This is a genomic window from Rummeliibacillus sp. NPDC094406 (genome assembly GCF_044763875.1).
GTDB lineage: Bacteria > Bacillota > Bacilli > Bacillales_A > Planococcaceae > Rummeliibacillus.
Window position 1 is genome coordinate 403701 of record NZ_JBIWGZ010000002.1, and the last position, 339956, is coordinate 743656.

At 35.0% G+C, this 339956-nt stretch carries 285 protein-coding genes, 15 tRNA genes, 2 rRNA genes, 2 pseudogenes and 1 other annotated feature (1 of these 305 only partly in view); of the genes and pseudogenes, 77 read left to right on the forward strand and 227 right to left on the reverse strand.

Annotation, left to right across the window (positions count from 1 at the left end):
* A protein-coding gene (gene cyoE / locus ACIQ4I_RS06820) for a heme o synthase (protein WP_403094337.1) crosses the window boundary here: on the reverse strand, window positions 1–829 show its 5' portion. It extends 89 nt beyond the left edge of the window; 829 of the gene's 918 nt are visible here — the first part of the coding sequence; the start codon lies at window positions 827–829; its stop codon lies beyond the left edge, outside the window.
* Between the two features lie 327 nt (window positions 830–1156).
* On the opposite strand from cyoE, the gene ACIQ4I_RS06825 reads away from it, so the two are divergent.
* Complete coding sequence (locus ACIQ4I_RS06825) at window positions 1157–2065, forward strand: COX15/CtaA family protein (protein ID WP_403094340.1); 909 nt, start codon at window positions 1157–1159, stop codon at window positions 2063–2065.
* A 130-nt stretch (window positions 2066–2195) separates the two neighbouring features.
* On the opposite strand, the gene pyc is transcribed toward ACIQ4I_RS06825, so the two are convergent.
* The 3 genes from pyc to ACIQ4I_RS06840 all read right to left on the reverse strand — a co-directional run bounded on the left by pyc (window position 2196) and on the right by ACIQ4I_RS06840 (window position 7152).
* A complete protein-coding gene (pyc, locus tag ACIQ4I_RS06830) occupies window positions 2196–5630 on the reverse strand; it encodes a pyruvate carboxylase (protein ID WP_403094343.1) in 3435 nt (1144 codons plus the stop codon).
* Window positions 5631–5644: 14 nt separating this feature from the next.
* Entirely contained in the window at window positions 5645–6808 is a 1164-nt protein-coding gene (locus tag ACIQ4I_RS06835) for an FtsW/RodA/SpoVE family cell cycle protein (RefSeq protein WP_403094346.1), read from the reverse strand.
* 62 nt (window positions 6809–6870) lie between these two features.
* Window positions 6871–7152, reverse strand: coding sequence for an Fpa/YlaN family protein (locus ACIQ4I_RS06840; protein WP_403094348.1), 282 nt, complete (start codon window positions 7150–7152; stop codon window positions 6871–6873).
* 178 nt (window positions 7153–7330) lie between these two features.
* Here ACIQ4I_RS06840 and ACIQ4I_RS06845 point away from each other — a divergent pair, with 178 nt between their 5' ends.
* On the forward strand, window positions 7331–7831 hold the full coding sequence (locus ACIQ4I_RS06845; protein WP_403094350.1) for a peptidyl-prolyl cis-trans isomerase: 501 nt from the start codon (window positions 7331–7333) through the stop codon (window positions 7829–7831).
* A 13-nt stretch (window positions 7832–7844) separates the two neighbouring features.
* A complete protein-coding gene (locus ACIQ4I_RS06850) occupies window positions 7845–8048 on the forward strand; it encodes a YlaI family protein (RefSeq protein ID WP_403094352.1) in 204 nt (67 codons plus the stop codon).
* A gap of 651 nt (window positions 8049–8699) precedes the next feature.
* On the opposite strand, the gene ACIQ4I_RS06855 is transcribed toward ACIQ4I_RS06850, so the two are convergent.
* Together ACIQ4I_RS06855 and typA are read right to left on the reverse strand one after the other, a co-directional pair.
* Window positions 8700–9092 (reverse strand): YlaH-like family protein, encoded by a 393-nt coding sequence (locus tag ACIQ4I_RS06855; protein WP_403095106.1) that lies wholly within the window; start codon window positions 9090–9092, stop codon window positions 8700–8702.
* A 37-nt stretch (window positions 9093–9129) separates the two neighbouring features.
* Entirely contained in the window at window positions 9130–10971 is a 1842-nt protein-coding gene (typA, locus tag ACIQ4I_RS06860) for a translational GTPase TypA (protein WP_403094354.1), read from the reverse strand.
* A gap of 178 nt (window positions 10972–11149) precedes the next feature.
* On the opposite strand from typA, the gene ACIQ4I_RS06865 reads away from it, so the two are divergent.
* Window positions 11150–11335: a DUF5325 family protein gene (locus tag ACIQ4I_RS06865; protein ID WP_403094356.1), complete on the forward strand. Its 186-nt coding sequence runs from the start codon at window positions 11150–11152 to the stop codon at window positions 11333–11335.
* Window positions 11336–11577: 242 nt separating this feature from the next.
* Here ACIQ4I_RS06865 and ACIQ4I_RS06870 read toward each other — a convergent pair whose 3' ends face one another.
* Window positions 11578–12381, reverse strand: a complete 804-nt coding sequence (locus ACIQ4I_RS06870) for an inositol monophosphatase family protein (RefSeq protein WP_403094358.1) — start codon at window positions 12379–12381, stop codon at window positions 11578–11580.
* A gap of 120 nt (window positions 12382–12501) precedes the next feature.
* Window positions 12502–12699, reverse strand: a complete 198-nt coding sequence (locus tag ACIQ4I_RS06875) for a hypothetical protein (RefSeq protein WP_397537387.1) — start codon at window positions 12697–12699, stop codon at window positions 12502–12504.
* 163 nt (window positions 12700–12862) lie between these two features.
* Between ACIQ4I_RS06875 and ACIQ4I_RS06880 the strand changes: the two genes are divergently transcribed.
* Entirely contained in the window at window positions 12863–13492 is a 630-nt protein-coding gene (locus ACIQ4I_RS06880) for a YktB family protein (RefSeq protein ID WP_403094360.1), read from the forward strand.
* A 56-nt stretch (window positions 13493–13548) separates the two neighbouring features.
* Here ACIQ4I_RS06880 and ACIQ4I_RS06885 read toward each other — a convergent pair whose 3' ends face one another.
* The 4 genes from ACIQ4I_RS06885 to ACIQ4I_RS06900 form a co-directional block, all read right to left on the reverse strand.
* Complete coding sequence (locus ACIQ4I_RS06885; protein ID WP_403094362.1) at window positions 13549–13836, reverse strand: UPF0223 family protein; 288 nt, start codon at window positions 13834–13836, stop codon at window positions 13549–13551.
* 129 nt (window positions 13837–13965) lie between these two features.
* Window positions 13966–14643, reverse strand: a complete 678-nt coding sequence (locus tag ACIQ4I_RS06890; protein ID WP_403094364.1) for an LrgB family protein — start codon at window positions 14641–14643, stop codon at window positions 13966–13968.
* A 1-nt stretch (window position 14644) separates the two neighbouring features.
* Window positions 14645–15088 carry a CidA/LrgA family protein gene (locus tag ACIQ4I_RS06895; protein ID WP_403094365.1) on the reverse strand — a complete coding sequence of 148 codons (444 nt, stop codon included), beginning with the start codon at window positions 15086–15088 and terminating at the stop codon, window positions 14645–14647.
* A gap of 158 nt (window positions 15089–15246) precedes the next feature.
* The gene (locus ACIQ4I_RS06900; protein WP_403094367.1) at window positions 15247–18408 is read right to left on the reverse strand and encodes an efflux RND transporter permease subunit; all 3162 of its coding nucleotides are present in this window, start codon (window positions 18406–18408) and stop codon (window positions 15247–15249) included.
* 107 nt (window positions 18409–18515) lie between these two features.
* Here ACIQ4I_RS06900 and ACIQ4I_RS06905 point away from each other — a divergent pair, with 107 nt between their 5' ends.
* Window positions 18516–19352: a TetR/AcrR family transcriptional regulator gene (locus tag ACIQ4I_RS06905; RefSeq protein ID WP_403094368.1), complete on the forward strand. Its 837-nt coding sequence runs from the start codon at window positions 18516–18518 to the stop codon at window positions 19350–19352.
* Between the two features lie 45 nt (window positions 19353–19397).
* On the opposite strand, the gene qoxD is transcribed toward ACIQ4I_RS06905, so the two are convergent.
* The 9 genes from qoxD to pdhA all read right to left on the reverse strand — a co-directional run bounded on the left by qoxD (window position 19398) and on the right by pdhA (window position 30288).
* The gene (qoxD, locus tag ACIQ4I_RS06910) at window positions 19398–19685 is read right to left on the reverse strand and encodes a cytochrome aa3 quinol oxidase subunit IV (protein WP_403094371.1); all 288 of its coding nucleotides are present in this window, start codon (window positions 19683–19685) and stop codon (window positions 19398–19400) included.
* Between the two features lie 2 nt (window positions 19686–19687).
* Entirely contained in the window at window positions 19688–20287 is a 600-nt protein-coding gene (gene qoxC / locus ACIQ4I_RS06915) for a cytochrome aa3 quinol oxidase subunit III (RefSeq protein ID WP_397537379.1), read from the reverse strand.
* Entirely contained in the window at window positions 20287–22230 is a 1944-nt protein-coding gene (gene qoxB / locus ACIQ4I_RS06920; protein WP_403094374.1) for a cytochrome aa3 quinol oxidase subunit I, read from the reverse strand. The genes qoxC and qoxB overlap by 1 nt, the downstream gene beginning before the upstream one ends.
* A 57-nt stretch (window positions 22231–22287) precedes the next feature.
* A complete protein-coding gene (gene qoxA, locus ACIQ4I_RS06925; protein ID WP_403094376.1) occupies window positions 22288–23238 on the reverse strand; it encodes a cytochrome aa3 quinol oxidase subunit II in 951 nt (316 codons plus the stop codon).
* Window positions 23239–23835: 597 nt separating this feature from the next.
* Window positions 23836–24618 carry an SDR family NAD(P)-dependent oxidoreductase gene (locus tag ACIQ4I_RS06930; protein ID WP_403094378.1) on the reverse strand — a complete coding sequence of 261 codons (783 nt, stop codon included), beginning with the start codon at window positions 24616–24618 and terminating at the stop codon, window positions 23836–23838.
* A 792-nt stretch (window positions 24619–25410) separates the two neighbouring features.
* Window positions 25411–26826, reverse strand: a complete 1416-nt coding sequence (gene lpdA, locus ACIQ4I_RS06935) for a dihydrolipoyl dehydrogenase (RefSeq protein ID WP_403094381.1) — start codon at window positions 26824–26826, stop codon at window positions 25411–25413.
* Window positions 26827–26831: 5 nt separating this feature from the next.
* Window positions 26832–28160, reverse strand: a complete 1329-nt coding sequence (locus tag ACIQ4I_RS06940; protein WP_403094382.1) for a dihydrolipoamide acetyltransferase family protein — start codon at window positions 28158–28160, stop codon at window positions 26832–26834.
* Window positions 28161–28191: 31 nt separating this feature from the next.
* Window positions 28192–29169: an alpha-ketoacid dehydrogenase subunit beta gene (locus tag ACIQ4I_RS06945; RefSeq protein ID WP_403094385.1), complete on the reverse strand. Its 978-nt coding sequence runs from the start codon at window positions 29167–29169 to the stop codon at window positions 28192–28194.
* A gap of 3 nt (window positions 29170–29172) precedes the next feature.
* The gene (gene pdhA / locus ACIQ4I_RS06950) at window positions 29173–30288 is read right to left on the reverse strand and encodes a pyruvate dehydrogenase (acetyl-transferring) E1 component subunit alpha (RefSeq protein ID WP_403094388.1); all 1116 of its coding nucleotides are present in this window, start codon (window positions 30286–30288) and stop codon (window positions 29173–29175) included.
* Window positions 30289–30640: 352 nt separating this feature from the next.
* Between pdhA and def the strand changes: the two genes are divergently transcribed.
* Window positions 30641–31195 (forward strand): peptide deformylase, encoded by a 555-nt coding sequence (gene def / locus ACIQ4I_RS06955; RefSeq protein ID WP_403094391.1) that lies wholly within the window; start codon window positions 30641–30643, stop codon window positions 31193–31195.
* Window positions 31196–31264: 69 nt separating this feature from the next.
* Here def and ACIQ4I_RS06960 read toward each other — a convergent pair whose 3' ends face one another.
* On the reverse strand, window positions 31265–32038 hold the full coding sequence (locus tag ACIQ4I_RS06960; protein WP_403094394.1) for a Cof-type HAD-IIB family hydrolase: 774 nt from the start codon (window positions 32036–32038) through the stop codon (window positions 31265–31267).
* A 278-nt stretch (window positions 32039–32316) separates the two neighbouring features.
* Between ACIQ4I_RS06960 and ACIQ4I_RS06965 the strand changes: the two genes are divergently transcribed.
* Both ACIQ4I_RS06965 and rnjA read left to right on the forward strand, forming a co-directional pair.
* Complete coding sequence (locus tag ACIQ4I_RS06965) at window positions 32317–32526, forward strand: DNA-dependent RNA polymerase subunit epsilon (RefSeq protein WP_397537369.1); 210 nt, start codon at window positions 32317–32319, stop codon at window positions 32524–32526.
* 4 nt (window positions 32527–32530) lie between these two features.
* Window positions 32531–34198, forward strand: a complete 1668-nt coding sequence (rnjA, locus tag ACIQ4I_RS06970; RefSeq protein ID WP_403094397.1) for a ribonuclease J1 — start codon at window positions 32531–32533, stop codon at window positions 34196–34198.
* 192 nt (window positions 34199–34390) lie between these two features.
* Here the strand turns inward: rnjA and ACIQ4I_RS06975 are convergent, their stop codons facing one another.
* The 7 genes from ACIQ4I_RS06975 to aceA form a co-directional block, all read right to left on the reverse strand.
* On the reverse strand, window positions 34391–35050 hold the full coding sequence (locus tag ACIQ4I_RS06975; RefSeq protein ID WP_403094400.1) for a potassium channel family protein: 660 nt from the start codon (window positions 35048–35050) through the stop codon (window positions 34391–34393).
* A 165-nt stretch (window positions 35051–35215) separates the two neighbouring features.
* Complete coding sequence (locus ACIQ4I_RS06980) at window positions 35216–35668, reverse strand: TlpA disulfide reductase family protein (RefSeq protein ID WP_397537366.1); 453 nt, start codon at window positions 35666–35668, stop codon at window positions 35216–35218.
* A gap of 104 nt (window positions 35669–35772) precedes the next feature.
* Window positions 35773–36321, reverse strand: a complete 549-nt coding sequence (locus tag ACIQ4I_RS06985; RefSeq protein WP_403094403.1) for a peroxiredoxin — start codon at window positions 36319–36321, stop codon at window positions 35773–35775.
* Between the two features lie 213 nt (window positions 36322–36534).
* Window positions 36535–36771, reverse strand: coding sequence for a hypothetical protein (locus ACIQ4I_RS06990; RefSeq protein ID WP_403094405.1), 237 nt, complete (start codon window positions 36769–36771; stop codon window positions 36535–36537).
* A gap of 197 nt (window positions 36772–36968) precedes the next feature.
* Window positions 36969–37091, reverse strand: a complete 123-nt coding sequence (locus ACIQ4I_RS06995; RefSeq protein ID WP_397537363.1) for a YhfH family protein — start codon at window positions 37089–37091, stop codon at window positions 36969–36971.
* A 49-nt stretch (window positions 37092–37140) separates the two neighbouring features.
* Window positions 37141–38745, reverse strand: a complete 1605-nt coding sequence (aceB, locus tag ACIQ4I_RS07000; RefSeq protein WP_403094409.1) for a malate synthase A — start codon at window positions 38743–38745, stop codon at window positions 37141–37143.
* Window positions 38746–38900: 155 nt separating this feature from the next.
* Window positions 38901–40184, reverse strand: a complete 1284-nt coding sequence (gene aceA / locus ACIQ4I_RS07005) for an isocitrate lyase (RefSeq protein WP_403094411.1) — start codon at window positions 40182–40184, stop codon at window positions 38901–38903.
* 221 nt (window positions 40185–40405) lie between these two features.
* Between aceA and ACIQ4I_RS07010 the strand changes: the two genes are divergently transcribed.
* From ACIQ4I_RS07010 to ACIQ4I_RS07040, 7 genes are all read left to right on the forward strand, one after another.
* Window positions 40406–41077: a LytTR family DNA-binding domain-containing protein gene (locus tag ACIQ4I_RS07010; RefSeq protein WP_403094414.1), complete on the forward strand. Its 672-nt coding sequence runs from the start codon at window positions 40406–40408 to the stop codon at window positions 41075–41077.
* A gap of 584 nt (window positions 41078–41661) precedes the next feature.
* On the forward strand, window positions 41662–42204 hold the full coding sequence (locus ACIQ4I_RS07015) for a helix-turn-helix domain-containing protein (RefSeq protein WP_403094417.1): 543 nt from the start codon (window positions 41662–41664) through the stop codon (window positions 42202–42204).
* Window positions 42205–42220: 16 nt separating this feature from the next.
* Window positions 42221–43324, forward strand: a complete 1104-nt coding sequence (locus tag ACIQ4I_RS07020; protein ID WP_403094420.1) for an ABC transporter ATP-binding protein — start codon at window positions 42221–42223, stop codon at window positions 43322–43324.
* Window positions 43317–44138, forward strand: coding sequence for an ABC transporter permease (locus ACIQ4I_RS07025; protein ID WP_403094422.1), 822 nt, complete (start codon window positions 43317–43319; stop codon window positions 44136–44138). The genes ACIQ4I_RS07020 and ACIQ4I_RS07025 overlap by 8 nt, the downstream gene beginning before the upstream one ends.
* Window positions 44122–44916, forward strand: coding sequence for an ABC transporter permease (locus ACIQ4I_RS07030; protein WP_403094425.1), 795 nt, complete (start codon window positions 44122–44124; stop codon window positions 44914–44916). Before ACIQ4I_RS07025 ends, ACIQ4I_RS07030 begins: the two co-directional genes overlap by 17 nt.
* Window positions 44913–45986, forward strand: a complete 1074-nt coding sequence (locus ACIQ4I_RS07035; protein WP_403094426.1) for an ABC transporter substrate-binding protein — start codon at window positions 44913–44915, stop codon at window positions 45984–45986. Before ACIQ4I_RS07030 ends, ACIQ4I_RS07035 begins: the two co-directional genes overlap by 4 nt.
* Before the next feature lie 356 nt (window positions 45987–46342).
* Window positions 46343–47512, forward strand: coding sequence for an MFS transporter (locus ACIQ4I_RS07040; RefSeq protein ID WP_403094428.1), 1170 nt, complete (start codon window positions 46343–46345; stop codon window positions 47510–47512).
* 48 nt (window positions 47513–47560) lie between these two features.
* On the opposite strand, the gene ACIQ4I_RS07045 is transcribed toward ACIQ4I_RS07040, so the two are convergent.
* The 16 genes from ACIQ4I_RS07045 to ACIQ4I_RS07120 form a co-directional block, all read right to left on the reverse strand.
* On the reverse strand, window positions 47561–50155 hold the full coding sequence (locus tag ACIQ4I_RS07045; RefSeq protein WP_403094430.1) for a VWA domain-containing protein: 2595 nt from the start codon (window positions 50153–50155) through the stop codon (window positions 47561–47563).
* Window positions 50139–51899 (reverse strand): vWA domain-containing protein, encoded by a 1761-nt coding sequence (locus ACIQ4I_RS07050; protein ID WP_403094432.1) that lies wholly within the window; start codon window positions 51897–51899, stop codon window positions 50139–50141. Before ACIQ4I_RS07050 ends, ACIQ4I_RS07045 begins: the two co-directional genes overlap by 17 nt.
* A 10-nt stretch (window positions 51900–51909) precedes the next feature.
* Complete coding sequence (locus ACIQ4I_RS07055) at window positions 51910–52788, reverse strand: DUF58 domain-containing protein (RefSeq protein WP_403094435.1); 879 nt, start codon at window positions 52786–52788, stop codon at window positions 51910–51912.
* Complete coding sequence (locus ACIQ4I_RS07060) at window positions 52785–53780, reverse strand: AAA family ATPase (protein WP_403094438.1); 996 nt, start codon at window positions 53778–53780, stop codon at window positions 52785–52787. Before ACIQ4I_RS07060 ends, ACIQ4I_RS07055 begins: the two co-directional genes overlap by 4 nt.
* 13 nt (window positions 53781–53793) lie before the next feature.
* Entirely contained in the window at window positions 53794–55221 is a 1428-nt protein-coding gene (locus ACIQ4I_RS07065; protein ID WP_403094441.1) for a hypothetical protein, read from the reverse strand.
* 12 nt (window positions 55222–55233) lie between these two features.
* Window positions 55234–56085 (reverse strand): ABC transporter permease, encoded by an 852-nt coding sequence (locus ACIQ4I_RS07070; RefSeq protein ID WP_403094443.1) that lies wholly within the window; start codon window positions 56083–56085, stop codon window positions 55234–55236.
* Window positions 56082–57017, reverse strand: coding sequence for an ABC transporter ATP-binding protein (locus ACIQ4I_RS07075; protein WP_403094446.1), 936 nt, complete (start codon window positions 57015–57017; stop codon window positions 56082–56084). Before ACIQ4I_RS07075 ends, ACIQ4I_RS07070 begins: the two co-directional genes overlap by 4 nt.
* A complete protein-coding gene (locus tag ACIQ4I_RS07080) occupies window positions 57014–59383 on the reverse strand; it encodes a hypothetical protein (RefSeq protein ID WP_403094448.1) in 2370 nt (789 codons plus the stop codon). The genes ACIQ4I_RS07075 and ACIQ4I_RS07080 overlap by 4 nt, the downstream gene beginning before the upstream one ends.
* Window positions 59384–59538: 155 nt before the next feature.
* On the reverse strand, window positions 59539–60663 hold the full coding sequence (locus tag ACIQ4I_RS07085; RefSeq protein ID WP_403094451.1) for an N-acetyldiaminopimelate deacetylase: 1125 nt from the start codon (window positions 60661–60663) through the stop codon (window positions 59539–59541).
* A 13-nt stretch (window positions 60664–60676) separates the two neighbouring features.
* Window positions 60677–61390 (reverse strand): 2,3,4,5-tetrahydropyridine-2,6-dicarboxylate N-acetyltransferase, encoded by a 714-nt coding sequence (dapD, locus tag ACIQ4I_RS07090; RefSeq protein ID WP_403094453.1) that lies wholly within the window; start codon window positions 61388–61390, stop codon window positions 60677–60679.
* A 66-nt stretch (window positions 61391–61456) separates the two neighbouring features.
* Window positions 61457–62350 (reverse strand): transcriptional regulator CcpC, encoded by an 894-nt coding sequence (locus tag ACIQ4I_RS07095; RefSeq protein WP_403094455.1) that lies wholly within the window; start codon window positions 62348–62350, stop codon window positions 61457–61459.
* 172 nt (window positions 62351–62522) lie between these two features.
* Window positions 62523–62966, reverse strand: a complete 444-nt coding sequence (gene cbpB / locus ACIQ4I_RS07100; RefSeq protein ID WP_403094458.1) for a cyclic-di-AMP-binding protein CbpB — start codon at window positions 62964–62966, stop codon at window positions 62523–62525.
* 150 nt (window positions 62967–63116) lie between these two features.
* On the reverse strand, window positions 63117–63353 hold the full coding sequence (locus ACIQ4I_RS07105; protein ID WP_403094460.1) for a short-chain dehydrogenase: 237 nt from the start codon (window positions 63351–63353) through the stop codon (window positions 63117–63119).
* 362 nt (window positions 63354–63715) lie between these two features.
* A complete protein-coding gene (locus tag ACIQ4I_RS07110; protein WP_403094463.1) occupies window positions 63716–65716 on the reverse strand; it encodes an EAL domain-containing protein in 2001 nt (666 codons plus the stop codon).
* A 239-nt stretch (window positions 65717–65955) separates the two neighbouring features.
* Window positions 65956–68067, reverse strand: coding sequence for an RNA degradosome polyphosphate kinase (locus ACIQ4I_RS07115; protein ID WP_403094466.1), 2112 nt, complete (start codon window positions 68065–68067; stop codon window positions 65956–65958).
* Window positions 68068–68070: 3 nt separating this feature from the next.
* Window positions 68071–69609 carry a Ppx/GppA phosphatase family protein gene (locus ACIQ4I_RS07120; protein ID WP_403094468.1) on the reverse strand — a complete coding sequence of 513 codons (1539 nt, stop codon included), beginning with the start codon at window positions 69607–69609 and terminating at the stop codon, window positions 68071–68073.
* 145 nt (window positions 69610–69754) lie between these two features.
* Between ACIQ4I_RS07120 and ACIQ4I_RS07125 the strand changes: the two genes are divergently transcribed.
* Window positions 69755–70225 (forward strand): YkyB family protein, encoded by a 471-nt coding sequence (locus tag ACIQ4I_RS07125; RefSeq protein ID WP_403094471.1) that lies wholly within the window; start codon window positions 69755–69757, stop codon window positions 70223–70225.
* Between the two features lie 201 nt (window positions 70226–70426).
* Here ACIQ4I_RS07125 and ACIQ4I_RS07130 read toward each other — a convergent pair whose 3' ends face one another.
* From ACIQ4I_RS07130 to ACIQ4I_RS07150, 5 genes are all read right to left on the reverse strand, one after another.
* Entirely contained in the window at window positions 70427–71332 is a 906-nt protein-coding gene (locus tag ACIQ4I_RS07130) for a chemotaxis protein (protein ID WP_403094474.1), read from the reverse strand.
* Window positions 71333–71401: 69 nt separating this feature from the next.
* On the reverse strand, window positions 71402–72715 hold the full coding sequence (locus ACIQ4I_RS07135; protein ID WP_403094477.1) for an MFS transporter: 1314 nt from the start codon (window positions 72713–72715) through the stop codon (window positions 71402–71404).
* Window positions 72716–72854: 139 nt separating this feature from the next.
* Window positions 72855–73727 (reverse strand): NAD(P)-dependent oxidoreductase, encoded by an 873-nt coding sequence (locus ACIQ4I_RS07140; RefSeq protein WP_403094479.1) that lies wholly within the window; start codon window positions 73725–73727, stop codon window positions 72855–72857.
* A gap of 252 nt (window positions 73728–73979) precedes the next feature.
* A complete protein-coding gene (locus tag ACIQ4I_RS07145) occupies window positions 73980–74174 on the reverse strand; it encodes a Spo0E family sporulation regulatory protein-aspartic acid phosphatase (RefSeq protein ID WP_403094482.1) in 195 nt (64 codons plus the stop codon).
* A 91-nt stretch (window positions 74175–74265) separates the two neighbouring features.
* Window positions 74266–74454 carry a hypothetical protein gene (locus ACIQ4I_RS07150; protein WP_403094484.1) on the reverse strand — a complete coding sequence of 63 codons (189 nt, stop codon included), beginning with the start codon at window positions 74452–74454 and terminating at the stop codon, window positions 74266–74268.
* Between the two features lie 124 nt (window positions 74455–74578).
* Here ACIQ4I_RS07150 and ACIQ4I_RS07155 point away from each other — a divergent pair, with 124 nt between their 5' ends.
* Window positions 74579–74770, forward strand: a complete 192-nt coding sequence (locus tag ACIQ4I_RS07155) for a YkvS family protein (RefSeq protein ID WP_403094486.1) — start codon at window positions 74579–74581, stop codon at window positions 74768–74770.
* 465 nt (window positions 74771–75235) lie between these two features.
* On the opposite strand, the gene ACIQ4I_RS07160 is transcribed toward ACIQ4I_RS07155, so the two are convergent.
* A complete protein-coding gene (locus tag ACIQ4I_RS07160) occupies window positions 75236–75682 on the reverse strand; it encodes a MarR family winged helix-turn-helix transcriptional regulator (RefSeq protein WP_403094488.1) in 447 nt (148 codons plus the stop codon).
* Window positions 75683–75763: 81 nt separating this feature from the next.
* Window positions 75764–77239, reverse strand: a complete 1476-nt coding sequence (locus ACIQ4I_RS07165) for an ATP-binding protein (protein ID WP_403094491.1) — start codon at window positions 77237–77239, stop codon at window positions 75764–75766.
* Window positions 77240–77492: 253 nt separating this feature from the next.
* Here ACIQ4I_RS07165 and ACIQ4I_RS07170 point away from each other — a divergent pair, with 253 nt between their 5' ends.
* On the forward strand, window positions 77493–79241 hold the full coding sequence (locus ACIQ4I_RS07170; protein WP_403094493.1) for a B12-binding domain-containing radical SAM protein: 1749 nt from the start codon (window positions 77493–77495) through the stop codon (window positions 79239–79241).
* Window positions 79242–79372: 131 nt separating this feature from the next.
* On the opposite strand, the gene ACIQ4I_RS07175 is transcribed toward ACIQ4I_RS07170, so the two are convergent.
* The 7 genes from ACIQ4I_RS07175 to ACIQ4I_RS07205 all read right to left on the reverse strand — a co-directional run bounded on the left by ACIQ4I_RS07175 (window position 79373) and on the right by ACIQ4I_RS07205 (window position 88432).
* Complete coding sequence (locus ACIQ4I_RS07175; RefSeq protein ID WP_403094496.1) at window positions 79373–80722, reverse strand: TrkH family potassium uptake protein; 1350 nt, start codon at window positions 80720–80722, stop codon at window positions 79373–79375.
* A gap of 188 nt (window positions 80723–80910) precedes the next feature.
* A complete protein-coding gene (locus tag ACIQ4I_RS07180; RefSeq protein ID WP_403094498.1) occupies window positions 80911–81690 on the reverse strand; it encodes a TerC family protein in 780 nt (259 codons plus the stop codon).
* Window positions 81691–81933: 243 nt separating this feature from the next.
* Window positions 81934–83019, reverse strand: coding sequence for an SDR family oxidoreductase (locus tag ACIQ4I_RS07185; RefSeq protein WP_403094501.1), 1086 nt, complete (start codon window positions 83017–83019; stop codon window positions 81934–81936).
* 558 nt (window positions 83020–83577) lie between these two features.
* Window positions 83578–85152 carry a peptide chain release factor 3 gene (locus ACIQ4I_RS07190; protein WP_403094522.1) on the reverse strand — a complete coding sequence of 525 codons (1575 nt, stop codon included), beginning with the start codon at window positions 85150–85152 and terminating at the stop codon, window positions 83578–83580.
* A gap of 207 nt (window positions 85153–85359) precedes the next feature.
* On the reverse strand, window positions 85360–85758 hold the full coding sequence (locus ACIQ4I_RS07195) for a LysM peptidoglycan-binding domain-containing protein (protein ID WP_403094536.1): 399 nt from the start codon (window positions 85756–85758) through the stop codon (window positions 85360–85362).
* A 119-nt stretch (window positions 85759–85877) separates the two neighbouring features.
* Window positions 85878–87359 (reverse strand): UDP-N-acetylmuramoyl-L-alanyl-D-glutamate--2,6-diaminopimelate ligase, encoded by a 1482-nt coding sequence (locus tag ACIQ4I_RS07200; RefSeq protein WP_403094538.1) that lies wholly within the window; start codon window positions 87357–87359, stop codon window positions 85878–85880.
* A gap of 17 nt (window positions 87360–87376) precedes the next feature.
* Entirely contained in the window at window positions 87377–88432 is a 1056-nt protein-coding gene (locus tag ACIQ4I_RS07205) for a M42 family metallopeptidase (protein WP_403094539.1), read from the reverse strand.
* Between the two features lie 128 nt (window positions 88433–88560).
* On the opposite strand from ACIQ4I_RS07205, the gene ACIQ4I_RS07210 reads away from it, so the two are divergent.
* On the forward strand, window positions 88561–90138 hold the full coding sequence (locus tag ACIQ4I_RS07210) for a two-component system sensor histidine kinase NtrB (RefSeq protein WP_403094542.1): 1578 nt from the start codon (window positions 88561–88563) through the stop codon (window positions 90136–90138).
* Between the two features lie 153 nt (window positions 90139–90291).
* Here the strand turns inward: ACIQ4I_RS07210 and ACIQ4I_RS07215 are convergent, their stop codons facing one another.
* Entirely contained in the window at window positions 90292–91683 is a 1392-nt protein-coding gene (locus ACIQ4I_RS07215) for an aldehyde dehydrogenase (protein WP_403094545.1), read from the reverse strand.
* Window positions 91684–91829: 146 nt separating this feature from the next.
* On the opposite strand from ACIQ4I_RS07215, the gene ACIQ4I_RS07220 reads away from it, so the two are divergent.
* Together ACIQ4I_RS07220 and ACIQ4I_RS07225 are read left to right on the forward strand one after the other, a co-directional pair.
* Window positions 91830–91982, forward strand: coding sequence for a hypothetical protein (locus ACIQ4I_RS07220; protein ID WP_403094547.1), 153 nt, complete (start codon window positions 91830–91832; stop codon window positions 91980–91982).
* 101 nt (window positions 91983–92083) lie between these two features.
* Complete coding sequence (locus tag ACIQ4I_RS07225; protein WP_403094549.1) at window positions 92084–94252, forward strand: YhgE/Pip family protein; 2169 nt, start codon at window positions 92084–92086, stop codon at window positions 94250–94252.
* A 622-nt stretch (window positions 94253–94874) separates the two neighbouring features.
* On the opposite strand, the gene ACIQ4I_RS07230 is transcribed toward ACIQ4I_RS07225, so the two are convergent.
* From ACIQ4I_RS07230 to ACIQ4I_RS07250, 5 genes are all read right to left on the reverse strand, one after another.
* Window positions 94875–95873: an inorganic phosphate transporter gene (locus ACIQ4I_RS07230; protein WP_403094552.1), complete on the reverse strand. Its 999-nt coding sequence runs from the start codon at window positions 95871–95873 to the stop codon at window positions 94875–94877.
* Window positions 95874–95890: 17 nt separating this feature from the next.
* Window positions 95891–96511, reverse strand: a complete 621-nt coding sequence (locus ACIQ4I_RS07235) for a DUF47 domain-containing protein (RefSeq protein ID WP_403094555.1) — start codon at window positions 96509–96511, stop codon at window positions 95891–95893.
* 740 nt (window positions 96512–97251) lie between these two features.
* Entirely contained in the window at window positions 97252–97827 is a 576-nt protein-coding gene (locus tag ACIQ4I_RS07240; protein WP_403094558.1) for a histidine phosphatase family protein, read from the reverse strand.
* Window positions 97828–98475: 648 nt separating this feature from the next.
* The gene (locus ACIQ4I_RS07245; RefSeq protein WP_403094560.1) at window positions 98476–99270 is read right to left on the reverse strand and encodes a thermonuclease family protein; all 795 of its coding nucleotides are present in this window, start codon (window positions 99268–99270) and stop codon (window positions 98476–98478) included.
* 76 nt (window positions 99271–99346) lie between these two features.
* On the reverse strand, window positions 99347–99892 hold the full coding sequence (locus ACIQ4I_RS07250; protein WP_403094562.1) for a phosphatidylglycerophosphatase A family protein: 546 nt from the start codon (window positions 99890–99892) through the stop codon (window positions 99347–99349).
* 104 nt (window positions 99893–99996) lie between these two features.
* On the opposite strand from ACIQ4I_RS07250, the gene ACIQ4I_RS07255 reads away from it, so the two are divergent.
* From ACIQ4I_RS07255 to ACIQ4I_RS07265, 3 genes are all read left to right on the forward strand, one after another.
* Window positions 99997–100719: an alpha/beta hydrolase gene (locus ACIQ4I_RS07255; protein ID WP_403094565.1), complete on the forward strand. Its 723-nt coding sequence runs from the start codon at window positions 99997–99999 to the stop codon at window positions 100717–100719.
* 87 nt (window positions 100720–100806) lie between these two features.
* Window positions 100807–101322, forward strand: coding sequence for a YjcG family protein (locus ACIQ4I_RS07260; protein ID WP_403094568.1), 516 nt, complete (start codon window positions 100807–100809; stop codon window positions 101320–101322).
* Window positions 101323–101325: 3 nt separating this feature from the next.
* Complete coding sequence (locus ACIQ4I_RS07265) at window positions 101326–101760, forward strand: GNAT family N-acetyltransferase (protein ID WP_403094571.1); 435 nt, start codon at window positions 101326–101328, stop codon at window positions 101758–101760.
* A gap of 137 nt (window positions 101761–101897) precedes the next feature.
* Here ACIQ4I_RS07265 and ACIQ4I_RS07270 read toward each other — a convergent pair whose 3' ends face one another.
* The 7 genes and pseudogenes from ACIQ4I_RS07270 to ACIQ4I_RS07300 form a co-directional block, all read right to left on the reverse strand.
* Window positions 101898–102170: a hypothetical protein gene (locus tag ACIQ4I_RS07270; RefSeq protein WP_403094573.1), complete on the reverse strand. Its 273-nt coding sequence runs from the start codon at window positions 102168–102170 to the stop codon at window positions 101898–101900.
* 73 nt (window positions 102171–102243) lie between these two features.
* Window positions 102244–102489 carry a stage VI sporulation protein F gene (locus ACIQ4I_RS07275; protein WP_403094576.1) on the reverse strand — a complete coding sequence of 82 codons (246 nt, stop codon included), beginning with the start codon at window positions 102487–102489 and terminating at the stop codon, window positions 102244–102246.
* A gap of 13 nt (window positions 102490–102502) precedes the next feature.
* Window positions 102503–102574: pseudogene (locus ACIQ4I_RS07280) on the reverse strand (YjcZ family sporulation protein); the annotation flags it as partial.
* A 146-nt stretch (window positions 102575–102720) separates the two neighbouring features.
* Window positions 102721–103086, reverse strand: a complete 366-nt coding sequence (spoVAE, locus tag ACIQ4I_RS07285) for a stage V sporulation protein AE (protein WP_403094578.1) — start codon at window positions 103084–103086, stop codon at window positions 102721–102723.
* 9 nt (window positions 103087–103095) lie between these two features.
* Window positions 103096–104100: a stage V sporulation protein AD gene (locus ACIQ4I_RS07290; protein ID WP_403095108.1), complete on the reverse strand. Its 1005-nt coding sequence runs from the start codon at window positions 104098–104100 to the stop codon at window positions 103096–103098.
* Window positions 104100–104555: a stage V sporulation protein AC gene (gene spoVAC / locus ACIQ4I_RS07295; RefSeq protein WP_403094581.1), complete on the reverse strand. Its 456-nt coding sequence runs from the start codon at window positions 104553–104555 to the stop codon at window positions 104100–104102. The genes ACIQ4I_RS07290 and spoVAC overlap by 1 nt, the downstream gene beginning before the upstream one ends.
* Window positions 104555–104962, reverse strand: a complete 408-nt coding sequence (locus ACIQ4I_RS07300; protein ID WP_403094583.1) for a hypothetical protein — start codon at window positions 104960–104962, stop codon at window positions 104555–104557. Before ACIQ4I_RS07300 ends, spoVAC begins: the two co-directional genes overlap by 1 nt.
* A gap of 129 nt (window positions 104963–105091) precedes the next feature.
* On the opposite strand from ACIQ4I_RS07300, the gene ACIQ4I_RS07305 reads away from it, so the two are divergent.
* A complete protein-coding gene (locus ACIQ4I_RS07305; RefSeq protein ID WP_403094586.1) occupies window positions 105092–105628 on the forward strand; it encodes a CotY/CotZ family spore coat protein in 537 nt (178 codons plus the stop codon).
* Between the two features lie 247 nt (window positions 105629–105875).
* On the opposite strand, the gene ACIQ4I_RS07310 is transcribed toward ACIQ4I_RS07305, so the two are convergent.
* The 7 genes and pseudogenes from ACIQ4I_RS07310 to ACIQ4I_RS07340 form a co-directional block, all read right to left on the reverse strand.
* Window positions 105876–106256 (reverse strand): hypothetical protein, encoded by a 381-nt coding sequence (locus ACIQ4I_RS07310; protein WP_403094589.1) that lies wholly within the window; start codon window positions 106254–106256, stop codon window positions 105876–105878.
* Window positions 106257–106307: 51 nt separating this feature from the next.
* Window positions 106308–107684, reverse strand: a complete 1377-nt coding sequence (mgtE, locus tag ACIQ4I_RS07315; protein ID WP_403094592.1) for a magnesium transporter — start codon at window positions 107682–107684, stop codon at window positions 106308–106310.
* A 198-nt stretch (window positions 107685–107882) separates the two neighbouring features.
* A pseudogene (locus ACIQ4I_RS07320) lies at window positions 107883–108061 on the reverse strand (IS4 family transposase); the annotation flags it as partial.
* 479 nt (window positions 108062–108540) lie between these two features.
* Window positions 108541–109446, reverse strand: coding sequence for an RluA family pseudouridine synthase (locus tag ACIQ4I_RS07325; protein WP_403094595.1), 906 nt, complete (start codon window positions 109444–109446; stop codon window positions 108541–108543).
* Window positions 109443–110249: an NAD kinase gene (locus ACIQ4I_RS07330; protein ID WP_397537298.1), complete on the reverse strand. Its 807-nt coding sequence runs from the start codon at window positions 110247–110249 to the stop codon at window positions 109443–109445. Before ACIQ4I_RS07330 ends, ACIQ4I_RS07325 begins: the two co-directional genes overlap by 4 nt.
* A complete protein-coding gene (gene yjbM, locus ACIQ4I_RS07335) occupies window positions 110246–110926 on the reverse strand; it encodes a GTP diphosphokinase (protein WP_403094598.1) in 681 nt (226 codons plus the stop codon). The genes ACIQ4I_RS07330 and yjbM overlap by 4 nt, the downstream gene beginning before the upstream one ends.
* A 20-nt stretch (window positions 110927–110946) precedes the next feature.
* Window positions 110947–111333, reverse strand: coding sequence for a UPF0738 family protein (locus ACIQ4I_RS07340; RefSeq protein ID WP_403094600.1), 387 nt, complete (start codon window positions 111331–111333; stop codon window positions 110947–110949).
* A gap of 162 nt (window positions 111334–111495) precedes the next feature.
* On the opposite strand from ACIQ4I_RS07340, the gene ACIQ4I_RS07345 reads away from it, so the two are divergent.
* The 4 genes from ACIQ4I_RS07345 to ACIQ4I_RS07360 all read left to right on the forward strand — a co-directional run bounded on the left by ACIQ4I_RS07345 (window position 111496) and on the right by ACIQ4I_RS07360 (window position 114392).
* Window positions 111496–112089 carry a CYTH domain-containing protein gene (locus ACIQ4I_RS07345; protein ID WP_403094603.1) on the forward strand — a complete coding sequence of 198 codons (594 nt, stop codon included), beginning with the start codon at window positions 111496–111498 and terminating at the stop codon, window positions 112087–112089.
* Entirely contained in the window at window positions 112090–112971 is an 882-nt protein-coding gene (locus ACIQ4I_RS07350) for a lytic transglycosylase domain-containing protein (RefSeq protein ID WP_403094605.1), read from the forward strand.
* Between the two features lie 204 nt (window positions 112972–113175).
* Window positions 113176–113577 carry a globin domain-containing protein gene (locus ACIQ4I_RS07355; RefSeq protein WP_403094607.1) on the forward strand — a complete coding sequence of 134 codons (402 nt, stop codon included), beginning with the start codon at window positions 113176–113178 and terminating at the stop codon, window positions 113575–113577.
* Window positions 113574–114392, forward strand: a complete 819-nt coding sequence (locus ACIQ4I_RS07360; RefSeq protein WP_403094608.1) for a DsbA family protein — start codon at window positions 113574–113576, stop codon at window positions 114390–114392. Before ACIQ4I_RS07355 ends, ACIQ4I_RS07360 begins: the two co-directional genes overlap by 4 nt.
* A gap of 535 nt (window positions 114393–114927) precedes the next feature.
* On the opposite strand, the gene pepF is transcribed toward ACIQ4I_RS07360, so the two are convergent.
* From pepF to spxA, 4 genes are all read right to left on the reverse strand, one after another.
* Window positions 114928–116745: an oligoendopeptidase F gene (gene pepF, locus ACIQ4I_RS07365; protein ID WP_403094610.1), complete on the reverse strand. Its 1818-nt coding sequence runs from the start codon at window positions 116743–116745 to the stop codon at window positions 114928–114930.
* Between the two features lie 64 nt (window positions 116746–116809).
* Entirely contained in the window at window positions 116810–117904 is a 1095-nt protein-coding gene (locus ACIQ4I_RS07370; RefSeq protein ID WP_483880683.1) for a competence protein CoiA, read from the reverse strand.
* Between the two features lie 225 nt (window positions 117905–118129).
* Complete coding sequence (gene mecA, locus ACIQ4I_RS07375) at window positions 118130–118783, reverse strand: adaptor protein MecA (protein WP_403094614.1); 654 nt, start codon at window positions 118781–118783, stop codon at window positions 118130–118132.
* Window positions 118784–119147: 364 nt separating this feature from the next.
* Window positions 119148–119543, reverse strand: a complete 396-nt coding sequence (gene spxA, locus ACIQ4I_RS07380) for a transcriptional regulator SpxA (protein ID WP_397540291.1) — start codon at window positions 119541–119543, stop codon at window positions 119148–119150.
* Window positions 119544–120063: 520 nt separating this feature from the next.
* Window positions 120064–120283: a binding site (T-box leader), on the forward strand.
* A gap of 43 nt (window positions 120284–120326) precedes the next feature.
* On the opposite strand from spxA, the gene trpS reads away from it, so the two are divergent.
* The gene (trpS, locus tag ACIQ4I_RS07385) at window positions 120327–121316 is read left to right on the forward strand and encodes a tryptophan--tRNA ligase (RefSeq protein WP_403094617.1); all 990 of its coding nucleotides are present in this window, start codon (window positions 120327–120329) and stop codon (window positions 121314–121316) included.
* Here trpS and ACIQ4I_RS20705 read toward each other — a convergent pair.
* From ACIQ4I_RS20705 to ACIQ4I_RS07395, 3 genes are all read right to left on the reverse strand, one after another.
* Window positions 121273–121491, reverse strand: coding sequence for a YuzI family membrane protein (locus tag ACIQ4I_RS20705; RefSeq protein WP_483880684.1), 219 nt, complete (start codon window positions 121489–121491; stop codon window positions 121273–121275). The two genes, trpS and ACIQ4I_RS20705, sit on opposite strands and share 44 nt — an antisense overlap.
* Window positions 121492–121652: 161 nt before the next feature.
* A complete protein-coding gene (gene fabF, locus ACIQ4I_RS07390) occupies window positions 121653–122888 on the reverse strand; it encodes a beta-ketoacyl-ACP synthase II (protein ID WP_403094620.1) in 1236 nt (411 codons plus the stop codon).
* Window positions 122889–122915: 27 nt separating this feature from the next.
* The gene (locus tag ACIQ4I_RS07395) at window positions 122916–123854 is read right to left on the reverse strand and encodes a beta-ketoacyl-ACP synthase III (protein ID WP_403094623.1); all 939 of its coding nucleotides are present in this window, start codon (window positions 123852–123854) and stop codon (window positions 122916–122918) included.
* Window positions 123855–124043: 189 nt separating this feature from the next.
* Here ACIQ4I_RS07395 and ACIQ4I_RS07400 point away from each other — a divergent pair, with 189 nt between their 5' ends.
* Window positions 124044–124247 (forward strand): YjzD family protein, encoded by a 204-nt coding sequence (locus ACIQ4I_RS07400; RefSeq protein WP_403094625.1) that lies wholly within the window; start codon window positions 124044–124046, stop codon window positions 124245–124247.
* A 358-nt stretch (window positions 124248–124605) separates the two neighbouring features.
* Here the strand turns inward: ACIQ4I_RS07400 and ACIQ4I_RS07405 are convergent, their stop codons facing one another.
* A complete protein-coding gene (locus tag ACIQ4I_RS07405; RefSeq protein WP_403094628.1) occupies window positions 124606–126753 on the reverse strand; it encodes an ATP-dependent Clp protease ATP-binding subunit in 2148 nt (715 codons plus the stop codon).
* A 202-nt stretch (window positions 126754–126955) separates the two neighbouring features.
* On the opposite strand from ACIQ4I_RS07405, the gene ACIQ4I_RS07410 reads away from it, so the two are divergent.
* Window positions 126956–127678 carry a Crp/Fnr family transcriptional regulator gene (locus ACIQ4I_RS07410; protein ID WP_403094631.1) on the forward strand — a complete coding sequence of 241 codons (723 nt, stop codon included), beginning with the start codon at window positions 126956–126958 and terminating at the stop codon, window positions 127676–127678.
* A 141-nt stretch (window positions 127679–127819) separates the two neighbouring features.
* Here the strand turns inward: ACIQ4I_RS07410 and ACIQ4I_RS07415 are convergent, their stop codons facing one another.
* The 4 genes from ACIQ4I_RS07415 to ACIQ4I_RS07430 form a co-directional block, all read right to left on the reverse strand.
* On the reverse strand, window positions 127820–128488 hold the full coding sequence (locus ACIQ4I_RS07415) for an ABC transporter ATP-binding protein (protein WP_403094633.1): 669 nt from the start codon (window positions 128486–128488) through the stop codon (window positions 127820–127822).
* Between the two features lie 12 nt (window positions 128489–128500).
* A complete protein-coding gene (locus ACIQ4I_RS07420; protein WP_403094636.1) occupies window positions 128501–130057 on the reverse strand; it encodes an ABC transporter permease in 1557 nt (518 codons plus the stop codon).
* A 616-nt stretch (window positions 130058–130673) separates the two neighbouring features.
* Window positions 130674–130982 carry a metal-sulfur cluster assembly factor gene (locus ACIQ4I_RS07425; RefSeq protein WP_403094639.1) on the reverse strand — a complete coding sequence of 103 codons (309 nt, stop codon included), beginning with the start codon at window positions 130980–130982 and terminating at the stop codon, window positions 130674–130676.
* A gap of 52 nt (window positions 130983–131034) precedes the next feature.
* Entirely contained in the window at window positions 131035–131802 is a 768-nt protein-coding gene (locus tag ACIQ4I_RS07430; RefSeq protein WP_403094642.1) for a prolyl oligopeptidase family serine peptidase, read from the reverse strand.
* A gap of 186 nt (window positions 131803–131988) precedes the next feature.
* Between ACIQ4I_RS07430 and ACIQ4I_RS07435 the strand changes: the two genes are divergently transcribed.
* Window positions 131989–132798 carry a Cof-type HAD-IIB family hydrolase gene (locus ACIQ4I_RS07435; protein ID WP_403094645.1) on the forward strand — a complete coding sequence of 270 codons (810 nt, stop codon included), beginning with the start codon at window positions 131989–131991 and terminating at the stop codon, window positions 132796–132798.
* Window positions 132799–132822: 24 nt separating this feature from the next.
* Window positions 132823–133680 carry a DegV family protein gene (locus tag ACIQ4I_RS07440; protein ID WP_403094646.1) on the forward strand — a complete coding sequence of 286 codons (858 nt, stop codon included), beginning with the start codon at window positions 132823–132825 and terminating at the stop codon, window positions 133678–133680.
* A gap of 96 nt (window positions 133681–133776) precedes the next feature.
* On the opposite strand, the gene ACIQ4I_RS07445 is transcribed toward ACIQ4I_RS07440, so the two are convergent.
* From ACIQ4I_RS07445 to uvrB, 18 genes are all read right to left on the reverse strand, one after another.
* Window positions 133777–135243 carry an alpha-amylase family glycosyl hydrolase gene (locus ACIQ4I_RS07445; protein WP_403094649.1) on the reverse strand — a complete coding sequence of 489 codons (1467 nt, stop codon included), beginning with the start codon at window positions 135241–135243 and terminating at the stop codon, window positions 133777–133779.
* 416 nt (window positions 135244–135659) lie between these two features.
* Window positions 135660–136016 (reverse strand): DUF1516 family protein, encoded by a 357-nt coding sequence (locus ACIQ4I_RS07450; protein ID WP_403094652.1) that lies wholly within the window; start codon window positions 136014–136016, stop codon window positions 135660–135662.
* A 138-nt stretch (window positions 136017–136154) separates the two neighbouring features.
* On the reverse strand, window positions 136155–137057 hold the full coding sequence (locus tag ACIQ4I_RS07455; RefSeq protein WP_403094655.1) for a fumarylacetoacetate hydrolase family protein: 903 nt from the start codon (window positions 137055–137057) through the stop codon (window positions 136155–136157).
* A gap of 40 nt (window positions 137058–137097) precedes the next feature.
* Window positions 137098–138291 (reverse strand): DUF418 domain-containing protein, encoded by a 1194-nt coding sequence (locus ACIQ4I_RS07460; RefSeq protein ID WP_403094658.1) that lies wholly within the window; start codon window positions 138289–138291, stop codon window positions 137098–137100.
* A 13-nt stretch (window positions 138292–138304) separates the two neighbouring features.
* Window positions 138305–141976 (reverse strand): helicase-exonuclease AddAB subunit AddA, encoded by a 3672-nt coding sequence (gene addA / locus ACIQ4I_RS07465; RefSeq protein ID WP_403094660.1) that lies wholly within the window; start codon window positions 141974–141976, stop codon window positions 138305–138307.
* Window positions 141960–145466 (reverse strand): helicase-exonuclease AddAB subunit AddB, encoded by a 3507-nt coding sequence (gene addB, locus ACIQ4I_RS07470; RefSeq protein ID WP_403094666.1) that lies wholly within the window; start codon window positions 145464–145466, stop codon window positions 141960–141962. Before addB ends, addA begins: the two co-directional genes overlap by 17 nt.
* A 63-nt stretch (window positions 145467–145529) precedes the next feature.
* The gene (locus ACIQ4I_RS07475; RefSeq protein WP_403094669.1) at window positions 145530–146153 is read right to left on the reverse strand and encodes a TVP38/TMEM64 family protein; all 624 of its coding nucleotides are present in this window, start codon (window positions 146151–146153) and stop codon (window positions 145530–145532) included.
* Between the two features lie 326 nt (window positions 146154–146479).
* Complete coding sequence (locus tag ACIQ4I_RS07480) at window positions 146480–146710, reverse strand: CsbA family protein (RefSeq protein WP_403094671.1); 231 nt, start codon at window positions 146708–146710, stop codon at window positions 146480–146482.
* 11 nt (window positions 146711–146721) lie between these two features.
* On the reverse strand, window positions 146722–147891 hold the full coding sequence (locus ACIQ4I_RS07485) for a PDZ domain-containing protein (RefSeq protein ID WP_403094674.1): 1170 nt from the start codon (window positions 147889–147891) through the stop codon (window positions 146722–146724).
* A 113-nt stretch (window positions 147892–148004) separates the two neighbouring features.
* Window positions 148005–149435, reverse strand: a complete 1431-nt coding sequence (locus ACIQ4I_RS07490; RefSeq protein ID WP_403094677.1) for a S41 family peptidase — start codon at window positions 149433–149435, stop codon at window positions 148005–148007.
* 80 nt (window positions 149436–149515) lie between these two features.
* Window positions 149516–150091 (reverse strand): TlpA disulfide reductase family protein, encoded by a 576-nt coding sequence (locus ACIQ4I_RS07495; RefSeq protein WP_403094680.1) that lies wholly within the window; start codon window positions 150089–150091, stop codon window positions 149516–149518.
* 138 nt (window positions 150092–150229) lie between these two features.
* Window positions 150230–150868 carry a hypothetical protein gene (locus ACIQ4I_RS07500; protein WP_403094682.1) on the reverse strand — a complete coding sequence of 213 codons (639 nt, stop codon included), beginning with the start codon at window positions 150866–150868 and terminating at the stop codon, window positions 150230–150232.
* A gap of 315 nt (window positions 150869–151183) precedes the next feature.
* Window positions 151184–152476, reverse strand: a complete 1293-nt coding sequence (locus tag ACIQ4I_RS07505; protein ID WP_403094685.1) for a murein hydrolase activator EnvC family protein — start codon at window positions 152474–152476, stop codon at window positions 151184–151186.
* 28 nt (window positions 152477–152504) lie between these two features.
* On the reverse strand, window positions 152505–153389 hold the full coding sequence (gene ftsX, locus ACIQ4I_RS07510; protein WP_403094687.1) for a permease-like cell division protein FtsX: 885 nt from the start codon (window positions 153387–153389) through the stop codon (window positions 152505–152507).
* Window positions 153379–154065 (reverse strand): cell division ATP-binding protein FtsE, encoded by a 687-nt coding sequence (gene ftsE / locus ACIQ4I_RS07515; RefSeq protein ID WP_403094690.1) that lies wholly within the window; start codon window positions 154063–154065, stop codon window positions 153379–153381. Before ftsE ends, ftsX begins: the two co-directional genes overlap by 11 nt.
* A gap of 334 nt (window positions 154066–154399) precedes the next feature.
* Complete coding sequence (locus tag ACIQ4I_RS07520; RefSeq protein WP_403094693.1) at window positions 154400–155632, reverse strand: DUF4097 family beta strand repeat-containing protein; 1233 nt, start codon at window positions 155630–155632, stop codon at window positions 154400–154402.
* Window positions 155633–156292: 660 nt separating this feature from the next.
* Entirely contained in the window at window positions 156293–159166 is a 2874-nt protein-coding gene (uvrA, locus tag ACIQ4I_RS07525; protein WP_403094694.1) for an excinuclease ABC subunit UvrA, read from the reverse strand.
* A complete protein-coding gene (gene uvrB / locus ACIQ4I_RS07530) occupies window positions 159163–161145 on the reverse strand; it encodes an excinuclease ABC subunit UvrB (RefSeq protein WP_403094697.1) in 1983 nt (660 codons plus the stop codon). Before uvrB ends, uvrA begins: the two co-directional genes overlap by 4 nt.
* A 529-nt stretch (window positions 161146–161674) precedes the next feature.
* Here uvrB and ACIQ4I_RS07535 point away from each other — a divergent pair.
* Window positions 161675–162244 carry a competence protein ComK gene (locus ACIQ4I_RS07535; RefSeq protein ID WP_403094700.1) on the forward strand — a complete coding sequence of 190 codons (570 nt, stop codon included), beginning with the start codon at window positions 161675–161677 and terminating at the stop codon, window positions 162242–162244.
* Here ACIQ4I_RS07535 and ACIQ4I_RS07540 read toward each other — a convergent pair.
* From ACIQ4I_RS07540 to ACIQ4I_RS07555, 4 genes are all read right to left on the reverse strand, one after another.
* On the reverse strand, window positions 162210–162587 hold the full coding sequence (locus ACIQ4I_RS07540) for a YhjD family protein (protein ID WP_403094703.1): 378 nt from the start codon (window positions 162585–162587) through the stop codon (window positions 162210–162212). The two genes, ACIQ4I_RS07535 and ACIQ4I_RS07540, sit on opposite strands and share 35 nt — an antisense overlap.
* 478 nt (window positions 162588–163065) lie before the next feature.
* Window positions 163066–164274, reverse strand: coding sequence for an ABC transporter permease (locus tag ACIQ4I_RS07545; RefSeq protein WP_403094706.1), 1209 nt, complete (start codon window positions 164272–164274; stop codon window positions 163066–163068).
* 1 nt (window position 164275) lies between these two features.
* The gene (locus ACIQ4I_RS07550) at window positions 164276–165160 is read right to left on the reverse strand and encodes an ABC transporter ATP-binding protein (RefSeq protein WP_403094709.1); all 885 of its coding nucleotides are present in this window, start codon (window positions 165158–165160) and stop codon (window positions 164276–164278) included.
* A 97-nt stretch (window positions 165161–165257) separates the two neighbouring features.
* Window positions 165258–165491: a hypothetical protein gene (locus ACIQ4I_RS07555; RefSeq protein WP_403094711.1), complete on the reverse strand. Its 234-nt coding sequence runs from the start codon at window positions 165489–165491 to the stop codon at window positions 165258–165260.
* A 573-nt stretch (window positions 165492–166064) separates the two neighbouring features.
* Between ACIQ4I_RS07555 and ACIQ4I_RS07560 the strand changes: the two genes are divergently transcribed.
* Entirely contained in the window at window positions 166065–167348 is a 1284-nt protein-coding gene (locus ACIQ4I_RS07560; RefSeq protein ID WP_403094714.1) for a helix-turn-helix domain-containing protein, read from the forward strand.
* Window positions 167349–167410: 62 nt separating this feature from the next.
* On the opposite strand, the gene prfB is transcribed toward ACIQ4I_RS07560, so the two are convergent.
* Window positions 167411–168509 (reverse strand): peptide chain release factor 2 gene (gene prfB, locus ACIQ4I_RS07565; protein ID WP_403095111.1). Its coding sequence is split into 2 segments (ribosomal slippage): window positions 167411–168436 and window positions 168438–168509, totalling 1098 coding nucleotides; the frame shifts between segments, so codons are not numbered across the junction.
* Window positions 168510–168997: 488 nt separating this feature from the next.
* The gene (secA, locus tag ACIQ4I_RS07570; protein WP_403094717.1) at window positions 168998–171508 is read right to left on the reverse strand and encodes a preprotein translocase subunit SecA; all 2511 of its coding nucleotides are present in this window, start codon (window positions 171506–171508) and stop codon (window positions 168998–169000) included.
* A gap of 478 nt (window positions 171509–171986) precedes the next feature.
* Between secA and ACIQ4I_RS07575 the strand changes: the two genes are divergently transcribed.
* Window positions 171987–172919: an LCP family glycopolymer transferase gene (locus tag ACIQ4I_RS07575; RefSeq protein WP_483880685.1), complete on the forward strand. Its 933-nt coding sequence runs from the start codon at window positions 171987–171989 to the stop codon at window positions 172917–172919.
* Window positions 172920–173075: 156 nt separating this feature from the next.
* Here the strand turns inward: ACIQ4I_RS07575 and hpf are convergent, their stop codons facing one another.
* The 35 genes from hpf to ACIQ4I_RS07750 all read right to left on the reverse strand — a co-directional run bounded on the left by hpf (window position 173076) and on the right by ACIQ4I_RS07750 (window position 209252).
* Window positions 173076–173636, reverse strand: a complete 561-nt coding sequence (gene hpf / locus ACIQ4I_RS07580; protein WP_403094719.1) for a ribosome hibernation-promoting factor, HPF/YfiA family — start codon at window positions 173634–173636, stop codon at window positions 173076–173078.
* 110 nt (window positions 173637–173746) lie between these two features.
* Complete coding sequence (locus ACIQ4I_RS07585; RefSeq protein ID WP_403094722.1) at window positions 173747–174121, reverse strand: PilZ domain-containing protein; 375 nt, start codon at window positions 174119–174121, stop codon at window positions 173747–173749.
* Window positions 174122–174650: 529 nt separating this feature from the next.
* Window positions 174651–179270, reverse strand: coding sequence for a hypothetical protein (locus tag ACIQ4I_RS07590; RefSeq protein WP_403094723.1), 4620 nt, complete (start codon window positions 179268–179270; stop codon window positions 174651–174653).
* Window positions 179271–179523: 253 nt separating this feature from the next.
* Window positions 179524–179910: a PilZ domain-containing protein gene (locus ACIQ4I_RS07595; protein WP_403094726.1), complete on the reverse strand. Its 387-nt coding sequence runs from the start codon at window positions 179908–179910 to the stop codon at window positions 179524–179526.
* A 174-nt stretch (window positions 179911–180084) separates the two neighbouring features.
* A complete protein-coding gene (locus tag ACIQ4I_RS07600) occupies window positions 180085–180444 on the reverse strand; it encodes a flagellar protein FliT (RefSeq protein WP_403094728.1) in 360 nt (119 codons plus the stop codon).
* Window positions 180444–180842: a flagellar export chaperone FliS gene (gene fliS / locus ACIQ4I_RS07605; RefSeq protein ID WP_403094729.1), complete on the reverse strand. Its 399-nt coding sequence runs from the start codon at window positions 180840–180842 to the stop codon at window positions 180444–180446. Before fliS ends, ACIQ4I_RS07600 begins: the two co-directional genes overlap by 1 nt.
* A gap of 43 nt (window positions 180843–180885) precedes the next feature.
* Window positions 180886–182433, reverse strand: coding sequence for a flagellar filament capping protein FliD (gene fliD / locus ACIQ4I_RS07610; protein WP_403094731.1), 1548 nt, complete (start codon window positions 182431–182433; stop codon window positions 180886–180888).
* A gap of 14 nt (window positions 182434–182447) precedes the next feature.
* On the reverse strand, window positions 182448–182819 hold the full coding sequence (locus tag ACIQ4I_RS07615; protein ID WP_403094733.1) for a flagellar protein FlaG: 372 nt from the start codon (window positions 182817–182819) through the stop codon (window positions 182448–182450).
* A gap of 95 nt (window positions 182820–182914) precedes the next feature.
* Complete coding sequence (gene pseC / locus ACIQ4I_RS07620; protein ID WP_403094736.1) at window positions 182915–184048, reverse strand: UDP-4-amino-4,6-dideoxy-N-acetyl-beta-L-altrosamine transaminase; 1134 nt, start codon at window positions 184046–184048, stop codon at window positions 182915–182917.
* A 14-nt stretch (window positions 184049–184062) separates the two neighbouring features.
* Window positions 184063–185109, reverse strand: coding sequence for a pseudaminic acid synthase (pseI, locus tag ACIQ4I_RS07625; RefSeq protein WP_403094738.1), 1047 nt, complete (start codon window positions 185107–185109; stop codon window positions 184063–184065).
* Window positions 185102–186010 carry a class I SAM-dependent methyltransferase gene (locus ACIQ4I_RS07630; protein WP_403094739.1) on the reverse strand — a complete coding sequence of 303 codons (909 nt, stop codon included), beginning with the start codon at window positions 186008–186010 and terminating at the stop codon, window positions 185102–185104. The genes pseI and ACIQ4I_RS07630 overlap by 8 nt, the downstream gene beginning before the upstream one ends.
* Window positions 186011–186022: 12 nt before the next feature.
* Entirely contained in the window at window positions 186023–187363 is a 1341-nt protein-coding gene (locus tag ACIQ4I_RS07635) for an MBL fold metallo-hydrolase (RefSeq protein WP_403094741.1), read from the reverse strand.
* A gap of 13 nt (window positions 187364–187376) precedes the next feature.
* The gene (locus ACIQ4I_RS07640) at window positions 187377–188075 is read right to left on the reverse strand and encodes a WbqC family protein (protein ID WP_403094743.1); all 699 of its coding nucleotides are present in this window, start codon (window positions 188073–188075) and stop codon (window positions 187377–187379) included.
* Complete coding sequence (locus tag ACIQ4I_RS07645) at window positions 188072–188569, reverse strand: GNAT family N-acetyltransferase (RefSeq protein WP_403094745.1); 498 nt, start codon at window positions 188567–188569, stop codon at window positions 188072–188074. The genes ACIQ4I_RS07640 and ACIQ4I_RS07645 overlap by 4 nt, the downstream gene beginning before the upstream one ends.
* Window positions 188570–188574: 5 nt before the next feature.
* Complete coding sequence (gene pseG / locus ACIQ4I_RS07650) at window positions 188575–189642, reverse strand: UDP-2,4-diacetamido-2,4,6-trideoxy-beta-L-altropyranose hydrolase (RefSeq protein ID WP_403094748.1); 1068 nt, start codon at window positions 189640–189642, stop codon at window positions 188575–188577.
* 9 nt (window positions 189643–189651) lie between these two features.
* Window positions 189652–190377: a cytidylyltransferase domain-containing protein gene (locus ACIQ4I_RS07655; protein ID WP_403094751.1), complete on the reverse strand. Its 726-nt coding sequence runs from the start codon at window positions 190375–190377 to the stop codon at window positions 189652–189654.
* Between the two features lie 37 nt (window positions 190378–190414).
* Window positions 190415–191386, reverse strand: a complete 972-nt coding sequence (pseB, locus tag ACIQ4I_RS07660; protein WP_403094754.1) for a UDP-N-acetylglucosamine 4,6-dehydratase (inverting) — start codon at window positions 191384–191386, stop codon at window positions 190415–190417.
* 9 nt (window positions 191387–191395) lie between these two features.
* Window positions 191396–191743, reverse strand: coding sequence for a DUF8042 domain-containing protein (locus tag ACIQ4I_RS07665; protein WP_403094757.1), 348 nt, complete (start codon window positions 191741–191743; stop codon window positions 191396–191398).
* Between the two features lie 19 nt (window positions 191744–191762).
* Window positions 191763–193397, reverse strand: a complete 1635-nt coding sequence (locus ACIQ4I_RS07670; RefSeq protein WP_403094760.1) for a motility associated factor glycosyltransferase family protein — start codon at window positions 193395–193397, stop codon at window positions 191763–191765.
* A gap of 133 nt (window positions 193398–193530) precedes the next feature.
* A complete protein-coding gene (hag, locus tag ACIQ4I_RS07675) occupies window positions 193531–194361 on the reverse strand; it encodes a flagellin Hag (RefSeq protein WP_403094763.1) in 831 nt (276 codons plus the stop codon).
* A gap of 220 nt (window positions 194362–194581) precedes the next feature.
* Entirely contained in the window at window positions 194582–194800 is a 219-nt protein-coding gene (gene csrA, locus ACIQ4I_RS07680) for a carbon storage regulator CsrA (protein WP_403094765.1), read from the reverse strand.
* A complete protein-coding gene (gene fliW, locus ACIQ4I_RS07685; RefSeq protein WP_403094768.1) occupies window positions 194800–195243 on the reverse strand; it encodes a flagellar assembly protein FliW in 444 nt (147 codons plus the stop codon). The genes csrA and fliW overlap by 1 nt, the downstream gene beginning before the upstream one ends.
* A 260-nt stretch (window positions 195244–195503) precedes the next feature.
* Window positions 195504–196070 carry a DUF6470 family protein gene (locus tag ACIQ4I_RS07690; RefSeq protein WP_403094770.1) on the reverse strand — a complete coding sequence of 189 codons (567 nt, stop codon included), beginning with the start codon at window positions 196068–196070 and terminating at the stop codon, window positions 195504–195506.
* A gap of 58 nt (window positions 196071–196128) precedes the next feature.
* A complete protein-coding gene (gene flgL / locus ACIQ4I_RS07695; protein ID WP_403094772.1) occupies window positions 196129–197277 on the reverse strand; it encodes a flagellar hook-associated protein FlgL in 1149 nt (382 codons plus the stop codon).
* Between the two features lie 14 nt (window positions 197278–197291).
* Window positions 197292–198959 carry a flagellar hook-associated protein FlgK gene (flgK, locus tag ACIQ4I_RS07700; RefSeq protein ID WP_403094774.1) on the reverse strand — a complete coding sequence of 556 codons (1668 nt, stop codon included), beginning with the start codon at window positions 198957–198959 and terminating at the stop codon, window positions 197292–197294.
* A gap of 440 nt (window positions 198960–199399) precedes the next feature.
* Entirely contained in the window at window positions 199400–200605 is a 1206-nt protein-coding gene (gene fliB / locus ACIQ4I_RS07705; protein ID WP_403094777.1) for a flagellin lysine-N-methylase, read from the reverse strand.
* 292 nt (window positions 200606–200897) lie between these two features.
* Complete coding sequence (locus tag ACIQ4I_RS07710) at window positions 200898–201392, reverse strand: flagellar protein FlgN (RefSeq protein WP_403094779.1); 495 nt, start codon at window positions 201390–201392, stop codon at window positions 200898–200900.
* Window positions 201393–201410: 18 nt separating this feature from the next.
* On the reverse strand, window positions 201411–201674 hold the full coding sequence (flgM, locus tag ACIQ4I_RS07715; protein WP_403094782.1) for a flagellar biosynthesis anti-sigma factor FlgM: 264 nt from the start codon (window positions 201672–201674) through the stop codon (window positions 201411–201413).
* A gap of 179 nt (window positions 201675–201853) precedes the next feature.
* The gene (locus tag ACIQ4I_RS07720) at window positions 201854–202270 is read right to left on the reverse strand and encodes a TIGR03826 family flagellar region protein (protein ID WP_403094784.1); all 417 of its coding nucleotides are present in this window, start codon (window positions 202268–202270) and stop codon (window positions 201854–201856) included.
* 197 nt (window positions 202271–202467) lie between these two features.
* Window positions 202468–203109 (reverse strand): ComF family protein, encoded by a 642-nt coding sequence (locus ACIQ4I_RS07725; protein WP_403094785.1) that lies wholly within the window; start codon window positions 203107–203109, stop codon window positions 202468–202470.
* Window positions 203109–204449, reverse strand: a complete 1341-nt coding sequence (locus tag ACIQ4I_RS07730; RefSeq protein WP_403095116.1) for an ATP-dependent helicase ComFA — start codon at window positions 204447–204449, stop codon at window positions 203109–203111. Before ACIQ4I_RS07730 ends, ACIQ4I_RS07725 begins: the two co-directional genes overlap by 1 nt.
* A gap of 600 nt (window positions 204450–205049) precedes the next feature.
* Complete coding sequence (locus ACIQ4I_RS07735) at window positions 205050–205892, reverse strand: DegV family protein (RefSeq protein WP_403094787.1); 843 nt, start codon at window positions 205890–205892, stop codon at window positions 205050–205052.
* 379 nt (window positions 205893–206271) lie between these two features.
* Window positions 206272–206931: a nuclear transport factor 2 family protein gene (locus ACIQ4I_RS07740; protein ID WP_403094790.1), complete on the reverse strand. Its 660-nt coding sequence runs from the start codon at window positions 206929–206931 to the stop codon at window positions 206272–206274.
* Window positions 206932–207396: 465 nt separating this feature from the next.
* Window positions 207397–208071, reverse strand: coding sequence for a response regulator (locus ACIQ4I_RS07745; protein ID WP_403094795.1), 675 nt, complete (start codon window positions 208069–208071; stop codon window positions 207397–207399).
* Window positions 208072–208097: 26 nt separating this feature from the next.
* Complete coding sequence (locus tag ACIQ4I_RS07750) at window positions 208098–209252, reverse strand: sensor histidine kinase (protein ID WP_403094797.1); 1155 nt, start codon at window positions 209250–209252, stop codon at window positions 208098–208100.
* Between the two features lie 192 nt (window positions 209253–209444).
* Here ACIQ4I_RS07750 and ACIQ4I_RS07755 point away from each other — a divergent pair, with 192 nt between their 5' ends.
* Window positions 209445–210080, forward strand: coding sequence for a YigZ family protein (locus ACIQ4I_RS07755; protein WP_403094799.1), 636 nt, complete (start codon window positions 209445–209447; stop codon window positions 210078–210080).
* 135 nt (window positions 210081–210215) lie between these two features.
* The gene (locus ACIQ4I_RS07760; RefSeq protein ID WP_403094801.1) at window positions 210216–211319 is read left to right on the forward strand and encodes an LCP family protein; all 1104 of its coding nucleotides are present in this window, start codon (window positions 210216–210218) and stop codon (window positions 211317–211319) included.
* Window positions 211320–211860: 541 nt separating this feature from the next.
* Here ACIQ4I_RS07760 and ACIQ4I_RS07765 read toward each other — a convergent pair.
* Window positions 211861–212898 (reverse strand): glycosyltransferase family 4 protein, encoded by a 1038-nt coding sequence (locus ACIQ4I_RS07765; RefSeq protein ID WP_403094804.1) that lies wholly within the window; start codon window positions 212896–212898, stop codon window positions 211861–211863.
* Window positions 212899–214416: 1518 nt separating this feature from the next.
* Here ACIQ4I_RS07765 and brnQ point away from each other — a divergent pair.
* Complete coding sequence (brnQ, locus tag ACIQ4I_RS07770; RefSeq protein WP_403094807.1) at window positions 214417–215757, forward strand: branched-chain amino acid transport system II carrier protein; 1341 nt, start codon at window positions 214417–214419, stop codon at window positions 215755–215757.
* A 303-nt stretch (window positions 215758–216060) separates the two neighbouring features.
* Complete coding sequence (locus tag ACIQ4I_RS07775) at window positions 216061–217635, forward strand: FMN-binding glutamate synthase family protein (protein ID WP_403094809.1); 1575 nt, start codon at window positions 216061–216063, stop codon at window positions 217633–217635.
* 299 nt (window positions 217636–217934) lie between these two features.
* On the opposite strand, the gene ACIQ4I_RS07780 is transcribed toward ACIQ4I_RS07775, so the two are convergent.
* Complete coding sequence (locus tag ACIQ4I_RS07780; protein ID WP_403094812.1) at window positions 217935–218900, reverse strand: nuclease-related domain-containing protein; 966 nt, start codon at window positions 218898–218900, stop codon at window positions 217935–217937.
* 412 nt (window positions 218901–219312) lie between these two features.
* On the reverse strand, window positions 219313–220641 hold the full coding sequence (locus tag ACIQ4I_RS07785; protein ID WP_403094815.1) for an NAD-dependent malic enzyme: 1329 nt from the start codon (window positions 220639–220641) through the stop codon (window positions 219313–219315).
* A 1000-nt stretch (window positions 220642–221641) separates the two neighbouring features.
* On the opposite strand from ACIQ4I_RS07785, the gene ACIQ4I_RS07790 reads away from it, so the two are divergent.
* From ACIQ4I_RS07790 to ACIQ4I_RS07800, 3 genes are all read left to right on the forward strand, one after another.
* Window positions 221642–223318 (forward strand): methyl-accepting chemotaxis protein, encoded by a 1677-nt coding sequence (locus ACIQ4I_RS07790; protein WP_403094818.1) that lies wholly within the window; start codon window positions 221642–221644, stop codon window positions 223316–223318.
* Window positions 223319–223594: 276 nt separating this feature from the next.
* Window positions 223595–224905 carry a C40 family peptidase gene (locus ACIQ4I_RS07795; RefSeq protein ID WP_403094821.1) on the forward strand — a complete coding sequence of 437 codons (1311 nt, stop codon included), beginning with the start codon at window positions 223595–223597 and terminating at the stop codon, window positions 224903–224905.
* Window positions 224906–225307: 402 nt separating this feature from the next.
* Entirely contained in the window at window positions 225308–226045 is a 738-nt protein-coding gene (locus ACIQ4I_RS07800; protein WP_403094823.1) for a C40 family peptidase, read from the forward strand.
* Between the two features lie 475 nt (window positions 226046–226520).
* On the opposite strand, the gene ACIQ4I_RS07805 is transcribed toward ACIQ4I_RS07800, so the two are convergent.
* Window positions 226521–228101, reverse strand: a complete 1581-nt coding sequence (locus ACIQ4I_RS07805; protein ID WP_403094826.1) for a S1C family serine protease — start codon at window positions 228099–228101, stop codon at window positions 226521–226523.
* Between the two features lie 524 nt (window positions 228102–228625).
* Here ACIQ4I_RS07805 and ACIQ4I_RS07810 point away from each other — a divergent pair.
* Window positions 228626–229351, forward strand: coding sequence for a WecB/TagA/CpsF family glycosyltransferase (locus ACIQ4I_RS07810; protein WP_403094829.1), 726 nt, complete (start codon window positions 228626–228628; stop codon window positions 229349–229351).
* Window positions 229352–230036: 685 nt separating this feature from the next.
* Here ACIQ4I_RS07810 and ACIQ4I_RS07815 read toward each other — a convergent pair.
* From ACIQ4I_RS07815 to ACIQ4I_RS07845, 7 genes are all read right to left on the reverse strand, one after another.
* Window positions 230037–233075 (reverse strand): hypothetical protein, encoded by a 3039-nt coding sequence (locus ACIQ4I_RS07815; RefSeq protein ID WP_403094832.1) that lies wholly within the window; start codon window positions 233073–233075, stop codon window positions 230037–230039.
* Between the two features lie 872 nt (window positions 233076–233947).
* Window positions 233948–234832: an immunoglobulin-like domain-containing protein gene (locus ACIQ4I_RS07820; protein WP_403094835.1), complete on the reverse strand. Its 885-nt coding sequence runs from the start codon at window positions 234830–234832 to the stop codon at window positions 233948–233950.
* A 498-nt stretch (window positions 234833–235330) separates the two neighbouring features.
* Window positions 235331–235621, reverse strand: coding sequence for a DUF2653 family protein (locus ACIQ4I_RS07825; RefSeq protein WP_403094838.1), 291 nt, complete (start codon window positions 235619–235621; stop codon window positions 235331–235333).
* A complete protein-coding gene (locus tag ACIQ4I_RS07830; RefSeq protein WP_403094841.1) occupies window positions 235609–236094 on the reverse strand; it encodes a hypothetical protein in 486 nt (161 codons plus the stop codon). Before ACIQ4I_RS07830 ends, ACIQ4I_RS07825 begins: the two co-directional genes overlap by 13 nt.
* Before the next feature lie 121 nt (window positions 236095–236215).
* Window positions 236216–237196, reverse strand: coding sequence for a methyl-accepting chemotaxis protein (locus ACIQ4I_RS07835; RefSeq protein ID WP_403094844.1), 981 nt, complete (start codon window positions 237194–237196; stop codon window positions 236216–236218).
* A gap of 2 nt (window positions 237197–237198) precedes the next feature.
* Window positions 237199–238341 (reverse strand): FIST signal transduction protein, encoded by a 1143-nt coding sequence (locus ACIQ4I_RS07840; RefSeq protein ID WP_403094847.1) that lies wholly within the window; start codon window positions 238339–238341, stop codon window positions 237199–237201.
* A gap of 181 nt (window positions 238342–238522) precedes the next feature.
* The gene (locus ACIQ4I_RS07845; RefSeq protein WP_403094850.1) at window positions 238523–240259 is read right to left on the reverse strand and encodes a bifunctional metallophosphatase/5'-nucleotidase; all 1737 of its coding nucleotides are present in this window, start codon (window positions 240257–240259) and stop codon (window positions 238523–238525) included.
* 1056 nt (window positions 240260–241315) lie between these two features.
* On the opposite strand from ACIQ4I_RS07845, the gene ACIQ4I_RS07850 reads away from it, so the two are divergent.
* Entirely contained in the window at window positions 241316–241702 is a 387-nt protein-coding gene (locus tag ACIQ4I_RS07850) for a PaaI family thioesterase (protein ID WP_403095119.1), read from the forward strand.
* 349 nt (window positions 241703–242051) lie between these two features.
* Here ACIQ4I_RS07850 and ACIQ4I_RS07855 read toward each other — a convergent pair whose 3' ends face one another.
* The 4 genes from ACIQ4I_RS07855 to ACIQ4I_RS07870 all read right to left on the reverse strand — a co-directional run bounded on the left by ACIQ4I_RS07855 (window position 242052) and on the right by ACIQ4I_RS07870 (window position 246099).
* Window positions 242052–243416: a S41 family peptidase gene (locus tag ACIQ4I_RS07855; protein WP_403094853.1), complete on the reverse strand. Its 1365-nt coding sequence runs from the start codon at window positions 243414–243416 to the stop codon at window positions 242052–242054.
* Window positions 243417–244150: 734 nt separating this feature from the next.
* On the reverse strand, window positions 244151–244729 hold the full coding sequence (locus ACIQ4I_RS07860) for a competence protein ComK (protein WP_403094856.1): 579 nt from the start codon (window positions 244727–244729) through the stop codon (window positions 244151–244153).
* A gap of 569 nt (window positions 244730–245298) precedes the next feature.
* Complete coding sequence (locus tag ACIQ4I_RS07865) at window positions 245299–245646, reverse strand: DUF5658 family protein (protein ID WP_403094859.1); 348 nt, start codon at window positions 245644–245646, stop codon at window positions 245299–245301.
* A 270-nt stretch (window positions 245647–245916) separates the two neighbouring features.
* A complete protein-coding gene (locus tag ACIQ4I_RS07870) occupies window positions 245917–246099 on the reverse strand; it encodes a hypothetical protein (RefSeq protein ID WP_403094862.1) in 183 nt (60 codons plus the stop codon).
* Between the two features lie 369 nt (window positions 246100–246468).
* On the opposite strand from ACIQ4I_RS07870, the gene ACIQ4I_RS07875 reads away from it, so the two are divergent.
* Together ACIQ4I_RS07875 and ACIQ4I_RS07880 are read left to right on the forward strand one after the other, a co-directional pair.
* Window positions 246469–248112: a pyridoxal phosphate-dependent decarboxylase family protein gene (locus ACIQ4I_RS07875; protein WP_403094863.1), complete on the forward strand. Its 1644-nt coding sequence runs from the start codon at window positions 246469–246471 to the stop codon at window positions 248110–248112.
* Complete coding sequence (locus ACIQ4I_RS07880) at window positions 248096–249793, forward strand: methyl-accepting chemotaxis protein (protein ID WP_403094865.1); 1698 nt, start codon at window positions 248096–248098, stop codon at window positions 249791–249793. The genes ACIQ4I_RS07875 and ACIQ4I_RS07880 overlap by 17 nt, the downstream gene beginning before the upstream one ends.
* A gap of 292 nt (window positions 249794–250085) precedes the next feature.
* Here ACIQ4I_RS07880 and ACIQ4I_RS07885 read toward each other — a convergent pair whose 3' ends face one another.
* The 3 genes from ACIQ4I_RS07885 to ACIQ4I_RS07895 all read right to left on the reverse strand — a co-directional run bounded on the left by ACIQ4I_RS07885 (window position 250086) and on the right by ACIQ4I_RS07895 (window position 251692).
* Complete coding sequence (locus ACIQ4I_RS07885) at window positions 250086–250901, reverse strand: LysM peptidoglycan-binding domain-containing protein (protein WP_403094868.1); 816 nt, start codon at window positions 250899–250901, stop codon at window positions 250086–250088.
* Between the two features lie 285 nt (window positions 250902–251186).
* On the reverse strand, window positions 251187–251381 hold the full coding sequence (locus ACIQ4I_RS07890) for a gamma-type small acid-soluble spore protein (protein ID WP_403094871.1): 195 nt from the start codon (window positions 251379–251381) through the stop codon (window positions 251187–251189).
* 50 nt (window positions 251382–251431) lie between these two features.
* Window positions 251432–251692 (reverse strand): hypothetical protein, encoded by a 261-nt coding sequence (locus ACIQ4I_RS07895; protein ID WP_403094874.1) that lies wholly within the window; start codon window positions 251690–251692, stop codon window positions 251432–251434.
* Window positions 251693–252320: 628 nt separating this feature from the next.
* Between ACIQ4I_RS07895 and ACIQ4I_RS07900 the strand changes: the two genes are divergently transcribed.
* Entirely contained in the window at window positions 252321–252947 is a 627-nt protein-coding gene (locus ACIQ4I_RS07900; protein ID WP_403094876.1) for a LysE family transporter, read from the forward strand.
* A gap of 114 nt (window positions 252948–253061) precedes the next feature.
* Entirely contained in the window at window positions 253062–254309 is a 1248-nt protein-coding gene (locus ACIQ4I_RS07905; protein WP_403094879.1) for an MFS transporter, read from the forward strand.
* A 656-nt stretch (window positions 254310–254965) separates the two neighbouring features.
* On the opposite strand, the gene ACIQ4I_RS07910 is transcribed toward ACIQ4I_RS07905, so the two are convergent.
* The 4 genes from ACIQ4I_RS07910 to ACIQ4I_RS07925 form a co-directional block, all read right to left on the reverse strand.
* The gene (locus ACIQ4I_RS07910; RefSeq protein ID WP_403094881.1) at window positions 254966–255241 is read right to left on the reverse strand and encodes a YqhV family protein; all 276 of its coding nucleotides are present in this window, start codon (window positions 255239–255241) and stop codon (window positions 254966–254968) included.
* Between the two features lie 264 nt (window positions 255242–255505).
* Window positions 255506–256939, reverse strand: a complete 1434-nt coding sequence (hpaB, locus tag ACIQ4I_RS07915) for a 4-hydroxyphenylacetate 3-monooxygenase, oxygenase component (protein WP_403094884.1) — start codon at window positions 256937–256939, stop codon at window positions 255506–255508.
* A 234-nt stretch (window positions 256940–257173) separates the two neighbouring features.
* Window positions 257174–257446: a hypothetical protein gene (locus ACIQ4I_RS07920; RefSeq protein WP_403095124.1), complete on the reverse strand. Its 273-nt coding sequence runs from the start codon at window positions 257444–257446 to the stop codon at window positions 257174–257176.
* Between the two features lie 33 nt (window positions 257447–257479).
* Window positions 257480–257767 (reverse strand): hypothetical protein, encoded by a 288-nt coding sequence (locus ACIQ4I_RS07925; RefSeq protein ID WP_403094885.1) that lies wholly within the window; start codon window positions 257765–257767, stop codon window positions 257480–257482.
* A 636-nt stretch (window positions 257768–258403) separates the two neighbouring features.
* Here ACIQ4I_RS07925 and ACIQ4I_RS07930 point away from each other — a divergent pair.
* Together ACIQ4I_RS07930 and ACIQ4I_RS07935 are read left to right on the forward strand one after the other, a co-directional pair.
* Window positions 258404–258778, forward strand: coding sequence for a hypothetical protein (locus ACIQ4I_RS07930; RefSeq protein ID WP_403094887.1), 375 nt, complete (start codon window positions 258404–258406; stop codon window positions 258776–258778).
* Window positions 258779–259013: 235 nt separating this feature from the next.
* Complete coding sequence (locus tag ACIQ4I_RS07935) at window positions 259014–259853, forward strand: hypothetical protein (RefSeq protein ID WP_403094890.1); 840 nt, start codon at window positions 259014–259016, stop codon at window positions 259851–259853.
* A gap of 393 nt (window positions 259854–260246) precedes the next feature.
* Here the strand turns inward: ACIQ4I_RS07935 and ACIQ4I_RS07940 are convergent, their stop codons facing one another.
* Window positions 260247–261653 (reverse strand): efflux RND transporter periplasmic adaptor subunit, encoded by a 1407-nt coding sequence (locus tag ACIQ4I_RS07940; RefSeq protein WP_403094893.1) that lies wholly within the window; start codon window positions 261651–261653, stop codon window positions 260247–260249.
* A 15-nt stretch (window positions 261654–261668) separates the two neighbouring features.
* The gene (locus ACIQ4I_RS07945; RefSeq protein ID WP_403094896.1) at window positions 261669–262331 is read right to left on the reverse strand and encodes a hypothetical protein; all 663 of its coding nucleotides are present in this window, start codon (window positions 262329–262331) and stop codon (window positions 261669–261671) included.
* A 591-nt stretch (window positions 262332–262922) separates the two neighbouring features.
* Here ACIQ4I_RS07945 and ACIQ4I_RS07950 point away from each other — a divergent pair.
* Window positions 262923–264422, forward strand: coding sequence for an alanine/glycine:cation symporter family protein (locus ACIQ4I_RS07950; protein ID WP_403094898.1), 1500 nt, complete (start codon window positions 262923–262925; stop codon window positions 264420–264422).
* A 488-nt stretch (window positions 264423–264910) separates the two neighbouring features.
* Here the strand turns inward: ACIQ4I_RS07950 and ACIQ4I_RS07955 are convergent, their stop codons facing one another.
* The 8 genes from ACIQ4I_RS07955 to ACIQ4I_RS07990 all read right to left on the reverse strand — a co-directional run bounded on the left by ACIQ4I_RS07955 (window position 264911) and on the right by ACIQ4I_RS07990 (window position 277294).
* Window positions 264911–269320: a lamin tail domain-containing protein gene (locus tag ACIQ4I_RS07955; RefSeq protein ID WP_403094901.1), complete on the reverse strand. Its 4410-nt coding sequence runs from the start codon at window positions 269318–269320 to the stop codon at window positions 264911–264913.
* A 250-nt stretch (window positions 269321–269570) separates the two neighbouring features.
* The gene (gene rbsB, locus ACIQ4I_RS07960) at window positions 269571–270494 is read right to left on the reverse strand and encodes a ribose ABC transporter substrate-binding protein RbsB (protein WP_403094903.1); all 924 of its coding nucleotides are present in this window, start codon (window positions 270492–270494) and stop codon (window positions 269571–269573) included.
* Window positions 270495–270509: 15 nt separating this feature from the next.
* Window positions 270510–271466, reverse strand: a complete 957-nt coding sequence (gene rbsC, locus ACIQ4I_RS07965; protein ID WP_403094906.1) for a ribose ABC transporter permease — start codon at window positions 271464–271466, stop codon at window positions 270510–270512.
* Window positions 271432–272928, reverse strand: a complete 1497-nt coding sequence (locus ACIQ4I_RS07970; protein ID WP_403094909.1) for a sugar ABC transporter ATP-binding protein — start codon at window positions 272926–272928, stop codon at window positions 271432–271434. Before ACIQ4I_RS07970 ends, rbsC begins: the two co-directional genes overlap by 35 nt.
* A 17-nt stretch (window positions 272929–272945) precedes the next feature.
* Window positions 272946–273338, reverse strand: a complete 393-nt coding sequence (gene rbsD, locus ACIQ4I_RS07975) for a D-ribose pyranase (protein WP_403094912.1) — start codon at window positions 273336–273338, stop codon at window positions 272946–272948.
* A complete protein-coding gene (gene rbsK, locus ACIQ4I_RS07980; protein WP_403094914.1) occupies window positions 273335–274219 on the reverse strand; it encodes a ribokinase in 885 nt (294 codons plus the stop codon). Before rbsK ends, rbsD begins: the two co-directional genes overlap by 4 nt.
* A gap of 11 nt (window positions 274220–274230) precedes the next feature.
* Entirely contained in the window at window positions 274231–275205 is a 975-nt protein-coding gene (locus ACIQ4I_RS07985) for a LacI family DNA-binding transcriptional regulator (RefSeq protein ID WP_403094916.1), read from the reverse strand.
* Between the two features lie 547 nt (window positions 275206–275752).
* Entirely contained in the window at window positions 275753–277294 is a 1542-nt protein-coding gene (locus tag ACIQ4I_RS07990; protein ID WP_403095122.1) for a bifunctional metallophosphatase/5'-nucleotidase, read from the reverse strand.
* An 871-nt stretch (window positions 277295–278165) separates the two neighbouring features.
* Between ACIQ4I_RS07990 and ACIQ4I_RS07995 the strand changes: the two genes are divergently transcribed.
* Window positions 278166–278813 carry a DUF3298 domain-containing protein gene (locus ACIQ4I_RS07995; protein ID WP_403094919.1) on the forward strand — a complete coding sequence of 216 codons (648 nt, stop codon included), beginning with the start codon at window positions 278166–278168 and terminating at the stop codon, window positions 278811–278813.
* Window positions 278814–279041: 228 nt separating this feature from the next.
* A complete protein-coding gene (locus ACIQ4I_RS08000; RefSeq protein WP_403094922.1) occupies window positions 279042–281195 on the forward strand; it encodes an alkaline phosphatase PhoX in 2154 nt (717 codons plus the stop codon).
* Window positions 281196–281360: 165 nt separating this feature from the next.
* Here the strand turns inward: ACIQ4I_RS08000 and ACIQ4I_RS08005 are convergent, their stop codons facing one another.
* Complete coding sequence (locus ACIQ4I_RS08005) at window positions 281361–281891, reverse strand: DUF1643 domain-containing protein (RefSeq protein ID WP_403094924.1); 531 nt, start codon at window positions 281889–281891, stop codon at window positions 281361–281363.
* Window positions 281892–282277: 386 nt separating this feature from the next.
* Complete coding sequence (locus tag ACIQ4I_RS08010; RefSeq protein ID WP_403094927.1) at window positions 282278–284056, reverse strand: sigma-54 interaction domain-containing protein; 1779 nt, start codon at window positions 284054–284056, stop codon at window positions 282278–282280.
* A gap of 161 nt (window positions 284057–284217) precedes the next feature.
* Here ACIQ4I_RS08010 and ACIQ4I_RS08015 point away from each other — a divergent pair, with 161 nt between their 5' ends.
* Genes ACIQ4I_RS08015 through ACIQ4I_RS08040 form a run of 6 tightly spaced genes read left to right on the forward strand, consistent with a single transcriptional unit; the run spans window position 284218 to window position 289873 of the window.
* The gene (locus ACIQ4I_RS08015; RefSeq protein WP_403094929.1) at window positions 284218–284421 is read left to right on the forward strand and encodes a hypothetical protein; all 204 of its coding nucleotides are present in this window, start codon (window positions 284218–284220) and stop codon (window positions 284419–284421) included.
* Between the two features lie 60 nt (window positions 284422–284481).
* On the forward strand, window positions 284482–285900 hold the full coding sequence (locus tag ACIQ4I_RS08020) for a purine-cytosine permease family protein (protein ID WP_403094932.1): 1419 nt from the start codon (window positions 284482–284484) through the stop codon (window positions 285898–285900).
* A gap of 15 nt (window positions 285901–285915) precedes the next feature.
* A complete protein-coding gene (locus ACIQ4I_RS08025; protein WP_403094934.1) occupies window positions 285916–286899 on the forward strand; it encodes a heme-dependent oxidative N-demethylase family protein in 984 nt (327 codons plus the stop codon).
* Window position 286900: 1 nt separating this feature from the next.
* On the forward strand, window positions 286901–287407 hold the full coding sequence (locus ACIQ4I_RS08030) for a hypothetical protein (protein WP_403094936.1): 507 nt from the start codon (window positions 286901–286903) through the stop codon (window positions 287405–287407).
* The gene (locus ACIQ4I_RS08035) at window positions 287404–288369 is read left to right on the forward strand and encodes a PDR/VanB family oxidoreductase (protein WP_403094939.1); all 966 of its coding nucleotides are present in this window, start codon (window positions 287404–287406) and stop codon (window positions 288367–288369) included. The genes ACIQ4I_RS08030 and ACIQ4I_RS08035 overlap by 4 nt, the downstream gene beginning before the upstream one ends.
* A 16-nt stretch (window positions 288370–288385) precedes the next feature.
* A complete protein-coding gene (locus ACIQ4I_RS08040; protein WP_403094942.1) occupies window positions 288386–289873 on the forward strand; it encodes an aldehyde dehydrogenase family protein in 1488 nt (495 codons plus the stop codon).
* Between the two features lie 713 nt (window positions 289874–290586).
* On the opposite strand, the gene ACIQ4I_RS08045 is transcribed toward ACIQ4I_RS08040, so the two are convergent.
* Entirely contained in the window at window positions 290587–292677 is a 2091-nt protein-coding gene (locus tag ACIQ4I_RS08045; RefSeq protein WP_403094945.1) for a methyl-accepting chemotaxis protein, read from the reverse strand.
* A gap of 611 nt (window positions 292678–293288) precedes the next feature.
* Between ACIQ4I_RS08045 and ACIQ4I_RS08050 the strand changes: the two genes are divergently transcribed.
* Window positions 293289–293672, forward strand: a complete 384-nt coding sequence (locus ACIQ4I_RS08050; RefSeq protein ID WP_403094947.1) for an HsmA family protein — start codon at window positions 293289–293291, stop codon at window positions 293670–293672.
* Between the two features lie 748 nt (window positions 293673–294420).
* Here ACIQ4I_RS08050 and moaD read toward each other — a convergent pair.
* The 5 genes from moaD to ACIQ4I_RS08075 are packed head-to-tail and all read right to left on the reverse strand — an operon-like array spanning window position 294421 to window position 297926.
* Entirely contained in the window at window positions 294421–294654 is a 234-nt protein-coding gene (gene moaD, locus ACIQ4I_RS08055; RefSeq protein ID WP_403094950.1) for a molybdopterin converting factor subunit 1, read from the reverse strand.
* Window positions 294647–295126 carry a molybdenum cofactor biosynthesis protein MoaE gene (locus tag ACIQ4I_RS08060; protein ID WP_403094952.1) on the reverse strand — a complete coding sequence of 160 codons (480 nt, stop codon included), beginning with the start codon at window positions 295124–295126 and terminating at the stop codon, window positions 294647–294649. The genes moaD and ACIQ4I_RS08060 overlap by 8 nt, the downstream gene beginning before the upstream one ends.
* A gap of 1 nt (window position 295127) precedes the next feature.
* Window positions 295128–295643 (reverse strand): molybdopterin-guanine dinucleotide biosynthesis protein B, encoded by a 516-nt coding sequence (gene mobB / locus ACIQ4I_RS08065; RefSeq protein ID WP_403094954.1) that lies wholly within the window; start codon window positions 295641–295643, stop codon window positions 295128–295130.
* Complete coding sequence (locus ACIQ4I_RS08070) at window positions 295607–296896, reverse strand: molybdopterin molybdotransferase MoeA (RefSeq protein WP_403094957.1); 1290 nt, start codon at window positions 296894–296896, stop codon at window positions 295607–295609. The genes mobB and ACIQ4I_RS08070 overlap by 37 nt, the downstream gene beginning before the upstream one ends.
* Before the next feature lie 13 nt (window positions 296897–296909).
* A complete protein-coding gene (locus ACIQ4I_RS08075; protein ID WP_403094960.1) occupies window positions 296910–297926 on the reverse strand; it encodes a thiazole biosynthesis adenylyltransferase ThiF in 1017 nt (338 codons plus the stop codon).
* Between the two features lie 94 nt (window positions 297927–298020).
* Here ACIQ4I_RS08075 and ACIQ4I_RS08080 point away from each other — a divergent pair, with 94 nt between their 5' ends.
* The 3 genes from ACIQ4I_RS08080 to moaC are packed head-to-tail and all read left to right on the forward strand — an operon-like array spanning window position 298021 to window position 299595.
* Window positions 298021–298512 carry a MogA/MoaB family molybdenum cofactor biosynthesis protein gene (locus ACIQ4I_RS08080; protein ID WP_403094967.1) on the forward strand — a complete coding sequence of 164 codons (492 nt, stop codon included), beginning with the start codon at window positions 298021–298023 and terminating at the stop codon, window positions 298510–298512.
* Window positions 298509–299114: a molybdenum cofactor guanylyltransferase gene (locus ACIQ4I_RS08085; protein ID WP_403094970.1), complete on the forward strand. Its 606-nt coding sequence runs from the start codon at window positions 298509–298511 to the stop codon at window positions 299112–299114. The genes ACIQ4I_RS08080 and ACIQ4I_RS08085 overlap by 4 nt, the downstream gene beginning before the upstream one ends.
* Window positions 299107–299595, forward strand: a complete 489-nt coding sequence (gene moaC / locus ACIQ4I_RS08090) for a cyclic pyranopterin monophosphate synthase MoaC (RefSeq protein WP_403094973.1) — start codon at window positions 299107–299109, stop codon at window positions 299593–299595. The genes ACIQ4I_RS08085 and moaC overlap by 8 nt, the downstream gene beginning before the upstream one ends.
* A 29-nt stretch (window positions 299596–299624) precedes the next feature.
* Here the strand turns inward: moaC and ACIQ4I_RS08095 are convergent, their stop codons facing one another.
* From ACIQ4I_RS08095 to ACIQ4I_RS08110, 4 genes are read right to left on the reverse strand one after another with little or no spacing between them, the layout of a single operon-like run.
* Window positions 299625–300407: a formate/nitrite transporter family protein gene (locus ACIQ4I_RS08095; RefSeq protein WP_403094976.1), complete on the reverse strand. Its 783-nt coding sequence runs from the start codon at window positions 300405–300407 to the stop codon at window positions 299625–299627.
* A gap of 37 nt (window positions 300408–300444) precedes the next feature.
* On the reverse strand, window positions 300445–301455 hold the full coding sequence (gene moaA / locus ACIQ4I_RS08100) for a GTP 3',8-cyclase MoaA (RefSeq protein ID WP_403094978.1): 1011 nt from the start codon (window positions 301453–301455) through the stop codon (window positions 300445–300447).
* 31 nt (window positions 301456–301486) lie between these two features.
* Window positions 301487–302281 carry a formate dehydrogenase accessory sulfurtransferase FdhD gene (gene fdhD / locus ACIQ4I_RS08105; protein ID WP_403094981.1) on the reverse strand — a complete coding sequence of 265 codons (795 nt, stop codon included), beginning with the start codon at window positions 302279–302281 and terminating at the stop codon, window positions 301487–301489.
* Window positions 302282–302289: 8 nt separating this feature from the next.
* On the reverse strand, window positions 302290–302640 hold the full coding sequence (locus ACIQ4I_RS08110; protein WP_403094984.1) for a Na-translocating system protein MpsC family protein: 351 nt from the start codon (window positions 302638–302640) through the stop codon (window positions 302290–302292).
* Window positions 302641–303207: 567 nt separating this feature from the next.
* Here ACIQ4I_RS08110 and fdhF point away from each other — a divergent pair.
* The 3 genes from fdhF to ACIQ4I_RS08125 are packed head-to-tail and all read left to right on the forward strand — an operon-like array spanning window position 303208 to window position 307684.
* The gene (fdhF, locus tag ACIQ4I_RS08115; protein WP_403094987.1) at window positions 303208–306144 is read left to right on the forward strand and encodes a formate dehydrogenase subunit alpha; all 2937 of its coding nucleotides are present in this window, start codon (window positions 303208–303210) and stop codon (window positions 306142–306144) included.
* Between the two features lie 2 nt (window positions 306145–306146).
* Window positions 306147–306626 (forward strand): helical membrane plugin domain-containing protein, encoded by a 480-nt coding sequence (locus ACIQ4I_RS08120; RefSeq protein ID WP_403094990.1) that lies wholly within the window; start codon window positions 306147–306149, stop codon window positions 306624–306626.
* Window positions 306626–307684 (forward strand): P-loop NTPase, encoded by a 1059-nt coding sequence (locus tag ACIQ4I_RS08125; RefSeq protein WP_403094993.1) that lies wholly within the window; start codon window positions 306626–306628, stop codon window positions 307682–307684. The genes ACIQ4I_RS08120 and ACIQ4I_RS08125 overlap by 1 nt, the downstream gene beginning before the upstream one ends.
* Before the next feature lie 48 nt (window positions 307685–307732).
* Here ACIQ4I_RS08125 and modB read toward each other — a convergent pair whose 3' ends face one another.
* Complete coding sequence (gene modB, locus ACIQ4I_RS08130; protein WP_403094996.1) at window positions 307733–308398, reverse strand: molybdate ABC transporter permease subunit; 666 nt, start codon at window positions 308396–308398, stop codon at window positions 307733–307735.
* A gap of 3 nt (window positions 308399–308401) precedes the next feature.
* The gene (modA, locus tag ACIQ4I_RS08135; RefSeq protein ID WP_403094999.1) at window positions 308402–309199 is read right to left on the reverse strand and encodes a molybdate ABC transporter substrate-binding protein; all 798 of its coding nucleotides are present in this window, start codon (window positions 309197–309199) and stop codon (window positions 308402–308404) included.
* Window positions 309200–309341: 142 nt separating this feature from the next.
* Between modA and ACIQ4I_RS08140 the strand changes: the two genes are divergently transcribed.
* Window positions 309342–310256 carry a substrate-binding domain-containing protein gene (locus ACIQ4I_RS08140; RefSeq protein WP_403095001.1) on the forward strand — a complete coding sequence of 305 codons (915 nt, stop codon included), beginning with the start codon at window positions 309342–309344 and terminating at the stop codon, window positions 310254–310256.
* A gap of 42 nt (window positions 310257–310298) precedes the next feature.
* Window positions 310299–311360 (forward strand): ABC transporter ATP-binding protein, encoded by a 1062-nt coding sequence (locus ACIQ4I_RS08145; protein WP_403095004.1) that lies wholly within the window; start codon window positions 310299–310301, stop codon window positions 311358–311360.
* A gap of 361 nt (window positions 311361–311721) precedes the next feature.
* Here the strand turns inward: ACIQ4I_RS08145 and ACIQ4I_RS08150 are convergent, their stop codons facing one another.
* The 3 genes from ACIQ4I_RS08150 to ACIQ4I_RS08160 all read right to left on the reverse strand — a co-directional run bounded on the left by ACIQ4I_RS08150 (window position 311722) and on the right by ACIQ4I_RS08160 (window position 315198).
* Window positions 311722–312540, reverse strand: a complete 819-nt coding sequence (locus ACIQ4I_RS08150) for a hypothetical protein (RefSeq protein WP_403095007.1) — start codon at window positions 312538–312540, stop codon at window positions 311722–311724.
* Window positions 312541–312708: 168 nt separating this feature from the next.
* Window positions 312709–314151, reverse strand: coding sequence for a TcaA 3rd/4th domain-containing protein (locus ACIQ4I_RS08155; protein ID WP_403095009.1), 1443 nt, complete (start codon window positions 314149–314151; stop codon window positions 312709–312711).
* 456 nt (window positions 314152–314607) lie between these two features.
* Window positions 314608–315198, reverse strand: coding sequence for a hypothetical protein (locus ACIQ4I_RS08160; protein ID WP_403095010.1), 591 nt, complete (start codon window positions 315196–315198; stop codon window positions 314608–314610).
* Between the two features lie 109 nt (window positions 315199–315307).
* On the opposite strand from ACIQ4I_RS08160, the gene ACIQ4I_RS08165 reads away from it, so the two are divergent.
* Window positions 315308–315625, forward strand: a complete 318-nt coding sequence (locus ACIQ4I_RS08165; RefSeq protein ID WP_403095013.1) for a hypothetical protein — start codon at window positions 315308–315310, stop codon at window positions 315623–315625.
* A 261-nt stretch (window positions 315626–315886) separates the two neighbouring features.
* Here ACIQ4I_RS08165 and ACIQ4I_RS08170 read toward each other — a convergent pair whose 3' ends face one another.
* A complete protein-coding gene (locus tag ACIQ4I_RS08170; protein WP_403095015.1) occupies window positions 315887–316774 on the reverse strand; it encodes a PP2C family serine/threonine-protein phosphatase in 888 nt (295 codons plus the stop codon).
* 456 nt (window positions 316775–317230) lie between these two features.
* Between ACIQ4I_RS08170 and ACIQ4I_RS08175 the strand changes: the two genes are divergently transcribed.
* Together ACIQ4I_RS08175 and ACIQ4I_RS08180 are read left to right on the forward strand one after the other, a co-directional pair.
* Window positions 317231–317704 carry a sigma-70 family RNA polymerase sigma factor gene (locus ACIQ4I_RS08175; protein ID WP_403095018.1) on the forward strand — a complete coding sequence of 158 codons (474 nt, stop codon included), beginning with the start codon at window positions 317231–317233 and terminating at the stop codon, window positions 317702–317704.
* Window positions 317705–318829: 1125 nt separating this feature from the next.
* On the forward strand, window positions 318830–319921 hold the full coding sequence (locus tag ACIQ4I_RS08180) for a DUF5105 domain-containing protein (protein WP_403095021.1): 1092 nt from the start codon (window positions 318830–318832) through the stop codon (window positions 319919–319921).
* Window positions 319922–320029: 108 nt separating this feature from the next.
* On the opposite strand, the gene ACIQ4I_RS08185 is transcribed toward ACIQ4I_RS08180, so the two are convergent.
* Together ACIQ4I_RS08185 and ACIQ4I_RS08190 are read right to left on the reverse strand one after the other, a co-directional pair.
* Window positions 320030–320884, reverse strand: a complete 855-nt coding sequence (locus tag ACIQ4I_RS08185; RefSeq protein ID WP_403095024.1) for a lysozyme inhibitor LprI family protein — start codon at window positions 320882–320884, stop codon at window positions 320030–320032.
* Window positions 320885–321187: 303 nt separating this feature from the next.
* The gene (locus tag ACIQ4I_RS08190) at window positions 321188–322303 is read right to left on the reverse strand and encodes a PepSY-associated TM helix domain-containing protein (protein WP_403095027.1); all 1116 of its coding nucleotides are present in this window, start codon (window positions 322301–322303) and stop codon (window positions 321188–321190) included.
* Between the two features lie 803 nt (window positions 322304–323106).
* Between ACIQ4I_RS08190 and ACIQ4I_RS08195 the strand changes: the two genes are divergently transcribed.
* Complete coding sequence (locus tag ACIQ4I_RS08195; protein ID WP_403095030.1) at window positions 323107–323640, forward strand: hypothetical protein; 534 nt, start codon at window positions 323107–323109, stop codon at window positions 323638–323640.
* 578 nt (window positions 323641–324218) lie between these two features.
* On the opposite strand, the gene ACIQ4I_RS08200 is transcribed toward ACIQ4I_RS08195, so the two are convergent.
* Complete coding sequence (locus ACIQ4I_RS08200) at window positions 324219–324521, reverse strand: hypothetical protein (RefSeq protein ID WP_403095033.1); 303 nt, start codon at window positions 324519–324521, stop codon at window positions 324219–324221.
* A gap of 344 nt (window positions 324522–324865) precedes the next feature.
* Between ACIQ4I_RS08200 and ACIQ4I_RS08205 the strand changes: the two genes are divergently transcribed.
* Complete coding sequence (locus ACIQ4I_RS08205) at window positions 324866–325045, forward strand: small acid-soluble spore protein H (protein WP_403095036.1); 180 nt, start codon at window positions 324866–324868, stop codon at window positions 325043–325045.
* Between the two features lie 187 nt (window positions 325046–325232).
* Here ACIQ4I_RS08205 and ACIQ4I_RS08210 read toward each other — a convergent pair whose 3' ends face one another.
* From ACIQ4I_RS08210 to ACIQ4I_RS08235, 6 genes are all read right to left on the reverse strand, one after another.
* Window positions 325233–326012 (reverse strand): potassium channel family protein, encoded by a 780-nt coding sequence (locus tag ACIQ4I_RS08210; RefSeq protein WP_403095039.1) that lies wholly within the window; start codon window positions 326010–326012, stop codon window positions 325233–325235.
* Window positions 326013–326358: 346 nt separating this feature from the next.
* A complete protein-coding gene (locus ACIQ4I_RS08215) occupies window positions 326359–326802 on the reverse strand; it encodes a hypothetical protein (RefSeq protein WP_397537140.1) in 444 nt (147 codons plus the stop codon).
* 1 nt (window position 326803) lies between these two features.
* Window positions 326804–327616, reverse strand: a complete 813-nt coding sequence (locus ACIQ4I_RS08220) for a DUF3100 domain-containing protein (protein WP_403095042.1) — start codon at window positions 327614–327616, stop codon at window positions 326804–326806.
* 52 nt (window positions 327617–327668) lie between these two features.
* On the reverse strand, window positions 327669–328880 hold the full coding sequence (locus ACIQ4I_RS08225; RefSeq protein WP_403095045.1) for a M20 metallopeptidase family protein: 1212 nt from the start codon (window positions 328878–328880) through the stop codon (window positions 327669–327671).
* Between the two features lie 798 nt (window positions 328881–329678).
* On the reverse strand, window positions 329679–330464 hold the full coding sequence (locus tag ACIQ4I_RS08230) for an Ig-like domain-containing protein (protein ID WP_403095048.1): 786 nt from the start codon (window positions 330462–330464) through the stop codon (window positions 329679–329681).
* The gene (locus ACIQ4I_RS08235) at window positions 330442–331032 is read right to left on the reverse strand and encodes a hypothetical protein (RefSeq protein WP_403095051.1); all 591 of its coding nucleotides are present in this window, start codon (window positions 331030–331032) and stop codon (window positions 330442–330444) included. Before ACIQ4I_RS08235 ends, ACIQ4I_RS08230 begins: the two co-directional genes overlap by 23 nt.
* Before the next feature lie 488 nt (window positions 331033–331520).
* Between ACIQ4I_RS08235 and ACIQ4I_RS08240 the strand changes: the two genes are divergently transcribed.
* Window positions 331521–332393, forward strand: coding sequence for an EAL domain-containing protein (locus tag ACIQ4I_RS08240; RefSeq protein ID WP_403095054.1), 873 nt, complete (start codon window positions 331521–331523; stop codon window positions 332391–332393).
* A gap of 307 nt (window positions 332394–332700) precedes the next feature.
* Here ACIQ4I_RS08240 and ACIQ4I_RS08245 read toward each other — a convergent pair whose 3' ends face one another.
* From ACIQ4I_RS08245 to ACIQ4I_RS08330, 18 genes are all read right to left on the reverse strand, one after another.
* The gene (locus ACIQ4I_RS08245) at window positions 332701–337188 is read right to left on the reverse strand and encodes an endonuclease (protein ID WP_403095057.1); all 4488 of its coding nucleotides are present in this window, start codon (window positions 337186–337188) and stop codon (window positions 332701–332703) included.
* Window positions 337189–338089: 901 nt separating this feature from the next.
* Window positions 338090–338161 (reverse strand) — tRNA-Glu (locus ACIQ4I_RS08250).
* An 8-nt stretch (window positions 338162–338169) separates the two neighbouring features.
* Window positions 338170–338246 (reverse strand) — tRNA-Asn (locus ACIQ4I_RS08255).
* Between the two features lie 9 nt (window positions 338247–338255).
* Window positions 338256–338332: transfer RNA gene (locus ACIQ4I_RS08260), tRNA-Ile, on the reverse strand.
* A 5-nt stretch (window positions 338333–338337) separates the two neighbouring features.
* A tRNA-Gly gene (locus ACIQ4I_RS08265) sits at window positions 338338–338411 on the reverse strand.
* Between the two features lie 3 nt (window positions 338412–338414).
* Window positions 338415–338490 (reverse strand) — tRNA-Phe (locus ACIQ4I_RS08270).
* Between the two features lie 30 nt (window positions 338491–338520).
* Window positions 338521–338597 (reverse strand) — tRNA-Asp (locus tag ACIQ4I_RS08275).
* Between the two features lie 4 nt (window positions 338598–338601).
* Window positions 338602–338678 (reverse strand) — tRNA-Met (locus ACIQ4I_RS08280).
* A 159-nt stretch (window positions 338679–338837) separates the two neighbouring features.
* A tRNA-Ser gene (locus ACIQ4I_RS08285) sits at window positions 338838–338930 on the reverse strand.
* 8 nt (window positions 338931–338938) lie between these two features.
* A tRNA-Met gene (locus ACIQ4I_RS08290) sits at window positions 338939–339012 on the reverse strand.
* A gap of 22 nt (window positions 339013–339034) precedes the next feature.
* Window positions 339035–339111: transfer RNA gene (locus ACIQ4I_RS08295), tRNA-Arg, on the reverse strand.
* A gap of 43 nt (window positions 339112–339154) precedes the next feature.
* Window positions 339155–339243, reverse strand: a tRNA-Leu gene (locus tag ACIQ4I_RS08300).
* A 5-nt stretch (window positions 339244–339248) separates the two neighbouring features.
* Window positions 339249–339323: transfer RNA gene (locus ACIQ4I_RS08305), tRNA-Gly, on the reverse strand.
* A gap of 47 nt (window positions 339324–339370) precedes the next feature.
* Window positions 339371–339455, reverse strand: a tRNA-Leu gene (locus ACIQ4I_RS08310).
* Between the two features lie 17 nt (window positions 339456–339472).
* Window positions 339473–339545, reverse strand: a tRNA-Lys gene (locus tag ACIQ4I_RS08315).
* A gap of 22 nt (window positions 339546–339567) precedes the next feature.
* A tRNA-Val gene (locus tag ACIQ4I_RS08320) sits at window positions 339568–339643 on the reverse strand.
* A 41-nt stretch (window positions 339644–339684) separates the two neighbouring features.
* Window positions 339685–339801: ribosomal RNA gene (gene rrf, locus ACIQ4I_RS08325) — 5S ribosomal RNA — on the reverse strand.
* A gap of 65 nt (window positions 339802–339866) precedes the next feature.
* A 23S ribosomal RNA gene (locus ACIQ4I_RS08330) occupies window positions 339867–339956 on the reverse strand; the annotation flags it as partial.

Here is a 339956-nt window from a genome sequence, read left to right on the forward strand (position 1 = left end):
AATCGTCTTTGGCTTTAAAACCTGATATTGCGAGTATGAACCAACCTAAGTTCAATGTAGTTGCAAGAATGATAAATCCTAAACCTAGCTTCATTAATAAAAACGGTAGTGGAAATAGCAGTACTATCCAAATTAGCATAGACTTTTTCGTTCTGTTAAAGCCTTTAACAACAGGCAACATCGGTATTCTTGCAGCGCGATATTCTTCTGTTCGCTTCATTGCAAGTGCATAGAAATGCGGTGGTTGCCAAGCGAACATAATACAGAATAATGCAAAAGCACCTGAACCTAATGAAGGATCAACAGCAGCCCAGCCGATAACTGGAGGAATTGCACCGGATATACTTCCCACAATTGTGTTACTTACAAATCTTCTTTTTGACCACATTGAATATAAGACGACATAGCTTATAATTCCCGCAAGACCCCACACACCGGCAGCAAATGATGCCATAAATAACAAAATTTCACCCATAAATAGAAGGACGAGTGCTGCTGTCATTACAAATCGAGGAGTGAATCTACCAGTAACTGTTGGTCTTGACTTTGTTCGCGTCATCACAGGATCTATATCTTGGTCTATATAATTATTCATCGCACCAGAACCTGCAATAATGAAAGCTGATCCTACTATCGCATAGAACATTATATCTAATTCCTGTAAGAAGTGTCTGTCTGTAAATTGAAATGCTAACCAAAGCCCTGTAAAAGCGGTTACTAAATTTGAATTAACGATTCCAATTTTGATAAGTGCTAGGAAATCTTTCACAAAGGAACTTGTATCTGGCTCACTATTTCTACTGGTAGCCAATACCCGACTATTAGACATTATACCCTTCCTTTCAATTTGATAAGCAATACCTGTTAATCCTACTATAACTAAAATCTGTAATTATTTCTAGACGAAAAGTTAAATTTCGTGTCGAGGAAAATAGGGAACCGGTAGGCTCTAACACAACATATCTATAGTAAATCATTTTATCTCTAAATATTGTGAAAGTTATGAAACGAAATTATGAACAATTTGTGAAATGGGTTGCACATAAAAAAGTCAATACTTTTTACAAGTTGTATTTTAGCTATATTTTCGATATTATCAAAATTGCAGGTATCACTAAAATGTGATTACTATATTCAAAGTAGGTGTCAATTAATTATGCAACAAAGTAAATACATGAAATGGTTTGCTGTTGCTGCAACAATTGGAATGGTGCTCATTTTGTTGGGCGGGGCACTCGTTACAAAAACGGATAGCGGAATGGGCTGTGGTAGAAACTGGCCCGATTGTAACGGTTCTTTAATACCAAAACATATTACAACTGAAGTACTTATTGAATTTTCTCATCGTGTAGTGACTGGCTCTGTATCCATTTTAATCTTCATTTTATCTTTTTGGTCTTGGAGAAAGCTTGGACATGTTCGCGAGGTAAAATTTCTATCCTTTATGGCCTTATTCTTTTTAATAGCACAAGCTTTAATTGGTGCTGCACAAGTGCTTTGGGGACAAGGTGACTTCATCTTAGCATTACATTTTGGTATTTCTCTTATTTCTTTTGCTGCGGTATTATTGCTAACTCTAATTATTTTTGAGGTTGATCAGAAGTTTAATGTAAACAGCATACATATTGGACGTAGATTAAAAATACATACAATTGGAGTAACAATTTACTCATATCTTGTAGTATATACAGGTGCTCTTGTTCGTCATACCAATTCGAGTTTAATCTGTCCAGATTGGCCACTTTGTCACAATAATTCTGCTGGATTACCAGACAACTTTTATGAATGGGTCCAAATGGGACATCGTCTTGCTGCGGCATTAATTTTTGTATGGCTATTATTTATAGTAATCCACGCCGTAAAATATTATAAGGATCAACGTGTTCTATATTGGGGATGGATTATAGCATTTATACTTGTATGTCTACAAGTTATAGCAGGTATGGGTGTTGTCTTAACACGCTTAAATATTATTATTGCTCTATTACACACATTATTTATTTCTCTATTATTCGGTCTGCTATGTTATATGATTCTACTTATTTCAAGAAGCGATCAAAAATAATAAAATTAATTTTTCATTCTAAAAAAACACGACTTTCAATTGAAAGTCGTGTTTTTCTTTTACACTTTTATTCTATCTTGTTACATTAGCTAGACTCCTCTAGTCTAAACGAGCAGCTTCCACTTTATTTTTAAGATTCCATTTCAATTAGTAGATCACCCGTTGAAATAGCATCTCCTGCTTCTACAAAGATATTTTTAATCACGCCATCTTTCGGTGCTTGTACAGTTGTTTCCATTTTCATGGCTTCAGTGATTAACAAATGCTCACCACGTTTTACAGGACTACCTGGAGATACAACAACTTTTAATACAGTTCCTGGCATTGTTGCACCAATTTGATTTGCATTTGACGAATCCGCCTTTGGTTTTCGTTCTCCAGCTACTTCAACGGTCATATCTTGAATGACAATTTCACGAGGTTGTCCATTTAGTTCGAAATAAAGCACACGCGTACCATCATGTTGGGCCTCACCAATCGATACTAGTTTGATGATTAAAGTTTTACCTTTTTCAATCTCTACTTCGACTTCTTCCCCTAGTTTTAAACCGTATAAGAAAGTTAGCGTATCTAATACAGAAACATTATCGAATTTCTTAGCCATTTCCATGTATTCTTCAAATACTTTTGGATATAATGCTGAAGCTAATACTTCATGGCTTGTAATCGGTCTATTATATTTGTTAAATAAAGTATTACGAAGTTCTTTTAAATCTACTGGCTCTAATAATTCCCCAGGTCTTACTGTAATTGGTTCTCGCCCTTTTAATACAACTTTTTGTAATTCTTCTGGGAAACCACCAAAAGGTTGACCTAAGTAACCTTGGAAGAGTTCAATTACTGAGTCTGGGAAATCAATTGTTTTTCCTCGCACTAATACTGATTCCTCATCTAAATCATTTTGTACCATAAATAACGCCATATCGCCAACCACTTTAGAAGATGGTGTTACTTTGACAATATCCCCAAATAGTAAGTTTACACGAGAATACATTTTCTTAACTTCTTCCCAACGGTCTCCTAGTCCAACACCTTTTGCTTGTTGTTGCAGATTACTATATTGACCACCAGGCATTTCATGAACATAAATTTCAGAATGAGGGCTGTTCATACCACTTTCAAAATCTTTGTAGTATTTACGGACATCTTCCCAGTAATATGAAAGCTTTTCTATGCCATCGATATTTGCACGTACTTGTCGATTGCTACCTTTCATCGCATAGTACAAACTGTTTGAACTTGGTTGTGAGGTTAAACCAGCCATTGAACCCAATGCTGTATCAACGATATCAACTCCCGCTTCAGCTGCTTTTGCATATAAGTAAATGCCATTACCACTTGTATCATGAGAATGTAAGTGAATTGGTAAATCAGTTGCTTCTTTTAATTCCGAGATTAATCGATAAGCAGCTTCCGGTTTTAATAATCCAGCCATATCTTTAATAGCCAAAATATGGGCACCAGCTGACTCTAACTCCTTCGCCATATCTTTATAGTACTGCACAGTATATTTTGCTCTAGAATCATCTAGGATGTCTCCCGTATAACAAATAGCAGCTTCTGCAATCTTCCCTGCATCTCTTGTAGCGTCAATTGCTACTTCCATACCTTTGATCCAGTTTAAACTGTCGAAAATACGGAATACATCAATACCTGCATCTGCAGAATTATGAATAAATTCTTTAATCAAATTATCAGGATAGTTCTTATAACCAACTGCGTTCGCCCCACGCAATAACATTTGAAATAATACATTTGGTATTTGTTCACGTAATTTAATCAATCGTTCCCATGGGTCTTCTTTTAAGAAACGATATGCAACATCAAAGGTTGCACCTCCCCACATCTCAAGTGAGAAATAATTATCCATAATACGTGCAGTGTCTTCTGCAATTTCATGCATATCATATGAGCGAACTCGTGTGGCAAGTAGTGATTGATGCGCATCACGCATAGTTGTATCTGTTAACAACAGATCATCTTGTTCGCGTATCCATTTCACTAAACCTTCAGGACCTCTTTCATCCAAAATCTGTTTTGTTCCCGCTGGAATCGTTTGGAAACGTTCAATTTGTGGTTTATGTGGCTTTGGATAGATTGGCTTTTGTTTTTTCTCGATACCCGGGAAACCGTTAATCGTTACATTACCAATATAGCTAAGTAATTTTGTACCTCGGTCACGCGCAGGCTTAAATAAGAATAATTCAGGTGTAGAATCTATAAAACTAGTGTCGAATTCCCCATCAATAAACTTAGGGTGTCTTACAACGTTCTTCAGAAATGGGATATTCGTTTTAATTCCACGAATACGGAATTCTTGAAGATTTCGATCCATTTTCGCAGCTGCTTCTTTAAAGGTATTACCCCAAGTTGAAACTTTTACTAATAAAGAATCATAATGCGGGGAGATAACCGCACCTTGGAATCCATTACCAGCATCCAAACGAACACCAAAACCACCACTTGAACGATACACCATTAATTTCCCAGTATCTGGCATGAAATTATTTTGTGGATCTTCGGTCGTTACCCGAGATTGAATAGCAAAACCAAATAACGGTATTTTAGATTGTTCTGGAATGTTAATAATGTCCCCATGCAATGTATAGCCGTTCGCAATATTAATTTGCGCATGGACAATATCGATACCTGTTACCATTTCTGTAATTGTATGTTCTACTTGAACACGTGGATTTACTTCGATAAAGTAAAACTCATTGCCAGCTACTAAAAATTCTACTGTACCAGCATTTAAATAGCCTACATTCTCCATCAATTGAACAGCTGCATTACAAATTCTCTCACGCAATTCATGCGAAATAGAATTTGAAGGAGCAATTTCAACTACTTTTTGATGCCGACGTTGAATTGAACAGTCACGTTCATATAAATGAACTAAATTACCCTCTTTATCTCCTAAAATTTGTACTTCTATATGTTTTGGATGAAGGATACATTTTTCAACATACACTTCATCAGAGCCAAATGCTGCTTTTGCTTCAGATTTTGCACGATCGTATGCATCTTTCGCTTCTTCTGCTTTATGTACAACGCGCATACCACGGCCTCCGCCACCAAGAGCAGCTTTAATCATTAATGGGTATTTATTTTCTGCTCCAAAAGACAATACTTCTTCTAGAGAATCAACAGGACCATCTGTACCAGGAATAACTGGTATTCCAGCTGCAACAGCCTGTTCTCTTGCTTTTACTTTATCTCCAAACATGTCCAAGTGTTTAGAAGTTGGACCTATAAAAGTTATGCCTTCTTCTTCACAACGTTTTGCGAATTCTAAATTTTCTGACAAAAAACCGTAGCCAGGGTGGATAGCATCTGCACCTGACTCTTTTGCGATTTGTAAAATTCCTTCAATATCTAGATATGCATCAATTGGTTTCTTTCCATCCCCAACAAGATAAGCTTCATCTGCTTTATAACGGTGGAATGAACCGCTATCTTCCCTTGAATAAATTGCCACTGTGTGAATGTTTAATTCTGTACAAGCTCGAAAAACACGAATTGCAATTTCGCCGCGATTAGCGACTAGAATTTTATTAATCGGCATAAAGATCCCCCTAATCAACTATTCTCTTTTTTTACAATCATAGAGACATTTGCTAGTATCCCCATAGCTAAAGATAACAGAATTACCGATGAACCGCCATAACTAATAAACGGAAGTGGTACACCGGTTAGCGGGATAATACCACTCAATCCACCTACATTGAAGAAAGTTTGAATACCAATCCAACTTCCAATACCTGCAGCAATCATGCGAGCCATTGGATCTTTTGCTTTAATCGCAATACGCATTGCTCTGTATACGATAAAGCCTAACCCAAATAATACAATTGCTACCCCAATTGTCCCCAACTCTTCTGAAATAATTGCCAAGATAAAGTCCGTTTGTGGTTCAGGTAAATACCCCATTTTTTGTACAGATTGTCCTAATCCTAATCCTTTAACGCCACCTGATCCTATTGCATAATAGCCATTTACCACTTGATAACCAAATGCATCGGCATCTTTAAATGGATCAAGATATGCTTTTAATCGTCCCATTCGACGTTCAGTAAAGAATGAATCTTTGAAAATAAATAGACCTATTAAACCAACAACTGCTAAACCCATTAACCACCCAATAATTTTGCTAAAAGTTGAGAATTTCATGCCGCTTGCAGCCATAACAGATAATGCAATTAAAGTAATTAAACCAATAGCACCTAAATCTGGTTCTAAGCCTATGAAAAGTGTGGCAGTTCCAAAAACCAACAATGGAGGTATGATTGATTCATTAATAATATCTAACTTTCCCGTTTCTCTTTTTTTCGAAAAAAATGCCGCAAAATAGAGGATTATACCTAATTTGGTAAATTCAGAAGGTTGTAAATTTGCAAACCCCAAATTAAGCCAGCTCTTCGCACCAGAATTACTTGGACTATAGCCAAATAAAAATACGGCAATCAATAAAGAAAGCATGGTAGCGATAATCAACATCATCATATTTCTATCCTTATAGCGCTTATAGGGTATTATAAAACCTATAAAAAAGGCTACAGATGCAAGCGATAAATTCATTAGTTGCTTTTTATAAAAATAATCTGGCTGCTGTTGTAATGTATTAACCGCCCAGAACATACTTGAACTATAAATCATCACTAATCCAAATAAGCATAATAAAACATATGTAAAAAACAAAGGGTAGTCAAAATACTTAGCATATTTTTTGAAATAAGTTTTCATATTATTACCTCATTTATTATCTAGCAAAAAAACCCAAACAGCTTTGTGTTTGAGTTTTTTACTTATTTCTCTGTGAATGCATCGTGTAATGCAGACAACTCTTTCTCCAGTGAATCGAGAATTTCCCTTCCCTTATCACGGTCAAGCAAACCTAGTTTAACTGCAAAGTCAATTTCTCGAGATAAACCAAACATTTGCGTATCTAAAACTTCTTCGTACAAAGGGCATTGTGGCATTGTCAAATGTTCCATTTGTACTCTTATTAATTTTGCTATTTTATCCGCATCGGCAATTAGGAGTTCCAATGCTTTCTCCTGATACGAACTTTGTGATTTTGTATCCATGAGGACGCCCCCATTACCTGATATTTCTTCAACTCTATCTTAATAAAGTTTATCTTTTGCAAAGGAAAAATGCAAGCATCTATATTTCAAATTGAGAATCATAATATTATTTCTTTCTATCCTTTGATAAAAAGCGTTATACTTAGAAATAGAATGGAACATCGAAGGAGGAAAATCTATGGAATCCATCATTCAAGTTAAAGGTGCAGTCAACTTTCAAATTACATTAGATCCTACAGTTTGGATTTTTGATGACCGTAAGCTAGATTTAGAAAAATATTTCATCGAAAAGCCTGAAGAGGTAGATCCTGATGAAGAATATATCGAAAAAGCAGGGAAATTCTGGTCTCGTGAAATTATGGAAGGCGCTACTTTCCCGCCTACTTTAAAAACCGAGCGTAATTTTGATCGTAAGCAAATGAAAACAGGTACTTTCGGTATAAAAATTGAACCTTTCATTAATAATGCTGAACCAAAAGAAGAGGCAACAACAGTTGTGTTTGAAACAAACGCTGGCACACAACATCGTTATAGCATTGAAGATGCGAAGAAACTTATTTTCCAATTTAGTAAAGATGGTAAAATACTAAACGAGGATGGTCCTGTCTACTTATTATTAAGAGATGGTTCCAACTACGAAAACCCTATTAAAGGAATCGTAGGGATACAAGTAGAATAAGGGGGAAAATATTATGCGAGTTAAATGCGTAATCTGTGATACTCTTAGCGAAATCCCTGATTTCTCACCAGTAGCTAAGAAATTACGCAATCGTCCTATTCACACTTTTATGTGTCCAACTTGTCACGAACGAATTACAGAAAAAACAAACGCAAGACTTGCTACTGGTAAATTTCGCTTTATCCGAAGTGCAGTTCAGGAAGATGAAGAATTTTAAATATTTTACAGAGCATTCGTTAGGATGCTCTGTTTTTTGTTTTGGCTCTGTTAATCATCATTGTTGATTATTTAAGCAAAATTTGAAGTGGAAAAGGAGTAGAATCCTGAGGGAAAGCGAGACAGGCGAGCCCCCGCGCGAAGCGAAGCGAGGGCACTGAAAAAGTAAAAATAGATGTGAATTTATGATAAAAATTTATTATAGCTATCTTCGTTGAAGTGGAATTAGCGTAGACTCCTGTGGGAAAACGAGCTAGACGAGACCCCGCAGCGTAGCGAGGAGGCTCGTCAGTTCGCCCACGGAAAGCGGAGCTAATTCCACTTCATTCAACAGCAGATATATATTATAAATATTTGTATTACTACACTTTTCCAGTAGCCTCAGCGCAGTGACGAAGAAGCTCACGACCTGCCCGCGGAAACCGAAGCCATTTTCAAGTTTATCAACAGTATAATTAAACATAGCCTTTTGTTATAAAAAAAGTTTTATTAATAGTGGAGAGAATTACTTTCAATAAATCCCTTTCCTACTAGAGAAAAGATAATAAAAATGCTTTTTGCTTCTGATGTTTCTCTTTGAAATGATAATTTCCTCTTTCCGCTAACTTTCTCGTAAAAAAAAGAGTTGTCCTAAATGGACAACTCTTTTTCTTTATGAAGCAGCTTCTCTTTTCTTATCTCTACGCAAACGAACTTTGTAGACGATTAGTACTAAAGCTGCAACTATTAATCCTTCAACCATTGGTAAGAAGAATGCTAAAAAGGTTAATATGATACATCCAAAGAACAAGAATGCATAAATCACAGCAGTTTGCCATTTTTTTAATGCTGTTCTTGCAAATCCAAGATGATACACAATTGCAGTTAATACGAAAATAACAGCTAATAGAATATAACCTGCTACCGAATAGCTTGGTGCATTCTCATAAATATATCGAGCAACACCTGACATACGATTAAATACTTGATCATGTCCATCTGTAGAAGTAGATGTAGCGACTTGCATAAAATTCAGTTTCAATAATAAACCGGACTTAAACAAGATATCTCCCTTCCTCTCGACCCGCGAGAATAATTATTAATTATTCAGCGCTACGTTGTTTTTTTGCAGCTTTTTCACGTTCGTTTTTGTTAAGAATTTGTTTACGAAGACGAATAGACTCTGGTGTAACTTCTAGATATTCATCATCGTCTAAGAATTCTAATGCTTCTTCAAGTGTTAAGATTTTTGGTGTTTTAATAACGTTTGTTTGGTCTTTTGTAGCTGAACGAACGTTTGTTTTTTGTTTCATTTTAGTAATGTTAACAGTAATGTCATTATCACGAGTATTTTGGCCTACAACCATACCTTCGTAGATTTCAGTACCTGGTTCTACGAAAAGTACACCTCGGTCTTCAATTTGCATCATACCGTAAGTAGTAGCTTTACCAGTTTCCATAGAAACTAGGGCACCATTACGACGACCACCTACACGGCCAGTAGCAACTGGTTGATAAGAATCGAATGTATGGTTAATAATACCGAAACCTTTAGTTAGTGACATAAATTCAGTTGTATAACCAATCAAGCCACGAGCTGGGACCATGAAGATTAAACGAACTTGTCCATTACCTTCATTGACCATATCTTGCATTTCACCTTTACGGTCGCCTAATGATTCAATGATTGAACCTACAGAATCTTCAGGTACATCGATTTGCACACGTTCTACTGGTTCACATTTAACGCCATCAATTTCTCTAATAATAACTTTTGGTTTTGATACTTGTAATTCGTAGCCTTCACGACGCATGTTTTCAACAAGGATTGATAAGTGAAGTTCACCACGACCTGATACTGTCCATGCATCTGGAGAATCTGTTGGTTCTACACGTAAAGAAACGTCAGTTTGTAATTGAGAAAGTAATCGTTCTTCAATTTTACGTGAAGTTACCCATTTACCTTCGCGACCTGCGAATGGAGAGTTATTAACTAAGAAAGTCATTTGTAAAGTTGGTTCATCAATACGCATTGGAGGAAGTGGATCTAGGTGATCTTGCGGACATACAGTTTCACCAACGTTAATTTCTTCCATACCAGATACAGCGATTAAATCACCTGAATATGCTTCTTGAATTTCTTCACGTTTTAAACCGAAGAAACCAAACATTTTCGTTACTCGGAAGTTTTTCACTGAACCATCAAGTTTTGCTAGAGATACTGATTGCCCTACAGCGATAGTACCTCGGAATACACGACCGATACCAATACGACCAACGAAGTCATTATAATCAAGTAATGCAACTTGGAATTGAAGAGGTTCTTCACGAGTATCAGCTGGTGCTGGGATGTGACTGATAATTTCTTCGAATAAGCATTTCATGTTTTCTTCTTGTTTAGCTGGGTCTGGATCTAATGATGCAGTACCATTAACACCTGAAGCGAAAACTACTGGGAATTCTAATTGATCTTCATCTGCACCTAACTCAATAAGTAAGTCGATTACTTCATCAACTACTTCTTCAGGACGAGCTGAATCTTTGTCAACTTTGTTTACGACTACGATTGGTGTTAATTTTTGTTCTAATGCTTTTTTAAGCACGAAACGAGTTTGAGGCATACAACCTTCGTAAGCATCTACTACTAGTAAAACGCCATCTACCATTTTCAAAATACGTTCAACTTCACCACCGAAATCGGCGTGTCCTGGTGTATCCAAGATGTTGATTTTAGTATCTTCGTAGTGAACTGCAGTATTTTTTGCTAAAATCGTAATACCACGTTCACGTTCAATATCGTTAGAGTCCATTGCACGTTCTTCAACATGTTCATTTGAACGGAATGTTCCTGATTGTTTTAATAATTGGTCGACTAAAGTTGTTTTACCATGGTCGACGTGGGCAATAATTGCTATATTTCTGAGATCTTCTCTTAAATTTGTCATTGTTCCACTCCACATTCTTTTTTCGAGTCCATAACTGTGCTAGTATAACATAAAAAATAGATTTATGTCCTACTTTAGCATGTCTTTTTCAACTTTTTTATTTTTTACAAGTGAAAACCTTGCTAATCTTAGTATTTAGTTCGACAATAGTATTACAATAATTTTTTGGAGGATTGTTATGAATAAAGCAAAAATCGTCATGGCTATCTTTGCTCTAGCAGGGGTTTTAGCTATGTGTTCAATAGGCTGGGCAGTAGCTGTAGGAAGTATTTCAGGAATAATCGGAGGCATTGTAGCTGTTTGTGTTGTATTCGGTTTTGCCTTTAAAACAAAACGTCAATTTAGAGATCAAGGCTTATTATAAAATTAAAAGGTAAGGTGTTTCATCCAGCTACCACAGCACTTTGAACCCATTAAGCCGAAACTGTCAGTTTTCGATAGAGGCACTATTTTGAGGAAGATAGCTTAAGTTCCCCCACATCCTGTGGTAAAGGATGTTGAGTTCACGTCGTATGAATCCTCAAGTGCTGACATAGAGAACTGAATATACTAAAAGGGATTGTCTTTAAAAGTTGGGTTTCTTCAACTTCAAGGACAATCCCTTTTTTATTGATTATCATATTTTAGTTGAATATAATGATTAATAATTTCACTGTGAATCGTAGGATTAGCTACGATAAAAGTATCTTGTTTTAATAAGTTAATAGGTTCATTTTTTAAATTACTAGCGATTGCACCTACCTCATTAGCAATCACTACACCCCCTGCTACATCCCAGGGAGATAACCTCATAGAAATATATGCATCCATTCTTCCACAAGCAACAGAAACTATTTCTAAAGCAGCTGAACCATATGACCTTGTCCCTCGAACAGTACGAACGAGTTCAATCATTGGCAAATGCTCGATTTTCTTATTAGGCGTCACCCAAGTGGCATTCAATCCAATAATTGCTTTATCTAATGAAATTGCTTCAAGAGGCTTTAACGGGATTTCGTTCATAAAGGCACCATGTCCCTCTTCTGCAAAGTATAACTGGTCCCTCATAACATCATATATATATCCCAGCTTTCCAACCCCATTAATATAAACACCAATTGAAATGGCAAAATTTCGATGTTGACGGATAAAATTCATCGTTCCATCTATTGGATCGATTATCCATACAACACCATCCAATGAATGAATTTTCTCACCCATACCTTCTTCACCTAAAATTTTGTGTGATGGATCGAATGCTGTAATTTTTTCAATGAAAAATAATTCTGTCTCGCGATCAATATTTGTTACTAAATCATTTGCATCCGCTTTCGTCTCGATTTTCCACTTTTCAGAAAATGAACTTCGTATACGTTCCCCTGCTTCCATAATGATGGCCTTTGCAAATTCATGAACTTTAGTAATCTGCATAATTTCCTCACCTTTCCTTGAAAAAACGAAGTGCATTTCATTTTTTGTATATTATAACAAAAAAAACACCTGCTTCTCATAATGATAAGCAAGTGTCACCTTAAAATTTTTGCGCTATCTCTAGGCGAATGCATGGAATGCCTCCAGTTCCATATGAATTTCAGCCAATCTTGCCTTACTTTGAGCAATTTGCTCTTTATCATTCAATTGCATCGCATCAAATAATGTAGCTAATTCATAATCCACTTCTAAATGAAGACCTTTAATATATTGCTTTTCAAAATCCACTTTACGAATAATATGAACAACTTGTTTCATGCTGATCAGCTCCTTTAATTTGATGGTAAAATGATAAGAAGATGGAATTTTCTGACCATTTTCTACATTATATTCACTGTACGAAGAATGGTAAGTCCTTCTACAAGATTTTTTCCCATTTTTCAAATAAAATAAACATAAAGTTAAAAAAGGAGAGAAAAAATTGACAGTAAAATGGACTAACAAAGACTTTGAAGTCTTTACAACACCCGGACTTGAACAACGTATGTCAGCACTCATCAAGAATGTACGCCCTAAATTTGAAGAACTTGGAATAACGTTTAGTACATACTTCTCTTCGAAAATAGGGGAAGAGTTTTACCCACATGTAGCAAAACATGCAAGACGAAAAGTGAATCCACCTATCGATAGCTGGGTAGCATTTGCACCAAACAAACGTGGGTACAAGGCCCTTCCACACTTCGAAATCGGACTTTTTAAATCGCATATTTTTATCCTTCTTTGTGCCATTTATGAAGCACCTACAAAAAAGGAAATAGCTAACAATTTACTAAATAATGTGAATTCTTTCGATGAACTTCCTGAAACATTTTTTATTACAGGAGATCATTTTGATCCGAATGGCATTCCTCTCGTGGATGCAATGAAAGACGGTTCACTCGAAAAACTTCTAACCCGTTTACGTGATGTGAAAAAAGGGGAATTCATGATTGGTCTACAATTGCCCAAGGAAAAAACAATAAAACTTTCCGCAAAAGAATTTGACAGAATAGTTGTAGAAACCTTTGATGAATTGATCCCCATTTATAATATTATGGTAAACAAAAAATAATAGTGTAAAAGCAATCGGTTATTTCTCGACTATTGAGTAAACCGATTGCTTTTTAATTATCTTCTGCGTTTGCTAATCCCTTTAATAATTGCGCCGTTTTGACTCGTTTTCGTCTGTTTTACAATATCGTAGCTGACGTAACCACTCTCTTCTTCAAATTCACGGAAAATAGTTTTCTCTTCTGCCATAGAAGGAACGATTTCTTTTAAACGGCGATACTTTGATAACACTTCTTCACGTTTTACGCCTTTTTCATATGCCTTTTCAATAGTTTGAAAAAATGCAATCACATCAATTATTTCATCTGTAGACCAATTAATTGAAAATGGATATGAGTATTCCATATGATTCCCTACCTTCATCATGGTATTATACCAAATTGTTTCACATTATTATTGTAAACTCTACTGGAAATGGACTGCAACTTTTCTCGTCCTCTGTTAATAGTATATTCCCTGGGAAATGACTTTATTCTATAAAAATATTGTAACGAATATCGGTAACAAGATCGCCCCTATAACTGCAGTCAATGTCATCGAAACCGAGCCCATAGATAATGTTCTTTCTCCATACTCAGTAAGTTTGCCTATCCCTATACCATGGGCACTACTCCCCATTGAGACTCCTCTTGCGATTGCGGTGTCAATTTTGCAAATTTTGTAAAGGTTTGGTCCAATTATAGCACCAATCATTCCAGTAATAATGACAAACACTGCTGCTAATGTCGGATTACCACCTATTACATTACTAATCTGCATCGCGACAGGAGATGTTATTGATTTTGGAATTAATGTCCTCATATACTCATTTTCTATACGAAATAAAACTGCAAGCGACAATACACTGCCAACACCTGCTATCATTGCAACTGCAATACCAGTAATAATTGCCTTATAATTTTTTTTGATTAATTCTCTTTGTCTATATAATGGTAATGCTAGACTTACTACAGCGGGTCCAAGGAGCCGATCAATCCATTGACCTCCAACCATATACGTTTCATATGGTATATGAAATATCAACAAAGCACCAACTATGATGATTGCGCTTGTAAATACAGGAAATAAAATTGGATGGTAAAAACGTTCATACACTTTTTTCATTATAAAAAATACAACTACAGTGGACACACAAATCATTATTGCAAGCATATTAAGCCCCCCCTTTTTGTTGGATATTTTCAAAGCAAGTTTCCTCGAGATTTTCCATTTGAACTTCTTTTTGTTTTTCTAGATGAATTTCTACCATTTGCGTTGTTTTTCCAGAAGCAACTATTGAAACAATTGTACTTACTAAAATGATTCCGATAATGGCCATTCCTTGCCATGATAGCAGTTCAGAATAATTAACGATTCCCACAGTTACTGGTATAAAGAATAATGTCATATAAGCAAGTAATATCTCTGCTCCACTTGCGATCCAACTTTCAGGAATAGTTTTTGTTATTAATAAAATAAATAAAATGACTAACCCAATGATACTTCCCGGGAATTGAATATGTAAAATTGCCATTAACCACTTTCCAATTTCGGATAATAAATATAAAACTGCTATTTGCCCTATTATTCTTAAAAACTTCAATCCATATTGTTGCATAACAGACCCCCCCTTTATTTATTAATATATTATAATTTATTGGAATTTTCCAAATACATCTACTTCACGCTCGACAATTCACTTCGACACTTAATTAAAAAAGCTAGCTTTTGTAGAATATTCTACAAAAGCTAGCTAAGTACCTAGTAAATATTTAATTAATCTTCTTTGTTTTCGTGGGCGCGGTCTTTTTTCAAGATTTTTGAAATTAGTTCATATACCAGTGGAACAATTAACAATGTTAAAATCGTTGAACTGATTAAACCACCTATTACAGTCACACCTACACCTTTTGAAATAAGGCCGCCACCTTCTGCACCCATCGCTAATGGAATTAATGCACAGATTGTTGCGATGGCTGTCATTAGGATTGGACGTAAACGAGTTGCACCCGCTTCAAGTATTGCTTCACGCATTGTTTTACCAGCATGCTCCATATGAATGATGCGGTCTACTAATACAATGGCATTTGTTACCACGATTCCTATTAACATCAGTAACCCAATCATGGATGATACACTGATTGTTTCCCCAGAAATCCACAATGCAACAAGTGCTCCGATAACAGTAAATGGTAATGAGAATAGGATAGCAAATGGAGCTAAACCTTCACCAAATGTTACAACTAATGTAAAGTATACAATTGCAATAGCAGCAGCAATCGCTAACCCTAATTGGGTGAAGGCTTCTTTCATATCTGCTGTAACTCCGCCTGTATTAACTTCTACATTATTTGGTAAATCTAGTTTATCAATTGCTTTTTGAACTCCTGAAGATGCTTTTGTAATATCTTTTGATGTAACAGTTGCTGTGACACTAGCATAAATTTTACCTTTACTACGATTTACTTGTGTTGAAGTTGTACCTGTTTTAACATCAACAACATCTGAAACTTTTACTTTTTTACCTACAGGTGTATCAATCTCTTCATCTAGCACTTCTTGGAATTTATCTGGAGAAGCTGCCTCTTTATGAACATTGACATCAAGTTCTTTACCATTTCTTGTCACTGTTGTTAAAACTTCAGTTTGTGTATTTGGATTAATCGCCATCGCAATTTGTCCTGTTGTTAATCCTAAAGCTTTTGCTTTGTCTTGATCAATCACTAATGTTTTTTCGGTATAATTTTCCGCTAATGAAGATTTAACATCTTTTAAATTATCTTGATCTTTCATATTTTTTTCTATATCTTTTACCACTGGTCTGATATCTTCTACTGTGTTACCGTAGACTGAATATGAAAGCTCATTACTTGACCCTGAAGATGAGAAGTCTTGGCTTTTCCATGTACCTTTTTGATTAACATCTTGAACTTCTTTAATAAGTTTTTCTTTTACATTACTAAAGTTTTTCGTATCAGTATCATAAATGACATAGACTAAAGCACCATTTGTTTGACCAGGCATCATTGGATTAGATCCGCCGATAGATGATTGGACTGTCTTAACATCCTTTTTATCCATAATCATTTTTTCGATTACTTCTACATCATCAATCACTTTATCACGTGTTTCACCAGGTTCAGGTGTATAAGTTAGGTATACCATTTTTTGTTGATCATCTGGTAAGAAACTAAATCCAACTAATGGTGCTAAGAATAAGCTTGCTACAAGAATTACAATCGATCCTATAGAAGTTATTAATTTATGGTCTAATACCCATGATAGAATGCGTTTATAGCCTCTTGCTAATGCTCCATGCTCTTCTTTTTTAGTTTGTACTTTGCCATACAGTTCTTTTTTAAATAATGCATGTGCTAAGGCTGGAACAATTGTGATGGCAACTATTAGAGATGCGATTAATGCAAATGCCATCGTTAAACCGAATGGTAAGAATAACTCTCCGACCATACCTCCAACTAATCCAAGTGGCAAGAACACGGCAATTGTTACCACTGTAGAAGATAAAATTGGTCTAAACATTTCAAGAGTAGCTTCACGAATTAAAGCTCTACCATGTAATTTCTCGCCTTCAAGGTAAATTCTTCGATAAATATTTTCAATAACAACAATCGAGTCATCGATTACACGACCTATCGCTACTGTCATTGCACCTAATGTCATCATATTTAATGATATATCCATTTGTTTTAATGCAATTACTGCAATTAATAACGACATCGGAATAGATACAACTGAAATAATTGTTGAACGGAAATTCCGCAAGAATAACATGATGATGATGAATGCAAAGATTGCACCGTATAACAATTTATCAAACATCGTATTCACTGAGTCTTGAATTGGTTGACCTTGGTCTAGTGTTACCTCAATGTCCATACCTTTGTTATCTTTTTCAAATTTCTTAGCTTCATCTTTAACATCATTTACTACATTCACAGTATTTGAATCTTGGGATTTTACTACCTGTACAGATATTGCTGGTTTACCATTTGTACGGGAAACAGATTCAACTTCACCAACTACTTTGATGGAAGCCAATTCACCTAATTTTACAAATGGGCTCGATTGTGGAGCTTGTAGCGCCGATTGTGCCCCTGCTACACCTTGAGATGCTTGTGCCTGTGCAGCTTGCGCTTGTGCTTTTGCAGCTGCAGAATTTGCACTTAAGCTTTGCATTGTTACGGGAATTTCTAAGTTTTTCAAGTCTTTAATTGTTGTCATTTTACCATCAACAACAACTGATTGTTCTTCATCCTTGAATTGGAACATACCTAATGGAACTTTCGTATCCATTGCTTTTACATATTGCTTAATCGTATCTTCTGTTAAGCCATATTTCGCTAATTTCTTTTGGTCATAAGTTAGTTCAACTTTTTCTACTTGTTGACCAGTTACTGATACAGATCCAACGCCATCAATACCTTCTAATTTAGGTACGAAATAGTTTTCAGTTGTTTTTGTTAAATCTGCAATAGATTGATCCTTATTTGCAACACTTAAAGCTACAACTGGGAAAGCATTGATATTAACACGATCTACAGTTGGCTTTTGAGCAGTTTCTGGAAGATCTACTTTTTCTAGTACTTCCTTAATATTACTAACTGCTTCTTTCATGTCTGTACCATACTTAAACTCTATTTGTAGACTTGAAGCATTTTGATAGGAATTGGAATAAACAGCTGAAACACCCTTTAGATGATTCACTGCTTTTTCATATGGGATTGAAATATCGTCAGCTACCTGCTCTGGTGTTGCACCTGGATAAACTGTTGTTACCGTTGCAACTGGAATTGAAATATCAGGTAATGTTTCTAACTTCATCTTAAGTCCTGAATATACCCCGGCAACAGCGACTATAATCGATAGTAGCCATACTGCCAATTTATTTTTCAAAACAAATTTAATAAGCGAGTTCATTCATACACCGTCCTTTTTTGACTTAATGGTCACAATTCAATATAATAATGACTAGCTAGTCAAAAGTCAAACCATAGAATAGGAAGAATTATAGAAAGAGTGAAAATATGTCTAAACGTGATCTAATTATTGAAAAATCTATGGAGATCTTATCTGAGCGTACAATAGCCTCTACGTCTATCCAAGACATTACAAACGCATGCGGCATATCAAAAGGAGCTTTTTATCTCTCTTTTAAATCAAAAGAGGAACTACTTATTGCAATTTTTGAGTATATCATCAAAGATATGACATCAAAGTTTCAAAACATATTAAGTTTACAAGTAGAGCCAAAAGAAAAACTAACACAATATTTTTTATCGGCTTTTGAGTTATTCGAAAAAAATTCACCTTTTATCTCAACTCATTTGCGCGAGATTGTTAGTATTGTGGATCATGATGTGACGGAAAAAATACAAAAACATTTCCAAGTTACTGACAATATGACTTTGTTGTTGCTTAGAGAGGTTTATAGTTCCCAAATTGAAGATAGCCAATATGATTTACTAATATGTATCAGAGGGATGATGAAAGGTTATGCGGAATTCATTGTAATCCAAAAACAGTCAATTGACTATTATGAATTAAGCAAACATTTGGTAAATTACATTGATGTACTTGTTAACGCTAAGTTAAAAACATTAATAACGAAAGAAATGTATGAACAAAAAACTCGCCACATCAGTCATATTCAAAAAAATGATATAATCGTTGAAATAGAAAATTGTAAAGCAGATTATGCAAACGATTCTTTTACAATAGATTCATTCGATTTAATCATTGAAGAATTACAAAGGGAACATCCTCGTAAAGCATTACTACTAGGTATGTCTTCCAATTTAATGACGAATAACCATTTGAGATGGCTCTCTGTTTTACTAAAGCAATTTTGCAATGAAATGTAAAAAAAGAGCAGCACAACAATTGTTGTGCTGCTTTTTTATGTGGTTCTACATGTATCCCCAAACCATTGCAAGCAATGTACCGAATACAGTAATTAAACCAACAACTACTGAGTAAATAATTGTAATGTATAAAGCTTTCTTATCTTCTGATTCACCGATATGCATGAACAATACTAACTGTACAATTGCTTGTGCAGCAGCTGTTACAAGTAGAATTGTAATAGCAACACTGTTAGACATATCTTTAAACATTATTACAGTCAATGCTAAGAGTGTTAAAACAAGAGAACCCACAAAGCCCATTACATGCTCTTTTGGAAATAGTTCTTTCATTATTACAACACTCCTTTCAAATAAACAAAGCTGAAGATGAAGATCCATACTACATCAAGGAAGTGCCAGTATAGAGAGAAGATAAATGCTTTATTTGCTGTTTTTGCATTTAATCCACGTTTTTTAACTTGCATTAAGATACTTGATCCCCATAATAGACCGAATGTTACATGGAGACCGTGAGTACCTAGTAAAGTCATCAAAATAGACAGGAAGGCACTTGTTTGAATTGTAGCACCATCATGAATATATGTTAAGAATTCATTAACTTCAACGCCTAGGAAGACTGCACCTAGAAGTAAAGTTAAGATGTAGAATACCATCATTGCTTTAGTACGTCCAATACGCATTGCGTGAACACCTAAACCAATTAAGAAACTACTAGTTAATAGAGCAAAAGTTTCTACCAATACTGGTGGCATTTCAAATAATTCTTTACCTATTGGACCTGAACCTGTGCGATCAACTAATGAAAAATACACACTAAATAATGTCGCAAAGAGGATTATTTCGGCACCAAGGAAAACCCAGAAACCAAAGATCTTTAAATCATTTTCTTCTGTGCTGTACTCTAATGGAACTGATTTGTTTACTTTTGACATTATTTTTCACCTCTCAATCGACGTTCAGTTGCTTCGATTTCAGCCACTTCAATATAATGACCATCATCTTTTTCAAATGAACGATAAGCCATAAATCCTAATGTTAGAACACCAAATACGATTACTAGAGACCAAACACTAAATACGAAGAAGAATGAGAATAAGAACATTACACCAGCCATCCACATTGGAGCGCCACTGTTGTTAGGCATATGAATACGTTCATATTTGCCTGCTGTAATATCTCTTCCTTCTTTTTTCGCATACCAGAATTCATCTAATTGATTGATTTTTGGTACGACAGCGAAATTGTATTCTGGAACCGGACTATGTGTTGCCCATTCAAGAGAACGTGCATCCCATGGATCGCCATTTTCATCACGTGGACTATGACGGAAGCTGTAGTAAATGTTATAGCAAATTAACATAAAGCCTACTGCCATTGCAATAGCACCAATGAACGATACCATACTTAATGGACCATAACCTGTGTCAGCTGAGTATGTGTACATACGACGTGCATAGCCATCTAAACCTAAGATAAATAGTGGGAAGAAGGCTACATTAAAACCTACTACAATAGTCCAGAATGCTGATTTACCTAATTTTTCATTCAAACGGAAACCAAAGATTTTTGGCCACCAGAAATGATAACCTGCTAATACCCCAAATACTGTACCTGGGATTAATACATAGTGGAAGTGAGCAACTAAGAACATTGTATTGTGATATTGATAGTCCGCACTTGACATAGCAAGCATTACCCCTGTAACCCCACCAATTGTGAAGATTGGAATAAATGCTAATGCCCAAAGCATTGGTGTTGTAAATGTAATTTTCCCGTGTCGCATTGTTAGCAACCAGTTAAATATTTTAACACCAGTTGGAACGGCTATAAGCATTGTTGTAATAGAGAAAATACTATTAACCATTACACCATGTCCCATAGTATAGAAATGGTGAACCCATACCATGAATGATAGTAATGAAATAACAACCATACTCATTACCATTGATTTATAACCAAATAAGTTTTTGCGTGAGAATGTTGAGATAATCTCACTGTAAATACCAAATGCCGGTAAGATAACGATATAAACTTCAGGATGTCCCCAAACCCAGAACAAGTTAGCCCAAAGCATATCCATACCACCATCTGACATAGCAAAGAATTTAGTACCAAATTGACGGTCTAAAGTCATCAATGCAAGTGCTACAGTTAATACTGGGAATGCAAATGTAATAATAACATTTGTAATTAATGCTGACCAAGTGAACATTGGCATTTTCATTAATTTCATACCTGGTGCACGCATTTTCATGATTGTAGCAATGAAGTTAATACCAGTCATTAAAGTACCAAGACCTGCGATTTGTAAAGACCAAGCATAATAGTTATTACCAACGCCAGGGTTAAATTCAGTACCTGCTAATGGGAAATAAGATGTCCAACCTGCGTTTGGTGATCCCCCAATTATGAATGATACATTTAATAATCCACATCCAGCTGCGAATAACCAGAAGCTAAGTGCATTTAATCTTGGGAATGCCACATCTCGTGCACCAATTTGAAGTGGTACAACGACATTCATTAAACCTATGATAAATGGCATTGCCATGAATAGAATCATGACTAAACCATGTGTTGTGAAAATTTCATTATAATGCTCAGCGTTAAGCAATTTGTTTTCAGGAACTGATGTTTGTGCACGCATTAATAATGCATCAATTCCACCTCTAAATAGCATAATCAATGCTACTAAGATATACATGACACCAATTTTTTTATGGTCAACAGTAGTAAGCCAGTTTTTGTAAAGCCATCCCCACTTTTTGAAGTAGGTCAAACCAACAACAATGGCAATAGCGCCAACAACGATACTAATTGCTGCACCCAAAATCATCGGCTCTTTCATCGGAGCGAGTAATTCGTCCATGTTCATGTGTGTAACTCCTTTCTTGCCTCATTTCTATTTTTAAAAAATTGAAGCGATACCTTATTACTTAGACATATCCATGCCTTCCATATCACCCATGTTGTCCATATTGTGTGAATCTTTTTTGTGTGATTCGTCAGTTTGTTTACTCATATCCATATGTTTCATATCACCCATTTTGCTCATATCCATTTCTGGAGCTGGACTGAATGATAAGTGTGTAGAAGAGAAACTTTCACGACCTACAAAGGAAGTTTTTAGTAATTTATTGAATTTTGCTTCAGTTAATTTTGGTTCATTTGCTTTTACATCTTTTACCCATTTGTCAAATTTATCTTGTGACATTGCTTGAGTTTCAAACTCCATCTCCGCAAAACCTTCACCATTAAAGTTAGAGTTACGACCCATATATGATCCTTCTACATCAGCAGCAAGGTGAAGTTTATTGACCATATCACTCATGGCATATTTTTGACCGGCTAACTGTGGAATCCAGAAACTTGTAATTGGACCAAATGAATATAATCTAAATTCGATTGGACGATCTGTTGGTATATTTACATAATTAACTGTTTCAATATTTTGTTCTGGATAGCTAAAGTGCCATTTCCAATTTGAAGATGATGCATAAATAACAAGCGGTTTTTTGTTGTCATAACCTGTTTGTTGATGTTCAACTTTTGATGTTGTAAATACAGTTACAATGGATAAAACTGTTACTATAACAATCGGAATAACCGTCCATATGATTTCTAACTTTGTACTACCCTCTTCATGAGGCGGTTCATAACCTGCTGGTTGTTTTGATGCACGATATTTCGACAACATGAAGACAAACAATACATATACAATCAATAAGATAACAGCCATCACTAAAATTGAAAAGATGATTGTATTTGATAAAGTTTTCGCATTTGGGCCTTTTGTATCGAATATCAGCAATGGCTGACATCCAGATAATATCAATGTCATGAACGCCATAATGGCAGGCATAATAAGCACTTTTTTCTTCATAATGTACTCCCTTCTCAAAAAACAATTAAAACAACTGTCTTTCTAAAATCTATTGAATTAGCTTTCTGATTGAAGATTGCTACAGTTATAGATATGTGAGCATATGAAATTCACTCAATGGTTTAATAGCTACTTTCATATGAACGGACAATAGTTAACTATTCTCACATTCTATACAGTGAAAATCAGGCACCCAAGTTTTCGCACCTTTTTCTCCTGAGGATTTTCAATCTTTCACTCAATCCATTTGAAATTATACCTCCTTCTTCTTAATAAAAAAATAAAAATTACTCAAAAACAGCAATTAATTTGTCGTAATTTGAACTTTTTGTGGACATAATTTGTATAAAATGTGTACACATTTTAAATTTGAACCTAAGGTATTACAAAAAATCCTACAATAAACAATTAAATTCTAGTAAATTATATTTATTCTCTTATTTTCCAAGCAGTACTACTTGGATTTTCCGAAAAGAGAAAATCACCTCCAACGTGTTCAACGTTAAAGATGATTTTAGGTTATTTTAATCGATTATTTTTTAAATTTGAAAAGGGAATCACGATAGAAAAAATTAGCTCTACACATTTAATTCAATTTTATAATGCAGGAGCCGATCCTCCATCAATATTTACAGCAGTACCACTTACATAGGAAGCTGCATTAGAAACTAAGAATGTAATCACATTAGCCGCTTCTTCTGTATCCCCTATACGTCCAAGAGGAATCGACTTGCCCACTTTTCTTGAATACTCTTCCCAAGTCAATTCAGGAGATTCAGCTTGCCATTTACGCTCAATTTGTGCACTTCGAATTAATCCTATGCAGACTGTATTCACTCGAACATTCATTGCCCCTACATCTTTACTCATCGCTTTTGTTAAAGCCATTCCTGCAGCACGACTAACAGTTGTTGGTAGTGAAGATTTGGGTGGCGTTTTGCCAAATACTGCTGTGACATTTACAATAGCACCTCCTCCTGCTTGTTCCATGTGAGGCAATGCTGCTTTTGATGTATAAATTGCGCCAAATAATTTTAAATCTAAATCACTTTTCCAGAAATCAGAATCCACTTCTAAGAAAGAGTGGGCTAATGAAGTACCCGCATTATTGACCAAAATATTTAACTTACCAAATTTCTCAACTGCTTTTGCAATGACATTTTGACAATCTTCTTCTTTTGTAACATCCGTCACTACAGTTAATACATCTTTACCTGTTTCATCTAATATACTTTTAGCGGCTTCTTCAAGTGTTGAAGCTGTTCTAGCACAAATAACAACATCTGCACCTTCTGATGCTAATTTTATTGCAGTTGCAAGACCAATGCCTTTACTAGCACCCGTTACAACTGCAACTTTTCCTTTTAAGCCTAATTCCATTTTCCATCTCTCCTAGTATTCATCTATTATTATCCTGACCTATCTTTCTTTTAACAAAAGAAAATATAAGATAATTATAACTAATTAGATAATTAAAATTCTATAAATCTATCCTTGTATGAATAAAGGAATAGATTGTCATTATTTTTTATCTACTCCTTTCTCATAACTTAAATGAATCAATTTCATAATGCAAAATTCATAAAAAATATACTTAACATTTAATGATATCCAATTATCATTACAACGCTTTCGACTGCGAGTCCTCGAAAATGCATTCATGCGATTGTTAATTCAGTGAGGTGCATTCACAGCCCTACGGGAACTCCTTGAGCTGAATACCCTACAGGATCGTAGTGAAGGTACTAAAAAACGATTTAACCCCTAATTTTTATAGTACAAATCTGCTATAACATGAAGTGGAATCAGCTTCGCTTTCCTCGGGCGGACCGAAGAGCCTCCTCGCTACGCTGCGGGGTCTCTTTGGCCCGCTTTCCCGCAGGAGTCTTCGCTGATTCCACTTCTACAAAAATTCCTTCAATAAAATCCATGTATTATAACTTTTTCAGTGCCCTCAACTTTGTGACGAGGAAATAGAAGCCAAGCTCATGGAAAGTGCGGTCTGTAGCGGAACATCCAAATCTGAACATTGAAAAGTAAAGTTAATATATTTGTATTTAAAAAACTGAAAATAGATTAATGAAATTTATTCAAATAAATATTTTTAAAATTTTTTATAAAAAAAACCTCTTAAGATACAGTTATGTATCTTAAGAGGTTTTTTGATTTCAATTATTTTTTAGCAATAATGTGAATTGGGTTACCAAGAGCTACTTCTGCAGTTTCCATAGTAATTTCACCTAAAGTTGGGTGAGCATGAATTGTCATTGCTACATCTTCAAGTGTCATACCAGCTTCGATTGCTAAGCCTAATTCAGCGATCATATCAGATGCACCAGCACCGATAATTTGACCACCAATTAGTAAGCCATCTTCTTTACGAGCAACAAGTTTTACGAAACCTTCTGTTTCGTTCAATGCTAATGCACGACCATTTGCAGCAAATGGGAATTTACCAGTAGTTACTTCAAAGCCTTCTTCTTTAGCTTGATCTTCTGATAAACCTACAGTAGCCATTTCAGGATCTGTGAAGCAAACAGCAGGAATTGCTAGATAATCTACAATTGATTTTTCTCCAGCAATTGCTTCTGCAGCAACTTTACCTTCGTATGAAGCTTTATGTGCAAGTTGTGGTCCAGCAACGATATCACCAATAGCATAAATATTTGGTACGCTTGTGCGACATTGTTTGTCAACTTTTAAAAGTCCACGTTCAGCAAATTCAATACCAACTGCTTCTAAGCCCATTTCATCCGTATTTGGACGACGACCTACAGTTACTAATACGTAATCTGCTTCTACAGCTTTTGCTTCACCATTTACTTCATATTTAACGGTTACACTTGACTCAGTTTCTTCAACACCTTGTGCTAAAGCGCCTGTTTCAATTGTAACACCTTTTTTCTTAAGACCTTTTTTAACGATAGCTGTCATTTGTTTTTCAAAGCCAGCAAGGATATCTTTGCCACCTTCAAGGATTGTTACTTGAGAACCTAGGTTAGCATAAGCAGAACCAAGTTCAGTACCGATGTATCCGCCACCAATAACAACAAGTTTTTCAGGTACTTCTTGTAATGAAAGTGCGCCTGTTGAATTTAACACACGATTTGAAAATTTGAATGTTGGAATTTCAACTGGACGAGAACCTGTTGCGATGATTGCATTTTTGAAATTGTAAGTTTGAGCTGAGTTTTCAGTAATCACTCGTAATGAGTTCGCATCATGGAAATAAGCTTCACCTTTTACAACTTCAATATTGTTGCCTTTTAATAAACCAGCAACACCGCCAGTTAATTTTTTAACAACAGAATCTTTGAATTCCTGTGCTTTTTTGAAATCTAATTTCACTTCTGGAACAATTACACCCATATCATCTGAATGTTTAGCTTGTTCAAAGCGGTGACCTACAGAGATTAAAGCTTTTGATGGGATACAACCTACGTTTAAGCATACGCCACCTACGTTTTCACGTTCAACAACTGTAACTTTTTGTCCAAGTTGTGCTGCACGAATTGCGGCTACATATCCACCAGGACCAGCACCGATGACAATTGTATCTGTTTCGATTGGAAAATCTCCTACTACCATTTTTATTACGCCTCCATTAATAATAGTTCCGGCTCACTTAACAAACGTTTAATATTATTTAACGCATGTTGAGCAGTCGCACCATCGATCATTCTATGATCAAAGCTCAATGATAATGCTAACACAGGTGCGGCTACAATTTCACCATTTTTTATTACAGGTTTTTCTGAAATTCGACCAATTCCTAGAATCGCTACTTCGGGATGGTTTATTACTGGAGTAAACCATTGCCCACCTGCTGATCCGATATTTGTGATAGAGCAAGATGCACCTTTCATTTCGTTAGGTGCTAATTTACCTTCACGAGCTTTTGTTGCTAATTGGTTTATTTCATCTGAAACTGCAAATACAGATTTGCGGTCAGCATGTTTAATAACTGGAACTAAAAGACCTTTTTCAGTATCAGCTGCTATACCAATATTATAATAATGTTTTTGAATAATTTCTTGTGTTTCGTCATCCAAAGAACGGTTAAAATCTGGGAAATCACGCAAAGTACTTACTAATGCTTTTACTACATAAGGTAAGTATGTTAATTTTATACCTTTTTCAGCTGCGATTTCTTTAAATTTTTTGCGATGCGCAACTAATTCAGTAACATCCACTTCATCCATTAATGTAACATGTGGAGCTGTTTGTTTAGAATGAACCATTGCTTTTGCAATAGCACGACGCATACCAGACATTTTTTCACGAGTTTCTGGGAATTCGCCTTCAAGCTCAACAGGTGCTGTTGCCACTTCTGTTACTGGTGCTTCTTCAGTTACTTTTGTAGCTTCAACTTCTGCAACAGCAGGTTTTGCACCACCGTTTTTAAATGCTTCGATATCTTCTTTTAAAACACGACCATTTTTTCCTGTGCCTGTAACTTGTTTAATATCTACGCTGTTTTCACGAGCAAATTTGCGTACTGAAGGCATTGCAATTACTCTAGCTGTCGGATTAATCTCTGTTTCCTGAACTACAGCAGATTCAGCTTGCACAGGTTCTTTTTCAACTTCATTACCATCTTCAGCAGTTGCTTGAACTTGTGCTTCTGTTTCAGATGTAGCTTCTTCATCATCTTTATGACCATGAAGTTCAAGTTCTTCGTATCCAGGAGCATCAATTTCTAGAAGTACTGTACCAACAGTTGTTAAAGTACCTTCTTCTACAAGCACCTTTTCAATAGTTCCTTCAACTGGAGATGGAATTTCAACTACTGCTTTATCATTTTGTACTTCTGCTAAAACTGTATCTTCTTCGATTTTATCGCCTGGTTTAACGAACCATTTTACGATTTCTCCTTCATGGATTCCTTCTCCAATGTCGGGTAAGCGGAATTTATAAGCCATTTCAGTCACATCTCCTTTGTGTAAGTTAAAATTAAAACTCTAATACTTTTTTAGCTGTTGCAACAATATCTTTTGAGTTTGGTAACCACACAGCTTCTGCTTGCGGGAATGGATATACAGTATCTGGTGCTGTTACTCGAAGAACTGGTGCTTCAAGGCTTAAAATTGCACGTTCTGTAATTTCACTAACTACATTCGCTGCAATACCTGCTTGTTTTTGAGCTTCTTGTACAACGATTGCACGCCCTGTTTTTTCTACAGAAGCAATAATTGTTTCAATATCTAATGGCTGAATTGTACGTAAATCAACAACTTCCACTGAATAATTTTCTTTTTCTAATGCTTCAGCAGCTTTTAATGATTCATGCACCATTGCGCCGTAAGCAAAAATAGAAAGGTCTTTACCTTCACGTTTTACATCTGCTTTTCCAAGAGGAATTGTGTAAGATTCTTCTGGTACCTCTTCACGGAATGAACGATAAAGTTTTAAGTGCTCTAAAAATACGACTGGATCATTATCACGAATTGATGAAATTAAAAGACCTTTCGCATCATAAGGAGTTGATGGAACAACTACTTTTAAACCTGGTTGTGATGTTACTAAACCTTCTAAACTATCTGAGTGCATTTCAGGTGTATGTACACCACCGCCGAATGGTGAGCGGATTGTAACAGGTGCTCCAAGACTACCACCCGAACGATATCGCATACGAGCTAATTGACCACAAATTGAGTCCATTACTTCATATACGAAGCCGAAGAATTGAATTTCAGGAATTGGGCGGAATCCTTGTAGGGCAAGACCAATTGCAAGTCCACCGATACCAGATTCAGCAAGAGGTGTATCGAATACACGATCCTCACCAAATTCTTTTTGAAGACCTTCAGTAGCACGGAAAACCCCTCCGTTAACACCTACGTCTTCACCGAATAATAGCACGTTTTCGTCATCTTTTAATTCGCAACGAAGTGCGTCTGTAATTGCTTGAATCATTGTCATTTGTGCCATCGGTTACTTCGACTCCTTCTCTGTGTAAATTTCATATTGTTCTTGTAGGTTATATGGTAAATCGCCATCATTCATATTTCTGATGAGATCTGTAACTTTTTGTTTTGGTGCTTCATCTGCTTTTTTGATAGCAGCTTTAATTTCTTCTTTCGCTTTTTCAATCACTTCAGCTTCTTTTTCTTGACTCCATAATCCTTTTGCTTCAAGGAATGTACGGAAACGAACGATTGGGTCTTTCTTTTCCCATTGAGAATCAGTTTCTGAAGTACGGTAACGTGTTGGATCATCGCCCGCCATTGTATGTGGACCATAACGGTAACATACTGTTTCAATTAATGATGGTCCTTCACCTGCGATTGCACGTTTACGAGCATCACGAGTTGCAACATAAACTGCTAATGGATCCATACCATCTACTTGAATACTTGGCACGCCTGCTGCAATCCCTTTTTGAGCGATTGTTGAAGCAGCTGTTTGTAATTCACGTGGTGTGGAAATTGCGTATTGGTTGTTTTGTACAATGAAAATTGCTGGTGATTTGAAAGCACCTGCAAAGTTAATTCCTTCGTAGAAATCACCTTGTGATGAACCACCATCACCTGTATATGTTACGGCTACTGCCTTTTTACCGCGTTTTTGAATACCTAGAGCAACACCCGCAGCTTGAACGTATTGAGCACCAATAATAATTTGTGGTGAAAGTACATTCACATCTTCAGGAATTTGACCACCTACAAAATGTCCACGAGACCATAGGAACGCTTTCCAAAGTGGAAGACCGTGCCACACGATTTGTGGTACATCTCGGTAACCAGGTAGAATATAATCTTCTTTTTCAAGAGCATAATGTGAAGCGATTTGAGAAGCTTCTTGACCAGCAGTTGGTGCGTAGAATCCTAGACGTCCTTGACGGTTTAATGATATGGAACGTTGATCTAAAATACGAGTAAAGACCATACGACTCATTAATTCTACCAATTCTTCATCCGATAACTGTAGGTCTACCTCCTCGTTCACGATTTCCCCTTTTTCGTTTAAAATCTGGAACATTTCAAATTTCTCTTCGATCTCGTGTAAATTAGCTACTGGATCGAATTGTTGAGCTTGTTTAGAAGCCATGTTATCACATCTCCTTCATATCTGTATTATAATCTTATTACAAAATTAGTAATACAACAACTATTATTTACAGTATACTGAATATTAATTCCTCGGTCAATCCTAGCATTCATAATAATTAAATTATGTTAATACAAATTTTATTCAATTGCTGTATTATATAGTTTTTACAATCTGTAATATAAAACAGTGACATTTTTCTCCTCTTTACTAGCACAGTTTTTACAACTTTAATTATTGCCTTTTCTTTCGTTTCTAAAACAATCTTTTCTTCTTAATTATTTCTTTTCGTTGAATGAACAGTTTTGTACGTTATAATGAATTAGGAAATTTTTTTGAAAGGAAGAGTACAATGATTTTAATGCACGATATTATTCGAGATGGTCATCCAACATTACGCTCAGTTGCAAAAGAGATGACTTTCCCTCTAACAATAGAAGAAAAAAATTTTGGTGAAGATTTACTTCAGTTTTTAATTAATAGCCAAGACCCTGAAATTGCAGATAAACACGGATTACGTTCTGGAATCGGTATTGCAGCACCTCAAGTTAATGTATCTAAAAGAATGTTTGCATTACATTTACCAGATCCTAAAGGAAAACAAATTAGTATGGTCGTTGTCAATCCGAAAATTGTCAGCCACTCCGTTGAAGGATCTTATGTATCCGTTGGAGAAGGTTGCCTATCTGTTGACCGTGATGTACCTGGTTATGTACCACGTCATGCACGTATTACAGTAAAATTCTTTACTCTCGATGGGGAAGAAAAGAAAATGCGATTAAAAGGATTACCTGCTATTGCATTTCAGCATGAATTAGATCACTTAAATGGTATTATGTTCTACGATCATATTAATAAGGACAATCCGTTCGCAGAAATTCCAAATGCAATTCCATTAGAAGATTAATAAGAAAAAGCTGTTCAATCCATTACTCAAAATTTGGATTGAACAGCTTTTTTAGCTTTATCTATTTTTCTAACATAATCCTAATTTTCTCATAGCTTTTGATAGACCATCATCATCAACATGGTCTGTCACAAATGTGGCTACCTCTTTCGCCTTTTCATGACCATTCCCCATAGCTACGCTTGTTCCCACAGCTTTTAACATTTCAATATCATTAAGACCGTCACCAAAAGCAATCGCATCTGTTATATCGAAATCCGTATGATTTAAAAACTGTTTTATACCATACGCTTTTGATACATCGTGATTAATAACATCTACTGAATATTCATGCCAGCGGATTAGTTTTAACTCTGGATACAATGTCGCATATTGCTTTTCTTCTTCTTCATCAACATATAACAAGATCTGATAAGTATCTGAGTGCTTATAATATTCTTCATTAACTTCTGGCATTGGATAAAATAATGAGTCCATGCTTACCCGAACTTTTTGGTTATCTTTTGTTGCTGAAGTCATTTTTAAATGGTCTAAATAGACAATAGGACTATTTTCGCGCGTTGCTTGAGCTACTAGTCTTTCAACTGTTTTGATTGGAATAGATCGCTTGGATATAACATGCCCTTGATAAACGACATATTGTCCATTAAAACTAATATATGAGTTTAAACCAAGTTCATCTAAAACAGGTTTTAAAAAGAAAGGAGAACGACCAGTAGCAATTGCCACCTCGTGCCCATTTTCTTTTGCCTGCTGAATCGCATCATACGTTGACTTTGGAAGCTTCTTTTCTGAATCATACAGTGTTCCATCAATATCAAAAAACAATATTTTCTTTTTCATACTTTTTACAATCCTTCTTTCTGTATTTGACTGTTAAGTAAATCATCTTTACATTTATTGGTTAATTTAGTATAATAACTTTAAGGAGTGATACGCCATGTTCAAACGTCTTAAAAAGCAATTGTTAAAAAGGCTTCGTGGCTTACTCGAGAAAAAATCGATCGCTTAAAGTTACTTTGCCCTTCATATTTTGGAGGGCTTTTCTTTATTTTAGTTTACCTACATGATAATATAAAGGAAATGCAATTATTTTGAACGTATTAAAGGAGAGCAAAAAAATGATTTACAAAGTTTATTACCAAGAAAATGTGCTTGAAGTACCAGTTCGCGAAAATACTAAAAGCCTATACCTTGAAGCTGAGGACGTACGTGAAGTACGTGAAAGACTTCAAGGCCGTGGTTACAACATCGAATTTATTCAATTGCTTGAAGGAAACTATTTAGAATACGAACAAGCAAGTGAAAATTATAAATTGGAGAATCTCTAATTTAATGAAGTTTGTAAAAAATGACCAAACTGCGGTTTTCGCACTCGGCGGACTGGGCGAAATCGGCAAAAATACGTATGCAGTTCAATTCCAAGATGAAATTATCTTAATTGATGCAGGTATTAAATTCCCTGAAGATGATCTTCTCGGAATCGATTATGTAATCCCTGATTACACTTATCTTGTAAGAAATGTCGATAAAATTAAAGGTCTTTTTATTACTCATGGTCACGAAGACCATATTGGTGGTATTCCATATTTACTTCGCCAAATTAACATTCCTGTTTATGGTGGTAAATTAGCTCTTGGATTGTTACGCAACAAATTGGATGAGCATGGTTTACTTCGCCAAACAAAACTCATTGAAATTAATGAAGATGACGTGATTAAATTCCGTAAAACTTCTGTTAGTTTCTTTAGAACAACACATAGTATACCGGATGCATTCGGTATTGTTGTGAAAACACCTCCTGGTAATATCGTGCATACTGGTGACTTCAAATTTGATTTCACTCCAGTTGGAGAACCAGCTAACTTAACGAAAATGGCTGAAATCGGTCGTGATGGCGTTCTTTGCTTATTGTCAGATAGTACAAACGCTGAACGTCCAGAGTTTACAATGTCTGAACGTAAAGTTGGGGAAAGTATCGATGAAATTCTTCGTAATGTAGAATCACGTATTATTTTCGCAACATTTGCTTCTAATATTCACAGATTAAAACAAGTTACAGACGCAGCGGTTAAACACGGCCGTAAAGTAGCTGTTTTTGGTCGAAGTATGGATAATGCAATCAATATCGGTCGCGATTTAGGATATATTACTGCACCTAAAGAAACATTCGTTGATGCACAAACTTTAAATCGCTTACCTGCAAACGAAGTTATGATTTTATGTACTGGTAGCCAAGGTGAACCGATGGCAGCACTTTCTCGTATTGCTAATGGAACACATCGTCAAATTCAAATTCAACCTGGCGATACAGTTGTATTCTCATCTTCACCAATTCCAGGTAATACAATAAGTGTGAACAAAATAATTAACTTGTTATACCGTGCAGGGGCTGAAGTTATTCATGGTTCATTAAATAACATCCACACTTCAGGTCATGGATCTCAACAAGAGCAAAAGCTAATGTTACGTTTAATTAAACCAAAATTCTTCATGCCAATTCACGGTGAATATCGTATGTTGCGTATGCATGCAGGTTTAGCTGAAGATTGTGATGTTGATCTTGATAATACTTTTATCATGGAAAATGGTGAAGTACTTGCTCTAAGTTCTAATGAAGCACATGTTGCTGGTCGTATCCCTTCAGGTTCTGTATATATCGATGGTAACGGCATAGGAGATATCGGCAATATTGTATTACGTGATCGTCGTATCCTATCAGAAGAAGGTCTTGTCATCGTTGTAGTAAGTGTGGATATGGAACAACAAAAAATGGTTGCTGGTCCAGATATTATCTCACGCGGTTTCGTTTATATGCGAGAATCAGGTATGATGATAAACGAAGCACAACAAATGCTAAATAAGCATTTACAACAAACATTGCACGAAAAGACACCTCAGTGGTCTGAGTTGAAAAATGAAATCACGGATGTCTTAGGACCATATTTATTCGAAAAAACAAAACGACGTCCAATGATATTGCCAATCATAATGGAAGTTTGATATCTATATAATAAAAATCCCAACATTCTAGAATGTTGGGATTTTTATTTACACAATATATTTTATTCAGCTTTAGAAAGAGATTAAGTCACCTTAAAACACAATACTTACCATTTCTAATATACTTAAATTTTTTAGAGACAAGTAAGAAGTATCGTGCAAATGAATATGTAGTAGGTTCTCTAGCCTTTGCTAATTCAACATCTTCTTCTCAAACCGACCAATATCTGCATCTGCTCCAATAACAATTAAAATATCACCTTCATGAATTAATTCATCAGCCTGTGGTGAAACAATAATTTCTGATTCTCGTTTAATCGCTACAATGTTAACCCCATAGCGTGCACGAATATCTAATCCTATAATCGTATGCCCCTCTAAAAGGTGATTTGCCTTAATTTCCATAATTGAATGTTCTTCTGAAAGTTCCAAATAATCAAGTACATTATTGGACATCATATTATTTGCAATTCGGATCCCCATATCTCGTTCTGGATGCACTACGTGGTCTGCTCCTATTTTACGAAGCACTTTTTCATGATAATCATTCTGTGCTTTTACAGTAATTTTCTGTACACCTATTTCTTTCAACATCAATGTTGTTAAAATACTAGATTGAATGTCATCTCCAATTGCCACGATGACATGTTCAAAATTTCGAATCCCTAATGACTTTAAAACAGACTCATCTGTTGTATCAGCTACAACAGCTTGGGTGGCAATTGTTGCAAATTCATCGACACGTTCTGGATGCTTATCAATGGCCATTACTTCTGCACCTTGATTTACAAGTTCGTTGACTATGCTACCTCCAAAACGCCCTAATCCAATAACAACAAATTCTTTTTTCATGCTAAATACCTCCGATTCCGCTGCACATCTCAAAGCTTATCTTCATCTATTTTAACAGACAATTTCCTTTTTGGCTGTTAAAAGTTATCTAGTATCATTAGCCACTTTCGTCTATAAATAAAAAAGATTGCTCGTTATAGAGCAATCCTTTTATTAGTATGAAGATTAAGCATTTCGTACTTCGTCAAGAACACGGTTAACACGTTTTTCAAGCATTTTCATGCCACTTCCACCCGCTTGGAAGTGACGAAGTTTACCTTCTTTATCAAATACATAATATGCAGGTACATATTGATTTTCAAAAGTATCGGTAAGTTTCATTTGACTATCTACGAAAATTGGTTGAGTAATTCCATGTTCTGCTGCAACATCTTTAATCTCTTGAAGATCTAAGTCTTTATCAGAACGTGGCATATGAACAGCTACTACATTAAGTTCGTCTTTATATTTATCACGGAAATTATTAACTTCTGGCATTGCTTCTTTACATAAATGACAGCTAATTGACCAGAAGTGAATTAATGTAGGTTTTTCACCAACTAAGTCAGCTTTAGAAACTTGGCCGTTTAACCATGCTGTTTCGCCTTCTAATTCAGGCATATCTGAACGTAATTTCATAATTTTTCACCTCATAATTTAATAATGTATGTTGTTACTATATGCAATTTTTTTAAAAAAGGGCCTAACAATATGTTAGGCCCTTGACTTTCTTACTATAGGAATTAACCTTTTAGTAGAGCATCGCCTGGGTGCCAGTTTGCTGGGCAAAGACCACCAGTTTGTAATGCTTGAAGTACGCGTAATACTTCATCTACGTCACGACCAATGTTATTGTGGTGAACAACTTGGTATTGTAATTCGCCTTCAGGGTTGATGATGAATAGACCACGTAGTGCTACGCCTTCTTCTTCAATAAGAACGCCATATTCTTTAGCAACTGATTGGTTATGATCTGCTGCTAATGCATAGTTTAATTGACCAATACCGTTTTCAGTACGATCTTGGTTAATCCATGCTAAGTGAGTGTGGATTGTATCAGTTGATACACCGATTACTTCTGCATCAAGATCTTCGAACTCGTCGAAACGATCTGACATTGCAGTGATTTCAGTTGGGCAAACAAATGTGAAGTCCATTGGATAGAAGAAAAGAACTGTCCATTTGTCGTTTTTCATATTTTCTTCAAGACTAACTTTACCAAACTCTTTGTTTGGCATTACTGCATCCATTTCAAAGCGTGGAGCTTGTTTTGCTACCATACGTTCTGCCATGATATATCCCTCCAAAAGTAACTATTTTATAAATGTATGTAGCTTCATATGCTACAATCCATTTATTACGATAACAAATACATCTATTGAAAGCAAAGAATTCAACTTACAAATTGTTCATTGTTTAGTTATAATGTGACAGTTTTTTAACTTTTGAAATATTTTCAAATGCTCCCCCTATAGCAAAATAGTTGGGAAGACAAAATTAGATTTCTACTCATCAAATGGCTTTTGTGGACGTTGACGGCATTCCTTCTCAGAATTCATGTCGTTGCTTGCTGAATCTCGCCATTCATTACATTTCGCACAAAAATTTGTATCAAATTCTTCATTATAACGTAGCAATGAAATACATTTGTAGCAATAATCTCGTAATTCATCCGTCCTAATTAACTTTCCGTTAATAGCTAAAAATGTCCCCAAATATTTGTGTTTATGCTGTTTTTTCATTGAAGTTTTCTGTCCTCTCAAAATAATGTATCTTATCAACGTTCTTAATTCTCGTTTAGTTCATTTCAATATCATTATGTACCTATAATATATCTAACGACAACAAATTACATAACAAAAAACAATGGATCACTTCTTTTTAGCAAGAGCAATCCATTGTTATTGGGTTTGTGTATGTTGAATTTAAGTTGATTTGCCTATTCTTCTTTAGAACCAAGGCAGCGTTCACATTCATATAACGCAGATTCGACTTGCTCCACAATTTCACACCCGCATTCTGTACAAAGTTTTGGATATTTTTCATTTTGTTCGTTTTGCATAAAGATCTCCTCCTAATTATAGATAATGTTTTACTACCAGGGCTTTGTATTAAGATATATGTTGGTAGCTTGGTATCGTTAAGAATTCTTCAAATTCTTCTTGTAACGTTAAATCGGTAAAGATTTCAGCAGCTTCTTCAAAGCGACCAGTTGAGAAGTTTTCTTCCCCTACTTGTTCAGCAATTTTTTGTAATTCTTGTTTCAACAACTCTTTGAATAAGGCTACATCAATCTTTTGGCCATCTTCTAATTTACCTTCAGGATGTCGAATCCATTGCCATACCTGTGTACGTGAAATTTCTGCTGTTGCAGCATCTTCCATCATATTATTGATTGGAGCAGCACCATTTCCACGTAACCAAGAAGCAATATATTGCACTCCCACACTACAGTTAATACGTAAACCATCTTCAGTAATCGTACCTTGTGGAACTTCTAGTAAATTTTCAGCAGTAACATGCACATCTTCACGTTTACGTTCAATTTGATTTGGATTTTTCATATGCTGATCAAATTGTTCCATTGCAACAGGTACTAATCCTGGATGCGCTACCCATGTTCCATCGTGTCCATCTGTCGCTTCACGGCGTTTATCCTCGCGAACTTTTTCGAAAGCAATTTCATTTGCCTGTGGATCATCTTTAATCGGAATTTGAGCAGCCATTCCACCTATTGCAGGTGCGTTTCGCTTATGACAAGTTTGAATACACAATTGTGTATACGCTCTCATAAATGGTGATGTCATCGTTACTTGGCCTCGATCTGGTAAAATAACATCTGAATGATTACGTAATCGTTTGATATAGCTAAAAATATAATCCCAACGACCACAGTTTAAACCAGCTGAATGTTCTTTTAACTCATATAAGATCTCATCCATTTCGAAAGCCGCAGGAATCGTTTCAATTAAAACTGTTGCTTTAATCGTCCCTTGTGGAATCCCTAGATAATCTTGTGAGTAGACAAAGATATCATTCCATAGTCTAGCTTCTAAATGACTTTCTAATTTTGGTAAATAGAAATACGGCCCTGAACCTTTTGCAATTAATTCTTTTGCATTATGGAATAAAAATAATCCGAAGTCAAAAAGGCTTCCAGACATAGGCTCACCATTTACTTCTACGTTTCTTTCAATCAAGTGTAACCCTCGTGGACGAACTAATAATGTAGCTGTTTCATTATTTAAGCTATATACTTTGCCATTTGAAGATTGAGTGAAGGAAATGGCTTTACGTACAGCATCATACATATTGATTTGACCTTCAATCATATTCTCCCAAGTTGGAGAAGTTGCATCTTCAAAACATGCCATAAACATTTTTGCCCCAGAATTTAGTGCATTAATGACCATTTTACGCGTTACAGGGCCTGTAATTTCAACACGACGGTCTTGCAAATCTTCAGGTAATGGAGCAATTGTCCAATCCCCTTCTCGAATTGACTTCGTTTCATCTAAAAAATTTAGAGAAGCACCCGCATCTAATTGTTTTTGACGAACCTCTCTTCGTTCTAATAAAGCTTTTCTTCTATCGTTAAATTGCAGTTGTAATGATGCGATAAATTGTAATGCGTCTGGCGTTAATATTTGCTCAGTTGATGCATTCTGTGAACCTATTATTCTAATAGTAGGAGTTGCCGTTTGCTGACTTCCCAAATCGATCATCCTTTCAAATCAACTATGTTGAAGAATAGAGAAGGCTGTTTGTTACTATTTCTTAAAATCAATTAAATCTAGTTTTTGTGTAAGCGATTTAAAAGATAAATAGGTTTGAACTAGAAATAGGTACAAACAGCCGTAATATAAATTAATTAGATAAATTGTGCAGTTTCTGTAGAACCTTTCATAGCTGTTGTTGAAGAAGTTCCACCTGAAATAACTTGTGATACTTCATCAAAGTAGCCAGTACCTACTTCACGTTGATGTTTTGTAGCTGTATAGCCTTTTTCTTCACTCGCAAATTCTTCTTGTTGTAATTTAGAGTACGCAGCCATACCGTTATCTTTGTAATCATGAGCCAATTTGAACATGCTGTGATTTAGTGCATGGAAACCAGCTAAAGTAACGAATTGGAATTTGTAACCCATTTTACCAAGTTCAACTTGATATTTTGCAATTGTTTCATCATCTAAATTTGCTTTCCAGTTGAATGAAGGCGAGCAATTATAAGCTAATAGTTTATCTGGGAATTGAGCATGAATTGCATCAGCAAATTTCTTTGCTTCTTCTAAATCCGGTTTAGATGTTTCACACCAAACTAAATCAGCATATGGTGCGTAAGCTAAACCACGAGCAATCGCTTGATCGATTCCAGCTTTTGTTCGGAAGAATCCTTCTGGTGTACGTTCTCCAGTGATGAATTCTGCATCACGTGGATCAATATCACTAGTTACCATATCAGCTGCATCTGCATCTGTACGTGCAATTAAAATAGTTGGTACACCAGATACGTCAGCTGCAAGTCGTGCTGCTACTAAATTACGAATTGCATTTTGAGTTGGCAGTAAAACTTTGCCCCCTAAATGACCACATTTTTTCTCAGACGCTAATTGGTCTTCTAAGTGGACACCAGCAGCGCCTGCTTCAATCATACCTTTAATCAATTCAAAGACATTTAAAGGACCACCAAAACCTGCTTCTGCATCTGCTACGATTGGCGCAAACCAGTCGAAATTGTCTAAGCGACCTTCAGCATGATCAATTTGGTCTGCACGTTGCAGTGCTTGGTTGATTCGTTTAACTACTTGTGGTACAGAGTTTGCAGGATATAAAGATTGATCAGGATACATTTGACCAGAAAGGTTTGCATCTGCTGCTACTTGCCATCCACTTAAGTAAATTGCTTGTAAGCCTGCTTTTACTTGTTGTACTGCTTGATTTCCTGTTAAAGCACCTAATGCATTGATGAAATCTTCTTCATTTAGAGATTTCCATAAACGCGCTGCACCTTTTTCCGCTAAAGTATGTTGAATTTGTACAGAACCACGAAGTTTCACTACCTCTTCTGCAGTAAATGGACGTTCAATCCCATTCCAACGCTCTTCTGCTGCCCAGCTTTTTTCAAGTTCCTCAATTTGTTGTTGTCTTGTTAACATATACATACACACCTTTCACTTTGACTTTGTTGAACGCTAGCTTTCTATTTAAAAATACACCCCTACATTTTGTTGCATAACAGCTACCGTTGTTATAAACTAATATACAACAGGTAATGTATTTTGTAATTGTTTTTGGATGAAATACCTTTTTTTTACGATAAATGAATTAATTTCTAAGACGAAGTGAAAATTCAGGATTGGTATAGGAGGAGCATGACATGATACAAAGTACAGAAGTTTTAGCGAAAGAATTAGCCGAACAGTATAGTAATTTATTAGTAGATTGGATACCAAAAGGAGCCTCAATCGCTATAGCAGTAGGCGAAACTTACATCTATTATGAAGTAGGTGCATACGATATTCTTTTAGAAAATGGAACGAAGTTTAAAAAAGGAAGTATTGCTGATCGTGTTATTAAAGAAAGAAAGAAAATTGAAACTGTTATAGAGCAGGAACTTTTAGGTATTCCATATTACGGTATTGGTTACCCTATCGATTTTTTAGGTAAGCCTGCTGCATTAATTGTTATATTGTCTCCAAATCATCCCGAAGTAAAGAGAGAACCTTATCGCTTTATAACAGGTAAAGAGCAAGATCAGTGGGTACCCATTGCAATTGATAAGATTTCCCATTTTGAAAGTCTTAATAAGAAGAATTGGTTTTATGCGAATGGTGATCAATATAAAATAAATTTGACGCTAAAAGAGCTCGCAAGAAGATTACCAGACTATTTTTTAAGGATTCATCGTTCCTATATTATTAACATCCATGCCATCAGTCGTATCACTCGTGACTTCTCCTCAAATTTAATCATTATTATGAAAGATGGCATTGAACTACCTGTAAGTAATTCCTATTTAAATGAAGTGAAACGAGTTTTAGAGTTTTAACTAATGCAAATAAAAAGAAGTCTTTGGTTGGATTAAAGCATAAAGGGTCTACTCTACAATCATTTATACCAATGTAAAAATAATCTTAAAGATTTTAATATAAAGAATATAAAAGCTCTTTTATATGATATTGTTGATTTTTTAATTCATCTTACTTGAGCGAAAGGCTGAGTCCTGTGGGAAAGAGAGCTAGACGAGACCCCACAGCGAGATTTTCTCTGCGACGAAGCTAGCGATGCGATGCAGGAGCAAAAAAGGAGGCTCGTTGGTTCACCACTGAAAAAACGTACGCCTGTAGCGAATCGGATGGAAAATTAACAGTATTGCTAAACAAATTCAATATCAAAAAAAGATAGATGAAAGCAGACTAATCTGCAGCATCTATCTTTTTTTGGTCTAATTAAAACCAAATAATTTTATTTTCACCAAAAAGGTTGAAAAATATGAGCAATTTTGTATAATAGATAGCGTTTTAGTAAACTAAAAGTTTTGTAACAGTAAACTTTTGTTACTGCAAGTTAGGCAAAAGTAAACTTAATTAACTGCAAGTTTACTAATAGTAAACAAATTGAGGAGTACTATAGATGCAAATCGGCAAAAAAATTAAACGACTTCGTCTAAAAAAGGACCTTACCCAAGAAGAATTAGGTGAAAGAACAGATTTGAGCAAAGGATACATCTCTCAACTAGAAAGAGATTTAAACTCTCCTTCAATCGAAACACTCTTCGCATTATTAGAAGTCCTTGGTTCAACACCAAAAGAATTCTTTGATGATGATGTTGAAGATCAGAAGGTCGTATACACCGAGGAAGATCACAACATTTATACAGATGAGGAAAAAAAATATAGTATAAAATGGCTTATTCCAACTTCAAATGAAAAAGAAATTGAGCCTGTCTTGATTACTTTCGAAGAACATGGCGAGTTTAAACAATTTGAGCCATCTCTATCTGAAACCTTTATATATGTGCTAGAGGGTCGTGTACGACTTGTGTTAGGTAAACAATCATTTGTTGCAAAAAAGGGAAATACAATCTACTTTGATGCTTCAGATAATCATCAATTGTTCAATGATATTGCAGGCAAGACGGAGTTTTTACTTGTCGCAACTGAATCATATTTGTAGCTTAGGAGGACCATAAATGTCGGAAAATGCAATTATTCACTTTGATAAAGTTTCAAAATCATTTAGCGATGGAACTGTTGTATTGAAGGATATCAGCTTTGAAATGGAACGTGGTAAATTTTATACCTTACTCGGACCTTCAGGCTGCGGTAAAACAACCATTCTACGTCTAATCGCTGGTTTTATGGAACCAACAAGCGGCTCTATTTATTTTAATGGTAATAAAATTAATAATGTTCCTGCTAATGAGCGACAAGTTAATACTGTATTCCAAGACTATGCACTATTTCCACATTTAAATGTGTTTGAAAATGTAGCATTTGGCTTACGTATTAAGAAAGTTGGCAATGCAGAGATTACGAAAAGAGTAGAAGAAGCATTAAAATTCGTAAACTTAGCCGGCTACAGTCAACGTGAAATCTCGGAAATGTCTGGTGGTCAACGTCAACGTGTTGCGATTGCACGAGCAATTGTAAATGACCCTGAAATCATTCTATTAGATGAACCACTTTCCGCATTAGATTTAAAGCTTCGTACGGAAATGCAATATGAACTTCGTGAATTACAACAACGCTTAGGTAAAACATTTGTCTTCGTCACGCATGACCAAGAAGAAGCACTCGCAATGTCAGATGAAATCTTCGTATTAAATGAAGGTCATATAGAGCAAAGTGGATCTCCTGTTGATATTTATGATGAACCAATTAATCGCTTTGTAGCTGATTTCATAGGTGAATCTAATATCGTTCCAGGTACGATGATAAAAGATTTTGAGGTTACATTCACTGGTAAAACCTTTGAGTGCGTTGACCAAGGATTAAATCCAAATGAAAAAGTTGACATCGTTATTCGCCCAGAAGATTTAGAAATCACAGATATTGACAAAGGGAAACTTGAAGTGAAAGTAGATACACAACTATTCCGTGGTGTACACTATGAACTTTCTACTTATGATCAGGATGGCAATGAATGGCTTGTTCACTCACTGAAAAAAGCAGATGTTGGTGCAAAAATCGGCTTAGACTTTGATCCAGAAGCAATTCACGTTATGAGATTAAACGAATCAGAAGAAGATTTTGATAGACGTTTAGAGTCATATGGGGAAGAAGATAATGCGTAAAAAGGGGAATTTACTTTCACTCATTCCTTATTATATTTGGATTCTCTTCTTTGTTATTGCACCAATTCTTTTAGTAGTTTACTATTCTCTTTTAGATTTGCATGGTCATTTTACTTTAGAAAACTATAAAAATTTCTTTACTAGTGTTTATTTAAAAATGACATTAAGCTCGTTCTGGTATGCGTTCCTAATTACTTTTTTCTCATTATTAGTTTCGTATCCAGCCGCTTACTTGATTACGAAAACGAAGCATAAACAGCTTTGGCTTATATTGATTATTATTCCTTCATGGATAAATCTACTATTAAAAACATATGCATTTATCGGTATTTTCGGTAATAAGGGTCCGATTAATGCATTTGCTAAAGCAATCGGACTACCAAATCAACAAATTTTATTTACGGATTATGCATTCGTATTTGTCTCTGTATATATCTTTATTCCATTTATGATTTTGCCAATTTTCAATGCACTCGATAAACTCAACCCCGCATTAATTGATGCATCACGTGATTTAGGGGCTTCTAAATTAACAACATTACGAAGGGTAATTATTCCTTTGACGATGAATGGTATTAAATCTGGGGTTCAAGCTGTATTTATCCCTTCCCTATCCCTATTCATGATTACTCGATTAATCGCTGGTAACCATGTTATTACACTCGGTACAGCAATTGAAGAACAATTCTTAACAACACAAAACTGGGGAATGGGTTCAACAATCGCTGTATTCTTAATTATCTTTATGTTTATCATCATGCTAATCACTGGTGAAAGACGGAAAGGAGCAGCTCGTAATGGAAAAACTAAATAAAAGATCGAAACTCTATTTGACCTTCGTCTTTGTCGTTCTCTACGCACCGATTCTGTTCCTAGTATTTTATTCTTTCAATAGTGGCGATACCATGACGAACTTTAAATCGTTTACTTTAAGTCATTATAAAGATGTTTTCCATGATTCTAGACTAATAGTTATTTTGATCAATACCGTTGTCGTAGCTTTGCTCTCTGCTTTAATCTCAACAATCATTGGGACGCTTGGTTCAATCGGTATCATTGCGGTTCGTAACCGCAAACTTCGTAATACACTTTTATCATTAAATAATATTCTGATCGTTAGCCCCGACGTTATTATTGGCGCTTCTTTCTTAATTTTATTTACGATGGTTGGGGTTAAATTAGGCTTTACTTCTGTTTTACTATCTCATGTAGCATTTAGTATTCCAATCGTTGTTCTAATGGTATTACCAAAATTACAAGAAATGAGTTCATCCCTAATTGATGCAGCATTAGACTTAGGTGCTAGTCGTCGAGATGTATTAACACGTGTTATTTTGCCATTTATCAAACCTGGGATTTTCGCTGGTTTCTTTATGGCATTAACTTACTCTTTAGATGATTTTGCTGTAACATTCTTCGTTACTGGTAATGGTTTTAGTACTTTATCTGTAGAAATTTACTCAATGGCAAGAGCAGGGGTTTCTCTAACTGTTAACGCCATTTCTGGTTTAGTATTCTTTGTAACATTAATCCTTGTATTGGGTTATTACTTTATTACAATTCGTCAAACAAGAACGGGGGCTCATAAATGAAATCCTTAGTACGAGCAACCATCGGTATCTTACTTGTGTGCGGGATTCTTATGTATACTGCACATGCTATGGATACAACATCAGGTAAATCTGGTAAAGACATATTAACTGTCTACAACTGGGGAGAATATATCGATCCAGCTTTGCTTAAAAAATTTGAAAAAGAAACTGGAATTCATGTAATCTATGAAACATTCGATTCTAATGAAGCAATGATGACGAAAATCGAACAAGGTGGGACAAATTATGATATCGCTGTTCCATCTGAATATACGATTGAGCAAATGAAAGAGCGTCATTTATTAAAGAAAATTGATCAGAGTAAAATTCCAAATTTAAAAAACATTGATCCAGATTTCTTAAACTTGGATTTTGATAAGCATAACCAATACTCTATTCCTTATTTCTGGGGTACAGTAGGGATTGTTTATAACCCAAAACTTATAAAAGGTCATAATTTTGATAGTTGGAATGAATTATGGGATCCGACATTAAAAGGTAAAGTAATTTTAGTCGATAGTGCGCGTGAAGTAATGGGTGTTGGATTAAACAGTATGGGTAAATCACTTAACTCAACAGATAGTAATGAGTTAAATGCAGCTACTAATAAATTGATCAAAATGGCGCCAAATGTGAAAGCAGTTATTGGCGATGAAGTTACACAAATGATGATTAATGGAGATGCTGAAGTTGCATTAACTTGGTCTGGCCAAGCTGCTGATATGATGAATGAAAACGAAGATTTAACATACAGTGTTCCTAAAGAAGGATCAAACTTATGGTTTGATAATATGGTAATACCGAAAACCTCCAAAAACTATGAAGGTGCTCTGAAATTCATTAACTTCATGTGTGATCCAAAAGTAGCTGCTCAAAATGCTGATTATGTTGGTTACTCTACACCTAACAAAGCAGCACTTAAATTATTGGATCCTGAAGTGGTAAATGATGAACGCTACTATCCTTCAAAAGAAGTGCGAAATAAACTTCATGTATATAAAAATTTAGGTAAAGAAAAAATCGGAGAATACAACGAATTATTCTTAAAATTTAAGATGTCTATAAGATAAAACTTAGAGGTACTGTCCTAAATCGATAAAGAGCTTTAAAAATGCACTAAAATTGATGATGTAAATAAGATATTTAAATCAAAAAGAATTCGCGACACCCTGCGGGTAAGTGAGCCGGGCGAGGAGGCTCGTCGGTTCACCCGCGGAAAGGGAGCGAATTCTTTTTGTTACTATTAATTTTCTATTTTATTCTATACATTTAATAAAACATGGACTTTTCGACAACCTCATTTCTAAAATTCCCCTTTTGCAATAAAACCTATTTAATTGAATCGCAAACAGACTAGCTATATAATTTAACATAACGCAAATTCAATACTTAGTGAGACGAAATAAATAAGGAGAAACAGAAATAGATGAATAAAAATAATAAATTTGCGCTCATTTTATTAATGTTTGATATATTTATAGCAATGAGTGCCATTGGGTTGATTGTGCCTATTATGCCAAGTTATTTAAAAGAGTTTGGTGCTAAGGGCGCCGTGCTTGGCTTTTTAATTGCCATAATTGCCTTTGCCCAATTCATTTTTTCTCCAATCGCCGGAAGCTTATCGGACCGATTAGGTCGAAAGAAACTAATTGTTTTTGGATTGATTTTAAATGGAATAAGTCAAATATTATTCGGTATATCCAACCATTTATGGGAACTGTTTGTTTTACGTTTTTTTACAGGTATGGGCGCCGCCTTTATCACACCACCCATTATGGCGTATACGGCAGATATTACAACACTTGAAGAACGAGGAAAAGCAATGGGTTTAATTGGTGCAGCCATTTCCTTTGGTTTTATGATTGGACCTGGCATTGGTGGAGCCCTTTCAAATATTAGTATTCACTTTCCTTTCATTGTAGCTGGTAGTGCTGCAATCTGTGCAGGGATATTTTCATTACTATTTTTACCAAATGTAAAACCTACCGTTGTTGACAAGCCAACTGGCAATAATATCATCAAAGAAATGATTCGTTCAATTAAGACACCTTATTTTGTGCTTTTGATCGTTGTTCTTGTATTCTCATTTGGAATCGCAAATTTCCAAGCGACTTTATCTATGTTTGTAACAGATAAATTCGATTACACTCCGAATGATATCGCCATCATCATGACTGTCGGTGGCTTTGTAGGCGTTATCGTTCAAGGTGTGCTACTTAACCGTCTGTTCAAGCGTTTTGGTGAAATGAACATTATCTTAGTAAGTCTTATTTTTGCAGCTATCTCAATGCTTGGCATGATTTTCGTTAGCAGTTACTTTACAATCCTATTCGTAACAACCATATTCCAAACAACAACTACCTTGATAAGACCAGCAGTAAATACACTCATTTCAAAAGTCGCGGGGAATGAGCAAGGATATGCTGCAGGGATGAATAATGCTTATATGAGCCTAGGTAATATGATTGGTCCAGCATTAGCAGGGGTACTACTGGATTGGCATTTGAATCTTCCATTTGTACTTGGTACCGTCATCTTAATTGGTTGTTACCTTATTACCTTCATTTGGAACAAAAAATCTTTTGCAGCTCATTAATCTAGATATTAACAATTCGACACGCTCAAAAAGAGACGTGTCGAATTTTCATTTCTTTTTATTTTTTACTAATGCTTCAACATCTAATCGCTTTATTTCTTCTGTTTTCTTGACTTTTGTTAGATTTCCCCTCATAAATATTCCTCGAATGGTCTGCCAACCAAAACGTCTTAATGTAATGTCAATAAAGAATAATATCATCGCTATTAATAGGAACCACGTTGTAATGTTTTGCTGCTCAAAGCTACCTTTGGGAAGCTTACGAAATGCCTCACTCGGCTCTTTTAATACTTTTCCACCAGTAGTATCAGCAATTTGTTTGAGTAGTTCTGAATTTGGCTGTTGCAATTGATATTCTTTACTGTAAGGTATGGTTACACCTGCTTTATACATTCCATCATCTTCATTTGTGATGCTGAAGTAGACAAGCCCTGGTTTATGGTCGATATATACTTTTGTTTTTCCAGGGGCCACTGCTTCTTCTGTTATTTCTACTTTTTCCCCGTTATCATCTACTACTGCTATATCCATAAATGCCGAATGTTTTGTGGCATCTGTTACTAAATAGGAGCCATCCGATTGCTGTGAAATTGTATAGGGAACTTCATCATAAGAAGGAAGAATTTCCGAAACTGCAGTGTTCCAGAACCTTGACCATTTATCCCAGCGGGCCCAATCACCTGCCCACTTCCCTGATGTGTCAGATGTATAAGCAATGGATTTACCAAGTCCGTAATTCCATTCTGCAATCACAGGATCTTTCTGATTACTCTTAGCAATAACTTTTGAAGTTTGTTTTGCAGTAGTTGCAATGTAGGCATTCATCTGCGGCACACCATCTGTAAACAATGCATTCCATGGTGCACCAGAAGTAATCATAGGATAAAAAGGATTATCTTCTATATAGGTTCGTGTCATCATGGATGTTTCACGTGATAAAATCGATGGTACCGTTTCTTCATCTCGGACATCATAAAAACGACCTGTTCCAAAACGTGCGAGTTCTTCTAAAAGCCTGCGATCTGCATCATCACCAATCGCAACTGTTGATAAAGTAATATTTGATTTTTTTCCACCTTCTATTAATTGCTCATATGAACTACTTGTCGAGGACTGGCCATCTGTTAGTAAAATAATATGCTTTCTTTGAAGTTTTAACGGTTCTAATTGTTGATATGCCAATTGAAGCGATTGGAAGATTTCTGTTCCACCTTCTGGACTAACAGATAAAATATCAGCTATTGCTTGTTTTTTATTTTTCAATGGGGCTGTATCAATAATACTCCATGGACGATCATCAAAAGCGATAAAACCAAACGTATCATTTTTTCGCAATAATTCTACAGAACGTGCTGCCGCTTCTTTAGCCAGTTCAATTTTGTTTCCAGTCATACTTCCAGAACGGTCCATGACGATAACTAATCCTAAAGATGGAAGCTGTTCCTTCCCTTTAACCTCCATCTCAACGGGCAAAAGCTTTTCAATAGGTGTTTTAAAATAACCACCTAAACCATAACTACTATCGCCACCAGTCATCATAAACCCTATACCAAAGTTTTTGACAGACTGTTCAATCATACCCATTTTCGCTTCTCCAACCTCATGACCTGGAACATTATCAAAAATGATGGCATCATATTGCAAATACGATGTTTGTGTAGAAGGTAATTCGGAAGCTGAAATTATCTTAACTACAAGCTCTTTTTGTCCGATTAATTTAGACAAAGCAGTGGACTTACCATCTCCGTGAACAAGTAAAACGCGTGGCTGCCCTTCAACATTTGTAACACTCATCCATTTATTATTTTCAAGGAATGAATCATTTGCTACTTTTAGTGTAGCTTCGTATTTTAATAAACCTTGTTTTTTTGCTATATGTTTAAAAGTAACTGTATTTTTCCCAGCATCTAGGGAAACTTTTTTCTTTGCGATTGTTTCATCATTTAAAGCAATTAAGAGTTCCCCATCTGTCGCTTCTGTAGTTTCTACTTGAATATGTAATGATTGTTCTTCACCAGCATATGCAACATTTGGTGTTTGAAAGTTCGTAATAGCCGCATCTGTCATATGATCATTTTTCAACAGAACTGTATCAATTTGAATACCATTATGTTTGAAATAGTTTAATTGGTTTTCTACACTTCCTGCAGTCTCTAAACCATCAGAAAGTAAAATTACTCTTGTTGCTTTATTTGTTTCTAACATATTTGTGACCAATTGCAATGCACTTGCGATATTTGTTTCACTAGTATCAGCCATATCTTGCCACTTCGTAACTTGCATGGTATCTTTCGTTAAACCAAATTCTGTTTGAATGCCCTTTGCAAAACTATAAATCCCCGTATATTGTGAATTCTTTCTTTGCTGTAAACTTTTTTCTATCCAAGACGCAGCATCTGTATCTGTTCCTTTCAATGAAGCAGAGCGGTCCACTAAAAAGACAACCTGCTCCTCTTGATTTGGAAATGTAATATAGGGTCTCGTAACAGCAAAGAGCAAGCAAAAAACAGCTAAAAATCGCAAGAAGAAAATAACCCAATGCTCACGCTTTTGTAATGTTTTTTTCTTTAAAAACCAGCTGATATAAATGACAATAGGAATCGCTAGCAGTAACCAAATAGGTTGATCAATACGTAAATCCATGTCTACGTTGCACCTCCCATTCTGCTACTAGTAAAACAATCATAATCATGATAAGAATTGTCATGATTGTAGAGTCGATTTTATTTGTGGTAGCCTTTGCTGTTAGTTCACCGAATTGATACGAAGATCCTTCAGATAATGTTTTTTCTTGCTGCTCAAGTGCAACCACAAAATATAAAGGCTCGCCATCTGTTTTTATATAATATACCCCTGGTTTTGCCGGGGCCACAAAGCTTCCTCCATCTGTTAGACTATTGATATATTCATTGTTTGCAGAGTAAACATCGTAACCTTTATTACTTTCTGGTAATGCAACAATCCTTTTTTCTTCTGGTTTAAAAGTACCCAGTTGACTTTCCACTGCAGTTAGTTTCTCTTTTGCATTCCATAAAAAAAGAGGAAAAGAAGGGTGTAAGGCCCAATCCGTCATTTGCATATCTGTTAGTACAACAAGATGTCCATTTTTCGTTTGTTGTATGAAGGGCTTATCATCAACAGTTGCTAATGTCTTTGCATCTCTTACCTCAGGGTATAACTTTTCTACATAGATATCGTCTATTGGTGCATATGAAAAGAGTTCATTTTCTATTACCTTCACAGCCCCTTCAAATTGAAAAGCCTTCTTGTCATCTCTCCCAATGAGTAATATAGGATTTTGCGATTGTTTTAATAGGCTTGTTTGATTTGTCACAAGTAAGTTATGTCCTTCAATCATCTTCAATTGTTCTGTAGGTATAGTACTAGCTGATGGGTCGATTGATTGAAATGCTTTCACAACTAACTGATGTAAGGATTGATCCACATAAATTTGTGTATTATCGGTTGCAAGTACTGTACTCATCGATTGGTCGGCAGCATAATCATCATTTACAAATAGCTTTGCAGTTACTGCAGCTGTTATTTTTAAATTATCTAGTTTTATTTTTGTTATTTGATTCGAATTTAGATGAACCATTTTTTTTGAAATCTCTTTATTGTTAGCATCATAGATCTTTAATGTAGCTTGTTGGTCCTTTTTTGTTTGATTGTCAATTTGTGCGATTGCTTGCATGCTATTACCTGTTTGTATTACGCCAAATCGTTGAAGTGAAATGTTTTGAAACTTGCTATCTGCTCCTTGGATAATCCATTTCACATTTTCGGTTCGTTTAGGTAGTTGTTTGTGGTCCATAGAATCTGTAAAAACATATACAGCTGTCGATTTCTTACCAATAATACTTTGTAGAAAGTCCATCGTATTTGGCCAATCTTCATGGCTATATGTAACTTGTAAGTCCTTTATGGCTTTCTGAATTATTGTTGTATTTTGCTCATCACGTAATATGATTTTAGGTTCTGCATCTATTGCAATAATGGTTACAGATTTACCATCAAGCTGCTTAGATAACGCAAGCATCTCCTGTCTATGTTTTTCAAAAGCACTTTGATTTCCCTCTTTTGCTAGCATTGTAGCTGATGTATCCACTACCCAAATAATTTGTTCACCCGCAATGGTTTTCGATTTGATATATGGTTGGAGGAGTGCAAACACCATTAAAAGTAATGTCAACATTTGCAAATAGAACAATGCATTTCGTTGTAGATGTTGTATATAGGGAGATACCTTCGTTTCCTTCATAACCTCTCGCCAAAAAAGTGTTGAAGATACATCTTGTATCACATATTTTTTTCGAAAGAAATAATAGATTAAGACAAGCAGCGGGATGATAGCTGTCCATATATATGCTAAATTCGAAATGCCCATTTAGATCACCTCACTGTATCCAATATGCCTTCGTAAGTTGTTGAAATAAAATATGCTGTATCCCGTCATACGTTTTCACTGGCAAAAAAGCAATACCATATTGATGGCAAAGTGCCTCCAATTGCTGTTGATGTGCCTCACGCAATTGCTTGTAAGAAGTAGTAACATTTTGAGACATCGAAACATTCAATGGTTCTTTTGTTTCCACATCTACTAATTGCACATCCCCTGTAAAATTTGGTGCAATTTCTTGAGCTGTTTGTAATTGTAAAAATCGTACATCCCCAGCTACTTTTGGCGTTTGTTTCAAAAACGCTTGCCATTCTTCTATAGGTTCTAAACCATCAGAGATAATAATTAATATCGTGGAATCCTTCGGTACTATGTTCATCGCATTATTAGCAAATGATTTATTCACTATATGGTTTTCAAGCTTTGCCACTGTTTGCTCAAAGGCATATTGAAAGCTCGCCCCTTTTCTTCTAAAAGGTGGAACAGGGGTATCTGTAACATAGCTAAAGGATAAGTGGTCATCTTTATTTAGAACCATACTGCCTAGGGCTGCAGTTAATAGTTTTGCTAATTCCCACTTATCATCTTGTACCATCGATTTTGTTGTATCTAATAAAATATGAACGCGCATTTCCTGTTCGTCTAAAAATCGTTTGATAAAATATTTTTCAGTTCTTGCATAGATATTCCAATCCAATTGGCGGACATCATCCCCAGGATGATATTCTCTAAAATCAGAGAAATCGAGTGATGAACCAAATCGATGGGAGCGGTGTGACCCTTTATGTTGTCCACGTATTCTCGATCTACTTTGTAAACTGTAACGACCAATTTTGCTACCCCATTCAACTGGTAATACGTTTTTCTTTATATTCATACATTTTGCCCTTGTTGTACTACTTCGATAAATTGATCAATCACTTCGTCAATTCGAAGCCCTGTGGAGATACCCTCATAATTTAGTAATAAGCGATGACGTAAAGCAGGCTTTGCGACTGTTTTTATGTCAGCAATTGAAACATGAAATCGTCCATTCATAAGAGCTCTCGATTTTGCTAACTTTACAATACTTTGCAAGCCCCGTGGACCACTTCCATACTCGACATATTGACGAATCATTTCTGGTGCAGATGGTTGATCAGGATGTGTTGCAACAACTAAATCAACTGCATACTCCAGCATATCGTCAGCTATAATCACTTCCTTTACCATTTGTTGTATATCTATTAATTCGCCTCCGGATAGTCTTTTTTCTAACTTAATATTTTTTGCACCAGTCGTTCTTTTCATAATTTCCATTAATTCATTTTTCGTTGGACTTGGAACTTGAATTTTGCATAGGAAACGGTCCATTTGAGCTTCTGGTAGTGGATAGGTTCCTTCCATTTCAATAGGGTTTTGTGTAGCCAAAACAAAAAAGGGCTTTGCCATTTGTTTTGTATCTCCAAGTACCGTCACCGTTTTTTCCCCCATAGCTTCAAGTAATGCACTTTGAGTTTTAGGTGTCGCACGGTTAATCTCGTCCGCTAATACCATTTGGCTAAAAATTGGCCCTTCTTGGAATTTAAAATGCGATTTCCCATCAGGCATTCTTTCAATAACACTCGTCCCCGTAATATCTGTTGGCATCAAATCTGGTGTAAATTGAATTCGCGTAAAAGATAAATCCAATACCTCTGAAATTGAGCGAATAAGCATTGTTTTCCCAAGACCAGGGAGGCCTTCTAAAAGTGCATGCCCATCTGCTAATATTGCGTATAAAGTAAGGTCGATCGTCTCTTCTTGCCCGACTATATAGCGACCTATTTCTTCTCGTACTAATTTTAACTTTTCACTTGTTTGCTCGTATTGCTCAGCAGTGTATGACATGATATTCCCCCTACTATTCCTCAACTGATGAGAAGTATTTTTGTACGATTTGATTTAATTCACCAGGGAGTTGTAATCGCTCTGTCGTTTGCATATACGACTTCTTATAATTATCTGTTACTTCTTTATAAGAGCGAACAGATCCCTTTGCGATTTTCCCATTATTGCTTTCTTGAATAGATGTTGGATCACCATCTTTCAGTTTGCCTGCATCAGTTGTTGTTTTTCCCTTTTCTCCGATTCGCTTTGGTACAGCTACTAAACTACGATTTCCTGTACCTATTCCTGCCCCTGCAGAAGGTCCGTAACCAGAACCTCTTCCATTTCCAGAACCATTACCTGCTCCATTCCCTTGTTTATTACTACCACTACCCGATCCACCGGTACTTTTGTTGCCATTGCTTTTTCCCTGTCCTTGGCTTTGTCCTTGGTTATTAGCTGAGCCTTGACTATTTCCTTGTGAAGAAGAGGAAGAATTGTTTTGAGCAGGATTTTGGCTATTGTTAGCGGGATTATTTGAATTTAATTGTGTTGGTGAACTACTATTCTGAACCATCGATTGATTGGATTGTGCAGACTGATTAAGAGCAATCTGTAAATTCGGACTTATGGGGGTTCCCGAATTACTTAATGCGTTTTGCGTCTGTAAAGCTTTTTTAGAAAGAGAAGCGGTTGCTTGTTGTAAGTCTCTTAATTGATGTTGCTCCTCTTTTGATAAACTTTCCCCATTCGCAGCCTTTTTATCTTCTAACTTTTGCTTTTGAAGCTCTAATTCTTTTTGTTTTTTCACGACTGCTTGTAATGCTGTTTCCGTCGTTTTCGCTTTTTTTAACTCATTTTGAAGCTCTTCTATTGCTTTCTTTGTTTCTTTTGTTTCTGCTTTTTTCTTCATATTTTCAACTGCCTTTTTAACCTCTGCTGTCATAAGTTTTTCTTCTTTTACATTATTTGCTGTTTGCTGTGCAGTAGAGGGGAATAAAGACAATAAAGCTATACCTAAAATTATTGTTATACTACCAATGAGCGTATTCGTAAGCCATAAACTTTTTTTACGTTTCTGGTAGTTGACTAATGCATGTGGGGCTATTTTCTCTGTTAGTATTACCAATTGTTTTGCCAAGTGAGATTCCAAATCTTCTATCGAATAGACAGTACGCAATAGATTATCAGGAAAATAGTTATCTAAAGCATTTAAGGATTGTTTTTTAGATGGGCGTTTCCACCATAAATAGATAGCTGCTATAAAAAGAGTTATAGCAGCTATTCCCAATGCAATTTCTTTATAAAAAGGAAGGACAAAAAAGCGAGATACAAGCATTATGACAAATGCGAACAATAATGCGTAGGCAATCATACGCTGACTGTATTTAAAAAAATATTCAAACAGCATACTACTCCGGGCTTTTCGAACCGCTTTTGACATTTGACTACGATTACTCATTTGTCACACTCCTTATTTTTTCTTTTTCATATTTACACGAAGCTTTTTCACTGAAATAAAAAGACAAATAACTGTAATAGCTATATAAAAGATTAAATAGCCTGCCCATACTGGAAAATGTATTTTTGTCAATTCAAAAAGTGAATCTGACGTTTCTGGTGATATTAATGTCAACATTAAAGCAATTGGATTAATAGTTGCCCAAAAATGTGAAATAGGTGCTGGATTTTTTAATGGCAATGATCCAGGGGAGCTTTCTATCGTACTAATCCCAATCATAAAGAAAAATGCGGTTATCCCCGTCAAAAATAACATAGCACCATATGTGGTAATCATCGAAATTATCGTTTTGCGAATTAATGTTGAAAACATAACACCGATACTTGCAATTGCTAACATCGTTACAATCAAAAATGCAAAAATAATAAGTAATTGTCCAGGAGAAATACCACCGAATAGGAAAGCTAAACTATAAAGTGGTAATCCAGCAATAAGCAGTAATAGTAAAAAGACAATCGACGAACTCATTTTGCCAAAAATGATTTGAAAAGAGCTTTGAGAAGATGTCAATAAAATATTCAACGTTTGTTTTTCACGCTCTGTACTTATTGCCCCAGCTGTTAATCCTGGTGTGATAAACAAGATCAACGCCATCTGTACATATGTCAGCAAACCGAATAGAATTACACTTTGTTGTGGGTTAATAAAACCGCTCCCAGTAAAATTCGTTGACATAAAGATGAAACCAAACACGAAGACACTTAACACAAGTAAATAAAACAGAATTCCCGCAAAGCTTTTAAAAGAACGGAACCGTAGCTTCAATTCCTTTATTAGTACTGGATTGTTAAATGCTGATCTCATTCCTTTTCTACCTCCTCCGTAATCGCCATGAAAACATCTTCTAAATCTTTTTCATCCTCTGCAAAGGATAAAATCGGCACTTCATGTTGTACGATTTGCTTCAATAATTTCATCTGATCCTCATCAGATCCATTAAAGCGGAAGTTCAATTTATTTTCTGTTATTTCGATCGATGATACAAAAGGATATTCCTCAAGGAATTGTTTAGCTAAGTTCATATCATATTCAGCTTGATATTTCGCCGTAATAAATCGTTCTCCCATAAGCTGCGCTTGTATCTCAGCTACAGAACCATGCGCAATAAGTTTCCCTTGTTCGATAACTCCTATTTCATCACACATTTCCGCAAGCTCCGGAAGAATATGTGAGGAGATTAAAATGGTTTTACCCATCTCCTTTAGCTGTTTCAAAATATCTCTCATTTCTACTCGTGCTCTTGGATCAAGACCAGATGCGGGTTCATCCAATATTAAAACCTTCGGATCATGAATCAATGTTCTTGCTAGACATAAACGTTGTTTCATCCCCCTTGATAACACATCAACATAGTCATATCTTTTATGAGATAGATTTACAAGTTCTAGCAATTGAGGGATAAGTTTAGCTCTTTGCTCAGCAGGAATTCCATAACTCGAACCAAAAAAGTCTAAGTACTCCTCTGCTTTCAATTGATCATAAACACCGAAAAAGTCAGGCATATAACCAATTAGTTTACGGATATATTCAGGATTTTGTGTAACACTGATGCCGTCTATTAATGCTTCCCCTGCTGTTGGTTGCAATAATGTTGAAAGTATAGAGAACGTTGTAGACTTACCTGCACCATTCGCGCCAACAAAACCAAAAACAGTTCCCTCATTAATTGTGAGGTCAAGCCCTTGTAATGCGTAAAAGGAGCCGTATTTCTTCGTTAATCCTTTTATCTCTATCATGACTTCACCTCCCCTTTTAGTTGTAATGTAGGAATTGTCGTTCTTTGATCATCAGACATTTTACGCTCTAATTTAAATTTTACTTCTCCATCATCCGATATATAATCTTCAATATTCTTGGTTAACGTAAAACGTCCATCATTAATTGGCTCATAAGTTGATGTCTTTTCATTAAAAATTTGAAGTAGTACATTTTTAGTATCTGTATTAGCCATTTGTAATTCTGTCCATACGAACTTCTTATTTTGAAGCATGTTGGGAATAGTCCATATAAATTCATATGTTCCTTGATCAATAAACCATATCGAACTATTTTCTGAAGATCGATCAGCATACCCTGCATTTGAAATAGAATTTATGTCGAAGCTCATTGAATTCGCAGGTAAAACAAATTCTCCAGTTAAATTTGTTTTTGGACTAAAGCTTTGAACGACTAAATTAACGGCTGACATATCAGCTTTACCACTTTTCAAAGAAATTGGTGTAATGGAATTGTCTATCCAACCAACAAGTGCAGGTTCTTCTGTATTCTCGACTAGTTCATAAACAGATTCTTTTAACATTTGCTTGCGATTATTCATAATATCATCTTTCGCTTTTACTGCATTTGAATAATTCGTTAAAATTGGCATCGCTGGTAATAACAATGCACCATTAATTGTTTGCGTGACTTTAAGCGTTTGTTTTGGCTTCATAGTGCCTAACTTTAACCATTGGCTACCACACCAAATCGATACATCCTTTACTGTATAAGGTAAGTTATTTGTCACACTGCCTTTTAACACACGGTTCTCTACTTCTAAATCTATATGAAAGCTTCCCACATTGGGTATTTGTGTCTGACCAGCTATTGTTGATACAGACCAATATCGATTGTTGCGTAAGGTTACTTCTTTATCATTTTGGAATTGCTCAATAACACCTTGTTTGTGGATGGAACCCACATCAAAATTACTTAGCAAGGTTGCCGTGCTGTTTGGTGATACCGTAAACGTAAAATCACCACTACGATTGGTTAACAACGAATTCATATAATAGCCTGTTAAACTATCATCTTGATTGATTTTATAAATAGCAGATTGTTGTATTTGCGGTTTTGCTAAACGATCCTTCGCACCATAAGCAAATACTAAAATCGAAACGAAAAGTGAAAGTGCTGGAATAATCCACCAAGCAAACTCTCTTTTGTCTTTCTTTTTAAGAACAAAATACAAAAGTGGCCCTACGATGAAAATATAAATAATAATAACGATAACTAAAAGCATAGTTGATACTTGAAAAGTAGGGAATAATTCATTCCATTGCTTATCACCCTCAATAAAACTCATTTTAGCGCCTGAGCTGTTATTAACTGCACTAATAGGAATAACTTTTTGTAGTAACTGATTGTAATCTTTCTCAGCGGAAAGTGGCTCATCACCTAAAGAAAAGGATGTTTGAATAATTTGTCCATTTCCGAGATCTCGCTTTGCAGCTAAAATATTATGATTAACTTCTAATATTGTTTTTGCTTGATCCACTTTCTTTGCTTGATAAGCTGTAAATACATTAGAAAACTTCGTATGTTTTATCGTTTTTTGAATATCTTTTGGTGAAATAGTTGTAGTTTCATTGCTTAATAGTAAAGGTAAATAATTTTCGAATATTCCGATTTCCCCATCCAGATTATCAGAAGCTCCGATGACAATCGTTCCCCCTAATTTAACCCACTCTAAAAGGGATTGCTGTTCTTCTTCTTTCAATGATGCAATAGAATATTCATCAACAACCACAACATTAGCCATTGACCAACCATTAGCAGTTGTTGGAATCAGATCTTGTTTTAATTGACCAAGATGAATAATTTCTGCAGGATTCGAACTATTCGATTGTATTTTTGTAAGTGCTGATAAGCGATCAACACTATTTGTAAAAGTTAAAACAAATATTCCATCTCTTTCATGCATTTGTGGCCTGATCTCATCATCGCCTGTAAAACTAATTTCATTTCCTTTTTTCCAGCCACCTTTATAAATATGAATTGTTTTGTTTGAGCCATTATTACCTCCGTGTTGATTTATGTAATAATCGAGCATTAATTTGATCGTTTTTGTCTCATTAGCACCTATTTCTAAAGGAACTACTACTCCCATACCCCCAGAATAACCTTGCTGATTATCAATCACTATATCTCCAGAAAATGCATCGCCACTGTTAGTAACTGTGAGCAATACAGGTAATCCCATCGTATCTTTATATTTATTATCCAAGCCAGCACTTACTTTTACATCCAATTTTGTTTTAGCTGCAGCATCTAACGTGAAGGTTGGCAATATGCTTATAAATAAGATCAAACACGAAAAGATTATTGATAGCCTCTTCTTCAAAAAAATAACCTCCTTTTTCTCTCTTTGATACTATTACGATTTTCCAACAAATAAAGTTCCTTATTTGTAAAAAATGATAAAATATTACATAAAATGATATAAAAAAGAGCCAAAGGCATTCAATTACGCCTTTAACTCTATTCTCTTATTCTGGATTACACACCATAATGACGTAAAAAATGTTCAACAAAACGAACATTTACATCAATTAAATCCTCATCCGGTTTAATAGATGCATGATGCAAACCAAATTCCGTATTAGCACCGCCCCAGAACATAGCACCAGGAATTTCTTTTAAGAAGAAACCAAAGTCTTCACCTGTCATTGCAGGTGGACATTCATAAGGCATAACACCTGGAGTTTCCTCTGCACTTGCTAATAATGCCTTCGCACATTGCTCTTGGTTATACACTTGATAGTATGATGAACCATAGTCTATTTCTACTTTGCACTCATAAGCAATTTCAGTTGCTTTACATAGTGCTTCAATGCGTTTTTTTATTAGAGCCATTGCGTCTGCTGACATCGTGCGAACTGTGCCTTCTAATCGTGCATTTTCTGCAATGACATTTTGCACATAACCTGAAGTCATTTTACCGATTGTAATAACACCACTATCTAATGGATTTAAATTACGACTAATAATTGATTGTAATTGAATCATTAGGTTCGCGGCTGCTACTGTCATATCCTTTGTATTATGAGGATAAGCAGCATGTCCTCCTACACCATGAAGGTCGATAAATAACTCAGATGTATTAGCAAATAACATTCCTGGTCTAGTTGCCACTGTTCCAACTGGATATTCTGGTGCAATATGCATTGCAAAAATATAGTTAGGAAGCAAATCAGGACGATCCTTCTGCATCCATTCAAGCATCGGCTTCGCACCGCCAGGACCTTCCTCGGCAGGTTGGAAATAGATGATGATTGTATTTTCTGGCTGCTGTTTTGAGAAGGCTTCCACTAATCCAAGTGCTATCGTCATATGGAAATCATGACCACATGCATGCATAAAACCAGGATGTTCTGATGCATAAGGTAATCCTGTATTTTCAGCGATCGGCAATGCATCAATATCCGTACGCCACCCAACTTTCAATTGTGGATTCGTACCTACAATAGTTACAATAATGCCTGTTTTCCATGTATCAATTTTGAAATAGGGTTTCCATAACTCTTCAATCACATTAAGTAAATACTTATGCGTCTTTTCCTCATGAAAGCCAATCTCAGGAATTTTATGTAAATCCCTTCTAATTTCCAATAAAGACTTCATCGTTCAACACCTCTTATAATTGACGAAGGTCTTGCATAATTTCTGTTTTAGATTTTGTTTTTTCATCGATTTCTTTAATCACTCTTGCTGGAGCTCCGACTACTACAGTATATGGAGGTACGTCTTTTGTAACGATGGCACCTGCTGCTACAACAGCACCTTCCCCAACTCGGCAACCTTCTAAAACTACTGCATTTGCACCAATCATAACATTGTCTTCAATTACTACTGGATCAGCGCTTGGTGGCTCAATAACACCTGCAAGAACTGCACCTGCGCCAATATGGCAATCTTTACCTACAGTAGCACGCCCTCCTAAAACAGCGTTCATATCAATCATCGAACGATCTCCGATTTCAGCACCAATATTAATAACACTTCCCATCATAATAACAACATTGTTACCAATTGTTACTTGATCACGAATAATCGCACCTGGTTCAATACGTGAATTAATTCCTTTTAAATCTAAAGTTGGCACTGCTGAATTACGGCGATCATTTTCGATCACATAATCTTCAATAACATCTTTATGAGCTTCTAATGTTTTTTGCACTTCTACCCATTCACCAAATACAACAACAGAATTGCCTTCTCCAAAAACCTTGCTTCCTTCTCCAAATGCTAATGAAGAAACATTGTTACCCTTAATATAAACTTTTACAGGTGTGGCTTTCTTAGCATTTGCTAAATATGAAATAATTTCTTGTGCGTTTAATTTTTGCATTCGACAATTCCTCCTATTTATATAGAAATATGCCCCTATTGTACACGAAAAATGAGAATATTTCATTTATTTTTTTGAATAATCATACAAACACTCTGCATGTTTTTTCACAAGTTCCACAAAAGCAGCCACTTGTCTTAACTCAAATGACGATTCATAACCAATTAGCCATGTATCACGTGTTAGCTCAAATTCTTCCTCATTATTGGTTAATGGAATCGTATTAACGTCTTCTTGTCCACTCAATGTAATTGAAGGCAAAATTGCATAGCCTATTCCATTTAGCGCCATTTGTTTACAAGTCTCAATTTGGTCTACTGTAATTTGATGACGTGGATTTGAAGAAAAATGGCGTTGCCACCATTGTTGAATTTCCTGATAATAATTTGAATCGCTTTTAAATTGAATAAATGGTCTATCAGTATTAAAAACGTCGTCAACAGAAGTAATTTCCTTATCCACTAGATACAATGTATCTCTGAAAAGATGCTGTTTTGCACCCTTCCAATCTGTATGTCCACGCACAATTCCAACATGTGCTTCACCATCATAAAGTGATTTTACAATTTCAGAACTCCAACCTGTGATTAGCGAAATTTTCGCATCTGGATATTGAGTCACAAAATCCTTTAGTACTTTAGGTAACCATGTATGTCCAACAATAGATGCACATGCAATTTTAAGAGTCCCATGTACTTTTGAGTTCAACGATTGAATTGATTCGTATATTTCTTCCTTTTTTGTTATCATCTCAACCGCAAATTGAATGACAAGTTCTCCGGCTGGTGTAGCTGTTAGTCCTTTTTGGGATCGTATAAAAAGTTGCGCTCCCCAATCCTTTTCTATGGATTGTAAGCGTTGAGATAATGCGGGCTGAGACAAAAATAACCGCTCTGCTGCTTTACGCATATTTCCTTCTTCAGAAAGCACTTTGATGATTTGAGCTTCTGTTGTATTCATGCAAAGAACCTCCTCTTATTCTAAAAAACCATATTCTTATCTTCATACAGATGATAGCATTTTTCAATACTTACATTCTAGTAAGTTTATTTAGCTTTATTGAATAACCATTTCTATAGCGCCAAATAAAAAAGGCCCAAATCAAATCTGGACCTTCTTTCAAACTATGATATTACGCATTGAATTGATAGATATGTTTTTTTAACTGTTTTAGGATTACACGTCTCGTCATAATACCAACAAATCTTTCCTCATCGTCTACTACACATAAAAATGCATGGTTAATGACTAAATCTAATGCTTTTTGGAATTTATCGTTGATATTTAGCGTAGCTACTTTTGTTTCCATAATATCGTTTACTTTTATGTTGTCTAATTTTTCGTATTCAATATGGTCGAGCCCTAATATAGATTCTGTAATCATACGCATACTAAGTAAACCCTCGAGACGATACCCGGCATCGAGTACGGGAATAGAAGAATAACCGGTTTTTGTAAGCACAAGTAAGGCATGCTCAGCATTATTTCCTAATTGTACATGTGCAACTTTTTCTGAAGATATGATTAAATCAGCAATCGGCATTTCAAGAAAATCTCTACTAGTCATAGAAATCATAGGTTCTACTCCTTCACTTCACTTGTTCAAAATTGAACAATAAACTACAACTTCATCTTACCATATTTTATTCAAAGATTTCCATTATTGCACTTGAAAGCATTTTCATTTTCACAATTTTCATCAAAAGTTGCCATGCATAAAGAGTTATTATCTATAAAATAAAATGTAGTAAATCATTACAATCCCCATAAAAAGGCCAGCGATTCCATACATCCAGAAAATCGGATTTAATATGTTCGGATTATTTTCAACTGTTTCTGAATAGGATTCATCATGTGTTCCTTCTTGAACCTCTTGATTCTTTGCAACTCGCATTGTAAAAATTAACGAGACCACACAGATCAGTAATCCAACAAAAATTAAAGGCCAAGTCCATACTCCCATAGAAAACCCTCTTTCTTTTTTTTATAGTATGACACGGTTATATATCGTTTATTCATTTAAAATGAATGGTGTTATCTATAAAAAAAGAGCCCTTAAAAGAGTGAGGGCTCTGAAAAACAATTTTATCCTTTTTTTATAATACAAATCTCTATAACTTGAAGTGGAATCAGCTTTGCTTTCCGGAGGTAAAGATTGCTCCTGCATCGCTTTGCTAGCTTCGTCGCAGAAAATTCTTCTTGCTCATACTGAGCAAAAAGAATTTTAGCTGAACCCAATTGATTAAAAATTGAAACACAAAATATTATTATGAACATACTTCCATTCAGAAACTGTTCCAGCGTCTTCTAAAAGAACCCATTTCTTCAGTTCATTAATGGAATTGTTTTCATTAGTTCGCATAATGGTAAGGGTTTACTAAATAAAAATCCTTGTGCTTTTTTACATTGATGGTCTTTTAAAAAACCTACATGTTCCTCTTTTTCAACACCTTCAGCAATCACATCTAAACCGAGACTATGTGCGAGGTGAATAATTGTTTTTGCAATGGCGCGGTCTTTTTCATCTGTATCCATATCTCTAATAAATGATTGATCAATTTTAATAATATCGATAGGATATCTTTTAATATAGCTTAATGAAGAATAGCCTGTGCCGAAATCATCGATTGAAATAATCAATCCCATGCTCTTTAGCTGTTTCAAAATGATCATTGTATCTTCAGCATCTGTCATTGAGCTTTCAGTAATTTCAAGCTCTAACATTTCAGGTTTTACATCATATCTATTTAAATATTGGAGAATTTTTGAAGCTAATTTATCTTCTCGGAATTGTTTTGGAGAAATATTAACAGCTATTCTGACATTTGTAATATTTTGCTTTTTCCATTCTCCTAGTTGTTTACACGCTTGCTCTAATACCCAATCTCCAATTTCTATAATCAATCCTGAATCTTCTGCTATTGGAATAAACTTATCGGGTGATACAAATCCAAATTTAGGATTTTGCCATCTAAGTAAAGCTTCAAAACTCGTAATTTTCTCTGTCTCCAAATCAATTTGCGGCTGATAATAGACGATTAGTTCCTCTTTTTCTATAGCTCTACGTAAATGTGCTTCCATAAGTGCAGTATTTCGAAATTGATCTTCCATTTCATTTTGATAGAAACGATATCCTGAACGACCTCTCTCTTTTACATAAAAAAGAGCCTGATTGGATTTTCGAAGCAGCTCTTCCACACAATCACCATCATTCGGAAAGCATGCAATACCGATTGAAGCCGAAATAGATAATTCTAAGTCACCAATATTAATTGGTTCTTTTAACAGGTCTATAATTTGTATAGCTATTGATTGTATCTGTTCCTTAGTAGTATTTTGCACAACAAAAATAAAATGATCACCATTTAGTTTATAAAGATAACTACTGTCATTTATGATATATGAAATACGCTTTGTGGCTTCGCTTAAAATAATATCCCCTACAGAAGAACCATAATTTTCATTAACTTTTTTAAAACGATCCAAATCAATTGAAAGTACTGCTACTTTTTGCTTTTGACGCTTAGCCTCTTGGATTACATCTGGAAAATGCTCATTGAGAGCCTTATTATTCCATGCACCTGTTAATTGATCATGGTAAGACAAATAAGTAACACTTATATTCTTATCATTGTATGGTGTTATATCACGAAATAAAAGGAGAATTTTAATAACATTTTGATTTTCTATAATGGGAATACTCTTAGCAAAAATTACTACAGTTTTCCCTTCAATCGTTTTAATACCACAATCCGCTAATTCAAGTGGCTTTTTCAATGAAACAGTCTCTTTAATTAGTTTTTGTATTTTATCTTTTGAAAATATCGATACAAATTCATATAAAGACTTGCCAGTTATATATGATTCCTTGTAGCCGAATTTTGCCTTCGCAGCTTGGTTACTGTTTAAAATAGTACCATCTTCATCAATTGTGACAATAGAATCTAGATTTTGTTCTAACAAGGAAATAAATGATGAATCCTGGTGCTTCTTATGTATTGTGCATAAATAGAAAGTGTCATGTCCATCTTTCCCTACCAATATACTGATTTTGTGATTACTATCAAAATTTATCTTCATTTCATCATGAGGCTGTATTAACATAGGTTTTAACGCCAACCAAATGTCGTTTGGCAAATAGCTCTCTGCTAATTGAGTGTCTTCATGGAAATACCCAAACTCTTTTTGGCAATTTTCATTTGCAAAAAAAACATTAAATAGATCTCCTATTCGGAGTATCATAAAAGTAATGACAGAAGGCTCAAATTCACTAAAATAATTAGCAATTTTTTTCAAAGATATCAGGTCTAAAGTTGTTCTCTTCATGTATTACCTCCAATGAAAACATGTACTATATGACTATCATAATAGATTTAGCTTAAAATTTATATAAAAAATAAGAATTAATTGAATAAAACACGAATTGAAAACTTTCTAATAATATACCTTATTCAGATTGATACTAGCTTCCTTCAGGAAAGCATTCCTCAACCCTTTGAAGAAAGGAACGACGCTTAGGGTTGAGAATGTTTGACTGATATATCTGAACTAGCGTCTGCCGCTTTTTATTCTTCATCTGTCAATATACGAAATGATTCTTTTAAAAAGATCTCTTGACTATTAATCCATTGTTCAGATACCTTCTTACCTTTGTAATGATACACACCATCTGTCCCTTGAACACGAGCCTTTACATTATCACGTAATTCTGTTTTCATAATTTTCAAAACACGCTTTTTAATTTCTGTATCGAAAATCGGGAATAAGATTTCGACACGTTTGACCATATTACGTGTCATCATATCAGCAGAAGAAAGATATAATCTATTTTCTCCATTATGATTGAACCAATAAATTCGAGAATGTTCTAAGAAACGACCAACGATACTTGTTACTTTAATATTCTCACTAATTCCAGGTACCCCTGGACGTAAACAGCATATACCACGGATGATCAATTCGATTTTAACACCCGCAATTGATGCTTCGTACATTTTCATGATTAACTCTTTATCTGTTAAAGAATTCATCTTTGCACGTATATGACCTTTACCGTATTTTTTGTGACAAATAATTTCTTCATTGATTAGTTTGATGAACTCACTTCGAATATCATATGGTGATACGACTAAATGGTGGAAATTAGGCTTTTCTGTATATCCACTTAAATAATTAAAAAAGTTTGTTGCATCAATTCCAATTTTTTTATTTGTTGTGATGATCCCCATATCTGTATAAATTTTCGCTGTAGCATCATTATAATTTCCTGTACCTAAATGTACGAAACGCTCAATCCGACCTTGGCGTTTACGTACAACAAGCGTAATTTTAGAATGTGTTTTTAAATTATGCATACCGTAGATAACCAAACATCCCGCTTGTTCTAACTCTTTTGCCCAATGTACATTGTTTTCTTCATCAAATCGTGCTTTTAACTCAACTAGAACCGTTACTTGTTTACCATTTTCAGCAGCTTGCTTTAATGCCTGAATAACAGGCGAATTGCCACTTACACGATATAGAGTCTGCTTAATCGCGAGTACAGTTGGATCTTCCGATGCTTCTGTTACAAAATCAACAATCGGTGCAAAAGATTCATATGGATGATGGAAGAACAAATCTTGCGTTAAAGCTTTTTCAAATAAGTCTTCATCTGATTCTAAATCTAGTGGTGCTTGTGGTATAAAAGTTTCATATTCCAAATGTTCTCTACCTTCAACAATCATCTTACAAAATGAGAATAGGAACGTTAAATCTAATGGGCAATCCAAACTATAAACATCTGCTTCCCAATCTTCTAACACCTTTAATAGATACTGCAATACATCTTCATCCATCTCACCTGAGCGAACTTCAATACGACTAACAGCACCCCATTTACGCTTTTTCAACTCTTTTTCAATCTCAACAAGAAGATCACGGGCACCCTCTTCATGAATCGTTAAGTCTGCATTACGTGTCAAACGAAATGATTGTGCAGATTTCACTTTATAGCCCCAAAATAATTTATCAATATTTGCACTTATCACATCTTCCAATAAAACACCTCGAATTTCATTACTAGCAGATGGAATCCGAATAAAACGATCCAATACAGAAGGAACTTGAACTATCGCAATTTTTTCACGGAATTCTGGTTCTGCATTCTTTTGTTCTAGATGTACTATGATATTCATTGTTTTACTAAGTAGTGTTGGAAAAGGACGGTATGCATCCACTGCAACAGGCGTTAATACAGGAAAAATAATTTCTTCAAAATATTCATTTAAAAACGTATTTTGTTCTTTATTGAGACTATTTGTTTTTTGTAAGAAAACCTTTTCTTTTGGCAACTGTTTAAGTACTAAATCTTTAAAAACCTCTGTTTGACGGGCAACAAGTGCTTGTGAACGTTCTAAAATATGAGCCAGTTGTTCCTTTGGCGTCAAACCTGACTTATTTTCTGGCTTATGGAAACCAGCTCTAACTTGATCTTGAATACCCGCAACCCTTACCATGAAGAATTCATCTAAATTTGAACTAAAGATAGCTAAAAACTTCAAACGCTCTATTAATGGGTTGCTGATATCTTCAGCCTCTTGTAAAACACGTTCATTAAATGCCAACCAACTGAGTTCACGATTATTGTAGTACTGTGGTTTAGCAATTTCTTCTAGATTTATTTTTGTAGCTTCCATCTTTTAGCCTTCCTTTTCTATGAAGTGTAAAGTAACATCCCCTGGAAACAATCTGTCTATATGCTTTTTCTGACGGTATACTTTATACTTTTCTGCTAATGCATTTCCCCTTGAGTAAATATGGACCATTATTCCTTGTCCTTTTTGTTCAATTTCAATATTTTCTACTATTTTTCGCTTTGATGCATCAAGTGCATAGGCAAACTTTAGTAAGGCACCTATCCCCTGTATTTGCTTTAACTCTTCTTTTGTGAACCATTCAACAAATGGCTCAACATATCTTTTAAAGTCATCTTTGTTTTTATATGATGCCAATAATGCTAATCGCACTCTCTCTTTATGACCTAAACCGTCTATTGATCGATTTGACAGTAAATAGAATGTATGTTGGCTTGCAGCATCAGCTTCGATATATTCCCCTAGATAGAATAATTTCGCAGCTTGCAACATCATTGCTAAATCAGCATCCGTATATTGTAATGCATCATGCTTGCAAAACTCACGATATACTTCTTCACAAAGTCTCACAAAATATTCATTTTGTTCTTCAGATTTCCCAAATTCTTGCGCTAGAAAGTCGACGTTAGATTCAAGAACATGGTACTTATCAAAGGTCGTTGGATTCTCTTTTAATATTTTTTCTATAACAAGCCCTTCCCTAAGACCTTTTCGACTAAATTGGAAAATTGGACTTTGCACAACGTCCATTAATGCTTGAAAAACCTCTAGTACAGGCGCAATAATATCCGCTCTATCACTGGACAAGCCATCAAGTTGTTTTAATTCTTCAAAGCTTAATTCTGCAATTTCTAAACGGATTATATCAAAATCTTCTTTCGTCATTTTATACTGATGTATCCCTGAAATCGGATAATTTTTTTTACGCTGATCCATTTTCGCCATATTACGTGCACTTCCACCAATACCAATGACAGGTAATGTAAGCCCTTCTAACCAGCTTAAAGATAAAAACTGTTCTTTCGCAAACTGATAAATCTGTTTTCTTTCTTCAATTGTTAACGTATCACTTTTCATAAATTGCTGCTTTAGTGATACAGAACCGAATGGGAAACTGTATGATTCAACTAAATCTTTATTGTTAAAATATGTGATTTCAGTACTCCCTCCACCCATATCAATTGTCACAGCCGATGGTGTTGCTATTGTATGGACAACTGCGAAATAGCCATAGAATGCCTCTTGTTCTTCAGATAATAATTTAATTTCAATACCTATCTCTTTTTTCATTTTCTCTAAAATTTCCTGACCATTAGCTGCCTGACGAATAGCTGCAGTTGCAGTTGCTAGTACATCATTTATACCATAGTCATGTAGCATCTCTAGAAAAGTGGCCAGAATATTTTGCAACTTCAAAATTCCCGGGTCTGATAATTTCCCATTAGGTAGAATATAATTCCTTAATCGAGCGACAACTTTAATATTTTCAATTTCTTTCATCCCACGTTTTAAATCGTATTTGTACAGCACCAGTCTAATAGTATTAGATCCAATATCAATGATTGCTGTTTTAAAATTTCTCACTAATGTCACATCCTCTTCTTTTCAACACTCGCTATATACAATGAATTATAATATTGGTATCATAGTATATTATAGATTGAATGGTCAGAATTTTCCCTCACATCATGTTTATTGCAATTTAGATTCTATGAAAGGTAGGTTTTTTATGAGTAATTACCATAAAGATGGAGAAATAGCTACAGCCATTTATACGGTTAACAAGCATGCAAAAACTGCCCTCGATAATCGACCACTCTACACATTAAAACGCCTAGCTCTAGAGAAATTGATTTGTTCAGGTCGCGCTAAAAAGTTAGGTCTGCATTTTGTCAAAAACCCACGCTATAGTCAACAACAATCCGCAGTGGTCATTCAATGTGCTGATTATTATTTTCACACTTTACCCAAAAAAGAAGATTTTAATCAATTGCCTCACCTAGGACATCTTGATGAAACATATCGTAATCCACGTAGGAAAATGGGACTCAATGTAGCTAAGAGTATATTGAATGATTTCTTAGATTTAAAATGTACTAAAAAGCTACCTAAAAAGAATAAATTGACACCAAAGAAAATTCACGATGAAAAAAAGAAACATGATTATTATAAAAAAAGCAGTTATTTTTATGGCCATTAATTCAAATTACGCAGAAAAGGATTTGTCCTCAAGCTCCTTTTGGACAAATCCTTTTCAACGAAGCCCGAAAAGCAATACAAGATCGTTTTTTTCTATGACCAGAAACCGAAGAACCAAATGACTTTTATAGTATCTTTATTAGTACATAGGTCTATCTTAAAAGTGAATTACCATACTTTTAAGGTAGACCATTTCTATTTCTTATAATACGTATTCATCCACTTTTAAAATCAATTCGGCAATTTCTGGTTTACTAATTTGATCTTCTGCTCCTACTTCTTCGCCTTTGTGTCGCAAATCATCGGTTATTAAGCTAGAGAAAATGATGATTGGCAATTTTTTTAATATTGGATGTGATTTGACCTGCTTTGTTAAATGGTGACCATCCATTTGTGGCATTTCAATATCGGTTACCATCAATTGAACATATTTAGTAATATCATCTGTTTTTTCCACGATACCTAATAGATAATCTAAAGCATCTTTTCCATTTTCAAAGAACTCAACATTTGCATAACCAGCTTCAAGCATAGTATCATGCAACAATTTGCGTAATAATGGAGAATCCTCTGCAATGATAATTTTCTTTTCTGAACGTTCGCGGTTTCCTAATTTTTTTACAGAAGCTACATTAATACCTGAGTCAGGGTTAATGTCTACCATAATCTTTTCAAAATCTAACAATAATAGCATGATGCCATTTCGTTTTATGACACCAATTACTTGTGAATTACCACCTTGATACATTTCTGATGGCTTTTCAATTTGATCCCATGATATACGATGTATCTGCGTTACATTGTCAACATGAAAAACAACACGTTGTCGATTAAATTCAGCAACAATATATTTTTGCTGTTCGCTATATGGGGTATTCATCAAGCCTAATACTTTTTTCATATCTACGACAGGCAATACTTCACCACGTAATTGAATAATACCTTCAACATGGGGGTGAGCATGTGGGATAAATGTTACCGGAATCGGTTGAATAATCTCTTTTACTTTAATAACATTTATACCAAATTTATTAGAGCCTACTTCAAATTCGACAATTTCCAGCTCATTTGTGCCGCTTTCTAGTAAAATACCTTTGTTTTCATTCATGCGGGCTTCCTCCTTGAACACTACTTCTTATTGCTTCAATTGTACCATATATGCACAATTACTCCCATATCAATTCGTGACATTCGTCCGAACTCTTAAATGGATAAGCAACCCGATAATTGTCATTATGATTAATGTAGATAGCGCAATTCGGCTCGCGATAGTACCATAGTCCCTCAGTAATAAAGTTACAGTTCCGTAGATAACTGGACCGATTATAGATGAAACTTTCCCTGAGAAAGCAAATAATCCAAAGAATTGGCCTTGTTTCTCCTTAGGTGATAATTCGATAATCAGAGTTCGTGATGTAACCCACATGGAGCCAAGCGAAATACCAAACATGCTGCCTGCGATCCAAAACATCCAAGGATTTAAAGCAAATACAGCAAATATTAATGCCACAATCATTAATATCGACACACAAGTTACTGCAGATTTTGCACCTATTTTCTTCGTAATATACCCAAATGCTATAGAGCCAATAATCGTTGAAATGGTCGAAACTAAATATAGTAAGATAAACTCATTAGATGTAAATCCTACAATAGCTGTTGCATAAACTGCCATCATGGCAATCGTCGTTGCGATGGCATCATTTATAAAGAAATAAGCAATCATAAAGGTGAAGATCGCTTTATACTGTTTCATATCTTTAAACGTTGTAATAATTTCTCTATAGCCATCTAAAAAAGCTGTCCGATTACGCTCACTTTTAGGAATTGGTTGATCTTTATTGATTAAGAATATTGGCAATGAAAAAAGCAAATATAATACCGCTGTCGGAATAAAAGCCTTATGAAAATCCGAATTACCAACGTATAGATAAACTAACAATCCAAATAGTGTTCCTAAATAACCGATTGCAACACCAAATCCTGAAATTAGCGGCATTTCTTCTTTTGTTCCTAAATCTGGCATCATTGCATCATAAAATACTAAACTAGAATTGAAAAAGAATTTGGCAATCACAAAACTAACGACTACATAAAATAAACTAATAGGAATCCCTGCATTTGATATACCAAAATCGATTGAACTAAAAACTCCCATTAAAAAAGTAAAGAGAATTGAAATTAAGGCAAACCATACAATAAATTTCTTTTTAAAACCTGTACGGTCAATCCATACTCCAAATAATGGTGAAAAAATTACTAAGAAAAAGCTCGCAATGGCATTTGCATAGGATATAAAGGTACTTGCAACTTGCTGTTTCACTTCATCTGTACCTAATGTTTCATCCATGTAAAATGGAAAGAAAATGGTATTAATATTCGATGAAAAAATCGTGTTTGCAAAATCATAAAAGGCCCAGGATAATATAGGTAAAGATAAATATAAAGCAATTGAGCTACGTGCTTTCTTATTACTAAACTGTTTCTCCATAGCCTCCACCCCCAATAGAATATTATTCCATACGACACGAATTATTTCCTTTGTTTCATCAAAAATTTACAATTCCCTTACAAAAAAATAAGTTGATCAAAAGAAACTTTTGATCAACTTATTTTTTGATTGTATATTCTTAATTTGTATAGAAATCAATTAATGCCTGTGTTCCGTTTTCATCATATCCCTTAGCAGCCAACTCATCATACATTTGTTTTGCAAGTGTTAGTCCTGGCAATTCTAGATGCATGAGCTCTGCTTCTTCTAAAGCGATACGCATATCTTTGATAAAGTGTTTTATATAAAATCCTGGAGCTTTATCACCATTTACCATACGAGGCGCTAAATTGCTTAATGACCAAGATCCTGCAGCACCTGCCGAAATAGATTCTAATACAGTGTTAATATCTAAACCTGCTTTCTTGCCATATGCAATAGCCTCACAAACGCCTATCATATTCGTTGCAATCGCAATTTGGTTACACATTTTTGTATGTTGTCCTGCTCCTGCATCACCTTGATAAACGATATTTTCTCCAAAGACTTCAAACAAAGGTAATACTTTGTAAAATACAGCTTTATCTCCTCCAACCATAATGGATAGCGTTCCATTTTGAGCTCCCACATCTCCTCCAGAAACTGGAGCATCTAAAGCTTCCATGTGTACTGATTTAGCATGTTCTGCGATTTTTTTCGCTAAAGTGGGTTGTGAAGTCGTCATATCAACAACAATTGTCCCTGCTTTACTATTTGCAAATATACCGTGATCAGCAAAATACACTTCTTCTACATCCTGTGGAAAGCCTACCATCGTAAAAATGATATCTGATTTTTGTGCTGCTTCTCCAGCAGTGCCATACCATTTGGCCCCTAATTCGATTAACGGCTCTGCCTTAGCTTTCGTACGAGAATAGATATGTACTTCTTGTCCATCTTTTAATAAATGCTTAACGATACTTACGCCCATTACACCAGTACCAATAAATCCAATTGACCCTTTATTTGTCATGATTGTTCCCCCTGCTAATGTGTTAACCATATTGTACCAGACTTTTAGGGGATTTTTAATTCTCGGGTTCATAAGGAATCGAACGTAAGCTTAACAGACCTAAAATAAAAAGAGCAGATACCTAAAGTATCTGCTAAGAAAGGGGGAAATGAGATTGTTGCTGTGTTCTTTATTACTATTCCACCCATTAAAATATTTAAACCTAAATTCCGAAAAAAAGATGATTTTTTTTCATTTCACTCGGAGAACGGTTTAATGCTTTATTAAATCAATGTTTATAGAATACTCATTCATCTCATTACCATTTTGTAATTGATAGGTATTTAATAATTGATCTAACTTTTTACTTAAGCGGATGGTTTCAACATTTGAAAAACCATTCTCAATCCCAGAGCGAATCATTTTCTCTCTTGTTTTTTCCAACTTTTTCAAGATGGATTCAGACATACACCATCCTCCTTTCAGCAAAATTCATGTTCATTATTATACTATTATTCCCACATTTTCGGAAATGAAAGTTCCGACATTATTCGACAATTCAACTTCTAGCTTCTTCCAAGTAAACATAGACTATATTACCACCTTGTTGTGCAATTCCTTGAAAATGCTTAAAATCTTCTCTTTCAACCAATGCTTCTCTTAATGAATAAAATTCATTTTTTTCAACTTTTATCTCTTTTATTGTTCCATTCTTTAACTCTTCTAGTTTATTTTTATAATCATTCATATTAATAACTTCCTTTTCGTATGTTGTAAAAAAAATAAAATATAATTCTCTACAGATATTACTTTACGTGTGAACAATTTTAAGGCAAACTGTAAAGTATTAGTAGATGAAGGGACTGATTTTCATGAAAATAGCTGAAATTGGAAATATTATTGAGTTTGGTGATGGTCTTAAAGGTATTGTCGAAAAAATAAACGAAAACTCTGTAATCGTAAATCTCACTTACATGGAAAACTTCAATCAATTAGATGTGGAAGAAAGAACAGTTGTAAACCATAAGCGCTACAAAATTTTAGCAAATGTTGCTGAAAAATAGCGAAGAAAAATCTTCATAAATTTTTACATACCATGCTTACAATTACTTTCTAACAGTTACAATTATTTCAGATCATCAAAGCATTAATGGCCATCCTTCAAATTTTGTTGGGTGGCATTTTTTTATAGAAGAATTAATAACGGAAGGATTCAAATTTATTGTTCAATACATTGGTTGAAAGTATTCTATTTATTATTATGATTCACAATGTCATGGTAGCACTTCCATCCTATTATTACCATTTATTAATCCTGTAACCTGCATTTTTTATATCTATTCTGCTTTAACGTTACATCCCCAAGTCACAACGCTTTCTCGCTCGCAATTTCAAGAGATGTTTTCTATTTGAAAGATTTTGTGATATTCAGGTCTAAACGAAAATTCAGTATTATTATCTATCTTATCTTCTGGACTCAATAAAAAAACGAGTAATGAACCAATCATCACTCGTTTTTGTTTTAAAGATTAATACGATAAATCTTTAATTGAAAGTCCTAACTTTTTTAGCAACACTATAGCTTGTTCCTTTTCTTCTGAAGATAGAACGTTTGTTAACTCATGCAATTGTTGTTCATGTCTTGGGAAAAGCTCGTCCATAAACGCCTTTCCATCATCTGTAATTTCCGCATACGTGATTCGGCGATCTGATGGACAAGAAATACGTGATAAATAACCACGTTTTTCAAGCTTATCAATTACATACGTAATGGAGCCACTTGCCAATAAAATTTTATTTCCAATCTTTTGCAAGGGTTGACGCCCTTTATGATAAAGTAATTCTAATACTGCGAATTCTGTTGGGTTTAAACCATTTTCTTGGAAGAACTGATTCGTGCACTCATTAATCGCTTTATTTGCTCTAGAAAGTACGATAAACAATTTTAACGATTGGTTCACTTCTTCTGATGCCATAATATTCATCCTCTATTTCGATTATCTTGATTTAAAACTATTATAGCGATACGGTAGAAGTTTTGTCAAAACATGCTTTTCTTAAACCGGATAATAGAAATTACGTTTCATCTGTAACTTAGGGAAATTGATGGCCCTATCATTTTCTGCCACGCGATCATTTTGACTTTTTATAACTTGAGGAAACACAAGTTCGAAAGTAGTTCCTTCCCCTTCTTTACTTGTTGCAAAAATTTTCCCACTATGTTCTTCAATTGTTTTTACTACAAATGGTAGGCCTAATCCTGTACCCTCTGCCTTTGTTGTATAAAATGGAAGGAAAATATTTTGCAATTGTTGCTCTGACATACCTGTCCCATCATCTTTGATTGTTAAAGTTACTGTATCATAGTAATCTACATACTGTTGAATTGTAATATTACCACCTGCAGGCATTACTTCAATCGCGTTTTTTAATAAATTGATTAATACTTGTTTCATTTTATTTTTATTCCCTAAAATAAAATCGTCTTGATATATATTCTTTTCGTATACTATTTGAATGTTTTGAATTAGTGCTCGAGGTTGCATTAACTCAATTGTTTGATCAACAAGTTCTCCAATTGAAAAAACTTTCATTTCGTATTCACCAGGTTTTGAAAGATTTAAAAATTCATTGACAATGCTTTCAATTCTCTGTATTTCACTATCAATAACTGATAAATAGCGTTTATTCTCGTCAGTTGCAGTCATTTTCATCAAATCTGTAAAACCTTTGAGAGAAGTCATAGGATTCTTAATCTCATGAGCGATACTTGCTGCCATTTCACCAATCATTTGAAGAGTTTGTTGGTGTTCAATTTGCTTAATTAACATAGTCTTTTCTGTTTCATCACGTATTGTGGTTAAGTGAATATCAGCTAAACTATCATAGTTGCACATTAATTGTACGTAACGAATGCCGTCTTTAGTTGGAACTTGTATTGTTACTTCTCCATTTCCTGTTTCAACTAATTTATTAAAAAATCTTTGAATTTCACTTTTATCTTTTGGGAAAAGTGTTAATAATATTGTTGAATATTGTCCAATAAAGCCTTTGCTAGAAATATTAAGTAACTTTTCCGCCATTTCGTTCATTTCGAGAATTTTGCCTTCTGCATCAGTTAATATGAACCCATTTCCAGGTTGATCAAATACACTTTGATATTTTGCTTCTATATCATAGTGCTTTTCAACTTTGGAAGGCGCTTCGGAATAATGAAAGCATAGTAAAATCCAATCGTATACATCTGAATAATAGCTGGTAACTTTCATATCCTCAATCTTGTAATATAAAGTATCAATCGTCATTTTTTCAGCTATATACGAATGACTTTTAGTATTATCAATCATTCTTTTCCAAGTTTTATAGGATTCTTTGTTAAACCAACTACTAATATTTACATCTTCTTCAATTTGTAATAGATTTTGAGCTAATTCATTTGCATACAAAATATGGTATCTATGATCCACAATAACGATTGGTTCTTCACATTCTTGAAACGAAAAATCAAAAACTTGAAAAATTTCCTTAGCCATTAGATACTCACCAAGCCCTTCTTTTTTATACTTATATGAATCTTGTCCAAAAACTATGACAAATTCTCTTATATTTTTAATGATAATGTATATAGTAATATTCAGATTATTCCATAAATTCCAACTATTTAAAATAGGTATTTGTACTTATATTAATTTCGTTATAATTATTCTGTTACCTTTTATTCTAATAGGTCTATGTAAAATATTCAATTAATTTCCACAATAACTTTTTAACTAGAGGAGCTTTTACATGAATATCGTTCTTGCTACATTAAATGCTAAGTATATTCATACCAATATTGCTATTCGGTATTTGAAATCATACGCTAAACCTGAATTCGACCCTATCTTAGCTGAATATACTATAAAGGATCCATCGTTTAACATCGTGTCAGATCTTTATCAAAAAAAACCAGATATTATCGGTTTTAGTTGTTATATATGGAATATCGAAGAAACTATTCGCGTTATTCGAATGATAAAAAAAGTGAGTCCAAATACTAAAATTATTTTAGGTGGTCCAGAGGTTTCCTATGATGTTCATGATTGGTTACATCGTATTAAAGAAGTCGATTATATTATTATGGGAGAAGGCGAATTATCATTCAAACAATTGCTTCTTCATTTAGACGGCCAGATTCCACTAGATGATGTACCTGGTATCGGTTATTTAAAAGAAGGTAAAGTCATTATTCATCCTGCTGCATCTAAAATTGATTTACGTGAAATACCTAGTCCATTCCGTTTCGAAGAAGATATTCCACATATTCCAAAACGGATTGCTTACATCGAAACGAGTCGAGGTTGTCCATTTAATTGCCAGTTTTGTCTTTCTTCTATTGAAGTTGGCGTTCGATACTTTAATCGTGAGAAAATCAAAAACGATATTCGATATTTAATGGATCATGGTGTTCGCACAGTAAAATTTGTCGATCGAACATTTAACATAAGTAGAAGCTATGCGATGGAAATGTTTCAATTTCTTATAGACGAGCATAAACCTGGTGTAGTGTTCCAGTTTGAAATAACAGCAGATATTATGAGACCTGAAGTTATTCAATTTTTAAATGACAATGCACCTAAAGGATTATTCCGCTTTGAAATTGGTGTCCAATCGACAAATGATTTAACAAATGATTTAGTCAAACGCCGTCAAAACTTCACTAAACTTTCTCGTACTGTCAATATGGTAAAAGAGGGCGGGAAAATTGACCAACATTTAGATTTAATTGCTGGATTACCTGAAGAAGATTATATGAGCTTCCGTAAAACTTTTAACGATGTATTTGCGATGAGACCTGAAGAATTACAGTTAGGATTTTTAAAATTATTACGTGGTACTGGTCTTCGATTACAAGCAAAACAATTTGGCTACCAATATATCGATATGGCTCCTTATGAAATCTTTGCTAATAACTTATTATCATTTGACGATATCCTACACATTAAACAGACTGAGGATATTTTAGAAAAATACTGGAATGATCATCGAATGAATAGCACAATCGAGTTTTTAGTAACAGAGGTATTTGACTCGGCTTTCGACTTTTTCCAAGAATTCGGAACCTACTGGGATGAACAAGGCTGGTCTCGTATCGGTCATCAGTTAGAGGACTTATTTACTCGCTTATTAGAATTCTTAGAGCAACGTGGCAATGTTCCAATAGATATTGTTACCAATTTAATGCAGCTCGACTATTTAAAAGCGCAACAATTCCAACCTCGTAAAATTTGGTGGCAAAATCGAACACAAGAAGATGCATCAAAAGCAATTTTCAAAGCTTTACGTGAAAAACCTGAGATAGTAGGTTTAGAATTTGCAAGTATGAATATTGTAGAAAAAGATTTATACAAGCATACATTGCTAACGCCATTTAGCATTAACTATGATGCATATATAAATGGAGAAATAAAAAAACAAAAAGGCTATTTATTCACTTTCTTCCGCAAAGACGGATCACCTTACTTTGCTACAATTGATGAAACAAAATTAGCATAAAGTACTCAGCTTGATTATACTGTCCATTAATGAGAGTTAGATCTCTCTAACCAAATAATAAAAAGGGATTTCTAATAAGCTTAAACAGCTTATAGATATCCCTTTTCTCTTTGCTTTATAGCCTAATATGATTATCCAATTATTACACGTTCTTTTGGGTAATGATAATTTGTTTTTTTAGATTTCCCGCCTATCGAATATAAGAAAGAAATTATTCCAACCCTTCCTATGAACATTAGAACCATCATAACGACTTTACCAAATGCTGATAAATGTTCTGTTAAACCCAGCGACATTCCAACTGTCCCGAACGCAGATGTAATTTCAAAAATAATTTGCATTAGTGTCGCATTTGGTTCTGATAATGTTAAAATCATTGTTGCTACAAATACTATGAAAATCGATACAATAATGACTACGTAAGAACGGTATACATCAATCATATGAATTTCACGATGGAAGATTTGAATTTCTGTTTTATTCCTTGCAAAATTGATCAAGAAAAGAATGGCAACCGCAAAAGTTGTCGTTCGAATACCTCCTCCAACAGAATTTGGCGAAGCCCCAATAAACATTAGTGCACTTAGAAAGATGTCTGTCGCTTCATTGAAATTCGTTATATCAACTGTTACGAATCCTGAAGATCTTGCAGATAGAGAATGGAACATCGCTGTAAACAATGCTTCATGCCAGCTCATTCCTTTAAACGAATGGAAAGATTCTAATATTAAGATCCCTAATGAACCGACAACAAATAGAATAGCGTAAGTTGAAGTTGTAATTTTCGTGAAAAGAGAAAACTTAAAATTCTGGTCTGTATTTGAAAGGAATCTTTTTACTTCAATTAATACTGGAAATCCAATAGTTCCTAATACCATCATGATCATATTAATCAATTGTACGAAATAATCATGATGAAAAGGTTCCAAAGAACTTCCTGTTATATCAAAACCTGAGTTAGTTGTGGCAGAGATTGCAGCAAATAATCCGTTATAAAGAGCCTCTTTAAATGTGTCATAATACTGTGTAAAATAAAGAGTTAAAATTGTTGCCCCTATGAATTCAATCCCCAATAATATTTTAAGAATCTCTTTAATTAAATGTACTACACCTGATAGATTATATTGATTATGGTCTACCATAATTAATTGTCTTTCACGTAAACCAATTTTTTTCCCGAACAAAAGCCATGTGAAGGTACCTAATGACATAATACCGATCGCACCAAGCTGCATAATTAAAGTCAGCATCACAATTCCAAAGGTAGTATACGTCTCTGAAATATTGACAACTGATAATCCCGTAACACTTACTGTACTTACAGCTGTAAACAAACTATCTAATAAGGATACATGTACACCATCTTGATGCACACCTGGTAATCTTAAAAGAATAAATGAAATAGCTATAGCAACAAAGTAATATGAAACGATCGCTTGGAATGGCGTTGAACGCTTATTTAATTCTTTAGCTGTTCCCATAATATCGATCCTTTCACTCTTGAAACCATGATACAATCAATTGTATGCAAAATAAGACAAAAAAGAAAGAGCCTTATAATATTCAACTTATAAATTTCATTATATAAACACTATATAAAATAACCATTCCCCAAATTGATCAAAAAAAAATCCTATTCGAAAATTCCTGCGAATAGGATTTCAAATTCTTATATATGTTTGGTTTGATTCGCTACTAACTTCTTTTTATTTCGTACACCTGTGATATAACCACCCAGAGCTAATAAGATGAGAACGCTCCAGAAAATACTTTTCCATAATACGGAGTGAGGGAAATGTTCATCTAATATTCCAACTTTAGGATGTGCTAATGTCATCACAGTTAGTTTTACACCAACCCATCCAACAATTAAGAATGCAGCTGTTTCAAGGGATGGGTATAGTTGTAATATGCGCACAAACCATTGCGCTGCAAATCGCATAATGATTAAACCGATAATACCACCTAAGAACATCACTGCAAATTGGCCGCCATTAATACCACCAATATGGAAGCTACCCAATTCAGGTAAAGTTACAGCGAGTGCAACTGCTGCTAACATCGAATCAATAGCAAAAGCTAAATCGGCCAATTCTACTTTTACAACGGTAGCCCAAAATCCAGATGCTTTTTTCTCTTTCTGCTGCTCCTCCTCACCGCTTTTATGTTTTCGCATATCATAAATATGTTTACAACAAATGAACAGAAGATACGCAGCGCCAATTGCCTGTACCCACCACCAGTTAACCAAAAATGTAATTAAGAACAGTGCAGCAAAACGTAATACAAATGCACCTATTAATCCATAAAACAATGCTTTTTTCTGTTGTACTGGTGGCAAATGTTTGACCATGACAGCCATTACAACAGCATTATCTGCTGCTAATAATCCTTCCAACACAATCAGTACTAATAATACCCATCCATATTCCAATAATATCGTATCCATCCAATTTCCTCCTTTTTACACAAAAAATAAAAGACCCCTGCCTAAAAAGGCAAAGGTCTCGCTTAGCAATTTGTAAAAGTAAATTTTGCTCTCATACCCGATGACAGTTAAGTCATGTAATGACGAGTATAAGGTAGGTTTCCCAATAGCTACTCCCCTTTGACAATAATGTCAAAAGTTATTTAGTTTTTGTATAAGCCTAGTATAAAGAAAAATGCTCTAAAAGTAAATGGGGTTACCTGACTATTTTATTTCAATTTGATATTTCTGATTATTTTTATGTTCTTCATAATATTGAATCATAGTCGGAATTGTATTGATGAAATCTGCACATTTAATTCCTGAATCCTTTAATAAGGTATTTGCAATTGTTGTATCAAAACTTGCATTCCAAGTTAAATAATCAAGTGCTTCGTACTCAACACCAAGCTTTTTACGAATAGTGTGAATACCCAATGATGCCTGAGCAACTTTTAATGGAATATGGCCTTTTGGTGTTTTACCCGTTATTTCTTTTACAAAAGCACGATATACTTCTTGAACGGGGTGAGGATTCGGATCTGTTAAATGAACAGTGGTACCTCTTGCTTCCTCAAGTTCACTCAAATAAACGGCAGCTTCAAAAATATAATCTACAGGAACTACATTAATTTTGGAAGTAGAATGGCCGATATAGGGTAGAATTGGCAACTTTTTCAACCGATCAATCATATTCAGTAAAAAATAAGGACCATCAAACTTTATCGTTTCTCCCGTTTTGGAATCTCCACGAACGATACCTGGCCGTATGATTGTAACAGGAAGGCGGTCTTTTAGCATGTCTACTGATAATTCAGCCTCGAACTTCGTTTCCTCATAAAAGTTTTTAAATCCATCTGGACGTACAAGTTCTGTCTCAAGTAAATTTCCGATGCGAGTTCCTGCAACATATGCCGTACTAAAATACATATAGCGTTTTAAATGGTGTAACTCTTCTACAAAGAGGTTCATCATCTCAGTACCCCGTACATTAACTTTCCAAGCAATAGGTCTTGGTACGGCTAAATCATAGATAGCAGCTAGATGCCATACGACTTCCACTTGATCTTGTAGCATAATTATTATTTCATCACTTAAATCTAATTGTGGTAAAGTAATATCTCCTTCAATTAGTACAATCTCTTTGTCTGGAAATTGTGTTAGAATAGCCTGTTTCTCTTTTTCGGCCTTATCAAATTGAGTAGCTAAAACAATGGCGTAAACACGTTCATAATTATATTTTTTAAATGCCTCGCGAATGATCCTACTTGCAATAAACCCCGGAAATCCAGTAAAAAAGGCTACTATCATTAATCCCCCCCCTTTCTATTGTTATAAGAATGGCAAATTTAACACTCATTTAGGAATTATATTATCAATATATCATCAGCACTTATATTGAATCCCGTTCATATTTACAAAACTTTAAAAGTACGTTAATTTACTAGAATCATCCATCATTAGGCAAAGAAATTGCAATGCTCGTATTCTATTATCATAATTATTATTCAGAATATTTACAAATATTTTGTTGCATGAATCAATTTAAGAAATCCAATTTTGGTTATAAATTCGAACAATTTCAAATAAACAATTCAATAATTCGGAGAATATTTTATTTCTAGTATTTACTTAGTATGCCTCTCCAGATGGCGCTTGATAGCCATTATTCTAATAGATATGGCATATAACAATTGCTCATTTAATGTTCGTGTTTTTTATCAAATCTTTGAATTATGAAATTGATCCATATATATTTTAAAAGAAAAAGACTGTAGATCAACTCGAATTTCTTCTAGTTGATCTACAGTCTTATATGATTTATAATCCATCGCTTTGTGCTATTAGCAACATTAAACAATGCGATTATTAAAGCAAGCTATATAATCGAATGTCTGGGTTTTTATCAGTGAACCAACGCATTGCAAATTCATTTTCAAATAAGAATACAAGGTTACCAAAACGGTCATGTACCAACATACTACGTGGGCCTGACATTGATTCCTTAACGTCTTCCTCATTTTCAATCCAACGTGCCATTTTGTTGCCGATTGGTTCCATACGAACATCAACATTGTATTCGTTATTCATACGATTTTCGAATACTTCAAATTGAAGTTGACCAACTGCACCAAGAAGCACGTCTTCTGTATGAAGCGTTTTGTAGTATTGAATTGCTCCTTCTTGTACGAGCTGTTCAATACCTTTATGGAAATGTTTTGATTTCATAACGTTTTTCGCAGTTACACGAACAAATAGTTCTGGTGTAAACTGTGGTAATTTTTCAAATTGGAATGTTTTCTTACTACCAACAATGGTATCACCGATTTGATAGTTACCTGTATCATATAAACCAATGATATCCCCAGCAACCGCTTCATCTACAGTTTCACGATCATCCGCTAAAAACTGTGTAGATTGTGTCACTTTAAAGGATTTATTAGTACGTGTTAAAGTGACATTCATACCACGCTCGAATTTACCAGATACGATACGTACGAAAGCAATACGGTCACGGTGTGCTGGATTCATATTCGCTTGGATTTTGAATACAAAGCCAGAAAATTCCTTATCTAAAGGTTCTACAAGAGCTTCATCTGCAGTTAAACGAGGTTGTGGTGTTGGAGCAAATTTTAAATACGTTTCTAAAAATGTTTGTACACCAAAGTTAGTTAAAGCAGATCCAAAGAATACTGGAGTGAGTTCGCCTTTAATAATGCGTTCTTCTGAGAACTCATTACCAGCCTCGTCTAGAAGCATAATGTCGTCCATTGCTTGTGTATAATAGGATGTTTCTTTCATGTCATGTTCAACAGCAAGCTCACCATTGTCATCTAATGGTAAGAAACGATCTTCTTCATCTGTACGGAATTGTTCGATACGTTTATTATAGCGATCATAAATACCAAGGAATTCTTTCCCCATACCAATTGGCCAGTTCATTGCATAAGCTTGTATGCCCAATACTTCTTCTAATTCTTCCATCAATTCAAGAGGTTCTTTACCTTGACGGTCTAACTTGTTGATGAAAGTAAAGATTGGAATACCACGCATACTACAAACTTTAAATAATTTTAATGTTTGCGCTTCAATCCCTTTGGCAGCATCGATAATCATAACAGCACTATCTACTGCCATTAAAGTACGATACGTATCTTCAGAGAAATCTTGGTGCCCTGGTGTGTCCAAAATGTTGACACGGCAACCATTATAGTCAAATTGCATAACAGATGATGTTACAGAAATACCACGTTGCTTTTCGATTTCCATCCAGTCAGATGTTGCAAATTTACCTGATTTTTTTGCTTTAACAGTACCTGCATCACGAATGGCACCACCAAAGTATAGTAATTTTTCTGTCATTGTCGTTTTACCAGCATCCGGGTGGGAAATGATGGCGAAAGTACGACGAGCTAATATATCTTGTTCAAGCTTAGAACTCATTTCTTTATCTCCTTCTAATCAATTCGTCTTATTATAAATTAAAATATCCAAATGAAGACATTTTTTTCTACACTGGGTATCACGTTCCTTATCTATTTTAAATACTTATATATATATTTTGAACAATAATTTTCATCTTCAAAACCTAACCTTACAATTATAACAAAAAAAGCGAAGGTTTTAATACCCCCACTTGTTGTGATTGTCTTATTTTTTTAGGATTAGTTTTTGTCCTACATAGATTAAATCTGATTTTAAGTTATTCCATTTTTTTAGATTTGCTACTGAGACACCATAAACTTTCCCTATAACAGATATCGAATCACCACTTTGTACGGTATATTTCTTTGTATCTGTTGATTTATTTGTTGATGAAGTAGTTGAGGAAATCATCATTTTTTTAGGTTTTTGTATCTTAATTTTCTGGCCGATATAGATCGTATCTGATTTTAGATTATTCCTTGCTTTTAAATTCGCAACTGAGACGTTGTAAACTTTCCCAATAACATATAGAGAATCACCATTTTTGACAGTATACGTTGTTGTGTTTTTTGAATTACTAGAAGTTACGGAAAAACCCCCTTTTACGATTTGTTTATGGCTCACTTACATTTAGCCTTTGGATATCATCGCATCATTTTTTGAATTTTTAAGTTTCCTCTCCTAAAAAAGCAAAAAATACTACAAATGTTAACAAAGTGTAACATTTGTAGTATTTGAATGGATTATTTATTGGTATTTTTGAACTTTTCTCTAGCAGCTTCTAGTGCTATTTCCGCATCACTATGCGGGTATTTTGTGTTTTCTATGATCTGATAATCTTCATGACCTTTACCTGCAAAAATAATCATATCACCCGGTTCAGCAATCTCTACAGCATAGCGTACTGCTTCTACACGATCACCAATACATTTATAACGATCATGTTGCATCCCCTTTTCTAGGTCATTCATAATACTATCGTAATCTTCATAGCGAGGATCGTCGGTTGTTAAGATAACATAATCGGCACGTGAAGCTTCTGTTGCCATATCTGGACGTTTTGATTTATCGCGATTACCACCTGTACCAATTAAGAAAATCATTTTGTTTTTCTTATATGGCATAGCAGCTGTAATTGCTTTTTCTATTGCATCAGGTGTATGTGCATAATCGACAAAAATATTAATAGGAAGATCTTTTGTCGAAACTTGTTGCATACGTCCTTTTACAGGTCCCATTACCACTAATTGTTCGATAATATCTTTAATCGCATAGCCTTTACAATAAAGAGCAGCTGTTGCAGCTAAAGCATTATAAACATTAAATTCACCAAGTAAGTGTAACTGTACTGGGAAAATACCTTCTGGTGTTACCATATCAAAATAGGTCATATGGTCATGATATTGACAATTAATACCTCTGAACATTGCTTCTTCATTCTTTAAGCCATATGTCCAAATTGGGAAAGGTGTTAGACCTGCATATTTTTCTGACCATGGATCATCAGCATTTAATACCGCATGCTTGTCTTTATCAAGATCTTGTCCTAGTTGAGAAAACAGCAACCCTTTTGCATTACCGTAGTTTTCCATTGTTCCATGAAAATCTAAATGATCATGAGTTAGATTAGTAAAGATTGCTACATCAAAATCCACTCCTGCTACTCTTCCTAATACAAGACCATGGGATGATACTTCCATTACCATTCCACGACATCCTTCTGCTCTTGCACGGAATATCATTTGTTGCGTTGATAATGCATCACTTGTAGTGTTTCCAGATTCGTAAAGAATACCATTTAAGTTAAATCCAATGGTACCTTTCATAGCTGAGCGTATACCTAAACCAAGTAAGATATTCTCAATCATTGTTGCTACACTTGTTTTACCATTTGTTCCGGTTACCCCAAACATTGTCATATCTTTTGATGGATAATCAAAAAATTTAGCAGCTAGTAAGCCAAGCGCTCTATTCGTATCTTTTACGATTACTTGCGCAACATCACCGTCTAAATCAAGTTGACGTTCTGTTACAACAATAATTGCACCGTTATCAACTGCCTTTTGCGCAAAGTCATGACCATCAACTGTATAACCTTTAATACAGACAAATAGACTTTTAGGTTGAACACTGCGAGAATCGATCGCAATGTCTTTAATATTTTCAGGCAATGTACCAATAATTTTTTTTACAGGTAAACATTGTAATAATTGTGTTGCTTGCATAATTATAGTTCCTCCTATTATTCATCAATCATAGATGATGTAACATACGCAAGCAGTAATGCAGCTGTATTGCGTAGTGAATCGACATGTGTTCTTTCATAAGCGTGCGAAGACTCAATACCAGCACCAAATAAAGCATGGCGAATATCATAACCTGCTCTAATGGCAGCTGATGCATCTGAGCCATAGTAAGGATAGATATCTAATTTATAATCTATTACATTTGCTTTTGCGAGTGAAACTAATTGACGCGTTAATTCATAATGATATGGACCACTTGAATCTTTTGCACAGATTGATACAGTATACTCATCCGTAGCTTGCCCATCACCAATTGCACCCATGTCAACAGCAATATATTCTACAACTTCAGAAGGAATACTTGCATTACCACCATAACCAATTTCTTCATTATTAGAGATATAGAAATGTGTAGTATATGGCAATTCAATTTTTTTAGTTTTTATCGTTTTTAAAAGTTGAAGCAATAAAGCGGTACTTGCTTTGTCATCAAGATGGCGAGATTTTACAAATCCCGTTTCTGTTACTTCAAAACGTGGATCAAACGAAACGAAATCACCTACTTCAATACCAATAGCTCGTGTATCATTAGCATTCAAGACTTTTTCATCTACACGTACTTCAATATGTTCATCATTACGTGGTAATTCTCCCGCTCCTTTATACACATGTACTGAAGTTTCATGCATTAAAATTGTTCCTCGAATTTTTTTGCCGGAAGCAGTATGAATTGTACAACATTCTCCTTCCACTGCATTCCAGTTAAAACCACCTACCATTGACAGTTTTAATCGACCACTCGATTTAACATCTTTTACAATTGCACCAAGAGTATCGACATGAGCAGTAAGTAAGCGATGACGCTCATTGTTTTTCCCTGGAATAGTTGCGATTAATGCACCTTTGTTGGTTTGTTTAAATTGTACTCCTATTTCTTTCAATAGTCCTGATATAAATTTCATAATGTCCATTGTGTAACCTGATGGACTCGCAATATTAGCTAATTTCCCTAGTAATTCGACTGTTTCTTGTTCATTAAAAGTGTTATTCATGACAAAAGCCTCCTACCTATTCTTTTCATAATATCAAAATACGACATTTTACGGCAACGCTAAATAATGTATGATGGTATTAATACCCTATTCAAGGTGGATATTAATACCATATCCGAGGTGTCTTTATGAAGGAATCAAATGTTTTGCGAAGAAAAAATCAATTCGTATTATTTATCCTAACAGCAGCAATTATCATCTATACATTGTTTAACTTATTAGGATTACTAGACTATGAAATACCAATACCCATCATTGCTATTTTATTTTGTTTACTTGTCAATTTATTATCATGGTACAAAGCAGATGAACGCTTAGTATGTATCCTGCTAGTAATTGGACTAAATAGTGTTGGATTACTGATTAACTTTCAATCCGGTTACACGCACTATTTAATATTTCTTATTTTACTACTTTTTGTACTCGCTTTATATCAGTCATTTTGGTTAAATTTTTTAATGATGATTGTGACAATGTTAGAATTTTATTTATTATTAAAATTTCATTATAAAGATTTCTCACATTATTATAATCGATCTGATATTACTATTTTCTTCCTAGTTATTAGTTTTTTTGCGGTAATTGGCATTATCCAAATTTTATATATGAATCATAGGTGGAAAAAAGTAGAACAAGTAGCAAGTAGCAAAGAGCAAGAGTTGTTATCAAAGGAAGGCTATCTAAAATTATTTTTTGAGAATGCCAAGGATAGTATTGCTGTATTCGATTTAAATAACAATGTTATTGCAGTAAATCCTGCATTTGTTAAGCTTTATGGATGGTCTAAAGAAGAATGTATTGGTAAATCAATACCAATGGTCCCTTCTGATAATATAGATCATGCAAATGACCGGATCCGTAGATTACTAAATGGTGAAAGTTTTGACTTACTAGAAACAAAAGATATGAAAAAAGATGGAACCTATTTCGATGCAGAAATCACACTTTCTCCAATTTTTGATACAGGGGGACAAGTTATCGCAACTTCTGTTATTACACGCGATATTTCATATAAAAAAGAAGCCGAACAAATTCGTATCCAATCCGAAAAATTAAAAATGGCGGGGGAGATTTCAGCTGGTGTTGCACATGAGATAAGAAATCCTTTAACTGTAATCTCTGGTTTTGTACAAATGATGAATGATGATCAAAATTCACCATATAGTTTCTATACAAATTTAATCGATTCTGAAATTGATCGAATTAATTTGATTATTAGTGAATTTTTAGTACTATCTAAACCTCATTCAATGAATCCAATAGACTTTAAGATAGATAAAGTGTTATCTGATATTTTGACATTATACAAACCTGAGCTACAGGCTAGAAACATTGCTTTATCAGAACATTGGAATGATAAGGATATTGTTATTACTGGTGATGCAAATCATATTAAACAGGTTCTTATCAATCTTATCAAAAATGCAGTAGAAGCTATTGAAAAAGACGGTGCTATCAAGCTTACCATTGAAAAAACTTCCGCACAATTTTGTACAATTAGCATTGAAGATACAGGATTAGGTATGAAAAAAGAAGTAGTCGATCATATATTTGAACCGTTCTATACAACAAAACCTGACGGAACAGGATTAGGTATGATGATTACTGAGAAAATTATTCAAGATCACCATGGCCATATTGAAATTGATAGTACATACGGAGAAGGTACTGAAATTACAATTTCCCTCCCACTATCGATAAAATAAATAGAAGGATTGCCCAACTCTCATCTTCCAATGACTGTTGGACAATCCTTTTCATGTTATAGATAGTCTTTGTTTAATAATAATGTTGATATTACATCTATTTTGCTACAGCCGGATGCTTTCCGTGGGCGAACCTACGAGCCTTCTCCATTTTTATCGCAGAATAGTTTTTACTAATTTCACTTTTTGTTTGTATGGAGGGAATAGTAAGTTATTCGCTAATTTTGTTGATTTTTTTAAGATTGATTTTGGGTGAGTAAAGCATTCAAAGCTTGCTTTTCCATGGTAATTATGAACTCCTGATGTTCCCACGCCTCCAAATGGTAGATGAACGCTCGCAACATGAGTAATCGTATCATTGATACAACCTCCACCAAATGGCAATTCATCTAAGAAATATTGAATCGCTTTGTCCGTTTCAGAAAAGAAATACGCAGCAAGTGGTTTTGGTTTTTGTCGAATTTGATGAATGACTTGGCGTAGATCATCATAAACTAGTATTGGCATAATTGGACCAAAAATCTCATCTTCCATGATGGGGCTATTCCATGTAACTTCCTGTAAAATAGTCGGTTCAATGTATAGGTCATCACGATCTGTTTGACCACCAAATAGAATATTATCATGTTCTTTATCCAACAAATTCGCTAATCGATCAAACTGCTTCATATTAATAATACGTCCAAAATCGGAACTTTCTTGTGCATTTTTACCATAAAATTTTTGCAACGTTTTTTTCAAATGTCTGATAAACGGTACCTTTATCGACTCATGGACAAGTACATAATCAGGTGCCACACAAGTTTGACCAGCATTTGTGAATTTCCCCCAGACAAGTCGTTTTACTGCTACTTCTATTTTTGCTGTTTGATCAATAATTGCTGGGCTTTTACCACCAAGTTCTAATGTATAGGGGGTTAATCGCTCAGCACAAGCTTTAGCAACAATTTTCCCAACTGCTACACTTCCAGTAAAGAATATATAGTCAAATGAAGCGTGAATAAGTGCAGTTGTTTCTTCAACTTCACCTTCCACAATGCGAATATAGTTTTCATCAAATGTTTCTTGTATGATTTTCTTTAAGATTTCTGCCGTATTCGGCGCTGATTCAGAAGGCTTTACAATTGCAGTGTTACCACCGATAATTGCACCAATCAACGGTTCCATCACAAGTTGAAATGGATAATTATAAGGTCCAATAATGAGCGTAACACCGTATGGCTCTCTTACTACAAAGCTCCTTGCAGGTTGAAAATGTATCGGTGTCGAAACCGCAACCGGATGCATCCACTCCTCTAAATATTTTTGCATATAACTAATACTTTCTAATACCAAGCCTACTTCTGTAGAATAGGCCTCAAACTCACTTTTATGCAGATCATCATATAATGCCTGCATAATCCCCTTTTCATTATTACTAATCGCAGCCTTAAGTTTTCTTAACTGTTCTTTACGAAATTCAATTTTTTTGGTAGCTCTTGAAAAAAAATAATTACGTTGTTCAATTATCATCAGCTCTACATCTTGTGCAGTAAAATTCGCCATAAATATCCCCCTTAAACGTATAAAAAAGGTGTAGCCATCCATACTATTTTCAGCTACATAGCATGTTGATTTGCCAGCACGTACTGTCTTTTTCAAATTGTACCATTTGTGAATTTTGAATTCTACTCGCGAAGGGAGAACAGACGATGTTAAAAACAGAAACTTGGTGGGAATCACTATTTTCAGGAGACTTGTCAATTGGTATTTCAGTAGAGCGTCAGCAGGAAATAGATAATGAGGACTTTTTGTATTTAAAAAATTTAGGTGATGTTGATTTTCATGAAGAATCTCCATCTTAGAAAGGTCTTTTGGGTAAATTTCCAGCTTTCGATTTTCGGGTATGTATACGGTAAATGCCCGTATACATACTTTTTTCTCCTTCAAGAAAGGTGGAGCATCAATGAAGAATAGTTGGAAAATTTACTTAAACGACTTAAAAAGTATTAGAACAAATTGGGTATCAGCTATCATTATATCTGGCCTCATTATATTGCCATCCCTTTACGCATGGCTTAATATTGCTGCTTCTTGGGATCCATATGGAAAAACAAACCAGATTCCGGTAGGGATTGTCAATGAAGATACTGGAGCAACAGTGCAAGGTAAAACATTTAATGCTGGTAATGAACTGATTAGTAAATTAAAAAATTCTAATGACATGGATTGGCAATTTACTAATCGCACAAAAGCACTGGATCATCTTAATAATGGTGATTATTTTTCTGTAATAATTATTCCCAAAAATTTCTCTCATGATTTAGCTTCTGTAGTAAATGAAAATCCTCATAAAGCCCAGCTTGAATATTTTGTAAATGAAAAGATTAATTCTATTGCACCTAAAATTACAAGTAGTGGTGCTAGTGTACTTGTCGATTCGATGAGTAGCCAATTTATCGGCACCGTTAATGGGACAATATTTGATATCTTTAATCGTATTGGTATTGCAATGAAACAGGACTTACCTGATATTGAAAAATTAAAGAGTTTTGTCTTTACACTTGAGAAAGATTTGCCATCCATTTATAGTAAAATAAAATCCGCGCAGCAGGATGTAAATAAAGCTAGCCAAATTGTAAATTATGCGAAAAAAGAAATCCCTAAAACAGAGATCTTAACATCTCAAGGGCTAACTACTGTTAATGATACTCTTAATTTTATCGATCAAGCCGAGACACAATTAAATGCTATTAGTCCTCAAGTAAAAAAAGATATGCAAACAGTACAACAAATCGCAACGGATGCTAACAAGTTACTAACACAATTAAAACAGGCAAATATTAGTTTTACAGAAATTGAAACTGTGAAGAATAATTTAGATAACCGAGTTACTGAAGCAATTGATAAAATATCTACAATCAATCAACTTCTACTGTCACTTAAACAATACAATTTAGAAAACAAATCTTCAACAAATTCAAAAACTTTAGATCAGGCCATTGCACAAACTGAAGCCACCAGTAAAATATTAAACAATGCACAAACAAATGCCCGCGAAATGGATACAGCACTTGGAAATAAAGAACAAGAAATCACTAATTCAATAAATCAACTACAACGAATTGCTACTAATACATCTGTTGAATTAGATCGCTTTGTTAAGGAATATACGCAAACAGTGGAACCAACAATTTTTGAACAGATCCATCGTGCAAAGCAAACATTGATAGGCGCAAAGGAAACCCTTACAGATATTCAAGGTACAATACCTAAAGTCGCAACCTTACTAAATAATACGGATGGCTTCATTTACGATACACAAAAAGGTATCCAAACTTTTGTAAGTGAGTATCCATATGTAAATGAAAGAGTGCATCGATTAGCTGATAAAATTCGAACTTTAGAAAAAGAGACCGATTTAACTAGCATTATTCAATTGTTAATAAATAATCCTATCGCAGAAAAATCATTCTTTGAACAGCCCATTAAGATGAATGAGCATCGTGTATTTCCAATTGAAAATTACGGTACTGGCATGGCACCGTTTTATACAGTATTAGCCATTTGGGTTGGCTGTCTCTTGCTGATTTCACTTCTATCTGTTGATACAAAACAGGTTGATGACTTCGAAATCCGAGAAGTTTATTTTGGAAAACTTCTTACTTTCTGGACGATTGGAATTCTTCAAACAATCATTATTGTTTTGGGTAATATTTTTATCTTAAAAGTATCCGTACATGACCCATTTTGGTTCATTGTATTTTGTTTATTTATAAGCCTTGTATTTATGTCCATTGTATATACACTCGTTTCAGTATTTGGAGATGTAGGAAAGGCGTTATCAATCGTTTTGCTTGTTTTACAGCTTGCTGGCTCAGGCGGAACATTTCCAGTGGTACTTTTGCCGAAGTTTTTCCAAATACTTAATCCATTTCTTCCTTTCACTTATGCTATTTCGTTAGCCCGAGAAGCAATTGGTGGAATAATTTGGACAAAAGTTAGGACTGATTTTATTTTCTTATTTGTCGTTCTCGTTATAGTTTTACTTTTCGGTAGTATTTTCAAAAAACAACTCCGTAATTTAACACAGAATATGTTACGAAAATCGAGAAAGTCTGGTCTTTTTCATTAATATAATTTCAAATGTTATATTGACATTTGTATTATAGAAAAATATCATTGACTGGATTCTTACATAAGTAAGACTCAATAATCTCAAAACAAAAAGCCTTACACCGGTCAATGTGTAAGGCTTTTGTTTTTTAGTATCAAGTATCTCTATAAATACTAAACACACTATATTTTTTATTTCATTAATAAAGTACTTGTCTTTTTCAAAATTCATTGTATAATATTATCTTAGGTGCCAAACCTATGTGATATTTACTTGTAAATAATCACAAAAAAGAACTCCGTAACGGCACGGATTGCCGGGAGTTCTTTTCTTATGAGCAGGCAGATGAGCGCCTGCTTTTTTTATACCCATTTTCTTGAAATACCTCTAGAGTAACAATCCCCTGCATCTTACATATTTCCGACATAATATTTCCCTAATATAACTAATCGTTTGATACATAATAACCAGAATTCCTATTTGGAAGGGATTCGTAAGTCTATTCATATCAATTCATTATTAACTTCAGTACTTGATTAGATTAATAACCAAGTCACCGAATATTTAGTTGACTATTTTTTCTACAAAAAAACTGCCTCCAGCTAGTAATTGAAGCTGTTAGACAGTTGTTGAAAGATTATTAGAAAAACATATTTAAAATGAAGTAGCATACTGCTGCTAAAGCCGCTGCAGTTGGCATTGTAATAATCCAAGTCATGACAATTTTACGTGCCACGCCCCATTTAACACCTTTTACGCGTTGTGCAGTTCCAACACCCATAATAGCAGAAGAAATAACATGTGTTGTACTTACAGGTAGATGAATTAAAGTTGCTCCGAAGATTACAGATGCTGAAGCTAAATCTGCTGCTGCACCATTTATAGGACGTAGTTTCATAATTTTGCCGCCTACTGTTTTGATAATTTTATAACCACCAATTGAAGTACCTAGCCCCATAGCAGTAGCAGCTGCAATTCGTACCCAAGATTGAATTTCATCACCAGTTTGCCATCCAGCTGCAATGAGAGCCATTGTCATAATTCCCATTGCCTTTTGCGCATCATTCGTACCATGTGTAAAAGATTGAATTGCTGCAGTACAAATTTGTAATATGCGAATTCCTTTATTTGTTTTATAAAGATTAGCTTTTCTGAAAATCACTTTAAACAGTGACATCATCAGGAAACCTGCAGCAATAGCGATGAATGGTGATAATAATAAAGCTTCTAGAATTTTTATAAATCCACTATAGTTTAAAATACCGAATCCTGCAGCTGCAATAGCTGAACCAGCAATAGCACCTATAATGGCATGCGAAGAACTAGATGGAATACCATAGTACCAAGTGATTAAATTCCAGATAATAGCTGCTATTAATGCTGCTAAAATTACGATAGAGCCATTAGACAAAGCAAATGGATCGACAATATCCTTTGTAATCGCTTTTGCTACACCTGTAAAGGTAATGGCACCTATAAAGTTCATAGTAGCAGCCAGCACAACAGCAATTTTTGGTGGTAGAGCTCTGGTTGAAACGGATGTTGCAATAGCATTGGCTGTGTCGTGAAATCCATTGATGAAATCAAAAGTCAGTGCGAAAATTACGACTAAAACGGTCAGTACAATTATTGAATCCATTCGTTATCATTCGCTCCTTATGCATTACGCATAATAATTGTTTCCATCGTGTTCGCCACGTTTTGACAATCATCAGCAATATCTTCTAGTTGTTCATATAAATCTTTAAGTTGGATAATACGGATTGGATCTTTTTCATTTAAAAATAATCGTTTAATAGAAGTACGTAATACTTCATCACATTTACTCTCATAATCTTTTATTAAAATAGCATTTTCACGCATGCTAGTTAAATTTTTATTTTGTAATTTATCCATTGCTTTTACGATTTCATCTGCACTTTTTACAATATAGCTGATGAAAGTGTTCATCGATTTATCTATATTGGTAAGTGCAAACATATCAAAATGAGCGATACATTCTTCCATACCATCAAGAACATCATCCATACTATTTGCTAAAGCAAGGATATCTTCTCTTTCAATGGGGGTCATAAATGATTTGTTTAGCATGACGATTAGTTCATGAATCAGAGTATCTCCATCTGTTTCATATTTCTTCATGCGAGTACTAATTTCTCGTAGATCCTCTAAGTTTTGAATACGAAAATCATTGGCATAATGCACTGCCTCTTGAACGTTGACTGAAATTTTTGCTAATACCTCAAAAAATGGATCTGCTTTTTTTCGACTAAACATAAATTCCTCCTGAAAAAGTTAGTGTCAAAACTTGTTGTTTTGAGCGCAAAAATATCTTAACAATAAATTAATAAAATTTCTCTTAAATTTACACTTTTTAACGCAACATTTACAATCTTGTAATATAAGCGTTCACAAAACTGAAAAACACCTTTAGTTTTTTCAGTAAAAATATTTCATTCACAGCATAAAATTAACTTAAATAGAATATTTAAGTTAAAACGAGATTTACCATCCCTTAATTTAAAGCGATTTCACAAGTAGCATACCATGTCAATATAATTTTCTTGTAAAGTTTAACTTGTTATACTTTTTGTGAATCAACCTGTATTCTTAAAAAATAAATTTACAAAAAATATGTTTATTATCATCTATTCTGCTCTTCATAATTGGGGAAAATTATCAAATTATGCTACGATGTTAGGCTATCTTACTTTAAACGATCTCTTTTCGCTTTTATAAAATAACCCCGTTAATTAAGTTGTTGATATTTGGAAGGAATAGTTATTGAGCTTAGCGTGCTGGTGCTGTGGTTAAAATCGACAGTAGCCAATTGAATAGGAGGAAGTGATTAACTCCCGATTCTCACAACACCGTTCAATAAGATACCTGACGAATAATTTCATAACGGTATTTTAGACTTTTTAGCCCTGGGCTACACCAATAAGCGATACCTAGTTTAGATAATGTTCAATTCTGGGCGCACTAAAAAAAAGATACGTAAAATTCTACGTATCTCTCTACTTATTTAACAAATGTTGAATCTGATTATATTTTTCTAACCACCATTTTCCATCTCGGTCATGAATTATACTTACTCCACCATTCGATAACCGAGCACTTTGGGGGAAAATCTCAGGATTCTCTACCATTGAAAAAAGTGTATGGATTACAGCACCATGCGTTACTAATATTACATTTCCATCAGGATATTGGTCATGAATTTTAAGCAAACCACTTGCTATTCTTTCTTTTAATTGTTCAATTTTTTCCTGGTTTGGATATTCTTTGTGCGGGTAAACCTTTACACGTTCTTCATAGGTCATACCCTCTGCTACTCCGAAAGTTCGCTCAGCAAACTCCCTTAATTGAAAGAATGGTAATTTTAATTCTTCATTCATAATGGTCGCTGTAAGCATTGCTCTTTGTAGGGTACTGGTAAATATAGCATCGCATTTTATCTTTTTAAAATAGTTTCTACACACAGTTGCCTGTTGCTTTCCTCTGTCATTTAGAGTCGTATCTGTACCACCTTGAAGTCTACCTTCACAATTCCAATCTGTTTCACCATGGCGTACAATATATATTTTTGTCATACACACACCCCATTATCTACTATGAGTAACATCGTATCATAAAAAAGAAAATACTCTACAATTTTGTAGAATAAAATTAATTATTGCATTATCATAGTTGAATTACACAGTTGATGAAAGACTAACTATTCGACAAAATATCTGCAATCTTGCAGATATCAAATGATTCGTTACACAAAGTAACATTTTTTTATATAAATCGACTTAGTGAAAATAAGGGCATTTTATGTCGAATAATTACAAAGTACGTTTCAGCTAAGTCGCATATTTTCAACAATAATTGTAGATAATATACAAATATATATTAGCCCCTAAAAAAGAGGGTTAAAACAATTTATATTTAAATAATCAGATTTTGAATGGGTAAAATCAAAAATTAATAGTATGAAACGTATTTTGATAATGAAATGATGGACAAGAAAAAGGCTAGAATAGCAATTAATATGAAACTAGCTGAACGAGTCAGCCGCTTAAGGGTTCATATGAAGTAATCCTGAAAACCAAGGCTCCTGTATCGCTTCTCCTCAGAACGTGGCTATTTTATGATATCTTCATCGAAACTGTCCTTCACGAGAAAGTTGAAAAGACACTTTCGATTCAGTCCTAAATACAACTGTCTGGGGTGAACGTACATGTTCTGCTATAAAATCAGCTTGCTTTCGTAAAACCTGCTTTTTGTGCTTCTTCTTCTGTACAAAACATTTTCTCTGCTTTTACTTCTTCGTAGTTATTCATTCCAGGTAAATGGTACAATTTTTTCCCTTTACTATTAATATTTCCTTTAATTTTGCAAACTCCGGTTTCGGAGTTTTTGTTATTATTTTGTGATTGATTAGATGTAGAAGATGCATTTGCATTTGTTGATTTGCTCTTTGTAGCATCCTCACCAGGTCTCCAGTTTTTCACAACCGATTTAACAAATCCACGATCTGTGACATAACCATCATATTGCCAAATACCTTTTTTATCTTTTTTTGCTTCTTCTTGAATTTTCTCATACTTGTCTACATATTTTGTATTAGGTTTGTAAATATACCCTACTCGCACAAGTCCTTCTCGAATAAGTTGTTCTTGTACACTTTTTCCATCTGCAAAAACATATGCTAGTAAGCGTCCGTACTTGTCTTCTTTACCACCTACATCAAATTCTAGTGAAACGTCTTTTGCATTATTTAATATTTCTCTATTACGAGCTTGTGCTTCACGCCCAAATGGTTGCTCGCCTATTTTTTTATGGTACATTTCAGGTGCATCAACTAATAAATATCGAACTTTTTTCGTTTCACCTTTGTATTTTACTTTAATCGTATCGCCATCCATTATACTGACAACCTCAACTGAAGCTCGATTATTATCCTTTGTAGATTTGGAAGTTTGTCCAATTTTACATCCTGCTAAAACTAAAAAAACAAAAATGCATAATACAATCAACCATATTTTCAATTATTTCACCAACATTCTTTCTCTATTGCTTTATTTGTTTTTTTGAACAGCGCCAAACCATTGGCGCTGTCCCTTACTAAATTTTATCTCTACCAACGATTGATTCACCTGCTTCTTCTAGATCACGAATACGGTGAGCTAATCGAGACGATGCGGATGCAGCAATACTTCCCACTAAATCATCTAAAAAAGTATGGACACCATGACCAGTCTTTGAATCAAGTTGTTGGATTATTCCAGTTTTCTTTTTATCTAAATGGCCATATGTTGTAACAGCAATACTCCCGTACGTAAGAACAGACCCTATTGCTAGTGTTTCATCGACGCCAAATAAACTTTCATCAGATTCAATTAACTGTTGCAATGGTTGAGATAACATTCTTTTCTCAGCCAATTCATCTAATTCAATCCCGACAAGAAGAGCGTGTTGAACTTCTCTTTTGTTTAATACACGTTCAACTGATACTACGCAATGGTTTATTGTTAACCCATTATTATAAGGATATTGCATTTCATAAACAATTTCCGCAATGTCATTGATTGTTACACCACGACGTTCTAATGCTTCTCGTGCTGCTTTCGCCACAATATCTGAAGACACTTTAAGTTTTTCATTGTACATTGATAAACCTCATTTCTAGTTAATAATTCAGTCTATCTACTATTATACCTTTACGAACTCATATGTTACAATTTCCCTACATATACATTAAAGGAGTGTTCAATGTGGGACAAGGAACCATTACAGATATTGAATTTTTCAGCGAGGCCCTACAGGAAAAGTTAGAACTATTAATCTATATCCCAGCAAATTATTCTCCCTTTTATAAATATTCAGTTTTAATCGCTTCAGACGGCAAAGACTATTTTCAGTTAGGCCGCATAAGCCGTGTAGCTGACGAGTACTTAGCCAATGAAGAAATTGAAAATTTAATAATTGTAGGTGTCCCTTATAAAAGTATTGAAGATCGCAGAAGGAAGTACTTACCTAATGGTGATTTACATGATGCCTATTTGCGCTTTTTAGCACATGAACTTGTGCCATATATAGATGAACAATATTCAACTTATCGAATGGGCATGAGTCGTGCACTTATTGGTGATTCACAGGCAGCTACCGTTTCTTTGCTTGCTGCTATCGCTTACCCTAATATTTTTGGCAAGGTGATTCTGCAATCTCCTTTTGTTGACGATATGGTACTCGATAAAGTTCGCGAAGTAAAAGATCCACATGCATTCTCTATTTATCATGTTGTGGGTTCTTTAGAACATGAAGTGACGACAATGAATAAGACGATTAAAGACTTCCTAACACCAAATCGTAAACTTCATCAATTATTGGTTGACAGAGGTTTTACTACTTTTTATGAAGAGTTTGAGGGACAACATACATGGAAATATTGGCAAAAGGATTTAAAAAGAGCAATAAAACAAAAATTTAGTCTATAAAGTAGTTATCACATTTCATGTTCTCAATTTTCTGCTATACTGAAAATTGAGAACAATAAACAATTAACTCCAAGGAGGTTCTGCTTGATGAAATATGGTATTGTTGCTTTCCCATCTAAGCAATTACAAGACTTTGCGAATTCTTATCGAAAAAGATATGATTCACATTACGCTAAAATTACACCTCATATTACATTAAAAGGCGTGTCAGATGTAGAGGATTTACAAATTGATGATGTTTCAAATGCTGTCAAAGAGATTTGTACTCATTTCGCTCCCATCTCCATACATGTGTCAAAAGTAAGTTCATTTGCACCTGTAAACAATGCAATCTATTTAAAAGTGGATCCAACCGAACAGCTTTTAGATCTACATGAAGCATTCCATTCAGAGTACTTCGGTGGAAAGGCACTATACAAATTTGTTCCTCATATTACCATTGCACAGGACATGAATTCTGGAGAACATGACGATATTTTTGGGCAACTTCGTATGACAAATGTTGATTTTAGCGAAACTATCAATCGTATTCATTTACTATATCAGCTTGAGGATGGCTCTTGGACTGTTTATGAAACTTACCGATTAACAGGAGAAGCGTAACTTTTGGTTTTTGCGAAGATTGTTGAAACTGAAAAAGAATTACAAGATGCCTACTTTGTACGAGAAGAAGTTTTCGTCAAAGAACAAGGAATTCCTCTTCCATTAGAAATAGATGAGTATGATGAAATCGCTACACATTTTGTAGCATACTTTGATAATCGACCAATCGCAGCAGGTCGAGTACGTTTTATAGAAGATTTAACCGCTACTGTTGACCGTGTTTGTGTATTACCCCCTTTTCGCAGGAAACAAATTGGTGTTTTAATGATGCAAAGCTTAGAACAATTTATTCAAGGTTCTAACATTAAAAAGGTAAAACTGAATGCACAAACACATGCTATTCCATTTTATGAAAAACAGAACTATTACATCACTTCTCCTGAATTTTTAGATGCGGGTATCCCACATCGCGCAATGGAAAAAGTGTTTAATTCTTAAAAAAAAGCTACGATGTACTATGAAAAAAATCATAACACATCGTAGCTTTTTATATGGAAGTGTTTTACACTAGTTTGTAAATTGTCATAAAGATTGTGTTAGTATCAAACGCAAGCTCACAATTATATTAGCTTTGTCTATACATAAAAATTATAGTTTAATCCTTTACCTGTAACATTAGCCATTCCCTTATCATATGAAGATGTATGAAGGGCGTTATATACTGAATTCTTTCGCTCCCAATACTTTAAATCTGAGTGTTTTGTTCTTTTTTCTTGTCTTCTGCCAAAACGAGATTCCTTTTTAATACCGTGAACATTATGAATATAGGAATAAGGTTCACTAGTAGAAAGAGAACGTCTGATATATTGTGAAGCTTGGAAGTCATCCATTGGTAATATATAGCCCATTAAAGCCACCCCCTGTAATATACTTTTACTTTTATGCAAGAAATGTAATCGTTATTACAGGGGAATAGCCATTCTACATCATATTTTGAATTTTGCTTAAATCTAAGGAGTTGCCATTTTTAAGAATAGACGCAACAATCTGTTCTTCTAGCTCTTTCGTTACTGGCTTATTTGCAAGCTTTGCAACTTTACGAACAATTTTGCGAACTTGTCGTTCATCTTGAAAATTAGCATTTTGTATAGCATTAGCTAGCGCAAAGACTTCTTCCATTGGAACTCCTGTTTTCTCTTCGATTTTACGGAAGAAATATGGATTCATCTAAACGCCCCCCTTAGTACATAAAGCTAGTGCCTACAATAATTAACAAAATGAATAAAACAACGATTAAAATGAATGTTGAACCGCCATAGCAACTACCGCCGCCGTAGCCACCACCGTAGCCGCCACCATAGCCACAACTACTGTAACCTCCATATCCTGACATTGCAATCCCTCCTCTCTTTTCTCCCTTATGTTATGCGGGATAAAAAAGAAGATTCGGGCATTTGACTATGGTTGCTGTCCTTTTGAATGAAATATTAATGCACCAATGAATCCAAATAGAATGGCAGCACTAATACCAGAACTTGTTACTTCAAACATTCCTGTCAAAACGCCTATCCATCCATGTTTTTCTGCCTCAGCAAGCGCTCCATGTGTTAAAGAGTTGCCAAAAGAGGTAATTGGAATAGTTGCACCTGCGCCCGCAAAGTTAATTAATGGCTCATAAAGATTAAAACCATCTAATACTGCACCTGTTACAACTAAAATGCTTAGAGTATGTGCAGGTGTTAATTTTCCGACATCCATTAATAATTGTCCTATTACGCAAATGAGACCGCCTACAATAAAAGCAATTACAAGTGATACAAACATTCATATTCCTCATTTCATTGAGATTTCAATTGCGTGAGCAGTACATGGAATTGATTCATTTTGTTGAACTGTTAATGGCGAAAGTAAGGCACCTGTAGCAACAGCAAGTACTCGCTCAATTTTTTTATCATTTAATTGTTTTAAAATATAACTAAAAAAAACAGATGCAGAGCAACCGGCACCACTTGCACCTGCTAAGAAAGCTTCATCATCGCCATAATATTCTGCACCGCCATCCCTAATTTTCATAACATCTTGCTTGGACATACCTTCTTTAATAAGCATTTGCTTTAATATAGAAAGTCCTACTTTTCCAAGGTCACCAGTCATGACCAAATCATAATCCTTTAATTTCTGTCCTCGACCTTTTAAATGTCGAGTAATAGTATCGCATGCAGCTGGAGCCATAGCTGCCCCCATATGAAATGGATCAGTTTGTTGCAGATCAATCACTTTACCCACAGTAGCCGCTTCAATAGCTGGGCTATTTATCTGCCCCTTCGCGATTAAAACATAACCAGCAGCCGTCACAGTCCATTGTGCAGTGCCAGGTTTTTGTCCACCATATTCAACAGGATAACGGAATTGACGTTCAATCGAATTATGTTGACTAGCTGCTCCTGCAAGTGCATACCTGCTACCTCCCAATTCCGTCAATAATGATGCAATTATCACACCTGAAACTGACGTTGCACATGCAGAAAAGAGACCAATATAGGGTGCTCCTAAAGTTGCTGCTACAAAATTAGATGGTGTCATCTGATTAACTAAATCACCACTCATCAGAAAATCTATATCTTGTTTTTTTATTTTTGCCTTTTGTAAGGCAATTTGACAGGCTTGCTCGGCCATTTGTTGATGGCCTTTTTCATTAGTATCTTCATCTGCTCGCTCATCGTCATAAAGCATGTCAAAATCTGATGCAAATACACTTTGTTTCTCAACAGGTCCTGCAACAACGCCAGAGGCAATGATTGCTGGCTTTGATGGAAAATATAAGACACCTTGATCCATTACCAATTCGTCACCCCCATTGTTACTAAGATAAGCTTCACAAGAGATACTACAAATGCTGAAACAACCCCAAAAACAATAACTGAACCAGCTAATTTGAAGATATTCCCTCCTACTCCTAATACAAATCCTTCCGTTTTGTGTTCAATCGCTGAGGAGATAACGGCATTACCGAAACCGGTAACAGGTACTGCAGAACCAGCACCACCGAATTGACCAATTTTTTTATAAAGGCCAAAACCAGTTAAAAGCATCGATAGGAATATCATTGTCGCAACAGTAGGATTTCCAGCTGTCTTTTCCGTAAAGTTAAAATTAGCAATATAAAAGAAGGTAATAAGCTGACCAATTGTGCAAATAATACCTCCAACAAAGAATGCTTTAAGACAATTTTTTAAAATTGATGGTTTTGGCGATAATGACTGTTGTAATTCTTCATATTGCTTTGCATCCATTACGTTTCCTCCTTAGACAAATCTTTTAACTTTGTAATTTCCTTCTTAAGTTTTTCATCATTCAATTTTTTCTTTGATAATTTTTCCGTTTCCCAAATTATTTTCAAGTCTGTACTTACCAAAACTTTATGATTTGGTAAGGCTTTTTCCATTTCCTTCTGCCATTCTTTTTCGTATTTCTGTTTATTCCATTTAGAAAGTGGCTTTACTTCGATACCAATAAGAGCTGCATCTTTTGTAAAAAGTGCAGTGACTCTTTTAATATGTTGATCATCCTTCACAATTTTTTCCACATCTTGTCGCTCAGCCTTATAATTGTCGTCTTTATTTGCAGTAAAATAAGCAGTTTTTCCATTATTGCAGCCAACCAACAATAAGAGGACAAGCAACAGAAGTCCCTTTTTCATACTTCTCACCCTTTTTGAGTTAGTATGATGCTTTTTAAATAAAAATATTCAGGTAGAGTGACATCAGCCCGATTCTATAATTAAATCACTCATAAGGTATAGAGAGTTAGAAAGGGAGGTGAAAACAATATGGGGTGCGGAAGAGAAAGTTCTAACGTAAAAGAAAGTTCAAGCCATAATCACCATAACAATAAAAAATGCGTATGTGATGTTGTTCGTGCAATTCTAGATATCCAAAACCAAGGCGTTAATGACGATTGCGACTGTCCTACAAACTGCTTTTTAGAACCGCTTGGTGGTCTAGTAAGCCCTACAAGAAGCAATAATGTTGATACCCGAGTATTCATGCTACTTACAAAAGACGGAACACCATTTAAAGCATTCTTCAGAGAAAGTGGAAGTCCTGATTGCTCATGCTTCTCTGTATTCTTCAGAGTAGAGGATGTTTTTGATAGTTGCTGTGCAACTTTACGAGTTTTAGAACCACTTACTCATGATAATAATGATGTGCAACTTATAGCTGATCATGGTCAAGATTTAGACTTAAGAAATCTTTGCAAAGTAAGAAAATTTGCGGCTACTAATAGTTGTATCACAGTTGATTTAAATTGCTTCTGCGGTGTTCAATGTATTAAAGATGTTTTCTTAGGGGTTTGCACAGATTAGTTTTTTTAGGTGAAGCAGCGTCGGAAAAAGAAGCGATGGCTTGATATTATATCAAGCCATCGTTTTATTGTTTGGCGAACCGAGGGTTATCTGGATAGAGAAGATAGGAACTATAGCTGAAGACAAAGGAAGGTGGGAGATATTTTATAAATATAAGCAAATAAAAACGAGTTCAGAAAAGTTCTGAAACTCGTTTTTTTGCTTAAATCTAAATATAGTAACCTAATCATTTCATTGTACATTCAGACTATAAAAAGGATCTTCCCCGCCATAGTAAATCATCCAGATTAGAAATAGAGATAGGATGTACGACATCATTCGTAGTCCGGATCATAACCTCTTGCGTTTCAATATTGACCTCTTGTACTTCACCTGCAATTTTCCGCCCATCATTAACCACGAACACAAGGGGTTGATAGGCTTTCTGCTGAAATGGATTGGATAAAAAAAGAAGTCTTTCTTTTCTTTTTCGCATTTCCCCATCTTCTAATACTGGAGAATTTTCTTGTGAAATGAGTAACGATTCATCTTGTTGTTCCAGAATTGCTAATTTGACTTCATCAAACTTTTCTATTTCTTTAAAAAAAGCTGGTGGTGTTTTGATAAAAAGGAGTGGGCGAGTTCCCACATTAACACATCCTCTTTTTATCTTATACTATGCCCAAAACACAAAATTGGTTCACATAAGATGATTGATAAACGCGGTAGCAATACCAAGATAGATTAATATACTTGTAATATCATTTAAGGTTGTGATAAATGGACCCGATGCTACTGCAGGGTCAATATTTAAACGGTACATTAATAATGGAATAAATGCACCTGCTAAAGTAGCTACTACGATTGAGCAACAAATTGCTACACCTACAAGTAGACCAAGTAATAAGGTGTGCTGCCAAAAGTAAACTATTCCTAATGCAATGGTACCGCAAACAAGCCCCATAATGAGCCCTGTAATTAACTCTCTAAACATTAGCTTTAACTTATTTGTACTTTCAACATCTCCAGTAGCAATCCCTCGAACTGCTACGGCTAATGCTTGTGTTCCACTATTCCCAGACGTACCACCTATTAATGGTATAAATGCAGCAAGTAATGCAACTTTTTCAAGTGTATCTGTAAATAAATCTACTAAATTAGCTGTTATCATTCCCAAAAATAATAATACGACTAGCCAAGGCAATCTTTTTTTAGCTGCTGCAAATGGGCTAGTATCAAAAGTATCCATATCAGAGACACCAGCCAATTTAGAGTAATCCTCTGATGCTTCTTCATCGATAACATCGATAATATCGTCAACTGTAATAATACCAAGCATTTCATTTTTTGAATTAATAACTGGTACAGCTAAGAAATTATAATCTTTCATGATTTGAGCGACATCTTCTTGGTCATCTATTACATTCACACTAACAACACGTTCATTCATAATATCATGGATGAGAGTATCTTCTTCCGCAATAATCAGATCACGTAATGATATAACTCCCGTCAAACGATTTGTTTCATCTACTACGAAAAGATAGTAAATAGTTTCTGCATCTGGGGCAGCGTTACGCAAAATAGTCATGGCAGAGCGTACTGTTGAATTTTCTGGAATTACGACATATTCTGTTGTCATAATAGAACCAGCTGTGTATTCTTCGTAATGCAGAAGATCTCTGATTTCTTGCGCTGATTCATTATCCATTATTTTAAGAAAATGACTAATTTGATCTTTATCTAGTTCATTTAAGACATCGACTGCATCATCAGTATACATCTCAGCTATCATTTGTGCTGCATATGCTGGAGACATTTCCTCAAGAAATCTTTTGTATTCGTTATCGTCTAGTTCGAGGGCTTCGAAAATCTCCGCCATCTCTTTCGGGGACAAATACTGATAAATGGCCTGTCGTATGTCAGGCTCCACCTTCTCGTAAAACTGTGCCTGATCATATGGATGAAGTGCCAAATAATCGTCTCTGAAAACATCCATATCACCATTTTGTAATAACAATCGTAGATGTTCCTCGTTAAATTGCACTTCATCTTTTTCCATTGTTTCGTTTATCATGCATGTCCCCTCCTCTCGACTGCTATTCTTTAAATAACACCTTACTATAATAGTTCGAACAATTGATAAGGGTCAATTAATTTTTGCAAAATATTTTTGGAACAAATTTAATAGTACCACTTAAACTTATACAGACTCAAATGTACCTTTCTCTATTTCCTAGGAAATATTTCTTTTTAAATAAACAAGGCACTGTGAATCCCGTATACATACATCATGCGATTGAAGAGACGTTTGGCAAGTAGAACGATAAATTTTATCATTGTATTTTCCAATCCGACATAAACATGTAGAAACTGATCACTAAGCAAATCGTACTCTAATTGAATTTATACACCAGCACTATAACCACTACCTTCTGCACCTTGGTATGTAGAAATTCTAGTTCATCAATAATTAATAAGTTCGTATAAAAACGCCATTCTTTCTATGATTCTACAGAAAGAATAGCGTATTCTTCATTTGATGGAAAGCTTGTTTTGTTAGCTTGATAGCGCTGACATGTTACCCCTATGGTTTATTAATTATTTGTGACCATACTAAAACTGCTATCGTCCCTACACATATACAAACTGCATATATAATACCACTAATTCCACCCAAAAATTCCAGTCCAAAAGGTAATAAAAAGTAGCAATACCTACTATTTTTATCCCCTCTCGCAAGCACAAAAACGAACCGGCGTGCCAACTACGTTGACTCACACGGTTCGTTTTCGCGATTTATATTTCTTCTACCTATTTTAAGGACTTATTCGACCTCTCTTGATTTCGAAAATCTTTCTGATTTAATCGCCAAAATAGAAGAGATTGTAATTCTATTTTGAATTATAGAGATTGATTAATCCAAACGAATATTACATAACAATAACTTTTTGCATATCTTCAGGTAGCTCACTATGCCATTCCATTTTTTCATGAGTTAATGGATGTTGAAGTACTAGTGAAACACAGTGTAAGGCCTGTCTATCGATGAGTTCTCTTGTGCCACCATATAAATCATCCCCTAGTAAAGGATGACCAATCGACGACATATGCACTCGAATTTGATGCGTACGTCCAGTATGCAATGTTAATCTTACATGACTTATTTTCTCACCTTGTACACTAAATCGTTTGATGACTTGTACATCTGTATGTGCAAATTGACCATCTTGCCGTACTTCTCTTTCAATAATGCTCCCATCCTTACGACCAATAGGTGAGATGATTTGTTGGAAGTCATCGAATATGTGTCCATGAACGAATGCTTCATAGGTTCTGCTAATGCTATGTTTCTTTTGTGCTTCACTCATAAGATGGTGAATATGTCGATGCTTCGCAATGCACATTAACCCTGAAGTATTACGATCTAAACGTGTCACCACATGGACGGTAGAGACAATTTGTTGTGCTTGTAAATGTGCTGCTATGATATTCGCAACACTACCAGTAGGATGATCATGTGAAGGGATTGTACTTTGATACGGTGGTTTTTCTACAATAAGCAATGCATCGTCTTCATATTGTACGGCTAATTCTCCTTTTTCGGGAAGTAGCCCCTCGCTTATTTCTTCAATAGGAAAAATAACTGTAATCTCATCCCCAATTGCAAGAGGATACCTCACATTACGTTCTACTCCATTTACGAGTAAAGACCCACCTTGAAATTTAATGGCTGTTAATGCTCGTTTTGATATACCATACTCCATTAATGCCTCTCTTAGTAATTGGCTATCATTTTGTGAGATAAAGGTTATACGATATCGAAAGTCTTTAATCATTCTTGTAAATCACTATCGATAAACGAGTCATGTACACGTTGCCAAAATGGGAAAGCTTTAAAACGAGCAAAACGAACTTTCTCATCTGCAACACGATATTGAATCGATTTTACATTTTTATGCAATAGTTGAACATGGTCAACTGTGACCATAAAATCTTCTGCCATTACTGGTTTTAAGATGCAATTATGATGAGCCGGTAAAACGAGAGAAGATCCAACTGTACGGAAAACACGATTATTTATCGAAGCCATTTCTGTTAGTTGTAAAGCTTGCAAAGATGGATGCAAAATTGCACCTCCAAGTGCTTTGTTATAAGCTGTACTACCAGACGGCGTGGAAACGCATAGCCCATCACCGCGGAAACGTTCAAATGGACGATCATTTAGTTCTACATCCATTACAAGCGTAACTTCTGGCGATTTAACCGTAGATTCATTTAATGCTAAATACGTATAACAATCATCACTAGTTTGATAATTGATCGTAACCTCTAGGAGAGGATATTCAATTACTTTTAATTCATCTTTTGCAATAGAAATCACTAGTTTTTCGATTTCACTTGGTTTCCAATCTGCATAGAAGCCAAGATGTCCAGTATGGATACCAACAAACGAAACTTCAGACAACATATGTGTGTAACGATGAAACGCATGTAGAAGCGTCCCATCTCCCCCAATAGATAATACAATATCCGGTTTTTCTTCATCTACTTCTAGACCAAAATCGGTTAAATAGTTAATCGCACGTTCCATTAGTTCATTTGATTGTGGATCGTTACGTGATTGGATGGCAAATCTCATAGGTTCTCTCGGGCTCCTTTCAGATGATCTTGACGAACTTTAGGTTTTGATGCTTCTTTATATTCTGTAAAATAGGCCTGCGCTTCTCGTATTTCTTCACGAATCTCAGACATCTCTTCATCGAGCTTAAAAGCTGCTTCTGCCGCATTTTGAAGACGTTTTTTTATTTCTTCAGGGAAAATCCCTTTATATTTATAGTTTAAGGAATGTTCGATCGAAGCCCAGAAGTTCATTGCAAGTGTGCGAATTTGAATTTCAGCTAATATCGTTTTTTCTCCTTGAATTGTACCGACAGGATATTCAATAATCATGTGGTATGATCGATATCCACTATTCTTTACATTTGTGATGTAGTCTTTTTCTTCAATGATATGTAAATCATTTCGTTGACGCAACAATTCAATAACAGTTGGAATGTCATCTACAAACTGACACATAATACGAACACCAGCTATATCTTGTAATTCATGTGCAAGTGTATCTGAAGGTTCAAATACTAATCCTTTTTCTAATGTCTTATCATAAATACTCGCAAGTGGTTTTACACGTCCAGTAACGAATTCAATCGGTGATGTCGTGTTTGATTTTTCAAATTGCGCACGAATACCTTTTAATTTTATTTTTAGTTCGTCTACTGCTTGCTTATAGGGCTGTAAAAAGCGATCCCATTGTCCCATGATAAGTCCCCCTAACACATTTAGGCTTCACTCAATAGTTCTGCAAAAGCTTCTTCAACTGCAGTTGTAAAAACTTCTCCATAATTATAGTTACCTTCAATATTATATATAAGTGATTGTAATTCATCTTGAAAGTTGACCAATTCAATCTGCTCAGTATTCCATTTTAACATAGGATTTACTTTTGATTGTAACGTTTCGGCTAATAGTGGCCAAACAGCTTGTGGGAATTTCACATAACTATATCCATCTTCTTCGTCCATTAAGTAAATAAATGACATATCATCTGAATCAGTAATCATTTGTCCTGCTGGACGCCATTTAATATCGTTAAGTTTTTCTTGTAAATCAAATTGGATATGTGAATCTTGAATTGTACCTTTTTGTACTGTATAAGTTTTACGCAAAGCCAATCTTCCTTTCTTTGAACCTGGTATCTATTTTATCATAGGCTCACAATTTTCTAACCAATTTTTATGGATAATTGTCATGGTTTTTCGTCATTTTGTGCACATTGCAATTTGTTATAAAATTCCTTTATAATTCATAAATAGAAAGGGTGTTTAATAATGACCCAACAATTAGAAATAGAATTCAAAAATATGTTAACAAAAGAGGAATTCGATCAACTGTGTGAATCCTTCAAACTAACAGAAGAAAATTTCCACGAACAAACCAATCATTATTTTGATTCACCAGATTTTGCTTTAAAAAATGTACGCTCTGGTTTACGCATTCGCGAAGTACAAAATCGTTTTGAATGCACATTAAAAGAACCTGCAGCAGGCATTGGTCTAATTGAAACAACGGACTTACTTACAAAAGATGTAGTTCAATCTATTCTAACCGGTAGCTCTATCCTTCATGCAAATGAAGTTAATAAACGCCTTCAAGCTTTAAAAATAGATCCACAGGATTTGCAAATTTTAGGTACACTCTATACCAAACGTGCCGAAATAGAATATGAAGGTGGTCTTCTAGTATTTGATCATTCTCATTATGCAGACACAGATGATTATGAATTAGAATACGAAGTAGCGGATGAAGCAACTGGTAAGGTGATTTTTGAGAAATTCCTTGCACACTATTTAATCCCAATAAGACCAGCTGATAAAAAAGTCGCTCGTTTTATGAGCACTGTTAATAAGAAACGAGGAGAATAGATGAACACACAATCATTACAATCTTTAGCTCAGCCTCAAGCCTTACAAAGCATGAGCTCTTCTGGTACAAGTGCTGCGAATACTTCAAATTCGACATCTGACTTATTCGCTCAAATGTTGTCACAATTAACCAATTCACCATCTAGTACATCTGATACTACTCAAATGCTTGGACTAACTAATTCTCTTTCGAGCTCAAATAGTTCTTCCTATTTATCACAGTTATTATCATCTTACAGCCCACTCAGTAACCTATTAGGAAACGCTTCTTCAACAGACTACAGTCAATTGCAAAATAGTCTAGGAAATTCAGCTACAACTGATTATAGTCAACGTTTAAATGGCTTAAGCAATTCTGTAAGTAATACAAATAACTCTTTATTTTACAATGGTACATCTCCTGTTTATACACCTGCATCTGTGTTAAACAAGATCAACAATAATTATGACCAAGCATTAAGCAATTTAACAAGCCAACAAGCAGGACCAACTAGCGTATCTTCTAATACTAACTACGATGCAATTATTAAAAAAGCATCGCAAACTTTTGGGATTCCAGAAAAAATGATTAAATCTGTCATTAAACAAGAATCCGGTTTTAAAAACAATGCAACAAGTTCAGCTGGTGCTGGTGGTTTAATGCAATTAATGCCGGGCACAGCAAAATATTTAGGTGTTTCTAATGTATATGATGCCGAGCAAAATATTATGGGCGGAACCAAATATTTAAAGCAACTGTATGACAAATTCGGTGGAAACTATCAATTAATGCTAGCTGCTTACAATGCTGGACCTGGTGCCGTAACAAAATATGGAGGTATTCCACCTTATAAGGAAACAACAAACTACGTCAATAATATTATGAATACATACAAAGCATAATTTGACAAAATACCAATAACTTCGCTACTATTCATTCATCCTTTATTTTTTTAATATTCATGATGAATTGCTCTAAACATGCGACCGTTATTGGTTTTTTCATTATAAAATATGAAATTTGGAATAGAGAGCGAGTTATTTGTTTGAGAAAATACAAAGAGGTTGATAAAATAGTATTACAGCTAAAGCAAAGGAGAATCATCTATGACGCAAAAACCTATAATTCCTTATGAGGAAATTGGTAAAGAAAAACTTTATAAATTAATTGATATTTTCTATTCCAAAGTTGCTAAAAATCCGAAGCTAAAGCCTATATTCCCTGATGATTTATCCGAGACAGCTCGCAAACAGAAACAGTTTCAGACACAATATTTAGGTGGTCCCAATATTTATACAGAAGAGCATGGACATCCAATGCTCAAAGCACGCCATATGCCTTTTAAGATTACACCTGAACGTGCACAAGCTTGGCTAGAATGTATGTCTGAGGCAATGGATGAAGTAGGTCTTGATGGTAAATTTCGCGATGTCTATTATCAACGTCTCGTCCTTACGGCACACCATATGATTAACGCACCGGATGATGACGAGGAGGTTTTAGAGTGAACAATATTCAATATTTAACCGAAAAACCTGCTGTATCACCCGCAACTGCACTGAGTAAACCTATCGAACTTTATGTTTTCATGGATTTACTTTCTCCCAGCAGTTGGGAACTACAATCACTGATCCGTCAATTACAAATAAATTATGGTCAATATTTTTCAGCACGCATTGTCTTAAGTACAGAACTTAATTCATTAAATACTGCATGTCAACGAATTAATAGTTGCGAATCCCATGAGGAGCTTGTCGATGTATCTCACCCCGTCCTTCCTTCAATTGCCGTAAAAGCAGCTGAACTGCAAGGAAAAAAAGCTGGTTATCGTTTTTTGGTGAAATTACAAGAATACGCATTGATTAATACAAAAAATGTCTGTCAGTGCAGTACGTTACAAGAAATTGCACATGAAACTGGATTAGATGTTGAAGAATTCCAATCCGATTTACTTTCAATGGAAGCCTCACGTGCCTTCCAAAGTGATTTATGTATTACTCGTGAAATGGAAGTAGAGGAAGTGCCAAGCTTTGTATTCTTCAATGAAAATATAGAAGATGAAGGTTTAAAAGTTTCTGGTACTTATTCCTATGAAGTTTATGAAAAGATATTAGAAGAGTTACTCGATGACAAACTAGTTTGTCAACAACCACCTTCAGTAGAAGATTTATTCTATCGTTATCATACATTAACAACAAAAGAAGTTGCAGCTATTTATCATATCTCTCTCAATACTGCTGAACGTGAATTAAAGAAAAAAATGCTTCAACAAAAAATTGATCGAATAACATGTGATGAATTATCGCTCTGGCGTTTAAAATAAATATCTATCTATTGAATCCCAATTAATGGCGTAAGCATTATTGGGGTTTTTTTTGCTCTATTTTAAGATAAGTTGGATTCGCTATTTTTTGACAAAAAACAAAAGAAGCATCTCTACGAGAGATGCTTCTTTTCACAAAGGGGATGGGAGAAATGTTCACGTTCAAACAAAGGGGTGTATGTTTGTTTGTGATTTATTTCACATCTAAACTTTAGCATGAAAAATCATATATAGCAACGCTTCACGCTTATATTCACAAAGTTGTCATATAGTAAGCGTTTCCAACGAACTTGATGTTTTTTTATGTATATTATGTAATGAAATTACCGATGATTATAACTTATAGGATGTATTTCCTATATATTAATTTTGAAGATATTGGGAGAATAACCTCTAAATTTGTCGTTTGAAATTGGATTAATATAACAAAAGCATCTAATATTTAACATAAAACCATTTATTAATTTAATGAATCAATTTTTTAATCCATTTTAAAAGGAGTTATCCCTTTAGGACAACTCCTTAGAATACAGAATTATTCAGCGAGCAATTTTTCTAGCTCATCTAGGTTACGTTCAAATACTTTACACGCTTCTTCAATTGGAGATGCTGATTCCATATCCACACCAGCTGCTTTTAGTACATTGATAGGGTAGTCTGAGCAACCCGCTTTTAAGAACTTATTAATATAGCGTTCTACAGCTACATCGCCTTCAGATAATATTTGCGAGCTTAATGCAATAGCTGCACTCTTACCTGTTGCATATTGATATACATAATAGTTGTAGTAGAAATGAGGAATACGTGCCCATTCTAAACCTATTTCTTCATCTTCTGCCATATCTTCACCAAAGTATTGTTTATTTAAATTGTAATACTCTTGTGTCATACGTTCAGCAGTTAGCGCTTCTCCTTTTTGATCTAAGTCATGGATAATATGTTCAAATTCAGCAAACATCGTTTGACGAATGATTGTTCCTCGGAAACCTTCTAACCAATGATTTAAAATGTAAATACGTGTTTTTGGATCATCAATTGTTTTCAATAGATAATCATTTAATAATTCTTCATTACATGTTGAAGCTACTTCAGCAACGAAAATTGAATAATCACCATATACGAATGGTTGATTATTACGAGTGTAATAACTATGCACACTATGCCCGAATTCATGTACAAGAGTGAATAAGTTATCTAAGTTATTTTGCCAGTTTAATAAGATGTATGGATTTGTACCATAAGATCCTGATGAGTATGCACCGCTGCGTTTTCCTTTACTTTCAACAACGTCTACCCAACGATCTTTTAATGCTTTTTCAATAATACCTACATATTCATCACCCATCACGCCTAAAGCTTTTAACATATGGCCTTTTGCTTCTTCGTAAGTCATATCGATTTTAGATTCCGGTACTAATGGTGTGTATACATCCCACATATGCAATTCATCAACGCCCAGAATTTTTTTGCGTAGCGAGATATAACGGTGCATTAATGGTAAATAGTTATGAATTGTTTCAATTAATTGATCGTACACTTTTTCAGGAATACTGTTAGCAGACATTGCAGCTTGACGAGCAGAATCGTATTTACGAATACGTGCACTAACATTATGCGCTTTCACATTACCTGTTAAAGTAGCGGCAAATGTATTTTTAAAATTACCATACGTACCATACATTGCATGGAAAGCTGCTTCTCGTACAGAACGATCTTTACTTTCTAAAAAGTGGACATAATTACCATGTGTTAATTGGACTTGATTCCCTTTTTCATCTTTAATTGTAGGAAATTCTAAATCAGCATTGTTCAACATGCTAAATGTGTTTGAAGATGCACCTGTAACTTCTGACATTTGTGAAAGGATTGCTTCTTGTTCTGCTGGTAAAATATGCGGACGTTCTTTATTGATTTCTTCTATTTCTTGTTTATATAATCTCAGATCTTCGTTTTCTGTGAGGTATCCTTCAATAACCGCTTCATCTAACGATAGAATTTCAGGTGTTAGGAAAGATAAACTTGTTGAGATTTGGGCATACAATGTTTTCGCACGACTATCCATAGCTTGATAAATTGCATTTGTTGTATCTTGATCGTTTCGCATATGAGAATATGCATAGAGACGACCTAAATTACTATATACATCATCACGGAAACGTAAAACCTTAAGTAATGCCTCAGCTCCGTCTTTAATTGTCCCTTGATAACTAGCAGCTTGTTTACCAAGCTCACTGATTTCTTTATAAGATTCTTCCCAAGCAGTATCAGTTGCAAAAATATCTTCTAGTTTCCAAGTTAGCTCGGTAGGTACCTCCTCTCTTTTTAATACTTTGCTTTGTAAATTTTCAGTCATGATATGACCCCCTATTTAAATTTGCTCCTGAGAAACGAAGTACCTTAATATTTTCTCAATTTTCTTAATGCTTTGCAAGAAATTGAACGTATAAATACCGATATAGCGCTGTTTCGTCAAATATACTGTTAAAATGCGTTATACCTATTTTTTTAAGTATTTCATTATAATGTTGTAGTGATTTCACGGCATTTTTATTTATAAATAATATTGGATTCATCTTTCTAAATTCATCAATGATGTAAGAAGATATATGATTGAAGTCGTATCCTTTTTCCAACAAAAACAACAACCATAGCATCTGCCATTCAGCTTCAAAAACAGAAAAGTTGCTTGTTTTCGACACAGGTATGCCGATAAATAACGGTAAGTTTTCCACATGACAGCCCATAAAATAACACGCTCGTAAAAAGGGATCTTGTAACCCCTTTTTGCTTATAAATAATCGTCTCTTTAGAAATTGTTGTCTGTTTTTTTTCCAAAGCCGCCAATAGATAAGAAATTCATCTTTAGAAGGCTCTTTAACATTTAAAAAAGGAAAATGTTGAGTTTCTATAGATAAATGCTTTACATTTGCAATAAAACGATAACCTCCCAATGGAATTAAATGTGAAAAATATAAAAAAGCTGCTGTTTCCGGATCAAAAGTAATGATATGCGCATGATTTTGAATATATGTGATAAATTGTTGTTTAAATGGGGATAGTTTTATTTGTTGAATACCATCTTTGTAAGGTTGCTTTTCTTTTGGGGTTTTTAAAATCCATATAGGAATCATATTTGCTTGCAGATACCCTATTGTACGAGTTTCCATTTGGGGAATAGGAATCGTACTGCATTGAAATTCAATCGCATATTGCTGTTGCTTTTTTTCAACTAGAACGTCAGGTCGTTGAGCCAATATCGGTAAATAAGGCTCTAATTGTACATTTAACTGTAGTTTCTTGAACATCTCATACAATTGATGTTTTCCTAGTAAATGTACTGCTGTTTCTCCTTCTGAAAAAGTTTGTTGGCAATTACTCTGTTTTTTGTGCGCAAAATGTGGAATCATCACTTGTCCTATTTTCAGATGAACAGGCTCCTGACATTTGGGACAGTAAAACTGCTCGTGATTACGCAATTCTATCAGTTGATCTCTTGCATATTGCCTTGTCAAAACGAATAACTGCTTATTCGCATTCAAAGCTGTTAAAATAGTATCACCCCCCTGCTTTAATTGTAAGAATTTTCTATACAACTTGCAATAAAAAAAGAGTTGTTCAAAATTAAGTTTAGACAACTTTTTTTACGTCAAAGACAAACTTTAGATCTCTCTATAAATAAAAAGGGTGTCTTAAAAGTATTTTCTATACTTTCAAGACACCCCTATTTCATTTATTTATTAAAAAAATTCTCTGACTGTTTCAAAACAATGATCAGTCATAATTGCTTTTCCGTATTCCTCTAACAGATGGATAGTCGTATCAGCTTCTTCAGCACATTCAGAAATAACACTCAAATAATTCTCTAGTTCTTCTATTGAGTATTCTTCATCGAATTCTACGTGCAGATAATACTTGCCGTCCATTTCGTATAATGAATTTTCGAAATTTGCTTCTTCTGGCATTCTATATGCTATATCGATGATATCATCAAATTCATTTAGTACAAACGTATAGCCATCAACATATTCATCTGAGTCGATGAAAATTTCATCAAACTCATGCGATTTGATATCCATGCCATTAAACGCATTTTCGAAAAACTTTCTCTTCTCTTCTAGACTTGATGGTAAATCAAGCAGTCCATCTGAAGTGAATTTGGCAGAAGTAACAGTTAACTCAAGTCCAGTTTCTTTTGCTACGACTTGGATCCATAATGGACCATCCATTTCAAAATCTATATCGTCAGTAATCTCTTCCATCATTACCCAGAAGAGTTCTTCGCCTTTATCTCGGTTATACCATATTTCATCTTTCGTGAAACCGCGTTCTTCAATGTCAAGATAAGAAATGAAGAGTTTTAGTGTATTCTCATTAATGCGTTCCATATCCATACTTACACAACTCCCTCCGGTCACTACTTCTAAAAAGATTTGTCTGCTAGCCAGATACTTGAAGGTGTACCACATAAACAGCGTCTCTTACTATTGTATGACGAGATGGCGAAAAATGAAAAGGATAAATCTCAAGAAATAACAATAGTATATGAAATATAATAGAGTTGTTTACGTTTACAAGTAAAATTTATCGAAACGTAACTCATTTTAAGAGTAATACTATATTGTTATTAAGTTACCTTAAATCGATCATCCTTATTGCCTTTTTAAAAATGATTAAAAAACAAAAAAGCTAAAACTCCAAATTTCTAATAAGCGGAGCTCTAGCTTAGCTTGTACATATAATCATTAACTTATGTGACTAGTTCACCATTTTTTGTGCTTCTTGTAATTGATAAGCACGAACTTTACGTGGTAAGAACCGGCGAATCTCATCTTCGTTATAACCAACTTGTAAACGTTTTTCATCTAAAATAATTGGGCGACGTAATAACCCAGGATTTTCTTGAATTAATTCATATAATCGTTGTAGTGGTAAAGATTCTAAATCCACTTTTAGTTTTTGGAATATTTTAGATCGAGTAGAAATAATTTCATCTGTTCCATCCTCAGTCATTCGTAAAATTTCTTTAATTTCACTAATGCTTAGTGGTTCAGCAAAAATATTTCTTTCTTTATATGGAATTTCATGTTCTTCTAACCATGCTTTTGCTTTTCTACATGAAGTACAACTTGGTGATGTAAATAATGTTACCATCATATCAAACACACCCTTTCAAAATGTTAGTTAAATTAATTATATAAACATTTAGCTATTTTTAAATTAGAATTACTCTAATAAAGAGGTCTAACATCATTATACAACATATTTTATCATTTGAATATACACAAAAAAGAAATTATTTCAATTGATTTATGTCTAATTATTCTATTACTTTAAGCTTTTTATTTAAAACGTGTAGAGTAATTCTCACTTACAATTTTAATATTGCCCAAATTAAAAGCTCTTAAACATCAAAAGACAATAAAAATTTTCTCATTTAGCAACTTGAAATTGAAAATAATTTACGTTTACTATATCTACGTTTTATATTTCAAAAGGTTGCGTTTTTTTATTTTTTTCTACACAAGTTTTTTCCAAAAAAATTAGCTTTTAGACAAATGTTTCGAAGTGAAGATTGCTTTATGTATCAAAAACAGGCAAATTCCATAGTATATTTAATAAAGTAGAAACTTGAAATTTAAATTGGGCTATATTATAATCTTCAACATAAATAATTAAAACGAAGACGAAGAGTAGTACTTGTAGTAAGTATGTGTAGAGAGTCTGTGGAAGGTGTGAACAGATCATACACTATGAGGAATGGACTTCTGAGTTAGCTTTATGAACCATCATGTAGTAGTGAAGCTCGGGCATCTCACGTTATGAGATTGAGTGGTCGATTTTTCGACAAGCTTGGGTGGTACCGCGGATACAAAACATCATTCGTCCCTATTGGGATGCATGATGTTTTTTTATATTCTAAGGAGGAAACATTACATGAAAAGAATTTTCTCAGGTGTTCAACCAACAGGCGTTATTACATTAGGCAACTATATCGGTGCTTTCCGTCAATTTGTCACAATGCAAGATGACTATGATTGTATCTTCAGTATTGTAGACCAACATGCAATCACTGTACAACAAGATAGTGATGAACTTAGCAAAAGCATTCGTACCCTAGCAGCAACTTATCTTGCAGCTGGTATTGATCCTAATAAGTCAACATTATTTATTCAATCTGAAGTTCCAGCTCATGCACAAGCTGGATGGATGCTAACTTGTACATCTTATATTGGTGAACTAGAACGTATGACACAATTCAAAGATAAAGCAAATGGAAAAGATGCTGTATCAGCTGGGTTACTAACTTATCCACCTTTAATGGCAGGCGATATTTTACTTTATAACACAGATATTGTTCCAGTTGGCGAAGACCAAAAACAACATCTTGAAATTACCCGCGATTTAGCAGAACGCTTCAACAAACGTTATGGAAAAACATTTAAAATTCCAGAAATTCAATTACCTAAAAACGGCGCTCGTATTAAATCATTACAAGACCCATTGAAAAAAATGAGTAAATCGGATGATAATAAAAAAGCGACGATTCGCGTTTTAGACTCTGCTAAAGATATTGAGAAAAAAGTGAAATCTGCCGTTACAGATTCTGAAGGTATTGTAAAATTCGATGTTGAAAACAAACCGGGTGTCTCTAACCTTTTAATAATTGAATCTTCTTTAACTGATGTTTCAATCGATGACTTAGTTGCAAAATATGAAGGTTTAGGGTATGGAGCATTTAAAGCTGGTGTTGCTGAAAGCATCATCAACCATTTAACACCAATTCAAGAAAGATACGAAGAATTAATCAATTCATCCGAACTAGATCACATTCTCGATATAGGTGCAGAAAAAGCAAATGCTATTGCTAGCGAAACTGTTACTAAGATGGAGATTGCGATGGGCTTGGGAAGAAAAAGACGATAAGCATTCCAATACTTGATACAACGAAGATTTTAAAATCGACAGTCTGTAAAATAAAAGTAAAAACGGTTGTCCAGGTATACCCTAATGCTCGATAGTTTAAATACAAAACCATGTGCGTAGAAGTTATCACAATAAGACCATAACAAATTAGAAAAAGTAATATTTTCATTAGCATAAATCCTTTACTATTTTTTACATTCTATGAGCAAAAGACTTTCTCTATTCATGAGAAAGTCTTTTTAGTAGATAGCTGCTATTGTAAAACAAAAACACAGGGCATCTTTACCCTGTGTTTTTGTTTACTATTTTTGATAAGCTTTAAAATCTTTAAATGCTTTAGAATTTCTTGAATAACAATGAAGCATTATGACCACCAAAGCCTAGTGAGTTACTTAATGCATATGTGATTTCTTGTTTACGAGCTTCGTTTGGTACGTAATCCAAATCACATTCTTCATCCGGTGTTTCTAAATTCATTGTTGGAGGTAAAATACCTTCTTTTAAAGCTAATACAGAGAAAATTGCTTCAATCCCACCAGCTGCACCAAGTAAATGACCTGTCATTGATTTTGTTGAGCTAATAGCTAATTTATAAGCATGTTCTCCGAAGACTGTTTTCATTGCTTTTGTTTCATATAAATCATTGTATGGTGTACTTGTTCCGTGCGCATTAATATAATCGACGTTTTCTGGCGCTACCCCAGCATCATCAATTGCTTGTTGCATAGCACGGGCTGCACCTTCACCTTCTGGAGCTGGTGCTGTGATATGGAACGCATCACCTGTTGAACCATAACCTATTACTTCTGCATAGATTTTGGCACCACGTGCAACTGCATGATCATATTCTTCTAAAATCAAAATACCTGAACCTTCACCAATAACAAAACCATCACGATTTTGATCAAATGGACGTGATGCTGTTTGTGGATCTGGATTTAGTGTTAATGCTGTATTTGAGCAGAATCCTGCAACTGCCATATTTGTAATCGGCGCTTCAGCTCCACCAGCAATCATTACATCCGCATCGCCGCGTTCGATTACTTTAAAAGCATCACCGATTGAGTTTGTACCTGAAGCACATGCTGTTACAGTACATGAGTTAATCGCTTTTGCACCAAAGTGAATAGATACTTGGCCAGCAGCCATATCCGGAATCATCATAGGTACAAAGAATGGACTAACACGACGTTGACCTTTTTCAATGAAGTTCATAAATTGTTGTTCGTATGTTTCCATACCACCAATTCCTGACCCGATCCAAACACCTGTGCGTAGACCTAGTTCAGGTGTAATTTCAAGGTTTGCATCTTCCACTGCCATAATTGAAGCAGCTAATGCAAATTGTGTGAAACGGTCCATTTTACGAGCATCTTTTTTAGGAACGTATTTTTCTACATCAAAGTCTTTTACCTCTGCCGCAACTTTCGCAGGGAATTTTTCTTGATCTAATCTTGTTAAAGGACCTACTCCAACTTTGCCTGCTTTAATATTTTCCCAAGTTGTTGAAATATCGTTTCCTAGTGGTGTTACTGCTCCAATACCAGTCACTACTACTCGACGTTTTGTCATGATTTTATTCCTCACTTTTCCTTTGTGTTATTTTCCCCATTTGATTGCTACAGCACCCCAAGTTAAGCCGCCGCCAAAACCTACTAAAACTAGTAAATCGTCATCATGAATTTTACCGTTTTCTAATTCTTCTACTAATGCATTACCAATAGAAGCGGCTGATGTATTACCATACTTTTTAATGGCTGTTGACATTTTCTCAGGTGGTAAATCTAAACGTTGTCTTGCTGATTCCATAATACGAATATTTGCTTGGTGTGGAATTAAATAATCTACATCATTTTTAGTATATCCTGCTTTTTCAATCACATTTAATGCGGATTGCCCCATTTGACGAACAGCAAATTTAAATACTTCACGACCGTTCATAGCAATATGATCGTTTTCATTTTGATAAAGGTATTTAGCACCTGAGCCATCTGACCCTAACTCATAAGATATAATACCTCTTCCATCAGAAACTTTACCAAGGACAACAGCTGCTGCGCCATCTCCAAATAGAACTGCTGTGTTACGATCTGACCAGTCGACTATTTTAGATAATTTTTCTACACCAACTACTAAAATATAATCATAGGCATTGTTTTCGATAAATTGTTTTGCTGTAATAAGTCCATAAATATAACCAGCACATGCAGCAGAGAGATCCATAGCTGCAGCGTTTGTTGCACCTAATCGATCTTGAATCATACATGCAACACTTGGGAATGGTTGATCCGGTGTTACAGTTGCAACTAAAATTAATCCAACTTGCTCTGCTGTAATTCCTGCATCTTTAAGAGCATTTTCAGCTGCTTCAAATGCCATATCTGATGTATCTTGATCATCTTCTGCGATATGTCTTTCTTCTATTCCAGTACGTGTACGAATCCACTCATCGGAAGTGTCCATCATTTTTTCAAGGTCAAAGTTTGTTACGACCTTTTCTGGAACGCATCTTCCTACTCCAATAATCCCAGCATTCATGAGGTAGCGCCTCTCTTCTTATTATCAATTATTAGTATCTGGTCTTAATTATAACGAATAAGCTTTTACTTTTCAACAATCCGTCATAACTTTGCCATTAATAAAAAAGAAGACGAAAAGTTTCTTTTAAAAAAACGGCTATATATGATATTATAGAACAGGTAGAAAAGTCTGTTAGAGGTGAAACAAATGAGATATATTATGTTAGTTGTATGGTCTGCACTATTAGTTTCAACATTAAACTATGTAGTCAGCTCTATTAACAATGTACCATTAGATGGCCCAGCATTTACAAAAGGCTTATTGATGTCACTTGTAATCTCTGTATTAATCCTTGTAATTGATGCAGTTATTCCAAAGGATTCACCTAAAGAAATCGGTCATCACGAATAATGAAGATCCTGCCCATTATAAAGGCAGGATTTTTTCTTTTATAGCGATTCACATAGGAACAAACCAAGAGCACTATTATTATGCTTATAGTTTTGTTAGTAATTTAATTAAGTTAAAAATCTCCTTAAATATTTATACGTTCTGAAAGATTCATAGGTTTCCTTCATTGGAAATAGGCAGCTTTTCATAATCTTTAGGATAGTCCATCAAATATCAACAGAATTATTTAACAAAACCCTTTTAAAAAAGAGACTACCGATTAAGCGGATTATTGCTTAATTGGCAGCCTCGTTCTTTAGAAATTTGTTAACCCAAGTGATTTGTAGGAGAAATATATCCTTAGATTCTTCCTATATTATTAAGCTTTCTCACTACGAATTGACGCTTTGTCACCATCCATATATACAATTACTTTATCCCCCGGTAATGTGTCACCTTTTAATAATTCCTGAGCAACAATCGTTTCGATATTACGTTGGATGAAGCGACGTAATGGACGAGCACCGAATGCTGGATCTACACCTTCTTTAGCAATCCATTGTAGAACATCATCTTCAATCACTAGTTCAATTTCTTGTTCGGCTACACGTTGTTGTAAGTAACCAATATATTTTTTAGCTATTTGATAAAAATGTTCATCAGTTAATGAATGGAACATTACAATATCATCTAAACGATTCAATAATTCTGGTTTAAAATGTTGTTTTAATGCAGACATGACTAAATCTTCAACTGCATGTTTGCTTTCTTGATCTTTCATATCAAGTAAATAATTTGAGCCGATATTAGAAGTTAAGATAATCACCGTGTTCGTAAAGTTTACTGTACGTCCTTGACTATCTGTAATACGACCATCATCCAAAATTTGAAGTAAAATATTTGCAACATCTGGATGTGCTTTTTCTATTTCGTCTAATAAAATGACTGAATATGGGTTACGACGGACAGCTTCTGTTAATTGACCGCCTTCTTCATAACCGATATAGCCTGGGGGTGCTCCAACTAAACGAGATACACTATGTTTTTCCATGTATTCAGACATGTCGATACGGATAAAGTGATCTTCAGAGTCAAATAATTGTGTAGCTAATGCTTTTGCTAACTCTGTTTTACCAACACCAGTGGGTCCTAAAAATAAGAATGATCCAATTGGTTTATTGGGATCTTGAATACCAGCTCTTGCACGCCATACAGCTTCTGTTACTAGACGAACTGCATCATCTTGACCTACTACACGTTCATGTAATGTGTCTTTCAAATGTAATAATTTTTCGCGTTCACCTTCTACTAATTTCGTCACTGGAATGCCTGTCCATCTGGAAACGATTGAAGCAATTTCTTCTGATGTAACATCTTCACGTAAAAGACGAGCATCATTCGCTTCTTGCGAAGATTTTTCTAAACTTTGTAATTCTTTTTCTAGTTCTGGAATTTTGCCATGACGTAAAACTGCAGCTTTGTTTAAATCATATTGATTTTCTGCTTCTTCCAATTCGCGACGATAGCGATTCAATGTTTCACGTTTTTCTTGAATTGTGTGCAATGAAGCTTTTTCGGATTCCCATTGATTTTTCATCACTTTAGATGATTCTTTTAGTTTTTCTAATTCTTCACGTAATACAACTAGACGTTTTTTACTTGCTTCGTCTTTTTCCTTCACTAATGCTTGTTCTTCAATTTCAAGTTGCATTTGTCGGCGTGTTACTTCATCGAGTTCTTGTGGCATGGAGTCGATTTCTGTACGAATCATTGCACAAGCTTCATCGATTAAATCGATTGCTTTATCTGGTAAGAAACGCTCTGTCAAATAACGATTTGAAAGTTCTGCCGCTGCAACAATTGCACGGTCATGAATTTTCACTGCGTGATGTAACTCAAAACTTTCCTTTAAACCACGTAATATTGAAATTGTATCTTCTACAGATGGTTCGCGCACTAATACTTGTTGGAAACGACGTTCTAATGCAGGATCTTTTTCGATATACATACGATATTCATCTAAAGTTGTTGCACCGATACAGTGAAGTTCACCACGAGCAAGCATTGGTTTTAACATATTACTTGCATCCATTGCACCATCTGTTTTACCAGCACCTACAATCGTATGAATTTCATCGATGAATAAAATAATACGACCTTCACTTTCTTTTACTTCTTTTAAGACACCTTTCAAACGTTCCTCAAATTGACCACGGTAGCTAGCACCTGCAATCAATGCACTCATATCTAATTCATAAATAAGATGGTCTTTTAAACCTTCAGGGACATCCTTTTTAACAATACGTTGGGATAGACCCTCTACGATTGCTGTTTTACCTACCCCTGGTTCACCAATTAATACAGGATTGTTTTTTGTTTTACGAGATAGGATACGAATGACATTTCGGATTTCTTGATCCCGACCAATCACAGGATCCATTTTTCCTTTTTTAACTTCTTCCACCAAATTACGTCCAAATTGTTCCAATGGGCTTTTTTGTTCTTCATTGTTCATTTTCATTTGCATAAGATCCAACTCCTTTGTTTGACCTTTTTTGACCTTTTGATTAATTACATTATAATTCTATTGATTTTAATTGTAAAGAGAAATGTTTGACCTTTTTTGACTTTTTAAACCCTCCATTTTTATTCTAAAATCTAAAATAAATGTGACATTTTACATCATCTTATATAATTCTAAATTCCTATGTTATAATTGAGAAAACTAAGTGAAGGTTGTTGATGATATGGTAACTTTTTATGAGATCGAACCACTTCCAACCAAAATCCGTAAAATTTTCGAAGAAAATGGTTCTTTAATTAAAGTTTCAAAAGGCAGCCACTTATGCTTAGAAGGAGAACCCGTAAAGGACATTTTCTATGTTGTATCAGGTAAAGTCATTTTATCCAAAGAAACTGTCAGTGGAAAAGAATTGACACTTCGTATTTGTGATAGTAATGACTGTATCGGTGAAGGTATTATTTTTAGTAACACAGGCTATTATCCGTTAAGTGCTAAAGCTATAGAAAACTCGAATATTATTACACTTGATAAAAACTTATTCGAAATGTGCTTGAGTCAAGAGCCCGATATATTAATCGAGTGTATCAAATGGTTACAACTTCAAAATTTAAAAACACAAACAAAATTGCGTGATCTGCTTTTGTATGGTAAAAAAGGTGCTCTCTATTCCACTATTATTCGATTAACAAATACTTATGGTATATTACAAGAAGATGGAGATATTGTAATAGATTACCCATTAACGAATTCTGATTTTGCAAGTCTATGCGCTACAAGCCGTGAAGTAATTAATCGAATGCTCAATGATTTAAAAAAGTCCAAGGTATTATCCTTTGAAAAGAGTATTATTACAGTCCATAATTTGAGCTATTTAAAAGATGAATGTGAATGTGAAAATTGCCCAATTAGCGTTTGTCGTATTGACTAATATTCATCCTTTATATATACCCCGTAACAATATATCTATACAAAAAGCTTGGTCTACTACACTGTAGCAACCAAGCTTTTTTTCTGATTGGAATATATTCAATTGTAGTCTCAAATGGTCATCACTCGAGAAATGATTTGATTACGATTGAAATTGAAGCTCGTTGAATTTTTTATGTTTCAATTCAAGTACAATATCACATTCTTTTGCAATTTCTCTTTCGTGGGTGATGACAATAACACATTTCTCTTGTTCATGTGCAAGTTCTTTAAATAATCGAATGATTTCTAAAGAATTTTTTTCATCCAAGTTTCCTGTTGGTTCATCAGCAACAACGAGCTTGGCTTCACAACACATGGCACGAACAATTGCAACACGCTGTTGTTGACCACCTGAAAGATGCTGCACATTTTTTTGTGCCATATCCTTTGTGATTCCTACTTTTTCAAGCATGGAGAATGCGTATTCTTTCCTATTAGATGGTTGGCTATGGGTAATTTCCATTGCAGATACGATATTATCTACCGCGGACATATACGGAAGCAAGTTATAGGATTGGAATACAATCGATACATATTTATTGCGGTAATTGGTTAGACCGATCTTTTTCAATGATTTTCCTTCATATATTATTTCACCAGTTTTTGGAACATCTAGTCCTGCGATTAAGGAAAGAAATGTTGTCTTTCCCGAACCACTTGAACCTAAAATGCTATATAATTTCCCTTTTCCAAATGTTAAATTGACATTTTCATAAAGTACATCCGCTTTATTTTTGTACCAATAATTCATTTCTTTTACTTCTAACATCATTTCACCCTCTTATGAAATTAAAATTTTTTTAGGTTGCATGCGCATTACACCAATAGATGCGATGATCACAGCTAGGAAGCTAATCGCTAAGCCAAAGCCACCTAAATCCACTAATTCTTTCAATGATAATGTAATATTTAAAGCTTCAATTTGTTTTGCATTTTCAGCACTGGATGCGCCGAAGTTTGAGAAGGATGGACCTCTTCCACCATTTCCAGGGCCACCTTGCCATGGACCTCCTTGACCTTGGGCTTGTCCTCTAAATTGTCCAGGACCTCCTTGATTACTTGATGTCGAAGCAGTCGTAGTCGCTTGTTGTTCTAAAAGTTGTTCTCCTACAATATTGCCAACAAATTTACCGCTAACTCCAGCAATTACGAGGGCAATTACTAAAACGACGAGCAATTCTGTGAAGAACTGACCAATAATCTTCGTACGTTTTTCGCCAAGTGAAAGCAGTACCCCGATTTCATATTTACGTTCACGAATCGTTAATATAACGATTAAAGCTAGGATTACTGTACCTGCTACAGACACAAGGATGACGATTTTTTGAGCAAAACTTTCAACGTTTTCTAACGGTTGAATCATTTGTTGATACACTTGGTCATTTGTTCTTAAGCTATACGTATCTGTATCAAGACCAGCTTTTTTTGCATCTTTCACAAATGTGTCCATTTTTTCTGGGTCAGATAATGTATACACGACAGAATCCGCAGTGTCTTTATAGTCATTGCCTTTTACTTTATTGGCAAATGTGTAAGATGTATAAATCGCATTGTATGGATTTAAAGATTCCATTCGCATACTTCTCGCATCTGCTGTTGCAGAAGTTTTATAAATACCTACTACTTTCAATCTATAAACTTTATCTTCATTTTCAGAATCGGTTACTTTAATCGTATCACCTACAGATATATCATTTGCTTCTGCTAAATTTGTTTCGATTACTGCATGATTGGTATTAGCATCATCTTCAGTAATTCCTTCACCTTCTGTAATTTTTGCTGTTCCACTTGTAAAGTCACTAGCAGTTGCCGTAGAATTTGTTCCATCGATCGTGATATCACCTGATGACATTCTCATCATTTGCATGCCACCACCTGGAACGCCTTGCTGATTATTTTTAGCTTTACTAGAATCATCAGACGAAGATGTATTTTCCTCCTCATCACTAGAAGAAATGGCATCAAAGGATTTAGCATTAACAGATGTAGACGATGCAATACTATAAGAAGAAACATTATCTAATTTTGCTAATTTATTGACTGTATCTAGATCAACTGGCGTAATCTTAAAGCTTCCCGGATCTGGCCGATTGCTATTACCATCAGAGCTACTACTATTAGATGAGCTTGATTTTTTAAAAGCATTCTCCATATTCGTAGACAGCGTAACCGTTGCCCCCATACTTTTCTTGGCATTTTCTGTTGCTTTTAGTGAAGCACTTTGAATTGTTAATCCCGCTAAAATGAATATTAATATCGCTGAGAATACAAAAGTAAGTAAAAGGGTTCTCCCTTTTTTCGCTTTTGTACTATAAAATGCACGTTTTATAAAATTCATTTAAAAGCCTCCTATCATGTTAAATGTGTAGATGTAGTATTCTTTTTTTGAAAAGCCTAATGATGAACCAATGCGAGCTCGTAATCATTGAAAACATCACTGACTGTATCTTGTTTACAAACAAAGTATATAAATCGAATGTATCAGGAATATGTCAAAGCAAAAAAATACGCTATATCTTTTTTTGATATAGCGTAAAATGTTGATATATTTAGGTATTTGAGTCAATGTCCTAAGTTCTTTCTAGTTAAAAAATACGATATTTTCAAAAAAAACCATTCGATAATTGGGAAATATTTCATTTATAGTATTTACTCAGTACTCCGCTCCAGATGGCGCTTTCGTGCTAAGCGATCGTTGAGCCTCCTCGGAAGCCCGTACCGTGCTTCACTGCGGGGTCTCACCTGTCTCGCTTTCCCGCAGGAGTCGCCATCTTCCGCTTCATAGAAATATTCTTGTTCTAATGGAATGGCATATAACAATGCTCCATTTAATATTCGTGTTTTTTATCAAAACCTTTGAACAATGAAATTGATTCATTTATTATAATTTTTCGATTCTAAAATAAAAAAATCAGTGAGGGAAAAGCAATCCTCACTGATTAAATCTCTGTATATTATCGAATACCTAATGCCATTTTTGCGTAGCGTGACATCATATCTTTTGACCAAGGTGGATTCCAAACGACATTTACATCGACTTCTTTTACTTCTGGAATCTCGAATAATGCTGTACGAATTTGATCGACAATCACTGGACCTAATGGACAACCCATTGAAGTTAAAGTCATAGTGACCAAGCACATACCCTCATCTGATAAATCTACATCGTATACTAAGCCAAGATTAACTATATCAATTCCCAGTTCCGGGTCAATAACATTTTCTAAGGCACCTAGAATATTTTCTTTTAAATCTGCATCCATGGTGTTTCCCCTTTCTGTATAGTGATAACTCCATCATAACATTACTATTTTGTTATGCCAAATGGTCTGCAAGCCATTTCGTACCAGCAAGCATTCCTGAACGTGATACTTTATGTCCTGCTTTTTTATCAACGATGAAAGTTATATCATCAGTATGCTCTGCATAATCTTGTTGGATACTTTCATAAAATGCATAAGCAGGAGCAAACGGAACCATGTGATCTTTTTTACCATGCCAGAATAACACAGGTCGTCCTGCCATTGTTTCTGGATGTTTACTCATATCAAAATAACTTATCGTTGTTAACATCTTATCTAATTCTTTTTCAGATAGTGGAATTTTAAAACCTTTTTCTTCGATTTCAGCCATTTGGGCTTTCGCTAATTCAACATAAGCCGGTGCCCCCATCATGACAGCTGCCGTTTTAATCCATGGATACATTTTTAGACAACCCATTGTAACAATGGCCCCCATAGAAGTTCCAGAAACACCAATTTTGTCTGTAGCAAGTAATCCTCTTTCTTTCAATTGATTGTATAAATAGTTTACTTCTTCAATAGAAGTAAGGACTATTTCCCAAAAACGTAAACTTAGTTGAATCGAATCTAGATTTTCTTCACGATCACCATGTAAAAGTACATCTGGCATGATTACACGGATACCTTTGTTGACAAGCTGGTAAGCATAATGTAAGTTATGCTCTTTTGCACTCTCAAAGCCGTGTAAAAAAATAACGACTGGTGTCTTTTCAGTAGCAGTTTCCTCATTATATACATGAAGTAAAGGGATATTGCCCCAAGTTTCTTGATCGACTTTCATCTATTTCACTCCCTATCTCTATGTTGTAATGTTATCAAAAAAAAGGAACTGTTACAAAGCTTTGACTAAAAGCTTATAGAAAGGATAAACTTTATATATATTTTCCTTTAGTCACAATATTTTCACATGTATGGCTATAATAATCGTATATATACATTAAAGGAAGAAACGAAGGGAGTGTTACGAATGGTACAACCCCATTTGATTGTTTTAGATTTAGATGGTACTCTATTAACCGATGAAAAAGTGATTTCCGATAAAACAAAGCGCACATTATTAAAGGCGAAAGAAGCAGGTCATGAAGTAATGATTGCTACTGGTAGACCTTATCGTGCGAGTAAAATATATTATCATGAACTAGGCTTACATACGCCAATCGTGAATTTTAATGGTGCTTTCGTACATCATCCGTTAAATCAGCATTGGCAAACTGTACACAGCCCTATCGATTTAAAAGTCGTACAAGAGGTCGTTGAATCCTTAAATCGTGATCATTTTGAAAACTTGATTGCGGAGGTAATGGATGATGTATATGTCCAATACCATGATGAAAAATTACTCAATATTTTTAGTATGGGGGATCCGAAAGTTACAACCGGCGCCATAAAAGATTATTTAAGAGATAACCCTACTAGCTTATTAATTCAATCTAACGAGAAAAGTGTGCCTATCATTCGTCAATATTTAGCAGACACAAAAGCTGAACTGATTGATCACAGACGTTGGGGAGATCCTTTCCCAGTTATCGAAATTGTGAGACATGGCATGAACAAAGCCGTGGGACTTTCTCATGTTGCAAAGGATTTGGGTATTCCTCGTGACCGTATCATTGCTTTTGGAGATGAAGATAACGACTTAGAAATGATTGATTATGCAGGTGTCGGTGTAGCAATGGGGAACGGTATCGACCAGTTAAAAAATATTGCTAATGAAATTACCAAATCAAATAATGAGGATGGAATCGCAGAAATCCTCAAAGATCGTCTTCGATTATAGAAAAAATATAGGGGGTTTCAAAAAATGAGAATATACGCAGATAGCGCTTGTGATTTACCAAAATCTTTTTACGAAGAAAACAATGTCAAAATAATCCCACTACGCGTTCAACTCCAAGGCCAAGAATATGATGATGTAATTGGTGTCGATATACAAGATGTATATGGTTCCATTCGTCAAGGCGAATTATTAAAAACATCACAAGCATCACCTGAACTCTTCCTAGAAGAATTCAGTTCACTCGGTCAATCTAGAGAAGAAGGCATTTACATTGCCTTCTCATCTCAACTTTCAGGCACCTACAGCACTGCCGTAATGATGGCAGAACAAGTGAAAGAAAAATATCCTGATTTAAAACTAACAATCATCGACTCAAAATGTGCATCAATGGGTTATGGTCTACTTGTAAAAGAAGCCGTTCGATTACGTGAAGAAGGTTACACTGCTTATGAAATAGTAGAAAAAATCCGTTTCAATGCTCAACACATGGAACATCTATTTACTGTAGAAGATTTAGATTATCTTGCAAAAGGTGGTCGTTTATCTAAAGCAAGTGCCTTTATCGGTGGACTTTTAAGTATTAAACCTGTCCTTGATGTTGAAGATGGGAAACTTATTCCAATCGAAAAATACCGAGGTCGCAAGAAAGTATTTAAACGCATCATCGAATTAATGGAAGAACGTGGCGAATCTCTTTCTGATCAAGTTATTGCCATAACTCATAGTGATGACCTAGCAGCAGCTGAAGAGATGAAGGCATTAATTATTGAAAACTTTCATCCAAAAGCAGTAGAAATCCACTTAATCGGTTCTGTTATTGCTGCACACACTGGTACAGGAACAATTGCCATTTTCTTCTTAAGTAAACTACCAAAAGATTAATTGTTTCTATTCTCCACTATTTTTTTACTTAGACTAATAGATTATTTTTTAAGAAGCCCCTGATCTCAAATGAAATCAGGGGCTTCTTACGATTAATTATGCTCTATTATTTTTGCGACCTCTACGTAATAGCGCAACGATAAATCCTATGAAAATCACATATACAAAACCTAATGCAATCATATAAGGAATATTAATCCCTTTATGGTCTGTAACTTGGTAAAGTTCTACCACTTCACGATCTAAAACTAAGTTATATTTTCCATTGTCAGTTTGACGGACAATATCATTTTCAAACATGCCATGAAGTTCTTTATTTTTTCCAATGACCGCTGGATCTAATTCATATCTTTGTGTTTTATCTGTATTGTTGACCATTACTATCCATTTTTCATCATCAGAATAGCGTTCATAAACCATTAAGCCATTTTTATTTTCTAGTAATTTATATTTACCTGTTCGAAGTGTTTCTGATTTATTTCGGATTGATTGAAGATTACCAATGTAGGAAATGATATCTTCTTTTGTACGGAAGTCCAATGTTGCATGCGTTTCAGGGACTTTCGAACCGTTTTGAGCAATTTCAGTTCCATAAGTAACAATTGGTACACCAGGCATTGTCATTAAGGCACCTAAAGCTACTTTAATACGTGTTGGAGGGAACATATTTTCCTCAGCTGAAGCATGAGTAAAACGAGCACTATTCAAATCATCAATCATTAATGCAGCGGGCTTGTCAGTTTCACCATTCACATATGCTTTATAAGGTTCTTCTACTTTAGATGAATCTTCGTCTACATTTTTGAAGATGGATTGATACGTATCAATTGTTTTAGGGTTATACTCTAAATCAAAGTCAGCTTCGCTTTCTTCATTGGAAATAACATATAGATTTTTATTTTGTTGCTTTAATGCAGTTATTATTTTATTGATGAATGCTGTATCTGCATTACCCAAATGAGTCAATCGAATGCCATCAACTTTATACTTCCCAACAAAATCTACAACTGCTTTAATTAATGCTTGTTGCACGTCTGGATTTTCTGTTTTCCAGTTAATACGATTGCCACTTGCAGTTGTATACCAATTTTTGTGAGCTCCTTCTAATGCCCATACATTGTCTTTGCTGACATTATTAATTGGGAAATCAACCATCGCTTTCATGTTATTTTTATGCAAGTCGTTTAATAGTGACTTAAATTCTTTGCTTGTACCAAATTGTCGTTCAATCTTGCTATAATCTACTACTGCACTTCCATCATATGTTTCGGATGAAAAGACGGAACCCATTGAAATCATTGTAAAGTCCAAATCCTTAAGATGATTGATTTTCGTAGCTATACCAGCAAAATCACCACCATGGAATGCTTTCGGGTCCTTTGCATTAATATTGTAATCGTTTTCTACACTCTTATCGAAAAAACGATCAACTAATACGTCGTATATACTTTCATCTTTAATTTGATGTGTTTCTTCTTCAGCATGTGCAATCGTCGTTGTACCAATTGTTGAAGCTAGCAACGCCGAAGCTACAGCTGTACTTATCCATTTTGCAACATTCACTTTTGAAGTCCTCCTCTGCAGAACTGTCCAAAGTAATTTTAACAAACCATTTCAAAACTCTCCATGCTTTCATCCAAAAAGCCCATAAAATAGTGAAAAATTCGACAAAAGTGTGAAAAACTAAATGATTTTGAACATTTCAACACATTAACCTTCCACTATTCAGATGTGGATGTTCCGCTACAGACGGCGCTTTTTTCCTCGGGTGAACCGATGAGCCTCCTCGGGGCAACAGGATGTTGGTCACGGAGTCGTTGCCACAGGACTTGGCGTTCTTAGATTCCGTTCCTTAATCACGCTGCAGGGTATCACTTGTCTCGCTTCCCCGTAGGAGTTGCCGTATTTCGCTCAAGTAAAAATGCATAAAAAAAACACACCCCGACATTACCTGTCAGGGTGTGCCAAAAAACTTTATTCTACCAGAACTTAAAACCTAGTGGTAAATGGAAGCCCATATATATAGTAAAGGCTAAGAAAATCAAAAATAGAACCCATAGAGTACCAGTAGATTTGCTTTTTTCTTTACGGACTAATACGATTTCCATCATAATGATTACTAGAAGTCCACCTAGTAATTTTAGACCATATTGCATAGCCATTGTGCCAGCCATTGATGAACTGAAAATTATTCCGCCAGTGATGATGATTAAAATGTAAAATACTCGTAAAATCATATGTGTTACTTTTTGTCCTTTAGAACCAGCTTGCATCGTTGCTGATACAAAGAATAAAATAATCGCGATTATAATCGCAGTTAAATGCATGTGTATCATTCGAAATCCTCCACATTCTATTTAATTATTAATTATCACATTTATACTATCAAATCAGTAAGAACTAAACAAATATAACAGACCGATGGAAAACTACTTCCATCGGTCTGTGTCAAATTAGTGAATAAATTTAGAAAATTACTCGAAGCGGTTCACTAAAGTTCCTATGCCTTCAATTGAAACTTTTACTACATCGCCTGCTGTAAGGAATTGTGGCGGATTCATACCTTTACCAACACCAGCTGGAGTTCCTGTTAAGATAACATCTCCTGGTTCTAAAGTTACTAATTTAGAGATTTCAACGATTAGGTCTTCTACTGAGTGCATCATATCACTAGTTGAACCATTTTGGCGAACTTCATCATTTACTTTCGTCACAACAGTTAAATTTTGTGGATTAGGTATTTCATCTTTCGTTACTAAGTATGGTCCCATTGGGCAAGCACCATCTAAGCTTTTACCTAAGAAAAACTGTTTATGTTTTGTTTGTAAATCACGTGCAGTAATATCGTTTGCAATTGTGTAACCAAAAACATAATCATAGGCTAAATTTTTCGGAATGTTCTTCCCTTTTTTAGCAATGACTATAGCCAATTCACCTTCATAATCTAATTGTGAAGTTACATCTGCATGCACGGATAGCGTTTGTTTATCTGCTGCAATTGATGTTGGTGCTTTCGTAAAGACCATGATATCTTCGGGCGCTTGATCGGAGCCCATTTCTTTTGCATGCTCATCATAGTTTTTACCGATACAAATAATATTTTTGGTTGTACGAGGAATTGGTGCTAACCACTCAATTTCACTGAAATCATGTTTAAACTGAGATGGATTCTCTGATTGTTGAGCTGCTCTTACAAGTTTACGAGTTTGCTCTACAAATTCATAACCATATGTCATGCCTTCTACTATGGTTGTTGAATAAGAAGGGAGTACTTGAAGCGCTTCTTGAATTGCTAATACATCCCAAACAGCTTCTTCTTTTTTTACTTTTGGACCAAAGCTTAAAACATCGTTATAACGAAAAGATAAGATTTTCATGAAAATTAGCACTCCTTCTTTTTTTACCATGATACATCATTTAGTGATTTATTTCCTCTTTTTTCAGTACAGTTTTTCCATAAGTTATTCTCTTCCAAACTGCTTCAACCGGTCCTTGCTTAAATTGCATGAACCAAATCGTTGCAAAGACGAGTTGTATCACATAAATGCCGACAGCTAACCAAGTTGCTGTATCTACTCCAATTTTACCATAAAGTCCTAAACCATAATGGTAAAAGATGAAAGTACCGATAACTGATTGCATGAGATAAATCGTCATCGACATCCTACCAGCTTTTGCAATCGGTGATAATACTTTTGTTGCGTGAGGAATACAACAAACTAAGACAACTAAGCTTGCATAACCTAACGCCAAAATTGGACCACCAAAATATGATTGAATATAATCTAAAAAGACATTACGGTGCAAAGTATATGTCAATGATTTTAGAGAAATACCTAGCGGAATCATAATAATCATTAAGATACCCCATAAAACCATTTTACTTTTTGCCTTTTCTATCAATTGCCATTTTGAAGCAGCTGCCCCAATTAACATATAGGGTAAAATTGTAAATAAGGCCATAACCCACATATACGGAGAGAATTGAACGGACAAGTCTGTTAATCGTTGTGTAAATGCTTCAGTCCAGGAGCCTGCGCCATATGCTTTTAATGCTCCTTGTACACCCTCAATATCGATAAACTGAGACATATCACTGCTTGAAGGATCAACTAGAGTGGAAAGTCCTGTTAACAATGCCATTAATCCATTGATTCCCGTGTAGAAAATTAAACCAATTGCTAATAAAAAACCTGGTCTTAACCTAATTAGAGCAATTACTACAAAACCGCAAAAAGCATACGTCATCAAAATATCTCCCCACCATATGAAAAATGCATGTAAAATACCAATGACGAAAAGAACGATCAAACGCTTAATACCAATTTTATAAAATGATTCACCTAAACGAGATGCTTTTGAATATTGCATGGCAAGTCCATAACCAAATAGCATTGAAAAAAGTGGATAAAAACTCCCCTGTACAAAAATATCTAGCCATTTTTGAAATTCCTTATCCGCAGGCACTGTAAACCACGTCTTCAAATCAATATGTGGCAACGGTGTGCTAAATGCGAACATATTAACTAGTAAAATACCTAGCAAACTGACACCACGAAGTATGTCTAAAGTATCTATTCGCTGTTTACTAGTTGTTGGTATACTATTCACTTTTAACTTCCTCCTACAATCGAATTGACTGCTTAGCATCAAATGCATAAATTACTTTTTCATGCACGCTAATTTTTAAAATCTCCTCTAACGCTCTCTTATATAATGAAAGTTGAACTTCATATCGATCAACCATTTCTGCTTGCAATCCTTCAATTGTTTTCATCCTTGGCAGAATACGATCTGTTTTATAATCGAGTAAAATCCATTGTCCATCTGAATCCTTTAGTAAACAGTCTACTACCCCTTGTACAATTTGTGTATCATGCTCGCTGTCCTCAAGACTAATTGTAAATGGCATTTCACGGTGTAATTCTTGCGCATTCATGAATCGATGCCCAATCTCTGTTTCAAAAAATGCTACAACTTTAGACGCTTGTACTGCAGTGCCTTCTTCTTCTGTTAAAAGTTGACGATCCACTAATATTTTCACAAATTGACGGACCGCCTCTTCATCGTGTATGCCCTCTTGAGGAATATGCTGCATAACTGTATGCATAGCCGTACCAACTTCTCCAGCTGTTAATGAATGTTGTTGTAAAAATGCAGGTCTTGTTGCTACTCTTTGCTGATTTGATGAGACTTTAGTAAAGTACTCTGGTTCTTCTTGTGATTCTAGATGTTGTAAACGCTTCAACTCACTTACAGATGTTTTGGATCGTTTTGTAATAGCGTGTTCAAAGGCATAAGGTGTATCAAATCGATTTTGAATTTCTTTTAAAATTGCTTCATCAACTTGTGGTTCTTCTTGTACAAGTTCTTCCTCTATAGTTACCTCATCATTTATTGATTTGAAATCATCTGTATCAATGACAGTAAGTTTCCAACGTGATAATTCCTTAACACTTTCTTCATTACCCTCAAAATCTGGATGACTTGCAAATGCTGGCCCAATCCAATCCAAATAGTTTTTCGCACTAGCTCGAATATAATCCGGAAGCATCGTATCAGGATTAAGTCGTTTTGCATCAACCCATTTTTTTTGAGTTTTTTCCCAATCTTTCACCGTACCAACTAGATATAGCTTTTCTTTTGCTCTCGTCATCGCAACATACAAAATGCGCATTTCTTCCGATTTCATTTCTAGTGTCTTCTTTTCAACCATTGCTAAAAATGGGAAAGACGTATATTGAATCCTCTTTTCCGGGTCTATCATTTTAACCGCCAATCCAAATTCTTGGTCAAATAGATAAGGTAAATGGAAGTCCATTTTGTTGAATTCTCTACCCAGTCCTGCAGCAAATACAAACGGAAATTCTAAACCTTTAGAGGAGTGAATTGTCATTAGACGTACCACATTTTCTTTTTCACTTATTGCACGAGCAGCACCCAAATCATCTCCTCTTAAACGCATCCGCTCTACAAATCTCAAAAAGCGGAATAATCCTCGGAAAGATGTTTTTTCGTAGGCATTTGCTCGATCATGTAAGGCTCGTAAATTAGCTTGACGCTGCTTACCATTTGTCATGGCACCGACCATTTCATAATAATTTGTGTCCATATATACTCGCCAGACTAAATCAGCCAATGAACCACGTCTAGCTAAATCGCGCCAATCTTCTAGGTGTAACAAGAATCGTTGTAATTTCTCAGCTGTTGCTGATTTTAGTCCTGTTCCTTCGTTTCGAACGAATTGTTTTAATGCATCATAAAAGGCTGCTTTTGGATCTGCTAAACGAATACTTGCTAATTCATTTTCTGTTAAACCTACAAACGGTGCTCTTAATACAGACGCAAATGGAATATCTTGATATGGATTGTCGATGATTTTCAATGTATTTAACATAATCATCACTTCAAGTGCTTCAAAATAACCTTTTGAAATTTCCGCATAAAGTGGAATACCAGCTGTTTTAAACTCTTCCACAATATCAACAGACCAAGTCATGGATCGCATCAAAATGACAAAATCTCGATATTCGACGGATCTTTCTTTTTTCTCCCATGGATCATAAACAACCATATTCGAATCCATTATGCGGCGAATTTCTTTAATAATATATCTTGCTTCTTGTTGCGACTTTTTCAAGTCTTCCTCATCTAATAGTTCAGAATCGGTTTGTTCTTCCTCTTTTTCAGCTGTATGTAATATTGCCAATTCAAGAGGCATTTCTTTTTCATCATAAGGAGCTTTAGGCTTTAAAGCGGCTGCTTCATCATAAGCAACTTCACCGACTTCTTCTCCCATTACTTGTTGGAAAATATAATTCGTACCATGCAATACTTCCGGTCGACTACGAAAGTTCGCATTTAAGTCGATTCGTAACCCTGTATCAGTTGGATTTTCATTGTACTTTAAATACTTATGCAAAAATAACGTTGGTTCAGCTAAACGGAATCGATAAATAGATTGTTTCACATCACCAACCATAAACAGATTACCGTTTGATGCATTTCCACTTTTCACAAGTTGCAAAATGGTTTCTTGCAAGCGATTCGTATCTTGGTATTCATCGACTAAAACTTCTTTAAAATGTGCACGATAATCAAGTGCTACAGAAGATGGTACAAGCTCACCGTCTACTTCATCCGTTAAAATAGACAATGCAAAGTGTTCTAAATCTGAAAAATCAACTACCCCTTTTGTACTCTTAGCCTTGCCATATTGCTCACTGAATTGAATAGCTAGTTCTACCAATGTTTCAATCATAGGTTTCATCAAACGAATTTCATCTAATAGTCTCTCAGGAGTACGTTTAAAATAAGTTTCGATAGGTTTCTCAAACAGTTCCTTCGCTTGTTTTCGTTTTGCTTTCGCAAGTTCTAGTAACACTTCATCACAGCTACCTTTTTTCTGCGATTTTGCCCGATCTAATTTCGCAGACTGGAAGAAAATATAGGCTTCAGACCAACTACGTTCTGTTATGAATCCTTTTGCTTCTTGGAACAGGATTAGATCTTTCTGCGCAGTTTCTCCATAAGCAAATGGTCCATCAGATTGTAAAGAAAGTTCACGTACCTCTTCAATTAAAGCTATCGCTCCATCAATACTGTGTAAAATAGCCCTCTTAATATGTGTAGTCATTTCTAAATCGTCAATTGTAGTATTTTCTTCAATCGTATAATGATCTGGTAAAGAACGCAGCCATTTAATTGGTTCAGGATTTACTCTAGACATTTCATAAAGCTTATTGAGTAACACTTCAATCGCTTGGTCATCACGGTCAGAAGTGAAACTATCAACTAAACGATAGATATCTTCTACATTTTCTCCATCATAAGCTGTCTCTAATACTTCTGCTAAGGTATCATCCTTTAATAAAGCTACTTCTGTTTCATCTGCAATTCGAAAACCTGGATCAACATCTAATAAGTAAGCATATTGACGCACAATATTTAAGCAAAATGAATGCAATGTTGATATTTGTGCTTTATTGATCAAGCTAAGCTGTCTACGTAAATGCTTGGATTGAGGATTTCTACTAATTTCTTTTTCTAAAGCATTCGCCATCCGATGGCGCATTTCAGCGGCTGAAGCGTTTGTAAACGTTACAACTAGAAGCTGATCAACATCTATTGGCTCTGTAGTAGAAATGACTTTTTCAATCATTCTATTTATAAGAACAGCTGTTTTCCCTGAACCTGCAGCAGCAGAAACTAATATATCTTTCCCTGTTGCCCAGATAGCTTTCCATTGTTCATCTGTCCAAGTCGCATCTTCTGGTTTCTTAGGAATCTGAATCATCTGTGCCAGCCTCCTTACGAATTTTATCGATGATTTCTCCTGATTTTTCTACATGTAGTTGACGATAATGTTGATTGGTATCCGTAGTATCAAATTGACATACGCTCTTATATGAACAGAATTCACATGCTGTTCGTTGATTCATTTTAAATGGACTAATGTCTGTACAACCCTCTAATATCTCTTCTCCAGCACTTTTATGCTTATTGCGAACAAAGTTTGTGAGAGACTGCATATCTTTCGGTGCAATAACAGATGAGAGATTAGGAGACGTATTACCGTCCTTCTTCATATAGATTGGAACTACTTGAGAGTAACCTCCACTCTCTGATAATTGGTCATCCATTGCTATAATCGAGTCATAATCATCTAACAATAATCCGCGCATTTTAAAACCTTTCAACCGCTCATTCTCTGCTTCTTCTATAGATAAACTATTGTTTGTACTTAGCATTGGATTATGGACATGGATATAGAGCACACCACCTGCTTCGGCATGAATCGGTAGCCATTCTTCAGAATTTGTTATGGCAACATCTAAATACGTCAACATTTGTAATGATAATCCATTGTAAACATCATTCAAATCTAATTTATGTGCAGATGATTTATAGTCCACTATACGAATATAGGGTTTACCATTAACCATCGTCGCATCTACTCTGTCAATTCGACCACGCATTTGCATTGTTTTATGATCTTTTAGTTGGATAACAAGCGGTGGTAATGGATCTCCCGGTCCAAATGCAGCTTCGACAGCAATCGGCTTAAATCCTGAAACTCTTGCATGTTGACTTAGTGATTGCAGTGTACGTTGCACAATATAAGTAAGTTTGCGCTGAATATAACGGTAACGTGCTGTACTTAAAAGGATTTGATGATAGAGAAGTGGCGATATCGCTTCCACTGCTTGCTTTGCTAATAATGTACACTGTTCATTTGATAGCTGTGCCCATGTGATTTTCAAACGATCTGTCTCTTCCCCAATCCATTTTAAAGCTGCATGGAATAAATCTCCTATTGTTGGAGTTTCCAATCGATATTCTGGTCTTTCTTCTAAATGCAAACCATATGAAGAAAAATGAGCAAATGGACAACGATAGAATTTTTCGATACGAGAAACGCTAGAAGTCATCGTAGTTCCATATAATGCTTCTGTAATTTCAGGTGTTAGATTTTCTGCTTTATTATGTGTTTTCAACGGTCGCATTAGACGCTCTAAAACAGTATTCCAATATGGATCATCTTCATAATAACGTTTTAAAGCAAGCCACTCTTCTCCTAGTTCATGGTCTTCCTGATGTAAACGAAGTTGCTTCATTAAATAAGCTAAAGAAGTTCTAGGATGAACAATGTAAGAAAGTGCATTTTGCTCATTTGTCGATTCACTAGGATCGACTAAAGCAACCGTTTTCTTAATATTTTTTAATTGATCTTCCAAACGTTTTATATATAACGAAGGTAATAGGGCTTTACTTTCTTCATCAGCAATCGCATACGACACGATTAATCGATCAGATTGCATTGTAAAAGCATGGTATGTGATGAATTCTTCTTCTAGTAATCGTGTTTTGGATGTAGGTGCGATTTCATAACCAATTTGCGTAAACCATTCACGTTCGTTGTCTCCTAATAACCCCTCATAATCAATACGTTTCGGATAGACACCTTCATTTACGCCGATTACGAATACTGCTTTTGACTTCGTTAGACGTGCAATATCCGATGTTGCAACGGTTACTTGGTCGAGTGAGGGTGGGATTCGAGAAAATTCCAATGTATCGAAGCCCTCATCTAAAATTTCGAACGCTTCCTCTACTGTCATTTTTTGATCGCCGAACAGCATAACAAACTGATCTAATATTTCTACCCACTTGTTCCAAGCTTGCTCATGCTCACTTGCTTCTAGCAAACGACCTTTCTCAATTTCACGATCCTTCAATGCTTGCAGCTTATCGAAAACTTCCAATTTTTCTATAAAAGTATATAAAGCTGTGGCAATATCTTCACCAGTTGAAGCCCCTTTTAATTGATCTTCGAAAGCTTTTAAGGGTTCTCTTATTTGCGCTCGTACTGCTTCAATTTCTTTTTGGTAAGCTCTCTCTTCATCTGTTTGATTCTTTGAATATAATTCTAAACCTCGATATTTTTTATATAACCAGCGATTTTCTTCAAACCAACGTTTTCCATATATTCCTTGAGCTAATACGAAGTTTTCAAGTATATCTGCTCTTTCCCTCCAAATTTGAATATCTGAAGTCATTGGGAAGAATAAGTCAGTTTTAATTGCACGAAAAATAGGTTCATACTTCCAATCAGATTGAATTGTTTCTAATGCTGAACGGCTTAGCTCAATTAGTGGATGATGAAGCATTGTTTTTTTCTGACTGACAAAGAAGGGAATATCATATTGTGGGAAAGTTGTTGAAATCAGTGGATCATAAACATCTGCCTGACGATATAAAATGGCAATATCACGATAACGCATCTGATCATTACGGGTTAATTCTTTAATTTTTCTTGCAATAGCATGAATTTCTGAACGTCGATTGGCTGCTTCGATAATTTCTACACTGCCATCACTTTCTTGTTGAATTGGCGGAAATACTTCAAACTGACTTTCAATATAGCGTAAATCATCTGTATTAGATCGATATTGTTGCGTACAATGAGCTATTGGTTCGACTTCAATGCCATTCTCAAATGCTAACTCTTTTAATCTCGCGCATGTTCGTGCTGATTGATAAAACAAAGATTGTTCATCATCTGCATCCGCTTCTGCTTCCATTGGTAAAACAACGGTAACACGATTGGCTACCTTTAATAGTTCTTGAACCAACTCAAACTCCCTGGTCGTAAAAGCTGTAAATCCATCTATATAAATATCTGCTTTTCGAATTATTTCAGAATTTACTAACTGTGTAGTTAGTAAAGGATAATATCCTTCACTATCTACATATGTAGTTCCCAAGGATTCTTCGATTGCCTGAACAAGGAGATGCAAGTCATGGACTTTATCTCGTAAAGTTTGAGGAGCTTCAACTTGTCCTAAATTTTCTTCTAGATTCATTAGCGCTGCACTATCTAAACTATATCTGCTAAATTCTTTTAATAATGATTCCATTTCAGCTGTGAATCCACGTTTATCCGCAGCTTTTCTAAACAAAGTAAATTCTTCTTTATGGTGATCAAGTAGCTTCCTTATAAGCATTCGATAACCAAAACCATTCACTTCTTTTCGACTGATTCCACCTGTTTCTTGCAAAACACGCCACGCTAAACGCTTAAAAGTAGTGACTTGCGCTCGTATTAATCCTTTTACTTTGTAATTATGCGTCATATCATATTCTACAGAAAATGACATTTGATCTGGAACGATCAAAAAAATAGGTGAACCAATCGTTCTCTTTTGAACCTCAGCAGCGATCTCTTGCTGTATGAGTGTTGATTTCCCCGTTCCTGAGCGTCCTGTTACAATACGTAGAGACATCTTAATCCTCCTAACTTGCATATATATCTACTACCACTCTAACACAAAATAAGAACTAATGTTCTAGTGGACCTTTTTATTTTTCGAAAATTCTCTCATATCTCTTTCTACTTTTTCATTCATTTTCGCTTCCACTTGCTTTCCTCCCCACCATAACAAGAGCACGATGGTAATGATTAGGCATGTCCGAATTGGATTCGTAACCAAAGCTCGTAAATCAGAGCCAATCCAACTGATGATAAAAATCATCACAAATTTAGCCAACATAATTGTAATGAGGTATCTTTTTTTCTTCAAATTAGATAACCCTGCCACTATATTGACAAGTGCTGAAGGGGTAAACGGAAAACATAATAAGATGAATAATGGGGTAAAACCTTGATATTCAACCCAATGGATTAATTTTTTCACTGTATTTCTTTCTGTAACGAAACGTAAAATTCTACTTTTACCAAATTTACGTATAATTAAAAATACACAATACGAACCTAATACTGCACCAACCCAAGAGAATAGGAAACCCCACCACAAACCATAAGCACTGGCATTAGCTACTACAAATGCGGCTAATGGCAAGAATGGCAAAAACGATTCCAAGAGTGGTAATGCAATGGCCAATAGAGTACCAATTAAGCGATATTGATGTGCTAGTGACTGAAAATTTTCAATGGATAACCAATCTGGCACTCCAATTGCCTCCTTTTTATTTTACCTTTTTAACTTTTTCGATTATATTTCTATTCAGTTAATAGGAGCGATTCAAACACCTATAAGTTGCGCAAAAGGACAGCATTCTACATAGTTCGAAAAATAACCACTTTCTATAACATGCTGGTTCTTTCCATACATTATACAATAGTTCCATTATTCTTTAATGTAGTATGAACTATTTTTCTTCATGATTTTTTATTGATCATTCGTGTGTGAAGAACATGTGACAGATAAAGCTAAAAGTGACATGTTCTTATACAAATAAAAAAGCCTGTCACAATTAAGGACAAGCTTCTTCTATTTCAGTTATTATGTCGATTCATCATCTTTGTTGCATACCAGAAACCAATTGTTAGCGAAATTGCATCCACTACATACAATATAGGCGGATGAGTGTAGCCTGCATAAATTGACGCCGCCATTAATGCTACTGAAAGGGCTAAACCTACATAATTTTTAAACGTAATTCGCGTAAATAAAATAACCAATAAGCCAGGAAGTATAAGCGCCATTAACAATTTTATCACCGACATTCAATCACTCCCTATCGTACAACGAGTAAGCCGATTCTAAAATGGTCATGACGGTAAATGACATGTTGTCTTAGGCGAACTTCACCATCTTGATCGAGTACTTCGAGTCGACAATGGGCGGCATTGATTTGCAATGCTTCATAAAGCTCGTCCTCTGTTTTCACAGGAATTCCATTGACCTTACGAATACATTCACCTACTTGAATGCCCATTGCTTCTGCTGGTGAATCTGGTAAAACGCCAGCTACCATAACCCCTGTATCTTGTGGAGTCACAGCATAACTACCATGACGTTCACTTATTGAGTAAATAATTGAAATCAACGCTCGTCCAACAATTGCAACACAAACTGCTGCGATCCCCATAATCGGGAAGAAATAAGCGACAATTGCTTCTGCTAATACAAGGAAGCCTAACATTTCTATCGTTTTACCTAATTGTGGATAGAAATGTACTGGAAGCATTTTACGTGAACGTTGTTGAAATCCAATCACAAACGGAACTAGAATCAATGAAAATGAATCACTGCCTAGTGGAATCTGTGGCCAATATGGAATATATTCTTGAATCGCTCCACTTGGCAACACAAAGAATATTGGTAGTAGCCATAAACGTTTTGCTAGATAAATAACTGATGGTAGTCCACGTTCTGTTTTTAATATTTTAGGAGATGCAAGTTTTGCTGCATTTTTTTTAATTAAATATCCTTCTGCAATTAGTAAAAGACCAATCATAACTGGTATCGTTACCAGCATACCCACATGCATTGATGCACTCGTAACGTCCCAATTTAAGAAATGCCATGAACCATCAGTTATATATGTATACCACAAAATGATAAAAGCGATTCCTAAGGAATATGCTGCAGATGCTAGATGATAATAGAATGTTAGTAAGCATATGACACCTACAGCAGCACTTAAAACGATAAATTGAATTGGAACCACTAAACCAACTGCAATACTAATAATCGAAATGACTAATCCAAGTAACCAGCCTTCTTTTATCATTAAAATTGTCTCAGACCAGCCCCAGAAAATTCGTATATTAAAAGATTTTCTCTCCCCTTTTACACGACGATAGCCTATTAAGATAGAGAAAATGATAGCAACATATAATAACGGATTTAAAAAGAAACGGCCGATGCCTTTTAAGAGTTCCATGACAATGTCTAAATACATAGTTCGCATCACCTTTCAATTTTTGCTATAAATAGTATTGTCTCTTCATTGTATCAAACAGCCGTTTGAAAACGAAGTCTTTTTCGACCTATACGCCAAATAGATTTCGCCTATTATTTTAATTGATGATTGATATAACCGATTGCCATTTGTAGTTGCATATCATTTTCCTGATTCTCTCTAAATTTCACCATTTCTTCGTGTAATGCAAAAAGGAATTTTTCATCCATTTTATTTCCATTAGTGAGCATATGTTTTTTACTATATTCTTCTACTGCTTTTGCCGTTGTTCTGTCAAAATAGCCATCCACTCTACTAATTGAAAACCCTTGAGCTTTTAGAACTTCCTGAACAGATTGAATACTTTCAGAAAAATCTCCTTCTTTAAAATTCCCCGTCATTGGTGGGAATTTCATATGGAATAATGGGTTTTGTTCTACTTCTAATGTTGCTTTGATTCCCTTGCCATGAATCCATTCACGTTTTGGAGTTAACCATTTATGTGTTGAAAGCTTAAGCTCACCACCGTTAGATAGTGGCCACGTTTCTTGAACTGTTCCTTTTCCAAAGCTTTTCACGCCAATAATAGAAGCACGGTTTAAATCTTTTAATGCTGCACTTAAAACTTCACTCGCAGAAGCACTACCTTCATCTTGTAATAATACAATGGGTAGCGTCTTTAATCTTTCATCATAATTAAATGCCATTCTTTTCTTCGTTACTTGTAAAGGTTGCTGGTTTCCTACTGCATTTTCCATATAAGCATAGGTTGTATTGGGTTGTACCAAACTTCCAATCACTTGCTCCACGCTTTTCAAATAACCACCAGGATTACTTCGAACGTCTATTATTAAGGCAGAAATTTGTTGTTTCAAAATCTCATTAGTATTCTTATACCACTCTTCTGCTGTCTTCTCTCCGAATACTGTCATCGAAATATAACCGATTTTTTTGTTGTCTGAAACCAATATTTTACTCTTAACCGACGTCTGGGTGATCGCAGCCCTTGTCATATTTAACTCCACATGGCGATCTTCTGACGGTCTATAAACTGTCATCTTTAGGTTTGTACCTGCTTCCCCTCGAATAAGGGCTAATAATTCTGTTAATGTTTTACCATCGGTGCGTTCACCGTTCACTTGTACAATTTCATCGTATGGTTTTAATCCTGCCTTTTCAGCTGGAGAATCTTTCACCGGTGATACGATGATAAAACGACCTTGACTTACAGTAATCTCTGCGCCAATTCCGACCCTTTCATCTGATAATTGTTCCCTATGCAACTTCGCCTCTTCCTTCGTATAGTACGTACTATACGGATCTTTTAGTGCACCAGCCATCCCATTGATAGCTCCTTCTACAAGCTGTTTTTCTGTCGTTTCATGGACAGACTCTTTGCGAATTAGCTCGTAAGCTTCTCCTACAGATTTCAATACTCCTCGTTCTTCTTTTACTACCGCGTCTGTTTTCTGGTACTTCACAAAAGCAAATGTCCCTACACATAATACAAAAACCATACATAAATAAAGCCACCATTTTCGCATTTATCTCGTCCCTCCCATATCCATCTAATATATGAATAGGAAACGAAATTTAAAACCCGAAAATGGTGGACGGACCGTTATTATTTTAAGTTAGCAATAGTTTGTGACATCATTTCTTGATCCATTGGTCCAACAACCTTTTTTTGAATCCTACCATTTTTATCGATAAAGAAAGTCGTAGGAATTGTGACAATTTCATATTGTTTTTGTTGCTCCCCATCTTCATCCAATAAAACTGGATAGGTCATATCATATGATTTTACAAAATCTCGAATATAATCTTCATCTTTATCAGATTTTGTTAAGTTAACAGCAAGAATTTCCACACCATCTTCTTTTGCATGTTTTTTATAATATTTTTCCATATGAGGAATTTCTGCTTTACATGGCGGACACCAAGTTGCCCAGAAATTTAAAATAACCTTTTTTCCTAGATAATCTGAGAGTTGTACTTCTTTACCATCTAATGTTTTCAGTTTAAAATTCGGCGCTGTTTGGTTAATTGCTAAACCGCTATTTTTCTCCACTTTAGCTGAGACTTGAGTAGATGATGTATCGACTTTTTGGCCTTCTTCTACTTTTGATTTTACAAAATTTGTTAGTGCAATAGCGATTAATGCCACGATTAGTAGCAAACCAAATATTTTCTTTTTCAACTTTGTAGCCTCCTAGATTGCAATAATACAGACAATGAAATTTCAAACATAGGGTCGTCCTTCTCCCCTACGTTTGTTAGTTGAATCAATTGGACTTCTGCGACAGTTGTATTCCACCTAAGTTTTATCTATCTTACATTACTTAGTTTTAGAGAACTTACTACTTGTTAAAGCGAGATTAAATAAGCCGAGCATTGTTGTCACTAGCACAGACAATTGCCAAATGCCTAATGGCTGCAATGTAGCGACAAATGCATGTGTACAAAGAAATAGAAGTAACAATTGCTTATGCCAAGTAAAATCAGCCTTTCTTTTCCATAATGCTAGCATAATCCAACATGTAAAGCTCGTGATTGTAAGTACTCTTTGCCATAGTGCAGCATCATTTAGAAAAGCCATCAATATTTGATACATACTGGAACAAAGAATACTTGTGACAAATACCGCTTGTAAATATTCGCCTTTAAAACCGCATTGACGTAATTTATGCCAAAGTTTGATGCATATAAACAATATACCTAGTACAAATCCCATCATACCACCATTAAAATATAATATTGTCAGTGGATGCTTGATAACCATTGAAAAGTCTGTGACAATGACACTAAATTTCCATATTAATATGAGTTGCAAAGCTACATCAGAAAAAATAGATGCAATCTCTTTACTATATAATATCCATAATAATAGTCCCATTAGAACAAAACTTATAAATAGAGCGACCCATGAAGATGGCATCGTAAGTGCTCTGATGCTATACCATTCAGTTACCTGCATTTATTTCCCACCTCCATGTTCGAATGATGTATACCCTATACCGTATATTAAATTATAAGGTCATACAAAACAAGCTTCTTCTTTGGCTAAAGATCTTCATATCCTGCTACACACGAATGATTGTATGGTGGACTAGGCACCTTCTCTTTGTAAAATATCGAGTTCGCGAATGCAATATAAAGTCATGAATAAAGGGCACGTAATCGACAATAAAGCCACTCTAATCAATAGTAGCAAACAATTTGATGTTCCTCTATTTCTCATTGCATAAAAAAAAGCTACTGAAGAATAGTCTTCAATAGCTCAAACTAACTACTATAAGGAAATATATCTTAATGGATTAATAGCTCCTACACTTTGTCCCTTCCATGCTGTTGTATGAATTTCAAAGTGCAGATGGCTTCCATATGCTCGACCAGTTTGGCCCATATAGCCAATAACTTGTCCTTTTTTCACAGATTGCCCTACAGTAGATTTATATCCACTTAAATGTGCATAGACTGTCGTAAATGTATGTCCGTTAATAGAATGTGTGATCATGATAACATTTCCATATGTAGATAATGGGCTAGCACGGAACACTACTCCATCAGCTGCTGCTACAATCGGTGTGCCTTGCTTATTGGCTAAATCAACTCCATAGTGGAATTCAGGACCGAAGCCAATATTACGCCATCCAAATCCTGATGTAAGGGTCCCGTTTGTAGGTTTTGTCCAAGTACCACTTGCTACTTCTGGAATATCCCCTGTTTCACCTTCGTTTGATACTGTTGTTACGTTAGAGCTTTTTGCCGCGGCTTCTGCTTGCTGACGAGCAACTTTAGCTAAACGTTCTTGTTCTTTTGCGATATCTTTTTCGACTTCTTTGCTAATATTAATTGCTTCTGAGTATTCTTTTTCTAATAACTTCTTCTCAGATTTTAAATTACTTTGTTCAGCTTCTAATTTATCGATCAATTGATCTTTATCCTTTTTCTTTGCATCTAATGTTCTGCGTAATGAAGTGAGTTTATCACGATCGATTTCTTGTTTATGTAACTTTTCATCTAACGTTACCTTTTGTTCTTCTAGCTTTTTCTTATCATTACTTTGCTCTTGGATAATCAGGCGATCAGCTTCCAATAATGTATTAACTGCTGATATACGATCAATAAAATCAGTAAAACTTTCTGCTTTCAGTAGAACATCTACATATCCTACTGAACCACCATTCTCTTGAATTGCTCTAGCACGATCTTGTAGTAGATCATCACGTTCATTAATTTTCTTTTCTAAGTCAGCAATAGATGTTTTCAAATCATTAATTTCTGAAGTAGTATGATCAATTTTCTCTAAAGCGACTGTAATTTCTTTATCTGTTTTCAGGATTTTTTTATCAAGCTTTGATATTTGCTCCATAATGCCATCCATCTTTGATTGATTATTGTTAATCTTTGTTGATTTTTTCTGAATATCCGAATTTAATTCAGACGTTTTTTGATTTAATTCTTGTTGTTTATCTTTTAAATGATTGATAGATTCGGCACTAACATTTACAGATGGCATAAACAATGTAAGTGCTAGTGTCGTGGCAATTGCGCTCGTAAAACTTTTGGTTTTCTTGTTCAACTGGTGCCCCCCTTAGCTCTATCGAATATTATATTTTCAAGAATTTTCTTACTGACATAAAACTTCCCCAAATACCGATGAAGACACCCATCAATAATATTAATAAATCTACTTCAAAGATGAATGGTGTTACATCTAATAATTGGAAGATTTCACCTTTCATTTTCGGAGCAATTACACTATAAAGTTGTGAATATAAAATAGTGACACCTACAATTGGTATAATAGCCCCTAATAATCCTAGCCACATACCTTCTAAAACGAATGGAATACGTACAAACCAGTTTGTTGCCCCTACTAATTTCATAATCTCAATTTCTTTTCTTCTTGCTGTAATCGTAATTTTAATCGTATTGGAGATTAAGAACATCGCAGTAAGAAGCAATGCGATAATTAATACAATCCCAACATTTCTACTAATATTTAAGAAATTAAATAGCTTTTCAATTTTGCCTTTTCCATACAACACTTCATAAGTATTATCTAAAGCATCAATTTGTTTAGCTACTGTCGCTGTTTGTTGAGGATTTTCTGCTTTTACATAAAGCACATTTCTTAATGGATTACTTTGTTTGAATAAGCTTAAATCTTCACCAAAATCTTCTATTAAACCGTTTAATTCATGCTCTTTCGATGAATATTTCATCGACTCTACACCCGGCATGTCCTTAATTTGCTGCTGCAAGGTTGTTTCAGCTTTTGAATCAGCTTGTAAATCAATGAGAACTTTGATTTCTACATCATTCTCTACATCAGTAGCAACCTTGTTTAAATTCATCATGATTACCATAAATACGCCAACTAATAATAATGTAACGGTTACTGCACTTACAGATGCGAAAGTCATCCAACCATTTCGCCCAATTGATTTGAAACTTTCTCTTATGTGACGACTTATGGTGCTAGATTTCATAACCGTAGTCACCTCCATGTTCATCACGAACAATTAGACCGCCTTCAATTGCCACAACGCGACGTCTCATGTTATTTACAATTTCTCTATTATGCGTTGCCATAATAATTGTTGTCCCACGTGCATTTATTTCTTCAAATAAATTCATAATATCCCAAGAAGTATCTGGATCTAAATTCCCTGTCGGTTCATCAGCAATAACCACTTTTGGTACATTAACAATGGAGCGTGCAATTGATACACGCTGTTGTTCGCCCCCTGATAATTCATCAGGAAACATTCTTGCTTTCTTTTTTAAACCAACTAAATCCAACACGTCCATAACGCGCTTACGAATTTTTGTCGGATTTTCTTCAATCACTTCAAGTGCAAATGCGACATTTTCATACACATTTAATCTTGGTAAGAGTTTGAAATCTTGGAAAACGACACCGATTTGCCTTCTTAAGTAAGGTACTTCCTTACTCTTTAATGACGTTAAATTCATTCCATTGACAATAATTTCGCCTGTTGTTGCTTTTTCTTCACGATACATCATTTTAATAAATGTCGATTTACCTGCACCACTAGGACCAACGATATAAACAAATTCTCCCTGGTTAATTTTTATATTAAGTCCATTAATCGCAACGATTCCATTTGGGTACTTTTTATAGACATTCTTCATCTCTATCATTTTTTTACCACCTATTTTATAGTAAAACTTAACCAATTTTAGTTAAGACTATTATAACATTGTACTAGTTTTCTATCATTACAGTTTTATTTCAAATCATTAAATATATTTAAATGTGTTTATTTGATGAAAAATAAATGTTTTGCATGAAATTTGTTTGTAATCTATCTAGCTCCGCGCATGCCTCTTAATGGCTCACACGATATTGATATTAATTCAATAGCCCTTGGCACTGGTGGGAGCGGACTTTGGAGATCTGCCTCTATTCAGCCAAATTTCGAAACCTAAAAAAACCGGAGAGAAAATCTCCCCGGTTTTTGTCAAAACTCTTTGATTATAAATTATATCTAACAATAACTGAGCCTGTCTTTGTTTCTCCATCAATGACTAAAGTTGATGAATCCTCAATCTTTTTAGAGAATTGAACAGATTTTTGTAAAAATTGACTTTGTTCATTTAAACGCTGTATATCTGGTAATCGAACATCCATCTTTCCTAGATTAGATGAAACTTCCCCTTGTAAAGAGACTGTACTTGGTATATAGATTTCTACAGTACCTGCTACTGTTTGTGCTTTGATGCTCTTTGCTTCTTGAGAACGAGTTGTAACTACCACATGTCCATTAGCAGATTCTGCTTCGATTTCACTAATAGCACCATCAACATAAATACGACCATTAACTGTTTCTGCTTCTAGTTCATCGCCGGCTACATCGCGAACTTCAATCGCACCATTCGCGGTTTCCAAATCCACCCTTCTAAAATTAAAGGATTTACAGTCTATTCTGCCATTCATCGTTTTCACTTTCAATTTTTCAATATTAATATTTCCTGTACTGAACCCACCATTAAATTGATGGATTGTTACCGTATTATAATTTGCTTGAGGAATATATAAAGTAACGTCGACACGGATTTTCTTTGTTGTACTAATTACTCGTAACGTCCCGTTGTCATTCTTACAAACAAATTGATCTCGGAATTCTTTTTCTAGATCATCACTTATCTTGACAAACGAAGGTCTCACTTTATAAACAGCTCTTGCCGTACCATCTATTGATGGTTTCACTTCAACATTGCCATTTGGAATGTCTATACTTATATTTGAAAAATCTGATGTTTCAATTATTTCTTCTTTTTCGAAGAAATTAGGATCAATAAATGACTTATCAAAGTCAAATTCTTTTACCTTTGAAACAGCAGTATTCATCAAATCAACAAATTTTGAACTGAATTGTGTAAAATCCCTCTTCAAATCTTCGAAGAATGTTTCATCGACTCCCTTTGAAGATTGATATTGTTTAGATGATTGCCCTTGCTCTTGCCAAGAATATTGTTCATCATTTGTTTGCGAATACGATTGGGATTGTTGATTTGTTTCTTTTGTATTAAATTGGGGTTGTTCATATTTTGATTGCGTATTTGTATTGTCTAAGCTATCTTGATGCTGATTTTCCATTGATTGTGTAGATGATTCTTCCAGTTTTTCTAATAATACTATCGCTTCTTGAGCTGTAATGGTGCCTTTTTCAACTAAATCTAAAATGCGTTTACGTTCATTTTGCATTTAAATGGCCTCCTTGTTCGTATTACTAATAGTTACGAATTGCCCGGAAAAAAGTTTCATTTTATTCTATTTGAATCAATTTCATAAATCCATTTTTGGTGTTTAACTACGAACATTTCAATACATTGACTTTCCGCTTTTCAAGTATTAATCTGCTTTCTTCGTGATGTGGAATTAGCTTCGCTTTCCGCGGGCGAGCGTTGAGGCTACTTAAAAAGTGTAGTAAAACAAATATTTATAGTATATATCTGCTATTGAATGAAGTGGAGTTAGCTTCGCTTTCCGTGGGCGAACTGACGAGCCTCCTCGCTGCGCTCCGGGGTCTCGTCTAGCTCGTTTTCCCACAGGAGTCTCCGCTATTTCCACTTCAACGAAGATGGCAATACAAAATTTTCATCATAAAAATTTAGCTTTTTTTACTTTTTCAGTGGCCTCACTTCGTTCACTACGGGGTCTCACCTGTCTCGCTTTCCTGCAGGAGTCTTCGCTATTTCCACATCAAAAAATATCGCTATCTAAGATTTCCATTATAATTTTTCAAGGTTTTTACATTTCAAGTGCCTTTTCGACAGTTGTTTTCCCGACGATATTGTAACCTGAAACAATAATTAGCTTTGCCGCTTTGCTTGCTCGTCGCAGAAAAAATAGTTGCCTAGGCAACTATTTTTTTGCACCCGCAACTGCTTCTTCCATACGATCACGGTCTCGTTGTAATATCCTCTTCAAGTAAAACCCAGTATAAGAGCAATCTGTTTCAGCTACTTCTTCCGGTGTACCTTTGGCAATGACTGTACCACCTTTGTCGCCACCTTCTGGTCCCATATCAATGATATAGTCTACTGTTTTAATGACATCTAAATTATGCTCAATCACTAAAACGGTATCACCATTGTCGACTAAACGTTGTAATACCTTTAGTAAACGCGAAATATCTTCTGCATGCAGACCTGTTGTTGGTTCATCTAAAATATAAATAGATTTACCGTTGGAACGTTTATGCAATTCAGATGCTAATTTTACACGTTGTGCTTCCCCACCAGATAATGTAGTAGCAGGTTGGCCTAATTTTATATACCCCAAACCTACATCGACAATCGTTTGTAATTTCCGTGCAATTTTCGGGATATTTTTGAAAAATTCCAATGCATTCTCAACGGTCATTTCTAATACATCTGAAATGCTCTTTTCTTTATATTTTACTTCTAATGTCTCGCGATTATAACGTTTTCCATGGCACACTTCACATGGTACGTAAACGTCAGGTAAAAAATGCATCTCTATTTTAATAATACCGTCACCACGACATGCTTCGCAGCGACCACCTTTGACATTAAAACTAAAACGTCCTTTTTTATAGCCACGTATTTTCGCTTCGTTGGTCACAGCAAATACATCCCGAATATCATCAAACACACCTGTATAAGTGGCTGGATTTGAGCGTGGTGTTCTACCAATCGGCGATTGATCGATATCGATTATTTTTTCTAATTGTTCAATTCCTTCAATTTCTTTCACTTCACCGGGCTTTACTTTTGAACGATTTAACTTTTGCGCTAATGATTTGTAAAGTACTTCATTTACTAAAGTACTTTTTCCAGATCCTGAAACGCCAGTAACTGCCGTGAAGACGCCTAACGGAATATCAACTTTTACATTTTTTAAATTATTTTCTTTCGCACCCTTAATTTTAAGGAAACGACCATCCGGTTTTCTTCGCTCTATTGGAAGTGGGATAAATTTACGACCACTTAAATATTGACCTGTCAGCGAATTATTATTTTTCATTACTTGCTGTGGTGTACCAGCTGCGACAATTTCACCGCCATGTACACCCGCACCAGGACCAACATCAATTAAGTAATCAGCCGCAAGCATCGTGTCCTCATCATGTTCTACGACGATTAGTGTGTTTCCAAGGTCGCGCATACTTTGTAATGTCGCAATCAATCTGTCATTATCACGTTGATGTAGTCCAATTGATGGTTCATCTAAAATATAGAGAACACCAGTTAAACGCGATCCAATTTGAGTCGCTAAACGAATACGTTGTGCTTCCCCACCTGATAAAGTACCAGCTGCTCGATTTAATGTTAAATAATCAAGACCAACATTTATTAAAAAGCTAAGTCGTTCTTGTATTTCTCTTAATATAAGACGCGCAATCTGCATATCTTTTTCTGATAGTTTGAGCTCTTGGAAAAATGTGTAGGCTTCTTTAATAGAGAATTTTGTCACTTCACCAATATGCTTCCCATCAATTTTCACAGCCAATGTTTCTGGCTTTAAACGATGACCATGACAAGATGGACAAGGTTGCTGTGCCATATATTTTTCCATTTGATCACGAATATAATCTGAAGAAGTCTCGCGATAACGTCTCTCTACATTCCGTAAAACTCCTTCAAATTGAATATCTTGATCACGAATATTCCCAAACTCATTTTCATAATGGAAATGAATGAAGTCTTCTCCTGAGCCATGTAATATTTTATCCATTTGCTCTTTTGGTATATCCTTTACAGGTATATCCATATCAATTCCGTAATGGTCACATATAGACTTTAATAATTGTGGATAGAATTGAGAACTGACTGGATTCCATGGCACGATCGCGCCATCATTTAGCGTTACATCCCAATCTGGAATGACCATTGTTTCATCTACTTCAAGCTTTGTACCAAGTCCATCACACTGTGGGCAAGCTCCAAATGGACTGTTAAATGAAAACATACGAGGCTCTAACTCTTCAATAGAGAATCCGCAAATTGGGCAAGCGTGATGTTCGCTGAACAACAATTCTTCGTACTCCATCACATCGACCATCACTCGGCCATCCGCTAATCTTAAAGCTGTTTCTAAAGAATCACTTAAACGAGACTCTACACCCTCTTTTAATACCACTCGGTCAATGACCACTTCAATATTATGCTTTTTGTTTTTCTCTAATTCGATATTGTCATCTAAATCTCGTAGCTCTCCATCAATTCGTGCTCGAACATAGCCTTGTTTTTTCAAGTCTTCTAATAATTTAACATGTGTTCCTTTTCGACCAGATACCATCGGTGCTAGTAATTGCAGCTTTGTTCGTTCAGGGTATTGTACGATTCGATCCACCATTTGCTCAACGGTCTGAGACGTAATTTCAATACCATGGTTTGGACAAATTGGTTTTCCGATACGCGCAAAAAGTAGACGTAAGTAATCATAGATTTCTGTCACTGTTCCGACTGTAGAACGCGGGTTACGACTTGTTGTTTTTTGGTCAATTGAAATTGCTGGTGATAGTCCTTCAATGGCATCTACATCTGGTTTGTCCATCTGTCCTAAAAATTGTCTCGCATAGGCAGAAAGTGATTCCACATAGCGTCTTTGCCCTTCTGCATAAATCGTATCAAATGCAAGTGACGATTTACCAGAACCTGAAAGTCCAGTCATGACAACTAATTGATCTCGCGGAATTTTTACATTAATATTTTTTAAATTATTAGCACGTGCTCCTTGTACAACGATTTCTTGATTTTTCAAACTGCTCATCCTTCCGCTTTCAATTCCAAAATAGTATCTCGAAGTTCAGCCGCACGTTCGAAATCAAGCGCTTTTGCTGCATCCTTCATTTCTTTTTCTAGTGATTCTAGTAATGTTGTCTTTTCTACCTTCGTTAATTTCTTACCATTCGTCACTTTTGTTAGATAAGATTCTGGTTCTTCTGCTGCTTGTGTTGCACGAATTACATCTCGAATTTTCTTTTGAATCGTTTTTGGTGTAATACCATGTTCTTTATTGTAAGCCATTTGTATTTCTCGACGACGGTTTGTTTCCTCAATTGCCTTCGTCATGGAATCCGTCATACGATCTGCGTACATAACGACATGTCCATTGGCATTACGAGCCGCACGTCCAATTGTTTGAATTAGTGAACGTTCAGATCGTAAAAAACCTTCCTTATCTGCATCTAAAATTGTCACTAGCGAAACCTCTGGAATATCTAATCCCTCACGCAATAAATTGATACCAATTAAGACATCATACGTACCTATGCGTAATTCCCGAATGATTTCGATACGTTCTAACGTTTTAACTTCAGAGTGCAAATACTGAACTTTAATGCCTATTTCTTTTAAGTAATCGGTTAAATCCTCTGACATTTTCTTCGTTAAAGTCGTTACTAGTACACGTTCATTACGTTCTACGCGTAATTGAATTTCATCAATTAAGTTATCAATTTGTCCTTCAATTGGACGCACTTCAATTTCAGGATCCAATAAACCTGTCGGACGAATAATTTGTTCAACCGCTTCAGGTGTATGTTCCAGTTCATAAGGACCTGGTGTTGCCGAAACATAAATGGCGTTATGAATATGTTTCTCAAATTCTTCAAATTTTAACGGTCTATTATCAAGTGCAGATGGTAAACGGAAACCATGTTCTACTAAGACATTTTTTCGTGCTTGGTCACCGTTATACATCCCACGAATTTGTGGCAATGTAACATGACTTTCATCCACTATTAACAAAAAGTCTTCAGGGAAATAATCCAGCAAGGTGTATGGGGTTACTCCTGGTGGACGTAGGGTCATAGGACGTGAATAGTTTTCAATACCAGAGCAGAAGCCCATTTCTTTCATCATTTCTAAATCATAATTCGTTCGTTGTTCTAATCGTTGTGCTTCTAAAAGTTTATCTTCTGAGCGAAGCTGTTTTAATCTATCTTGCAATTCTTCTTCAATCATTTCGATTGCTTTTAACATTTTTTCCTCACGTGTTACGAAGTGAGAAGCTGGGAAGATTGCTATATGCTCACGTTCACCTAATATCTCGCCTGTGAGGGCATCAACTTCACGAATACGATCTACTTCATCACCAAAGAACTCAATACGAATACAGCGTTCATCACGAGATGCTGGGAAAATTTCAACCACATCTCCACGTACTCTAAACTTACCACGAGTAAAATTAATGTCGTTTCGTTCATATTGGATATCCACTAATTTTCGCAATAACTGATTACGCTCAATTTCCATACCAGTTCGAATGGATACAACCATTTCTCGATATTCCTCTGGATTACCTAAACCATAAATACAAGAAACAGATGCGATGATAATTACATCATCCCGTTCAAACAAAGAAGATGTTGCAGAATGTCGTAGCTTATCAATCTCGTCATTAATACTGGAGTCTTTTTCAATATAAGTATCTGTTTGTGGCACATACGCTTCTGGCTGATAGTAATCATAGTAACTAACAAAATACTCAACTGCATTATTTGGGAAAAATTCTTTGAATTCACTGTATAGTTGTCCTGCAAGTGTCTTATTATGAGCAATTACAAGTGTTGGCTTTTTTACTTCTTTAATCACATTAGAAACGGTGAATGTTTTTCCTGTTCCTGTTGCCCCAAGTAATGTTTGATGTTGCTTACCTTGTTTTACACCTTCAACAAGTTCTTGAATAGCGGTTGGTTGGTCTCCGCTGGGCTTGTAGGGTGAATGCAAATCAAATTCCTGCTCCATTATTTTGTCCTCCTCGTTCGTCGCAATCTAGTAGCTATATTTTAACATAGCTGTTAGAAAATATCGAGAAAAACGCGAACGTACGTTTTAGATAGTTGTAATAAAAAAACCGCTCTAATTGAACGGTATTTGATCTTCCGAATGAGTATAGTCCTCTACCATTTCTGTTAGCAATTTCTTGACTTGTACTCTTTTCAATATAAGTCATTTTAGTTGCTAGTCCTTGGGAGATTTTGCGAAAAAGATAAATTAAAAAAACAGTTGATTAAAAATTTTTTGGTCCAATCAAACTGCTCGTTTAGTCCAGGCAAACGATTAATTTTGCCAACGAAATGATCATTTTTGTCATTTTTCTATTCTAAATACTTTTTGATAGTATAGAAAAAACATCATGAATATGCAAATTTTTTACTTTCTCATAACATTTCAGGAAAGAAAGCGGGTGTTGTTATACACAATTTACACATTAATTTTTCACTATTGGTATCGTCATTCGAAACAATACTTTGATCGCAAAGGAGGAACTAAAATGAACTACAGAATGGTTAGTCTTTATGATTTTTGTTTGACGCCTAATATTTGTATGTTAAAACCTATGATAATTGATGGACATAATTACTCGTTAGTCTTGGAATTAGAAAAAAGATATGTAGTGCCATGTACAGTAACACGTTTGATGAATCGCATTTGTGCATCATTAGGAACTACTTTAGACGTCACTTTAAATTATTCCAATAGTATTTTTAGAGAGGTAAATGTAAATTCAAGTAAGGAAGAAAATATGATTAAACTTCCCATTGTTTTGTCTGTTCTTAATAAGCCGTATATTTTCTTTCCAACTGCATCTCCTAAAAAGAATCATAATACGTGGATTCTGTGGCAAAACTTTAGAGGGCATTCATTAATCGGTAAACAAGGTATAGGCCTACATTTTAAAAACGATGTGTATACAGAAGAGCAGATTAGTTTCACAACCCTTTCAAGACAGCAATACTATGCATCCATTTTATACTTCCGTCATATGGATAATATGCTACAGCAACACTATGCTGAAAGTGTACTTGCTACTGTTCGCAATGAGTTATTTCTTGTGCCTTAGCTAAATAATAAGACAGTAAATCTTCTACATGGTTCCGTAGCCGAATATTAGAATATCGCCGACAATCTTGTGCACGTTGACGTACGAAAATGTATTCCGAAAATAAATCGTCCCGCTCACCACGAAATACCTGTAACTGATTTTGACGTAAATAGCGTTTAGCCCCTGCTAATTCTTTTTGAACAAATGATATAGTCTGTTCGACCAATTTAATATATGGTTGTTTTAGTTTAAAAGTGCCTTGTTCAAACGCCTGACAGTCTCTTTGTAGAATTTGTAAAACCATTGGTAAGTAAATGACCTGTTCTAGCATTTGGATTGCTTCCTTTGATAAATTCAACATCATTCCACCTCCAAATTAAGAACAAATGTTCTGATTTAATTTTACAATGGAGTCACGCTTTTGACAAGTAAATAGGTATTGTAATATTTGGTAAATAAACTTTTAAAGGGGATATCCTAAAAGTAAAAAAGTACAATTCAAAAATTGATTTGAATTGTACTTTTTTGATGTTTGCAAATGGTTTTCCGTTTCTGGTGAACGCTTTCCTGGGCGTGGCTTGAGCTTTCCCATTCGCTACGTCCAGGATCTCAAGGCTCACGCTTTTCCCGCAGGACATTGAATTAGCACCGCATGAAGAAAATGCGAATGCATTTTCGAGGACTCGTCATCTGAAACGAAGAACCAGCCATAGTTGTTCTATCTCTTGATTTGTAAAATTAATTTTCACCATACTATTTCCTTGTTTTTCTTGTAACAGGACCTTTTAGACAGCCCCTACTACATTTCTTAGACTAAATTTAAACTACTTTATTATCTCCTAAGATTGCCGTGTAAGTAACTGACGTAGTTTTAAGTTTTCTCCAAAGTGGAGGATGCCTTTTGGATAAACTTTGGCAGCCATATAGCCGAGCGCAAATGTTGTGATTACGAGTGCTAATATGGATATCGTAAGTTCTAGGCCCGATGCTGCATTCTTCATGACTAAAATAATCATGTTGAAGGGCGACGTGAATGGGAAAATAGCCAGAACTTTGGCGAGTACGGATGTAGGATTATCGATTACAAATAGAATCCCGGAAAAGGCACTTGCCATGAGTAAGATGGTAACGGGCATCGTTGTTCCATTCAGTTCTTCTGGTCGGCTTACCATTGAGCCAAATACGGCGTATATCGAGGCATATAAGAAATAGCCTAGTAAGAAAAAGATAAAGAAGTATACGCAATGTTGTATGGTAAGGGCTGATAAATTGAGATCGAAATTGCCCAGGCTTTCTGCGGGTTTGACGATTCCTGATTTTAAGTACAGGGCGACGGCGCCGAAGAAAGCTGTGAATTGAACGAGGCTTGCCAGCGCAATACCGAATATTTTCCCGAATATCATCGCGAGCGGGTTAACTTTGGTCACCATAACCTCCATCACCCGTGATGCTTTTTCGGAGGCAACTCCGGTTGCGATGGTCGTACCATACATCATAATTGCCATGAGGATGAACATCAACATAAGATAGGTCACAAAAATGGATGCTTCATTTTCAGCTGTAAATTGTTGCTTTTCGACTTCGATAGGGGTAAATAAGGTTTGTTGATCCGCAACAGATAAGTTATTTTTCAAGGCAATTTGCTGGATTTTTTTCGTTTGTATATAGGACGTTAATTCTGAATTTAATTGGACATCACTAGATTTCGAATAGTACTCAATTGTGTAATTATTATCGACTGCCGAAATGATATAAAGACCGAGTATGTCTCCTGCCTGGGCATCTTTTTTGTAGGTCTCTAGCTTATCTTCAGATCCTTCCTCCCAGTCCCAACTCCTTAATCCTTGGTTTAATTCTTCAACCGTAATATTGGCTGTTTGGTCAAGCACCACGACCTTTTCTTTCTTATTTGAAAAGTTATCAAGAATACTTGGCAAGGATATTGCGAGAACCGAAATCAAGATCAAGGAAATCGTCGTAAGCAGATACGATTTCGATGTGACCCTTTCTTGAAAGGATTGTTTGAATACAAGGAAGAAATTTCGCATCTTAATCCCCTACCTTTTCAATGAAAATTTGATGAAGGGATGGATCGGCAATCCCTATTTTCCTTATATTTACTATTTTCTTTAATTTTTCAATTAAGCTGATACCCTGTTCTATTGTTTTCACTTGGACCTGATACTCTTTTCCTCTTTTCACAAAATCCGTATCCAACTGATGTAAAGGCTCCTCTAACGAATCAGCCGATTCGATGTTGACATATTTGAAACCATATTTATTTTTGATCTCATAAATGGAGCCAGAAAGCACAACTTCACCTTGTTTCATAAGATAGACTTTATCGCAAAATGATTCGACACTGTCCATCCGATGACTCGAGAAGATGAGCGTCTTTTTTCGTTCGATTAAATCACGGATGACTTTTTCTAACATTTGTGCGTTGACAGGGTCTAGTCCACTAAACGGTTCATCTAAGATGATAAGATCCGGGTTATGCATAATTGCCGCGATAAGTTGAATTTTTTGCTGGTTCCCTTTCGAAAGATCGCCGGTATTTTTTTTGATGTATTGGCTCATGCCCAGTTCTTCAATCCAATTTAAAGCTTCATTTTTGGCCTCACTTTTTTTCATACCTTCTAGTTGACCAAAGTAGACCAATTGATCGAGCATGTTCATTTTAGGATACAATCCTCGTTCTTCAGGCAGGTAGCCTAACTTTACATCGTTGCGTGATAGAGGTTGATTGTTCCAAAGGATGTCTCCGGAGTTTTGTGATAATAACCCGAGGATCATCCGAATTGTTGTCGTTTTCCCAGCACCATTTCTCCCAAGTAGACCAACAGCTTCTCCCTCATCCACAGATAAAGATAAATTTTTCACCGCATGGTACGGTCCAAAATGTTTATTTAATTCATTAATTTGTAGTTTCAAAGTAGTTCCCTTCTTTCATTATAAAAATGTTTTGTATAAAACGACCAAAAGAATTCCTGCTAGAGCACAGAATCCATATTTCACAAGGTTTTTCATATTAATTCCCTCCTTTGGTAACCCATTGAATGGTAACTTCTTTTCCGTTTAAAACGCTTCTTTCTATCACGTCTCGTAATTCCCCGTGTAACAGAAGCGCTTTTGAAAACTGTTCCATGATTGTTGAATCATTGGCTTCGTATACGATTCCTAGTCGGAAGTCTTTTTTTCTGACATTGGAATATACTAAATGTAAATTATTGGTTCTTATTACACAATTATTGTCAAATTCCATTTTAAATATTCCTGATTCTGCCACTCCGTCTATGGCGTATGGGTCCATGATGATTAAAAAAGGATTAAGTAAAGAAGATTCATTAGAATACGCACGGTAACAGTTCCTTAATGAACTTCCTATCCTTACTTTAATAGGAACCGAAAGTTGAATGAAATAAGTAAAAATATACGAAAAAGCATGAGGAAAAAAGAAGAAAAATGAAAGTATTTTTAACTAAAATTACAATTAATCCCATTTCAGATATAGAAAAGAGTCCTAGCAAACGAATAAAAACCCTTGTAGAAGATTCTACAAGGGTTTTTGTGTGGAATTTATTGATGTAAAAGTCGTAGTAGCTGCATCCTTGAGAATCGATTCGTCGAATTCTTCTTCAGACAAACCTAAACTGATAACTTGAGTAGCGAACAAATCATTGCTACATTTTCTAATGACATCTTGGATGCTTGAATAAATGCTTGATAATCCAACTTCCGAAAATCCCACTCCTTGAATCTGGTAAAAATAGTATTTTATAAGGTATCATAATAGAGAGAAATATTTCAGATAAAGAAAAAGGAGAGGAGTGCGGAGATGGAGATTGGTGAAAGAATTCGTCAAATACGAATACATAAAGGATTCACACAAACGGAATTGGTAAAGGGAATTTGTTCTACAACCTATATTAGTAAAATTGAAAGTGGGAAAACAAAACCTTCTTATTCATTTCTAGTAAAAGTTGCCCGAGCATTAGAAGTTGATTTTGAATTTCTTATGAACACCAATGTTAAAAATATTGAGTATGATATTCACCGTATCTATGAATTATTTATGGAAACCAAACAGATTACTTCTCAAAATTTGGCCTTATTAAAATTACATGCTCGAGAAAATCACCCTAACTCTACATTAATTAAGATCTATTCAGTATTGATCTCTTACTACTTAAATCATGAGATCGAAGAGACTCACCAACTCGTGGAACAATCCAAGAACATCATCTCGTCAAACTACTCGTCTTCAGAAAATGAAATTTCGTATTACTTCGATATTTTATCGAAATACTATTACTTTACTAACAAATATACCGAAGCCTTTTTATATGCAAACCTACATTTAAATTCACTTCAAGGGGACGAACCTCCCCTTCGAATAGGCAAAGCCTACTACAATATTTCGTTAATACGTACAAAAATTGATGAAGATTTAGAGCTTGCTAGACTCTATAACAAGAAAGCACTAAATCTCTTCCAAACAGAACACTATAACATTGGAATCGGTAATGCCTTATCTCAATTAGCAATTCAATACCATCGCAATGAGCTCTATGAAGAGGCTTTAGATATCCTACAACAGCTAGATACTTTCTCAAAAAAGCACAACCTAAACTACTATGAACCCATTATTCAATTCAACTATGGCAGAATCCATCAACTCCAAAAACAATACGACCAAGCTATTATGTACTTTACTGAAAGTATCGAAATGGATACCAATTCAGGTAATGAAGAACTAACTATCCATGCCTTAAAATGCTTATCAGAAGTTTATATAGAATTGAAAAATTGGGAAGAAGCCAACCAATATTTAGAAAAAGCCTTTAGGCTAACCCATGCTTATAACGTACCAAATGAATATATCCAACTCAATTATTTAAAATGCCAAATTTATAAAATACGCTTTGATTTTCCATCTTACGAAAAAGGCCTCCAACAAGCCATTCAGCTAGCTCAAGATGGAAAATACCCTTTACTCGTAAAACAAATAAGCACTGAACTCGCTAACCATTACAACTCGCTACGGGCTTATAAAATGGCAGCCAAGTATTACAGGATAGCGCTTAATATTTCTGAAGATTTTAAAAAAACCACCTACTAGTAATAGCCAATTTTAAAAAAACTGTGGAAGAACATTTTCATTCTTCCACAGTTTTTGGTTGATTATAATTGTGAGCGCAAGTAAGCATTGATAAATTGATCAATATCACCATCAATAACAGCTTGTACATTTCCTGTCTCCGTATTTGTACGATGGTCTTTTACCATTGAATATGGATGGAATACATAAGAGCGAATTTGGCTACTCCAACCAATTTCCTTTTGCTCACCTCGTATGTCATCTAATTGAGCTTGTTGTTCTTCTACTTTTAGTTGATACAATTTTGCTTGTAACATACTCATTGCTTTTTCACGGTTTTTAATTTGTGAACGTTCGGCTTGGCATGCTACAACAACGCCTGTTGGCAAATGGGTAATACGGACAGCAGATTCTGTTTTGTTAATGTGCTGACCACCTGCACCTGATGCACGATACGTATCCACTTTCAAATCTTCTGAACGAATTTCAACGGCAATTTCGTCATCGAATTCTGGCATCACATCACAAGAAACAAAGGATGTATGACGACGACCAGCTGAATCAAATGGAGAAATACGAACTAAGCGGTGAACGCCTTTTTCTGCTTTTAAATAGCCATATGCATTATGCCCTCTAATTGCAAGCGTAACGGATTTTAGACCTGCTTCATCACCTGGTAAATAATCCAATGTCTCAACCTTAAAATCATGTTTCTCAGCCCAGCGTGTATACATACGTAAAAGCATAGATCCCCAGTCTTGCGATTCAGTACCACCTGCACCTGGATGCAATTCTATAATTGCACTATTTTGATCGTATTCGCCGCTTAAAAGCAATTGTAATTCGAACTCTGAAGTACGATTTGAGAATTCCTTCATTTCGTCGCCAAGCTCTTGTTGCAATTCTTCATCAGGTTCTTCTTTTAATAACTCTAAAGTCATTTCAAGATTTTCCTGTGTTTCGACTAGTACGTAAAATTCATTGACAATATCTTTTAAGCCTTTTGATTCATTGATGATTTTTTGAGCATTGTTTTGATCATCCCAGAAGGAAGGTTCAAGCATCATTTCATCTAATTCTTGAATACGAGCCTCTTTGTTTTCTAAGTCAAAGAGACCCCCTAAAGTCCGCTAATTTCTTAGCAGTATTATCTAACTCATTTCGAACATCTGATAATTCGATCATTTCCATTCCTCCAAAGTTGTTACTGTCTAAAAATACAGGTTCTGTGTTAAATATTATCGTAAGAATTCAAAGTATTTAACTAACCCGTTCCGGTGCCTGCCCCTCCCTTTCCACCGACTGACTGGCGAGCCTCCTCATTCGAAAAGCCTATGCTCCTGCATCGCTTCGCTAGCTTCGTCGCAGAAAATTCCTTTTGCAGAGCAAAAAGAATTTTCGCTCACTCCGGGGTCTCGCCCGCCAGTTTTTCGGCAGGAGTGTGTGTCGGGGCATTCACCTCCACTTTTCTATTAATATTTCCGCTACAAAGACGCTTCCCGCAGGAGTCTTCACCTTCGCTTAAGTCACCAAATTTCTTAAAACAGAGCTTCTAATAAAAGGCATAAAGGAGTTGTCCAAAAGCTCTTTTGGACAGCCCCTTTGCCAATATCACTCTGTGGTTACAAGAACTCAAGAAGAGTGTACTATATGAATCTGAAAGGGCTAGATTAAACAGCGCCATGACAGTTTTTATATTTTTTACCGCTACCACAAGGACATAGATCGTTACGACCAACCTCTTGTTGTTTGCGAACTGGTTTACGTTTAGCAGGTCCGTTTTCTTCTGTTTTCGGATTAACTGCTTCACCTTTAGCCACTTCTTCACGTTCTAAGTTGCTACGGATTTCAGCTTTCATCGCATATTTAGCGACATCTGAACGAATTGCATCAACCATTGTTTCGAACATCGCAAAACCTTCTGATTGATATTCGCGAAGTGGATCTGTTTGAGCATACGCACGTAGGTGGATACCTTGACGTAATTGATCCATTGCATCAATATGATCAATCCATTTAGAGTCAATTCCGCGAAGTAAGATAACTTTTTCAAACTCACGCATACGTTCTGGTGAAAGTTCTTCTTCTTTGCGATCGTATTCTTTTTTCACTTCTGCACGAAGGAATTCGATGATATCTTCTTGAGATTTACCATGAAGATTTTCTTCTGTTGCAACTCCTTCATGAAGTAAATTAGCACCTACAAAGGTTGCTAAACCTGTTAAATTCCAGTCATTTGCATTTTCTTCAGCTGTATAAGAATGTACTACGTTGACTAATTCTTCATCCACCATCGATTCAACTAATCCACGCATATTTTCAGTTTCTAATACTTCAAAACGTTCTTTGTAGATAATTTCACGTTGTTGACGTAATACATCATCATATTGTAATAAACGTTTACGAGCATCGAAGTTGTTACCTTCAACACGTTTTTGTGCTGATTCTACAGCTTTCGATACCATTTTGGATTGGATTGGTTGAGAATCATCCATACCTAATTTAGTCATCATAGCTTTCATACTTTCAGAACCAAAACGCTTCATCAATTCATCTTCAAGTGAAAGATAGAATTGAGTAACGCCAGGGTCCCCTTGACGACCCGCACGACCACGTAATTGGTTATCGATACGGCGTGATTCGTGACGTTCTGTACCAACTACAGCTAAGCCGCCTACTTCAAGGACACCTTCACCAAGTTTAATATCCGTACCACGTCCAGCCATGTTTGTAGCAATTGTAACTGCGCCTTTATGACCTGCTTCTGCTACGATTTCAGCTTCACGTTCATGGTTTTTCGCGTTCAATACGTTATGAGGAATACCACGTTTAGATAATAAATGTGAAATCAGCTCGGAAGTTTCAATAGCAACAGTACCAACAAGAACCGGTTGGCCATTCTTATGGCGTTCAGCGATATCATTGGCAACTGCTTCGAATTTACCTTGCATTGATGCATAGATTAAATCAGGACGATCATCACGAGCAATCGGTTTGTTAGTAGGAATACTAACCACATACATATTGTAAATGTTGCGGAATTCTTCTTCTTCTGTTTTTGCAGTACCTGTCATACCAGATAGTTTTTCATACATACGGAAGTAGTTTTGGAATGTAATAGTTGCCATAGTCATGGATTCGTTTTGAATTTCCACGCCTTCTTTTGCTTCAATTGCTTGGTGAAGTCCATCTGAATAACGACGACCTTGCATAATACGACCAGTAAATGAGTCAACGATTAAAATTTCTCCATCTTGCACAACATAATCTACATCTAAATTCATACTTACATGTGCTTTTAAAGATTGGTTAATCGCATGGTTTAATCCAACATGAGTTAAATCGAATAGGTTTTCAATATTGAATGCTTTTTCAGCTTTTTCAATCCCTTGTTCAGTTAAAGTAACGCCCTTCGTTTCAACCTCGTAGTTGAAATCTTCATCTTTTTTCAACATGCGTACAAATGCATTTGATTGTTTATATAGTGCAGCTGATTTATTGGCTTGACCGGAAATAATCAATGGCGTACGCGCTTCATCGATTAAGATGGAGTCAACTTCATCGATTACAGCATAGTAAAGAGGACGTTGAACACGTTCTTCTTTGTAAAGAACCATATTATCACGTAAATAGTCGAAACCTAATTCGTTGTTTGTGCTATATGTGATATCACATGCATAAGCTTCACGCTTTTCGTCTTTTGACATGTTGTTTAAATTCAAACCAACTGTTAAGCCTAAAAATTCGTGTAAAGGACGCATTGTTTCAGCATCACGGCTAGCTAAGTATTCGTTGACAGTAATAACGTGAACACCCTTATGAGTAAGTGCGTTTAAGTAAACAGGTAAAGTAGATGTTAATGTTTTACCTTCACCAGTTTTCATTTCTGCGATGTTACCTTCATGAAGAGTAGCACCACCCATGATTTGTACAGGGTATGGGTACATGCCTAATACGCGTTTTGATGCTTCACGAACAACAGCAAAAGCTTCTGGGCGAATGCTATCTAAATCTTCACCTTCAGAATAGCGTTGGTAAAATTCATCCGTTTTTGCTTTTAGTTGTTCATCAGAAAGTTGTTCCATATCTTTAGCAAATGCTTCAACTGCACTTGCAACTTTTTCTAAGTGTTTAAGTTCTTTTTTATTTGGATCAAAAATTTTATTCAATATGCTGGGCATTCATTTTCACATCCTATATAGTCTCAACCTTTATTTTAACACTGTATAAGTAATTAGTGCAAATGTACGATAAGACTCATCCTATTAATTTTTCTAATTATTAAAAAGCTATTAAATGCATAAAATATACAGGAGATTATAAATAAATAAACGAATATATTGGACATCATTTCATTAAGACCCCATCGAAATAATATAATTTATCATACGTGTTGATTATCCAGTTTTCTCCATAAAAAATATATGCTCTACCGATACACGCACCGTGCAGGGTCTCAGCTGCCACGCTTTACCCGCGGGAGTCGAGCAATCTTCCGCTACAATCAATAAACAGTGAAATACAAACACCTTGAAAGTAAGATTACAGAAGAATATTCTTCCTATTTTATCCTAATCAACAAGCTTGACAATTTATAAGATTATTAATTCACAAGATTCCCTATCCATTCGGAAAATATCATATTTGGAGGTTATACAATTGAAAAAAAGTAGATTAATGAAATGGTGTTTGGGCATCATAATCATTGTCATAATTGGTATAGGGGGATTCGCTTATACTATTTATTATAACGCTACTTCAACAATTGAGAAAATTTATACACCTATTGAACATACTCCGACTGAGCAGCGCGCTCAACCAGTAACATTACAAGAAAAGCAACCATTTTCAATGTTACTCCTCGGTGTAGATGAACGAGAACATGATAAAGGCCGCTCAGATACGATCATTGTCCTATCAGTTAATCCACAAACGAAAAACACATTAATGGTAAGTATCCCACGTGATACGTATACAACAATTGTTGGTAAAAACACGAAAGACAAAATCAATCACGCATATGCATTTGGCGGTATCGAAATGTCAATGAAATCCGTAGAAAAACTTTTGGACATCCCAATAGACTATGTAGCTAAAGTCAATATGGAAGGATTTGAACAAGTCATTAATACACTTGGTGATATACAAGTCCAGAATGAGATAGCTTTCCAACAAGGAAGCCATCATTTTAAAAAAGGAATGGTCACTTTAGATGGAGAGGCTGCATTAGATTACGTTCGAATGCGTAAAGAAGATCCACAAGGCGACTTTGGAAGACAAAATCGTCAAAAGCAAGTCATTCAATCTATTATAGAAAAGGGTACATCATTAAAAACACTAATGAAATATCAAGATATTTTCAATATTCTTGGCAAGAACGTCTCAACGAACTTAACATTTAACCAAATAAAAGAATTACAACAAAATTATCGACAATCGTTTAAAGATATCAAACAAATTCACTTTGAAAAAGGGCAAGGCAAGATTATTAATGGCATTTGGTATTACATCATGGATAAAAAAGAGTTATCTCAAGCTTCTAGTACTTTACAAAAGCATTTAGAAGTTTCTTCAACGAAAAAAGTAAAATAATATAATGTATTTCTGGTGATTCTACTAAATAAAGGAGAACCTTATTGAACCTATATTTTATGGATATTAAAATCTGTATGAATAGTTGCCAGAAGAAAACCCAGCTGATTGTCAGCTGGGTTTATTATAAGTAATCGATTTAGATTACACTTGAACTTAGTTTGTTTCGATTAAACCATACTTACCATCTCTACGTTTATACACGATATTCGTAGCATCAGATTCAGAATCGGTGAAAATGTAGAAATCATGTCCAAGAAGGTTCATTTGTAAGATAGCTTCCTCTTGATCCATTGGTTTTAAAGCAAATTGTTTTGTACGAACAACTGATAAATCATCTTCAGCATCCGCTACAGCAGTAGCAGAGTTTTCAGCCTGAACACTTGCGAAGTATAGACCTACACCTTCACGATCACGGAATTTACGATTCACTTTTGTTTTATGTTTACGAATTTGACGTTCTAATTTAGCAGTGATTAAGTCAACTGCTGCGTACATGTCACCATTACGTTCTTCTGCACGTAACGTTAAGCTTTTCATAGGAATCGTTACTTCCACTTTCGTATTCTTGTCATTGTACACCTTCAGATTCACGTTTGCTGTTGCGCTTAGATCATTATTAAAATAACGTTCTAATTTTTGGATCTTTGTTTCAACATACTCGCGAATTGCTGGAGTTACCTCAATGTTTTCACCACGAATGTTAAATGTTAGCATGTAAACTCCTCCTTTATTCAACCATACTTACATATTCTACATTTCCCCAAAAACTCCTTCTTAAAACCGAAAAAAAAATTTATTTTTTACGCTTTTTTGAACAAATAAAATCACGAATTTTGTCTTTTAAACTCAAAAACTTCTTTCCTTCGTCGTAGTTTCAACTCAGAAATGATTAATTCTTGATGTTCATCCACTGTATTCAAAAAAACGCCATATTGATAACCACCGCCAATGACCTTCTTCCAACGAACATCTCCTCTTACATTAATCGGTTTCGAATATAACTTAAATGACAAGTCCAATTCGATTTCTCCTTTTTCACAAGGCAAGTTTTCCTCAGTAAAAAGCTTTAAACCACTTGGACTAATCTCAACAATTTCACCTTGTCGATATGTCTTCAACCCACCATCTTGACAATTGTAGGTCACTGGTACTTCATGAACTAGCACATGCCGAAATGATTCCCTACGCCTATATTCCACCAATTCCACCTTCCTACTTTATATGTATGTTATAACCTCTCACTCTAATATCGAATAACAAAAGTAAATATTTAGAAATTTTATAAAATATGAACTAAATGTAAAATTTGATGAATATTCTTGGTTTGTAACAAGAATAAATTTATGGAGAGAGCCTTGGTTACAATTCGAATTTCTTGGATTGGAGGAGTGATTCATGAATTTAAGCTCAATTTTCGTGGATAGCCCTAGTAATACAGGAAAACAGTTATTTTTAGATGAGTGATAGAAAACTTGATAGCAATGGCTCTTGATTGAGTGAAAGGTGACAACTCAGCGGGAACAGCGAGACAGTCGAGATTCAGCAAAACCTAGCAACGAGGTAGCTCGGCGTACGTCTGAAACGGAAATCAACGGGATCAAACAAAAAAAGCAAAATCTTAACGATAAATAAATCGTTTAAGATTTTGCTTAAGAATACTTTATAGACTTTTTCAGTGGCCTTACCAAGTAAAGGAGGCTTTTGATTATTAAGTGCTAACACTATTACCTAATTCTTTTTTATTAAATCCATGATGTCATACACTGCAAGGTAATATTGATAACGTGCAAATTTATTACGATCAATTAATGTAGATAACTTCGTTTCTGAACCATCGATTAATCTTGTCGTATTTAGTTTGTCATATAATTTTACAAGATCTATCAAAGTACTAATAATACTATCTTTATTTACTTGTGCATCGGAAGATAATTCCTCAACACTATCAACACCTTTTTCAAAGTTTGCCAAATCATCAATAGCCTGTATCATTTGTTTACTAGTAGCATAACCTTTTAGTGTGTCTGCATTTTGAAGGTACACTTTTTGCTCACCAGGCATCACCTTAAGCGTTTTATTCGCATCAATTACAGCTTTTACATAGCCAGAAGATCCTTTTTTAATGGATGTTGTCTTCTTATCTAGATCTTGGGCAGCCTTAATATTAGCTGATTCTTTTAATAGAGCTAATTGTCCAGCATTCAAGTAGTCAGGAATTGTTGTATCATTTATAACATCCTTTTGATCTAAACCTAGTTTTCCGTATAACTTAATAGCATCTGAAAGTTCACTCGCTACATCTCTTTTTGGATATTTATTTTTATAATATCCAGCTTTCTCATTGCTTGGATTGCTACTAGGGTCTATATTTTGTAATGTTTTCACTATCGTTACAATTGGTGCGTATTTGTTGTAAGTCTTTAATATATTGCTGTCGACTAATGATTTTGCTTTGGAGCTTAAACCTTCATATTCATCTACTACTGCTTTTACATCTTTATATGTCATCGGATACTTATCGAGTAAATCCATAACTGATTTTTCGAAATCCTCTGCTTTCTGGTTTGGTGTTTTATTTACTAAAAAATCTCTTGCTGCATCTATATCAGAGACCACATACTTTTTAGCAATAGCAGATAATTTATCATAGTCTTTAATTACCTTTTTAAGATTCGCTACGTATTTATCGTCACTCTTATCCAAGGCTTTGTAGGTTTTATCAATTTTTTGAGCATCTTTGATTTCTTTTTCATGATTTAAAAAGGCATAATCTGGAACAACTTCTCTAATTACAATTGCTTTAGGATCTTTACCAAGCTTTTTGTAAATTGCGATGGCTTGTAGCATTGTAGTTATGTCGGGTTCCTTGTATTTTCCGTTCACAGGATTATTTACTTTACCTGCTAAAGTTTTCAATTCAACAATTGGTGCATAGCTATTGTATTTTGTCAAAGTTGGTTTATCTAATAAAGCTAATTGAGCTTCGTTTAATTTGTTGTATTTATCTACGACATCTTTAACGGCTGCATATGAACTATCGTTAGATAACGCATTAACAGCTTTAACAAAATCATCTAGTCCAGCTATTACTTTTGCGGTATTATAATTAGTTTTAAAATCTTCTATTTCTTTTTCATGCATAACATAGATTTGAACGTTCTTTCCAGCTTTATTAAATTGATAATACAGTTTAACGGCATCAAGTGGATAAGATTCACTTGATGGATTTAAAGCTTCGAAAGCTTTATCTATTTCTTGGGCTTTCAAGAAGTTCTTAATTTCGTCATCACTTAATGGAATAGATGGACGAATAACTTCACTTTCAACATGATCTCCAGTGTAAGGAATATGATATTTGTCTTCATATTCATGGTCTCCAAGGAATTTTGGTGCTTTATCAAGTATTGCTCTTTGTGGAGACTCTAATTTTTTATAAAGTTCAATTGCTTTATAAATACTATTAATATCATTTGGATTGGTAATTTTGATAGGTGTACCATCTGCCTTACCAGTATCCGTATATCCAATTGGTGTTTTTTTGTTATTTTCATAGTTGAATAATTTTCCATATTGTACATATAAACTTTTTGCGATATCTTGAATTTGCAAAATCGGCAAATATTTTTCATAAGTTGCCAAAATATCGGGATCGATTAGCGTTTTAAGTGGCACATTATATTTCGCATTAATAATGTTGTACTTGATGTAATCTTCATAATATTTCTCAAGTTTTCTGACATCCAGGACACCCGGCGTATTCCCTTTTTGGCTAACATGCGACATATCTGTTACCATCGTTTCAAACTCTCTAGCTCTATCTAACTGAGGTTTATAGCGTTGTCCGATTTCTTCTAGTGTTGCCTTATTAGCAACATATTTTTTTACGATAGGCAGTGCTCGATCGTATAGTTTGTAATATACATCAAGAACTTCAATTTCATATTTGTCATCAGTTGGTTTGATCTTTTCAAAAGCTTTATCAATCACTTCAGCTGCTGTTATTTCCTCTGCATCCTCTAAAAATGGGAATTTAGAACGATCCTCATTATCCACAATCATTTGTTGATCTGGTCCCAATGCATTGTACGCTTTAATAACTTTTTGAATATATTTCGCATCAGTTGGTGTAATTGTAGGAGAATTAACCGTTGATTCCTTAATAAGGCTAAACATTTTGACAACATCTGAAATTGGTGCGTATTGATTGTATTTTTTCATAATTGCTTTATCTACTAAACTACTGGCTTTAGGATCTGGGCTAATGTATTTGTTATAGTAATCAACTGCATCTTCTACATTCTTAATTGTACTTTTCTTACTTAACGGTTTAACTAGTTCTTCAAAATCAGTCACACGTTCTTGCACAGGTGTAAATGTGTTCAATAGTTTAGCAATTTTATCCCCGTTTACTACATATTTCTTCACATCATCTGAAGCATCATCATAAGAAGTGAATACTTTTTTAGCATCGCTAGGATACGTTTTACTTGACTTTTTCAGTTTCAAATAAGAACTGTCAATTTTTTGTGCTTCTTTGATATTTGCCTCATCCGCAACGATATTACTGAATGATGGATATTTAGCATCTACAATTTGCTTTTGCGGTCCACCCAATTTTTTATAGTCTTTTATAGTAGATAACATATTGGTAATATCATTTGCTTTGTAAGATGTAGCAGCTAGTATTTTGGCAACCGATTTTAAAACATCTGGCACTTTCGCATAATCTAAATATGTCTTTAGCGTGTTTTTATCTACAAGTGCTAACCAAGCTGGATTTGAAGCAACTGTATTATAAGCAGAGACTGCTTCAGCTATAGCATTTTCAGCGTTTTCAGGAATTGAAGCGTTTGGAATTGCATTTACCTTCTCTGTAAATTTCTTCACATTGTTTATTGCTTCCAAATAATCTTTACTAGTAGTACTCCCCTTTATAGCATCTACTTTCCCTACAAAACGTTTTACTTCATCAGGCGCATTATCATAAGCATTGGATGCTTTAAGAAGATCATTGTAATAAGATGGTTTACTCTTATTTTTTAATGCCATATCATAACTTTTATCGATTGCTTGTGCGTTTGCGATGTTTTTATCTTCTGAAAGATAGTCACTTTTAGTTGGAATTAAGTTTTGAACAATCGTTTTTTGATTTGCGCCTAATTTCTTGTATTGTGCAAGTAAATCTGCCATTTTGGAAACCGTAGAAGATGATAGACTTCCAGGAGTTACAGTGTTTAATACTGGAAATGAATTGAATCCATCTACAATTGCTGGAATTGGAGCATATTTGTTATATGTTGCTACATCTTTCTTATCAGCTAGATCAATTGGTGCTACTTTTGGATAGCTGGAAGTAGGATCAGTAATGCCCTTTTCTTTATATTGTGAAAGATTGTTTATAGTAGAAAGAATATTATCCGTAGAAATTGAGCCCGCTTCTAATTTGTCAACTTCATCTGAGAATTTGGAAGCATCTTCAATTTGTTTTTTATATACGTTCCCAATATTAGCGATTACATTATTATGAGGCATGTATTTTTTCGGTTCGTTAGCAGTAGCAGCATATTCTTTATATAAAGCAACTAAATCCTGAGCATATTTACTACTACTAGCTGGTTTCAAAGCTGCATATTTTTTTTCTATATCAGCTGCGATTTTCACTACATCTTCTAAAGCTAAATATCTATCAAGTCTTGGTTCTTCGTTATATTTACTATCATCCAATAAATCTCTTAATAGTGTCTGTTGTCCCGCAGATAATTTTTTATAAGAATTGATAATATTTAATATTACAGATCCATCCATACTATCTGTATCAACTGACATTAGCATTAATTTATGTGTACTACTAACATCCGCATAATAATTCAATTTTTTAACAGTTGCTGTAGGGACGGCAGCTTTTGTTGTTGCGTTTAAGCTGTTATATTGTTTTTGAACACTTGTAGCTTTAGTCGTGATGTTTTTAGTATTTAGTGTTGAGACACTTTTGTTGAGTTGATCAATCTTTTTAAGCGATGGCTGAATTTTGTTCCAGTGTTTTTTGAGTGTAGAATAGTTTGTAACCATCTTTTTATCTTTTTTGGATAGTTTATTGTAAGCATTTTTAGCAGATTTTGTTTTGGCGATATAGTTTGATTTTTTAGGATTAATCGCTTTGATTTTTTTAATCACTGCTTTTGCTTTTTTGCTTATTTTATTAGATACCTTTTTAACCTCTGGTTGTGCTGCTCCGTTTACTTTCGAAGCAGATTTCGCATGTACCATTTGCGGATTAGCAGATGTTATTAAAGTTGGTACGATTAACGCAGAGGCTAGGCCCATTGATACTAAAGATTTACTACGCACGAGAATCCTCCTCTTATTTTCAAGATGTTGAATAGTATTCCTTTTATAAAGACGTTTCTTTTTAATCTAATAACAATTTAATTATTAAATGGTAAATTTTAACATTTAGTTAAACATTCTATTAATCCTTATATCGTCTAAAGTTACCAAGTTTTTAGTTGCTTATTTTTTGAAGAATAAAGATTAAAGTTTTACACAATCAAAAAAAAATCTCGTATAGAGGTATTTACCTTATACAAGAATTTTTTTTGAGTTATATATTTAGCTTTTTTTCATTTACTTCTTGGCGGCGACGCAATTTCAACTCAGAAATAATCAAAGCTTCCAATACATCGTCAGTATCTAGATCAATACCATATAGATACTCACCATTTTTTGGTCGCTTCCATTTCACTTCGCCCTGCACAGAAATTGGCTTTGCATAAAGCACAAAATTCAATTCCATTCTAATCAACTGAGTCTCTGCTGGTAAGCTTTGAGACATTTCTATTTTTGTACCACTAGGACTTAAATCAACTAAATGACAAAAAGCATCTTGTGTAAATGTTTCTTTCCCCGCTTCTCCCATCACCAATTTATATTGAGCATCTACTCTTCGTTCAAACTCATGACGAAATGACTCTTTACGATTATACTTCATAAAACACGTCACCTTCTCTATTAGATAGTTTTCATTATATATAATTTGTTAATAGGAGGAAAGAGGGGGAGGAGAAAGACTTAATTGTGATGGCATTACGAGGAAAGAAAAAAATTCTGGAGAAACAAAAAGTTTCACCAGAATTTTTTGTTAGAAATAACGTAGGATCACCTACTATTTTCTTCCGTCGAAATAAGTACCATCCATCACACGAACACTAGCATAAGGATCGACATATCTACGTTCAGATGTTTTTGATTTTTGCAGATTTTTTATATCTTGTGCAATCTCATTTTTTGATTTTTGCAAGCGGTCACGTATACCTTTATCAAGCTCACGGAGTTGCTTTTCAAATGGATGCCCAGGTAATGGATTCACTTCGATTTGTTGTAATTGCTCAATAATTTCCCCACGCTTGTCCAAATAGTCATCGATTTTCTTGATATAGTCATCACGTTCTTTATCTGGAGGGAGCATTGTTAAGTGCTTGAATAGTTGAGCGGATACTTGTAATAACTCTTGGAGTAGCTCCATTAGAATTGATCTCCGGAATATTGTTTTTGCCGATTAATCTTAATAACTTCTTTCCAAGTATCTCGGAATTCAGTTACAAGTCCTTCAACTTCATCCAAAATAGCAGAATCATTTTTTATATTGGCTTGGGTTAAACAGTGGTGCATATATTCATATAAATTGAACATTTCTTTTGAAATTGGTATATCCATATTCAACGTAGCCATTAATTCCGAAATAATCGCTTGTGCTTTTTGAATATTATTGTTTCTATTTTGAATATCTTTGGCTTCTATCGCCTTTTTCCCTTGATGGATAAATTTGATACAACCATTGTAAAGCATTAATGTCAGTTCGCCTGGGGACGCGGTCGTAACACTGTTTTGTTTGTAAGCATTGTATGCTTGCTGTACTGACAAATTGAACAACTCCTTTTATATGAAACCAAAAATACTTACTTAATTATCCTTGGAAAATAGATGATTGGCTATTTGCCCTTTGAATCGCTGTCTCCATTGCAGAGAATTGATTCCAATAACGGTTTTCGATAGCTTTTAGACGATCTTTCCAATCAGAAATCTTCGTGTCTAAACTTGAAATTGTTCTTCCTAAAGAATATGATGAATCTGATGTAGATGCTGCTTTACCAGCAGTTTGTTCAATACTAGATATTGTTGTTTTGGCAATATCACGTAAATTAGCGATAATACCCTTTTCTCCTGCTACTGCGGTACCGTTGAAAACTTTAGTAATAGCATCAGGATCTTTTTCGATAGCTGCACGTAATTTCTCTTCATTAATTTCTAATTTACCGTTTTCAGACCATGTCTTTGATGTAGTAATGCCTAAATTATATAAACTATTTCCTGAACTACTTCCATATTGAGACAGCATTGAACGCATTGAAGATAAAGCTGAATTAATATTAGTATCGCCTTTTAAAAGTCCTGCTTTAGCTTTTTCTTCCCACTTTTTAATTTCGTCTTCTGACATTTCAGCTTTTTGAGCATCTGTTAATGGTGCGAAATCTACATTCTTTTTCTCAGTTACCTTACCATTTAACCCTTTAATCAACCCATTATAAGTTTCAACAAATTCTTTTACTTTATTAACTAATGAATCTGTATCCGTTGTAGATGAAACTTTTGCAGGTGTACTTCCTGCAGCAATATCTTCATTTACAGTAATGGTATATCCTGAGATAGAATATTTATTAGATGTTCCGTTTATTTTAATACCATTAACTTTAAACCATCCATCTTTGCCGTTATCTGCAATAATTCCTGTTTGAGAAGTAATATCTTTAATAACTCCTAATGTTTGGAACAATCCATTTGCATCTTCCGAAATACTAATCGAACCATCAGTAGGAGTTCCTTTACCAGCATTATTAGCAGTTAGGGAAACTTGATTTCCTGAAGAAATTGCTGTCACACCAACACCTGATGAGTTAATTTTAGACATAATACTACTTACTTTATCTGTTGAAGAGTACTTAATTTCTTTCTCTATATAAGATGTACCATCTTCGCTTAAAGCCTTAATTTTGAATGTTCCTTCTCCAATACCCAAATCAGCCATAGTAGTACTATCAGTAATTTGTACTCCTTTATATTGAGCTAATGGAACAACTGATTTACCAGCAGTTGCTGCTTTTGCTGCTGAAATAGTAAGTGTTCCAGTTGCAGAATTTGTAGCTGTTGCTGAAATTGCACTAGATGAACTTGTTGCTGTTTTAGCATTCCATTTATCACTAAGTCCATAATTATCAAATATACCATCTCTAAAAGCTGATAAAGATGTATTTACTTCACGATATGCATCACGTTGCCATTCATATTTTTGCTTTTGTTGCTGAAGTCTCTCCATTTGAGCACTTTCAGCCTTCATCAATTTCTCCATAATTGAATCAATATCCATGCCAGATACTAAACCACTGACTTTATTTTTGTATTGTAAATAAGAATACGCCACTTTTGGACTACTGGCTGAATTGTTTACTGAAACCATCTTTCTTCCTCCTTTTATGCTTGTTTATCAAACATTTTCCCTACTAATTTTTGCATTTCATAATAAGCATCAAGTAATTCCTTTGGTGGAATTTCTTTTACAACTTCTTTTGTTTTAGCATTAACTATCTCTACATAATAACGACCAAGTTCTTCATGGAAAACAAATTTTGAATCTCTTTGGCTATATTCCATAAACTCATTTAATTTATTAACAGCTGTTTGATAAGCTTGTTCAGTAGGGTATCCATTTTCATCGGTCATATCATAAGGCTGTAAATTACTAGCTAAAGTTTTACTACTTTCTACAATCGAATTAGCCTTAGGTATTGTAGAAGCTTGTAAAGTTTTTGAGCTTTCAAATGTATTTTCTGAGACGATTTTCACTTATATCCCTCCTTCATCTTTCGTTTCTAAAAGTAATATCGGTTTAGAAAAAAAAAAATCAATAAAGAAAGAAGAAATCTCCTTTCTTTATTGATTTATTTAAAATAACTCAATACTTCCTCAACATCCTCATTACTCATCTTTGGATGTAATGGTAATGTCAATGCATTCTCATACCACTTCTCTGCCTTCGGACATAAGCCCCGTTCATACCCTAAACTTTGATAATATGGATGCCAATAAACGGGGATATAGTGTACATGCACACCGATATTCGCTGCACGCATCTCTTCAAAAATTTTTTTACGTGATTTTCCTAGTTTTTCTGTATCGAGCTGAATAGAATACAGATGCCAACCCGATTTCGTATTTTCTAATTGATATGGCGCTGTTAATGTGTCAGTATTTTCCATTTTTTTCGTATAAATCGATGCTAATTCACGACGTTTTCCAATGAAAGTATCCAACTTTTTCATTTGAGAAATACCAAGAGCCGCCTGAATATCGGTCATACGATAATTGTAGCCAAGATCAATCATTTCATAGTACCAACCACCTTGTTCTTCTGAGTAAGGTGTATGCGAAATGCCATGACCACGGAATAGTAATAATTTCTCGTAGTATTCTTTATTATTTGTTACGATAACGCCACCCTCACCTGTTGTGATAGGTTTTACTGGATGGAAGCTGAACATCGTCATATCCGCAGTGAGACCAACTTTACGATTCTTATAATCCGCTCCAAGAGAGTGAGCTCCGTCCTCAATCACAATTAAATCATGCTCTTTTGCAATCTTCATAATACGATCAATATCCACCGGTTGACCTGTGAAATCGACTGGAATAATTGCCTTCGTTTTATCTGTGATATTTTTTTCAATTTCACTTGGATCAATGTTATACGTTTGTTCATCAATATCAGCAAACACAACTGTTGCACCCATATAACGTGCACAGTTAGCACTTGCAGCAAATGTAATAGGCGTTGTAATTACTTCATCGCCATCTGTAATACCTGCCGCATAACAAGCTCCATGCAATGCTGCCGTACCATTTGCAAATGATACCGCGTATTTAGCACCTACATAATCTGCAATAGCATCTTCAAACTCTTTTACTTTTGGTCCTGTTGTTAAAAACGGTGATTTTAACGTTTCAATTACCGCTTCGATATCTTCATTTGAAATCCATTGCTTGCTGTATGGAAGGAAATCATTGCGTTTTTTCATTTGTTATCGCCTCATTAAATTAAATCTTCAAATTTGATTGGAGTACCCATTAAATAATCTTTTTTCGCTACTTTATTTAAAAGTGTTGGATAGTACTTCGGTTCTAATCCATACCCTGGTCGAACAATACGAATATTTTCTTCAGTGAATGTGTCTCCAGCTTTAATATCTTGAGAAACATAAATTGAACGACGGAATTTTAGTGAGGCTTTTTCCTTTTCAGTAGGTCCATAAGTTACTTTCCCTAATGCTTGCCATGCACGTTCTGTTTCTTCAACTAAAGCCTTCATTTCTGCTGGCTCCATAGAAAAGGCTGAATCTACTCCACCATCAGAACGATTTAATGTAAAATGTTTTTCAATCACTGTTGCACCTAATGCTACTGCAGCAACTGCAACTCCTGTACCCATAGTGTGATCTGAGAGACCAACTTGTACATCAAATAACTCACTCATATGAGGAATTGTTGTAATATTTGTATTTTCGGGTGTTGCAGGGTATGTACTTGTACATTTCAGTAAAATTAAATCCTTACAACCATTTTCTTTTGCTGTACGTACCATTTCATCTAATTCTGCAGCTGTTGCCATACCAGTAGAAACGATCATAGGCTTTCCTGTAGAGGCTACTTTTTTAATCAATGGCAAATCTGTATTTTCAAATGATGCAATTTTATATAATGGCACATCTAATGTTTCTAAGAAATCAACGGCTGTATCATCAAATGGGGTACTAAACGCAATCATACCTAATTCTTTTGCGCGGTCAAAAATTGGTTTATGCCATTCCCATGGTGTGTAAGCTTCATTGTAAAGATCATATAGGTTTCTACCTTTCCATAAATTCCCTTCATCTACAATATCAAATCCTTCGCCATGTACATTCAAAGTTAAGGTATCTGCTGTATACGTTTGAATTTTTAATGCATGTGCACCTGACGCAGCTGCTGCATCAACAATCTCTAAAGCTCTTTCTAAAGATTGATTATGATTACCAGACATTTCTGCAATAATGAATGGTTTACTTTCACTGCCAATTAAATACTTCTCAACTTTAATCATCTAAACTCCCTCTCTTTCTAGCTATTAAAATAACATCTCTTCCTAACCCTTCTTTTGCTAAACTTTTATACAATTTCTGTTTTAGATTTGGGTTATTAGTAAACAGATTTTTTTCTAATTTTTTTCGTTTTTTATGGCACTGTCTTCCTAAAGTACTTTCTTTAATATAATTTTCTCCCATTAAAACAAATAACTCCATTGGAAAACTCGTTGTTTCTTCCAAAACTTTAAATCCGTTTGATTCAAGTAATTTTTTTAAACTATCAAATGAAAAATAATTAATATGTTCAAAAGGAGTAATCCACCATTCTTTATTTTCATTTAAAGTACATGCTATTTGTTGTAACTCATTAAAATCATTAGGAACAGCTAAACAAAAAACCCCTTCATTCTCTAAATTATTATGTATCATTCGAAGAATTTTTGTAGGATTTAACATATGTTCTAATACATGATTCATATGAATAACATCAAACTTCCCTATCTTGTTACTGATATTTTCATCAAAAAAGTTTGGTATTATATTTAAACCATTTTCTTTCCCATAATAACTAGCCATTGTAGAAGGTTCTATACCTAACTCTTCCCATCCAGCTTCTTTAGCGGCAGTTAAAAAATAGCCTGCACCTGTCCCTATATCGAGTACATTTATATCCTCATCGTTATTTAAGTACGTCGATATTTGTTGGATACGCTCTGAGTATAAATTTTGCCACCATTCTTTGTCTTCTTCTAAATTCTTTATATAATCTTTTCTATTTTTTTGATAATATTCTTCTGAATACAAATTTTCAGTTTGCTCTTGAGAAGGAAAGGGATATACATGGTAAAAACCACATTTTTCGCAAGCAATTATATCATGACCATCTTTATGAGATACTACTTTTCCAGTATGATCCATTAAATATTCTCCTTATTTATGTAAATATGAAATCATATGATGTACAGATCTTTCAAATTCATTTGGTTTTCTATAGAACTTTAATAAACTAGCAAATTCTGCATTATTCCAATGTGCTTTACGATTTAAGATAAGATCTAATAACTTATAATCCAATGTTATTCTTAAAAATGGCTCTTCTAATTCATTCTCTTTAACAATTTCACATAACTCTCCATTCATTGGTACTTTATATAAATAGCCCTGATTTGTATTAAGATATAGCGTTGTATCAATCTTCATATTATGGTAAACATCTGTAATTTTTTTATTCATTCGTTTTTGCGCTATTTTAATATCTTCTAATAAATTATTTTCTTCTATGTCTTCAAATTCAAATGAATATGATTTCTTACTTAATATTTCTTTTAAATAATTTTCGCGTTCCTCTTTCGATGGTGGTGTAAATGGCGCGGATTTGGATTTTTTCTCTAAATCAAAAAACTCTTCAGAATTCATCATAATAACTTCTGTACTTATATTATTATCCACTAATAATTGTATTACTGCCTTTTCTACATCTTCAAAAGGTGTAGCTGCTGTATATTGATTTAAGTGCCACATTTCTCCACCTATAACCCTTTGAGCAGCGAACGGTAATACATATGTTGGTTTTAAATCTTTACAATATTTCACTAAGCGATTTAAACATTTTAATTGGATTTTTTCTTTCTCTATTAATTTTTCATCATGTGTAAAATTTTCAAAGCATTGCGGATAAGGACTAGCACCATTATAACTCGTTAATAAATAATCAATTTTTTTATACTTTTTTTTAATATATTGATTCATAGGGGATGATAATTCATATGGACAATCATTCGTATTTACCACTGCATAGTCTCCCCCTTTAAAAATCGCCATTGAATCGATTTGAAGAGATTTTTCATATCCTTGTGATACTTGACATCCAAAAAACTTATTACAAATTAACGGATCACAATTATCGGCTGCTAAAATTTCTATACTGAAATCAGCATCTATAAAATAACTTTCTTTATGACTTATTTCAATGATATTTTCGAAACCTATACTTCGTAGTTTATTTAAAACATGCTTTTCTTCATAACAATGAATCAAAATCGGTATTTTTTTATCGTAAAAGTTCAATGTCATGCTATCTAAATGATCTTCATGAATATGTGAAATATAAATAGCATCTACATCAATATAATTTTCTATTTTCAATTGAATAGGAGGATAATGATATAATCCTCCATAGCAAATACTTTCTGTAAGCCATGGATCACATATGATTTTTTTATCTTTATACTCAAGTAATACACATGCATCTGTTAAATAATATACTCTCATAAACTATCACCTTTCATATTTCTAGCTTTAAATATTCTTTCGTTCCATCTCTACCCAGATTAGCTATAACATCTAATATAGATAAATATGGGATGAAGTTCTCTGTACATTTTTGGTTATACTTCTTTGGAACAAAATCAAATTTTTCTACTTTTATCGAGCTAGAAAAGTACCCTTCTTCCGTAATATATTCTAAAGAACCTGGAGCACTTACATATGTATCAGCATCTATTTCTTCACAAATTTTCAAAAGATATTCAGACTTCTTCCCTGTCGACTGTAGTTGACTACTATATAAAATCTCTGTATCTATTTCCAAATATCTCATAACAGTAGAAATGAATTGAATATTTATATCACATAATAAATCAGAAGAATTATTCAAAACACTCTCTTCAAAAATTTGCTGAACATCTCTGAAATATGGATGTTTTTGATACGCTTGTTTTAATAATTCACTATGAGAATTTCTCCATCCATCATTAAGAACTTCTACCTCTAGTATCAATTGATCTCTTTTACCTTTTTTCTCAACAGGAACTGTTAACCATTTCTCTTGTTTATTTAAAATAATGCGATTTCTTTGCTGCCACGATCTACGAGCAAATTGTACATCATCAAAAAAAACAAACTTATCGACGTTAGAAATCATTGAAAAATATCCTGCCCAAGGTAAATAAGTAGGTTGCATAATAGCACATTTTAATATCATTTAACCCATTCCTCTTTTAAAATTGAAAATACCAATTGATTTTTATAATTCCCTTGATAATAGAAAGATTCCCTCTCTACACCTTCTTGTTTAAAACCTATAGATTTGTAAATGTGTATTGCCGTTTTATTTTCTTCAAAAACTTTTAACCAAATACGATTTATATCCAACCTTTCAAAAAACTCTGTTAGTGCATATTGTAAAGCTTGTTTTGCGTAGCCTTTTCCTCTTTCTTGTGCCTCACCTATATAAATTTGAAAGAATCCACTGTGATGTTTTTGATTAGTATGGAGTAGGATATTACCTATATAGCAATTATCTACATAGATAGCTTTTATAATTGCATTTGAAAGACTTTTAACCCAATTTGTATGAGAATCTAAAGAAATTTTGTTTACGACTCCAAAGTTTTCTTGTATAGAAGAGATGTTTAACCATTCAACAGTTTTCTCATAGTGTTGTAAACCATAAGGTACTAATTGTACTTTACTCATAAAATTCAACCTCCTAAGATTTTTATAATTTCATCTACTACGACTTGTTTTCCTTTTATATTTACAAGTGTCTTACTTTTTTCAGAGAACTCTTTTAAAGCTAAAAAATTGTTAATATAATATTCAACAAACTGTAAAAACTCTTCTTTTTTTATCTTTGATGCATCTCCAATATATTGACAAATACCTTCGTCCTGTAATGATTTTAAAATTGGAAACTGATTTTCTGCTGTGGATAAATATAATGCTGGCAAACCTACAGCAGCTCTTTCCCATGTTGCTGTTCCAGGAGCACCAATAGACATATAACACATTGTCATCAACTCGGCCATATTTTGAGCATTTTGATAGATTTTAATACGATTATTATATTTTGTTTCAAGGCCTTGTAATTCTGTGTAAAATTTATAGTAGGGACCAACGACTATTAAAAGTTTAATATCTGTAAAACTTTCAATTAAATATTTGCTAAATCTCAAAGTATAATTAAATTCATCCATGCTTCCGAAAAAAATATGAATTATTTTTTCTTTTTGCGAAGAAATATCTATAGGTGTTATATTGCTAAATTCATTCCTTAATAATGTGTATTTTGTTCCCAAAAAAAACCTAGTTTTTATTGGGTTACGGACTTTATATATTTGTTCTAACCCTTCCATTCCATACGATGGATCTAACAAAATATCACATTCTTGAAATTTTTTTCTATAATCATCTATTATTAAAATTTTTCTTGTATATGTATTTACTGATTTTGTCCATTTTTCATCAATGGCATAGTGATCAACAATAACTAAATCAATCTTTTTATCGACCAAATATTGCTTTGTTTCATCAATATCCTGTCTCCAATTTGTTGCTGTCCATGTCCATAACGAATCTTGAATTTTTGGTAATAAATATACCCGAAAACCTCTATCTTCAATGAAGGTTTCCATGCTACCTTCTGCTTTTCTACAAATAAATTCAACAGTATCATTATTTTCTTTAAATTGCTCTGCTAAAGTTAGGCATCGCATCACATGTCCTGAACCTATTTCAATTGAAGAATCTACTCGAAAAACGATATTCATTCACATCACCTAAATTTTCTTTTGTTCAATATGTTCATTAATTAAAAACCAAGCTGGGTTTTGTTCCATCAATCGAACTGCTGATGCCAAATCAAGTTGATTTTCTTTACCCTTATAAGCTTCAAATAAATTTTTAATCAATGCAAAATCTTCTTCTGTATCTACTGTCCAGCGATACTTACTATAATTAATTTCTCCTTTGTATGAGCCGATTTTAAATTTTTCAGGATGCGTATAAATATAAGCTGTTACATGTTCTTTATCTCTTTCCAATTTAGCTTGTTTATATGTAGTTTCTAATGTAGCAACTGAAAATACCTCTGTATCTAATCCTCTAGGAAAAGTTCGCTCTATTGTGTTTGAAACATAATCAAACTCATTATCTAAGAAAAATCGAATTGTCTTATCTACAATTTTATAATCAATAATTGGACAATCTGATGTTAGACGTACAATAACGTCTCCACCAAATTGCTTCCAAGTTTCATAATAGCGTTCTAGCACATTGTTCTCAGATCCTCTAAAAATGGATACATTATGATGATTACAAAACTCAAAAATTTGATTATCTTGTTCCTCTACTGTTGTAGCGATAATCAATTGATCAATTTCCTTGCACTGTCTTAAACGCTCAATTTGATGTAGTAATAAAGGTTTCCCATTAACTTCTTTTAATATTTTTCCAGGTAATCGACTTGAACCCATTCTTGCCTGAATAATTGCTGATACACTCATTAAAATGCCTCCTAAACGAAAAAATGTAGTCATATGACTACATTTCTTCAACTAACTTTCTTAGTTCTTCAATTGTTAGCCATTGCGTATTTTCATTACTTACATAATGGAAATTATCAGGAAGTTGCTTGGAACCAACTTTATATTCCTCTGCCCACCAGTTAAACTCTGGTTGAATCACATAATAATCGTCAAATTCAATTGTATGACGCGCATCATCTTCTGTAATCATCGCTTCATGCAGTTTTTCACCAGGGCGAATACCGACTATTTTAACTTCGCATTCTGGGCCAATTGCTTTCGCTAAATCCATAATGTTCATACTTGGAATTTTCGGTACGAATAATTCGCCACCATGCATACGTCCTAAGTTATCGATAACAAATTGCACACCTTGGTCTAACGTAATCCAGAAACGAGTCATACGATCGTCTGTTACAGGTAGTACACCAGTTTCACGCATTTTTTTGAAGAAAGGTACAACACTGCCACGACTACCTACAACGTTACCATAACGCACGACTGAGAATTTTGTTTTCTTCTCACCAACATAGGCATTCGCTGCAATAAATAACTTATCTGAAGCTAATTTTGTTGCGCCATATAAATTGATTGGGCTACAAGCTTTATCCGTTGATAATGCAATGACTTTTTCGACATCTTTATCAATTGCAGCATCAATAATATTTTGCGCACCATGGATATTTGTTTTGATCGCTTCAAATGGGTTGTATTCACATGCATCAACGTGTTTCATTGCTGCTGCGTGAATCACAATATCAACGCCATCAAATGCACGATATAAACGCTCTTTATCACGAACATCTCCAATAAAGAAGCGTATACGCTCATCTGTAAATTCTTGTTTCATTTCGTATTGCTTTAGTTCGTCTCGGCTAAAAACGATGATTTTTTTTACACCTAGAGTTAATGCTTTACGTACAAATTTTTTACCGAAAGATCCTGTTCCTCCAGTAACAAGTACAGTCTTATCTGTTAAATTATTCATTTTTTCTCCTTAATTTTCAATTAGTTCATATACTTTTAATTTATTAACTGTACTTAAAATTTCATATTCTAAAATATCAGCACATAAATTATAATCTTTATTTTCAAATGCTCTCTCTAATTCATTTAAAATAGTATTTAAATGATTTATATCCAATTCATTTCTATAATTTAAATCATTTAATTTTTTATTTATCGTTGCAATCCATTCGATACCTTCAAATAAAAAAGGTACTTCATTTAATGCTTCTGTAACGGATTCACCTCTAAATTTCTCTGCTAAAGGTAAAATATTTACTTTAAGCTTTTCTAAATACTCATTATAACTTTGCATTGTTTCAAAAATTATTGACTCCATTTAACCAGCATCTCCTTTTTTAAAGTTCTTGTATAATTTTTAAAGATTCTGTTGTAATATTAAGCATTTCACTATACATATACTCACTTTGCTTAAATGACATTTTATACTTTTCTTCTAATGTTGCTTCTTTACTTAGTTTAAAATATCGTAACACTCTTAAATTAACTAAATTAAAAGCATAACTTAAACTACTTTCTTTTAATTTTTCTTGTATTTCACCATCTATCTCCTCTAATTTTTTTAAAATTTCAGCAGAAAAATATGTACGCTCTTCGTTTTTATTTAACTCATTTAAAGCTTCATTAAATAGTTCAATTAATCTATTATGTTTTTCTACATCAATTTTGAATTGATTTTGACATTTTTCATGTTTTGAATCTACTATTTCATATTTGTAGTTTATGTCCGCTTCTTTTTTTGCATAATTCTCTAAAAAATCTTGAAAACGCATTTGCTTGAAGGTAGGGATTTTTAATCCTCCTTCTGTACAATTATACGACTTATCATAAGCTTTCATATTTTCTTGTATCATTTCAAAGCCAGCACGCATTTGTAAGAAAACTGAATCTGTTTCTACATCTTCGCCATAATATCCTTCACGAACAAGTAATTCTTTATTTGTAATAGTATTACGATTTAAATTTCCTTCTGCATGTGACTTTCCATTTGTATAAGCCAAGTCTTGACCAATTAGTGCAACTGGCCCTTTTGTTAAAAATAGAGCTAAGTTATATGCTGTATGAGCAACTGAACTGCCACCAATCAATGTATCTACAGGCTGTTCCGTAAATAACTCATAGTGGGGAATTAAACTTTCTTCCAGTGTCAAAAAGCAGTGATATGCGTACTTAAAATGACTTCGAATTCCATAATGCAGTGTCGGACAATATACTAAGGGGAAATCTTCAATTTGTAACTCTTTAAAATGATTATAGTTTATTTCCCCACCATCTACAGATACTACTAAATCAGGCCTTATATTATTTTTTAACAATGAATTAATTGTCGTACCTGCAGCAACTAAAATAATTTTATTTCGATATTTTTTAACGAAAGGTAATTGCTTTGTTAAAGATGGTCCACCTGATGCAACAACAACAGGAATATCTTTTTCGCTGAATAAGTCTTTTATAGATTTGCTTGTATATGCATATTTTAAATTTTTTAAATAATTTTTATTCCATTGGGAGTTGAAAAATGTAATTGTGTTTTCAGAAATAGTATTTGAACTTATTTTTTCGCGTAATATTTTTATAAATCTTTCTAATTCATCGCTTTCAGCAATAATTTTGTCATAATTAATTGATACAATACAATTTACGGTATCTATAAGATGGATATGTTCATCTAAAAAATGTTTTATACTTTTCGAATCATAACTTTTTAAATAAAAGACGTCTTCATTGGGCTCGATTATTGGATCGATTACAATAATTTTTTCGTTCTTATCAATTCTTTTTTGTAGAGCTTTATAAATATAACCTGCTCCATACCCTATTAATATTTGTACGGAAGCATTATTATAATGTTTTTCAATAAATTGTTGTGCTTCTCTTTTAGGATTATACTTGCTATGTAAATAAACATTTTTATATTTTAATGTGAAATCTCCAGTTTTCGCCACTTCTGGTTCAATCAAATCAGTGTACATCTACTTCACCTCTTTCTATATATCGGTTATTTCTAGTTTAAATAAAGCCTACTTTTAAGTCTTTAATATAAAAAAACAGAAATGTTGTGAAACAACATTTCTGTTTTAATTCATTTGCTAAACGCGTACTTAATTAGCGTAATAATTGAAGTACACCTTGTGGTTGTTGGTTAGCTTGCGCTAACATTGATTGAGCTGCTTGAGTTAAAATGTTATTTTTAGTAAATGTCATCATTTCTTTTGCCATATCTGTATCACGGATACGAGATTCTGCAGCTGTTAAGTTTTCTGCTGATGTACCTAAGTTGTTAATTGTGTGTTCTAAACGGTTCTGTACAGCACCTAGATTTGAACGTGTTTTTGATACTGTGTTAATTGCTTTATCGATTGCAGTAATAGCCGCTGATGCTGCTTTACCAGTTGAAATATTGATATCCTTTGCAGAAACTGCTAATTTTGTTGCTGACATTGTATCAATTTTCAAGTTGATTGTTTGGCCCGCATTCGCACCAATTTGGAATGTTAAACCATTAGTTTTTTGTGAACCATCTAATAACTTTTTGTTATTGAATTCCATTTGACTTGAAATACGAGTAATTTCTTGTTGAAGTTGATTTAACTCGTCATTTAAGTTTGAACGGTCATTTGTTGCTTCATCGTTTGTATCGTTACGAGATTGTACCGCTAATTCACGCATACGTTGTAGGATTGCATGTGTTTCATTTAATCCACCTTCAGCTGTTTGGATTAAAGAGATTGAGTCGCTTGCGTTTTTAGAAGCCATGTTTAAACCAGAAATTTGGCCGCGCATTTTTTCTGAGATTGCAAGACCTGCTGCATCATCACCAGCACGGTTAATTTTGAAACCTGATGATAATTTTTCTAAGTTTTTAGAAGTTGCTTCAGTGTTTGCTGCTAAGTTACGGTGTGTGTTTAATGCTGCGATATTGTGTTGAATTCTCATTGTGAGATTCCTCCTTGAAATGTTTTTAATTCCACGTCCCTGTGGAGTTGTTTGGCTTATTTGCCTTACATTATATATATCGTAGTCTACTATTTTTTGTTTAGTGTTTTTGATAAATATTTTAAATTTTTTTATCTATTTTAAAGGTCCTGGATTTTAACACTTAAATAAATTAATTTATTTATTGAGATAAAAAAGACCATCTATCCTGGATAGTGTCTTAATCCTTATTCCAATCCGCCAACAAATCTATAGAAGAATTCAACGCTGCTTTATTCTCATCTTGAATCGCTTTATAGATTTCTGAACGATATACTCTTACCGAACGAGGTGCATCAATCCCTATTTTTACTTGGTCTCCTTCTACTGAAATGATTTTCAATTCGATATTATCGCCAATCATTATTGATTCTCCAGTTTTACGTGTTAGGACGAGCATTATTTTACACCTTCTTTGACTGGATGTAAGGGATAATGCAGTAATTCTTGACTGTTTTCGTTTAATACGATTTGTCGTCCTTGGTTAGTTTTCGTATTGATAACTATTGGAGCTAGTAAATTGATCGTTGATTTTGGTAATGTGTCTTTTAAAGTAACGATAGCGTATGTAAGCATATCTTCTTGTTTTTCGATATTAAGTGCCTCTACGTCTTGTTTTGATAGGTCAAATGCATAGTTCTCTTTAAACGTGTATGAGAACGCTAGGACAAAGCTAATTTGTGCAGTTTTCGTTGATTGTAAAATAATAAATGGCGTGTTTTTGCCAAATGGGATGAGTGCAAATTGTTTTTCTTCTGGAAAGCCTGGTATGCCTTCTTCAAAAGAATATAGTTGTTCTGCTGTTACTACTACTTGTCCTAAAAATTTAGTATCAATTTTCATGGGTTTCATCCCTCTTCCACTTCTTTTCTACCGCTATTTTAGCTTACTAAAAATTATTTTTATGCTCTATTCTATCCGTGATAAAGTGACACTTTTCACAGAGGGCACTATTACTTCCGCTATATATTAACTGAAACAATATGTTTATAAGGATAGTTGTTTCCTTACTTTTATTCTCTTGCGTGTACTTAAGGCTTTAAGGAGCTTAATTCGTGTTAATGTGAAACAAAAAAGAAGTGTACGCTAGACTAGCATACACTTTATTCATTTGCTTTTAAAACTGTAATTTCTACTGATGGATGTTGTTCCATTACTCCTTCAACACGGCCAGGTGTGTAATCATGAACAACTTTTCCAATTTGGACATCAATCTTCGGTTCATGTCGTTGGATATTAATATTAAGGCTTCCTTCTTGATAATGTACCTTCACTGCACCTACTGATGGTTTCCATGTGATTGCCATTTGAGGAGGTGCAGGAAATGCTTTACTTTCTGCAATTTGTTGAATGGCATCTCCTGCATTTATAGAGATGTCCATCATCTGATCACCTTCACTTACGCGGCGAGCTATTCCTTCCATAGCCTTTTGTTGCCCCTCTTGTGCATTTTGTTCTGTCGATTCTTTTGGTGTAAGTAATCCAAGATCACGATATGCCTGTGAAGAATCAATAAACAGCTTTGCCGCTTCCGAATGAATCTCAAGTGTCGCAGCTGGTTGCTCGATATGTTGTTGTGCACTGGGCTGTTCTATACGTTGTACAGGTTTATTTATATTTAAATCCAGTTTAGCATCTGTCGTACGAATTTGAATATGGTCTAGTTTCATATTTTCACATCCTTACGAAAAAGCTCCCCTATCTCTACGAGGGCTTAAAAGTAACCTATTAATGAATAAAATCAACTAAAGTAGGTTGAATAATTCTTCCTCCCACCGATAATGCTGCACGGTGAATGGATTCTTCAGTAATTAAGTTTGTTATTGCCTCTTCATAGTCTACATCTTCATTATCAGACATTTGCTTGGTTACACTGATTTTTTGAGAACTTAAACGGTCTGCCATCATATCTGCTCGGTTTTGCTTTGCTCCGACCGTAGCACGAGCTTCTAATACAAGACCAATTGCACCTTGAATTGTTGCACCTGATTTGTCTTTTGAAGAACCAGTTCCTCCTAGTAGATCACCTACTAATTCTTTTACATCATCGCCAGATTTTAATTTATCTTCCACTTTCGCCATCATATTATCGATTTTTTGGAATAATTCATATCCTTCTGAATTAACGTCTAATGTAATTCCACTATAAAGTTCAATAGGAACATTAGAGCTAAACCCTGATTGAGATTTAATTACTGCATAGCCGTTTTCATCTAGTGTAAATTGCGGTGCACCAGCACTAGAACTTGTTAATAATATGGTATTTCCGTTAGCATCTGTTCCAGTCGTAAACTGAACATCATTTCCATCTGCATCTTTTGCAGTTCCTGTAGTTAAATCAACTGAATTAACCGGAAATTTAATCGCACCAGTCGTTGTACTTGGCGGTGTAATTATAGTTGTAGTTCCTTCAACCGTACCGCCGATAAAACCACTTTTGTCATACAATGGTGTTGTCGTCATCGTACCGCTAAATATATAATTATCTCCGATTTTAGTGTTAGCAACATCACGAATTTGAGCACGAATTTGTTCAATTTCTTTTAATATCTTTTCACGGTCGTCTGCTGTATTTGTACCGTTCGCTGCTTGTGATACTAATTCTTGAACACGTGATAGAGCACTACCTACTTGACCAAGTGATTCATCTGAAGCATCTAGCCAGCTATTTACTTCACCCATGTTACGTGTATATTGATCATTTTTAGCAAGAGTTGTACGATGATTCATACCTTTAACCGAAGCAACTGGATCATCAGAAGGGCGAGTTAATTTAGAACCTGATGATAGTTGTTCTTGTAATTTCCCCATTTTACTGTTACTTGTATTTAAGTTACGAAGTAGGTTGTTAGATAGCATTGATTGAGTTACGCGCATTGTTTATTACCCTCCTATAAGCCTACACGGCCCATGCCGTTGATGATTTTGTCTAGTGTTTCGTCTATTACTGTGATCATACGTGCAGATGCATTGTATGCTTGCTGGAATGTAATCATATTCGTCATTTCTTCATCTAACGATACAGAGCTGACTGATGCACGGTTGTTGGTAATAGTTAACTGGATTGTTGCTGAATTGTATGTCATTGATAATGCTTCTTCGCCTAGGACACCTAAGTTACCGATGACCCCTTCGTAATAAGTTTGTGCTGATGCATTATTTAAACCTGCAATTGTTGTGGTTTTTAAATTAGATAAAGCAATTGCGTTCTTTCCGTTTCCTACTTCACCTGGCTCTGTGGAAGCTGCAATTTTATTTAAATCTTTTAAAATGTCAGCATTCACTTTAATATTGGATGCAGTAATATGGTTATTACCAACTGTGCCTTTTCCGTCACTATCAACGAAGAAATTGTCTGCCGTACCTGCCCCCAATGTATAACCAGATGTATGTATCTTATTAAATTCTTCAGCAAATTTTTGTGCTAATAGATCCAATTCCTCCATTTTATGTGGATATACCCCATCTGATAACACATTTCCACCTGCAGTAACATCAACTGTATCTTTCCATGCTTTTGCATTAGAATCCCATGTGTCAGTTGTTTGAGTTGCATAACCGTAAGAATCGATCAAAGAAGCCATTTTACCTGAACCACCGTTATCAAATTGGTCATAAGTAATGGTAGAAGTAGTACCTCCCATATTAATAGTAAAATCCGTAAAGGCGGTAAAAGTTTCCGATTTGTCAAAAGAGCCATGCGTGTATGAAGTAATTTCTTTCGTTGTAGCATCTACTACTGGGTTATATCCATTCGCAGTAAGTGTAGCGCCTTGGTTTTTGTTTACTATTTGTACTTTAGAGCCATCATCTAGTTTGATGTAGACATTCATAGAGCCTTCTGCAATAGCTAATGCATTACCACCTGAAGGTGTGTAATCAACAGTAACATTGAAATATTCAGAAAGCTGATCTAGAAGATTATCACGTGCATCATACAAGTCGTTTGGTAAATAACCGTTTATTTCTACATTACCGATTTGTTGGTTTAATGTAGCGATTTGTTGGATGATTGAGTTTACACTATTGGACTCAGCACTAATTTCGTTTTTAAGATTCGATTGGACCTGTTTTAGTTGTGTACTAAGGTAGTTAAACGAATCCGCTAAGTGTTCGCCTCGTTGGGCAACTACTGCACGAGTTGCCGAACTGTCTGGTTTCGTGCTTAAGTCTTGTAATGCTGCATAGAAATTATCAAATGCTTTATTTAACCCATATTCGGAAGGCTCTGATAAAATGTCTTCCATTTGAGATACGGCATCTGATTTTGCAGACCAGTAGCCTAGCTTTGATGTTGCTTGACGGTATTGATTATCAACAAATTGATCACGAATGCGCTGAACTGATCCCGCTTGAACACCCGTACCTAAAAAACCTGGAATTTTTGGAGCGTTCATCCCAACACCTGGGAAGCCCATTGTTGCTTCCATATTGACACGTTGTCTTGAATAACCCAGTGTATTTGCATTTGCGATATTATGCCCTACAGTATAAAGAGCGCTTTGCTGAGTAGTTAGACCTCTCTTACTTGTTTCCAGTCCCATAAATGTGGAGCCCATTATTTTACCTCCTATGTAATACTGCATTATGCAGTTGTATATTAATCTCGTTTTATCTATATATTTAATCGGATTGTATTGTTGTTTTTGAAGAAGCTATCTACAATTAATCACCAATCCTATATTTATTCATAGAAAAAGCACCTTTAATAAGGTGCTTCAGATTATCGACTAATTGATAGATAGAATAAGCTTCGAGTTCTTTTACGCATTTGCACCTGAGAAAAACGAAATTTCGTTAGGTCCTTTGGGCATGCGAAATATTTCTCAAAACCTCTTGACTGGAGATAAGAAAGCGTCCGCCAAAACGGACATCAACTAACTTAATTCCAAAGATATTAATAATATTTTAATAGAAAAAGACCGTAGATAAGCTCGAAATTTCTAGTTTATCTACGGTCTGAGGTATTAAGATGTGCTTAATACTTTTTGATTTGTTTTTAGATATGAATAAAACTTGTAATTTGCGAAAGAATAGAAGACGTATCTTGTTGTAAAATTGTGGTTATCTGAGTTTTATAATTAGAGTTATGGACTAATGTTTTTGAAAAACTTTGAATACAATATAATGCTAATTCTTGATCAAACTCACCTTGTGATTTACCATACCCCAGAATAAATAGTCTAATTAAAGTAAAGTTTACGCAAATAGAAGTAAACTTATCTAAAAGATATTTAGTGTCTGGCATTTTAATTTGCTCATATATAGAATTTACTAAGTAGTTTTCTAGAATATAACCATATGTATCGGAGAAATTTTTATAATGTTTGTTTAGTGTTTCTTTGTAAATATTAACCGATTCTTCAGATAAGGAATTGTCTTTTATTTCAAAAGATTCTTTGATAGCTTGGACTAAATTGTTGTATCTACTAGATACTGTTTCATAATTAAGTAAAGGTAATGCGAATAGTAATTGATTAGAATGTAGGACTTTAATATTTGAGAAAGCTTTCTCAAGTGAATTATCTTTTAAATAATTACTATATCTAGAGATTAATGTGTCCACATTTGATGTATTGATTTGTTCCAATTCTGAGTATTTTTGAATAAACATTGAAATAACTAATAATCTGGTTTCTAAAGAATAATTACGATTTTGCAAAGTATCAATCATAAAAATTCGTATTTTCCAAAATATTTCATTTTCTTCAGGGGTATGCTTAATCTTTTCATTCGGTTTAATTGATTCAACTGCTTCTTCTTCAACAAAATCTATCCCATTGGGGCGATTCAACATTATCCGCGCTGCCTCTGGGCATGAAAGCGTTAAAGATTTTTCAACTATGCTATTAACTTCAATGATTTCTCTTGGATAAGTTTTGCAAGTGTTACATAAAGATTGTTCGCCTAGTTCTTTTTGTACCCCACATAGTCCTTCTTCAGTTAACATTGAACATTTATTTTCTTCATCAAGTTTAAAGTAACCGTAGTTAGCTTCAATAGCATCCTGTGTTTTATTTCGAAGAATACTTTTATGTAAGTCATTTTTTATAGCTGAGCGTCTTTCATTTTTATATGCCTTAAATGTTTTTTTATCAATAGTAATTCTCCATCCACCACAACATGTATCTTCACACGAACCACCGATACATTTAAATTCATTATAATAAGTAGGAATTAAATGATGTTTTAATTTATGTGTCATTTAAAAAGACTCCTTTCATTGAGAATATTGTATCATATAATCCATTTTGAATTACGAAACAAAAATACTATTATGTATAATAAATCATTACAAAAGGCATGGATCAATAATTACAATTGGATGAATTATTATATTCTTTAGTTTTATTATATAAATTAATATTTGTTTAATTACAGTTGACTTTTAAAATTTGATGACTATCTACTCGGTAGAATTTTTTTCTAAAATAATAGACAAAGTCGAAAAAATCGACTTTGTCTACAGTCTGAAGCACTTTTAATAGAAGGTACCTTTAAGCTTGTGAGTCAAATTGAGTTTGTTTTATACTACTACCACGCACTTGAGTCTTAGAATAGTTAATCTGATCAGGTTGTGGTCTTAGTAAATCTAATGTCATATTGACGAATTGTAGTGATTGGAAAGTTAATTTTTGGTTTAAGTCGTTTTGATTTCTTAATGTATCAATGACAAGTAATAGTCTTTTTCGTACTTCGTCTAATTTCGACTTTTCTTCATGCGTATCAGCTGCTTCCATTACATCGGCAACTGTAGCTTGGCCAGATAGAGCAATCCCCTTAGCTCCTAGGTAATCCGTTACCATTTTCTGACGTTGTTGCTCGAGCTGTGAAATCGCAGCTACATGCGCTTGCTCGTCCTTGAGCATTTGATCGAGTCCAGCCATGTCTCCAACTTTAATCAGCTCTGTTTTGTGGTAAGCAAGCTTGAGCAGACTCTTATGCATTTTTTCGAGTTTATCCATGATGGATAGTAGTGGATCAATCGACATGTCTTATACTCCTTTTTCTTATCGGCGGTGATATTTTAAAATATCTGATGCAAGCTTTTGCGCATCTACTTTGTAATTACCAGATTGGACCTGTTCTTTAAGTTGCTGAACACGCTCGGCTCTTTCATCAGCAAAACTTTTAATCCCTTGAAGGTCCTTTGCAGCTGAAGAAATTTCTAGTTGGTCTGTTACATTAAGTGTGCTTTTCTTTACTTGCTCTGTTTTCAGCGATTGGTTTTGATAAGGATTTACCTTATTTACACCGTAGTTATAGATTTTCATCTCTATGACCTCCTTTCATTCGTTCTGTTGTCTACACATTATTTCGGATAAGTTTAAGTGAAGTTAAGTAAAATAGAAGAAAAGCGAAAGACATACTAGTGATTCAAAACCGTTATAGTGCTTTTTTCCTTTCAAAAATAAATCTCCATGCAAATACTATGCATGGAGACTTAGTTCTTTTATTTTTTTCGACGTTCTGCTAAATAAGTTCCTTTGTTATTTTCCTCAATATTCTTTCGGAATTCGCGCCCAGCTTCGAATTTATTAAGATTCGATTTCAGCTCTTCGGTACAATCATCACATAATTTCCCTTGATTAGTTAGGTGACCACAGTTATCACATGGATAGCCTAAATTAGGGAATAGGGCAGGCTGTAATCTATTTTTTCGTACCCATTTATATAATAGTTCTTTTTCGACTCCTGTTGCTTCAACAATTCGATCTACAGTAGCTGCACGGTTCTCTCTTTTACGTAAAAAACGGTACACAACTTCGTACATCTGCTCTTCTTCCTGAGCACATTTCGGGCAAATTTCTCTAACACCAGTATAGTTATAGAAACTTCCACATTTCGGACAATTTCGTAACTCCCCCATATATAGTACCTCCATCTCTATTTCTATTTACGTATATTCATATTGTCGACATAATGAAGCAATATTTTATAAGTGTAATATTAGTAAACTTTTTTCTGATTACATCATAACAAATATATAGGTCCTTGGATACTTAATGTGGGAGTTTCAGTGGATTTTTCGGGTACTTTTCATTACTCTATTTATGATTGCTCTGCCTACCCTTGGATTAGGGTAAATGCTGTAACCTTTTTGGCACCTGCTTCTAGTAATAATGATTTCGCATATTTTAGTGTGGTACCGGTTGTCACTATATCGTCTACCAATATATAGTGTACAGCTTCGATTATGGAATGCGGTTTCAGATTGAAAAGTTGCTCTGATTGTTCCCTCTCTACTTTCGATTTACTTGATTGAGTGATGGGAGACTTTTTCTCAAGTAAATGTGTGTAGGAGATATTCGCTGCATTAAGTATTTCATCGATATGTGCAAATGTACGTTGTTTTAATTTATCGGGATGCATCGGAATTGGTACGATAATTGCTTGTTTATCCTTCAAGTAGTTATGAATTTGCGCATGAAAAACTTCTGAGAGTACGACATCCTTAAAAAATTTATATTGATGTAGGAAGTCTTTCATCGGTTCGTTATAGTGGTATAGCGCTGTGACATCCTCATATTTTTGCTGCTCTTGTGTTACACATACAAATTTCTGCATGCATTTTTCGCAAATGACTGGTTCAACGGTTTGGATAAGAAGTCTGCGCCAAGTGAGTTTATTTTGGAGTGGCGTGCTGCATAGATAGCAATGTGTCACGACTTTCTGTGTTACTCTGTCTGGGTTTCTACTAGTCAGCATTATGTTAGCACCTCCATTTGATTTAGTTTTATGATTTCCTTCCGCGCCTCATCCATTTCAAGCGTAATACCATGGTGAAAGAATACTATATCCCCTTTTGGGCAATCTGCCGAGCGTCCAACACGACCACCGATTTGAATTAGTGCACTCGCTGTGAAAATTCCACTTTCAGCTCCAACTACTGCTACTTGTACTTTTGGAATGGTGATTCCTCGTTCTAGAATTGTTGTTGTTAGAAGACCCGGAACTTTTTTCTCACGAAGTGCGAGTACCTTTTCTTTGCGATCAGGATCCTCTGCGTGAACCGCTTCAATTTGTGGATGCAATTTTTGAAATAACGGTATTGCTTTCTCCATTAGTTCAATTGTTGGGAAAAATATGAGAAACGGCTCTTCATTGGTGAGCCGGGTGTTTGTCCAATTCTGTAATTTTTCTGGAATCTTTCCTTTAGTAATGTGTTTTTGGTAATTAAAAAGTGCGTCATAGCGTGGCACCGGAAGATGGTGACCATGATATCTTCTAGGAATAAAAGAATATCCACCATTTACTTTCTTTACTTTTTCAATTAATTCATCAGATGGTGTTGCAGTTACGAATAATATTGGTGCTTCTGGTTGCTTCGCTTTATTAACAGCTTGTTTCAACGTTTCGTCAAATGTATATGGGAAGGCATCTGCTTCATCGACTATGACGATATCAAATGCTTCTTCAAATCGATAGAGCTGATGAGTCGTTGCAATAATTAGTGGAGAATAGCGTTTTTCAACCGTCGCCCCACCATATAATGCTTGCACAAAAGTATTTGGGAATACTTTTTGAATACGTGGAGCAAGTTCGAGCACAACATCCGTTCGCGGTGTTGCAACGCAGACTCGTTTGTTTTGCTTTAGACATTCTGCAATTGCAGGGAATAGGATTTCGGTTTTCCCTGCTCCGCATACTGCATGGGTCAAATGGGATCGATTCATTTTGACGCTTTCTATTAATTCCTCTGAAGCCTTCTTTTGTTGAGGTGTGAATGTGCCATCCCATTGAAAAATGCGAGAATTGTTGAATTTTGTATGGTTCGGCAGAATTAGTTTGGACTGCGGTCCTGACCATTTCACCAAATCTGAACAGCTGCTCACTCTTCCCATGTTGATACAATGTCGGCAATAAACACAAATACGCTGGCAATTAGCACAATTAAAAAACGCAAAAAATTCTGGATTCTGATTTTGACAGCGATTGCAAATATATTTGTTATTCGAGAATAACTTTTTAGTTAAGTTGATTGGTTGTACACCTGGAATCGTTTGAATGTATCCCATTTGTATATGTTTGTTGATTGTTTCTTCCATGAATGGAGAATGATCACGAAGCCATAACCGACCTGTTAGAAAGTCACGTAGTTGAAAGTTAATAAGATTGTGTTGGAAAGAAAGTTTATGGGGTAGTTTTGTTTTGTTTAGTGTAAAGTGCAATTGTTCCCTCCAAAATCTGGGGTTGGATTGGGTTTAGTTTACAGATTCTGGAGTGATATTGCAAGTTGTATTTATAGTAAGACTTTCTTGAACTTATGAGAGCAAAAGATTAATTGCTCTGATTGTTCGCGGATGGAGTCTGGGTCATATTACTCTAGATTCTGCCGCGGATAATCAAAGACTATTTAGATAAGTGGTACTAAAATTTCTTTTCATACCACTCTCTACATTTAGGAAAAATAATACTTGCGGAATTGGGTAAAATACTTGCGACTTTGATTGTTTTACTTGCGAGTTCGGCCGATTTACTTGCGACTTTTGAAACTGTATTTGTGTTCTCAGCAAATTACTTCTTCAAAATTTGTGAAACTACTAAATGCTCTCATTATTCCCGACAATATTTCAATCTATTATTCATAATCTTGCCGCAAAAAAATCTCACCAAGAAATTTGGTGAGATACTTTTTTCATATAAACCTATTTTCTATACCATCCAAGCCCCATAGAACCTTCACCTAGGTGAGTACCGATGACTGGGCCAAAGTAGCTTAGTTCGAAGTGTACAGTCGGATATTTTTCACTAAGCGTAGCTAGCCATTCTTTTCCTTCAGCTTCACAGTTTCCATGGATAACAACTGCTTTGATATTTGGATGTACTGCTACGTCTTCACCCAATAAATCTTCAACTCGTTTTAGAGCACGTTTTCGTGTGCGGATTTTTTCAAATGGTACGATAACTTTTTCTTGGAAATGCAGTAGAGGTTTTACTTGAAGCAAGCCACCAATCAATGCAGATGCAGCAGAAAGTCGTCCACCTCGTTGCAAATGAGATAGATCATCTACCATAAAGTATGCGCGAATTGTTTTTTTCATCTCATCTAGTTTCTCGATGATTTCTTTAGCTGAAGCGCCAGTTTGAGCCATTTTTCCCGCTTCTATTACATAGAAACCTTGGACTTCGCAAGCAATTTCACTGTCAAAGCCGTAGACGTTGATACCATCGACCATTTCTCCAGCTTGGACTGCTCCCTGATATGTACCACTAATACCGCTTGATAAATGAATCGTTACAATTTCATCATAGTCTGTTGCTAGCTCTTCAAATAAAGTGACAAACTCGCCAATCGGTGGCTGTGAGGTTTTAGGAAGCTCCTTTGCGACTCTGACTTTATTATAAAAAGTAGTAACATCTATATCGACGCCTTCAGCATATGATTCTTGATCGAAAGTTACACTAAGAGGTACTACTTGAATATCATATTGTTGTTGTTCAGCTTGGGACAAATAGGCTGTACTATCTGTTACAATTGCTGTTCTCATAAACGAATTTCACTCTCCTAACTAATTTATTCATTTTATAATATATTTCTATCAATGTTAAATAATAAATATGCTTATTTTCTAGTTTGGCTGATTTTCTATTTTAGGTCAAATTTCAATAAAGTGAAACTTCCATCAGTGGGGGTTATCTTCATCCCCCACACAAAAAAGAACTTAGTTTAATTTCGCCACGGCCTGTGGCAACAACTGAGTATCCAACATCCTGTTGGACCGAACCAATCGGGCTTTTACGGGCAGTTTTCCCCCACCTTTCTTCTTCGCTTCTCTCTCAAATCTTGAGGTGGGGGTCTTACTGCCCGTTAATGCGGGATAAAAAAGAATGCAAAGGTAAACCCCTTGCATCCTCTAAATAAATCAACTATTCTTTTGTTCCCATTACATAAATTGCTGAGATAACCCATTTACCATTTTCTTTTACCATTACTGATACCTGATTTGTCGGTTGAGAAAATGAGTTGTTATCTTGTTTCATAAAAACTTTGACATTTGCAAATACCTCTGCATAATCTTGTTTATATTTTTTGATTGTTATATTTTTGGCTATTCGTTTTGCGTCATATTCTTTGAAGACTTGTTTCGCATAATCAATGTCTTCTTGGCGATTGAAGCCTTTTGGTTTTTCAGAAATTGTTGCTGCATAACGATTAATGTCTTTAGCGTTGAATGCATCTATATTTTCGTTGAAAGCTGCAATAATTGCTTTCTTTTCTTCATTTGGAATAGATTTTGCTTCTTCGACTTTACCATCTGAATTTATTTCGAAGCCTACTTGGTCATCCTTATTGGAAGTAGATGAATCGGGTGATGTTTGTTCTTTGCTAGATTTTGTCGAATCTTGTGTAGATTCTGCATTGCTTTGTTGTGCATCTGGTATACCATGATTAATCGAATTATTTTGTGATGTATAATCGGTATCTTTTGTAGAACCAGAACTAGTCTCTTTAGCACTTTCATCGTTTCCACAAGCTGCTAACATTAAAGCACAAATCCCGACAAGTGCTAACTTTCTAAAAACCATTTAAAACCCTCCTACATTCTTCTTGGGATTAGAATACCCAAATTTCTAAAAATTCATAATTTCTATAATCTCAATAATTATTAAGACGTAATCGCTATAAATAAGTTTCTAATATGTACCACTCACACCGTTTTTAAAATTCTTGTAAGACATACTCAATTAGTATAATCTAGAATCTATTTATATGTCATTTAAAGTTTCTTTCTAGTAGAAATATGTCGTAATTTTGCCATTTTTAATAGGAGCTATTTTAAATTACACTGTTGATAAACGCTTCGCTTTCCCTCAAAAGTCTACTTCATTTCCACTTCATATATCACTTATATAAGTCAACACCGAAGATTAACAGCGCTTAAATATTAAACACGTTTTCACTATCTAGATAGTGAAAAAAGGCTAGAGCAACTGTTGTATTCCCAGTCACCCTAGCCTTATACGAATTCGTTTATTACTATTGTTATTTGATTATCGAACTTCTACCCAGCCGTTTTTAATCGCTGTTACAACTGCTTGTGTACGGTCGTTTACATTCATTTTTTGAAGAATACTTGATACGTGATTTTTTACGGTTTTTTCAGAGATGTACAATGTTTCACCGATTGCTCTGTTACTTTGTCCATCTGTTAAAAGTTGTAGAACTTCACATTCACGTTTTGTAAGTAGGTGGAAAGGTCGGCGAATCTCTGTTTGGTGGAAAGATCCTTTGTTTTCACGTTCACTTAAACGGCGATATTCCGCTACTAAATTACGTGTTACTTTTGGATGTAGGTATGAACCACCAGATGCTACAATTTTAATGGCATCGACGATTTCATCTGCATCCATTTCTTTTAGCATATAGCCAAGTGCACCAGATTTTAATGCATGTGAAACATATGATTCATCATCATGGATAGAAAGCATCATCACTTTTGCATCAGGATACTTTTCTAATAGATCTGAAGTAGCTTCTACACCATTCTTTTGTGGCATATTGATATCCATCAATATCACATCTGGTTGGAATTCTTCATATAGATTAACGACATCTACACCGTCATCGCCTTCTGCCACTACATCAAAAGTATCTTCAAAATCTAAAATTCGTTTAACACCTTCACGGAATAATTGGTGATCATCTACAATAATAATTTTCGTCATTAATATTTCCTCCTAAAATTGGTCCCTTATTTTTTCTCATCTTGATTTACGGGGATTTTAAACATAATTCGTGTACCTTGTTTTTCAGCAGATGTTAAATTCATTTCTCCGTTTAATAATTCGACTCTTTCACGCATACCGATTAACCCAAAGGAATTCTTTTTTACAATATTTGTATCGAACCCTATACCATTGTCCTTAATAGTAATATTGAAGTGTTCTTTTCGCCACTCAAAGTTTATCCATATATCGCGTGATTTACCATGTTTGATTGAATTATTGACACATTCCTGAGCCAATCTGAAGACAGCAACCTCATAATTTGTACCTATACGGACTTGTTCACCTATTGAATTAAAATGAACTATAGTTCCTTCGTTGTATTCTTCTACTGACTTCAAATATTTTTTCAAAGTTGGTACGATTCCTAAATCATCTAGAGCCATAGGTCGCAAATCATAGATAATACGTCGAACTTCATGTAAAGCATCTCGTACCATATCTTTTAGAGATGATAATTCCTTTATAGCTTGTTCAACACCACGCTCTTCATATGTGCGATTGATTAAATCTGTACGTAACAGTACATTCGCGAGCATTTGAGCAGGGCCATCATGTATTTCTCTCGAGATACGTTTTCTTTCTTCTTCCGTAGCTTCAATGATTTTAATCGTATAATCTTCTTTCATCTTAGCATTCTCAAGTGCTGGACCAATATGCTTAAGATCGAACGTTAAATAGTTTAAAACAACATTTACTTGGTTTACTAAATGATCCGCTCTTTCGATTGTATCAAGTAAACTGCGCATTCGTCTTTCTAAATCATCTCGTTTTTCTCGTAATTGTTTTTCTTCAGCTTGAAGAATTGAATAGCGAATTTGTATTTTATTTGCTTGATCGTAGGCTTTGTGAATTTCTTCTTCCGAAAATATTTTAAAATTCTTTGACACCTCTGCTAAACGACTTCTTGAAAGTCTTGACTTAGCTTCGAGTACATCATTTTCGGCTATTACATTCTCTATATTAGAACGAACTTCTTCTAGTTCAAGTTTCATCTCTTCAAATGTTCTTCGGCTTTGTTCACTGATCGTAAAGATGTCATTTTTCGATTCATCAATCATTTTAACCATTCGATTGAAAACCAAATCTAATGATTTCAAATCAACTTTTTCATTTAGCATTTACATCACCCTTACATTTTGTGCTACATTTAAAATAAATAATACACTATTAAATAAATATCAAAACTACACCTTTCCTACTGTACCCCAGTCACTATTATATCATTAGTCAGTCCTATGACTATTAATTTTTGATTTCAAGAAGATGTCAAAGGTTTCATTAGGGAATACCTATTTAACGAGGAGTGTAACATGCGAAAAAATTATTTAACACTAAAAAGTTCTGGAACCAGTGAAATAGTAATATCTAAATCCAGATTTATCGCTAATTGCAAAAGAGTGGAATCCGAACAAGAAGCTATAGAATTTATTCAATCCATCAAAAAAGAACATTCTTCGGCCACTCATAATTGTTCTGCATACCTAATTGGCGAGCATGACCAAATCCAGAAAGCAAATGATGATGGTGAACCAAGCGGAACAGCTGGAGTGCCCATTTTAGAAGTGCTAAAAAAACAACATTTACAAGATACAGTAGTTGTTATCACGCGATACTTCGGGGGCATTAAATTAGGTGCAGGAGGATTAGTCCGTGCTTATGGTAAGGCCACTACATCTGGAATTGATGCTTCTGGCATTGTTGAACGTCGAGTCCATCATCTTATGAAGATTGATGTCGAATATGTTTGGTTAGGAAAACTTGAAAATGAAATTCGAAACTCTTCCTATATTATAAGGGACATAAACTATGCAGGTCATGTGGAAATTTATGTCTTTGTACCAAAAGAGGAAGAATCTAAATTTAAGGAATGGCTTACCGAAATTACAAACGGACAAGCTATTATTACATGTTACGACAAGATATTTCTTGAATTTGACAGAATATAACTAAAAATTCATTTTACTGATTTAATTCCTCATAGTATAATTAAATTCGTTGCACAAAAAAGCGGAAACTTTATTTTTGTGTTAGCGTCAAATACAACATGTAGATTAGTATTCCTAATTTAGAGGAGATTATATATGACAAATTCAAGAATACAGGCGAAAAAGGAGAAGAAAGCACCTAGAAAAAAGAAGAAGCATTTGTTTTTAAAAATCTTTTTAATATTGATTTCTTTAATGATTGTTTCTACTGGAGCTTATGCTTTCTACCTATATAAACAAGGCGAAAAAGCTGCTAATAAAGCTTTCGATAAAAATAATACACGCGTTAAATCCGAATTAAGGAATGCAAAAGTTGAACCTTTAAAAGACAATATTTCCATTTTATTTGTTGGGATCGATGATAGTGAAAAGAGGGAACAAGGTTCTGACCACTCACGCTCAGATTCTCTTATGCTTGCAACATTAAACAACAAAGATAAATCTGTGAAATTATTAAGTATTCCTCGAGATTCATATGTTTATATTCCTTATGTAGGTCATTATGATAAAATTACACATGCTCACGCATTCGGTGGCACTCAAGCGACAATCGATACAGTTGAAAATTTACTAGACGTTCCAGTAGATTATTATTATCGTTTAAACTTCGACTCTTTTATCCAAATTGTAGATGCACTTGGCGGAATCGAAGTAAATGTACCGTATGCAATGCATGAACTTGATGAAAATGATAAACGTACAGTTAACTTAAAACCAGGAATGCAAACATTAAATGGTCGAGAAGCATTAGCTCTGGCACGTACACGCCATCAAGATAATGACATTAAACGTGGCGAACGCCAACAAATGATTTTAGAAGCCATTATTAAAAAAGCTTCTTCTATTTCATCACTTACAAAATACGATGATATTTTAGCTGCTGTAGGTAACAATATGAAAACCAACATGACATTCGGCGAAATGAAATCACTTGCAGCCTACTTAAAGAACGGTATGCCAAAAGTCGATTCCCTTTCTTTAAAAGGTTATGATGATATGTCAACTGGTATTTACTATTACAAGCTAGATGACAATAATCTTGCAGAGATTAAACAAACACTGCAAAAACATTTAGGTCTTACAGCAAACGATATCAACAAATCAAAAACAAATTCGAATAATAACTCAACTACGAACACGAATAACAATACAACAGACACCAATAGCAACTATAGCGGCTCTGGTTCTAGTAGCAACTAAAACTCAAATTACAGTTCGAATAATAACTCGAACAATAACCAATAATAAAAAGGCATCTAACAGCTTTTTGCTGATAGATGCCTTTTGTTTTAAGGTGAAATAAGACTGATTGGCGTGGATGGTTTGCCGATTTTACTCGCGTTCTTTCTAATTGTATTCGCATAAGACACATCTTCAACAAATACAAGATATTTCACCACTTATCCGCGTCATCTTTTTGCTATTATTACTTCATCCCTTTCGCGAATATTGAAGACCATTATGATCTTTTCTTTATACGTTTGAATTACAACTCACTTATGTGTGAAATTTACTTGCGAATTCTACCATTTTACTTGCGATTTCCGATGATATATTTGCGACTTTGACCAGTTTACTTGCTACTTTTAATATTGTATTTGCGTCCCCAACAATTTATATCCCTATGCAAGTACAACATCATTAAATAGGTACTATACTAAATTTCAATTATAAAAAAAAGAGTGACGCTAAAAGATTGTTATCTAAGAATCTTTCAGTTCACTCTAATTGTTATATAGTTTTATTTCTTCCGTACTAAGTTTAACAATGGGCGATAATTGTTTCCTGCTAGTCCGATCACTTCAACGAATAACTCGATTGTTATTAAAATTACTGTGATTAGAAGGATAGCTCCCCAAAGTTTTGCCATTGAGAAGATAATCGCTGCTAAACCGAACATTGAAGCAATACCATAAATGATTAAAACAGTTTGGCGGTGTGTAAAGCCAATACTCATCAAACGGTGATGCAAGTGAGATTTATCTGGGCTAAATGGTGGTTGTTTGTTTAACAAACGACGCAAAATAGCGAAGAATGTATCTGAAATTGGAACACCTAACATAATAATAGGAATTACTAAAGAAACAAATGTTACGTTTTTAAATCCGAGTAAGGCTAAAACAGAAATCATAAATCCGAGGAACAATGCCCCGGTATCACCCATGAAAATTTTCGCAGGGTGGAAATTATAAAATAAGAATCCACATGTACTTGCTGCAAGAATTAATGCCATTGCAAGTACGAACGTGTTACTCATTATAAACGCCATGCCAGCAAGCGTGATCAATGAAATTGTAGAAACACCGGCTGCAAGGCCATCTAATCCATCTATTAAGTTAATCGCATTCGTAATACCAATTATCCAAATTAAAGTTAATGGAATACTTAAGTAACCGAAATCTAGTTTTCCATCAAATGGTAAATTGATAGAATCAATTCGAACATCACCAAAGAAAATAACGATTACAGCGGCAATTGTTTGCCCAATCAATTTTGCTTTTGGAGAGATTTCAAGCATATCATCAAGGACGCCTGTCACAATAATAACAAAGCTTCCTATTAAGATCGCAATCATTGATTCATCCATAGGGCGTGCAACAACTACACCTATCAGAAATGCTAGGAAGATAGCTAATCCACCTAAGCGAGGCATAATATGGGCATGCACTTTACGATAATTTGGTTTATCGACGGCACCAATACGGTATGCGAGTCGTTTAACAAGCGGAGTCAAAAGAATTGAAGCTACAAAGGCTACAACTAATGCTAGGTAATTCATATTACCCGTCCTCCTTATAAACTCTACATATATTAATAAATGCGCAATAAAAAACGCATTCAAATGCTAGTCATCATCGAATACAAGAAGTATTATAGCATGATTTCAGGAAAATAACACTCTGTTTCAATTAATTTCTTAGCATATTACTATGTTCGTACTTTTTCTTCATACTTCTACTAGGACGCATTTAAGACTTGAATTGTTTCAAATTCATAGAAATCTCCTGACAAATCAACCAGGAGATCATAAATCATTTCATTTTTTAGTATGTATGAATTCTCAATCACTTTTGTTATACGCCAAACTGATTTTCTCAGTTGATGTGTACATACATTTTGTTTACTTATGTACGCCATTCCGTTAAATCTGAAAGCTATTTAACAATAGATTTATTTTCCAAAAGAATTTAGATTGTATGCTCAATATGAGCAGTGCTACTTTTCATCGTATTGTTTAGATGCTCAATAAATTCTAATGTATTTGTTTTTTCTTCCTCAAGCTACGTAATTTCTCGCTCTATATTTTAAAATTGTAGTTTTGTTTCTTAGATATTAGTCGTGACAACCTTCAATTGTGATGCTGTTTTTTAACCACTTCAGCAACTCTTGCATCTTCAATTTCTACCTTTAGTTACAATAAATATTAGTTTCGAAACTTGTTTTCTAATAGAGAAACACATATAATTTCATCTATTCTTTCAAGCAACAAGTTTCACTTTTCCTTTGATTCGAGTAATTGTACTACTGCTTCACGTATAGATTGATTGCTTTCATACATAAATTTCTCAGCATCATTCTTATAGTAGAAAGCCATGTATTCCTTCATCAGTTGCAATTTTTGCGAAAACTGATCCATATATTGAATAATTTTATCTGATAATGCTTGTTGTTCTTTTGCGTTTTTCAGACATTTTTCTTATAGCTCCGAAACATCTCCTGTACCTTCAACCTAATTATATGAATATCGCTGTAAATCGCTACTAGCTTGTAAAATCGTATCGGCAGTTTGTTTAATCATTTGAATCATTTCTATTAATTGATTTCATATGATTTATCCCCTCTTGTGATTTCTTTTCTTGAACCAAAGCAAGTTTATCGATTATTTTTTAGTATGAATCATAAAAGGAGTTTAATTGTCTCCGTTTCGCAATGATATATTATTCCATCGAAACAAGTAAAAACCCTCTTCAGCAACAATCTATCATAAAGATACAGTTCTTTATATGAACCTACAAACTCTTAATAATTCTTTACAACGTTTCAATAATCAGTTTGTTCATAATTTTCTTTCATTTTAGAACATTATACCCTTTTAGTGTAAGTTTTCACTTTTTCATCACAATTTAAGGTTCCATTCTTGATATATTCATGTTAATCTATTCAAGTAACTTTTTATAACTTTTGTAATTAGAATTTTCAGATAAAAACGAATATTTAATACTTTTACAATTAGCGTTCTAATTTCATAAAATCTTTCAGAGATTATACGCAAGTACATTTTAAAGGAGTCTTCTTTATGCAGAATCAAAATCTTCCTCTGTGGGAAAAAGTTTCGGTTGGGTTCATGCTTTTTGCATTGTTCCTGGGTGCCGGAAACATTATCTTCCCTCCACAATTAGGACAAGAATCCGGTGAAAACTTTGCTGTTGCTATAATTGGTTTCTTAATTACTGGTGTCGGTCTTCCGTTATTAGGTGTAATCACCGTTGCAAAATCTGGTGGTGAACTTCAAGATATGGCTGGTCGTATCAGCCCGGCATTCGGTATTATCTTCACATCGATTATTTATCTTGCAATTGGACCATTTTTTGCAATGCCACGAACAGGTACAGTTTCATTCGATTTAGGTGTTAAACCATATCTACATGGTGCTTTATTAGAAAGTAGCTGGCCATTAGTTATTTTCTCAATCCTTTTCTTTGGGATTACATTGTTCTTCGCATTGAACCCAAGTAAATTAATTGACCGCGTAGGTAAAATCCTAACACCAGCACTATTAATCGTTATTGCTGCACTGGCAATTAAATCAATTGTTACACCAATGGCTGGTCATGGTGAGGCAAAAGTTACAGTTGTAGCTGATTACTTACACAATGCATTCTCTTCAGGATTCATCCAAGGTTATCAAACAATGGACTTCCTTGCTGCATTAATCTTCGGTATTGTAATTGTTGAAGCTCTAAAAGGTAAAAACATTACTCACCGTCCAACTGTTGTAAAAACAACAATCTTCGCAGCTTTTATTGCAGCTATTGGACTTGCTCTTGTTTATATCTCACTTGGATACATCGGTTCTTCAAGTGTTAAAACAATTGGCTTTATCGGTACTGGATCAGATGTTATTACAAAATCTGCCTATGTTTTGTACGGTGATTTTGGTAACTATCTATTAACATTAGTAATTATGCTAGCTTGTCTAACAACTTCAATTGGTTTAATGACTGCTTCATCTGAATTCTTCCATAAAATTATTCCAGCACTTTCATATAAAACATGGGTATGGATTTTCGCGATATTCAGTACAATCATTTCTAATTTTGGTCTTGAAAAAATGTTAGCTGTCTCAGGTCCTGTATTGAACATGATCTATCCATTAGCTATCGTACTAATGATATTAATCCTAGTTTCTAACCTATTCAATGATGCACGTCCTGTTTACATCGTTGCATTAATCTTCACTGGACTAGTTAGTATCTATGATGGATTAAAAGGTGCGAAAGTACTCGACATCAAAGCTTACGATACTTTACTTAGTCATTTACCTCTGTACTCATCAGGAATTGGCTGGTTAGTACCAGCAATCATTGGTGCAATCATAGGTTATGTGATTACTATAGTTACAAAAAAAGATAATTAGTTTGATTTAATATGGACGATTAGAGTGATTTTACTCTAATCGTCTTTTTTGATGAAATGAATGAAAAAGCCATAGGATATAGTGAAATTAATTAGAAATATCCCAAAAGCATACTAGTATTGTTTACGACACTCATTGCGCCAACCTAAAAATTTTCTGTTTAAGGTAAGCGTTTGCAACCATTTCCTAAAATAAATACATTTTTTGGTTTAACCACTTGAATTCATCTCGTTTTGTGATATATTTAATACGCAAATTAGATGAATTCACGAATTCGACACAAATATTAAAAGGGTGGCTATTATGGAAGGCTATAAGATAATCTTCTCACTATTACTTATACTAATTGCTATATTTGTTGTAATACCTGGTATTACATTCTTGGTTTTATATTTTATGGATCGAAACCAAAAACAACATGCAATTCTACGAAACTTCCCGGTTCTTGGTAGAATGCGCTATATTACAGAAAAAATCGGACCGGAACTTCGACAATATCTGTTCGACGATGACCATAAAGGTAAACCTTTTAGTCGTGAGGAGTTTTTACATGTCGTATTACCTGGGAAATACTTAGGAAATGTCATTGGATTTGGTTCAAAACGTAATTTTGATGAAGCAGGATTCTACATACGTAATGCTATGTTCACTAAACAAGTCGATGAAATGCGTGTCGACCAAAGTCAAACTGTTGAAACACAAAAATACGTAATTGATTCTGATGGTTTGTTCAATCGTAAAGAACATAATGAAAAAGTAACCGTCAAACCTTGGTTAATACCAGAAGAAGATGCAGTTGTAATTGGAAGAAATTGTCGCGAACCATTCCACGTTCGTAGTTTAGTAGGACAATCCGCAATGAGTTACGGTGCATTAGGTAAAAATGCCATTTCAGCTTTATCTAAAGGGATTGGCATGGCTAAAGGTTCATGGATGAACACTGGTGAAGGTGGTGTTTCAGACCACCATTTAGCTGGTGGTGCTGATTTAATCGCTCAAATTGGTTCAGGTTTATTTGGATATCGCACAAAAGAAGGCGAATTTAGTTTTGAGTTGTTAAAAGAAAAAGCTGCTATACCACAAGTGAAAGCTTTCGAATTAAAACTTGCGCAAGGTGCAAAAACTCGTGGTGGACACGTTGAAGCGGATAAAGTAACTGAAGAAATTGCGAAAATCCGTAATGTAGAACCACATAAAACAATTAACAGTCCAAACCGCTTCCGTCAATTTGATGATTTCCCATCATTATTCGATTTTATTGAAAAAATTCGAGAAGCTGGCGGCCTACCAGTCGGCATTAAAGTTGTAATCGGTAGCCCTGAGGATGCAGAAAAACTTGCCTCATATATGAAAGAATCCGGAAAAGGTCCAGACTTTATTACAATTGATGGTGCTGAAGGTGGTACAGGTGCTACATTCCAAGACTTAGCAGATAGCGTTGGTCTTCCTATTCACTCAGGTCTTGTCCTTTTACATGATGCTCTTGTAAAACATGGCGTTCGCGATCGCGTTAAAATTATCGCCTCAGGTAAAATCATTACATCAGACCGTGCAGCTGTTATTCTTGGCTTAGGTGCTGACCTTATCAACGTTGCACGTGGCTTCATGATTTCCGTTGGATGTATTATGGCTCAACGTTGTCATACTAATGAGTGCCCAGCAGGCGTCGCAACAACGGATCCAAAATTACAAAACGGTCTAATTATTGAAGAGAAAAAATATCGTGTAACCAACTACATCATCACAATGCGCGAGGGACTTTTCCGAGTAGCAGCAGCTGCTGGACTTGATTCCCCAACAAAGTTCAACAGCGAACATATCGTCTACAAAGATGACTACGGCCGAGTGTTTACCGTTGAGAATTTGAAAGCAAAGTAGATATATAGAATAATAGAAATTTATCCCCCTGGTATTACAGGGGGATTTTTTTATTTAGCACAGATTTGGAGTCATTTTCAGGTGGTTAATTTGCGGGTGAAAATTACTTGCGACTTCCTGTCATTTACTTGCGACTTCAATCAATTTACTTGCGACTTTCCAATTTGTATTTGCGTTCACAACATTTTACGTCCTCTATTCAGCCACTTCTCTATGGTTTGCATATCTTGTTCGCGGACCTAATTTTTCCTTAATTTATAATTGATGCGCGAACGATAAAGAGCATTTTGATTTTTTCTCTACCTATTACTTATATCCTCTTCTGGTAGCATATACTTTGCATTTTTATACGTTCCTGATTTCTTCAGATTCATATTTTTTAGCATTCTACTGGACTGATAAATATCCTTAATTCTAAGAAATTCCCTACATTCCTTATTAGTAATAGTATTATTCAATATTTTTAAATAATCATAAATTGCATATTCGTGTGCATTAGTACTTTTATTAAAGCAATTTGAACAAAACCAAACAAACGCAATTCTTTGCATTCCGATTTTTCCACATTGACTGCAAATAACTCCATTCAAAATAGTTTCGCGAGAAATTTTATATCTATTCATTAATGGGTAAGGATTAAATTCTTTGTGTTTTCTCATAAAATAGCTTTTCCAATGTTCAATTTCATTGTTAGAAAGACATTTTGTGCTTGTCGGCATACTCCTTAAAAAAGGCTTTATTTCATTTTTCAATAAGATGGTTGTTTTATTGGATGTTTGTTTGATAAAGCTAGTTGTAAAAGGAAAAATAATTGCCCCGTAGATAGAAATATTCATATTTTGATTCAGGAAAAATCTCTTGAGTTGATGTACATACTCTTGTAGCTGAGGCTCTGGACTGTTAAATGCATGAACTTCTCCATTTGGTAGAGTTCGAACAAGTTGACTCGGGTTTTGGCGCAATTCAATAGAACCTTTAATATTTTTCACCTCGAAAATAATAATATAGCTTGCTGTCAAAATTAATACATCAATTTGAATTTTAGATTCTAACAGCAATGAAAGATTATGAAAGACATAGAAGTCATATGGTAACTGAAGTTGCTCAAGTGTATCCATCACAACTTTCTCACCGATATCACCAGCCTTGATACGCATATATTCATTTTCTAACTCTTGCCGTTTTGGATTTGATAAAGAAAGACGTTGAATTAATCCCTTTAGAGCCTCTAAATAGTATGTTGATGAATATGCTTTGACGATCAAAGAATCCCCTCCATCTTTGAATTTTACGTCAAAGTATAAATTGAATTGCTTCTTAATGCAAAGTGGCGAAAATAAAAAATGAGGGTATTTTTTCGAGAGAAATCTTTATTTTTTATTAAAAAACAATAAATATCATACATAATTATTATTTTTATTGTACAAAATTTAGTTTCATGTATTTTTTCAATTGGTGAGTAAAAATTACTTGCGAACTTTGTCATTTTACTTGCGACTTCCTGTCATTTACTTGCGACTTTGATCGAATTACTTGCGACTTTCCAATTTGTATTTGCATTCACAACATTTTACGTCACCACTTCTTCTCTAACTCTCTCAATTACTCCTTATTTGCGCACAATTGACAAAACAAAAAAAGACCGCCCTTAGCAGTCCTTCCCAGTACTTTCTTCTATTATATTGTTTCCTGACTTAGCTCTTTAAGCGCAATACGTTCTACTGCTTTTGCTACTGATTTATGGACGTTTGGATCAAGTGGGTGTGGTACGAGATCACCGTTATGTGTTGAATCCACGATTGCATTTGCTGCGGCTAGTAGCATTGGATAAGTGATTCTTTTTGCATTTGCGTTTAATGCACCACGGAAAATACCCGGGAAACCAAGTACATTGTTAACAAGACGGCCATCCGCTGCATAGGCTGCTCCAGCTTTGAGTGCGTCTTCAGGTGCGATTTCTGGATATGGATTTGATAACGCTAGGATAATTTGCCCTTTGCGAATCATTTCAGGTTTTATCAGACCTTTTACACCTGTAGTAGCAATTACAATGTCACAGTGTTCCATTAATTCTTCAATGGAGTTCATTACTGTTCCACCAAAGCTGCTTAATCGGACAAGAGCGCTTTCTTGTAAATCGCTGCCACATACTTCTTTTACTCCATATTCTAACAACATTCGGCTAATCGCAAGACCCGCTGCACCAAGACCGATTTGACCGACAACAGCTTGTTTTAAATCTACTCCCGCATAACGGCATGCTGATAAAGCTGCCGCCAACGTTACTACCGCTGTACCGTGTTGATCATCATGCATAACTGGGATTTGCAATTCTTTTTTCAAACGGTCTTCAATTTCGAAACAATGGGGAGATCCAATATCTTCTAATAAAATGCCGCCGAAACCTTGAGCTATATGCTTCACTGTTTCCACTACTTCATCTGGATTACTTGTATCTAGCAAAATTGGAACACCACTAATTTCAACAAATTGGTCGAATAATACGGCTTTCCCTTCCATTACTGGCATACCCGCTACTGGACCAATGTTGCCTAAACCAAGGATGGCCGTGCCATCTGTTACAATCGCCACTGTATTCCCGATACTTGTAAAATAATGCGCTTTTTCTGGGGAACGTTGGATTTCTTGACAAACACTCGCTACACCTGGTGTATAAATACGACGTAAATCACTTAACGAACGAACATCGATTTTACTAGTCATATGTATTTTTCCGCCTTCATGTGCTTTCATGACATCATCTGAAACAGCACGAACAGTAATACATTCAAGTTCATTAATAGCTTTAACGATATCTTCTAATTGAGCAAGGCTCTCACAAGTACAAGTAACGTCTCGAACCGTAGATAATGTTCCAATCTTTAGTGTCTGTATATCACCGATATCGCCACCTTGATCACCTATTGCTTTTGCGACTTTAGCTAAATTCCCTGGCTTTGATGGTGTTTCTACTATTATATTGCGCATGATACTTTGAGCAGACATTACTTTTCCTCCATTCTGGCTTTATCTTTAATTATTATGACTTTTCTGTGACCATTTGAAATTCATTCTACTACTATGCACTATAAAGGTAAATATTTATATCATAAAGGGACTGAGGAGTCAAAAATTTCTGTAAAATATACACTTGAATTAATTTCATAAATCCGAACATTTCAAGACATTAACTATTCAGATTTGGATGTTCCACTATAAAAGGGGCTTTCAGCTTAAACTTTTCTCGCAGGACTCTAAATGAATCTTACTGAATTAATATTGCATTTTCGAGGTCTCGCCGTCGAAAACGTCGCAATGAACAAAATCGGCTATCATTATGTCGTATTTTTTATATGAACTTTGCATTATAAAATTGATTCACCTATCTTGGTTTTAAATTTTCTTTTTTCGGGTATGCTTGAACTATAGTGGATTATGAATCAATTTATGGAAATTTTTACATTTATTCTATTCACTATTCCATTACTAATTGTTTATTTCAACATTGAAATATATTCTCATTGCAACTCGGAACAATTAACCTCCTCAGCTCTACAGAGACCGCTAGCCCCCTTTGTTAGCGGTTCTTTGTTGTATTCCAAAACTTTATATTTTCTTTTTACACTTAACACACTCATACCCCTATTTCCATTTACAATTAATTTTATATAGTCTCAATTACATATTCCCACACTACCTAATATTCTTCCCATAATCTAAGAAAAATAATTTTTGCAATATGACTTTAAACTCAGGGTTCTACATTTCTCTGTGATAACTCAATTTTCTTTATGATCCATACTATTCTTAGTGTTTCAAACTATACAATGAAATATTCTGGAAGATTATATTTTAATATCAATAAGTTACCTTTATACTATTAATATGGAATATATTATAATCAATAGTTACCTTATGAAGTAAGGTAATAAGTAATCAATAAGTACTGTATAACAATATCTACATATTACTTTTACAAAGTAGTGGGAGCATGAAAATAAGTAGCATGATAAAATACTCAATCATTATAGCCATTGTACTTCTTGTGCTAAATGGTTTAAGTATGGGGTATTTGACTAAAAGTATATCCGAACAATCCAATGCCTTAAAAATTGATAAACAAGATGGAACTATCGGAGTACGTCTTATGAAAAATATCGAAACTAAATCTTCTAATATTCGCTCATACGCTGAGTCGGGTTCAGATCGCTTTTTAAAGGCTTATGAAGATGAAGATCAAAAATCTCTTGATGCTGATAAAACAATCAAACAGCTTAAACGTGACCACTTACCTGAAGATACGTTAGCACTTGCTGAATATGCTCTTCAACAGTCTACTAATCTTAAACCAATTGAAGAAGATGTAATTGTCCTCATTCAAAAAGGTGAATTCGACAAAGCGAAAAAAACTCTATATGGAACAGAATATAGTTTACTTAAAGATAATGTTAGTAACACCATTGCTTCTTTTGATAATAAGCTATCCGCTTGGACAAGTAATCAAGTTGAGCAAGCGAACTCACAAGTCAAAGTAAGCGTATTAATCATGACAATATTGCTCATACTTTTACTTATAAATTTTATGACAATCCTTATTCTTTTATCTAGAAAAATTCGTCCACTATACAGTATGACCCATTTTGCAACAGAAATAGCAGAAGGAAACTTAACATTAGATTTATTAAACCATCGTTCTAAAGATGAAATTGGCCAACTAGCAGAAGCATTTAATCATATGTACAGTAATTTAAAGAAAATGATTACAACTGTAACACATACAAGTGAGCATTTAGCTGCCGCTTCCGAGGAGCTGTATGCAAGTACAGATCAAACAAATGCTGCTACTAAACAAGTAAGTGAAGAAATTGATCAACTCGCAAATGATACGAATGTGCAAATGCAATATGTTTCTAATGGGACAAATTCGATGAATCTTGTTGCTAGCCAAATCCAATCTGTCGCAGCATCTGCAGCATCAGTAGCTCGATCTGCGGCAACTGCAACAGAAAAAACCGTTTCAGGTGGCACAAATCTTGAAACTTCAGTAAAGCATGTTAAAGCAATCCAAGGTTCAATAGTAGAAACTCAAACCTCTCTTTTAGAATTAGCAAATAGTTCTCAAAAGATAAATACAATGGTAACCGCTATCACGGAAATCTCTGAACAAACAAATTTACTTGCACTAAATGCAGCCATTGAAGCTGCACGTGCCGGTGAACATGGAAAAGGATTTGCAGTTGTTGCTGATGAAGTACGAAAATTGGCTGAAGAGTCAGCACGTTCAGCAAACGAAATACGTCAAACAACTGAGCATATTCATCAAAATATGACGAATACTGTAGAACAAATGGAAAATGTAAATGAGAAAGCCCAACTTGGATATGAAAGTATTCGAATTACAGGATCTACATTCAAAGAGATTTATGAAACTTCTGTATCACTTTCAAATGAAATTCAAGAAGTATCGAATGTAACGGAAGCTATGGCTGTAGCATCCCAAGAAACTGTGGCTTCACTTGATCATGTAAATACCATTTCACAAGATACAACTGACAAAACACAACATATTGCAAGTCTTTCTGAAGAACAATATGCAGTAATAGAAGAAATTACAGCATCCACTGAAGAATTAAGTAAAATGGCTGAGTCATTAAGCAATAGCATTCAAGTATTCAAATTATAATATATTACAAAAAGAGCACAATTTTTAACAATAATTGCGCTCTTTTTGCATATTAAGTTTTCTATTTTTATACAATTAATTAGGATTTTACGTATTTAAATACCACACAATTAGTTCTTTAGTTATAAAAATTCGATGTTGTAAATAAAATAATACGATTACTAATCTATCAAATTTACCCTTTTTTTTAAGTAGATTGTTTTAATTTTAGTTTTTATCTACAATGAAGTTAACGATATTCGTACGCTATTATCCAACAAAAAAGGAGTGATTTTTGTGAAACAAGCTTTATATTCTGTTTTAGCAGTAGGTGCAGCTACGCTGGTTGTTAACGCACATGATGCAGAAGCAAGCTCCAATACATATAAGGTCAAAAATGGCGATTCTTTATATGTGATTGCACAAAAATATAATACAACTGTAAGTCAGCTAAAAAAATCGAATAATCTTTCTTCCGATATGATTTATGTTGGACAAAATATCAAAACAAACAGTAAGTCTATTACAAAAGTGAGTACTGCTTCTGCTACAAAAAAAACAACCACTGCTTCAAAACAGTCTAGTACTTACAAAGTAAAATCAGGTGATTATTTAGCAAAAATTGCTGCATATCATAATATTCCATTATCATCGCTTATGAAAGAAAATCATCTTGCAGATGATAAGATTTATGTGGGGCAAACTTTGAAAATCCCTGGTACTTCAAGCGTAAAAGTTGCTAGTACTACTAACACAACTAATACAAACAAAAATAGCACTACTAAAAAAACAACCACTTCTACATATAAAGTGAAATCCGGTGATTATTTAGCAAAAATTGCTTCTAAATTTAATGTAACTGTTGCTTCAATTCAAAAAAGTAATAATCTTAAAAATGATTCAATATACGTTGGACAGTCATTGAAGATTCCTGGAAGTAGTTTGAACTCTAATTCTAATAGTGCAAATAATACAAGTTCAACAAATAAAACAAAAGCACCAGCTTCTTCAAAAGCTACAAAACATACTGTAATTGCGGGTGATACACTATCGACCATTGCAAATCACTACGGAATTACAATTACACAATTAAAATCATGGAATGGCTTAACATCTGATATTATCCGTGTGGGACAAGTATTATCTGTCAAAAAAAGTGGATCAACTAGTCAACAGCAAAAGGAAAATACGACATCTGTTTCAAATCCGAACACTGGAGGGCAAGCTTCTTCAAAAGTAGTAAAAGAAGCTTTGAATATAGCTCTTTCACTTCAAGGGGTACCATATGTTTGGGGTGGATCTTCTCCTAGTGGCTTTGATTGCAGTGGCTTTATCTATTATGTATACAGTCAATCAGGTTACAATATTGGAAGAACAAGCGCTGCAGATTACGAAGCACGATCATACTATGTTTCATCACCTAAAGCTGGTGATTTAGTATTCTTTAAAGATACGTACAAAAAAGGTATTTCACATTTGGGAATCTATATAGGAAACGGTCAATTTGTTCACGCAGGTGGCGATTATGTACAAGTTTCTTCTGTTAACGAATCCTACTGGAAAAGCCATTTTGATAGTTATAAACGATTCTATGATCTAACATACTAATTAGAGATTCATAAATATATCGATCCTAAGTCCTTGCCAACCAACCTTGGCAAGGACTTTTTCTTTTGTAACAATATGTAATATTACAAAACTATATTAATACTATCCTAATAAAATGGCATTTATATAAATATCCTACTTTTCAAATTACGTCATATTCTACTTAATTTTATGCAAATGAATGTTTTATTTGAAAGAAAATACTGCTATTTAGGATAAATATACTCAATTAGAGTCGTAATCTATGCCATTTGTTACATAACTGTAATATAACTGTAAACGAAATAGCATTGTTATTTTATCAGATTTTTTATAAAGTTATACTTGTAAATATTACAAATACTAAAACAATCGTTTAAATACTATATATACAAAACATTTGAGAATAGTTGGGGGAATTTGATGAATAAGAAAGCATTATTTACAGCAATCGCATCAAGTGCACTAGCATTAACAATTAGCTTTGGACATGTGAAAGCTGCAGAAAACAACGAAGCAACATCTGGAGTAACTAAAAACACAGAAGTTACAATGGTAACTGATTCGCAAGCAACACAAATTAGTGGAAAATATCACGTTACTGCTAGTTCACTAACTTTACGTGCTGATTCTTCTACAAGTTCAAAAGCATTAGGATATATTAGCAAAAACACAACTGTAAATGCAAAATACAAAAAAGTTGCTGGTGGTAAAACTTGGTTTAAAGTGACTGTTAACGGTAAAACAGGTTGGATGTCAGCAGCATATCTTAAAAAGGGTTCTGGCGTTAAGAAAACATCTGAAAGTGCTGCAATGAGTGATATCGTGAGCACTGCTAAAAACTACCTTGGTGTTCCTTACGTTTACGGTGGTACAACTCCTTCTGGTTTTGACTGCAGTGGTTTCACTAGCTATGTTTATGCTAAACACGGTATCTCTTTACCACGTACAAGCCGAGCACAACGCGCAGCTGTTAAATATACTAATGACCCACAACCAGGCGACTTAGTATTCTTCAACGTTGGTGGCGGCGCAATTACTCACGTTGCTATTTATGCTGGTAATGGTATGCTAGTTCACGCTGCAGGTGATCACGTTCAATTCCAAACTATGAGCACTTACTGGAAATACTACGTACACAGCTACGGCACAGTACGTTAATCAAATACTCTACACTCAACTATTCATAAAACAACAAACCAAAAACCTAAGTAAAAGGCTTCTTCTCCAAAGTCATTTACTTAGGTTTTTTCTATCTTCTAAATCGTACACACTTTCCTCCCAGTATAAAAACCGTTTGCCATGTATCAATTGTCTGTACACTTACTCTCTTTCATTTTCCTTGCTATTCTTTCATTCCGGTCTGTAAAAGTGGAACAAGATGCAATATTCTATACTTCTGATTATCCCTTTATCCGCAAATTTTGCTCTTGCAGCTACTTTAGCTGGTTACCTTTCGCTTTATTAGCCGCTATAAAGCGCTATATCGTTTGTTTCTAATATTCCACCATTTATATGTATATTGTTGAGTAAACATCTAATTAGGCATATCTTTACACGCCTCTCTATTCTAAAAATGTTAAAACACCCGGCCATGAATTGTAGTTCATTGACCGGGTGATTTCTTCGTTTGTTATTATTGAATTTTTTGTTGATCAGTTGAAGTAGAAGTATTATCTTCAGTATTATTTTTGCTGTCTGTATTATCTTTAACTGAATCTGTTGTTGCATCTGTTTTTACATCTGTATTAACGCTTTGTTTATTTATAGTTGATGGATCTTCTTCGGTTGTTGTACTTTGATTTCCATCTGTATTATTCGAACTGTTTGTTGATTCTGTTTCTGCATTATTTGTTGACCCTTGCTCTGTATCCGCTGGCTGGTTATCATCAGCTGAGTCAGATGAGTTTGTAACATCTATCTTCGTAAATTGATAGTCACCATAATCATCAATCACAATTGTGTATACAATTGTTTCTTTAAGTTTATGTTCTTGCTTCGTATTCTTATCTGTATAAACAAATGTTGAATTGACTTCTACTGTTGCATACTCGTCATAGATATTGATATTACCGATTGTGTATTGCAGATCTTTGTATTTCTTCTCATCTGTTGAATAGCTTTCAACCATTTTTTTAGCTGAATTAACCGCACTACTTCCAGGCATAATATAAGTTTCGTAATAATTTTTCGATTTATTTTTGATCGCGTATGGGAACAATTCATAATAACCATCTACATAATCTTTTATTAGTTTTTTCCCTAAGTAAGCCTCTTCTTTGTGATTATCTTCAAAATCTTGATCCTTCTCGATGTTAATTTTAACATCTTTGTTAGACCAAGTTGAAATGAGTGACATAACCTTACTAATTGGAATTGCATAACCAATTTCAGGTTCATCTGTAAGTATAATTGAGTTAATTCCTATTACATTACCTGTTTCTGCATTAATAAGCGGGCCGCCACTTGAGCCTGAATGTAAGCGAGCCGTCATTTCATACAATCCATTATAAGTGTATTCATCTGTGAATTCTGCACCAATGCTTGTAATTTTACCTTCCGTTGCAGTACCGCCCTTGTTTTTCGGACTACCAATTGCAATAACTGGGGTATTCACACTTGCAGATGCGGTATCTAGAACAAGTGGATCTTTTCCGGCTAGTTCAGGTACACGAATTAACGCAACATCCGTCTTTTTCGAAATCCCGATGACTTGCCCTTGGAATTCTTGTCCATGCTCGTTTGTTACAAATACATAAGAGGCATCTTTTGCAACGTGTGCGTTTGTGATAATGTCCCCTTTTTTATTGAACAAAAACCCTGAGCCTTGTTGTAAATCTGTGTAGACTGTGTACACTTGCGTTTTTGCATTTGCAATAATAGCAGATGTATCGTTTTTCGGCATGATTACATCTGTAGAGTCTTTTGTTGTTGTATCTCCATCATTATTCGATTGGATGGCATTTGTTACGGTTCCTTCTTTAAAACTGGTAGAATCGGTTTCCTTTTTGCTATCGGGATCCTTTTTCTCAGTCGGTTTTTCCGTCGTTGTTTTATGGACATTTTGAACTTTAATGTGATTGTTCTCTGTTGCTGCTTTGTCATTTTTCGTTAGGAGCATATATGCACCCGAAATAACTGCTATGAGCAAAACAATGGAAACAGCTATTCTTTTTATGGATGCTTTCTTAGGTTGATATCGTCGATTATTCGTCATTTCACATCCACTTCCTATCTTCCAAAAATTCTATACTATATATAGACGGATACATCATACCTAAAGTTTCAAAAAGCATTAATAATCATCTTCTTTATCAATTTTTCACAAAGATTATCATAGCACATATTTCTTAGAATAGAATGAGAAAAATGGATTTTTATTTAGAAAAATTCTCCTTTTATGGTCTACCCCATTTTAAGTGATTCCATGTATGCTTTTCTTAGAAAATTTTTAATTTTTGAAAGGGGTTTTAAGCTTTTAGAATTTCGAAGATGGGAACTGGTTGCCTGCTCTTGATTTATTACTTTTTCGCGAGCATTTGTTTTATTTTGGTAACATTACCTTTATGTATGCTTCAATTGCTCTTCATGTCAGCGCTCGAAATTAATACGTTACTTTTAAGGAAACATTTTCACTTATTAGATATTCGATTTTTTTAATCACACCACTTCGTTTGAAACTATTAGTTAGTGGTATATAATAAGAAGAAATATGTCGAAAGTCCGTAGAAAGGTTAGATTATGAAAAAGATTGATATACTAGGAATTCCTGTAGCAGATACGACGAAGTGCGAATTTGTTGACCACGTTTTGGATGAAATGCGAATATCTGAAAAGCCTATCTGTATTGTTACAGCCAACCCTGAAATTATTATGTTAGCAAAAGAAAATAAGAATTACGAACATTGCCTATTAAACTCTAATTATGTAGTTGCGGATGGAATTGGTGTTGTCATTGGATCTAAAATGCTTGGCACGCCATTAAAAGAACGTATTCCAGGATATGAGCTCGTCCACGATTTCATGAGAAAAGCAAGAAAGGGACAAAATCGTTTCTTCTTTTATGGAGGTAAACCTGGTATCGCTAAACAAGCTGCTGAAAAGGCTCAAGCTATGTATCCAAACACTGAAATTGTTGGAGTAGCTGATGGATATGGTGGTAATGGTGACGGAGATGAAGTGGCTAAAATAGCAGCTGCTTTAAACCCTGACTTTATTTTTGTAGCAACTGGTGCCCCAAAACAAGAAGAATGGATTGCAAAACATCGAGGTCAATTTTCAAATGCAGTGATGATGGGGGTCGGTGGTAGCCTTGATGTACTGTCTGGAAATGTAGATCGCGCTCCAGAAATCTTCATCAAACTAAATCTTGAATGGTTCCACCGTTTAATTACCCAACCAACTAGATTCAAACGAATGTTGAAAATTCCTCAGTTTTTAATTGAAGTAAAAAAATCAAAGAAATGATGAAGGAAGCCAGCGAATGCTGGCTTTTTTCCTTTATAGTAACAATTTCAAATTCACAAAGGTTTTTGATATAAAAACGGTTGTTATGAATTGTTTTAAGGGTCTGTTTCCGACCAATAAGATTAGTTAATAAAATCCCAACCTATAAGTAGGTTGGGACTGGAATTGTAGACTATTGTCTGAATTGTATGGGCGACTGGCACCTAAAACAAATGATCATGAAAGTTTATCTAATCTTCGAAAGTAATAGAGTCTTATTGTATCAATAGTTCCTCTGTCAATCTTTTAAAGGATTTGAGACTTAATAATTACTTAGTTGCTAAGTCAAAGAGAAGAGAATCTAAATTACAGTCTATGATCATAATTATTAAAGGGAACACCGAATTCTTAACCCTTTACTATATAGAAGAATGTTCTTGCTGCGCTTTCCTTAGAAAAAGAGATTACTAGGCCCTATTTGAGAAAAGAAAAAAGCCTTCAACCTCGAGGATTGAAGACTAATTTATAGTTTATTGTCAGAATGGGTACTTGCAACTCAAACTAAATTTATTTCGCTATGAAGAAAAAAACTCCCATCTTCCGAAGAAGATAGGAGTCTTCAATCCGTTCACCCAATAAGGTAAGGGAGGATTTCACTCTATCATCCTAAATGTTTAAGACTTATAGAGAAACGTTTCGTTTATTTTTATTTAGGAGCTACTACTACTTCAACGCCATCTTCAAAAGTAATTTCAACTGTTGCAGATTTACCATCTTTAGTTACAGTTGCTTTTACTACTGAACCAGCTGTAGCTTTTGTTACTGCAGCATTTTCAGTACCGTTGTTTTCAAATGTAACTGTACCAGATACTTTTGTGAATGTTACTTCATCTGCAGTATCTAGAGCTGATTCCGCACCATATTGGTCAGTTGTTGTGAAATCTGCTGCAGCTAATAATGCATTTGCATCATAATTTGCTTTTAATTTGCTTGTCTCAGTAATTTTAGAAGTTAATACGTCAGTACCTTTTTTAAATACTTCTACTTTAGAAGCCTTTGCAGGTGCAATTGAGTATGTTACAGGAACAGTGATTTTTTCACCTGTTGCATTAATTGTAACTGTACGGTTAACTGTTTTTTCAGTTACAGCTTTACCATTATCATCTTTGAAGAAAGCTTCATTCAAAGTTGGAGCAGCTGTTACAGTGTATTCGCCTTTTGCTTTATCTAAAGTTACTGTATCTCCAGCTTTTGATGAAGCTAAAACTACAGGTTCATCTGAAGTATATTTAGAATCTTGAGCTGCTGAAGCAAGAGAGTAATCATCTAAAACATAAACTGTAGGAACAGCTTTTACACTGTAAGAAGCTAAATCTGCATCTTTAACTACAGTGAATTTTTTACTTAATTCACTACCCTTTTTACCAGTGATAGCAAATGTAATAGAATCTGCTGTTGCAACATTTTCATTACCTGAAAGGGTAATAGTTGCGGAATTTCCAGATGTTCCTGTAGTAAATACTGCTTTGTCACCAGTAATTGCTGCTGTTGCTGTAATAGCTACAGAACCTAGTTTAGAAGCATCCATTACACGACCATATTGATCCTCGATCTTTAAATCTGCTGCTGATACAGTAATTGGAGATGTAGAACCTTCACGGAAGCTTGTTGCTAATTTAGAAGAAATACCAGTAATTGTTGCAGCTTCTGCTGCATCTTTTACTGTAACAACTTGTGAAGCAATTTTGCCTGTTTTTGAAGTTACAAGAATACTTGTAGTTCCTTTTGTTACTGTAGATGCATCTTTCACAATGTAAAGAGCGCCATCAATTTCTTGGATGCTTAAACCTGTATCTAAAGTGTTTAAACCACGTGCCGAATCAATTGCTTTATATTGTTTTAGTGTTTTAATTTCATTGCCTTCATTATCTGTAAGAGTTAATGGGAATTTAACATCTTCGTTTGCAGCAACAACATCATTTACTGGAGAACCAAGTGAAATTCCAGCAATTGATTTACCTGCTTTTACAGTTACTGTGCTTTGAGCTGTTTTACCAGTTGCTTTTACAACAAATACTAAGTTTGTAGAACCCGCTGCTGCTTTTGTAACTTTTACTGCAAGAACAGTTTTACCATCGATTGTTGTAGAAACAATTGGGTTTGTATCTGCGATAGTTGCAACTGTTGCATTTGTATTAGTTACAAGAAGTGCTGCATTTGCAGCTGCTACATCAGTAATTTCTTTACCATATTGATCTTTTACAGTAACTGGTAGGTAGAATTCACCTGTTGCATCTTCTGATAATACTTCGCCATCTTTATTGTATAAAGTACCAACTTCGACATCTGAAGCTACTGCTGAAGTAGATAAAGTAATTGTTTTGCTAGTTACTGTACCTGTTGTTTTATCAACAGCTGTAAGAACTACTTTATCATCTGTTTTAGCTACAGAAGAATCTAAGTTAATAGTAATTTGACCTTTGTTATCTACAGAAGCTGTTACACCACTTGCTGCTTTTACTGAAGATCCAGTAGCAGTTAGGTCTAGGTTACTGTAGTTAGCAGCTGTGATATCTTCACCATATTGGTTTGTTACTTGAAGAGCTGCAGTTGCTGTTTCTTTATTAGTAGCTAAAGGAGCTACATCAGAAAGAACTTTGATACCAGCAACTTTTTCATCTTCAACTGATACTTTACCAGTTAAAGCATCTTTATCAGCTTGTTTAACTGTTACAGTGTAATCACCTTTAGTTAATTTTGAAGTTAATTCGATTTTAGCAGATTTTTTGTCTTCTGCAATTGTTACGTTTGCAACGTTCGCTTTAACAGTTCCTTTTGCTACAGAGAAAGCGTCAGCTGTAACATTAACAGCTTGGTTGAATTTCACTTCTAAAGTTTTAGCGTTAATCGCACTTACTGATTCAACTGCAAGGTTAACTTCTACGCCATCTTTATAAGTTTTTTCAACACCGTTTTCATCTTTATAAGTGCCGTTTGCTAATTTAGCATCGAAGTAAGTTTTATCTTCGAATTTTTTTAGACCTTCGTTTTGTTTGCTACCATCAAATAGGATGTCGTTAACTAATACTAAACCTTCGTTTAAGCGACCTTCTTTGTAAAGAACAGTATCGTTATTAGCTGTTTTATAGCCTTCTTTTAATTTACCATTGTAGAATAAAAGAGTTGCTTTGTTAGCTGTTTTGTAGCCTTCTTTTAAGTAACCGTTGTAGTATAGTGATGGATTTTTATCAATATCACCGTATACTTCATAACCACTATCTAAGCGGCCATCTTTGTATAAACGTTCGCCATTACCAGCTGTTTTGTAGCCTTTTTTAAGAGTACCGTTGTAGAATAGATAGTATTTATCATCGCTACCTTTGGCTGCTGTTTTGTAACCTTTTGTAAGAGATCCATTATAGAATAGTTTGATTGAAGAACCGGTACCAGCTGTTTTGTAGCCTTTTGCAAGTTTACCATTGTAGTAAAGTTTCATAGAAGAACCAGTACCTACTGTTTTGTAGCCTTTTTTCACTGTACCATTGTAGTAAAGAGTAGATTTGTAAACTACATATCCTTTAACCGCTTTACCAGTTTTCGCATCTACAAGTTTACCATGTGATACCTTGTATGTAGTTTTTGCAGATGCTGTTGTGTCAGCAGCAACTACTGCTGTAGTGATTACAGAAGCACCAAGCGCTAGTGCAGCTGCAGATTTAACAAGTTTTAATTTGTAGTTTGTCATTTTTTCCATTCTCCTTTATCCGATGAACTATAATTGGATCACACCGATGTGCATTTCATACTCGAAGATATTCCATATATCCCCTCTTAGTAATCCTTATCGACTATATTATCATAAAATCTTTGTGTTTTTAATAAATTTAACAGTTTTTTTATCAAAAACATGAATAATAATTAATTATTACTATTAAATTTATATTTTTTACCTTTTATAACTACAATTAATCTAATTAATATGTATTAATTTTTGAATATAAGTAAATAGATGGATTAATATAATAAAATTAAAATAATTTTTTGATTATATTTTTGTAGATTGTAAATTTATTAATATAATATTTATAAAAATTTACAATTAACACTACCCTTTGTATTTGTATTTTTACTATTTTTTACTTAATAATATTTGGTATTTATATAGTTACCTTTAATATTAATATAATACTTATTACTTAAATGTTCGTGTTTTATATAAAAATCATTGATATTATTCGACAAATTACGACAAATATTCGTATTTTACTTTACTTATATCCAAATTAAGGAGATATGTCACATGAAAATATATTACATCACTTTTTTATAAATCTTTCATAGTCTTAATTACCTATACAACAAGTATTTTTACCATGTTTATACCTATTACGTTAATTTGTAATTCTCATAATGCTATAACCAAAATAATTTTATAAATAATTTTCGAATAATTAATCGCTAAAGAAGCTTAAAAACTCATATCAAAAAAGGCACTAATCTCTTATAAGATTAGCGCCTTTTTCTTGATGCAATTGTTATTATTTATCTCTGAATAAAAAATACATGTTTAACAATTATGGATTGAGTGAATGTATCATGTGTTCTTTTAATAGATTTTTATTTTAGAACCGGTGTAGCTTTTTTCACTTCTACAGATATTTGAATTGCAGTTGCTTTGTTTGAAGAATTATCTTTAGCTGTGTAAGTGATTGTGTAAGTACCGGCTACTGTTGTGTCAATTTTTTCAACAGCTTTGCCTTCTGAATCGATAATTGAAGAAACTACTTCAACAGAATTGCCTAAATGATCTTTTGCAGTTGCTGTTGGTACTGTAAATACTTCACCATTCTTAATTTTATAAACAGATTTAGCCCCTTTTTCAAGAGATATTACAGGAGAAGTTTTATCAGTTACAACTTTACCATTTTTGTATTCTACTTTTACTCCATTAATTTCGTAGATTCCGTTTGCTGGTACGCCGTTGATATAATATTTACCATTTGGCATTGTGCAGTTAACTTTTTTACCGTTTTCGAAAAACACATGGTGATGTTCTCCCGTAAATGGTTTACCATTCTTGTAGAACTTGTGGTGTTGTTCTCCAGTGAATGGTTTACCGTTTTTGTAGAATACTTGGTGTTTATCTCCAGTGAATGGTTTACCTTGTTTATAGTATACGCCTTTAACTGTAGCTGTAGCTTTTACACCTTTTTTGTAATAAGTTTTAGTTACTACCCCAGTAAATAATGTACCGCATTTATAGTATTTACCTTTGTAAACACCAGTAAATTTTTTACCGTTTTTATAAAGTACTGATTGATAGGTTTTGAAGCCCGCAATCAATTTATGACTTTTAGGATTTACTAGTTTACCATGAGATACTTTGCAAGAAGTTTTTGCAGATGCAGTTGTATCAACAGCTACAACTGCAGTTGTAATAACAGATACGCCTAAAGCAAATGCAGTGGCAGATTTTATTAATTTTTGTTTGTAGTTTTTCATTGTCCATTCTCCTTTAGATATCGAATTATTCTAGGATTACCTTAAGGTGCATTTCGTATGTAAATATTCCATATTTCACCTATCAGCAATCCTTATGGATAATAATACCTCAAAAAATATCATTTTATTATTACAAATCACCGTTTTTTATTAAATATATGTAACTACGTATTATAATTATTATTTTTGATAACTAAATCAATTTCATAATACGAACATTTAATGATATCCAATTTTGTTCATTGCAACGCTTTCGACGGTGAGTCCTCGAAAATGCATACGATTTTCTTTGTGCGAGGCTAATTCAGTGAAGCTCATTCAGAGTCCTACGGGAAAAGTTTGAGCTGAAAAATACTAAGTTACTAAGAAGGATGCTTTGTTTATTCATATGAGTTTCTACTATTATATTAGTGAAAACTATCTAAATAGCATGTAGCTTGAAGTTGAATGAATAATTATCATAAAAAAAAAGCCACCCTATTTGGATGGCTAAATTTATTATTCGACTATTGCAATCATGCCCTGTTCGTCATCAATTTCTAAGTGGATGCTTGCTGCATATGGATCAACATTCATTTCTTCCTGTAGGAATATGCGAATTGCTGCTAACATATTTGCAACTCGATAAATGTCTTTTCGACCATTGTAATAAGCTTCTGCAGAGTATCCTTCTTCGTCATCGAAGTTTAGTTCAATTTCAACGTTTTCAGGCATTACATTAATTTGACGAGCATGGTACACGCATAGAGCGTTTATCAAATTATCTTCTGATACGATTATTGTCTCCATGTGTTACGTTCCTCATCTCGTCTCTTGTTGCGCTTGAACATTTGGAAGACTTTCATTACGATCATGATTAATGCTAAGATCGCAATGACATTGATAAGTAAACCAAATAAATTACCCATTGCACCCATATTACCTAACATACCGCCAAATAGCATACCTGCTAATCCACCGACCATCATCCCTTTAAGGAATCCGCCTTTTTTCGTTGTAGGATTTGCTGTAGATGTTTTGTTATTTGTCGATTTATTGTTGAAGCTTGAGTTTTTATTATCTTGCGTGTTGCTATTTGTATTTGATTTATTATTGAACATTGAATTATTATTTGAACTTCCGTTTGAATTGTATCCACGTTTTCCTGATTTATACCCTTTGGCTTCCGCAGTTATTGTACCATGATGACTATCCATAACAACTGGACCAAAAGTAGAGAAAGCAAGTGTTGCTGCAAATAAAGCTGCTGCAAGTTTTTTCAATTAAAATAACCTCCATTAATAATTGTATGTTTTTTTAACTTACTATTAGTTTATCATTACATCAAAGATTAATAAAATGAAACGCAAGGGCTACTTTAATTTATTCATTTTTCAACATTATTTATAGCTTTTGATTTTTTAGTGCTTTTACTAGGTCATTAGATTGTGAGATAAAAGAGGTCATCTCTGTAGATAAAAAGAATTTATCTTGAGCAAAGGAATACAATCCCTCAATTTTCTCTATAGAACCTGAAGATGTTTCTGCAATGGATTCTAATTCTTGACGGAATGCTACAATTTCATTCATCGCTGCATCTGTTGCAAGATTAATACTTGACATGCTATTGAACAATTCGCTTTCAGATGCAGAAATTTTTTCAAAGAATTCACTTGTAAAACGTGTCATTTCTTGTGTTTTAGCAACATCTTCAGATTTTTCCCTAATATCTTTAGCTAGAAGCTCAACCTTATGAGTGATTTCTTGCACCTTTTTATTGATATCAACAAGCGCGCTTTTACTTTGCTCAGCAAGTTTGCGAACTTCTTGTGCGACAACAGAAAATCCTTTTCCATGCTCACCTGCTCTTGCCGCTTCGATTGAAGCATTTAATGCGAGCAAGTTCGTTTGGTCCGCAATATCTCCAATCATTTTCGTAATTTGAGTAATGGCACTCGTTTCTTTTTGCACATCTTCAATAGACACTTCGAAACCTTCAAAGACATTCTTGACATAATCCATTTGCTGATCAAGTTTTTCCATGTTCTGGTTGCCCTCAACTACAAGCTGAATGTTCTTTTCTCCTTGTTCTTCGACAGCAGTTGTAATGGAATGTATATTTTCTGTTTCTGTAACAATTTTTTGGAGATTATCATTAGATGCAAGTATTGATTGGCGTTCATCTTCTAAGGCGTTCTTTATTTCTGTAATTCTCTCGATAAATACACTATCGCCTTTTGCGTTTTTTTCATTTGATTTTTTTAGTAAAGCCATTAAATCTTCGAGACCTGATATGACTTTTTCTTTCTCGTCAGTTGTTAATCCCTCAAATTTCTTTGCAACTTCCACTTCATCTACCGGATGCTTAAATAGTTTTTCGAACATAGCTATCTTCCTCCCTTTTCTCCAAAACCTAATAATACGAGTGTTTGATTGATTAATGATTTATTTATTTGTTCACCATAACTACAGAATCCACCTAAATTAGGCAATTGTTCAAGTTGTCGATTTAGCGCTGGGAATAACTTCTGATTTTGAAATTGTAGCTTTCTCAAAATACAGTTACATGCTAGTACGCCATCTAATTTCGAAAATTGAGAAGTCAATTGTTGTAATGTGTGTTCTAATGTTTTGACAGGATCCATTGGTTCTAAAATTTCTACGAAAGAGTCCAAAAATACTTGGCAATAAAACTGGATAGCCCCATCTGACATGATCTGGAATGGGGATGCGATGAAAATTTCATCATTGAAACGTCGGCCAATTGGATTGGACATAAAATAATTAGATAAATCAGCTTCTCGTACACCAAGTTTCTTTGCGTAAACTGTGGCTGCACGTTGTCCATCCATTTCATAAACAATGCGTGATTCTGTATCTACCTTTGTGATTTTCATCTTCTTTCCTGTACTTGTGAAAATATTTTCCTTTATCACACTGAATTCCAATTCGGGTTTCATGAAAATAACAACGCCACCCACACTTGAAATATGGTTATTTACACTTACATAAGTAGCTTCAAATTTTGCATCGTCCCCTGCTGTTCCACCAAAAAACTGAAAACCATCCTCATCAAAAATAGAATTTACTATAGATAACATTTTTTCTTCCGCACCTATTAATCCAGTTGGAAAAACGAGTCCAATTCCTTCCTTTTCAGGATGCTTACTTGAGGTTTGAATCCCTACCTCATGTGCTGCTGTTTTTAGTTGTTGACGTGCAAATACAGGATACTTTCCAATATCGTTCATTAAGACGGCTCTTACATGCCCAAAGTTTTTTGAAAAACTAATAGCTGAAAGTCCAAACTCTTGATATCCCTTAGGTCCAATTTCGCCAGTGGTTGTCAATCCTACAACTTGAGCCGAAGGATAGTGATCATTAAATAATTTTGAAACCTCTTCAAATGAATAAACTGTACTTGAAAAAAAGATAACAAGTTCTGGTGTAGGATGTAGTTGACCTGTTATGTCCCGAATTGCTACTTTAATATCATGATTATTACTTGCATAAGTTCGTATCGTATCCAAATTTCATTCTCCTATCAGTCAATTAGGCTCTAAAAATTCTTAAATGTTAGAATATATTCATTTTTACAATTACCTATTATACCCTAATTATCGACAATTCCAGTGACTTTTTTCATATATTTACATAAAAAAAGAGAGTCTCTTAACCTACTTAAGAGACTCTCAATATTTTACTAACGAATTAGTCGACTTTCACATTACGAACATCTTTTGATGCTTCTACATGTTTTACACTTGATAAATAATTAATGAAGGCATCTGTGTCAATTTCAATAATTTGTTCATTCGTAGCTGTTTTGAATGCTGGGAAGTTATCTCCACCACCAGCGATGAAATCATTAATAACTACATTATAGCTTTTAGTTGGATCGATTTTTTCTTCTGTATTTCCAACAAATACATCAACAACACCTTTTGCATTGTAAGTGTAATGTAAGCCTGAAACTTCTAAACCGTAACCACCAGTGAATTGTTGATTGATTGCTTCTTTAATGTTAGCACCTGTCATTGTTACAACTTTTAAGTAGTTACCAAATGGTTGAACAGCTTGTGCTTTACCCCATGTGATAACGTTTTTGTCGCCATCTTTTACTGTTGTTAAATCTGCACGAATACCACCTGAATTTGTCATAGCAAAATCAGCTTTGTAGCCATTTGTGTTAGCATCATATAGTTGTGCATCTGTTACAAGGTTTCCAACTGGTGATCCACCTAATGGATACGCAGCACGATCTTTTGAAATGGATTCGAATGCTGCAGTTGCAATTGGTTTATCTGTAGTTTCTTTTACTAAATCTTTTGCTGTGTTTACTATATTGTTAACTGATTTAGAAACTTTGTTACTATTAATCTCTTCATCAGTCTTCATATAGTTATATTTCACTTTAGCAGAAGGTGTTTTTGTAAAGTCTTTTGTTTTTTTGCTTAATGTACCTTCAACTACTGAATATGCTTTACCAAATGATTTTGCTTCAATTATACGTGTATTTTTATATACTCCATTTGCAAAGTTATGGTCATGACCACCAAATACTACGTCTACTGAGTGATTTGGATCAATTTTTTCAAGTTCCTTTAGCATATCAACTGATTGTCCAGCAACTTTTTCTTGTCCTTGCGTTTCAATTGATGTGTCAGCATTGGTGTTATAAGCACCAGAATGTGCAATAACTACAATAGCATTGACACCTTCCTTACGTAGAGCTTTATCATATTTTGCAATAGCTTTTGCTGGATCTGTTACTTCAATATTTTCGACATATTTAGATAATACAACTTGTTTAATATCTGGCGTTACGACACCGATAAAACCTACTTTTACGCCATTTACTTTTTTCACTGTATAAGGCTTGAAACCTGCTACTTGTTTCTTAGTCTTTTTATCAACGATATTTGCTGAAAGGACTTCCATATCACTCTTAGTTTGTTTATAATCTTTCACTAAATCATAGTTTTGTGTTGCAGTCGTTGGAGCTTGTCCTTTTAAAATACGTTGGAATTCTTCAATACCCTCATCAAATTCGTGATTTCCTAGTGCACCTACTTGGAATTTCATTGCATTTGCTACATTCATAGTTGGTTCATCTTGTAATAAGCTTGAATAAGATGGACTACCACCAACTAGATCACCTGCTTGAATACTTAAAGTGTTTGTGGTAGTAGATTTTAATTTGTTCTTTTTCGCAAATGCTGCTTTCTCTTGTTCAAAGTTATAAGCAAGAGAAGCTGCTCCACCGATTGGCGTGCCGTCTGTTGCTTTATATGATTCACCGATATTACCATGTAAATCATTGATTGCTAGTAATTGAACTGGAACAGTTGTTTCTACCTTTGACGTATTTGTCTTTGCATACCCCGATACCGGTACCATTAGCAATGCTGCTGCACCTAAAGTAGCAACTAATTTCTTTTTGAACACATTAACACTCTCCCTAATAAAAAATTCGATACTCTAAATATTCTACGGTCTGACGTCTTACAATTCAATGCATAAATTGAAAAATAATGTAAAGTAATCACACTTACTATTATACATGATATAATTTCATTCTTTCATAGTTTTGAAAGCGTTTTTTTACTATATCTTAGATCATGTAAATGAGTTAATTTCATAAATGCTTTTCTAGGCAAAAAACACGCATATTATCTAAATGTACAATCCAATAATTCGGATTATACTTCAAATATACTATTTGTTTAATATGCCGCTACAGATGGCGCTTTCCGCGGGCGAGCGTTGAGCCTCCTCGGGGCAACAGGATGTTGGTCACGGAGTCGTTGCCACAGGACGTGGCGTTCTTAGACTCCGTTCCTTAATCGTTCCCTGTGGGGTCTCAACTGTCTCGCTTTCCCGCAGGAGTCGCCATCTTCCGCTACTAGACAATATTCTAATAGATATAGTACAAACAATTCCCTCATTTAGTGTTCGTGTTTTATATCAAAACTTCGAATTATGAAATTGACTAAAATATATACAAATAGAAGATTAAAAAAAATATAGAGCCTAGATTATTCATAGATTTATGCAAAATTGACGAACAAAGTTGTTATTGTCGAATGTGGGAAAGCAAATAAGCCTCCTCGCTCACTTCGGTGAAGGCACTGAAAAAGTAAAAACGATGTAAATTTATGATAAAAATCCGGTATAGCTATCTTCGTTGAAGTGGAATTAGCGGAGACTCCTGTGGGAAAACGAGCTAGACGAGACCCCGGAGCACAGCGAGGAGGCTCGTCAGTTCGCCCACGGAAAGCGGAGCTAATTCCACTTCAGATAACAGCAAATATATACTATATTCAGTCTTCTTTCGCTCGGGAGTCTTCTAATAACTACACCTATTGTGAATCGTCACCAATGTAGTACAAGATAAATCAAATAATTAGGTAAAATAATGTTCAAGTTACTTTTATAATGTATCTTTTCTATTAAGCCGTAAAAAGATATAGTTATAGTACTGGAGGAGATATTTTGACAACGATGAAAACAGTACAACAACGTTTTGAAGAAAGTGCTTTCTGGCAAACTCTTGGTTTTGAATATGGTCATGCTGAAGACGGTATTGCTGAAATTTCTTTTAATTTCCATGATGATTTAACAAATGTCGTAGGAACCCTACATGGTGGTGTATTTATGGCAGCACTCGACACAGTTATGGGGATTGCAACTCATACACTTGGCTTTGATAATGTCGTTACAATGCAAATGGAGACTCGATTTTTAAAACCAATTACTGAAGGCCGTATCCAAGCTTTAGGTCGTGTCATCTCACAAACTCGTTCAACAGCTATTTTAGAAGGTCGATTATACGACGAAAATCAAGAGCTTGTAGGCTTTGCAACTGCCACGTTTAAAGGATCTAACTAATTCCCCATAGGATAAAATATACTTTTACCTACTCCCCCCCTTACCCTATTACATTTTAATTTTGGATATAATAGAGGAAATTACGGGGATTTAAGGCGTATTTTGATGAAACATAACATACGAAACAGTATGGTCATATTGATTACTGCCAAATTCATCCTAATAGCTATTTAGATGAAAAAGAGTAAATTAATATTAACAGTGCCTATTAAGTCTATGCTTAGACTTATAGGCATTTTTTGTATTAAATTTAAGATTTTCTTAATATAAAGTTCAAAACAAAAAAGTGACTCATCTAATTAACAAGATTCTATTAATCCCTTTGTCAATCGCAATGAGTCACTTTTTATTATTTGATGGTTACTTTACTGTACGCACCTTTTTCGTTTTTCTTTTTCGGTTGAACTACTAAGTAATATTTTGTTCCTGGTTTTAGTTGTTTGCTTGGTGTAATGATGAGTTTTTTACCAGATGCTAGTTTCAGCGAAATTTTCCGTGATACGCCACCTATTTGCCATAAGTAAACATTCGCATTTTTCATTGTATTCCAGGATAGATTTTTGCTAGCTTTTAAACTAATTGATTTTGAAGCTGACCCATTTTCAATGGAAGTTAGTTTGTTATAGTTCTTCAACTGCTTTAGTAAAAAGTCGCTATGGCTCTTTTCAACTTCTTTACCGATTGCTGTTGGCACATCTGGCTTGATGCCTTTTTGGTTAATTTTATAATTTTTAGGTCCAAAGAATTCAGCAATTGTTAGCTTTAAAAAGCTGCCATCGCTTAATTCTATCGGTTCTTGCATAACACCTTTACCAAATGTAGTTTGACCGTAAATTTTCGCTAGCTTTAGATCCTTCGCAGCAGCTGCCGTCATCTCAGAAGCACTGGCTGTATACTTATCTGTTAAAATAGATACAGGTGCATTCCATTGCACTTTTTGCTTTATGGCATCGACCCCATACATTTTAGTACCTTTTAATTTATATAAAAATGCGTGTTTAGCGGTTGGAAAAAGACCAATTACTTCTTGTGCAGAACCTACATAGCCACCTCCATTACTACGAATGTCGAAAATCCAGTCTTTCATTTCTGGCATTGATTTGATTGCATCCTGAATTTCTTTTGCGCTACCTTCTGAAAAACTATTTAAGCGAATATAACCAATCTTCCCTGCAAGTTTTTCTTTTTCTACATTTGGTAAGGAAATCACTTTACGCGTTAATTCTTTAGCAAATGTTGTATTCGTTGAAGATCTGTAAATTGTTAGATTTACTGTTGTATTTTCTTTCCCAATTAATAGTGATAGCGTTGATTCAGTAGATTTCCCCGCAATACTTTCCCCATCAACTTTTGTTATAATATCCCCTGCTTTTAATCCACTTTTTGACGCAGGACTCCCCTTAATAATCGATGTGATTTTAAGCCCTTTTTTATTTTCTAGAGTGGTAACACCTATTCCAACCAACTCCATGTTTATAGAATTCATGAAAGATTGATATTCATCTTTTGTCAAATAAATGGAATAGGGATCTAATTGCTTCATTAAATCTTTAATGGTTTTGCTATTCAATGCATCGGTTGGGACTTTTGGATAATAATGCTCTTTTACTATACTTTTCACCTCATTTAATGGCTCTGCTGCATATGCAAATGAAGAAGTAAAGAAGAGCATCATAGCCATTACACTAGCTAAAAAGATTCGAAGTGTTTTCATAGTATCCCTCATTCTGGTAGTATTTTCACAAACTATTGTACCTTTAAAAGAATCAATTTCATAATTCGAAATTTATATGAAATATTAAATACTAACATTTCAACACATTAACTTTTCCATATTCAGATTTGGATGTTCCGCTACAGACGGCGCTTTCCACGGTCTTGGTTTCAATCTCCTCTAGGGGACTGTAAAGTATTTTAAATGCAAATATTAATAGTATGAATCAGCTTTCTGCATGATGTGGAATTAGCTTCGCTTTCCGCGGGCGAGCGTTGAGCCTCCTCGCTTTCCCGCAGGAGTCTTCGCTAATTCCACATCAACAAATATAGCAATACAAGATTTTTATAATAAATTTTCATCTATTTTTACTTTTTCACTATCTTTTCTACGTTTCTGCGGGTCTTTCAGCTCAATCTTTTCCCGTAGGACTATGAATGCACCCCACTGAATTTACATCGGACGAAGGAAATGCGAATGCATTTTCAAGGACTCGCTGTCTTTCACTTCACATGAACAAAGTTGGATATCATTAAAGCGAAAATGAATTTATGAAATTGATTCAAATGAATTAAATGATGTTAGATTTGAAATTTTACATGGAGTTAAACGGAACTATGTAAACAAAAAATAATGGATGGTATGATCTAACACTTTTAATTCTGTATGAACTATAAATGCCCCTAATTCTATTCGTCATTAAGGGCATCGCATTATTATAGTACATAGCAAAATTAATTATCCAGTGAATCCTCATCCTTACTATGTATTTGATAATTTATATCATTCGCTTCTTTAATGATATCGTATTTTAGAAAATTTCTCTGGACACTTGGGGGTATTAACATAAAACTTGAGCGATATTCTAATCGGAATTTCAAAGCATAAGCGCGATTCATTCGCATTTCAAAGGAACTAAAGCTAACTTCAATATTTAGTGAAGAACCATTTGTAAAAATGATCTTAGTACTTTGGTTTTTATTGCGCTTGTAACTTTTAATATGATTAAGCGCTAACCAAACACAATCATTCTTTTTTGGAGATCTTGTCGGAAACCATACAAGTTGATGTTTCAGATTCATAATTACTGGATACATATTAACTTCTCCAAGAATATAACGAGTTCCTTCACTTGCACCTCTTAAACTAGATCCAAAAAAGCGTAAATTTTGATCAAGAAGTTCAATGGGATTCAAATGACATTCTTTTAAATCATCCACTTCAAGTATAGTAGTTTTAAAACCACCAACACCATCGAAATCTGGGAGAAATGCCATTGTATTGTCACTTACTGTATAAATTTCTTCTAACATTATGTAACCCTCCTTTTATAATTAGTCTAAATAATCAAAAATAGTATACGAACTTTAAGCTAATATATTTGTAGAGGTTTTCTCGAGTTTAGACCACAATCCGAAGCATTTTATAGTCCAAAACAGTCACCTACTTCCTTTTTTTCCATTAACAGATTACTATAAAAAATAAGAACTTTTGTCCTGTTTATATAATCCATTTATATCATTTTATAACCACATTTTCTAATTGTCAAATAATTCTTTATTTTCAATTTTTAACATTTTAGATTTATCATTTTTTTAAACAAATCCCTTTAAATAAGTATTTTTAGGCATTTCCACTGTATTTATATCATTTATTTTTTTCGTAATTCAACTCTACACACAGTACAAATACCATGGACTGAAATAGTAATTTTCTTGCATATCATTTCTTTATAAGTTAATACAAGAATTTCTTTTCCATAAAAAAATCCACGCATAATTCAACAAATTTAGCGTGAATAATTTCGGATAATGGCCAGCTATAGCAATGATCAAATTGGTTTGCAAATGTATTGCTCTATCTTAATAGTTGATTTTGGTCGTCATGAAACAGCAATCGTAATCCACCAAATATGCGTAAATAGGATTGCACAATATATAGATGTAGCACAGATCATTAGAATTCTAATTAACAGAGATGGTTGAACCTTCCTCAAAATCCAGACTAATAAAATTGGCATTGAAATTTTCAGTGCATAGAACAATAAAATACTATTATGATATATCCAGTTCATCAATGGATTTGCCTCTGTAATAAGGTGATTTCGGATGCCTATGTCAGTAAAGAGTGCATCAAACATACATAATAATAGCAAGCATGTTCCTATTGTTGAAAAATTAATATTTGAGTTGTACGAAATTTTACCTTCCAGATTTATCAAACCTTTCATTTCAATTATAGTTAACTAAGTCTACGGAAAAAGGACTGAATATATACTAAACACTTAGAAAATCTCCTTTCGCTCAATAAAAACTTATTTACTATCAACAATGACGTATTACAGAGCCTAACTAATAAAAAAGGTATCTCATAATAGTCAATTTTGAATGACTTTATGGATACCTTTTTGTTATTAAATTTGATTGTAGTTTATTATCATGTATATTTTGGTGAAAGTTACCCTATTTTATCTCATCCATGGGTTACCTGGGTTTCATTGTTACCATGATTGCCATTGGTTCCACTGCCACCATGGGTTCCACTGCCACCACGGATTCCATTGCCACCATGGATTCCATGGTCCCGGACCCCACCATGGATTAAATTGATTAAATCCAAATCCTCTAAAACGTTCTTCTCGTTCTTCTCGTCCTGGAAACCGTTGCTCTGGAAACCGTTGCATCGGAAACCTTTGCATTGGAAACATCTGTCTGCCAAAACCGCCGCCCTGTCCTCTGAAAGGTTGAACCATTACTTCCTCTCCTTTTCTGAAATTCTTTGTAGTATATGTAAAAGGAAAATTTCAGATTGGGCTTTGCTTTGGATATATGAAAACAATAACTACAGCAATTTTCACCTAATGACAAAAGTTTGCGGCTACCAAGTAGAAGGGATCCATCACCACGAATCTATGTTAATATAATTTTCGGAATTATTTCAATTTTTAATCTCATGGATTTTATAAGTGTTTTTTCTTATACTGTTTATGTACAAGGGACTATATCAATAAAAATAACTATAAGTTTTTAGAACTATGAAAGGTGTTTTTAAATTGAATAATATTAAACAACTATTCCAAAGCGAAGATGGCAATGGAAAACAGAGAGAGCAACTAGTAAGTTATCTTGAAAAAATTTTAACATCAATGGACAAATTAAAAGATCCATCTAAAACGACACTTGGTCCTATGCAGGAACGCTCAGCTAACTTTTATCAAGAATTGATGGAAGAACATGGTGTTCCCACTAATGGTACGGGATTAGATACAGTAGTGAATGAATTAACTGACTTAATGAAAGGACACCCATTCCACACTCATAACTTTGTAACAAATGTATTACCTATGGCAAGCATTCCAGGTATTTTAGGCTTATTTGTTAATTCTCTTTTAAATGGTAATAACTTATGGGATGTATACGGACCTGCAGCTACAGAATCTGAAGTAAAAGTCATTTCTATGATGTCTAAATTGGTAGGATATGATTATACAAAAAGCTTCGGTTATACAACTTGGGGCGGACAAGGTGCTGTATTCAGTGGACTTCGCGTAGCAATTGCAAAACAATTCCCACATGCGAAAGAAGAAGGTGTGCCAAATAACCTTTACTGTTTCGCTTCTGAAAATGCGCATTATAGTTTATTAAAATCAATTGAAGCAGTAGGAATTGGGAGCAACCATTTAATCCGAGTTAAAGCCGGTAAAGATCATTCAATGGATATGGATGATTTACAAAACCGTTTAACCGAAGTTATCGAAAAAGGTGGTATTCCAGTATATATTGTTGCGACAACTGGTGCTACAGATAGTTTTGCAATTGACAATATTAAAGAGATTAAAGAAATTACAGCTACTTTAGAAAGTCGTCATAACTTGAAACCAATTCATATTCACGCAGATTCAGCGTTAGGCGGATTTTATGCATTCTTTAATGATTATGATTTTGAGAAAAACCCACTACACTTTGAAGATGAAGTGCTTGAAAGCTTAATGGTCATCCGTTCACGTATGCAATACTTATATTTGGCTGATTCCTTATGCTTTGACTTCCAAAAACTCGGTCAAACTCCATACTTAACAAGTCTATTCCTATTAAAAGAAGGTAGTGCACTTGGTCTTCTAGATTTAGAAGATTTTGATACACCATATGTAGGTAACCGTGGATATGGTTCATATCACACAGGCTATACATTAGAATGCTCTCGAATGGGTAGTTCAATTGCCATTTATGCTGCTTTAATGGCATTCGGAAAAACTGGCTACCAAGAACTATTAGCGAATTATGTTCGAGTAAATTTAGTATTCCGTCAACTATTAGCAGACAGAATCCAATCACTTCATGTCGTTAATACAACCAATATTGGGCCAATTACAGCATTCCGTCTATACCCAAATGGTTATAACTGGGAATCAGAACAAGCAGGAACTTATACAGTTTCAGAAATTGAAAGTATAAACACATTAAATTCATCTTTATTTGAAGTAATAGGTAAACATCGTGATGATGTGTTCTTTGGAGACACAACACGTATTTGTACTGTTGATGCATCTGATAGCACAAACCGTATTCCAGTTGGGGTAGCAAAATTCTTCTCAATTTCACCTTATACAGAAGTTGAACATATACCTGCAATGATTGAATCACTTAAACACTCAATTGAAGAATTGGAGGGTTCGGCCCTTGAAGTTTCTCGCTAAAAATAGACATTCAATGCTATTTAAGTATATTCTGTCGTTTGTCATTCCAATTGCGATAATTTCAACAATATTTGGTACTATACTTTATTATTCTTGTAACAATATTATCCAACATAAAGTAATGAGCCTTTTTGAAGATAAATTACAACTTGTTTCAAATGAAGTAATGGGGCATATAGATACTTCACTTGTTACGAATGCTGATAATAATGATCAAACACAATATAAAACACTTTTAAATACATTAAATATAGCCAAAAAACAGCAAAACATTCAAGATGCCTATGTTCTTTCCCGTTCTGATGGGCAAGAACATATTGTAGCGTTAAGTGGTACAGACAATCATAATGCCGCTTATAAATTTGACCCTAAAATGAATCAAGCAATTGATCAAGAAAAAATCATGTATAGTGATATTTATAAAGATAAATACGGTGTTCATAAATCTATTTTCATCCCTTTTAAAGGGACTGATATCATTTTTGGAATAGATATGGACGCTTCATTTATTTCGCAAGTGCAAACACAAGTAATATGGATTTCAGTAGGTTTAGCATTATTGTTCATTCTTGTAGGTGCACTACTAGCTTACATCATAAGTAAACAAATTATTAAGCCCGTCCTTGCAGTAAACAGCTATGTGGATGAAGTCGCAAAAGGTAACTTAGCTGCTAAGAGATTTGAAATTAAAGGAAAAGACGAAATCGCCCAATTATCCTTTGGCGTTTATCATATGGTAGATGATTTAAAAACCATCATTTCACAAATTAGTTCAAATGCTGAGCAAGTAGCGGCTACATCTGAGGAATTATCTGCGGGTTCAGAACAAACAAGCGCTTCTATTGAACAAGTTACAGTATCCATGCAAGAAGTGGCAGCTGGTTCTGACAAGCAAACCGACGCTGTTGAAGAAATCGGCGCTAACGTCAATACTATTTCGAAAAAGATGAATGACGTAACTAACTATGTAGAACAAGTTAGTACAAAAGCGATTGATACAACCAAAACAGCTGAAAATGGTAAAGAGATTATTCAAAACGCTGTAGAAAAAATGAATATAACAACTGACATGATTCATACAACTTCTGAAGTTGTGAATCGTTTAAACAATTACTCAAAAGAAATTGGCCAAATTGTTTCATTGATCACTGAAATTGCAGATCAAACAAATCTGCTTGCACTTAATGCCTCGATAGAAGCTGCACGTGCTGGTGAACATGGTAAAGGATTCGCTGTCGTTGCAGAAGAAGTAAGAAAGCTTGCGGACCAGTCAAGAATCGCCGCAAACGATATTAGTAACCGGATTGATTCAATCAAAACTGAATCGACAAATGCTGTTGATTCTATGTCTACTAGTTATGAAAATCTACAAGTAAGCGCCGATGCTTTTGATGAAGCAGGTAATGCATTTAATGCAATATATACATCAGTGTCCAAACTAACTTCTCAAATGACACAAGTAAGTAATGCCATTGAATCTATGAATAGTGGCGTTAGCAACATTGCAGAATCAATGGAAGAAGTCAGCGTAATCGTTGTTCAAAATTCTAGTAGCATTCAAAATGTTGCAGCCGCTTCTGAAGAACAAACTGCTAGCATGGAAGAAATCACCGCTTCTTCAAATAACCTAGCAGCCATGGCAGAACAACTTCGAACATCTGTTAACAAATTTTCAATATAATTAAATATCGAAAATGTAGTATATAGAGTTAGAATTTAACACTAGAATTACTTATCTTACTAAAGTGTCAAGGCCTTGATTTGGGTCTTGGCATTTTATTTATTATTTTTCTTTTGATTTTTTATCCAGATTCCTCAGCAGACTAACTATTCCTTTTTAGTTCTATGGCAAATGTTTGGGGAAGTCTTCAGAGCATTTAACCACAACCTCAAGAAAAAATACCACCTGATTGCATCGAATCAGATGGTATTGATTAATCGAAATTATATAAAATGTCTGTGTCAGTCACCGATTACAAATGTCTATATCCTGCAAAATGACTGCTCCAGTATGATTCATTCACTGAGCTTACTTGTACTTTTGTACCACTTGCACTGACAAATTTTCCGTTACCCATGTAAAGTCCGATATGAGAAATACCAGATTTATATGTGTTTTTGAAAAATACTAAATCTCCTACTTTAGGTGAACTAGTTGCTGTTGAGATAGAGTAGAAACCGGCTGCTGTTGTACGGTAAGAAGCAAGCCCAGCATTTTTATATGCATAGTATACAAGTCCACTACAATCGAATCCACTTGTTGTTGCTCCACCGAATACATATGGTACACCTTGTTGAGCTAATGCGATTGATACAGCTTTTTCTAGTTTCGTATCGCCAGATATTGGCGCAACACTATCGCTAACTTTTTTTGTAGATCCTTTAACTTTTAACTTTTGTCCAGCTCTAATGTTTGTTGATTTTAAATTATTCCAGCTCATTAGTGTCTTGTACGATACACCATATTTCTTAGCAATTCCAGATAAAGTATCACCTGATTTTACTGTGTATGTAGAAGTTGAGGTAGAAGAACTTTTCTTACTAGAGCTAGTTGATGAGCTCTTTTTAACTTTTAATTTTTGTCCAGCTTTAATATTTGTTGATTTTAAATTATTCCAACTCATTAGAGTTTTATATGAAATATGATATTTGGCGCCTATGCTTGATAATGTATCGCCTTTTTTTACTGTATATGTAGTAGTAGCTGCTGATGCAGTTGTTTCTTCACTAATTGTTGAGAATAGCATAATCGAGCTTAATGCCATTGCTGAGATGATGGTTTTTTTCAATTTTCTTAACTCCCTTTGTCTATTACTAATAAAATCTATTATAGAGGAGTTATGTAACAAACTTGTTATAGTAATATCAAATTAATATTACAAAATGGGAGATTATATTACACAAAATGATATTTATTTGATATTTAACTTATTTTTTCTTCTAATATTATTAATTTCACATCCCGCAACACGAATATTTTGAAGAGAAATAACAAAAGATTCGTATTACATTCAGAAACGAATCTTTTGTATTTTCTTTTATGAAGTACTTTCCAAATGGCGTTAATATACTTTTTACATTTTAAGTTTATTTTCAGTTTGTATTTTGGGGGCATTTGTATCGCTATAAATAGCTGTACCTTGTAAGTTCGTTTTTGCAAGCATTGCTTTTACTTCATTATAGGACATGCCTGATTCGGCATTTTTTCGTTTTACTTCATCAATATCCGTCCCAGCAACTGTAAATCCATCACGCTTATAATTGCTCAACTGAAGCACCTCCATTTCTGTACCCTTTACTATTTCCGCCACACATAAAATTATGAGTAAAAATTATTTTGATCGTAAGTATCTTCTTTTGCTTTTTTACTTTTGTCTACTCTGTGATATTCAGAAATTTGAATAACCCGAACATTACTGGTATTCAATTCATGGTAAATTCCTCTATTGTCTGTAAACGAAATATATTGGTCACGTTCACTCTGAATAAGATTTTCCGCTGCTTCTTGCGATTCAATAAAGATGAAACGTCTGACATAATGTTCTTGATCAAAAAAATAAGTAACCTTGAATTCTTTCATCGTTCATTTACACCTCAACTATATGTTCTAATTATCGGAATATTGTTTTTTACTTAGACTTCTATAGGATATCCAACTACTATCACTTGAAACATCATGACCAGTGGTTAAAAAACTTTTTTGAATTTCATTTTATTTGATGCAAAGCGTACATTACTTTTCCAGAGCTTTAATGAAAGATGCAATAGATTTAAAGATTAGCATGCGTGTTGATTTTCTAGTTTTCTCCATTAATAAATGGATGATTATCCGATATCCGCTACGGATTGCTCGCTTTCCTGCGGGCGCGCGCTGAGCCGCTTCCTTCGCTACGCTACGTGCAGGGTCTCAGCTGCCACGCTTTTCCCGCGGGAGTCGAGCAACCCTCCGCTACAATCAATAAATAATGAGACACAAGCACCTTGAAAGTAAGATTACAGAAGAATATCCTTCCTATTTTATCCTAACAACACGCTTGAAAGATTAGTTCGTTATCAAATTGTGTGATTTGAAGAACTTATTATGTTCATATAAACACAAATTTCAAGATTGTCTCTGTGCTTGGCGCTGAATATTTTTCCTTCTTTGTCGTAGCGGTTGTCTCATCGGAATATGATATTACAACATTATAAAACGGAGGAAAATGATTATGCATTCCTTATTTCCCTATTTCTTTTTAGGGGTTTCTTTAGCTGCTCCTATTGGGCCAGTAAAGGCTACTTTGCTTAATTTAGGCATCAAAAACGGGTTTTTTCACGCTTGGTTTTTCAGTCTTGGAGCGATCGCCACAGATTTAATGTATATGCTCTTAGTGTACTTTGGCATTGGAAGTTTTATAGAATATCCAGTTTTCAAAACCATTTTATGGTCATTTGGCTGCTTTGTTCTATTGTATACAGGGATTGAGAATTTACTTACAATGCACAAAGTTAAACTTGATTCCAATTTTAAAAAAATGTTGCGTCTCAGACATTCACTTCTATCAGGATTCCTTATCGCATTATTAAACCCTTTAACAATTCTTTTTTGGCTAGGGATCTATGGCTCCGTTCTGGTAGGTGGATCAGGGAGACTAAGTGGATTTGAAATAGCACTTTATAGTCTTTTTATATTGTTGGGTATAATATTGGTGGATTTTATTATGGCAATTATATCAAGCGGTTCAAGGAAAGTTTTATCTTATAAGTTTTTAAACATCGTATCTGCTTTATCTTCTATTTCTATGATTGGATTCGGCATTCATTTTGGTATACAAGCATATAAATCGCTATTTTAATTTACCTCATCGTAAAAGTATTTTAACCTAAAATATAATAACCCTTGCACAGCATAAATTCAGTACTTTTGGAAACCATATCTATATTATTGAAAAAAATATAGAGGTGTTTTTATGGAGAATGCCGATAAAAATGAGGAAAAGGTTAGTATATGGTGTATCATCAGCTTAGCCTCAATTCCTCTTGTTATGACACTTGGAAATTCTATGCTTATTCCGGTTCTCCCCATTTTGGAAAAAAAAGTGGGGATCTCTTCATTTCAATCAAGTATGATAATTACCAGTTACTCAGTTGCAGCCATCCTGCTCATTCCAGTAGCTGGTTATTTATCTGACCGTTTTGGTCGAAAAATAGTCATCCTACCCAGTTTACTTTTAGCAATAATCGGTGGATTAATAGCTGCTTTGGCTTCATGGAAAATGGAAAATCCCTATACAATGATCATTATAGGAAGGATACTGCAAGGTATGGGGGCTGCTGGCGCTATGCCCATTGTTATACCACTCGTTGGCGATTTGTACAATGGTGACGATGAAAAAACAAGCTCCACTCTAGGAATTATCGAAACATCTAACACATTTGGAAAAGTTTTAAGTCCCATTCTCGGTTCAGCTTTTGCTGCCTTTTTATGGTTTCTTCCGTTTTTCTCTATATCTGTATTTAGTTTAATCTCTATTATCTTGATCTTCTTCTTTGTAAAAACACCAAAAGAAAAAGATGCTCCTATAGCATTTAAAGAATTTTGGAAAAGGGTCAAAAATACGTTTAAACAAGATGGTAGTTGGTTATTTGTAGTATTTCTAAATGGCATTTTCGTTATGCTAGTACTATTTGGCATGCTATTTTTCCTTTCTGAGCATCTTGAAAAAGGGCATCATATAAAAGGAGTTAAAAAGGGATTTGTTTTAGCAATTCCTTTATTATTGCTGTGTATCGCTTCGTACGTAACTGGAAGGAAAATTAAGGGCAATTTGAAAACAATTAAGGGAATAATCATTACTTGTTTAATCATTGTCTCTGCAAGCATTGTGTTCGTCGGATTTTCAAAGGAAAGTTTAACTCTTTTGTTGATCGTCACGAGTATAGCAGGAATCGCGTTAGGAGCACTTCTTCCAGTGCTCGACGCAATCATTACAGAAAATATTCAAAAAGAAGAGCGAGGTACAGTCACCTCTTTTTACAGCTCCGCTAGATATATTGGTGTTGCAGCTGGCCCTCCTATTATGTCACTCGTGATGGAAAATTACCTAAACACTAGCTATATTGTGGCAGGCGTGTTAGGACTGATTCTGTTATTTTTAGTTCTGAAATATATAAAAGTCGAGGCAATCGGTGACGATAAAGGCAAATCTCCAAACTAACAAAAGGACGGATTCTTTTTAATTGCAGAATCCGTCCTTAGTTATCTTTTCTGTGAAAAATATTTTCGCGAATTAATTTCATAATGCAAATTTCAAATAGAATATACGAACTTAATGATATCCAATTTTGTTCAGTGTGGAGCGAAAAACGGCGAGTCCTCGAAAATGCATTCGTATTTCCTACGTGCGATGTTAATTCAGTGAAGATTATTCATAGTCCTACGGGAAAAGCTTGAGCTGAAAGCCCCGCAGGAACGTAGAAAAGATAGTGAAAAAGTAAAAATAAATGGAAATTTATTACAAAAAACTTGTATTGCTATATTTGTTGATGTGGAATTAGCGAAGACTCCTGCGGGAAAGCGAGATAGGTGAGACCCCGCAGTGAACGAAGTGAGCGAGGAGGCTCAACGCTCGCCCGCGGAAAGCGAAGCTAATTCCACATCATGCAGAAAGCAGATTCATACTATTAATATTTGCATTTAAACACTTTACAGTCCCTAAACGTAGTGACGAGGAGATTGAAGCCAAGCCCTTGGAAAGCCCGTCTGTAAAAGAACATCCAAATCTAAATATTAAAGAGTTTTTATTTAAAAACCGAAAATGGATTTAAATTGATCCTCGTATATAAAATATATCCAAAAAAACCTACAAATATTTTATTTAGAATTTACGCTAATAAGAATGAGTGTGATTCCTGCAAAGAGGCAAATCATTCTAGTCACAGAAATTTTATCAGCTAGTCCAAATAATGCAATTGCCGTAGTTACAATTAATACAGTTGGCCCTACTAAAGCAAGCATCGTATTAATATAGAAAGCTTTTTCTAAACTATTGAATTTTAACATAAACAAAGCAGCTGTTACTTCAATACTTCCAGACAGTAGACGCAAAATAACAATAAGAAGAAGCGATTTTTCAATAACTTTCATCATCCAATCTTTATTAAGGTTAAGTTTTAAGATCATGCAACTAAAGCTGTTTAATTGCCTTTAAAATATCTATACAGCTTTTATTTTAAGAAAATCGTCAAATTCAATATATGTATGATTGATACGGATTATTTTTGTTATCTCATTATTTTTATTGCAAAATCGCTCATAGAAAAAGCCATCTGATCTAATAGAGATCAGATGGTTAATGTAGGTAGGTCCTATTTGCTGTCTAAAATCTTGTAAGGAGATAGGCTCTTTGTATAGCTATTCTAGTTTTCTCTTGATGAGCTCAACATATTGTTTTTTGTCATAATCTTGATAAATTCCCATTGTTAATCTCACTGGATCTCCGAAGAAAAAGCGTTCGTATAGTGTTTGGCGTGTGCCAAAAGGGCTCATAGTGGCATCCCATGCTAAGCGAAATAGTTTGACACGGTCTTCTGCATTATTTCCTTTGGATTGAAGGTATTGATCTAAATCTTTTCTAATTGGAGAGTGAAATGCGCTTTCTGTAGGGATGGACATTAGTCCACTTGCTCCTAGCAACTGCACAATTTCCGTAAATCGTGGATATACTTTAGCAAAAATATTATTGGCAATTCTAAGTGTGATGAAATCCGGTTGCATTAAACCAGATTCATTCACTTTTGCTTCTACTTCAGATTTAATCACTAAAGCCTTCAAAGTTTCTAACGCAACCATGATTTCAGCAGCCTTTTCTTGCACATGTTGGTAGATTGAAATATTGATTGAATCGATGATGGACAGAACAATCCCCAGCATGAATTCGGTTTTTACAATCTGTCGAGATAGAACCTGATGCAATGCAAATGGTTGAAACGAGCTTTGGTTAAGATAAGACTGCGCAACATCTATATTGTCATAAAAGAATACACGATCCCAAGGAACCAATACATTATCAAAAACAACAATCGTATCCATCTCTTCAAAGCGAGAGCTCAATGGATAGTTAAATTTGGAATCTCCTCCAACAAAGGATTCTCTACAAATAAACTTAAGTCCTTTGCTGTTGCTAGGAATGGAGAATGCAAATCCACTTTCATCATCATATGGTCTACCTGCTGAAACTAAGAGCATTTCATCTGTTATTCCGCCCTGTGTTGCAAGTAAACGAGCTCCTTTTATAACTAATCCTTCATCTGTTCTATCCACAATACTTGCTGAAATAGGCTCTGCTGATCTTTCCCAATAGTTTAAACTTCGATCTACTTGTGGTTCAATAAAAGTATGAGTAAGGGATAAATCATTATCACGGACATATTCATAGTATTTTCTAATATTCTCTGGAAAACAATTCTCCTCTCCTTCCAGCAAATGTGCTGAAGCTGCAAGCGTCATTAGCGTCGTATTCATATAATCTGGACTTCTTCCCATCATTCCGTTACTCTCTCTAGCCCACTGCTGTACCATCGCTCGTTTCTTTGCTAAATCTTCTTTAGTCTTTGGCATTAAAAAGGACAATCCCACTGCTTCACCAGTTGATGGAGATGTATAAGTCATCTTATCTTTTAATTTATCATCATTTTGCAAATCGTAAAGACTTGCTTGACTTTGCATTACCCCCTTAAACGCTGGATGTTCCGAAATATTGCCCATCACCTGTTTTCCATCGATCCATACATTCGTATTCAGCTTATTAATCCGATCAATGTATTGTGCTCCTGTAATCGCAGGCATATCTTTCCTCCTCGTTCTTATCAATACAAAATACCAACCAAAATCAGGTATGCGTCTAAGTTTATACTATGAAAAATACTGCTGAACGGTGACAATTAGGAAGGAGAGGAGAAAATGATTGAGGAGACTTCTGCCAATCCATTTTAGTTCCACAACAAAATGCCTCAAATCTCCAAAGAGATAAGAGGCTCTATGAAAATATATCGAATTGAATGCGGTAAGGATAAGTGGATTCTACTCCGCTTCTAATTCTTTATCAAGCATCTCAAAAATCTCATTATAGCTAGGACCGGATTCGGCATTTAATCTTTTTACTTCATTAATATCCGTTCCAGTCCATGTATACTTTTTTGGCTCATCGATATCTGGCACATCAATAGAAGGAGTTCCTACATCACTATTCGCAATAATTTCTTTCATTTCATTAAATGTTGGTCCAGATTCTGCATTTTGTCTTTTTACTTCCTCAATATCAGTTCCTACGGATGTAAATTTCTTGCCACTCATTTACTCACCTCCATTGTGCATCTAACTAGTGTCTTAATCTGCACCTAATTGCTCTTCAAATGTCTCATTTGTTTCATTTTTAGAAGGATGAGGTTCTACTTTTCCCCCTTGTGCTTCGTGGATAGTCAGACCACCTGATGAGAAAATTGGAGGCTTATTATAATTTACCGGGTGGCTATAAGCAGATGTAGCAGTTCCACCATAATCTGCAACGACCGATTTAATTGCGTTGCTCGTTGTACCTGGATATGTGCCTTTTCCTATAACTTTTTCTACACCTGTTTCAGTCTTCGTAGATTTCTTTAGATTGTCATTATTCAATGAATCACCTCCATATTATGTACTGTTATACTTCCACAAAAGAAAATTTTTATGAGAACGTTTTTCTATTATTGGAAAGGAATTTTAGTTTGGGGTACTATTTTTTCTGATTATGATATGAATTGATTCAATTTCATCATGCAAAGTTCATATGAAATATATGAACATTTAGTGATATCCAATTTTGTTCATTGTGGAGCGAAAGACGGCGACTCCTACGGGAAAAGCTTGAGCTGAAAGCCCCGCAAGGAGATTGAAGCCAAGCCCGTGGAAAGCGCCGTCTGTAGCGGAACATCCACATCTGAATATTGAAAAGTTAATGTGTTGAAATGTTCGTAATTATAAACGAAAACAGATCTATGAAATTGATTCAATTGTCTAAAAACAGATATCTTTTAGGATGTGAATTGTTTCCATCGAGAGATGACTACAATCCGATAAATGCAGCTGAACTAAAAAATGCACGCCAAAACTTAAACTGCAAACAAAGCAAATCAATTAGAGGGTTTTGCCAATCAAAAACTCAATCTTAGCCAAAATTGCATTTGTATTACTTACCTATTTCTAACACCTAGTTATAATTTCTCCTCTTTTTGGAAAGGATGTATTTAGCTTTTTAAGAAGGAGGTGGAAATGATGATTAAGAAGTTAGTTACTGTTGTACTTGTATGTTTTATCTCTTTTTTAGCAGGATCGTATTATACTATGAACAATCCTTCCACTCCCCTCAATGATTGGAATAAAACGAGTGTTGAGTTATTTGCTTCTACACCTGCCACCCTGAATTCGGCTTTTGAAGACTTAAAAATTGTCTTAACTACATCAATGGATTTTATTGATAGTAAAATAGACAACTTACTGGCCCACCCAAAAGATGTTTCCGATAATATAGAAAAGAATCAGCCTAAACAAGGCAATCCTTTAGAAAAACCGGCTGATGATTTGCAAAAAATAGATGTGGATCATGAAGAAAAAGATATTATGCCAGCAAGAGGTGGGATTGAAATTTGAGTAAAATATCTCCCTCAGTAGAACAATTAAAGAAATACCCCATCCAAGTTCGAAAAAATCATGGATGGGGTATTTTTTGTTTTTAAAAGTCTACTTATTAAACTATAGATTGAGCTGTATTTTCGCTAATTAAAGACTTAATTTGTTGTGAATTGTGTCTGTGCTAGGCACTATTTAACATAATATATGATATAGTTGATTTTTAAGTTAAATTAATAACAAATCGAGGTGCAGCATGAGAAAATGGAAATTTTCAGGTGCAATACTATGTTTATTGGTAATGGTATGCTCACTGATTCCTCAGAATAAAGTAGAAGCAAAAACGGGAAATATCCCTCATTCCCTAACCTTTAATAACAATATTAAAGTCAAAACCCTTTTTTACCCTTACCGTGATCCTTCCAATATAACTAGTTATCAGGCTAAGGGATTGCAAGGTATTACAGTTGATGAAAATAATAATTTTTATCTTACATATGTGACCGGTGATAAAAACCATTATGGATATATATATAAGTATAATAAAAATGGTAAGTTGCTTAAAAAGAGTAAACGTTTAACTATTGGTCATGGACAAGCTATTTCCTATAAAAATGGATCCATCTATCAATTAGCGGATATTAGAGGTCAATCTAGCTATACCCTTTACAAAATAAACGCAACAACTCTCAAAGTAGTTCAAAAGTGGAAAATTCCTTCAACTATTCATCCAAATGTCATCGCCATGTTGGACAGCAAAACAGTTATGGGTGTATCAAAATCAGGAAATGGTTATGATTTAAATAAAATCCACCTTGGAAAAGGAATAAATGCAACACGGAAATGGCAGGAAAAAATCCACATTAATGGTCTAATTGGAAAGACACCAGGAAAAGAAGTACAAGGATTTGCGTATGGCAAAGGGAAATTTTATCTACTTTCCAATGGCCAATACATGACATTTAAACCGGATGGCTCTCAAATAAAACGCGTATCTTTAAATACCAACCGAGAACCTGAAGGCATTTCCATCACCAATAGTGGAAGAATTGTCATTGGCTTCAACAAAGTGAATGAAATATTTATCGAACAATAATGTAGCTTATTTTTAATTGGAATTTTTAGAAACCCATTCGTATTCTACGAGGGCGTTGAAAAACTTACGTTATTAAAATGGTTAATTTTTTTTACATACAGATCCGGCACTTTTTGTTCGATCGATTTTGAACAAAAAGTGCCGGATTTCTTTGTTTACTTTCTCTCTTTTTCATACAGTAATTTCAAATCCATTTGTTATAGACGACAAATATCATTGTGGCACCTTGAACTTCCATGCCAAATAACCCCAAAGAGGATGCTGTATTTTCGCTTCGTTTTTATAGCGCTTGGCATCACGGATAAATCTATTTATCTCTGCTCATTTCACGTCCTAAAAAAGATTAAAAATAGCACCTAGTTTCTAATGAAACTAGGTGCTATTTATGTGTTGTTACTCAAATAGCCCAGTCAATATATATTGGGCCAGTTGTTTTTTGGTCATACTTTTTAGCTCTTTCTTTTGTATTACGTATGTTTTGATAGGTGTAATGAAATTTGATGTTGATGCTAATGAAATAGCATCTTGATCACTTATAATTACATCATTTGCTTGAAGCCCTTTTACAACTTGATTTTTACCTTTATATGCTACACCCAAAGTAATTGGTTGTTTTTGAACAACTCCATTGGTAGTAAGCTGATATACATAGTGTTTATTGCCAGATTTCCACATAGATTTAGAATAGATGGTTGGTACACCTGTTGCTTCGTCTACTGTTACTTGCATTTTCATATCTGTTCCAACCAACAAGGGCTTATCTTCTTTGACTGCCATTTGGTTTTCTTGATTTACCGTATCTGTTGTTTGTTCAGATTGAGACTGTCCAGTAGTAGCATTAGATATTTGCCCATCTGTAGCTTGTCCATCTTTCTTTGTGTTGTCTGTCTTTTCATTCTTATCAGCATTAGCTTCATTTATTGCTTCTGAGTTTAGCTTAACCAAAAACGAATACATAGGTTCTTTATTTTTCTTTTTATCTTTATTCGGATAGGTGATAACTTTTGCAACAGTCCCCTTGTAAGTTTGATCGGTTAGTTTTGAATATAACTCTACTTGTTGACCAGTAATTACTTCTTGTATTTGTTTTGCAGGTACAATAGCCTTTACTACTGAATTCGTAGAAGCGATTGTCATCATTGGATCCTTTAAATCTGGGTTAATTTTCACGATCTGACCATCTACAGTACTTACAACATTTAAATCATCTAGCTCTTTCTCCACTCTAGATTTCTTTGCTTCATTTTCAGTTAAGGCCGCTTCAAGTTTTCCCTTTTCCGCTTCTGCCTCTGCAACCTTCTCTTGAACATTTCCTTCAACAATGGATGATACATTCACATTTACATCCAATTTAACCTTTTTGCTATTAGAACTTGTACTCGTCGTGTCTGAAGTTGCATTTGTATCAATTTGTTGCAATTGTGAAATTTCTTGGTCAATACTGTCCATTTCACCTTGTAAACGTTTTGCTTCATCTTCTAAATCTGCTTTTCTTTCTTCAAGCTTTTGTGAATCGTAAGAAAATAAAGGAGTACCACTTGTCACTACGTCTCCTTCTTTTACTAAGATTTCACCTAAGGAACCTTTTTGACTATCAAAATACATATGGGTTTCAGTTTCTGGCTGTGTAACACCATTTGTATGTAATATTTTTTTCACATTACCTTTATTTATTGTTGTCCAATCACTTATATTAATTGTTCGAGCTGCCTTACTATCTTCCTTTAATAAGAGGAAAAGATTACTCCCAACAAAAATAACGACAACTGCAGCAATAAGATACTTGCCCCATTTTTTCAAGTCTCTCATCCCCCTTTAGAAAAAGAATCCTATTTTGATATAAGACATAAAACTTGCGAAAATCCAATAAAGTAAAAATAAAATACTGATAGCGATTATTAAAGTCTTTTTACGAACTTCTACTATTCTTGATAGATAGTAATAAGAGTATACTAACATGGCAATTCTGAATAACGTAATCTCCCCAAGAAAGTGAATAATTACTTCATTATTCGTCATATATTGTGCAATAATACCAAATGAAAAAATGTTAGAAGTTACATCAATATTTAGCAATAAGAATAATGGAATCTGAATGATCTTTTCTATTAAGAAAATACCAAATATATTCATTTGAGCGATGACTAACTTACGAAAACCGCCATTAATAAATGCATAATAATATAATGCGCTTCCGAAAAGAAATACACATGGAATCAAAATACCTTGCAATAATCTTCCGACTAAAAATAATTGTTTTCTTGCCTCAAATGCATGACTGCTAACACTTGGTAATTCCTTCGATAATGACTCAGTCCCTATCCCCAATACTCCACTTACTACATATACACACACACTTATTACAAAAAGTATCAATATATTTAACTTATAATAAGAATAATCTTCAGCCTCTTGTAACATAGTACGATAATCCTTTGGTTTAAATATCCCCTTTAACGGCTGTACCTTCAAAGTCATGTTTACTTCTCCTTTAATCATGATGGCTATTGTCCTAAAATCCTTTCCTTGCATGCCATCTCATTTCTGTTGCTGAATATATTCCTTATGTACTACCAACATTATGAATTGTAATCCAAACAAATAGTATAGAGTGTCAATTCTATTAACTAAAAACTCGTCTATAGAAATACAGAAAGCCCTGTAGAGAGGGTTCTCATAACAGAGCTTTTTTTTAAAATACTTTATGTATTTTAGTTGATAGTAACGGTCTCAATTCATTCTTCCCTCTTATTTTAGTAACTTATGGAATGAGTTGTCAACACTCTACTAAGCTAAATTTGTGTTAAGAATTGTAAATAAATATTAGTATATTAAACAAAAAACGGAAAAATCATTTTTAAATTCGTTTTTCCTGTAATTCTTGGAATTTATTATACTCAACCTGAACATGCATTCATAAGTAAAATCTATATCTATTATTTTGTTTTTAAATAAAACCATCATCATTAAAAACATTTTTCTACAAAATTTCATTGAATCTTTTAAATAATCAGAATATAATTACTTTAATATATTACTTTTATATTACAACGGATGGGGTGAAGTTTTATGGAAGAAATGTTAACGAAAATTAATGCATTACTATGGAGTCCAGTACTTATTTACGGAATATTAGTAGTCGGTTTAATTTTTACAATTAGTACAAAATTCATGCAAGTACGCTTCTTTAAAGACATGTTTGTACAGTTAGCGAAAGGTGAAAAATCGTCTTCTGGTGTATCTTCTTTTGAAGCATTATCAATGGCACTAGCAGGACGTATCGGTGTAGGGAATATTGCTGGTACAGCAACCGCAATTGCTTACGGTGGGCCTGGCTCAATCTTCTGGATGTGGGTGTTAGGATTTATTGGTGCCGCAACCTCTTATGTCGAATCAACACTTGCTCAAATTTATAAAGATGAGAAAGACGGCATCTACCGTGGTGGACCAGCTTACTATCTTTACAAATTTACACAAAAAAAATGGATTGGTATGATTTTTGCTGTTGTAGGTGTAATTGCTATGGCTATATTAATGCCATCTATTCAAGCAAACTCAATTGCGGGTGCTATGAATAATGCATTCCATATCCCTGCATGGATTACTGGTGTATTTTTAGTCGCGTTGATTGGTGTCATTATTATTGGTGGAGTTAAACGTATTGCAACAGCTGCTTCAATTATCGTTCCTTTCATGGCGGGAATGTATATTTTAATGGCAATTGTAATTATTATTTTAAACTTCGATAAAATTCCAGAAGTATTTAGCTTGATCTTCTCAAGTGCGTTCGGCCAAGATACAATGTTCGGTGGGATTATAGGTGCTGCAATTGCTTGGGGTGTAAAACGTGGTATTTACGCTAATGAAGCGGGACAAGGTACTGGTCCTCATCATGCAGCTGCTGCAGAAGTATCACATCCAGTTAAGCAAGGCTTCGTTCAAGCTTTCTCAATCTACTTTGATACTTTCTTAGTATGTACAGCAACAGCGTTTATCATCTTGTTCACAGGAGCGTATAACGTACAAAATGAAAAAACAGGGGAAGTTTTAGTAGAAAATATTCCAGGAGTAAATCCAGGTGAAGCTTATACGCAAGCAGCAATTGAACAAGCCTTCCCACTTGCAGGCTTAGGTTCAGGCTTTATCGCTATCGCGTTATTATTCTTTGCTTTTACTACGATCATGGCCTATTACTATATCGCAGAAACCAACTTAGCCTTTATGATGGAAGGTGCGAAGCTAAAAATTTCGATTCGCATCATGCAAGTGGTGTTCTTAGTACTATTATTCTTTGGATCAGTAAAAACAGCAGAAGCAGCTTGGGCACTTGGGGACACTGGTCTTGGTTTAATGGTATATGTTAACGTAATTGCTTTATTATTCTTAGTAAAGCCAGCTTTAATAGCCTTGAAAGATTACGAAGAACAGAAGAAACAAGGCTTAGACCCTGTCTTTGACCCTCGTAAATTGGGGATTAAAAACGCAGATTATTGGGAAAAACGTGTAGACGAGATGAACAAATTAAATTCACAAACTAATAACTCCTCACGTATTCGTAAAGAGTCCTAATGGATTAAAAACTTTTCATTAAGTGTTATTATTATATTTTTCTACTGTAATATTTGATATTTAATCATTAAGCTTTCTAAGCTTATGTGAAGTATCAGTTTAAAAAGTTAGTAAATTGAGGCCTTGATATCCGTCGGATATCAAGGCCTTTTAATTTGATTTGAATGCTAAACTATATAAAATGTGACTTTCTTTATGTACTATCTGAAGAAAATGGAATCATTCAAATATTATTTAACCTGCTTTATTTGCTACGGATCAATATGCATTATAGTTTGTGCAATCTTCTATTAACTTAATAGATTCTTTGGATGAACGTGAGTGGAATCTAGATTCAATACTTTTATGATTAACGAAAATGTGGATACATGTCTCGAAATCGCTGATTGCCTTAACCTAAGAAAAAATACGAAAAAAGATTCCAGCCTCATAAGAGACTGGAATCTGCATTGTGGCATGTTATTCGATTTTGTGTGTAACAGACACTGTTACTTTTTCCCATGTGATGGTTTGGTGTTATCGATCGTTTCGAATGTCCAAATAGGTGAGCGTACTTTTCCTTTAAAATCATCCATAACATTGACATACCAGCTATAGCTTGTACTTTCATCTAATTTTTTCCAATTAACTGTAGCTGTTCTTCCGTTTTTAATATTTTTCACATTACCAATTTCGTCATTTGTGTAGACGTTTACTTCGATAGCATCTGTTGCGACGACTTTTTCTTTTGGTGTTAGATCCGTTTCAATCACGAATTCGTCTTTGCTAGGATAATCTGTCGTATTATAAAAGTTAAATTTATCTAAGTAAGGAGAATAGGTTTTCATATAGATTTTGTTTTCTACTGGGTTGACTTGAAGTAGACGCATAAATCCTTGTCCTCCTTCAGGACCATCTTGGTAATCAGCCAGCATTTGATATACTTTGCGGTCTGGTGTGCCATCGTTATTATCATCAATTTCATCAACGAGTGTTTCAGCATCATGATAATGGCCAGATAATACGGCAATGACATTCTTATTTGGTATGACAACTTTTTTATAGATTTCATCACCGATCGGGCTACGATTACCAGATACAAGTAAATATTCATGGAAGTTAAGGATCGCTTTACGTTCTGGGTATTGCGCAAGGATTTTATTCATCCAAGCCATGTCTTCCTCATTAATACCCCACCCCATATAAAGCATGATAAAGTCATTGCCTTTTTCACTAATTAGATCATAGTGACCACGGTTATTCTTGTAAGATGCTCCGTAGTAATTTTTTTCTTTGAATCGACTTTCGCCAAAGTATTCACCGTATTTTGTATAGTCTTCTGCTTTATGATCCACATCATGATTCCCTGCTAAGACACCATAGGGTACATTTGCTTGATCAAGTGTTTTCATCGAGTTGTCCGCATTTTGCCATTGGTACTCTTGATCCGCATTATCAACTAAGTCTCCTGTATGGAATACATATTTGATATTCATCTCTTGCTTTTTAGACGCGATCCAATCAGTCATTTTGTTATAAATTTGTGGATAGCTTTTAGAATAATATTGCGTATCGGACATCCAAATTAATGAATAATCAAATTGAGTGGTTGCTGCAATTTCATCTTGCACCATTACTTGTACCGTTTGATCTTTTACATATGCATTCCCTTTAACAGTAGCATGGAGTTTAAAGTTTTTACTATTTTCTGCAACCTTCCATTCCTTGACTTCCCATTTTTTAGTGTCATAATTCCACACATACATCGAAACTTTACGTCCGATAATAGATTTACCTTCCCAGTTTACTTCGATCTCATCATTGTTATCGACAGCTTTGTCGAGCTTAATTTCAAAACGATGATATGGGTATTTTTCGTCCCCGGTTGTTGTAATATATTGGCCATCCACCTTTGTTAGTTTGTCTACATCTTTGACAAGTTTTTCTCCTTCTGATGAAATGGTTGTTGGTGGCTCGCGGTCTGCACTGTTTGCAAAGACCGTCATGTGCGATGTTTGATCAGCTGTATATTGATATCCTCGATTGAACGAAACACCTAACTTATCATTCGTTGGATCAGATACTTTTACTTGAAGTTTCGGTGATAATGAAACATCTTTTTCATGATCCTTCGGTGAGATTAATACAGGTGCATAAGGTTGCTCTTCCACTACTTTAAATGTTGTTGTTTTCGTTGCAGTATTTCCTACTTGATCTTTTGCTGTTATCGTAAATGAATGTTCACCTGATGTTAAATCAGCTGAAGATGTTTTCATCGGTAATGTAATGTCTTTGCCATCTAATGTAGCTGTTACTTCTTGCACACCTGCATGTTCATCCTGTGCCTCAGCTTGCAATGTAAAATCACCTTTATATTCTTTGCCTTCTTCTACAGATGCTGTGATTTTAGGCGCTGTATTATCAACCAATACTTTAGCCTGGGTTGATTCGTTACCATTCTGGGCAATGAATGTGTGCTCACCGTCTTTTGCAGTTGTTGTATCCCACGCATAAGATTTGGCTGTATATTTTTCATCTGGCACCATAAAGTTCGCATCTAATACTGGGGACATCCCACTACTATCCCCAACAGAAATTTCCTTCGTTGGATTATTATATTTTGGATCATAAATGACTGTCCCATCTCTTAAAATGAGGCGAATATTTTTTACATAAAAATCATCGCGGTTTTCCTCTGAATTTGGATCGAATGGGGACACTTTCGTACCGGAACGAATGGAAATTTTCGTTTCTTTACCTTTTTCAAAGTATTTCGGATCGATTGGAACTGTTAATGTTGTGTAGTCATTAATCGTATCATCAAAAATACGTAAGGCTTCATCACCGATTGTAATAGCATTTTTGAAAAATAAATTTGTACTTTTTACATCTACTGCAAAATAGGCTGGATCCGCCATGGTAAATGTTGCATTATTGGTAATATCCTGACCATCCAAAACTAGCTTCGTGTCATTATTATCCTTAGAATGGAAGGCTTTTAATAATACATTTTTGGATAGTAAAGAATTGTCTTCAACATTTAGTGTAAGACCTTCAGGACGTTTATCTTGAATAATACCAATCTTCTTTTTATCTGTTGTAGCTGTATTGGTACCATCAGAAGCTTCTAAATAGTATTCTAGTGACTCTTTACCAATCAGATTGGCAGAATAGATTGTATATCTATATAAGCCGTCTGCATGATCTTTTTTTAGATCAACAGAATGATAGGTAGATTCTTGATTATTCTTATAGTATAGACGAGCTGTTTTGACCATTTGACTGTCCTTAATGTCAAACTCCAATTTAACATCAGTTTGTTCTGATACAGCCTCAGTAATTGATTGATCTGTAATAACAGGTGCTACGTTGTCTTCTGTAAACTTCACTCTTTCTTCTGGCATTTGATAAGGAGAGACAGCACCCGGTGTTCCGTTCTCCGTTTTGCTACTATATTTTTTCATGACATTGTCGCCAGGGATTGTTGGAAACTTGTAAAGTATACCTTTGTCTTTTGCTGCATCTATATTTGTGCCATTAACATTGTAATAGGCAACAGAAATATCTTGTCCTGTATTTGTAGAAATCGAAATACCTCGATGGCTACCATTTGCCATACCATTGTTATACAGTTTGACGATATTTTTATTTTCAACTAAATTGACACCATAGTTTTGATTGAAATCTGCTACTGTTTTGGACCCATTTTCAGCGTTAATAATCCAATAGACCATTGTCTCACCAGGGGCTAGTTCAAGATCTTCTTTTTCAGGTGCCCATACAAGGTCCGCTTCTGGTCCTTCAGCGGGATAGCGATAGTGAATTTTATAGTCTTTTAAATTCAAAGTTTTGTCAGAGTTATTGTAAACTTCAATATACTCGTAGCCATCAGAGTTTCCGACATTTGTGGAATCTGGCACAATCTCTGTCACCAACAAATAAGGGACATCTTGTGGATTATAAGATTCATGTGTAATCTCGACTTTGTATTCGTCTGATGATACAGCGTTCGTTCCATCATAAGCCGTAATTTTGTATGTTAATTCTTTTCCTCCTAACTGAGAAGCAGTTAGTTGTGCATGATAATTATTGTCTGCAGATATGGTCATTGGTACTTCTGACCATTCACTTTGTCCATCTAAGCGATACGACAATACGACATTTTTTACGTATACGTCATCTGTCACTTTCGCTTGAAGTTTCAAGCCTTCTTCTGCACTTACTTTAGTAATAGGTATATGGTTAATCGTTGGGGGCGTAGTATCCTTTATGACATCTCCTTGATTGTCAGGGACTTGTCCATCAATGACTTGCCCAGGTGTTACACCTTCATCCTTTTTTAAAATCTCCATTGTCTGATCTATGCCAGTCCATTTATATTGAATACCTACATCCTCTTTGACATCTTCTTTTGCGTATTTTGCACTAACTATTTCATTTTTGTATGTATCCGAAACAACAAGAATACGTTCAGCAGCATTTGCCATACCATCTGTTTCAATGGAAGTAACTTGGTCTTTCGTTAAATTGGTTTTGTAGTATGCATTGAATTGCTCAAGTGTTGCATCTCGATTGGCGCTATTCTTCACCCAAACGACAATTGCGCTATGTGCTGGCACTTTTTTATCTTCTGTAAATCCCCAATCTGCATCCGCTTTATTCGCAGAAGCTGGATAGCGATAGAGCAATTTATAATCCTTCAGTGAAATTTCTTGATCTGAGTTATTATAGAGTTCAATAAATTCATAGCCATCCGCATTATTAATATTGCCAGTGCTTGGTGTAATTTCAGTAATCAATATAGAAGGTGCTTTTTGTTCCGCATAAGCATGGTCAAACCCTAAATCTTGAAGCCCTAATGAAGAAAAAAGAATTCCCGCTGCTATTGCTGATGTAAACATTTTCTTTTTCTTTGTCATTGTGAACATTGCCTCCTTTAAATTTCCATCTTCATTATAGAAAATACGTATTTTGGTAATTTAAAGGAGGCGTTAAGTTATTGTATGAAATTGTAAAAATATATTTTTTATAGTAATAATGTGTTGTTGCACTGCTTATCGCTCAACTTGCACTACTCATCAATCTACTTGCATCACTCAACCTTCTTTCCCATTAAAAAAAGCCACACTTGTTATCCAAGTGTGGCCCTCTATTTCAATAAATTATTTACTATTTTTTAATCAATTCAAGATCAACTGGGATAGATTTTGCTACTTTTTCACCTTTAAGTGATTTTACAGCTGTATCTACTGCTATTTTACCGATTTCAGTTGGTTTTTGGGCAATTGTTGCAGACAATTTACCTTGTTTAACTGCTTTTTGAGCATCGTCAGTAGCGTCAAAACCTACTACTTTAATATCTTTGTGAGCAGCTTCGATTGCTTCAAGGGCACCTAGAGCCATTTCGTCATTGTGTGCGAATACACCTTTGATGTCTGGGTTCGATTGAAGAATGTTTTCCATTACTGTTAAACCTTCAGAACGGTTGAAGTTGGCAGTTTGAGATTTTACTACTTTTAAGTCTTTATCAGCTACTTTGTGGAAACCTTCACCACGGTCACGAGCTGCAGATGAACCAGCTACTCCTTCAAGTTCAGCAACTTTTGCACCTTTGCCTACTAATTCTTCTAAGTATTGGCCAGCCATTTCGCCACCTTTTACGTTGTCTGATGCGATGTGTGATACAACTTTACCGCCATCAGAAGAACGGTCAACAGTGATAACAGGAATATTGGCATCATTTGCAGATTGTACTGCTGAAGCAACTGCTTCTGAATCTGTTGGGTTAATGATGATTAAGTCTACTTTTTGTTGGATTAAGTCTTCTACGTCAGAAGCTTGTTTTGAAGCATTGTCTTGTGCATCTACCACTGTTAAATCTACTTTATCTTTTTTCGCTTCTGCTTTTGCACCGTCAGATAGTGTTACGAAGAATGGGTTGTTTAATGTTGAAACTGACATACCAATTTTCATATCATCTGTAGATTTTTTTGCTGCTTTATCAGATGATGAGCTATCACCATTTGGTGACATAGAACATGCGCCTAGTAGTAGTGAAGCTGATAATGCTAAAGTCCAAGATAGTTTTTTCATTGTATTGATACTCTCCTATGCTGTTTTTTTACGGTCAAGAAGTACCGCGATTAATATTACGACACCCTTCACAACTTGTTGGAAGAATGAAGATACCCCAATCAGATTTAAACCATTGTTTAGTACACCGATGATTAACACACCCACTAATGTACCGAAAATCCAACCACGACCACCTGTTAACGAAGTACCACCTAGTACAACTGCAGCGATGGCATCAAGTTCATATGATTCACCGGCTGTTGGTTGAGCTGAATTAAGACGAGAAGTTAAGATTAAAGCAGATAGTGCTGCAAGCATACCTGTAAGTGAGTAAACAGCGATTGTTACGCGGTCTACATTGATACCTGAAAGACGAGATGCTTCTTCGTTACCACCGATCGCATATACACGACGACCAAATGTTGTTTTACGTAAGATAAAGTAAAGGACAAAGAATGCCACGATCATCGTGATAACAGGTACGGGAATTCCTAAGAAATACCCTTTACCGAACATTTGGAAGGCCATTGAATCACCAAGGCCGGATACTGGTTTACCATCTGTATAAACAAGTGTTATACCACGATAGATTGTCATTGTTGCTAATGTTGCGATGAATGGCGCAACTTTCCCTTTTGCAATGATGACACCGTTGACTGCACCAAGCACTGCCCCTAGCGCTAATCCGATAAGCATTGCTAAAATTGGATCCATACCGCTTGCAAGCATACCAGCACTAATTGCACCAGTTAAGGCTAGGGTTGATCCGACTGATAAATCGATACCGCCAGTTAAGATAACAAAAGTCATCCCGAATGCGATTAACGCACTAACTGATACTTGACGAAGTACGTTGAAAATATTTGTAGCTGTTAAAAAGCTAGGGCTCATAATTGAAATAATAATGATAATTAATAGGAGCCCTAGTAGTGGTCCAAGTTTTTGGATTAAATCTTTAGATTTGGACAACTTTGTCACCTCCAGTGGCATAAAACATAATTTTTTCTTGTGTCATTTCTTCTTTTGTGACTTCACCAGTGATTTTACCTTCATGCATAACAAGCACTCGATCAGCCATACCGATGACTTCTGGTAACTCTGACGAAATCATTAAAATCGCTACACCTTGTTCTGCAAGGTCATTAATAATTTGATAAATTTCTTTTTTTGCACCGATATCGACACCACGAGTTGGTTCATCTAATATTAAAATTTTCGGTTCATCACCTAACCATTTGGCGATTACCACTTTTTGTTGGTTACCACCACTCAATGATTTTGCAGTTTGTGCAGCACCTGATGTACGAACCCCAAGTTTTTTAATAAGCTTATCTACAAAACTCGTTTCCTTTTTACGATCGATAATACCTAATCTAGAAGCTTTATCTAAGTTTGTTAGCATAATATTTTCTTTAATCGAAAAATCAACTACTAACCCTTCTGATTTACGGTCTTCTGTTACATAGCCAATGCCATGTTTTTTCGCTTGAAGCGGATTGGAAATTTTCACCTTTTTCCCATCTATGAATATTTCACCTTTGTTCATTTTTCGATAGCCAAATAATGCTTGTGCAACTTCTGTACGACCAGCACCCATCAAACCAGCGATACCAAGGACTTCACCTTTTCGTATCTGGAAGTTAATACCTTCGCAATATCCATTCCTTGTAAGCCCTTTCACTTCGAGCTTAACATCGCCGATTATTGCTTTTCGTTCTGGGAATCGGTCACCAAGTTCACGTCCAACCATCATTTTGACAATTTCATCGAAAGTTGTTTCTTTAATGACGCGAACGCCAACATATTGACCATCTCGTAAAATCGTAATGCGATCACAAATAGCAAAAATTTCTTCCATACGGTGTGAAATATAGACAAAGGAAACACCTTGAGATTGTAGTTTACGAATGGTTTTAAATAACGTTTCAATTTCACGATCTGTTAAGGCTGCTGTCGGTTCATCCATAATGATAACTTTGGCATGCGTCTCAATTGCTTTAGCAATTTCAATAATTTGTTGTTTCCCAACAGATAATTGTCCAGCAGGTGTTTTTACATCAATTGTTAAACCGAGTTGGCTGAGAATACGACTAGCTTCTTTATTCATTTCTTTCGTTTTTAAAATGCCTGATTTGCCAATCGTTTGTTCATTTCCTAAGAATAAGTTTTCAGCAACTGTTAGATCGGGTAAAATATTAAGCTCCTGATGGATCACTGCAATCCCCATTGCTTCGGCTTCTTTAGGTGATTTAAAATGAACCTCTTGTCCATTTACTTTAATAATGCCTGCATCACGCTCGTAAATCCCCGTTAAAATTTTCATTAGCGTTGACTTACCAGCTCCATTTTCACCCATTAATGCATGGATTTCTCCATCTGCAAGTGAAAATTGTACATCCTTCAACACGACATTACCGCTAAAGGCTTTATCAATGCCTGTGATTTCAATCATTCGGTCTCACCACCTCGTTAAAATATAACGCCTGATTGCAAAATGATATTTGCAAACGGTGTTGCTTCGCCAGTACGAATAATTACTTTTGCTTTAGATGAAAGTTCCTTTAGCTCCTCGTGGCTAACTGTTTCAATTGGAACGTAAAGAACTTGTTGAACAAGACTGTGTAGTGCCGTATTTTGACCTTCCATCTCTTGTGCAATCACAGCTTTTTCAGCTTTAAAATCATCTAAAACTACTTCTAAAATATCTGCGAAACTAGGCTTTCCTAATGTATAAGCTAAATCTATACAAGGAACGCCATCTGGAATCGGCAAACCACAATCAGCAATAACGATTGTGTCCGTATGACCAATCTTGGCAAAGATTCCAGCAAGCTCGCGATTTAAAATTCCATGCTTTTTCACAATGACTGTCCTCCCAAGCGACTTTCTACCATTTGAAGTGTTGGCATTCCACCTTGAGCTCCAAATTTTTCGACTGATAATGATGCCGCTATGTTGGCAAATCGAACTGCCTCTTTGAGAGATTGTCCAGATGTTACCGCATATGCTAAGGCACCGTTGAATGTGTCACCTGCACCAGTCGTATCAACCGCTTGTGTTTTAAATCCTTCTACGAAAATATGCTCTTTGCCATCAAAATAACGAGCACCATTAGAGCCGAGTGTCACGATTAATTTGTTTGGGTATTTTTCTAATGTGTTTTCTAAATCACCTGAGAAAATATCTGCACATTCTGTTTCATTTGGTGTGATATAGCTGATTAACTCCATCCATGATGCATCAAAGTTTTCTGATGGTGCAGGATTTAGCAATACTGGCACACCGAGTTCTTTGCAAAGATTTAATGTGTATTGAACCGTTTCTGCTGGTATTTCAAGTTGCATGATGACCATTTCACTTTGCTCAATAATTTCTTTAGCAGCATCAATTTCTGTTGATGTTACTAAACCATTTGCTCCTGGAACAACAATAATACGATTATCATTTTGATAGAGTAGTATATTGGCAATACCAGTAGCTGCTTTCGTTGTGGTAGATACATATTGTGTATGAATACCTTCAGCCTTTAAATTATTTGTTAGTTCTTGGCCAAAGCCATCTTCACCAACCGCACCTACCATATGTAAGTCTGCTCCAAGTCTTGCAGCTGCTACTGCTTGGTTTGCTCCTTTACCACCTGGTACTGTTTCAAAACGATTACCTAAAACCGTCTCACCTTGTTTAGGGAAAATTGTTGTATCAACTACTAAATCCATATTGATACTACCTACCACAGTAATCATGAAATCTCTCCTTATTTCGTAGAACTTCTAACAACTAATGTTGCAGGTAATTCGATTAAATTATTTTCAATTACCTCGTCTTCAATTTTTTTAATGAGCAATTCAGTAGCGACGGTGCCGAGTTTGTAAATATCTTGTGCAACCGTCGTCAATTCTGGTGTTAATAGTTTTCCAATACTGATCCCGTCAAATCCTACTAATTGAAGATCGCCAGGAATTTGAATGCCTAGTGAATGCGCTGCTTTCATCGCACCAATCGCAGATGCATCACTTGTCGCGAATATACCATCAACTGTTTCATGTGTTTTTAGAAATTCAAATGCTCTATGCTCTGCTTCATCAAAATCAAATAAACTTGTAATGATATCTGTTTTTATATTTGGATAGTGACCGATTGTTTCAATAAACCCTTTCATTCGATCTTCTGCAACATCTAATCCTATGGGACCTCGCATACAAAGTATGTGTTTGCATCCTCTTTCTATTAAATATTCCGTTGCAATTTTCGCTCCATCAACATTTTTCGTTGTCACAGTCGGAATGGACGGATCTAATCGTCTGTCGAGAGCAACAATCGGTAATTGAATATTACGATAATAATTCGCTTCTAGATGATTCGTCGTCACAATAAATCCTGCAGCATACTTTTGCTGCAGTGATTCTATATAATGAATTTCTTTTTCTTTCTGTTCTCCCGAATTACACAGCACAACAGTATAGCCATTTGCAAACGCTGTATCTTCCACAGCTCTAGCTAACTCAGGAAAAAATGGGTTGGTAATGTCCGGTACAAGTAAACCAATGATATTAGTCTTTTTTGTACTTAATGATCGAGCGAGCTGGTTTGGCTTATAATCTAACTCTGCTATCGCCTTTTCTATTACTTGCTTCGCCTCTTCACTAACATAGCCTTTACCATTCAAATACCTGGAGACAGTAGCAACAGAAACGCCTGCACGTTTCCCTACATCCTTAATTGTTACCATATTTCTCCTCCTTCGCGGCTGTGTGTAACCGATTACATATGTAACCGATTACACATTAATATACTGAAATCCTCCTAATATGTCAACACAATAAGAGAATTATGTCATACTATATGTTATTTTTCTCATAAGAGAGTATATGTATTTCTTTAGGTTTTAGTATTTATGGTAATTTGGGTGTGTTTTTAGGAGATTCAATTAAAAAAAATTTCTTTCTATATATTTATTCGTGAAAATTTATTTAATAAGGATATACTATTCATTTAATTAGTACATATTAATCCATTTAAAAGTGCGTACCCTTTTAAAGTGAGTTGGAGGATTAATCATTTGAATAGAGTCATGAAATGATTACGAATTGAAACATACTGTTCGCGGCTCCCTTTAATTTATCATTCTAGTTTTGGCCGCGATCTATAAAGAAGATTCTTGATTTTCATTTTTTCTCGCGTTCTCTCGCTTTCTATTCACATAAGATATATTTTTATTAAAAATAGCAAAAAAACACCATCCGATTCCTAGTTCATCAGTTGGTGCTTTTATTTTTTTATTTCTTCACATCTACAATTCTTCCCTCAATCTTAGGTGAAATTGTCTTCAAATTCTTCAAGTGTTCTGCGAGGTTCTCCCAGTCTGATAAGCCTAGGTCTGTTACACGGCCTTCTGCATATGCTTTGGCGAATACTGTGTAGCTGTCTCCACCTTTTGCGGTGAAGGCGTTTGTTGCGATTTTGTAAGTTTGGTTATCTTGTATAGGTGTGTAGTTGCCATTTGCGTCTTTAAATGAGATGGAAACTACTCGTTCACCTACTGGTTTTGATGAATCAAATTCAACTTTCCCTCCAGATACATGTAGGAATCCGCCGTTTTCTTTTGGATATGATTTCAAGCTGGTTTCAAAGGCTTCTTTTAATTCAGCACCTGTTAATGTCATCGTTGCTAGTGTGTTACCGAATGGGAGAACGGTGATTACTTCACCCACTGTAATATCACCAGCAGGAATAGCAGATCGAATACCACCACCATTTTGCAGTGCCATTACAATATCTTTATCATACGTTTTTGCTTTTGCTAGCATACCATCTGTAATGATGTTACCTAGAGCTGTTTCACTATTTCGTACGCTGATGCCATTGCCTTCCGCATTAGCTCTTGGGTTAGTAAGTTCACTTTCTGCTACCGCTTCAATTGACTTACTAGAAATCTCTTTCAGTTTCTCCGAGTAATCTTTCAGCATCGCAGCTGCTTCTGGATCTTCTGGTAAATCAGCTGTCTTGATCAACTTACCATCTGATTTCACGACTTTACCCGCATAATCGAACTCAACATCTACTGTTCCTAAAAAGTCACTATATTGAAAAGCTTGTACAATGACTGTTGGATCTTTTGCATTATTGTTGGTATCTTTCTCTACGACCACAGGTTTATCCAGTTGTGTATGGCTATGTCCGCCAACGATTAAATCAATACCTTCTACAGATTCAGCTAATGTTAGATCGTTGTCAACTGCTGGGTTATCGTCATAACCAATATGTGTTAAGGCAATAATTTTGTCGACACCTTTGCCTTCAAATGCCTTTACTGCCCTTTTAGCTTCCGCTATATAATTTTCAAAAGCAATGCTTCCAGGACTTGAAATATCTTTCGTCTCAGCTGTTGTTAACCCAAAGATACCTACTTTTTCACCGTTGATTTCTTTAATGATTCCATTGTAGATTTTGCCTTTTGCAGGGTCACTTGAGATTAGATCCGTGAATAAACCTGTAAAACGTGCATCCGCTGAGAAGTTTACATTGGCGCTAACGAATGGGAAGTTTGCTCCTTTGATGAAATCGGCAAGTGCTTGGTGCCCTTCTAGACTTGAGCCTAAATCAAACTCATGGTTACCAAAAGTCATCGCATCATAGCCCAATGCGTTCATAAACTTAAGATCTGCTTGTCCTTTAAATTCATTGAAGTACAGTGTGCCACTAAATACGTCACCTGCATCTAGTAGCAATGAATTTGGCTTTTCGGCTCTAACATTTTTGATAGCGGTTGTTCTTTTTGCAATATTATCCAAGTGAGCATGCGTGTCATTTGTATGCATTACAGATAACGTAAAGTTTTCCTTCTTGCCGTCCACTACTATGATTTCATTGCCTTCAGGTGTTTTGATAGTACCATTTGCGAGTTGTGAATTTTTGTACCAAAGCTTATTGAATTGGACAACACCCTTATTCAGAGTGGAACCGTTATAGAGTTTATCTTGATAAAGTACTAGACCTTTGTTCAATTTAGCACCGTCATACAGTTTACCTTTATAAACAATTTTACCTTTGTTCAAAGATCCACCGTTATATAATTTATCTTTGTAAACTGCGAGTCCTTTATTGACCTTACCTTTTACATAATACTTCCCTGATTTCGAATCGATACCTGTAAATGCCTTACCATTTACATAATAGATTCCTTTATATTTACCTGTACTTTTTTTACCATTTATATAATAAATATTACCTTTTATGCCCGTATACAATTTGCCATCTTTGTAAAGTTTGCTATTAAAAGTTTTAAAACCCTTCACAACTTTACCAGTTGATTTCTCGACAAATTTACTATGTGAAATTTTATAACTCGATGCTGCATCCGCTTCTACTTGTGTAACTCCTACAGCGCCTAATACTACTGCACTCCCTAAAATCAGCGATGCCACCGGTTTAACAAATTTCAAATTATACTTTCCCACTCAACCATCCTCCTAGTTTATCAGTGAATTGTACGATTACTCTTACAATCTCTAACGTATGCAAGGATCTAGGAAAATATCTATTTTATTCATAAATATATATATTACATTTACAATATTTTTATATTGCATAAATAAATAGAGCTGGAATTGCAAAGACTAAATTGTAGAGAATCGTGTAGGTGACAGACACCACTTTACAACAAACACCACTTCAATAGGAGGTAATATAATGAAAATATTTTTGAATTCTGTAGTAATATTCATGGCTTTATTCTTATTATTCTCCCCATCAAGAATTAACGATTCGTCACCGGTCTTAGTATCTGCATCGACTTCAACAATTCCGAAGATTACTATTAAGAATTATAAAAATAACAAAAACTTTCAGTATGCAGTCATTAGTGGAAAGGAATACGATGCAGCTAATAATCAAATGTTGAAATATGTAGCAAGTATCTACAAAGCTGATCAAAAATTAAAACTGGAAGATTCTAAATATGCAGCCTATAGCATTAGCAAAGTGAAGTTCAATCAGGATAATAAAATCAGCATTTCTTACATTAATGCATTTTATCAAGGCGGAGCACATGATGATGTCACAATGACGGTATTCAATTTCTATAAAGGTAATAACATTACATTACAAAAAGCATTCAAAAATTCAAAAGCCTATTCCGAAGCAGATAAATATGTAAAAAGTTATGTTCTAAATCATCCTTATCAATATCCGTTAGCAAATCGGTATACTAAAATGTATAATCACCAATTCTATTGGACACCAAAAGGTATCAACATTGTATTTGATCCTTATGAATTAGATTCTTTTGCAGCAGGTTTTAAATATGTTCCTGTTCCTCAAATATATTTAAAATACTAAATTTGCACATTCTAAATTCCTATATCAGATATCTAAAATAAAAAAAGAAATGAACTCTGTAGAAAATTCTATAGGGTTCTTTATCGTTTTATAAAATTGCTTGCAACATCCAAATAAACTATTTCTTACACACTTTTAACAATCTTTAACACCACCTTAATATCCCATTAATAGTTATTATGTGTAATTGTTAATAGAAGGCTATTAATCTTTTAGGAGGAATATTGAATGATGAATAAGAGATTTGTTAAAAAAGGAGCTGCAGCGGCACTAGCACTTGCCATTGCTATTCCAGCTATTACACCTACTCAAGCAGCTGCTAAGGAACAATTGAAGATTGAATCTGTTCAGTTCAATGGAATGAAAGCCCCGTCTACTATTGACCAAATGGTAAAAACATACACAACTGCTTCAGTTAATGTTAAATATAATAACGGAAAAGTAAAAACTTTCCCTCTTTCATATAAACAATTATTTAAATCTGAAGATAAAGTAGCAACTGTAAAAGGTGAAATGATTCCAGCAGGTACACCAATTGATGTGAACGGTAATCCAATTGTTGATCCAAGTGTTCCTGGTAACAAATACTTTGTTTCCGATGCTCCTGATTCAAACAGCTTATTAAATCCTATTGATGGTAAGCTTTTCATGGTGACACATTATGAATACCAAACAGTTGATGCTGCTGGTAAATCTGCATATGGTTTAGTTCCAGCTTCTATGTCTTTAACTCAATTAGATCAAGATAAGAAAACCGGTGAACTTACACCGAAGAAAGTAAGTAAAATTGACTTTTCTTCAGTGAACGGTCTTTGGATTCCATGTAACGGATCATTATCACCATGGAATACACATTTAGGTTCAGAAGAATATGAGCCAGATGCACGTCAATATTTAGACGCTACTTCACAAACAAGAAGTCAAGTTGACACATTTGCACAATTTTATTTTGGAGATAAAACAAAAGCGAATCCTTATTTCTACGGTTATTCACCTGAAATTAAAGTAAATAGTAAAGGTGAAGCATCTGTTGTAAAGCATTACAGCACAGGGCGTTTCTCTCATGAACTCATGAAAGTAATGCCTGATAACAAAACTGTATTTTTCGGTGATGATGGTGCCAATACAGGAATGTTCATGTATGTAGCAGATAAAGAAAAAGATTTATCAGCAGGTACATTATATGCAGCTAAATTTAAACAAACTGGTGTTGAAAACGGTGGTTCAGGAGATTTAGAATGGATTAATCTTGGACATGCAACAGATAAAGAAGTGAAAGATATTATTGATAGTGGCATTCAATTCAACGATATTTTCGAAACTTCAGATGTTCCTAAAGAAGGCTTTACAGCTATTAAGCAATATTCATATGGTAAAGTTGAATATCTAAAACTGAAACCTGGTAAAGAAAAAGCAGCAGCTTTCCTTGAAACACGCCGTTATGCAGCACTACTTGGTGCAACTACTGAATTCAACAAAATGGAAGGCGTAACGCTGAATGCTAAGGATGGCAAAGTGTATATCGCTATTTCCGATCAAAGTAAGAGTATGGAAAAGGACACAACAGGAAAAGATCCAGTAGACCATATTCAATTACCAAAAATTAAATCTGGCGTAACCTATCAATTAGACTTGAATAAAGGTCAAAAAGACAGCAAAGGTGCGGCAATTAATAGTTCATATGTAGCTTCATCTATGTCAGGTCTGGTAGTTGGTGAAGACCTTCCTGCAGCTGATTCATATGGTAATACAGCAACTGTGGACAAAGTAGCAAACCCAGATAACTTAAGCTATTCTGAAGCAATGAGAACACTATTTATTGGTGAAGACAGTGGTATGCATACGAATAACTATGTATGGGCTTATAATGTAGATACGAAGAAACTGGATCGAGTTTTATCCGCACCAGCAGGAGCCGAATCAACAGGTTTATTCGCAGCAGACAATCGCAATGATTTCGCCTATATCCTAAGTAATTTCCAACACCCTGGTGATGAACTCGATACAAAATCCATTACAGCTGTAAACAAAGATGAACTAGAAAAAGCAATTGATAAACAAATCGGTATCAACAAAACAGGTGGCATTGGTTATATCTCTGGTCTACCTTCTTTGGTGAAAATGCCAGATTTCGCACCACCTAAAACACCGACAGTTAAAAAAGTAACGCAAAAAACAACATCTGTCACTGGCAAAACAGAAGCCAATGCAACAGTATTCATCTATAACGGCAATAAGTTACTAGGAAAAACAGTTGCGAATTCAAAAGGCGACTATAAAGTGAAAATCAAAGCTCTAAAGAAAGGCACTACATTAAAAGTAGTTGCTCAAGATCAAGCTGGTAACAAAAGTAACAGTACTGCCATTAAAGTAAGTAAATAGAATTGAAACTGAAAGATGCTACGAAATGATTCGTAGCATCTTTTCATTTCCTTAATAGACTCACTTAGGGCTTAAATAATATCGTTTCATGGATTGGTTCAATGATGACTCTTCTTACAAACTAAAAACCTTCTAACAGATTTTCTCTATTAGAAGGTTTTTAATTTAAGTTTGAACATTCGTATTCTCTAAATAACTATATTCTTTAAAGTTAATTACCGTTTTTATAGATATCGGATGCATTGGCCAACCGAATTGGTCTGTATGAAGGTGATACAATTTTTTACCGGTACCCTCTATATATTTTAGAATGGGATAGTTCGCATTGAACCATGTTCCTTCCTCTCCCCATGCGGCGATAATCATATCTGTTTCGTCAATAGATTGCTTAACAATTTCTATATTTTGCGGAATTGAACGAACATCCACAGCCAACAGTTTTTTTGGGGTTGGTGTCCGTAGAGAAAACAGGTTTACGATAACAATCGAACCATACCCATTATAAGAAGCAATTTTAATACATTTATCAGTGGTTTGATCACAATTCTCCAATTCTACTGTATTTGGATTCAGCATAATAAACAAACACGCAGGCAAACTCTCATCCCAAGTGCAAATAAGTTTTAATCGATGCTGCTTTGACTCATCAAAGATTACTCTTACATTCTCATTAGGTTTCCACGGTCTCATCATCATCATTAACCACTCCATTTATGCAGTTATTCTAAAATGTTTTTCAATCCCTATATAATATTCCTGATATTTTCCATAAGAGACTTTGTATTTGAAGTATTAATGGACTATAAACGATTAAAGCGAACTAATTGATAGATACGTTAGTTTTACTATTATATTACCGGTCTCCTCTAACGCTTCACCCCCTACCCCATTCAGCATATTTTTACTATTTTCATATTGGTTTTATTATTATCCAATAATTCAAACTGAAATTCTACAAATATTTTTTCTTTTTAAAATATTTATTAATAGAATCAATTTCATGAATTTTGCATTATGAAAACAACCACATGATTAAAACAAAAAGGACATAGAAGTCCTCTTTAAAAAACTTCTTCGTCCTTTTATATCAATACATTTAACTGGTGTCCTAAACGTTTTAACTCCATCGTAATATATGATTGGCTATAATCATAGCCTATAATCGCATGTACTTCACCTTCATCGGTCATGAGAGGTGCAAAACATGTTTTCCATGATCCATAGCGATCTTCATAAACTGATGTAATCGAAACATTTCCTTTGAATGCATCATCGGCAGCCTTTATAACTTCCTTTGGAGCTTGGTATTCTTCACCGTTTACCATGACAAAATCGTCACAGGCTGACACATGTATCAAATTCCCCTCTTGACTTCGCTTGAATACATATACCCAATGAATAACACCTTCCAGTCGTTTTATATCTGAAAGCTTCTTTGTCAATAAATCAGTAGCCTCGCATTTCTCATCCTCGATTGCTTGTTGAACAAGCTTTAATGGAATTGTGACAGCTGTTACGATTGCGATAGATCGTAGCCTTTTATCAAGCTCTTCTTCTAGTACCGCTCGTTTCGTTTTAACTGGTAATTGTTCTTGCTGCCTTATTTTTTGTAATTTACGACTCATCGTCGGTTGGCTAATACCTAGCATATCAGCTGCTAACTTTGGCGATTTATAACGAGCCATTGCCATTTCGATTAACTCTTTCTCTACTAAATCAAATGCATCTTTTAAAGGCAAAACTTGTGAGAAAAAATGATTAATTTTAGTCGGTTTCTTTTCTAAATTTAGGATTCCTAAAATTTCTCTACTTGATACAATCTCTGTTTCTGTTAAAACAACTAGACGTTCTATGCTATTTTCTAATTCACGTACATTCCCTGGCCACTCCTGAGTGCACAGATAATCCACTGCATCATCTGTGAAGACTACATTTAAATCATATTTTCGATTAAATTTAGCGACAAAAAAATTAATAAAATCTGGTATTTCTTGCACACGATTTCGTAGGGCCGGAATATGAATAGGAACAATATTCAAACGATAATATAAATCTTCCCGAAACTTCCCTTCTTGTACAAGTTTAGCTAGATTCTGATTGGTTGCTGAAACAATTTGAACATCAATTGGATAAGATTTTTGGCTACCAATTGGCGTCACTGTACGCTCTTGAAGTACGCGAAGTAACTTTACTTGCATTTGAAGTGGTAGTTCTCCAATTTCATCTAAAAACAGAATCCCCTGATCTGCCTGACGAAATTTACCGATACTTCCTCCTTTGGATGCACCTGTATAAGCCCCATCAACATGACCAAATAATTCATTTTCAATTAAATTTTCTGGAATTGCTCCACAGTTAATCGCAACAAATGGTCCTTTTTTTCGCACACCTGATACATGAATCGTACGAGCAGCCATTTCTTTTCCTACCCCTGACTCTCCTAAAAGCAAAACAGTTACACCCGTTTTAGCTGTTTTACACAATTTTCCATATACTTCATACATTTCTGGGCAATTTACGATAAACGGAAATTCAGCTGGAATAGCTTTATATATTGTATTTTTACTATTAATCTCCACTTTACTGTAAGCATATATCCACTTAGTTTCATATTTAAACACTTTCGTTATGATTTGTAGTCCTGTTCTCGTTTTTTGAAGAAATGATTGCTTTTCTTTTTCTACTATTAATGAAAAAATTGCTTTCTCAAAAACTCTCTGCTCTAATTCTTGAATGGTATGTAATATTGTTCCCTCATATAAAAAGCTACTTTGCCCTACCAAAAACTCTTCAATTACGCCAGTACCATCTGCAATCACCACACCATCGAATTGTTGTAATAAAAATTGCTTCCAGTCCATTATTCCATTCACTCCGCTCAATTTCAGATTTGAATAACGCTTTCAAAATCGAATAGTAAAAAGTTTCGAATTGTTGTAAAAATCAGAATTTTAAGTTGGCATGCTTCTTGCTTTTATATAAAGTAACCGTAAAAAATCTTAACATGAGGAGGTGATTGAATATGACAGAATACACAAACAAAGCTTCTGTAAATCCCTTAACGCTCTCTCTACAAGATCGACTAACAGCTGAACTAGAACAAAAAATCAATGAATTTGAAAAAGAAGAATCGCAAAATAGTGGTCATTTTCGCCTTATTGATACGGTTGATGTGTTAACCTGTATGGCTCTTGTAGCACTTTTCTTCATTATAACAGTAATTTAAGGATAAATTATCTAAAAGCACATGCAAATAACATTGAAAAAGCACAAAGGAGGTCAGTCTTTGTCTAAAGAGAACTCGAATATTGCGAATGATGTTGCTCTTGGCTATTTGCCAACTGATAAAAGAGGGAAAATTTTCGGTTTATGGGATTTAATCTTGGTACAAGTAGTGATTGGATTTTCTGCTTTTGGGCTCTTAACTGGTGCATATACAGGTAGCATGTTGAATGCAAAAGACTCAATAGCTGTCATCCTATTTGGAAATGCTTTTCCGATGTTTTTAATTGCACCGATTGTTTTACTTTTTGCACGCTATGGAATTGATACATTTATTGGCTTTCGAAGTTCACTTGGCTATTTAGGGGCAACTCTCTTCTTCTTATTATTTCTCGTTTTAACTCTTGGTTATATTTCCGTTGCATTATTTATGTCGGGCCAAACGCTTGTGGAACTTGCTACTTGGCTAGGTTTACCTAAATTCTTCATAGATTCTAAAACTGGAACACCCTTTTTTGCTATTTTTTTATTTTTTATTGCCTTTATCGTAGCAGCTAAAGGACCAATCGCTATCAAAAAATTTAACCTCTTAGCAGTTCCTTCATTTTTAGTATTTTTAGCAGGATTACTCGGAATTTTAATATTCAGTTCTCATATTCCAGCCATTAGTTCACTTATACCATCAGAACCATTTGACATAAAATCACAATCTTTTATGACAGCACTTGAAATTAATATTGGTATGGGATTTTCTTGGTTACCTTACCTTGGGCAATATGCGCGCCTAGCAAAAACCGGATCTGGTGCATATAAAGCTAGTTTTTATAGCTATGGCATTATTGTCTGCCTTGCAGCATTGGTTGGTGCTCTAGCAACATTAGTGATTGGTTCTATTGATCCATCTACCTGGATGTTCCCAATAGGTGGCTCATATCTAGGAGTTGCTGGCTTACTTCTTTTAACCGTAGCAAATGTAGGAGCGGTTATTTTCCTTATGTACTCCCAAGCAATTAGCTTTAAAACAATGTTTCCTTCAAACTCTTGGAAATTCTCAATGGGGACAACAATTCCTGCAATTCTCTTACTCATTAGTCCCACTTTCTATAATGCATTCGGTTCATTTATGTCATTTATTTCTTTTGTAATGGCTAGCCTAGGGGGCATTATTATTTCTGATTACTTCTTTGTAAAAAAACAAAAAATTTCACTTCGTGAGCTCTATAACCTAAAAGGTGACTATAACTATTATAAGGGGGTTAATCCATCTGCTGTAATCGCAATTAGTATGAGCACGATTGTGTACTGGTCTTTATACAATCCTCTTACTATGGAATCTAGCAAACTCTTTTTGCATTTATCAGCCGGTCTTCCAACCTACTTTGTGGCTCTCGTGACTTATTATCTCTCTGCAAAATATGTATTTAAATTCTCTGTTGACCATTCAATTGCATTGCCAAAGATTCAAACTACTGAAGAACATTAAAAGGAGGAAACTTAAATGTTTACAAAAGATTTAGATTTTAAATGTACTGATTTGAATACGTTCCCTTTCCCTTTCCGTTCGGAAAATTACCGATATTCTAATGATTTAAGTAAACTTGAAAACTTAAACTGTATTGAAATTACACCCGAATACAAACTGCAAGTAGAGGCTAAACGACGATTACTTGACGAGCAACCAGATGTACGTTTTCAAGCACTTGAAGGAACAGATGAATTCCAATGGGAAATTTTAGAGATGTTAGTAGAAATGGCAATAGATCGCTATCCTCAACATTTTTCCTTAGAAAAAAATGACCAGGTTTGGACTTTCGAAAACCACATATTTAAGGAAAAGGATACATTCACATTTGGAGACAGCAGTACACTTCCGTATGCGCCACTAGATTATATTGGACGGCATTTCCATAATGATTTTATCTTAATGGTGCATCGGGACAACAACTTCTTTTTAGAAGTCGGCCAAGTTTCGTATGCCGCTCTTTTTTCCGCTAATTGGAATGCGGGTATGTCCTTCGATGAAATTCATGCACCTGTTCCCTTTGTATCAAGAAAAGGTGATCAGTTAGTAGAAAGAATTCGCAGGTTTTTGTTATCTATTAACCCTGGTGAACCTTGGACACGAATCAATTGGAATTTAATGGCCGACCGTTGGGATGTTAACTACGAAACAATGGATGTATGGGAACCTCAAAGAAATCTTATTACACCAGAAAACGCCGGTAAACTCGTCCGCTTACGAGTAGAAGAACAAAAATTTTACCGTATGCCACGTAGTAATGCGATTCTTTTCGTTTTAAACACTCAATTTTTACCTCTGGAAGATTTGAAACTACGTCAAGAATGGTTTGATCTAACGTATAACGTACTACAAGATATACCGGAAGCAATGGCCGAGTACAAAGGCATTGCACCTTTTTTACCTCAATCAATTGAGTTCTTACGCCGTGAAGCTAAAAAAATGAAAAAGGAGGAGACTTAAGATGCCACAACGCCCAAGCCTTTATGATCGTTCTATCGTTTTAACTGACGAACCCTTTATTTGTAGAGAATCTACCAAAAAAATTTTAATTCTTCGAGAAAAAGATACACAGATTTCAAAAGAACTATTACCAAAAACAATTCCTGTTATAGAAATGGTAATCCCAGAAAAAAAAGAAAGGATTCATCAATTAATACAAAGTCAAACCATTGGCACCCATATTTTTGTCCTTGCACCATGGGACAAAGCAAGTATGGTCTTTGACGTGTGCATAGAAGAAGGAATGGCCGAAGAGGAGATCCAAATTCAAATACAAGGTGAGAAAAAAAAGAAAGTCTACTGTATGAAATGTTATCAATTACATGAAGTCAAACTGGATGATACGACAACACAGTGCTCATGCGGAACTCACTTAAGTGTTGGTCCCTTCTTCTCTGCCCTTCGGCAAGGGTACATTGGCTATCCTTTCCTACCAATTATCGAAAAAGTAAGGAGTTGCGTAAGATGAGAGTTGCCGGGAAGATCAAAGTTAAAATAGAAAAAATTTTCAACGAAACCCATGGAATTAAACGTTTTCGACTAGTTCCAACTGATCAAACTCTTTTACCAGCTTTTACTGGGGGTTCCCATATTGAAACGACCATTAAGAAAGGTGAAACAAGTTATGTTCGTTCCTATTCTTTAACTAGTTCGCCAACCAATCGTAGTTTTTATGAAATTGCTATTCAGCGAGATCCTCAATCTCGTGGTGGGTCAGTGTTTTGGCACGAACAAGCTGAGATTGGTCAAACCATATCCATCAGTTTTCCAAGAAACCATTTTCCACTAAGTTCCCGTGGTCGCCACCATGCATTTTATGCGGCAGGTATTGGTATCACACCATTTCTAACCATGATTCGTGATTTACCAAAAGAAGATACTTTTGAATTGCATTATGCATCTAAAACAAAACAATCTTGTGCTTTTTATGATTATTTACAAGAGCACTATCCTGATCAAACGACATTTTATTTTAGCCGTGTTCAAAATCCTCAACGAATGGTACCTGATACAATGGCCACTCATCGTGTTGGAACGCACGTTTACTTTTGTGGCCCTGCGAATATGGTAGACGAATTTCGAAACGCAGCTAAATCTATAGGCTATCCCGATTGTGCTATTCATTTTGAATTGTTCGGTAACAACAACGATAACCTACCTAAAAATCCTTTTATCGTGGAACTTACTGAAAGTGAGCAAATACTCGAAGTATCTGGCAAAGAAACGTTACTTGAAACACTTTTAAAAGCAGGTATTGATGCTCCTCATTCTTGCCGTATTGGTGGTTGCGGGAGTTGTGAAATAGATGTTATTGATGGTGAAGTAGATCACCGAGATGTCTTCTTAAGTGAGGAAAATAAAAAAACACGTAAGACAATCTTAACTTGCTGTTCTCGTGCCAAATCAGAAAAACTTACTTTAAAACTATAAAAGGGAGAGAATACAAATGACAATTCAAACAAGTGTATTAACATTAAAAAACTATATTAACGGTCAATGGAGCGAACCAATTTCAAAAAAATATGAAGAAGTGATTAATCCGGCGAACCAAGAAGTAATTGCTTATGCTCCCCTCTCAACAAAAGAAGAAACAGAACTCGCTATCCAAGCAGCAAAAGAAAGTTTTCAATCGGGTGTTTGGTCTTCCAAAACTACGCATGAACGAGCAGCAGTATTAGTCGAATTCGCCAATAAAATCGATGAAATGGCAGAAGAATTAACAATCCTAGAAACATTAGATAACGGTAAAAGAAAAGAAGAAGCAAGTTTTGACATTGCAGATGCCGCTACAGCCTTCCGATATTATGCTGGCCTGATCTTACACCCAGATGGTGAGACTTATCCTGTACCCGATAATGTGCAGGCAATGGTCATAAAAGAACCTATCGGGGTTGCAGGATTGATAGTACCTTGGAACTTCCCTCTATTAATGGCTGTATGGAAAATTGCTCCAGCATTAGCAGCAGGTAATAGTATTGTTTTTAAACCTTCTGAGGTCACACCTGTTACAGCTATGAAACTGTTTGAAATTATGCATAATGCAGGTGTGCCAAAAGGTGTTGCTAACATGGTCATAGGACATGGCGATACCGTTGGCCAAACCATTGCAGAAAGTATGGATGTTGATATCGTGTCCTTTACAGGTAGTACAAATGTTGGTCGTAAAATTATGCAGGCAGCAAGTAGTAATCTAAAGAAGATATCCTTAGAACTTGGTGGCAAATCACCAAATATTATCTTCGCTGATGCAGACTTTGAAACGGCTGTTGATTATGCATTATTTGGTATTTTCTATGGTGCGGGTCAAGTTTGTTCTTCAGGTAGTCGTATTTTAGTTGAAGATAGCATATATGATGAATTTGTTGCTCGCTATATTGAGCGTGCCAACCATATTAAAGTTGGCCCTGGACTTGCAGAAGACACAGAAATAGGTGCAATCGTAAGTGAACAACAGATGAATCGTATTTTAAATTTTATTGAAAGTGGAACTAAGGAAGGTGCTACACTTGCTGCTGGTGGTAAACGTCTCACAGAAAATGGATTAGACAAAGGTTTCTTTATAGCCCCTACTGTTTTCACAGATGTTACAAACGATATGCGTATTGTTCGCGAAGAAATATTCGGTCCAGTGGTCACTATCCAAAAATTCCATTCAGAAGAAGAGGCCATTCAACTCGCAAATGATACGGATTACGGCTTAGCTGGCGGTGTTTTTTCGAACGATGGTGCCAAAGCCTTACGTGTGATTAAAAAAGTTCGCGCAGGTATTACTTGGGTTAATGATTACCATCCAACATATGTAGAAGCTCCTTGGGGTGGTTACAAACAAAGTGGAATTGGTCGCAGTTTAGGCAAATACGGTCTTGAAGAATTCCAAGAAACAAAACAAGTGAATATTCGTTTAAATGTTGAACCGAATGGTTGGTTTAAATAACAAAATTTGCATATTCCGCTACAGACGGCGCTTTCCACGGGCTTGGCTTCAATCTCCTCGTCACTTCGTTCCTGCGGGGCTTTCAGCTCAAGCTTTTCCCGTAGGAGTCGCCGTCTTTCGCTCCATAATGAACAAAAATTGGATGTCACTAAATGTTCGTATATTTCATTTGAATTTTGCATTATGAAATTGATTCATATAAAAAAACAATACGCCAAAATGCTGTGTTTCTTTGCATTTTGGTGTTTTCAATTTTTAATAAATTCCCTCTTCCGTAGATTGAAAGGAACCTTGCATGGATTGGTGGCAACTCATCTTGATTTGCACTACTCACCTTGACTTGCACTACTAGGGTTCCCACTTGCACTACTCAAGCTCCCTCTTGCACCACTCGGGCTCTATCTTGCACTACTCACCTCGACTTGCACCATTCAAGCTCTATCTTGCACTACTCGGGTTCCCACTTGCACTACTCGGGCTCTATCTTGCACTACTCACCTCGACTTGCACCACTCAAGCTCTATCTTGCACTACTCGGGTTCCCTCTTGCACTACTCAAGCTCCCTCTTGCACTACTCGGGCTCTATCTTGCACTACTCAGGTTTCCACTTGCACTACTCGAACTCTCTCTTGCACTACTCACCTATGCAGAATAAAAAAACCCTATAAAGTAGACCTTTAATTGTCCACTTTATAGGGTTTTTCATAAAAAGTTAGTACTTAAATTTTGATAACGATTGATTGAGCGATTCTGCCATGTGAGAAAGGTTGTTGGCCATTCCCTGAATCTCTTGCATTGAAGCATTTTGTTCTTCCATAGTTGCTGATAATTCTTCTGTCCCTGCAGATGATTCTTGGCTGATTGCAGCAATACTTTCTACGGCTTTTAGCACATCTAGGGTTGCATCTTGAATTGTTTTAGATGCACCGTTAACTTGGTTGATTTTGTTGGCCATTTCTTCAATATTTTGATTGATCTCATCAAAAGCTTCTCTGTTTTGGTCAATCAAATTAGAACCAACTTGAACTTCTTGAACAACACCATTCATAGCTAGTTCAACTTCCTGTGTTTCTTTTAATACACCGGCAATAATAGTTGAGATTTGACTAGTAGATTCTGCCGATTGTTCGGCAAGTTTTCTCACTTCATCAGCTACGACCGAAAAACCTTTTCCGTGTTCTCCAGCACGCGCCGCTTCAATGGCTGCATTTAAAGCCAATAAATTTGTTTGAGCTGCAATATCATTGATTACTTCAAGAATTTGTCTAATTTCTTTTGACTTTTCACCTAATTGTTGAACTACTGTTGCAGTTGAACCTACTTTTTCTTCAATACTTTGCATTCCCTGGATTGATTGTTTTGCACTTTTCAATCCTTTTTGAACAGAATCTTCTGTTCTTTGTGACCCATTTGTTATTTCTTCTATATTTTGTGTTATCTGTTTTACTTCACGTTCTACATGTTGTACTTTTTCTAACGTTTCATTAGCATGCTGAGCTTGATCAGTCGAACCTGCAGCTAATTGTTCCGTTGTCGCAGATACTTGTTCAATGCCATCACTCATTTCACTAGTAAAGGTCGATAATTCTCCACTATAAGAAGATACTTGGCCTGAAATATCTGCAGCGTCTTTGATTAATGTACGAGTATTAGAAGTCATCTCATTCATCGACATCGCTAATTGCCCGATTTCATCTTTTGATTGAATCGTTAATGCTTCTGTTGCTAAGTTTCCACCAGCAATTTCTTGAACTTTATCAACTACTTTTACGATTGGCTTAACTAAGCCTCTCGCAATCAATGTAATCAATACTGCAAGAATAATGATACCAATAAGCCCTATAATGATGGAGTACTTCATCAATGTATTGGCATCCTGGTTAACTTCATTTAACGGTACAGTGATCATAAGTGACCAAGGAGTATCTGTTGAATGGATACGGATCGGTGTATACACTTTAAATACATCATCTCCATTAGATGCTACATCAGTATAGGATAATGCTTGCCCTGTTTGAACAGCAGTTTTGACTTTACCTGAATTTGCACCGGCAAGCTGAAAACTACTTTTTCCAACTAATTGATGTGATTTGTGAGATACAACTGTTCCATCATTCGAGATAATGGCTCCATAGCCAGTATTATATAGATGAATCGAGTCATTTATTTTTTGCATAGAGTCTAGACTAATGTCCACCCCAACAGCCCCTACTACCTTATCATTCATCTTAATAGGTACGACTATCGTGGTCATTAGTACTTTTTTTCCACTTACTTGATCAGTGTAAGGATCGAGAATAACTTCTTTACCAGTTTTTTTTGCAAATTGATAATAGTCATTGTCTCCTGGTTTGTCATAATCATCTGATGCCATTAAACTAATCTGATCATTTTTCCAAGTCCAATAAGGAATAAATCTCCCTGTATTATCATGCCCCTTGGCGTTCTTATATTTTTTATCTGCTCCATCGAAAGCATTTGGCTCCCAAATTGTCCAAGTAGCCAAGAAACTTGGATTTGCTTGAAGTGTACTTGCTAAAATGGCATTTGCTAGTTGACGATTTGCTTTATGATTTTCTACCATTGAGCTAAATGCGGTTGCAATCCCTTTAGAAGTATCCATTGCATAATTTAGTTTATCTTGAACATTACTTGCTTGTCTTTCACTTTCCGTGGTGGCTATTTTTTTTGCGTTTTTTACAGATGATTGATTGACTTGATAAATATTAAATCCTATGATCGTAACAAATACAATCATACATGTACCAAGAATCGATAATAATATTTTGGTTAGTAACTTCATCGAATATAATCTCCTTCAAAATGTACAACACAATGAAGGTCAAACTGAAGTTGCCCCTTCAAATTCTGTTTGACTATCACTGAAATGTCTCTCTATTCAATTTTACCCTTCTTACCCAATAGAAATTTACAATTACGTATTACAATTCACATGTCAGACTAATTACGACAAATTTCGCGAATTTTATGTTTTTTCTTTACTATTATGTCGCCTCTATAGTACGTATGTATTTCAAATAAAAAATGATTAACTTTGTAGATACTTTATACCTATATACGAATAAAGGAATAAAATACTATATTAAAAGAAAAAACAAGAAAATTTAGGCGCACAAAGAAATACTATTACTCCTAACTATAAATGTCAATAAATTTCAATAAAGCATATTTTTTTAGGAATATAAGGTAGTATTTTATAGGTAATTTTTACATCTTTTATTTTTTCTTTTATGATGAACCTCTATCAGAACTCTATGTCTCTATTTAATTGTGTCTACTCCTTCACCGCACTCAAAAATTATTGTTGCTTTGAGTCATGTTATCTCCCATACTATTGAATTGGTATCACGATCCTTTAGTACCATATCTTTAAAAAGAAAGAAGGAAACACAAATGGATAGTACATTACTTTTATCAATTGTAACCATTACTCTTGCGCTTATTTTCTACACATGGGGTGTATTTAGCGAAAAACGTACAGGAACAATTAAAAAAAGTCACATTTTAAGTTTTGTAATTGGTCTTGTATTCGATACAATTGGTACAACTACAATGGGCACTATTGCTGAAACAACTGGCGGATCAAAATTAGGTCTACATCAAATAGCAGGCGGTTCGGCTATTGTTTTAATGGCTATTCATCTTATTTGGGCTATTTATGTCTATCGAAAAGGAACTGAAAATGCCAAACATCAATTCCACAAATTTAGCATAGGTGTATGGGCTTTATGGCTTATCTCTTATTTCTTAGGAGCTTTTTTAGGTATTACACACTAAAATACAGAAAACGTGCCCTTTCATTGGAGCAATTTAAAATACCTTTGAAAACAGGCTTATTATAAAACTACTGTCATCTGAACTGCACCTCAATTGGAGGTGCAGTTTTGCATTACAAGAACAAAAATATTTTTCGATTAATTTGTAAATGGATACTCATATGAAGGGTTAACAGAAGCTTTAAATAACATTAGATAGTTTAATTGCAAATATCAAAACACCACCTATTTAATTTACTAATTAGGTGGTGTTTATTTATTTAATTAATTAACACTTGAGTCATTTCAAAAGTGCTTTTCACTATTCGGATTTGGATGTTCCGCTACAGACGGCGCTTTCCACGGGCTTGGCTTCAATCTCCTCGGGCCAACACGATGTTGGTCACGAAGCCGTTGCCACAGGACGTGGCGTTCTTAGGCTTTGTTCCTTAAAATCGTTCCTGCGGGGCTTTCAGCTCAAGCTTTTCCCGTAGGACTCTGAATGAACATCACTGAATTTACCTCGCACGAAGGAAATGCGAATGCATTTTCGAGGACTCGCCGTCTTTCGCTCCACAATGAACAAAAATTAGATATTATTAAATGTTCGTATATTTAATATAAACTTTGAATTATGAATTTGATTCAGATAAGTACTAGCAAGTACTTTTAATCTTCTACACATATCCTTTTGAAAATGTGATTTGATATGAAGGCCACATACTAACAAATTGAGTGTACCTATTACTGCCTTGTTCGTTGTTTTTCCACTACCCACCACTAATCGGTGGAATAAAAGCCACTGTATCACCTGAGGTTACAATGGTTTCATCGGTCGCAAATTCCTCGTTCACGGCAGTTATTGTTTGCTGTAAAGATGTTAAAGTATACTGCTCCTCTAACCACTCTTTTACTTGTTGCACCGTTACTTCTGAGGCATCCATCATCAATTGCGACTGACCGATTTCCTCCTGTAATTGTGCGAAAAGTAGGATGTTAATCATGCTTTTCCCCTCCCTCCACTACAGGTTTTCCTGACGGATAAGGTACATTTTCGAGCTGATCGCCAATCCACGCTGGGCCATCTTCCCAAAATTCCTTCTTCCAAATTGGCACAATTTGTTTAATGCGATCAATGGCGTATTCATTTGCCTCATAGGCTATTTTACGATGTGGAGAGGAAACAGCGATAACAACCGCAATATCTGAAATTTCCAATCGCCCTGTACGATGCGTAATAGCAAGATGCGCTTCCGGCCATTTTTCTTTTATTTCCTTTTCAATTTGCTGAAACATTTTAATCGCCATCGATGGATACGCTTGATACTCTAAATGCAACGTTTTTTTGCCCTTTGTCAATTCTCGAACCGTTCCAATAAAAACAGTGATAGCCCCTGCATTACGACTCTCTACTTTTTTCGTAACTTCCTCTACACGAATAGGCTGATCTGTGATAACAAATAATTTTTCTTCCATTTTAGTTCCTCACTTTTTTTAGTAAAAGTTCCATATAAAGAGCTTCTTCCCTTATTGGAAATGTAGGGCATGTAAAAGTGGAAAGATCTACATCTTGCCAATAAAGTACGTAAATGATATTCGTCAATTTCTGTAAAGAGGTGACATCCTCCTGATCACGAATTAAAACGACCTTTGGATAATCTGCCTTTTTGTACCCCTCTACTAAAATCATATCGGGGTGAAATAGTTGATATAATTCAACGAGCTCCTCAAGCTGCCAGGAAGCCTGCTGAATGTTCAAACATAATGTACCGGCTCCTTCAACACCAGCAATCACTGCACCTGCTCTTTCATGACGCTGGCTGTCTTTTCTATATACAGTTTCGGGTGCTCCACCATGGCCATGATGCTTAATTGTTGCAACACGTGACCCTTCCTCTGAAGCCTTAGCAATTAACTTCTCCATTAATGTCGTTTTGCCGCTATTTTGATAGCCGACTATCTGTAAGACGGCACAATGTTGTCCCATGGCCATTCACTTCCTTGATCACCTTCTAGTAATAAAACGTCCACGCGCATCCCCTTTTCATAACCGCGCGTACCACCAGGAAGTACTATGAAAGCTTGAGCCTCCGCTAATGAGGAGACAGCATTCGATTTATTAAAACCTGAAGGTACTGTCATAAGCTGCCCATTTTCAAAGAAAATGCGAGCACGAATAAAGCGTGTAAATGGATTAGCCTTTTTGAAATCTTCGCCTAAAATGGCCTGCTCTCTATGCAAATGTGGTGCTTGATTTGAATAGGCGGTCCGCACAATCGGACGAACAAATAGCTCAAAGCCTACATAGCAGGCAGAAGGGTTTCCTGAAAGTCCGAACAAAAGCTGTCCGTCTCGCTGTGCAACCGTTGTGACACTACCAGGACGCATCGCTACTTTATTAAATAACACCTCTGCACCAAGCGCCTGATAAATTGCAGGCAAGTAATCATAATCACCTACGGAAACGCCACCTGTTGTAATGAGTATATCCACCTCTGATAAAGCGGATTTCACAGCGTCAATACAAATGTCTAGATTATCGCTGAATATACCATAATAGCGTGCCTCTGCTCCTACACGTTCAATTTGCGCCATAATCATATAGGCATTACTATTACGAATTTTACCAGGCTGAAGCGGCTCATCTGTTTCTAATAATTCACTACCCGTTGCAATCACACCAATGACCGGTTTACGCGTTACCGGCACTTCATGATAACCAAAAGTAGCTAATAATGCGGTGACACCAGGATTAATATAAGTTCCCTTTTGAACAAGTATCTCTCCCTTTTTCATATCCTCCCCTTGATACGAAATATTGTCGCCCTCTTGATAAGCACGTTTAATTTCCATATAGGATTTGCCCTCTTTTACATAAGAGCGTGTCAATTCTAGCATGACAACTGCATTACAGCCTGCTGGAATTTGAGCACCAGTCATAATACGAACAGCCTGTCCCTCTTCCACATGCTCTGGAAAGACAAAGCCTGCTCCAATTTCTCCAACGACTTTAAGAGAAACAGGGTTCTCCGCGGAAGCTGATGCGCTATCCTCTGCACGAATGGCAAAACCGTCATAGGGAGAGCGATTAAAAGCCGGTACATCTTGATTCGCTTTTAAATCTTCTGCTAAAAAGCGACCATATGCCTTAGGCAATGGCACCATTTCCCTTTTTCCTGTAAAAGCAAATTGCATCACGCGACGAACAGCCTCTCCGACTGCAATAGGGGTTCTCTTTTCTAACATTTTCATACGCTCCTTATCCTAATAAACGATAATATAAATTTTTCGCCTGCTGCACATCATTTGTACCATGCACAAGCACGCGACCATCTTGGAAAATAACGAGTCGATAATCCTTTAATTGACATGATAATAGATATGGATTTTGCTGAACAGCACCATGCTTTTGAAGTTGTTGAGCTAGGTAATCTAAATTAAAATTATCTGATCGCACTGGTCGAATCTGTACTGCATTTCGCCCGCATAATACATCTACCTTCGTTTGATTCTCAAAGGCTAAATAAGGGTAAATTGCCTGTTCACCGCATGACGGACAGTCCTTTTTTTTCGCCTTTTGTACACGCATATCATAATACTGATTTTGCCATACATCAAAGGTGCGATACCTATCACATACTGCCTGCCAATCTTCCACTAAAATTTTCAATGCCTCTGCTACTTGATAAGCTGCTACCATTTGCACAGCTGGGCTAATGATGCCTGCTGTATCGCAGGTTATCGTCATATTTGGCACCGCCTGCAATAAGCAGTGTAAGCATGGCGTCTTTCCAGGAATAATCGTATAGGTCGTACCATAGCTGCCTACGCATGAACCATAAATCCATGGAATACGATATTTTTGTGCTAAATCATTCATGACAAAACGAATATCAAAGTTATCAGTGCCATCCAAAATAACATCGACATCATGCACGATGCTTTCTAATGAATCGACCATGGCATCCATGACTAATCCTTTAATCTGTACGTTCGAATTAATACGTGCGAGCCTTTCCTGTGCTGCAATGGCTTTGGGTATTTTTTGCTCTGCTTCCTTTTCACTGTACAGCTGCTGGCGCTGTAAATTACTCCACTCCACATAATCTCGATCCACAATTGTCACTTTACCAACACCAGCACGTACAATAGCCTCTGCACTTGCACTACCTAATGCGCCTGCTCCTATAATTAGTACATGCTTTTGTTGCAATAGCGCCTGTCCTTTTTCCCCAATCGGCTGAAACAGTTGCTGTCTAGAATATCGATCATTCATTCAAAACGCTGCCTTTCTATTACTGAATTTTATTTGACCTTTCGATTTATATCGTTATAATTAATCATTGATTCTATGATCAGGAGGGTTTATAATGCATCCAACTCATAAAGATCTCACCATACATGCCGCCATTTTAACTGTTAGTGATACGCGTACAGTAGAGACTGACAAGGGTGGTCAACAAATCAAAGCATTACTAGAAGACGCGGGTTTTCATACTGTTCAATACCGCATCGTAAAAGATGACGCTGCTACAATTTCACAACAAGTGCGTGCTTGGTGTGAGGATACTCACATCAACGCCATCATTGTAACAGGTGGTACCGGCTTTACGTCACGAGATGTCACATACGAAGCACTAACGCCTCTTTTCGAAAAAGAAATGCATGGATTTGGCGAACTATTTCGCTCATTAAGCTATGAGGAAATTGGTCCACGAACCATGTTTAGTCGCGCCGTTGCAGGTTGCTTACAGCAAACAGCCATTTATGCATTACCTGGCTCAACAAATGCCGTTAAGCTTGGCATGAGTCAACTCATCATTCCTACAGTGCAGCATTTTATTGGCGAGTTGTATCGATGATGACGATTGCAGGTGTCGTATTAGCAGGTGGTCAATCCTCACGATATGGAAAACCCAAAATGTTTGAAATGTTCAATGGACAATTTTTATATCAATATAGCTTACAAGCACTTAAAAAGAATGCACTGAAGCCTCTTATTATCTCAACAAATGCATCGTTATCTCCACAATTTGAAGAAAAGGACGTTCGCTTGAATATCGAGGAAATGTCACATCAAGGACCGCTTTTTGCTTTAAATAATCTTTTATCCAAAACTCCAGATGTAGATTGGTTTTTCTTACTTGCAAGTGATATGCCCTATATAACGGACTCATTTGTCAACAAGATGCTTTCCTTTGTTGACGATACTTATGATGCTATCGTGCCAAAGCAATCGGACAAAATACAGCCGCTTGCTGCTCTTTATCATCGTCGCGCTTTACACAAAACAGAAACATTATTGCAGCAAAATAAAAGAAGCATGAAATCGCTACTCGATCAACTGACCGTTTACTATGTGCCTGTTTCAGATGAAGAGCAAGCATTGATCAATATTAACGCCATAACTGATTGGCCTGAATTACCCAATACCGTATACAATAAAGGAGATTATCATGACTGAATTTACCCATTGGAATGAAGAAGGTCGTCCTAAAATGGTCGATATTTCCGAAAAAAACGATTCGAAACGAACAGCTATTGCACGAAGCACAGTTTTATTATCAACTGAATTATACGAAGCGATTCAACAAGGCAATATCAAAAAGGGAGATCCAACTCAAGTTGCACAAATCGCAGGTATTATGGGTGCAAAGAAAACATCTGAACTTATTCCGATGTGTCATCCTATTATGCTACAGGGTACGGATTTTACATTTAACTATGAAAAAACAGATACAGGCTATGCACTGCATATTGAAGTACTCGTAAAATGCAAAGGTAATACAGGCGTTGAAATGGAGGCATTAACAGCCGTGTCCATTGCAGCTTTAACCTTTTATGATATGTGCAAAGCTGTCGATAAATCGATGGTTATTCAAGATACTTATCTTGTGCAAAAAACAGGCGGTAAAAGCGGCCACTTTTTACATGAACGTGCATAAAAACCGGCATATGCCGGTTTTTTTTTGTGCTATTTAGTTGCACTGTATTCTTTTTGATAAGAAATAAAATAAATCAAGCCAACGAAAACGGCGCCACCAACGACATTTCCTAAAAAGGCTGGAATAACATTACTTATAAAGGCTGTCCATGTTACTTGTCCTGCAAAAATAGCAGCTGGAATGACAAACATATTTGCGACAACGTGTTGGAAGCCAATCGCAACGAATGCTGTAACAGGGAACCAAATACCTGCAATTTTACCAACAAAATCATTTGCGCCATAAGCCAACCAAACAGCTAAACATACAAGCCAGTTACAGCCAATACCAGAAATAAACGTTTGTAAGAACGAATCTGCTGTTTTTGCTTTCGCAATTGCTACTGTTTTATCTAAAAACGGACCTGTTTCTGTTAGACCAACGACATGTCCAAAGAAGAATGCTACAAATAAAGCGCCAAGTAAATTGGCAAGTGTTACCCAAAACCAGTTACGGACTAATGCTGGAATTGAAATTTTCTTTGCATAAAAGGCCATTGCTACAGACATCATATTCCCCGTAATCAACTCAGCACCTGCTAATAATACTAAAATAAGTCCTAATGGGAATACCGCTGCTCCGATAAAGCCAGCGAAGCTGCCCCATTCTGCCGGCATATTGCCACTTACACGAATATCAAGTAAAAAACCGAAGGCAATGAAGGCTCCTCCTAAAAATCCTAATACTAACATTTTAAAAATTGAATAACTTGCTTTACCTACACCTGCATTAATGGCGATTTCTGTAATTTGCTCTGGTTTGTTAAAAGCCATTTTACTAATCCCTCTTGTCTATTCTATTTTGTTGTGATCATCCACCAATATGAGACATTTCAACTTTTCTCTGCTGGTGAGATGTATGTTCTGTTCGCTCATCAGAATAGCGATCTGCCCGATGCTGCCACACATCCGCAATGCATTTTGCAATGATATCATCACTTTGTCCGGAGCGTAAAAGCTCACGTAAATCCGTACCATCTGTAGCAAATAAGCATGTGTAAAGCTTGCCCTCTGCTGAAATACGGGCTCGTGTACAAGTGGCACAAAATGAATCCGTCACGGAAGAAATAATACCTATTTCTTGTTCACTATCTTTGTAACGATAACGAGTCGCGACTTCCCCTTTATAATTTGCGATTACTGGCTCAATCGGTGAAAGCTGCTTCACTGCTTGAAGAATTTCTTTTTTCGATACAACATCATCTAGGCGCCAGCCATTGGAGTTTCCGACATCCATATACTCAATAAAACGTAAAATATGTTTTTTTTCTTTGAAAAACTGAGCCATTGGCATAATGTCCTGATCATTTTGACCCTTTTGCACAACCATATTAATCTTGACCTGTATGCCTACTTGCGCTGCCTTTTCAATACCCTCCAGGACTTGTTTCACTTTCCCGCGGCGACCATTCATCGATAAAAAACGTTGTTCATTGAGTGAATCCAAGCTAACAGATACACGAGATAATCCAGCTTTCGCCAAATCTTCCGCATACCTTTTCAGCAAGGAACCATTAGTTGTCATAGCGATATCCTCTACGCCCGGTACTTGATGAAGTCGCTCAATTAGCTGCGCAATATTTTTTCGCAGTAAAGGCTCACCGCCTGTAATGCGGATTTTCTTCACGCCAAAAGAAACAGAGATTTTTACAAGCCGCTCAATTTCATCAAACGATAAAATTTGCTGAGATGGTAAAAAGGCATAATCTGGTCCGAAAATCTCCTCTGGCATGCAATAGCGACAACGAAAATTGCAGCGATCTGTCACGGATATTCGTAAATCTCTCAAAGGTCGCTCAAACTGATCATGTATCGAATTCATTGTTTCATCTCCTTGTTCGGATAAAGCCAATTTATCCATCGAAAAGAATTCGTTCTGCATGTGTATAAACATTTAACGAATTTTGACGTATAAATCCAACAGTTGTTATCCCTAATTGATCCGCTAGTTGTAAAGCTAATTCTGTTGGAGCTGACTTAGAAAGAATAATTTCACATCCAATTTTAGACACCTTGAGTAAAATTTCTGATGAAATACGACCACTAAATACAATGACCTTATCGTGAATTGAAATGTCGTGCTGTAAGCAATAGCCGTAAATTTTATCGAGCGCATTGTGGCGACCAATATCCTTTCGACTCAGTACAACGTCACTTGCATCGCATAATGCTGCATTGTGAACACCGCCTGTTTTTTGAAAAGTCACCGCATTTTGCTGCATATTTTGCATGAGATGAAAACAATCTTGCGGTGTCAGTTGAATGTGAATATCATCCATTTTTTTTGCAGCCAGTGCATCATTAGCAAACACAAAGCCCTGTCTACTCATACCACAACAGGATGTAATGTAGCGCTTATTCTGTAACTTCGTTGCAAATGGATTCACTTTTTTCGTTTGGACATGTACCACGCCCTCTTTTTCCTGGAACCAAATCTTTTCAATGTCATCAAAGTGTGTAATCACTTTTTCAGAGGCTAAATAGCCAACGACCATATCTTCCACATATTCAGGTGTACAAACCATTGTTACAAATTCCTGCTGGTTAATCTTAACAGTCACTGCATATTCCGTTACGATGGTATCTTCAACTTTTTGCACTTGTCCATTTTCTACGCGAAGGATTTCTCTCGTTATCTCAGTATCCATAGTTCCTCCTAGTGCTCCACAATATTTTGATCAAAAATAAAAACAGAAACGGCCATATCCTCTTCAATTTTGATATCTGAAAACAGATGCAATAATTTGGCCCCCATCAATTCTTCCATGCCTTCAGGCGTTGCCTCCGAATACACTTCTTGAATCATTTTTGTGCGAGCAGCATGTACCATTGCCACGCCTTCTGATGTACTAGCAATAAATTTTTCCGTTGGTGTTATATTTCCATATAGCGTAGATACAGCCATATTTTCTACAAAGATGGTATGAATACGCTCAGGACCTTTGCCAAATAAATCTTTGCGAAGCTTTCGGATGATGTCATTAAATTCATTCACTTTTTTCGCCATAATCAGCATTCTCCTATCGTAAAAAACTGTTTTTGTTTTCTTTTAAGCTATTTTCATCTCTACAGTTTGTTAATGATAAAGCAACTTTTAAAAAAATTAAAGTGTATTTTTTTGGACTCTTCACCAAACATGTGCTTGACCGTACATTCCGCTACGGGTGGACGCTTTCCTTCAATCTCCTCGTCACTACGTTCCTGCGGGGCTTTCAGCTCGTGCTGTTCCGCTGGAGTCGCCACCCTTCGCTCCATGTACTTTTTCTGTCAAGAACCGATTTCGGCGTTGAATCTTTCTGAGAATCATTATCAACAAAGAGACTTTATTATTCATATTGTTATATTTTCTACAAGGGGCTATAATGATTCTATAAAATAAATGGGATCAAAATATTTATGTTTTTTATGTTTTGATTTTATTTGAACAACTCTAAAAAAAAATTTGGATTGGTCTTTTAGTAAGATCTGCTAGAAATCTTATCCACCATGAATTGCTTAAGCATACTTTTTAGTTAGAAGTGTGCACATTCATGGTGGATTTTTTTTATGTTCGAGGAAAATAGGAGGCAATACTATGACGAAAATGAAAATTAACGGTACGCCCTATGATATAAAAACGGGCGAAACGATTTTAGACGTCATTAACGAAAATCAAATTCCCCATCCACAAATTTGTCATGTACCGGAAGTGGACCCGATTCAAACATGTGATACATGTATCGTTGAAGTAAATGGTCAGCTCGTTCGCTCATGCTCTACAAAGGCACAGGCTGGAATGGATGTACTGCTTACATCCCCAAAAGCAAAAGAAGCACAAACAGAAGCGATGGATCGTCTGCTTGAGAATCATATGCTGTACTGCACAGTTTGCGACAATAACAACGGGAACTGTACGCTACACAATACGGTAGAAATGATGGAAGTTGAGCATCAAAAATATCCGTACACTCCAAAAGTGGACCCAACGGAAGTTGATATGTCACACCCATTCTATCGCTACGATCCAAACCAATGTATCGCTTGTGGTCAATGCGTTGAGGTCTGCCAAAACCTTCAAGTAAACGAAACGATATCGATTGATTGGGAAGCAGAACGCCCACGTGTTATTTGGGATGAAGGCGTTGCGATTAATGATTCTTCCTGCGTTAGCTGTGGTCAATGTGTAACCATTTGTCCATGTAATGCATTGATGGAAAAATCAATGCTTGGTGAAGCAGGTTTTATGACAGGCATGAAACAAGATATGCTTGACCCAATGATTGATTTGATCAAAGAAGTGGAGCCTGGCTACAGCGGCATCTTTGCCATCTCTGAAATTGAATCTGCTATGCGTAGCAAGCGCACAAAAAAAACGAAAACCGTTTGTACCTTCTGTGGTGTCGGTTGTTCGTTCGAAGTTTGGACAAAAGGTCGCAAAATCTTAAAAGTTCAACCTTCTGAAGGTCCTGTAAATGCTATTTCTACATGTGTCAAAGGGAAATTTGGTTGGGACTTCGTCAATTCGGAGCAACGTTTAACAAAACCATTAATTCGAAAAAATGATGAATTTGTTGAATCATCATGGGAAGAAGCACTTGACTTGATTGCTTCTAAACTTGGTGGTATTCAAAAAGAATATGGTTCAGGTTCAGTTGGTTTTATCTCTTCTTCAAAAATTACGAATGAAGAAAACTACCTAATTCAAAAAATGGCACGTCAATTGTTTGAAACAAACGATGTCGACAACTGCTCACGCTACTGCCAATCTCCTGCAACAGACGGCTTGTTCCGCACAGTTGGTATGGGGGGCGATGCAGGTACGGTAAAAGATATTGCCCAAGCAGGACTCGTTATTATCGTTGGTGCTAACCCAGCAGAAGGTCACCCTGTTTTAGCAACTCGCGTCAAACGTGCGCATAAATTACACGGTCAAAAATTAATCGTAGCCGATTTACGAAAACATGAAATGGCCGAACGCTCAGACATTTTCATGCGACCAAAGCAAGGCACAGACCAAGTATGGCTTATGGCTGTTACGAAATATATGATCGATCAAGGCTGGCATGATGAAGCATTCATCAAAGAAAATGTTAACTACTTCGATGAATTCAAAGAAGTACTTGAAAAATATACACTCGACTATGCCGTACAAGAAACAGGCATTTCAAAAGAAACACTTATACACGTAGCAGAAATGATTCGCGATGCGGATGGTACATGTATTCTTTGGGGTATGGGTGTTACTCAAAACACAGGTGGCTCGGATACTTCAGCTGCTATTTCTAACTTACTATTAGCAACTGGCAACTACCGCCGACCAGGAGCAGGTGCTTACCCTCTTCGCGGACACAATAACGTACAAGGTGCTTGTGATATGGGGACATTACCAAACTTACTTCCTGGTTATCAAAAAGTAGTGAATGATGAGGAACGTGCAAAATTTGAAAAAGCATACGGCGTCAAAATTAAACCAGAACCTGGTCGCAACAATATGCAAATGCTTGATGCCATTAGCCAAGGAAAAATGAAGGCAATGTATCTTGTTGGGGAAGAAATGGCACTCGTTGACTGTAATGCCAACCATGTAGACCAAGTACTTTCACAACTTGACTTCTTTGTCGTACAAGATGTTTTCTTATCTCGTACAGCACAATATGCGGACGTTGTACTTCCAGCAGCACCTTCTCTCGAAAAAGAAGGAACATTCACAAATACAGAACGCCGTGTTCAACGTTTATATCAAGTACTACCAACACTCGGTGATTCAAAACCAGACTGGAAAATTCTCCAAGATGTCGCGAATCGCTTAGGCGCTAATTGGAACTACAGCCATCCAAGTGAAATTTACGCAGAAATGGCAAGCCTATCTCCTATTTTCAGCCAAGCGAACTACGACGTACTAGAAGGCTGGAATAGCTTCTGCTGGGGTAGCCTAGACGGAAAAGATACACCACTTTTATATACAGACGGCTTCAACTTCCCAGACAAAAAAGCACGATTCGCTTTATACGATTGGGTAGAGCCTGTGGAATTCCCTGCTGAATACGATTGCCATATTAACAATGGCCGTATGCTTGAACATTTCCACGAAGGAAATTTAACAAACAAATCAAGCGGTATTCAATCAAAAGTACCTGAAACTTTCGTTGAGGTTTCTCCTGAATTCGCGAAAGAGCGTGGTATTGAAGATGGCTCACTTGTACGCCTTGTTTCACCATATGGCGCTCTAAAATTAAATGCTCTAATAACCGATCGCGTACGCGGCAACGAGCTATTCTTACCGATGAACTCCGTTGATAAAGATTCATCTATCAACTTCTTGACTGGGCCAGCAGGCGATAAGAATACATCCACACCTGCTTACAAACAAACAAAAGTACGTGTTGAAGTGTTAAAAACGAAAGGGAAAAATCCACTCCCACGTATAAATCCGCGCTACAAAGAACGTCATCCACAAAATGGTGTTGAAGTATCGCGAAAATGGCAACGTCCTGGCTACGTTCACTTAACAACGAATCATGAAGAGGTGTAAAAATGGCAGCACCAATTACGACTATTCAAAAACAACAAGTTACAGAAGAACAAATTGCAGAACAAAAATTAAATGATTTAAAAGGTTTGCTTTCAGAAAATGAGCAAGCACTACAACAAATTTTTTCTATTGTATCCGATTTAAACGATATCGGAGCATTAGAAGCAGTCAATAAAATGATACAAGCGAAAGAAGAAATTGCGCATATTGCACTCGGTCAAATTTCTCGTGAGCCTGTAACAAACATCATCAATCAACTAATGTCTGTTGCAGGTCTTTTATCAGCAATGGATCCTGATATGACGAAAAAGCTAATCGGTAGCTTAAATACTGGACTTGATGCAGCAAACGCTGCAACTGCTAAAGAAGAAAAAGTCACACTCTTTAGCTTAATGAAAGTAATCAAAGACCCTGATGTCAACCGTGCTCTAAACTTTGGCATTCATTTCTTAAAAGGTCTTGGTAAAGGATTGAAAGACTGATGCTAACAAAAGAACAAGTATTAGAAGCGCTCAAAAAAATCAATGACCCAGAGCTTCATAAAAGCATTGTCGAATTGAATATGGTACGCAATATTCAAATTGACGGTTCAAGTATTCAGCTTGAAGTCGTGCTAACCATTCAAGGCTGCCCTTTAAAAGCGCAAATCCAGCAGGACATTGAGGACACACTTCAAGCAATTGGTGCTACACATATTGCTCTCACTTTTGGCTCAATGACGGCTGAGGAAAGACAAGCTTTAACTGCCTCTTTGAAAATGGAAGCAACAACGGAAACAGGTATGCCCAAAATACTCCGTCCAGATTCCGGCGTGCGCTTTATCGCTATTACTAGCGGTAAGGGCGGCGTTGGTAAATCAACAGTAACGATAAACTTAGCCGTAGCCCTTGCTCAACTAGGAAAACGTGTTGGAATTATAGATGCCGATATTTACGGCTTTAGCATTCCAGCTATGATGAAAATTGAGCAAAAGCCAACGATGATTGAGCAAACAGCGATTCCCGTTACAAGCCACGGCGTCAAGGTTATGTCAATGGGCTTTTATTCAAAGGACAATCAACCCGTCATGTGGCGAGGACCTATGTTAAATAAATGGATTCGCAACTTTTTAGCGAATACGCATTGGGGCGAATTAGATTACTTACTCTTGGATCTTCCACCTGGCACTGGTGACGTGGCAATTGATGTCGCGGCAATGATTCCTCATGCACAGGAAATTATCGTCACGACACCCCATAATGCCGCATCACATGTTGCTTCAAGAGCGGGTGCGATGGCAAAACACACAAAACACACCATTATTGGTGTCGTTGAAAACATGGCTTATTTTGAAAATCATGAAGGTGAACGTAATTATTTATTTGGTCAAGGCGGTGGCGAAGCATTAGCTGCGCAGCTACAAACAGAGGTCATAGCCCAAATTCCATTCGTACAACCTGAGGAAAATACTGGTTCCTCTGTTTACGACGAAGATTCTGTCGTTGGCGAAGCCTTCACGCATTTAGCTGAAGATCTTATTTATACCTACGATAACAAATGATAAAAAACAAGCCAACGCCTAGCGTTTGGCTTGTTTTTTCATATAAATTTATCTAGCAGGTGCTTTTATTAAATGCACACCGAGTAGCATGACGAAGGATAAGCCGATCATGACGATAACCCATGACCAAGCTAAAGTCATATTACCTGCATCAATTGCGACATAAATGGCAAGTGGTGTTGTTTGCGTTTTTCCTGGTAAATTTCCAGCAAACATGAGTGTAGCACCGAACTCGCCTAATGCTCGTGTAAAGCTTAAAATACTACCTGAAACAATGGACTTCATAGCCAGCGGAATAGAAATGAAAAGAAATACTTGCCACTCCTTTGCACCATCAATACGTGCAGCATTTTCAACATTTTCATCTACCGCTTCAAATCCTGTTTTCGCTGATTGGTACATTAAAGGAAAGGCGACAATCGTTGAAGCAATAACAGCCGCCCACCAGGTAAACATGATGGGCTGATGAAAGAGCCACTCAATACCTTGTCCTAGCCAGCTGTTTTTACCAAAAATAATGATGAGCAAAAAGCCAACAACAGTCGGTGGCAATACTAAAGGAAGCAGTAAAACCGTTTCTAAGACCGTTTTGCCTTTAAACATTTTTTTAGCCATCCACTTTCCGATAAAAGTGCCGAGTACGATGACGATGAATCCGGAAACAAGTGCGATTTCAATCGATAACCGAATGGGCGTCCAAAAATCCAGCGTCATACACTAGTTAGTTCCTTTAAAGCCATAGCTTTTGAAAACATCCATTGCCTGTTTACTTTGAAGGTAATCATAGAAAGCTTTAGCCTCTTTTGCATGCTTACTATCTTTAATGATGCCGAGTGGATAAATAATCGGTGTATGTGTATGTTCATCGGCTACAGCAGCAATCGTTGCTTTTTTCGAAACCATCGCATCTGTGCGGTAAACGATACCTGCGTCCACATTACCTGTTTCAACATATGTTAATACTTGGCGAACGTCTTTTGCATACACAACTTTCGGTTTTACCGTTTTCCAAACTTTCATATTTTCTAATGTTTCTGTTCCATATTGACCAGCTGGCACAGATTCAGGTGTACCTAGAGCCACTTTATTGGCCTTCGTTAAATCTTGAAAGCTATGAATACCGGCCTCGTTCTTTTTAGGAACGACTAAAACTAAATCATTTGATAAAAGGTTGACACCTTGTGATTTTTCAATAAGTCCTTCTTTAACAAGTTGGCCAAATTTATCTTCTGCTGCTGAGAAAAACAAGTCAACAGGAGCACCTTGTGAAATTTGTTGTTGCAATGCACCGGAACCACCAAAATTATAAGTGATTTTCACATTAGAATGTTCCTTCTCATACGTAGTTTTAAGCGAATTGAGTGCATCTTGCAAACTCGCTGCTGCTGAAACAGTTAATTCTACTTGACTTTGCTTTGTTGTCCCTTGGCTTTTTTGCTGTTCTTGACTGCCACAGCCAACTAAAATGCCTAGTACAAGGACAATCGAAAATAATAAATAATAAAACTTTTTCATAGCCCTTCCCTTTCCTTATAACCAATTATAATTAGATATATCTAATTATAACTAATTATAATTAAAAATAAAATACTCTGAGCGTCCTTTTTGTGACAAAAGCAAAATAAATACGTTACTATAAAGTAATGGAGGGATTGCTATGTCACAGGAACGTTCCTATACAATTGAAGAAGTCGCACAACTATTAAAAATATCAAAACTAACTACTTACGATCTCGTGAAAAAAGGAGAAATTCCCGTCTTTCGCGTTGGTCGGCAAATGCGTATAGATGCTCTAGATTTAGAGACTTATATCGAAAAACAAAAAATAAGCAATAAAGATGCTACAACGAAACCGATGACGCGAGATAATCAAACAATCGTTATTAGTGGCCAAGACTTAGTGCTTGATTTGCTAGGAAAATATATTACAAAAAACAGTCTTTTTAAAACACTCCGTTCACATGAGGGAAGCTTGAATGGTCTAATTGCCTTATATCAAGAAGAGACAGATATTGCGAGCCTACATATGTATGATGGCGATACAGGCGAATACAATACGCCGTATGTCAAAAAACTATTTGTTAGCCAACCATATATTATAGTCAATGTTGTATCACGAAAAGCTGGATTTTATGTTCAAAAGGGAAATCCCCTACACATTCATTCCTTTAAAGATTTAGCAAAATCAAATGTCTTAATGATGAATCGCGAAAAGGGCTCTGGTGCACGCACACTTTTAGATGAACAACTCCGCATCCATCAGATAGTTCCTTCAACCATTAAGGGCTATGACCAAGAAGAAACCAATCACCTCGGCGTTGCAACAGCAGTAGCAACTGGAGAAGCGAATGTCGGAATTGGCATTGAAAAAACAGCCATATTGGTGGATGTTGATTTTGTACCTTTTATTGATGAACGTTATGATCTCGTTTTATTAAAAACTGAAAAAAACCACCTGCTTATTGAAGAAGTACAGAAAATAGTAACATCTGAAGCATTTCACGCAGAATTGCGTTCAATTGGAGGCTATGATCTTTCAAAAACAGGAACGATTATCCACGAAACATTTTGAGAATCTTCTATTATATATACGAATTTAGTGGAGGCAAGATGGATGACTTTTATAGAGCTTAAGCATTTACAAAAAACATACAATCAGCAGCAATTCATTTTAAAGGATATTAATGTAGATATTCAAAAAGGGGAATTTTTCGTGATTGTTGGTCCATCAGGTTCTGGTAAAAGCACATTATTAAATATGATTGCAGGTCTAGAGAACATTACAGCCGGTGTACTTACTATCAATGGGAAAGAAATGAATAATGAGCTACCCCGTAACCGACAAATTTCGATGGTTTTTCAGCATTATGCGCTCTATCCTCATCTAACGGTTGAGCAAAATATTTTATTTAATTTAAAAATGAGGAAGAAATCAAAGGAAGAACAGGAAAAGCTACTAAAGGATGCTGTGGCATTGACTAACTTAGAAAACCACTTATCACAAAAGCCACATCAATTATCAGGCGGCCAACGACAACGCGTTGCATTAGCACGTGCTATTGTCAACGATGCACCGATTTGCTTAATGGATGAGCCATTATCCAATTTAGATGCACAGCTTCGCGCACAAATGCGGACAGAAATTCGCCGTATTCAACAAAAGCTCGGTCTAACCATTCTTTACGTCACTCATGACCAAACAGAAGCTATGACAATGGGCGATCGCATTATGGTCCTGCATGAAGGCGTCGTTCAGCAAATAGGAAAGCCACTCGATCTATACAATCATCCGCAAAATCTATTTGTCGCTCGCTTTATCGGCTCACCGAAAATGAATATCGCGCGAGCAATTTGTCAAAAGCAGCAACTAATAATTGAAGGCGAATGGAAAATCGAGCTACCACAGTCAATCGCCACCACCCTCCCACAACAAAAGGAATTACTCATTGGCATACGTCCAGAGCATTTACAAAAAGGTGGTAACTTACAAATGCTTGTTCAAAGCATTGAACAGCTTGGACATGAAACACACGTCACATTCGATATGCCTCAAGAAACATGGGCTGCAAAATGGAGTGGACAGCTTGCAATCGATGCTGGTACTACTCTCTCCATTGGCATCGATCCTCAAAACATCTATTTTTTTGATAAAGAAACAGAAAAGCTTTTAGGATAAGGAGCATTTCTACTAAAAGATATTCTAAAAACTATAAAAGGCATGCGTGCTGTTTGATCAGCATTCATGCCTTTTATAGCGAAATGATTTTTTTGATTTTATCCCTAGAGAACGAAAAAAGAACAGGCTAGTAGTTTTTTCACTACTAGCCTGTTTTTGTCTAGTTATTTCTTAACTTTTATAAGTTCAATACGTGGTTTGACCACTGTGTTTGATTAGCTTCTTTTCTCCATAAGATGGCTCCATTTGGCTGTGGCTTCGATTAATTCAGTTCCTATAAGAACAGCGATGGTTCTTACTATTCGGATGCTTTTGAGTTGCGGGCGTTTACTTCATTTATTATTTTTTTAGTATCAGTCACTTATAAAAAAGGCACATTATTAAAAAGCATTTCAAAAGTATCGATTAAATCACCTAGTATAGAATCTGCAAGAATCGTGAAAAGTATTCCGTTCATAATCATATAAGCAACATAAAAAATTAAATAGCCATAAAAAGAATCTAGTTTCTTGCTAGTATTTTGTAATAGGACGGTAATAATATAGATGGGGATGACTCCTAATACTAATATATAGGCTAATAAAACGCTGATGCCAAAGAATACATATGAGTGTATTAATAAGAATATGAACGCAATTACGTTTAAAATAATAGGTAATGATAAAAAACCACTATATACCGATATTATTTGTTTATAAGTATATGGCTTCCCAAATATACGGTTTACAACATATAAGGTAGTGATAGCTATAAAGATAGACATGATGCAAACAATTAGATATCCAAAAGCTATGCTCATTGATGGTCTAGTGGAATAATAATTCGATAATCCTATTCCACCTATTAATGTATTTAGAAAGCTAGTTAATAAAATGGTCATCAATAATGCATAAACGCCAATGGAGATTAAGCCATTTTTCGATTCGTTTGTATGTTGAATGGCTGAAGTTGGGTGCTTTAAATAATAAACAAAGTATCCCCAATATTGTTTTGACTGTTGTTTTACTCTATCAAAGGTTTCATTTTGAGAATCTTTATTTATTTCTTCATGTATAGATTGTTCTACTTGGCTACCTGTAGTTGCGCTTGTCTGTTGTTCGTGTTCAGCTTGAATAGGAAAACCACATTTACCACAAAAATTTCCGGTTTCTTGTTCATTTCCACAATTGTTACATTTCATAGAATTCATCCTTTTCTTGATCTTGTTTACTATTTGTTAGTGTAGTAAAGATAAGTCTTGTATAATTCCCAATGACCCTCTGTAATCGATTGTGCTAATTATGCGCAACAAACGATACTCTACTTGTTCAATACCACATTGGAGTATATCATTATAGATTGTTTCTTTCTACTCTTCGTATTCTTCTTCTGAGATTTTTTCACTATCTACTTTACTGATAACATAGCTGTCTCCTGAAGATTGAATCGTATAGGTTTTTTTAAAGTAATAATCAATCATAGGACCTTCATGACTATAAAATGTATACTCTTCATTTGTATCAAATTTGAATGTTGTGTCATTGATTGCCACTAGATTATCCATTTCATTTGTATGATTGCTGATTTCATCATCATCTACAAATTTAGAAAAATAAGATTTATAATCTTTTTCTAATTCAGAATTACTTACTACATAATAAGATGTTGCATCATATACGTGATTATTAACATCTGATTCATATGCTCTTCGGAAACGATTGTAAAAGTTCTCAATGTCATCTTGCTGCTCATATGCTACATCTTCTAAATGTTGCTGTTGTTCTTCTTTGTCGATCTGGTCATTGATATATTGGAAGTCTAATGTAACATCAGAATTTATGACTTTTACTTTATCCGTTTTATATGTTTTACCATTATCCTTTGCGATAGCTTGAACAGTAACAGAGCCATCTAAAGGAAGTGGACCGATAGAATCTAAATCAGAAACAGTTGACTTTGTGGATTTTCCATTAATATAGACAATCGCATCTTCATTATTTGAATAAATATCAGCATATTCAGGGTTGATATCTGGTGTATAGGTTTGCTCATTGTCCTCTGCATCAGTCATTTTCATCTTACCGTCAAATGGTATCTCACCGTATTCTGATTTTACTATCGCAGACCATCTATAAGTGCCAGGTAAATAATCACCTAAAAAGACATCATCATCAGATGATAGTTCTATTGTTTTATCTGATGAGGTAAATTGAACATGGTCATAATCAGAAGCTACAGATACGTGAATTGGTACAAGTTCAAAAGAAACTTTATGGTAGATACCACCTAGCACAGGCTTATTCACCATTTTAATCATTTTATTTCTATTTTCATCATAAATTGGATCGGCTAACCCATTCGTTTTTAATGCTTCTATATTTGCTAATAGTTGATTGCGAATATCTGGCCACGATTGTTCATCGATATAGTCATAGAAACTTTTCGCATCTGTATGTACTTTCTTATCATAATCAAAGTGCTTTAAGAAGGCTTTTGCATCTTCTTTTTCAAAATCCTCATGCATCGCTGTCACAGTTTTCGTAGGATCTGTGATGGATTTCATCGTCAAATGGCCAGCAAATAATAATATTATTATTGCAATAATCGAAAAAAGTGTAAGTTTATTCTTCTTATTCATTTTTTGCTTTTGCCATCTTTGTTGAGGCATTTCGTTAGTAGCAGGTATAGAAAACTTTGTTTCAACATCTTCTTTGGGTTGCGGATTTTCATTCTCTGTTAAAGCATGACCACACTTTTCACAGAAGAGCTGACCCTTTTCATAGGAATTGCCGCAATTTTTACAAAAATTCATTTCTTCGCTCCTTTTCATCTTTTAGATAGAAAGACTTATAAAGTATAAAATAATAATCTTTTTATCTAATAATACACAAGTATTATACCAATTTTTTTATATTAAAAGTATTATTTTTAGGAAAAAAGTATTACACCTAAATATTTCAGCGATTTGAAGACAAAATTACACCTTTCTCCCTTAGATAAAAGAAAAACAGGGACCGCTATTCGTGAAGTCTCCGCTTTAGTTGAATCCGTCATATGTATAAAAGAAACCACTCAAACACAACAACCAAACCAATCGTAACAACGCAAAAAGTCCTTGACTCTTTGGTAGAGCTAAGGACTTGAATTGTGTGAAATGTTTGGGTGACTGGCACCGTGAACTACATTTTAAAAGAAAATTAATACAAATTATAATAACTCCGCAGTACCATAAAAAAACTTTTACTAATTAAAATATGCTTTGCTAATTTTATTGTTTTGACCAGGTATTATCTACAAATTTAAAACCATTATAATCTACTAAAGTAGGCTTGATATAATCATAAGGTTCAATTATATCTGGTTCAGCAAATCCATAATACGGCACTGATACTTTATATGATTTACCTACCTTATAATACGAATACCATATAAGTTCACTACAATATGTTTCCTTTATATTTTCTGGATTACGGGAGATTTTATAAGGAATATGTTTACCTACACGTTTTTTCTTTTTTTTATCATATTTTGTGAACGAAGAAATAGCCTTATCAGCAGCCTTTTCTCCTAATTTAGCTGATTTAGGCCTAATTACTTTTGAGTTTCCATATCGTTCTTCCCACTGCTTTTTTGTAAAAATAATAGGATATGGTTCACTTTTCCATCCAGATGCATGAAGAATTTGATTTGATCCAATAAAGATACCTGTATGTCCTAGTATCCCCTTGGCACTTGTATTTTTTGTAATTATAATATCCCCAGGTTTATTGCTAAGTGCTTGTGCTGACAAATTGGGAATCAAAAAAATTATTGTTATTATTCCTAGAATAGCTGGTATGTATATTAGTCTTTTATGCACTTTAAAACCTCCTGCATTTAATATATTATAATATTTGCATTAATTAATAAATATTGGTAGACCTAAAAGCGAAATAGTAATAATATACCATTGTTAGGAGTTGCTTGATTTGAAAAAGATATTTATAGGTGTTTCCGTTTTATTGATATTGGTGGCTTGTGGTTTCGGATATGTAAAATACAAACAATATAATGTTGAAAATACGGTAGTTAATTACTTAAAAACAGAAGAAGGTATCCCAGAAGATAAGATAAATACCGAACCTTTTATCGCAAATATGCCAGGAAATAAAAATTGGATGGTTAAAGTAGAAATTAAAGGAGATTCCAAAGTATATAGTTATTATAAAAATAAGGACGGAAAAGTAGTATTAGATTCATATATAGAAGATGGAGAAGTTACAATTGTAGATAAAGTTATGAATTAAAGGCCCGGTACCAACGTTGCTGTAACCAGGGGCAAAGAGAAAATTATTATATATGGGTTCCTGACAGAAAAACGTGGAAAACCTACACTAATACAATTTCTAGAATGAAAAGCTGATTTTTCCTCCGCTAAGGAAGAATCAGCTTTTTGTTATGTTTCAATACTACCCACGATATGGCTAACATACTTCAATAGCTGATACTGTTCGCGTTAAAGATCCTTTCCACACTACTTATCATTGTGGGGTGACTAGCACCGTGAACTAACTCCTCAAAACCTCCAACAAAATCCCTGTTTTATCATCGGAACGTTCTGCTCTGGGGAATTGTTGACAGTATGGATCATCCTTTTCCATTAGGGTGATTTTCGTGCAGGTACTTTTGAGTCCTCTGTTGAATATTTGCTTTGCTGATTCCATCCAATTTGCATGACTTGGTGGTCTATGACTTAGTAATTGGAACCCATCTGTTACCAATGCGATTTTCTTTACATCCATCAATGGAATTTTCCCTATTTCCCAGAAGCTCGAAGTTTCTCTACTTCCATCTATGATTCCATATCCTTCATACGTATTAAAGCTTTCGCAACACTGCATCCGAAAAGATTGAGTCAACGTCAGCGCATTTTCATAACATTGGACTAACTTCTTTTCAGTGTAATTTCTCCTCAACGTCTTTTTTAAACCATTAAATTGAAGCTTCACTTTTCGAATATATTTCTCCTGAATTTTGGTTGTGTGGTCATAGGTTAGGCTTCGTATGGTCCCGTTTTGATATTGCACAAATAACATACAATTTCCCGTTTGAATATAGTGCAGCGTATCATCTCTTATTTGAATTGCGGCTACACTACAACAATTCCTTATGTACTTTTCCATATCACCAAGATCATCCCATATTGCTATTGCTCTTTTCGCTCTTCTCATTTCAATATTCGCTGATCTTAGGATGTGTTCCAATGAATCATTGTCGTAAGATTTATCTAGAAGAAATTTCCTTATGGTGTGCGCAGCCTCTACGCCAGAAAAAGGACCAAAACCAGAATCCCCATCAATTACCGCAAATCGATTGTTTTTTTGATCACATACATATGCATCCTCTAATTCCTTTTTATACCCTTCTTCATAAACAACATCTAACACATTAATCATCCTAGAACAACTCCCATTCTTTTTTAGATTAAGTGAATAGCTCCCCTATGGCATTATCTATCAATACTATTAAACTCCCATATGCATATCTCATGACCCCCATTCCCAAATAATACTTTATAACTATACATTACCATTATTTAGAATTAAAAAGTTACATATTATGTAATTTGTAACAATTAATTCATAATTAAGTAAATATTATAAAAAATCTGAAATTGTATCGAAATTGAAAAAACCACTTGAAAATTTAGTACTTATCAAATTTTTATCATTACTACAAACACACTAATGACGGGGTTTTGCTATTGTTCGACATTTCTTCGACAGACCTATTTTGCGTGTTTTAGCCCTCTAAAATGCCATTTTGTCTATTTTACAGATGCCAGCACAAATTTGTATTCTGGGAGCACCTAGGAAAACAAGCGTTGTGCACAATGAGAATGGACACAAATTATGTTTCAATTTGATGAAATTTTAGAGCAATATGAACCCATGATCTCTGCAGCAATTCGAAAATGCCGTATTTACAAAAACCATGAACACTATGCTCAAACAGCACGCATTGCCTTATGGAAAGCCTGGAAAAAGTATGATCATGTACAAGGAGATTTTGCCCCCTATGCCTTTACCTGTATCCGCGGTAGCATTTTAGATGAACTTAAAAAAGAAAATCGTTATGAAGAACGCTATCAGCCGGAACAAGATGACATCATCGAACTTTACTTGCCAACATCAATAGAATCTGATGTATCTAATATTTTAGAAGGATTACTCAACAACATTACAAAAGCCGAGCAGCAATTTCTCATAGACTATTACATCGGGGGCTATTCCTATGAAGAGTTGTCAGTGAAATATCATGCTTCTGCTGCTACTTTGCAGAAGAGACGGACGCGGATATTAGAGAAAGTGAGAAAAGCGATTTAACATGAACAACACCACCTGATTTGTATTGCTCAGGTGGTGTTGATATAAATATAAACTGAAGTTATCAGTAACTAAAAAACTATTTTTTCAAAGGAAATCATTATTGCTTAAGTGCATTGTTCTCGGAAGGATACTATTTTTTTACGAAAAGGGTGGTTGTCACGGAAAATGGTAATAATTATTAAAAAGCGGTCGTAATCCGTTTACTTACGTGAAGCATTAGTATGCAAGGTCTACATAGCTATCTATCCCTTCGAACACGATTTTGTGCAAAAGAGCCAATGCTGGCGTAAAAGTTTATCAAACACGTCAAGATTAGAAACTTTATTATGATACAATAATCCATTAGCAGTCTAAGTTTTTGTAAAAGGGGCTATTAAAAAAATGAGTATTATTATTTTTAATTTATTTTGTTTAGGTCTAGTGTTGAGCATGGCATTAGCAATTGTTAAATTTTACAAATTATATAATAAAACAAAAGATATGAACTTTAAAGTTGGTATTGTTTTGTTTATAATAGCGACTTTGTCGACATTAATTGGGTTTGGCATCGTTGATTATACGTGGTTTGTTTGACATGATTAATAGCCATTAATAAAAGAGCGTCTAATGTAATTAAATTCATTAGTCGCTCTTTATCTCTTTAATCAACTTTTTTGTAGTGGATTCACAAATACCTGTTCTTATAGACATCTTATCTAATACTAAGTATGTGCATTCTTTTTATCGGTGTATATTGGATAAATCACTAAATTCTAATGTAGAAATTTATATTCATAAGGATATGATAGTTTATAAATATCAAATATTTATATAATAAAGTAAAATATTTATTTAAATTTTCATTCCCAACAAGACCTTTAACCTAATAATCCCCTACTCATATTTCTAAATATAAAGTTAATAGAATAAAAAATACTCAACATTTCGACATAACTGAATTAATTTAAAGCATTAACATAAATTACTTTATTCATTTATAGGTAATTACTCATTAAATAGATGGATGATTACGTATTTTTTATTTCTTTATAACTATTCCTTTTTTGGTATTTTTATTCCATTTTTACATTTTAACCCACACTTAGGTTTTGGAAGTGCTATAATCATCTAGAAATTATTGTAATGGAGGGAATTGTTATTAATAAGAAAAGGTGGTTATTAATTAGTTTATTTGCAGTACTTTCGTTGCTTCTAACCGCATGTGGTTCAAGTGGTAGTGGATCTGATTCTAAGCAAGAAGCACGTGACGTTGGAATTAAACTCAACTCAGGTGAATATATAGCAGTCAGTAAATATGATGACAACGAAGAAAAAACTTACCTCAAGTTAAACTTAACAGTACATAATAAATCTAAAAACGAAATATCTATATCGGGGTTAGATTTTAGTCTTTATGATAAAAACAATGAAAAGATTGAATCAGTTTATGTAAATCCTCCAGACGAAGATTCATATAAAGAATTATCTGGAAGCGTTTCACCAGAGAAAAAGGCATCTGGCGATTTAGCATACCCTATTAATCCAGAAGAAAAATATGAGCTTCATTTCCAACCACATATTTACGATGATAAAGGTAACAAACAGAAAGAATTAGTAGTAAAAGTGGATCCGTCAAAATATAAAAATGATACTGAAAATGCGAAAAAGGCAATTGCAGCTTACATCGATAACGTATTCTTAAGCAAAGAAAACCCTGATTTTAAAACTGTACTCACAAATGATGTGATTAAGGATAGTCAAAAATTTGATGAAGAACTTGGAAATCAACTTAAAGAAGGTTCCGAGGAATACAAACTAAATTTAAAAACTGAGAAAAACTTTATTGAAAAATACCGTATAGCATTAAATCGAAATATCAAACCAACTTATCAAATCGAATATGCAGACGCAAAAAATGCAAAAGTGATGGTAAGATTTAAAAACTTTGATAGTTCTGATTTGTACACGCAAACTAGAAAAGTAAGCGAACAATTTGTGAAAAAAAATGAAAAAAAATATTCATATAATGAATATGATAAAGCGAAAAAGGATGCTTTAGTTTATACTATTAATCGAATTGATCAAATTCTAAACAATACAAAACTAAGCAACGACTCACGTAACTATTCAATTACTATGAAAAATGTAGATGGTAAGTGGCACATTCAAACCACTGATGAAGATATGAATAGCGAATACGATGATTTGTTAGAATCATTTGTTTTAGAAATGTAAAATTAGCTATCACGAAAAAGAAACACAGACCAAAGTTGGTTTGTGTTTCTTCTATTACATATAAAGGATTCTTTTTGAGTCTGACATTATAGGATTCGAACCAGCTCTTTAACGTTGAAGTTCAGCTGCATAATCATTTAGTAATTCATAGCAGCGCTCTTTCGTAGACTCAGCTAAAGTCATAGCGTGTGTTACCTTTGGTGTATACGAATCCATACTTTCTGCATCTATACTCGCCTGATCTGCAGTAGCATCACGATCATGAATCCATTGGTTTTGGTAGTTTCGTAGACTATTAAAATCACTTGCTGATAATTTTGTTTTTAATGTACCATAGATATCATTTAATAATGCATCCCATTGCCCATAACGTGCATTTTCTGCATTGATCATTTTATCTTCTGAACCCATTGTTGTACCATCAATACTTTCAGCAGGATTATCATAATTTGAAACAATAGAAGATGCCTGATTTGAATAGACTTGGTACATATTATTTTTTGTTTGTTGTTGAGGTTGAGATGTGCTGATGTTACTTGAAGAAGTTTGCTCTTTTTTCTTTTTAGCAGCAAGTTCTTTGTCTTGCTTTCTCTTTGCCTCTTGACGTAAATTCTCTACCTGGCCGTTTACACTAATGAGTATATTTGTAGAGCTAAGTAATGTATCTGCTTGATTCATTGCTTTTTTATATTTCTTATCCTCGATTAAATTTTCAATTTCTTGCGTCTTCTTTAATTGCGTTACATATTTTTTTGCTTGTAAATCTTTTGGTTTTTCGTCTAATGCCAATTCAAAAGATGCTAATGCTTTATCAATATCTCCATCTGTTAATGCAAGTTTTCCCTGCTCCACAGCTTTTGTATATGTAGAATTTACACTTTCTGCATTTTTCATTAAGTCCCCACTATTACCGCACCCTGCTAATAATAATCCGACTAAAAGTATGTATGATAATTTCCTCATGTTGTCCCACCTTTTGGCTTATTTCCTTCCTATTTTATTCTTTAATTTAAACTATGACTAGTACATTTTCTATTACGAATGTGGAAATTATACTAGTTATCAAATTAATTATTATTTGTAATTTATCTGCAAGAAAACTATTTCAGATAAAGTGAAATCATATTACTTATCTAATCCAACATTCAAAGGAAACATCTATTGTTTTGAACACCAGAAAAATCCCGTATAGGTATGAAAGCTCTTATGTATAAATACATAAGAGCTTTTGGTTTAATTTCTTAGGTTAATATTTTTTAAACTTGACTATAGGGTAACGTCTGTACTATTCTCTTTTTTTATTTTCCTTTGTTTTCTTTTGTTTTTCTTTTTATACCACCACATATAAGTCCCTGTGAACATTAGAATGGATGGAGTAAGTCCACCAATTGCATATAAAATTTTAGTAAATATTCCTCCAAAAGTTCCTGCATGCAAAGGCAGATGCCAAATTTGATAAAACAGACCACTGTTTATCTTTGGATCTAGCTTCCCTAATATTTTTCCACTATAAGGGTCTAACCAGACTCTTATGTTACTATTTCCAGGGTCGTAAGAACGACTCAAACGAATTTCTACTGCCCCATCCTTATCTTCTGGCATTCTAACTTGTGTAATAGTTCCTTTAGGCACTTCTTTTTCAGCATTACTTAATAACTGATCGAGAGGAAGTTTTCCTGTTGGAAGAGGTTTAGAAATAAGGCTCTTTTCTGGAACTATCACCTCAGCATTTCCACCAAACCAACCGAAAATTGTCTCATCGTATGTAAAAAGAGCTCCAGTTAATGATACAATCAATAAAAATGGAATAGAGGCTCCTCCGATAACTTTATGTAAATCATATTTCTTTACAAAAACGTTTTTACTGCGTCTTATTTTAAAACCACTTGTCCATTTTTTTATTCCTGGCCACCATAAATATATACCTGACACAGTGATAAAGAAGAAAAGAAATCCAATTATACCAACAATCTCTTCACCTTTAAAATCTTCTAGGAGGAGCGCTTCGTGGAAACTATGGATAATATTAAAAAAAGATTTATCTCCCAATGTACCATTTATCTTCCCTGTCCCCGGATCAACATATATTGATTGCCGCTTTTCACCTTCGTTTAGACGAAATAAGTATACACCTTTAGCATCAGGATTATCTGGTGTATATACGCGTTGAATTTCCCCGTTTGGATATGAGTTTGATACATTTTCCAAAGCTTGCTGATACGTTACTTTCTTGCTTTCTGTAACTTTATACAAATTAGGATGTATCATGTGATTTAATTCCGGTTCAAATACAAGCAAACTTCCGGTTATTCCGATAAATACTATAAAAATACCTACTAACATGCTCATCCATAGATGAATTTTTCCAATGACTTTCCGCATATCATAAAAACCTACTTTCAAACAATAAAATAATAAATAAAATAAAGTTCCTAATAATAATCGAATGTTTTTAATTTCATCATCATCTGGAGTCTATTCAACTTTTACCTTTCCAGTATGACCAGATATAAACGTCACCTCTCATAAACTCATCTTTTCTTATTTCTTAGTACAAACACGGGCGGCAGCTATTCATTCTGGGAAAATCCTTTTAAGAGATTTAGCGCTGATATAAAAGCTACGCAAAAAATAAATGAAAATGATTATCAATATGTATTCCAGATATAAATATTACTGATAATGATTATCAATGTCAATAAATTTCGAATCTTTTTTAGTAAAATTTTGTGATTTTTTACCTCTGTTATTTTAATGCCCAGAGAATCTTCTACCTGTAACATTGTGTTTGCTTGTCTATGTTTGATTACGGACATCCACAGGAAGGTAATTATTCCGGTAACTGGTACCATGAAATAAAGATATTTAAAGGTATTTAAACCATCTTATTTTACTAAATACTGCTTTTGATTCTTTTGGTTATCTATGCTATTCGTAATGGAGCGCCTCTTCAGTGTCGTAGTGTTTTCTAGTCAAATTCACTATCCACAAGAATGAGGTGTTTTTTGTTTTCTGAGAGTAATTTTTTAAGTTGAATGTTCAATCTATGATTAACTGTAAAAGCTCAAGCTTTCCTGGTATTTGATCAGGTGCAAAGTTTGAGTAATCAAGTTATCGTTAACCATAAACTTACATATACCCCATAATTTATATTCGTGGTAAAATATTAGTTGGGAGATGATTTCATGAAAAAAATATTTTGGAGTTGTTGTGCTTCCGTGTTGTTTATTATTACGTTTATGAGCTTTTCTTCAACACAAGCTTCAGCTAAGAATTATCAAGCAGTTGATCGGAACCTAAAATCTGTAACACTTGAAACGAAACATACTTCTAAAGGATATAATTTTGCTTTAAAGTATCCTGGTAAAGCAAAAAAGACACTGTCTACATCCTTCAAAAACAAACCACCTTTTAAAGCAGAAGTTACGATTGCTCGCCATGCAAAACAACCAACACTCATAATTTGCTCACTTGAAAATGAAAATACTGGTTGGCCATACGTTGACCGTATCTATGCTATTAAAAATGGCAAACTAACAAAAGTACAAGTAAAAGGCAATGTCGGTCCCATGTTAATTTCTTACAAATCAGATAGTACACTTTCTACAACGTACTATAATCGGTTCAAAAATGTTAAATATACTTATATCTCAAGATACTATCGAACATCCAATGTATTAAAAACCATTAAAACAATTGCCCAAGAAAATGCCCTTTAACCACTAGTAAAGCAACTTTGCACTATGCATCGTAGTATAAGATACAACACCACATTCGCTATAGATAATTGGTGTTGTAGTGCATGCGGCAATAAGTTTGGGATGGAGGGTTCAAAGAAATTTAGCACATCCGTTTGGGAGTGCTAAATTTTATATTTACGTTCATAACCAAATCTTTTAGCATTAGTTTTAGGTGCCAGGCACTTAAATAATTTACTTTTAAGTTCCCCCACTAACTATGGGCTATCCACGAAAAACCAAATTATATCCACATCCAGAACATTTCAATTCTAGACCTGCTTCTAATCGACAAGAAATTTAGTATGTTTAAGTCCACCTGTACTCTTCCCATAATATTTTATCGAATCCCAAGAGCTACTATCTATCCAACTCTCTTACAAAGTAATTTTTAAAAAAAAATCAGCTCTCCCCTATATCTTTTTTTCTTCTCTTTTTACTTCTTTTAAATATTGGCTCACATTGATTTCTTCATACAAATCAATGTGGTCCATAGATAGGGCTCAATCTGCATCTATGGTTGAACCATTTTGTAATCCCAGTTCATCATAAAGAAGACCCTAGTTAATGCGATACCATTTACGATGATCCCACTTAGTTGTATTAAACCTATCTGTCGAAATAATAAAGTGCCTTTTTTCAAGCCTTAAAAATGTGCGCCGAATTGTTATGACCGACCAAAAAGGAAACTGTTTGGCCCAGCCTTCATAAGTGCTCCTATACCAAGTATCACCCTCGAATTTCACCGATGAATTTTGCAGCTGGATATCGAGCTGTTGTAAGATAATTGCTTCTTTTAACTTTAACTTCTTTGCAAGGTCTGGTAATACAAAAAGCGGTGTGCAATTGATTAATAATTCCATAGTGATTCCTCCTGAAAAGATATAGTAAATACAATTAATACTCCAATATTGAAAAGTTTTATTGATATTCCATTTGTCGCAAATAAGAAACAACGTGATACCCAAAGTACATCCCCCCTCATCTAATAAATAGAAGCAAAAGAACAAAAGAGGGACAGCTTCATGAAAAAATTTTCAATAAAAAAATTATGATGTAAGAATTGCACGTAAACAAAAAAAACACCTGACAGAATCAGGTGTTTCGTTTCGGTGACTGGCACCATAAAATTTAAATCTGTATGCATTGTTTAATGCGTGAATGAGAATAATTAAGAAGTAAACAAAATGAAATGGAGGTTTTTATAATGGATAGCCAAAGAGCACAAGAAATTGCTGCATCACCAGTTTTAGCGAATGTATTACATGACGGAGTTCCAATATACATTCAACATGTAGATGACACAAAAGGAACAGCTAGAATATATCCTCTCCATGAACCAGAGAATGAAAAAGAGGTTGCATTAGAAAAATTAAGAGAACATTAACATGAAGTTTGCCAACATGTAGACAACATGTTTAGCTAAAAATATGAAATGATGCTGTCGTAGATACTTCTATTGCGGCATCTTTTCATTTTTAATGATTAATACCAAATGTTCATCAGTAGATTTCAAATTATTAAATAGTACATAAAAAGCCTTCAACCTCGATAGAGATTAAAGACTTTTTTTACTACTTATTTTCAGAATTGTTTGAGTACCTGGCACCAGAACTTCCACTCATTTCAAAATATTTCGGGTGGTGCCGGTCACTATACGATATTTTTCTTTTCAAGAATGACTGAATAAACTCTACATCCTCTTTTGTTAAGTCCTCAATATCATCAATCGACTGAATTACTTTCATGACTTGCCCATTTCGAGAATCTTTAGGTTTATTACTATAATAATTAGTGACTGCGGATGTAAATATACCGATAATCACAATCCCTACTATTAGTAATACAGCAGCTAGTAATCGACCAACTATGGTAACAGGTGCAATATCTCCATATCCAACTGTAGTTATTGTTATCAAAGCCCACCATAATGCTTCAGGATAAGTGTCAATCGCTGGCTCAACTATAGCAATCGGTATTGGTATGACAAATAACATTGTGACACCAAGCTTGAAAGCTGTTTCTAATCCATTCGTTTTTAAAATCCCTAAATAAGGTTTTAAATAACGAGAACTGATGCCAAGCAATTGAAGAACTTTAAATATACGAACGAGTCTAGCCGCTCGTAAAAGGGAATCGAAAGGAATTATGGCCACTAGCTCTAAAGGATGTTTCTTTACATAACTCCATTTGTTTTCTGCTAGTGCAAAACGAACAAAGTAATCCACTACGAATATGAACCAAATAGTTTGTTGGAAAATCACAAATCGTTTATCAAATAAAAGTTCAAGAGCCACTGAGATAAGGATTAAAACAATCATAGAAATTTCATATGTAATTACAAGCTTTTTCACTAAATCGACCGCCTATATCAAATAGTTTAATAGTCATACGTGTCATATTATACTGCTAAACTCACCTTTTTTTCATACAAAAAACATCTTGCCTATCGACAGGTGCCAGGCACTTGTCGATAAAGATTATATTGTTATAATTTTTCCAGCTTTAAAGTAAGAAGAGAAAAGGTGAAATGCGGACAATCCGAGGGTTCCTAATTATCTTTCTCAACGGGGTTTAAGAAGTAAGGTAAGACTTAAATTACTTAGAAAGCGAATAAAATACTCTTACTAATTGTATACAAATAAAAACAACTGCTAACATATATGTCAGCAGTCGCTTATATTGATCAATTGCTTATTTTTAGTGGAACTTCCCAGTCAATCTAAATCCAATTTCGGCTATGAGTGTGGCAAAAAGAAATGTTCCGGTATATACACAAATAGATACTACAACAATTCTCCAACCAAGTTTTTTAAATTCTTTTAAATCTTTCCCAAAAGAGAGACCTGCATAAGCAAGAATTGGTGTAGCAAGTGCCATGAAGTTAATCTTTTCTGTATATTTGACAATTGATTGCTGGTAAGGATTAACACTTGAAGTAACTAATAATGCAATAATTGAGACCCAAATAACTGTAGGGATCTTTTTAACTAAAAACTTATTTATCGCAAAACCTAAAACTGTAATCACAACAATTATCAGCATACCTGGGATTGCTTCAATGGGTGAAACATGATAGCCAACCCAATTTCCTAATATAGCAATAATACCAATGATGATAAATGTTAAAATTTGATCCTTCATATTATTCACCCGCAGACTTTTCTTTTTTTGATTTTCTTCCCAAAATCGGCTCTAAATACTTATAAAGGAGATTTGTCATTGGAAGAGAGAAGTACACACATATAAATGTACCAACGATTGTTGTGATTAAGTTTGCTGCACCTGCAAATACAGCAATGTCATTGGCAGAATCCGGGAACATAATTGATAGAGATCCAGTCATGGCAGCCATCATACTACCAGAACCAACGCCAGCTCCCATTGCTAAAGAAATCGGGTGAAACCATCCTGTGCTAGCGATTAAACTTGCGATAAAGGATAAATAGATTGCCCCAAATAATGTTCCACAGATATATACGCCTAATGCCCCACGAGACTCAGGAGAATCTGCACCATATTTTTCAGAAAGAATTGCTAAGTTCGGTTCTCGGTCAATCGAGAATGTTGCACCAACTGCTTCCCGTTTCATACCTAGAAGTAATGCAATTGGCAATCCTAATACAATCGTACCTAAAAAGTGACCGACTTCTTGGAAAACAAGAGAAAAACCTGCATCGTATAACTGGGATAGAGAAGGTCCCATTAACGTTCCTAATTTTGTGACAAACAACATGAAAGAAATGCCCAATATATTAGAAGCTACAGTCATATTTTTTTCAGATAGAATTTTAAATTTTGGTAAACTAATAATTGCCCCAATGATTAAAGCATATAACATAGGGAAAAACGCAATAGAACCAATACCTAATTTTAATGTTTTTACACCTATAAATTCGGCGATAAGTACTAAAAATAATACGAAAATATGTATTTTCCAGCTAAATAAACGATTCATTTCCTACCCCTACCTCTTTTTGATTATTTACGACAAATAAACTATTTTTGATTTATTCTACATTTACATTTCGATAGAGCTCATTGTTTAAAACTAAAAATAAAAATAAGGATATGCCATTTTTTATTGATTCAAATGGTGGTAAAAAGTGAGAGTTATGCAATTTATGAGCCCCGCCTTTTCCATCATTGACACCTAGGAAGAAAAATGCACCTGGAACTTCTTCTAAATAACATGCAAAATCTTCGGATGCTAGACTTGGGTTCTCAACATCGACAATACGATCTTGTCCAAATTCCTCTACTAATCCATCATGAATGGCATGGACAACAGATGGTGTGTTAATCGTAATTGGATACCTCATATCGTAATCAATTTCTGCTGTTAATCGATTCGCTTGTGCAACATTGTTAACAATACTTTCAAAACGTTCTTTCAACAATAATCGGGTTTCTTTCTCCACTGTACGAACCGTACCTTTGAATTTTACTTCTTCTGGAATAATATTAAATCCTTGTCCACCTTCAATGGTTCCAATCGTCATAACAGCAGCATCTACAGGATTAATCTCTCGACTTAAAATGGTTTGTAAAGACGTAATAATTTGTGATGTCCCTACAATAGCGTCTATTCCTTGATGCGGTGCTGCTCCGTGCCCTGCCATTCCTTTTACAGTTACCTCAAAAACATCCATACTCGCCATTAAGGACCCTGGTTTGACACCAATCTCACCTATATTGAGTTCTGGCCAAACATGCATACCAAAGATAAAGTCAGGCTTCGGGTTATCAAGCGCACCTTCTGCAATCATTTTTTCAGCACCCTTGACCATTTCTTCTGCTGGTTGGAAGATGAGTTTTATCTTGCAGTTTAATTGGTCTTTCACCATATTTAGTATTTTAGTTGTACCTAGTAAAGTCGTGGTATGAACATCATGTCCACATGCATGCATGGCACCTTCGTTAAAAGAGGCAAAAGCTGCACCCGTTTCTTCTTTGATAGGTAATGCGTCCATATCCGCTCGTAAAGCAATGGTTGGTCCATCAACTTCTTCATTAATCATGGCCACAATTCCAGTTTTCGCTACATGATCAGTATATGAAATACCCCATTCATCTAAATAGCTTTTGACGATTTTAGAAGTTTCATATAAATCGTAACCAATTTCAGGTGTTTGGTGTAATTTCTTTCGAATGGAACAGAATTCATCAAAATTGTCATCAATCAAAACCTCAACATTTTTAAGAATTGTAGTATTCATCATTACATTCCCTTCCTTATAACGATTATTTAAAGAAATTTTCTTAAAGTATTCTAAAAATAATAATAATACATAATTACTATCTTTCGATATTTTATTTATTTTCAGAAAACTTTATAGAGAGAATATTTTTAAATTATGTGTGAAGATCTTATAAAATAATTGTTGGATTCATTTCACTTCATCAATTACTCGCGGTTTCAAAACACGAACATTCATATGTTCCGTACACTTAAAATCCTCTTTTTTGTATTATACTTTATAAATATTAACCTTGTATAGATGTAAATGTTCGTTTTTGTGTAAATTTCGCAAAATAACACGAAGGAACCATATAACTTTTCCAATATAAAATTAAAGATACTCATACATGAAATACCATTATTACAAAATAATTATAGATACTCTTTTTTCTATTGGTATTTACTTTTATCTATTTTGGTAGTTATGTGTTGAATAGAGCATATAAGAAAGCTACATATTATAGTTCTTCAACGTTATCTGGAAATGAAAAAGCTAGCTTCGTTTATATACAATTATGCAGAACAATCTAATACAAAAATTATTGCTGAAGGAGTAGAACATAAATCGTCATCCATAGATTCAAAAGTTTAGAAAACATATTTAAACATCTTACAACTTCGAACGCGTAAATGCTTATCTAAATCTTGTACACCTTTAAACTATTCATCTTCTTGTTAATGGTTGCGACTTTATACTTCTTCTCATGTAAATGATTCCTACAAAAAAACTCTAATCTCGAAAAGAGATTAGAGTCTAAATTATCAAAGAGTCTTTGTTTTATTTAACGACCACTTTTGTTGATGTGCTTGTGCCTGATGAAGTTTTCACCGATACATATATTTTTGTTTTTGATTTTTGAGCTGGTACTTTAATAGAAAATTCCCCGTTACTATTACTTTTGCCAGTGTATTTTTCACTACCAATTTTAACTGTCACTGTACTATTTTTTATCGTTTTCCCTGTAATTTTTTTAGCACCTTTTTTCACTTTGTTTACAGTTGGTGATTTAGGTAACATACTAGGTGCTTTGACAGATAATTTATATTTACCATAATCAGAGTCATGTTTTATAGAAATATAATAAGTACCAGCTTTCACAACTGCTGTATCTGAATTCAGAATTGATGTACTTTCAGTTGCACCACTAAAATTATAATAAGACATTACATTTTGCATATTACTATCATACACATCTACATTTAACCATGGTACATATGAGTAAGTATCAACAGTTAGTTTTCCTGCTTTTGTTATTTTCACTTTATAGTAGTCCGCTGTATCATTCCAACTTATTAGTCCCGTCACTTTTTGGGTATTCGCAGAGATAGTTTGAGCTTGATCAACACCATTGTTAAGTTCTTTTTCATTGTTTTTAGCTTCAGTAAAATTAGCTTTTAATTTATAACGGCCATTTTCACCATCTTCGGAAACTTTAATATAATAAGTTCCTGCTTCTAGATATGTACTTAAATTTGTTGGAATTGCCGTATTTTCACTTGCTCCACTAAAACCATTATCAGACATTATACTTTCATAATTGTCATCTAAGATATCTATATTCACGTACGCCATAATAAGAAGAAAAATCTACAGATAATTTTCCTGATTTTGTAAGATTTACTTTATAGTAATCCGAAGTATCATTCCAACTGATTAACCCAGTTATTTGCGACTCATTTAATGTTAATTGTTGAGCCAAATCTATTCCGTTATTAGATTCAACTTCATTATTATTCGCAGCATTTAACGTTGCTTTTAATCTATACTTTCCTGTGTAATCATCTTCCTGTGATACTTTGACAGTATATGTACCCGGCTCTAAATACTCTCCTTCTTTCCATGGAGTTGGATTATTTTCATCAGCATCTTCAAAAGAATACTTTTCCATTATTACATCGTGATTTTCATCATAAAGCACAACATTCATATATGACATATATGAAGATACATCTAATGATAGTTTCCCAGCCTCACTCAAAGTGAAAGTATAGTAATCTGAAGGATCATCATCCGTAATAATGCCTGTAACACTTTTATTTAACCCTAAGTTTATATTATTTTCTTCAGCACTTGCCGAAGTCAATGAATATCCTATTACACATAAAAAAGCTAATGCAATAGTTAAAATCATTTTTTCATACTAATTACCCCCTACTTAAGTCATAAAACAATTAAATTATACTATAAAAATTATATTAATTAATCAATTATGTAAAAATAAATATATAATTATATCCTTCCTTTCAAAAAGGAAAATCCTAAACCATTGTAATGGTTTAGGACTCCTTTTCTCCTAATTTAGATACTGCTTCTGTTAAAACTGCAACTACTTCAGGGATCTTAACGTGCAGGCACTTATTCTTATGACTTACCAAATTTCACGGATTGGACAACCAATTGCCATAACAAAATCCCTGACTAAAAATCAGGGATTTTCCCTTATCATTCTATATAGAAAAGACTTAAATTGTATTGGATTGTATGAGGGACTTGCACCTTAACTTGATTGTCAGAATTGTTTAGGCACCTGTCATTTACAAGTCTTTAAAAAAAATTAACATTGCTTTAACAATAAAACATTAAAATAAGGAAAAACACCTTTATACATAAGGAGATCATATGAATTATTCACTATATTCCGGGGATTCACCTGTTAACCTATTCTCATTTTTAAAATACTTATATAGCAGGCGTCATGAGGATCTCTTGAATTTCAAAAGATACAATGAGCTAAAAAATATATTAAAAAACGAAAAGCTCAACACATTTTTTCAGCCCATTGTCAATTTGCATACAGATGAAACATTTGCCTTTGAGGCGTTAAATAGACCATCTAGATCAAAATTATTTTCAAATGCCGATGTGTTTTATGAATTTGTTGGGCAAACGGATATGGTTTTTGCATTTGAAAAGTTTTGTAGGAATCTTTCTTTACAAAGATATATGACTAGACTTCCGGAAAACTCCATTGCAAAAAATTACACCTTATTTTTAAATATCCATCCATCAATTCTACTGGATAAAAACTATCACAATGGCGAAACATTAAAACTTTTAGGAAATGTTGGACTGCAACCAAATCAAGTTGTTTTTGAACTAACGGAGCGTAGTGCTGTCACAGATTTCCAAGAATTTGAGCGAGTTCTCTCCAATTATCGTTCACAGGGTTATCGTATTGCTATTGATGATGTGGGCTCAGGCTATAATAGTTTAAAGACATTACTCTATCTAAAACCAGAGTTTGTCAAATTAGATCGCTCACTTGTTCAAAATATTCATCAAAAGGAGGCCAGTCAAAAACTAGCTTCGATGATATATGATTATGCAGAACAGTCTAATACAAAAATTATTGCTGAAGGCGTTGAACAGATAGAAGAAATAAAATACCTTCAATCTGTTGGAATTCATTATGGGCAAGGTTACGCACTAGGTAAACCCAAAATGGAAATACTGAATGGCAGCATTCCTAATAGTTCACCAGATTATTTGTGAAATTGATCCTTTCAAAAAAGAAAGTCCTAAACCATTTTAGTGGTTTAGGACTCTTCTTCTGGGCAAAATCCATGAATTTTCTGAGCTAATCCACGATTGTTTTGGGTCAATTCACGAAATCTCAACTCTAATCCACGAAAAAAGAAATTGAATCCACGCATCGCACCATTTAAACCTCAGTCCCTGCGAGCAAACTCGATGAAATAAGAAAATCCCACCTTCTAAGAGATGGGATTGGGTGTTTGGTATTACTCTTTCGTATTGTGTACTTTTGAGATCTTAACGCGCAGGCACTTATCCTTATGACTTACCAAATTGCTTCTACCCATTCAGGGTGGTCGATGAATGGATTGCGGTTTCCTTGAATATTGTATATTTTTTCGTTTCGTTGTTTTTCCCACTTGCTTACTGGATCTTGTTCATTCCATTGTAATAAAACAGAAAGCTTTCCGTGGAAAGGATTTGTTCCATTGTTAACTCGATCATTCAATTCTAAGTCAACCCTGTCACCTTTTTCATAACGTGTTGCCATGTAAAATAAGATTCTAGCGATATCGCCTTTTACATCATCTGGCGGCTCCCATGAATCAGAATCCCTTTTACACTCAGAACAACCGTTTACTGCACTTCCACCATTATCAAAATCTAAGTTCCCTCTTGCACTATTTACTTGTACGTCAGCCGGTCGCAAATTATGAATATCTGTACCAGGGCCATTACTTGTACCAAAATCACCATGTGACTTTGCCCAAGTATGCTCTCTATTCCAGTCTCCAACATTGCCACCGGCTTTGCTCTTTGGACGAGATTCTCCAGTATAAAGTAGGATAACATTGTTCGAATTATTTGGATCTTCATCCGTTATTTTCAAAGCATCCCACGCTTCATTGTATGAAAGCACACGGTTATCATCTATGATATCGTGTAATGCAGCCTTTAACACTTGCCCTTCTTTCCCAATAGCATCGCTATAGTATTTATCCGTTGTATTGTCAGAAGTAACAGTTACAGAAAAACTAGAGGTGACAGATTTCTTTCCATCTGTAGCTGTAACTCCCACAATATGACTGCCAACAGGTAAATCCAAAGTTAGTTCTGAACCACTAATAGCTCCTAATGTAGAACTAAATGTTAGCTTATCTCCGTCAGGATCTTGAAAATAGTCTGTCAAAAGGAAATTCAGCTTTTTCCCTACTGCCACAGTTTGATTATCAAAGTTTTTTATTGCTACTGGAGCATTGTTTTCTGCTGGTGTTGAAGGTGACTCACCTTCTGAATCTATAAAATGAATGTTTTCAGGATTTGCACCGTTTATATATCTGATATGTTTAATATTCTCAGCGCCTCTAATTTCTTTCACATTCGGACTATCAATGATGACTTTTCCTAGTGGAAGCCCTGAGAAGTTGATAATGGCACCAGCTTCTTTCGGTTTAATCGTCACTGTTGAACCATTAAAGCCTTTATCTGTGAATCCTGCTCCTTTTAGCTCAGCATATTTGGAACTTGTAATGGTGATTCCTTTTGTAATCTTGCCACTTTCAAAATTCACGGAAATACTTGGCTCAGAAAATGTTAGTTCTTTCTCTCTTATGTTTACTAAGTTGTATGTTTTTTCAGGAACAATCTCATCTGATTTACCAGATAAATCAAGTTGTACCATTACTGGATCATGGTCACTTGCACGGCCAGCCATATCAGTGAAATCTGCATTGATATGAAGAATATCAATTTTCGTTGATTTAGCTAGATTGTTCGATACTAAAATATGATCTAACACTTGTGAATTCCCTTGGAAAAGATACGTATAACGATCATCTTCAGGTACTTTATTAATCATGTTTGTCATGTGTTTGCCTTCAAGGATTTTTAACGAATCCGTGAATTGGAAATCGTTATAATCACCGACAGAGACAATATTTGCATCTGGGTTATCAGCTTTAATCTTTTCTACAAAGTCTTTCACGACATTTGCAATCTGATGACGTTGCACTTCGCTTTCCAATTGAGGTGGCTGTGTTGAGCCGAATAATGGTGTATCACCTGATTTAGAGTTCCAGTGATTCGCAATGACAACAACACTTTTACCATTAAAATCAAATTGTGCAGCTAGTGGTTTTCGACTATTATTGAATGCAGTATTTGTAGGATCAATACGCCCTGGATTAAGTGATAGCTTTCCATTCTTATATCCTACAGCTGTTTTTGCATCCCCGCTTGGAATGCCTTGTGTTAATTGTACGCGTTCCGGATTATATAGGAATCCTACACGGATATTCGCATTTGGTGCACCACCATCTGCATTGTTCTCTGGGTCAATATTGACATAGTTATATTTTACGCCACCAGCGTTTTCAATTTCAGTAATTAAGCGTTGATAACTTTGATCTGCCGCAGTGCCTCCTGCAGTAGAACCATTATTATCTTGAACTTCTGTAACACCAATAATGTCAGGGTTTTTCATATCAGAAGCAAACGCTCGAGCCAATTTGCGCGCTTTATCATCAGTTGTTTCTTTCGTATTGTTAGAGAAGTTTTCTAGGTTATAAGAAGCAACGGTTAATTTATCGTCTGCTTTTACAATCGTTGTTGTTTCTGGTTGTGAATCACCTACAACATGTTTTGCTTTCATCACATCATAATCAGCATAGATCTTATAATTTTGGAAGCCATAATTGACTACCCCAGTAATAGGGCCATTAAATTTATCGCCTGTTGCTACTTTAAAATCTCTTGCTTGCGTATTATCATAAAGTTTAAATTGAATTCTATCAGCATTTGCATTATTTTCTGTAAGTAAGACACCACCATGAATAGTATCCGTTTTTCTTTCATCTAGCACTGTAATTAGATCACCATGTTCTTGAGGTGCTACAGCTTTCACATTTCCTACTTGAACCCTCATACCTTCGAGAGATTCCCAGAAATCAATAGCATCTTCCTCTGGATCAAATTTACCAAATCCATCGTTATCAATCACTTCCGATGGCAGATTATTGCGATCAATTACTATTGGTGCTGGAAGTGTTACATTGCTCTTCACAACACCCACTTTACCACCTTGGTCGTTTCGAGCATTAATCTGTGTAACGGATAAATCTGTTTCTTTTTTTGTGTCAGTATAACCATCAATTTGAAATTCATCTACTTTTCCATCAACACTTACAAGATCCCCAATTTTAACGCTCGCTGCAGTGTTACCCGTATAAACAATAATTCCTTCTGAAGTGTTTGGATTGTTGTCCTTTTTATCATCAGGGGTTTGAATATGGAAATAGTTTCCGCTTCCAATTTTATAGACATATGTGACAATTCCTTCAAGCCCTGAAACTTTCTCACCTCGTTTAGGTGATTGATGCGACGCTCCTTGAATATCGTGGATTTGGATTCCTTGTTCTTGATCAAAAACAGTATATTCATACGACGTAACCTGACTATTTTTTAACCCCTCTTTTACAGCAAACGCTTTTATTGTCATATTATTTTGAATAGCAATAGGCTTACTGTATACGTTACTAGATTTGGTAGGTTCTGTTCCATCTGTTGTATAGTAAATGGTTGCACCTTCAGTTGTCGTCGTTAGAGCTACTTCAGTACCTTTTGCAACAGATCCCGCTTTAACTGATGGCATTACAGACTGAACTACAGTCGTATCTTCTATAATATCCGCTGTGGAACGTGGGATGACTTGATAGACATTATCGAATTGTTGAACAATCCCTGTAATCGATTCATAGTTTTTCCCAACAGCTAAGTTTAATGCCTTTGTTTCATCACGCACCACAAATTGCGTTGTACCATCTGTAACCGTATAGTTAGCCCAAGTACTGCCATCTTCCACAGATAGGATCTTAATATTTTTTGCTGTTACTAGGCGAGATTCATTTTCTTCTGAAACTTCTGCACCTGAAACGACTTTAGGTGTTGGTGTACCTACATTTAGTTTCTTTTCATCAATTGTTGCCTCATCTAATTGCATTAGTCCTCTGTAATCTGCTAATTTACCCGTTAAAGTGACTTCATCGCCAACCGCTGCATCTAAACTAGATGGACGTACAGCTATTCCTCCCGTACCATCCTGAACGGAAATCGTATTTTTTAGTTTTGCTGCAACTACTGCCTTAATCGTAACAGTTTCGCCTATTGGTAGAGTTCTTGCTTGTTCAATCGATTTGATGTCAGCTGGGTTTCCTGGATCTACTGAAGAACCATCCATTGTATGTTTACCGAGGTTAGATACATCATCTATCGGCAATTTATCCCACTCATTAGTCGGATCAAACGAATCATCAATAATTGTATCGCCTATTGTAATATTGGACTTCCGGACTAATGTTACATTCTCCATATTTTTTACTGTTTTACCAACCTGTCCAATGGAATCAATAACATTATTCCCTTTTTTTAATACTACGGGATCATCCCCATTAAAATTAATGACGGTAGAATTAGCGAGATTTCCCTTACTCTTTATCGATTCATTTGCACTATTATGATAAATTACATAGGTTTCTCCATCATTTATATTTCCTGTAAGTTGTAATGTTTGTCCTGCTTGAGCGGCCCCATTTACATATAGCTCTAATTTATACTGACTTAGGTCAATGGCAGATCCGGTCCCATTATATAGTTCAATTGCTTTGTTAAAACTACTTCCCTCAATATACTCAGAAATAATCAGTTCTGAAGCTTGTCCTGCCGCAGCAGAAGTTGGAATAGCTGGTGTTAAGATACTAGCTACTAAGAGTGTCGACAAAAACGCGTTTAAAGGCTTTTTCCATTTTCTTTTATTCATTTAAACTAGTTCCTTTCTTAATGAGAATTTGCTATTAATAAATACTGAAGTACCAAGAACACATGCTGTTGCAGATTTAACACATTTGAAATTTGTCACAAACAAGAATCCTCCTTCATTATTATTGGCATTTATCTGATTAAAATTGATATCAGCCGACCACATAACTCAATTATTTACTATTATTAATAAAATTTCCACCCCCTTACATATAAAAAAATTAATTTTTACAAACGAAACATATTTTATATGAAAATACTTTATATTCCATATATATTTACTGGCAATTTAGTAATATAACTAATTGTTGGAATTTTTACTTTATTTAAGATTATTTGAATGTAATTTCTCTTTAGATACTGTATGTTGCTTTTAGAACACTCATGAATCTCCCTCTTAACTAAAAAGCTCTCATGTACGAATACATGAGAGCTAGAAATCAAAATAGTAATTTTTATTTAAAAAGAGAATCCAAACACTATGAAAAAAACTCCCATCTTCCGAAGAATTATAGTCATGTTATTACTTTCAATTTTCCGAAGAATTATCTAATATATTTCATCCCACTCATCAAAATTGTTGGTGTGAGCTATACCTCTTCTAATTCAACTTTCAAAGGAGACTTATTGAATACTTAAAATTTGCACACCAAATAATATCATTAAAAGTTAATACGCTAAAGATTAGGGTTTAAATGCTTTTTTTTGGGAAGTATCCGAAGAAAAGCAACAATCAGGACATATCAGAAAAAGACTATAGTAGTAACTGTTAGCATAAAGAAGCTAGATGGGCATTAGCTTCTTTTAATAGCAAATGGTCTATACATTACAAGATCTCATGCATACCATTGTGCAATAAAAAAATCCTTTAGAACCAAATGATTCTAAAGGATTTTTAAGTATGACCCCTACGAGATTCGAACTCGTGTTACCGCCGTGAAAGGGCGGTGTCTTAACCGCTTGACCAAGGGGCCAATATATATGGCTCCGAAGGCAGGACTCGAACCTGCGACCCTCTGATTAACAGTCAGATGCTGCTACCAACTGAGCTACTTCGGAATAGTTAAATGGTGGGCCTAAATGGACTCGAACCATCGACCTCACGCTTATCAGGCGTGCGCTCTAACCAGCTGAGCTATAGGCCCATAATTGGAGCGGGTGAAGAGAATCGAACTCTCGACAACAGCTTGGAAGGCTGTGGTTTTACCACTAAACTACACCCGCATATGGTGGGTCGGGACGGAATCGAACCGCCGACACTTAGAGCTTCAATCTAATGCTCTACCAACTGAGCTACCGACCCATGATAATTTAATAGAATTTTTTAAAAAAATGGCGGTCCGGACGGGACTCGAACCCGCGACCTCCTGCGTGACAGGCAGGCATTCTAACCAGCTGAACTACCGGACCATTTTGGTTGCGGGGACAGGATTTGAACCTGCGACCTTCGGGTTATGAGCCCGACGAGCTACCGAACTGCTCCACCCCGCGATAGTAATATTAACTTCATTTCATTATGCACTAAGTAAGCTGACGTCTTCCACGCTTTGCTTGCGTCGACGTTAATCGCAATCTTCGTATTGCGATTTGCTCCACCCCGCGATAATAATATTATCTTAATTTCATTATAATTTCATTATTTAATAAAAATGGAGGAGGAAGAGGGATTCGAACCCCCGCGCGGTTTGACCCGCCTGTCGGTTTTCAAGACCGATCCCTTCAGCCAGACTTGGGTATTCCTCCAGATAATATGGCGGCCGAGGGGATCGAACCCCCGACCTTACGGGTATGAACCGTACGCTCTAGCCAGCTGAGCTAGGCCGCCATAATAATATTAAATTTAAAACTGGTGCGCCCAGCAGAAGTCGAATCCACAACCTTCTGATCCGTAGTCAGACGCTCTATCCAGTTGAGCTATGGGCGCATATATTTAATCAAATCATTTCATTATATTTAAAAATAAAAGATGGTGCCGAGGACCGGAATCGAACCGGTACGGTAGTCACCTACCGCAGGATTTTAAGTCCTGTGCGTCTGCCAGTTCCGCCACCCCGGCATATTTGGAGCGGAAGACGGGGTTCGAACCCGCGACCCCCACCTTGGCAAGGTGATGTTCTACCACTGAACTACTTCCGCATATGCATGTGTTATTTAATCTGGCAATTTATTGAATTTTCTAAAAATGGTGCGGGTGAAGGGAGTCGAACCCCCACGCCTTGCGGCGCTAGATCCTAAGTCTAGTGCGTCTGCCAATTCCGCCACACCCGCATTATAAAATTAAATGATGAGTCATGCAGGATTCGAACCAGCGACCCTCTGATTAAAAGTCAGATGCTCTACCAACTGAGCTAATGACTCATTTAAAATAAATGGTAAAAAATGGTGGAGGATGACGGGATCGAACCGCCGACCCTCTGCTTGTAAGGCAGATGCTCTCCCAGCTGAGCTAATCCTCCATAAAAGGAACAACTGATAGATATCAGTTGTTCCATAGTCTGCCTAGCAACGTCCTACTCTCGCAGGGGGACAGCCCCCAACTACCATTGGCGCTAAAGAGCTTAACTTCTGTGTTCGGCATGGGAACAGGTGTGACCTCTTTGCCATCATTACTAGACTATTTATTAGAAAGAATTGTTCTTTCAAAACTGGATAAACATTCATTGAAGTTCTTAACAACTTTTGGTTAAGTCCTCGATCTATTAGTATTCGTCAGCTCCATGTGTCACCACACTTCCACCTCGAACCTATCTACCTTGTCGTCTTCAAGGG

Bases quoted from the DNA above. Each gene is read 5' to 3' on its own strand.
- ACIQ4I_RS06825 (WP_403094340.1), top strand. From the start codon at position 1,157: ATGCAACAAAGTAAATACATGAAATGGTTTGCTGTTGCTGCAACAATT.
- pyc (WP_403094343.1), bottom strand. From the start codon at position 5,630: ATGCCGATTAATAAAATTCTAGTCGCTAATCGCGGCGAAATTGCAATT.
- ACIQ4I_RS06835 (WP_403094346.1), bottom strand. From the start codon at position 6,808: ATGAAAACTTATTTCAAAAAATATGCTAAGTATTTTGACTACCCTTTG.
- ACIQ4I_RS06840 (WP_403094348.1), bottom strand. From the start codon at position 7,152: ATGGATACAAAATCACAAAGTTCGTATCAGGAGAAAGCATTGGAACTC.
- ACIQ4I_RS06845 (WP_403094350.1), top strand. From the start codon at position 7,331: ATGGAATCCATCATTCAAGTTAAAGGTGCAGTCAACTTTCAAATTACA.
- ACIQ4I_RS06850 (WP_403094352.1), top strand. From the start codon at position 7,845: ATGCGAGTTAAATGCGTAATCTGTGATACTCTTAGCGAAATCCCTGAT.
- typA (WP_403094354.1), bottom strand. From the start codon at position 10,971: ATGACAAATTTAAGAGAAGATCTCAGAAATATAGCAATTATTGCCCAC.
- ACIQ4I_RS06865 (WP_403094356.1), top strand. From the start codon at position 11,150: ATGAATAAAGCAAAAATCGTCATGGCTATCTTTGCTCTAGCAGGGGTT.
- ACIQ4I_RS06870 (WP_403094358.1), bottom strand. From the start codon at position 12,381: ATGCAGATTACTAAAGTTCATGAATTTGCAAAGGCCATCATTATGGAA.
- ACIQ4I_RS06875 (WP_397537387.1), bottom strand. From the start codon at position 12,699: ATGAAACAAGTTGTTCATATTATTCGTAAAGTGGATTTTGAAAAGCAA.
- ACIQ4I_RS06885 (WP_403094362.1), bottom strand. From the start codon at position 13,836: ATGGAATACTCATATCCATTTTCAATTAATTGGTCTACAGATGAAATA.
- ACIQ4I_RS06890 (WP_403094364.1), bottom strand. From the start codon at position 14,643: ATGCTTGCAATAATGATTTGTGTGTCCACTGTAGTTGTATTTTTTATA.
- ACIQ4I_RS06895 (WP_403094365.1), bottom strand. From the start codon at position 15,088: ATGCAACAATATGGATTGAAGTTTTTAAGAATAATAGGGCAAATAGCA.
- ACIQ4I_RS06900 (WP_403094367.1), bottom strand. From the start codon at position 18,408: ATGAACTCGCTTATTAAATTTGTTTTGAAAAATAAATTGGCAGTATGG.
- ACIQ4I_RS06905 (WP_403094368.1), top strand. From the start codon at position 18,516: ATGTCTAAACGTGATCTAATTATTGAAAAATCTATGGAGATCTTATCT.
- qoxD (WP_403094371.1), bottom strand. From the start codon at position 19,685: ATGAAAGAACTATTTCCAAAAGAGCATGTAATGGGCTTTGTGGGTTCT.
- qoxC (WP_397537379.1), bottom strand. From the start codon at position 20,287: ATGTCAAAAGTAAACAAATCAGTTCCATTAGAGTACAGCACAGAAGAA.
- qoxB (WP_403094374.1), bottom strand. From the start codon at position 22,230: ATGAACATGGACGAATTACTCGCTCCGATGAAAGAGCCGATGATTTTG.
- qoxA (WP_403094376.1), bottom strand. From the start codon at position 23,238: ATGAAGAAAAAAGTGCTTATTATGCCTGCCATTATGGCGTTCATGACA.
- ACIQ4I_RS06930 (WP_403094378.1), bottom strand. From the start codon at position 24,618: ATGGAATTAGGCTTAAAAGGAAAAGTTGCAGTTGTAACGGGTGCTAGT.
- lpdA (WP_403094381.1), bottom strand. From the start codon at position 26,826: ATGGTAGTAGGAGATTTTCCAATCGAAACAGATACAATTGTCATCGGT.
- ACIQ4I_RS06940 (WP_403094382.1), bottom strand. From the start codon at position 28,160: ATGGCTTATAAATTCCGCTTACCCGACATTGGAGAAGGAATCCATGAA.
- ACIQ4I_RS06945 (WP_403094385.1), bottom strand. From the start codon at position 29,169: ATGGCACAAATGACAATGATTCAAGCAATTACAGACGCACTTCGTTGC.
- pdhA (WP_403094388.1), bottom strand. From the start codon at position 30,288: ATGGCTTCTAAACAAGCTCAACAATTCGATCCAGTAGCTAATTTACAC.
- def (WP_403094391.1), top strand. From the start codon at position 30,641: ATGATTTTAATGCACGATATTATTCGAGATGGTCATCCAACATTACGC.
- ACIQ4I_RS06960 (WP_403094394.1), bottom strand. From the start codon at position 32,038: ATGAAAAAGAAAATATTGTTTTTTGATATTGATGGAACACTGTATGAT.
- ACIQ4I_RS06965 (WP_397537369.1), top strand. From the start codon at position 32,317: ATGATTTACAAAGTTTATTACCAAGAAAATGTGCTTGAAGTACCAGTT.
- rnjA (WP_403094397.1), top strand. From the start codon at position 32,531: ATGAAGTTTGTAAAAAATGACCAAACTGCGGTTTTCGCACTCGGCGGA.
- ACIQ4I_RS06975 (WP_403094400.1), bottom strand. From the start codon at position 35,050: ATGAAAAAAGAATTTGTTGTTATTGGATTAGGGCGTTTTGGAGGTAGC.
- ACIQ4I_RS06980 (WP_397537366.1), bottom strand. From the start codon at position 35,668: ATGAAATTACGTTCAGATATGCCTGAATTAGAAGGCGAAACAGCATGG.
- ACIQ4I_RS06985 (WP_403094403.1), bottom strand. From the start codon at position 36,321: ATGGCAGAACGTATGGTAGCAAAACAAGCTCCACGCTTTGAAATGGAT.
- ACIQ4I_RS06990 (WP_403094405.1), bottom strand. From the start codon at position 36,771: ATGAAAAAACAGCATAAACACAAATATTTGGGGACATTTTTAGCTATT.
- ACIQ4I_RS06995 (WP_397537363.1), bottom strand. From the start codon at position 37,091: ATGCAAAACGAACAAAATGAAAAATATCCAAAACTTTGTACAGAATGC.
- aceA (WP_403094411.1), bottom strand. From the start codon at position 40,184: ATGTTAACAAGACAACAACAAATTGAGGAACTTGAAAAAAGCTGGGCA.
- ACIQ4I_RS07010 (WP_403094414.1), top strand. From the start codon at position 40,406: ATGATACAAAGTACAGAAGTTTTAGCGAAAGAATTAGCCGAACAGTAT.
- ACIQ4I_RS07015 (WP_403094417.1), top strand. From the start codon at position 41,662: ATGCAAATCGGCAAAAAAATTAAACGACTTCGTCTAAAAAAGGACCTT.
- ACIQ4I_RS07020 (WP_403094420.1), top strand. From the start codon at position 42,221: ATGTCGGAAAATGCAATTATTCACTTTGATAAAGTTTCAAAATCATTT.
- ACIQ4I_RS07025 (WP_403094422.1), top strand. From the start codon at position 43,317: ATGCGTAAAAAGGGGAATTTACTTTCACTCATTCCTTATTATATTTGG.
- ACIQ4I_RS07030 (WP_403094425.1), top strand. From the start codon at position 44,122: ATGGAAAAACTAAATAAAAGATCGAAACTCTATTTGACCTTCGTCTTT.
- ACIQ4I_RS07035 (WP_403094426.1), top strand. From the start codon at position 44,913: ATGAAATCCTTAGTACGAGCAACCATCGGTATCTTACTTGTGTGCGGG.
- ACIQ4I_RS07040 (WP_403094428.1), top strand. From the start codon at position 46,343: ATGAATAAAAATAATAAATTTGCGCTCATTTTATTAATGTTTGATATA.
- ACIQ4I_RS07045 (WP_403094430.1), bottom strand. From the start codon at position 50,155: ATGGATTTACGTATTGATCAACCTATTTGGTTACTGCTAGCGATTCCT.
- ACIQ4I_RS07050 (WP_403094432.1), bottom strand. From the start codon at position 51,899: ATGGGCATTTCGAATTTAGCATATATATGGACAGCTATCATCCCGCTG.
- ACIQ4I_RS07055 (WP_403094435.1), bottom strand. From the start codon at position 52,788: ATGAATATAAAGAAAAACGTATTACCAGTTGAATGGGGTAGCAAAATT.
- ACIQ4I_RS07060 (WP_403094438.1), bottom strand. From the start codon at position 53,780: ATGTCATACACTGCTGAGCAATACGAGCAAACAAGTGAAAAGTTAAAA.
- ACIQ4I_RS07065 (WP_403094441.1), bottom strand. From the start codon at position 55,221: ATGAGTAATCGTAGTCAAATGTCAAAAGCGGTTCGAAAAGCCCGGAGT.
- ACIQ4I_RS07070 (WP_403094443.1), bottom strand. From the start codon at position 56,085: ATGAGATCAGCATTTAACAATCCAGTACTAATAAAGGAATTGAAGCTA.
- ACIQ4I_RS07075 (WP_403094446.1), bottom strand. From the start codon at position 57,017: ATGATAGAGATAAAAGGATTAACGAAGAAATACGGCTCCTTTTACGCA.
- ACIQ4I_RS07085 (WP_403094451.1), bottom strand. From the start codon at position 60,663: ATGAAGTCTTTATTGGAAATTAGAAGGGATTTACATAAAATTCCTGAG.
- dapD (WP_403094453.1), bottom strand. From the start codon at position 61,390: ATGCAAAAATTAAACGCACAAGAAATTATTTCATATTTAGCAAATGCT.
- ACIQ4I_RS07095 (WP_403094455.1), bottom strand. From the start codon at position 62,350: ATGAATACAACAGAAGCTCAAATCATCAAAGTGCTTTCTGAAGAAGGA.
- cbpB (WP_403094458.1), bottom strand. From the start codon at position 62,966: ATGATTTCTATGACTAGTAGAGATTTTCTTGAAATGCCGATTGCTGAT.
- ACIQ4I_RS07105 (WP_403094460.1), bottom strand. From the start codon at position 63,353: ATGGGAGTATGGACTTGGCCTTTAATTTTTGTTGGATTACTGATCTGT.
- ACIQ4I_RS07110 (WP_403094463.1), bottom strand. From the start codon at position 65,716: ATGAAGAGAACAACTTTAGACCTGATATCTTTGAAAAAAATTGCTAAT.
- ACIQ4I_RS07115 (WP_403094466.1), bottom strand. From the start codon at position 68,067: ATGGAAGCTACAAAAATAAATCTAGAAGAAATTGCTAAACCACAGTAC.
- ACIQ4I_RS07125 (WP_403094471.1), top strand. From the start codon at position 69,755: ATGAGTAATTACCATAAAGATGGAGAAATAGCTACAGCCATTTATACG.
- ACIQ4I_RS07130 (WP_403094474.1), bottom strand. From the start codon at position 71,332: ATGAATGAAAACAAAGGTATTTTACTAGAAAGCGGCACAAATGAGCTG.
- ACIQ4I_RS07135 (WP_403094477.1), bottom strand. From the start codon at position 72,715: ATGGAGAAACAGTTTAGTAATAAGAAAGCACGTAGCTCAATTGCTTTA.
- ACIQ4I_RS07140 (WP_403094479.1), bottom strand. From the start codon at position 73,727: ATGACAAATAAAGGGTCAATTGGATTTATTGGTACTGGTGTAATGGGC.
- ACIQ4I_RS07145 (WP_403094482.1), bottom strand. From the start codon at position 74,174: ATGTCTGAATCCATCTTGAAAAAGTTGGAAAAAACAAGAGAGAAAATG.
- ACIQ4I_RS07150 (WP_403094484.1), bottom strand. From the start codon at position 74,454: ATGAATGATTATAAAAATAAACTAGAAGAGTTAAAGAATGGAACAATA.
- ACIQ4I_RS07155 (WP_403094486.1), top strand. From the start codon at position 74,579: ATGAAAATAGCTGAAATTGGAAATATTATTGAGTTTGGTGATGGTCTT.
- ACIQ4I_RS07160 (WP_403094488.1), bottom strand. From the start codon at position 75,682: ATGGCATCAGAAGAAGTGAACCAATCGTTAAAATTGTTTATCGTACTT.
- ACIQ4I_RS07165 (WP_403094491.1), bottom strand. From the start codon at position 77,239: ATGGCTAAGGAAATTTTTCAAGTTTTTGATTTTTCGTTTCAAGAATGT.
- ACIQ4I_RS07170 (WP_403094493.1), top strand. From the start codon at position 77,493: ATGAATATCGTTCTTGCTACATTAAATGCTAAGTATATTCATACCAAT.
- ACIQ4I_RS07175 (WP_403094496.1), bottom strand. From the start codon at position 80,722: ATGGGAACAGCTAAAGAATTAAATAAGCGTTCAACGCCATTCCAAGCG.
- ACIQ4I_RS07180 (WP_403094498.1), bottom strand. From the start codon at position 81,690: ATGGATACGATATTATTGGAATATGGATGGGTATTATTAGTACTGATT.
- ACIQ4I_RS07185 (WP_403094501.1), bottom strand. From the start codon at position 83,019: ATGATAGTAGCCTTTTTTACTGGATTTCCGGGGTTTATTGCAAGTAGG.
- ACIQ4I_RS07190 (WP_403094522.1), bottom strand. From the start codon at position 85,152: ATGAGTTCTAAGCTTGAACAAGATATATTAGCTCGTCGTACTTTCGCC.
- ACIQ4I_RS07200 (WP_403094538.1), bottom strand. From the start codon at position 87,359: ATGCAAGCAACACAATTATTACAATGTTTACCTGTAAAAAAAATTATT.
- ACIQ4I_RS07205 (WP_403094539.1), bottom strand. From the start codon at position 88,432: ATGAATAACACTTTTAATGAACAAGAAACAGTCGAATTACTAGGGAAA.
- ACIQ4I_RS07210 (WP_403094542.1), top strand. From the start codon at position 88,561: ATGAAGGAATCAAATGTTTTGCGAAGAAAAAATCAATTCGTATTATTT.
- ACIQ4I_RS07215 (WP_403094545.1), bottom strand. From the start codon at position 91,683: ATGGCGAATTTTACTGCACAAGATGTAGAGCTGATGATAATTGAACAA.
- ACIQ4I_RS07220 (WP_403094547.1), top strand. From the start codon at position 91,830: ATGTTAAAAACAGAAACTTGGTGGGAATCACTATTTTCAGGAGACTTG.
- ACIQ4I_RS07225 (WP_403094549.1), top strand. From the start codon at position 92,084: ATGAAGAATAGTTGGAAAATTTACTTAAACGACTTAAAAAGTATTAGA.
- ACIQ4I_RS07230 (WP_403094552.1), bottom strand. From the start codon at position 95,873: ATGGATTCAATAATTGTACTGACCGTTTTAGTCGTAATTTTCGCACTG.
- ACIQ4I_RS07235 (WP_403094555.1), bottom strand. From the start codon at position 96,511: ATGTTTAGTCGAAAAAAAGCAGATCCATTTTTTGAGGTATTAGCAAAA.
- ACIQ4I_RS07240 (WP_403094558.1), bottom strand. From the start codon at position 97,827: ATGACAAAAATATATATTGTACGCCATGGTGAAACAGATTGGAATTGT.
- ACIQ4I_RS07250 (WP_403094562.1), bottom strand. From the start codon at position 99,892: ATGTACAATGAAAAACTTAAAGTGTCTTCAGATATTGTGGCGAAAGCA.
- ACIQ4I_RS07260 (WP_403094568.1), top strand. From the start codon at position 100,807: ATGAAATATGGTATTGTTGCTTTCCCATCTAAGCAATTACAAGACTTT.
- ACIQ4I_RS07270 (WP_403094573.1), bottom strand. From the start codon at position 102,170: ATGGGCTATATATTACCAATGGATGACTTCCAAGCTTCACAATATATC.
- ACIQ4I_RS07275 (WP_403094576.1), bottom strand. From the start codon at position 102,489: ATGAATCCATATTTCTTCCGTAAAATCGAAGAGAAAACAGGAGTTCCA.
- spoVAE (WP_403094578.1), bottom strand. From the start codon at position 103,086: ATGTTTGTATCACTTGTAATTGCTTTTATTGTAGGCGGTCTCATTTGC.
- ACIQ4I_RS07290 (WP_403095108.1), bottom strand. From the start codon at position 104,100: ATGGATCAAGGTGTCTTATATTTTCCATCAAAGCCAGCAATCATTGCC.
- spoVAC (WP_403094581.1), bottom strand. From the start codon at position 104,555: ATGGATGCAAAGCAATATGAAGAATTACAACAGTCATTATCGCCAAAA.
- ACIQ4I_RS07300 (WP_403094583.1), bottom strand. From the start codon at position 104,962: ATGAAAAAGGGACTTCTGTTGCTTGTCCTCTTATTGTTGGTTGGCTGC.
- ACIQ4I_RS07305 (WP_403094586.1), top strand. From the start codon at position 105,092: ATGGGGTGCGGAAGAGAAAGTTCTAACGTAAAAGAAAGTTCAAGCCAT.
- mgtE (WP_403094592.1), bottom strand. From the start codon at position 107,684: ATGATAAACGAAACAATGGAAAAAGATGAAGTGCAATTTAACGAGGAA.
- ACIQ4I_RS07325 (WP_403094595.1), bottom strand. From the start codon at position 109,446: ATGATTAAAGACTTTCGATATCGTATAACCTTTATCTCACAAAATGAT.
- ACIQ4I_RS07330 (WP_397537298.1), bottom strand. From the start codon at position 110,249: ATGAGATTTGCCATCCAATCACGTAACGATCCACAATCAAATGAACTA.
- yjbM (WP_403094598.1), bottom strand. From the start codon at position 110,926: ATGGGACAATGGGATCGCTTTTTACAGCCCTATAAGCAAGCAGTAGAC.
- ACIQ4I_RS07345 (WP_403094603.1), top strand. From the start codon at position 111,496: ATGACCCAACAATTAGAAATAGAATTCAAAAATATGTTAACAAAAGAG.
- ACIQ4I_RS07350 (WP_403094605.1), top strand. From the start codon at position 112,090: ATGAACACACAATCATTACAATCTTTAGCTCAGCCTCAAGCCTTACAA.
- ACIQ4I_RS07355 (WP_403094607.1), top strand. From the start codon at position 113,176: ATGACGCAAAAACCTATAATTCCTTATGAGGAAATTGGTAAAGAAAAA.
- pepF (WP_403094610.1), bottom strand. From the start codon at position 116,745: ATGACTGAAAATTTACAAAGCAAAGTATTAAAAAGAGAGGAGGTACCT.
- mecA (WP_403094614.1), bottom strand. From the start codon at position 118,783: ATGGATATGGAACGCATTAATGAGAATACACTAAAACTCTTCATTTCT.
- spxA (WP_397540291.1), bottom strand. From the start codon at position 119,543: ATGGTAACATTATTTACATCACCAAGTTGTACTTCATGTAGAAAAGCA.
- trpS (WP_403094617.1), top strand. From the start codon at position 120,327: ATGAAAAGAATTTTCTCAGGTGTTCAACCAACAGGCGTTATTACATTA.
- ACIQ4I_RS20705 (WP_483880684.1), bottom strand. From the start codon at position 121,491: ATGCTAATGAAAATATTACTTTTTCTAATTTGTTATGGTCTTATTGTG.
- fabF (WP_403094620.1), bottom strand. From the start codon at position 122,888: ATGACAAAACGTCGAGTAGTAGTGACTGGTATTGGAGCAGTAACACCA.
- ACIQ4I_RS07395 (WP_403094623.1), bottom strand. From the start codon at position 123,854: ATGAATGCTGGGATTATTGGAGTAGGAAGATGCGTTCCAGAAAAGGTC.
- ACIQ4I_RS07400 (WP_403094625.1), top strand. From the start codon at position 124,044: ATGAGATATATTATGTTAGTTGTATGGTCTGCACTATTAGTTTCAACA.
- ACIQ4I_RS07405 (WP_403094628.1), bottom strand. From the start codon at position 126,753: ATGCAAATGAAAATGAACAATGAAGAACAAAAAAGCCCATTGGAACAA.
- ACIQ4I_RS07415 (WP_403094633.1), bottom strand. From the start codon at position 128,488: ATGTTAGAAGTAAAAGAAATGAATTATTGGTACAAAAATAAAGCGGAT.
- ACIQ4I_RS07420 (WP_403094636.1), bottom strand. From the start codon at position 130,057: ATGAATTTTATAAAACGTGCATTTTATAGTACAAAAGCGAAAAAAGGG.
- ACIQ4I_RS07425 (WP_403094639.1), bottom strand. From the start codon at position 130,982: ATGGATGCAGATTTAAAAGAAAATATTCTAGGTGCCTTAGAAAATGTT.
- ACIQ4I_RS07430 (WP_403094642.1), bottom strand. From the start codon at position 131,802: ATGAAAGTCGATCAAGAAACTTGGGGCAATATCCCTTTACTTCATGTA.
- ACIQ4I_RS07435 (WP_403094645.1), top strand. From the start codon at position 131,989: ATGGTACAACCCCATTTGATTGTTTTAGATTTAGATGGTACTCTATTA.
- ACIQ4I_RS07440 (WP_403094646.1), top strand. From the start codon at position 132,823: ATGAGAATATACGCAGATAGCGCTTGTGATTTACCAAAATCTTTTTAC.
- ACIQ4I_RS07450 (WP_403094652.1), bottom strand. From the start codon at position 136,016: ATGATACACATGCATTTAACTGCGATTATAATCGCGATTATTTTATTC.
- ACIQ4I_RS07455 (WP_403094655.1), bottom strand. From the start codon at position 137,057: ATGAAAATCTTATCTTTTCGTTATAACGATGTTTTAAGCTTTGGTCCA.
- addA (WP_403094660.1), bottom strand. From the start codon at position 141,976: ATGATTCAGATTCCTAAGAAACCAGAAGATGCGACTTGGACAGATGAA.
- addB (WP_403094666.1), bottom strand. From the start codon at position 145,466: ATGTCTCTACGTATTGTAACAGGACGCTCAGGAACGGGGAAATCAACA.
- ACIQ4I_RS07480 (WP_403094671.1), bottom strand. From the start codon at position 146,710: ATGTCGGTGATAAAATTGTTAATGGCGCTTATACTTCCTGGCTTATTG.
- ACIQ4I_RS07485 (WP_403094674.1), bottom strand. From the start codon at position 147,891: ATGTATTTAGACATTGTCATGGAACTCTTAAAAGGCATCGGCCGTTTC.
- ACIQ4I_RS07490 (WP_403094677.1), bottom strand. From the start codon at position 149,435: ATGCGAAAATGGTGGCTTTATTTATGTATGGTTTTTGTATTATGTGTA.
- ACIQ4I_RS07500 (WP_403094682.1), bottom strand. From the start codon at position 150,868: ATGCAGGTAACTGAATGGTATAGCATCAGAGCACTTACGATGCCATCT.
- ftsX (WP_403094687.1), bottom strand. From the start codon at position 153,389: ATGAAATCTAGCACCATAAGTCGTCACATAAGAGAAAGTTTCAAATCA.
- ftsE (WP_403094690.1), bottom strand. From the start codon at position 154,065: ATGATAGAGATGAAGAATGTCTATAAAAAGTACCCAAATGGAATCGTT.
- ACIQ4I_RS07520 (WP_403094693.1), bottom strand. From the start codon at position 155,632: ATGCAAAATGAACGTAAACGCATTTTAGATTTAGTTGAAAAAGGCACC.
- uvrA (WP_403094694.1), bottom strand. From the start codon at position 159,166: ATGAGCAGTTTGAAAAATCAAGAAATCGTTGTACAAGGAGCACGTGCT.
- uvrB (WP_403094697.1), bottom strand. From the start codon at position 161,145: ATGGAGCAGGAATTTGATTTGCATTCACCCTACAAGCCCAGCGGAGAC.
- ACIQ4I_RS07535 (WP_403094700.1), top strand. From the start codon at position 161,675: ATGAACTACAGAATGGTTAGTCTTTATGATTTTTGTTTGACGCCTAAT.
- ACIQ4I_RS07540 (WP_403094703.1), bottom strand. From the start codon at position 162,587: ATGTTGAATTTATCAAAGGAAGCAATCCAAATGCTAGAACAGGTCATT.
- ACIQ4I_RS07545 (WP_403094706.1), bottom strand. From the start codon at position 164,274: ATGCGAAATTTCTTCCTTGTATTCAAACAATCCTTTCAAGAAAGGGTC.
- ACIQ4I_RS07555 (WP_403094711.1), bottom strand. From the start codon at position 165,491: ATGGAATTTGACAATAATTGTGTAATAAGAACCAATAATTTACATTTA.
- ACIQ4I_RS07560 (WP_403094714.1), top strand. From the start codon at position 166,065: ATGGAGATTGGTGAAAGAATTCGTCAAATACGAATACATAAAGGATTC.
- secA (WP_403094717.1), bottom strand. From the start codon at position 171,508: ATGCCCAGCATATTGAATAAAATTTTTGATCCAAATAAAAAAGAACTT.
- hpf (WP_403094719.1), bottom strand. From the start codon at position 173,636: ATGCTAACATTTAACATTCGTGGTGAAAACATTGAGGTAACTCCAGCA.
- ACIQ4I_RS07595 (WP_403094726.1), bottom strand. From the start codon at position 179,910: ATGAAGTATAATCGTAAAGAGTCATTTCGTCATGAGTTTGAACGAAGA.
- ACIQ4I_RS07600 (WP_403094728.1), bottom strand. From the start codon at position 180,444: ATGGAGCTACTCCAAGAGTTATTACAAGTATCCGCTCAACTATTCAAG.
- fliD (WP_403094731.1), bottom strand. From the start codon at position 182,433: ATGGTTTCAGTAAACAATTCAGCCAGTAGTCCAAAAGTGGCGTATTCT.
- pseC (WP_403094736.1), bottom strand. From the start codon at position 184,048: ATGAAAAAACGCAATGATTTCCTTCCATACAGCAAGCAATGGATTTCA.
- pseI (WP_403094738.1), bottom strand. From the start codon at position 185,109: ATGATTAAAGTTGAGAAGTATTTAATTGGCAGTGAAAGTAAACCATTC.
- ACIQ4I_RS07630 (WP_403094739.1), bottom strand. From the start codon at position 186,010: ATGGATCATACTGGAAAAGTAGTATCTCATAAAGATGGTCATGATATA.
- ACIQ4I_RS07635 (WP_403094741.1), bottom strand. From the start codon at position 187,363: ATGAGAGTATATTATTTAACAGATGCATGTGTATTACTTGAGTATAAA.
- ACIQ4I_RS07640 (WP_403094743.1), bottom strand. From the start codon at position 188,075: ATGATATTAAAATGTGCTATTATGCAACCTACTTATTTACCTTGGGCA.
- ACIQ4I_RS07645 (WP_403094745.1), bottom strand. From the start codon at position 188,569: ATGAGTAAAGTACAATTAGTACCTTATGGTTTACAACACTATGAGAAA.
- pseG (WP_403094748.1), bottom strand. From the start codon at position 189,642: ATGAATATCGTTTTTCGAGTAGATTCTTCAATTGAAATAGGTTCAGGA.
- ACIQ4I_RS07655 (WP_403094751.1), bottom strand. From the start codon at position 190,377: ATGAGTGTATCAGCAATTATTCAGGCAAGAATGGGTTCAAGTCGATTA.
- pseB (WP_403094754.1), bottom strand. From the start codon at position 191,386: ATGAATAATTTAACAGATAAGACTGTACTTGTTACTGGAGGAACAGGA.
- ACIQ4I_RS07665 (WP_403094757.1), bottom strand. From the start codon at position 191,743: ATGGAGTCAATAATTTTTGAAACAATGCAAAGTTATAATGAGTATTTA.
- ACIQ4I_RS07670 (WP_403094760.1), bottom strand. From the start codon at position 193,397: ATGTACACTGATTTGATTGAACCAGAAGTGGCGAAAACTGGAGATTTC.
- hag (WP_403094763.1), bottom strand. From the start codon at position 194,361: ATGAGAATTCAACACAATATCGCAGCATTAAACACACACCGTAACTTA.
- csrA (WP_403094765.1), bottom strand. From the start codon at position 194,800: ATGCTCGTCCTAACACGTAAAACTGGAGAATCAATAATGATTGGCGAT.
- fliW (WP_403094768.1), bottom strand. From the start codon at position 195,243: ATGAAAATTGATACTAAATTTTTAGGACAAGTAGTAGTAACAGCAGAA.
- ACIQ4I_RS07690 (WP_403094770.1), bottom strand. From the start codon at position 196,070: ATGAAACTAGACCATATTCAAATTCGTACGACAGATGCTAAACTGGAT.
- flgL (WP_403094772.1), bottom strand. From the start codon at position 197,277: ATGCGCGTAACTCAATCAATGCTATCTAACAACCTACTTCGTAACTTA.
- flgK (WP_403094774.1), bottom strand. From the start codon at position 198,959: ATGGGCTCCACATTTATGGGACTGGAAACAAGTAAGAGAGGTCTAACT.
- fliB (WP_403094777.1), bottom strand. From the start codon at position 200,605: ATGACACATAAATTAAAACATCATTTAATTCCTACTTATTATAATGAA.
- ACIQ4I_RS07710 (WP_403094779.1), bottom strand. From the start codon at position 201,392: ATGTCGATTGATCCACTACTATCCATCATGGATAAACTCGAAAAAATG.
- flgM (WP_403094782.1), bottom strand. From the start codon at position 201,674: ATGAAAATCTATAACTACGGTGTAAATAAGGTAAATCCTTATCAAAAC.
- ACIQ4I_RS07720 (WP_403094784.1), bottom strand. From the start codon at position 202,270: ATGGGGGAGTTACGAAATTGTCCGAAATGTGGAAGTTTCTATAACTAT.
- ACIQ4I_RS07725 (WP_403094785.1), bottom strand. From the start codon at position 203,109: ATGCTGACTAGTAGAAACCCAGACAGAGTAACACAGAAAGTCGTGACA.
- ACIQ4I_RS07730 (WP_403095116.1), bottom strand. From the start codon at position 204,449: ATGGAAGAAACAATCAACAAACATATACAAATGGGATACATTCAAACG.
- ACIQ4I_RS07735 (WP_403094787.1), bottom strand. From the start codon at position 205,892: ATGAGAACAGCAATTGTAACAGATAGTACAGCCTATTTGTCCCAAGCT.
- ACIQ4I_RS07740 (WP_403094790.1), bottom strand. From the start codon at position 206,931: ATGGTTTTTAGAAAGTTAGCACTTGTCGGGATTTGTGCTTTAATGTTA.
- ACIQ4I_RS07745 (WP_403094795.1), bottom strand. From the start codon at position 208,071: ATGACGAAAATTATTATTGTAGATGATCACCAATTATTCCGTGAAGGT.
- ACIQ4I_RS07750 (WP_403094797.1), bottom strand. From the start codon at position 209,252: ATGCTAAATGAAAAAGTTGATTTGAAATCATTAGATTTGGTTTTCAAT.
- ACIQ4I_RS07755 (WP_403094799.1), top strand. From the start codon at position 209,445: ATGCGAAAAAATTATTTAACACTAAAAAGTTCTGGAACCAGTGAAATA.
- ACIQ4I_RS07760 (WP_403094801.1), top strand. From the start codon at position 210,216: ATGACAAATTCAAGAATACAGGCGAAAAAGGAGAAGAAAGCACCTAGA.
- ACIQ4I_RS07765 (WP_403094804.1), bottom strand. From the start codon at position 212,898: ATGAATTACCTAGCATTAGTTGTAGCCTTTGTAGCTTCAATTCTTTTG.
- brnQ (WP_403094807.1), top strand. From the start codon at position 214,417: ATGCAGAATCAAAATCTTCCTCTGTGGGAAAAAGTTTCGGTTGGGTTC.
- ACIQ4I_RS07775 (WP_403094809.1), top strand. From the start codon at position 216,061: ATGGAAGGCTATAAGATAATCTTCTCACTATTACTTATACTAATTGCT.
- ACIQ4I_RS07785 (WP_403094815.1), bottom strand. From the start codon at position 220,641: ATGTCTGCTCAAAGTATCATGCGCAATATAATAGTAGAAACACCATCA.
- ACIQ4I_RS07790 (WP_403094818.1), top strand. From the start codon at position 221,642: ATGATAAAATACTCAATCATTATAGCCATTGTACTTCTTGTGCTAAAT.
- ACIQ4I_RS07800 (WP_403094823.1), top strand. From the start codon at position 225,308: ATGAATAAGAAAGCATTATTTACAGCAATCGCATCAAGTGCACTAGCA.
- ACIQ4I_RS07805 (WP_403094826.1), bottom strand. From the start codon at position 228,101: ATGACGAATAATCGACGATATCAACCTAAGAAAGCATCCATAAAAAGA.
- ACIQ4I_RS07810 (WP_403094829.1), top strand. From the start codon at position 228,626: ATGAAAAAGATTGATATACTAGGAATTCCTGTAGCAGATACGACGAAG.
- ACIQ4I_RS07815 (WP_403094832.1), bottom strand. From the start codon at position 233,075: ATGACAAACTACAAATTAAAACTTGTTAAATCTGCAGCTGCACTAGCG.
- ACIQ4I_RS07820 (WP_403094835.1), bottom strand. From the start codon at position 234,832: ATGAAAAACTACAAACAAAAATTAATAAAATCTGCCACTGCATTTGCT.
- ACIQ4I_RS07825 (WP_403094838.1), bottom strand. From the start codon at position 235,621: ATGGAGACAATAATCGTATCAGAAGATAATTTGATAAACGCTCTATGC.
- ACIQ4I_RS07835 (WP_403094844.1), bottom strand. From the start codon at position 237,196: ATGTTCGAAAAACTATTTAAGCATCCGGTAGATGAAGTGGAAGTTGCA.
- ACIQ4I_RS07850 (WP_403095119.1), top strand. From the start codon at position 241,316: ATGAAAACAGTACAACAACGTTTTGAAGAAAGTGCTTTCTGGCAAACT.
- ACIQ4I_RS07855 (WP_403094853.1), bottom strand. From the start codon at position 243,416: ATGAAAACACTTCGAATCTTTTTAGCTAGTGTAATGGCTATGATGCTC.
- ACIQ4I_RS07860 (WP_403094856.1), bottom strand. From the start codon at position 244,729: ATGTTAGAAGAAATTTATACAGTAAGTGACAATACAATGGCATTTCTC.
- ACIQ4I_RS07865 (WP_403094859.1), bottom strand. From the start codon at position 245,646: ATGAAAGGTTTGATAAATCTGGAAGGTAAAATTTCGTACAACTCAAAT.
- ACIQ4I_RS07870 (WP_403094862.1), bottom strand. From the start codon at position 246,099: ATGCAACGGTTTCCAGAGCAACGGTTTCCAGGACGAGAAGAACGAGAA.
- ACIQ4I_RS07895 (WP_403094874.1), bottom strand. From the start codon at position 251,692: ATGAAAGAATTCAAGGTTACTTATTTTTTTGATCAAGAACATTATGTC.
- ACIQ4I_RS07900 (WP_403094876.1), top strand. From the start codon at position 252,321: ATGCATTCCTTATTTCCCTATTTCTTTTTAGGGGTTTCTTTAGCTGCT.
- ACIQ4I_RS07905 (WP_403094879.1), top strand. From the start codon at position 253,062: ATGGAGAATGCCGATAAAAATGAGGAAAAGGTTAGTATATGGTGTATC.
- ACIQ4I_RS07910 (WP_403094881.1), bottom strand. From the start codon at position 255,241: ATGATGAAAGTTATTGAAAAATCGCTTCTTCTTATTGTTATTTTGCGT.
- hpaB (WP_403094884.1), bottom strand. From the start codon at position 256,939: ATGCCTGCGATTACAGGAGCACAATACATTGATCGGATTAATAAGCTG.
- ACIQ4I_RS07920 (WP_403095124.1), bottom strand. From the start codon at position 257,446: ATGAGTGGCAAGAAATTTACATCCGTAGGAACTGATATTGAGGAAGTA.
- ACIQ4I_RS07930 (WP_403094887.1), top strand. From the start codon at position 258,404: ATGATTAAGAAGTTAGTTACTGTTGTACTTGTATGTTTTATCTCTTTT.
- ACIQ4I_RS07935 (WP_403094890.1), top strand. From the start codon at position 259,014: ATGAGAAAATGGAAATTTTCAGGTGCAATACTATGTTTATTGGTAATG.
- ACIQ4I_RS07945 (WP_403094896.1), bottom strand. From the start codon at position 262,331: ATGACTTTGAAGGTACAGCCGTTAAAGGGGATATTTAAACCAAAGGAT.
- ACIQ4I_RS07950 (WP_403094898.1), top strand. From the start codon at position 262,923: ATGGAAGAAATGTTAACGAAAATTAATGCATTACTATGGAGTCCAGTA.
- ACIQ4I_RS07955 (WP_403094901.1), bottom strand. From the start codon at position 269,320: ATGACAAAGAAAAAGAAAATGTTTACATCAGCAATAGCAGCGGGAATT.
- rbsB (WP_403094903.1), bottom strand. From the start codon at position 270,494: ATGAAAAAACTATCTTGGACTTTAGCATTATCAGCTTCACTACTACTA.
- rbsC (WP_403094906.1), bottom strand. From the start codon at position 271,466: ATGCCACTGGAGGTGACAAAGTTGTCCAAATCTAAAGATTTAATCCAA.
- ACIQ4I_RS07970 (WP_403094909.1), bottom strand. From the start codon at position 272,928: ATGATTGAAATCACAGGCATTGATAAAGCCTTTAGCGGTAATGTCGTG.
- rbsK (WP_403094914.1), bottom strand. From the start codon at position 274,219: ATGATTACTGTGGTAGGTAGTATCAATATGGATTTAGTAGTTGATACA.
- ACIQ4I_RS07985 (WP_403094916.1), bottom strand. From the start codon at position 275,205: ATGGTAACAATTAAGGATGTAGGGAAACGTGCAGGCGTTTCTGTTGCT.
- ACIQ4I_RS07990 (WP_403095122.1), bottom strand. From the start codon at position 277,294: ATGCATACAAATGACACGCATGCTCACTTGGATAATATTGCAAAAAGA.
- ACIQ4I_RS07995 (WP_403094919.1), top strand. From the start codon at position 278,166: ATGAAAATATTTTTGAATTCTGTAGTAATATTCATGGCTTTATTCTTA.
- ACIQ4I_RS08000 (WP_403094922.1), top strand. From the start codon at position 279,042: ATGATGAATAAGAGATTTGTTAAAAAAGGAGCTGCAGCGGCACTAGCA.
- ACIQ4I_RS08005 (WP_403094924.1), bottom strand. From the start codon at position 281,891: ATGATGATGAGACCGTGGAAACCTAATGAGAATGTAAGAGTAATCTTT.
- ACIQ4I_RS08010 (WP_403094927.1), bottom strand. From the start codon at position 284,056: ATGGACTGGAAGCAATTTTTATTACAACAATTCGATGGTGTGGTGATT.
- ACIQ4I_RS08015 (WP_403094929.1), top strand. From the start codon at position 284,218: ATGACAGAATACACAAACAAAGCTTCTGTAAATCCCTTAACGCTCTCT.
- ACIQ4I_RS08025 (WP_403094934.1), top strand. From the start codon at position 285,916: ATGTTTACAAAAGATTTAGATTTTAAATGTACTGATTTGAATACGTTC.
- ACIQ4I_RS08030 (WP_403094936.1), top strand. From the start codon at position 286,901: ATGCCACAACGCCCAAGCCTTTATGATCGTTCTATCGTTTTAACTGAC.
- ACIQ4I_RS08035 (WP_403094939.1), top strand. From the start codon at position 287,404: ATGAGAGTTGCCGGGAAGATCAAAGTTAAAATAGAAAAAATTTTCAAC.
- ACIQ4I_RS08040 (WP_403094942.1), top strand. From the start codon at position 288,386: ATGACAATTCAAACAAGTGTATTAACATTAAAAAACTATATTAACGGT.
- ACIQ4I_RS08045 (WP_403094945.1), bottom strand. From the start codon at position 292,677: ATGAAGTTACTAACCAAAATATTATTATCGATTCTTGGTACATGTATG.
- ACIQ4I_RS08050 (WP_403094947.1), top strand. From the start codon at position 293,289: ATGGATAGTACATTACTTTTATCAATTGTAACCATTACTCTTGCGCTT.
- moaD (WP_403094950.1), bottom strand. From the start codon at position 294,654: ATGATTAACATCCTACTTTTCGCACAATTACAGGAGGAAATCGGTCAG.
- ACIQ4I_RS08060 (WP_403094952.1), bottom strand. From the start codon at position 295,126: ATGGAAGAAAAATTATTTGTTATCACAGATCAGCCTATTCGTGTAGAG.
- mobB (WP_403094954.1), bottom strand. From the start codon at position 295,643: ATGGCCATGGGACAACATTGTGCCGTCTTACAGATAGTCGGCTATCAA.
- ACIQ4I_RS08070 (WP_403094957.1), bottom strand. From the start codon at position 296,896: ATGTTAGAAAAGAGAACCCCTATTGCAGTCGGAGAGGCTGTTCGTCGC.
- ACIQ4I_RS08075 (WP_403094960.1), bottom strand. From the start codon at position 297,926: ATGAATGATCGATATTCTAGACAGCAACTGTTTCAGCCGATTGGGGAA.
- ACIQ4I_RS08080 (WP_403094967.1), top strand. From the start codon at position 298,021: ATGCATCCAACTCATAAAGATCTCACCATACATGCCGCCATTTTAACT.
- ACIQ4I_RS08085 (WP_403094970.1), top strand. From the start codon at position 298,509: ATGATGACGATTGCAGGTGTCGTATTAGCAGGTGGTCAATCCTCACGA.
- moaC (WP_403094973.1), top strand. From the start codon at position 299,107: ATGACTGAATTTACCCATTGGAATGAAGAAGGTCGTCCTAAAATGGTC.
- ACIQ4I_RS08095 (WP_403094976.1), bottom strand. From the start codon at position 300,407: ATGGCTTTTAACAAACCAGAGCAAATTACAGAAATCGCCATTAATGCA.
- moaA (WP_403094978.1), bottom strand. From the start codon at position 301,455: ATGAATTCGATACATGATCAGTTTGAGCGACCTTTGAGAGATTTACGA.
- fdhD (WP_403094981.1), bottom strand. From the start codon at position 302,281: ATGGATACTGAGATAACGAGAGAAATCCTTCGCGTAGAAAATGGACAA.
- ACIQ4I_RS08110 (WP_403094984.1), bottom strand. From the start codon at position 302,640: ATGGCGAAAAAAGTGAATGAATTTAATGACATCATCCGAAAGCTTCGC.
- fdhF (WP_403094987.1), top strand. From the start codon at position 303,208: ATGACGAAAATGAAAATTAACGGTACGCCCTATGATATAAAAACGGGC.
- ACIQ4I_RS08120 (WP_403094990.1), top strand. From the start codon at position 306,147: ATGGCAGCACCAATTACGACTATTCAAAAACAACAAGTTACAGAAGAA.
- ACIQ4I_RS08125 (WP_403094993.1), top strand. From the start codon at position 306,626: ATGCTAACAAAAGAACAAGTATTAGAAGCGCTCAAAAAAATCAATGAC.
- modB (WP_403094996.1), bottom strand. From the start codon at position 308,398: ATGACGCTGGATTTTTGGACGCCCATTCGGTTATCGATTGAAATCGCA.
- modA (WP_403094999.1), bottom strand. From the start codon at position 309,199: ATGAAAAAGTTTTATTATTTATTATTTTCGATTGTCCTTGTACTAGGC.
- ACIQ4I_RS08140 (WP_403095001.1), top strand. From the start codon at position 309,342: ATGTCACAGGAACGTTCCTATACAATTGAAGAAGTCGCACAACTATTA.
- ACIQ4I_RS08145 (WP_403095004.1), top strand. From the start codon at position 310,299: ATGACTTTTATAGAGCTTAAGCATTTACAAAAAACATACAATCAGCAG.
- ACIQ4I_RS08150 (WP_403095007.1), bottom strand. From the start codon at position 312,540: ATGAAATGTAACAATTGTGGAAATGAACAAGAAACCGGAAATTTTTGT.
- ACIQ4I_RS08155 (WP_403095009.1), bottom strand. From the start codon at position 314,151: ATGAATTTTTGTAAAAATTGCGGCAATTCCTATGAAAAGGGTCAGCTC.
- ACIQ4I_RS08170 (WP_403095015.1), bottom strand. From the start codon at position 316,774: ATGATTAATGTGTTAGATGTTGTTTATGAAGAAGGGTATAAAAAGGAA.
- ACIQ4I_RS08175 (WP_403095018.1), top strand. From the start codon at position 317,231: ATGTTTCAATTTGATGAAATTTTAGAGCAATATGAACCCATGATCTCT.
- ACIQ4I_RS08180 (WP_403095021.1), top strand. From the start codon at position 318,830: ATGGAGGGAATTGTTATTAATAAGAAAAGGTGGTTATTAATTAGTTTA.
- ACIQ4I_RS08185 (WP_403095024.1), bottom strand. From the start codon at position 320,884: ATGAGGAAATTATCATACATACTTTTAGTCGGATTATTATTAGCAGGG.
- ACIQ4I_RS08190 (WP_403095027.1), bottom strand. From the start codon at position 322,303: ATGCGGAAAGTCATTGGAAAAATTCATCTATGGATGAGCATGTTAGTA.
- ACIQ4I_RS08195 (WP_403095030.1), top strand. From the start codon at position 323,107: ATGAAAAAAATATTTTGGAGTTGTTGTGCTTCCGTGTTGTTTATTATT.
- ACIQ4I_RS08200 (WP_403095033.1), bottom strand. From the start codon at position 324,521: ATGGAATTATTAATCAATTGCACACCGCTTTTTGTATTACCAGACCTT.
- ACIQ4I_RS08205 (WP_403095036.1), top strand. From the start codon at position 324,866: ATGGATAGCCAAAGAGCACAAGAAATTGCTGCATCACCAGTTTTAGCG.
- ACIQ4I_RS08215 (WP_397537140.1), bottom strand. From the start codon at position 326,802: ATGAAGGATCAAATTTTAACATTTATCATCATTGGTATTATTGCTATA.
- ACIQ4I_RS08220 (WP_403095042.1), bottom strand. From the start codon at position 327,616: ATGAATCGTTTATTTAGCTGGAAAATACATATTTTCGTATTATTTTTA.
- ACIQ4I_RS08225 (WP_403095045.1), bottom strand. From the start codon at position 328,880: ATGATGAATACTACAATTCTTAAAAATGTTGAGGTTTTGATTGATGAC.
- ACIQ4I_RS08235 (WP_403095051.1), bottom strand. From the start codon at position 331,032: ATGATTTTAACTATTGCATTAGCTTTTTTATGTGTAATAGGATATTCA.
- ACIQ4I_RS08240 (WP_403095054.1), top strand. From the start codon at position 331,521: ATGAATTATTCACTATATTCCGGGGATTCACCTGTTAACCTATTCTCA.
- ACIQ4I_RS08245 (WP_403095057.1), bottom strand. From the start codon at position 337,188: ATGAATAAAAGAAAATGGAAAAAGCCTTTAAACGCGTTTTTGTCGACA.